This window comes from Bremerella sp. P1 (assembly GCF_028748185.1).
In the GTDB taxonomy this organism is placed as follows: Bacteria; Planctomycetota; Planctomycetia; order Pirellulales; family Pirellulaceae; genus Bremerella.
Genome location: NZ_CP118164.1, coordinates 2,708,579 through 3,169,951, shown reverse-complemented (window position 1 = coordinate 3,169,951; position 461,373 = coordinate 2,708,579). Strand labels below are relative to the sequence as shown.

The 461,373-nt window shown below is 55.8% G+C and carries 410 protein-coding genes, 4 tRNA genes and 2 pseudogenes (2 of these 416 only partly in view); 243 read left to right on the top strand and 173 right to left on the bottom strand.

What is annotated here, in order from left to right; all coding sequences use genetic code 11:
• The 5 genes from PSR63_RS13285 to PSR63_RS13265 all read left to right on the top strand — a co-directional run.
• Positions 1 to 591, top strand: the 3' portion of a protein-coding gene (locus PSR63_RS13285) for a class I SAM-dependent methyltransferase (protein ID WP_274333939.1). 435 nt of this gene lie to the left of the window's left edge; the window shows 591 of its 1,026 coding nt (coding positions 436-1,026); its start codon lies beyond the left edge, outside the window; its stop codon occupies positions 589 to 591.
• A gap of 216 nt (positions 592 to 807) precedes the next feature.
• On the top strand, positions 808 to 1,185 hold the full coding sequence (locus PSR63_RS13280; RefSeq protein WP_274333938.1) for a hypothetical protein: 378 nt from the start codon (positions 808 to 810) through the stop codon (positions 1,183 to 1,185).
• 217 nt (positions 1,186 to 1,402) lie between these two features.
• Positions 1,403 to 1,798 carry a BlaI/MecI/CopY family transcriptional regulator gene (locus tag PSR63_RS13275; RefSeq protein WP_274333937.1) on the top strand — a complete coding sequence of 132 codons (396 nt, stop codon included), beginning with the start codon at positions 1,403 to 1,405 and terminating at the stop codon, positions 1,796 to 1,798.
• Positions 1,798 to 3,339 (top strand): M56 family metallopeptidase, encoded by a 1,542-nt coding sequence (locus tag PSR63_RS13270; RefSeq protein ID WP_274333936.1) that lies wholly within the window; start codon positions 1,798 to 1,800, stop codon positions 3,337 to 3,339. Before PSR63_RS13275 ends, PSR63_RS13270 begins: the two co-directional genes overlap by 1 nt.
• Before the next feature lie 77 nt (positions 3,340 to 3,416).
• A complete protein-coding gene (locus PSR63_RS13265) occupies positions 3,417 to 4,211 on the top strand; it encodes a class I SAM-dependent methyltransferase (RefSeq protein WP_274333935.1) in 795 nt (264 codons plus the stop codon).
• A gap of 9 nt (positions 4,212 to 4,220) precedes the next feature.
• Here PSR63_RS13265 and PSR63_RS13260 read toward each other — a convergent pair whose 3' ends face one another.
• Complete coding sequence (locus PSR63_RS13260) at positions 4,221 to 6,074, bottom strand: mechanosensitive ion channel family protein (protein WP_274333934.1); 1,854 nt, start codon at positions 6,072 to 6,074, stop codon at positions 4,221 to 4,223.
• A 487-nt stretch (positions 6,075 to 6,561) separates the two neighbouring features.
• Complete coding sequence (locus PSR63_RS13255) at positions 6,562 to 8,112, bottom strand: diguanylate cyclase domain-containing protein (RefSeq protein ID WP_274333933.1); 1,551 nt, start codon at positions 8,110 to 8,112, stop codon at positions 6,562 to 6,564.
• A 363-nt stretch (positions 8,113 to 8,475) separates the two neighbouring features.
• Between PSR63_RS13255 and PSR63_RS13250 the strand changes: the two genes are divergently transcribed.
• The 3 genes from PSR63_RS13250 to PSR63_RS13240 all read left to right on the top strand — a co-directional run bounded on the left by PSR63_RS13250 (position 8,476) and on the right by PSR63_RS13240 (position 10,712).
• Positions 8,476 to 9,189, top strand: coding sequence for a response regulator transcription factor (locus tag PSR63_RS13250; RefSeq protein ID WP_274333932.1), 714 nt, complete (start codon positions 8,476 to 8,478; stop codon positions 9,187 to 9,189).
• A gap of 63 nt (positions 9,190 to 9,252) precedes the next feature.
• On the top strand, positions 9,253 to 10,443 hold the full coding sequence (locus PSR63_RS13245) for a M20/M25/M40 family metallo-hydrolase (RefSeq protein ID WP_274333931.1): 1,191 nt from the start codon (positions 9,253 to 9,255) through the stop codon (positions 10,441 to 10,443).
• Positions 10,440 to 10,712, top strand: a complete 273-nt coding sequence (locus PSR63_RS13240) for a (2Fe-2S)-binding protein (RefSeq protein WP_274333930.1) — start codon at positions 10,440 to 10,442, stop codon at positions 10,710 to 10,712. The genes PSR63_RS13245 and PSR63_RS13240 overlap by 4 nt, the downstream gene beginning before the upstream one ends.
• Before the next feature lie 16 nt (positions 10,713 to 10,728).
• Here PSR63_RS13240 and PSR63_RS13235 read toward each other — a convergent pair whose 3' ends face one another.
• Positions 10,729 to 11,082 (bottom strand): STAS domain-containing protein, encoded by a 354-nt coding sequence (locus PSR63_RS13235; RefSeq protein WP_274333929.1) that lies wholly within the window; start codon positions 11,080 to 11,082, stop codon positions 10,729 to 10,731.
• Positions 11,083 to 11,467: 385 nt separating this feature from the next.
• Here PSR63_RS13235 and PSR63_RS13230 point away from each other — a divergent pair, with 385 nt between their 5' ends.
• Complete coding sequence (locus tag PSR63_RS13230) at positions 11,468 to 12,511, top strand: TIGR00730 family Rossman fold protein (RefSeq protein ID WP_274333928.1); 1,044 nt, start codon at positions 11,468 to 11,470, stop codon at positions 12,509 to 12,511.
• A 6-nt stretch (positions 12,512 to 12,517) separates the two neighbouring features.
• On the opposite strand, the gene PSR63_RS13225 is transcribed toward PSR63_RS13230, so the two are convergent.
• A complete protein-coding gene (locus PSR63_RS13225; RefSeq protein WP_274333927.1) occupies positions 12,518 to 16,474 on the bottom strand; it encodes a DUF7133 domain-containing protein in 3,957 nt (1,318 codons plus the stop codon).
• Between the two features lie 378 nt (positions 16,475 to 16,852).
• On the opposite strand from PSR63_RS13225, the gene PSR63_RS13220 reads away from it, so the two are divergent.
• The 4 genes from PSR63_RS13220 (at position 16,853) to PSR63_RS13205 (ending at position 22,857) form a co-directional block, all read left to right on the top strand.
• The gene (locus PSR63_RS13220; RefSeq protein ID WP_274333926.1) at positions 16,853 to 18,796 is read left to right on the top strand and encodes an ABC transporter substrate-binding protein; all 1,944 of its coding nucleotides are present in this window, start codon (positions 16,853 to 16,855) and stop codon (positions 18,794 to 18,796) included.
• 69 nt (positions 18,797 to 18,865) lie between these two features.
• Positions 18,866 to 19,846, top strand: coding sequence for an ABC transporter permease (locus PSR63_RS13215; protein ID WP_274333925.1), 981 nt, complete (start codon positions 18,866 to 18,868; stop codon positions 19,844 to 19,846).
• Between the two features lie 12 nt (positions 19,847 to 19,858).
• Entirely contained in the window at positions 19,859 to 20,962 is a 1,104-nt protein-coding gene (locus tag PSR63_RS13210) for an ABC transporter permease (protein WP_274333924.1), read from the top strand.
• A gap of 20 nt (positions 20,963 to 20,982) precedes the next feature.
• The gene (locus PSR63_RS13205) at positions 20,983 to 22,857 is read left to right on the top strand and encodes an ABC transporter ATP-binding protein (protein WP_274333923.1); all 1,875 of its coding nucleotides are present in this window, start codon (positions 20,983 to 20,985) and stop codon (positions 22,855 to 22,857) included.
• 7 nt (positions 22,858 to 22,864) lie between these two features.
• On the opposite strand, the gene PSR63_RS13200 is transcribed toward PSR63_RS13205, so the two are convergent.
• Entirely contained in the window at positions 22,865 to 23,074 is a 210-nt protein-coding gene (locus PSR63_RS13200; RefSeq protein ID WP_274333922.1) for a hypothetical protein, read from the bottom strand.
• Between the two features lie 180 nt (positions 23,075 to 23,254).
• Here PSR63_RS13200 and rlmN point away from each other — a divergent pair, with 180 nt between their 5' ends.
• The 3 genes from rlmN to PSR63_RS13185 are packed head-to-tail and all read left to right on the top strand — an operon-like array spanning position 23,255 to position 25,594.
• Complete coding sequence (gene rlmN, locus PSR63_RS13195) at positions 23,255 to 24,328, top strand: 23S rRNA (adenine(2503)-C(2))-methyltransferase RlmN (protein WP_274333921.1); 1,074 nt, start codon at positions 23,255 to 23,257, stop codon at positions 24,326 to 24,328.
• A gap of 33 nt (positions 24,329 to 24,361) precedes the next feature.
• Positions 24,362 to 25,027, top strand: a complete 666-nt coding sequence (locus PSR63_RS13190; RefSeq protein ID WP_274333920.1) for a hypothetical protein — start codon at positions 24,362 to 24,364, stop codon at positions 25,025 to 25,027.
• 33 nt (positions 25,028 to 25,060) lie between these two features.
• On the top strand, positions 25,061 to 25,594 hold the full coding sequence (locus PSR63_RS13185) for a hypothetical protein (RefSeq protein WP_274333919.1): 534 nt from the start codon (positions 25,061 to 25,063) through the stop codon (positions 25,592 to 25,594).
• 73 nt (positions 25,595 to 25,667) lie between these two features.
• Here PSR63_RS13185 and metG read toward each other — a convergent pair whose 3' ends face one another.
• From metG to PSR63_RS13155, 6 genes are all read right to left on the bottom strand, one after another.
• Positions 25,668 to 27,728 carry a methionine--tRNA ligase gene (gene metG / locus PSR63_RS13180; RefSeq protein ID WP_274333918.1) on the bottom strand — a complete coding sequence of 687 codons (2,061 nt, stop codon included), beginning with the start codon at positions 27,726 to 27,728 and terminating at the stop codon, positions 25,668 to 25,670.
• A 157-nt stretch (positions 27,729 to 27,885) separates the two neighbouring features.
• Positions 27,886 to 29,328 carry a sulfatase family protein gene (locus PSR63_RS13175; RefSeq protein ID WP_274333917.1) on the bottom strand — a complete coding sequence of 481 codons (1,443 nt, stop codon included), beginning with the start codon at positions 29,326 to 29,328 and terminating at the stop codon, positions 27,886 to 27,888.
• A 54-nt stretch (positions 29,329 to 29,382) separates the two neighbouring features.
• A complete protein-coding gene (locus PSR63_RS13170; protein WP_274333916.1) occupies positions 29,383 to 31,269 on the bottom strand; it encodes a sulfatase-like hydrolase/transferase in 1,887 nt (628 codons plus the stop codon).
• Between the two features lie 60 nt (positions 31,270 to 31,329).
• Positions 31,330 to 32,235, bottom strand: a complete 906-nt coding sequence (locus PSR63_RS13165) for a sugar phosphate isomerase/epimerase family protein (RefSeq protein WP_274333915.1) — start codon at positions 32,233 to 32,235, stop codon at positions 31,330 to 31,332.
• 11 nt (positions 32,236 to 32,246) lie between these two features.
• Positions 32,247 to 33,359, bottom strand: coding sequence for an SMP-30/gluconolactonase/LRE family protein (locus PSR63_RS13160; RefSeq protein ID WP_274333914.1), 1,113 nt, complete (start codon positions 33,357 to 33,359; stop codon positions 32,247 to 32,249).
• 82 nt (positions 33,360 to 33,441) lie between these two features.
• Positions 33,442 to 34,437: an NADPH:quinone reductase gene (locus PSR63_RS13155; RefSeq protein WP_274333913.1), complete on the bottom strand. Its 996-nt coding sequence runs from the start codon at positions 34,435 to 34,437 to the stop codon at positions 33,442 to 33,444.
• Between the two features lie 194 nt (positions 34,438 to 34,631).
• On the opposite strand from PSR63_RS13155, the gene PSR63_RS13150 reads away from it, so the two are divergent.
• From PSR63_RS13150 to PSR63_RS13125, 6 genes are all read left to right on the top strand, one after another.
• Positions 34,632 to 35,411 (top strand): SDR family NAD(P)-dependent oxidoreductase, encoded by a 780-nt coding sequence (locus tag PSR63_RS13150; protein WP_274333912.1) that lies wholly within the window; start codon positions 34,632 to 34,634, stop codon positions 35,409 to 35,411.
• Between the two features lie 172 nt (positions 35,412 to 35,583).
• Positions 35,584 to 37,899 (top strand): serine/threonine-protein kinase, encoded by a 2,316-nt coding sequence (locus PSR63_RS13145; protein ID WP_274333911.1) that lies wholly within the window; start codon positions 35,584 to 35,586, stop codon positions 37,897 to 37,899.
• A gap of 142 nt (positions 37,900 to 38,041) precedes the next feature.
• Entirely contained in the window at positions 38,042 to 38,845 is an 804-nt protein-coding gene (locus tag PSR63_RS13140; RefSeq protein ID WP_274333910.1) for a TPM domain-containing protein, read from the top strand.
• 13 nt (positions 38,846 to 38,858) lie between these two features.
• Positions 38,859 to 39,536: a TPM domain-containing protein gene (locus tag PSR63_RS13135; protein ID WP_274333909.1), complete on the top strand. Its 678-nt coding sequence runs from the start codon at positions 38,859 to 38,861 to the stop codon at positions 39,534 to 39,536.
• 260 nt (positions 39,537 to 39,796) lie between these two features.
• Positions 39,797 to 40,267: a carboxypeptidase-like regulatory domain-containing protein gene (locus PSR63_RS13130; RefSeq protein WP_274333908.1), complete on the top strand. Its 471-nt coding sequence runs from the start codon at positions 39,797 to 39,799 to the stop codon at positions 40,265 to 40,267.
• A gap of 239 nt (positions 40,268 to 40,506) precedes the next feature.
• On the top strand, positions 40,507 to 41,574 hold the full coding sequence (locus PSR63_RS13125; RefSeq protein ID WP_274333907.1) for a DUF1559 domain-containing protein: 1,068 nt from the start codon (positions 40,507 to 40,509) through the stop codon (positions 41,572 to 41,574).
• 104 nt (positions 41,575 to 41,678) lie between these two features.
• On the opposite strand, the gene PSR63_RS13120 is transcribed toward PSR63_RS13125, so the two are convergent.
• Entirely contained in the window at positions 41,679 to 42,089 is a 411-nt protein-coding gene (locus tag PSR63_RS13120; protein WP_274333906.1) for a hypothetical protein, read from the bottom strand.
• Complete coding sequence (locus PSR63_RS13115; protein ID WP_274333905.1) at positions 42,086 to 42,907, bottom strand: wax synthase family protein; 822 nt, start codon at positions 42,905 to 42,907, stop codon at positions 42,086 to 42,088. Before PSR63_RS13115 ends, PSR63_RS13120 begins: the two co-directional genes overlap by 4 nt.
• A gap of 253 nt (positions 42,908 to 43,160) precedes the next feature.
• On the opposite strand from PSR63_RS13115, the gene PSR63_RS13110 reads away from it, so the two are divergent.
• The 3 genes from PSR63_RS13110 (at position 43,161) to PSR63_RS13100 (ending at position 47,126) form a co-directional block, all read left to right on the top strand.
• On the top strand, positions 43,161 to 44,486 hold the full coding sequence (locus tag PSR63_RS13110; RefSeq protein ID WP_274333904.1) for an APC family permease: 1,326 nt from the start codon (positions 43,161 to 43,163) through the stop codon (positions 44,484 to 44,486).
• Positions 44,487 to 44,543: 57 nt separating this feature from the next.
• Positions 44,544 to 45,575, top strand: a complete 1,032-nt coding sequence (locus PSR63_RS13105; protein WP_274333903.1) for a DUF1593 domain-containing protein — start codon at positions 44,544 to 44,546, stop codon at positions 45,573 to 45,575.
• Between the two features lie 129 nt (positions 45,576 to 45,704).
• Positions 45,705 to 47,126 carry a DUF1254 domain-containing protein gene (locus PSR63_RS13100; RefSeq protein ID WP_274333902.1) on the top strand — a complete coding sequence of 474 codons (1,422 nt, stop codon included), beginning with the start codon at positions 45,705 to 45,707 and terminating at the stop codon, positions 47,124 to 47,126.
• Here PSR63_RS13100 and PSR63_RS13095 read toward each other — a convergent pair.
• Both PSR63_RS13095 and PSR63_RS13090 read right to left on the bottom strand, forming a co-directional pair.
• Positions 47,123 to 48,109, bottom strand: coding sequence for a glycosyltransferase family 2 protein (locus PSR63_RS13095; RefSeq protein WP_274333901.1), 987 nt, complete (start codon positions 48,107 to 48,109; stop codon positions 47,123 to 47,125). The two genes, PSR63_RS13100 and PSR63_RS13095, sit on opposite strands and share 4 nt — an antisense overlap.
• A gap of 225 nt (positions 48,110 to 48,334) precedes the next feature.
• Entirely contained in the window at positions 48,335 to 48,934 is a 600-nt protein-coding gene (locus PSR63_RS13090; RefSeq protein WP_274333900.1) for an REP-associated tyrosine transposase, read from the bottom strand.
• A gap of 382 nt (positions 48,935 to 49,316) precedes the next feature.
• On the opposite strand from PSR63_RS13090, the gene PSR63_RS13085 reads away from it, so the two are divergent.
• The 3 genes from PSR63_RS13085 (at position 49,317) to PSR63_RS13075 (ending at position 51,866) form a co-directional block, all read left to right on the top strand.
• Positions 49,317 to 49,679, top strand: coding sequence for a hypothetical protein (locus tag PSR63_RS13085; RefSeq protein WP_274333899.1), 363 nt, complete (start codon positions 49,317 to 49,319; stop codon positions 49,677 to 49,679).
• A gap of 138 nt (positions 49,680 to 49,817) precedes the next feature.
• Positions 49,818 to 50,465: a hypothetical protein gene (locus tag PSR63_RS13080; protein ID WP_274333898.1), complete on the top strand. Its 648-nt coding sequence runs from the start codon at positions 49,818 to 49,820 to the stop codon at positions 50,463 to 50,465.
• A 36-nt stretch (positions 50,466 to 50,501) separates the two neighbouring features.
• On the top strand, positions 50,502 to 51,866 hold the full coding sequence (locus tag PSR63_RS13075; RefSeq protein ID WP_274333897.1) for a HEAT repeat domain-containing protein: 1,365 nt from the start codon (positions 50,502 to 50,504) through the stop codon (positions 51,864 to 51,866).
• A gap of 43 nt (positions 51,867 to 51,909) precedes the next feature.
• Here PSR63_RS13075 and PSR63_RS13070 read toward each other — a convergent pair whose 3' ends face one another.
• Entirely contained in the window at positions 51,910 to 52,326 is a 417-nt protein-coding gene (locus tag PSR63_RS13070) for an EamA family transporter (protein ID WP_274333896.1), read from the bottom strand.
• Positions 52,327 to 52,351: 25 nt separating this feature from the next.
• A complete protein-coding gene (locus tag PSR63_RS13065) occupies positions 52,352 to 52,702 on the bottom strand; it encodes a hypothetical protein (RefSeq protein ID WP_274333895.1) in 351 nt (116 codons plus the stop codon).
• 149 nt (positions 52,703 to 52,851) lie between these two features.
• Here PSR63_RS13065 and PSR63_RS13060 point away from each other — a divergent pair, with 149 nt between their 5' ends.
• Both PSR63_RS13060 and PSR63_RS13055 read left to right on the top strand, forming a co-directional pair.
• Complete coding sequence (locus tag PSR63_RS13060) at positions 52,852 to 53,601, top strand: hypothetical protein (protein ID WP_274333894.1); 750 nt, start codon at positions 52,852 to 52,854, stop codon at positions 53,599 to 53,601.
• A gap of 127 nt (positions 53,602 to 53,728) precedes the next feature.
• A complete protein-coding gene (locus tag PSR63_RS13055) occupies positions 53,729 to 54,073 on the top strand; it encodes a hypothetical protein (protein WP_274333893.1) in 345 nt (114 codons plus the stop codon).
• Here PSR63_RS13055 and PSR63_RS13050 read toward each other — a convergent pair.
• From PSR63_RS13050 to PSR63_RS13020, 7 genes are all read right to left on the bottom strand, one after another.
• Entirely contained in the window at positions 54,070 to 54,312 is a 243-nt protein-coding gene (locus tag PSR63_RS13050; RefSeq protein ID WP_274333892.1) for a hypothetical protein, read from the bottom strand. The two genes, PSR63_RS13055 and PSR63_RS13050, sit on opposite strands and share 4 nt — an antisense overlap.
• A gap of 82 nt (positions 54,313 to 54,394) precedes the next feature.
• Complete coding sequence (locus PSR63_RS13045) at positions 54,395 to 55,423, bottom strand: DUF1559 domain-containing protein (RefSeq protein WP_274333891.1); 1,029 nt, start codon at positions 55,421 to 55,423, stop codon at positions 54,395 to 54,397.
• Between the two features lie 17 nt (positions 55,424 to 55,440).
• Positions 55,441 to 56,517, bottom strand: coding sequence for a DUF1559 domain-containing protein (locus PSR63_RS13040; RefSeq protein ID WP_274333890.1), 1,077 nt, complete (start codon positions 56,515 to 56,517; stop codon positions 55,441 to 55,443).
• Complete coding sequence (locus PSR63_RS13035; RefSeq protein ID WP_274333889.1) at positions 56,507 to 57,559, bottom strand: DUF1559 domain-containing protein; 1,053 nt, start codon at positions 57,557 to 57,559, stop codon at positions 56,507 to 56,509. Before PSR63_RS13035 ends, PSR63_RS13040 begins: the two co-directional genes overlap by 11 nt.
• A gap of 2 nt (positions 57,560 to 57,561) precedes the next feature.
• The gene (locus tag PSR63_RS13030) at positions 57,562 to 58,287 is read right to left on the bottom strand and encodes a DUF2306 domain-containing protein (protein ID WP_274333888.1); all 726 of its coding nucleotides are present in this window, start codon (positions 58,285 to 58,287) and stop codon (positions 57,562 to 57,564) included.
• Between the two features lie 115 nt (positions 58,288 to 58,402).
• The gene (locus PSR63_RS13025; protein WP_274333887.1) at positions 58,403 to 59,569 is read right to left on the bottom strand and encodes a serine hydrolase domain-containing protein; all 1,167 of its coding nucleotides are present in this window, start codon (positions 59,567 to 59,569) and stop codon (positions 58,403 to 58,405) included.
• Positions 59,570 to 59,666: 97 nt separating this feature from the next.
• The gene (locus tag PSR63_RS13020; protein WP_274333886.1) at positions 59,667 to 61,151 is read right to left on the bottom strand and encodes a SulP family inorganic anion transporter; all 1,485 of its coding nucleotides are present in this window, start codon (positions 61,149 to 61,151) and stop codon (positions 59,667 to 59,669) included.
• 424 nt (positions 61,152 to 61,575) lie between these two features.
• Between PSR63_RS13020 and PSR63_RS13015 the strand changes: the two genes are divergently transcribed.
• A complete protein-coding gene (locus PSR63_RS13015) occupies positions 61,576 to 62,562 on the top strand; it encodes a DUF1559 family PulG-like putative transporter (RefSeq protein WP_274333885.1) in 987 nt (328 codons plus the stop codon).
• Between the two features lie 43 nt (positions 62,563 to 62,605).
• Positions 62,606 to 63,064: a carboxypeptidase-like regulatory domain-containing protein gene (locus tag PSR63_RS13010; protein ID WP_274333884.1), complete on the top strand. Its 459-nt coding sequence runs from the start codon at positions 62,606 to 62,608 to the stop codon at positions 63,062 to 63,064.
• Here the strand turns inward: PSR63_RS13010 and PSR63_RS13005 are convergent.
• Together PSR63_RS13005 and PSR63_RS13000 are read right to left on the bottom strand one after the other, a co-directional pair.
• Complete coding sequence (locus tag PSR63_RS13005) at positions 63,061 to 63,405, bottom strand: hypothetical protein (RefSeq protein ID WP_274333883.1); 345 nt, start codon at positions 63,403 to 63,405, stop codon at positions 63,061 to 63,063. The two genes, PSR63_RS13010 and PSR63_RS13005, sit on opposite strands and share 4 nt — an antisense overlap.
• 180 nt (positions 63,406 to 63,585) lie before the next feature.
• Positions 63,586 to 64,920: an outer membrane protein assembly factor BamB family protein gene (locus PSR63_RS13000; protein ID WP_274333882.1), complete on the bottom strand. Its 1,335-nt coding sequence runs from the start codon at positions 64,918 to 64,920 to the stop codon at positions 63,586 to 63,588.
• Positions 64,921 to 65,154: 234 nt separating this feature from the next.
• On the opposite strand from PSR63_RS13000, the gene PSR63_RS12995 reads away from it, so the two are divergent.
• The gene (locus tag PSR63_RS12995) at positions 65,155 to 66,036 is read left to right on the top strand and encodes a M28 family peptidase (RefSeq protein WP_274333881.1); all 882 of its coding nucleotides are present in this window, start codon (positions 65,155 to 65,157) and stop codon (positions 66,034 to 66,036) included.
• Here the strand turns inward: PSR63_RS12995 and PSR63_RS12990 are convergent.
• Complete coding sequence (locus PSR63_RS12990; RefSeq protein WP_274333880.1) at positions 66,033 to 66,437, bottom strand: DUF4259 domain-containing protein; 405 nt, start codon at positions 66,435 to 66,437, stop codon at positions 66,033 to 66,035. The two genes, PSR63_RS12995 and PSR63_RS12990, sit on opposite strands and share 4 nt — an antisense overlap.
• A 179-nt stretch (positions 66,438 to 66,616) precedes the next feature.
• Positions 66,617 to 68,011 carry a sulfatase family protein gene (locus PSR63_RS12985; protein ID WP_274333879.1) on the bottom strand — a complete coding sequence of 465 codons (1,395 nt, stop codon included), beginning with the start codon at positions 68,009 to 68,011 and terminating at the stop codon, positions 66,617 to 66,619.
• Between the two features lie 295 nt (positions 68,012 to 68,306).
• Between PSR63_RS12985 and PSR63_RS12980 the strand changes: the two genes are divergently transcribed.
• The 4 genes from PSR63_RS12980 to PSR63_RS12965 all read left to right on the top strand — a co-directional run bounded on the left by PSR63_RS12980 (position 68,307) and on the right by PSR63_RS12965 (position 74,827).
• The gene (locus PSR63_RS12980; RefSeq protein ID WP_274333878.1) at positions 68,307 to 71,024 is read left to right on the top strand and encodes a PQQ-dependent sugar dehydrogenase; all 2,718 of its coding nucleotides are present in this window, start codon (positions 68,307 to 68,309) and stop codon (positions 71,022 to 71,024) included.
• Between the two features lie 390 nt (positions 71,025 to 71,414).
• Positions 71,415 to 72,431 (top strand): DUF1559 domain-containing protein, encoded by a 1,017-nt coding sequence (locus tag PSR63_RS12975; RefSeq protein ID WP_274333877.1) that lies wholly within the window; start codon positions 71,415 to 71,417, stop codon positions 72,429 to 72,431.
• A gap of 103 nt (positions 72,432 to 72,534) precedes the next feature.
• The gene (locus tag PSR63_RS12970; RefSeq protein ID WP_274333876.1) at positions 72,535 to 72,924 is read left to right on the top strand and encodes a DUF3823 domain-containing protein; all 390 of its coding nucleotides are present in this window, start codon (positions 72,535 to 72,537) and stop codon (positions 72,922 to 72,924) included.
• Complete coding sequence (locus tag PSR63_RS12965; RefSeq protein ID WP_274333875.1) at positions 72,914 to 74,827, top strand: TolB family protein; 1,914 nt, start codon at positions 72,914 to 72,916, stop codon at positions 74,825 to 74,827. Before PSR63_RS12970 ends, PSR63_RS12965 begins: the two co-directional genes overlap by 11 nt.
• Before the next feature lie 15 nt (positions 74,828 to 74,842).
• Here PSR63_RS12965 and rph read toward each other — a convergent pair whose 3' ends face one another.
• The 6 genes from rph to PSR63_RS28205 form a co-directional block, all read right to left on the bottom strand.
• Positions 74,843 to 75,559, bottom strand: a complete 717-nt coding sequence (gene rph, locus PSR63_RS12960) for a ribonuclease PH (protein WP_274333874.1) — start codon at positions 75,557 to 75,559, stop codon at positions 74,843 to 74,845.
• Between the two features lie 227 nt (positions 75,560 to 75,786).
• A complete protein-coding gene (argF, locus tag PSR63_RS12955) occupies positions 75,787 to 76,722 on the bottom strand; it encodes an ornithine carbamoyltransferase (protein ID WP_274333873.1) in 936 nt (311 codons plus the stop codon).
• Positions 76,723 to 76,780: 58 nt separating this feature from the next.
• A complete protein-coding gene (locus tag PSR63_RS12950; RefSeq protein ID WP_274333872.1) occupies positions 76,781 to 78,010 on the bottom strand; it encodes an aspartate aminotransferase family protein in 1,230 nt (409 codons plus the stop codon).
• A gap of 140 nt (positions 78,011 to 78,150) precedes the next feature.
• Positions 78,151 to 79,029 carry an acetylglutamate kinase gene (argB, locus tag PSR63_RS12945; protein WP_274333871.1) on the bottom strand — a complete coding sequence of 293 codons (879 nt, stop codon included), beginning with the start codon at positions 79,027 to 79,029 and terminating at the stop codon, positions 78,151 to 78,153.
• A 381-nt stretch (positions 79,030 to 79,410) separates the two neighbouring features.
• On the bottom strand, positions 79,411 to 79,833 hold the full coding sequence (locus PSR63_RS12940; RefSeq protein ID WP_274333870.1) for a carboxypeptidase-like regulatory domain-containing protein: 423 nt from the start codon (positions 79,831 to 79,833) through the stop codon (positions 79,411 to 79,413).
• Between the two features lie 26 nt (positions 79,834 to 79,859).
• Positions 79,860 to 79,991, bottom strand: coding sequence for an H-X9-DG-CTERM domain-containing protein (locus tag PSR63_RS28205; RefSeq protein ID WP_443111095.1), 132 nt, complete (start codon positions 79,989 to 79,991; stop codon positions 79,860 to 79,862).
• Between PSR63_RS28205 and PSR63_RS12935 the strand changes: the two genes are divergently transcribed.
• Positions 79,980 to 80,098 (top strand) — tRNA-Gly (locus tag PSR63_RS12935). The two genes, PSR63_RS28205 and PSR63_RS12935, sit on opposite strands and share 12 nt — an antisense overlap.
• A 516-nt stretch (positions 80,099 to 80,614) precedes the next feature.
• Here the strand turns inward: PSR63_RS12935 and PSR63_RS28200 are convergent.
• Positions 80,615 to 80,819: pseudogene (locus PSR63_RS28200) on the bottom strand (type II secretion system protein); the annotation flags it as partial.
• Positions 80,820 to 81,029: 210 nt separating this feature from the next.
• Between PSR63_RS28200 and PSR63_RS12925 the strand changes: the two are divergent.
• The 3 genes from PSR63_RS12925 to PSR63_RS12915 all read left to right on the top strand — a co-directional run bounded on the left by PSR63_RS12925 (position 81,030) and on the right by PSR63_RS12915 (position 83,591).
• Positions 81,030 to 81,497: a hypothetical protein gene (locus PSR63_RS12925; protein ID WP_274333869.1), complete on the top strand. Its 468-nt coding sequence runs from the start codon at positions 81,030 to 81,032 to the stop codon at positions 81,495 to 81,497.
• Positions 81,494 to 82,051 carry a peroxiredoxin-like family protein gene (locus tag PSR63_RS12920; RefSeq protein WP_274333868.1) on the top strand — a complete coding sequence of 186 codons (558 nt, stop codon included), beginning with the start codon at positions 81,494 to 81,496 and terminating at the stop codon, positions 82,049 to 82,051. The genes PSR63_RS12925 and PSR63_RS12920 overlap by 4 nt, the downstream gene beginning before the upstream one ends.
• Before the next feature lie 91 nt (positions 82,052 to 82,142).
• Complete coding sequence (locus PSR63_RS12915) at positions 82,143 to 83,591, top strand: MATE family efflux transporter (protein ID WP_274333867.1); 1,449 nt, start codon at positions 82,143 to 82,145, stop codon at positions 83,589 to 83,591.
• On the opposite strand, the gene PSR63_RS12910 is transcribed toward PSR63_RS12915, so the two are convergent.
• On the bottom strand, positions 83,588 to 85,234 hold the full coding sequence (locus PSR63_RS12910) for an FAD-dependent oxidoreductase (RefSeq protein ID WP_274333866.1): 1,647 nt from the start codon (positions 85,232 to 85,234) through the stop codon (positions 83,588 to 83,590). The two genes, PSR63_RS12915 and PSR63_RS12910, sit on opposite strands and share 4 nt — an antisense overlap.
• A 254-nt stretch (positions 85,235 to 85,488) precedes the next feature.
• Between PSR63_RS12910 and PSR63_RS12905 the strand changes: the two genes are divergently transcribed.
• Entirely contained in the window at positions 85,489 to 86,253 is a 765-nt protein-coding gene (locus PSR63_RS12905; protein WP_274333865.1) for an MBL fold metallo-hydrolase, read from the top strand.
• An 11-nt stretch (positions 86,254 to 86,264) separates the two neighbouring features.
• Here the strand turns inward: PSR63_RS12905 and PSR63_RS12900 are convergent, their stop codons facing one another.
• The 6 genes from PSR63_RS12900 to PSR63_RS12875 all read right to left on the bottom strand — a co-directional run bounded on the left by PSR63_RS12900 (position 86,265) and on the right by PSR63_RS12875 (position 96,927).
• Positions 86,265 to 87,323, bottom strand: a complete 1,059-nt coding sequence (locus tag PSR63_RS12900) for a dihydrodipicolinate synthase family protein (protein WP_274333864.1) — start codon at positions 87,321 to 87,323, stop codon at positions 86,265 to 86,267.
• Between the two features lie 106 nt (positions 87,324 to 87,429).
• Positions 87,430 to 88,893 (bottom strand): glutamate synthase subunit beta, encoded by a 1,464-nt coding sequence (locus PSR63_RS12895; RefSeq protein ID WP_274333863.1) that lies wholly within the window; start codon positions 88,891 to 88,893, stop codon positions 87,430 to 87,432.
• Entirely contained in the window at positions 88,886 to 93,496 is a 4,611-nt protein-coding gene (gene gltB / locus PSR63_RS12890) for a glutamate synthase large subunit (RefSeq protein ID WP_274333862.1), read from the bottom strand. Before gltB ends, PSR63_RS12895 begins: the two co-directional genes overlap by 8 nt.
• Before the next feature lie 134 nt (positions 93,497 to 93,630).
• On the bottom strand, positions 93,631 to 94,629 hold the full coding sequence (locus PSR63_RS12885) for a LysR family transcriptional regulator (protein ID WP_274333861.1): 999 nt from the start codon (positions 94,627 to 94,629) through the stop codon (positions 93,631 to 93,633).
• A gap of 460 nt (positions 94,630 to 95,089) precedes the next feature.
• The gene (locus PSR63_RS12880) at positions 95,090 to 96,220 is read right to left on the bottom strand and encodes a peptidylprolyl isomerase (protein WP_274333860.1); all 1,131 of its coding nucleotides are present in this window, start codon (positions 96,218 to 96,220) and stop codon (positions 95,090 to 95,092) included.
• A 134-nt stretch (positions 96,221 to 96,354) separates the two neighbouring features.
• Positions 96,355 to 96,927: a DUF2179 domain-containing protein gene (locus PSR63_RS12875; protein ID WP_274333859.1), complete on the bottom strand. Its 573-nt coding sequence runs from the start codon at positions 96,925 to 96,927 to the stop codon at positions 96,355 to 96,357.
• A gap of 322 nt (positions 96,928 to 97,249) precedes the next feature.
• On the opposite strand from PSR63_RS12875, the gene PSR63_RS12870 reads away from it, so the two are divergent.
• Positions 97,250 to 98,182, top strand: a complete 933-nt coding sequence (locus PSR63_RS12870; protein ID WP_274333858.1) for a metallophosphoesterase family protein — start codon at positions 97,250 to 97,252, stop codon at positions 98,180 to 98,182.
• On the opposite strand, the gene PSR63_RS12865 is transcribed toward PSR63_RS12870, so the two are convergent.
• The 4 genes from PSR63_RS12865 to argH all read right to left on the bottom strand — a co-directional run bounded on the left by PSR63_RS12865 (position 98,179) and on the right by argH (position 103,974).
• Positions 98,179 to 99,213: an endonuclease/exonuclease/phosphatase family protein gene (locus tag PSR63_RS12865; RefSeq protein ID WP_274333857.1), complete on the bottom strand. Its 1,035-nt coding sequence runs from the start codon at positions 99,211 to 99,213 to the stop codon at positions 98,179 to 98,181. The genes PSR63_RS12870 and PSR63_RS12865 overlap by 4 nt on opposite strands.
• Positions 99,210 to 100,196 (bottom strand): sigma-54 interaction domain-containing protein, encoded by a 987-nt coding sequence (locus PSR63_RS12860; RefSeq protein WP_443111118.1) that lies wholly within the window; start codon positions 100,194 to 100,196, stop codon positions 99,210 to 99,212. The genes PSR63_RS12865 and PSR63_RS12860 overlap by 4 nt, the downstream gene beginning before the upstream one ends.
• A gap of 106 nt (positions 100,197 to 100,302) precedes the next feature.
• Positions 100,303 to 102,507, bottom strand: a complete 2,205-nt coding sequence (locus PSR63_RS12855; protein ID WP_274333855.1) for a hypothetical protein — start codon at positions 102,505 to 102,507, stop codon at positions 100,303 to 100,305.
• A 78-nt stretch (positions 102,508 to 102,585) separates the two neighbouring features.
• Positions 102,586 to 103,974: an argininosuccinate lyase gene (argH, locus tag PSR63_RS12850; RefSeq protein WP_274333854.1), complete on the bottom strand. Its 1,389-nt coding sequence runs from the start codon at positions 103,972 to 103,974 to the stop codon at positions 102,586 to 102,588.
• A 539-nt stretch (positions 103,975 to 104,513) separates the two neighbouring features.
• Here argH and carB point away from each other — a divergent pair.
• A complete protein-coding gene (gene carB, locus PSR63_RS12845; RefSeq protein WP_274333853.1) occupies positions 104,514 to 107,789 on the top strand; it encodes a carbamoyl-phosphate synthase large subunit in 3,276 nt (1,091 codons plus the stop codon).
• 121 nt (positions 107,790 to 107,910) lie between these two features.
• Here carB and PSR63_RS12840 read toward each other — a convergent pair whose 3' ends face one another.
• The gene (locus PSR63_RS12840; protein WP_274333852.1) at positions 107,911 to 108,186 is read right to left on the bottom strand and encodes a ferredoxin family protein; all 276 of its coding nucleotides are present in this window, start codon (positions 108,184 to 108,186) and stop codon (positions 107,911 to 107,913) included.
• Between the two features lie 121 nt (positions 108,187 to 108,307).
• Here PSR63_RS12840 and PSR63_RS12835 point away from each other — a divergent pair, with 121 nt between their 5' ends.
• Together PSR63_RS12835 and PSR63_RS12830 are read left to right on the top strand one after the other, a co-directional pair.
• The gene (locus PSR63_RS12835; RefSeq protein ID WP_274333851.1) at positions 108,308 to 109,720 is read left to right on the top strand and encodes a sigma-70 family RNA polymerase sigma factor; all 1,413 of its coding nucleotides are present in this window, start codon (positions 108,308 to 108,310) and stop codon (positions 109,718 to 109,720) included.
• Between the two features lie 23 nt (positions 109,721 to 109,743).
• Entirely contained in the window at positions 109,744 to 110,523 is a 780-nt protein-coding gene (locus PSR63_RS12830) for a class I SAM-dependent methyltransferase (protein WP_274333850.1), read from the top strand.
• Here PSR63_RS12830 and PSR63_RS12825 read toward each other — a convergent pair.
• From PSR63_RS12825 to PSR63_RS12815, 3 genes are all read right to left on the bottom strand, one after another.
• Positions 110,520 to 110,876 carry a hypothetical protein gene (locus PSR63_RS12825; protein WP_274333849.1) on the bottom strand — a complete coding sequence of 119 codons (357 nt, stop codon included), beginning with the start codon at positions 110,874 to 110,876 and terminating at the stop codon, positions 110,520 to 110,522. The genes PSR63_RS12830 and PSR63_RS12825 overlap by 4 nt on opposite strands.
• A 2-nt stretch (positions 110,877 to 110,878) precedes the next feature.
• A complete protein-coding gene (locus tag PSR63_RS12820) occupies positions 110,879 to 111,952 on the bottom strand; it encodes a DUF1559 domain-containing protein (RefSeq protein ID WP_274333848.1) in 1,074 nt (357 codons plus the stop codon).
• A gap of 209 nt (positions 111,953 to 112,161) precedes the next feature.
• A complete protein-coding gene (locus PSR63_RS12815) occupies positions 112,162 to 112,650 on the bottom strand; it encodes a chemotaxis protein CheD (protein WP_274333847.1) in 489 nt (162 codons plus the stop codon).
• A gap of 366 nt (positions 112,651 to 113,016) precedes the next feature.
• Between PSR63_RS12815 and PSR63_RS12810 the strand changes: the two genes are divergently transcribed.
• Positions 113,017 to 113,295 carry a hypothetical protein gene (locus PSR63_RS12810; RefSeq protein ID WP_274333846.1) on the top strand — a complete coding sequence of 93 codons (279 nt, stop codon included), beginning with the start codon at positions 113,017 to 113,019 and terminating at the stop codon, positions 113,293 to 113,295.
• Positions 113,296 to 113,386: 91 nt separating this feature from the next.
• Positions 113,387 to 113,767, top strand: coding sequence for a hypothetical protein (locus tag PSR63_RS12805; RefSeq protein ID WP_274333845.1), 381 nt, complete (start codon positions 113,387 to 113,389; stop codon positions 113,765 to 113,767).
• A gap of 10 nt (positions 113,768 to 113,777) precedes the next feature.
• Here PSR63_RS12805 and PSR63_RS12800 read toward each other — a convergent pair whose 3' ends face one another.
• The 5 genes from PSR63_RS12800 to PSR63_RS12780 all read right to left on the bottom strand — a co-directional run bounded on the left by PSR63_RS12800 (position 113,778) and on the right by PSR63_RS12780 (position 119,981).
• Positions 113,778 to 114,536 (bottom strand): hypothetical protein, encoded by a 759-nt coding sequence (locus PSR63_RS12800; protein ID WP_274333844.1) that lies wholly within the window; start codon positions 114,534 to 114,536, stop codon positions 113,778 to 113,780.
• 91 nt (positions 114,537 to 114,627) lie between these two features.
• Positions 114,628 to 115,110 carry a hypothetical protein gene (locus tag PSR63_RS12795; RefSeq protein ID WP_274333843.1) on the bottom strand — a complete coding sequence of 161 codons (483 nt, stop codon included), beginning with the start codon at positions 115,108 to 115,110 and terminating at the stop codon, positions 114,628 to 114,630.
• 145 nt (positions 115,111 to 115,255) lie between these two features.
• Positions 115,256 to 118,282, bottom strand: coding sequence for a Tex-like N-terminal domain-containing protein (locus PSR63_RS12790; protein ID WP_274333842.1), 3,027 nt, complete (start codon positions 118,280 to 118,282; stop codon positions 115,256 to 115,258).
• Between the two features lie 359 nt (positions 118,283 to 118,641).
• Positions 118,642 to 118,863: a hypothetical protein gene (locus PSR63_RS12785; protein WP_274333841.1), complete on the bottom strand. Its 222-nt coding sequence runs from the start codon at positions 118,861 to 118,863 to the stop codon at positions 118,642 to 118,644.
• 242 nt (positions 118,864 to 119,105) lie between these two features.
• Positions 119,106 to 119,981, bottom strand: coding sequence for a hypothetical protein (locus PSR63_RS12780; RefSeq protein ID WP_274333840.1), 876 nt, complete (start codon positions 119,979 to 119,981; stop codon positions 119,106 to 119,108).
• A gap of 279 nt (positions 119,982 to 120,260) precedes the next feature.
• Between PSR63_RS12780 and PSR63_RS12775 the strand changes: the two genes are divergently transcribed.
• Together PSR63_RS12775 and PSR63_RS12770 are read left to right on the top strand one after the other, a co-directional pair.
• The gene (locus PSR63_RS12775; RefSeq protein ID WP_274333839.1) at positions 120,261 to 121,151 is read left to right on the top strand and encodes a metallophosphoesterase; all 891 of its coding nucleotides are present in this window, start codon (positions 120,261 to 120,263) and stop codon (positions 121,149 to 121,151) included.
• Between the two features lie 2 nt (positions 121,152 to 121,153).
• A complete protein-coding gene (locus PSR63_RS12770; RefSeq protein ID WP_274333838.1) occupies positions 121,154 to 121,453 on the top strand; it encodes a hypothetical protein in 300 nt (99 codons plus the stop codon).
• Positions 121,454 to 121,466: 13 nt separating this feature from the next.
• On the opposite strand, the gene PSR63_RS12765 is transcribed toward PSR63_RS12770, so the two are convergent.
• The 5 genes from PSR63_RS12765 to queC all read right to left on the bottom strand — a co-directional run bounded on the left by PSR63_RS12765 (position 121,467) and on the right by queC (position 132,307).
• Positions 121,467 to 122,360 carry a hypothetical protein gene (locus PSR63_RS12765; RefSeq protein ID WP_274333837.1) on the bottom strand — a complete coding sequence of 298 codons (894 nt, stop codon included), beginning with the start codon at positions 122,358 to 122,360 and terminating at the stop codon, positions 121,467 to 121,469.
• Positions 122,361 to 122,402: 42 nt separating this feature from the next.
• Complete coding sequence (locus tag PSR63_RS12760; RefSeq protein WP_274333836.1) at positions 122,403 to 130,106, bottom strand: type I polyketide synthase; 7,704 nt, start codon at positions 130,104 to 130,106, stop codon at positions 122,403 to 122,405.
• Positions 130,107 to 130,163: 57 nt separating this feature from the next.
• Entirely contained in the window at positions 130,164 to 130,439 is a 276-nt protein-coding gene (locus tag PSR63_RS12755; RefSeq protein ID WP_105354134.1) for an acyl carrier protein, read from the bottom strand.
• Between the two features lie 49 nt (positions 130,440 to 130,488).
• Complete coding sequence (locus PSR63_RS12750) at positions 130,489 to 131,253, bottom strand: 4'-phosphopantetheinyl transferase family protein (protein ID WP_274333835.1); 765 nt, start codon at positions 131,251 to 131,253, stop codon at positions 130,489 to 130,491.
• Between the two features lie 394 nt (positions 131,254 to 131,647).
• Positions 131,648 to 132,307: a 7-cyano-7-deazaguanine synthase QueC gene (gene queC, locus PSR63_RS12745; RefSeq protein WP_274333834.1), complete on the bottom strand. Its 660-nt coding sequence runs from the start codon at positions 132,305 to 132,307 to the stop codon at positions 131,648 to 131,650.
• 252 nt (positions 132,308 to 132,559) lie between these two features.
• Here queC and PSR63_RS12740 point away from each other — a divergent pair, with 252 nt between their 5' ends.
• From PSR63_RS12740 to PSR63_RS12720, 5 genes are all read left to right on the top strand, one after another.
• On the top strand, positions 132,560 to 133,981 hold the full coding sequence (locus tag PSR63_RS12740) for a c-type cytochrome domain-containing protein (RefSeq protein WP_274333833.1): 1,422 nt from the start codon (positions 132,560 to 132,562) through the stop codon (positions 133,979 to 133,981).
• A 36-nt stretch (positions 133,982 to 134,017) separates the two neighbouring features.
• Entirely contained in the window at positions 134,018 to 137,317 is a 3,300-nt protein-coding gene (locus tag PSR63_RS12735) for a DUF1549 and DUF1553 domain-containing protein (protein ID WP_274333832.1), read from the top strand.
• Positions 137,318 to 137,469: 152 nt separating this feature from the next.
• Complete coding sequence (locus tag PSR63_RS12730; RefSeq protein ID WP_274333831.1) at positions 137,470 to 138,357, top strand: ABC transporter ATP-binding protein; 888 nt, start codon at positions 137,470 to 137,472, stop codon at positions 138,355 to 138,357.
• A complete protein-coding gene (locus tag PSR63_RS12725) occupies positions 138,354 to 139,328 on the top strand; it encodes an ABC transporter permease subunit (protein WP_274333830.1) in 975 nt (324 codons plus the stop codon). Before PSR63_RS12730 ends, PSR63_RS12725 begins: the two co-directional genes overlap by 4 nt.
• Positions 139,329 to 139,406: 78 nt before the next feature.
• On the top strand, positions 139,407 to 139,700 hold the full coding sequence (locus PSR63_RS12720) for a hypothetical protein (protein ID WP_274333829.1): 294 nt from the start codon (positions 139,407 to 139,409) through the stop codon (positions 139,698 to 139,700).
• Positions 139,701 to 139,913: 213 nt separating this feature from the next.
• Here the strand turns inward: PSR63_RS12720 and PSR63_RS12715 are convergent, their stop codons facing one another.
• From PSR63_RS12715 to PSR63_RS12695, 5 genes are all read right to left on the bottom strand, one after another.
• A complete protein-coding gene (locus PSR63_RS12715) occupies positions 139,914 to 140,138 on the bottom strand; it encodes a hypothetical protein (protein WP_274333828.1) in 225 nt (74 codons plus the stop codon).
• A gap of 178 nt (positions 140,139 to 140,316) precedes the next feature.
• Positions 140,317 to 140,439, bottom strand: coding sequence for a hypothetical protein (locus tag PSR63_RS12710; RefSeq protein WP_274333827.1), 123 nt, complete (start codon positions 140,437 to 140,439; stop codon positions 140,317 to 140,319).
• A 78-nt stretch (positions 140,440 to 140,517) separates the two neighbouring features.
• On the bottom strand, positions 140,518 to 141,255 hold the full coding sequence (locus PSR63_RS12705) for a recombinase family protein (protein WP_274333826.1): 738 nt from the start codon (positions 141,253 to 141,255) through the stop codon (positions 140,518 to 140,520).
• 6 nt (positions 141,256 to 141,261) lie between these two features.
• Positions 141,262 to 141,417: a hypothetical protein gene (locus PSR63_RS12700; RefSeq protein WP_274333825.1), complete on the bottom strand. Its 156-nt coding sequence runs from the start codon at positions 141,415 to 141,417 to the stop codon at positions 141,262 to 141,264.
• A gap of 355 nt (positions 141,418 to 141,772) precedes the next feature.
• On the bottom strand, positions 141,773 to 142,348 hold the full coding sequence (locus tag PSR63_RS12695; protein WP_274333824.1) for an antirestriction protein ArdA: 576 nt from the start codon (positions 142,346 to 142,348) through the stop codon (positions 141,773 to 141,775).
• A gap of 1,790 nt (positions 142,349 to 144,138) precedes the next feature.
• Here PSR63_RS12695 and PSR63_RS12690 point away from each other — a divergent pair.
• From PSR63_RS12690 to PSR63_RS12530, 33 genes are all read left to right on the top strand, one after another.
• Positions 144,139 to 144,381 carry a hypothetical protein gene (locus PSR63_RS12690; protein ID WP_274333823.1) on the top strand — a complete coding sequence of 81 codons (243 nt, stop codon included), beginning with the start codon at positions 144,139 to 144,141 and terminating at the stop codon, positions 144,379 to 144,381.
• A gap of 8 nt (positions 144,382 to 144,389) precedes the next feature.
• Positions 144,390 to 144,542 carry a hypothetical protein gene (locus PSR63_RS12685; protein ID WP_274333822.1) on the top strand — a complete coding sequence of 51 codons (153 nt, stop codon included), beginning with the start codon at positions 144,390 to 144,392 and terminating at the stop codon, positions 144,540 to 144,542.
• Positions 144,543 to 145,014: 472 nt separating this feature from the next.
• Entirely contained in the window at positions 145,015 to 145,785 is a 771-nt protein-coding gene (locus tag PSR63_RS12680) for a phosphoadenosine phosphosulfate reductase domain-containing protein (protein ID WP_338000671.1), read from the top strand.
• Between the two features lie 34 nt (positions 145,786 to 145,819).
• Positions 145,820 to 146,470 (top strand): hypothetical protein, encoded by a 651-nt coding sequence (locus PSR63_RS12675; RefSeq protein ID WP_274333820.1) that lies wholly within the window; start codon positions 145,820 to 145,822, stop codon positions 146,468 to 146,470.
• A 4-nt stretch (positions 146,471 to 146,474) separates the two neighbouring features.
• A complete protein-coding gene (locus PSR63_RS12670; RefSeq protein ID WP_274333818.1) occupies positions 146,475 to 146,630 on the top strand; it encodes a hypothetical protein in 156 nt (51 codons plus the stop codon).
• A complete protein-coding gene (locus PSR63_RS12665; RefSeq protein ID WP_274333816.1) occupies positions 146,627 to 146,920 on the top strand; it encodes a hypothetical protein in 294 nt (97 codons plus the stop codon). Before PSR63_RS12670 ends, PSR63_RS12665 begins: the two co-directional genes overlap by 4 nt.
• A 112-nt stretch (positions 146,921 to 147,032) precedes the next feature.
• Positions 147,033 to 147,263, top strand: coding sequence for a hypothetical protein (locus PSR63_RS12660; RefSeq protein WP_274333815.1), 231 nt, complete (start codon positions 147,033 to 147,035; stop codon positions 147,261 to 147,263).
• An 8-nt stretch (positions 147,264 to 147,271) separates the two neighbouring features.
• Complete coding sequence (locus tag PSR63_RS12655) at positions 147,272 to 147,538, top strand: hypothetical protein (RefSeq protein ID WP_274333813.1); 267 nt, start codon at positions 147,272 to 147,274, stop codon at positions 147,536 to 147,538.
• A 130-nt stretch (positions 147,539 to 147,668) separates the two neighbouring features.
• Positions 147,669 to 148,130, top strand: a complete 462-nt coding sequence (locus tag PSR63_RS12650) for a hypothetical protein (protein ID WP_274333812.1) — start codon at positions 147,669 to 147,671, stop codon at positions 148,128 to 148,130.
• 95 nt (positions 148,131 to 148,225) lie between these two features.
• Positions 148,226 to 148,301, top strand: a tRNA-OTHER gene (locus PSR63_RS12645).
• Between the two features lie 321 nt (positions 148,302 to 148,622).
• Positions 148,623 to 148,802 carry a hypothetical protein gene (locus PSR63_RS12640; protein WP_274333811.1) on the top strand — a complete coding sequence of 60 codons (180 nt, stop codon included), beginning with the start codon at positions 148,623 to 148,625 and terminating at the stop codon, positions 148,800 to 148,802.
• 927 nt (positions 148,803 to 149,729) lie between these two features.
• Positions 149,730 to 151,271 (top strand): hypothetical protein, encoded by a 1,542-nt coding sequence (locus tag PSR63_RS12635; RefSeq protein ID WP_274333809.1) that lies wholly within the window; start codon positions 149,730 to 149,732, stop codon positions 151,269 to 151,271.
• Between the two features lie 86 nt (positions 151,272 to 151,357).
• Positions 151,358 to 153,106 carry a hypothetical protein gene (locus tag PSR63_RS12630; RefSeq protein ID WP_274333808.1) on the top strand — a complete coding sequence of 583 codons (1,749 nt, stop codon included), beginning with the start codon at positions 151,358 to 151,360 and terminating at the stop codon, positions 153,104 to 153,106.
• Positions 153,107 to 153,264: 158 nt separating this feature from the next.
• A complete protein-coding gene (locus tag PSR63_RS12625) occupies positions 153,265 to 153,606 on the top strand; it encodes a hypothetical protein (protein WP_274333807.1) in 342 nt (113 codons plus the stop codon).
• A gap of 2 nt (positions 153,607 to 153,608) precedes the next feature.
• Positions 153,609 to 154,592, top strand: coding sequence for a hypothetical protein (locus PSR63_RS12620; protein WP_274333805.1), 984 nt, complete (start codon positions 153,609 to 153,611; stop codon positions 154,590 to 154,592).
• A gap of 40 nt (positions 154,593 to 154,632) precedes the next feature.
• Positions 154,633 to 155,691, top strand: a complete 1,059-nt coding sequence (locus PSR63_RS12615; RefSeq protein WP_274333804.1) for a phage major capsid protein — start codon at positions 154,633 to 154,635, stop codon at positions 155,689 to 155,691.
• Positions 155,692 to 155,748: 57 nt separating this feature from the next.
• On the top strand, positions 155,749 to 156,474 hold the full coding sequence (locus tag PSR63_RS12610) for a hypothetical protein (protein WP_274333803.1): 726 nt from the start codon (positions 155,749 to 155,751) through the stop codon (positions 156,472 to 156,474).
• Between the two features lie 55 nt (positions 156,475 to 156,529).
• Positions 156,530 to 156,772, top strand: a complete 243-nt coding sequence (locus tag PSR63_RS12605; RefSeq protein ID WP_274333802.1) for a hypothetical protein — start codon at positions 156,530 to 156,532, stop codon at positions 156,770 to 156,772.
• Between the two features lie 207 nt (positions 156,773 to 156,979).
• Entirely contained in the window at positions 156,980 to 158,020 is a 1,041-nt protein-coding gene (locus PSR63_RS12600) for a hypothetical protein (RefSeq protein ID WP_274333801.1), read from the top strand.
• Complete coding sequence (locus PSR63_RS12595; RefSeq protein ID WP_274333799.1) at positions 158,020 to 158,559, top strand: hypothetical protein; 540 nt, start codon at positions 158,020 to 158,022, stop codon at positions 158,557 to 158,559. The genes PSR63_RS12600 and PSR63_RS12595 overlap by 1 nt, the downstream gene beginning before the upstream one ends.
• Positions 158,559 to 159,830 carry a hypothetical protein gene (locus PSR63_RS12590; RefSeq protein ID WP_274333797.1) on the top strand — a complete coding sequence of 424 codons (1,272 nt, stop codon included), beginning with the start codon at positions 158,559 to 158,561 and terminating at the stop codon, positions 159,828 to 159,830. The genes PSR63_RS12595 and PSR63_RS12590 overlap by 1 nt, the downstream gene beginning before the upstream one ends.
• Before the next feature lie 2 nt (positions 159,831 to 159,832).
• The gene (locus PSR63_RS12585) at positions 159,833 to 160,180 is read left to right on the top strand and encodes a hypothetical protein (protein ID WP_274333796.1); all 348 of its coding nucleotides are present in this window, start codon (positions 159,833 to 159,835) and stop codon (positions 160,178 to 160,180) included.
• Positions 160,181 to 160,189: 9 nt separating this feature from the next.
• Positions 160,190 to 160,546: a hypothetical protein gene (locus tag PSR63_RS12580; protein WP_274333795.1), complete on the top strand. Its 357-nt coding sequence runs from the start codon at positions 160,190 to 160,192 to the stop codon at positions 160,544 to 160,546.
• Positions 160,546 to 164,862, top strand: coding sequence for a hypothetical protein (locus PSR63_RS12575; RefSeq protein ID WP_274333794.1), 4,317 nt, complete (start codon positions 160,546 to 160,548; stop codon positions 164,860 to 164,862). The genes PSR63_RS12580 and PSR63_RS12575 overlap by 1 nt, the downstream gene beginning before the upstream one ends.
• Complete coding sequence (locus tag PSR63_RS12570; protein WP_274333793.1) at positions 164,859 to 168,476, top strand: hypothetical protein; 3,618 nt, start codon at positions 164,859 to 164,861, stop codon at positions 168,474 to 168,476. Before PSR63_RS12575 ends, PSR63_RS12570 begins: the two co-directional genes overlap by 4 nt.
• Positions 168,476 to 169,102, top strand: coding sequence for a hypothetical protein (locus PSR63_RS12565; protein ID WP_274333791.1), 627 nt, complete (start codon positions 168,476 to 168,478; stop codon positions 169,100 to 169,102). Before PSR63_RS12570 ends, PSR63_RS12565 begins: the two co-directional genes overlap by 1 nt.
• 2 nt (positions 169,103 to 169,104) lie before the next feature.
• Positions 169,105 to 169,485: a hypothetical protein gene (locus tag PSR63_RS12560; RefSeq protein WP_274333790.1), complete on the top strand. Its 381-nt coding sequence runs from the start codon at positions 169,105 to 169,107 to the stop codon at positions 169,483 to 169,485.
• A gap of 4 nt (positions 169,486 to 169,489) precedes the next feature.
• Entirely contained in the window at positions 169,490 to 170,548 is a 1,059-nt protein-coding gene (locus tag PSR63_RS12555; protein WP_274333788.1) for a hypothetical protein, read from the top strand.
• A 500-nt stretch (positions 170,549 to 171,048) separates the two neighbouring features.
• Positions 171,049 to 172,629 (top strand): hypothetical protein, encoded by a 1,581-nt coding sequence (locus PSR63_RS12550; protein ID WP_274333786.1) that lies wholly within the window; start codon positions 171,049 to 171,051, stop codon positions 172,627 to 172,629.
• 3 nt (positions 172,630 to 172,632) lie between these two features.
• Positions 172,633 to 178,110, top strand: a complete 5,478-nt coding sequence (locus tag PSR63_RS12545; protein ID WP_274333785.1) for a hypothetical protein — start codon at positions 172,633 to 172,635, stop codon at positions 178,108 to 178,110.
• A gap of 1 nt (position 178,111) precedes the next feature.
• Positions 178,112 to 178,750, top strand: a complete 639-nt coding sequence (locus tag PSR63_RS12540) for a hypothetical protein (protein WP_274333783.1) — start codon at positions 178,112 to 178,114, stop codon at positions 178,748 to 178,750.
• Positions 178,740 to 179,450, top strand: coding sequence for a hypothetical protein (locus PSR63_RS12535; RefSeq protein WP_274333781.1), 711 nt, complete (start codon positions 178,740 to 178,742; stop codon positions 179,448 to 179,450). Before PSR63_RS12540 ends, PSR63_RS12535 begins: the two co-directional genes overlap by 11 nt.
• 4 nt (positions 179,451 to 179,454) lie before the next feature.
• Positions 179,455 to 179,910, top strand: coding sequence for a hypothetical protein (locus PSR63_RS12530; RefSeq protein WP_274333779.1), 456 nt, complete (start codon positions 179,455 to 179,457; stop codon positions 179,908 to 179,910).
• Between the two features lie 75 nt (positions 179,911 to 179,985).
• Here PSR63_RS12530 and PSR63_RS12525 read toward each other — a convergent pair whose 3' ends face one another.
• From PSR63_RS12525 to PSR63_RS12450, 16 genes are all read right to left on the bottom strand, one after another.
• Positions 179,986 to 180,372 carry a hypothetical protein gene (locus tag PSR63_RS12525; RefSeq protein ID WP_274333777.1) on the bottom strand — a complete coding sequence of 129 codons (387 nt, stop codon included), beginning with the start codon at positions 180,370 to 180,372 and terminating at the stop codon, positions 179,986 to 179,988.
• Complete coding sequence (locus PSR63_RS12520) at positions 180,341 to 180,538, bottom strand: hypothetical protein (RefSeq protein WP_274333776.1); 198 nt, start codon at positions 180,536 to 180,538, stop codon at positions 180,341 to 180,343. Before PSR63_RS12520 ends, PSR63_RS12525 begins: the two co-directional genes overlap by 32 nt.
• Positions 180,529 to 180,894, bottom strand: coding sequence for a hypothetical protein (locus PSR63_RS12515; RefSeq protein ID WP_274333774.1), 366 nt, complete (start codon positions 180,892 to 180,894; stop codon positions 180,529 to 180,531). Before PSR63_RS12515 ends, PSR63_RS12520 begins: the two co-directional genes overlap by 10 nt.
• Positions 180,895 to 181,184: 290 nt before the next feature.
• Positions 181,185 to 181,745: a hypothetical protein gene (locus tag PSR63_RS12510; protein ID WP_274333772.1), complete on the bottom strand. Its 561-nt coding sequence runs from the start codon at positions 181,743 to 181,745 to the stop codon at positions 181,185 to 181,187.
• A complete protein-coding gene (locus PSR63_RS12505) occupies positions 181,738 to 182,121 on the bottom strand; it encodes a hypothetical protein (RefSeq protein WP_274333771.1) in 384 nt (127 codons plus the stop codon). Before PSR63_RS12505 ends, PSR63_RS12510 begins: the two co-directional genes overlap by 8 nt.
• A gap of 167 nt (positions 182,122 to 182,288) precedes the next feature.
• Positions 182,289 to 182,720 (bottom strand): hypothetical protein, encoded by a 432-nt coding sequence (locus tag PSR63_RS12500; protein WP_274333770.1) that lies wholly within the window; start codon positions 182,718 to 182,720, stop codon positions 182,289 to 182,291.
• Complete coding sequence (locus tag PSR63_RS12495) at positions 182,717 to 182,950, bottom strand: hypothetical protein (protein ID WP_274333769.1); 234 nt, start codon at positions 182,948 to 182,950, stop codon at positions 182,717 to 182,719. The genes PSR63_RS12500 and PSR63_RS12495 overlap by 4 nt, the downstream gene beginning before the upstream one ends.
• 12 nt (positions 182,951 to 182,962) lie before the next feature.
• A complete protein-coding gene (locus PSR63_RS12490; RefSeq protein WP_274333767.1) occupies positions 182,963 to 183,349 on the bottom strand; it encodes a hypothetical protein in 387 nt (128 codons plus the stop codon).
• Positions 183,342 to 183,986, bottom strand: a complete 645-nt coding sequence (locus PSR63_RS12485) for a hypothetical protein (protein WP_274333766.1) — start codon at positions 183,984 to 183,986, stop codon at positions 183,342 to 183,344. The genes PSR63_RS12490 and PSR63_RS12485 overlap by 8 nt, the downstream gene beginning before the upstream one ends.
• Positions 183,987 to 184,061: 75 nt before the next feature.
• Positions 184,062 to 185,897 (bottom strand): DnaB-like helicase C-terminal domain-containing protein, encoded by a 1,836-nt coding sequence (locus PSR63_RS12480; protein WP_274333764.1) that lies wholly within the window; start codon positions 185,895 to 185,897, stop codon positions 184,062 to 184,064.
• A 481-nt stretch (positions 185,898 to 186,378) separates the two neighbouring features.
• Positions 186,379 to 186,657 (bottom strand): hypothetical protein, encoded by a 279-nt coding sequence (locus PSR63_RS12475; protein ID WP_274333763.1) that lies wholly within the window; start codon positions 186,655 to 186,657, stop codon positions 186,379 to 186,381.
• 76 nt (positions 186,658 to 186,733) lie between these two features.
• Positions 186,734 to 187,267 carry a hypothetical protein gene (locus PSR63_RS12470; RefSeq protein ID WP_274333761.1) on the bottom strand — a complete coding sequence of 178 codons (534 nt, stop codon included), beginning with the start codon at positions 187,265 to 187,267 and terminating at the stop codon, positions 186,734 to 186,736.
• Positions 187,267 to 187,515, bottom strand: a complete 249-nt coding sequence (locus tag PSR63_RS12465; protein WP_274333759.1) for a hypothetical protein — start codon at positions 187,513 to 187,515, stop codon at positions 187,267 to 187,269. Before PSR63_RS12465 ends, PSR63_RS12470 begins: the two co-directional genes overlap by 1 nt.
• Entirely contained in the window at positions 187,505 to 188,338 is an 834-nt protein-coding gene (locus tag PSR63_RS12460; RefSeq protein ID WP_274333757.1) for an AAA family ATPase, read from the bottom strand. The genes PSR63_RS12465 and PSR63_RS12460 overlap by 11 nt, the downstream gene beginning before the upstream one ends.
• A gap of 21 nt (positions 188,339 to 188,359) precedes the next feature.
• Positions 188,360 to 189,427 carry a PD-(D/E)XK nuclease family protein gene (locus PSR63_RS12455; RefSeq protein WP_274333755.1) on the bottom strand — a complete coding sequence of 356 codons (1,068 nt, stop codon included), beginning with the start codon at positions 189,425 to 189,427 and terminating at the stop codon, positions 188,360 to 188,362.
• 122 nt (positions 189,428 to 189,549) lie between these two features.
• Entirely contained in the window at positions 189,550 to 189,846 is a 297-nt protein-coding gene (locus PSR63_RS12450) for a hypothetical protein (protein ID WP_274333753.1), read from the bottom strand.
• Between the two features lie 100 nt (positions 189,847 to 189,946).
• Between PSR63_RS12450 and PSR63_RS12445 the strand changes: the two genes are divergently transcribed.
• Entirely contained in the window at positions 189,947 to 190,996 is a 1,050-nt protein-coding gene (locus tag PSR63_RS12445; RefSeq protein ID WP_274333751.1) for a site-specific integrase, read from the top strand.
• Positions 190,997 to 191,105: 109 nt separating this feature from the next.
• Here PSR63_RS12445 and PSR63_RS12440 read toward each other — a convergent pair.
• Positions 191,106 to 191,178 (bottom strand) — tRNA-Arg (locus PSR63_RS12440).
• A 212-nt stretch (positions 191,179 to 191,390) separates the two neighbouring features.
• Between PSR63_RS12440 and PSR63_RS12435 the strand changes: the two genes are divergently transcribed.
• The 4 genes from PSR63_RS12435 (at position 191,391) to PSR63_RS12420 (ending at position 198,094) form a co-directional block, all read left to right on the top strand.
• Positions 191,391 to 192,077, top strand: coding sequence for an FHA domain-containing protein (locus tag PSR63_RS12435; protein ID WP_274333749.1), 687 nt, complete (start codon positions 191,391 to 191,393; stop codon positions 192,075 to 192,077).
• A 191-nt stretch (positions 192,078 to 192,268) separates the two neighbouring features.
• Positions 192,269 to 195,808, top strand: coding sequence for a DNA polymerase III subunit alpha (gene dnaE / locus PSR63_RS12430; protein WP_274333747.1), 3,540 nt, complete (start codon positions 192,269 to 192,271; stop codon positions 195,806 to 195,808).
• Between the two features lie 274 nt (positions 195,809 to 196,082).
• On the top strand, positions 196,083 to 197,471 hold the full coding sequence (locus PSR63_RS12425) for a DUF1598 domain-containing protein (RefSeq protein ID WP_274333745.1): 1,389 nt from the start codon (positions 196,083 to 196,085) through the stop codon (positions 197,469 to 197,471).
• 191 nt (positions 197,472 to 197,662) lie between these two features.
• Entirely contained in the window at positions 197,663 to 198,094 is a 432-nt protein-coding gene (locus tag PSR63_RS12420) for a peptidylprolyl isomerase (RefSeq protein WP_274333743.1), read from the top strand.
• Between the two features lie 89 nt (positions 198,095 to 198,183).
• Here the strand turns inward: PSR63_RS12420 and PSR63_RS12415 are convergent, their stop codons facing one another.
• The 3 genes from PSR63_RS12415 to PSR63_RS12405 form a co-directional block, all read right to left on the bottom strand.
• A complete protein-coding gene (locus tag PSR63_RS12415) occupies positions 198,184 to 199,575 on the bottom strand; it encodes a glycerate kinase type-2 family protein (protein ID WP_274333741.1) in 1,392 nt (463 codons plus the stop codon).
• A 131-nt stretch (positions 199,576 to 199,706) separates the two neighbouring features.
• A complete protein-coding gene (locus PSR63_RS12410; protein ID WP_274333739.1) occupies positions 199,707 to 200,300 on the bottom strand; it encodes a hypothetical protein in 594 nt (197 codons plus the stop codon).
• Between the two features lie 99 nt (positions 200,301 to 200,399).
• Positions 200,400 to 203,138, bottom strand: coding sequence for a hypothetical protein (locus tag PSR63_RS12405; RefSeq protein WP_274333737.1), 2,739 nt, complete (start codon positions 203,136 to 203,138; stop codon positions 200,400 to 200,402).
• A gap of 254 nt (positions 203,139 to 203,392) precedes the next feature.
• On the opposite strand from PSR63_RS12405, the gene PSR63_RS12400 reads away from it, so the two are divergent.
• The 4 genes from PSR63_RS12400 to asnB all read left to right on the top strand — a co-directional run bounded on the left by PSR63_RS12400 (position 203,393) and on the right by asnB (position 207,149).
• Complete coding sequence (locus PSR63_RS12400) at positions 203,393 to 203,707, top strand: transcriptional regulator (protein ID WP_274333735.1); 315 nt, start codon at positions 203,393 to 203,395, stop codon at positions 203,705 to 203,707.
• Positions 203,708 to 203,961: 254 nt separating this feature from the next.
• Entirely contained in the window at positions 203,962 to 204,519 is a 558-nt protein-coding gene (locus tag PSR63_RS12395; RefSeq protein ID WP_274333734.1) for a glutathione peroxidase, read from the top strand.
• Positions 204,520 to 204,663: 144 nt separating this feature from the next.
• Entirely contained in the window at positions 204,664 to 205,164 is a 501-nt protein-coding gene (locus PSR63_RS12390; protein ID WP_274333733.1) for a MarR family winged helix-turn-helix transcriptional regulator, read from the top strand.
• Positions 205,165 to 205,232: 68 nt separating this feature from the next.
• Positions 205,233 to 207,149 carry an asparagine synthase (glutamine-hydrolyzing) gene (asnB, locus tag PSR63_RS12385; RefSeq protein ID WP_274333732.1) on the top strand — a complete coding sequence of 639 codons (1,917 nt, stop codon included), beginning with the start codon at positions 205,233 to 205,235 and terminating at the stop codon, positions 207,147 to 207,149.
• On the opposite strand, the gene PSR63_RS12380 is transcribed toward asnB, so the two are convergent.
• On the bottom strand, positions 207,146 to 209,827 hold the full coding sequence (locus PSR63_RS12380; RefSeq protein ID WP_274333731.1) for a hypothetical protein: 2,682 nt from the start codon (positions 209,825 to 209,827) through the stop codon (positions 207,146 to 207,148). The genes asnB and PSR63_RS12380 overlap by 4 nt on opposite strands.
• Positions 209,828 to 210,005: 178 nt before the next feature.
• Positions 210,006 to 210,659, bottom strand: a complete 654-nt coding sequence (locus PSR63_RS12375) for an RsmD family RNA methyltransferase (protein ID WP_274333730.1) — start codon at positions 210,657 to 210,659, stop codon at positions 210,006 to 210,008.
• Between the two features lie 93 nt (positions 210,660 to 210,752).
• Between PSR63_RS12375 and PSR63_RS12370 the strand changes: the two genes are divergently transcribed.
• The 6 genes from PSR63_RS12370 to PSR63_RS12345 all read left to right on the top strand — a co-directional run bounded on the left by PSR63_RS12370 (position 210,753) and on the right by PSR63_RS12345 (position 215,611).
• Positions 210,753 to 210,971: a hypothetical protein gene (locus tag PSR63_RS12370; protein ID WP_274333728.1), complete on the top strand. Its 219-nt coding sequence runs from the start codon at positions 210,753 to 210,755 to the stop codon at positions 210,969 to 210,971.
• 78 nt (positions 210,972 to 211,049) lie between these two features.
• Entirely contained in the window at positions 211,050 to 211,637 is a 588-nt protein-coding gene (locus PSR63_RS12365; RefSeq protein WP_274333726.1) for a hypothetical protein, read from the top strand.
• A 251-nt stretch (positions 211,638 to 211,888) separates the two neighbouring features.
• Positions 211,889 to 212,395, top strand: a complete 507-nt coding sequence (locus PSR63_RS12360; protein ID WP_274333724.1) for a TadE/TadG family type IV pilus assembly protein — start codon at positions 211,889 to 211,891, stop codon at positions 212,393 to 212,395.
• 142 nt (positions 212,396 to 212,537) lie between these two features.
• Complete coding sequence (locus tag PSR63_RS12355) at positions 212,538 to 212,993, top strand: TadE family protein (protein WP_274333722.1); 456 nt, start codon at positions 212,538 to 212,540, stop codon at positions 212,991 to 212,993.
• A 95-nt stretch (positions 212,994 to 213,088) separates the two neighbouring features.
• Positions 213,089 to 214,963 carry a pilus assembly protein TadG-related protein gene (locus PSR63_RS12350; RefSeq protein WP_274333720.1) on the top strand — a complete coding sequence of 625 codons (1,875 nt, stop codon included), beginning with the start codon at positions 213,089 to 213,091 and terminating at the stop codon, positions 214,961 to 214,963.
• A 162-nt stretch (positions 214,964 to 215,125) separates the two neighbouring features.
• On the top strand, positions 215,126 to 215,611 hold the full coding sequence (locus tag PSR63_RS12345; RefSeq protein ID WP_274333718.1) for a DUF6960 family protein: 486 nt from the start codon (positions 215,126 to 215,128) through the stop codon (positions 215,609 to 215,611).
• 18 nt (positions 215,612 to 215,629) lie between these two features.
• Here PSR63_RS12345 and PSR63_RS12340 read toward each other — a convergent pair whose 3' ends face one another.
• Together PSR63_RS12340 and PSR63_RS12335 are read right to left on the bottom strand one after the other, a co-directional pair.
• Positions 215,630 to 216,571, bottom strand: coding sequence for an endonuclease/exonuclease/phosphatase family protein (locus PSR63_RS12340; protein ID WP_274333717.1), 942 nt, complete (start codon positions 216,569 to 216,571; stop codon positions 215,630 to 215,632).
• Positions 216,572 to 216,766: 195 nt separating this feature from the next.
• Entirely contained in the window at positions 216,767 to 217,252 is a 486-nt protein-coding gene (locus PSR63_RS12335; RefSeq protein ID WP_274333716.1) for a hypothetical protein, read from the bottom strand.
• A gap of 190 nt (positions 217,253 to 217,442) precedes the next feature.
• Here PSR63_RS12335 and PSR63_RS12330 point away from each other — a divergent pair, with 190 nt between their 5' ends.
• Positions 217,443 to 218,189: a sensor histidine kinase gene (locus PSR63_RS12330; RefSeq protein ID WP_274333715.1), complete on the top strand. Its 747-nt coding sequence runs from the start codon at positions 217,443 to 217,445 to the stop codon at positions 218,187 to 218,189.
• Positions 218,190 to 218,288: 99 nt separating this feature from the next.
• On the top strand, positions 218,289 to 219,362 hold the full coding sequence (locus PSR63_RS12325) for a PP2C family protein-serine/threonine phosphatase (protein WP_274333714.1): 1,074 nt from the start codon (positions 218,289 to 218,291) through the stop codon (positions 219,360 to 219,362).
• A gap of 9 nt (positions 219,363 to 219,371) precedes the next feature.
• Here the strand turns inward: PSR63_RS12325 and PSR63_RS12320 are convergent, their stop codons facing one another.
• Positions 219,372 to 221,438, bottom strand: coding sequence for a spermidine synthase (locus PSR63_RS12320; RefSeq protein WP_274333712.1), 2,067 nt, complete (start codon positions 221,436 to 221,438; stop codon positions 219,372 to 219,374).
• A 531-nt stretch (positions 221,439 to 221,969) separates the two neighbouring features.
• On the opposite strand from PSR63_RS12320, the gene PSR63_RS12315 reads away from it, so the two are divergent.
• From PSR63_RS12315 to PSR63_RS12305, 3 genes are all read left to right on the top strand, one after another.
• Positions 221,970 to 222,401, top strand: a complete 432-nt coding sequence (locus PSR63_RS12315; protein ID WP_274333710.1) for a nuclear transport factor 2 family protein — start codon at positions 221,970 to 221,972, stop codon at positions 222,399 to 222,401.
• 219 nt (positions 222,402 to 222,620) lie between these two features.
• The gene (gene panD, locus PSR63_RS12310) at positions 222,621 to 223,007 is read left to right on the top strand and encodes an aspartate 1-decarboxylase (RefSeq protein WP_274333709.1); all 387 of its coding nucleotides are present in this window, start codon (positions 222,621 to 222,623) and stop codon (positions 223,005 to 223,007) included.
• Positions 223,008 to 223,768: 761 nt separating this feature from the next.
• Positions 223,769 to 224,083, top strand: coding sequence for a hypothetical protein (locus tag PSR63_RS12305; RefSeq protein WP_274333707.1), 315 nt, complete (start codon positions 223,769 to 223,771; stop codon positions 224,081 to 224,083).
• A 75-nt stretch (positions 224,084 to 224,158) separates the two neighbouring features.
• Here the strand turns inward: PSR63_RS12305 and PSR63_RS12300 are convergent, their stop codons facing one another.
• The 3 genes from PSR63_RS12300 to PSR63_RS12290 all read right to left on the bottom strand — a co-directional run bounded on the left by PSR63_RS12300 (position 224,159) and on the right by PSR63_RS12290 (position 227,662).
• Complete coding sequence (locus tag PSR63_RS12300; RefSeq protein WP_274333705.1) at positions 224,159 to 224,794, bottom strand: protein-L-isoaspartate(D-aspartate) O-methyltransferase; 636 nt, start codon at positions 224,792 to 224,794, stop codon at positions 224,159 to 224,161.
• Positions 224,795 to 224,987: 193 nt separating this feature from the next.
• Positions 224,988 to 227,138, bottom strand: a complete 2,151-nt coding sequence (locus tag PSR63_RS12295; RefSeq protein WP_274333703.1) for a DUF1549 domain-containing protein — start codon at positions 227,136 to 227,138, stop codon at positions 224,988 to 224,990.
• On the bottom strand, positions 227,135 to 227,662 hold the full coding sequence (locus PSR63_RS12290; protein ID WP_274333701.1) for an RNA polymerase sigma factor: 528 nt from the start codon (positions 227,660 to 227,662) through the stop codon (positions 227,135 to 227,137). The genes PSR63_RS12295 and PSR63_RS12290 overlap by 4 nt, the downstream gene beginning before the upstream one ends.
• A gap of 452 nt (positions 227,663 to 228,114) precedes the next feature.
• Here PSR63_RS12290 and PSR63_RS12285 point away from each other — a divergent pair, with 452 nt between their 5' ends.
• Together PSR63_RS12285 and PSR63_RS12280 are read left to right on the top strand one after the other, a co-directional pair.
• Positions 228,115 to 229,572 (top strand): trypsin-like peptidase domain-containing protein, encoded by a 1,458-nt coding sequence (locus tag PSR63_RS12285; RefSeq protein ID WP_274333699.1) that lies wholly within the window; start codon positions 228,115 to 228,117, stop codon positions 229,570 to 229,572.
• 188 nt (positions 229,573 to 229,760) lie between these two features.
• Positions 229,761 to 230,390, top strand: a complete 630-nt coding sequence (locus tag PSR63_RS12280; RefSeq protein WP_274333697.1) for a hypothetical protein — start codon at positions 229,761 to 229,763, stop codon at positions 230,388 to 230,390.
• A 16-nt stretch (positions 230,391 to 230,406) separates the two neighbouring features.
• Here the strand turns inward: PSR63_RS12280 and PSR63_RS12275 are convergent, their stop codons facing one another.
• From PSR63_RS12275 to PSR63_RS12260, 4 genes are all read right to left on the bottom strand, one after another.
• Positions 230,407 to 233,418 carry a DEAD/DEAH box helicase gene (locus PSR63_RS12275; protein WP_274333695.1) on the bottom strand — a complete coding sequence of 1,004 codons (3,012 nt, stop codon included), beginning with the start codon at positions 233,416 to 233,418 and terminating at the stop codon, positions 230,407 to 230,409.
• 127 nt (positions 233,419 to 233,545) lie between these two features.
• Positions 233,546 to 234,259 (bottom strand): DUF1559 family PulG-like putative transporter, encoded by a 714-nt coding sequence (locus tag PSR63_RS12270; RefSeq protein ID WP_274333693.1) that lies wholly within the window; start codon positions 234,257 to 234,259, stop codon positions 233,546 to 233,548.
• 32 nt (positions 234,260 to 234,291) lie between these two features.
• Entirely contained in the window at positions 234,292 to 235,074 is a 783-nt protein-coding gene (locus tag PSR63_RS12265) for a DUF1559 family PulG-like putative transporter (protein ID WP_274333691.1), read from the bottom strand.
• Between the two features lie 166 nt (positions 235,075 to 235,240).
• Positions 235,241 to 235,969, bottom strand: a complete 729-nt coding sequence (locus tag PSR63_RS12260; protein WP_274333689.1) for a DUF1559 family PulG-like putative transporter — start codon at positions 235,967 to 235,969, stop codon at positions 235,241 to 235,243.
• Positions 235,970 to 236,691: 722 nt separating this feature from the next.
• On the opposite strand from PSR63_RS12260, the gene PSR63_RS12255 reads away from it, so the two are divergent.
• Together PSR63_RS12255 and PSR63_RS12250 are read left to right on the top strand one after the other, a co-directional pair.
• Positions 236,692 to 237,306, top strand: a complete 615-nt coding sequence (locus PSR63_RS12255; RefSeq protein WP_274333688.1) for an RNA polymerase sigma factor — start codon at positions 236,692 to 236,694, stop codon at positions 237,304 to 237,306.
• Positions 237,303 to 237,995, top strand: coding sequence for a hypothetical protein (locus PSR63_RS12250; protein ID WP_274333686.1), 693 nt, complete (start codon positions 237,303 to 237,305; stop codon positions 237,993 to 237,995). Before PSR63_RS12255 ends, PSR63_RS12250 begins: the two co-directional genes overlap by 4 nt.
• Before the next feature lie 40 nt (positions 237,996 to 238,035).
• Here the strand turns inward: PSR63_RS12250 and PSR63_RS12245 are convergent, their stop codons facing one another.
• From PSR63_RS12245 to PSR63_RS12235, 3 genes are all read right to left on the bottom strand, one after another.
• Complete coding sequence (locus tag PSR63_RS12245) at positions 238,036 to 238,254, bottom strand: hypothetical protein (RefSeq protein WP_274333684.1); 219 nt, start codon at positions 238,252 to 238,254, stop codon at positions 238,036 to 238,038.
• A gap of 224 nt (positions 238,255 to 238,478) precedes the next feature.
• Entirely contained in the window at positions 238,479 to 239,531 is a 1,053-nt protein-coding gene (locus PSR63_RS12240; protein ID WP_274333682.1) for a hypothetical protein, read from the bottom strand.
• On the bottom strand, positions 239,515 to 240,174 hold the full coding sequence (locus PSR63_RS12235; RefSeq protein WP_274333681.1) for an RNA polymerase sigma factor: 660 nt from the start codon (positions 240,172 to 240,174) through the stop codon (positions 239,515 to 239,517). Before PSR63_RS12235 ends, PSR63_RS12240 begins: the two co-directional genes overlap by 17 nt.
• A 239-nt stretch (positions 240,175 to 240,413) precedes the next feature.
• Between PSR63_RS12235 and PSR63_RS12230 the strand changes: the two genes are divergently transcribed.
• The 10 genes from PSR63_RS12230 to PSR63_RS12185 all read left to right on the top strand — a co-directional run bounded on the left by PSR63_RS12230 (position 240,414) and on the right by PSR63_RS12185 (position 248,977).
• On the top strand, positions 240,414 to 242,192 hold the full coding sequence (locus tag PSR63_RS12230) for a permease (RefSeq protein ID WP_274333680.1): 1,779 nt from the start codon (positions 240,414 to 240,416) through the stop codon (positions 242,190 to 242,192).
• A gap of 4 nt (positions 242,193 to 242,196) precedes the next feature.
• Entirely contained in the window at positions 242,197 to 242,880 is a 684-nt protein-coding gene (locus PSR63_RS12225; RefSeq protein ID WP_274333679.1) for a class I SAM-dependent methyltransferase, read from the top strand.
• A 186-nt stretch (positions 242,881 to 243,066) separates the two neighbouring features.
• On the top strand, positions 243,067 to 244,266 hold the full coding sequence (locus PSR63_RS12220) for a GNAT family N-acetyltransferase (protein ID WP_274333677.1): 1,200 nt from the start codon (positions 243,067 to 243,069) through the stop codon (positions 244,264 to 244,266).
• Positions 244,267 to 244,329: 63 nt separating this feature from the next.
• The gene (locus PSR63_RS12215; RefSeq protein WP_274333676.1) at positions 244,330 to 244,629 is read left to right on the top strand and encodes a hypothetical protein; all 300 of its coding nucleotides are present in this window, start codon (positions 244,330 to 244,332) and stop codon (positions 244,627 to 244,629) included.
• A gap of 67 nt (positions 244,630 to 244,696) precedes the next feature.
• The gene (locus PSR63_RS12210; RefSeq protein WP_274333674.1) at positions 244,697 to 245,464 is read left to right on the top strand and encodes a VIT1/CCC1 transporter family protein; all 768 of its coding nucleotides are present in this window, start codon (positions 244,697 to 244,699) and stop codon (positions 245,462 to 245,464) included.
• Between the two features lie 312 nt (positions 245,465 to 245,776).
• Entirely contained in the window at positions 245,777 to 246,211 is a 435-nt protein-coding gene (locus PSR63_RS12205) for a universal stress protein (protein WP_274333673.1), read from the top strand.
• A gap of 54 nt (positions 246,212 to 246,265) precedes the next feature.
• Positions 246,266 to 246,712 carry a hemerythrin domain-containing protein gene (locus tag PSR63_RS12200; protein WP_274333672.1) on the top strand — a complete coding sequence of 149 codons (447 nt, stop codon included), beginning with the start codon at positions 246,266 to 246,268 and terminating at the stop codon, positions 246,710 to 246,712.
• Between the two features lie 87 nt (positions 246,713 to 246,799).
• A complete protein-coding gene (locus tag PSR63_RS12195) occupies positions 246,800 to 247,240 on the top strand; it encodes a universal stress protein (protein WP_274333671.1) in 441 nt (146 codons plus the stop codon).
• A 331-nt stretch (positions 247,241 to 247,571) separates the two neighbouring features.
• On the top strand, positions 247,572 to 248,240 hold the full coding sequence (locus PSR63_RS12190; protein ID WP_274333670.1) for a hypothetical protein: 669 nt from the start codon (positions 247,572 to 247,574) through the stop codon (positions 248,238 to 248,240).
• A 128-nt stretch (positions 248,241 to 248,368) separates the two neighbouring features.
• Complete coding sequence (locus tag PSR63_RS12185; protein ID WP_274333669.1) at positions 248,369 to 248,977, top strand: hypothetical protein; 609 nt, start codon at positions 248,369 to 248,371, stop codon at positions 248,975 to 248,977.
• A gap of 76 nt (positions 248,978 to 249,053) precedes the next feature.
• On the opposite strand, the gene PSR63_RS12180 is transcribed toward PSR63_RS12185, so the two are convergent.
• From PSR63_RS12180 to PSR63_RS12160, 5 genes are all read right to left on the bottom strand, one after another.
• Positions 249,054 to 249,266, bottom strand: a complete 213-nt coding sequence (locus PSR63_RS12180) for a hypothetical protein (RefSeq protein WP_274333667.1) — start codon at positions 249,264 to 249,266, stop codon at positions 249,054 to 249,056.
• 146 nt (positions 249,267 to 249,412) lie between these two features.
• Positions 249,413 to 251,182 (bottom strand): phosphoenolpyruvate--protein phosphotransferase, encoded by a 1,770-nt coding sequence (gene ptsP / locus PSR63_RS12175; protein WP_274333665.1) that lies wholly within the window; start codon positions 251,180 to 251,182, stop codon positions 249,413 to 249,415.
• Between the two features lie 321 nt (positions 251,183 to 251,503).
• Positions 251,504 to 252,382, bottom strand: coding sequence for a succinate--CoA ligase subunit alpha (gene sucD / locus PSR63_RS12170; protein ID WP_274333664.1), 879 nt, complete (start codon positions 252,380 to 252,382; stop codon positions 251,504 to 251,506).
• A gap of 67 nt (positions 252,383 to 252,449) precedes the next feature.
• Entirely contained in the window at positions 252,450 to 253,634 is a 1,185-nt protein-coding gene (gene sucC, locus PSR63_RS12165; protein WP_274333662.1) for an ADP-forming succinate--CoA ligase subunit beta, read from the bottom strand.
• A gap of 284 nt (positions 253,635 to 253,918) precedes the next feature.
• Positions 253,919 to 255,307: a sigma-54-dependent transcriptional regulator gene (locus PSR63_RS12160; protein WP_274334325.1), complete on the bottom strand. Its 1,389-nt coding sequence runs from the start codon at positions 255,305 to 255,307 to the stop codon at positions 253,919 to 253,921.
• Positions 255,308 to 255,794: 487 nt separating this feature from the next.
• Between PSR63_RS12160 and PSR63_RS12155 the strand changes: the two genes are divergently transcribed.
• Together PSR63_RS12155 and PSR63_RS12150 are read left to right on the top strand one after the other, a co-directional pair.
• Positions 255,795 to 256,427, top strand: a complete 633-nt coding sequence (locus PSR63_RS12155) for a response regulator transcription factor (RefSeq protein ID WP_274333660.1) — start codon at positions 255,795 to 255,797, stop codon at positions 256,425 to 256,427.
• A 154-nt stretch (positions 256,428 to 256,581) separates the two neighbouring features.
• On the top strand, positions 256,582 to 257,748 hold the full coding sequence (locus PSR63_RS12150) for an FG-GAP repeat domain-containing protein (RefSeq protein ID WP_274333659.1): 1,167 nt from the start codon (positions 256,582 to 256,584) through the stop codon (positions 257,746 to 257,748).
• On the opposite strand, the gene PSR63_RS12145 is transcribed toward PSR63_RS12150, so the two are convergent.
• From PSR63_RS12145 to PSR63_RS12135, 3 genes are read right to left on the bottom strand one after another with little or no spacing between them, the layout of a single operon-like run.
• Positions 257,745 to 260,744 carry an LptA/OstA family protein gene (locus tag PSR63_RS12145; protein ID WP_274333658.1) on the bottom strand — a complete coding sequence of 1,000 codons (3,000 nt, stop codon included), beginning with the start codon at positions 260,742 to 260,744 and terminating at the stop codon, positions 257,745 to 257,747. The two genes, PSR63_RS12150 and PSR63_RS12145, sit on opposite strands and share 4 nt — an antisense overlap.
• Before the next feature lie 15 nt (positions 260,745 to 260,759).
• Positions 260,760 to 261,275, bottom strand: coding sequence for a KdsC family phosphatase (locus PSR63_RS12140; protein ID WP_274333657.1), 516 nt, complete (start codon positions 261,273 to 261,275; stop codon positions 260,760 to 260,762).
• Entirely contained in the window at positions 261,276 to 262,358 is a 1,083-nt protein-coding gene (locus PSR63_RS12135) for a KpsF/GutQ family sugar-phosphate isomerase (RefSeq protein ID WP_274333655.1), read from the bottom strand.
• A gap of 386 nt (positions 262,359 to 262,744) precedes the next feature.
• Here PSR63_RS12135 and PSR63_RS12130 point away from each other — a divergent pair, with 386 nt between their 5' ends.
• Positions 262,745 to 264,646 carry a serine/threonine protein kinase gene (locus PSR63_RS12130; RefSeq protein ID WP_274333653.1) on the top strand — a complete coding sequence of 634 codons (1,902 nt, stop codon included), beginning with the start codon at positions 262,745 to 262,747 and terminating at the stop codon, positions 264,644 to 264,646.
• 242 nt (positions 264,647 to 264,888) lie between these two features.
• Complete coding sequence (locus PSR63_RS12125) at positions 264,889 to 266,040, top strand: GNAT family N-acetyltransferase (RefSeq protein WP_274333651.1); 1,152 nt, start codon at positions 264,889 to 264,891, stop codon at positions 266,038 to 266,040.
• Between the two features lie 343 nt (positions 266,041 to 266,383).
• On the opposite strand, the gene PSR63_RS12120 is transcribed toward PSR63_RS12125, so the two are convergent.
• Together PSR63_RS12120 and PSR63_RS12115 are read right to left on the bottom strand one after the other, a co-directional pair.
• Entirely contained in the window at positions 266,384 to 267,652 is a 1,269-nt protein-coding gene (locus PSR63_RS12120; RefSeq protein ID WP_274333649.1) for a DUF1501 domain-containing protein, read from the bottom strand.
• 74 nt (positions 267,653 to 267,726) lie between these two features.
• Entirely contained in the window at positions 267,727 to 269,397 is a 1,671-nt protein-coding gene (locus PSR63_RS12115) for a DUF1549 domain-containing protein (RefSeq protein ID WP_274333647.1), read from the bottom strand.
• 965 nt (positions 269,398 to 270,362) lie between these two features.
• Between PSR63_RS12115 and PSR63_RS12110 the strand changes: the two genes are divergently transcribed.
• The 5 genes from PSR63_RS12110 to PSR63_RS12090 all read left to right on the top strand — a co-directional run bounded on the left by PSR63_RS12110 (position 270,363) and on the right by PSR63_RS12090 (position 273,978).
• Positions 270,363 to 271,001 carry an RNA polymerase sigma factor gene (locus PSR63_RS12110; protein WP_274333646.1) on the top strand — a complete coding sequence of 213 codons (639 nt, stop codon included), beginning with the start codon at positions 270,363 to 270,365 and terminating at the stop codon, positions 270,999 to 271,001.
• A 157-nt stretch (positions 271,002 to 271,158) separates the two neighbouring features.
• A complete protein-coding gene (locus PSR63_RS12105; RefSeq protein ID WP_274333644.1) occupies positions 271,159 to 271,698 on the top strand; it encodes an anti-sigma factor family protein in 540 nt (179 codons plus the stop codon).
• Positions 271,688 to 272,863 (top strand): hypothetical protein, encoded by a 1,176-nt coding sequence (locus PSR63_RS12100; RefSeq protein ID WP_274333642.1) that lies wholly within the window; start codon positions 271,688 to 271,690, stop codon positions 272,861 to 272,863. The genes PSR63_RS12105 and PSR63_RS12100 overlap by 11 nt, the downstream gene beginning before the upstream one ends.
• 34 nt (positions 272,864 to 272,897) lie before the next feature.
• Positions 272,898 to 273,362 (top strand): GNAT family N-acetyltransferase, encoded by a 465-nt coding sequence (locus PSR63_RS12095; RefSeq protein ID WP_274333641.1) that lies wholly within the window; start codon positions 272,898 to 272,900, stop codon positions 273,360 to 273,362.
• Between the two features lie 130 nt (positions 273,363 to 273,492).
• Positions 273,493 to 273,978 (top strand): SecDF P1 head subdomain-containing protein, encoded by a 486-nt coding sequence (locus PSR63_RS12090; RefSeq protein ID WP_274333640.1) that lies wholly within the window; start codon positions 273,493 to 273,495, stop codon positions 273,976 to 273,978.
• A 10-nt stretch (positions 273,979 to 273,988) separates the two neighbouring features.
• Here PSR63_RS12090 and PSR63_RS12085 read toward each other — a convergent pair whose 3' ends face one another.
• The 4 genes from PSR63_RS12085 to PSR63_RS12070 form a co-directional block, all read right to left on the bottom strand.
• A complete protein-coding gene (locus PSR63_RS12085) occupies positions 273,989 to 274,744 on the bottom strand; it encodes a hypothetical protein (protein ID WP_274333638.1) in 756 nt (251 codons plus the stop codon).
• Between the two features lie 247 nt (positions 274,745 to 274,991).
• Positions 274,992 to 279,311, bottom strand: a complete 4,320-nt coding sequence (locus PSR63_RS12080) for a DUF7133 domain-containing protein (RefSeq protein ID WP_274333636.1) — start codon at positions 279,309 to 279,311, stop codon at positions 274,992 to 274,994.
• A gap of 193 nt (positions 279,312 to 279,504) precedes the next feature.
• The gene (locus PSR63_RS12075) at positions 279,505 to 279,936 is read right to left on the bottom strand and encodes a YidH family protein (protein ID WP_274333635.1); all 432 of its coding nucleotides are present in this window, start codon (positions 279,934 to 279,936) and stop codon (positions 279,505 to 279,507) included.
• Between the two features lie 52 nt (positions 279,937 to 279,988).
• Positions 279,989 to 281,146, bottom strand: a complete 1,158-nt coding sequence (locus tag PSR63_RS12070; RefSeq protein WP_274333634.1) for a fatty acid desaturase family protein — start codon at positions 281,144 to 281,146, stop codon at positions 279,989 to 279,991.
• Between the two features lie 384 nt (positions 281,147 to 281,530).
• On the opposite strand from PSR63_RS12070, the gene PSR63_RS12065 reads away from it, so the two are divergent.
• From PSR63_RS12065 to PSR63_RS12030, 8 genes are all read left to right on the top strand, one after another.
• The gene (locus PSR63_RS12065; protein ID WP_274333632.1) at positions 281,531 to 282,796 is read left to right on the top strand and encodes a beta-ketoacyl-[acyl-carrier-protein] synthase family protein; all 1,266 of its coding nucleotides are present in this window, start codon (positions 281,531 to 281,533) and stop codon (positions 282,794 to 282,796) included.
• Between the two features lie 28 nt (positions 282,797 to 282,824).
• Positions 282,825 to 283,349, top strand: coding sequence for a hypothetical protein (locus PSR63_RS12060; protein ID WP_274333630.1), 525 nt, complete (start codon positions 282,825 to 282,827; stop codon positions 283,347 to 283,349).
• A gap of 54 nt (positions 283,350 to 283,403) precedes the next feature.
• Positions 283,404 to 284,489, top strand: coding sequence for a hypothetical protein (locus PSR63_RS12055; protein WP_274333628.1), 1,086 nt, complete (start codon positions 283,404 to 283,406; stop codon positions 284,487 to 284,489).
• 310 nt (positions 284,490 to 284,799) lie between these two features.
• A complete protein-coding gene (locus PSR63_RS12050; protein WP_274333627.1) occupies positions 284,800 to 285,801 on the top strand; it encodes a DUF1559 domain-containing protein in 1,002 nt (333 codons plus the stop codon).
• 23 nt (positions 285,802 to 285,824) lie between these two features.
• On the top strand, positions 285,825 to 286,217 hold the full coding sequence (locus tag PSR63_RS12045) for a hypothetical protein (protein WP_274333626.1): 393 nt from the start codon (positions 285,825 to 285,827) through the stop codon (positions 286,215 to 286,217).
• 155 nt (positions 286,218 to 286,372) lie between these two features.
• Positions 286,373 to 286,888, top strand: coding sequence for a hypothetical protein (locus PSR63_RS12040; RefSeq protein ID WP_274333625.1), 516 nt, complete (start codon positions 286,373 to 286,375; stop codon positions 286,886 to 286,888).
• 126 nt (positions 286,889 to 287,014) lie between these two features.
• Positions 287,015 to 287,920, top strand: a complete 906-nt coding sequence (locus PSR63_RS12035) for an alkaline phosphatase family protein (RefSeq protein WP_274333623.1) — start codon at positions 287,015 to 287,017, stop codon at positions 287,918 to 287,920.
• Positions 287,921 to 287,949: 29 nt separating this feature from the next.
• Positions 287,950 to 288,402 (top strand): hypothetical protein, encoded by a 453-nt coding sequence (locus tag PSR63_RS12030; RefSeq protein ID WP_274333621.1) that lies wholly within the window; start codon positions 287,950 to 287,952, stop codon positions 288,400 to 288,402.
• 62 nt (positions 288,403 to 288,464) lie between these two features.
• Here PSR63_RS12030 and PSR63_RS12025 read toward each other — a convergent pair whose 3' ends face one another.
• On the bottom strand, positions 288,465 to 290,063 hold the full coding sequence (locus tag PSR63_RS12025; RefSeq protein WP_274333619.1) for a S1 RNA-binding domain-containing protein: 1,599 nt from the start codon (positions 290,061 to 290,063) through the stop codon (positions 288,465 to 288,467).
• A gap of 254 nt (positions 290,064 to 290,317) precedes the next feature.
• Between PSR63_RS12025 and PSR63_RS12020 the strand changes: the two genes are divergently transcribed.
• The 8 genes from PSR63_RS12020 (at position 290,318) to PSR63_RS11985 (ending at position 295,287) form a co-directional block, all read left to right on the top strand.
• Positions 290,318 to 290,911 carry a hypothetical protein gene (locus PSR63_RS12020; protein WP_274333617.1) on the top strand — a complete coding sequence of 198 codons (594 nt, stop codon included), beginning with the start codon at positions 290,318 to 290,320 and terminating at the stop codon, positions 290,909 to 290,911.
• A gap of 92 nt (positions 290,912 to 291,003) precedes the next feature.
• Entirely contained in the window at positions 291,004 to 291,498 is a 495-nt protein-coding gene (locus tag PSR63_RS12015) for a MarR family winged helix-turn-helix transcriptional regulator (protein WP_274333615.1), read from the top strand.
• Positions 291,499 to 291,647: 149 nt separating this feature from the next.
• Complete coding sequence (locus tag PSR63_RS12010; RefSeq protein ID WP_274333613.1) at positions 291,648 to 292,517, top strand: radical SAM protein; 870 nt, start codon at positions 291,648 to 291,650, stop codon at positions 292,515 to 292,517.
• A gap of 2 nt (positions 292,518 to 292,519) precedes the next feature.
• Positions 292,520 to 292,750, top strand: a complete 231-nt coding sequence (locus PSR63_RS12005) for a hypothetical protein (RefSeq protein WP_274333611.1) — start codon at positions 292,520 to 292,522, stop codon at positions 292,748 to 292,750.
• A gap of 149 nt (positions 292,751 to 292,899) precedes the next feature.
• Complete coding sequence (locus PSR63_RS12000; protein ID WP_274333609.1) at positions 292,900 to 293,109, top strand: CDGSH iron-sulfur domain-containing protein; 210 nt, start codon at positions 292,900 to 292,902, stop codon at positions 293,107 to 293,109.
• 56 nt (positions 293,110 to 293,165) lie between these two features.
• The gene (locus tag PSR63_RS11995; protein WP_274333607.1) at positions 293,166 to 293,570 is read left to right on the top strand and encodes a hypothetical protein; all 405 of its coding nucleotides are present in this window, start codon (positions 293,166 to 293,168) and stop codon (positions 293,568 to 293,570) included.
• A gap of 423 nt (positions 293,571 to 293,993) precedes the next feature.
• Entirely contained in the window at positions 293,994 to 294,935 is a 942-nt protein-coding gene (locus PSR63_RS11990; RefSeq protein WP_274333605.1) for a hypothetical protein, read from the top strand.
• 205 nt (positions 294,936 to 295,140) lie between these two features.
• Complete coding sequence (locus PSR63_RS11985) at positions 295,141 to 295,287, top strand: hypothetical protein (protein ID WP_274333604.1); 147 nt, start codon at positions 295,141 to 295,143, stop codon at positions 295,285 to 295,287.
• Positions 295,288 to 295,291: 4 nt separating this feature from the next.
• Here PSR63_RS11985 and PSR63_RS11980 read toward each other — a convergent pair whose 3' ends face one another.
• From PSR63_RS11980 to PSR63_RS11955, 6 genes are all read right to left on the bottom strand, one after another.
• On the bottom strand, positions 295,292 to 295,657 hold the full coding sequence (locus tag PSR63_RS11980; RefSeq protein ID WP_274333603.1) for a hypothetical protein: 366 nt from the start codon (positions 295,655 to 295,657) through the stop codon (positions 295,292 to 295,294).
• Between the two features lie 135 nt (positions 295,658 to 295,792).
• Positions 295,793 to 296,167: a hypothetical protein gene (locus PSR63_RS11975; RefSeq protein WP_274333602.1), complete on the bottom strand. Its 375-nt coding sequence runs from the start codon at positions 296,165 to 296,167 to the stop codon at positions 295,793 to 295,795.
• A gap of 29 nt (positions 296,168 to 296,196) precedes the next feature.
• Entirely contained in the window at positions 296,197 to 296,571 is a 375-nt protein-coding gene (locus PSR63_RS11970) for a hypothetical protein (RefSeq protein WP_274333601.1), read from the bottom strand.
• A 29-nt stretch (positions 296,572 to 296,600) separates the two neighbouring features.
• The gene (locus tag PSR63_RS11965; RefSeq protein ID WP_274333600.1) at positions 296,601 to 296,966 is read right to left on the bottom strand and encodes a hypothetical protein; all 366 of its coding nucleotides are present in this window, start codon (positions 296,964 to 296,966) and stop codon (positions 296,601 to 296,603) included.
• A gap of 90 nt (positions 296,967 to 297,056) precedes the next feature.
• Positions 297,057 to 297,632 (bottom strand): NADPH-dependent FMN reductase, encoded by a 576-nt coding sequence (locus PSR63_RS11960; protein ID WP_274333598.1) that lies wholly within the window; start codon positions 297,630 to 297,632, stop codon positions 297,057 to 297,059.
• A 12-nt stretch (positions 297,633 to 297,644) separates the two neighbouring features.
• Positions 297,645 to 297,785 (bottom strand): hypothetical protein, encoded by a 141-nt coding sequence (locus tag PSR63_RS11955; RefSeq protein ID WP_274333596.1) that lies wholly within the window; start codon positions 297,783 to 297,785, stop codon positions 297,645 to 297,647.
• 224 nt (positions 297,786 to 298,009) lie between these two features.
• Here PSR63_RS11955 and PSR63_RS11950 point away from each other — a divergent pair, with 224 nt between their 5' ends.
• Positions 298,010 to 298,927, top strand: a complete 918-nt coding sequence (locus tag PSR63_RS11950; protein ID WP_274333594.1) for a hypothetical protein — start codon at positions 298,010 to 298,012, stop codon at positions 298,925 to 298,927.
• A gap of 35 nt (positions 298,928 to 298,962) precedes the next feature.
• Here PSR63_RS11950 and miaB read toward each other — a convergent pair whose 3' ends face one another.
• The 5 genes from miaB to PSR63_RS11925 form a co-directional block, all read right to left on the bottom strand.
• Complete coding sequence (gene miaB / locus PSR63_RS11945; RefSeq protein WP_274333593.1) at positions 298,963 to 300,393, bottom strand: tRNA (N6-isopentenyl adenosine(37)-C2)-methylthiotransferase MiaB; 1,431 nt, start codon at positions 300,391 to 300,393, stop codon at positions 298,963 to 298,965.
• A gap of 41 nt (positions 300,394 to 300,434) precedes the next feature.
• Positions 300,435 to 300,671 carry a hypothetical protein gene (locus PSR63_RS11940; protein WP_274333592.1) on the bottom strand — a complete coding sequence of 79 codons (237 nt, stop codon included), beginning with the start codon at positions 300,669 to 300,671 and terminating at the stop codon, positions 300,435 to 300,437.
• Between the two features lie 124 nt (positions 300,672 to 300,795).
• Positions 300,796 to 301,770: a methionyl-tRNA formyltransferase gene (fmt, locus tag PSR63_RS11935; protein WP_274333591.1), complete on the bottom strand. Its 975-nt coding sequence runs from the start codon at positions 301,768 to 301,770 to the stop codon at positions 300,796 to 300,798.
• Positions 301,771 to 301,863: 93 nt separating this feature from the next.
• The gene (gene def, locus PSR63_RS11930) at positions 301,864 to 302,442 is read right to left on the bottom strand and encodes a peptide deformylase (RefSeq protein WP_274333590.1); all 579 of its coding nucleotides are present in this window, start codon (positions 302,440 to 302,442) and stop codon (positions 301,864 to 301,866) included.
• 121 nt (positions 302,443 to 302,563) lie between these two features.
• Entirely contained in the window at positions 302,564 to 305,884 is a 3,321-nt protein-coding gene (locus tag PSR63_RS11925; protein ID WP_274333588.1) for an efflux RND transporter permease subunit, read from the bottom strand.
• A 410-nt stretch (positions 305,885 to 306,294) separates the two neighbouring features.
• Between PSR63_RS11925 and PSR63_RS11920 the strand changes: the two genes are divergently transcribed.
• Entirely contained in the window at positions 306,295 to 307,341 is a 1,047-nt protein-coding gene (locus PSR63_RS11920) for a transaldolase family protein (RefSeq protein ID WP_274333586.1), read from the top strand.
• 12 nt (positions 307,342 to 307,353) lie between these two features.
• Here PSR63_RS11920 and PSR63_RS11915 read toward each other — a convergent pair whose 3' ends face one another.
• Positions 307,354 to 308,670, bottom strand: a complete 1,317-nt coding sequence (locus tag PSR63_RS11915; RefSeq protein WP_274333584.1) for a serine hydrolase domain-containing protein — start codon at positions 308,668 to 308,670, stop codon at positions 307,354 to 307,356.
• Positions 308,667 to 309,665: an NAD-dependent epimerase/dehydratase family protein gene (locus PSR63_RS11910; protein ID WP_274333582.1), complete on the bottom strand. Its 999-nt coding sequence runs from the start codon at positions 309,663 to 309,665 to the stop codon at positions 308,667 to 308,669. The genes PSR63_RS11915 and PSR63_RS11910 overlap by 4 nt, the downstream gene beginning before the upstream one ends.
• Before the next feature lie 273 nt (positions 309,666 to 309,938).
• On the opposite strand from PSR63_RS11910, the gene PSR63_RS11905 reads away from it, so the two are divergent.
• The 4 genes from PSR63_RS11905 to PSR63_RS11890 all read left to right on the top strand — a co-directional run bounded on the left by PSR63_RS11905 (position 309,939) and on the right by PSR63_RS11890 (position 312,981).
• Positions 309,939 to 310,844, top strand: a complete 906-nt coding sequence (locus PSR63_RS11905) for a DUF1559 domain-containing protein (protein ID WP_274333580.1) — start codon at positions 309,939 to 309,941, stop codon at positions 310,842 to 310,844.
• 33 nt (positions 310,845 to 310,877) lie between these two features.
• Positions 310,878 to 311,321 (top strand): hypothetical protein, encoded by a 444-nt coding sequence (locus tag PSR63_RS11900; protein ID WP_274333578.1) that lies wholly within the window; start codon positions 310,878 to 310,880, stop codon positions 311,319 to 311,321.
• Between the two features lie 258 nt (positions 311,322 to 311,579).
• Positions 311,580 to 312,479 carry a DUF1559 domain-containing protein gene (locus tag PSR63_RS11895; RefSeq protein ID WP_274333576.1) on the top strand — a complete coding sequence of 300 codons (900 nt, stop codon included), beginning with the start codon at positions 311,580 to 311,582 and terminating at the stop codon, positions 312,477 to 312,479.
• 58 nt (positions 312,480 to 312,537) lie between these two features.
• Positions 312,538 to 312,981 carry a hypothetical protein gene (locus tag PSR63_RS11890; protein WP_274333575.1) on the top strand — a complete coding sequence of 148 codons (444 nt, stop codon included), beginning with the start codon at positions 312,538 to 312,540 and terminating at the stop codon, positions 312,979 to 312,981.
• 108 nt (positions 312,982 to 313,089) lie between these two features.
• On the opposite strand, the gene PSR63_RS11885 is transcribed toward PSR63_RS11890, so the two are convergent.
• Positions 313,090 to 313,944: a PRC-barrel domain-containing protein gene (locus tag PSR63_RS11885; protein WP_274333573.1), complete on the bottom strand. Its 855-nt coding sequence runs from the start codon at positions 313,942 to 313,944 to the stop codon at positions 313,090 to 313,092.
• A gap of 927 nt (positions 313,945 to 314,871) precedes the next feature.
• Between PSR63_RS11885 and PSR63_RS11880 the strand changes: the two genes are divergently transcribed.
• The 10 genes and pseudogenes from PSR63_RS11880 (at position 314,872) to PSR63_RS11835 (ending at position 325,159) form a co-directional block, all read left to right on the top strand.
• Positions 314,872 to 315,870 (top strand): VWA domain-containing protein, encoded by a 999-nt coding sequence (locus PSR63_RS11880; RefSeq protein WP_274333571.1) that lies wholly within the window; start codon positions 314,872 to 314,874, stop codon positions 315,868 to 315,870.
• Positions 315,871 to 315,901: 31 nt separating this feature from the next.
• A complete protein-coding gene (locus tag PSR63_RS11875) occupies positions 315,902 to 316,936 on the top strand; it encodes a tetratricopeptide repeat protein (RefSeq protein ID WP_274333569.1) in 1,035 nt (344 codons plus the stop codon).
• A gap of 9 nt (positions 316,937 to 316,945) precedes the next feature.
• Positions 316,946 to 317,776 carry a MotA/TolQ/ExbB proton channel family protein gene (locus tag PSR63_RS11870; protein ID WP_274333567.1) on the top strand — a complete coding sequence of 277 codons (831 nt, stop codon included), beginning with the start codon at positions 316,946 to 316,948 and terminating at the stop codon, positions 317,774 to 317,776.
• A gap of 5 nt (positions 317,777 to 317,781) precedes the next feature.
• On the top strand, positions 317,782 to 318,210 hold the full coding sequence (locus PSR63_RS11865) for an ExbD/TolR family protein (protein ID WP_274333565.1): 429 nt from the start codon (positions 317,782 to 317,784) through the stop codon (positions 318,208 to 318,210).
• Entirely contained in the window at positions 318,207 to 318,650 is a 444-nt protein-coding gene (locus tag PSR63_RS11860; protein ID WP_274333564.1) for an ExbD/TolR family protein, read from the top strand. The genes PSR63_RS11865 and PSR63_RS11860 overlap by 4 nt, the downstream gene beginning before the upstream one ends.
• A gap of 20 nt (positions 318,651 to 318,670) precedes the next feature.
• Positions 318,671 to 321,172: a tetratricopeptide repeat protein gene (locus tag PSR63_RS11855; protein WP_274333562.1), complete on the top strand. Its 2,502-nt coding sequence runs from the start codon at positions 318,671 to 318,673 to the stop codon at positions 321,170 to 321,172.
• Between the two features lie 177 nt (positions 321,173 to 321,349).
• Positions 321,350 to 321,526 carry a hypothetical protein gene (locus tag PSR63_RS11850; protein WP_274333560.1) on the top strand — a complete coding sequence of 59 codons (177 nt, stop codon included), beginning with the start codon at positions 321,350 to 321,352 and terminating at the stop codon, positions 321,524 to 321,526.
• Positions 321,527 to 323,042: 1,516 nt separating this feature from the next.
• Positions 323,043 to 323,450: a BlaI/MecI/CopY family transcriptional regulator gene (locus tag PSR63_RS11845; RefSeq protein ID WP_274333558.1), complete on the top strand. Its 408-nt coding sequence runs from the start codon at positions 323,043 to 323,045 to the stop codon at positions 323,448 to 323,450.
• Positions 323,447 to 324,283 (top strand): annotated as a pseudogene (locus PSR63_RS28195) (M56 family metallopeptidase); the annotation flags it as partial. The gene PSR63_RS11845 and the pseudogene PSR63_RS28195, both read left to right, overlap by 4 nt.
• A 63-nt stretch (positions 324,284 to 324,346) precedes the next feature.
• Positions 324,347 to 325,159: a hypothetical protein gene (locus PSR63_RS11835; RefSeq protein WP_274333554.1), complete on the top strand. Its 813-nt coding sequence runs from the start codon at positions 324,347 to 324,349 to the stop codon at positions 325,157 to 325,159.
• Positions 325,160 to 325,406: 247 nt separating this feature from the next.
• Here the strand turns inward: PSR63_RS11835 and PSR63_RS11830 are convergent, their stop codons facing one another.
• From PSR63_RS11830 to PSR63_RS11820, 3 genes are all read right to left on the bottom strand, one after another.
• The gene (locus PSR63_RS11830; RefSeq protein WP_274333552.1) at positions 325,407 to 326,234 is read right to left on the bottom strand and encodes a DUF1963 domain-containing protein; all 828 of its coding nucleotides are present in this window, start codon (positions 326,232 to 326,234) and stop codon (positions 325,407 to 325,409) included.
• A gap of 124 nt (positions 326,235 to 326,358) precedes the next feature.
• Positions 326,359 to 326,997, bottom strand: coding sequence for a hypothetical protein (locus PSR63_RS11825; protein WP_274333550.1), 639 nt, complete (start codon positions 326,995 to 326,997; stop codon positions 326,359 to 326,361).
• 55 nt (positions 326,998 to 327,052) lie between these two features.
• Positions 327,053 to 327,418 carry a hypothetical protein gene (locus PSR63_RS11820; RefSeq protein WP_274333548.1) on the bottom strand — a complete coding sequence of 122 codons (366 nt, stop codon included), beginning with the start codon at positions 327,416 to 327,418 and terminating at the stop codon, positions 327,053 to 327,055.
• A 478-nt stretch (positions 327,419 to 327,896) separates the two neighbouring features.
• Between PSR63_RS11820 and PSR63_RS11815 the strand changes: the two genes are divergently transcribed.
• The 6 genes from PSR63_RS11815 (at position 327,897) to PSR63_RS11790 (ending at position 334,728) form a co-directional block, all read left to right on the top strand.
• Entirely contained in the window at positions 327,897 to 330,023 is a 2,127-nt protein-coding gene (locus tag PSR63_RS11815; RefSeq protein ID WP_274333546.1) for a DNA topoisomerase VI subunit B, read from the top strand.
• Between the two features lie 252 nt (positions 330,024 to 330,275).
• Positions 330,276 to 331,073 (top strand): hypothetical protein, encoded by a 798-nt coding sequence (locus tag PSR63_RS11810; RefSeq protein WP_274333544.1) that lies wholly within the window; start codon positions 330,276 to 330,278, stop codon positions 331,071 to 331,073.
• 374 nt (positions 331,074 to 331,447) lie between these two features.
• Positions 331,448 to 332,371 carry a DUF1559 family PulG-like putative transporter gene (locus PSR63_RS11805; protein ID WP_274333542.1) on the top strand — a complete coding sequence of 308 codons (924 nt, stop codon included), beginning with the start codon at positions 331,448 to 331,450 and terminating at the stop codon, positions 332,369 to 332,371.
• A gap of 64 nt (positions 332,372 to 332,435) precedes the next feature.
• Complete coding sequence (locus tag PSR63_RS11800) at positions 332,436 to 332,852, top strand: hypothetical protein (protein WP_274333540.1); 417 nt, start codon at positions 332,436 to 332,438, stop codon at positions 332,850 to 332,852.
• 406 nt (positions 332,853 to 333,258) lie between these two features.
• Entirely contained in the window at positions 333,259 to 334,257 is a 999-nt protein-coding gene (locus PSR63_RS11795) for a DUF1559 domain-containing protein (protein ID WP_274333538.1), read from the top strand.
• A 24-nt stretch (positions 334,258 to 334,281) separates the two neighbouring features.
• Positions 334,282 to 334,728: an Ig-like domain-containing protein gene (locus tag PSR63_RS11790; protein ID WP_274333536.1), complete on the top strand. Its 447-nt coding sequence runs from the start codon at positions 334,282 to 334,284 to the stop codon at positions 334,726 to 334,728.
• Between the two features lie 99 nt (positions 334,729 to 334,827).
• Here PSR63_RS11790 and PSR63_RS11785 read toward each other — a convergent pair whose 3' ends face one another.
• Positions 334,828 to 336,186 (bottom strand): Gfo/Idh/MocA family protein, encoded by a 1,359-nt coding sequence (locus tag PSR63_RS11785; RefSeq protein ID WP_274333534.1) that lies wholly within the window; start codon positions 336,184 to 336,186, stop codon positions 334,828 to 334,830.
• Positions 336,187 to 336,304: 118 nt separating this feature from the next.
• On the opposite strand from PSR63_RS11785, the gene PSR63_RS11780 reads away from it, so the two are divergent.
• The 5 genes from PSR63_RS11780 to PSR63_RS11760 all read left to right on the top strand — a co-directional run bounded on the left by PSR63_RS11780 (position 336,305) and on the right by PSR63_RS11760 (position 342,251).
• Entirely contained in the window at positions 336,305 to 337,798 is a 1,494-nt protein-coding gene (locus tag PSR63_RS11780) for a sulfatase family protein (protein ID WP_274333532.1), read from the top strand.
• Between the two features lie 27 nt (positions 337,799 to 337,825).
• Positions 337,826 to 338,248, top strand: a complete 423-nt coding sequence (locus PSR63_RS11775) for a hypothetical protein (RefSeq protein WP_274333530.1) — start codon at positions 337,826 to 337,828, stop codon at positions 338,246 to 338,248.
• 248 nt (positions 338,249 to 338,496) lie between these two features.
• Positions 338,497 to 339,762: a PQQ-binding-like beta-propeller repeat protein gene (locus PSR63_RS11770; RefSeq protein WP_274333528.1), complete on the top strand. Its 1,266-nt coding sequence runs from the start codon at positions 338,497 to 338,499 to the stop codon at positions 339,760 to 339,762.
• A 762-nt stretch (positions 339,763 to 340,524) separates the two neighbouring features.
• Positions 340,525 to 341,187, top strand: coding sequence for a hypothetical protein (locus PSR63_RS11765; RefSeq protein ID WP_274333526.1), 663 nt, complete (start codon positions 340,525 to 340,527; stop codon positions 341,185 to 341,187).
• Between the two features lie 302 nt (positions 341,188 to 341,489).
• Positions 341,490 to 342,251: a hypothetical protein gene (locus PSR63_RS11760; RefSeq protein WP_274333524.1), complete on the top strand. Its 762-nt coding sequence runs from the start codon at positions 341,490 to 341,492 to the stop codon at positions 342,249 to 342,251.
• A 9-nt stretch (positions 342,252 to 342,260) separates the two neighbouring features.
• On the opposite strand, the gene PSR63_RS11755 is transcribed toward PSR63_RS11760, so the two are convergent.
• Positions 342,261 to 343,226 carry a C-terminal binding protein gene (locus PSR63_RS11755; protein ID WP_274333522.1) on the bottom strand — a complete coding sequence of 322 codons (966 nt, stop codon included), beginning with the start codon at positions 343,224 to 343,226 and terminating at the stop codon, positions 342,261 to 342,263.
• A gap of 269 nt (positions 343,227 to 343,495) precedes the next feature.
• Between PSR63_RS11755 and uvrA the strand changes: the two genes are divergently transcribed.
• Together uvrA and PSR63_RS11745 are read left to right on the top strand one after the other, a co-directional pair.
• The gene (uvrA, locus tag PSR63_RS11750) at positions 343,496 to 350,515 is read left to right on the top strand and encodes an excinuclease ABC subunit UvrA (protein WP_274333520.1); all 7,020 of its coding nucleotides are present in this window, start codon (positions 343,496 to 343,498) and stop codon (positions 350,513 to 350,515) included.
• Between the two features lie 336 nt (positions 350,516 to 350,851).
• Complete coding sequence (locus tag PSR63_RS11745; RefSeq protein ID WP_274333518.1) at positions 350,852 to 351,235, top strand: CoA-binding protein; 384 nt, start codon at positions 350,852 to 350,854, stop codon at positions 351,233 to 351,235.
• A gap of 78 nt (positions 351,236 to 351,313) precedes the next feature.
• On the opposite strand, the gene PSR63_RS11740 is transcribed toward PSR63_RS11745, so the two are convergent.
• The gene (locus tag PSR63_RS11740; protein WP_274333516.1) at positions 351,314 to 352,810 is read right to left on the bottom strand and encodes a hypothetical protein; all 1,497 of its coding nucleotides are present in this window, start codon (positions 352,808 to 352,810) and stop codon (positions 351,314 to 351,316) included.
• A gap of 483 nt (positions 352,811 to 353,293) precedes the next feature.
• Here PSR63_RS11740 and PSR63_RS11735 point away from each other — a divergent pair, with 483 nt between their 5' ends.
• The 4 genes from PSR63_RS11735 to PSR63_RS11720 all read left to right on the top strand — a co-directional run bounded on the left by PSR63_RS11735 (position 353,294) and on the right by PSR63_RS11720 (position 356,372).
• Positions 353,294 to 353,845 carry a hypothetical protein gene (locus PSR63_RS11735; protein WP_274333515.1) on the top strand — a complete coding sequence of 184 codons (552 nt, stop codon included), beginning with the start codon at positions 353,294 to 353,296 and terminating at the stop codon, positions 353,843 to 353,845.
• Between the two features lie 223 nt (positions 353,846 to 354,068).
• Positions 354,069 to 354,269: a sulfur carrier protein ThiS gene (gene thiS, locus PSR63_RS11730; RefSeq protein ID WP_274333513.1), complete on the top strand. Its 201-nt coding sequence runs from the start codon at positions 354,069 to 354,071 to the stop codon at positions 354,267 to 354,269.
• A complete protein-coding gene (locus tag PSR63_RS11725; RefSeq protein WP_274333511.1) occupies positions 354,269 to 355,111 on the top strand; it encodes a thiazole synthase in 843 nt (280 codons plus the stop codon). The genes thiS and PSR63_RS11725 overlap by 1 nt, the downstream gene beginning before the upstream one ends.
• A gap of 61 nt (positions 355,112 to 355,172) precedes the next feature.
• Positions 355,173 to 356,372, top strand: a complete 1,200-nt coding sequence (locus PSR63_RS11720; RefSeq protein WP_274333494.1) for an FIST signal transduction protein — start codon at positions 355,173 to 355,175, stop codon at positions 356,370 to 356,372.
• Here the strand turns inward: PSR63_RS11720 and PSR63_RS11715 are convergent.
• The gene (locus PSR63_RS11715; protein ID WP_274333493.1) at positions 356,369 to 356,806 is read right to left on the bottom strand and encodes a hypothetical protein; all 438 of its coding nucleotides are present in this window, start codon (positions 356,804 to 356,806) and stop codon (positions 356,369 to 356,371) included. The two genes, PSR63_RS11720 and PSR63_RS11715, sit on opposite strands and share 4 nt — an antisense overlap.
• Positions 356,807 to 356,976: 170 nt before the next feature.
• On the opposite strand from PSR63_RS11715, the gene PSR63_RS11710 reads away from it, so the two are divergent.
• The 4 genes from PSR63_RS11710 to PSR63_RS11695 all read left to right on the top strand — a co-directional run bounded on the left by PSR63_RS11710 (position 356,977) and on the right by PSR63_RS11695 (position 360,906).
• A complete protein-coding gene (locus PSR63_RS11710; protein WP_274333491.1) occupies positions 356,977 to 357,417 on the top strand; it encodes a response regulator in 441 nt (146 codons plus the stop codon).
• A 195-nt stretch (positions 357,418 to 357,612) separates the two neighbouring features.
• On the top strand, positions 357,613 to 359,571 hold the full coding sequence (locus PSR63_RS11705; RefSeq protein WP_274333489.1) for a tetratricopeptide repeat protein: 1,959 nt from the start codon (positions 357,613 to 357,615) through the stop codon (positions 359,569 to 359,571).
• Positions 359,568 to 360,020: a DUF2752 domain-containing protein gene (locus tag PSR63_RS11700; RefSeq protein WP_274333487.1), complete on the top strand. Its 453-nt coding sequence runs from the start codon at positions 359,568 to 359,570 to the stop codon at positions 360,018 to 360,020. Before PSR63_RS11705 ends, PSR63_RS11700 begins: the two co-directional genes overlap by 4 nt.
• 85 nt (positions 360,021 to 360,105) lie before the next feature.
• Positions 360,106 to 360,906 (top strand): alpha/beta fold hydrolase, encoded by an 801-nt coding sequence (locus PSR63_RS11695; protein ID WP_274333486.1) that lies wholly within the window; start codon positions 360,106 to 360,108, stop codon positions 360,904 to 360,906.
• Positions 360,907 to 360,909: 3 nt separating this feature from the next.
• Here PSR63_RS11695 and PSR63_RS11690 read toward each other — a convergent pair whose 3' ends face one another.
• Complete coding sequence (locus PSR63_RS11690; RefSeq protein ID WP_274333485.1) at positions 360,910 to 361,449, bottom strand: DUF2617 family protein; 540 nt, start codon at positions 361,447 to 361,449, stop codon at positions 360,910 to 360,912.
• A 532-nt stretch (positions 361,450 to 361,981) separates the two neighbouring features.
• On the opposite strand from PSR63_RS11690, the gene glnE reads away from it, so the two are divergent.
• From glnE to PSR63_RS11675, 3 genes are all read left to right on the top strand, one after another.
• Positions 361,982 to 365,104, top strand: coding sequence for a bifunctional [glutamate--ammonia ligase]-adenylyl-L-tyrosine phosphorylase/[glutamate--ammonia-ligase] adenylyltransferase (gene glnE, locus PSR63_RS11685; protein WP_274333483.1), 3,123 nt, complete (start codon positions 361,982 to 361,984; stop codon positions 365,102 to 365,104).
• A gap of 184 nt (positions 365,105 to 365,288) precedes the next feature.
• Complete coding sequence (locus tag PSR63_RS11680; protein ID WP_274333481.1) at positions 365,289 to 365,795, top strand: hypothetical protein; 507 nt, start codon at positions 365,289 to 365,291, stop codon at positions 365,793 to 365,795.
• 87 nt (positions 365,796 to 365,882) lie between these two features.
• Positions 365,883 to 366,383, top strand: coding sequence for a hypothetical protein (locus PSR63_RS11675; RefSeq protein ID WP_274333479.1), 501 nt, complete (start codon positions 365,883 to 365,885; stop codon positions 366,381 to 366,383).
• A gap of 7 nt (positions 366,384 to 366,390) precedes the next feature.
• Here the strand turns inward: PSR63_RS11675 and PSR63_RS11670 are convergent, their stop codons facing one another.
• A complete protein-coding gene (locus tag PSR63_RS11670; RefSeq protein ID WP_274333477.1) occupies positions 366,391 to 366,900 on the bottom strand; it encodes a hypothetical protein in 510 nt (169 codons plus the stop codon).
• A 41-nt stretch (positions 366,901 to 366,941) separates the two neighbouring features.
• Positions 366,942 to 367,289, bottom strand: coding sequence for a P-II family nitrogen regulator (locus tag PSR63_RS11665; protein ID WP_105354315.1), 348 nt, complete (start codon positions 367,287 to 367,289; stop codon positions 366,942 to 366,944).
• Between the two features lie 219 nt (positions 367,290 to 367,508).
• Between PSR63_RS11665 and PSR63_RS11660 the strand changes: the two genes are divergently transcribed.
• The 8 genes from PSR63_RS11660 (at position 367,509) to PSR63_RS11625 (ending at position 374,519) form a co-directional block, all read left to right on the top strand.
• Positions 367,509 to 368,153 carry a hypothetical protein gene (locus PSR63_RS11660; RefSeq protein ID WP_274333474.1) on the top strand — a complete coding sequence of 215 codons (645 nt, stop codon included), beginning with the start codon at positions 367,509 to 367,511 and terminating at the stop codon, positions 368,151 to 368,153.
• A gap of 148 nt (positions 368,154 to 368,301) precedes the next feature.
• A complete protein-coding gene (locus PSR63_RS11655; RefSeq protein WP_274333473.1) occupies positions 368,302 to 369,384 on the top strand; it encodes a DUF1559 domain-containing protein in 1,083 nt (360 codons plus the stop codon).
• A gap of 34 nt (positions 369,385 to 369,418) precedes the next feature.
• On the top strand, positions 369,419 to 370,219 hold the full coding sequence (locus tag PSR63_RS11650) for a DUF4198 domain-containing protein (protein ID WP_274333472.1): 801 nt from the start codon (positions 369,419 to 369,421) through the stop codon (positions 370,217 to 370,219).
• 282 nt (positions 370,220 to 370,501) lie between these two features.
• Positions 370,502 to 370,768: a hypothetical protein gene (locus PSR63_RS11645; protein WP_274333471.1), complete on the top strand. Its 267-nt coding sequence runs from the start codon at positions 370,502 to 370,504 to the stop codon at positions 370,766 to 370,768.
• A gap of 198 nt (positions 370,769 to 370,966) precedes the next feature.
• The gene (locus PSR63_RS11640) at positions 370,967 to 372,172 is read left to right on the top strand and encodes an iron-containing alcohol dehydrogenase (RefSeq protein ID WP_274333469.1); all 1,206 of its coding nucleotides are present in this window, start codon (positions 370,967 to 370,969) and stop codon (positions 372,170 to 372,172) included.
• A 175-nt stretch (positions 372,173 to 372,347) separates the two neighbouring features.
• A complete protein-coding gene (locus PSR63_RS11635; protein ID WP_274333467.1) occupies positions 372,348 to 373,172 on the top strand; it encodes a sugar phosphate isomerase/epimerase family protein in 825 nt (274 codons plus the stop codon).
• A 58-nt stretch (positions 373,173 to 373,230) separates the two neighbouring features.
• Positions 373,231 to 374,025, top strand: a complete 795-nt coding sequence (locus PSR63_RS11630) for a thymidylate synthase (RefSeq protein ID WP_274333465.1) — start codon at positions 373,231 to 373,233, stop codon at positions 374,023 to 374,025.
• On the top strand, positions 374,022 to 374,519 hold the full coding sequence (locus PSR63_RS11625) for a dihydrofolate reductase (RefSeq protein ID WP_274333463.1): 498 nt from the start codon (positions 374,022 to 374,024) through the stop codon (positions 374,517 to 374,519). Before PSR63_RS11630 ends, PSR63_RS11625 begins: the two co-directional genes overlap by 4 nt.
• Positions 374,520 to 374,584: 65 nt before the next feature.
• Here the strand turns inward: PSR63_RS11625 and PSR63_RS11620 are convergent, their stop codons facing one another.
• Complete coding sequence (locus tag PSR63_RS11620; protein ID WP_274333461.1) at positions 374,585 to 375,478, bottom strand: DNA-methyltransferase; 894 nt, start codon at positions 375,476 to 375,478, stop codon at positions 374,585 to 374,587.
• A 407-nt stretch (positions 375,479 to 375,885) separates the two neighbouring features.
• On the opposite strand from PSR63_RS11620, the gene PSR63_RS11615 reads away from it, so the two are divergent.
• The 4 genes from PSR63_RS11615 to PSR63_RS11600 all read left to right on the top strand — a co-directional run bounded on the left by PSR63_RS11615 (position 375,886) and on the right by PSR63_RS11600 (position 377,748).
• Positions 375,886 to 376,266: an STAS domain-containing protein gene (locus tag PSR63_RS11615; protein WP_274333459.1), complete on the top strand. Its 381-nt coding sequence runs from the start codon at positions 375,886 to 375,888 to the stop codon at positions 376,264 to 376,266.
• Positions 376,267 to 376,373: 107 nt separating this feature from the next.
• Positions 376,374 to 376,766 carry an STAS domain-containing protein gene (locus PSR63_RS11610; protein ID WP_274333458.1) on the top strand — a complete coding sequence of 131 codons (393 nt, stop codon included), beginning with the start codon at positions 376,374 to 376,376 and terminating at the stop codon, positions 376,764 to 376,766.
• A 17-nt stretch (positions 376,767 to 376,783) separates the two neighbouring features.
• Complete coding sequence (locus PSR63_RS11605) at positions 376,784 to 377,161, top strand: VOC family protein (RefSeq protein WP_144977800.1); 378 nt, start codon at positions 376,784 to 376,786, stop codon at positions 377,159 to 377,161.
• Between the two features lie 53 nt (positions 377,162 to 377,214).
• Positions 377,215 to 377,748 (top strand): YbaN family protein, encoded by a 534-nt coding sequence (locus PSR63_RS11600; protein ID WP_274333453.1) that lies wholly within the window; start codon positions 377,215 to 377,217, stop codon positions 377,746 to 377,748.
• Between the two features lie 23 nt (positions 377,749 to 377,771).
• On the opposite strand, the gene PSR63_RS11595 is transcribed toward PSR63_RS11600, so the two are convergent.
• From PSR63_RS11595 to arsC, 4 genes are all read right to left on the bottom strand, one after another.
• On the bottom strand, positions 377,772 to 377,954 hold the full coding sequence (locus PSR63_RS11595; RefSeq protein WP_274333451.1) for a hypothetical protein: 183 nt from the start codon (positions 377,952 to 377,954) through the stop codon (positions 377,772 to 377,774).
• A gap of 21 nt (positions 377,955 to 377,975) precedes the next feature.
• Positions 377,976 to 378,476 (bottom strand): Minf_1886 family protein, encoded by a 501-nt coding sequence (locus PSR63_RS11590; protein ID WP_274333449.1) that lies wholly within the window; start codon positions 378,474 to 378,476, stop codon positions 377,976 to 377,978.
• Positions 378,477 to 378,482: 6 nt separating this feature from the next.
• Positions 378,483 to 379,403 (bottom strand): PSP1 domain-containing protein, encoded by a 921-nt coding sequence (locus PSR63_RS11585; RefSeq protein ID WP_274333447.1) that lies wholly within the window; start codon positions 379,401 to 379,403, stop codon positions 378,483 to 378,485.
• A gap of 198 nt (positions 379,404 to 379,601) precedes the next feature.
• On the bottom strand, positions 379,602 to 379,943 hold the full coding sequence (gene arsC, locus PSR63_RS11580) for an arsenate reductase (glutaredoxin) (RefSeq protein WP_274333445.1): 342 nt from the start codon (positions 379,941 to 379,943) through the stop codon (positions 379,602 to 379,604).
• Positions 379,944 to 380,259: 316 nt separating this feature from the next.
• Between arsC and trxA the strand changes: the two genes are divergently transcribed.
• Positions 380,260 to 380,580, top strand: coding sequence for a thioredoxin (gene trxA / locus PSR63_RS11575; RefSeq protein WP_274333443.1), 321 nt, complete (start codon positions 380,260 to 380,262; stop codon positions 380,578 to 380,580).
• A 229-nt stretch (positions 380,581 to 380,809) separates the two neighbouring features.
• Positions 380,810 to 381,985, top strand: coding sequence for a hypothetical protein (locus PSR63_RS11570; protein WP_274333441.1), 1,176 nt, complete (start codon positions 380,810 to 380,812; stop codon positions 381,983 to 381,985).
• 100 nt (positions 381,986 to 382,085) lie between these two features.
• On the opposite strand, the gene PSR63_RS11565 is transcribed toward PSR63_RS11570, so the two are convergent.
• Positions 382,086 to 382,937 (bottom strand): hypothetical protein, encoded by an 852-nt coding sequence (locus tag PSR63_RS11565; RefSeq protein ID WP_274333440.1) that lies wholly within the window; start codon positions 382,935 to 382,937, stop codon positions 382,086 to 382,088.
• Positions 382,938 to 383,492: 555 nt separating this feature from the next.
• Between PSR63_RS11565 and PSR63_RS11560 the strand changes: the two genes are divergently transcribed.
• Positions 383,493 to 385,991, top strand: a complete 2,499-nt coding sequence (locus PSR63_RS11560) for a sodium-translocating pyrophosphatase (protein ID WP_274333438.1) — start codon at positions 383,493 to 383,495, stop codon at positions 385,989 to 385,991.
• 8 nt (positions 385,992 to 385,999) lie between these two features.
• Here PSR63_RS11560 and PSR63_RS11555 read toward each other — a convergent pair whose 3' ends face one another.
• Positions 386,000 to 386,773, bottom strand: a complete 774-nt coding sequence (locus PSR63_RS11555; RefSeq protein ID WP_274333437.1) for a hypothetical protein — start codon at positions 386,771 to 386,773, stop codon at positions 386,000 to 386,002.
• Positions 386,760 to 387,623, bottom strand: coding sequence for a hypothetical protein (locus tag PSR63_RS11550; protein WP_274333436.1), 864 nt, complete (start codon positions 387,621 to 387,623; stop codon positions 386,760 to 386,762). The genes PSR63_RS11555 and PSR63_RS11550 overlap by 14 nt, the downstream gene beginning before the upstream one ends.
• A gap of 440 nt (positions 387,624 to 388,063) precedes the next feature.
• On the opposite strand from PSR63_RS11550, the gene PSR63_RS11545 reads away from it, so the two are divergent.
• The 7 genes from PSR63_RS11545 to clpP all read left to right on the top strand — a co-directional run bounded on the left by PSR63_RS11545 (position 388,064) and on the right by clpP (position 395,527).
• Complete coding sequence (locus tag PSR63_RS11545; protein WP_274333434.1) at positions 388,064 to 389,761, top strand: MotA/TolQ/ExbB proton channel family protein; 1,698 nt, start codon at positions 388,064 to 388,066, stop codon at positions 389,759 to 389,761.
• Positions 389,762 to 390,580 carry a hypothetical protein gene (locus PSR63_RS11540; RefSeq protein WP_274333432.1) on the top strand — a complete coding sequence of 273 codons (819 nt, stop codon included), beginning with the start codon at positions 389,762 to 389,764 and terminating at the stop codon, positions 390,578 to 390,580.
• A 36-nt stretch (positions 390,581 to 390,616) separates the two neighbouring features.
• Positions 390,617 to 391,735 carry a hypothetical protein gene (locus PSR63_RS11535; RefSeq protein WP_274333430.1) on the top strand — a complete coding sequence of 373 codons (1,119 nt, stop codon included), beginning with the start codon at positions 390,617 to 390,619 and terminating at the stop codon, positions 391,733 to 391,735.
• A 350-nt stretch (positions 391,736 to 392,085) separates the two neighbouring features.
• Positions 392,086 to 392,158 (top strand) — tRNA-Gly (locus PSR63_RS11530).
• Positions 392,159 to 392,402: 244 nt separating this feature from the next.
• A complete protein-coding gene (gene tig, locus PSR63_RS11525; protein WP_274333428.1) occupies positions 392,403 to 393,866 on the top strand; it encodes a trigger factor in 1,464 nt (487 codons plus the stop codon).
• A 304-nt stretch (positions 393,867 to 394,170) separates the two neighbouring features.
• The gene (locus PSR63_RS11520) at positions 394,171 to 394,800 is read left to right on the top strand and encodes a ClpP family protease (protein WP_274333426.1); all 630 of its coding nucleotides are present in this window, start codon (positions 394,171 to 394,173) and stop codon (positions 394,798 to 394,800) included.
• A 139-nt stretch (positions 394,801 to 394,939) separates the two neighbouring features.
• A complete protein-coding gene (gene clpP / locus PSR63_RS11515) occupies positions 394,940 to 395,527 on the top strand; it encodes an ATP-dependent Clp endopeptidase proteolytic subunit ClpP (protein ID WP_274333424.1) in 588 nt (195 codons plus the stop codon).
• Positions 395,528 to 395,625: 98 nt separating this feature from the next.
• Here clpP and PSR63_RS11510 read toward each other — a convergent pair whose 3' ends face one another.
• On the bottom strand, positions 395,626 to 396,369 hold the full coding sequence (locus tag PSR63_RS11510) for a hypothetical protein (protein ID WP_274333422.1): 744 nt from the start codon (positions 396,367 to 396,369) through the stop codon (positions 395,626 to 395,628).
• Positions 396,370 to 396,593: 224 nt separating this feature from the next.
• Between PSR63_RS11510 and PSR63_RS11505 the strand changes: the two genes are divergently transcribed.
• Both PSR63_RS11505 and PSR63_RS11500 read left to right on the top strand, forming a co-directional pair.
• The gene (locus PSR63_RS11505; RefSeq protein WP_274333421.1) at positions 396,594 to 397,571 is read left to right on the top strand and encodes a hypothetical protein; all 978 of its coding nucleotides are present in this window, start codon (positions 396,594 to 396,596) and stop codon (positions 397,569 to 397,571) included.
• Between the two features lie 78 nt (positions 397,572 to 397,649).
• Positions 397,650 to 398,039 (top strand): hypothetical protein, encoded by a 390-nt coding sequence (locus PSR63_RS11500; protein WP_274333419.1) that lies wholly within the window; start codon positions 397,650 to 397,652, stop codon positions 398,037 to 398,039.
• 57 nt (positions 398,040 to 398,096) lie between these two features.
• Here PSR63_RS11500 and PSR63_RS11495 read toward each other — a convergent pair whose 3' ends face one another.
• From PSR63_RS11495 to PSR63_RS11485, 3 genes are all read right to left on the bottom strand, one after another.
• Positions 398,097 to 399,296: a DegT/DnrJ/EryC1/StrS family aminotransferase gene (locus PSR63_RS11495; RefSeq protein ID WP_274333417.1), complete on the bottom strand. Its 1,200-nt coding sequence runs from the start codon at positions 399,294 to 399,296 to the stop codon at positions 398,097 to 398,099.
• 194 nt (positions 399,297 to 399,490) lie between these two features.
• Positions 399,491 to 400,165 (bottom strand): metallophosphoesterase family protein, encoded by a 675-nt coding sequence (locus PSR63_RS11490; protein ID WP_274333416.1) that lies wholly within the window; start codon positions 400,163 to 400,165, stop codon positions 399,491 to 399,493.
• Positions 400,166 to 400,264: 99 nt separating this feature from the next.
• Positions 400,265 to 401,458 (bottom strand): lactonase family protein, encoded by a 1,194-nt coding sequence (locus tag PSR63_RS11485; protein WP_274333415.1) that lies wholly within the window; start codon positions 401,456 to 401,458, stop codon positions 400,265 to 400,267.
• Positions 401,459 to 401,628: 170 nt separating this feature from the next.
• Here PSR63_RS11485 and PSR63_RS11480 point away from each other — a divergent pair, with 170 nt between their 5' ends.
• Positions 401,629 to 403,371 carry a cytochrome c peroxidase gene (locus tag PSR63_RS11480; RefSeq protein ID WP_274333413.1) on the top strand — a complete coding sequence of 581 codons (1,743 nt, stop codon included), beginning with the start codon at positions 401,629 to 401,631 and terminating at the stop codon, positions 403,369 to 403,371.
• Between the two features lie 10 nt (positions 403,372 to 403,381).
• On the opposite strand, the gene PSR63_RS11475 is transcribed toward PSR63_RS11480, so the two are convergent.
• The 3 genes from PSR63_RS11475 to PSR63_RS11465 all read right to left on the bottom strand — a co-directional run bounded on the left by PSR63_RS11475 (position 403,382) and on the right by PSR63_RS11465 (position 405,797).
• Positions 403,382 to 404,278 (bottom strand): alpha/beta hydrolase, encoded by an 897-nt coding sequence (locus PSR63_RS11475; RefSeq protein ID WP_274333411.1) that lies wholly within the window; start codon positions 404,276 to 404,278, stop codon positions 403,382 to 403,384.
• A gap of 92 nt (positions 404,279 to 404,370) precedes the next feature.
• Complete coding sequence (locus PSR63_RS11470; RefSeq protein WP_274333409.1) at positions 404,371 to 404,781, bottom strand: carboxypeptidase-like regulatory domain-containing protein; 411 nt, start codon at positions 404,779 to 404,781, stop codon at positions 404,371 to 404,373.
• A 50-nt stretch (positions 404,782 to 404,831) separates the two neighbouring features.
• Positions 404,832 to 405,797, bottom strand: a complete 966-nt coding sequence (locus PSR63_RS11465) for a DUF1559 domain-containing protein (protein ID WP_274333408.1) — start codon at positions 405,795 to 405,797, stop codon at positions 404,832 to 404,834.
• A gap of 430 nt (positions 405,798 to 406,227) precedes the next feature.
• On the opposite strand from PSR63_RS11465, the gene PSR63_RS11460 reads away from it, so the two are divergent.
• Positions 406,228 to 406,701 carry a hypothetical protein gene (locus tag PSR63_RS11460; protein ID WP_274333407.1) on the top strand — a complete coding sequence of 158 codons (474 nt, stop codon included), beginning with the start codon at positions 406,228 to 406,230 and terminating at the stop codon, positions 406,699 to 406,701.
• A 42-nt stretch (positions 406,702 to 406,743) separates the two neighbouring features.
• Here PSR63_RS11460 and PSR63_RS11455 read toward each other — a convergent pair whose 3' ends face one another.
• Together PSR63_RS11455 and PSR63_RS11450 are read right to left on the bottom strand one after the other, a co-directional pair.
• Entirely contained in the window at positions 406,744 to 407,622 is an 879-nt protein-coding gene (locus tag PSR63_RS11455) for a thermonuclease family protein (RefSeq protein WP_274333406.1), read from the bottom strand.
• 8 nt (positions 407,623 to 407,630) lie between these two features.
• On the bottom strand, positions 407,631 to 408,806 hold the full coding sequence (locus tag PSR63_RS11450; protein WP_274333404.1) for a serine hydrolase domain-containing protein: 1,176 nt from the start codon (positions 408,804 to 408,806) through the stop codon (positions 407,631 to 407,633).
• A gap of 210 nt (positions 408,807 to 409,016) precedes the next feature.
• Between PSR63_RS11450 and PSR63_RS11445 the strand changes: the two genes are divergently transcribed.
• Together PSR63_RS11445 and PSR63_RS11440 are read left to right on the top strand one after the other, a co-directional pair.
• The gene (locus tag PSR63_RS11445; protein WP_274333402.1) at positions 409,017 to 409,451 is read left to right on the top strand and encodes a hypothetical protein; all 435 of its coding nucleotides are present in this window, start codon (positions 409,017 to 409,019) and stop codon (positions 409,449 to 409,451) included.
• Positions 409,452 to 409,685: 234 nt separating this feature from the next.
• Complete coding sequence (locus PSR63_RS11440; protein ID WP_274333400.1) at positions 409,686 to 410,639, top strand: DUF1559 family PulG-like putative transporter; 954 nt, start codon at positions 409,686 to 409,688, stop codon at positions 410,637 to 410,639.
• Between the two features lie 77 nt (positions 410,640 to 410,716).
• Here PSR63_RS11440 and PSR63_RS11435 read toward each other — a convergent pair whose 3' ends face one another.
• From PSR63_RS11435 to PSR63_RS11425, 3 genes are all read right to left on the bottom strand, one after another.
• A complete protein-coding gene (locus PSR63_RS11435) occupies positions 410,717 to 411,055 on the bottom strand; it encodes a DUF3307 domain-containing protein (RefSeq protein WP_274333398.1) in 339 nt (112 codons plus the stop codon).
• Between the two features lie 20 nt (positions 411,056 to 411,075).
• The gene (locus PSR63_RS11430) at positions 411,076 to 411,417 is read right to left on the bottom strand and encodes a hypothetical protein (protein WP_274333396.1); all 342 of its coding nucleotides are present in this window, start codon (positions 411,415 to 411,417) and stop codon (positions 411,076 to 411,078) included.
• 96 nt (positions 411,418 to 411,513) lie between these two features.
• Positions 411,514 to 411,735: a hypothetical protein gene (locus PSR63_RS11425; protein WP_274333395.1), complete on the bottom strand. Its 222-nt coding sequence runs from the start codon at positions 411,733 to 411,735 to the stop codon at positions 411,514 to 411,516.
• Positions 411,736 to 411,831: 96 nt separating this feature from the next.
• On the opposite strand from PSR63_RS11425, the gene PSR63_RS11420 reads away from it, so the two are divergent.
• Complete coding sequence (locus PSR63_RS11420; RefSeq protein ID WP_274333393.1) at positions 411,832 to 413,715, top strand: thioredoxin domain-containing protein; 1,884 nt, start codon at positions 411,832 to 411,834, stop codon at positions 413,713 to 413,715.
• Positions 413,716 to 413,736: 21 nt separating this feature from the next.
• Here PSR63_RS11420 and PSR63_RS11415 read toward each other — a convergent pair whose 3' ends face one another.
• The gene (locus PSR63_RS11415) at positions 413,737 to 414,492 is read right to left on the bottom strand and encodes a hypothetical protein (protein ID WP_274333391.1); all 756 of its coding nucleotides are present in this window, start codon (positions 414,490 to 414,492) and stop codon (positions 413,737 to 413,739) included.
• Between the two features lie 245 nt (positions 414,493 to 414,737).
• Between PSR63_RS11415 and PSR63_RS11410 the strand changes: the two genes are divergently transcribed.
• The 9 genes from PSR63_RS11410 (at position 414,738) to PSR63_RS11370 (ending at position 428,018) form a co-directional block, all read left to right on the top strand.
• Positions 414,738 to 417,257, top strand: a complete 2,520-nt coding sequence (locus tag PSR63_RS11410) for a prolyl oligopeptidase family serine peptidase (protein ID WP_274333390.1) — start codon at positions 414,738 to 414,740, stop codon at positions 417,255 to 417,257.
• 160 nt (positions 417,258 to 417,417) lie between these two features.
• Entirely contained in the window at positions 417,418 to 418,158 is a 741-nt protein-coding gene (locus PSR63_RS11405) for an ABC transporter ATP-binding protein (protein ID WP_274333388.1), read from the top strand.
• A complete protein-coding gene (locus tag PSR63_RS11400; RefSeq protein WP_274333386.1) occupies positions 418,155 to 420,533 on the top strand; it encodes an ABC transporter permease in 2,379 nt (792 codons plus the stop codon). Before PSR63_RS11405 ends, PSR63_RS11400 begins: the two co-directional genes overlap by 4 nt.
• 46 nt (positions 420,534 to 420,579) lie before the next feature.
• Positions 420,580 to 421,959, top strand: coding sequence for an efflux RND transporter periplasmic adaptor subunit (locus PSR63_RS11395; protein ID WP_274333384.1), 1,380 nt, complete (start codon positions 420,580 to 420,582; stop codon positions 421,957 to 421,959).
• A 422-nt stretch (positions 421,960 to 422,381) separates the two neighbouring features.
• The gene (locus PSR63_RS11390; protein ID WP_274333382.1) at positions 422,382 to 423,533 is read left to right on the top strand and encodes an N-acetyltransferase; all 1,152 of its coding nucleotides are present in this window, start codon (positions 422,382 to 422,384) and stop codon (positions 423,531 to 423,533) included.
• A gap of 254 nt (positions 423,534 to 423,787) precedes the next feature.
• Positions 423,788 to 424,009 (top strand): translation initiation factor IF-1, encoded by a 222-nt coding sequence (gene infA / locus PSR63_RS11385; protein WP_105331308.1) that lies wholly within the window; start codon positions 423,788 to 423,790, stop codon positions 424,007 to 424,009.
• Positions 424,010 to 424,401: 392 nt separating this feature from the next.
• Positions 424,402 to 426,087 (top strand): hypothetical protein, encoded by a 1,686-nt coding sequence (locus PSR63_RS11380; RefSeq protein ID WP_274333377.1) that lies wholly within the window; start codon positions 424,402 to 424,404, stop codon positions 426,085 to 426,087.
• A 143-nt stretch (positions 426,088 to 426,230) separates the two neighbouring features.
• Positions 426,231 to 427,493 (top strand): diaminopimelate decarboxylase, encoded by a 1,263-nt coding sequence (gene lysA / locus PSR63_RS11375; RefSeq protein WP_274333375.1) that lies wholly within the window; start codon positions 426,231 to 426,233, stop codon positions 427,491 to 427,493.
• Positions 427,494 to 427,508: 15 nt separating this feature from the next.
• Positions 427,509 to 428,018 (top strand): class IV adenylate cyclase, encoded by a 510-nt coding sequence (locus PSR63_RS11370; protein WP_274333373.1) that lies wholly within the window; start codon positions 427,509 to 427,511, stop codon positions 428,016 to 428,018.
• Here the strand turns inward: PSR63_RS11370 and PSR63_RS11365 are convergent.
• The 6 genes from PSR63_RS11365 to PSR63_RS11340 all read right to left on the bottom strand — a co-directional run bounded on the left by PSR63_RS11365 (position 428,011) and on the right by PSR63_RS11340 (position 432,991).
• Positions 428,011 to 429,312, bottom strand: coding sequence for a PP2C family protein-serine/threonine phosphatase (locus PSR63_RS11365; RefSeq protein ID WP_274333371.1), 1,302 nt, complete (start codon positions 429,310 to 429,312; stop codon positions 428,011 to 428,013). The genes PSR63_RS11370 and PSR63_RS11365 overlap by 8 nt on opposite strands.
• A complete protein-coding gene (locus PSR63_RS11360; RefSeq protein WP_274333370.1) occupies positions 429,309 to 429,899 on the bottom strand; it encodes a SpoIIE family protein phosphatase in 591 nt (196 codons plus the stop codon). The genes PSR63_RS11365 and PSR63_RS11360 overlap by 4 nt, the downstream gene beginning before the upstream one ends.
• Complete coding sequence (locus PSR63_RS11355) at positions 429,899 to 430,300, bottom strand: ATP-binding protein (protein ID WP_274333369.1); 402 nt, start codon at positions 430,298 to 430,300, stop codon at positions 429,899 to 429,901. The genes PSR63_RS11360 and PSR63_RS11355 overlap by 1 nt, the downstream gene beginning before the upstream one ends.
• Entirely contained in the window at positions 430,300 to 430,704 is a 405-nt protein-coding gene (locus PSR63_RS11350) for an STAS domain-containing protein (RefSeq protein WP_274333367.1), read from the bottom strand. The genes PSR63_RS11355 and PSR63_RS11350 overlap by 1 nt, the downstream gene beginning before the upstream one ends.
• Complete coding sequence (locus tag PSR63_RS11345) at positions 430,701 to 431,612, bottom strand: protoglobin domain-containing protein (RefSeq protein WP_274333365.1); 912 nt, start codon at positions 431,610 to 431,612, stop codon at positions 430,701 to 430,703. The genes PSR63_RS11350 and PSR63_RS11345 overlap by 4 nt, the downstream gene beginning before the upstream one ends.
• Before the next feature lie 155 nt (positions 431,613 to 431,767).
• On the bottom strand, positions 431,768 to 432,991 hold the full coding sequence (locus tag PSR63_RS11340) for a DUF1444 family protein (protein WP_274333363.1): 1,224 nt from the start codon (positions 432,989 to 432,991) through the stop codon (positions 431,768 to 431,770).
• A 305-nt stretch (positions 432,992 to 433,296) separates the two neighbouring features.
• Between PSR63_RS11340 and PSR63_RS11335 the strand changes: the two genes are divergently transcribed.
• The 10 genes from PSR63_RS11335 to PSR63_RS11290 all read left to right on the top strand — a co-directional run bounded on the left by PSR63_RS11335 (position 433,297) and on the right by PSR63_RS11290 (position 445,599).
• Positions 433,297 to 435,285, top strand: a complete 1,989-nt coding sequence (locus tag PSR63_RS11335; protein WP_274333361.1) for an adenylate/guanylate cyclase domain-containing protein — start codon at positions 433,297 to 433,299, stop codon at positions 435,283 to 435,285.
• Between the two features lie 204 nt (positions 435,286 to 435,489).
• A complete protein-coding gene (locus tag PSR63_RS11330) occupies positions 435,490 to 436,380 on the top strand; it encodes a LysR family transcriptional regulator (protein WP_274333359.1) in 891 nt (296 codons plus the stop codon).
• A gap of 131 nt (positions 436,381 to 436,511) precedes the next feature.
• Complete coding sequence (locus PSR63_RS11325; RefSeq protein ID WP_274333357.1) at positions 436,512 to 438,797, top strand: hypothetical protein; 2,286 nt, start codon at positions 436,512 to 436,514, stop codon at positions 438,795 to 438,797.
• A 101-nt stretch (positions 438,798 to 438,898) separates the two neighbouring features.
• Positions 438,899 to 439,810: a hypothetical protein gene (locus PSR63_RS11320; RefSeq protein WP_274333355.1), complete on the top strand. Its 912-nt coding sequence runs from the start codon at positions 438,899 to 438,901 to the stop codon at positions 439,808 to 439,810.
• 114 nt (positions 439,811 to 439,924) lie between these two features.
• On the top strand, positions 439,925 to 440,524 hold the full coding sequence (locus PSR63_RS11315; RefSeq protein ID WP_274333353.1) for an anthranilate synthase component II: 600 nt from the start codon (positions 439,925 to 439,927) through the stop codon (positions 440,522 to 440,524).
• 12 nt (positions 440,525 to 440,536) lie between these two features.
• Positions 440,537 to 441,748 (top strand): molybdopterin molybdotransferase MoeA, encoded by a 1,212-nt coding sequence (locus PSR63_RS11310; protein ID WP_274333352.1) that lies wholly within the window; start codon positions 440,537 to 440,539, stop codon positions 441,746 to 441,748.
• Positions 441,749 to 441,868: 120 nt separating this feature from the next.
• Complete coding sequence (locus PSR63_RS11305) at positions 441,869 to 442,312, top strand: ester cyclase (protein ID WP_274333351.1); 444 nt, start codon at positions 441,869 to 441,871, stop codon at positions 442,310 to 442,312.
• 81 nt (positions 442,313 to 442,393) lie between these two features.
• On the top strand, positions 442,394 to 444,172 hold the full coding sequence (lnt, locus tag PSR63_RS11300; RefSeq protein WP_274333350.1) for an apolipoprotein N-acyltransferase: 1,779 nt from the start codon (positions 442,394 to 442,396) through the stop codon (positions 444,170 to 444,172).
• Positions 444,173 to 444,620: 448 nt separating this feature from the next.
• Positions 444,621 to 445,466 carry a hypothetical protein gene (locus PSR63_RS11295; protein ID WP_274333349.1) on the top strand — a complete coding sequence of 282 codons (846 nt, stop codon included), beginning with the start codon at positions 444,621 to 444,623 and terminating at the stop codon, positions 445,464 to 445,466.
• The gene (locus PSR63_RS11290) at positions 445,444 to 445,599 is read left to right on the top strand and encodes a hypothetical protein (RefSeq protein ID WP_274333348.1); all 156 of its coding nucleotides are present in this window, start codon (positions 445,444 to 445,446) and stop codon (positions 445,597 to 445,599) included. The genes PSR63_RS11295 and PSR63_RS11290 overlap by 23 nt, the downstream gene beginning before the upstream one ends.
• 136 nt (positions 445,600 to 445,735) lie before the next feature.
• Here the strand turns inward: PSR63_RS11290 and PSR63_RS11285 are convergent, their stop codons facing one another.
• From PSR63_RS11285 to PSR63_RS11275, 3 genes are all read right to left on the bottom strand, one after another.
• Entirely contained in the window at positions 445,736 to 446,158 is a 423-nt protein-coding gene (locus tag PSR63_RS11285; RefSeq protein WP_274333347.1) for a hypothetical protein, read from the bottom strand.
• A 73-nt stretch (positions 446,159 to 446,231) separates the two neighbouring features.
• Positions 446,232 to 446,891, bottom strand: coding sequence for a response regulator transcription factor (locus PSR63_RS11280; protein WP_274333346.1), 660 nt, complete (start codon positions 446,889 to 446,891; stop codon positions 446,232 to 446,234).
• Positions 446,892 to 447,670: 779 nt separating this feature from the next.
• Positions 447,671 to 449,269: a hypothetical protein gene (locus PSR63_RS11275; protein ID WP_274333345.1), complete on the bottom strand. Its 1,599-nt coding sequence runs from the start codon at positions 449,267 to 449,269 to the stop codon at positions 447,671 to 447,673.
• Positions 449,270 to 450,395: 1,126 nt separating this feature from the next.
• Between PSR63_RS11275 and PSR63_RS11270 the strand changes: the two genes are divergently transcribed.
• The 3 genes from PSR63_RS11270 (at position 450,396) to PSR63_RS11260 (ending at position 452,834) form a co-directional block, all read left to right on the top strand.
• Positions 450,396 to 450,875: a hypothetical protein gene (locus PSR63_RS11270; protein ID WP_274333343.1), complete on the top strand. Its 480-nt coding sequence runs from the start codon at positions 450,396 to 450,398 to the stop codon at positions 450,873 to 450,875.
• Positions 450,876 to 451,075: 200 nt separating this feature from the next.
• Entirely contained in the window at positions 451,076 to 451,906 is an 831-nt protein-coding gene (locus tag PSR63_RS11265) for a 3-keto-disaccharide hydrolase (protein ID WP_274333341.1), read from the top strand.
• A gap of 22 nt (positions 451,907 to 451,928) precedes the next feature.
• Entirely contained in the window at positions 451,929 to 452,834 is a 906-nt protein-coding gene (locus PSR63_RS11260) for a diacylglycerol/lipid kinase family protein (RefSeq protein WP_274333339.1), read from the top strand.
• 66 nt (positions 452,835 to 452,900) lie between these two features.
• On the opposite strand, the gene PSR63_RS11255 is transcribed toward PSR63_RS11260, so the two are convergent.
• The gene (locus PSR63_RS11255) at positions 452,901 to 453,635 is read right to left on the bottom strand and encodes a prolyl oligopeptidase family serine peptidase (protein WP_274333338.1); all 735 of its coding nucleotides are present in this window, start codon (positions 453,633 to 453,635) and stop codon (positions 452,901 to 452,903) included.
• Between the two features lie 144 nt (positions 453,636 to 453,779).
• On the opposite strand from PSR63_RS11255, the gene PSR63_RS11250 reads away from it, so the two are divergent.
• From PSR63_RS11250 to PSR63_RS11240, 3 genes are all read left to right on the top strand, one after another.
• Complete coding sequence (locus PSR63_RS11250; protein WP_274333336.1) at positions 453,780 to 454,511, top strand: hypothetical protein; 732 nt, start codon at positions 453,780 to 453,782, stop codon at positions 454,509 to 454,511.
• Positions 454,512 to 454,517: 6 nt separating this feature from the next.
• Positions 454,518 to 455,741 carry a hypothetical protein gene (locus PSR63_RS11245; protein WP_274333334.1) on the top strand — a complete coding sequence of 408 codons (1,224 nt, stop codon included), beginning with the start codon at positions 454,518 to 454,520 and terminating at the stop codon, positions 455,739 to 455,741.
• A gap of 72 nt (positions 455,742 to 455,813) precedes the next feature.
• Positions 455,814 to 456,947: a hypothetical protein gene (locus PSR63_RS11240; protein WP_274333333.1), complete on the top strand. Its 1,134-nt coding sequence runs from the start codon at positions 455,814 to 455,816 to the stop codon at positions 456,945 to 456,947.
• Between the two features lie 66 nt (positions 456,948 to 457,013).
• Here PSR63_RS11240 and PSR63_RS11235 read toward each other — a convergent pair whose 3' ends face one another.
• The 3 genes from PSR63_RS11235 to PSR63_RS11225 form a co-directional block, all read right to left on the bottom strand.
• Complete coding sequence (locus tag PSR63_RS11235) at positions 457,014 to 457,352, bottom strand: RNA recognition motif domain-containing protein (RefSeq protein ID WP_274333331.1); 339 nt, start codon at positions 457,350 to 457,352, stop codon at positions 457,014 to 457,016.
• Between the two features lie 429 nt (positions 457,353 to 457,781).
• A complete protein-coding gene (locus PSR63_RS11230) occupies positions 457,782 to 458,822 on the bottom strand; it encodes an ABC transporter permease (RefSeq protein WP_274333329.1) in 1,041 nt (346 codons plus the stop codon).
• A gap of 2 nt (positions 458,823 to 458,824) precedes the next feature.
• Positions 458,825 to 459,772 carry an ABC transporter ATP-binding protein gene (locus tag PSR63_RS11225; RefSeq protein WP_274333327.1) on the bottom strand — a complete coding sequence of 316 codons (948 nt, stop codon included), beginning with the start codon at positions 459,770 to 459,772 and terminating at the stop codon, positions 458,825 to 458,827.
• A 301-nt stretch (positions 459,773 to 460,073) separates the two neighbouring features.
• Here PSR63_RS11225 and PSR63_RS11220 point away from each other — a divergent pair, with 301 nt between their 5' ends.
• Positions 460,074 to 461,003 carry a DUF1559 domain-containing protein gene (locus PSR63_RS11220; RefSeq protein WP_274333325.1) on the top strand — a complete coding sequence of 310 codons (930 nt, stop codon included), beginning with the start codon at positions 460,074 to 460,076 and terminating at the stop codon, positions 461,001 to 461,003.
• 109 nt (positions 461,004 to 461,112) lie between these two features.
• Positions 461,113 to 461,373 carry the 5' portion of a carboxypeptidase regulatory-like domain-containing protein gene (locus tag PSR63_RS11215; RefSeq protein ID WP_274333323.1) on the top strand. The gene runs 174 nt beyond the window's last position, so only the first 261 of its 435 coding nucleotides appear in the window; its start codon is at positions 461,113 to 461,115; its stop codon lies off the right edge, out of view.

Sequence of the window (461,373 nt, the reverse complement as noted above, 5' to 3'; positions counted from 1 at the left end):
TATGCCCAATTTGGCAGGAAGAGCTATGGCGTGAAGATCATCAACACGTCCCTGCGAAAGGCCGTCTTACCAGACGACTACTTCAAAGTGGTCACCATCTTTCACGTTCTAGAGCACTTGTCGGATCCCAAGGCGGCACTCGCCAAGGTTGCGGCAACGCTGAGACCAGGCGGCTATGTTCTGGTTGAAGTTCCCAACGTCGAGTCGCTCGATACTCGCTTCCGCCAGAAATGGCACCCAGGCCATTTGTTCCACTTCAACTGCTGTACCCTTCCGGCATTGGCTGCGGTGTGCGGTTTGGAAACGCTTTCAGTGCATACTTGCCCGCGTAAGAATGTGGTCGGCGCGACGCTACAAAGGCCATTGACGCCGCTTGAGGATCACTGGCAGACATTCGTTGCCGACAACTTCGAGCATACCTGGGAGCTCCTTCAAACCCAGGCCAAACAGAACTGGCATGCGAACTGGTTCGAGCGAATCGGACGAGCTCGCCAGAAGCTGACACGTAACCTTTGTGAATGGTCTATTTCGCTATCTGAGGCGAACCGACGTAAACTGGTCGATAAGGTCACCCGGAACAGAGCCGCTTAGACGAGTATTGATTGATTGCTCGTTATCGGGCCGATATCATCGGACTTCATGGCCGCCATCAAGTCTCGTTCCGTCTGGCCGTATACGTGACCACGCAGTAGGGTTGTGATGCCCGCGACGCAGAATAGTCCGAATCCCTACAGCAGCCCGGCGTCGGAGCCTTCTCCGCCACCGCCCGACAGGTCCCAAGCCGCCCATGGGTTGGGTATTGCCTCGATGGTGATAATCACATGTGGCGCAATTTATCTTGTTGTTGCAGTAGCAACTATCCCGATATCTATCTTGATGTATCGTGATGTCACGGCAGAAAGTGAAGCGTACGCACAGCCGTCGTTTTATCTTGATAGCGCGTTAAAGGCGCTGACTTACGAGTTGGCATTTGCTGTCATTGGCAGCTTGCTGATTTTTGCCGGATGGTCGATACGCAAACGAAAAAACTACTGGGTTAGTGTGATTGGCTCTGTCATTGGATGTTTGCCATTACCACTGGTCATCCTCTCGTTTTTTCCGTCGGCTTGGGCCCTATGGAACTTGTCGCGATCTGGTATTCGCGAGCAATTTCACACCAATCCGATTGGAAGTAGCAAGAGATAAACCCAGCTACATCATGGATTTTTGACCCCCGCGGATTGGTTCTTTGGAACTACTTCCCATGCAAGAGTGTCAGAAATTCTGGTATGTTTTATGTAATCGTTTCGGGGGCGAAACTTTCTACTACTAGCTACGGGTCATCCGTACTCCTGCCAATTAGTCATGAAAGCATTTCGAAGATATTCACGCGACTCTGACTCAAAGTTGACACTTAAATAAAATGGCAAGGCCCAAGCAGGAAACCCCTACGACCGGTGAACTGGAAGTCCTCAAAGTCCTTTGGAAACGAGGTCCCAGCACGGTACGTGAAGTTCTGGAAGAACTGAATAACGAAGAACGGACGCGTGCTTACACGTCTGTCATGAGCCTGATGAACGTCATGGCTGACAAAGGTCTCTTGGACCGCGAACCTCTCGGGCGAGCGTTCCAATACTCGGCCAGACGACCTCAAGAGAAAACCCTGGGCGGCATCGTGAGCGATATCCTCGGCCGCGTCTTCGAGGGCTCGGCACCTTCTTTAGTTGCCCATTTGCTGGAGGAATCTAAACCCAATGCGGTAGAATTGGAACAGATTCGTAAGGCTTTGGAACTATACGAGGAGGAGAATCACGTTTGATGTGGAGCGTGCTGCAAAGCCCCTTGGGTATGAAACTGACCTTCGTTTTGCTGCACTTTGTGTGGCAAGCGACGGTTCTTTATTGTGCTTGGCGCCTCATAAGCACGCTCACTCCATTCAAGACGCCGCAAACCCGGTACTGTGGTGCCCTGGCGACCTTGCTACTGATTCTTATTTGTCCGGCAATTACCTTCGGTCTGCTCGACATCCGTGACATGCCGACCATGGAGTTCTTCGCCGAAGATCCTTTGGCGCTGGTTGCATTAGAATCGACGAGCGAGAAAGAAGCGATCGGCGTCGTAAGTGAACAAAGCACGACGCAAGATCTGCTGATCGCTGCCCGCGAAGATGCTTCCTATTCCCTTTCAAACGTGGCGTACCTCATGGTGCAGATCCAGCCATTCTTAATGTTGGTTTGGACTGCCGGTGTAATTATCCTCGGCTTTCGACTTTGCATCAGCTATTTGGGCACGGTCTGGCTTCGCCGAGTTGGCCTGGTTTCAGTCGATTCCGACCTGCTGGTGCGGTATGCCGAACTGGCCACACGACTGAACTTGCTGTATCTACCCCCAATTGCATTCTCCCGTCGCGTCACTCAGGCAATGACCGTCGGCCTGTTGCGTCCCATGGTGCTACTGCCGGCGGCGTGGGCGACCGAGATTTCACCAGAGATTCTGGAAGCGGTCCTCTCGCACGAACTAGCTCATATTCGCCGGCAAGACTTATGGATTAACTTCCTCCAGCGCGTCGCTGAGACCATCTTTTTCTATCACCCCGTGGTCTGGTGGATTTCGGCGGAAATCCGACGCGAACGCGAAGTTTGCTGCGATGAAATGGCGATCGAAGTCCTTGGGCAACGTCTCCACTATGCCAAGTCGCTGGAACAAGTTGCTACCTGGCAGCTCGATCATTCCAACGGGATGTTGGCCGCGAGCTTCCTGGGGGAAACTCAAGGGCAACTGCTCGGGCGTGTGCGTCAGATTCTCGGAATCTCGACTCCCCAGGCAGGCGAACGATCGTGGCCGGCTGGATTGGTCTTAATGTTTATCCCCATGCTGCTCTGGGCAACGTCGGCAATCTTCTGGTCAGAGTCCGCTTCGCAAGCGAATGCAGAAGAAGTGGTGGCCCCTGCGAGCGATGTTGTGGAAGAAGAAGATCCTCTCCCACTTCGCCCGCATCCCCCTCACCCACACCAGCATGTTGATCACCCACACCAGCATGTTGATCACCCACACCAGCATGTTGATCACCCACGCGGCCACCATCATCCACTTGGACATCGCCACCCGCTGGAGCGTCTCCTTGATGATATCGAGCAGTCTCTCCCTTCGGACGATGACGTTCAACAAGACGACGCAGTCGCCCCTGATGACCAATCGGTCATCGAAGTCTTACACGAGCTGCGGGAAGAGGTTCGTCAGTTGCGTCAGCAGGTCAGAGAGCTAAAAGATCATCACGATCGTCGGCCTCCGCCGCCACACCATCATCCACCTCACGACCGCCCAATTCACCCACATCCAAAAGATGATTTGGACTGGTAATTCCCGTTCCTGATTCTTCGGTCCTTTGCCAGTCGCGTGAGTTGTAACGTTCGCCTCGTGGTGGCCCACTGAGTTCTATGAGTTCATCTTCCTCAAGACCATCCTGGCAGCTCCCTGACGGCGTCACGAGAGGTTCCCTTGACTACATCGAGTCGGCTGCGATCGCAGACGGGTACGACGAAGACCTTGCCTTTGGCAGCGACTTTCAATTCGACGAACAAGTTGTAGCCGAATTCATTCCAGCGACGGGTCTCGTCGCAGACTTGGGGTGCGGAACGGCCCGCGCATTAATTCCCTTGGTTCGCCGTGGAAACCGCGGACTCGCTGTCGATCTTTCAGAGGATATGCTGCGTATCGTCGCCGAAAAGGCTAAGCAGGAGGGCCTCGATATCGAGTGCCTTCAAGCCAACCTGGTGGAACTCGAGGCGATTGCCGACCAATCGGTTGACCATGCCATTTGTATGTTCAGCACCCTGGGGATGATCAAAGGAGCCGCCTACCGCAAGCAGTTCCTCGACCATGTCCATCGCATCCTCAAACCGGGCGGAAAGTTTGTCGTGCACGTCCATAACTTCTGGTTCAATTTCTTTGAGCCAGACGGAGCGATCTGGATCGCATCCCACTTGGTTAAAGCGAAGTTTACCCGCGGGATGGAGCGAGGAGACAAGTACTATCGCTATCGAGGAATCCCCAACTTCTTCCTACACGTTTTCAGTCGCTCGGAATTCGCCAAGTCATTAAGCTCAAGCAACTTCCATGTGAATCGACTCGTTCCACTTCGCATGGATCGACAAGCCGAGCTTACTCAGCCCTGGTTCTTCGGCAACTGGCGAGCCAGCGGCTGGATTGCGTTATGCGAGAAATCGCCGTAGCGGCAGGCGCTACTTCTTACGACGCCGAGAGTCGATATCTTCGTATTGATGCGGGCCAGGGAAGTCGACCAGGCCGCGACGTTCATTGGGCATCGGCAACGGCCCAGCGATCTCGGCCGCGGCTCGTCGCCCTGCTTCTTCGGGTAGCTCGTCCGCTCCGGCGAACGTCTCTGGCTCTTCCTGGTAGAGATGAATGGTCTGCGTAGGAAACGCGAACTGCACACCTAGTCTTTTCGCCAGGCGAACAATATCAACAAACAGCCGGTGGCGTTCACGCAGTTCGATACTCCAGTCGTTGCAGTCAAGGTAGAGATTCACGAGGATATCGAGCGAGCTGGCAGCAAGCTGGTTGAGGTAAACCTGGTAGTAATCTTTTCGCGTGTATGGCTGCCGGCGGATCAATTCGCGGATACCTTCGCAGAACGCATCGATCTGTTCAGGCGTCGTATCGTACTGCACCGAGACCATCGTCTTGACGCGGCGAAACGTTCGCCGGCCCATGTTATCGACCTTGGCCGTGATCAGTAAGCTGTTGGGCAACGTGACCAGGCTATTGTCGAACGTACGAATCTTGGTACTCCGCATGCCCATCGTCTCGACGGTACCTTCTACCCCTTCGGTGATGATCCAATCCCCAATCTCAAAGGGACGATCGACCATGACGGTCAGCGATCCGAAGACGTTGCTAAGGGTTTCCTTCGCTGCCAAGGCAATCGCGATACCGCCGATACCGAGCGAACCTAACAGTCCGACAATCGGCAGCGAAAACGATTCTGCAAAGATCAGAATGCCAATACAGACAGTGAACGTCTTGAGCGTTTTACTGACCGCTGGCAGCAAAAGATCGTCGTACTTCTTGCCCCGCTTCGCCGCAGCATGAATCAGTTGCACGATCACCAAGTCGATGATGCGGAAGATAAACCAGGTGCCCGCTACGATGCCGAACAACTGCACGCCATAGATGATGACTGCCCGGAATAGGTCCGGCAATCGAAATAGCCAAAGCCCGTAATACCAGGTCAGGGCCATGGCCGTCAGACCGATTGGAGTCCAAGCTTTCTCGAATGCTTTTCGCAGGTCTTCGTCCTCGGCCGTCTTGGCAAACCGCACGCGACGAATGAACCGCAAGATCCACTGCACGACGACGTCCACCAGGTAGCCTGCGACGATTAGAGCCAGCAGACAAATCCATTGATACGTGGGAATGACGAAATGCTCTTCGCGATAGAATGGCGGCACCTGGGACTCGAGCCACAGCGCGAACGTTGGTTTGGCCTTAGGCTCACCATTCCCGTCGACCGCGTCCCGCTTTTCTTCAGCCTCAATATCCGACGTGTACTTCTTGGCCAGATCGCCAATGGCTGCAATGGTTTTCGTACTGAAGCTCCAGAGCCCTTGAGGCCCTTTGGTCAGTGTCATCTTCGCGGCATCTTCTTCCTGATCTACAGGAACACGTCCGTCACCGTCACCAAAAACAGCTACTTCGAATTGTTCAGGCTCGGTCTGCTCAGGGACCAGCGAAGGATCGATGCTCCATAAGGTCGAAAGCAGTTGATAGAGTTCGTATGCGAGGTCGAGCTTGGATTGCTTGGGCGTTCCCGTTCTTTCGCTGAAGTCCATGCATGCCAACGCGGTGTCATAGTCACCATTTTGCATCGACTCGAGAAAAGTACGAACGGCCACCTGAGGGTTCCCCTGCTTCACCAGCAGCTTCGGGTCGACCGGTGGAGGCTCCGGGGGCTTTTCAACATTCCCTGCTTCTGGGGTAACCCCAGGGATAGCCTGCGCATGGACGGATGCTGCCAATGCAAGCTGACATAAAAGAATGCCGCAAAGCGCGAAGCGAAACAAATTGCTGGCCATGGTTGAAGGGGATTCGAACGATTGACGTTAGAGCAAGAGTGCGATCCATTGCTAACGTATGCCTACCGCGAGTCATTGCGGAAAGCCATCCAGAGACAAACGATGCTATTCGTTTGGTTCGAAATAAAAAAGGCCCCCGGAAAGTTCGGATCCCAGGGGGGCAAAGGATTCCGTTCTTCTCCGGGAGCGATTGGTCGGTTCAGGGAATCGACATCCTGTCGACACGAGCCGATTCTTTCGGTTGCATTATTCAAGAGTTATCAAGCCAGGCTGCCCAACATCCGTGTCAAACATCCAGCTCACGATCCGCGAAAAACCAGAAAACTGGCCTTCTTATGCAGGAAACATCTCTTCAATACGCAAGTCCGGACAACCGCCTCAATGCTCCGCAACGAGGACATGTCGTCCGTGTGAGGCGGTAAATTATTGGTTTTCAGAAAACGGATCAACCCCGCTTTCTTGAAAAGAATTTGGCAGAAAGAAAGAATTATCCGTTTGCTATCACTGCCTCTGGGGTGATCCGCAAAGGGCACTCCCAGTCCATCTCATGACGCGATAGATAGACGGCATTTCCATTCTTATCGCGAGCATGCGCAAGCGCTGACTCACTTCTCGAAAGCATATGCTCGGCTTCATCTCCTTCCAACGCGTGCGAGACACCACATGAAATCGAAATGCGAATCACATCGGTTGGTGTCTTAAGCTCGAGCCGTGAGATCGCATCGCGTGCACGCTCGGCTACTACCGAAGCATCATGGCCGTCAGCGGCCGGCAGTAGGGCTCCGAACTGGTTGTCCGCCATTTGACAGACATGATCCATATCTCGCAGGACAGCGCTGAAGACCTGCATGACCGCTTGCTGAATCGCGACGTAGTCGGGATGCTCTTCGACAGGCTTGTTATCAATCGAGTCAATGCTCGAGATGATCAATGCGAGTGGTTGCCGCTTACGATGAAACAGTGCCAAGCGTCGATTGACGTCATTGATAAACGCAGCACGCCGAGCGACAACATTATCTGTTTCATCTACCTCAACGGCAGGATCTGTATTTCGGCGGGTGATCTCATGGCAGGCTTGACCGTCGTGCCAATAACCACGATTTCGACCTTCATGCTTGGCGGCATACAAGGCCCGGTCCGCACGCCCTAACCACTCGCTGGCTTCACTGTCACGACCAATTTCCGCAACACCCAGGCTGGCCGTTACGCTTAGTTCTTTCTGCTCGAAGTCGACAATCAGTCGCTCGATATTTCGATTGAGGCGTCGTGCCGCTACTTTGGCGTCGAACAACTCGGTTCCCGGAAGTAGCACGGCGAACTCTTCGCCACCGTATCGCATCACGATTCCGCCGATGCCTCGAATAGTCTGACGAATCTCTTCGCCTACCTTCTTCAAGCAAAGATCACCGGCTTGATGTCCGTGAAGATCGTTGAAATCCTTGAAGTGATCAATATCGACCATGATCAGCGACGAGGCACGTCGCGAATTTCGCTTATCTTCAAATGCCCGTTCAATCTCTTCATCAAACACACGTCGATTGGGCAAGCCGGTCAATGCGTCGGTCCGAGCTTCCACGCGGTGTGACCGCAACAATTGTGATTGTTCCTGCAGGCGAGCCTCGGCCAGGTTCAGTCGACTATCCAGATGGCGATTGGCATCGATCAAGCGTGAGATGACCCGCGACGCCGCCTCGGGGTCCGAGAGATTCGCCGTGGCGAGCAGATCGTGATTGATTTGTTCGACCGACTGCGAATGCTCATGAACTTCGATACGCACGCCGTCAGCCAAGCTTCGAACGCGGTCGACTACTTCGCTGATCGCTTCAGCGGCTGCCACGCTGGCCTCTCGCGAGCCATCCGTATGGCATGCAGGGCGATCTTGCGGGACTCCTTCCGCAAGAACGGATGCGTGGCTGGACTGCGACTCTTCGTTCTTGTCCTCGCGCTTCGCGGAAAGTCGCAACCATTTGGCTGAGACGAATCCTATTCCGAAGAACATTGCACAAAGCAGAACGTGGAAAAATATAAACTCTGACATCTTCGATTTCACGACTACCGAGACAGATGTAACGGTCGCAAGGATTGTGCAACACAATTGGGCGACCGCAGAGGTCTTCAAGTGCGCAATCGCACTAAGGGGCAGCGACCTCTACATCTTTCTTATGTCATGGCAGGCATCGGTCAAACAAAACTGCCAAGCTAGGCTTCGAAAAGCGAATCTTACTCGTTTTGCGCTTTTTGAGACGTTTTGCGGATTCACCGCAACTCCCTGAATACGGACCTATACTTGGACCAGGGAATTTTCCATGTGGCGACGATGCTGCGCACCTTGGTAACAAACTCGCTTGAATGTTAGGCGACCAAAAATGAATTATCGGCTAGTAGATTCAGGGGCAGTCTGATGATGCTTGCAAAGAGCAACTCCAAACCTTCCTACCCGCGCGTACTGGTAGTCGACGACGACGACGCCATCATGCGTGCCGTAGCGCGCGTTCTAGATTCCGACGAATCGATTCAGATCATCGGACAAACGACGCACGCGCAAGCCGCACTAGCGATGGTTGAGTCGACCAAGCCGGATGTGGTCCTCATGGACATTCACATGCATGGCATGGATCCGTTCTTGGCCTGTAAGCAGATTACCAAAGCGAGTCGCGGCCAGGCGAAGGTTCTCTTCTATACGGGATTCCCAAAAGACAACTACCTGGACCGATGCTTAGAGGTCGGTGCGGCGGGGATCGTTTCCAAGCACACAGAGTCGCTGCGCAATCTCGCGTTTGCCATTCGCCATGTGGCTGCCGGCAATACGTATTTCTCGCCAGAGATCGATCAGCGACTGGTGCAACGTGAAGACGGGGTGCCCTCATCACGACTGGCAACACTTACGGATCGTGAAGTGGGTGTCCTGCGTGAACTATCCCTCGGGCGGACGCAATCGGAAATCGCCGAGGCCTTGGACATCAGCGAGCGCACCGTCAACAAGACCGTTGGTGATTTGAAATCGAAGCTGGAAGTCCAAACGATCAACGAAATGCTCATATTCGCGGTCAACGAAGGACTTGTACATCCGGAGCTACAATTCGTTCAGCGTCGTGATGCCAACGCTGACTCCTAGTGTGCTGGATGTGGTATGATGGTTTTCGCTGCCCCGATGACCATCTCCTCCAAGTAGACCACCATGCTATCCGCTTCGCAGAAAGATCGCGCTCTTCAGCTTGTTCAAGATCTCATGGCCATCCCTGGGGTCAGTGGAGAAGAAGCCGAGGTCGCCGCAAGGGTCCGCCAGGAACTTCTATCGGTAGGCGTACCGGAAGAGGCCATCACGCACGACACCGCACACACGCGTTGCCCGATTCCGCACAGCACAACCGGCAACCTGATTGTCTCGCTGCTGGGAAATCGTCCCGGACCGCATCGCTTGCTGATGGCTCATATGGATACGGTCCCCATCTGTGTCGGCGCTCGTCCCAAAGTTCAAGACGGGATGTTAGTCCCCCAGGATGCACATACCGGACTCGGCGCCGATGACCGGGCAGGCGTAGCGACGGTGCTCTTTGCGGCCACCGAACTCCTCGCTCAAAAGATTCCGCATGGACCGCTGACCTTGCTCTTCACCGTTCAGGAAGAGATCGGCCTTCAAGGTGCCAGATTTTTGGAAGTCGAAAAGCTTGGTAATCCCGATTTGGCATTCAATTGGGACGGAGGAAATCCTGCCAAGCTCACCATCGGTGCGATTGGCGGCTATCGAATGACGATTGATATTCATGGCCTAGCGAGTCACGCTGGCGTCGCTCCTGAGAAAGGCGTCAGCGCCATCACCGTTGCGGGCATTGCGATCAACAAACTGCACGAGCAAGGACTGCTGGGAAAGATTTCGCAGGGCGAGCTTTCCGGGACAAGCAATATCGGCGTCATTCAAGGTGGAAACGCAACCAATGTCGTTGCGGATCACGTGCAACTTCGAGCCGAAGTTCGTAGTCACCAAAAGGAGACGATTGAAATCCTTGTTGACCGTTTTGAACAAGCATTTCAACAGGCAGCCACCGAGGTACAAAACAACTCAAATCACATGGCTAAGGTCGAGTTTGATGGCGATTTAAACTACGAACCATTCGCGATGTCACCCGAAACACCAAGTGTCCAAGCGGCAAGTGACGTCCTTAGCGGGCTCGGAATGGATCCCGCTAAGTCGATTGCCAATGGTGGCCTCGATGCCAATTGGCTTTACTTGCATGGCATCCCGGCGGTAACCCTGGGGTGCGGTCAACTCAATCAGCATATGACCAGTGAGATGCTGGACATTGATCAATTTCATACGGCCTGCGAAGTCGCCCTTCAAATCGCTTCTGGAAAGGGTTCTGCCGAATGAATCCAGATGACGAATTGTGCCTTTGCTTCCACGTGACTAAACGCAAAGTCCAGAACTTTTGTCGGATTGAAAAACCGCGTAGAGCTTCTCAGCTTTCCGAGTGTGGCGGCGCCGGAACCGGGTGTGGTTGGTGCCGCCCCTTTCTTCAGAGGATCTTCGAGAACCAGCAAAGGTCTGAAGCAGAAGAACTTCCCAGCGCAGAAGAATATCAAGCCAGTCGCGCGGTATACATTCGCGAAAAGAAGAATCGCAACGACAACGAACCTTAGGTCGTCATCACTGGTCCTATTCAGCGTCTTTCAACGCTTCGGCCGCTGCTTCGCGAGTTGGATAGCGTTGCCATAGTGATTCGATCTTCGACCGCTTCAGGACATTCAAGCAGTCTTCACTAAGACCCGCGATCACGAGTTTTCCACCACGTTTCTTGATCAGCTTCCAAATTCGGATCAGGAATTGGATGAAGAACGAGCCAATCGATTCGGTATGAGAAAGATCGATGACGACCAGAGGGGGCGAAGTGTGTTTCGCCACTTCGACGATTTGCTGAACGACGTTACTTAGACTTGCTTCGTCTAAGTTCGCATACTCGGGCCCAAAGTCGAGTATCGTGATGTCTTTCTGGCGGAGGATGTTAACCATTACGTTAAATCGCCTATTAGCGGAAACCGGAGCTACAGGTTGTTGGATTATTTCGACTTGAATTATGAAGAATTCGTCAGTCGGAATGTGGCAGATTTCCGCGGACGCGAATGTCAAACGCAAAACCGGAGAATTATTAAAAATGGCTCCACCGGGTAGTTTATCGGTCAATCTCCGTAACAACAACCCCTGAACTTTTTAAATATTTCCGCATTGATTTCAAAACAATTGTATACTTGGATACCACCCATGACCAACCGTGCCTTCAGAGGGATATGCTATTATTCGCACGGGTGCCCTTCCCGCAGTGGGTTAGTTAGTACGGTTTTCCGCGGGCTTTCGGTTAACCGAAGGGTGGTATTCTCTTGAGCAGGGAGATGGATCTTTGAGTCGATTTGAAGAAACGGATGCCGAGGACCTTTCGTCGGACAAGGATGAACGCCGCGAGATTGAGATTAAGAGCCTTCTCGATCAGATTCGACAGACTGCGGATAAACTGCAACGCGACGCTGCGACACGCGGCGACCTTAAGCTGCTCTCACGTTCGCTGAAAGAACTACGCTACGCGTTCAAAGTCTTCACCCCATTTCGGGACAAACGCAAAGTCACGATCTTTGGCTCTGCGCGCACGCTGCCTGACCACCCGACCTACCAAACGGCCGCCGACTTCGCCGAGCAGATGGCGAAAGATGATTGGCTGGTCATTACCGGTGCCGGAAGTGGCATTATGGAAGCCGGCCATCGTGGTGCCGGACGCGCCAATTCGATGGGCTTGAACATCATGCTCCCCTTCGAGCAGCAAGCCAATCCCGTGATCCACGGCGACGAAAAACTCGTGAATATGAAGTACTTCTTCACACGCAAGCTGATGTTTGTGAAGGAGTGCGATGCCGTGGTCTGTTTGCCAGGCGGCTTCGGCACGCTCGATGAAGCCTTCGAAGTCTTAACCTTGGTGCAAACCGGCAAACGCGACATCTTTCCGATCGTTCTCCTGGATGCCCCCGGTGGAACGTACTGGAAAGCACTCGACGACTTCATTCGTGCGGCACTGCACGAGGGCGGTATGATCTCGCCAGAAGACTTCGCGTTGTATAAGGTCACTGACAAGATTGAAGAAGCGGTCGGCGAGATCGAGCAGTTTTACAAGGTGTACCACAGCATGCGGTACGTCCGAAAGCAGTTGGTCATCCGCACGATGACGCCGATTGCCGAATCGCTGCTAAACGACATACGAACGGAATTTCAAGACATCCTCAGCGAAGGGACGTTCGAAGTTCGGGATGCTCTACCGGAAGAAGACGAGCCAGAATTGGAAGACATGCCACGACTTGTCTTTACATTCAACCGCCGCAACCTGGGCCGGCTACGGATCCTCGTCGATTGCCTCAACGCCGGCTCAATGGAACCGGCGGGCAGAGACTTCACATAACTTTGGCTAGCGAACCGATGTGCCGCTTGGCTGAGTCGCGACCTGGGTCTTCGACGAGGCTTTGTTGGCCTTGAGGTAAGTCATCAGGTCGCCGATCTCTTCGGCAGTCAGTTGATCCAACAGTCCAGTCGGCATAATGCTGGTCTTCGATGGCGACAGTTCATCGACGTCGGCCTTAGGCACTTCGGTCTTGTTGCCTTGGTTGTCGATGACGACGTAATCTCCGCTCGGGCTGGTCGAGATCAAGCCGGACAGGATCTTACCGTCGATCGTCAGGATCTGCTTGGTCGCGTACTGATCGGAAATCACGTGCGATGGGAACAGAATTGATTCCAGGATCTGCTTCTTCTGGAAGCGTCGGGCAACTTCTGTCAGGTCTGGGCCGATCGCCTCGCCAGCTCCGCCCATGCGGTGACAGGCAGCACACTGGGCCTTCTTGAAGATCAACGCCCCGGAGGTCGCATCCCCACCGTGGTAATCGTCGGAGCTCAGGAACTCAAGCAGTTCTTCCAGGTCCCAGTTACTCGACTTGTTGTCGACCAGCTTCGCTTCCGGAAGATCCGGGTAGCTTTCAGCAAACCAACCCTGCCACGACTGCATCTGCTTCTCGAATGGATCGGCTGGCGATGCCGCCGTTTCACCGGTCCACTTGACCAAAAGCTGATTGACAGCTTGTTTGCAGGTGTCGTCCGAGCGCAAGCCCAGCATGATCAGCTGACGAAGCGTTTCGGGATCGCTCTCGGTTTGTGTGCCTTGGGTGAGCTTCTGAATCACGTTGGTGGCAAAGTCACCTTCGAGAACAGGAATGGCTTTGACCAGGTACGAGAAGTTCTTCCCTTCGGGTTGCTGGGCCAGACCGAAAGCGATCGATGCCCGGCGTTCCGGTTCGCGATCAAATGCTTTTCGCAAATAGGCCATGTTTTCTGGTGTGCCGTTACCGGCCAGGATCGCAACGATACCCTTTCGCATGCGGGTTGCGACCGTTGTTTCGTCGCCGATGAGCTCTTCGTCGATCATGCGAAGAATGGCGAGAACCTGGTCGCTGGGATGCTCTGGCAATTCAAACAGAACGGCCAAGGCTGCGTTGGGCCACATGTGTCCCATGGTCAGCGCCACGTACTGTTCTTCTGGCGTCAAGCATTTCACAAATTGCTTCGTGCTCGTTTCGATGTAGCCACGCAGCCCTTCGCCGCCTTCGATCTTCAAGCCGCTTTCCAGATGACCTAGCAGTTTCAGCTTCTGTTCGCTGGTCCATCCTTCTTCAATGAAGGACATGTGCATAGCCAAATTCAAACGCTCAGCGGCCGGCAGCTTACTGTCGAGGTGGGCGATGTAGCGGTCGGTGATATCGGATACGCGGAAGTGTGCCAGCGTGCGAATCAATTCGCGATTCATCTTGTGGTCGGCTGCGGGAAACTCGCTGGCCAATCGGTCTGCCAGACCTGGCACCTCGCTTTCGTTGAGGCTTCCACGGTCGATCGCCAACTGAATGACACGCAGCATCGATAGGAATTCTTCATCGCTCAGGTAGTCATCCAAACGCTTCTGAGCTCGCAAGGCGATCTTCAAAGCGATGTCATGTGACGGCTGAGACACAAGAGCAGCGATGCAACCGGTGTTGAACAGCGTTGCCGAATCGGCAATCAAAGCATCTTCGATCCAGTTTTCAACCGGCTGGTTCTCGAGCAAGCGACGAGCCGAATAGGCTTCGCGTCGATCTTCAGCAGACAACAAAGGTCGTAGTTCCTCGTAGTTTACCGTACCACGAATCTCGCAGAGCGTTTCACATGCTTCTCGACGAACGGCCGAGCTTTTGTGCTCTAGCAATTCGCGTAAACGATCGGTCGCCTCGCTGCCTGGGTAGTTAATCAAAAGCGAGATTGCCTTTTGGCACACTTCGGCATTGTCATCCTCAGTCAACTCAAGCAGCATGCTAAGCGTCGGCGACGGACCATATAACTGCATCAAATCAAGTGCACGGGTGCGATAGTACGAAGGATTCTCTTTCGCGATCGCAACACCTTGGATCTGTGGATTCCACAAGTCACCCAAATCGGATTGAATCTCGGCGATCTTCTGCCGACCCCAAGCACTTTGTGGCTGAGGATGACGGATTGCCTGAGCGATTCCCTTGCCCAGGTCGTCGCTTCCTTCAGGGATGTCTCCCTTGTAGACAATTCGATAAAGTCCGCCTTCGGTGCCACGGCCACCGGTCGTGAAGTAGACCCAGCCATCGGGACCAACTTCCAGATCGGTCACGTTCATTGGCTTGCCTTCGAGCAGTGCTTCGCTCTTGGCAACATAGCCAGCGCCATCTGGGGTCAGTGATACCGTGCTAATGCGGCCATTGGCCCAGTCGGTAACAAACAGGCGGTTCTGATACTTCGCTGGATACTTGAAGTGATCGTAAACGACTAAGCCGGTCGGAGAACCAGCTCCGGTTTCCAGAATCGGCGGAACACAGTCAGGATAGTAATTTGGCCACTTCGCCCAACCGCTTCTCCAACCGAAATCGGAGCCGGGCGAAACCTGGTAGAGGCGGGTCGGACGGTGCCAGACCAAACCTTCGTCCCATTCCATATCGCTGTCGTGAATGAACAGGTCGCCGTTGCGATTGAATGCCAGGTCGTAAGCATTGCGAATACCGCCAGCGACGATCTCGACCTTCTGCCCTTCAATGTCGGTACGCAGGACCATGCCGCCTGGGGCTTTCACTCCCACTGCATGACCGCCTGGATCCTCAAACCGTGGGACAAGGTCCCCTTCATAGAAGTGGCGGTGAGGGCTCTTTTCATCGACGTCGGACTCGAGCTTGGTGTCGTTACCGGCCACCATGTAAATCAATCCGTCCGGTCCCAAGGCCAGACCGTGCGGGCCGTGCTCACCGATCGCTCCGTTGAAAGTAACCAGCGTTGCAACCTCTTCGACGTCGCCGTCTCCATCGGTATCGCTCAGCTTGTAGAGGCCCGTTCCTTCGGAGCCTTCGCCAACGACGAACAAATCGCCGTTGAGTGGCAAAATACCTTGGACGTTTTTGATCGTGTCGTTGTAAACCCGCTGTGCATCGACGACACCATCATCGTTGGAATCGTAGATCAGCATCAGGTCGCCGCCTTCTTTCGAGGCGATGATGTTGCCGAATTCATTGAAGGTCATCGAGATCAGCGCGCCGGTCTTCTCGGCCGAAATGACCTCTTGAATCGCAAAGCCAGGCAGAATGCGGAAACGCGATTCTTCTGCCGGGACATTCTCAGGCGGAGTCGATACCACCTCAGGCTGCGTTGCCTGAGGCTTCTTAGCGGTCGAGATTGGCTTGGCCTCAATCGGACGCTGCGAAGGACGTGGCTTCTCAGCAAACGATGGTTCTGGAGGAACCGGAGGACCATTATTGGTGTTCGCAGCGACCTGCGGCTGTCCGTTATTCCAAGGAGTCGTTCCGTTAGCCGGACCAAACTCCTGAGCACGTTGCCAACGTGAATCGCTGTAGAAAGTCGATTGCCAGAGTGGGAACGGACGCAGATCCGTCTTCCACGACGAATTCGAGGGGAAGCTCACCTTCTGGTTGTTGGAACCGAAGATCGTAATCTCGGCCAAGAGCCCTGCGGCGTTGCCTTGCGTGTTTCGCACCTGAACGGCGAAGACATTGTCACCGATGGTCAGGTGGTTCGAAATGTCGTATTTCCGCCGATTTCGCCAGTTATTGTCTTCTGCGATTTTTTTTCCGTTTATCCAGAGCTCATATTCATCGTCAGCGGTGATCATGATTTGACCACCGGTCATCTGAGAAATGTTGATGCTCTTACGGAAAAAGCAGCTGCTCGCCGGAACCTGGTCTTTATGGTGCTGCGTGGCCCAGATCCATTGAGGTTGCGTGGCCTGGGCATGCACGAAGCTGGGAGCTCCGGTCACGAGCAGGGCGACGGCGATTAGCAACAACCAAGGAGTTTTGGGGGTAGTCGACATATTCAATCTCATACCAATGACGTAACGTTTGCTCGCGATAGGCAATTGATGAGAACCCAGCGCGAGCGCAATCAAGTCTCATCCATCATTTGGAAAGATCGGGTAGGGAGGCCGACAAAATCAGCAAAATCGCGCCAAACGGCAAATTTTGCCCCGACTCGATACGCTAGCTGTCGATTCCCCCCAAAAAGTGCATGAAGACAGCCATGACAGCAGCAGTGGCTAATGAGGAACCCGCGGTGAGCCGTTATTGACCCATTTTTTTGATACGTTTACGATTCCAAGGGGATTAATTAGGAAAATTGCATCGATTGGGTCAGCTCACAGCGTTGCTAGCGGTGGATTCCATTTGATGCTGTCTCGTTAAGAGGTTGCGTAATGACAAACGTCCGTGGCGCCCTGGCTATCCATCTCTTCTTGTTCCTCGTGATACTAGCCCCATTGGCTGGTTGTACCGGAGGTTCCTCGGAATACTCGGAAGACGAGATCCAGGCAGCCATCGAAGAGTTCGACTACGAGAAAGGGGTCAAAGGTTTCGAGCCCCCATCGCTGGAAGAACTGGACGCCAATAACACCTGGAAGGACAAACCAGTCATCAACCTGCTCGACCAGCTCAAGCAGCAACTGGCTAACTACGAACCTCCGATGCCTCCGGCGGAAGCCGTCAATCTAAAGTCAGAAAACGACGAGCAGATCCAAGAGATCCTCGAGTCGGTCAAGGTCCTCCCCAAAAGCGAAGACGAAGTCAATTGGGACGCGACGTGGGTGCATCACGTTGCTGGTGATATCAACAGCCTGAACCCACTGACGATGAGTTCCACGTCGGACTTCGACGTCGCCGGACTGACCGGCGTGGGTTCGATTACCTCGGATATCGACCTGAACGCGGTGGGCAACGGAACGTTCATCAAGTCGTGGCAGGTTAATGAAGACAACACGGTCCACAAGTTCGTCATTCGCGACGACCTGACCTGGTCGGATGGCAAGCCGATCACGGCCTACGACTGGGAGTTTACCTTCAAGCTGGTGAAGCACCCCGATATGGTTGCTTTCATGCCGGCCATCTCCAGCGGTATGGAGACGGTCCTCTACCTGAAGGCCTACGACGACTACACATTCTGCATCTTCCACGAGAAGTCCACCGCTGTGAACGAGTGGAAAGATGAGTTTCCGGTCATTCCGAAACACATCTACTACGAATCGATCGCGATGGACCCCAGCATGGTCGATAGCGACATTCACCTGAAGCTGGAAGAGACGCCGGTCGTCGGCGGTCCGTATGAGGTCATCTCGCGAACCCGCGGCAAGAACGTGATGCTTCAGCGTCGTGAAGGCTTCTACATGCACGATGGCAAGCAGGTTCGCGATAAGCCGTTCTTCAAGAACATCCGCATGGAAGTGATTACCGACACCAACACGGCACTGCTCGCGCTGTCGGCAGGCAAGATCGACGAAATGGAGATTCCGGCTCCTAAGTGGAACACCGACGCCAACACGCCAGAGTTCTTTGCCAACAACGTAAAAGTGAAGGCTACCGAGTGGACCGAGTATCACATTACCTGGAACTGCGAGTCCGAGTTCTTTAAGGACCCCAAAGTTCGTCGGGCAATGAGCTATGGCATCGACTACAAGGAACTGCTGGACCGCGTTCTGGATGGCTTGTTCGAGCAAGCCAATGGTCCGTTCCATCCGACCTCGTGGATGGCCCCGGAACCGCCGCTGCCGATGTTTACGTACGATCTCGACAAGGCCCGTAAGCTGTTGGACGAAGCCGGCTGGGTCGATAGCGATGCTGACGGTATTCGCGACAAGATGATCGGTGACAAAAAGGTTCCCTTCCACTTCACCCTGATGCGGGGACAAACGCCCACCTCGGAAAAGGTTGCCCGCGTGATTGTTACCAGCCTGAACAAGCTGGGCATTAAGGTCGAAGAGCGGGCCACCGAGTTCACCGTTCTGCAGCAGAAAGCCCAGGACCACACGTTCGACGCGATGCTGGGCGGTTGGGGTTCTGGTACCGATCCGTTCTACACCAAGAACATCTTCGGCACCGGCCAGACTCGTAACTACGGCCAGTATTCGAACAAGAAGGTCGATGAGCTGTACGAAGAAGGTATGGTCGAACTGGATCGCGAAAAGCGAGCCAAGATCTACCAGGAAATGGCCACGATCTTCTACGAAGACCAGCCGTACACCTGGCTCTTCTACTTGTCGTCGCTATATGGGTTTAACAAGGACATGCGAGGTTACGAATTTAGTGCTCGTGGCCCGTTCCACTATACGCCCGGCATGGAATCGGTTTGGAAGATTAAGCCGCTGTAGCCTAGCCGTCCACCTGATCGATCGATTCGCAGTGTTCCTTCCACCAACCTTTCCAAGTCGTTCTTTCGCATGCTGACCTATATCGCCCGTCGCCTCCTGATTGGCATCTTCACATTGCTGGCGGTGACCTTCATTGTGTATGGGCTTATCCGGAATATGCCGGGCACGCCGCTAACCATCATGCAAGAAACCGTCCGCATGGACGCCATGATGTCGCAAGAGCAGATGGACAAGCTGTCAAAGCAATACCGCTTGGACAAGGCCTGGTATGTCGGTTACTGGTATTGGCTAGGCGATGTCATGCAAGGCGACCTGGGACGCGGCATCAATGATCGCCGGAAGGTCACGATCATCATCGGCGAGCGACTCCCTAAGACGCTGATCCTTACCGGCACGTCGCTGGTTTTGACCTACCTTCTGTGTATTCCCATGGGGCTCTGGTCGACCGCGAATGCCTTGTCGTTCCGCGAACGGCTGGTTAGCACGATTCTTTACATTCTGTACGCGTTGCCCAGCTTTGTGGCGGCCGTCTATTTGAACTTGATCATTGCGGTGCGTCTCGAGTGGCTACCTCTGTACGGGTCGACCGGTGAAGGCTATGCCGAGATGAGCACGCTGGGCAAGTTTTGGGATGTTCTATCGCATGCCATTTTGCCGGTGATCTGCTTAACCTACACATCGCTGGCCTACTATACCCGCTTCATCAAAGCCAACATGATGGAGACAATCCAGCAAGATTACATCCGAACCGCGAAGGCCAAAGGGGCCAGTCCGAGTAGCATCTTGGTGAAGCATGCGTTCCGGAACTCGCTGATTCCTCTGGTCACGATCATCGGCTTGACGCTTCCCGCATTGCTGGCCGGCTCGGTGATCCTGGAAACCATTTACCAGTGGAATGGCATCGGCTATCTCTTTTACCAATCGATCACCATGCGAGAGTATCCGGTGATTATGGGCTTGGTATTGATGTTCTCGGTCATGACGCTGCTCGGTCAGCTGCTGGCCGATGTTCTGTACGCATTCGTTGACCCCCGGATTACTTATTCGTAACTCATGAGTGCCGTGCCTGAACCTGCTCAACAGCCCGTCAAACCAACCAAGCCTGCGGTCTCGCAAGGCTTCTGGGCCACTGCCTGGCGTTACTATCGACGTCGTCCGATGGCCATGCTGGGGCTTTACTTCGTTGGCTTCCTCGCGCTGGTTGCCATCTTTTCTCCGGCGATCGCTGGTACCAAGCCGATCGTGTGCTCCTACAAAGGGAATATCTATTTTCCCTGCATGGGCTACTTTTACGCTCCGTGGGAAAACGCGATCTTCACCACCGGCGATCACTTCGAGAAACGTTACGAACCCAACCTCAAAGCGAACGATCCTGATAGCTGGGCCATCTGGCCGCTAGTTCGCCAAGACCCGATCGAACGCGTCCGCGAAGACTGGTTTGAAGGGCAACCTGGCAACCCCGACAAGGCCGACGGGAAACCGAATTGGCGCAACCTGATGGGGACCGACTCGAACGGTGTCGATGTCTTCGCCCAACTCGTGCATGGAACCCGCGTGGCCCTGTTGGTCGGTTTCGTATCGATGGGCATTGCCGGAGTCATTGGGGTCACCATTGGTGCCTGTGCAGGCTACTTTGGCGGCTGGGTCGACTTCGTGCTTTCCCGGTTCATCGAAATCATCCTGTGCGTTCCCACGCTGATTCTGGTGATCGCCCTATTGGCCATCGCCGAGCATCCCAGCATTTGGCAGGTGGTGGCCGTGATTGGCCTTACCGGGTGGACCGGTATCGCACGACTCACGCGGGCTGAATTCCTCAAGATCAAACAGATCGAGTACGTTGCCGCGGCGAAGGCCATGGGAGCAGGTTCCATGCGAATCATGTTCATCCATATCCTGCGAAACGCCTTGGCACCGATTCTTGTGCCGATCAGCTTCGGCATTGCCGCTGCCATTTTCACTGAGAGTGCACTCAGCTTCCTCGGGATTGGTGCTGACACACTGACGCCGACTTGGGGTCGCGTCCTGCACGAAGGGCAGAACAACATCCGCTCGATGTGGTGGCTGATCTTCTTTCCTGGGCTGGCCATTTTTACCACCGTGTTGGCATACAACCTGATCGGTGAAGGAATCCAGGAAGCTACCGACCCACGAACACGCGACGCCTAACATCCTTGTCCGATCCGACCATGACCAAAACCCTGCTTAAAGTCGACAACCTGCGGACCTACTTCCATGGCGAGGAAATCGTCAAGGCCGTGGACGGCATCTCCTTCCAACTCGAGGAAGGGGAAACGCTGGGTATCGTCGGTGAATCCGGCTCCGGCAAGTCGGTCACGTCGCTGTCGATCATGCAGCTGCTCGCACGCAGTGCCACGATCGAGGAAGGCAGTATCTCGTTCCTGGGTACCGATCTCGTTCGCCTGCCTGATCCGGCGATGCGGAAGATTCGCGGTAAAGACATCAGCATGATCTTCCAGGAACCGATGACGTCGCTGAACCCCGTGTTCACCGTCGGCGCGCAGGTCATGGAAGCCATTCGCCTGCATCAAGATCTCAACAAAAAGGAAGCCCGCGAACGGACGATCCAACTGTTCGAGGAAGTGGGCATCCCCGAACCGCACAAGCGCGTCGACTACTACCCGCACCAGATGTCTGGCGGTCAAAAGCAGCGTGTCATGATCGCGATGGCCCTCAGCTGCAATCCCAAGCTGCTGATTGCCGACGAACCGACGACCGCTCTCGACGTGACCATCCAGGCCCAGATCCTCGATATTCTTCGTCAGCTGCGTGACAGCCGTGGGATGTCGATTCTGTTCATTACGCACGACCTGGGTGTCATTGCCGAGATTGCTGACCATGTGCTGGTCATGTACCGGGGCAACATTGTCGAAAACGGTAACATCCGCCAGATCTTCGAGAATCCCCAGCACCCATACACTAAGGGTCTGCTGGCCTGTCGTCCGCGCCTCGACACGAAGTATCGTCGACTACCGACCGTCAGCGACTTCATGGAGTCGAAGACGACCGAGTCCGGCGTGGAGATTATCGAGAAGGAGATGTCGCAGGAGAAGTTCGATCAACTGATGGTCGAAGGACGAGGGCGACTCCTGCATCCCAAGCAGGCCTTGCAGGAAATGGGACACCCTTGGGAAGAGGGTTCTTACACGGCCGACACGAAGGCTGTTGCTGATGACGAGCGACCACTACTTTCAGTGCGTAACTTGAAGGTTCACTTCCCGATCCGCAAAGGGATTTTCTCGCGGGTCAGCGGTCACGTGAAAGCGGTCGACGGAATCGACTTCGATGTCTATCGCGGACAGACGCTGGGTCTGGTTGGCGAGTCTGGCTGTGGCAAGACAACCAGCGGACGAGCCATCCTGCGTCTGATCGAGCCCACCGATGGTACGGTCGAATTTGAAGGGGTGAATGTTCGCGGCCTGCATGGGTACGCACTTCGCGAGATGCGGAAGAAGATCCAGATCATCTTTCAGGATCCCTACGGCAGCTTGAATCCACGCATGACGATCGAGTCCGCTATCTGCGAACCGATGGTCATTCAGAACATCGGCAAGACGAAGAAAGAACAACGCGATCGAGCCGCGTATCTCATGCAGGAAGTGGGGATGAATCCCGATCATCTTCGCCGCTACCCGCACGAGTTCTCCGGCGGTCAGCGTCAGCGTATCTGCATTGCCCGGGCGCTGTCCGTCGAGCCAGACTTCCTCGTCTGTGACGAATCAGTCTCAGCGCTCGACGTGTCGGTCCAAGCCCAGGTCCTGAACCTGCTGAAAGACCTGCAAGAGAAGCGCGGCCTGACGTACATCTTCATCAGCCACGATCTGAGCGTGGTCAAGTTCATGGCCGACATGATGGCCGTGATGAACGAAGGCAAGATCGTCGAATTCGGCCCGGCCGAAGCGATCTATGCCGATCCGAAAGAGGAATATACTCGTAAGCTCATCAACGCCACGCCGCGAGACGACCTCGAACACATCGACCGACGGCAAGCCGAGCGGCACGAGGCAAAAGCTGCTCGTTTAAAGTCGGCGGCATCGGTCTAGCCGTCGCCTAATTCTTCCCTGGTTGATGTCTCAGGTAGGCCCAAAGCCCGTAGGCGAAAACGGCCATGCCGAGGACGAGTGTTCCGACTCCGGCGGAAGACATCAACGATGTCGACTGCGGGTTCAGGTAAGACGTCGACAGCAAGAAGAGCCCCAGGGCCGCGATCCCGCCGCCAACCACGGTGAACTTCCAGTGGTGATAGGTGTTGACGTTCATTGGTTGACCTCACTCTTCGCAACGAATTATTCGGTCGAGGATCGGAAACTACTTCTATTTTACCCTATCTACGGCGCATGCTCCTGGGAAAAACGTGAATTCAGACGGCCAACCACCGGCATTCATCGTTGAGTGAATGGGATAACTGTTATACTGGGAAAACCCTGCAGAGAACCCTTTATGCCGTATTGGTACGACGTCACAGCCTGGAACGAGCGATTCGGAAACGATTCGCAAACCGTCCATTCCCTCCGCAAATTTCGCACGCGGTGGCTGAAGCAGGGCTGGGCTTTCGAAGAAGCTCTCTCGGAAGTCGCCCCCAATGTGGCGGATATCTTACGATCCGAGATCGAGCCCCACCCCCTGACGCTGGCTGAACGGCTCGACTCGCAGATGGACGGGGCGACGAAGCTGCTCTTTCGCACCGACGAGGGGCTGATGATCGAGTCGGTCATCCTGCGTGCCGGCACCGGCCGGACGTCGCTGTGTATCTCGTCCCAAATTGGCTGTGCGGCCGCCTGTCGCTTTTGTGCCACAGGCCAGATGGGAATTGCCCGGAATCTTACAGCCGCCCAAATCCTGGATCAGGTCGTCCAGGCCAACCAACTGCTGCGTGACGAAGACCGCCGCGTGCGGAATATCGTCTTCATGGGCATGGGCGAACCACTGCACAATCCTGCAAACCTTCACGATGTGATCACCGCCCTGACGTCTCCCCTGTTGTTCGACTACTCACAGCAGCGGTTGCTCGTTTCGACGGTAGGCATTCCCGACGAAATGCTACGTCTCGACGAGCGATTCCCGAGCGTCAACTTGGCCCTCAGCCTGCACAGTGCCGACGATGCTGAACGCCAAGATCTGATTCCGCTGGCCAAAAGTGTCTCGCTAAGCCGCTTAAAAGAGACCCTTTTGCGGCTTCAGCTCAGCGACCGGCGGCGAATCATGATCGAGTACCTGATGTTAGAGCAACGCACCGATCGGCCTGAGGATGCCGAAAAACTGATCCGTTTCCTGAAAAACGTCCACGCACACGTGAACTTGATCCCGTACAATTCGATCGACGGCGCCGATCATCTGCGGGGAAGCAATCAGGCAACAAGAGATCGTTTTGCAGACCAACTGAAACAAGCTGGTTTTCCCGTCACTATCCGCTATTCGCTAGGGGCCGATATCGCCGCCGCGTGCGGACAGCTGATTCAGCGAGAGAATCGCGAGATCGCCAAACAATTGCGAGCCAACCCAGCCGCCACCTGAACCACGGATCCGAAACCAGGAGAAGCCCCGGAAATGTCCGCACCGATTCAGTGGGAGTATCCGCTTTACCTCATCGCGCATGGGGGCGGTTACACATCGATTGTCGATCCCAAAGATACCGATGATCAGCCCCAACATATCCTGACCACGCACTCGACCGAGCAGGTCGCGCTCAACTTCATGCAGCAGTTCGCCATCATCGGCGAACCTCGCCAGTTGAATAACGATCGCGAATTCCGCTGGTTTCTTAAAAGCCTAAAACTGCCGGTAACCCAAGTCGCTTATGATCCCGAGCCAATCGAGTTCGACATCAACGCCAAGTGGGTCGCCAAGATCAAAACGCTACTGGAAGATTTCCTGATCGTCGACAATTCGCCTTGGAATTACCCAGTATTTGTCATCAAGCAGGAAGATGGTTATTCCAGTACCGTCGGCAACGACGAGGAAGGGAAGCCGATCACGCTGATCAACCTGTTCACGGACGAAGAAAAGGCCAAGAAGTACGCCACCACGGATGACGGCTCTGGCGAAGTGATGACGCTGCACAACATGGAACACGTCCGCGAGATCCTGCTGGGGCTTCGCGAATCGGTGTCCGCCGTGGCGATGGATCCGGTATACGAGGAAAACGAAAGCAGTTCGCAGTACTGCATCGGCGTCGAGGCCCTGCTGGACAAGTACCTGGTTCTCGATCAGTAGCACGGCCAGACACCTCAGGCAGGGATGCACGATATGGGCGATGACAGCTACTTACCTTACTTGATGTTCTTCGGAGGACTCATCCTACTCATCTGGATCTTGATGCGCCGAAACTGGCGCGGCCAGATACGAGCGAAGAAGGCCCGCGGAAAAGACGACAACTACCTCGTCTCGAACCCCAGGCCGGAGAACAAAGAGTGGTCGATGTCCGGCGGTCCAGCCGAGCTGAACCAGTGGCAGGTTGAAATGCTCGAACGGACACGAGAACTTCAGGCCATCGTCGATACCAAGCTACTGATTCTACAGCGTACGCTGATGAAGATCGAAGCTGCCCAACTCACGCCGGAAGAACGCCGTCCAATCGAGCGAACGCTGCAAGAGAGCCGCGAGTTGGTCGGAGAGGGAAGCCCCAATTTCAGTGCCGTGTCGGAGCTACTCTGCGACGAAGTAAAACGTGCCGAGGTCTATGCTCTCGCCGACCAAGGTATTTCGCAGGCAGAAATCGCGAAGCAGATGAATCTCGATCCGTACGCAGTCGAGATGATCCTCAACCTGAGGGATGTCTAAACATCAAAAAAGGCTATCCAGGAAACACCGGGACAGCCTTTCTGAAAACTGAAGACTGAAAACTTCAAACTAATCAGTGAATCCGCTGACCTGGCTTCGCACCTTCGTCAGGGCTGAGCAGGAAGACTTCTTCACCGCCTGGGCCGCTGGCACAGACCATGCCTTCGCTGAGGCCAAACTTCATCTGACGCGGCTTCAGATTGGCTACCATCACGACCAACCGGCCGACCAGATCTTCTGGTTTGTAGGCTGCCTTGATACCGGCGAAGACCTGCTTGCGATGATCGCCACCCAGTCCGAGGGTCAGCTTCAACAGCTTACGAGCTTCCGGCACTTGTTCGGCCGAAAGGACGCGGGCCACACGCAGGTCGACCTTCACGAAATCGTCGATCGTGCACTCTTCGGCCATGGGCTCGTCGACCATGGGCTGCGCGCTGTCGTTGAACTTCGCAGAGGTCTCTTCGGCCTGGTTGTTCTCAGCCGGAGCTTCTGCCGCCGCTTCTTCCTTACTATCGTCGATCATGGCTTTCACCTTGTCTGCTTCAACACGTTTCATCAAGTGACTGAATTTATTGACCTCGGTCCCAGTGAGCGGCGTCTTGGCCTGATCCCAACTGGTAATCGGATCGTTTAAAAGTTCGCCTGTTTGTTCGGCCAGCTTCGGTAACACCGGCGACAAGTACACGACGATCTGCCGAAACAAGTTCAGGCCGACCGTACAAACATCTTGTAGCTTCTGGGCGTTGGCCGGATCTTTGCGAAGCTCCCAGGGCTTGTTCGCTTCGATAAACGGGTTCGCCGCGTCGGCAAGCTCCAGGATCAACCGCATGGCCTTGTTCAGATCGCAGTCTTCGTAGGCCTTGGCAATCTGATCGCCGGCAGCCGCAGCCTTCTCGAACAAGCCATCGTCGTCGGGATACTCAGCCGACAGGCCGGACTTCTCGACGAACTTGGCCGTCCGCGAAGCGAGGTTCACGACCTTACCAATCAGGTCCGAGTTGATCTTGTCAGCGAACTCCTCGAGGTTCATATCGAGGTCGTCCAGTCTCGGACCAAGCTTCGATGCATAGAAGTAACGCAGGTAGGCCGGATCCAAGTGCTTCAGGTACGTCGCCGCTTTAACGAACGTTCCGTCGCTCTTGGACATCTTCTTGCCATCGACCGTCAGAAAGCCGTGGATGTGAACCTTTGTCGGCAGATTGTAGCCGGCCGTCTTAAGCATGCCGGGCCAGAACAGCGTGTGGAAATAGGTGATATCTTTCCCGATGAAGTGATGCACTTCCGTTTCAGGATTCTTCCACCACGTGGCCAGGTCTTCGCCGTTGGCTTTGCACCACTGCCACGACGAGGCGATGTAGCCGATCGGGGCGTCAAACCAAACGTACCAATAATCGCCAGGACTGTCGGGAATCTCGAAGCCGAAGTAAGGCCCCGGACGCGAGATGTCCCAGTCACGAAGTTCGTCGTGCAGGAAGTGCCCCTTCAAGTAGTTGGCGACTTCGTCCTGCAAGTGATATCCGCTCTGTGTCCACTCGTCGAGAAAGCCATGCAGCTTTTCCAGGTGCACAAACAAGTGCTTGGCTGTCTTTAGCTCTGGCGTGGCCCCTGAAAGCGTACTCTTCGGATCAATCAGGTCCGCTGGAGTGTAGGCGGCACCACACTTCGAGCAGTTATCGCCCGGCTGATTCTCGGACTTACATTTCGGACACGTACCACGCACGAAACGATCGGCCAGGAACGTCTTCTTCTCGGGATCGAAAAGCTGATGCACGTCCTTTTCGACGACCAGATCGGCATCGCGCAGCGACTGCCAGAACTCGGCGCACAGCTCGCGGTTCTCATCGCTGTGGGTCGACCCGTAGTTATCAAACTGAACCCCAAACCCGGCAAAGTCCTGCTGATGTTCCTCGCTCATCTTGGCGATGAACTCTTCTTCGGTCACTCCGTTCTTTTGAGCGCTGATCATGATCGCCGTGCCGTGCGTATCGTCGGCGCAGAAATAACGGCAATCGTTGCCCGACAGCTTCTGAAAGCGGACCCAGATATCGGTCTGGATGTATTCCACCAGATGTCCGATATGGATCGGCCCATTCGCATAGGGCAGGGCAGAGGTGACCAAAATGCGTCTTGGCATGGGGGATTCCTCGTAGGTGAGGTCCTACTCGTAGGGGTTTCAACGTCAAGAATTGGGCATTGTACCGCACGATGCCTTTGGCGCGGAGTGCGGTCCAGCGAGAGAGACAACCGCCACCTGGGTGCGGTTCGCTGGCAAAATGTCCCGAAAAATGGCCCTATTTAGTCAAGATACGGGCTGTTGGCTCAGGAAAATGGCCTGCTCGTCGGCGGCCAGGGCCAGGGTTCTCGTCATCCCCAAGATCGTCCTGGATCTTCTTCGCCAGAAGCATCATTTGCTCTACGATTTCGGGATTTTCCTTGGCGACATCACTCGTCTCCTGCAGATCCTCTTTCAGATTGAAGAGCCTAGGCTGGGCAAATGCTTCTTTCTCTTGCTGCCAGCCACCCCTCACGTTCTGCAGAGGGAGATACAACTTCCAATCGCCGCTGCGAACGGCCTGAAGTTGATCGAACATGTAGTAGTAGAACGCCTCGTGAGGCGACTTCGCGCCGGGCGTCCCTTTTAACAGCGGCAGAATGTCTTTGCCATCAATCACGCGATCCTGCGGCAACGGGGCTCCGGCCAGATGAGCGATCGTGGGATAGAGATCCATCAGCGAGGCGACCTCGGCACACTCGCTTCCGCTAGGGATCGTCCCAGGCCACCAGGCAATCGTTGGAACGCGCATGCCACCTTCCGCCGTCGTGTACCCCCAACCTTTGAGAGGTTCGTTCGATCCCTGAACTGGGTTACGCCGCGGCGCACCATTGTCGCTCGTCCAAATGACAAGAGTCTGCTTGTCGAGCTGCAGTAGCTGAAGTGTTTTCAAAATCTGTCCGGTGGACCAGTCGAGTTCCTCGATGGAATCTCCCCAAGGTCCGTTCTTACTCTTCCCTCGAAAAGTATCGCTGGCATAGGGAGCCCGCGTACTGCCTGGCATTGCCTGCGGCAGGTAAAGGAAGAACGGCCGCTCGCGGTTCTCGGTGATGAAACGAATCGCTTCGAAGGTATACAGCCTTGTCGCCATGTTCAGGTCGACCGGGGCATCGATCACCTCTTCATCGCGCATCAGCGGTAGATCGGGCCATGGCTTACCAGCACGAGGCGTCATGTCATCGCTGTAGGGAATTCCATAGAAGGAATCAAAGCCTTGCCGCGTGGGCAGAAACGGCAACTGATCCCCCAGATGCCACTTACCTATGATCGTGGTAGCGTAGCCCTTGGTCTTCAGTAGCTCGGCAAGCGTGATTTCATCTGGCGAAAGCCCTTTCGGCGAAACAGGCTGCAAGACAGCTCCGCCTGTGTCGCTGCGATGCATGTCGACCCGCGGCGGATAACAGCCGGTCAATAGCGCTGCCCGAGATGGAGTGCACACGCCACTGGCCGCGTAGAGGTCGGTCAGCTTCATTCCCTCAGTGGCCATCTGGTCGAGATGAGGCGTGCGATGCAGCTTCGATCCAAAACAACCGATGTCGCCGTAGCCCAGGTTATCGCACAAGATCACAATCACATTGGGCGGACGTGTTTCCTGCGCCCACAGACTCTCCCCGAAGCCAAACAGCGAGAGCGCCAGGCATAGGGCCACAAAAAAAGGGCGAAGCGGTTGAAGCAATGCCATCGTCGGTTCCATTTCGTGAAGACCTTTTGGGATCGGAACGTCTGAGCGTAGCGATTAAGGAACCGTGTTGGTGGTTCCCTGGAGCTCATTCAGGGCTCGGTTTGTCACGCGAACACGGTACTTGCCGTCGGAGTTGAAGCCCTTTTGATACTTGAGTCCCTGCTTCATCTCTTCCATCACTGGGCGAGCTTGCTCGTCGATTTCATCCAAAACAATCGCCGCCTGAAGCCGTTCCCACTGTTGGCCCGTGGTCATTTCCTTCACCAGTACCGGCAAGGCACTTTCCGGCAGTCCCATGCGGCAAAGGGCCCTGGCAGCGGCAGTTCGCACGGCGGAAGATTCATCGCTCAGAGCAGCCTGAACGATTTCTGCGGCGTCCTCGCGCGCTGGCTCACCGATATTGCCAATCCCGGTGGCTGCCCAGTATCGCACGGCATCGTCTTCATCCTTTATGGCTTGAATCAGCTTGGGTAGTGCCGACTGGCCTTCCGATGCTAGGGTCGCCGTGGTGGCAATACGCCGGTTGACCTGGTCGCTGCCTGGTTGTCGGAGTACCGCGTACTCGCTTCCCAACTGCTTCGAACGGTGAACGAGGATTGGCTCGGGAATCAGTCCCGTATCGCGCGTCTCCAGCACCCACTGCCGATGAGCGGCCCGCATCCTCTTGAGGACATCGGCGTACTTCGGATCGTCAGCCAGGTTATTCACCTCGTGTGGATCGGCCTGGCAGTCGTAAAGCTCTTCCACCGGCTTCGTGTTTGAAAAGAAATACTCGGCCTTGGCTGGCAGTTGTCCCTTCTCATGCAGTCGACGAAGCTCGCTCATCGTCGCCCCTTTCTCCGGGGTGTTCATGTACTGGTAGTACGTCTTCAGCGGCTCGTAGTTGCGGATATATTTGAACTGCTTGTCGCGGACCATCCGGATGATATCGTATCGCTCGTCCATCCGATCGCGTGCCCCGTACACGTAGTCACGTGGAGTCACATCGCTACCCAAGAATGGCTGACCCTGCACGTAGTCAGGCACTTCGACTCCTGCCAACTTCAACACAGTCGGTCCGAAATCGATTGAGCTGACCAGCTGGTCATTTATTTCTCCTGGCGTCCCTTGTGCATCGACGCGAAACTTTTCCGGAATGCGAACAACCAAGGGAATATGGGTACCCGAGTCGTACAGCCAGCGTTTGGCTCGCGGCAAGCCGACGCCATGATCGGACCAGAACATGATGATCGTGTCTTCGTACAAGCCGTCGTCTTTCAGCTGCTGAATCAGATTGCCTGCCCAGTGATCCATGGCCGTGATCAGCTCGTAGTTGCGTTTCCAATCTTCGCGAACGACCGGCGTGTCGGGATAGTATGGCGGCAGTTCGAGCTTCGCAGGATCTTGTCGCTGCTCTGGCGTTAACACCTTCGTGACCGATTCGTATTTGCCCTTCGAGGCAATGCCTGACTCGTGACAACCGGTGAAGTTGAACACCGAAAAGAACGGCTGCGACTTGTCGGGGCGATTGCGCCAATGGGCTTTGCCGGAAGACGCGTCCCAGGTTTCTTTGGGCGTGCGAAACTGATAGTCCTGCTTCGAGTTATTTGTGCAGTAGTAACCTGCTTCCCGCAGGTAAATGGGAAACGGCTTGATCTCGTCGGGCAAGGTCGCCGTGCAGCGCATGTGCTGCGAACCGAGCGAGGTCTGGTACATGCCGGTGATGATCCCGCTACGGCATGGAGCACACACGCCGGCCGTGGTAAACGTGTTGGTATAGCGTACACCTTCGGTGGCCAACTGATCGATGTTGGGCGTGATGGCGTGCTCGTCACCAAAGCAACCGATATGCGGGCTAATGTCTTCGCACGAAAGCCAAACAATGTTGGGACGCTGGTCCGCCCCAAGCGTTGAACCGACAAATGCAACACACGACAGGATGAGCGCGGATAAGATTCTCACAATGCTCTCCAGGAAAGGTGGGGTTTTGAGGCAGGCCGGGAGTTGGTAGTGACCGTGAAACTACGACGCGAGCTTCTGCTTGAGCCAAGCCAAATCGCGTTTCATCGCCGCGATATGGTTCGAGACCTGCTTTGCTTCTTCACCATGCAGGTACTCGACATGCAGCGAGATCGGACCGTTATAGTCACTCGCTTTGAGCAGCTTCCAGAACTCGCCAGGAAGCTCTCCTTCAGTCACCGAGCACCACGCCGGTCGGCCGCTGTTCCCTGTAAAGTCCTTGATGTAGACCGAGCCGAGGTGCGACTGGACCAAGTTCCACTGGATCGGCCACGACGTGTTACCTTCGACCCGGGCATGTCCGATATCGAATGCCATCGACACGACTTTAGGATCGTACTGGCGAACCAGCTGCATGATGTCCCAGATCGGCGCACCCACGTAATGGCTGCCGGAGTGATTCTGGTAGACGGCCTGAATGCCGATCTCCTCGTTCATTGCCGCCAGGTCTTTCAGCTTGGCGCCGGCTTCGCGGACCTGGCGGACGACTGGCTTCTTCAAGTCATACTTGTAGTACGACATGCGATACCGCGGGATGCCCAACTCTTTGGCCACCTTCAGCGTCTCTTCCGCGTTGGGCGAATCGACGCTGTTGATGCTGGAAGTCAGTATGTCGATCGTGAGGCCCTGCTTCTTCAGCGCTTCGACGAACTTGGGCAATTCCTCCGCCACATTCTCCGGTTCGATATGACCTCCGACGCGGATTGGCGCTTCGATTCCATCATAGCCAATCTCGGCCACCTGTTTGGCCATCTCGTCATAGCTGAGCGGCTGCAGAAACTTGGTAAACGTGATCAGCTTCCAGCGGCTGGGGGAAGCATCGTCGGCGGAAAGCGAACCACCAAGGCCTACCGCGGCGGCGGCAGCCAGAGAACCTTGAAGCATCTGTCGTCGATTGATCGCGTGCATTGGATAATTCCTTATTCGCTTACGGGCACGACTTTGCGAACCCGGTGATTGTTCGTATCGCCGATGTACAAAGCGTTATCCACTCCGACACCAATCCCGTGCGGGCGATCCATCTTGGCCTTCGTCGCTGGGCCATTATCGCCCGAGTAACCACGTCCTTGCGGTCCGATGCCAGCCACGGTACGGATGCGATCGTTCTTCACGTCGATCTCGCGAATGGCCTGATTTTCGGTGTCGACCACGTACAGACTGCCGTTGGGTGCTTTGACGATTCCCTTGGGACCATTCATCGTTGCTTCTTTGGCACTGCCGCCGTCGCCGCTATAACCCTTCTTGCCTGAGCAGGCCACGTGATACACGATGCCGGTCTTCAAGTCCAAGCGCCAGACACTGTGTCCTTCTCGCAAAGCGATCCACAGATCGTTTCCATCGAGATAGAGTGCCCGGGGACCGACCATCGACTTCCCAACCGTTGTCTCGCCGTCGATTGGCAGCTTCTTATCACCGTTGCCAGCGATTGACTGGATAACCCCAGTCTTTAAATCGATCGCGCGGATTCGATGGTTCTGAATGTCAGCCACATACAACGTTGAGTCGTCTTCACTCAGCACAATGCTGTGCGGTCGATTGAACTGGGCCTTGAGCGCTGGGCCGCCATCGCCAGAGTAGCCGGGCTTGCCGGTGCCTGCGACGGTCGAGATGGTTCCGGTCTTCGCATCGACTTTGCGAATGAGGTGGTTCTGCATCTCCACGAAATACATGTCACCATTGCCAGCGAAGCGGACTTCGTAGGGTTCGTTGAGCTGGGCTTCGGTCGCCGGTCCGCCGTCACCTGCATACCCTTTCGTGCCGTTACCAGCGACGGTCGTGACCTGCTTGGTCTTCAGGTCGACTCGCAGCACACGATGGTTTTCGACTTCTGTCACATACATCGCCCCATCCGGGCCGATCAGCACACCGAATGTCTGACCAATGTTGACCTGGTCGACCGGGCCTTCCATTTTGCCCAGTTCTTTTTGGCCAGTACCTGCGACGGTGACGATGTTGCCGTATTCGGTCGCTAGGAGATCGGTGGCAGGCAAGAACGAGAGGAAGGTTAGTAGTAAGCAGAGGCGGGACATCATGCGGCTCACTCGCGAAAGGGATTCAATTCATTTGACACTGATTACGAGTCGAGCCGCATTATAGTTCCTAGGAAACCCTAATTCACGGCTTGATCAGGATTTTCCCTGCCAGGGTGCCTGCCTGCCGCAAGGTATTGTCTTCCTGCAACTTATGGGCAGCAGCCGCTTCGGAAAGAGGAAAGACCATCCCGATCTGTGGCTTCAGCTTCCCCTCCGAAAGCCAGCGGCTGATCTGCTGGCCACACAAGTCCATCTCTTCGGGGCTCACTTTGAACATCACGAACCCATGCAGGCTACAACCTTTGACGTAGAAAGGACCGACGGGAAACTCCGGGCGGGCATCGCGACCTGCCATGAGCACCATCCGGCAACGCTCGGCGGCAATGCTCACCAGGAAATCGAAGTCGGGCTCGCGGACGGTTTCCCAAATCACGTTCACGCCGTTAGGACAAACCTTGAGGACTTCCTCGGCAACGTTTTGTGTCTTGTAGTTGAAGACATAGTCGGCTCCGAGTTCTTTGCACAATTCGGCTTTCTCATCCGAGCCTGCGGTGGCCAGAACCGTTGCTCCCATCGCTTTGGCCATCTGCACGACCATTGAGCCAACACCGCCGGAACCACCATGCACGAAGATAGTCTCGCCAGACTTCAGGGCCGCGTTGTCAGCCCCCAAACCGAGATGAGCCGTCACGCCGGTCAGTGCACAGGCCGCAGCGGCATCATCGCTCACGTTGTCAGGCGTGGCATACAACCAGTGCTCGTCGACCACGGCGTACTCGGCGAAGGTGCCCTGACGTCCGACGAGTCCTTGATTCGTTCCCCATACGCGCTGACCCACCTGGTAACGATTAGCGCCAGGGCCAACCTTTTCAATCGTACCGGCCAGGTCACTACCGGTAACAAACGGCTTGGGCAGTTCCCAATAGTTGGCTCCGTTGCGGATATAGGTATCGATGGGGTTGAGCGCTGCCGTACCGATCTTCACCAAGACCTGGCCTTCGCCTGGTTCTGGCGTGGGGATTTCGCCAACCTGGATAACTTCTGGTGGTCCCGTTTCTTCGATGTAGGCTGCTTTCATCAGTTTCCTTCCTTCGGGGTGATCGCCGTATAGTGACTTTCCCCCATCCTATCGCTCCTGCTATGCCAGACAAGTTAGGGCCACTTCTCACGCCATCGAATAACCGGCCCGATGCGTACTTCTTCCAATTGTTCGTTGACCACCTGGTATGTCAGAATAGAGACACGAAAGCACATCTCTGAGGAACCTGCACCATGAAGAACACAGCCTTGATCACCGGAGCATCCAGCGGCATCGGTCGCGAGTTGGCCTGGGTCCACGCCGAGCATGGTGGCGACCTGGTCCTGATTGCTCGTCGCGGTGAAGTGCTCGAAGACCTGAAGAAGCAGATCATCGAGAAGCACAAAGTCAACGTCATGTGCATCGCCATCGATCTGAACGAACCACGTGCCGTTCACCAGGTGTACGACCAGGTCGACGCCGCCGGCATCGAGGTCGACATCTTGATCAACAACGCCGGCTTCGGCAATCATGGGCCGTTCTATCAACACGATTGGAAGACCGACGGCGGGATGATTCACTTGAACGTCACCGTCCTCAGTGAAATGACCCACCGCTTCATGCAGGGCATGCTTGAGCGGCAACACGGACGTATCCTCAACGTCGGCAGCACAGCGGGATTTCTGCCGGGTCCGATGATGGCGGTCTACTACGCGTCGAAAGCGTACGTCCTCAGCTTTTCGCAGGCCATCAATGAAGAAGTTGCCGAACTTGGCGTCACCGTCACGGCCCTCTGCCCAGGACCGGTGGAAACCGAATTCTTCCAACGAGCCCACGCCAAGCAGGTCAGCATGTTCAAAAAGGGCTCGACCGTGACTGCCCGTAGCGTCGCCGAGCTGGGCTACCGCGCGATGAAGAAGGGACGACTGGTCGTGATCAACGAATGGCGATTGTGGTTCCTCTTGAACTGGATCACCCCATGGGTGCCTCGACGGACGTTGTTGAAGATCTCGAAGTGGCTGTTGAGTTCGTAGATGAGCTGATCTGTAGACTTTTCGTCCCTTGCAAGCAGTTATTTCCCATCGACGAGCAAATCGGTCGCGTAGAACAGTCCATTTACCCCCAAAACTTCTCCCACGGGCTGAATTTGGCAACTAAACTTGAAGAAGTACTAGTCCCACTCGCACCCTTCGGACCCTACTTCGCATGTCTTCTGAGAAAGCCCCAGTTCCTGATGCTCGTTTTGCCGAAACGATGGCCGGCGCCAGCGGTGATTTCAGCAAAGAGCAACAAGACATCGCCATTGCCGCGCTGATTCTCCGCATGGGGGTGATCTCGGAACGCCAGCTGTCTCAGGCACTTTCCACCTGGACGCTGCACGGCGACTTGCCGCTTCACGAACACCTGGTAGCGCTGGGGCACATCGACGTCGACACCTGCAACCAGTTGATCGAACGCAGTCCGGCCCTGCTCAAAGAAGTTCCCCCGGGCGGCAGCGATACCGACTTCACCTCGGCAGAAACGGTCGTGGCGCGAACGCTCGACTCGGTCGATCCTTCCGGAGTGATTGCCCGCTTGATGGGAATCCACAGTGTTTCAGGTTCGGGTGCCAACGACGCCACCGGCTTGCGATCGTCGATGGCTCGCTATCGACTTATCCGCAAGCTCGGCCAAGGCGGCCTCGGTCGCGTCTGGCTGGCCTACGACGAACATCTGAAACGCCCTGTGGCCGTCAAAGAAGTCACCGCCCCGGACCAATCCTCGGCGCAAGAGCGTTTCCGCCGCGAAGCCGAGATCACCGGTCGACTCGAACACCCTGGTATCGTGCCCATCTATCACCTGGGTGAAGACATCGAAACAGGCCAGGCATTCTATGCGATGCGTTTCCTCGGCAAGCAGACGCTGCACGACACGATTCAAGAGTATCACGAACGCCTGAGCGAAGGGGATCACGACCCGATGCTGCTGCGGCGTCTACTGACCGACTTCGTCAACGTGTGCCAGGCGATCGGTCACGCCCACTCGCGAAAGGTCATTCACCGCGACCTGAAACCCGAGAACGTCGCGATCGATAACTTCGGTCAGGTGATCGTGATCGACTGGGGCATCGCCAAGGTCATCAACGAGCTGCAAACCAGCGACGGCCAGTCCGGCACGCACGCGATGCACGCCAGCAATCAAAGCACGATGGACGGCCAAGTGCTGGGGACGCCTCTTTACATGGCTCCTGAACAAGCGGCCGGTCGCGTCGATGAACTCGATGAACGCACCGACATCTACGGCCTGGGGGCGATCCTCTTTTCGATCCTGGCCGGATGTGGCCCACACGAACACACGCGCGACGCTTCGAAATCGGTCAACGGAAGAGAATTGCTGACCGCCATTGCCGGGCATCCAACTCCCAACGCGGCCGATGTGAATCCCGATGTCGATCCCGCCCTGGCCGCCATCTGCGCCAAAGCGATGGCCCGACGTCAATACGCGCGGTATCAATCGGCATCAGAGCTGGCCGAAGAAGTTCAGCGCTGGATGGCCGGCGAAAAAGTCGCTGCCTACCAGGAGCGCCCCGAGCAGCGTCTGGCACGTTGGATTCAGCATCATCGCATTGCCTCGCAGTTGGTGGGCCTGGTACTGGTGACCTGCCTGGTGGCCATGACGGTGTTTGTGGTCGACTCGTACAAAGCGAAGAACGCAAGACGTCAGAGCCGCTTCGACCAAATGCAAGCGTATAGTCGCGAACTGGAAGTCCAACTGAAAACGACTGCCGAGAGCCTGTCGAAAGACGTCCGCTTCATGTCGAGCCTGCCGCCCATCCAAGGCATCATCGTAGCCCAAGAAGAAAACGCGGAAGGCGAACCGGAAGACGTTTGGCGTAGCCGACTCGAGCTGATCTACGAAGAATTCCTGCGGGCCAATGTCGAATACATTTCGATCAGCTTCACCAAGATCACCGAGGGAGCGGCCGAGGATGTTGTTTGTGTCGAACGCAATGTGCGCGACCCCGCTTACCTACGCCGTGTGCCGGCATCGCGTCTGACCACGCACGAAGAACCCGAGGTCTTAGCCCAGGTATCAAGACTCAACCGCGGCGATATCTTCCTGGTTGTCCGCAGCGCCGATGACAGTGAAAACGATCGCGTCGAAGAAGGCGTACGTCTCGTCGCAATCACCCCGATCTACGACGACAACTCAGGCAGTCTGTTTGGTGCGGCGGTCATCGCAATCGACTTACGACACCAACTCGTCGATTTCCTGACCCATCTCGACCAAAGCAACTCCGTCATTCGCGTGACCGATCGCCAAGGCAAAATCTGGGTTCGCGATACGCCCCAATCCGGCGTCGTCGAAACGAACAAACCGGTCAGCATCACCAGCGAACTGCCGGAGCTGAAAGCGTTCTTCGACGACGAAGATACCAAGCTGTACAGCGACCCAAGCGATGGAGTGATTGCCTCGAAGGTCTTGCTCGACCATTTCAACGGGCAAACGACCGTGGGCATTGTGCTACAACTGGTCGAGTAGTTTTCTGGCAGACGTGTCACGCAATGCCATGCATCTGGATTGTCGTTACGTTACAATCCTAGCTCATGCCGCCTCAGGACGATTGTCCCCACGGGGCAATCATGATCTTCCGAGTGCGTATCCACGGAGAAAGTTGCGACTGATGCCCATCACACGCTGTTGCCAAAGTCTGATGTTGTGCCTGCTGATTGGCATCTCAACGGTCTGTTTCGCTTCGACCGCATCGGCAATTCAAATCGATATCGAGAAGCCTGGTGATCGCGAGTTTGTGCGTGACCTGGCCGAGATGATCACGCCGGAAGACGAAGAGAAGATTCGGGAAGTTTGCGATAAGCTGCTGACCGACAAAGAAACGCCGATCATCGTGATCACGATCGACTCGATGGCCCAGCACGGCGGCGAAGGTCTGCGGATCGAAACGTTCGCGACGCTGCTGTTCGACCAGTGGGGAATCGGCCACGCTCAGATCAACGGACAAGAGTGGAACACCGGTATCTTGCTGTTGGTTTCCAAGAACGATCGCAAAGCCCGAATCGAACTGGGCGGGGGCTGGGGACGGCGCGAAGATGGTCTCTGTCGACAGATCATGGATGAACAAATCATTCCCCGCTTCAAGCTAGAGCAGTTCTCCGAAGGCATTGTCGCCGGCGTCGAGTCGCTCGACTTGATGGCTCGCAAGCTCGAACTTCCTACCAAGCCGCGTCCTTTGTGGCACTATGCGGTCGGTGCTGGCTTCGTAGGCCTGGCGATCTTCACCGCGGTATCACTTTATCGACGTGGCTCCAGTGGTTGGGCATGGGCATTCTGGGCCGTCGTATTCACGGTTGTCGGTGCGATCCTGTATCACATGGCGACCAGTCGCAGCAGTGGTGGTGGAGGCGGATTCAGCGGCGGTTCATTTGGCGGTGGCTCTTCCGGTGGCGGTGGTGCCACTGGCTCTTGGTAAGGAAAAAGTAGCTATGCAACGTGCATCCACTCTCTTCAGTGCCGAACAGCGTCAGAAGATCCAGGAAACCGTCGCCCAGGCCGAAAGCAACACCTCGTGCGAAATCGTCCCGGTCGTGGCTACGGCTTCGGGCCGCTACGATCGAGCTGAAGATATCCTTGGCCTTTGGCTGGCGACGATCGCGGCCGTCTTGGTTTGGACCCTATATCCTCGAGCGACGGAAGAAGTGGGAGACTGGGCCGGTACGTCTTTCGATTCTGGTTTGTTGGCCTTGGTGGCAAGCATCGTGGTCGCGTTTCTCGTAGGCGCCGTGCTCGGAAGCCAGATTGACTGGCTCCGGCGGCTATTTACCCCGAGCGATCAAATGAAAGACGAAGTCGCTGCCAAAGCACGCCAGGCCTTCTTCGATCGGCGCGTACATCACACCAGCGGCGCGACCGGCCTATTGATTTACGTTTCGCTCTTTGAACACACAGCGACGATCCTGGCCGACCAGGAAGTCCTTGAAAAGCTCGGCCAAGCTAAGCTCGATGAACTCTGCCAACAGCTAACCGAAGGTCTTCACCTAGGGCATCCGACCGAAGCAATCTGCGCGGTAATTGAGTCGGCAGGCCAACAACTGGGCGAAGTGCTACCGCGAACCGCCGGGTCGACCAACGAACTGCCCGATGCTTTGGTGTTGATGGACTAAGCGATCTCCGACTCGCAATCGTCGACACACGACAGCCGTGCTTCTAGCGTTCTTACGCGCCCCTCTGCGCGCCGATAAGTCGGCCCTCTTAAGCAATCGTGATTGGGCTTAGAAGTCGCTCCATTTCACTAGGGCGGCATACCTCTACACAAGGGTTGTCGTAAATGATGACATCAGTATTATCTAACATCTCTTGAAAAAAACCTTCCTTTTCCAGCCTTCCCCCAATCCTACCTACCTCTTCTTACTGGAGTGTTGCCTTGAGTACTTCATGGTATCAATCTGCCCCGTTATTTCTCTGTATCGGACTATTGATGATGCCCGGTTGTTCCAGCGCAGACACCGGCAAGTCATTGGGGGCCACGGTCACCGGAACCGTCAGCTACAACGGCAATCCAGTCGAAGGAGCAATGGTCACCTTTCGTCCCGCCGGCGAGGGTGGTCAAGGTGCGTTTGCTCGCACCGATCAAGAAGGCAAATACGAGCTATCCTCTTCCGCTGTTGGAACTTCCGGTGTGAACCCAGGCGACTATGTCGTAACGGTCACCAAGAAGGAGGTGGGCGAGTCGACGGTCGCGTCCGAGGATGATCCCAACTACGACCCTTACGCCACCGGCCCCGCAGAGGCCAAAAGCGTCCTGCCGAAAAAGTATGCCAATGCCAAGACTTCGGGGCTGGAGTTTACGGTCAAACAAGGCGCGAATGACCTGCCGATTGAATTGACCGACTAAGATCAATTTGTACCCACCCCCCAGTTCAGCGACACGGCGGAGCACGAACAAAGGAAACAACCTGCGCATTAACATGATGATGCGGGTTGCCACAATGCCATAGCCCCTGTTTTGGGGTGACGACCTAATCGCATTTTGTGCTAAGTTTGAATTGAATTGTTGACCTCTCCTGTGCTCGTTCGACGCACGTTTTATCTCCGTTGTTTGTCAGTTATCCACCCACCCCACGAGAATTCATCATGCCCTTTCATTCGTCGAATCGACGTGGCTTTACCCTCGTCGAACTTCTGGTTGTGATTGCCATCATCGGTGTTTTGATTGCCCTGCTGTTGCCTGCCGTACAACAGGCCCGCGAAGCAGCCCGCCGGATGCAGTGCTCGAATCAATTGAAGCAACTCGGGCTTGCCCTGCATAACTATCACGACACGTACGGGGCGTTCGTTCCTCGAAAGCAAGGCACCAACGATCCTGGCTACGGCAGCGGCAACGAGCGTCTTTCAAACTCGGGACGAGCAAGCGGATTCATTGGCTTGCTGCCATTTATTGAGCAAACGGCTATGTACGATAAGATCGCTGCTGGTGACGGCAGCACGGCACCTTGGGGCCCATATGCGTGGGCTGGCTGGGGCGTTTGGAACAATGCACCCGAGATGTTGCTTTGCCCTTCCGCCACTTCCAAAAGCAAGCCTGCCAGCGCGGTGAACTATATGTTCAGCTCAGGTGATTCGATCCAAGGGAACCGTGATGGCTCGAACCTGCGTGGGGTCTTCCAACGTGTTCACGGCGTTAACATGCGGGACATTACCGACGGCACGAGTAACACGATCGCCATGAGCGAACGCTTGATCACCAACTTCGGCATTGGAGGTGGTGGCACCAACATTCCTGTCACCGAGGGAACCGCGACTGGTTTGTCGGGACTCTCGGGCAATCCTTCGCAATGTGTTGCCACCGCCAGCGGAAGGTTCTATGCCAATCCCGGCGACATCAAAGGCCGCACAGGCTGGCGATGGACCGATGGCCAGATTGAAAAGGTCGGCTTCACTACGGTTCTGCCACCCAACGCTGCGTCTTGCATTGACGGTACCAACCCGAACGGCGACGGCAGCAACACGATCTTGCCACCAACCAGCAATCATCCTGGCGGTGCGATCGGCTTGTTCTGCGATGGCTCGGTGAAGTTCGTCGCCGAGACGATCGATACCGGCGACCTGACTGCAGGTCAGGTTACCAACGGTCCCAGCCCTTACGGGGTTTGGGGTGCTATGGGATCAAAGTCTGGTGGCGAAGCCTACGCGGCCAACTAGCTTCCTTGCGGCTCAAACGTTGAATCCAACAAGCGATCAGGTCCTTCGTGGTTCCTGGTCGCTTTTTTTATTTCGAACGCAGGGTCGTTCACGATCTCTCCTTCTCACGAATGGATCGCACCCCAACCGTAGATCAGCATCAGCACAAAAAAGACCACGGTCAGCGTGTGATACCCTGCCGTCAGCCACCAGGCCGTGAGGTGCTGCTTGACATCGAGCACGGCCTGCAGCCCAAGACGCACCAGCCAGAAGAAGCAGACGTAGCCGCAGAAGACGCGAGCCAGGCCACTACCCTCAGCAAGCTCCTGGGCATTGGTCACACTGATAACACCAAACGCAATGATCGACATGACGACATAGCCGCCGTAAACCCAGTACATCTGCCAGTGCAGCTTGGACAAGCTGGCCAATTCGTTCTTCCAATCGAGCCGAAAGGGAACCAGTGCCGATGCGATCAGGATGCCGAAGTGCATCAGGCCGGCAACAAAAATTAAGGTGGCCAGTGATGGCATCATGTGGCTCCTATCGCGTGAAGAAAGGGAACGATCACGTTGCGGACAAATGGTGGATGGAATAACAGGGCAACCGGCAGAACAAGACACGCCACGGTAAACAACCAACCCACCGCGCCACGACCAAGGCCCACCTGGCGTCCGAGCGCGCTACGCTCGATCAAGATGCCGAGTCCCTGCACAATGAAGAACAGCGTAGGACCTCCGTAGCCGGCACCGGCAGGAATCGAAATCACCGCGTCGTGTACCAGTCCACTCATCAGGAACCCGGCCATTAAGCCCCAGGTCGTACCAAAGCGTTTGGTGAGCGGCCTAAAGAGATAGCGGAACGTGAGATCGCGAAACGCTCGATTCCAGCGTCGTCCCCAGAATTCACCAAGGCTTGTCGCTAAGATCGGCCAGTCCATCAGCGGCTTCGCATCGATGTCATACGATCGCCACCAGCACGACAGCAAGTGGAAGACCCCGAAGTGCAACACGAAGATGAGACCGATCATGCCGATCCATCCCACCAGCAGCTCTCGTTCAGCCGAAATCAGCGGCAGCACGCCATAGAGAAGAACAACGCCGACAGCCGTTTTCGCGGCCGCAAAGAGCCACTCCAAAAGCGTCGGCGTCACGACACCATCTCTATCGTTGAGAAACGCATCGCTGTCCATGCCCGGCCAGAGCAATAGGTACTCGGCAACGCGTTGGCGATCGACGCCTGATCGTCGGGCGAACGACCACGTTAACCATTTACAGGCGACGTAGATCGCCACGGCCAGTGACCACATCCCGACCCAGGGCGAGGGCATGATCGCCGCGGCGGGAACGTTCACGAAATCAAAACCGTTGAACACAAAGTCTCATTTGTAAGAGAGCTGGCGGAAAACGTAGAAACGGTGATTCTACCTCTTGGTTAACCGTATTCCTGGACCGATTGGTAACTTGGTGTCGTTTCGGTCCTTACCGACATACTCTGCTTGTCATTCGTATGGTAACAATTGGCCTGCGATGTTAGATTCCTGAGTCGATCAGGCAGTCTGTTACGCCTGATATTCTCATTGCGGCAAATCGATTGGCCAGCGGCGAATGTCTTCAGGGGAAGAAGAAAAACTGGGCGTACTCTCGACCCTTTCCATCGGGATTGGTGGAATGGTCGGCGGGGGCATCTTTGCCGTCACCGGGCTGACCGTTGAAGTAACCAAGGGGGGCGCCCCGGCGGCGTTCATCATCTCGGGGATCGTCGCTCTGCTGACCAGCTATTCCTATCTCAAGCTGACACTGCGCTATCCAGGCGAAGGAGGAACGGTTGAGTTCTTAAACCGAGCCTTCGGTGGCGGCATCCTCACTGGGTCGGCGAACATCCTTCTCCTGCTAAGCTACGTCGTGCTGCTGGCGATCTATGCCTACGCATTTGGCAGTTACGCGGCGAGCTTCTTCCCCAAGCCGGACCGACCCTTCTGGCTGCATACGTTTATCTGCGTCGTGATCGTCGGCTTGTTTCTGCTGAATCTGTTCGCGTCGAAGATGGTCGTTAAGTCCGAGAACTTCTTCAACGCCGCCAAGATGATATTGCTGTTGGCATTCATCGTGTGTGGCCTGGCGACGCCGATTGAGTGGAGTCGGCTCGACTACGAGAACTACGTGACAACGCCTGGCTTGATCGCTGGCGCCATGCTGATCTTCCTGAACTACGAAGGCTTTGAACTGATTGCCAACGCATCCAACGATGTGGTGAACCCGAAACGCTCTTTGCCCATAGCGTACCTGGGTGGCGTGGCAATCGTGATGGCGCTCTATTTTCTAATCGCCATGGTGGTCGTCGGGCATCTCGGATTCGACCAAGTGAAGGAGTCGAGCGCCCATGTGCTCTCGGTCGCCGCCGACGATGTGATGGGCCGAACAGGCTATATCGCGATTGCAGTCGCCGCCATCTTCGCGACCAGTTCGGCGATCAACGCCACCTTTTACAGCACCGGACGACTGACCTACATCATCGCCAAGAGTGGCGAACTGCCCAAGGAACTGGAACGGTCCATTCGTGGTCAGCACGCAGAGGGAACCGCCATCACGGCAGCCCTGGCATTGCTCATTGCGAACTTCGTTCCATTGGAAGCGATCGCTACCATGGGCAGTGCCGGCTTTTTGCTGATCTTCTTCGGGGTCAACGTAGCCGCGGTGCGCCTGGCAAAAGAAACCGGCGGGCGACGCTGGATCTCCGCGCTGGCCGCCATCAGTACGTGGGTTGCCCTGGTCGTGCTTTGTATTGAAGTCGACGAGAACGTCCGAACGCGGAGCCATCTTTGGATTCTCTTAGCGATGATCGGCCTTTCTTTAGGCATCGAAGTCGTCTACCGCAGCATCACCGGGCGGAAAATTCGCCTGATGAAACGGAAGAATCACGATCCGAAGTGAAGTAAGATAGAGACTGACCGTTTCGTCCGATCCACTTCGATCACCAGAAAGCTTCCCATGCGAAGTCTCGCTCTATGTCTGTTGTGCGTCTGGTCTCTTGCCGTCGTGAGCCCGGTAGTTGCTCAGCAGCCCGATACGCGGCCGCGCCTGCTGGTCCTCACCGACATCGGTGGCGACCCGGACGACCAGCAATCGATGGTTCGCCTGATGGTTTATGCGAACCAGTTTCGCCTGGAAGGTCTGGTGGCTTCCGCTTCCGGGACGCCCGGCGAACTGAAAAAAGCAATCACGCAACCGCAGCTCATTCGCGAGATCGTCGATGCGTACGGCCAGGTACGTCCCAGCCTGGCCAAGCATGAATCGAACTGGCCAGAAGTCGCACAGCTTGTCGCGTGCATCAAATCGGGCAATCCGCAGCGCGGACGAGAATACATTGGCGAGCCGCACGACACCGAAGGCTCTCGCTTTCTGATTGATCGTATCGACGCTGGCACCAAGGACGATCCCCTGAATATCACCATTTGGGGCGGTCAGACCGACCTGGCCCAGGCACTCTGGCGGGTAAAGCACGATCGCAGTGAAGAAGAATACCTGGCATTCGTGGCGAAGTTTCGTGCCTACGATATCGCCGACCAGGATGGCATCGCCGATTGGATGCACGAGCAGTTCCCCGGCATGTTTTACATCCTGAGCAAAGCTCCCAAGGGCGAAGATCGCCGAAAAGGTACCTTTCGCGGGATGTATCTGACCGGCGACGTTTCCACGACCAGCCGCGAGTGGATCAACGAGAACATCCGCTCGCAGGGACCGCTCGGCAAGCTTTATCCCACCAAGACCTGGACCGCTCCCAATCCGCATGGCTGCTTGAAGGAAGGAGACACGCCCTCGTGGTTTTTCTTTCTGCCCGCAGGCGGCAATCAACTGAGTGATCCTTCTCAGCCTGGTTGGGGTGGCCAATACGTCTTGGCCGAAGATGGCTGGTACCGTGACCAACCCAGCAGCGGCGGCGACCCGCGCGAGTCGGTATCCAAATGGCGTCCTGACTTCCAAAAAGACTTCGCCCAGCGAATGGCCTGGTGCCAGGATTAGCCTGCACGCCGACGGACAATTCTTGGTGAAGAATTGAAAAAACAATTCTGGCGGCTCGACTGCTGCTCTATTCTAAGAAGACAGCCAGGGGCAACTTTTCACTATCAGCGAAACTCGGGGGAGTGTGTGATGAAGACCAAATTGGCATCGATGATCTTACTCTTGGCGTGTCTTGTCAGCCCTGGCTCTCTTTACGCGGAAGCCCCATCGCCTGACGACGTCGCCACGGCCAAGACGGCGATCATCTATGGCTATCCGATGGTGATGAACTATGCCGCCATCTACGAGTTCTTCATCGACACCACGTCCAGCCAGTACAAGTGCGGCTTCAACGAGATCTGCAACACGGCCCACGTCGCCACACCGGCCGACACCGCGGTCGTGACGCCCAACAGCGATACGCCTTATTCCTTCTTCTGTGCCGACCTACGAGCCGAGCCGGTCGTCTTCGCCGTGCCGCCGGTCGAAAAGGATCGCTACTTCTCGGTGCAACTGATCGACATGTACACCTACAACTACGGTTATGTCGGCAGTCGAACCACCGGTACCCAAGGGGGCAAATACATGGTCGCCGGCCCGAACTGGAAAGGGGAGAAACCGCCTGGCGTCGACAAGGTCTTCCGCTGCGAAACCGACTTCTCGATGGCCGTCATTCGCACGCAGTTGTTCAATCCGGAAGACATCGTCAACGTCAAGCAGATTCAAAAGGGGTATCAAATCCTTCCCCTGTCGACCTTCCTGGGCGAGCCTGCCCCGGAGAGTCCGCCGCAGGTCAACTGGCCCAAGATCGACAAACAACTGGCAGCCAAAGATCCGTATGCGTACCTGGCGTTTCTATTGCGTTATTGCCCCACCGTTGGACCGGCCGAAGTGGAAGAGCCGCTGCGAGCCAAGTTCATGAATATCGGCATCGAAGCCGGCAAGCCCTTCCCTTGCTGCGAATTGAGCGAAGGCCAGAAAGCGGCCTTGAAGTTGGGCGGGGAACAAGGAGTCGCGGCCATCAAGGAGAAGGTCTCTAAGATCGGGGTCGAGATGAACGGCTGGCGCGTCACCGCGGCGTTCGGCGATCGTGACTTCTTCAAGGGTGACTGGACGCTACGTGCCGCGGCCGCCATGGCCGGTCTGTACGGCAACGATGCCGAGGAAGCCACCTATCCGCTGACCGTTCAAGACATCGACGGCCATCCCCTCGACGGCAGCAAGCAGAACTATATGCTCACGTTTCCCGCCGGCGAGTTGCCGCCGGTCAATGCGTTCTGGTCAGTCACCATGTACGACGGTAAGACGCAGCTACTGATCGAGAATCCGCTCGATCGCTATCTGATCAATTCGCCCATGCTGCCAGACCTTAAAAAGAATGCCGATGGATCGCTGACCATCTACATCCAAAAGGATTCGCCGGGCAAGGAGAAAGAAGCGAACTGGCTGCCGGCTCCCGACGGGCCCATCTACATGGTCCTTCGGCTCTACTGGCCGAAAACCGATCCACCATCGATTCTTCCGCCTGGCAAAGGAAGCTGGAAACCGCCAGGGGTCGTCAAAGCAAACTAAGCAGCCTGACGACGCATCCTGATCGACTGTGGGCTATCGTCGTCGAAGTTGGTCAGGCTACGAACCGCGTACGAGTCGTTGCCATTCGAGGCGTAGTAGATTCGGGCATTCACTTCACCCAGAAGGCCCATGCCGAACATCTGCGAACCGAGGATCGTGCTCAGCACGGCGAATAGCAGCAGCGGGTTGCCGGTCATATCGACCCCGCCGATCAGCTTCATACCGATGGTGGTCATCACGCTCAGCCCAGCAATGCCCAGACAGGCAAAGCCCATCCGGCCAAACAGCTTCATCGGACTGGTGAAGAACTGCTGCATGTAGGCGACGGTCAACAAGTCGAGCACCACGCGCGTTGTGCGACCGATGCCGTACTTGGTCTGGCCAAAGCGGCGGGCATGATGCCGCGTGACGACTTCCACGCACTTCGCCCCGCGCTGATGCGCCAAAATCGGGATGAAGCGGTGCATCTCGCCGTACAGTTCCAACTCTACGGCAATCTCGCGGCGGATCGCCTTGAGGGTGCAGCCGAGGTCATGAATTGGGAACTTGGTAACCTTCGAGATCAGCCAGTTGGCGATCTTGGAAGGAAGCTTGCGATTGACGAACGCATCCTGGCGATTCTTCCGCCAACCATGCACGAGGTCGAAACCTTCGTCGATCTTTTCCAGCATCATCGGAATGTCTTCCGGATCGTTCTGCATGTCGCCATCGAGCGTGATCACGACGTCCATCGACGCATGCTGAATGCCGGCGTGCATGGCAGCCGTTTGGCCATAGTTCCGGCGGAACTCAACCACCTTCACGTGCGAATCGGTGGCGGCCACTTCCTTCAGCTTAGCGGTCGATCCATCGCTGGAACCGTCGTCGACAAACAAAATCTCATAGTCCCGCCCCAGGTTTGCTAGCACCTCGTGCAAGCTACTGTAGAGCAGGGGAATGGTCTCGATTTCGTTGTAAATAGGAACGACAACGGAAACGCTCATAATGGCAAAACCCGCGTGAAACTCGAAGGAAATAGGGGCTAAGGGCCGGAATCAATAGATACCGACAGAGCCCAGGTCGCGGGGATGTTAGCAAACGGAGCGTTTTGGAGGCAAGGCGAGTCCTAGCAATGCATTGCCCAGAATCTTGGGTGCCACGCCCAAGTCCGCTTGGGCGTGCGAACAAGAGAAGACTTTCTAGCCCAGGAGTATTTTGACAAAGAAACATCATGTCCATCGTCTCAGCGAAGACCTTCCCTCCGACGCAAGCAGTGGTGGAACCGAATTTCGCTGGATGGCTAGGGGAATATTGGTATCGGACTCCCATGCCAATGCACTAGACCACTTCCACAGAGTAGCGTCTTTCGCCAAACCGCGACGAACGGGGTTTTCGTGCGTGTAATTAATCTTCTCATGGATATCTCGAACGCTTCTCAGATTGCGGTCGTAACCACCGCCACGTTGCCAGAATCGATAGGTAATGATCCCGTTCTTTTGTTCTTCCAGGCGAACTAGAAACTGAGGCGAGTTTTCCCGCAGCCAATTCACGGCTCGCCTGGAAACCGATTGTTTGATGCTCTTGAGAATTGAAGCCATCTCCGAATTTTCTCGTGGGAGCACGACTAAATGAACGTGTTCTGGCATGATGACATAGGCCCAGAGATCAAATGGTACGGTCTCTTGAGACTTGGCAATTGCTTCAGTGACATACTGACGAGTTCGATCCTTGCTCAGTAACTTCTGACGTTGGTAGCAAGAAAAAGTGACGAAGTGTGGGTCACCAGGTGTGTCGTAGATCTTGCGTCTTTTTCTGTGAGCAGTGGCCATACGCAATAGTATCGATGGGCTTTTTCAACAGTTCAAGCAAACTCTTGAACCCACACGCCCAAGCGGACTTGGGCGTGGCACCCTGGCACGTATTAGCCCCGCAACGCGCGAGGCCTACGAACAAAATCCCAGGCGCACTATCCTCCGGCCACCTCAGGCTGGTATAAGGTATACATCGCTGGGCAAGCTTACCCGGCACCATCATTTTCTGCTCGGTCCCATGTGACTTTCGTCACGTTCGTGGACCACACTACCGCGCCCGAATCTTCTCGGACGATTGCCCAAGTCCCTGCTCAACCGCAGGCACGCGAATTCACCCTTTGACCACAAAGTATGCCTGCGTCAGCGTGCGCATAGGCCACCAATTGGAGACTACATCACCATGTCCAGTACTACTGAACGTCCCAATCCTTCCATCGTCGACCGTATGAAGAAGCTCTACGCCGAGCTTCAGGAAGAGCTGCGTGAGAAGCAGCTAGAGATCGACCGGCTCCAGCAGGAAGTCGACGAACTGCAGGAAGCTCAAGACCGCGAAGAGCGCCCCAGCCAAGCTCAGGAGCATTCCAGCCAACCTCCTGCGGTGCCATCGCGTCGTCCTCGTTTGCAGGCGAAGAAGGTACCGGTGTGTCAGCGGACCAGACAAAGAAAACGTTCCTCGCCAGGCGATGCCAGCGCGGACCAGCATGGGGCGGTGGATTGGAACATTACCGGTGATCGTGGGCCGCCTGAGGCTGAGTTTTCATGAACCTTGTGGGAATTTACGGCTGGCAGCCCGGAAATTACTTGTTTAGCCGTACTTTGGTGACTCAACTGAATGCCTTATTCCAAGTTACGTCGTATGCTTAGGGGTATTACGACGCGATCGATATGAAGGACGCTCCCCATGAGATTACTCCTCTTGATGGCATGTTGCCTGTTGGCAACATCCGATGTTCTTGCTCAAGACTACGGTGTCCCTGTGGTTCCGCTGTACGGCGACTATGGGCATGCCTCGACAGCGGCCGAAGGGGCGCTCAACGGGATGGCCAACGTGGTCAGTGCCCAAGGCTCGTATAACCTGCAGACCTCGGAAGCGGCGATCAACATGACCCAGGCCCAAAGCCAGGAGATTGCCAATCGTCAGCAGTACGCCAATACCTATTTCCAAATGCGTTCCCAGCGCGATGCGTACGAGGCGAAGAAGCATCCGCGTCCGACCGAAGAACAGCTGGTGCAGCTGGCCCAATCAGAAGCCCCCAAGGGTCTTCCCGACAGCGCCATCGACAAAGAAACCGGCAAGCTCAACTGGCCGACTCTCCTGCAATACCCAGACTTTGAAAAGCAGCGGGAACTGACCGAAAGCCTGCTGAAGAAGAAGTCGGCCAATGGCATGCTTGGTGCCCAGGACGCTCAGCAGTTCACCGAGGCAGTCGAACAAATGGCGACGACCCTCAAGCGAGGCATCACCAAGGTTCCTCCGCAACAGTACATGGACGCTTACACCTTCTTGAAGAAGCTGCTTTACTCGACCTGTCAAACTCAATTGCCGTAGTCAGAAGTTTGCGTTTTTGCTTTGGAGAACCCCGTCGTGATTCGACTTACCACCCTACTGGCATTGGCTGTACTGACTTCGGCTTCCTGGCTTTCCTTTGCCGTCGCAGACGAAGCCGATAAGCCGTCCGTTGACGCCTTGGTCCAGGCCACCGCCAACGAAGACCCGACCGTTCGGCGAGAAGCGATCGCCAAGCTCATCGAGCTTCAGCCTGGTCCCGACGTTACCATCCCGCTGTTCACCAAGCTATTGGAAGACGCGGATCCGGCAGTGCGTCTGCGCGTGATGAACGCCATCGCCGATGCTGGTCCCGCCGCCGTGCCGGGCCTGATCGAAGCACTCAAGAACGACAAGGCAGCCTTCTGGGCTTGCTTGATTCTGCGTGAGATCGGTCCTCAAGCCGCCGACGCCGCTCCGGCCTTGGCCGGCCTGGTCGAAAACGGCCAAGGCGAGATTCGCCGCGAGGCCTTGTTGGCCTTGGCATCGATGCCTCAGGCAGCCGAGAAATTCACACCGGTCATTACGAAGTGCTTAGACGATCAGACGCTTGAAATCCCAGCGACGTACGCGTTGGGCCGCATCGGCAAATTATCGAACGAGACGGCAGAGCGTCTCCAAGCCAATGCCCGCGGTGAAGGTCTGTTGTCGCTGGTCAGCCTGTGGGCTCTCGCGCGTGCAAACCCTGAAGACAAAGAGCTGAACCAAAAGGCGATTCAGCGTCTGGCGGCTGGTTTGAATTCCAAATATCCGCTGGCTCGCGCGATGGCTTCGCAGGGACTCGTGTCGTTGAAAGCACCGCCGGAGCTGCTGAAGACCGCTTTGAAGAATGACCTGAGCATGGCCGAAGTCCCGGTCGTTCGTAATGCGCTCAACGTGCTGGCTTCGATGGGGCCGGACGGGATTGAATTGTTGACCGAAGCCATGAAACACCCCAGTGTTCAACACGATGCGATCCTGATCATTGGCGACCTGGGTCCTCATGGGGCGCCTGCGACAGCCGCGTTGGCCGAACTGATCGAAAGCGACAATCTGCTGGTCGCCAACGAAGCGGTCGTTACGCTTGGCAAGATCGGACCTGGTGCCAAGTCGGCGGTTCCGAAGCTGGCCAAGGCGCTCGAAGAAGGGCAGGGGGCGATCGCCCATAACTCGGCATTGGCCCTGGGACGAATCGGCGCCGACGCTAAAGCTGCCGAGCCAGCTCTGATGAAGGTCATGCAAAGTGCCCAGGACCCATCCCTGCAAATGCTGTGTGCCTGGGCTCTGGTCCACATCGATGGCGATTCGGAAGCAACCCAGCAGAAAGTCGCTCCGGTCATCGCCGCAGCCGCCAAGTCGGATAACCCCGTTCTACAAAAGGCGGCCAGTGAACTTCAGGCGAAGATGAAGGGCTCTGGCAAATAGGCCTTTTTCGAGAGCGTCCTAATACGCCTAAGCAACTTAAAAGCTATCGCCAGGCAATCAGCGCCGCACCGGCCACGATCAGTGCCCCTCCGACCCAGTGCTGCCACGCGAGCTTTTCGCCGAGGAAGATCGCGGCCAGGGCAATCGCGAAGACAACGCTCAGCTTATCGACCGGGGCTACCGAAGATGCCTGACCGACGCTGAGTGCTTGAAAGTAGCAAAGCCACGAGGCACCAGTCGCCAGGCCTGACAGGGTTAGAAACAGGACCGCGCTACCGGAAAGAGAACCCCAAGCCGGCATGCCGGTGGCAAAGACAATCCCCCAGGCCAATACCAGGACCACCGTCGTGCGAATGGCCGTCGCCAGGTTCGGGTCGATGCCGCTGGTCCCGGCTTTGGCAAGCACCGCGGTAATGCCCGCGAACAGGGCAGCCAGCAGTGCCCAGGTAAACCAATTCATCGTGCGTATCCTCGTAAGCGCAAGCTCAATCTTCGGACTCACGGACAACCGGATTGCCAGTCCATCGTGCGACGGCCCTTAGTAGTTGAAACGAAAAGACCGTCACGACCACCATCGTGATGAAGAAGCCCAGGCCTGCTGCCTTGCCGGCATTTACACCTTGTTGATTGTCCCAGGAATCAATCAGCGAGTAGACCAGAAAGCCGGCGAACGCGCCCAGCCCCAGGGAACCGAGCGCGACCACCCAGCCCACCAGGGTGAAGCTACTGAAATCGATGTCGAGTTGATTGATCCACCGTCCAAACCGGGCTGGGGCGCTGTGATCGTCGTCGTCGGGAATCATGCGTTCAAATTCAGGAAGAACTGAAATGACCATTCGCCTCGTAGTATGCGAATCGCGGGAAGCAGGATCAAGCGTTTCCTCGATTTCTCGCTTGTCGACAAATCCTTTGCCTTAATAACGGCATTGCCGTACGCTGTCGGAAAACCCCACTTCTTTTTCCTCCTTCGCAAGGAAATCTCGTCATGCGATGCGCGCCGATTTGGACTCTGGTATTGGTACTCGGCTTTACGACTTCTGCCTGGGCACAGTTTGGTGGCGGTGGATTTGGCGGCGGCGAGATGACGGGCGGGGGAATGGGTTTCCCGGGCGGCATGGGTGGCTTTGAAGCCGAATCCGCAGAAGCAAGCAAAGGAATCGCCGTCTACCGAGCCGCCCCGGCGGACGCAGGCCGCTTTGCAGTTACCTGGACCGGTGTCAGCGCCACGGCAAGCCAGAACATTGCTGCGAAGGTGAAAGGGGAAGAAACCAAGATTGAGTTTGTCGAAACGCCCCTGTTCGAAGCAGTGGCGTACCTGAAGAACCTGCACGACATTCCGATCCTGATCGATCAGAAGGAATTGGAAGACAACGGGATCGATGTCGATGTCGCGATCACCGCCCACTACACCTCGCTCACACTCCAGGCAGTACTCGACCTGCTGACCAAACAGTACGAGCTCGGGTGGTACATCGAAGGAGGAGCGCTTGTGATCACCTCAGAAGAAGAAGCCAAGACCCACCACTCCGTTCGGATTTACAAACTCCATCAACTCGAAGCCGCCGGCGCCGCCCAAGTAATCGAAAAGATCGTCGACCCTGCTTCGTGGGTCGAACTCGGGGGAGAGGCAGACCTGGCCGTCATCCGGGACCGAAACCTGTTGGTCATTCGGCAATCCCGCGAAGGGCACGCAGCCGTCGAGTCGCTCCTCACCCAACTGGAAGAAATGAAATAGGGCTTGGCCGTTCTCGGCTTGCCGTCCCGTATGTTTTGGAAGCGAACTGACCTGATTTCGCTTGTCTCTCGCGTATCTTTCCATGGACAATCAAGGAACACCTGTTACCTCCTCGAAAGCTCACTCCATGGAATCCTCGAAGCGTTTTCCCTGGTGGGTGTTGATCACCGCCCAGGGACTTTGTGCTGCAGGATTGTTGGCAGGCATCTTTTGCCTGGTTTCTCCCTTTTGGTTCTCGGCCGGCGTCTATGGCCTGATCGAAGGTTACGATCGGCAAACCGACGTCCTGGGGATCGTCTGGCTGGCAGGCAGCCTGGGCAGTATGTTAATCGGGGTGATTCTGATTGGTGCCTCTGGGCTGACCGCCATCTGGACCGGTATCGCCGTCGGCATTGGCGGGCTCGCCATGAAGAAGATTCCTCCCAAGACGGACCCTGAAGAAGCCCCAGCCGACCAGGCCGAAGAAACCTAACCCACCGGCCGCCGCTTCCGCTGGCGTGTACTTCCCCCGTCGCTGTTGCCGTCGTCGTCGCCAAAGACGAACAGCACCGCCACGGCCATCGAAATGGGCACGATGATGGTCCAACTGATGCCGGTTACCCAGGTCAGCACGATCCCAATCACCAAGCCAACCGCTGCATGAACGGCGACCAGACCTGCGATCACCACCAGCGCGGCGCCTCGCAGCAGATTGAACAGATGCTTTTTCACTTGGGCGATTCCCGTGACGTACCGAAGGTAATGTACACGGGAAGTATAGGTCATAAATTGCCGGTCGGCCCGATTACAGCGATTAAAGCTCGTGCTCTTCCGCCGCGGCGATCGTCCCCAGCGCGCCCCAAACGCCATAAGGACTGGGCTCTGTGGAATCCGGCGGAAGCGATGCCTGGGTAAGATCGCCCGTGTCGATATCCTCGGTAATGAACCGTGTCGAACCATCCGCCATGACGACGTGCGCCCCGAAAGCATGATGACTTCCCAAGCTGTAGATTCCATCGACCGCTTCGGTTCCGTTCAAACCACAACTGGGAAAATTGGGTGGCAAGATCGTATTGAACATCGCCGGCCCCGCCGCGCCATCGGCCCAGCTATACCCGCGGCTATGTGCCGTTAGATCGTTGAGTTCCCATTCGATCCCTTCGCCGTAACAAAGCTCGGCACTGGCCATCTGTTCTGGGGTCTGCGAAATCACCTTGGTCGTGATCGTGATCTCGCCGAGCAGCACCGTGTTCGAGGTTCCATCCTTGATATCGCGAAAGTGAAGCTGGCGTCCCGGCGAAAATGGTCCTCGTTGCGAGTCGCCTGGGTGATAAATGTGGGTCGAATCCCCAATGCAAAAGACATAGCTGGTCGGCCCCAGCGCCCGAGAATCATCGAACGGGTCCGACGGACAATTCAGTTGATCGAGCTGCGTCGTCCACGGCTCGTACGTATCGTCCCACGGGTCCGGTCCCAGCGTTGGATAAGCCTGACCATCAAACGTCGATGACGCCATGATCGTATCATACAGTGCCCCTTGCTCGAGCATGGGCAGAAGTGCGACCAGCCCGCTCAGACGTTTGCCATGGGAGGTCATCTCCGTGGGCTCGGGCGAATCGCCGCTCGAACAGCTGGGCAGCGACTCGAACGTATCGTGATAGTTATGCACACCCAGGCCCATCTGCTTCAGGTTGTTCTGGCACTGCGCCCGACGAGTCGCCTCGCGCGAGGTTCGCGATACTGGCAGTAGCAGGGCAATCAATAGCCCAATGATTCCAATCACCACAAACAACTCGACAATTGTGAACCCGCGTCGCACCTGATTCAAAGACTTGCTTTTCATCGCTCTGCCTTTCGCGTTTAGTAATCGGTATCCTCGATCTGTTCCTGACCGTTAATCGAGCCCAACGCACCCCATACGCCGAAGGGACTAGCGAAGGGCTGCTCGGCGTAGTCATCCACCGTGGGTGGTGCCGCCGACACGTTGCCGCAGTCGATCGTATCGGGGATGAAGCGAACGCTTCCGTCGCAGAAAGCCACGTTCGCGCCGCCGCGATGATAACTGCCGGCCGAGTAGATTCCGTCGACGACGCCTTCCCCACTCACGGCGCAGCTGGGGCCATTGGGCGGCAGGATTGTATTGACCAGGCCCGGCCCGGCAGCGCCATCGGCCCAGTTGTAGCCGCGGCCATATTTGTGCAGCTGAACTTGCGAAAGATACGTCTGCTGGTTGTTACTGACCGTTCGCAGGCCAATCCCGGGATCGTCCAAGATGTTGGGTGGAAGATCGATCGCGTATTGCCCTTGAACAGCACGCTGATTTGCCGTGCCGATCTCAGCCATCGCGATGGTGTAGGAGGTCCCGTCGGTGATGTCTGGAAAGGTTGCCACCAAGCCAGGAGCAAACGCGCCGCGCAGCTTCGGTAGTTGATGGATATCCTTAGCCACATCGCCGATGCAAAACGCATAGTTCGTCGGTTGAAAGTGCTGCGAGGTGATCTCGGCGGTTGGGCAATTCAGTATTTCGAGGCGTATTTGCCACGGTTGATAACTTCGATCCCAGGGAACCGGCCCGCCAGGCGGAACGCCAGCTGCCGGATCGCCTCGCTGGATCACTTCGTACAACGCTGATTGCTCCATCATCGGCAGCAGGTCGACCGCTCCACTGAGCCGACCTTCGTTGCCTCCGGTGCCTGTGCCTGCCATGGCGGAAGGGAGGTGACCGTTGACGTCATGATAGTTGTGGATCGCCAGAATCAACTGTTTGAGGTTATTTACGCACATCATTCGATACGCCGGACGATGCCCCCGGTTCAGGGCAGGCAACAAGAGAAACAAGCCTGCCGAGATGATGAAGACCACCACCAGCAGCTCCTTCAGCGAGAAACCACGTGGCTGCGATCGTCTTGCCAGGCTAGGGCGATTCCTAGAAATCATGGTTCTCCTCCTCGCCTGAGATGGTTCCCAATGCTCCCCACACGCCGAAGGGGCTGGCAAATGTCTTGCCGGCAAAGTCTTCCGACGTCGGAGGCGCGGTAGCCGAATCGCCTGCGTCGATCTCTTCGGAAACGAACCGCGTGCTGCCAACAACTAGCAGAACAATGCAGCCGCCCGGGTGAAGACCGCCAGCCGAGTACACCCCGTCGACCGCTTCCATTCCGCCGACCGCACAGCTGGGGCTGTTGGGCGGCAAGATCGTGTTGACCAAGCCCGGCCCGGCTCCTCCGTCGGCCCAGTTGTAGCCACGTCCCTGATCGTGCAGGCCGACCTTTTTCGAGTAGTACTTCATCCCGTTATCGACCGTTCGCCAACAGATGCCGGGATCGGCAAGGATCGTCTTCGGCAGATTCACCGCATACTGCCCTTGAACCTGACGTCCATACGCCGTGCCGATTTCGGCCATGGCAATCGTGTTGGACATGCCGTCGTCGATATCAGAAAAACGGGTGAACAGCCCCGGGGCAAACGCTCCCCGCGCCTCAGGAAGTTGGTGAATGTCACGCGTCACATCCCCAACACAAAACGCGTAGTTCGTCGGCTTGTAGTCCTTACCTTCGTAGGAAGCGCTGGGGCAGACAAACATCTGAACGCTTTGCTGCCAGGGACCATACTTCTTATCCCAGGGAGGTGGACCTCCTGGCGGATGCCCTTCGTAGTCTGCGGGATCCATGATCTGATCGTACAGTGCGTTCTGCTCCAGGAAGGGAAGCATCGCCACCAGGCCGCTACGGCGATGCTCGTTACCACCGATGCCTGTGCCGCCCATCGCCATGGGAAAGCAACCATAGGTGTCGTGATAGTTGTGCAGGGCGAGGCCAAGCTGCTTTAAGTTGTTCGTGCACTGCATTCGCCGGGCAGCTTCGCGAGCACATCGACGCCCGAAGGGAAGCAAGCAAAACAGGAGGGCCGCGATAATGAACGTCACGGCAAACAGTTCTTTGAGTGTAAAGCCGCTACGCATTTCATCGCGGGTCGCCATCGTTAAGCCTCTTGCAGTTGCACGTCGCGGGGTTGTTTCTTCTTGGCCGCTTTGCGTTTCTTACGCCAGCGGATGGCTTCGTAGGCGGCCATCGGGACAATCCAGCTCAGCCAAGCATTCCATTGATAGGCCGCGAAGCTTTCGGTATCGGTGACGATCAAGATGCCGGCGACAATGCGAAAGAGCAGGGGAGCGACCAGCAGCAGAAAGCAGTGCGTCGCCCAGCGCTGGTGCACGGGGAAGTTGCGCTGCATCGCATACCTGGCGGCCAAGGTTACCGTCAGCGCGGTGGCAATCGCTTGCAGACCAAACCCGACGCCTGCGATCGGCCCGGTGAAAGCCCAGAACGCCATGACGAACCCGCTGGGCGCGACCAGCCCCAACACGAGAAACAACTGAGCCTTACCCAGACGCCGATGCCAGGGGCCGTGCGTCTTCCGCTTGCCGCTGACCATCAAGTAGGCCGCCAGCAGGATGGCGATCGGAGCGGTGATGATGTGCACGTAGAAGGCCGGCGGATAGATTCCACGAAACGATTCTTCCCGCCCCAACAGAAAGACCGCATCGAAGTTGGGCGGAAAGTAATTCACGTACTCGGCGACGATCGAGAAGAGCACCTTGCCCAGGAGCAGAACGACCACGCCTGCGGCAATGGCTTTCAACGTTCGATAACGCGCTGACGAGTCGTGCGCCTTCACGATCTTGCGGCGAGTGGCCGCCTCCGACAAGGTTATCCGATGAGATTCAAGACGAGCGAGGCCACACAAGTGTGTACGCGGGCCACCCCTGGAGGATAACCAAAGTTGTCGTCGGAGTCGATTAGATTGCAAACATCGCCGGCGGTTACTCGGCCGCGGCCGGAACTTGCAGCAGTGCCTTGGCGATGATGTTCGCGGCGCCCTCACCCCCTGGCGTTTCTTGCAGATTGGCCAGCACGATCAGCGTGAGCCCCGTTTTCGGGTCGTGTCCCATGAACGATTGGTAGCCTGGCAGCGAACCATCGTGACCGAGCATCGGCCCCAGCTTCGCCATGCCTAGTCCATAGCCGGCACTGTGTGGATCGTCCGGGTTATTGGGTCGGATGCTTTCCAAACGCTTGGTTTGCATTGGAGCATCCAGCAGCCCACCACCGACTAGGGCTTCGACATAGACGGCCAAATCGCTGGCCGTCGAGATCGCTCCGCCTGCGGCCCAGCCCCACGAAGGATTGGCCAGGGTGACATCCGTGGGAAGCAGCTTGCCGGCGAGGGCTTCTTTCTGCTGCTCATCGGTCAAGCTTGGGTTCTCGTTCGTGCCAAACAGATAGCCGTGAGCAAAAGGGGACGGCAGCTTGTTGTCTTCTTGCGCCGGCATTAGAGTCCGCGTCATCTTCAGCGGCTTGAAGATCCGCTGCTCGAATGCGTCCTCGAGCGACATCTTGGTCAGCCGCTCGATTAACACGCCCAGCATGACGTAGTTGGTGTTGGAGTAGAAGTACTCGGAGCCTGGCTTGAACATTGCCGGCTGCTCGATGCCCAGTTGAATCAACTGCTCCGGCGTGAACGTCTTGGTCGGCTGCTGATCGAGTATTCGGTTGAACGACTTCAGTTCACTGTAGGTCGCGATGCCACTCCGCATATCAAGCAGGTCGGCGATCGTGACTTCATCCCCTTGGGGAACGTTATCAAAGAACTGCGAGACCTTGTCGTCGAGCTTCAGCTTGCCTTCTTGAACGAGTTGCAAAATGACGGTCGCCGTCATGGTTTTCGTGTTCGAGCCAACACGAAACGACATATCGGCCTGCATCGGCTGCTTCGTCTTTAGATCCGCGACACCAAATGCCTGGACCCACTCTTGGTCGCCTTGTCGCATCAGGACAACGGCACCAGGGATGGCGTTTTCGCTGATTAGCTGCTCCACCGTATGAGCCAGCGTGGCCTGATTGGCGGGCCACTGGGCCTGACAGTTCGAGACCAGCGCTGCGCTGAAAAGCGCAAAAAGACCACCCACAGAAAGCAAACGTCGCAACATGCCGATCCCCGAAAAAGAAAAAGCCCTAACACATCGTGAACTATAGCTTACGATGCGTCAGGGCTGCATGTCCTGTCGGTAGTATTTCGGTCGCGGCTTAGTGCCCGGCCAGCTGGTCGGCGGCGTCTGGCTTGTCGTGAATGGCAAAGCGGTCGATCATCAGGGCACTGGCTTCGTTCAGGCCAATCAGTTCGACTTCGATTTCCTTCTGGCGATACTTCACGATCACCTTATCGAGCGCACCGACGGCCGTGATGTCCCAGAAGTGGGCACCCGTTACGTCGATGTGGACTCGATCAAGCTTCTCTTGATAGTCGAACGAATTCACGAATCGGTCGGCCGAAGCAAAGAAGACCTGGCCGGTAACGTTGTAGGTCTTGCCGGTGTTGCACTCGTGCATTTCGCCTTCGACGTCCAGAATCTGACCGACCTTGTGGGCGAAGAAGAAGCCGGACATCAACACTCCGACCAACACCCCTTGGGCCAGGTCATGCGTCGCGACCACAACCACCACAGTGCTGACCATCACGGCGCTGGAGCTCTTGGGATGCAGCACCAGGTTCTTCAGCGATTCCCATTTGAACGTACCAATCGAAACCATGATCATCACCGAGACGAGCGCGGCCATCGGGATCATCGAGACGTACTCACCCAGGAACACGATCAGAATCAGCAAGAAGACGCCTGCACACAGCGTCGACAGTCGACCTCGCCCGCCGGACTTCACGTTGATCACCGATTGCCCGATCATCGCACATCCGGCCATCCCACCCAGGAAACCCGCCAGGATATTTGAGCAACCTTGACCAATACATTCCTGGTTCTTATCGCTGTGGGTGTCGGTCATCTCGTCGACGATCGAAGCGGTCATCAGCGATTCCAACAGACCCACCACGGCCAGCGTGACCGAAACGGGGAAGATGATCTGCAGAGTTTCAAACGTCCAAGGAATCTCGGGCAGCAAAAACACAGGCAGGCTATCCGGCAACTGCCCCATGTCACCCACGGTGCGGATCTGGAAGCCGCAGGTAATCGAGACCACCGTCAGCACGCAGATAGCAATCAGCGGCGAAGGAACGGCCTTGGTCAGGTAAGGGAACAAGTAGATGATCGCCAGACCGGCGGCCACCATTGGGTAAACGATCCACGGAACACCAATCAGCTCAGGCAGCTGTGCCATGAAAATCAGGATCGCCAAGGCATTCACAAAACCGGTGATCACCGACTTGGAAACGAATCGCATCAAGACGCCCAGCTTGAAGTAGCCAGCGGCGAGTTGCAGGAACCCGGTCAGGATCGTCGCAGCCAACAAGTACTGCAGACCATGCTCCTTGACCAACGTCACCATGACCAAGGCCATCGCGCCGGTTGCGGCCGAGATCATGCCTGGCCGGCCACCCACAAACGCGCTCATCGCGGCAATACAAAAGGAAGCGTACAGGCCGACCTTAGGATCGACCCCGGCGATGATCGAAAAAGCGATCGCTTCGGGAATCAGGGCCAACGCCACCACCAGACCTGCCAGCAGGTCCTTGGGCACGTTTCCAAACCATTGTTGACGCAGAGGTTCAGGCTTATGCATCTCGTTCTTTTTCCGGACAGTGATTTTCGGTAGGGGATCGGGGAGGAAATTTCCACCAGATCCGATAGGGATAGAAGGCTAAGAACGCGGTGTCTTTCAGCGGGTGGAGAGAAGAGTTCGCAAGCTCGAGGCGGAAATAATCCACATTCAAGCTATGCCATGGTGGGCGAACTTCACGCTGAGAGAGAAATGGCTACACCGGTTAAACTACCTTTATTTGTTTAATTAGTATCTTGTATGGCACCCATATTACCACAAGCAGTTTTTGACCGATAGTTCAAATCTCGTGAAGTTTCCCAGGGGGCGCGTTGGTGGGACCGAAGGAAACATTCCCGTCCCTAATAATGACTTTAAAAAGGAACAGAAACCCACTACACTTTAAAATCTCATTTACCCCGATTTTTCCCTTTACCTGAGCCCACCCATGAAGAATGTGAATCGCGGTTTCACGCTCGTGGAACTGTTGGTCGTTATCGCCATCATTGGCGTTCTGATCGCTCTCCTCCTGCCTGCGGTCCAACAAGCTCGTGAAGCTGCCCGCCGCATGACATGCAGCAATCACCTGAAACAGCTTGGCTTGGCGCTGCACAACTACCACGACACCTTCCAGACGATTCCTCCCGGCGGACTGTGGGCCAACGATATGCCGTGGACAAGTCCACCTACGCCCAACCCGGCGCGCGGTGGTGTGTTTACGTGCCTTCTGCCGTTTGTCGAACAGGCATCACTTCACGATCAGATCGACTTCACCAGTACGGCCCACGTGCACGACCAATGGGCTGACAGTCCGGCCAACACCAAGCGTGTGCGTCAGGTCATCATCGAAACGTACCAGTGCCCCAGCGATACGCACGGCGGGCTGATCCCCGGCACGCAGAATGCCGCCCATAACTACTCGGCCAATTACGGTCCCACCGGGGTGAACAGTGCCGGCAATCCCAATTGCTCGTGCGCCCAGGGAGCCGTCTTCAATGGGTTCAAGATCGACAGCCAGCACAATCAAGACAACCCAGCCGGTCCCTTTAGTCGCCGCGGCAATCGCTACTGTGGCAAGTTCAGCGAAACAACCGATGGACTATCGAACACCATCTTCTTTGGTGAAGTCCGAACCGATTGTTCGGTCCATGCTCGCAATGGTTGGGCGAACTCGAACAACGGCAGCGGTTTGGTGAGCACCTTGATTCCGATCAACACCGACACCTGCTACGACTCTTCCAATGCCCCCGGTGGTGACACGTGCTATGCGAAGTGCAATTGGAATTTAGAGTTTGGGTTCCGCTCGCTGCATCCCGGCGGGGCACAGTTCGTCCATGGCGACGGCTCGGTCGCGTTTCGCTCTGAAACGATCGACCACGATGCCTACCAACGTCTCGGTCAACGCGATGACGGCCAGCCAATCAACTTGAATTAACCCCACCATCAAGCCCCTTCCTGTTGGTTACGTAGATATGCACATGCGAACTTCTGCGCTGATGTTGTCGATTTGTCTCGGCCTGAGCTCCTTGCTGGGCTGTGGCGGCACTGGGATGTTGCCTGTCGAAGGTACGGTGACACTCGATGGCGAGCCGCTCGAGGGTGCCGCGATCAGTTTTGTGCCGGCCGAAGGGGGTCGTCCTTGTTCGGGACAAACCGACGAACAAGGTCACTTCACGCTTGCTTCTTACACCGCCGGCGACGGCGTGCCGCCAGGCGAGTACAAGGTGACCGTCGTCAAGCTGGATGCCCGACGCCAGGCAGAAGCGGCCCCGGTGGAAGATGGCACGGAAGAGGACGAGCAAGTGATGGGCAGCATCGAGGAAGCCGTCAAGTTCCTCACGCCGATGAAGTACTCGTCGCCGGCTACGACCGACTTGAAAGTCGAAGTGACTGCGGGGATGGAACCCGTTCAGATCGACCTGAAGTCAGGCAACTAGTGCTGCGAACTGATCGTCGTTGCCTGACCGACGGCGACACGTTCGCCTGAGCGAATATAGCCCCATTGGCCGATGCCGTTGTTTTCAAACTGGACGAACATGTTGTCCAGTCGGTGCGAGCGAATCAAGAGAGAGCGGCTGTCTTCCGAGAGTTCGATCTGACTCTCTCCCTGGTCGCGCCGATCCAAAAGCTGCACGATCTCGGGATCCTCCAGTAGCTCTGCGTTATCCGGCACGATCGAGAACATGCAGTCTCCTTCGATATCGCCTGGCGGGATAGCGCAGAGAATAAACCCGATGTGCTCAGTGCCGTCGAGAGTCTGCAGGACGATGGCTTTCATGAGAGGTGTCTACGCTAAAGGAGATCGGAACTTGCCGCGAGTTTTCAGTCGATTATAGTCCAGTGGTCCCTCAATAAACCTGGCTTCCGCAGAATCCAAATGAAAATCTTGGGCACACCCCATCGGTAGGCATTCGACCAGTCGAACGCCCATCTGCGTTACCTACTGTGGGCCGCTAGTTTACTCGCTTCCGATGCAGTACAGATACTTGCCGCTGCGAACAAGCAGACGCTTCCCATCGACCGCAGGGCTGGCGTCGAAGCGGGTACCATCGGATAGCTTGTTCTTGGCCAGTTCCTCGTACTGGGGCTTTGCGGCGACGACCAGCGTGGTGCCGTTTCGGGCAACGTAATAGATTCGGCCCTCGGCCATGACCGGAGACGCATAGACCTGGTCGAATCGCCCCAGGCGTTCCTGGTAAACCACCTCTCCCGTCTTGGCATCGCTGCAGTAGGCAATGCTCCCGTTGTAATCGATATAGTAGAGATGGCCTTCGTGATAGATCGGGGAAGGCACGTTGGTGCCGGCCTTGCTTGTCCACAGGCGATGCGTATCGGTCACGTCACCACTGCCGCCAGCACGAACGGCCAGGGCGGCTGTGCCTGAGCGACCGCCGACGAAGTAGACCACCCCATCGGCCCCGACTCCGGTGGGAACCATGTACCAGGAGATATCGGTCTTACAGGTCCACAGCGGATCGCCGTTCGCCGGGTCAAACGCCATGACATCGCCGTGACGTGCGACGACCAATTCCTTCCGGCCTGAATCGGCGGTCACAATGATTGGGGTGTTCCAAGCTTCTCGAATGCCATCGGTCTTCCAGCGCTGCTTGCCCGTGGCTCGGTCGAGCGCTATCAGCGATTCACTTTCGATACTCGCATTGACAATCACCATGTCTTCGTACAGCAGTGGAGACGCCGCAGTTCCCCAGCCGCTGGTCTTGCTGCCCACGTCCGCTTGCCATTTCTGGTTTCCCTCGTGATCGTAGGCGATCACGCCTGACTTGCCGAGAAATGCGACGACCCCGGCACTATCCGCCGCACAGGTATTAGCCGCATAGCCGTGATCGCGAATGTTTTCTTCCTCGGGCAGCTTGGCCGCCACGGTCTTGTCCCACACGACTTTGCCCGAGCTGCGATCGAGAGCCAGCACATGCCGCTCAAGATTCTCGAGACTCCCTTTCGACTCTCCCGGTACGAGGTAGCCGGTTAAACTGGTCAGATAAATATGGTCGCCGAAGGTCACCGGACTCGAAGCCCCAGAACCGGGAAGCTCGGTTTTCCAAACGATATTCTCCGACTCGCTCCAAGTCAGCGGTAACCCGGTTGCTGGCGACGTCCCCATGCCGCTGGGGCCACGAAACCGCGGCCAATCATTTTCCGAGGCAGCAACGTTTGCCACTGCCGTTAACGAAGTCGGCTGCTGCGGGGGCTGAGCATCACAAGAGGTACCGATCAATAGGATCGAGGCCGTAAGAGACAAAGCACGAAACGAAAGCGCGAAGAGTCGGAGCATGACACACCGGTGGGGCTTGGGAGGTAAGACGAATCGTGAGGAGGACCGCCGAACCTAAGGCGGTAGCTTCCAAGGTAACGAATTGAAATCGACTTAGCCACAAATAAGTAGCCGTGCTGGTTGCCACACCCAATCAGAGCCCCTTGAGTGAGCAACCCGAGCTCATCGCTGGCGATTCCCTTTCCGATCTACCTATAATCAGGCAGCGAGACTCTTTGGCACTAACGAGCACTCATGGCATTCGACCACACACCCTTACGAGCAAATCTTCACACGCATGTCGATCGGCTGGCCGGACTGATTGGTCCGCGCATTCTGGCCAAGCCAGAGTCGATCTTGGCGACAATCGGCTACATCCGTTCAACCTGGCAAGCGATGGACTACGAGGTGCGCGAAGAGACCTACGAGTCTTCCGACGGCCCAGCGACTAACCTGGTCGTGGAAATCCCTGGGATATCCTCGAATGAGGTGATTGTGCTGGGCGCCCATTACGACACAGTCGCCAACACGCCAGGGGCCGACGACAATGCATCTGCCGTTGCCGTACTTTTGGAAGCGAGCCGCCATCTGAAGGAGTTTACCCCCAGCAAGACGCTCCGCTTTGTCGCGTTTGCCTGTGAAGAAGCTCCGTACATGAGCATGGGCTCGATGGGGAGCCAGTACCACGCTCGCCAGGCGAAGCAGCGTGGTGAAAAGATCGCGATGCTGTGCCTGGAGATGGTCGGTTACTTTCGCCATGAACCAGGCTCGCAAAAGGTACCAGAAACCATCCCCAAGCTTTTTCATTGGCTCTTTCCGAAACGAGGCAACTTCCTGGCGGCCGTCGGCAACTTGGCGTCGTGGCAGCTCTCTTGGTCGTTTCGCCGAGGGTTCAAGAAGGCTTCTCGGATGAGCCTCTTTTCGATCTGTTTGCCAGAGAAGGTTCAGGAGATTCGTCGCAGCGACAACAGCTCTTTCTGGGATCAAGGCTACCCAGCCCTGATGGTGACCGATACCAGCTTTCTGCGTAACCCAAACTATCACCAACCGACCGATACGCCAGACACGCTCGACTACGATGCGATGACCGAGGTAACGCTCGGCGTTGTGGGCGCGCTGCGAAATCTTGCAGGCTAACCGATACGACGGCCCACGTCTTCGACCGTCGCCAACCATTTGTCGTACTGCTCGGCCTGCTGCCACAATCGATTCAGCGGGCAAGCGTCCGAATGGATCCGGGCAAGGACCTTCGTAGCAAGAGGGACAAGAGGGTCCGTGTTCAGATGATTATGCTGGTCTGCCCACTGCTTGAGTTGATCGAGAGAAGCCTCGTGCAGGCCAGGCCGGCCCCGCAAATATGCCAGCGTTTCACAAGCTGCTAAAGCAGCACTTGCATCGTCTGAATCGAAATCGCTGCCTTCTTGGTTGACCTGCTCCAGCGCTATTTCGATCCAAGAAAGATCATCGCGCACCAACAGGCTGTCGAGCCAATCGCATGCGGCATCGTTATCGAAAATCTCGTGCCCCCAAGCACCCATTTAGAAAGAATCTCCACTTATGAACTTACCTTTCACACAAAATACGATCTAGCGAAGCATCACACAATGGATGAATCAGTCCCAAAGAAAATAATTACAATTCCCTAAGACTTTGAGAACTCTTTATGGGGGCATTCAAAAATTATTAGGGTGCCTAAGGGGTTGGTTCGCGTGCCCAACTATTCCCCCTCTTCCGAGAGATGCCAATCAGCACCATCGGCCATGATACTGCTGTTGATCTCTAGCAACTTGCCCTTGAGCTTTGCCACCACCTCTGGCTTTTCCTTCGCCAAATCATGCTTCTGCTGCGGATCGTCTACGAGATCAAACAATTGGTAGTTGGTGTAGGTTCCGCTCTTAATCGTGGGAATCCACTTTTCCTGGAACATGTTGCTGGTGCTCATCTCATAGTCTGGTTGGGCGACCAGACTGTAGCGCCCGTCACGTATGGCCACAATGGGACGCGACTTTTGTAGATGCCAAAACAACGGTTGATGCCGGACAAACTTAGTAGCACCTGGTGCTAGAAGGGGCGTTAGATTACTTCCATCCAGGTGGCGCCCCTCAGGTGGGTCTATGCCCAGCAATCCGCAGACGGTTGGGAAGATATCCACAATCCCGGCTGGCGTTTCATGGGCGATCACCTGACCGGCTTCAATCGTCCCGGGCCAGTAAAAGATCCCCGGCACGCGAATACCCCCTTCCCAGTTCACCCCCTTCTTGCCACGCAGCCCGCCGGTGCGGTCATCGCGATAGCTGCCGTTATCCGAAGCGTAGATGATCAGTGTGTTCTCCGGCTTGTCGATTTCGTGCAGCTTGGCGACCAAACGTTCGATCGCCAAGTTGGTGTTGTCGATCGTGCCGGAGTAGACCGCGGCGCTGTCGTTCTTTTTGCCGTACTTCACGACGATGTCTTCCGGAGCGGCGATCGGCGCGTGGGGCTCGTGGAACCACACATTGAGGAAGAACGGCTTCTTCGCGTCGCGATGGTGATCGAGCCAGTCGATCGCTTCGTCGACGACCAACTGACAAGAGTAACCTTCCAGCTTGCCGACCGGCTTCCCGTTGCGAATGAAGTTGTGGGGATTTTTGTGGCTCGGCTCGGCGTTGTTCCAGGTAGCAAACCAATAATCGAAGCCGTGCTGATCCGGCGTCGGCTTATCATATTTCTCCGTAGGCAAGCCAAGATGCCATTTGCCGATGTGCGCGGTGGCGTAGCCCTCTTGCTTGAGCACTTCAGCCAGGGTGTTCTCGCGAAGCAGCAAGTGCGATCGCTGGGATGCATCATGGATCCAACTATAGACGCCAGCCCGAATGTGATGCCGGCCCGTCAAAAGGGTCGCGCGGGAAGGGGAACAGACGGCACAGCCGGAATAGAACGCTTGAAAACGAACGCCCCCTGCGGCCAAGGCATCGATCGCCGGGGTCTTCACCGGCCCGTCGTAGCAGCCAATGTCCTGGTATCCCAGATCGTCGGCCAGCAACATAACCACGTTCGGCTTTTGCGCGGCCTCAAGCGATGTAAGCGAGAGCGACGCCAAAATAGCGACACAGAGCAGGGCAGGGCGAATCATACGTAACCTTTCACCTGGCAGGGACATAGTACTGTGGGATAGAAGATGGCAAGGACGAGGAAAACTCGGCAGGCAACGTATCGTCTCATCTTTGCCCGCCTGGGAAAATGGGCTTCAGCGGCGCGGCCGAATTTCGGCCTGAGGTAGACGACCATTGCCTTCCCAACTATCGTGTAGCGAACACTGCCCGATGTCAAAAAAGATTCGTCAGCGAACTTTGCTCGCAGTGTCCCCCCACCTCCCACCCAGCCTGCCACCACACCCTCCGTAATCGCCTTCTTCCAGGAAAGCTGTGATGCCTTCTTCCAAGTTGATTTGTTTGCTTCTGTGCGTGGGCGCTGTGATCGCTCCTTTTTCTGCGTTTGCTGCCGAAGAACCTTCGTTTGATCCCTCGCGACTGGAAGTCAACACGCTTGTCACGCAGCTGAAACAACCGATGGAATTGGCCGTCGCCCCAGACGGACGTGTCTTCTATATCGAGATCCAAGGGCAGCTGAAGGTCTACGACACCAACACCCGGCAGACCGAACTGGTCGGCGAAGTCGTCGTCACGACCGCTCAGGAGAACGGCTTGATCGGCCTGGCGCTCGATCCCAACTTCCAAGACAACCACTGGATTTACTTGCAGTACTCGCCGCCAAAGTTCTCCGGCCAACACGTGAGCCGCTTCACGCTGGTCGATGGCAAACTCGACATGGCCAGTGAGAAGGTCCTGCTGAAATATGAAGAGCAGCGTCTGCAATGTTGCCACCATGCCGGCTCGCTGGAATTCGGCCCCGATGGCTGCCTGTTCATTGGAACCGGCGACAACACCCATCCGCATGGCGATTCGCACGGTTACGCCCCCATCGACGAACGTGCCGACAAGTTCCCCTGGGACGCTCAGAAGTCTTCGGCCAACACCAACAGCTACAACGGCAAAGTGCTGCGAATCCGTCCCCTGGCCGACGGCACCTACGAAGTGCCCGATGGCAATCTGTTCCCCAAGGATGGCTCGCAGGGACACCCCGAAATCTACGTGATGGGTTGTCGCAACCCGTGGCGCATCAACGTCGACCAAAAGACCGGTTACCTGTACTGGGGCGAAGTCGGTCCCGATGCAGGTGGCGATGGCCCACGCGGTCCGCGTGGCTATGACGAAATCAACCAGGCCAAGAAGGCTGGCAACTTCGGCTGGCCTTACTTCATCGCCGATAACCAGGCCTACCACGACGTCGACTTCGCCAGCCAAAAAATCGGTGCCAAGTTCGACCCGGCCAAACCGATTAACGAATCTCCCAACAACACCGGAAGCCGCGAGCTACCCCCGGCGACCGAAGCGTTCATCTACTACCCGGGAGCCCCGTTCGATAAGTTCCCCGAAGTCGGCTCAGGCGGACGCACGGCATGTGCCGGTCCCTCATACGACTTCGACGCAGCAAACCCAAGCACGACCAAGTTTCCCCCACACTTCAGCCGCTGCTTGTTCGTTTACGAGTGGTCGCGTCACTGGATCCTGGCCGTTCACCTGACGGGCGATTCCGAGATCGAGTTGCTGGAACCGTTCATGCCAAATCACAAGTTCACCCGTCCGGTCGATATGCAGTTTGGTCCCGATGGGGCGCTGTACATGCTCGAATACGGTGAAACGTGGGGCGTGAACGACGACGCCAAGCTGGTTCGCATCGATTATGTGCGTGGCAATCGACCACCCAGTGCGATTGCTTCGGCCGAAAACAATACCGGCAAAGAACCCCTGGTCGTGAAGCTTTCCAGCGACGGTACCCAGGACAAAGATGGCGACGACCTGAAGTACGCCTGGCACGCCTATCGTGCCGGAGAAGAAAAGCAGGCACCCCAGCTCCTTTCGACCGAAGCAAACCCGGAGATCACCTTCAGCGAAGCTGGCGTGTTTAATGTCGAGCTGAAAGTCACCGATCCGCAGGGAGCGGAAGCCGTGGCCTCGGTACCGGTGATCGTGGGCAACGCCCGACCGACGGTCTCGTTTGTTTCGCCGCAGGATGGCGACTTCTTCGACTCGCTGGCCTCCATTCGCTATCAGTTGAAAGTCAACGACATCGAAGACGGCACCTCGGACTTTGAAGAAGCCGACGAAACCGGCGCTGCGGAAATCGACCTGGAAGCACCACGACGTACGGCGGTCAACATGACCCTGGGAACCGGCAGCATTCCCCGCGGTCCTGGCGGCGACGCCTCGGACAATGACCCCATCGGACTTCGCCTGATGAAGAAGAGTGACTGCTTCAACTGCCATTCCGTCGACGGTCTGCGTGTTGGTCCACCGCTGGTAAAGATCGCGGAAAAGTATCGCGGCAATGCCGAAGCTCTGGAAGCATCGGTGAAGCGTGTTCGTGAAGGCTCGGCCGGCGTTTGGGGTAAGGTACCCATGCTCCCGCACTCGCAGCATTCGCTTGACGAAATTCGTGACATGGTCACGTGGGTCTACTCGCTGGAAAAAGACAACGCGGTGCGTGTCTTCGATGGTTTCGTCGGGGACATTGAGCTGACCGATGCCGATGTCGAGAAAGCCGGCTACGTTCAGCTTGAGGCCAGTTATCGTGATCTGGGCGCCGGAGAGATTCCGCCGCTGGTCGGTACTGCAAAGGTCTTCTTGCGTCAGCGAAAGATTGAAGCGGAAGCGGCGGACGAGATCGGCGGTCCACGGACCCTCGGAGGGCACACCGCGTCGGACGGCAAGTTCCTGGGAGCGATCAACCACAACCACTACGCGCGCTTCAATCAGATCCCACTCGATCGTGTCGGAAGCCTGATCTTTCGGGTGACCTCGGCCGGATCGGGTGGTCGAATTGAAGCTCGCCTGGACTCGTTAGATGGCCCTGTCATTGCTTCGGCGCCGGTCGAAGTGAACGGCAGCTGGGATGCGTTTCACGACGTCTCCAGCCCCATCGATCCGCAAGCAGGCCGCCACGATGTCTACATCGTGTTCCTCAACCCGGAGCGGCAAGGTGGCTTGATGAATCTTGATAGCGTGACCTTCTCCCCAAAGAAGTAAACGATCTCAACCCATTCGCGGGGTCATTGCGTTTCTAGCGCAGTCGATTGACTCGGCTCAACCAAGAGTGGCATCGTTTCCTTGGAACGATGCCACTCTCTTGCGCGACGCAGAAGCGCATTTTCATTGAGATTTTTTCCCAGCCCTCCCCCTATACCTACGGCCTCTCCCGTAGGATATTCGCGCATTTCAACATTTCATCCGTGTTTATTCTTGCACGTATACATCGGTTAAGTGATAACGAGTAGAAGAGACTTAATCCTCTCTATCTAGGCATTTGTGGTGGCTGACACCCCCTACATCTCTTTCCCCACAACCTGCCTCAGAAGCCCCAATCTATTCAAATTTTCTATTTTACATTTTCCCTCTCTTGTCGAAGGAACTCCGTACATGCATCAGACTCTTGCAAAAAGCTTAGGACGACAGAAAGCCTTTACGCTTGTCGAACTGCTCGTTGTCATCGCGATTATTGGTGTCTTGATTGCTCTTTTGTTGCCGGCGGTTCAACAAGCACGTGAAGCCGCACGACGCTCTCAGTGCATCAATAATCTCAAACAAATTGGGCTGGCAGCTCACAACCATCACGACACGTTCCTTAAGTTCCCAGCCGCACTCTACAACCACAACAACGGCTATGCTGGGAACAACGAGTCGGACCAGGTCGGTCCGAACTGGGCAGTTAAGCTCTTGCCGTTTGTCGAACAATCGGCCCTTTACGACGCTTTCAATGTTAATGAAAACAACGCGAACACCGTCGATAAGTGGAATCGCGATGTGACGCTCCCCAACGGTGAGTTCGCTCGTGCTCAAGAGATTCCTGGCTACCTGTGTCCTAGCGATGCTGCATCCAAGACGCCTTATAACAGCGGCAGCCTTGGTGGCAACTGGGGTCGCGGCAACTACGCCGCCAATGGTGGTTTTCAATCGTGGTGGAATGACGGTGAGTCGACCACGCCGAACGGCTACAGCCAGAGCATCAGCTCGGACGGTGTGTTCACCGTCAACAAAGGCAAGAACATGTCGGCCGTTACCGACGGTACATCCAACACGGCCTTGGTCGACGAAATTCGTATCGGTGAAGTCGATACGGATCAGCGTGGTGTTTGGGCTTTGGGTGTTTCCGGTTCCAGCATCGTGAACAATTTCTCGCGTGGTGACTGCCACGGTCCGAACGATCGTAATAGCAACTCCGACGACGTCCTGGACTGCCAAGACTTTGCCGACGGCCGAGGCGGATGCTGGGAAGGCTGCACCAATACGCAAGCCGTTGCTCGCTCGCTGCATCCGGGCATCGTCAACATCGTGTATGTCGACGGCAGCGTTAGCAGCATCTCGGAAACGATCGATCAGCCAACCTGGGCGATGATCCACGCCGTCAACGATGGCGTTCCATACCAAAAGCCATAGTTCTGGCTCGTCTTATTCAACTCGATCGGCGAGGAGCATTCCTCGCCGATTCTTATTTGCAGTTCATCAGGTCTTATCTTTGCTCTTTGAAAGGTTTGCCGAAGTGACAACCGCTCGGATTTCTATCGGCTTGTTTGCCTTCGCGTTGCTGGCTTGCGTCGGCTGCTCGGAAGCCCCTTCGATCGTCAAAGGCTCAGTTAGCAAGGGTGGCGAAGCCCTTCAGGTTAGCGGCCAGGGAGACATCCAGATTCACTTCATCCAGGAAGAGAATGGCAAGATGACCGGCCAGACGTTTATGGCCAGCGTCGACTCGACTGGTCATTTTGAAGCAGAAGTGCCGGCCGGCGATTATCGAATTGCTGTTCAGCAGTTGGATCCTTACCCCGATGTCGACAAGCTCAAGGGCAAGTTCAGCCAGAACAAGACGCCTATTAAGCAGTCCGTCAAAGCTGGCGATACTCTCGACATCGATTTGAGCCAGTATGACAAATAGGTCAGGCAAAGCTTTTCTAACTGCGTCTGCTGTCTTAGTACTCGTTCTGGCCGCTGTTGGCATTTGGTATTTCAGCACTGCCCACTTACCGTCGAGCAGCCCTGAGCTGGCCCAGTACGTACACGGGCAAGCGGCCTATCCTATCGTCTTCACGTCACGTACGAGCGCCGCGAGCCTGCGTGCTGCCGCTGATCCCGGCGAGACCTTCGTGTACCCGGGCCAACCGCTGTGGCAGGCCCGCCAGGGGCGTCTACGGATGCTGCTTCCCAGTGGTCAGGTCAGCGAACTGACCTGGGAAAAGAAGTTGCCTGATGGCTCGACATTGATTGACGTCATGAGCCCCAGCGTCTCGCCTGATGGCAAGAAGATCCTCTTCGCCGGACGCAAAGCATCACCCGATGCCGGCCACTTTCGCTTGTACGAAATTCAAATCGATGGAACAGGCCTGCGTCAGCTGACCGGCGGTCCGAGGGATCCTGGCTGCACGACCGTTCCGCCGATGCGCTATGACGAAAGCGGTGAAAAAACTCTCTCGGACTCCGAGCGAAAACAGGTCGACTACGACGATGTCGATCCAACTTATGCGCCTGGCGGGCACATCGTCTTTGTCTCGAGCCGCACGCCGGATCTGGGTCGCGACCATGCCCGCCGAAGCACAACGCTGTGGATCATGAAAGAAGATGGCAGCGACAAGAAGCCACTGACTGCCAATCGGAATAACGATCGCTGGCCGTGGATTGCCCCGAATGGTTACGTTGTCTTTAGCCTTTGGAGCCGGAATCGCGAAGTCATCTCGCGTGATCTCACGACGATCGAGCCTTATACCGATGGCGCGGAAACCGCCACACTGCCTACCGATGCGTGGCTGGGAGCCCACGTCGAACCCAACGGAGATTTCTTTGGTGGCGTGCTGAAGACGAAAGAGCCAGTTTGGCGTCCTCGCGGACTGGACAACGGCAACTACGTCTTCATGACGGCGCCGGCCACCGACGATCAAGCGGCAGGCACGATGACCGTGGTTCAAGCGAAAGCAGGCAGCGTGAACAATTCACCCAGTTCGCTGGCCAAAGAATCGGTTCTACCCACCACAAGCGACTCGCTGCTGACCTATGGCCCTTCACAGGATGCCGAAGGAAACCGTCTGCAACTCGCGACGCCTGCCGCCTACCCGGACAACCAAATCACCTTGGCGGCCGCGAGCGGAAACGACGATGGCACCTGGGACGAGTCAGCGTATGGAATATACCTGGCCAGCGCCGATTGGGGCTCAGAACCCACGGCGGAGAGCATCTCGCTTCGCAAAGTGTTCGATGATCCCCAGCTGGTCGACAGCGAACCGGTCGCGGTGACGTCCCGAGACATTAAGTACAACTTCTATGCATTGGAAGTAGGCGACGGTACGCGAACGATTCGCTTTGCCAATGGAGAAGAGTTCACGGGTCCCACAGCCGAGGTCCACAATTCAGCCGTGAGCTTTGCCGGCAACCAGGATGACCCAGGGCAAAATGCCGCCAACAACGACGGGCCTATTTTTAATCCAGTTCCCAAAGATCTGATCGAGACCATCCGCGTTTACGGATCCAATCGCGATCGTTTCGATTCACCCGAGCAACCACGTGTGCCGGGCGATTTCGAACTGCTGATAGAGACCCCCGTGAAGGCCGATGACTTCAGCTTTCGTATTCCCCCGGGAGCACCGACCGTCTTAGCTGGCTTCGACTCCGAGGGGCACGTGGTGAGCTGGCAGAGCAACGCCACGAATGCCAAGGGAGAGAAGGCAACCTTCTACGCATTCGCCGGAGATCACTACAGTGGAGCTCGACCAGGGTTCACGCACTTCTGCACCGGTTGCCATACCGGGCACAGCGGCACTCCGACGCTTCGCAAACCCCCGCGACGTTAGATCGTGGAGAAACTTCTAGGCGATCGGCCATTTTCGACCGAGGGCTTTTTGCTGCATCTCGGTCAAATCCTTGATGCCGCCTTTGGCCAGTTTCAAAAGCTTCGCCAGCTCGTCTTCGCTAAAGGTTGCTTCTTCGCCGGTTCCTTGGATCTCAATGAACTTCCCACTGCCGGTCATGACGACATTCATGTCGACCGTCGCGGCGAAGTCTTCGACGTAATCCAGGTCCAAGACAGGCGAACCATTGACGACGCCGACACTGATCGCGGCCAGGCTGTCTTTGAAGACCGAACGCTTCGGGTCAGGCAGCTCGATCGTGCTGACGGCGTCGACCAAGGCAATGAACGCCCCGGTAATGCTAGCCGTGCGCGTCCCGCCGTCGGCGTCCAGCACGTCGCAGTCGACCGTGATCATCTGTTCGCCCAAAGCTTCCAGATCGACCACCGCTCGCAGGCTGCGACCGATCAACCGCTGGATCTCGGTCGTGCGACCATCCACCTTACGCGGCTTACGCGTGGGCGTGCTGCCGGGCAGCATGTTGTACTCGGCGGTCACCCACCCCTTCTCGCTCCCTTTCAGCCACGGCGGGACCGACGATTCAACGCTGGCCGTGCACAGAACGGTGGTGGTGCCTGCTTGAATCAGCACGCTGCCAGGAGCGTTCTTGGTGTACTTTCGCTTCACCTTCAAAGGACGAAGCTGCGAAGCGGAACGGCCATCGTGACGGGGCATAGTGTTATCCTTGGGTGCAATTCGTGAATGCGTGTAAGCCACAAAGGACACAGAGAGCACCGAGGCAAGAGTCTTAACCACGGATTACACCGATGAACACAAATATCTAAGAATCGTCTTCGACGATTCGGGATTTCATCCGTGTCTATCCGCGAAATCCGTGGTTAGTCTTCTCTTCGTTCTCGGTGCTCTCTGTGTCCTCTGTGGCGAATCTCTTCTCGTAAGAACTAGTCGAGGTGAACCTTGTCGACCGCTTCGGTCAGCAGCCAGACCAGCAGGCCCTTTTGGGCGTGCATGCGGTTGCCAGCCTGTTCGACGATTCGGCTGGTTGGGCAGTCCATCACTTCGTCGGTCACTTCCTGGCCACGCTTGGCTGGCAAACAGTGCAGAAAGATTGCGTCCTTGCCGGCAGCGTCCATCAACTTCTGATTGACCTGGAAGTCAGCGAAGGCCTTCTCACGTTTGGCCTGCTCGGCTTCTTGCCCCATGCTGGCCCACACGTCGGTGTAAACGGCACAGGCACCTTCGACGGCAGCGATGGGATCGGTCGTCTGTTCGATCTTCGCGGCCGGCGAATCCTTCAGGATGCGATCGATGAACTCTTGCTCGATCTCGTAGCCCTTGGGGTGTGCCAGCGTGAACTGCATGTTCATCTTGGCACAGGCCAAAGCCAGGCTGCGGGAAACGTTGTTGCCGTCGCCAACGAAGGTCAGCTTCTGGCCTTCGAGCGTGCCGAACTCTTCGTGAATGGTCATCAGATCGGCCAGGGCCTGGCACGGATGGCACAGGTCGGTCAGGCCATTGATGATGACCGTATCGGCGTACTTGGCCAGCGTTTCGACCTTGTCGTGCGCCTTGGCTCGACAGACAATCACGTCCAGATACTGGCCAATCACGCGGCTGAAATCCTGCGGAGCTTCTCGCTTGCCCCAGCCAACATCTTCGCCGAGGAACAAACTGCTACCGCCCAACTGAGCCATGCCGGCCTCAAAGCTGACGCGTGTTCGCAGCGAAGGTTTCTCGAACAACAGCCCTGCCACTTTGCCCTGCAGAATGGGTTCGCGGACGCCTGACTTCAAGCGGGATTTCAGCTGGTGACCCAGTTCAAAGATTCGCTTTAGTTCGTCGTCGGAAACGTCAAAGAGGCTCAAGAAATGTCGCATGGAAACGATCTCACGATGGAAAAAACAGGGTCTCTACAGTACCCAATTAGAAAAGAGGTTACTCAGCCGAAGTTGGCAAGTTTTTCAACACTTCAGAAAGAATATCGCACCCGCGATGAATCTCTTGCTCGGTAATATTCATCGCCGGCAACAGACGGATAACCCGTCCTTGCGTGCAGTTAATCAGCAGCTGCTTCTCGAGGCAGGCCTTCACGGCCGGGGCCCCATCGACCGAAAGTTCCAGGCCGATCATCATACCGACAATCCGAACTTCCTGAATCAAGTCGCATTCTTCCTTCAGCGCCGTCAGTCGCTCGCGGAAGATCTCGCTGGCCTGCTTGGCCTTTTCCAAGAGACCATCGCGCTCGATCTGTTGAATCGCCGCGATCCCGGCTCGGGCAGCCAGTGGGTTACCACCAAACGTGGCCGCATGCATGCCAGGCTTCAAGCTGTTGGCGATTTCGGACGTCGTCATCAGTGCCCCGCCAGCAACACCACCGCACAAGCTCTTGGCCAGGGTCATGATGTCAGGCTGAACGCCGAAGTGCTGGTAGCCGAACCACTCGCCAGTTCGACCGCAGCCGGTTTGAACTTCGTCGAAGATCAACAGCAAGTTGTTCTCGTCAGCGATCTTTCGCAGACCTTCCAGGAAACCCTCAGGCGGCAGCTTCACGCCACCTTCGCCCTGAATCGGCTCGATCATGATCGCACACGTGTGTTCGTCGACCAGGTCGCGCACCGCGTCCAGATCTCCGTGCGGAGCGTAGCTGAAACCAGCCATCATCGGACCGATGTGCTGATGGTACTTCGGCTGCGCAGTTGCCGTCACGGCGCCATAGGTACGACCATGAAAACCGCCCAAGAAGGTGATGATCTTGTACTTTTCGTCGGGCGTGTGCAGGCGAGCCAGCTTGATCGCCGCTTCGTTGGCTTCGGCTCCGCTGTTGCAGAAGAACGCCTTGCCGCCAAAGCTCCGATCGGACAGCATCTTGGCCCATTCACCCTGGACGTCCATGTGCCACGTGTTGGGAACATGAATCAGCTTGGCAACCTGGTCCTGCACCGCGGAAACAACCATGTCGGGACAATGCCCCAAAAGGTTACAGCCCCAGCCGGGGAACAGGTCGAGATACTCTTTCCCTTCGGCATCCCAGATTTTCGAACCTTCGCCGCGGACCAGGTTTACCGGGTAGCGCACGTAGTTGGGCACTACATACTTCTGGAACAGTTCTACTGTCTCCGTCGAGCTCAACGGCTCGGTACCGGCGGAAGCATCGGTCGTACTCATGGCAGGTTCTCCAAGACCAGATCCACTAATGGGAAAGCTAATGGACAGCGGTCAGACCAAAATGTTCGGTGGTTCTTTTCTTCTCTTGTCCCCTCGCCCCTTGGGGGAGAGGGAACAGGATGAATGATGGCGATGGGCTTCTACAAAACGATTTCTGTACCCACCCCGGTGTTCGTGTAAATTTCCAGCAGCAGCGAATGTCGCAGGCGGCCGTCGATGATGTGGATCTTGCTCACGCCGCGTGACAGGGTTTCCAGGCAGGCTTCGACCTTCGGAATCATGCCGGAAGCAATTTGACCCGACTTGATCATCGCTTCGGCCTTCTCGCGATTGAGCGAGTGGACCAGCGTATCGGGATCGTCTTTGTCGGTACGCACGCCGTTCACATCGGACAGGAAGACCAGCTTCTCGGCGCCCAGCGCTTCGGCCACCGCGTTGGCGGCCGTATCGGCGTTGACGTTCAGCTTTTGCTCGGTCTTCTTATCGATGCACATGCTGGGGATGATCGGCACCTGGCCTGCATAGCACAGGTTCTCGATCGTCGCCCGATCGACTTCGGTCACGTTGCCGACATGGCCCAGGTCGATCGCTTCGCCGTTGTCGCCTGGCAGCGTCATCCGCTCGCCAAACAGCACGCACTGCGGATCGAGGTTCAGGCTCATTGCCCGACCGCCGATGTCTTCGATCTCTTGCGTGATGTGGCTACACACTTTGCCAGCGAGGACTTCTTCGACGATCTTCAGCGTGGCGTCGTCGGTGTAGCGGCGTCCTTGAATGAAGTTGGGCTCGATCTTCGCTTCGGCCATGGCGCGGCTGATGGCGGCCCCGCCTCCATGAATGACGACCGGACGCATGCCGACCGTTTCCATAAAGACGATATCAATTAAGCAGTGCCGCAGCGCGTCGGGGTTTTCCATGACGCTTCCGCCCAACTTGATCACAGTGACTTTGTTGCGGAAGCGGCGGATCCATCCTAGGGCTTCAATCAGGACGTCCGCTTTTTCGATGGCTTCTTTCAAGGATGATTCTCTGGAAAGTGGAGCAAGCTCCGAGGTTGGTCATGCTTCGAACGAAAGGCACGAGGGACAAACCGATCAGAATTCCGGTTTCCCCTGTCAAGGCACCCCGCGTCCGGGAAAACTCAACATTTTACGGTCGTTCAAATCCCCATGTCAACGCAAGACGACCCACTTTCCCCCGCTGCAGGGCGGGTAAACCCAGGGGATCGCGTAAAGATAGGAAGAAGATGGAAGCCCGGGGGCAATTGTGCACCATTTGCGTGCGTTTTGCGGCCTGTCCCGGCCCGCCTGAGGACCCGCCCAGAAACCTCCGAAAATCTCACCCGCGCGCACGATCTCTCTGACTTTTGTGCGGAACCATCTAGATCAGAATGACCGTCGCTACCGCGACTCCAACTCCAGGTTCGCCTCGTCGGTGCCGCCTGGCGGGACTTCGATGATCAGCTCGGTATCGTTGTTATACCGGGAAGGCACACGCTCTTTGGTCAAGCCGATCATTTCGCCGTTGGGACCTTCCTCGCCGACCACCGTGCTCACTGAGACGCGGTGTTGTCCGACCAATGCGCCGTCTTCCTTCTTGAGGGAGCGCAGCTGGTAATGGCCTTCATCGTCGGTCTTGGCGTAGCTACCGTAACCCGCTTCCAGGTCTCCTTCCTGGGCGATCGGTTCAAAGCCGACGATGGCACCCGCTAAGGGTTCGCCATCGAGGGTCACCAAGCCCGAAACCGGCACGATTTTGTCCGACCCGAAACAGCCGACGAGCAAACAGAGCGGAGCGATCGCGAGTATCCGCGCAAGGAGCATGCGAAATTCTTCCCGACGAAAAGAGACTAGGGCAACGTAGCGATTTCGTTTCGGCCGATCGTCGAGAGGGCCTCGAAGATGACGTTATCGATTGTCTGTGGAACGCTGGTCACCGAACCATCGCACATCACGAAATTCATCGTACCGGCGGCATGCAGCGCACCGAACGCGCGGTAGCACTTCCAATGCTGCGTGTTGCCGGTTGCGGCCCAACAGGCCTCGAAGTCGGGAATGCGGGTGTACGATTCCGGCTGCGCCGCCGCCAGGTTATGGAAGCTATGCGAACTGGCCCAAAACGCTTTGCGGTCGTCCATGGTCTTGGTGTGATACTCGCCCACCAAGAGCGTGTTGGTCGAACCATCAGTAATCGTGGCGAAACGTTCGCAGTCCAGACCGTTCACCCCAGATACATGCAGGGGGCCGATCGATGCACGCTCGGCCGCGGTATAAGTCCCTGCGTAAGGAGGATAATCGAAGTAGCCGTTGGCCCCGCGAAAACGTCGGCCGATGTTTCCCTTGTAAGAGCCAGGCGCGATGGCAACCGAAAGAAGCTGGCTGGGCTGCGTGAGGACCTCGGAATTGACATCCGAGGGACACAGCATTGCCGGCAGAATGGTTTGCAGAACGTCGTGATTGTTGCCATGCGAGTTATGGACGTTCTGATCGTACTGCTCGAACAGAGCCGTTTGTTCCAGGAACGGCAGAATGGCAATCGCCCAGTTCGTCAGACTCTTGTTGGCGGCGGTCGTCGTATCGAGATTGACGCTACCCGGAGGAAAGACCTGATAAGTGTCGTGATAGTTGTGCATCGCCAGGCCGATCTGCTTGAGCTGGTTGCTGCACTGCATCCGGCGGGCGGCCTCGCGAGCTTGCTGCACCGCGGGAAGCAGCAGGGCAATCAAAACACCGATGATCGCGATGACAACGAGAAGCTCGACGAGCGTAAACCCGTGCCTGGGCTTGGGTCGAGGCGTAGAATAGACCATAGGGAACGTTCCTTAGAAAAGATAATGAGGAACTGGCCAGTCCCGTCGATCGGGGCTAATGGCCTCACCCACGATAAGGTATTTCCCAAACTCTAGCAATTTTATTACTAACACTGACTGAGAATGCCCCAGCGACATTGCTCTAGGTCAAATGGGGAGCTTGGCGTTACGATACCCGGGTTGTGACTTTGACCAACTAAGGGTGCTATCATGCGATCGATTATTCTCGCTTTCCTGCTGATTCTGGCTTCGACCCAAGTAGCGACGGCTCAAACACTTAACTACATCGGCCCTGGCAATGTTCGCATGCCTGAGGGGCTGGTGAACTACATGCGGTACCTGCAAGAGGAGCAACTCGAGTCGCTGCAGCTGTTTACGACCTACTTGGAAAAGCGGGTAGAAGAGAAAGCCGTTCCCGAAGGCCTTTTGCTGAACGCGAAAGCGATGTACACCGAAGCCGAGCTCCGCGCTAGTGACGATCCGGCCGTGAAGCAAGAGAAGCTGGATGAGCTGGTAGCGATTTACGGCAAGCGAAAACAATTAGACGCACAAACGCCCAATGCTACTTGGTTCGGCGTGAATCGGGTTAAAATAGGGGCAATGATGAAAGACGAATTCGAGGCCTTCCGCAAAGAGGCCGCACAGCCAGGTAAAGCGTCTCCACGCGCAGAAAGATGACTCACTACGTCATGTCGGTCCCGGCCCCAGAAGGAACTTTGATCGCTGAAGACGGCCACAAAGTTCCGTTGGCCCATTTGTACGCCCAGCGGCCTCTATTGCTGCAATTTTCACGGCACCTGGGCTGCGTCTTCTGTATCGATCACGCCAAGCAGCTGCTCAAGCATTACGAGACGTTCACGCGTCATAACCTGGACGTCGCCCTGGTCATCATGGGTGGAGCAGAGGAAGCCAAGAAGTTCCGCGAGGCCCTCAAGCTGACCTTCCCGGTGTATGCCGACCCCGACCAAAGCGTCTACCAGGCATTTGAGGTTCCGCGGGGCAACGCCTGGCAAGTGGCCGGGCCACACCTTTGGTGGCAAGGTCTCAAGGCCCTCACGCGTAGCGGTATCGGTCGCCCCCGAGGTGACTTGATGCAGCTCTCCGGCTCGTACTTGATTGATACCAACGGCCAGATCGTGTGGGCCTTTCGCCCCTCGTCGTCGGTCGAGTTCCCCAACATCGACGAAATCTTGGTCACCGCCGACACCCTCTCGCCCATCGCGGATGGTTAATGCAGTTGCGGTGAACCCTCCCGTGCGAATCGGCATCTTGTGCTTATAATGCACGTTTCCATCCTGCGCCCTTTCGTACGGTGTACGCTTCATGTCGATGACGCAGATCGAAGAGACCGCCCCGCGCACGTCGATGACGTCGAAGGGGGATCTGCGCGCCGTGATGACGATCGCTACGCCGGCGCTGGCCGAGCAGTTCCTCGAGTTCTGCGTCGGCACGACCGACACTTATCTGGCCGGCAACTGCCTGTCCGCTGAGAACTCGGTACCCGCCGTGGCTGCCGTCGGTTTGATGGCCTACACGTGCTGGATGATCTTCGTCATCTGTGCGTCGATCGGTATCGGAGCGACCGCCGTCGTGGCCCGCAACATCGGAGCCGGCAACTGGCAGGATGCCGAGCTCGCCACCGAGCAGGCCATCTCGCTGGGCATGATCCTGAGCCTGATCACGACGGTTGTCCTCTGGTTTCTCGCCGACGATTATGTCGCCGCGATGCAGCTGGAGGGGAAGGCCTACGAGATGGCTCTGCTATACCTGCGCATCCTGATACCGGCGATCCCCGGCTTCATGATGATCGCGATTACCACGGCCTGCCTGCACGGTGCCGGTGATACGGTGACCGGCCTAATCGTGATGACGATCGTCAACGTATTGAACATCGCTATCAGTGCCGCTTTGGCCATTGGTGTGGGGCCAATTCCAAAGCTGGGCTGGAGCGGTATCGCCATAGGAACGGCCGTCAGTCATGCGATTGGCGGACTGCTGCTGCTCGCGATTCTGTTTCAAGGCCGCGCTCACCTGAAAGTGCAGTGGCGCGGCATGTGGCCCAACATAGAGAGAATGCGACGGCTGCTGCGAGTCGGCTTGCCAGGCGGATTGAACGACGCGATCGTGCTTTCCTCGCACCTTTGGTATCTGGGCATCATCAATAGCCTGGGCACAACACAAGCCGCCGCGCATGGGCTGGCGATTCGCTTGGAGTCGCCTGGCTTTCTGGCCGCATGGGCATTCGCCGTGGCGGCTTCGTCCATAACGGGCCAGCACCTGGGGGCGAGCAATCCACGTCGAGCAACCCGAGCAACGCTCGTTTCGCTGTCGATCTGTTTCACACTGCTCTCGGCGTACTCGCTGACCATCATGTTTGGCGGTGACTTTGTGGCCAACCTGTTTTTGGGCTTCCCCGAAGAAGGGACCACGGCGTTTACGACCAGCGAGGCCGTGCTGAAGATCCTGGGCATCATGTCGGCGTGCCTGCCGTTTTATGCCGTGTTCACCGTGATCAGCGGCTCGCTCCGCGGGGCCGGCGATACGACCTGGCCGCTGTTGATTACGCTGATTGGCTTCCTGTTGATCCGCATGCCGTTTACCTACTGGCTGGCTTTGGATGCCATCGAGATCCCTTTCACCGGTATCGCATTTACCGGCGTGGGCTGGGGGCTGACCGGTGCCTGGCTGGCCATGCTGCTGGATAACATCGCGCGGATGATCCTCATCCTGCTGCGCTACTGGCATGGTGCCTGGACGCGGATCGAAGTTTAGCTCTGCACGGGGTCGTCGGCGGAAGCTTCTTCTTCCGCGTTCTGCTGCATCCGTTGCCGATGGATCTCCGCCATCGCTTCGGCAGCACCAGGGACGTACTGAATGATCGAATCGAACGCATCGCGCGGGAGGCTGACCAGGTCGGTCGACTCGACGGCCCTCACGGTCGCGCTGCGAGCATTGTGAGAAAGCAGTGCCATCTCGCCGATCACGTCGCCTTCGCCGGTCGTGTTCACCACACGGCCATCGACTTCGATCTCGAGCTTTCCTTTCGCTACGAAGTACAAGCGATCGCCAAAGTCTCCCTGATGGAAGAGAGTCTGCCCCGCGGCCAGGTGTTCGCGGCGAACCTGTTGTTCGTTGTGGACGTTCAGCTGAGTGATGTCACGCGGCAAGAAGAAGTCTTTCAGCCAATCCAGGAACACGCGAATCTTGCGATCCAAACCAGGCATCTTGCCAACGTAAATTGCCCGCCACATGACCCAGGCAATGAAGCCAGAGAACGTAAAGCCCAACACTTCGGCCACGGCACAGCGAGCGCCCAAAGAAGCCAGCTTGCCAAGACCGGCAAATTTGAATCGCTTGCGTGGCTTGGCCAGCATCGTCGCCAGGATGTTCTCGGCACAGATCACGGCCTGGCGGACGGCATACTGCGCAGTGGGCGGGCTGTAATAGCCTTCGCCACTGGGCACGGCCGCACAGTCGCCCAAACTCCAGACGCCAGGGTGACTGGTCGATTCCATTTCATCGCTCACGAGAATCCGTCCTCGCTCGCACTCCAGCGGTGTATCCAGAATGACCTGATGCGGTTCGGTCGGCACGGTGGCCACGACCGTCCGCGACGGAATGGTGACATGCTCTTTGGTCTTTTTACACAAGATGATCGCACGATCAGCGGAGACTTCGTGCAGACGATGCTCGAGAACGATATTAATGCCACGGCGACGCAGCAGCTTATCGGCATACGTGGCGAGGCTTTCTTTCATCTCAGGCAAAATACGATCGGCACTTTGCACCAAGACCATCCGCAAGTCATTGCGTGTGATGCGGGGAAATGAACGGACGGCCTTCTTCAGAAAGTCATCCATTTCGGCAATGCATTCAACGCCCGAGAAGCCACCCCCAGCGACCACGAACGTTAACAGCCGCTCGCGTTCTTCGTCGTCTTGGCAAACGCTCGCTTCCTCCAGCATCTGCACAATGTGATTCCGCAGCCGCAGGGCATCGCCCAGGTACTTAAACGGGATCGCGTGCTCGTACATGCCGGGCACCATGTTGTGGGCCAGCTGATTGCCCAGGGCGATGACCAGGTGATCGTACGGAAGCACCTCGGAGCGCGGCATACGTCCCGGTGAAAGTTGTATGGTCTTGTTCTCGATATCGATCTTCTCGACCTGCCGCGAGTACAGCACGACACCGGGGGCGGTGCGGCGAATGGGGCTGATGACGTGCAGCTGTTCGACCGCTCCTGAAACGACTTCAGGGAGCAGCGGCTGAAAGGTGATGTAATTCTCTTCGCTGACGAGAATCACTTCGACATCGAGATTCGCTTTATGAAAACGTTTCAGGCGTCTGAGCAGTTCGCTCGCCGTATACACGCCGCCGAAGCCGCCACCGAGAATGATGATCCGTTTCTTTTCCATCAAGTCTTCTACTGCCTGTGAAGAACTGCCGTGCGTGCAATCCGCCTTCAGCAGCCCATTGTAACCAGTTTATTCGCCACAATCGATTCGCGGTGCTTGCACCCACAGTATGCCCTTTTTACAGTAAAACTGAGCGACAGGCGCGGCCTCCTGAAGTCCGTCAAACAAAAGGATTCCGCTGCCAATTTTTCGCCACAATTACCACTTATCTGAGGAAGTGCCCGGCACCGCCGTTGGTTCTGGGTAAGCAATGCATGAAGATTCGCCTGCTTATGCCGTCAGTCGATTCCCAAAGTCGGCTGCAGTTTACGGTCTCGATTTTGATTGATGAGCATATCTCAATCGATACCGGCGGGCTCCCTTACCTCGGCTGCATCGACGTGCAGCGTGCTGTCGACCAGGTGCTTCTGACGCACTCGCACATCGACCACATTGGCGGGCTGCCTCTGTTCCTCGATAACATCTACGCGCCATCGCCTGAGTGCCCGACGGTCTATGCCAGCGAAGCGACGTGGAACTGCTTGGAGAACCACATCTTCAACGATCAGGTGTGGCCCGATCTGGAGCGTATCGCTGGAACCGAATTCCCGTTCTATCGCAAGCAGATCATCGACGCGCATCGCCCGATCACGATTGCTGATTACCAAGTGACGCCGATCCCACTTGAGCACATCGTACCGACGCTCGGGTATGTCTTTGAAGGGGAAACAGGCAGCGCGCTGTTTGCCTGGGACACGGCTCCTTTTTTAGAGTTCGAGAAGATCGCCGAGTCGATCCCGAACCTGAAGATCATCTTCCTCGATGCCAGCTTCCCTAACCAAATGCAGTGGCTGGCCGAGAAGAGCCTGCACACCACGCCAGGGCAATTCAAACGACAGATCGAAAACGTCGCCCCGGACGTCCGCATCGTCGCCGTACACTTGAAGCCAGGCTTCCACGATCAAGTGAGCGAAGAACTCAAGTCGCTGAACATGCCCAACGTAGAAGTTGCCTGTCGCGATGCCGTGTACGAGATCTAGCCGATATTCACTTACGCATATAACGCCGCCAAGCGATCGTGGTACGGGCCGTCTCCCATCAGGTCTAAGCTTTTGGCCAGGCGTTTTTGATCGGACTTGCGTGGCAAGTGTTCGAGTGCCGTAAGAACTTTCTCGACCTGTTCGGTTTCAAAGCTTCCAGTCAGCGGCAGTCCCAGGCCCATGATGAACTTGGCTCGCTGCAGGTCGGCGAACTTGGTGGGATCGTCCTGCATCGCCTCGAAGAGAGCGGTGACCGCTTTCTGGGCCAGCGCCAGTTCGTTCCAGTCGTGCTCTTTGGCCGCTTCCAGCATGTAAAGGTATTGATAGACGGCAAACGACATCGGACCGGACGTCACGCCGACTCGCTGCTTGTTTTCGATGTTCGAGCGCGGGCCTTCGCTGAGTGCCTGGGCGAGATGCGGGTCCCATCCTTGGACGATCTTCAGTTTGGCCAACCGCGGACTGAGGAGGTACTCGCGCGTGCTTGTCAGGTAATCGGCTTCGGTGATCTTGGCCGCCACGATCTTATCGCCCCCAGGCAGGTCGAGCAGTTTTTCGGTGGCGGTTGCTGGCAGCTTAACGCCACTAACGTCCGGAATGGAATAGACGCCCACCGCCATGCCTGCTTCGGCGATCATCTCGACCAGGGGACGCATGTTCTCGACGATCTGAGCATCCGTGGCATGGGCAGGCAAGTTCGTGCCGGGACGAATGAAGACCACCGGGTAGGCGTGTTCCCGCAACAGCGCGACCAGCTTGCGATTCGCCTCTTCGCCATCTTCCGGGCGGAGCAGGGCCATGCGTACCAGCGAAGGTGCGTTGGCTTGGGCCGCGACTTCGAACCAACGCTCGAGTTCTTCGACCGTCCGTAAGTGACCATGCCCAGTCGATGCCGCCAGCAAAACGGCCTCGGCACCCGCGGCGGCTAACTTTTCGAGATAGCTGACCAGTCGCTTCTCATCGAGCTTCCGCCGTGGAAGATCACCGCAGGTTGGATCAAAGCAGGCCACGGTGGCCGCAGGATAGTTATCGATGGGATTCTCTAGAATCTTTTGGGCAAGATCATTCATGGGGGCACGCTCGGGCAATAAAAAAGGGTGAGTCGATTTTGGCGACTCACCCTAGCTTAGAGCATATGAGGTGAAATGAAACACCTTGCTTTCATCAGCAGTGCTGTTACGGCAGTGAGCTGACACCCATCAAGTACTTATCGCACTCGCGAGCAGCGGCTCGGCCTTCGTTGATGGCCCAGACAACCAGGCTCTGACCGCGGCGGCAGTCACCGGCGGCGAAGACGCCGTCGACTGACGTGGCGAAGCGTCCATATTCGGCTTTGAAGTTGGATCGTTGATCCGTTTCCATACCAAGCTTTTCAACGAGGGTCGCTTCGGGACCGAGGAAGCCCATGGCCAGCAGGACGAGGTCGGCCTTGAAGACCTTCTCGCTGCCGGGGACTTCGGCCATGTTCCAGCGACCGCTGTCATCCTTGGTCCACTGGACCGTCACCGTCTTGATGCCAGCGACGTTGCCGTTGCCATCGTCGATGAATTCCTTCGACAGGATGCAGAATTCGCGAGGATCGTTGCCGAACTTCGCTTCGGCTTCCTGGTGACCGTAGTCGACGCGGAAGACACGAGCCCATTGCGGCCACGGGTTATCCGGAGCACGCTCGGCCGGCGGCTTCGGCAGCAGTTCAAAGTTGACCATGCTGGTGCAGCCATGACGGATCGAGGTACCGATGCAGTCAGTACCCGTGTCACCACCACCGATGACGATCACATTCTTGCCTTCAGCAGAAATGTAGTTGCCATCTTCCAGGTTCGAGTCCATCAGGCTCTTGGTGTTGGCCCTCAGGAATTCCATGGCAAAGTGAACGCCGTTGAGGTCACGGCCAGGGATCGGCAGATCGCGGGGCTTAGTCGCACCGACGGCCAGAATGATGGCGTCGTTTTGATCTTTCAGTTCGGCGATGTCGATGTTCTGACCAACGTGAGCATTGGTAACGAACTTGACGCCGGCAGCTTCCATCAGGTCGACACGACGCTGGACGGTGTCCTTGTCGAGCTTCATGTTCGGAATGCCGTACATCAGCAGACCACCGATGCGGTCGTCGCGTTCGTACACAGTCACGTTGTGGCCGGCCTTGTTCAGCTGTTCAGCCGCGGCCAAACCAGCTGGACCGGAACCGATCACGGCGACCTTCTTACCGGTGCGGTGCTCAGGCACCATCGCGGTGACCCAACCTTCTTCGAAGCCGCGATCGATGATCGAACATTCGATGTTCTTGATCGCAACCGGTGGGTTGGTGATACCCAGCACGCAAGCGTTTTCGCAAGGAGCAGGGCACACGCGACCGGTGAACTCGGGGAAGTTGTTCGTCTTGTGCAGACGATCGAGTGCTTCCCGCCAGCGGCCTTTGTAGATCAGGTCGTTCCACTCAGGAATCAGGTTATCGACAGGACATCCAGTCGTGCTTTGGCAAAACGGAACGCCGCAGTCCATGCACCGAGCACCCTGCGTTTGCAGATGGCTGTCGGTGACTTCAATTTGAAATTCGTTGTAGTCGTTGATACGAACCAGCGGATCACGATAGGGAATGGTGTTCCGCTGAAATTCCATAAACCCAGTAGGCTTACCCATTGCTTTCGGCTCCGCTTAGTTGAACATCTTCTTCTTCATCGTGTTGCATGCGTTCGTTGAGGACACGCTTGTAATCAATCGGCATGACCTTCACGAACTGAGTGACCGCAGTTTCCCAGTCGGCGAGAACCTTCTCGGCCACCGGCGACTGCGTGTACTTGGCATGCATTTGGATCAGGCCTTTTACCTCCACGATGTCGCTGGGGTTGTCCAACCGCTCTAGCTCGACCATTCCCAGATTGCAATTTTGCAGGAAGTTGCCTTCGTAATCCCAAATGTAGGCGACACCGCCACTCATACCGGCTGCGAAGTTGCGGCCAGTCGAGCCCAGGACGACCACGCGGCCCCCGGTCATGTATTCACATCCGTGATCTCCAACTCCTTCGACAACAGTGTGCGCACCGCTGTTCCGGACACAGAATCGTTCGGCAGCCCGACCTCGGAAGAAGGCCTGACCCCGTGTCGCCCCATACAGGCAGACATTACCCACGAGCATGTTCTCTTCCGCCTTGAAGGAACTTGACTTGTGAGGATAGATGATGACGCGACCGCCTGAGAGGCCCTTGCCGACGTAGTCGTTCGCATCCCCTTCCAGCTCCAGGGTTACCCCGGCAGCCAGGAAGGCACCAATACTTTGACCAGCCGAACCATGCAGCTTGACGTGAATGGTTTCGTCCGGCAGGCCGTTTTCACCGTATCGCTTGGCGATCTCGTGGCTGAGCGTGGTGCCGACGGTACGGTTGATATTGATGATCGGTGTTTCGATCCGGACCTTTTCTTTCTTCTCGAGAGCCGGCTGCGACTTCTCGATCAGCATGTTGTCCAGAGCCAGTTCCAGGCGGTGATCCTGCTTCATCACGTTGTATTGTGGCGAATTCGGATTCTTGTTTTCCGCTGGCTTCAGCAGTGGAGTCAGGTCCAAACCGTCGGCTTTCCAATGCTGGATCGCCTTGTTGGATTCAAGCAGGTCGACGCGGCCGATCAGTTCGTCCATCGTCTTAACGCCAAGCTTAGCCATCAGTTCGCGAGCTTCCTCAGCGACCATGAACAGGTAGTTCACGACGTGCTCAGGTTCGCCCTTGAACTTCTTACGAAGCTCTGGGTCTTGCGTGGCGATACCAACCGGGCAGGTGTTGAGATGACACTTCCGCATCATGATGCAGCCCAACGTGATCAGCGGTGCGGTCGAGAAGCCCATTTCTTCGGCTCCCAGGATCGCAGCGATCACGACGTCGCGACCGGTCTTCAAACCACCGTCGGTCTGAAGGATGACACGGCTACGCAGGTCGTTCATGACCAGGGTCTGGTGCGTTTCGGCAATACCCAGTTCCCAGGGCAGACCGGCATGCTTGATACTGGTCAGCGGGGAAGCACCGGTACCGCCGTTGTCGCCGGCGATCAGGATATGATCGGCCTTGGCTTTGGCAACCCCGGCAGCAATCGTACCGACACCGATTTCGGAGACTAGCTTCACGCTGATACGAGCTTCCGGATTCGCGTTCTTCAGATCGTGAATCAGCTGCGAAAGGTCTTCAATCGAGTAAATATCGTGATGCGGCGGAGGACTGATCAGACCGACGCCAGGAGTCGAGTAACGCAGGCGAGCGATGTACTCGTCTACCTTCTTGCCTGGCAGCTCACCACCTTCACCGGGCTTGGCACCCTGCGAGATCTTGATCTGAATCTCGTCGGCGTTGGTCAGGTAGTTGATCGTCACACCGAAACGGCCCGACGCGACCTGCTTAATAGCCGAACGCTTCGAGTCGCCGTTTTCCATGGGCTGGAAGCGAACCGAGTCTTCACCACCTTCGCCCGTGTTGCTCTTACCGCCGATGCGATTCATGGCGATGGCGAGCGATTCGTGGGCTTCGCCGGAGATCGAGCCGTAGCTCATCGCCCCGGTGCAGAAGCGTTTGACGATCTCGCTGGCAGGCATGACCTCTTCGATCGGAATCGACTTGGCGTCTTCCGTAAAGGTGAGCAGGCCGCGCAGCATGCAGCGGTTGCGAGAATCCTCGTTGACCAGCTTCGCGAACTGGTTGTACGCTTCGCGGCTGTTGGTTCGTGCGGCGACCTGGATGTTGGCGATCGCATCGGGGCTCCAAGCATGGCGTTCCCCGCCGGCTCGCCAGTGGAATTCACCTTGGTTCGGCAGCACCGGCAGACGACCGTCTTCACGCAGTGGGTAGCCTAGTTCATGACGACGCAGCAGCTCTTCGGCGAGAACCTTGAAGTTCACACCCTGAACGCGGCTGGAAGTACCAGCAAAGCAGCGCTTGATGACTTCGTCTTGTAGACCGAGGGCTTCGAAGATCTGAGCACCCTTGTACGACTGCAGCGTACTGATACCCATCTTGCCCATCACCTTGAGGATACCCTTGGCGACACCTTTGCGGTAAGCAGCCACGAGGGAATCGTCGTCAGGGTATTCGTCGGACTTGAACAGGCCATCGGCACGCGATTGCCACAGAGCTTCAAATGCCAGGTAGGGGTTGATCGCATCGGCACCGTAACCCACCAGCAAGCAGTGGTGATGCACTTCGCGAGCTTCGCCCGTTTCGAGGATGATACCGATCTGCGTACGCTTGGCGGCACGCACCAGGTGATGGTGAACCGCACCGGTGACCAGCAGCATGCTGACCGGAACGCGTTCGGCACTGATCTTACGATCGCTCAGAACAATGTTGCTGTAACCTTCGTCGATCGCCGATTCGGCTTCAGCACAAATGCGATCCAAGGCTTTGACCAGGCCGTCGGTACCTTCGCTGCGAGCGAACGTGACGTCGATGACCTTCGTCTTCCAGCCACGGTGATCCATGTGCGAGAAGGCAGCCAACTCTTCGTTGGTCAGAATCGGATGCGGAACCAGCAGACGGTGAGCATGCTCTGGCGAGGTTTCCAGCAGGTTGCTTTCCGGGCCGATGTAGCATTCCAGCGACATGACGACTTCTTCCCGAATCGAGTCGATCGCCGGATTGGTCACCTGGGCGAACAACTGCTTGAAGTAGTCGTACAGCATGCGAGGCTTGTCGCTCAAGCATGCTAGGGCCGAGTCGTTACCCATCGAGCCGATCGGATCACGCTTTTGCTCGATCAGCGGCAACAGCATGAAGTTGAGCGTTTCGGACGTGAAACCGAAGGCCTGCATACGTTGCAGCAGGGTCTCGGGATCGAAGCCGTGTGGCTCTTCGTTCGGGCTCAGCTCGGCCAGTTCGATGCGTTGTTCGCGAAGCCAGTTGGAGTAAGGACGTTCGCGAGCGAAGCTGCTCTTGAGCTCTTCGTCAGGAATCAGGCGGCCTTCTTCGAAGTTGATCAGGAACATACGTCCTGGCTGCAGGCGGCCCTTTTCGATCACGATGCTCGGATCGACAGGCACAACCCCCACTTCACTGGCCATGATCACGCGGTCGTCGGACGTCACGTAGTAACGACTCGGACGCAGACCATTGCGATCGAGCACGGCACCAATGTAGCGACCATCGGTAAACGCGACCGAAGCCGGACCGTCCCATGGCTCCATCAAGCTGGAGTGGTATTCGTAGAACGCACGCTTGTCTTCGGCCATCGTTTCGTGCTTCTGCCACGCTTCGGGAACCATCATCATGACGGCTTCCTGCAATGTACGACCGCCCATCAGCAGGAACTCGAGGACGTTGTCAAACGTACCGGAGTCGGAACATTCTGGCTCGACGATCGGGAAGAGCTTCTTCAGTTCGTCACCGAACAGTTCGCTCTTGGCCTGACCTTCGCGGGCCTTCATCCAGTTGGCGTTACCGCGAACCGTATTGATTTCACCGTTGTGGGCCATGAAGCGATTCGGCTGGGCACGGTCCCACGAAGGGAACGTATTGGTGCTGAACCGCGAGTGAACCATCGCCAGGTGCGTGGTGTAGTCTTCGCACTGCAGGTCACGGTAGAACGGCACCAGTTGAGCCGTCGTCAGCATCCCCTTATAGATGATGACCTTGGTCGACAAGCTACAGATGTAGAACAGCGTGCGCTGAACGAGGTCGACATCGCCGCGAAGCAAGTGGCTGGCACGCTTACGGATCATGTACAGTTGGCGTTCGAAGGCATCCCCTTCCAGGTCACCACCGGCCGAGACGATCAGCATCTCAATTTCAGGCATACATGCCAGCGCGGTAGGACCGATGTCGGCGCCTTCGGGATTGGTAGGCACTTTGCGCCAGCCAACGAGAACCTGACCATGTTCTTCGATCAGCTTTTCGACCGTCTTCTTGCAATGCTCGCGCGACTTGACATCGCGGGGCAGGAAGACGATACCGGCGGCGAACTTACCTGGTTCCGGCAGTTCGGTATGGAGATCTTCCTTGGCAACACGAGCCAGAAACTCCAGCGGCAGGGCCGTCAACATACCGGCACCGTCGCCTGTGTTGGCTTCACAGCCGCAACCGCCACGGTGGTCCATGTTGATATTCATCGCCTCGGCATCGAGGACCATCTGGTGGGTTCGTTTGCCCTTGATGTGGGCAACAAAACCAACGCCGCAGTTTTCCCTCTCCATTGCCGGATCGTACAAACCTTCCTTACCGGGCCGCTCGGTCCGATAAGTTCGCGAGGTCGGTTGGTTTGGCTGGATCATGGTTCTACCTTCTTCTAGCTAAAACTTCGGGCCGCGCGCCCGGATGTCTTCAATGGGGTGTTGGATCTAGTCGGTAGACAAGATCTCCGCAGGCTTATTCCCCTTGGAGACTTTGTCTTCGAGCGGGGAACGTCTTAGGTGCGTGCCGAAACTCCGTTTTCAAGATCACTATTGGCACCGGCAGCTTCCTCATCGGCGAAGCTGGCCGAAGCCTGTTTAACTTCCGCCTCGGAGCCAGTGGCATCCGAGTTTTCTGCTTTCTCATGCAGCAGTTGAATGAAACGGCGAGCCGTCTTCCCTAACTCTTTGCCTTGCCGGGTGACGATACCCAGCGGTCGAGACAGGGGGGCTCCTTCGATAGGCACAGCCACGAGCGAACCGGTTTCCAACTCGCGTGTTACCGTGTCGATCGGTAACAGGCCAAAACCGGCATCAATCTCGATGGCCCGCTTGATAGTCTCGATGTTGTCAAATTCCATGACAACTTGAACGTCAGCCCCGGCAGAAGAGAGCACGAAATCGATTTCGCGACGAATCTGCAATCGGGTGTCAAAGCCCACCATGCGGCGACTATCGAGTTCGTCGAGCCAGACCGTTTCACGATCGGCTAGTTCGCAGCCAGGTGCGCAGACCAGGAACATGGGTTCCGCACGCCACATGTCGACTTTGATACTCTTGGACGCCTTCGGATAGCTAACCAGACCGAAGTCGACCTGATCCGTCTCGACCAACTGCACCACCGTGTCGGGGTGATGATATTGGAGACGAACATTTGCCTTGGGATGTTTGCCTAAGAACTCCTGCACACAGGCATTCATATGGCTCAGACCTACCGAGTAGATCGAAGCGATGGTTACCTGTCCGGCGAGTTCCTTGTGGAACGTGCGGACGTCCTCTTCCAAGGCATAGTATCGCTGAACGAGTTGGCGGCAGCCTTGATAGTACAACTCGCCTTCGGCGGTCGGAACCAAGGGACGCTTTGAGCGATCAATAAGCTTCACCCCGAGACGTTCCTCCAATTGGTGCACCACCTGGCTCGCGCCAGATTGCGAAATGCCGTTCTCATCCGCAGCTCGTGAGAAGCTGCGTTGACCGACAACGTCGCAGAACACCTTGAGGGACTTTACGTGCATAAACGTCTTCAGGAATTGAAGGGGGAACTATGCGGAATTTAGATACTGGTGAAATCCAAGATTAAAATCCGAAATGTAAGGTTATTGATCCCAGCCCCCATCGTCAAGCATGTCGAGGTTTAATTTCCCTAAGTTTACTACGGGTGAATAGTAGCAATTTACGTAAGTTGTGATGTGGTCAGAAATTAGCCACATAACAAGCAGCCCTTTAAACGCCCTCTTCGTGGAATAGCTGCGCGTTATTTTCCGTTAAGGTTTGGCGCTTTGAGAAGTGCTAGCAATTGTGGGCGCATTAAAAAGGCACGTCTTAGGACGTGCCTTACATTACCGAGACTGAACTTAGGGGTCGCCAGGCCGATGAAAGGCCAAGGAGACACTCTCGTTTGTCAGGAAAACCTGGCCATAATTATAGAAATTTGCGCAGCAGGATCACATATACAACTTTGCGCGCGTTGTGTTTTTACGGCGCTTTGTTGGGTACGTACTCGTGATTGCGTTTGCGGATCACTTCGGCCTTCAAGATTCGGTCGGCAGCCGGACCCGATAGCCCACCTGGTTCGCGACGCGTGATCTTGGAAAGGACATCCTTCCCTTCAACCACTCGACCAAACACGGTGTGCTTGCCATCGAGATGCGGCGTGGCCTGGAAGGTCAGGAAGAACTGCGATCCACCGGTGTTCTTGCCCGCATGGGCCATGCTGAGCGTGCCGGCGAAGTGATCGCGGGCATCATCTTCATAGCATTCGCAGAAGATGTTGTATCCCGGTCCGCCGCTACCATCGCCTTGGGGGTCACCACCTTGAGCCATGAAGTGCGGGAGAACCCGGTGAAATGGGAGACCGTCGTAGAACTTCTTCTCGACCAGACTCACAAAGTTGCCAACCGTATCGGGAGCTTCGTTTTCGTAAAGTTCGATGACCATATCTCCCTGCGTGGTCGACATCTTCACCCGGGGAAGGTCATTTGCCTCGGCTTCCTTCTTCCGCAGTTCTTCTTCGCGGACCCACTTTTCCTTGAGTTCGGTCGCCATGACACCGTTCTGCCCGACACGATCGTCGATCGGCAGCATCTTTTCCCGCAGCTTCTTGAAGGCTGTTTCTGCCTCTTCGAAGTGGTCGGTCCCAAAGGCCGCGACGACCTGGTTAGCCAGCAGTTCGTTTTCGTCGAACCCGTTGTCCAGCAGCAAGTGGACTAAACGATAGCCACGCTCGTAGTCATCCTTTTCCAGGGCATCGGCCAGGACTTTGGCCAAAAAGAGCTTGGCATCTTGATCGTCCGGCGAGGTTGCCAGGCGTTTCACGGCAGCGTCTTCGATCTTAGGCAATAAGACCATGCCCTGCTCCAGGATTTCGTTGTACTCCTTACGAAGCTTAGGCAAGTCTTTCTCTGGTGCCAGGCGATAGGCCTGCTGAACGCGGCGAAGCTCGGTGATGATCTCCTTCCACTGAGCGATCATCGTATCGAAATCGTCTTTTTCTCCGGTCGAAGCGGTTGCTTCAGCCTCAGCGGCTCCTTCCGGAGCTTGAGCCAAGAGAGCGACGGGAGCTAAACAAGCCAACAGAAGGACCAACCATAACGTTCGGGCAGGCATCAAACGAACTCCTATTTCATTGCGAGCCCACTCAGGGCGCATCTGGGGGGCGAATTCAATCTCCCGATTCTTTAGTACCGCTGCCCAGGGGTCAAGCAGCGGTAAGGCAGTTTACGGCCGTAACCCCCAACAATTCACTTCATCTTGAAGACAGCACGCCAACCGGTTGCATGCGGCAGCGCTTCGGCGAAGCGTTCGCTTTGCTCCTGGACCGGCTCGACCGTGTAGAACACGTTCGGCTTCAGAAACTTCACCATCTTCAATAGCTTGGCGACCTCACGCCGGGCGCAGCGGACATAAATCAGGTCGACCGGGCCTTCTACCCCTTCTCCCTCAAAGGTCGTAGCGCGAAAGCCGCTCGTTCTCAGCGTTCGCACGATTTCGGCGTCGTCCTCCTGGGCAATGATGCGAACCACCACCGAGCCCAAGGCCAAGTGTCGCTCAAGTCCAATCCCCACGGCGTTCCCCAGGGCAAACCCACCTGCATAGGCAACCATCAAGATCGGACTCTCCGAAACCCCCATGATGACCTGCGACAAGGCCGCAATCCAAATCAGCACTTCAAAGAAGCCCAGCACGACTGATAGCCCCATGCGTCCTTGAACGACACAAATGGTGCGCAAGGTTCCAATGGACACATCGACCATGCGAACCAGGAAGATCAACAGCGCCAAAACCCAGGGCGAAAGTTCCGAAAGCCATTCCATAGGACGACTACATGACCGGGAGAGGGGAGGGGACCGAAATGGAAGCGACGTATTCTATCGTCGGCCTTGGGTTTAGGGGATGGGACAATCTGAGCATCGGCAGGGAAGACGGTCACCCGCATCTGTGGCTGGTTACGACCGGGATGTAGTAAGAAGTTTTTCGAGATTTGTGCGCATTGGGTAAGAACGCCATTCGATGTCCGCAAAATGGCCCGTTGCTTATCGATCCATCAGAAAACGGGACTAGAATCGCGTTTCAAACGCTGGTGCGAATCGTTCGATTTAGCTGGCTGCAACCAACTCTCTTCGCTTGGAGGTCCCGATGTCTCTCATACGTCGTTCATTCTTACAAACCTTATTCGGCGGCAGCCTGGCCCTCACCGGCGGCGTCACCTTGGCCGAAGAGACTAACTCAACCAACTCGACAACCGATAGCCCCTTTACGGTGGCCTTCCTGACCGATACCCATCAGCCGGCAGGAAACGGCGAGGTCATGCAGAAGGTCGAGCAGCTTCTGGACACGATCCAATCGCGCGAAACATCGCCCGGGCTGTTTGTCTTTGGCGGCGACAATGTCATGGCGGTTGACGGCGGGCAAGCCGACGAGCAAGTCGACATCCAGTTCCAGCAATGGAAAGAGAACGTCATCGACCGACTCAAGGTCCCCAGCGTCAGTTGCATTGGCAATCATGACATCCGTTGGAAAGACCATGTCAAAGACCAGGCAGAAAGCTACCTCGAGAAGAAGCGAGCCGTTGAAACGTTCGGCATGCCTTCGCGGTACTACGCGGCCGAACACGGCGGATGGCAGTTCTTCTTGCTCGATACGTTTCAACATAACGGATGCGAAATCGATGATGCCCAGTGGAAGTGGTTTGAAGAGGAACTCGCCAAGAGCGACAAGCCGGCCTGCGTGGTCACCCATGCTCCGCTGATGTCCGTGACGCACTTCTACGAACCATCCACCGACAAAGGCCTGGGCAAAGGATACGTCGTGCCTTCCGGCTGGTCGGCGCATAAGCTGGCCGACATCCGAAAGCTATTTCGTAAGTACCCGCGGGTAAAACTATGCTTGAGCGGTCACATGCATACGGTCGATCGCGTCGACGTCGATGACACCACTTATATCTGCGGTGGAGCAGTGAGTGGGAATTGGTGGGGCGGAAAAGAGTATCTCGGCTGCCCGGCGTGTTGGATGGAGCTGAAGCTTTACCCCGATGGAAGTTGGTCGCACACGCGACACGAGTGGAGCTAGTTCATGAACACTCCGTCTCCTCGCACTTTCGGGCTGACGGTGACGCTCACGCTGCGATGGTCCGAACCCATCGGGCCGCCGACCTCTCGTCCCCAGTATGTAAGATCGTCGCTGATGAAGATGTGGTCGAGCGACAGCCCCAGTGGGAAGATCGGCATGACATACCAAGTGGGTGTCATGTTGGCGACGTGCTCGGCTCTTCGCAGCCCGCTGGCCAATTCAAAGTCGTGAAAGAAGGGAGACCAGGGCGTTACGTTGAAGTCTCCCATCACAATCGTGGGTAGCCCTTCGTATGCCGATTCGGGATGTTGGACTCTCTGTGCCAACATTTGCAGGTGCTGGTTCCGCGAGCGAAATCCACGGTCTCGGATCGGCGGCAACGGGTGCGTTCCGATAACACGATACGATGTCCCTTCGACGTCCACTACCGCTTCGATTGAAGCAATCCCTTCATTCAAACGAAAGATCTGCCAGTGCTGGATCGGGTGACGCGAATAGAGCCCCATGCCAAAGTTCCCGCGATCGTCCGGGTGAATTACCTTATACGCGTAGTCTGTATGCGTGGCGGCTTCGATCTCTTCTGCCCACTGGGAGTCGATCTCCAGCACGACGAAGACATCAGGCTGGTCGCGGAGGATGTCGGCTAGTACGGCATCGACGTTTCGATTACTCGTCAACACGTTGCAAACGGTTACATTCATCACATGCTGAACGTCAGGCACTCCACCAACATTCTGGAGGCCAGGCAAAAACCAGGGCGTATGTACCAGGAAACAAGCCAGGGGAATGGCGAGCCATATCCATCGCCGATAGATCGCACAGGTGGCGATCAATACGACCGCGACGAGAACCTGTTGAACCCTTAGGTTGGCCAGAAGATCCCACACCCAGTAGATTCGGGCAAACCCTGTCAGAATGGTTGCCGCAGCGAGCAGGACGATCAGCAAAGAAGAATAACGCCAGAGACGAGCAATAAGGAACTGCTTCCACGACCTTTCAGCCGGAAGCTCAGCCTGCCCTTGGGCGATCACGACTCGATCTCGTATTCTTTCAGCTTCTTATGCAGCGTATTGCGATTGATACCCAGGCGAGTAGCAGCCTTGGTTTGCACGTTCGCACAGGAAGACATGACCTGAACGATCAGTTCTTTCTCGACGCGATTCACAACGCGCGAGTGGAGGTCTTCCGCTTCTGCGTCGGCATCTTGCAGGCCTTGCTGAACGACTTCAAATGCCAGCGTGTCGAAGTCAGCCACACCGCGGCCGAGACTCATGGCCGAGCGATTATCGCCGCTGCGAATCTCTGGCGGCAGAAGGTCTATCGCCAGTTCGTCCCCTTCGGCCAACACGACGGCGCGTTCGACGTAGTTTTGCAGCTCACGCACATTCCCGGGCCAGCTATGGTCCTGCAAGGCTTCCATCGCTTCGCGCTGGATGTGAACCACGTGTCGATCGTTGACTTCGCTGTAGACGTTCAGAAAGTGAGCGACCAGTTCGGGGATGTCCTCGCGGCGTTCACGCAGGGGCGGAATGCGGATCGGAACGACATTGAGTCGCCAGTACAAGTCTTCACGGAACTTGCCTTCACCAACTTCTTCCAAGAGGTGACGGTTACTCGCGGCAATCACGCGGGTATCAACTCGGATCGTGGCCGTATCACCAACGCGTTCAAATTCACGTTCTTGCAGCACGCGTAGCAGTTTCACCTGCAGGTGCAGCGTGGTGGAGTTGATTTCATCGAGGAAGATGCTGCCACCGTGGGCTGCTTCAAATCGCCCGGTGCGGTTGCCGATGGCCCCGGTAAAGGCCCCACGAACGTGACCGAACAGTTCACTTTCCAAGAGGCTTTCACTCAGAGCACCACAGTTCACCTTCACGAAAGGCCCCGAAGCTCGCTGGCTCAGGCGGTGCACTGCCGAGGCAATCATTTCCTTACCGGTACCCGTTTCACCGAGCAGAAGCACGGAAGCATTCGTCTGGGCGACTTTGCGCGTGAGACGATAGACGTCCCCCATAGCCTTACTCGATCCGATCAGGCCGGGGATGGGTGGTTCGTACCCTAAGGGTGCGTAGTCTTGCGTGTAATTCGAAGTCGTTTCGGAATACAGTCCCATTGCTAACCTACGAGCCGATCTTGGCCGGTTGGTCGAAACGAACGTCTTGGGTCGGCGCCTCGATGATGTCCAGAATTTTGCCAAGCACGGCCTGCGTCTCGGGGTCCAATTCCTCCGAGGCGTTATAGCGGTCGTACTGGGCGACGATCTGATCTTTGGTGAGGAGGATCCCGCGACGCTCAATCGCGGACTTCAATGCGTCGGCACATGCCTGACGCAGGGCAGCTGGATTGAATGGATCGCTGGCATAGTCGACCAATGCCGTTTGAGCGGCAGGCGTACCAAGCTTGCCAAGCAGGTTGGCAACATTCGCAGTGACGCTTTGGTCCACCAGGCGGCGGACGCCAATCTCTTCAACTTTCAGGAAGTCGTAGAAGTCGTATTCATCGGACGCATCCAGCATGCGGCTGATTTCGGCGATCGCGAACTCGGCATCGGCTTCGCGTTCGTCGGCCGGAACCAGCAATCGCCCCTGGGCCAGGTAAAGCTGCTGCAACTGAAAGACAAAGCCTTCGACATCGTTGGGACGAATCATCACCACGGTCAGCGGATCGTCCTTGGTTCGCAGCTGATAATGAACGACTTCACCAATCGGGGCGATGATCCCAATTGGCAGATCGGCCGTGCGGCGATCTTTCCGCAGGATCTGAACCGACTCCATCATGGCCGGTAAAGCCAGTGGCTTGCTGATAAATATGGCTTCCACGTCCGGCGAGGAGTAGGCTTGCTTGAAGAACTCTCGGCCCCCTGGTGTGACCAGCGGTTCAAGCTGCAGTTCCGCCAGCAGACCAGCCATGCGTTGGGCATTTTGTTGATGCAGTTCACCCAGCAAGATATTTCGCTTGCCCTGGGCGGCCGCCATGAAACCGAGCGTATCCAACAGTTCGGCTGAACCGGCATACGGCGTCTTCGGATCGATGGTCAGAATCGCTTTCGCAGCGGCTCGGCGGATGCGATACACAGGCGACTGCAGGGCCAAAGCCAATGGGCTAAGCTTTCCTTCAACCGCGATCAATAGGTCCGCGTTCTTGGTCGCGCCGATCTGCTCACAGGCAACAACCGCGGCCTGCGAGAACTTACGATCTTCCAGGGCTTTGGTTAGTGCTGCCTGGAGAAGCTCGACTCCGTGCTGGTCAACCAGTTTCTTGAGTTCGGCATCAGACTCGCCCAAGACACCCATTCGCTGCATGGCAGCCAAAGCGGCTTGAACCTGGACCTCGGCATTGGTTTGGTCCAGCGCGTAGAGGTCGCGAAGTAACTGACCAGCGGTGATCACTTCTGCATCCGCCGGTGGAACCGGGGTCATCACGACTTGCTTCTTGGCGGCATCCCACGTCCAAAGTTCGACCAGGCCCTCTTCGTTGACCGTAAACATCGGACCATCGCCCAGATACATCTTTACCCGCTTGATCAGGTAGGTTTTGACGTCGCTCTCGCTCGGTCGCGACTTGACCGTCGCATCCAGGTACTCACCGATCGCCGATCGCAACTGATCGTCATCGGTCAGAACGTACGGCCCCACAAGGAACTGCGTGGCTTGCGTCAGGTCGAGCTGCCGGGCAACGTCGACCAGTTCGGCGACGAGCAATGGATCGGAACTATCGAGCGCCGCGAGCAGCGGATCACGGATCGGCCGATCAAGCAGGACCAGCATCTTCTTGGCAGCGGGACGGACGGCTTCTCGGCTGGGGTCGGCGAGCGCGGCAAACAGCGGATTGGCAGCGTCGGCACCAGCGTTCTTCAGTTGTTGAACCGCCTTTTTGCGTGTGACTTCATCCTTGTCAATCAATTGATCGACAAGCTGGCCAAGTCGCTGCGGATCTTTGAAGTAGGTGTCGAGCTTGGTCAGCAGCAAGGTCGCTGCCTTGGCACCCTCAGGCTGCAGCGCATCGATCGATTGCAGACGGAAGATACGACCGGTCCCCAGCTTCTGCTGAGCGGCCAGAACCTCGTCTTCGGGAGGATCGTTCTGAATCAACTTATTCAGATAGGCTTTGGCCAAATCGGCACGGCCCAGATCGACCGAAAGAATGGCCGCATTGATCAACTGCTCAGCTGTGGTCGGGTTCGACTCTTTAATTGCTTGAATCGCCGCCGTGTCGACAGGTGCTTCGGGCGCGGGCTGTTCCGGTTGCTGTGCCAGTGCATCGGAAACGATGACCGAACCAACAAGGAGAGCGATCGTAAAAGCAAACTTAAGGAATCGTTGCATCTGATTTTCGCAAGGTTAGTGGGGATGGCATTCCGGATGAAAATGCCCATTCCTTGGCAAGGAAACAATCCTGAGCGGTCAGCTCAATTCTAATTGCTCCTTCCAGCGAACCACTTGCTTTTTCACCATGTCAGGCGAGGTTGAGCCATAACTTCGGAATGCAGCGACCGCTCGCTCCACTCCCAGGACGTCATAAACGGACTTATCCAATGAATCGTTAACGGCCGTAAAATCCTCGAGCGGCAATTCGGCCAGGCGACATCCCTTTTCCATCGCCGTAGCGACCAGGCTACCAATCTGATGATGGGCCGTTCGCTGGGGAGTCCCTTTACCAATCAGGTACTCCATCAGCGTGGTCGCATCGAGGAAGCCATCTTCCAGCCGCGAGTTGATCGAATCGGTGTTCAACTTGGCCCCTTCAACCATCGAAGCCGCCAGGTCGAGTGAGCGATGAACCGTATCAACCGAATCGAACAGCCGCTCTTTGTCTTCTTGCAGGTCTCGGTTGTAGGCCAGTGGCAGTCCCTTAATGAGGACCAGCAGCGACTGGAGGTTCCCAATAACGCGAGCCGTTTTTCCGCGAATGAGTTCGCACACGTCCGGGTTAATCTTCTGCGGCATGATCGAACTGCCGGTGCAGAACTGCTGCGGAACCTGAATGAATTTGAATTCGACGCTCGACCACAACACCCACTCGTCGGCCCAGACGCTCAGATGCTCGGCAATCATCGTCAGACAGAACGCGTACTCCACCAGGAAGTCACGATCGCTGGAGACGTCGATACTATTGGCGGCCACAGACTCGAATCCCAACCGCTTAGCTACATTTTCGCGATCGATCGGAATCGTCGTGCCGGCCAACGCGGCGGTGCCCAAGCTGCAGACGTTCACGCGGCGACGGCAATCGGCCAGACGCTCGCGATCGCGTTGGAATTTCTCGGTGTAAGCGAGCCAGTAGTGCGGGGCGAGCACGGGCTGGGCTCGCTGCATGTGCGTGTAGGCTGGCAGAATCACGTCCATATCCGCATCGCAGCGACCAACGAACGCGACCTGTAACTGCTTTAACAGTTGATCTGTTTCGTCGATGGAATCGCGAATCCACAGCCGTGCGTCGGTCGAAACCTGATCATTTCGACTACGACCGGTGTGCAGTTTTCGTCCCACATCCCCTAAGCGATCGACCAGTGCGCTTTCGATGTTCATATGAACGTCTTCCAGCTTCTCGTCGAACTCAAAATCACCGTTGTCGATCTCGCCCTTAATAAGTGCCAGCGCCGTCGTGATTTGTGCTGCCTCATCACTGGTCAGCACGCCCACATCGGCAAGCATCTCGGCGTGGGCGATCGAGCCACGGATGTCCTGGGCGTACAGTCGGTGGTCGAAGCTGATGCTTTCGGTGAACTTTTCGACCCGTGTGTCGACTGCGGAGTTAAAAACTCCACTTTGAGAGGGGCTGTTCCGCGACAAGGTTGCCTCAGAATTATGCAAGGACTGACGTGTATTAAGATTCGTAAACCACTTAAATGCTAAGTGGATCGGTAACCACTGTCAACGCGCCAGATTAGGGGCTGCGCAGTTATTAAGCATCGTACGAGACGAAATCGAATCCTTTGATCGATACAGCCGGAATGATGCGCGCAATCATGGGAAATTCGGATGCTTCTAGGCCATCCTGTTATTTCCCGCAAACTGTTACGCCAAGCCGATGCCCACGCTTCATGCACCACATGCCACGTTGTATCAACCCAAATTCGCCGGTTCTGCAAATTCGGTCTAAATCCCCAGCACGTAATTATGTTTCGGAAGAATAGCCCCCGCTCGCGATAACCTAGTGGATGCGGACGCGATTTGATCAGTCGCGCTTTTTTGAATGCCTTTAGCGCGCCCCTTGTTATCGCGTCGATCGTGCGGTTAAATTGGTGGGATTTTGCACTTCAAGTTCATGAAGACAGGGGTCACTACGCGCCTGTCACCGCCCTCACTTCAGCCCAGTACGAGAGCCCCCAGTGCCGCGACGCGACGATATCAAAAAGATCTTGATCATTGGTTCCGGTCCTATTGTGATCGGCCAGGCCTGCGAGTTCGACTATTCCGGCACCCAGGCCTGCAAAGCGCTTCGAGAAGAAGGTTACGAGGTGGTGTTGGTGAACTCCAACCCAGCCACCATCATGACCGATCCGGACACAGCTGATTCGACTTACATCGAACCGCTGACCGTCGACATCCTGGAAAAGATCATCGCCAAGGAAAAGCCATGTGCCTTGCTGCCCACCCTCGGTGGACAAACGGGTCTCAACTTGGCCATGGATCTCGACAAGCACGGAATCCTGGAAAAGCACGGCGTGGAAATGATCGGTGCCCGAGCCGATGTCATTGCCAAGGCCGAAGAGCGTGAACAATTCAAACAGGCGATGGGCAAGATTGGCCTGGACGTCTGCAAAGGGGCCACGGTCCATACGGTTGCCGAAGCTCGGGCCGTGCTGGAGGAAGTCGGCCTGCCGGCAGTCGTTCGCCCTAGCTTCACGATGGGTGGTTCTGGCTCCAGCATCGCCTACAACCGCGAAGAGTTCGATTCGCTGGTTCGCAACGGCCTCGATCAATCGCCGGTCACCGAAGTGCTAATCGAAGAATCGATCATCGGCTGGAAAGAGTACGAGATGGAAGTGATGCGTGATCGCGACGACAACGTCGTGATCATCTGCTCCATCGAAAACTTCGATCCGATGGGCGTTCATACCGGCGACAGTATCACCGTCGCCCCAGCCCAGACGCTGACCGACAAAGAATACCAGCGGATGCGTGACGCCTCGCTGGCCGTCATCCGTGAGATTGGCGTCGAGACCGGCGGCTCGAACATTCAGTTCGCATGCGATCCGAAGTCGGACCGGATGATCGTTATCGAGATGAACCCGCGCGTGAGCCGCAGCTCGGCGTTGGCTTCCAAGGCAACCGGCTTCCCGATCGCCAAGATCGCCGCCAAGCTGGCCGTCGGTTATCGCCTGCACGAACTGCCTAACGATATTACTCGCGAGACGATGGCCTGCTTCGAGCCATCGATCGACTACGTCGTTACCAAGATTCCTCGCTTCGCCTTCGAGAAGTTCCCCGAAGCCGACAGCACTCTGACGACCCAGATGAAGAGTGTCGGCGAAACGATGGCCATCGGCCGAACATTTAAGGAATCGTTCCAGAAGGCGTTGCGTGGCCTGGAAGTCGGTCGTTTCGGCTTCGGCTGCGATGGCAAGGACCTCTGGGGTACCGACGAACAGCCCACCGAAGACGAAATTCGCGCGAAGCTCGCCAAGCCCAATGCCGAACGTCCTTGGTTCATCCGCTACGCACTCAAGTCTGGGATGACGGTTGCCCAGCTGTATGAAATCACGGGCATCGACCCATGGTTCGGCGATCAGCTCATGCAGCTTGTCGAGTATGAAGACGAGCTGGCTTCGATTGGTTCGATCAGCGAGATCTCGGACACGAACCTCCTGAAGGCCAAACGCTGGGGCTTCTCGGACCGCCAACTGGCGACCCTGCTCAAGAGCAGCGAGATGGAAGTCCGCGGCGAACGAAAGAAGCGGGGCATTGCCGCGATCTACAAATCGGTCGATACGTGTGCCGCCGAATTTGAAGCGTACACGCCTTACTACTACTCGACCTACGAAATCGAGAACGAAGTCCCTGCGAAAGACCCGGAAAAGAAGCGGATCATGATTCTGGGTGGTGGTCCGAACCGAATCGGCCAGGGTATCGAGTTCGACTATTGCTGCTGCCATGCCTCGTTCGCTTTGAAGGAACTGGGCATCGAATCGGTGATGGTCAACAGCAACCCTGAAACGGTCAGTACCGACTACGACACGTCGGACCTGCTGTTCTTCGAGCCGCTGACAACCGAAGACGTCTTGAACATCTGCGACGTTGTTCAGCCGGATGGCGTGATCGTTCAGTTCGGCGGTCAAACGCCACTGAACCTGGCTCGCGGTCTGGCGAACGCTGGCGTGCCGATCATCGGTACGAGCGTGGATACGATCGATGCCGCCGAAGATCGTGAACAGTTCCAGCAACTGCTCAACCGTTTGAATCTGAAGCAGCCACCCAATGCGATCGCTCGCAACATGAGCCAGGCCCGCGCCGAAGCGGCCAAGGTTGGCTACCCGGCACTGGTTCGCCCCAGCTTCGTGCTCGGCGGCCGTGCGATGGAAATCTGCTACGACGACAAACAGTTCGAGCGTTTCGTTGCCGAAGCGTTCCTGGTCGCCCAAGGGCAGCCGGTGCTGATCGACAAGTTCCTCGAGGACGCGACCGAAGTCGACGTCGACTGCATCAGCGACGGCGAGAACGTGATCGTCTCTGGCGTGATGGAACACATCGAAGAAGCCGGCGTGCACAGTGGTGACTCGGCCTGTGTGATTCCTCCGTACAGCCTGCCAGGCCCGATCGTTCAGGAAATCCGCGAAGCGACCATCGCGATGGCGAAGTACCTGAAGGTTGTGGGCTTGATGAACGTCCAGTTCGCCGTGAAGCAAGAAGAGGGCGTTACCAACGTCTACGTGCTTGAAGTGAATCCACGTGCCAGCCGTACGGTGCCGTTCGTCGCCAAGGCGACGGGCATGCCGGTAGCCAAGATCGCCGCCAAGGTGATGACCGGCTGCACGCTTACCGAACTGGGTATCACAGGCGAACCGATCCCAGCTCACGTTTCGATCAAAGAGTCGGTCTTCCCATTCCGCAAGTTCGCTGGCGTCGACATCGTGCTCGGCCCTGAAATGCGATCGACCGGCGAAGTAATGGGGATCAGCGAACGGTTCAGCCTGGCGTTTGCCAAGTGCCAATTGGCCGCCGGCGTGGTGCTTCCACAACCGGAAGACGGCAAGATCTTTGTCAGTGTTTCGGGTCGTCACAAGGACCAGATCGCCGATATCTCGGCTCGCCTGCGAGACCTGGGTTACGAACTATTGGCCACCGACGGCACAGCCCGCCGACTGGAAGAAGCAGGCGTGCCTGCCCAGCGAATCAAAAAGCTGGCCGAAGGTCATCCGAACCTGTTGGACCTGATGATCGACGGCGCCGTTTCCTTGGTGATGAACACGCCTAACGGTAAGGGTGCCCGAACCGACGAAGGCCGCATCCGCGCCGCTGCCGTCCAACATGGCATCCCATGTATCACCACCATCCAAGCTGCCGAAGCCGCCACCAAGGCAATGGAAGCGTTGCGTCAAGAAGAAATGGAAGTCGAATCCCTGCAAGACCGCTTCAAGCAGGTCAAGATTCATCAGACGACGTAATGCCTGAGGTCACTTCTACCTTAGCTCTAAAGCCCCAGCAGGGCAGCCGAACATAAACCAGGGGTACGCACCCCTGGTTTGCGTTTGGCAACCAATTTAAGCACCAAAGTGTGTCTGAAATCTATTGGGCAAGTGGTGGCTTCTTAGTCACAATCGACGGCAACTTCGCCGCCATCTCTTCGTTGATCTGAATGAACTCCTGGCACTCATCCGGCACTGAATCTTCATGGAAGATCGCCGCGACAGGACATTCCGGCTCGCAGGCACCACATTCAGTGCAAGTTTCCGGGTTGATATACAGCATCGTTTCCCCCTCGTGAAAACAATCCGCGGGGCAAACGGTAACACAGTCGGCATACTTGCAACCGTCGCATAACGACGTAACCACAAAGGCCATGAGAACTTTCCTCGTGTTTTGGTGTCCTGATTCTTACGAGGAAGCATTCCTCGTCTAAGAGGTACATGCGTTTTCCTTTCGTGTTTGGTCACGACGCGAAGGGTTTTCAGAAAGTTTTCCCGTGTCCCAGGCAGAGCCCCAATCCGAACTAAGCTCCAGGGAATTGCTCGCGGGTTGGATCGCGAGGAGCCCTGGTGCGGCGGATCGTATCGTTTCGCGATATGCAGCACGTCTCTTGCCACTGATCCGGCAACAAATCTCGCAGAAGCTGCGAAGCCGGATCGATGCCGAGGACATCACACAATCGGCAATGGGCAGCTTCTTTCTTAGGGCAGCCGACGACCAATTTGTGCTAGAGCGATCGGGAGACCTCTGGAGATTGCTGGCCGCAATCTCTCTCAATAAGCTCCGCCGAAAAGTTGCCTGGCACTTGGCCGCGAAACGTTCCGTCGAGCGTGAGGAACTTCCGCTGCTTTCAAGCCCTGACGCGGCTCCCTCACATGAGGATGCCCTCGCGGTCTTAGAGATAGCCGATGAGATCTTTCAGGAACTACCCGACGAAGCAAAAACGGTGCTCAAGCTCACTTTGGCAGGGAATACGCCTGAGGAAATTGCCATCGAGCTGGGCAAATCTCCACGCACAGTCCGAAGGTGGCTACAGACGCTTCGTGAAACGCTGGAGCGAGAGCTCTCTCCGCCAACATTTCCCCAAGCAGATCCTCGAGCAACGCTATCCTGGGAAGACTATGTACTGAAACAGCACGTCGGTAGCGGCGGGTTCGGGAAGGTTTATCGGGCAATTGAGAAACGCCGCAACCGCACGGTGGCTATCAAAGCACTCCACAAACGCCATCAGAAAGATCCGTCTGCGGTCGAGCACTTCATCCAGGAATCGATCTTGTTGGGCAAGATCCATCACCCGTGTGTTGTCGGCATCCACGGGCTCGGGCAATACCCAGGCGGAGGCTACTTTCTGGCGCTCGATTGGGTCGAAGGTGAGGACCTGCAGCAGATCATCGATCGGCAGCCCCTAAGCAGTAGCGAAGCGATTCGCGTCATCCTCCAAGTTGCGTTTGGCATCCAAGCCGCTCACGAGGCAAACATCATTCACGGAGACCTGAAGCCGGGGAACATTCTCCTTTCGAGAAGTGGAACGGTTCAGGTCTCTGACTTTGGATTCGCCGCGTTGCGATCGGATCGACGTGCCATTCACAGGATTCGTGGCGGGACCATCGCGTATCTTGCGCCGGAACAACTTCGTAATGCATCGATTGATAACACGATCGACATCTATGGGCTGGGTGGACTGCTGTACGCACTGCTTACTGGCAAACCTCCTCGCAGCGGCTCCCCTGACCAAATACTGAGGCAGCTTGAGAATAACTCGCCATCGGTGCATCCCTCCTCCGTTCGCCCAGATTTGAATATCGTTCCCGAATTCGATGAGCTTATTATGCGGTGCCTCGACCCCAATCCTGCTCGTCGATTTCGCGATATTCTCACATTTCTCAATGCCGTCGACCGCATTCATTGACGACTACTACAAGGCACATACCCATGGACGTTCTCAAGCACAATCGTGATGCGTGGAATCGACTCGTCGTGGAGCACGACCGGTGGACGGTCCCTGTTTCCAGCGAAAAGATCGCTCAGGCCAGGGCAGGGGAGTGGTCGCTGGGGCTTACGCCGACCAAGCGCGTTCCGCGGCACTGGTTTCCGGAGGATCTCTCCGGCGTGAAGATCTTGTGCCTGGCTTCGGGCGGTGGACAGCAAGGGCCGACCCTTTCTGCTGCCGGGGCGGATGTGACGGTGTACGACAACTCGCCCAATCAGCTTGCCCAGGACCGTTTCGTCGCCGAACGCGACGGGCTTTCGCTCACGACCGAACAGGGAGACATGGCCGATCTTGCGGTGTTCGCCGATGATTCGTTTGATCTGATCTTTCACCCCTGCTCGAACTGCTTTGCCGAGAATATCCTGCCGGTATGGAAGGAAGCCTACCGCGTCCTAAGACCAGGCGGAACGCTTCTAGCAGGGATCTGCAATCCGGTGCGATTCATCTTCGACGTCGCTGCCGAGGAAGATCGAGGCGAACTGGTCGTCCGCCACAACATTCCCTATGCAGACGTAACCCACCTGAATCCTGACGAACTCGACAAGATACTGAAGACACAACCGCTGATGTTTGGACACACGCTGGAAGACCAACTTGGGGGTCAGATGCAGGCCGGGTTTCATCTCATCGAACTTTATGAAGATCGTTGGGACGAGAGTGATTTGATTTCCCGCTACCTCAGCTCTTTTGTGTCGACACGAGCCCTCAAGCCAGAGCATTAATCAAGCCGGGGCAGGGGAACCGCCTTTTGCGTTTGCTCCTGCATTAGCGTCCTGACCGAGGCGTAGGCCAGTTCCCAGTGACCGTCGCTGGCCTGCTGGGCGATTCCCTTCAACCAGGCTGCTTCCTGGGTTTCCAGTTCACCGTCTTCGGTCGACTGATCGATCATCTGTGTGATCTTCGCGACCTTTGCTTCATTCTTTCCATTGCAGGCCGATCCCAGCGCCATCGCATAGTCGTATCCTTTGCGGCTGATCTCACCAAATGTCGGACGCGTGAGCCAATAGGCGACTGCTGCGACGACCAGGACAACAACAAACGCGACACCTGTTACGGCTGGTTTGGACATTTCCATGATTAGAACCCCCGAGACTTAATGACTTCGCCTTCGTTCATGCTCGCCAATTCGGCAGCCAGAATCAGATCAATCGTCTCTGGTTGCAAGCTGACCGAGCCATCGCCGAAGAGGACATTCCCGCCGCCTGGGTGTTCCGAATACATCTGCCCGACGTGCAGAGTCGGAAAGTTCATCGGGTGAATGATTGGATCGCCGGTGATATCCAGTTCGCCGCCCGAGGGTCCCACATGCATCATGACCAGCGTAGCCGCGGCGTCGGGGCCATTTTCAGGCGTGGAGTATCTCGGATGGGTAAACGCGCCCGGAACGACGCCGACCCAAGTCTTGTCGCTGAGCTTCGAGGAATGCTCGCTGATGAACAGCGTGTTGGTCGTTCCGTCGGTCACGTCGCGGAAGCTGACCTTCGAGTTGCGATAGAAAGGTCCATCAGCAACCTTCGAAGCATCACCATGGATCTGAACGGTGGTCGTGGCACCGGTATAGATGTTGGTGAACACCGGGCCACTGGCCGACGCCCCGCAGTCTCCCCAGCACGACTCCTGCCCGTGACTGGCGATATAGTGAGACCGCCCCACGACGATGTCGCTGCCATAGCGAGTCAAAGCACCACCCGAGCTGTCTCGGACTGTGAACGGGTCGTGGTCTCCGCTGGATGACGGACAAAGATAGGCTTCGAGCCTCGTATTGATGAAAGGCCGATTCGCTGAATCCCAAATAGGCTGCCCCATGTTCAGCGAATCGGTGATGGTGCGCTGCTCCATGAACGGAAGGATCAACGCGGCCCAGCCCCAGCCAGGTGCCGCATCCCACGTATCGGAATCGATCGCAGCCGACGCAGGCCCACTGCCGTCCCGCGTGGCGTAGCTGACGTAGCCTGAGGGAAAGACCCGGTGGGTGGAAGCGTAGTTGTGGATGGCCAGGCCGATCTGTTTGAGGTTGTTGGTGCACTGCATCCGCCGAGCCGCTTCTCGGGCTTGCTGGACCGCCGGTAAAAGCAGCGCGATTAAGACGCCAATGATGGCGATCACCACCAACAACTCGACCAGAGTAAATCCTCGTTGGGATCGATTCATTTCAAAGAGGCCTTCTACCCACGATTAGCAAGTACCAAAGTTCACTTTTCTGTTTACAGCATCCTTTTTTTGGATTACTCAAAAATCTAGCAGCGAAGACTTGCTTTTGTCAATGACCAAACACTGATTTTTGACAGATCAAAACCTGGTATCCGCAGGTTTCATGTTGCTAAATGCAGGAGATGAATGCCGAGATTGGCATCAAATGCTTAGACCTTGGCGACAAACTCGAGGCCAACTTTGACCCGAATTTCGCCCGTTTCTAGATCAAAATAGATGACTCGCCCGTTCGATCCACCGACGTGCTGAGCCAGGATGGGGATCTTTTGAAGTCGGAGAAGCTCGCAGGCCTTGTCGATGTTCTTGCGGCCCACTTCATGAGCAGAGCTAGACGCTTTGAACATATTCGAGCCGCCACAGACCTTCGCCACGATGGCCCGGCGTCGAGCACCGTTCTTGGCCAGCTGGTCCAGCATCGCGGGAATGGCCGTATCGACAAAGCGGCCCGGCTGTTTCATGCAACCTTGGCTTTCGCTGAGCATCGCATGAGCTAGGGCCCCGTGGCGTGTCTCCTGACACCACAGCGTGATACCGACGCAACTACCTAGCAACGTCTCCAGCACGTTGGGTGCGGACGAAGCAACAATCCCGGCCATCGGCACGCGGATCGAAGTTTTGCTCAGGTTTGCGGTAGCCATTTCGCTTTTGTCCCTGTCGATTCGGCAAGCTACCCCACACGGTCTTGGGGTGCGACCAAATCTAGCTTACGGTCATCGGTGGGGGGCTTCGAATGAGAGATTCTCGCGATTTCCCTTACCAGAAGCGCGACCTGAGATTCCAAAGAAAGCGGTTATTCCCATCAAAGCACCTGTATGTTTTAAATGCCCTCGCACGGACTTCGCTTATTCAACAAAAATGTCGCAGTTGAAATTCCGCGATATCAAGCGATTTATCTACCGAAAGTTGACTTTGCATTAATTAATTGGTACTAAATACTTCACAACTTGCTGAGCCTCTGATAACCTCCGCTTGTCCACCCCTTAACGCATTCATAAAGAAGAACCATGGCCAAAAAGAAGGCGAAACCGTCGGCTGCGGACGCAAACAAACGCATTCCACGCAAAGAACCTTACGATAGTGATCGCATGAGTAACGTCGTGGAACGCCTGCGTGAGCAAGCGGGACGTCTTTCGCAGTTGGCACGAACGCTGGATGACGCGGACATCGATGAAGTGGTGATCGATGGACACGCAATGCTCTTGCGGGGCTTAAACCAAATCGACAACTTCGCCGACAATGCGGCACGCGCCGTCCGCGAAGCACGTACGATGAAGTTCGGCTAAGCAAATAAGCCCGTACCACCAAAGCAAAGACGTTCCTTGCTTTAGTCACCTGGGAAGGTCTGATCCTCTCACTTTCTGCGCGGGAGAGCGAATGGCCGACAAGAAGGTCTCCTGGGCCGCGTGGGGCTGGCTAACACTGTTGGTGCTCATGCTGGTCATTCCCATCCTGGGAGTGGCTATCGATCAAGCTTCCGTGCTTGGCTCTTTGCTCTTCCCCTTGATGGTCGGGACGATGCTCGGTGCCTCGACGCTTCTGGCTGCTCTATACGTCAAAGACTTTCCCTGGTGGTGGTCAATCGCGCTGGTCGTGTGGACACTGATGCTGGTTTTATTTCACCGGCAACTGGGACTACTGCTGACCGGAGGTGTACTGGGATGCATCCTCGTCGTGTTCCGGTCACCTTTGATTCAAGCAGGCCAGCGGATCGTTCGTTGGTATGTTAACCGTCGCAAATCAGAAACGTCGGATTGAGCCTGATACACTATTCGCTTGAATCGGTATCAGCTTCCGACTGCCCACCGTCACTCGCCGTCGCTTTCGGCCTTTCGTTCCAGAGCATCTCGATCACACGAAAGCCTTCGGGGTCATGCTCTTTCAGCTCTGCCTTGACGAACGGGTAGAAATCGTTGGTCCCGAAATAAGCTTCGGTCAATTCGGCGAAGTACTCCTTTTCATCTTCCATGGCGTAGTGCTTCTTCTCTGAGCCATCGATATGACGCACCTTGTCATATCCGCCTGACTTTCGAGCTTGCTGGAAGGCGGCGATATTACGCGGCTCGTCGTAGCCGAGTACGCGGTCATGATACCCGTGCGAGAGTTCGTGCAGTAGCATGAACGGCTGCTTTTTGGTCCACTCCAAGAAGGTTTTGGCGCTTGATATTTCGACCGACTTGGCCTTCTCTCGCAGAAAACCATTCTCGCCGAGCCAATCGGCAGACACGTGGTAAGCCGCGCATGGATTGGTAATCGTATTGTCACTCTCCAACCAAATCGGAATCTTCTGCATCGCGGCGACGGCATGCTCGGGCAGACGCCTTTGGATCTCGTAGAGTTGGTAGTCGATTAGCTCAAGTGCGGCGTCCCCGGTTTCCTTTTCTTCGCGCAGCAAAGTCTTGTGCACGAAGACATCCCAGCCGCGGATGTTCTTCTGGTGGTAGGCACTCACGGGGTCCGGCTTCGAGGTCTCCCGGTCACTGACTTCCGCCCCTAGAACGACTACATAGATTATCAGCCAATGCATCGACATCCTCCGTAACAAACCAATCAAACGGCTTGCTTAAGATTAGCCCAACAGTGACAAGACCGCAAAACGCGGTCGATGAACGCAACGCTTAGGATGCGGAGTACTGCTCGGCATATTCGACGACCCACAAATCGATCAGGTCGCGGAAGTCGGCTTCTTCGACCTCGCTCAGCTTCTCGAAGTGCGTTCGGTGAAACAACTCTTTGTTGCGGATCATGGCTTTGCCAGTGAGTTCCAACACACGCACCGACGAATAAGGTTTGACCGCCAACTCGATCCGGCTGTAAAGATTCCGGCGTCTGCCGCCGGTCAGATCGAGATCGTCACGAACGCAGGCCCCGCCCCAGCCTTGATCGCCGAAGAGCGTTTCGTACTGAAAGCCGGGAAAGTGATTGGGGAGCTTTTGAAGACACTTTTCGATATAGTCCGAGATCTTGAGACGCAATCGACTGTGCAGTTCACGGCATTCCTCATCGGACATCGCCGCCTCTTCAGCAGCGCGTCGCTTCGATTCGCTCCGTTTCTCACCGCGCTCGATGGCGCGTTTCAATCGATCTTCAAAGTCGGACATACGACAGTCTTTCCCCTAGGCAGAACATGGCAATGCGGTCAATCCATTATTACGCTTGATCGCGATAGGAAAAACCACCGTTATGAACTGGAGGGCTTCCGTGAGATGCTTTCCGTTTTCAGGGCAGGGGCACCTGGCAAGAAGCTTACTTCTTCGGCTTCTTCTTATCGTCCCGCTGCATATCGAAAAACTGCTGCAGATCTCCGAACGAACGAAGTGGTTCCTTCCCTTCCTTCATCGCATCGGTGATCGGCTTGGAAGGCTTCGGCTTGGCCCGGCGTTCGGTGTGACGCGGCTTGCCACCTGGCTTGCCCTTGCCGTGACCGCCACCTTGAGGCTTGTGGCCACCTTTGCCCTTGGCTCGCTGCGGACGCTCGGAGCGGGGTGGTCGATTGGAACGTCCCTGCGGCTTTTCCTTCTTCTCGGTCACGATAGAAGGATCGATTGCGGTCAACGAGACGCGGCGGCGTTCGCGATCGATTTCGATCACCCAGACGCGAATCACGTCTCCGACGCTGACCACCTCATGCGGGTCAGCCACATAGCGATCGGCCAAACGGCTGATATGAACCATGCCGCTGTCATGCAGGCCGATGTCGACGAACGCACCGAAGTCGACCACATTCAACACGGTGCCCATCATCTCCATGCCGGGCTCCAAGTCTTCCAACTTGAGCACGCCACGACGGAACAGCGGCGGTGGGAAGTCGGCACGCGGGTCACGACCTGGGCGTGAAAGGGCGCCCGTAATGTCGCGGGCCAGGTGGACACCAATGTTCAGCTCTTCGGCCAGCTTATCAATATCGGCCGAAGCAATCTTGGCCAGAAGCTGCTTATGATTCTCGTCCGAAGCCGCGATCTCGGCCGGTGCTGGCTGCGGGGCAGGCACATCCGGTTCTTCGCTTGTCGGAGCCGCAACTTCCGCTACCTCGCTGCTGGACTCAACCACTGGAGCAGCCGCTTCTTCGGTAGCGGCCGGAGCTTCCGGAGCCGCGGTCTCGACACTCGGCTCACTGCCAACTTCCTCAGTGGTCGTTGCCGACGCGACGGCTTCTGCGACCTCGGCTTCGGCGGGCTGCGTTTCCGTAGCGGCCTCGGCACCGGCAGCCTCTTCTTCCAACTGGAACGACTTCGGCTTCTCCACAATCGGTGGAGGCGATGGCACGGTGGAAAGAACTTCGGTCAACGAGCAGCCGAGCTTATCCAGAAGCTTCGTGGCGACCTCGTAGCTTTCCGGGTGAATCCAGGTTGCATCGAGAGGATTCTCGGCGGGAACGACCTTCAAAAAACCGGCCGCTTGCACGAAAGTCGCTTCTCCGATCCCGGCAACCTCGCGAATTTCTTCGCGGGACCGGAAGGGGCCCTTTGCCTGGCGATGTTCGTAGATGCGACGTGCGGTCAATTGATTCAGACCCGACACGTAGCTCAACAGGGCAGGGCTGGCTGTGTTCACATCTACGCCCACATAGTTCACGCACGATTCCACCACATCGTCCAGCGAGTCGCGCAGATGCTTGGCTTTGACGTCGTGCTGATAGAGTCCGACACCGATGTTCGATGGGTTGATCTTTACCAGTTCCGAAAGCGGATCCAACAGACGGCGACCAATGCTGATCGTGCCGCGAATGGTCGCATCGAACTTGGGGAACTCTTCGCGTCCCAGTTCACTGGTCGAGTAAACACTCGCCCCAGCTTCGTTGACGATCAGGTAGCAGATGTCGCGATCTTTCAGTTCGTCGGCGATGGCGCTAGCGACGATCTGTTCAGTTTCCCGGCAAGCCGTGCCATTCCCAATCGCGACGATCTGGGCGTCGAACTGCTTAATCATTTCGACGATTCGGCTGCGGCTCTTCTCGACGCGATCCTGGGGACCGATCAAGTGAATCACGCCGGTGCCCATCACATTGCCAAACGGATCGATGGCGACCAGTTTGCATCCACTACGGAAGCCTGGGTCGACGGCGAGCACGCGTTTGCCGCGAACAGGCGGCTGGAGAAGCAGTTTGCGGAGGTTGCAGGCAAACACCTCGATCGCATGCGTTTCTGCTTTTTCGGTCAGCTCGCGACGGATTTCGCGTTCGATGCCTGGGATGATCAGACGATTCAGACTGTCACGCAAACACTGCTTCAAGTATTCGGCGTGGGAGTGCCCTTCGGGAATGACGACTTCTTCGGCCGTCTTGATGATCTTATCGAAGTCGACCTCGATCCGAACCTTCAGGAAGCGGGTACGATCACCCCGATTGATGGCTAGGACTCGGTGTGGTGGGATCTTCGAGACCGGTTCGTGATAATCGTAATAGTCGCGGAACGCCTTGTCCTTCTTGGCACGTTCCTTCTCTTTCTGTCGCTTGCGTTTCTCGCGGCGAATCTCTTGGATCGTGGGCTTCTTGCCACTGTCTTTATCGCCTTCGGGTTTCGCGGCGGGCTTCGCGTCGGTGGATTCGCTTGCTTCGGCCTCGGTAGCTTCGGCTGTGGTCTTCGCCGCTTCCTCGGTGGAAGACGACGATGCCTCTTCCTCTGTGTCGCTATGATCTTCGTCGGAATCCGACTTGTCAGGCTGATCGGCGTTCTCGATTCGCGAACTGGTCAACTGTCCTGTCTTCCAGAACAATTTACGCAGCCGCCCGCGTAACAATGCGTTTTCTGAGAAGACCTCAGCGATGATGCATCCGACGCCTTGGATAACGGCATCGGTATCCGCCAAGGATTTCTCGGCATCGACAAATGCTTCGGCTCGGGCCTTTAAGTCTTTGGCCTCTTCGGCATCGTTGAGCACTTCCAGGGCCAACGGCTCCAAACCACGTTCACGTGCCTGGGTGGCCAGGGTTTGCTTCTTGGGCTTGAAGGGGAGATAGAGGTCTTCCAGAAGCTTCTGGGTCTGGGCTTTCTTGATCTGCTCAGCGAGTTCTTCGGTCAGCTTCTCTTGCGACTGGATCGACTTGAGAATTGTCCGTTTGCGTTCATTCAATTGACGCAGCTTGGTGTTGCTGCTTTGAATGGCGCGGATCTGCTCCTCGTCTAACCCGCCCGTTTCGTCTTTACGGTAGCGAGTGATAAATGGAACGGTGTTCCCATCGTCGAGCAGTTCGACAGTCCGCTGAACTTTTTCGAGAGGAATACCAACTTCACGGGCGACGACTTGTAGGTCCGTGACGATTGTCGTATCCATGTGGATGCCTGAGGAGCTTTCGCAAACTTGCGCTTCATAGATTTGACGTAAGCGCAGATGCTGGTTGACTAAAGCGATACTTAGTATCGAGGATACCAGCACGGCAACATAGGGGCAGCGATGGTAGTTGTCAAGGATTAGCGGGGGGATAAGGCCCCATATTTAACGCACGTTTCGCACGAATCTTGGTTCGCCACCTCGTTGTGGTGCCTTGGCATCACAAACCAGGGGAACCTGAGGGATTACGCAGCCTGCCGGCTTGCCGACGTATTCCAACGACCAGCGCGCAAAAAAGTGCCGCTCTCAGAAGATCTGATGAGCGGCACTCGCGTCTTCGTGTTCCAATTTGCGACGAGCGCTTAGTATCCGATATCGAACGGAGCCGGATCCAGGAAGTCTCGCGGCCCGCGAGTTGTGTAATAGGGGTAAGTGACTTGAGCCGAACCAGGACCGCCTTGAACGGCCGGTGGCGGAGCACTTACGCTGGTCGGGTTGTTACAGGGACTCGCCCCGATGCGATGGCAACAGCCACTTCCCGCCAGAAGGCATACGGCTGCCAGAATGAAGAACAAGCGATTCATGGTGAATTTCCTCGCGCGTTTGCGGGCACGGCGTTGGGTCGTTTTTGGGGGTCATTGATTCCAGCGCGAAGGTGCAGGAGCCTTGTGCTGAAACTCATCGCCTGCCAAGTGTCTCTACTGGGCAAGTCCAATAGGATTGATCGGCCTAAGATCCGGGAAAATTGAACAAATCAGGTCAATCCCTACCAGCCGTCACAGAAATCAGGCTCGGGCGCTCAGAAACGCTCTTGTGCTAGCAGAGCTTAGCCGAACTGGGCATGCATCCACATCTTGGCCTGAGTTGGGCTCAGATTGGCCATGATGCGGGTTTCGAGCTCGGTCAGCAAACTGGCAAGCTGCTGCTGAAAGGCTTCCTGCTCGTGCTTAAGTTGCATCCAAAGCTGCTCCATAGCGGCCGCGGCCTCCATGGCAATTTTGCGGACGGCTAATGTTTGATCCGCCGTCAGCTTAAGCTGCTGTAGAAACGCATTGTCCTGTTGGAACAACATGACCTTTTCCACCCGATGCAGGGTAGGCAATGCCTCGGAAAACTCGATGAGCTTCGCCATCTCTTCCGATTTAGGTACGACGTATCCGTGGCTCTGTGCGTGGGCGATTTCCTTCCGCCAGGAGCGTTCCTTCGAGCCAAACGGCTGCCACTCCTGGAACATCTCGCCCCAAGCCAGTTCGCCGGTAGGCATCATCGCGGCTAATTGTCCAGAATACGACTGAGCCGTGCAGTAGACCGAGAAAACCATGGCCAGCAACAATGCGGCCACCAGGCGAAGATTGCGTCCGACCGAATTACGATCCTCTCCGTAGATCTCTCGGACAACTCGGGTACCCAAACGCAAGCAAACGCGTGATTTGGTCGTGGAAGCCGAACCGTCCTCTCGCGGCACAATACTGATAATCTGGACTTCGTATTCGCTATGTCCAGAGACCTTCAGTCGTGCGATTTCTCCAAACAGAGGACATTCCGACTCGCTGACAAAGCCTTGTTCTCCGAGCTTACGTCGAGGGATTTCGACGGCTATCGCGAATCCAGCCATCGATTCATCCAATAATTCCGCCCGGTAGGTATCTTTACCTACCCGCAACTGGGCTTTTACCCGTGAGGGGGCGACGGAAAATCGCATCGAATTTCGACGATCGGAGCTCATCGGACTTCAGAACGCAATAAGAAAAGGTGAAAAGTTCACTGGAAGTATAGGTCCCAATCTCACCGGGGTCCGGCAAGGAATTGAGGAAATTCTGATAGAAACTTCCTGACGAACCAATGGCCTGGCCTCCGCTGGCGGAATATTCCCTACAATCGGCCACCCAACGAATAAGGTTTGCCTCGGCGGGCTCTACTGACAACAATAAATCAACGCCAGTGTTTTCTTGTTCTTTCCTATTTGCCTGCATCAAAGCTTATGAGTGTTGCCGCCAGCGTGGCCCAGAATACGGTCGAGGCTTACCAGAGAGCCGGGCAAATCTTGCGGGAATCTTCGCTTCGGCGAGGCAATGTCGTCTACCTCGACACATCGAACACAGACGATGTGATGGTGACGGCCGACCTGCACGGCAACCGCACCAATTTCCGGCAAATCCTCAACATCGCCGATCTCGAGAGTAATCCACGTCGGCACTTGGTATTCCAGGAAGTATGCCACGGCGGACCGACCTATCCCAAGGCGGGCGGCTGCATGTCGCACCTGATGCTGGAAGACATCGCTAAGCTGGTGATTCAGTTCCCGAACCAGGTTCACTTTTTGATTTCCAACCACGAGCTCGCCGAACTGACCGACTTTCCGATCATGAAAGCGGGCAAGATGCTCAACCTGATGTTCCGTTGTGGAATGGGACAGATGTACGGCGACTCGGTCCCCGTGGTGCGTGCCGCCCAGCTCGAGTTTTTAGCGAGCCTCCCGATTGCGATTCGGATTGGGGATCAGATCATGGTGACTCATAGTCTGCCCAAGCAGTGCGACGAGGAACCATTTGACGCCAGCATCTTCGATCGGGAATTGACGTGTCACGATCGATCGTGCGGCGGATCGCTTCATCGCTTGGTATGGGGCCGAGACTTCCGCCAAGAGAATGTCGATCTGCTGGCCAAGCAGCTAGGTGTCGAACTCTTCATTACCGGTCACGAACCATGTCAGTATGGGTTCGCGTCTCCCAACTCGCGTCAGATTGTGCTCGACTGTTGCAGCCGACTGGGCAAGTATCTTATGATCCCCATGTCGAATGATCTGACACAGGAAGACCTGCTCAATCGCATTCATTCTCTTCACGATCCTATCTTGGCAGCCATGTCCTAAAAATGGGCGACGATCCCCTTTTTGACGACGACGACACTCCCGAAGTCCACGAGCCCCAACTAAAGCGGCCTTGGAGACCACGCTTCGGTATCGGGTCGATTATGCTGGCGACCTTCCTGCTCAGCGTGCTCTTTGTGATGGGGCACTACATGCTGAACGACTCCAAAGAAGGTGTCCTCTCCAATCGCTTCAGCTTTATCTTCGTCACCCTGGCCGCTCCGATGCTGCTGCTCACCCTCTTGAGCATCGGCAAGGAACTGATGCGGTACTGGGATAAGCAATCCCAGCGGAAGAATCGCTAGTCGCCCAACGCGACTATGTTCGATCGATCCGTAGCCGAGCCGGCAAGCCCTCAGGCATCTTCGCTTCGTCTTGGGCAATCAAACGAATCACCGGCCGCTTAGGTGCCAAGAGCGCATCGTCGGCATAGACGACATCGAATTTCGCTTCACCTGGACCACTGGCGACCGATCCGTTTTCTAATGCGTTCTCGGCTTGTAAATGCTGCCAACTCCAACGTCTCAGCCATGCGGCAATGTCGTTCAAGTCGTGCTGCTTGCTGTCGGCGTAGACCTCGAAGTCACGCAAACCCAGCTGCGCGTTGCCAATCGTTTCAAAGATGATCCAACGATCGTCCAGCCACGATAGTCGCAAGTTGGCAAACAGATCGAGCGGCGGAAACCCAGCGACCTTGCTGGCCTGAAGAATTTCATCAAGCACTTCGATCGGGACGAAGATCTCGCCGCCGGGACAGAAATAGCCTGCCACGTCAGGCAGCGACCCAATCGCCAAGCTTACCTTGGCCAATGCCATCAATTGCGTAAGCACTTCGGTTGCCGACACAGGCTCCGAGGAATCGGGCAGCATCCGTACAAGCACGATTCCTTGGTGCTGCGCAGCAACTTCCGCCGCTTTCGTCCAGTTCACATTGAACTTGCAAGCTCGCTCTAGCGACTGCCCGTGGCTGAAGGGACCCAAGTCTTGGTCGGCTTCGATCTTGGCCGGCCACACAGAATTAACTATCTCGATCACAACACTCGGGCCGCCATTAGGCAATTGCCCCTGAAGCGTGCGGCCTACGTTTTCGCCATCCGCATCTTCAATCGTGCAGGGAAACTTGCCAGCTTCCAGCTGCTGCTGGATCTCCTCAAGGGAAAATACTCGCTTAGTGAGCAGTGCCAATGCTTGTGTACAGACAGCTTTCGACACGTGATTTCCCCTCTTGTGTGACAAGCGAATCGCGCGGGTCACCTATTTCGCCGCGTCGTTCGATTCGGCTTTCAATTTTTCCAACTCTTCAGCCGTCGCGTCAACTGTCTGCTGGATTTGTTCTTCGCTGTGGCAGCTAGTGATGAAGAACCGCAGTCGGGCCGCTTTCTCTTCCACGGCCGGATACATGATCGGCTGAACGTTGTACCCGCGCGCGTACAGGGCACGCGAAAGTCGCAGGGCTAAGAGCGAGTTGCCGGTGATCACGGGAACGACCGGCGTATTGTCGCTGAGCCCCGTATCGAGTCCCTTTTCCTTGGCCAGCTTGAGAAACAGCCGGGAATTGCTCATGCACTTGGCGACCACTTCCGGGTGCTTCTCAATCCGCTCGAACGATGCCAGGGCCGCGGCTGCGTTCGATGGGGGCATCCCCACGCTGAACACAAAGCCTGGTGCCGTGTACTTGAGGTACTCGATCATCGTCTTCTTACCGGCAATGTAGCCGCCGCAGCTACCCAGCGACTTACTGAGCGTTGCCATCAGGAAATCGATGCGCGAACCCGGGATACCGAAATGTTCGCAGATCCCGCGACCTGTCTTGCCCATCGTGCCGATCGAGTGTGCCTCGTCGACGAAGAGCATTGCCTTGTATTTCTCTTTAATCTCAACCAGCTTGGGTAAGTCGCAGTAGTCGCCGTCCATGCTGTAGACACCTTCAACGACAATCACAGCCCGGCGGTATTTACCCCGCATCTCGGCCAGCATGCGTTCACAGGCAGCCGTATCGTTATGCGGAAACGCTCGTCGCTGGGCGCCAGACAGAATACAACCTTGCACCAAACTGTTGTGGGCTAGTTCGTCGTGCAGGATCAAGTCGCCTGGATTCATCAGATGGCCGATCGTCGTTTCGTTGGTCGAGTGACCACCGACAAAACAAACAGCAGACTCGGTCCCCACGAACTCGGCGATCTTGCGTTCCAGTTCGCCGTGGATCGTCTTTTCGCCAGAGACCACACGGCTGGCCGAAACACTGGTGCCAAATTGCTCGATGGCGGCTTGAGCGGCGGCGGTCACTTCCGGGTCGCCACTGCTGCCGACATAGTTGTAGCTGCTGAAGCAGACGAACTCGCGACCGCCGATGATGGCCGTGTCGCGCGTGGTTCCTTCGTGGACATCGAAGTAAGGGCTTTCCATTCCCATCCGAGCAAACCGCGCGATACGCTCTTGCAGCTCGACCACTTCGGGGAACTGATCGGTCTGGAAGTCGGAAACAGGAATGTCTTCCAGAGCACGGGCAGGCTTCTCCTTCGCTACCGGAGCCGAAGCTTCACCACCACCGCTCGACGTGAAGTCTCCTTCCACGCCCACAAGATTGGCAACCGCTGTCGCCAGGCTTGTGACTGTGGTGTCTTGCGAGAATTCTTCGACGGGGATATCGATCTCAAGCTCGGCTTCAATCGCGTTCTTCAGCTCGATCCCCATCAAGGAGTCGAGCCCCATTTCAGCAAGCGGCTTGGCGCGATCTAACTGCGAAGCCGCAATACCGAGTGTCTTGGCAGCCTGATCAGCAACGTAGTCGCCAATCATCGAGGCTCGCTTGACTTCGTCTGCGGCGGCCATGCGATCGCGAAGCGCCCCACCGGCGGCCGCGCCGACGGTGCGTTCCTGACGATGAATCTTGGCGAGCTCGTCGAGGATCCGTGGATGCTTGTTACGACCAAACTGCTTGAGGAACTTCGTCCAGTCGACCGGGAAGACACCCACGTCGGCGTAGCGCGTCGGCAGAAGTTCTTCCAGCGCGAGCAAACCTTGCTGCGGAGCAATCATGCCCAAGCCAATCCCTGCAAGCCGTCGGGCGTCGGCCGATTTGGCCATGCCACCGCCGCTCCATGGCCCCCAGTTGATGCTCAGACCAGTCAGGCCTTCAGCGCGGCGACCTGCACACAAGGCGTCCATAAATGCGTTGGCCGCAGCGTAGTTGGCTTGTCCCGGCGATCCGATCATCGCGGCGATCGATGAGAAGCAGACGAAGTAATCGAGCGGCAATTCGCGTGTCTGCTGGTGCAAATACCAGGAACCATCCACCTTGGCTGGCAACACTTTGGCGAAGCGATCCCACGACTGCTGTGGGATGGTCGCATCGTCCAGCACACCAGCAGCATGGAACACGCCTGCCAGTGGTGGAAGCTCGGTTTGGATGAAGCCCAGCACGGCGGCGACTTGATCGGCCTTGGCGGCATCCATGGTTGAAACGGTGACCTGAGTGCCTTCGCTTTCCCAAGCCGCAATCCGCTCGGCAGCGGCCTCGTTCGCTTTCCCACTGCGGCTGGTTAGGACAACGCTTTTGGCTCCCTGCTGGATCAACCACTGCGCGACTTCTAGACCAATCGCCCCGGTACCGCCGGTGATCAGGTAGGTTGCATCTTCCCGAATCAATGGTCGTTCGCCGGTAGGCGACGTCATTTGCAGCACGACCTTGCCCAGGTGCTTGGCCTGCTGCATAAAGCGAAACGCTTCGACGGCGTCTTCGATGCGATAGGCCTGCAAGGGCAGGGGAGTTAGCTTGTGCGACTCGAACTGCGGCAACAGTTCCTCAAGCATCGTCGCGATCAGGCCTGGTGCCTTTCGTTCTTCGTCCCCGAGATCAAACGGGAAGTAGGTCGCGGCCGACTTGGCTTCGGCAAACTGCTCAGGCGTCCAGATACCAATCTTGCCGATCTCGACAAAACGCCCATCCTTGGCCAGACACTCGACGCTCTTGGGAATGAACTCCTGGTTCAAGCTATTGAGGACAACGTCGACTCCTTCGCCACCCGTGTCTTCCAGAATCTGATCGCTGAAGAGCGTTGTACGCGAATCGTAAACATGCTTGATGCCCAGCGAATGCAGGAAGTCCCACTTGCCCTTGCTGGCCGTAGCGTAGATCTCGGCGCCGATGGCCTGGGCGATCGCCACGGCTGCCTGGCCTACACCACCGGCGGCGGCATGAATGAGAACCCGTTCGCCTTTGCGTAGCTTCGCCAGCCGTACGAGCCCGTAGTGGGCGGTCAGGAACGCCAGAGGAATGGTCGCTGCTTCGTCAAACGTCTGATTACTTGGCTTCTTGGCCACATAGTTTTGATCGACCAGCAAGTGGCTGGTCATGCTGGCGGTGGAAAGCGCGATTACCTCGTCGCCGACACTCAGGTTCTTCACCTTGCTACCGACCGCTGTGACGACGCCGCTGCACTCGAAGCCGAAGGTCACGTCCGCTTCGGTAAGAATGCCAATCTCTTTTTCATATTCCTGCAGCATCCCCAAGGCCCGCAGCACATCGCGGAAGTTGAGACCCGACGCTTTGACCGCGATCTCGACTTCGGTCTCAGCCGGTTCGGTACGCGGTTTGGGGACCAACTCCAGATTCGTCAGCATGCCGAACTTCTTCAGGCCCAGCTGATACGACTGTTCCGGAACCGTCAACTCGCCATCAGCAGCCAGACGCATCGGCATCAATCGTGACGAGAATCGTTTCTCGCCACGCAACGCGATTTCGGTTTCCGAGTCAGGTACCCAGATCTCGCCGAACAAGCGACCAGCCGTCTCGCGATCGGCCGCATCGACGTCGACACGCGTGCAGTTGAGCTTCGGTAGTTCGTTGGCAATCACGCCAGCTAGGCCCCAAGTGGCGGCCTCTAAGGGATGGCCAATCTTGTCACCGGAGTAAATTCGCTGACCACCGAGGGTGACCACGTAGAGTCTAGGCGATTGATCTTCCCGCTGGCCCAAAGCTTGGGCGACATGCAGCAGACCTTGGCAGCCGAGAGCATGATCAACCATCGACTCGTTGGCTTTGCCCGACAGATCCTGCTGAGCCCACAGATAGATCACACCTCGCAGCTTCCGAGTGTCGGAAAGCTGAAGCGAATCGAGCAGTTCAACGAACTCGGTAGGTTCGGCTGGATCGAGCATGGCATCGACTTCACCGAACTCCAATTCGGTGCCGGGGAATACCTGCATCACTTGCTGCTTGCGCTGCTCGAGTTGTTCGACGAGATACTGCGTCATCGGTCGACCATCGCCGAAGATGAGCCAAATCGATTCTTCCTTCTCATCGACGGTCAGCGGATTGCCGATTCGCGGTGTTTCTAGCCATTTAACCTCGTGGTACCAGCGATCGACATCGGCGACCAATCGTTTCTGCAGATCAATCTTTGCAAGACGAGCCAGCTTCAAGCCGCGGACTTCGGCCAGAACTTCCCCTTCTTCATTGGCCAGCAAGATGTCGGCTTCAACCTGCGGCATGCGTCCCGGTTTGCGGCTAACGATCTTCGACCAGCAAGCCACCCGCTGCGGCGAGTGTCCCTCGAAGCAGGTCACGCTGCCAATGCCAATGGGAATGAACGTTGTCCCAGGCGTCAGTTCATCGACCAGCAAGCTTCCGACCGTCTGGAAACAAGCGTCGAGCAAGGCTGGATGCAAGTGATAGTTGCGTGCATCGCTCTGAAGATCGGTTTGAAGTGCCACTTCGGCCAGGGCTTCGTCTTCGCCATTGCCAAGCTGCTTGATCCCTTGGAAAGCGTGGCCGTACTGCAGGCCGCTTTGTTTGGCACCGGCGTAGAACTCTTCGACATCGACCTGCTTTTCCATGCGGAAGAAGGCTTCTTGCAGGTCAGCCTTCTCGGGACGAGCCGCCGCCGGGACGATCTTTCCCGCGGCATGCAGCTTCCAAATCGTATCGTCACTATCAGACGTCTCGGCGCTGAGAATCCGGAACGAAGCGTAGCCCAGATCTTCCGGCGTCAACACAACCTGAACCGTCTTCGAGTGCTGCTCTTCAAACACCAGCGGCTGCTGCACTTGCAACTGCTCGACGGAATACTGTCCTTCCTCGAAGTGGGCGCTCGCCGCACCGAGAGCTAGTTCGACATAACCAGTCGCGGGAAAGACCGGGTTGCCGAACAGTTGGTGATCGTTCAGATATGCCGGGAAACCAGGTGCCAGGTTCGTTTGAAAAAGGACTTCGTCGGTTGCCGTCGGAATCTTCACGCCCAGCAGTGGATGCGTTGTGCGGGTAGGCATAAGCCCCGTACCGCCGCCAAAGTCTTCGCCACTGGTGACGGGCATCGTATCGGGTGCCCAGAATCGACTTCGCACAAACGGATAGGTCGGCAGCTCGATTCGCTTACGATCGTACGGAGCATCAAACGCTTTCCAGTCGATCGTGATGCCTGTCTCGTATAGTTCGCCCAGCGAGTTGAGCATCATCTGCCAATCGCTGCGACCGTTACGCAGACTCGGAAGCCAGGCGTTTTCCTTGCCAGGCACGCTCACGCGACCAAGCCCGGAAAGAACCGGCTGCGGTCCCACTTCGACAAAGACATTGCCACCCTTCGCGGCAATGGCCTGGATACCATCGGCAAAGCGAACCGCCTCGCGGAGATGCTGACGCCAATAGGCAGGCTTGGTGAACGCGTCTTTGGATAGCTCGCCCGTCAAGTTCGCAGCGATCGGGAACGAAGCAGGCTTCATCTCGATCGAAGAAACGGCCTGTTCGAATTCGTCGAGGATCGGCTCCATCAACTTTGAATGGAACGCATGGGAGACCGTCAATCGCGTAGCACGAATGCCTTCCGTCTGGCAGAGCTCGGCAACTTGATCGATCGCTTCCGCCGCCCCGCTAAGGACCGTCTGCTGCGGGCTATTCACCGCGGCGATGCCGACCTGTCCGGCATGTCCGTTGAGGAGTGTTTCAATGCGATCGGCACCGGCCGAAACGGCCAACATGGCTCCGCCGGCAGGCAAGCTTTGCATCAGCTTGCCACGAAGCGCAATCAGCTTCAATGCATCTTCGAGTGGAAAGACGCCTGCAACGCAGGCCGCGACATACTCACCAACACTGTGACCGATTGCCATGCTGGGCGTAATGCCCCATGACTTCCACAGTTGGAAAAGTGCATACTCCGTCGCGAATAACGTCGGCTGCGACATGGCCGTTTGATGAATCGTATCGCTCTCAGACTCGGCGAACAGCACGTCCAACAGCGGTACGTCGTACTTCTTGAGCTCTGCGGCGCACTGGTCGATGGCTTCGCGATAGACGGGGTGCGACTCGTACAGCTCGCGCCCCATACCGGGATACTGCGAACCCTGACCGGTGAACAAGAACACCACTTTGTTGCGGCGACGCACCGGTTGGCCGTTGGTTGAATCTTTCGATCCCTTCTCGACCAACTTGTGAAGCGTTGCGAACGCTTCCTTCTTATCGGCCGCATTAACGAATGTCCGGGCATCGAGCGTCGAGCGACCAACGGCAACGCTGTGAGCAAAGTCGGCCAGCGAAATCGCTTCGTCTTCCAACTCTTCCAGGTAACGCTCGGCCAAGAGCGGCAAGCCGTCATGCGTTTGTGTCGAAAGCGGAATGATATGCCGCGGGCGATCTTTCGGCGGTGACGACTTGGTTTCGGTTTCTTTCGCAACGTAGTCACCAACGATTAGGTGACAATTCGTTCCACCGAATCCGAATGCACTCACGCCGGCCAGGCGTTTGCCGGCATCGCTATTCCACTGCTTCGCTTCGGTGACAATTTCGACTTCCGCACCACTCAGGTCGATATAGGGATTGAGTGTTTCGAAGTTCAAATGCGGAGGAATCTGTCCCTTGCTGAGCGAAAGCACAAGCTTCAACAGGCCTGCGATCCCGGCGGCCGATTCCAGGTGGCCGATATTGGTTTTGACGCTTCCCAGGCGAAGCGGGTGCTGGGCGTCTCGCCCCATGCCCAGTACGTTTTTCAAGCTACGTACTTCGATCGGATCTCCGAGCGAAGTACCGGTACCGTGGGCCTCAATCAGTTCGATTGCTTGCGGTTCAACTTGAGCGTCGTCCAAGGCCGCCTTGAGCACTTCTTGCTGCGACGGTCCGTTGGGCGCGGTCAGTCCGTTGGTGAGACCATCTTGATTGACCGCCGTGCCGTGGATAACAGCTAATACGCGGTCTCCATCGCGTTCGGCATCGCTCAGTCGCTTCAAGATGACGGCACCGCAACCTTCGCCGCGCACGTAGCCATCGGCACTGGCATCGAAGGTCTTACAGCGCCCATCAGGGGCCATCATGCGAGCCTGGCAGAAGGTGATTGTGCCTTCTGGCGTCAGAATCAAGTTCACGCCGGCGGCAACCGCCAGATCGGTCTCGCCAGACTGCAAGCCCTGACAAGCAAGGTGAGCCGAGACGAGCGAAGACGAACAGGCCGTATCGACGGCGATGCTGGGCCCGCGGAAATTAAACAGATAGCTCAATCGATTGGCAGCGATCGACAGACTGGTTCCGGTGGCACTGTACGCGCTGAGCGAATCGAGCCCACGAAAGAGAAGCCGGGCGTAGTCGCTGTTGCTAATGCCGACGTAAATGCCGGTCGCGCTGTTACCGAGCGTTTTGACGGGGATGCCGGCGTTCTCGAATGCTTCCCAGGTCACTTCCAACAGTATCCGCTGTTGGGGGTCCATCTTTTCCGCTTCGCGTCCGCTGATGCCGAAAAGGGTCGGATCGAAGTCGGCGACGTTGCTCAAGAAACCACCCCGGCGCGTGTACATCTTGCCAGGGGTCGCTGGTTCAGGATCGTAGAGTCGGTCGACGTCCCAGCGGTCGGGCGGTACTTCGCCAATGGCGTCGCGACCTTCGATCAGCAAGTTCCAGAAAGCTTCCGGGCTATCGGCCCCGGGCAAACGACAACCGATCCCGATAACGGCAATCGGTTCATGTTTTGGCTGCATCGAAAAGGCTTCCGTCGCAGGTGAATGAAACCAGGCACACTTCGGGCGATCGAGGGCTTACTTCTCGCCCGCCAGATAGCTAGAGAACTCTTCGATCGTGGGGTAATCGTAAACGATCGTGGGATCAATCCGTTTCCCAAGCCAGTTTTCCATATCGCCGGTCATCCCGATGGCCGTGGCCGAATCGAGGGCGAAGGAATCGAAAGTGGCGCTAGGATCAATAGAGTTGGGGTTCGTGTCCAACTCTTTGGCAAGATAATCGATAATCCAGTCTTGGATTTCTTCCGCGGACTTAGGCGCATCGCCGGAAGGTCCGGATGGCTCGGCTGTCATTGAGCACCTCGTGGCTAAGGGTAACACACCAGTTTACCCATTAACCGACTTATCGACCACTGACCCAACCGAACGTTTTGATCTCTGGCGAGTCTTCGTGAGTGGAACCGACAGCCCCGACAAACCCTTCACACGGTGCCAGCTCCATCAGACGAACCTGCGGAGATTGTGGAAAGACATCGAAATGGTTCACGACCTTACGGGACTCAGGCGCCTGAAGATCGAGCGTCACACGATCCAGCGGAGCTCGCAGGCCGACCCCGATGGTCTTTAAGTAGGCCTCTTTATGGGTCCAGAACCGCAGAAACTGGTGGAATCGATCCGTTTCCTGGTAGGCACAAAGGTCCTTACGCTCAGCGTCCGACAGACAACGTTCAAGCATGCTAGCGAAGCTGCGAACTTTGCGAATCCGCTCGATATCGACGCCGACTTCCATCCCCATCGAAACCGCCACGACGGCCAGTTCGCCCGAATGCGTCAGATTGAAGCTCAGCTGACCCGCCTGGCCGCGAATGATGTTCGGTTTACCAAATTCGCCAGTCTCGTAAGTGATTTCGGATGGTTCGACATCCAAGTATCGGGCCAGAATGTCCCGCAGGGCCGCATGAAACACGACGTACTGCTGAGCTTGGTTTTCGCGAAAGAACTTCGAGGCCCGCACCTGCTCGGCTTCAGAAAGCTGCTTGTGCAATTGATCGACGCCCGACAGGCCTTCCTCAAGCGAAATCCGCCACAGGTGCAGTTCCGTTTGAGCGATCTCCAACTGTCGCATCGGACGCGGCAGTGGAAACGGCTTCGTGGAAAGTTGAATCATTCGTGGTGGGCCCGTTAGGGGGTAGGTAATGACCGATCAGAACTTCGATATAGGACGACTTCGACCAGTTTGGGGGCTCTCGGCCATTGATTTCAGCCAAGTGCAACTAATCAGTAGAACCCCAAAACCTTCTCATTGCCGGCCATTCGCTGCGATACGACGTCATTACGGTGGTGGGAATGTACCCAAATGTACGCTGGGAATCTTCGATACCAGGGATAAATAGGCAATCTGGTTTAAATATTGTCTAACCGCAAGTCTTGCGCCAATCCCCCAATTTGGCACGCACCCCCTGGACGAGTGATTCGTGCGACTTGACGTTCACAGGAGTTATCGACGCCAACAGCTAGCAGTTGCCAAGTTTTCTGAGAACTGAACGCCTAGTCAGCTATCCCTAATCAGCGTAATCGGTTGGGTCGATTAGATTGTTGGATGCGAACGCCTCTTTGCGTTCGACGCAGGCCCCACACTTCCCACAGTGCTTTTCGAGCCCCTTGTAGCAGGTCCACGTCTTTTCATAGGGAACCCCAAGCTCGACACCCTGCTTGGCGATCTCTCCCTTATCCATGTGGACAAAAGGCCGCCACAGCTCGATCGGATTCCAATCACACAATCGAGCCGCTGCATCCATCGCGTCGGCAAATTCGGGACGGCAATCGGGATATATGGCATGATCACCACTATGGGCCCCATAGGCGACCGCCGCACATTTGTTGCTCGCGGCCCAGGCAATCGCGACCGAAAGCAGGATCATATTCCGGTTCGGAACGACCGTCTGCTTCATGCTTTCTTCCGCGTAATGCCCCTCAGGCACCTCCATCTCCCGACCTGAGAGGCTGTTGTTACCGAAAATCGGGTTGATCGCCGACAGATCCGCGACCTGGTGCGGAACGTTCACCCCTTCGCATAGTTGCCGGGCAAAGTCGAGTTCTTTGACGTGTCGCTGACCGTAGTCGACCGAAATGGCCCAACACTCGTGCCCTGCGTCCAGCATGTGATACAGAAGCGTTGCCGAATCCATACCACCAGAAACGACCGCCACAACTTTCGCCATTTTCAACTACCTCGAACCTACGTCGTCTCACGGAATTACATTGTCCAGTCTAGCGCCCCCAGGCGTGGGCGCGAAGCGACGCCTGCCGACCAGCTTCCAGGCAAATAAACTTGCAAATCGGGCAAACGTTCCATTACACTTGAAACGAGGTCGTTAGCCGAGCGCAACGGCCTTTTCCCTTCCCGACAAACCCTTGTCGTCGATCCTTCCTTTTCCCGACTGATCCTCACCGAGAAACCTTCCAGGTGCTACATGCCTGCTTTGCGTATATGGCTGGTCATTCTGATCGCGTCTCCTGCGATGGCAATGGCGGAAGATGCCACTCCTGAATCGGCTGACCAAGTCAGCTACTACCGCGACGTACGCCCCATCCTGCAAGGCAATTGCCAGGGATGTCACCAACCGGCAAAACGGGGAGGCGATTATCTGATGACCGATCACCAGTCATTGCTGACCGGTGGGGAATCAGGCTCCGAAGCCATCGTGGCCGTCGACCCCGCGGCAAGCTACCTGGTGGAACTCATCACACCGGTCGATGGCAAAGCGGAGATGCCCAAAGGTAAGCCGCCACTATCGGAAGCAGACCAGAAGATCATCCTGACCTGGATCCTTCAGGGAGCCAAAGACGATACGCCAGATTCGGCGAAGGATAAGTATGACGCCGAGCACCCTCCGACTTACGTCCGTCCGCCGGTGCTTACCAGCGTGACCTTCTCGCCCGATGGCCAGCTTCTCGCGGTTTCTGGTTATCACGAAGTGCTGCTGCAGAACGCAGACGGCAGCGGCATCGCCGGCCGACTGGTTGGTATGTCGGAACGGATCGAATCGCTTGCGTTTTCCCCTGATGGAAAACTGCTGGCGGTTGCCGGCGGTTCGCCTGGTCGACTGGGTGAGCTCCAAGTCTGGAATGTGGCCGATCGAAAGTTAGCTTACTCGATACCCGTTTCGTACGACAACGTCTACGGCGCGAGCTGGTCCCCAGACGGCAGCTTGATTGCCATTGGTTGCGGAGACAATTCCGTACGCGGCTTCGACGCGACGAGCGGCCAACAAGTCTTCTTCAATGGTGCTCACGGAGACTGGGCCTTGGATACGGTCTTCTCGAAAGACGGCAGCCATCTCGTTTCGGTCAGTCGCGACATGGCCGTGAAGTTGTACGAAGTGAAGACCCAACGTTTTGTTGATAACGTTACCAGCATCACCCCTGGCGCCTTGAAGGGGGGCATCAACGCGGTTGCCCGTCGCCCGAACGAAGACCAGGTGCTGATCGGCGGTGCGGACGGCGTTCCTAAGATCTATCGCTTATTCCGTGAGAAAGCCCGCAAGATTGGCGACGACTTTAATAAGATCAAAGACTTTCCGGAAATGCCCGGTCGGATCTACGACGTTGCCTTCACTTCCGATGCCGCGAAAGCGGTCGCATGCAGCAGCTTTGATGGAACCGGACACATCCATGTCTTTACCGTTGCCGACGGAAAGAAAGTGCTGGAACTCGAAGGCCCGATGGGGGCGCCGCTACATGCGGTTTATTCGATCAGTATCTCCCCCGACAACAAACGAATTGCATCAGTTGGATTTGACGGCGAAGTGCTCCTGCACGACCTGGAAACAGGCAAGCAACTGAAGCAATTCCCAGCCGTTCCCATCACGCCCCAGACCGCCTCGAATCAATAGTCGCACCGGCGATTTTTCTCGATAGGACTTCGTTCGATGAATCTCCAATCCATCCTTGCTTGCTTTGTTTTCCTCGGTTTAACGACCGTTGGCCTGGCGGATGATGCGAGCAATAAGATCCCGCCTGGGAAGAACGTTCAGCGAATTACCGCGTTCCCCGAGAAGGTCTCGCTCGAGGGCCCCTTCGCCTACGCGCAGATCTTGATTACCGCCGAACTTGAAAGTGGCGAGCAGGTCGACCTGACACGGAGTGCCCAGCGAATCGATCAGTGGGACGCCGTTAGCATCACGCCTCGTGGTTTGGTTACGCCTGAAAAGGACGCCGTTGGCGAACTGGTCTTCATGGTCGAAGGGCAAGAGCTGAAGATCCCGGTTGAGGTCAAAGATTCTCACGCCGCGTACGAGGCCGATTTCATTCGAGACGTTACGCCAGCGATGAGCAAAATGGGCTGTAACCAGGGAACGTGCCACGGTGCCAAAGATGGCAAGAACGGCTTCAAACTCTCACTCCGCGGCTACGATCCCACCTACGATCACCGAGCGCTGGTCGATGACATTGCCGGCCGCCGTTTCAATCGCGCCTTCCCAGATCAAAGCCTGATGCTGCTCAAGACCTCCGGCGCTGTTCCCCATGTTGGCGGCCAACTGACCAAGCCAGGTGAACGAAGATACGAGATCCTCAAAAACTGGATCGCTGGTGGTGTTCAGTTGAATCTTGAATCTCCCAAGGTCGAGAAGATCAAGATTTACCCCTCGAATCCGACCGTGCCGCTGCCGGGCATGTCGCAGCAGTTCGCCATCTATGCCACGCTGACCGATGGTCGCATTGTGGATGTCACGGCAGACGCGTTTATCGAGAGTGGTGATATCGAAGTCGCCTCGGCCGATCAGGATGGCGTGTTGAAACTTCTCCGCCGCGGCGAAGCCCCCGTGCTGGCCCGCTATGACGGTGCTTACGATGCGACCACGGTAACCGTGATGGGCGACCGCACTGGCTTCGAGTGGGTCCAACAGCCGCAACACAACTACATTGACAAACTGGTCGACGAAAAGCTGCAGCGTGTGAACGTTCAATCTTCCGGCCTTTGTACGGATGACCAATTCGTTCGCCGGATTTACCTCGACCTGACGGGGCTTCCGCCAACGGCCGATCAGGCACGCCAGTTCCTCGACGACAAGCGTCCCTCGCAAGCAAAGCGTGACGCGTTGATCGACGAGCTGATCGGCAGTGGCCCTTACGTCGAATACTGGACCAACAAGTGGTGCGATCTGCTTCAGGTCAACCAGAAGTACCTTGGCGATCCTGGCGTGCACGCGCTGCGTAACTGGATCAAAGACTCGATCGCATCCAACAAACCGTATGACCAGATGGTCTACGAAATCTTGACCGCGTCAGGCTCGACGATCGATCACCCAGCCAGCGCCTACTACAAGATTCTGCGTACGCCGGAAGACACGATGGAGAACACCACGCAGTTGTTCCTGGCTGTCCGTTTTAATTGCAACAAGTGCCACGACCACCCGTTCGAGCGTTGGACACAGAATCAGTATTACAACCTTTCGGCCTTCTTCGCGCAGATTGGACGAAAGGAAGACAAGCGTTTCGCCGGACAGCGAATTGGCGGTTCGGCCGTGGAAGGAGCTACGCCGCTGGTCGAGGTAATCTACGATACCGGCAGCGGCGAAGTGAAGCACCAGTTGACCGGCAAAGTAACTCCGCCTGAGTTTCCTTACCAGGCCGACCTGGCTCACGACGATGGAACGCGACGGGAAGAACTCGCCGAGTGGCTGACCGATCCCTCAAACCAGTACTTCGCTTCCAGCTACGTGAATCGCATGTGGGGCTATTTGCTGGGTCGCGGAATCATCGAACCCATCGACGATATCCGGGCCGGTAATCCGCCGACCAACCCGATGCTTTTGGAAGCGTTGACCCAAAGCTTCATCGATAGTGGTTTCAACACGCGACAGATCGTTCGTGAAATCTGTAAGTCGCGGACCTATCAGCAATCGATTGCCACCAACAAGTGGAACGAGGACGACTCGATTAACTTCTCGCACGCGATGCCGCGACGATTGCCGGCGGAAGTGCTGTTCGATTCAATCCATCAAGTGACCGGCAGTAGCTACAACTTGCCGCAACTTCCCAGCGGTTTCCGCGCGGCTCAGTTGCCTGGCACCGATATCAACATTCCGTTTTTGGATGACTTTGGCAAACCGGCTCGAGAGAGTTCGTGTGAATGTGAACGAGCCACCGGCGTGATGCTCGGCCCTGTGATGAAACTGGTCAACGGTCCTGTGATCAGCAATGCCATCGCCGACAAGAACAACGCCCTGACCAAGCTGGCCACCGAAGTCACCGATGACCGTGCGTTGGTCGATGAAATATTCTTGCGTTTCCTCGGTCGGCATGCCAGTGATGAAGAAGTGAAGCTGGGCGTCGAACTCATGAACGAACCAACCCCTGACCTGGACGTCGCCCAGAAGGCCTTGGACCAGCATCGCCAGCAACTGATGGCCAAGATGCCGCAGTGGGAAGCATCCCTCGGACGTATTGCCAGCTGGACACCTTTGACCATGCTCGAAGGTACCTCCAAGGCCGGCGTGAAGTTCGAAAAGAAGGAAGACCAATCGATCTTGGCGACGGGGCCTGTTACCAAGGACGAGTACGAAGTGATCTACGAAATCGCGGCCGGCCCACTGACCGGCTTGCGACTGGAAGCTTTGCCGGACGATGCCCTACCTGCCAAGGGTCCCGGTCGAGCCCAAAACGGCAACTTCGTCTTGAATGAACTGAAAGCTCAGGTGCGACTTGCCGACGGAAGCGAAGGCCCCGAGGTCTCGTTCCACCGGGCCGAAGCGACCTTTTCTCAGGACAATTGGGATGTCCGCGGGGCGGTCGACGGCAATCCAGGCAGCGGCTGGGCGGTCAGTCCACGTTTTGGCGAAAAGCATTCGGCACTGTTTGAAGTGGACGGAGACGTAGTCATCCCGGAAGGTGCCAAGCTGGTCGTGCGAATGGATCAGCAGTATCAAGATAGTATGCACCTTTTGGGTCGTTTCCGCCTGTCCGCCACTTCCAGCGAGCGTCCGGTTCGCCTGGAAAACAACCTGCCGGCTGACATTCGCCAGATCATTGCCAAGCCGGCCGATCAGCGGAGCGAGGAAGAAACCCAGAAGCTGGTTTCGATGTATATCTCGGGCGATGCGTTGCTAAAGGACCTGGAAGCCAAGCTGAATCAGGCCAAAACGCTCGATGAAAATCGACGCTTGGCCGGCCTCCAAGATTTGGCCTGGGCATTGATCAACAGCCCCGCATTTCTGTTCAATCGCTAATAGATGTATCTCGTCCCCTTCCCGCTCAGAGGAAGGGGATGCCGGTCGTCCACTATCTTCAGTGCTGGCAGTCTGCCAAAATCGGCGCGGTTAATTCCTGAAAACCTTTTTCGGTTTCCAGCGGTACTAACTGTGTAGCCCCGCTTGCGCCCATGCTGAAGACATACGATTTAACAAAACGATACGGCAGCTTTCTGGCCCTCGATCACGCTAATATCGAGGTCGCCCAGGGGGAGTGCTGCGGTGTTTTGGGCCCCAACGGAGCAGGTAAATCGACTCTTTTCCGAATCTTAATGGGCTTCCTGCGGCCTACGCATGGTCACGCCGAGATCGGTGGACAAGATTGCCAGAAGGCGAAGAAAGCGGTCCATAGCCTCGTTTCCTATCTACCGGGCGATGTTCGCTTGTTTGGCGAAATGAAGGGGAAACAGGTTCTCGATTTCTTCGCCGATATCCATCCGCGCGGCAACCGAGAACGATCCTACGCGACGGCCAAGCGACTGGATTTGGACACATCGCGTCGCGTCGGTTACATGAGCACCGGGATGCGACAAAAGCTGGGGCTCTCGATTGCCTTGGCAACGGATGCTCCGATGTTGATCATGGACGAACCAACGACCAGCCTCGATCCCAACGTCCGGGGCGAAGTGATCCGCATGATCGGTCAGGCTCACAAGTCAGGCCGAACGGTCGTCATTTGCTCGCACGTTTTATCCGAGATTGAAGACATCTGCGATCGGGCGATCATCATGCGGCAAGGAAAGATCGTTCACGATCAGTGCCTGCAAGATCTAGCCAGACGGCATTCGGTTGTCTTTCAGATGGTGCAGCCACTACCTCGCGTTCCCGAAGCCATTCGCGATCGCGTGATCTCTGCCCGACAGCACGGGCACACCGTTAGGCTGGAAACCGAGGGGGAACTTCGCGACGTGATGGCCTGGATCACGCAGTTGCCGTCAACCGAATTGAAAGTCACGCGAATGGGGCTTCGCGAGGTATACGACCGATTTCACGCCCCGGTAAGCGAGCACGCGGCATGAACCTGGCCATGTTACGGCAAGTTTGGCGCGAGTCGCGTCTGCTGATGCTCGGTTGCTCGATCGCGCTCTTCGCGTTCTGCTGGGTGCGGGTATGGATTGTCGGCCGAATCGATATGAGCCGCTTCCAAGGGATCCTCGAGATTCTCCGCCCCGAGTTCGAGAACTTTTCGGCCGTCGATTTCGAGCAAGCGTTGACCTACCCTGGTCGTGTGGCATTCACATTTACCGAGCCGATGGTCATTCTGTTGATCGTCGTGTGGGGCATTGCCCGGGGAAGCGATACGGTTAGCGGTCCGCTCGGCAAAGGGACCATGGAAATGATGCTGTCCCAACCAGTCAGCCGTTTCCAGTACCTGATGAGCAAGAACCTGATCACGTTGATCGGTGCCATGGTCATCGCGGCGAGTGCCTATGCGGGTCTCGCCTGTGGTATCGAGACGACGACCGTCAAACGAGAAAATCAGCCGATCAAGATGCAGATCCCGCTGGTTAAGATCGAAGTGGAAGTGCCGTTTACGCGCGACGCTAATGCTCCGACGCGCGTGCCACTTTCCGACTTCGTGGACAAGGAAGACATGTTCCCGTCGGCCCTGAACCTACTTGGCCTGGGTATCTTCTTTGCCGGGTTCACGACGTTGATGTCTTCGTGGGATCAGTATCGCTGGCGAACGATCGCGATTGCGGCCGCGTTTCTGATCATCCAGCTGATGCTGCGTGTCTTGTCCCTATCCTTGGAAGAAATGACCTGGCTTAAGTACACGACGATCTTCTCGCTCTACGAGCCGGAAGTCTTGGTCAGCTACGCCGTCAATACAAAAGATGGTGCGTGGAGCTTTCTGTTTCAGAAGTCGCAGGAAGAGTGGAAACTTGGCGGGCTAGCCTATCTGAGTTTCCTCGCCGGTGGCGGCTTGGCGGGCTTTGCTGGTGCGACGTGGATTTTCTGCCGACGCGACCTTCCGGCGCCGGTATAATCACGCCTTCGCTATTTAAGCGATTGGCTGTCTCTGCCGGCTGCTTTCGACAGAAGCTCTTCATCTAGAAATCGCACCATGGATCAACCAACGAAATCGGCTGACGAAGCCGCAAAGGATAACCCGCTTAATAAACCAATGTCCCCACTCGTGAAAAGCGCGATCATGAGCGGGCTTGGGTTTGCCTTCATCTTGTACCGATCCGATGGGGACATCTTGCGAGCACTTCTGGTGACCGCGATCACGTTTCCGATCTTCTATTACATCTTCTGGAAAACTCAGGTACTGATCAAAATGAAAGAAGCTCAGCAGCGCGAAAAAGCGGCACAAGAAGAAGCCACGCAAACTGATGCAGCTTCGGATGGCCAGTAGAAGAAGAATCCGTCAGGGAATGGCTTCCAGACGCGCCGAAAAAAAGCCACGCGATCATTCGCGTGGCTTATGCTAAGCACGGGAGGAGGGACTCGAACCCCCAACCCTCGGTTCCGAAGACCTTTTGTTGCCAATTGCGTTTTACACGGAAAAACATAGGCTCAAATCGTTGTACACACCTCTACTGTACACACCGTTTGTACACACTTTTGCTCAGGGTGTGTCTTTGATGCCTCTCAGAATAGGCAGTGAGAGGCCGTAGAAGAGAGAGGCGAGCGTGGCGTGAATAACCATACCCACCAGGCCACCCAGGAGATCCTGCCACCACGCGTAAGGGCTGGAAACCATGTTCATGGGGATGGCTGCTAGCCACAGGGGAAATATCATCCAAAGGACGAAACCAATCCAGAAGAAGATCGAACCGATTGCAAACCGCATAGCACCACCTAGCAATGTGATCATAAAATCGCCCATGGGCAAACGGGTGACAAAATCCGCTGCCCATGGGCTTTCACAGTAAGCTCACGCTTACTGGCCTGTCAGGCTTTCGCCTGACATCACACAGGAGAGGCCAACGAGGCCAACACCTAATCACATTGTAACAAGTGGGGGCGGGCTAGTCCTCCTTGGGGTAAAGAACAAAGTCAGCACCACAGACAGGGCACTTCGCGTGAGCAAATTCATACTTCTCGCGAATGCACTCCTCGACTTTCTTTAGCTCAGATTGCTTTGCACGCATCTCTGATCCGCAAGCATGACAACTACCAAACCAGTCTCTGTCACAGGGCGGCTTTCCTCGCTTAATGATCTCCACAGGTCAATCCTCCATTGTACTTAAAAGGGCTTCATCACGCTTCTTCTCTTCTCGGTTCACAATCTTACTGACTGTGCTGTGTCGCCACTGGCCGCCCTTGGGTGCAGGGATGCCATCGTCATTGAGGGTAGATGCGATCTGGCTGAGGTTCAGACCATCTTCTCGCATACCCATAATGTCTTCCACGATGGGGTGGGTTTCAGGATCTACCAGCACCAGCTTGTTCTCATCCAGCTTGTAGCCGAACGGTGCCACGTTGGAATGGTCCTTGTGCCAATGCCTCTTACCGCGTGAGACACGCTCCGAGAGCTGTTCACGCTCAAATGCGTGCATGATCATGCGCATTCGAAAGAGGAAGCGTCCTGTGGCCGTAGAGCCATCTATGGTGCAGCCACCCTCATTCACCAGGTGGAACTCATGCCCCTCGGATATCCAGTCCAAGAGGATGCCTTGGTCGTAGTCTGGACAGCGAGAAACACGATCCAGGGCATAAGTTACAATGTGCCAATTGAAGGTGGCATTCTCCAGGATGTCAGCCAACCGCCTGCCTTGCTCACGTTCGCGTATGGGCACATTGCCGCTAACGTCACCATCGATAATCTCGATGACATCAGGGCCTAGCTTGCGTGATTCTATATAGGCGTAGCATTCGGCAAGCTGTTGATCGACCGAGCGCTGGATATTGTCCTTGTCAACGCAAGAGGGGATAGGGCTCTTGCGTACATAGATAATAATGGACATGCAAACCTAATCCCCCACAATCACATCGCGGGACACCATGTGAACCTCGTCAGGATCAATAAACTTATTCACTTCATTCCGCCATGCACGTATGGCATCAGAGGCGATACTGGCCACAGCAAACCATGTTCGGCCTTCATTCTCAATGCGGTAAACATTCATCGCTCTTTTCTCCTGTGTGAATTAAACTAGCAACAATAGCCCCCACAAATCACATGGACTTGTGAGGGTTGATTGTGGTTAGTTTTCAATCCAGGCGATCATCCCTAGCATGGCTAGGATGATCAGGGTGGTAACTACTGGGTAGAGCATGCTTGATCCTCCAGCCATGAGGTACGACTGAGAGTAATAATCACATGGCTCATTGCGGACGCACGTGATACACCAGGTATGTCTCGCGATCCTAGTTTACGTTGTAGCTCGATGGCTAGTGGTCGAGCTGATTCATGCTCACCATGTGCCATAGCGTCAAGCATGCCTTGATACTTGGCTGTAAGTGGATGCAAGGGGGATATCATTAGAAGTCCCTCCGAAACACGTGACCAGTATCATCGTCACGGTAATAATCCGAGATAAACAAATCGCGTGCAAACTTCTCATAATCGAAGTAGTGCGAGAGATTGCCCATCATTTCGTCGATGTTATAGCAATCGTCGACCAGCTGTTCAGCATACTCAACCTCTGAGCGGTACTGGCCGCAGTAGGCATCCTGAAATTGTTCCTCGGTTACATCGTCACCGAAGTGATCACAAAAGGCTTTCCAGGCGTCACCATGTTCAGCAATGGCCAGGCCATGGCGAGAGATGTCGTCCAGGCTGGGGTATTCGCCTAGGTTGATCATCTCGTCATAGTCGTGAACCGCCCACTCTTCAGCTGAGGGCACTTCGCCTGTGCCCTTGCACAGCTCACACTCATCGTCGGTGCCTTCGCACTCTGGACACTCAACCATCGTGTTGGGGAACCTGCTCTCCCGCAACATCTCATTGATTTCTTCCTGGATCTCGTCAGGTTCCTGATCGGCGTCAATCCATCGCCCATGAAGGACGCCATTGTTGTAGCTTGCCAAGCAAGCAATGTAGACTCTCGGTGTCATGTGATTTCTCCTTGTGTGATTGTGTGACGTGTCTCGTCAGTGTGGGTTTGTCATGTCCACAGACGCCCTAGCGGGCGTTTCGACATTAGGTGGTAATTCGCTCGGGTTGTCGATCCCAGTACATAACAAGTTATCGACACTGTGGTCGTTTGTCAATACTGAGAATGTCAAGTAGTGAGAAAATGAACTGGAATTGCTGGGCTTGCTGTGGTGTGTGGGAATGAACGGTGAAGGTGGACACGTGGGTTGTGAGACATGGTGGAAGGGGTGGAAGTGGTGGGTAATGTCGTTAGCACACTAAGTATAGACCGATCGGTCTAGTGTATCAAAATGATACACATCCTAAAAACACCCCAAAATCGTGCGACCGAATCAGAGTACCGTGTCAGCTCCCTATTGAGACTAGCCACAACTGAGGGTGACGCAAACCCTTGCCGTATAAGGGATTTCAAAAAGACACTCTTCAGCAATTTCAGGCTGGCCAGGCGGAATTTTGGAATCGACCCCCGCCCCGCGCCCGTCACGATATACTACTAGTACCCCCACCTAGACAAACACTCATCTCCCCACCCCACAACGACTTACCACCCACCAAGGGTATACAAAGCTGTCAATTTGATAACACAGTTACCGCGACACTGGGGATTCACGTGATCCCAATACGACCAGAAATAGTTGAATTATTTTGGTGATTCTCACTACTCGGCACCATTTTTGCTCTTGACAGATTCCCAGTAGTGAGTATAATCAGTGGTTATGCGATAGTCGCTCTGTTTGCGACCTCTGGCACATGCGTACCTGCCATAAGGGCCACAAGCCCACACGCACCGCCTTGTGAGCGCGGGTAACAAATTTCACTAGGGAAGCGCCTTCATTCGCGTTTGAGCACTGTGTCTAGAGGATGAGCCTTTGAGCTGGTCAGACACTCGATCCATTTGTCGCCAGGTGGATCACGTCAGATATGGCTATGCCCTGTGATCCCTTCTGAGCCTCTGTGAGCATGTCTCACGGTCGTGATGAAGTAAGTTGAGCAGAGAGCAGTCCAAGTCCAGCAGTGCGATCTGGGAGTCTCCCAGGACGTGTGTGTGAGTGCAGTATGTCTCACCAGCTACTGCGCGTTATCAACACTGCTCCCACCCCTTGGTGGATGCCCTGGGGATGCAAGAAGGCAGGTTAGCCACCTACGGCTTTTTTATTTTGAGTTCTGCGCCAAGGACTGATGGTGCTGGTATGTACCTACCCAAGTGAAAGGGAGTGATCACATGTTTTATTTAGCTGTGTCATTTGGCTCTTTGTGCTTTCTTTGCTTTGTGGCCACAGTATGGTCTTTTGTTGATGGCAGGTAATCACATGAAAGAGTTGTCTGGTGTAAGTCTTAAGTCGATGGCCTTGTGGGTTAATGCCTTTAGTGAGTTTGCTGATGATCCACCAGGGGGTGCTATTGATAACTGCTTAAACGCTGCTCTACGAGCAACAAGCCTTCCTCAAAAGATGCTCTGCGTATCCACACCGAGCAATCTAGCACTAGCCAAAGCTAATGAGCAGGTGTGGCTAAAGCTCACCAGGGAGTAATCACATGTTCTTCGACACTCCCATGAAGCCATTCTCACTCCACCTCACACCATGTGATTATTGTGTGTTGTTGGTGATCACATGCTCTGTGATTGTGAGTAGTGTGGAGGTGAGACTGAGGCAAATGCGATTTCTTTTTATTTCTGCTTGTGTTCTCAAGTAGTGAGGAATAGAATCACATGCGTTGGGTTTGTTTGTTTTGTTTTTGGAGGGTTGTGATGGAAGGTATTGAGCTTGAGTACAAGGGTGAGTGCCTAAAGCCGCTTCGCCAAGTGGTCTTACACTGCTGTGATGAATGGAGTGACACGTTGACCGTAGAGGCAGTGAAGTACAATGGTGTTGACCATCTCTGCTTTACAGTTGAACCAGAGGAATCCAGCGTTGCCCTAGACCAGGAGCGTGCAGGCGAACTGGCCAGCATTCTCAAGCACTATGCAGAAACTGGCAAATTTGAGGCGTAGGTAATCACATGGACTTTGAAGGACTACTGCGCGGCACTAAGCCAGATGAAACAAAGGCAAGCTCCGATCTTAGTCGTGAGGAGTTGGCCAGTCAGATCAACCTGTTGACTGCGCGCATCACAGGAAATCTCTGGAAGATGGTCGCACTGATTGGGGAATAATCACATGCTCCTTCTGACCGCACTGCTGTTCTCCTCTTGTCCATGTGATTCTCATCACACAGCACAGTGTGATCTCCTGGAGATCAATACCTACTGTGACTCCTACGGCAGAGAGATCATGCAGCAGTGCATCTCTTGGAATTGGCACCCACCTTCCTGTGATTACAGGGTATCTGCCTGGTGCATGTGGAGCCATGTGAAAGCCACCCGAGGCCATGTGATTCTAGTGAAGCGTGAAGATGGTATGTGGCTTGTCTCTGGAAGACAGGTCAAGATCACACGCACTGATTATGATCCTGAGGTGAGGGACAGGGAACTGCTGCCAAGTGCTGATCGCAGTTCTTTATTTAATTTGTCGTTATCAACTAGTGAGGAGTGATTAGTGGCCACAAAGCACATACTTGGGTTTTCTGGTGGGATTGATTCACAGGCTGCGTCAAGGTGGCTCCTCAATCGCTACCCAGCAGAGGATGTGATCCTTCTCAATAGCGATGCTGGTGGCAATGAGCACCCACTCACCACCGAGTTTATTCATTGGTACAGCGAGAATGTGCACCATGTGCATGAGGTCACTCCACTGGTGTGTGACATGGGGACTCGTCGCCCGTCAGTGCAGCAGCGAATCAAGGAGCTTGCCCTGAATCCTGATGACAAGCTCACATTTGATGTCCTGGCCAACATCAAGGGCTTCTTTCCATCCAGCAGGATTCAGTTCTGCACAGAGCACTTGAAGCTCTACCCGCAGCAGCGCTGGATTCGTGAGAACATTATCGACAAGGGGCTGGAGTTCGTGCGTTATGCAGGCGTGCGATGGGATGAGAGCAGCAAGCGTGCGAAGCGACCGCACGAGTGTGAGGATGAGTTCTTTGGTGTGACACTACGTCATCCAATCATCGACTGGACAAAGGAGATGTGCTTTGCCTATGTGGCCGCCTACAACGAGCGAGTGAATGAACTTTATACGCTCGGCTTTGAGCGGGTTGGGTGCGCACCTTGCGTCAACTCAAAGAAGGCTGATGTGCGCAACTGGGCGCGCCGCTTCCCTGAGATGATCGACAAGGTGCGTGAGTGGGAGAAGAAGACTGGGCTGCCATTCTTTAAGCCTAAAGTCCCAGGCAAGGATATCAACTGGATTGACGAGGTGGTTGAGTGGCCAATGACTGCCAGGGGAGGTAAGGAGACTGACTTGGAGGTGTTAGAGGAACCGCCTGCCTGTCAGTCAGCCTACGGTCTTTGTGGATAATGTTTCTCACTAGTTACAAACAGGAGGGTTAGAGATGGATTTTGGAATCACAGTACTGTTTACCTTGGTGGCTATAGCCATCTGTCTATGGGTCGGCAGTATTGTCGGCAGGCAGCAGCAATCGGCCACACTGGTGGATCTGCGGCTGGAATTGGCTGAGTCGTACAAGCGAATCAGTGGCCTGGAGAACGTGAAGGATCATCTAAGTAGTTGCCTGGATGGTTGCCAGGGTGACTACGACGAGCTGTGGGAAAAGGATCAGGCTCGTATCGCAGCTCTGGAGGCCGATAAGAAGCATCTGGAGCACCGCACAACTCTAATGGATGGTGATCTCGCTGCGGCCCTGATGGAGCTTAATGAGGCACGCCAGAACCTGGAAGAGTATTCCGACCAGATGACAGAGCTGAACACGGTCATTCAGAAGAAGCACGAGGAATGTGATTCTCTGCGTGAAAAGCTCAACAAAGAATACACAGATCGTCGCTACTACCAAGATCGCTGTGCTCACCTGGGCATGTCTATCAGCAAGATGGGCAAGAGCATCGAGGGGTTGAGCGAGAAGGTGAAGGAGCGAGACGCTGTGATCAAGGGCTTACAGTCCAAGAGTGCCATCTTGACCAAGCCTGATGGCACTCCAATCACGGGCATCATCTACACGGTCAGCACCGAGTACATCGAGGAGTAGTCACATGCCTGAAGAAGCTGGCTGGTACAACGCCTGGATCTGTGATCCCAAGATGGAATCTGGCTACAGCGAGGAACTGCGTAGAGTGTTCTTTAATGGGCGTGCATGGGAAGGACTTCCCGATGGCTACACGGTTTATTCCTGGAAGGAAATCACATGACTGAGAAGGAACTCTACAGCCTGACAGAGGCTGACTTGTTGCAGGTCTTACAGGCGAAACGCCCCTTCGGCGCAATTGCCTACGTGAGCCCAGATGGCTCTGACAGCTACTACAAGTGGGGTGATGTGGTAGAGAGTCATAAGAAACTCTACCAGCTGCTGATCCTCTCAGGCAATCAGCTTGAAGACATGGGCTACGACGTGTGTGAAATCGAAGGCAATGTGATTATTGAGAATGCCAATGAGGCCAGGCGAGAGGCTTGCCTGCACTATCTTGGAGGGGAATTGTGATCCACTGGAGCACATTCACCATCTTCTTGTTGGCGTCCACATTCATTGCATTTATGTCAGGCCTTGAGACTGGCAAGAGAATCCAGCGTAAATCACAGAGGTAGGCACAGCCATGGATGCCAGCAAGCTCAACATCTACTCGGTGCTACCGAAGAATATCATCCCATTCCAGGTGATAGCCGAGAGGTTTGTGATCAAGACTGATGCCCATGGGCGAGACAAAGCTCTCTTCTACGTGGAAGATGAGCTGGTGAACTACTTCCTGGAGCCAGAGATGGTCACATTGGACCTGGACGTGGAAGAGTTTGACGCACTGGGCGACACAGAGGTTGACGAGGAGTAGGATGACTGATGGGTGACATGGCAGACTATGCTCTCGGTGAGATGATGGATTGGGATGAGGCCACTCTTGGTGGATTCTACGATGACCCAGACAACTGGGAGGATGGGATGACTGAGATGTGGGTGTTCTCTGGTGGTGGCCGCCGCAAGCCACGAGGCCCTGGGCCGTGCCCACGATGCAAGAAGGAGACCGTCAAGCGACTGAACAGCAAGACTGGTAGTCACTTCTATGGCTGCGTTGGCTTTCCAAAGTGCCATGGCACCAGGGACGGTTAGAATGCCACGCAAACCCTGGAAGCGACGTGCGCCACCTACTATCCGCAGCAAAAAGCCAACCTTCCACAGAACCCCATGGAAGTCTCGTCACAGGCCATCAGAGCCACGCAGAAAGCACCAAGAGGATCTTATGAGTGAACAGGCCCAAGTGCGTGCAGAGGAGCAGGAAGCGAAGCAGAAGCGATCTGACTTGGAAGCACGCATCGAGGTAATCTCTAACGCACGCAATGACGAGACATTCGCTGTGAACGCCATATGGGCACTGCGAGTCTTCACCCTAGTGGCACGCAAGCTCACAGGCGACGAGATGAGCGACTACCCCAAGGGTGAAGCACCACTGCATAAGATCGACTGGTCGTCCCTGCCCCTGGCAAAACTGGCACGTGATCGCAAAGCTCCCAGCCTGCTGGCCATTGGCATGGTCGAGAACATGCTCACCGTCAAGGGCGGCTGGGTAGACCTTTTGGATCGTGTGCAGAAGGTGGATGGCTTCCGAGACAAGGGCGAGAAAAAGGGTGACGAGGAGCCTCCAGAAGACCCCAGCCACGCTGAAGCCCTAAAAGATTTGGAAAACTTTGGGAAATCTGAGTGATTTTATCACCTTTCCACCCGATAGGGTGATTGACAGGAAAAGATCATAGTGTACAATTCGTGCAGTTCTCACTAGTTGTCAATGTGACAACACAGGTCGCGCAAGATCATAGTGGTGGATCACCTGCTTCTTGAGAGCAGGAGGTGCTGGGTTCGATTCCCAGGCGTGGCCCTTTCCCGCCAGCCTTCATGCGGTCCCACAAACTCGGGACAGGTGAAGGTTGAGTGGGGCAAGATAAGCCCATGACTGACACCTCTCGATGAAGTGCATCTTTCGGTCATGGCGTGGTACCTGAGGATACCCGCTGGCATCTATCCGTCCTGCTGTAGCGCTGCGGTTTGATGGCCACTCTGCTGGAAATGGGACCTCTCCCTTACACTTCACGCGCGCGAGCGTCAGTCACCCTCCACTGACGCCTTCTTTGCGCAGGCGCCTGAGCCTGGCCAGCTCAGGCAATCTTCCACTTCTTCCTTTTTTCGGAGTTAGAACCCGATGAATGAAGCAGAGACGATGAAGAACTATGCAGGTCTTCTATCTAAGAAGGCAAGTACCGCAGAAGACTCGAGCGACGCACTAAAGTTTTCGCAGGCTGCGTGCAACATTGCCAACGCATCCAACGCGATGGTCTGTGCGATCTTGGCAGCGAAGGAGGCTGATCTTGAACGAGTCTAAGAAGTGCAGTGCGTGCCGCGAGGAGAAGCCACTCATCGCCTTCTATCGCGATAAGTCTCGCACTGATGGCAGGCAGAGAACATGCAAGTCATGTGAGCGACTAAGGAACGTCAGGAATCGCGAACGAACCAGGGAGTACAACAAACAGTACCGCCTGGACAACTACGAGCGGGTCATTGCGCGTGAGCGGGAATACTACGAAGAAAACAAGGATGCGCGCACTAAAGCAAACAAGCAGTGGCTCAAGGAGAATCCAGAGCGGCAGCGTGCATATAGAGAGAAGTCTCGTAAGAAGTATCCGCACAAGGTGGCGGCAAATACACACGTCAATAACGCCGTTAGGCTGGGGCGGCTGGAAAAGCCCGACTCATGCAGTCTCTGCGGAACTACTGGCGCTCGTATCGAGGGCCACCACCACAGAGGTTACGCAAGAGAACACTGGCTCGATGTGCAGTGGTTGTGTACCCAGTGCCATGCAGACGCACACAGAGATACCGCGAGTAGAAAGACTTGAATCTCGATCACATACAACGCGCGCAGGTTGAAGAATGGAATCTCAAGTATAAATTCAGTGATCGAGATCCCCGCAATTATATTACTGAGTTTAAGGGGCACCCACTTGCGCCGTATTACGCTACCGCCCCCAAGCATCCCCTGATCAACATCTGGTGGAGGCAGGAGCAACTTCGCCTTCTGTTCAAGGGTAAGCAGCGAGAGCGTGAAGAGATATTACACAAGTGCCAGCAGGACGTGTTGTGGTGGATCAATACCTTTTGCTCTATCCATGAACCGCGTAACCCTGCTGGCAGGCGTACATTCCCCTGCCTCACGTTTCCTTACCAGGACGATGCGATCCTTCGCTCCCTGGAGAGCATCGGCATACGCGACATTGCGTGGCTGAAATCACGTGACGTGGGTGCTTCCTGGATGAGCCTGTTTGTCAGTGCTCACAAGTTCATCTTCGAAGATGAGTTCACTTGCGGCCTAGTCACCAAAGACCAGCCGACATGTGATTCTAAGAGCAACCCATCGGCGCTGATGAGCAAGATCGACATGATCTTGAAGAAGCAGCCGCATGCGATCTACAACCACAAGGCGGATACAGATCGTGCTCACCTGCGTATCGTCAACAAGCAGAATGGCTCTGGCTTCTTTGGCTATAGCTGCACAGGCGACGTATCGCGTGGTGGTCGTACCTCAGCCTTCCTGATCGACGAGCTTGACTTCTGGGATCTGAACACACAGTTCGCTGCCTGGAACTCACTTAGCTATGTAACCAATTCACGCTTTGTGATCTCCACTCCCTGCTCTCGTGAAGGCTTGTACTACAAGCTCGTAAGCGAGCATGACAAGCGTGGCATCACATTGGTGGATGTTGGCTGGGAAAGTGACCCCAGACGCAACAGAGGGCTCTACAGGAGCACCAAGGGCAAGCTGGAACTGCTTGACGTTGAGTACTGGAATCACTTCAAGCCAGAGAGCTATGTCGATGAGGAGACTGGCGAGAGCAAGTTTATCCTTGATGGCAAGCTAAGATCGCCATGGTACGACAAAGCCTGCATCGAAGCAGGTACACCGCAGCAGATCGCACGCGAACTTGATCGCGACTTCTCGGAAGCTCAAAGCAACTTCTTTCCTGCGTCAGTGGTTGAGAAGATCGAGAAGGAGTGTCGCCAGCCGAATCACACAGGCCATGTGATTACTGAGGGCGATGAGTCACCTGGCTCCTTTGTCGCCACTAAGAGTGGCCCTTTCAGCATCTGGACACCCTTGTCCAGCCTGGATTGGACCCCTGAAGAATGGTCACGCTATGTAATCGGGGTAGACCTTTGCCAGGGCCTGAATGGCGATCAGACAAGCAATTCGGTCATTGAGATCATTGACCGACGCACCGAAGAACAGATTGGTGAGTTCACAGCCAGAGACATACTGCCAGCCGATATGGCTGATATGGCAGTCGCCGTGGCGAGATGGCTCAATGATGCTCATTTGATCTGGGATGCAGATGGCCCAGGCCGAGCCTTCACCAAGCGAGTGGAGGAGCTGGGCTATCCGCATGTTTACTGGCACAGAAGCCTGGAGGCGAACTATGGTGCCAAGCCATCCAACAAGATGGGCTTCTACATCAAAGACAATACCAAGGATCAACTCTTGGGGCGTCTACGCCAGGGAGTGATGCGAAAGAAGCTGAAGATCAACAGCCTGAAAGCTGCCGAAGAGTTTCCTCAGTTCATCTTCAAGGATGGCAAGATCGCTCACTCTAAGGCGTTGGTCACAACAGACGACGGTAGTAAGGGCGTATCACACGGCGACTGTGTGATCGCTTTGGCATTAGCTTGGTGGTATCACGTGGACCTGCCAGCGATTGACCCAGCAGAGCCACCAGCCAGGAAGATCCATCGCCATACGATGGCCTGGCGGGAAGAACAGCACAGAAATTCCAGACGCCGTGAAGAGGACTGGGTTTAAACAGGGGATAGCCAGTGGCAGTTGACTACGTTAGCGAGCGAGGGAGAGAACGCCTCTTCCGCCATATTGCAGAGAGTGATCGCTGCTTGCGCTCATTCCGCAATGTGCGTGAGCGTATCATTGCTGCCTACGAGGGCGATCAGTGGGGTGGTGATGGTGGCAGCAAAGCCACCTTCAAGGTGATCGCCAACACGATGCTTCAACTGGCAGACGTGTATGTGCATCTCTTGGCCAGTACTCGCCCACGCATCAACATCAAAACCAAGCACCCTGAACTGCGACCATTCGCACTGAAGTACACTCAGGCAACCAACATCCTCCTGGAAGAGATCCACTTTGAGGAAACCCTCAAGGACGTGGTGCTGGAAGCATTCTTTGGCATGGGCGTTGTCAAAATCTGCATGGGTGACAGTGGTTCTGGCTTCATGCAGGATGACGTGTGGTACGATCCTGGGCGTCCCTACTGCGAATCCATCGGCCTGGACGACTTCATCTACGACACCCAGGCGAGTAATTGGAACAAGATGCTCTTTGCGGCAGATCGCTATCGCACCTGTCGTGAATACCTGGAGATGGATGACCGCGTAGACAAGAAGGTCTTAGAGGACATTCCTGTCGATGGTGGACGTGGGCGTCACAGTGGTGATGAAAGCCATGACAACTACGTCTCTGGACACACCGACGACGATCACCTGCAAAGCAATGAAGCGGCAGACATGATCGAGTTGATCGACGTGTGGCTGCCCACCGAAGGCAAGATTGTCACATGGCCACTTCGTGGTAACGATCTTCGCAAGACAGGCTATGGCAAGCCACTGATGGTGATGGACTGGGATGGCCCTGAGGAAGGCCCCTACGAACGCCTCACCTTCCACGATGTGCCTGACAACATCATGCCAGTACCACCCTCGTGGACGATTGAGCATCTGAACAAGACGACTAACCTCTTGCTCAAGAAGGTGATCAATCAGGGACAGCGAGAGAAGATCAATACCTTCTTCAACACTTCCGCAGGTGATGTAGCCAAGACACTGAAGGAGGCCAAGGATGGCGAATTTCTCAAGCTCAATGGCGACCGAGATATCAACCAGGTCATCCAGCAGCTTACGACGGGCGGCGCATCGCCAAATGGTCAGGCGTTATACCTCAACCTCAAGGGTATCATGGATGCTGCGGCAGGAAACCTTTCTGCCATGGCTGGTCTTGGGCCGCAAGCTGACACGGCGACACAAGACAGTCTCATCCACGCATCGGTATCTAAGCGTGAAGCCAATCTGCAAAAGACAACGACTCGTTTTGTGGAAAAAGTCACGAAACGGCTGGCCTCGTTTATGTGGTCAGATGCGATTAATGCGTACCCAGCATACGACAGCTATCCCGAGCTAGGGCTCGACTTCGATCAGAGCTTGCAGCCAGGGCAGCGTGAAGGCTCCTTCTTTGACTACAACTTTGAAGTTGAGCCTTACTCGATGGTGTACGAATCGCCATCACAGCGTGCCCAGAAGACCTTGGGTCTGATTCAGCAGGTCTTCATTCCGATCCTACCTCTGGTGCAGCAGCAGGGCGGTAGCATCGACTTCCAGCGTCTGGTCGAAATGTTGGCACGTGATCTCAACGAGGATGACCTGCGAGACATCATTGTCTTCGATGGTGGCCAGGATTCACCTGAAGACATGATCGGCGCAGACGACAAACGTGGTGGCACCAAGCCAGCAGGCGATAAGACCTATAACCATGTGAACAGTACGCGACCACGCTCACAGGAATCTCAGGATCGCGACATGATTCAGAGCCTTCTCAAGAGTGGTGGTGGGGAGCAGATGCCAATTGGGTGACAAGGACGATTCGCCAATCAAGCCAGAGGAGCTGACTTTCTGGCAGTGGGAATGCTGGCCATGGAATTGGTACTGCAGTTTCAGTATGAGTTCCAGCATGAGAGCAAAAGACAACTATTACATCATGCGTCACAAATACACACGGAGGAGCTACAGAGTTGACAAGTTCTAGCTACATGGACTTTCTCAACGCCCCCAGGGTGCAGGGCAAAGCAGTCCTTCCCAATGGCAAGGAAGTGGAGTGCAAGACGCCAGAAAGCTGGCAGAAGCCCAAGCAGGCAGTGCAGAGCGCCCCAGCCTGGAGCAAGCCACTGAAGTCTGTGGCAGCATCTGTGAATGCCGAGAAGGCTGCATCCTACAACGAACTGTATCGCCAGCATGGCATCACAGGAGCTTACCACAACGAGAAGGGTGAACTGTTCTTTGAATCACGTGAACAACGTAAGAAGTGTCTCGCATTGCGGGGCCTTGTTGACATGGACGGAGGCTACGGAGACTAACTATGTCAGTGGATGAACCACCACAAGACGCAGAAGGAGTGATCTCCCAGGAAGATGCCCAGGAAGATTCGGGCAAGTCTTACCAGGAGCTAGTACAGGACAAGCAGTGGGCTGACTGGGAAGCCAAGCAAAAGGCTGACGAGGAAGAACCACTTGAAGAGACAGACGATCCTGATGACGGTCAGGACGATGACGATACTTCCGCCGATGAACCCATTGGCGATGACCCAGGCGTGCCCGAAGTAATTATGCAGGCGGCACTGGCCCAGGGATTTTCCGCCCAGGACGTACAGTCCTTAGGTGCAGCTCGCACTGCGGAACTGGTGATGCAACGCAACTTAGTTGCCAAGCGGTCACAGCAGCAGACAGAGGCACCTGAAGGCAAGGACAAACAGGGCGATGCGTCAGAAGAGACTGGCTTTCAGTTTGAGGAAATCAAGCTGGAAAACCCAGACGACTATGACGAGTCTACTCTGGAAGTGATCAAGCATGTGAATGCGATGGGCAAGGCCCTGCAAGAGCAGCATGCGAAGATGACTCCGATGGTGTCGCACTTCTCGCAGTGGCAGCAGGCTCAGCAAATGGAGCAGGCGGCCAAGACAAGTGAGATGTTCGATGGCTTCTTTAGCGAGGCCAACAAGCAGCATGGCGACATCTTTGGCGAAGGCAATTGGCAGACAGTTTCTGAAGAAGACTTTGCCAAGCGAAATAAGGTGGTGACGACTGCGATGGCCATCCACCAGGCAAACCCTGGCATGGACATCAAAGACGCCTTCACTCAATCTGTCCTCGCCAACCACGCAGATGTGATTTCTGAACGCAAAGCCGAGCAGCTGCGTGAGAGCGTTAAGAAGCAGTCGGGCAAGCGGGTAGGTGCTGCCAATGGCAAGCGCAAGACCCAGCGACCTGACTTCGACAGCCTGCCACCCGATCATCCTGATGTGATCAAGTACTGGGAACGCAAGTTCGCAGAGGCTGAAGCCTAACGCTTCTCTATGGCTGCTCCTTCTATAAACGGAGCAAACAATGCCATCTCTCGATCAGATCCTGGACTTGGTTGAGTCCACGATCAACAAGTATGACCGCAAGAAGTGGGTGGATATTTCCTTAAATAACCAAAACTACCACTTCACCAAGGAGATCGTTCGCGGCGGTCGCATGAAGAATGATGCGAACTCCACCGCCTGTGAATGGAAAGTCCAGACCTCGTATCAGGACTCCACCCGCTACGCGGATCTCTACGACACCGACACTCACGTCGTTGGTGACCACCTCACGAACGCTTCGTCCAAGTGGATGAAGATCACCGATAACTGGTCGTTTGACAAAGACGAAAACGTCTTCAACCAGGGTCCAGAGCAGATCATTGATCATGTGATGGTGCGTCAGCACGCCATGATGAATGGTGTGTTTGAGTTCCTGGAAAACAAGATGTGGACGCAACCGACCAGTGACACCGCACGCCCCTACGAGATCCTTGGCATTCCTTACTGGATCGTCAAGAACGCTACCCAGGGCTTCAACGGTGGCGATCCATCGAGCGCCAACGCTGGTGCTGGTGGAATCCTGACCGCTTCGGTGCCGAACTGGAAGAACTACACCGACACCTACGCAACCGTCTCCAGCACTGATGCTATCGAGAAGGTTGTGCGTGCCATGGAGTTCTGCAACTTTGAAGCACCAGACCCTCACGCTGCTCACGAGAGCACGAAGATGCCAAGCTACGGCTTGTACTCGACGTACAACTTCGTAGAAGAACTTCGTCGCCATCTGCGTGGTCAGAATGACAACCTGGGTGAAGATGCGGCTGCCATGATGAAGGGTGCTCCTTACATCATGTCGGTGCCAGTGAAGTGGGTTTCGGTTCTCAGCAACAGTGCTGCCACCGCCTACGACTCCACTGATCCTCTCTACGGCATCAACTGGAACTCGTTTGCCTTCCACAGCAAGGCTGGCAACTGGATGCGAGAAACCAAGAACGTGCAGTCGGCTACCCAGCATAACGTCTATGTGAACTACATCGACGCCTGGGGTCAGTTCGTCTGCAAGAATCGTCGCACCAACTTCGTCATGTACCAGGCTTAGTAGCCTACTAATCACAGGGGCTGCCCTTGAGCCCCTTCTTTCATATGGAGAATCGCAATGAGTGACCAACGAGTCATTTACAGCTCTCCCAGTAATGGCCGCTACGAAAGCCGCGATCTATGGGCTGCTTGCCCTAAGCAGTTGATTCGTGACGAGTACGGCGCTGGGAAGTTTTTTGAAACCGACTTCATGGGCAAAGATGTCGGCATGTTCACTGCCACGCAGGCAACTGCGGGTACGTTCACGGTGGACACGGGCCTGGAAGGTGGCGTAGCAGTTGCCGACTGTGCCAGCGCTACTGCAACCCAGGGCATCAATGTGCAGGCCGATGGCGCTGCCTTTGTGCCAGCCGCAGGCGTCAACCTGTTCTTTGAAGCACGTGTCAAAATCGCAGACACCGCAACTGGCCCTGAGTTGTTCATCGGCTTGTCGGAGATCGACACGGCCATCCTGGACACGTCGGCCATGGCTTCGACCAACATCGCAGCCTTCTACTCGGTGACTGACGATAACGTTCTGGCCTTCGCTACCGAGGATGGTGGTAATGCCACGACAGAAGCTGGCGTCTACACGATGGTGGAAGACACCTACGTCAAGCTGGGCTTCAAGATCGAAGGCTTGAGCAAGATCACGCCTTACATCAATGGTGTGGCTTACGACGACAATGCGATCACGACCAACATCCCTGACACGGCTGTTGTGCCTACGTTCGTCTGTCAGTCGGGTGGCACCACCGACCCGATCCTCTACATCGACTGGGTGAAGTGCTACCAGGTCGATTAAGGCTAACCCAGGCTGCCCTGTGATCTACGGGGCAGCCTCTCCTTTTGGAGTATCCATGAGACAGAATGTATCGCCTATTGCTGCACAGGCACTGGGCAAAACACCAGAGGAGTTTGCTGCTGACGAAAAGGCCATGCAGGCTCACAAGCTGGTGGAGAAGTACGCAACCCGCATTAGCACACCCATGCACTCCCAGCAGACAGGACTGCTTGTGGCTGTCATCTACGAACTACTGAGCAGCACCCCAGAGAAGAAGCCTAATGCCACCGCAAGACCTACTAAGGGCACTCGAAAATAAGTCCTGGGATGAATCACGCTCAACTGTGATTCTCTCTATCATTCGCAATTCGGAAGATAGCGAGGAGAACAAGCGTAGGACGGAAGCAGTGGAAAAACTGGTAACGGAAATGAAGGTGCAATTCGGGGTCATCGTATCTGTAGCCAGCTTCATTGCCTCTCTCGCAGCTACAGCAATCTTCAACCTCCTCTTTGGTAGTTAGTCTTAATGCCTCAGTACCAACGCGAAAGCTACTTGATTGACAGGGCGATTGCCGAGATCGAGAACACGTATGGTGACGTGGTTTCGGTGGAGGACAAGAAGAAGACCCTGCGCAAGTTTGGCAGCAACGAGTCCGTGGGCAGCACTACCCAGGCTACCATCATGGAGCTGGCTGGCAGCGAAACCAATGAAACCTTCGTCTATGACAATCTCATCGACAGTGTTTCTAGTGGCAGCACCAGCAACCTGAATGAGGTTTTTGTTGAGGGTCACACAATCGCCAGCACCGTGAGCGTGAGTTCGATCACACGCAGTAGCACTACAGCAACTGTGACCACCTCATCGGCACACGGTCTGTCTGTGAACGACGGTGTGATCATCTCGGGTGCCAATGAGGGTGACTACAACAAGCGTGTGCGAGTGGCCTCTGTGCCAACCACCACCACGTTCACCTACTACGTTACGGGATCGCCTACCACTCCAGCTACTGGCACCATCCTGGCCAGGCCAGTGAAGTATACCTTTGTGACTCAGTATGCCTATCTCAACGGGCAGAGCGAAGTCACGTTAAGCACACCGCTTGCCACCTGCACGCGGTTGTTCTGCACCAGTGCGTCTGGGCTGGCGGCATCCAGTGTTGTGTATGCCTACGATAACACGGGTGTCACGCTTTCATCTGGCGTCCCAGACGTGGATGCTCAGGTGCATGCGATTATGAACGCTGCGGACAACCAGTCTCGTAAGGCGTCAACCACGATATCCAACACAGATTACTGGATCATCAGCGACATCGAGGCGAGCGTGAACAAGAAGACTGCGGCTACAGTCGATGTGCGACTTCAGGTGCAGCTTCCATACGGACCATTCCGATCTATCTACCCTACGATCTCCCTGGCGTCTACTGGGCAGAACAGCTACCAGACATCTCTCTCGACGCCAATCATCGTACCTAAGAACTCGCACTTCCGCTTTACTGGCTTGGCATCTACGACGGGTGTGCAGGTTTCGGCAGCGGCAGGCGGTTATCTCGCATCGGTGGTGAGCTAATGGCGGACACAATTGTCGAGGTGCAACTGCCTCCAACATCCAGTAGCCCTACGCTCTATCTATACGAACTGTCGGATGACACGACAGTGCAGAACACTGGTGGAGACTCCTTGACGCAGGAGACAAACGCAGAGGGCTTCTGGCAGGCAACTGTAACTGAAGCATTGGCGGATACCTTTCGCGTCAAGGTGACTGACGGTGGCAATACGATCTACTCTGGCTACATCACGGTAGCCGACGACACGAGCATCTACCGAGCTGAGGATAGCTATGCTTTGGCTGCTTCTGCGATTACCAGTACTGCTGTTCAGGCTGCTTGTAATGCCGCCCTGGTAGCCCTGCACCTGGATCACCTGTTGGCAGCCGAGTACGACCCAGGCAGCAAGCCTGGTGTGGCCACTGCCCTGCTGAATGAGATCGTTACCGAGGACTCTGGTACAGGCGGTATCAAGTTCACCACCGAGGCACTTGAGCAGGCACCGTCGAGCGACACGGTTGAACAAACCATCAACATCACCGAAACGACTGTGAACACCTAATGGCGATCATCACTATCGTGCATAAGATCGGTGGCACTGCCACGGATGCTGACAGCACCCCAGTCCTATCCAGTGAAGACGCAAGCTATGGCGTAAAGCGTAGCGACACGGACGCTGTGGTGGTGGCTGATGGCACAGCGATGACCAAGACCGACACAGGCACTTACACCTATTCGGTGACTGAGCCAGCCACTGGCTTGACCTATCTCTACTCCATCGAGCTTACCTACAACGGCGTTACGACCTACATCACAGGCAGCGTGGCTGGGGCAGCAACAGCCACATCGAGCCTCACGGGCCTGGGATGTGATTTTACCTCGCTACGCAGAGAGGTGGGGCGTCACCTGGGCTTCGACGAAACAGTGTCTAACTGGTCCTCTGGTGAAGTGCAGATCGTCAATGACTGCATCACCGAGGGCCTGCGGCTGTTTTATCATCCCCAGCCAATCAATGGCCTGGCCCACGAGTGGAGCTTCCTCAAGCCTGCGGCAATCCTGGAAACCACAGCACCATACACAACAGGCACTGTGACTGTTTCCAGTGGTGTGGTCACACTCGATTCTGGCACATTCCCCAGTTGGGCAGCCAATGGAATCATCGAGATTGCGAGCAACGGCACCTACTACGTGGACACTCGTGATGGCGATACGCAAATCACCCTGGAAGATACGAGTGTCACCGAAGCCACCAGCCGCACATTCAGCCTCTATCGCTACTCCTATGACTTGGAGAGTGACTTCGGGGCATTGTGCAGCAAGATAACGCTTCGCAGCAGTGCCTACACAGCCAATGGCTATATCGAATCACGTGGCGAGCACCAGATCCGCAACTGGCTCTCTGGCACCATTGAGAGTGGTAAGCCTCGCTACTACGCCTTGCGGCCTGCCAGCTTCAATGTGAATGTCGGCACACGCTGGGAGATGCTGTTCTACCCCATGCCTGATGCAGCGTACAAGCTGGCCTACGTCTACAAGATCGACCCAGGGCAATTGAGTGAGAGTGCGCCTTATCCAGCAGGTGGAGCAGTTCACGCATCCACGATTCGCGCAGCCTGCCTAGCCGCAGCTGACCTGAAAGAGAATCAATACAAGGGTGAGCTATGGCAGACCTTCATGGAGCGTCTGCAATCCTCCATCGCCCTGGATGGTGAGGCCACTTCACCCGACACCCTGGGCTGCATGGAAGACACTACCCCCACCATCGTTTATGGCAATCACGACTACCGCAGAGTCATACGTGATGGCTCCAGCTCAATCGAATACGGAAGCTAAGCATGACCTCATTTAGCACGTCACCACCCGCCAAGGATACGATCACAGAAGTTGCGGTAGCCACCTCAGTTGGTAGCAGCACTGCTGTGAACATCCAGGACTTCAACGCAGGCATCGTAAAGATCAACACTGGCTCGATCACTGATGTGGCAGTCACGCCCTACATCTGTGAAACCGAGAGTGGCACTTATATGCCAGTCTATGTCGCAGCCAACACTGCCGCCGACCTGATCACGGTATCCAGTTCCCAGTGCTACGCCATCCCATCCAGTGCCATGAATGGCAACTACCTGAAGCTGGTGGGTGGCAGCGCCATCGCAGACACAACCATCATTCTCAAGCGAATCTAGGAGACTTGAATGTCTAGCCCTCATAGCAATCGTCGTCTGGAAAGCCCCGAAGGCTTGATCTCAGTAGATCCAGGTGACGGTAAGAAGATCGTCCCGAGCAAGACGATTGACTATATCAACCTTGTCACGTCGGGCGCTGAAACTCGCACCCTGCCTGACCCAGTGTTTGAGGGTATCGAGCTTACTCTCAATCTCAAGGACGACGGTGGCAACTGTGTAGTCACTGCTTCCACTGCAATTAATGCCACTGGCAACACCGTTATGACATTCGCTGACGAAAGCGATGTGATCGTTCTCAAGAGCGTGAATAAGGGTGGAAGCTACGTTTGGCGAGTTGTCGGCAACGATGGAGTAGCCCTCTCTTAATGCCTAATCGCACCAGCATCATGCACGTCGATTTCCCGATCCAGGGTATCGACCGTAAATGGGCCTACCAGAAGCAGCCTCCCTACACCACCTACGATGCACTCAACGTAGTGCCATCCGACGTGAGTGAGGAGAGGCTGCGTGGCGGTTCACGCCCAGGCTTAAAGCGAGTCAAGGTCACGCAACTTGGCAGTGGCACTCCTGTGCGACTACTGGATCGTGTGACTGTCGCCAAGTCTCCTACCAATACTGCGGGCACCAGTGGCCTTAGCAATAACCAGGAGGAGTTCGATAAGCCTGATGCAGTCTCTGGTGATGAACTGGATGACTACTCGCCATTCTGGGAACCATGGACGACGGTGAACCAAAACAGTTGGCTCTATGTGCCAGGTGGCGGTAAGGTGTATGCGACAAGCAGTGGTGCGGCAAACCTGTGGCGAGAGGAGCCATTCACAGGTGGTGCGGATTATGAGATCCGTCTTAACTACCAGACGAATGCACTCACAGAAATCACATCGTACTCCAGGCCATCCACCTCCGTGGGTGGTACAGCCTACCAGCAGACGTATTACATCTACACCAATGTGAACGCTTCTGGCCAGCCAGAGAACGATACCCTACGGTGGGAGATCACCTACAGCCGATCCTGGGATGACTCTGCCAACACGCAGACACGCACTGTGAACGTGCGCAACTTCGATGGCACCTCGGGCGGCACACTGCTATACGAGGGTGCCACAGAGACGATCACACCCGACCAGTACGATGGCGACTTTGTGATCAAGTTCGATGTATCGGCAGAGACTGCTACGCTCTACATCAATGGTGTGGCAGAGACATCGGCAGTGGCTATGCCCAATACTGACCAGGTGCGATGGGGTGTATATGGCTTCGGCGGTAACACCACGCACTACACAGCCACAGCACTAACCAACGCCATCTTCAGCTTCAATCCCAGCACAGCACTGGAGGGTGACTACACAGGCTCTACAACGACCCCCAGTGCGTCCACGTTTGGCTTTGATACGACCGAGGCACACAATGCCATTGTCTTGTCAGATCCCATTACAACGGGCGACAGGCTGTCTGAGAGTGGCGGTAGTTGGACAGACGTAGCAACCACCTCTTGGCTGTGGAAGGGTGGCAATCAGCATTGGGGTAGCAATAACCCAAGTGTGACTTCCGACCTGGCAACAGGCTCAGTGGCCACGGGCCTGATTGATCTCACCGAAGACATCATCCTGATCGCAGATCCCTACCTGCAATTGGATGCCACGGATGACTGGGCAGGCGTAGGTGCATCCACGTTCTTTTATACACTCACATTCGATGACACTGGCTCGGGTGACACGATCAAAGTGGGTGTGCGCTGGACGATGAACGCCAGCGGTGTGCTCACGGATGTGGATATCTTTGCTGAGAATGAAGCTGGCACACGCAGCTACACGGATGTCACCACTGAGTACAACCTGCTGACGACTGCATTCAAGCTGGGCATGTTCTACGATGAGAGCACTAGCACGCTCACATGCTGCTTACCTGACCTGCCTACCAAGAAGGCAACAGCTTCGGTCAATGGCGACTGGGAGCCAGCCAGCGGCAGTATTCTCCAGGTCGATGGCACCTACGACCCTGATCTGGCCAACACCCATGTCGAGTTCACCTACATCCATGCTGTGTACACGACCACTAGCGGCACTGGTCTAGCTGGACAGGCGGCCTTGTCGAGTGGACCTGATGAAGACTTTGAGGGTAATGCAGGCGCAGGCACTACCGCCTGGGAATGTGATCCCCAGTCCTACACGGGCGCTGGCAGCGTGAGCTATGGAGTGGGCGACGGTAGCTTCACCAATTCCTCTGGTGCTGATGGTACAACCCTCACTGCACAGGATTACTGGCTGGATTACTGGAGTGGAATCGAGGATGTCTTCGGTGCTACCTACTCGCTCGATAGCCTCTACTTCGAGAACGACGAGTTTACGGTAACTGCGCCTTATCTCACTCCCAGTGCATCCATCAACTACGCTGGCAACATGCTCTACCAGGCAACCAATACCAGCGACAATACCACCAGGATGCTGCTAGACGAGAACTGGCGATACGACATGAAGGTGGGTTATGACATCACCTTCCTTGAGTCTCAGGCAACTGGCGGCACGCTGCTGCCGACAATCTACTTCCATCTGTCGCTAGACAATTCAGTGGCACCCAGGCCAACGACCATGGCCACTGGTGGAGAACGCCATCTCACCATGCGATTGCAGTGGGGCGCTGCCTACGACGGTGCTTCGCAGACGGTTGACTCGATGTCGGTCAATGTGCGGCAGGGCTCATCTACAGGAACGCTGGCCCAGGACGCATACAATGCGACCACGGAGTGGCAAGCCAACAAGGATGGCAACAACGAAATCGACGTGATCCTCATTTACAGCAAGAGCACGAATCTTGTTGAGGTGTATCTAGTCAACCTGGAAACCGATCCGATCATCTCCTTCTCACCGAATGACTGGGAGCAAGGGGCAGATGACATGCCAGTCGCCTCTCTTGTTGGTTACAGCCTGAACACGGATGGAGTCAATCCACAGCCAGCCACGACAGATGTGACCGCCTTCACCAGGATACGCTCCTTCACGCCTAACTACAGCGTAAGCGCATCTGGCGGTGGTTATGATGGCACTGGGCAGTGTATCCTGATCCACCAGGACACCGATGGCGATGGAGACATCGACACGATCAGCACAGGCACAGGTGGTGGTGGCGGTCCTGGCACAGGCGTCAGCACCTACCAGTATCCAGCCATACGCTACCAGGAGCTTCTGTGCGCTTCAGCAGGCAGTACGTTCTACATCGAGGATACAGTCAGTTCGATGCGAGCTGTGACATCCTCTGTGGATCTCTGCGCCAACAATCGCCTGTGGAGTACCGAGTACCTTCAGAAGCTCTACATCGCTGACTATGAAGACACGCCAGTGCATGAGTATTCTGATGGCACTGTCACCGATACGACGCTCACGTCAGCCAATGCTACCGACTTCGATGCCGATGTGGACACCTCTAACAGGCTTGTGATTCTATCTGGCACAGGGGTCAATCCTGGCGTCTATGAAATCACAGGAGTAGCAGATGCAGTAATCACATGTTCTGGTGGTGGCCTGGGAAGTGGTTCGTCAGCTAAGTACCGCATCATTCGCTCACCCAAAGTATACGACCCCATCGAGGATACCCTCACGGAATGGGTGGCCACCACGGGCAGTGTGCCCTATGGCAAGATCATTGTCACCTGGCACGATCGTGTTGTCATGGCTGGCGATCCCGAGAACCCCTACACAGTCTCAGCCAGTGCGATGGGGGATGCCCTGGACTGGGACTACTCCAACAGCACTGAGACAGGTGCCTGGCAGGTAGCGCCCTCAGATCGCTCTGCCACGATCTCAGAACCGATCACAGCACTCATCCCTGCCACCGACGACACGCTTGTGATCTCTTCGTATCGTGGCATCTACCTCATGCTGAGCGATCCCAAGACCAGCAACGGTATCATCGAGAGCATGACGCAGAAGGTGGGCATTCTCTCTCAGGGTGCCTGGTGTCAGACGCCAGAGCGATCCTTTATCTGCCTTACCCGCGATGGACTGTATGAGTTCTATGCAGCACCAGGGCAGGCTCCACAACCACTCTCGCGTGATCGTCTGCCGCTAGAGATGAAGGTCATTGACCCGAATGCTGTGGTCATCGAGATGCAGTATGACATTGCTGAGCAGTGCGTACACATCTTCCTCACACGCAAGGATGGTGGCACGACCAAGCACTGGTGGTATGATCGCCGCACAGGCAGCTTCTGGCGAATGCAATTGTTTGGCACCCATGAGCCAACCGCATCCCTGGACTTCCGCAACCTGAACACGGATCTCGATGGGGTACTGCTTGGTGGTCGTGATGGCTACATTCGCAAGTATTCACGTGACAAGTTCACCGACGATGGCCAGAACTTCACATCCTCTCTCTTGATCGGCCCACTGAATGTTTCGCGTGGCAGCCACATGGAAGGTGTGGTTCGCGAGATGGATGTAGTGCTGGGAGAGAGCACCGACAGTGCCACCGTCAAACTGGCAGTTGCTGACACGATGGAGCGTGCCTCCAGGCAGACAAGCTACGCACTGTCACGCACTGTCAAAGGTGGCCTTAACCCTACTCTCAGGCCACGCTCTCGTGGTGTAGCAGCCATCATTCGCGTCGAAGGCATCTCCAATAAGCCTTGGTCCCTAGAGCGTATTCAGCTCACTCTTGAGCAGGCAGGCCGCCTGCGTACACGATGACCGTATCCAGTCTTAAAATCAACACGTCACCACGCCAGGAGAGCGACACTCGGCGCAACTGGGGTGACCTACTCACGTGGTCGATCCTCGTCACGGCAGATGTGAATACCAACACGTCTGCGATCTCGGCATTGGATACCCGTCTCACAGCCGCAGAGAGCGACATAGACGACCTGGAAGCGTCTGTGGGTGTTGTAGACGTAACTGCACTGGAAGCTCGTGTAACAGTCAATGAGGGCGATATAGCCACGCTTGAGGGCTATCACGCTGCTGCCATTGCAGACAATAGCTACACGACTGCCGCAGGTGATTCGATCACCATTGCTGACGGTATCGTCACAGCATTCGTGCAGGGCACCTACACTCTGCCAGCCAGCGATGGCACTGATGGCCAAGTGCTCACCACGGATGGTGCAGGTACATGGGCCTTTGAGAGTATCCCTGCTCACTTCACCTTCTTTGAAGAGAGCGGTGTTGCGGTCAGGCCAGTCACCGACAGCCTCTACACCCTGGGTGATGCCACCAATAAATGGCTGGACATCTACACCGATGCGATTGACCTGGCTGGCGTGGATCTCGATACACGCATCACTTCCATAGAAGGTGATGTATCAACCAATGCTGGCAACATCTCCACGAATACCAGCAACATCTCGGTAAACGCTGGCGACATATCTAGCCTGGAAGCCTTCCAGGTTGCCACAGAAGCGATCTTCGCAGCAGCCATTGCTGATGGCACTGTAACCACAGCAGCCAACGACAAGATCACAACTGCCGATGGGGTGGTGACAGCCTTCACGGCAGGTAGCTACTCCCTACCTGCATCAGATGGCACCAGCGGTCAGGTCTTAACTACCGATGGCTTAGGCACATGGTCGTTTCAGGACGTGACCGCATTCACCCTGGTGGAAGAGTCAGGCTCGGCCTTCCGCCCTGTGACCGATTCGTCCACAACCTCTGGTGACGCCACCCACGCCTGGAGCAATGGCTACTACGATGCAATCACCTTGGGTGGCGTTGACCTTGATACCAGGATCACAAGTACCGAGAGTGACATCACTACGCTGGAAGGTTACTTCTCTGGCGTTATTGCCGACGGCACCTATACGACTTCTGCCGATGATGACATTACAGTCGCCAATGGATTGATCACAGCGTTTGCTGCTGGAGACTACCTGGAGATCGTTGGTGGCTCGGATGCCACGACACGCAACTACAGATTCGGCAGCAACGCCCTATCGTCAATCACCACTGGCGAGAATAGCGTAGCCCTTGGAGCCAACGCAGGTGCCTCCATTGCCGATGGCTACTACAACACTACCCTGGGATACAACTCTGGCGATGGCATTACCAGTGGCAATTACAATGTCACGATAGGCCATTCTGCTGGAGACAATCAAACCACTGGCAGTACCAGTGTCTTTATTGGCTATCAGTCTGGTGGCCACCTAAGTAATGGCACTGACCAGCTTGCCATTGGCTTTGGCTCCACGGAAGGTGAGCACTGGATTGTCGGTGATTCCAATGGCGATGTGCAGTTTCCCAATGATGTAACTGTTGACGGTGCGGCGACGATCACAGGGCGGTCATCGTTTGCAGCGGCGGCAACCTTCGACGCGGGCTATCGGGAACCCTACACCGACCAGAACGGCAACACACAACTACAATTCCCCACGGCGTCGAATATCATCCTGCGAGAAGGGGCCGACCCGACAACCGACATCGAATTCGGTGCTGGGTTCTGTTATTTCCTCGACAATCTTGGCGGCGGTGATATCTCCTATCGCAGGGTAGGTATCGTTGGCGGCTGGGAAAAGCAGATGGATTCCACGTGGGCCGCTGGCGACAACGCGGGCGGGATGCAATCGGGCGACGCCCTTTCCGCTGATACGCTGTATTACGTGCGACTGATCGAGAACACCACGACAGGGCGAACCGAGATCATCGCCTATGACGGATTAGCAACCGACCCGTCGGGTTATGACTCGGGTTTCGCTGCTATCTCGATAGGACGATTTCACACCGACAGCGGCGGGGATATTGAATGGAGAGTTAGCGAAGCGGCGAAGGTTGCAGATATCTACTATCCAGTAGCCGAAGACCTAAACGACGCCGACCGAATCGAGTACGACGCGACGAATCAGCGATTCTATGGCACGTCTGCCATCAAACAGCCTTACGGCTATAAGATCACCAACAACACCACCGACGCCGACCACGACTTGGATATCGAAGCGGGCGGCTGTATGTCCTGGGACCGCACGACATGGATCGAGGGTTCAGCCTTAACCAAGCGTTTTGACGCTGCTTGGGCAGCTGGTACTGGCAACGGCGGTATGGATACGGGGTCGATTCCCACAAGCGGCGGGCTGTACATCTATGCAATTTATCACCCTACTAGCGGCGTGGATTACATCGGTTCAACAGCCGACCCGACGACAGGGCCAAGCCTGCCGACTGGTTACACGAAGTATGCGTACATCGGTTATCGACCAACCGACAGTTCAGCGAACTTCTATCCTGTGATTCAGACGGGGAATTATCACGAGATTTACCCTGTCATATCTGTTTACGGAAGTAGCAATCCTGGCACTTCTTCAATCGACCACACATTCCCTTGTCCGATTCACGCCAAGGTAAAGATGTGGTCGGTTCTCAGCAGTTCGTCAACGACGACCTACCTTTGGATCGGTGACCCGTCCGTAACGCCAACCGTCAACAGTCCATCGGGTAACGTGCATCAAGGCGTTTCCGCAGGCGACGGGGACCGCGATACGATGGACTGCATGCTAAATGATTCGCAGCAACTGCGGACGCGACTAAGTGCCAGCGATGCGGGTGTCTATCAGGGCATCGGCCTACAAGGCTGGGAAGACACCTTGCTTCCTGGTATTAGCGGTGCTTCTAGCGGGTCGTACACCTACCACCCTGACATCACTGGCTTGCTGGTCAATTCAGCAACTGACACTGACCATGATATCGAAGTAGGCGACGGTGGTGTCTGGTCGGAAGACGGGTCGACGTGGATCGAGAACACGGGTGGCACAGTCACGCGAGCGATTGACAATGCCAGCCATCGCACTGGATCGCTAACTGCCAACACCGACTACTACGTGGTTGTCGGTATTAATGGCGGTGCGTTCGATGTGATTTTTTCCGAATCTAACGCCCTGCCTTCTGGATGGATGACATACAAGGCGATTGACATTCGCCGCACGGATGGCAGCAGCAACCTGCGTGAAATGTACATGTCGGACAGTGACGACTGCCGACGATTGAATCGCTATGAGTCTCAGTCGGTGGATCACTCAGGGGTTACGACGCCAGCTTCGGCAACGCTGTACACCATATCCGTACCCCACGTCGAAGCAATAGAGGCATTTGCATGGATCGTAATGTCAAACGGTGACATACAAGTGAATCACGGGCATCTACCAAGCCCAGGCAGCGGGCGTATTGGCCTTGAGTATTTTGATTCATCGGCAGCACAAATCAGAAATAACCACTATGTACAGGTGAATTCGTCAGGGCAAATTTACTTGCACTACAGCTTCAACAACTCGACATTTATCTATGTTACGCGAGGCTATTCAGCCTGGAGGGCGTTGAACTAATGGCAATTTTAGTAGTCGGATCAGACTTTCTAGTTTACTCACTTGGCATGAGTGCCTATCCCGTCGAGTGGGAGAACGCAACGATTTATGAGGATATGCCAGGACGCTGCGAACTGGCGTTAGACGAGTACGACCCTAGCGGTTTGCTTCGCCAATATGCCGAAGCGGCGGATATGGACTTCCGCGACCCGCTTGTCATTGCCCGCGTTAAAGACGTGGAGGCTGGCGGCACGGCGAACGTCGACCTGGAATTAAAACGGCAGGAAGTCGTCGAATGGTTCACTAGCACTATTGACGCAGGGTATGACACGGGCCTGGGCTACCGCATTAAGATCGACACCGAAGCACGCAACGAGTTCGATGCCTTGATGACATCCATCAATGCAGAGCTTCTTTCAGGCACGCTGCCTGCCAGCCTCACCCAGCAGTACATCTTCGGCATTGACGAGACATCCACCGATGGACTCGACAACGGACATGTGATCTCTGGTGTGCAGTTCATCCAGCTCTACGCAGCAGGCGGTGGCTACTACAAGCAGCTTCTCGGCCTGAGAAAACAATACACGGCTGCCATTCAATCAGGATTCACAGACTTCACAGTGGGTGAGCCACTGCCAGGAGAATAGATATGCGAGTGCGACATCCAAGCCAGATGGGCGGCATGCCCCCGCTACCAACAGCAGCAACACCCACTCAGCCTCAGGGCACCAGTCAATACTATGGCAGCCCCTACGGCTACGGTGGCAGTCAAGCCTATGGCTCCTACGGCATGTATCCACAGCAGCAGAGCTGGGGCATGCAGAACAGCTACAGTGGTGGCTATGGCGGCCAGGGACCACGTAGCTATGGCTACTTCATGCCACAGATGCCCTATTACAATCCTGGCTATGGCACTGGCTTCATGGGTGGTGGCACCTTCAGCAATCGCAACTACATCAACCCACAGTCTGCCATGTACCGCAGCCCCTCGTCTTATCGCATGACCAACCGCACCTCTTACCTGGGTTAATCACATGGCTTACCAGTACACTTCCAGCGGTGGCCTAAGCTCAGGCTTTGGTCCCAGTCCAATCGACAAGATTGGCTATAACCAATACCTGCAAGAGCGCGCTATGGCGAACGCTCTGAATCAACGCTATGGCAACCTGAACGTACGCACTGTCAATGGGCGCAAGCAGGCCAAGGTGGATGGTCAGTGGCGTGACCTAGACTCCTCAGGCAATGTGATCACTCAATCACAAGGCTCTGGTAGCTCACTGCCTGCACGTATCGACCAAGCCTACCAGGATGCCAAGAACGCCAATGAGGAGCGTTACCAGGACATCCTGGGGCAGTACAACACGCTTGGCCAGGACGCACTAGCAGAGAGCAAAGCACGCCAGGGCTACCTCACTGGCATGGCACAAGATCGTGTGAACCAAGCCATGGGCATTGTCTCTGGCATGGGTGCAGGTGAAGCCAATCGCATCAATCGAGCTTACGATGAACTGGCATCGCGTCAGCATCAAAACCTCACCTCGCGTGGACTGAACGCCAGCACCATCAAACCCACAGTGCAGAGTGCTGTAGAGCGAGATCGCCAGGATAGTCTGATGCAGCTTGGTGATCGTCTTCGTAGTGGCTACCTCGGTGCCTACCTGCCAACCTCAGGCGACCTACTGAACACGGCTGGCCAAACCTCAGGCGGCAACATCGACCTGATGACAGGCATTCAGCAGAACAAGCTGGGCTTCATGGAGCGTCGTAACGATGTCTACCCTGACCTGGGGCTGTATGCACAGCTTGCCCAGGCTTACGGTCAGGGAGCCTATGGACGCACGCCCTACGGTGCCTATGCAGGTTACAGCAGCAGCCCACAGTACAACATCCCTGGGGCCTCTTATGGCGCACCCATGGGTGTCGTAAGCACATCTGCCTATGGCAATGGCGTGCCTGGCAATCAGGTGCAGCAGCCGCAGGGCAACCCTACATTCAATCCACAGATTCAGGCCCCTTCGATCTTCCAGGGTGCAGTGCCTAAGCCAAGGCAGCAGTTCAATCCAGCGATCCAAGGTCAGTCGATCTTCGCATAGGAGGCTCTAGTGGCTATCAAAAAATGCAATACATGCAAGAGAGCCATCCCACTTAATGGCTTTCACAGAGACAAGTCTACCGCAGATGGCCTCGCCAGGAAGTGCAAGGAGTGCATTCGAGAGTATGGCCTGAGATACCGCGAGGAAAACAAGGAGAGGATCATTAAGGAGAGGGTCAGGTACTACCAGAGGAATAAGGACAGGATAGACGAGCGAAACTCAAGATGGCGATCTGACAACACTGAAAAGTCCCGCCGCATTGCCAGAGAGGCTGCCAAGAGACAGAGGGCAGAAAACCCAGGCAAGGCAAAGGCAAGACATGCCGTAAATCATGCCGTTCGAGATGGGCGGCTCTACAAGCCAACTGGTTGCAGCTACTGCGGATCAGTCGTGCGTGTTGAATCTCACCACCACAAAGGCTATAGCGTGGAGCGTTGGCTGGATGTTATCTGGCTATGCAGAAAATGCCATAGACATGCACATGTCACGGAGAAGACAACATGCCAATCTCTGTAGGATATCTTCCTGCTGGTGTCGTAGGCGACACGCTCGATCTTGCTCACATGGCAGGTGAACGTGCCTCGCAACAGCAGGCCGCACAGCGCATCGAGCAGCAACAGCTTGCCTATGCCCAACTGGCACAGCAGTACAACTTGGCACAGCAGGGTCGCTATGACAACTACGCTGCCCAAGCCAGTAAGCTGCAAGAGAATGCACGCTACCGCGACTTTCTGCAACAACGTGACCAAGCCAATAACGAGGCCAGGGCGCAGCTAGAAGGCTTTCAGCAGCAGCAGGCAAATCAACGCGCAGCAGCTGTTACCAGCCGCATGCAGGGCACCCAGGCTGCTCAGATGATGAGCCAGCAGGCTGGTCAGATGCGCACCCAGAGCAATCAGCAGTTTGCTCAATTGCAACAGGCTGCCTCCCAGGGTGATGCCAGTGCATCCTCCCTGGTGAGTGACTACCAGAAGCACATGCAAGGCGCTCAACGCGCCTACAACAACATCTCTCGCAAGTACTCCCATGATCCTGCCAAGCTGGCGCAAGCCTCCATGGCATTGGAGCAGAAGCGTGCTGAGTGGATGGGCAACAACTATCAGCAGTGGAAGGGTTCGCAGCCACTGCCGATAGAGCAGCAGATCATGCAGCAGCGATACTCGCCAGATGGCATGTACCAGTCTGGTGCTGACGGAAAGTCTGTGATTACTCCCTGGGCAGAGAGGAAGCAGAAGCAGATTGAGACTGCCAGGGAATCGCACATATCACGACAGCGCGATATGCCGCAAGCCCACAAGGTAAGCGTGAAGGTGAGTGGTGGCATCGGTGAAGACCCCAAGACCGACATGCAGGATGTCGATGTCTCCAGTACATACAAGGAATTGTTCAACAAGCAGAACAACGACCTGCTATCCATCGACCTTCAGCGTGCCGAGAAGGACTACTGGGACAGCATGTATAACAACCTTGCCATGGAAGGCAATCAGCTTGAGCGGGAGTTAATCAAGGCTGGTCGAGATCCAGAGGAGAGTCAAGCCATGCAATCGCATGACAGTCGATTGTACAGCGTCTTCCAGAGATTCCAGAGCGAGCAGGAGAAGCTGAAGGGGCTTGAGCAGGAGTATGATGCCAGGGACTACGCCAGCAAGCTCGACACTCAATACTGGCAGGACATGAAGAACTACCAGGATTTCTCTGGCAACAAGGTGATCGGCTTAAACCAAACCCGCGACAATGAGTGGAACACCGCCCTGAACACCAGCATCCAGAGCACGATGAATCAGCCGCCACTGTCACCCCAGGAGATGCCAGCACCTGAGATGCTGTACACTTTCGACGTAACCAGTGGTGGCGGATTTCATCCTTCACCCGCTGGGAATACATATGGCATAGGTCCAGAAGGACAGTCCTACATTCAAGATGAGAGTGGCGGGTGGTCACCGTCTGGACATGGATACAGTGACAGGGGGCAAGACTTCTACGCCAACCCAGAAAATGTTTTACAGAGCCTGAGTGAAAGCGGGGTTTCCGCCACTCTACGCGGGCAACAACCTGACCAATCAACCCAGTATTTCGAGTAGCTTATGTACCCTCAGGATGCGCTATCCCCTGAGCAAAAGACGCAGCTCTACACTCAGCGTCTTGACAACCTCTTGCAGCAAGCCCAGGCAGCCAACGATGAACAGGCTGTCTACCACCTGGGCAAGATGAAGCAGTTCATTGGCACTGACCCCATGCAGACGCAGGGGCAGATGCGACTGGACTATGCTGAAGCAGTGGAAGCCTTGGGTGCTCGTCGCAATGGCGAGATGAAGAAGGATCTACCAACATCCTTTGAGCGTGCTCTCAGCGGCAAGTTTGAGTTCAAGGATGATGGCACTAGTCTCAATGCAATGTTCAAGGACATTGGAGAGAAGGGCAGTGACAGCAAGCACTACACAGCACCCCTGGATAAGTTCACACCGACTGCGGCTGCCTATGCTTTTGGTGAGGATCGCACCAACGCCCTGCGCAAGTATCACGAGCTACGTGATTCTGGCCAGCTTGCCAAGATGCCCTACAAGGAGAAGCAAGCCCTAGCAGCCATGATGGCTCACCAGGTGCGTGCCCAGAACAATGGGCTCCTGGGTGCCATTGGTGATACGCTCATGGGCTCCATCGGTGAACTGGGTGAGACAGTCGCCACAGGCAGTCCCTTCGGCTTGGCGGGTATGCCAGCCACAGGTGGGCTGCGCGGTGCCATGCGTGGTGCCACCGAGCCATTCTCTCAAGCCACTCCTGTGATGGATGGGCAAGGCAACCTGGCAGATATCCAGACCGACGTGGCACGCACTGAAGGTGAAGTGCTGGACAAGGTGCGAGAGAAGGCAGTCGAGGGCACGATCACAGGAGCTGTGGAGGCCTTTGGCGGTAAGCTCGTGGGCATGGGCATCTCCAAGCTGGGTAGCAAGATCCCTGGACCTGTGGGCAAGTTCATTGGTGATATCAGTGAAGAAGCTGCCACCAATCCTAATTTGCTCACCAGGGCTGCACGTGGTGCTGCGGTATCTGGCATTGCTGGGGAACTGGCAGAAGAAGAGATTGAGCCAGCCTTGCAATGGGCAGCCAAGAGCGTACAGGCAGGAGAGATCACAGAGCGAGAAGCGGGTATCGTTGAGAACCTGGCTCGTGGTGCAGCAGGCGACCAGGAAGCTCTCAAGCAGGGTATCGCTGGGCTGGTAACAGTGGGTGTCCTGGCAGGGCCAGTGGACGCAGCAGCCACCGCACCTGTGATTAAGAAGGCGTTCGCCAAGGATGCCACCACAGAAGACATCAACACGCTTGTCAACCTGATGCCACCAGCACAGCTTCAGGAGCTGGCCAGGGCACGCTCTCGCAAGCAGATGCAGGATGCTACGGGTGAGAAGTATGTCGGCAGTGAGGAGCATCGCAAGAAGGTGATGGCTGCTGCCCAGGCAGAGATTGATCGCCGCAAGGGGGATGATGACGACCCAGAAGCCCCAACCCCTGGAGCGAACTGGCCCGTGGGACCACAGGGAGGGCCACCCATTGAGGCTTCTGCGGAACTGCCTGAGAGCCCACAGAACGCACCAAAAGGCTCTGTGGTGGCTTCGGAGGAGGAGGTGGGCATTGCAGCCATGCAGGCTCCCACGGCATCAGGAGATCCACCCACTGCCACTGAAGTGGATATGGCACAGATGCCCAACAATGCAGGTGTCTTGCCACGCTATGAGCCACAGCAGTTTGAGGACAAGGTGGCGGGCACTACGATCAAGCCCATGCGGGATGCAGCCATTGTCATCCAACAGATTGCCAAGGATGGTGGTCAGGCGGTCATGCACCTCTCGCCCAAACAACTAAAGAACCTGAAGGCTGATGGCGCTCTGGGTGTCTACTTCCGCAAGACGGGTGATATCGCCATCAATCGCGATACACCAAACCAGATTCTTTACAAGGTGGTCACGCATGAATACGGCCACAAGATGGACATCGAGAGCAAGGAAGGCAGTGCTGTTGCTGCTAGTATCATCAACCGCATGCTCGACCTGGATAAGATTGGCTCGGGCGTCATTCTCGATGTGATCAAAGATGACAAGGCACTGCAAGAGGAGATCTTCAACTTCCAGCAGCACTACATCCCCTACGCCCAGGAGGCACAGCAGGCCTATCAGAAGTCAGGTGCCGAACAGGCAGCCGATGTGATCTCTGGCTTCATCTTTGATCCTGGTCTACTCCAGCAGATGGCACCCAATGCCTACGACCTGGTGAAGTCCAAGATGAAGACCGATCCATCCTTCAAACAGGCATATGATAGCCTGGCCAATTACTACCACTCAGGGCAGTGGCATGTCGATGTGATTAAGGATGGCATGGCCTATGTGGAAGCAGGCATTAAGACCAGCGATGAGATTCAGCGTCGTAAGAAACTTAGCATTCTAAAGAAACGCCAGGCGGGCAATCCTTCCGAGTTGTGGATCTCAGATGAGTTCGGCCTGATGCGCAACCTAGCCATCGAAGCTCACAAGAAGGAACGTGCTGCCCAGGGCAAGCCACCCCTGCTGAGCAAGAAGGGTCTTGAGCATTACTTCCTGGGCTCCAAGAAGGCAGAAGCCTACCAAGATCAGCTCTTCCAGGATGAGGGTACGATCAATCGCATCTCCTTGGGCGGCGAAAGGGCACAGACCACTGCTGCACGCTCCGTGGTGGCAGCCCATGAGGCAGGTGTGCCTATGGAGGCCATCGGCAACTACTGGATGCTCCTGGCACAGACAACCGAAGGCACACGCGCCAATGAGAGCAGCTTTGTCAGCAATGACGTGAGGACTGATCCAGAGGGCGCTAGGAGCCTCTTAGACGCACTTGAGAATGAGATACGGCGATCACATGGACAGCAGGCTCTCGACGCTCTCCTGGCTGCTGTGAGGGATATGCGAGGCTTTCAGCAGTACACGCTGGATAGCGCCTACGAACTGGGTTATGTGCCTGATGAACTGTACAACCAGCTCAAGGGCAAGGTGTACTCTTCACAGGAAGACCTCAGCCGCAAGCTGTTTGAAGGCAGTGATCTCTACAACATGAACGCGGCGGTCACAGGGGCTACCAGTGGTACAGCCGTAGGCGATGTTGTAGGTGACAGCCTGGCTAAGTCTCTGGTGCTTCTGAAGCAAGCCCTGGCAGACTTCAAGCGTAAGTCTTACGTGCGACTGCTGGAGCGAGTGGATTCTGAGAAGGCATACGCCAGGGAGTGGAGCAGGGAAGAGATCGAGCAGGAACTGCGTGTCATTGGGCAGTGGTATGAAGAAGCTGGTATTGATATCAGCACACGCCAGGTTGACGACAAGGCCAAGATGGATGGCATCTCAGAGCGTCTTGCCCTGGAAGGCAGGCTGTTCAAGGTGAAGGATGGCGAAAGCTTTAAGATCTATGAGGCGCCTCAGTGGTTCACCGACATGATGGAGAAGGGTCGCATGGAAGACCGCAGGGCTTTGCTCTGGGGTATGCAATTCCTGGGAAAGATGAACAACAACAAGTACATCTCCCAGTTGCTGTTGTCGGTTAGCCCTACCTTCGGAATCAACGAACTCTACCGTACTTCCATTGGCTCAGCAGCCAAGATCGCCTTTGATATCAGTGGCAGTGCAGCCAAGGAGTTTAGTGTCTCGTTTGTGCGTGACATGTCACTTGTGATGTCTGGGCAGAAGTCTCTACGTGAGATGATCGAGTACAACGAGGATGCTGGCCTAAAGCCTGATGCCTTCCGCACTGAAGTGATTGACATGCAGGGTGAAGCCACCAAGGGCGATGGTCAATTGGTGCGCAACATGGCAGGCAAGTCGAACTCCCTGGCAGACATTCACGATCCCGATAAATCACATCTCGGGCATGTGATGATGGGTGGTGTCGTCTCGCGATGGGGCTTTGTCAGGGCTTCGGTCGAGAAACCTTTTCAGCACCTGAGAGCCAAGGCGACTGGTCGCATGGAGGATCGCACCAAGCAGGAGTTATCCTCGCAGAAGCTGGATACCATGATCGACCAGGGTTTACTGCTTACCCATGCTACGGAAATCGTAGCAAAGAACGCAGCCTTGAAGGCCCTGGAGAACAGCGGCATGACCAGGGAGCAGGCAGCCACCTACGTGCAGACTGAGATCGGCAACCCTGTCTTCGATAAGAGCCCAGTCTCTGCCATGCTCAGCATTCTCTCGCCTTTTGCCAGGGCCAAGACAGCAGGTCTAAGCAATCTATGGACTGACCTGAAGTTCTATAAGCGCAGGCTACTGCTGAAGGGCGCTGCCTTTGCGATACCCATGTATGGCATGGCAAAGATCGCAAGCGGTGTTTTCATGCACCTGACTGGCTTTCTGCTTGCTGACGACGAGGACGAACGCCAGGAGATGGTGAAGTCCTTCTGGTACTCCTACGACAATCTGCCTGGCTGGCTGTTCAACGGTGCAGTGCCACTGCTGTTCTATGGCGGTAAGGATGAGGAAGGCGAGCATCAGTGGGTAGCCTATCGCGTGCCTATGTCGCATGAATATGCACCTGCCTTCATTGCTGCGCACCGCCTGCAAAACATATTCATGCAGGAAACCAAGCCCGAAGGCATGGGGCAGGGCGAGTACATCAAGGAGCAGTCCTTGGACGTGATCACGGAAGGATTGAAGACTTACGGTATCACAGCCCTTGGTCCGATCCATGAAGCGGTCACACTGCCTGCTTTGATGGACAATAGCGTCAGCGGCCCTGTCGAAGGACCCTATGACACATTCCAAGGCAAGCGAGTCACTGACCCTGAAGAAATCAAGGAATGGTATGGGCGCAAGGTCTTTGGTCCTTTGGCTACCTTCTACAATGAAGCACAGCGTGAACTGGCTGGCGAGAAGAAGAAGGGCTTTGCACGCAAGCCTGGAATTGTTGGGCAGTACCTGTTCCCTGGAAGCTATGTGATCGATCCAGGTGAAAAGACAGAAGCTGACTATGCACAGGAGAACTGGGATAAGGATGGGCGCACGCCCAAGTCCTACTTCGACAGTGTTGGCTTGAGTAGTGAATACAAGGGAAGCTCTAAGTGGGCAAGGCAGACACCACAGCGTGAAGAAGACGCACTGCGGAAAGCCTACTTCAATGCCTATCTAGCACCACTGGATCGCTACCGACAACTGCTGCGTGATTATCAGATCGCTCCAACTGAGGTGCATAAGACAGCCCTGGAAGGCGAGCTGGTGGCTTCTGCCAAGGATGCGGGCAAACAGCTGCGAGTCTCTTCATCGCTACGCACAGACGACATGGACAGCCGTGTGAAGGACAGCCTGGTCAATGACTATCTGAATGTGATCAAGCAGCAGCGTAACGCACATCGCAAGCAGGTTCCCAGGGATATCCAGCGTGCCGACAAGCTCGTCAGCATCTACGAGAAAGCTCTTGACAAGGCAGGCATCAGTCCTGACATCAATGCCAATCGCAGTGAACTGGGTGCAGCCATGAAGCGACATGAGCAATATAAAGGCCGCATGAAGCATCGCATCGAGAAGTTGGTCCTACAGAATCACAGGGAGAATTAGTATGAAGCAAAAGTGGCTTGCGGTGCCTCTCCTCGCAGCCGTATTACTTGTTGGCAGTCACACCTCTAGCAATGTGATCCAATACTTCCAGAGACAGCCTCTGGACCTCTCACGCCCACCAGCCGATGTGCCCTTCGACCTGCGGGTGAAGAACTACTGGGGTGGCTCATGCTACCACGCATCGACGCAGGTAGCTCTACGGTGGGCAGACAAAGGTGCCGTTGCTGACAACTGGCGCAACACTTATGGGCATGGAGCCAGTACATGGGACATTGCACGTGTCCTGGATCATTACAAGATCCCCTACAAACGCACCCAGCACTCTGGCCAGGGTGCCAATGAGAATGGTGATATCCGAGTCTTGGACTATGCCCACAATCACAGACTCGTGGCGGCGATCACCTACTACCCAGAACACGCTATCAGCTTTCTAGGCTGGGTACAGAAGGATGGCAAAGAGTACGCCTGCCTTCTGGATAACAATCGTATCAATGACTTTATCTTTGTGGAGAAGTCTACGTTTCTGTGGAATTGGCGCAACAAATACTCAGGAGGAGCCATTGTGCCACTGGTGAAGGCACCACCGCCGAAACCATACAATCCACACGACTATCTTGTGGAGAGAGAGAATGAAGAGTAAATGGCCAGTGATCGGCCTACTGATCGCATTGCTGCTGGGTATCTCGATTGGCCATGAGCCAGCACCCGCAGTAGAGAACAACATGGCATTTGTGGATGAGATCCACAGTGTCGAACTGCCCGAGGGCAGGAGGTGGTACACGGTCCTCGTGACCCAAGGCGAGACTCACATCGACGAATGGTTTGAGAGTGACACTCGCCTGAAGAAGCTCAAGGATTCCACTGAGTGGCGACACTACGAATCCAAGAGCCCAGTCTTCAAGAGTCACCTCATGTCGTCCTATGGCAATGACTATCCGATCCTGGTAGTTCAGGATGTGGATGGCGCCATGCGGGCACAGCTTGGTGGTACTCAACTGAAGGCCATTGTGGACCCAGACCAGCTCGTGCAGGCACTGGACTACGCATGTGATACCCTGCGTCCCAAGGCACGCTACATGGCCTGGCGACCCTGGAGTAGACCCTGCCCTGGTCCTTACTGCCCAGCACCACAGCCTGAGCCTCAGCCAAAGCCTCAACCTCTGGTGGTAACGCCTGACGAGAAGCCTGTGGTTGAGACGCCCTGGCTAGATTGGCTCATTGGTAAAGCAGCCACTGGAGCAGCAACATCGTTCCTCAGTGGCAACCCTTATATCGGTGGTGGCCTGGCGGCAGCTGCTGGCGTACTACTCTTACTCAAGCGACGAAAGAAAAGGAAATAATCACATGGCTGAGATTTTAGCAAACCCCTACGTGCAACTGGCCCTGATCGGTGGGCTGGTCTACTTGCTGCTGTTTAGCAAGGACGACGACAAGGATGGCAACCGTGAGATTACGATCCCTGGCCTGGACAAGGACGTGGAGATCGACAAGCGGGTGATTCAGGACTTGGTGAGCCGCATGAGCGCCAGCGGCTTGGGGCAGATCGCTGACCTGTTGGCTACTCTGCTTAGCGGTAACGCTGCGGAGATCCAGGCACAGGCCAAGGTGATGAGCAAGCAGCTTGATAACTCGGCTGGCAAGTATGCCATGCTGGGCGATGGTGTGCGTGCCTACATGAGCGAGATGAGCAAGGCCGACCCTGATGAGTTCAGGTCGCTCAAGGCTCACATGGCCAACCTGAGCAAGGATGTGAAGGATAATGCGGATCGCGTACTGAAAGACGAAACGCTGATTGCATAGAAAAAGCACGCCGAAGCGTGCCTTAGACTGGTTGGACGAAAGCCCTGGGTGAAAGCCTGGGGCTTTTTTATTTGTCTACATCAACTGACTCAGGTAGTCGATAATAACGAGGCGAGGTGCAACACACGCTTGAACAGATTGCACTACACACTGGGCCAAGCAGACCGTGGCTGGAACTATCGGGAACGCTGCAAACAGTGGCGGGAACACTGCAAACACTTTGCCTTCACTGTCTTCTGAATTTGAGATTATCACCCAGCATGCTATAGCAGCGGCGGTGAGCACCGCGACGATCACAGTGGCCAGTACAATCCCCCAGCACAAGCCCTCGTAAAACTTCCAGGCCACAATCTCCTGTGCTACCAATGGTGCCTGCTCCAGCACAAACTCTTCAGCACCTTCTGCCCACTGCATAACCTTATCCAGTGAATCAACCAGTCGTTCTTTCACTTGTTCGTCCATCTTCCACAATCTCCTTCCAGAGTTTTCCAATGTCTTCCAGCCAAACACCTGTTGGCTGCTTAATCTGATTCTTGTCTCGCCACTCAAAGTGCTGAGCCATGTAGCTCACAAAGAACTCCTGCTTGCCACCAGCTTCAGCAGCTTCTTTCAGCTTGCCTACGTCCAATTGGCATCCCCTACGCAGTTCAAGTGATAAGTGTCACCACGCCCCTGGGTGACGTTCTCGTAGGCTTTGGTGACGACAGGCATGTGTCGCTCCTGCCCCGACAGGCGGTCGGCACTCCATTTCTCTCGCATCGCCTCTGTGATCTCTCGAATGCGACTGTCAATGTAATGCTCGTCCCACGGTCCAGCCTCATCGCGATTCAAACGCTCCACGATCTCCAGCTCACTGTCTGTCAGCCCAGGAGGCATGGAGGATCGCAGATGCTCGTTCTTGCATTCGCTGCTGCAACAGGGCTTGTAGCGGCTGAACTTGCTGAACCCTTTGCCGCATATCGCGCATTGCTTTTCTGTGCTCACCGCTAACTCCCTGTGTGACTAATATCGAACTTGCGTACACTTCTGCCATGGGATGCTCGCGGCTTAGGAAGTGCGACCCGTGTCTCGCGCTGCCGAGAGCCTGTAGTGCGGCTCTATCTCCTCCACGCCCTTCTTTAACATCATGTCCACCATGTCGCACATGGGGGCATAGAGCCTGTCTTGGCACCCACGGCAGAGATCCACTTGGCCAGCCGATGTGTGCATCGACTTCGTGTCCATGCGAACATCGACTGTGGCAGCGTCCTCGGCTCCGCAGTTGTCGCATACAATCATCTATCACCTCCTGGGATTACCCCATGGATCTTAGGAATCGGATGTAAATCACATGCCTTGATGGAGTACTTCGTAGTGGCATCGAGGTGCTGGGTGGTGATGATTTCATCAGTGCCCATCCACCCCACAATGTGGCAAAGGGCATGATGCTCACTGGCATCTACCACCACTTGCACGAACGTGGCTTGCTTATGTGTAGAGACTTCTCGCACGTACATCTTGTAGCCCAGGGGATCAGGCTGCTCCTTGCTGATCGCCCTGGCCTTGGCGTCAATGATCGTGCCAGGGATGTCGTAGGGCAGTTGTGGGTTCTTAGAGACAGCGGCCAGGGAGCGACACTCGATCCACTCGCTGTATCTGCCAAGCCAGAAGGCGACAGCAGCTTCACCCAGGATGCCTGTGTAGGAGTCCTGCCACTTGCGATTGGCACGCTCCATCTTGTTGTCGAAGATCAGGGATGGACTATCCCAGTGGCACAACTCCAGAGCAAAATGCTGACACATATCGAGCATCTGGTCAGTGAGACGCACCTGGATCACATGTGATTCGTTAAGCATCCTCACCTCCATTTTCAACTAGTGGAGAATGCCCTGGCAAATAAGAGGAGAGTTCGCTCACTACCTTGGGTAGATCCTCCAGGCGACAGCAGAAGTACCAGGGCTTGCCATCCTCTCGCGTGACAGTACCAGGTGTACCGCCAGTACCCTGGGCATCATCCTCAGCCTGCTTCATGGCCGCCTTGATACTAACCTTCTTTTGGCGCTTCACCTCAATGTGCAGGTTCGGTTGCATGGAGAGGTCAGCCCCCTCTTTGCCGCCATGGCGTGTCTGAGCGATGCCACGCTTGGCCTCTACGCCAGGAAAGAGGTTGTTAAACTCCTTGGCAGCTTCACGCTCGCCAGAGGCACCTTTGACTCGACTAGCCTTGCCCATGGGATACTCCCTTTTTGCCTGCTCGATCATTCTTTGGATGTAGCACATCACTCATTGCTTGCCTTCCATGTCTTCCGCTGGCTTTGCATGATGCGGAAGAAGTTTGCGGCTCATCTCGGCATGAATGAAAAGCGTTGTTGGTAGCTCGTGGGCTGGGTTTGGGCTCATCACTCACCGCCTTTCTGGGCTAGGGCTTGCCTTGGAAACACTCGAAACCGCCAATGAGTCACACCTTGTATTGGCGTATCCTTAACCAACCACTGATTGAAACTGTTCATATGCCCGATTGACTCTAGTCCGTTGTATGCGATGTCAACTTCCTCGTTCGATGGCGGATACCTGTCTCCAGCATCATGCCACTTGAGGTTGTCACGTTCCTCCCGCACCGCTTCAAGTTCGGCCTTGAGTTGGTCACGCTCCTCAGCAATGGCATAAGCGTTAGTTTCAACTTGATCTGTTACGAACTTCAGCTTGCGAATCTCATCACGTGCAGCTTCGAGAAGGCTGACAGGGATCTCGATTAAATGCCTGTCGCATTGGTTGGCATCCTCGATCCAGCTTTGAATATCTAGCGCTGTCGCGTTCGTTTCGTTGCTCATTTCGTGGGTCCTCCCAGGAGGTCACGTGCCTGCTTTTCAATTGACGGGTCTAACCAGTCACGCTTCTGTGGCAGGTCACGGACGATGGATGACAGGACAAACTCCATCGCTTCGATATGCTTAGCTGCCGATCGCAACTCGGCTCCCACTCGCAACATCCCAGGGCGAGACATCAGAAAATCTCCCTGTCGCTTCAGCCCCTCCACATCAAACGATTCACTCTTGGCCATGGTTGTGGCTCCTTAAAACCTGTGAGCGATACTTGAACCCACCTTGAGTACAATCACCTTATGCCCATCCAGTGCCAGCACCTGATCTTCCTCCAGCCACTTGGGCAGACTGTCCACCTTGCGACCCTCAGTCTTTTTGCTGGCCTCTTTGTCCTTCTGGTAGATCACACTCTGATCACCATCTATGATCCAGCCACCCGCTACCTGGCAGGCATCCTTCAGCCCCAGAGACAAGATGGCAATGGCCCTGCGTGCAGCCTTATTGCTCATCTTGACCAGGAGCTTGCCACAGCCCTTGGAGCACACAGAGCCACTGGGTGTCGGCAGCAAGGGTGCCTGGCACTGAGGGCACTGCCACTGCCCCAGAGAGCTGTGTGTGCTCTGGGTAGAATCAGTCATTGGCGTGTTCCTTGATGTAGGCAACTGCCTGCTTGAGGTCATCCAGGGTGACAAAACCAGCTTCGCCACCCTTTTCGCCTGAGGAAGTAAATATCTGGTAGTTGCATGGGTGCTTCACCAAGACAGCACCATTCTTCAAGCGATACGGAAACGCTGGCTTAGGCTCCTCGATCTCAGCACTGACCTTGCCTTCACTCACGGTGATCGTGGTGATAGTGCCTTTGGGGAGAGGATAGCTATCCATAAGGCCATGCTCTGACATCTCGCCAATCCCAAAGGGGCCGTATCCAGGATCGCAGGCGATCAAGACGCTGCCATTGTCATTGCCGTTCAGTCGCAGCCAAGTCGCATTGTCACCTCCACCAAGGTCAATCTTCTCCACCCGTGGGTACTCACTGCCATCCTCTGCTGTGATCCTGATCTGCCACTGGGTGTTGGCGGGTGGGGTGGAGTAGCAGAAGCTATCAACACGCGAGATTCGCCCAGCACCAGCAAGCTGCACGCCAACATCAGTGAGTGCGACCTCCTCAGTGAAGAACACTCGCCTAAAGCCTTCGCACAGTCGCAACTGCGGCCACACCATCTCTTTCTCGGGTTCTTGCACAGGGCTGGCATCCAGGATCTCGACATGGCACATAAGAAGCTCCTTTAGTAACTAGTGTGAACGCGATGAGGAAGTTTTATTCCTCACTTGTGGGAATGTCAATACGAATCAACAGAAATCATCAAACGAGGCAGAGAACTGCACACCCGAGTCAGGCGCATTGAAGGCGTGTTCATCCCAGCTCTTGATCTTTTGCTGGCTCATGTCGAACCACAGATCCATCGGCCAGTCGCCTCTCACAGGGCCACCACGTCGCTTCAGGCAGTTGACCAGCAAAGAGCCCTTGCGAGTGTGGTGCTGAAGCAGAGGGTGCTTCTCAGGCAGCACCTGGGTGATCACCAGGTCGGCTGACTCCTCAATGGCACCACCACCCTTGATATCGGCGTAGGTGGGCATGAAGCGATTCAGGTCAACCTGTCCACCCTTGGGCACTTCCAGGCGAGAAGCGTCAGCACTGCGACTGAGTTGAGCCAAACACAGGATGGCAATGTCGAGCATCTTGCACAGGTCTTTGAACTCCTCGCAGGATGCCTCGATGCTTTCCAGCTTACTGGCACGATCATGCGAGCGAATGAGCTGGATGTAATCCACCACCACAAACCTGACGCCCTTGGTAATCACGTGATTCTTGATCACATCGATCACATTCTTCAGGCGTGGCTTGCACTCACGAATGTACACGCGATCATTCATCTTGGCCGCAGCCTGCATGACCTTCTCGGGGTTGTCATGGAACTGATCCACATCCAGCCCAGTGAGGTACTGCACTGCACGCCCTACCAATTCCTCTCGTGTCATCTCACACGATACAAAGAGAGCAGGGGTTCCTTCCCCTGCGTTCTCGATGCACGCCTGCCATCCTAGCGCAGTTTTGCCATTCCCTGGCCTTGCACAAATAAACCCTAACTGCTTGGGTGCGAGTCCGTCGATACAAGCATTCAGGGTGGGTATCCCTAGCCCATAGTGCATCCTGGTGCCATCCAGGAGCCCTGGCACACATTCCTTTGCCAGGCTTTTCAGATCCGTAGCACTCATGGTCACTTCATCTGAAGTACCTCGTGCGTATCCATACGCTTTCGCCACAGTACCATTGATCCATGCGTCCCTGCGAGGCTTTCCCTGCCTCTCGCACAGCATCCTTACCGCCATCCTGATTTCCTCAGTGGGCACATAGGCTCTTACGAGCGCATCTGCCAAGCTGAGGGCGACTGCCGATCCTGACTTGTCGCTAAGGCCATCCGTGGCTCCATTCCACCGTGAATGGATATACGATCCATCTTCCTCCAGCATCTTCAGCGTATAGTCGCTCAGGGAGCCCTGAGAGGGCTGTAGAACGACGTTCTCGCTGACTTGGACTACTGAATCCTCCTTGTACTGGGAGGCGATCTGAGCGATCTCAGAGGCTTCTACAGGCACAGCCTGAGAGAGATCGCAGGTGCTTTTATTCCAGAAGGGCAATCGCACCAATGAGCCTACCTGCTCAGCGTCTAGCGTGTCGCTGCGTGGGTAAATCTCAGCATGGGATACGTTAGCCTGTTGCAAAACATACCTAGCAAAATTGCGTGCAGTCTTGCAGGGCAACTCTGAATCGAAAAAAACCCACAAGTGGTGCCCCTGGCCTGACTGGCTGGTTTCCACTACATGCTCAATCTCCAGGTCATCTAATGCACCTGACAGCCCACTGCACTCCTCCTTAGCCTCTGTAATTCGTTGCTGGTTATTTTCATCATGGGCGTCAACGTCAATGCACACCATGCGGCACATGTTACCAGGGAGGTGAAAGTACACCCCAATGCTACCCAGCCCTGCAATGTGCTTTTCGCAGTGTTCCATGGCGGGCTTGCATTTCACTGGGCGGAAGTGGCTACCCAGCGGCTCTGCTGCAATTGCATCCTGCCTGCCCCTGGAAACAATGAGATCAAATAGCTGCTGCGCGACAGTCACTAATAATCCTTTCTGCGGGTTTTGCCATGACACTGGGTGCACAGCCACTGCACATCGAGCCAGTGTTCTCTTGTGTAACCCTTGTGGTGGTGCGCTTCGATCTTCTCGCTCGAACTGCCGCATTCATCACATTCAGATGGCTTGGCCAATCTTCCATGTTTAATGGCAGCGCCAACAGCGGCCCTGGCCTTGACCCTCTCTGGGTGCTTCTCCCTGTATCTTCGACACGCCGAGTTCACTGACTCCTTTCCAGGGTCACTTCTCCTCCAGCTATTAAGCTTGTCGGGGTTGTCCTCCCTCCACTTGGTCACCCTGTCAATCGCCTTCTGCCTGTCGGAGTAATACCTACTCCTGTCTCTGGCTCTCGTGCATTCCTTGCACTTATACTGAACGCCATCGCCCCTAGCGCTGCACCTGTGGTAATCCGCAAAGGGCTTGTCTACACCGCAGATTGGACAAACCTTCCGTGATTCCCCCTCCATCACACACCTCCTAAATCTTTTGTCTTCAGCACTGTGATCACAACCACTTGCCCCATGTCCTTCTTGCACACGTAGATCAAGCCTTGATCAGTGCAGAAGAACGCTCCATCGTCATGTGATTCAGGGCAACCTGCCTTGATTCGCTCAATCTGCCATGGCTCACATTCACGTGCCTTGTGCAGGCTCTTGAGCATGTCGCTTCTAGTGCCACCACCGCGTGTCTTGAATCGTTTCAGAGCGTGCCTGGTAACACGTACGTCAGGGCGTTTACTTGCCACTGATGATCTCCTTACCATCTACCTGCCAGCACCATTACTGACAGGCGTTTGTCGCTAGTGAGAACGTCAAGATAAACTAGAACGGGCAGTCCTCGTCAGCAGCCGCACTGGCCGTAGCAGGCTGAGCAGCCGCAGGCTTACCACCGAGAGCCATTTGCAGCTTGGCCTTGACCGTGGGATCGGTCTTAGGTGGCTCTGCCTGTTTCTTGCCCTCGCCACGAGGCAGGCTCAGACGCCAGTTGTCATACGACTTGTCGCCGTTGGTGTTCGGCTTGTTGTAGATGACAATCTCGCTGGCGAATTCACTGCAAGTGTCTGCGGAAGCATACTGCCCCTCAGGCACACCCAGAGCCTTCATGGATGGCTCAAAGAAGTCACTCGATGTGCCTTCCTTTGTCACCCACTTGCCGTTCTCTTGCACTGCTTTCCACAGTGGGATTTGCACCCAGGCAAGGTTATTGCCTTCGATGGGTGTCTCGATACCGCCAGCCAACAGTTGAGCTGTAGGCTTGCAGACAATTTCCAGTACGTCATCACCAAAGTTGTTCTTGGTGAAAACGCGACTGTTGACAGTGGCACGATAGGTGCCAGGATTGAATTTACTTGGCATTAGTCTTTCTCCAATACGATCTTGCCTTTATTGTCAGTTGCCACATACTCTTTCGGCAACCCAGTGCTCAGCTTCAGCTTGCCATTGGATCTCAGTATCTCAAGCACAGACCATGGCGCATCTCTCTCAGGGTCTTCGTCCTCCTGGTAGAAACACAACTGCACTGTACGTTCTGTCTCACGCAGAAAGAACCGAGCCATCGCTGGTGGATCACCCTCCTTCTCAAGTAGTGAGAACTTAGCTACCATCAGAAACCTCCTTCTTCTTCACGATCAGTGGCTTCAATGCACTCCAGAAATTGCTCCAAGCTTCCTGCCCAGTAGCACCCATGTCGATCATGTCGGGCAGGCCACGGAAGCGACCACCGACCGAGTAGCCAGGCCCAGGCTGGGTGCGTAGCACCCGCATGACATCACCCTTCACCTTCATGTCATCATCATTCACGCTGCGCAGGTGGTCGGCCATGACCATGCAGTCGGCCCACTTGAATAGTTCGCTACGCAGTACGCCGTGGATATCAGGCTCCCACTGCATGTAGTCCTCGCCCGAAGGATTCTTTTCCTTCACAGGAATCACATGCGAGAGCAGGATCACCATCACGCCCTTGTTACGCAACTGATCCAGCATGGTGATCCACTGCATGAAGTAGGGCAGCATGTCGCGATGGCCATTGATACCACCAAACCCATTGAACTGCTGGATCGCTTTGTCCAGGCTGCGTCCTTGGGCGTAGTGAGTTTCAATGAACCATTCGCGACACAGGCGAGCTGCACCACCAATGGTGTCGTAGATGAACGTCTTGCGGTCATGGTCTTCATTGACCAGGGCCTGGGTGTCATCCAGCACATCCTGCCACTTGGTGTGAGCAGGCAGGAACTGACAATCATTGCCCGCAGTACCAGCCTGGGACAGTGTTTCGATGCCAAGTTCCTTGTCGTCATAGGCAAAGACAGGCTTGGGCGCAAAAGACGCCATCTCAGTCTTGCCGATTTTCGGCTGCCCAGTCAGCAGGATCGAAGGTGGTCGCACCTTGTCCAGCTTCGTGCGCAGTCTCTCCATTAAATCACTCATCAATTCTCCTTATGAGTAAGGTTAAACAAGCAACTCATTCGCTGTGACCACAACAGAGTCACAGTTGTCTCGGTAAAGGGTGTCCATGGCCGCATGCCAGGCAGTGCCACGATCAGTGTAGTAGCTATCGCCTGGAGCCACAGGAACAATCCCTGTGCTGTTGTAGATGTAACGCCAGTAGTGTTTCTTAGGGCAGCCCAGGTAGCACTCCACTCGCGAATGACTGAGGCGATTGGAATGGCTGCCCGAGTCTTCACGTGATTCTCCACGTGGCTTCCAGTTGGCACTGCTGGGATCGTCTGAGTGTTCACACAGGGCTAGGTATTCACATTCCTTGCCGAATGCCTTGCAGTGCTTGGGGTTCTTCCAGTGGGTGTCTTCTTCTACGCGATTGTCAATCTCCTCGGTGATCTGCACCAGACGCTGTGCCGCCTCACACACGCGATCATTGCTCATGTTCACACGGGGATGGCCGAAGTACTTCGCTGGCTTGCTCATCAGGGCTGCATAGACAGTGTGCTCCAGCATCTCATCGGTTTCCTTGGCACCCTCAGTTCCCATCACGTGGTCATGTGATTCCTCACTGATCTTGTGGCCGCGATAGGTGCAGTGCTCGCCGATCTCCTTTAGGAAGGTAGGTCCAACCACCTTGGGCGATGGCTTGAGATTGACTGCAATGTCATGCACGTGATGTGTGACAGGCAAGTCATTCAGGTGGCACACCATCTGGTACATGCGGATCTGCGGGTCCATGTGGAGCACACGCATGTCGGTAGACATGGGGAAGAAGTCCCACTTGCTGAGCATCTTGTGATCCATGATGCACAGGTTGCCAAAGTCATCGACCAGTAGTTTGTCGAGGTAGCTAATGGTACGCCAGGAGTCACTGAGATTGCAACGCAGTTCAACTTCAATACCTTCTGTCACACCATTGATACTGGCCAGCTTGTAGCGACCAAAGTGATTGAAGCCATCCCAGTGTTCGGCGTAGGCACGCAGCTGGCCTCGCATACAGAACTTGGTGCGATCATCCAGCTGCAATGATTCGCACGTGGCATCAAGAGTGGAGAGAGCTGTAGAAACCTGCATTTGGGCCTCCTTGCGTTGTCAACATCTGAGGAACAGTCCTGCCGCAGATAGTTATTGCAAAGAGGCGTTTTGAACACAAGCATTTTCCTAGAAAAAATCCCACTTGCGGTTGTGGATGCGTACTACTTCTTGTCGTAACCCCTGTCCCTGGTTCGCTCTTTGTACAGATCAACAGCTCTTTTCTTTTTCATCATTTGCAGTAAATAGGCAGTCGTATCGAAGTCGCTGAAGTCGAGTTCACACGAGATCATCTCGTAGAAGTCCAGGTCCAGGCTGGTGCATACATCCCACATGCGCTGGATATTGGGAGCGTGTACATGGCGCGTGCCTCGCTTCTTAGGGTCGAGGTAATCTTCCATGCGGTAGTATGGGCCAGGTGAGTTGTAACCAAGGAACTCACCCATCTGTTTACGATCCATCCCCAGGCACTCGCGAAAAGCCTTGAGGTTTGTTAGAAAGCGCAATACAGGCTCGACAGCCTCGCTCTTTCTATCGTTCTCTGATTCGGGTTTAGGTGGCATGACGAAATCCAAAACTGGCTCGCAGGGCATTACGGGCATTGCGAAAAGAGGGGACATTTATTGGGCTCGCTTTCGTTGTAACAACAAATTGATTCAGCAATCCTTGCACACTAGCAACCTGAGAGTTGCGCGCAGGAAACTGAAAGAACTGCGCGCAACTACTGCACAACAATTTACGAGCATTGACACGTCTGGTCAAGTTAATTCCCAGTGGCACCAGACCAAGGGTGAGGCACTGAGATATATAAAACAGCATGTTTCTGCCAAACAATACGAGGAATATGTACACAGTGCCACACTCTTTCACACGATATGTGCCCCCCATTGTATAGGGGATCTGAATGAGGGGTCTATACTTCTTTTCGTTGAGTCTCGCAGGAAGCAGGTACAGCCTAAAACGATAAACAAGCAGGTTGGTAACTTGCTGAATCTTTTTAAGGTGGCCAGGCAATTGCGTCTGCACGACCTGCCACAGCCCCACTACCAGCGACTGAAGCATACGCCAGGGAAAGAGAGACGCGCCCTGACCGTGGAAGAAATTGGCAAGCTGCTGAAGGCTACTGAGAGGCCGCAGGAGCGCCTTATGTGGCTCACAGCACTGAAGACTGGCATGAGAGCTGGAGAGTTCACGGGGCTCAAGTGGAGGGACCTGAGGAAGGATCACATTGCTTTGCAGGCTAAGGGAACAAAATCGCGCAGGTACAGAGAGATTCCTCTGCCATGTGATTTCATCAAGCAATTGCGTCAGCATCGAGAGCACCCAGAGTATGTCTTTGTGAATACTGCAGGCAATCCCTGGAGGAATAACCTGCTCACACGCTTCTATGTACGCTGCAAGGCTGCTGGCATCAACGATGGCAAGCCAGGCGGCAGTGTGGATATTCACAGCCTGAGAGTCACGTTTGTAACCCAGGCAATCGAAGCGGGCTGTGATCCACGCAGCGTGCAGGAAATTGTAGGCCACTCAACGGTGGAACTGACTTTGAAGATCTACACAAAGTCTACCGATGCGTCCAAACGCAGGGTGAGCGAGCGTCTGCCCTACTAGCTCAATGTACACACTATGTACACAATCTTGTCTTCAGAGTGGCGATAAGTGTACAGTTTAGGCCATGGTCGAATCACATCCAAGTCGTTGTGGCATAACACTTTAAAAGCACGGGAGGAGGGACTCGAACCCCCAACCCTCGGTTCCGAAGACCGATGCTCTATCCATTGAGCTACTCCCGCTTGCGTTTTCAGCAATTGAGTGATGATACCATTTTGCCATCTGGCCGCAACTACCGCATCGGACAGTTCTTAGGTGACTCAGGTTCACCAAGTGGCCTAATCCCTGCGGTTTTGCGCACTACTCGCGAAATTGTTTGCGGTGCTGCATAATGTTAACGGCACCCAGCTGCCCAGATACCTCATCGCTTCCCCCAACAGAAATCCACAAGTTTATGGCCTACATCACGTTGCGGATCATCGACGGCGCCGACCGGGGGGCGGTTTATGAGGGGTTGGAGACCCCAGTATCCATCGGTCGCGAAGAAGGGAACACTCTTCAGCTCAAGGATGACCGCGTTAGCCGCTTCCACCTGAAAATTCAGGAAGACCACAACAAAATCGTGTTGACCGACCTGGAAAGCACCAATGGTACGCGCGTCAACGGAGAAGACATCCATCTCCGAATTCTCCGCCACGGCGATATGATCCAAGTTGGGCGATCAGTAATTATCTACGGTTCCGAGTCACAAATTGCCGTTCGTTTGGCCGCGCTGCGTAAGCAGCAGGAAGAAAAGGAAGAGAACCTTCCCGACGACGACCGCACCCACGGCCCCAGCGATCACGAAGGGGAGTCTTCGCTTGAATTCGAGCTGAACTGGAACGCTCAGCAAGATGACCTGCAGGCCGCCATCTATTCCCTGCAGCCTCCTGAGCTGCCTGAACGCCTCAGTCCTGCCCAGGCCGCACAGCTTGCCGAGCTGATGGACTACGTTCACATTCGCATCCGGCACTTGCTGGTAAGCGTGGAAGTCAACGAACGGACCGAAAACGTCGTGCTCGAAATGCGTGAGTGGCAGAACCTCCTGGATCTGCAATCACGACTGGCGATGCTGCTTCGCAGTATCGGTGAACCGGAGTAGACATGAACTTCGAAGTTCATCCATTTGAGCTGTGGCCATAGTACGAAACGACAGCCCTATTACGAGTTACGCGAATAGGGGCCAGTTTCGGTTTTCAATCCTCATCAACCTGATAGAATCAGTGGGTTGATGAGTCTTCTCGCTGCGTCCTTCTAACACAGTCGCAGCCCAGTCCACGGAGCGGAGCCCGAATGAGCCAGTCGTTCGTCCATTTGCATTGCCATTCGCACTACAGTCTTTTGGACGGAGCGGGTCCGATTCCCAAGCTCGTGACGCGTGCCAAAGAACACGGCATGAACGCGCTGGCTTTGACCGATCACGGTAACCTGCACGGGGCGCTGCAGTTCTACAACACGTGCAAAGCCAACGAGATCAATCCGATCATTGGCTACGAGGCCTACATCGCCCCAGGCAGCCGTCTGGAAAAATCGGGCGGTATGCGCGGCTCGAACTATCACCTGACGCTGCTGGCCAAAAACAAGACGGGCTTCAAGAACCTGGTGAAGCTGGCATCGGCCGCCTACCTGGAAGGCTTCTACTTCAAACCGCGTATCGATAAAGAACTGTTAGAGAAATTCCACGAAGGGATCATCTGCCTGAGTGGTTGCGTGAGCAGCGAGTTCTCGAAGATTGTCATGAACGGGACCAATACGGCCGAGGTCGTCAAGGAAGCCGAGGAGACGGCTGGCTGGTTCCATAATCTGTTCGGCGATCGCTACTTCATTGAGATCATGAACAATGGTCTCGACATTCAGAAGATGCAGCTCGATGGCGCGGTCGACATCGCCAAGAAGATCGGCCTTCCCCTCGTCGCGACCAGCGACACGCACTATGTCGATCAAAGTGATGCAGAAGCCCAGGACATCTTGCTCTGCGTGAACACCGGCAAGTTCCGCACGGATGCCTCGCGGATGAAGATGGAGAACGATCAGTTCTATCTTCGTAGTCCGGACGACATGTACGCCAGCTTCCCTGGGCTGGAAGATGCCTGTTCGCGTAGCCAGGAAATCGCCGACACCGTCGATATCGACCTGGAACTGGGCAAGCGTCACTTCCCATCGTTCAAGATTCCCGATGGCAAGACGGCCGACGATTACCTCCGCGAGCTCTGCATTCAGGGTCTCAAAGAACGGTACGAAGGCAACGAGGAAATGGCGCCCGGCGGAGAATTGAGCGAAGTCGTGATGACTCGCCTAGACCGCGAACTGGGCGTGATCAGCCGGCTCGGCTTTCCGAACTACTTCTTGATCGTGTGGGACTTTGTTGTCGAGGCCCGCAAGCAAAACATTCCGGCCACGGCTCGTGGTAGCGGTGTGGGCGCGATTGTGTGCTATGCCCTGTACATGAGCCACGTCTGTCCGATCAAGTACGACTTGCTGTTCGAACGATTCCTGGATGAAAACCGTTTGGAAGCCCCTGATATCGATATCGACTTCGATAAAGAACGTCGGGGAATGGTCATCAAGTATGTGAAGGACAAGTACGGCGAGGCGAATGTTGCCCAGATTGGCACGTTCGGTACGCTTGCCGCCCGGGCAGCAATCAAGGACGTTGGCCGTGCGATGGGTCTGCCACTGGATATGGTCAATGAAGTGACCGGCATGGTACCTGATCAATTAGGTATCAAGCTCAAGGATGCGCTCGCCCAAAGCGCGGACATGCAGTCCGCCTACAACGCAAACCCCGACATCAAAGAGCTGCTCGATCTGGCGATGAAGATCGAAGGGCTGGCACGAAACGTCGGTACGCACGCGGCCGCCGTGGTGATCGCCGACGAGCCGTTGGAGGAATACGTTCCCCTTTGCCGCGTTTCCGGCAAGGACGACATCATCACCCAGTGGTCGATGAATGACGTTGAAGCGGCCGGTCTTCTGAAGATGGACTTCCTTGGTCTGCGCAACTTGACGATCCTGCGAAACGCGATCGATCTGATCAAGAAGGTTCGTGGCGAAGACCTCGATATCCTGCGGCTTCCGCTCGACGACAAGGACACCTTCGACCTTTTGCGGCGCGGCGAAACGAAGGGTGTGTTCCAGCTGGAAAGTGGTGGTATTCGCGATCTATTAAAGCGAATGAAGCCGGACAGCTTCCTCGATATTATCGCGACGAATGCACTCTACCGTCCTGGTCCACTCGAAGGCGGGATGGTCGATGACTATATCGAGGTGAAGCACGGTCGGAAGGAAGCGGCCTACAAGCACCAAGTGCTGAAAGACGTGCTGGAAGAGACCAACGGTGTGATGGTCTACCAGGAACAGGTGATGCGGATCCTGAACCGCCTGGGCGGTATTCCGCTGGCCAAAGCGTACACATGTATTAAGGCGATCAGTAAAAAGAAAGAATCGATCATCCAGGCCAACCGCGAACAGTTCCTGGAAGGTGCTCAAGAGAAAGGCCTCACCAAGCAAGAAGCCCAGGACTTCTGGGACATGATCGTCAAGTTCGCCGGGTACGGCTTCAATAAGAGCCACTCGACCGCCTACGCGCTGGTTGCCTATCAAACGGCCTATCTCAAATCGCACTACCCGATCGAGTTCATGGCCGCGCTTCTTTCCGGTGACATCAGTGGTCGTAACTTCAAGACGAAGGATGCCCTGGTCGAGCACATGGAAGACGCCGAGCGGATGAACATCGAAGTTGCTCCGCCAGACGTCAACAACTCGGACGAAGAGTTCACGGTGAAGGATGGCAAGATCGTTTTCGCTTTGAGCGCGATCAAAGGTTGCGGTGGTGGCGCGGCCGAAGCGATCGTCGCGGCTCGCGAAAAGGACGGGCCTTTCACCGACATCTTCGATTTCTGCGAACGGGTCGATCCCTCGCAGTGCAGCAAAGGTGCCATCGAAACCTTGATCAAGGCTGGCGCGTTCGATCGCCTCGGCGGGCATCGGGCTCAGTATGTTACGGCATTGGACAAGGCCATCCAGTCGGGTGCCTCGGCAATCGCCGACAAGAAGGCAGGCCAGAAGAACCTCTTCGCCGCCGTCGAAGATCCTGCAGAAGACGCGAAAGCGGTGGTGCTTCCCGACGTACAACCTTGGCCGGACAAAGAAACACTCGGCTACGAGAAAGAGTGCCTTGGGTTCTATTGGTCGAGCCATCCCCTAGCCGAGTACAAACGCAAGTTCGAGATGTGCTGCAGCCACAGTACCGCGAATCTGGCCGGCGTTAAAGACAAGACCGAAGTCACCATGGGCGGCATGGTCGCTTCGATCAAGCTCGCCCACACGCGGAAGGCCCGTGCTGGAAGCACGCATACCAAGTACGCCAACTTCGACCTGGAAGATGTCGATGGCGGCATCCGCTGTATCCTATGGCCGGAAGACTATGCCAAGGTCGGAGAGTCCCTCAGGCCAGACGGCGTTTACATCATCTCCGGGCGACTCGATCGACGAGGTGGCGACGACGAAGCTAACTTGATCGTCAACGAATTGATCCCCATCGAAGAAGTAGAAACGCGGTATGCACGCGGCGTGATGGTTCGAATCGACCAGCAAGTCCATGGTGAAGAGAAACTCCAAACGCTTGTTGAAATCGTGCGTGGTTACCCCGGCAACTGCGAACTGAAGCTTCTGCTGGTGCTCGAGGACGGTCGTCAGGTTGCCCTGAAAAGCCAAAAGGGGGTCGACCTTTCGCCGGAAATGCGGACGCGTGTCGATGAACTTCTCGGGGAAGGCAACTTCGAGCTTCTCCTGAGACGCCCTGCTTCTGGAGGGGTCCGCAATTCGGCATAGCGATTTGTAACTAGTTATAAGGCCAATACTTAGACCGATTGTTCCGGTTATTCGGGAAGCGATCGGCCACACAGCCAACGAATCGACCCTCTTTTCGCGAATTGCTTGCCTTTCCTATCCCCTCAAATTAAGATCACTGGTAACCCTTGCCTTATTGTTCAAGGGATTCAGGGACAGTACGCCTTCGGTATGCGATAATTACCAAGGGTATCCCAGGACTCTACGTCCACCATTCCTTCACCTTCTCGAGCTCAACTGTATCCAGGGATCTGCTATGGACTTGCGACTAACGAAGCTTTTGTCGTTGCTCTCGGTCGCCCTTTTGTTGTTAAGCAGTGGCACTGCCTACGCACAAAACGATGATGATGCCAACCCCATCGCGGCTGGTATCTATGTCGATGCTCAGGGTGTGCTGAAGATGCGTCGGGCCAGCGATCCGACCGGGATGCTGATGAAGCAACGGGTTCGCCAGGCGGCATCGGTGCTTCCGCCTGAGCTGAATCGCCCCAGCAAGCTCCGCAAGGTTTCGCTCAATCGCCTCGAAAAGGCGGTCGCGGAAGCCGCCGCCAAAGGTGGCGGTATTCCAGACGACATGAAGAACCTGGCCGGACTGAATGAAATCAAGTACGTCTTCTATTACCCCGAGACGAAAGACATTGTCATCGCCGGTACCGCGGAAGGCTATGTTCAGGATCTCAACGGAGTCAACGTTGGCACCTACAGCGGCAAGGCAACTCTGCAACTGGATGACCTGATTGTTGCTCTGCGTGCGTTTGGTCCTTTCAGCGACGGCCCGAACAACGTGGGTGTCTCGATCGATCCGACTCAGGAAGGCCTCAAAAACCTGAGCCAGGTGATTGCCTCGATTCCACAAACCAGTGTTCGCCCCGGCGATACTCGCAGCATTGTCACCGCGATGAAGAACGCTCTGGGCAATCAGATCGTTTCGGTTCGCGGCATCTCGCCGAACACCCACTTCGCTCGCGTGATGGTCGAAGCCGACTACCGCATGAAGCTGATCGGTATCGGTCTGGAACAACCACCAGTCAATATTCCTAGCTATGTCGAAAAAGCGCGTCCTGGCTCCATCGCTTCCAACGCAATGCAGCGTTGGTACTTCGTCCCGAACTACGACTGCGTCAAGGTTTCGGAAGATGGCCTGGCCATGGAACTACAGGGTGAAGGCGTGAAGCTGATCGGTGCCAGTGAAATGGTCACCATGCAAGGCGGTCGTCAACAGACCAACGCCGTCGATCGTGCCAGTTTCATGTTCACCACCACCTTCACCAAGAAGTATGGCGAACTGGCTGAACGAGAAGCTGTTTATGGTCAGCTTCGTGACCTGATCGACATGCTGATTGCCGCGGCCTACATTCAAGAACAAGACTACTACAACCAGAGTGGCTTCGACCTGGGCGTGTTCGCCGACGAAGATGCCTATCCGGTCGAAACGATGTCCGCTCCCGAGACCGTCGAAACGGCTGTGAACGCCATCTGGAAGGGTAATCGCCTGCTGACTCCGATCGGCGGTGGTGTTGAAATCAACGCCAAGCGAGCCCTCACCCCAGACAACGTTCAGAAGGACGAAGAAGGCGAATTGGCAGAAACCCAGAAGGGTATCTCGCTCCAGAACCTGGCCGCCGGACAATGGTGGTGGGACTAGTCTTCCCAGACCGATAACGAGATTCCAAAACGCCGGATCGCATGATCCGGCGTTTTTTGTTTCTTGAACGTTCACCAGGCCAAAACCCCATAATCTCCCGCGAACTGGCCCTGGTTATCGGTTCGGCATGATGTTTCTATAATGAACAACAATCATCACAACTCACCCCGAAAGCGAAAAAGGGAACCCCGATGAAAGTTGCCACCATCGAAACCAATAAGGGCACCATCAAGCTGGAACTGTTCGACGACAAGGTCCCCAAGACGGTCGGTAACTTCGAGAAGCTGGCCAGCGACGGCTTCTACGATGGCTTGAAGTTTCACCGCGTCATCCCGGACTTCATGGTCCAAACGGGCTGCCCTCAAGGCACCGGCACCGGCGGTCCTGGTTACAAGTTCGAGGATGAATTTCATCCCGACCTGAAGCACGACGGTCCTGGTATCCTGTCGATGGCCAACGCTGGTCCGAACACCAACGGTTCGCAATTCTTCATTACGCACGTCGAAACCCCATGGCTCGACGGCAAGCATGCCGTTTTTGGCAAAGTGCTTGAAGGTCAGGATGTCGTCGATTCGATCGAACAAGGCGACAAGATGGAAAAGGTCACCGTCAGCGAAGGCTAGTCCCACTGACGTTAGACGACAAGCGACGAAGCGGTCTTCCCATGCGAAGGCCGCTTTTTGCTTGCGCGATCGGATCGTTTACCCAGCGATTACTTCTCAGGCTGAGGCTGCACTCGATCGACAACGACGACGCGCACATCGCACACGTTGGTGTGGGTTGGACCCGTCATCACCAATCGGTTAAGAGGCGCGAAGAAATGATACGCGTCGTTCTTCGCAAGACATTCTTCTGGCTTCAGGCCGCTTAAGTTCATAGCCGAAATTGCTTCCGCATCCATCCAGGCCCCCGCGGCATCGGTTGGACCATCTTCACCATCGGTCCCACCGCTGAGTATTGCGATACCATTCAGCGCGTCATCCCCTTGCTGCTCGATGGCTTCCACAATCGCGGCCAACACCAGCTGTTGATTTCGCCCACCCTGACCTCGCTGGGAAGGGTCAACGAGCTTCACAACAGGCTCGCCCCCGGTAATCAAGCAATCGGGGCCTGCTTCGTTTTGCATCTTGATCGCCATGCGCATCAAGTGCTGCCCAACCTGCTCGGCTTCCCCTTCCATGTCGGTTGCGCAGTGCATCACGTGTGAGTATCCCCGCTTCTCGGCTTCGATGCCGGCGGCATCCACAGCCACGGCGTTGTTACCGATGATCCAGTTAGAAACGCTGCACGAGGTGCGCGAGTCATTCCTAGGATGACGCTTGGCTTTCTCTTCGAGGACACGAACGATATTGGCAAACTTCTCGATATGCGGAACGCCAAACTTCTTCAGGACGTCCAGCGCGTCAGCTGCCGTGGTCGAGTTGGGAACGGTCGGTCCCGATGCAATGACATCGAGAGGATCCCCGAGCACGTCCGAGATGATCAAACTGACCAAGTTGCCGGCCTTGCAACTCATGGCCAAACCATGTCCTTTGATCCGACTTAGCTGCTTACGAACAGTATTCAGCTGCTCGATGTTGGCGCCATTGCCGCTGAGAAACTTGGTGATCTCCTGCTTCTCACTCAGACTGATACCATCGATAGGTGAAGGAAGCAGGGCCGAACCGCCCCCTGAGATCAAGCAGATACAAAGATCGTGCACCGTCATCGACTCGCACATACGCAAGATCTGCCGCGAGATTTCGACGCCTTCGACCGTGGGCGAATTCTGCCCTGCCGGCCTACCTGCTTTCAGCTGAATACAGGAAAGTTCCTGCACGCAATCGGCCGGTACGCTGACGATGCCTTGGACATGCTTTTCCCGGAGCACTTTGTCCCCGAGTGCTTTCTGCAGACCGATCGCCATTCCAGCACCGGCTTTGCCCGCGCCGATCACAAAGATTCGTTTGATGGCGGAAAGATTGAACTCCGATTCCCCGACGAAGAGCGTATCCTCGACGACTTCGACGGCGTCGTAAACAAGATCATCGCTCTTGACCGCATCCACCCCTGCCTGCCAAATGGCTTGAACGTCTTCTGCGAGTTGCTTCGGGGAACGTTTCATGGTGCACCTCTTGCGATCCTTACTACGAAGCTGATCCTAGCTGGGACGGGAAGAACGAAACCTTCACCATTCCATCCGTTAATATGACAGACGGAAAGGAGCAGGCAAAGGAAGCAACGACCGCAACGCCGTTACGAGATCCGTACAATGTCGGTCCACTGCTGCTTCTGTTCCACCAATATTTGCCCCAAGGGATTGTCTTCATCGGCACAACACACCAAGCCAATGAGATATCCACTGCCTTGGTGATCGAACCGTCCAGCCACGGCTGTCCAAGGGCTCCCTTCGCCATGTTCTCCTGGCAAGTTGGCTTGAGCAAAAAAGCGTTGGCCGAATCCTCGTGTGCTCATTTGTCCGGGCCAGCGATACACATCGGGGCGATGCGCTCGGATCACGGCCATCATCTGGGGAAGAAAGTTCTCCATCAACGTCCGCAAGGTCTCTTCGCTTAGCTGATCGTGACCTCGCCCGGCCGCGGCCACGACGATTGCCACAATCCTGACCGGCACGTTGTAGACCCGCACTTCCGGCCCCATCAACGAATTGGGCCCCGAGGCCACCATCGGATCGATGCCGATTTCCACCGGGTTAACCTCAGGCGGTTCATTTTTCTTCGGCAGGATATAGAGATAAACCACGATCCCCACAATGATCAGTCCAAGAATCAATCCGCCCAGCAGGGGCGAAGGGATTGGCAAGTCACCAAAGTAGGCCAGCACGGTCACAGATTCACTCAAGGCGGTGGGAAGAACAGAACACCTTGATCGTAGCGAATCGACAACAGCGATCGCAACCAGAGAGACGATTTTCGCGAAATGGTTGTCCTACGGTTGGTAGGTTTCGAAGCGATCACCCGCTGCGGCATCGAAGCCTGGGGCGATCTCCGGTCCGCGCGTCGCCTCGTAGATCGAGACGGTAATGTCATCTAAGAAGACTTGGCCGATATCCGCCAACTCCACCGTCAGATTGAATGTCTCAGAATCGCCGGTGGCCCGCATCAAGCTGAATTCCGTCCACTCGGACGCTTCGGTCATATGGATACCCAGTTCTCGACCGCCGAGCGTATCGTGGATAAGCACACCACCGGTCTCGGATGACAACGGCTGCGGAATGCGGATCCATCCGCGAATGAGCACCAGTCGGTCAGGCGGAACTTGCAGCGTCGCGCTGCGAACCGCGATCGGTGCTTGCTCTGGTCGAGCATAGAGCCCTTGTTGATCCGGAGAGACGCGAAGGGAAAGCGAATAGTTTCCGCCGTGAGCTTGCCCGGGCGACAGTTCAACCGCCGACTCGAACCCAGGCTGAGGCGAGCGAACTTGAATCCATCCGCTGGAGAGCAGAAAGGTCAGATCTTCCATATCGCCGGCAGGCAGTGTGTTCGGTCCCGGGCGAAGATAATTCAGGTTGCCTTGCAACCGCGAAGCAAACGGCACCAGATCGTGCGAGATCAACGTGGGATTGGTAAGCGGAAACTTATACTGCGATGCCCACTGGGCCCACTGCTGACGCTGAACGGCCGCTACTTTTCGTTCGGCCTGCGTTACATAGCGATAGGCGGTTTGCAAGTTGTACTCTTCATATAGTGTGCGGGCCTGGCGGATATCGGCCCATGCCGAGTCAATGTTTCGGCGGATCGCTGGCGACTCGGAAGGAGACTCGAGCGTTGCTTGAACACTTCGTGCCAATTCGAACTCGTGGTTCACCGCTTCCATTCGCAATCGAACAATCTCGGTACGATGCTCATCGCTGCGACGGCGCATCTCACGAATAACACGTGGGTCTTGTGTTAAGAAGATAAGCGAGACATGTTCGCTGGCGTCCAGCTGAATCTGCATGTCGCCCAATCCTCGGCTATGGTTCACCGTGTGGATGCCGCTATCGCCAATGCGGTACGCTTCGGATGCCATGGGCACGCCTCGCACACGGACGTTTACGGCGCGATCGGGCAGGGGATCGACCACAAACTGATCTTCCGGTCCAGTTCGCACGGCGATCAACAAAATGGCCGTATCAGTGGCCAACATCGAAACATGCACGTTCGGATCACTGCATATCGCTCCGCTGCGCGGACTACCTTGGGCGATCCATGGGTAAATCAATTCGATGCGACGGTTGATGATGTCGAGCGCAGTTCTCCGGGCGAAGTCGACCGGATGATCTTCATTAAGCGGCGAGTTGCTTTCAAACACGACTCCTCGCACGCCGTTGGCAATCGCGAGAAACACGGCTTTTTCCAACTGATACGGCTGGAAGCCCATCGGCACACGCGACTCCTGGGCAAGGTACGAGACTTGCCGCTGCGTGGCGGGACTGAACTGCGTTGGGATCACCGCCCACCGAGTCGCGCTAGGCGAGGCGAACAGCCCCCAGGACTGAGTCCACTTGGCGTAGTCTGCCAGCGACTGCGATGTTCCCAACGGAGGACGGCGGGTCGCGATGATCTCGCTGTGCTGGCTGTAGTCGTGCACGCGATTGGGTGCGATAGCTACCACAGGACGTGGCTTCTGACCATCAAGAAGTCGCAAGTCGGCAGCTCGAATTGCAAAGTCGGAGAAGGCATCTTCGCCTGAGGTGATCGGCAGTTCCCAAGCTAGAACCGCAGACTGATCGGTCGGGCTTCGTGTCTCGGGCGGCGAACTGACGCTCCACATGTTGTAACGCAACAGTTCTCGCTGTAGTTGTGGCGAAGGGGCGCGGCTCGTTCGGATCGCGTTGAAGCCAAGGCCTCGCAAAAGCGACAACGGCTCGCCGTTGTAGTCGATAATCCGAGGGACTGCGGCATGATCGTTTAACTCGATGACCTGACCATTGGAGGCCGATTCGCTGCGGGGCGGCGCGAGTTGCACATTCGCGCCGGTGGTACCAGGCAAGCTTCCCATGCCGCGAAGTCCGCTGGGGTTGGTCACCCTTTGGGTTACCGTATTGACGTTCTGAACGTTCAGCAGACCTTCCCCTTCCAGGTCATCGATCTGCACGCGCATGAGTCCTGGTCCTGTGTAGACGTTCAGCAAGACCATATCGACATATGCTTCACGCGGATCGAACTGGGCACCGTGTTCGCTACGCAACGCCGTGACCTGGTCACTGACTTGCTGGTCGATGTTGCGAATACCAATCTGATTCCACTGGTCCGGCTCGCCCGAACGGTCACCGAGAATGCGCGTCGTGATCGGTTGTCCGGTGCGGGGATCGCGACTACGGGGAAAAACAACCTGGACGGCGAACTGGATTCCTGGTCGATTCGATTTGATCCAGACCGAGAACGAAAGATCGGGGACGACACGCGCCGGATTGATCGCATGACCATAGTAAGCGTACGACCCCTGCGAGAACCGCAGGGCAATCAATTCGCTGCTGGCCCCTAAGTGCGAGTTGCCGGCAATCCGTTTATGATCGAGCCGACTTGCCGGGGCGTCGCCCTCTAACGGTGTCCAGCTTGTTGTCGCCGATTCGAAGTCTTCGATTACCGCCGCCAGCGCGCAGCAAGGAAGGCCCGTGATGCAAAGTAGCAACACGACCAGCAAGCGAAGGAGAAACCTGGTTTGTCGGCGGGGCGCTTTCACGCCGAGTGTTTCCTTACTGCAACGGCATGTTTCGTTAGTCGTAAGTCGTGCTTGTACCTAGATTTAGAAACCAATTCCAGATCAATCGTGTGGTGAAAAAACCACATGTCGGAATGCATCTACTTTTTACGGATATTCGTAAACTGTTTGCCAACGGCAACTTAGGTCGCTTAGCATGAATGCATGCACGTTCGTGGCACGGGGGCTGCAAATAATCGTGTCAGAAGCGAACAACCCAATTGCGGAGAATCAACATGAGCCAAGCCAACCAACGAGTCGACGATCAAGCTGCCGCCCAAGAAGAACTGCCAAAGGACTTGGTCGAGCTGGCGATCATGATTGCCAAGTTGCCCGAAGAGCACCGACAAGAGTTGGAGCCGGCCGTTAACAAGGTGATCGAAAACAGCCGACGTCGCCGTCGCATTTACACGCTGGTTCAAGAAGCACTGAGCCAACTGCGTCTGGACATGAAGTACTTGATGTTCGACCTGGAAGCGACCCGACGCGAACGCGACCACTACAAAGCGGACTCCAACGACGGTAGCGACGATAACCCAGGCGAATTCTAAGCCTCGGGTAATCCTCCTCGAGATACCCTTCAACGCGTGGCGACACCCACCCCGGCGGGAGCAAAGTGTGGCCACGCGTTTTTCTTTCCCTGTGCGATTCTTACCCTAAAAAGAAGGGTGCCTCCGGCAAACATTTTGTTGCAACCCATCTCTTCTTGCCGGTACACTTAACAATTGGCTGTTGAGACAACTATTTGGTGTCCACGGTCCTACCTAGCAAAACATTTCCCCCCGCAAACGTTGAGGAGTTCCCTATGAAGTCGGTTCTATCCGTCTTTGCTTCGTTGGCCTTGCTGGCCGTATTTTCCGTATCGGCCTCTGCTGCCGAAGATGTCCTGAAAGGCGAAGTCAAAACGCTTGAAGGCAAGAAGGTCGATCTGTCCGAGTACAAGGGCAAGGTTCTATTGATCGTGAACGTCGCCAGCAAGTGCGGCAAAACCCCACAGTACGAACCACTTCAAGCACTTTACGAACAGTACGGCGAACAGGGCTTCGCGGTCCTCGGCTTCCCTTGCAATCAGTTTGGCAAGCAGGAACCAGGTACGGCTTCAGAGATCCGCGAGTTCTGCACCGAGAAATACGACGTGACCTTCCCGATGTTCGAGAAGATCGAAGTCAACGGCGACGGTACGTCACCGCTGTACACCAAGTTGAAGAGCTATGACTCGGACCCTGGCGACGTGAAGTGGAACTTCGAGAAGTTCCTGATCGGCAAGGATGGTGAAGTGGTCGCTCGCTTCCGTACCCGCGTCGAACCGGACGACAAGAAGGTGATTCAAGCGATCGAAACCGAACTGAAGAAAGAAAACTAAGCTTCATCGGTTCATCAGGCAATTCGAGAAGAGCCGCTGGCCTAGGCCGGCGGCTTTTTTCCATTCAGGCCCACAGCGGCCAACTTTGTGATAATAATAGGGACGTCCCCCACTTCATTCTCTCCCGCTGCAAGGCCGTACGTTTTGCCTGAATCAATTCTTCAACAGCAGTTGAAAAAGGAACAGCCATTCGAGTCGCTCGAACTGGAAACCTTTCTTAACCTGCTTCGCACGCACAATATGATCGCGGCCGCTCCGGGCCGTTTGATGAAACGTCACGGACTATCGAGTGCACAGTACAACATTCTGAAGATCCTGGACTCGCATCACGGCGAAGGCTTGCCGTGCTTGGAAATCGTTCAACAGATGGTAACCCGCGTCCCCGACATAACTCGCCTGGTCGATCGCCTGGCCGAAGCCGAGCTTGTCGAGCGCAATCGCAGCGAGAGTGACCGCCGAGTTGTGATGATCACCATCACGCCGAAGGGACGCCAGCTTGTGGAAACGATTCGCCAGCCGCTGTTAGAGATCCACAAACAAAACCTCGGACACATGACCGATGAAGAGCTTTCGCAGTTGAACCAACTTTTGGTGAAAGCCCGCATCCGAGCCGAAGCGACACCTCTGTGTGACGGGTCGGATTAAAGAGAAGAGATTAAGCGGCGGATCACCCCTCTTCTTTCCTGACGAACAAGGCAACAAGAACGACAACCATGTGTGGCATTGCTGGGGCATTTTGGGTCGATCCACAGCACGAAGTGAGCGAAGAGTTACTGCGCCGCATGACCGATTCGCTCGCGCATCGCGGGCCCGATGATTCGGGGGTCTATCATCGCTTCCCACACGAGCATGGTCCTTACGGCACCGTACCGGGAGTGGGACTCGGCCATCGCCGACTCTCAATCATCGACCTTTCTGGCGGCCATCAACCTCTGGCCAATGAAGACGAAACCGTTTGGACGGCGTTCAACGGTGAGATCTTCAATTTCCAAGCACTCAGGGCTCGCCTGGAAGGGGCAGGGCATACGTTCCGCACGCACTCGGATACCGAGGTGATCGTTCACCTCTTCGAGGATGAAGGAGTCGACTCGTTTGCCCACTTCAATGGCATGTTCGCCATCGCCGTCTGGGACCAGCGTCATCGGCGCATCGTACTGGGGCGCGATCGCCTGGGGCAAAAGCCGCTCTATTACTGCGTGCATGAAGACCGACTTCTCTTTGGCAGCGAACTGAAGGCGCTGCTTCAGGTTCCGGGGCTATCGCGTGAGATTGATCCCGGAGCGATTGATGCCTATCTGACCTATCAGTACGTGCCGCATCCTCGAACGATCTTCAAAGGGATTCACAAGCTACCGCCAGGCTGCTACCTGACCTTCGATGGAAAGAAGCTGGAAGTCGCCAGTTACTGGAATCCCGACTTCAGCCGCGAAGTGGCGATCAGCCTGGATGATGCCAAATCAGAACTCATCCGGCTTTTCACCGATTCGGTCAAACTACGTTTGCAAGCCGATGTGCCGCTGGGAGCATTTCTATCAGGTGGGATCGACTCCTCGCTGGTCGTCGCCACCATGAAGCAGCTCACCGATCAGCCGGTGAAGACGTTTTCCATTGGCTTTCCGCAGAAGGAATACGACGAGACAAGCTATGCTCGCCAAGTCGCCGAGCACCTGGGAACCGAGCATCATGAGTTTCAGGTGACGCCTGATGCACTCGAGATGCTGCCGAAGCTCATTCACCACTACGACGAACCGTTCGCCGACAGCTCGGCCATTCCGACGTGGTACGTTTCGCAGATGACCCGCGAGCATGTTACCGTCGCGCTTAGCGGTGATGGCGGCGACGAACTGTTTGCCGGCTACGATCGCTACCGGGCCGTGCGTCTGGCGGCAATCGTCGATATGTTCGGTCCGGTCGGGCGTCTGGGCTCTCGGCTTGGCATGAAGATCTTACCGGCTGGTGGTCCCCAAAAATCGAAGCTGCGTCGTGCCCGACGTTTCGCGGAGGCGATCTCCATGTCGCCGGGTCGGCGATACCTGGACTGGATCAGTATCTTCAACGAGACACGTCGCGGCGAGTTGTACGACGACGATTTCGTTGAGCAGCTACCCGATACCGATCCATACGCGTTTCTTTACTCGGCCTGGAAACGCACTGGTAAACGCGATCCTCTGACAGCCGCTTCGCTCGCCGACTTAACGACCTATCTACCGTGCGATCTGAATACCAAGGTCGATATCGCTTCGATGGCCCATGCGTTGGAATGCCGGCAACCGTTCTTGGATTATCGCCTGGCCGAGTTCGCCATTAGGTTGCCTTCGAAATGGAAGTGGCGGATGGGGCGCGGCAAGTTCCTGTTAAAGCACGCGTTTGGCGACAAACTGCCAGACATTATTTGGAAACGTCGCAAGATGGGATTCGGCGTGCCGCTCAACACCTGGTTCCGAGGCCAACTGAAAGAACTGCTGTACGATACGCTCACCAGCGAGACGGCCAAGAGTCGTGGGTACTTCCGCCAGGACACCATTGAGACTCTCTTGAAAGAGCACGACGAGAACCAGTTCGATCATAGTGCCCGGCTTTGGGCACTGTTGGTATTAGAACTTTGGCATCGCGAGTGGGTCGACGCTTAGCGGCGGGTACGTTCCGGTTCGTCAGCAACGCGGAACAGCTTTCGTTCCTGGATGGGAACGCTCTTGGGACCGAGGGATACAGCCAGCCATCCTTCATGCAGAGCCAGCTGATTGACCCGGAATTCGGCCAAGCGTGGGTCGACCTTCGCTCCTTCGGGAAAGAGCGGGATCTCATGCTTCTTAGATAGCACCTTCAGGAAGACGGCCCGCAGTGCGATCTGATCACGGAAGCCCAGTCGCTTGCCCTTGAGAAAGACCGTACTTTCCCGGACGAGTTTGGCATCGTAATCGACGCTTGTCGGACTGTAGAGGGCAGAGACTTCCAAGTCTTCCCAGTGATTGTCATCGACCTTCAAGGTATCGATACGCAGGGTCAGTTGAGCCTGGCCATCTTTGAATTCGATACGGATCGGATCTTCTTCCGAGAACTTGAACGCCACTTCCGCTGGAAGCTCTTCGTTGACGTCACTCTGAACGGCCGGGAATCGTGTCCCGACTTCCATTAGGAATTCTTTCGGCGTCAGTTCCCGACCACCCAAACGAAGTTGGCGGATCAAGTTGTTCAAACCCGATTGATGCAGCTGAGCACTCAGGACACTGTCGATTGGGCTACTGGGCCGCGGTGTATGGGCGGCCAGGTGTCGTGGCCCTGCGGCACGGAAACGTCCCGAGATACTGCGGTTGGATGTATTTAAATCCACCACCGAAGGATCCAGGCCCAGGCGAACCAGTGGCTGGACGACATCGACGTATAATTTATCTTGCCACTGCTGCACTTTGGCATTGAGCTGTTCGTTCAACTGCGATTCGGCCTGGCGTCGAACCTTGCGTTCGACCTCGGCTTCCGCGGCATACTTCTTCTCTTCGGTCTGACCGCGTGCGACGCTTCGGACGATGGAACCGATCAACGGAATGCCATCGTAGTCACTTTCCAAGTTGTCGACGCTCGTGGTCGTATCGGCTCGAGCAACCGCTGGCGAGACCCAGAACCCCTTCGGATTGACAACCACTTGTTTCGCCGCGTGGTATCGCGATCGTCCCCGGTTGAAGATCTTCACCGGGCCGCTGTGACTGGTCGTCTGACTGTCGACGTTGCCCAGCACTTCCAGCTGAACGCGCCACTGATGGTCGTCAGGCACAGGACGAACGTGCAAACGCGTGATACTTCGGCTACGGCCCAGTACGCGTGCACCGAGGATAAAGTCGTCTACCCGTGCTTCGTCCGGTTGAAGCTCTGGCATGAAAGCCTGCATGAATTGTTGACTGACCTCAAAACGCGTATTCGCATTGCGGTAGGTGTGGTCAATCAACTGGCCAAATTCGATGATCGGCTGCTCGGCATGATGTTGCAGCAAGCTCGCTTCCATCGCGATATGCTTCGCGTCGGCCGCCGATTGTTCCTGCTCGTACCGTTCGACGGCGGCAAGCGTTTTCTCGGGATTGAAGTTGATCCCCAGCCATGGCCGGAGCGAATTGGCCAAGTTCACAAAGGGTGCCTGAGCGAGAAGCTGTTTCTGGGCTTCATCAAACTCTCCCCCTTCAAGCCGGGCCAGAACCTCGTTAGCAACTTCCTGCATTCGCTGAGGCGACGCGTTCGATTCGATTGCCTGACGCAGTTGCTTCAGGCGAAGGTAGTCACTCCAGCTAAGAAGTTGGCCACCGTCACGCAAGATTGCTTCGGAGTCTTCAAGATGCTGCTGCAAGTTACCCAGCGTCGTGGGGGAAGCACTCAGTTTGATACCACTGTAGATAATGTTGTGCGCCGCGTTCCACAGATCGATCCGCCGCAACAGTGCATAGTAGGTCTGGGTAATGTCGGTACGCTGCCAGCCGTAGTCGAGACTATCGACCATGGGGACAGCCTCGCTCGTGACTTCCGCCAAGTGCTTGAGGTGTTGCGAGGCAGCCGTGGTACCAATCGTCGATTCTTCGCGTAGCTTCTGAAGTGCTTTGCGGAGATCGGTCGCCCACGTTTTCGTTTCCGGATACTCGTCCAATCGCTGGAGCATCGCATCGAGATGCGGTGTCTTTGGCCAGCGATACGTGACCGGACGGGCCGCATCCACTGGCGGCAGCACCTTCGGTGGCTCCAGCGACGGAAGAACGTCCGCCGCACTTTCTGGCTCGTCCCCAATACGATAAAGGTTTTCGCGATTCCGAGTGTCAGGTCGGTAGGCAATCAGCGGCATCCGCTCCAACTGTGGAAGCTGACTGGCAACCGGCAATTCAATCACGGGATCACGCCAGGGACTCACGTCAACCGGCGGAAGTGTGTCGGCAGTCTGCGGAGCCATCAATATTTCCACTGGCTGTTCCAGCGGCTGAGTGATGTCGTTGGGGTCTGGCTCGGCGGGAGCTTCAACCGGCAGAAGCATATCGCGGATTTTCTCGACCGCTTTGGGCAAGTGCTGATGCAAATGCCGTAAATCAGGCAGACCATAACCAGGGGCAGCAGATTGATCGGCGGCAACAGGTTCTTCCTGCTTAGGACGAACTTGCTCCAACGGCTGGAACTGCTTCTTCGCCGGTGGTTCCAACTCCATCTCGAAGAGAGACGGATCGTCAAATGCCGAACGCGTTTCCGCTTCCGGCGGCGCAGCCAAGAGGTAGGACGCCTGACCGAAGATTGTCAGGTGCACCAGTACCAACCAAACGCGGTTTAGCAATTTGGTTTTCATCTGCCGTATGTTCGTCACGCTCAAGGAGTTACGCCGGGGGTCTAAGTAGCCAGCAATTTCGCAATAAGCCGTCTCTCCCCTACATCGGTCATAACCGGGGCGGAACTATACCTCAGACGAGAAAGATGCAGTGCTAGCTGCGCGTGATCGGCGGGAAGCAGTATGAGCGGGTGGTTCGCTAAGAATCGTCTTCGACAGCTGGCAGCCGGTAGATGCCGACACGGGCCGGGTAGTAGACCCGAACGTCCCAGTTTTCGACATCGGGTAAACTAGCCGCGTCAAACTGATCGTCGAACTCCACGATCAGGATGCTTTCAGGCGGGGCAGTTTCAAGCAGTGTTATCATCTGCTTTTCCATCTCTTCCCACCGCGAAACAAAGAAATCGTACGGCGGACAGATGAACACGACCCACGGGGTGCGGGCAACTTTGTCCAGTTCTTTCTTGACCCACATAAACGAGTTGTGGGCGTAGATCGTGATCAGATCGCTGATCTCGAGCGCCTCGGCGTTGTCGCGAATTAGCTTTGAGGTCGGCACATGACGCTCGATCAAGTGGGCTTCGACGGCTCCCCGGCTGATCGCTTCCAACCCTAATGCACCGGTCCCCGAAAAGAGGTCGATGGCCACCTTACCCTTAATTGCCGGTCCGATCAGGTTGAAAACCGCCTCACGAACGCGTTCCTTCATCGGCCGGGTTCGCGTATCACCGGAGTACTCAATTTTCTTATTCTTCAGCCGGCCGCCAATAATTCGCATCGGGGCATCAACGGTCGGCGGTTGCGTGGCCGCACCGCGAGCGGGCTTCTTCTTCACAGGGCGACGTTTGGCCATGGATGTCCGGTCGATCGAGGTAAAACACAAGTTCAGCAAGCGTTTATGGTAGCATGGAGCCTCAAGCTGCGCACCCCCACCTGAGTTTCTTACATGAATGACGAACAACGTGCTGCCATCCAAAAGTGGCGAAAACGGCAAATCTATTGCGTTGCTGCTGGAAATCTGGCGGCGATTGTCTTCCTGCTGGGAATTGCCCTGGGGAGCAATTTGATCCTGGGAATTGGCTGCGCAGCGTTTCTCGTCTGCTTGGGGGGGATTTTCGTGGGCGGATACATGGCCTCGCGGATTGTGAATTCGTCCTCATCGTAAACGCTTGCACGAGCCCTCAAAACGCGCGAAAATAGCGGCGTTGCTTTTCCAGTCTTTCTTCACTTAGGCGGTCTTCTCATGTTGCGAATCGCAATTTGTCTCTCGCTGACAATTTTCCTGCTTGGCTGCGGCGAACCAATCGCGGATCTGGACCCACAACCTGCGGCGAACAACAACGCGGTTGCCAACTCGGAAACGACCCCGGGCGAGAAAACTCCGACCGACCCCATGCCGGTAGCAACTACCGACCAAACGCCGGCAGAGAACAATCCGCCAATGGAAGAGACACCGGCACCTGAGCCGAAGCCCAAGAAGGGAGTCATTCACCAAACGACCGATGAAGTCGTCGATGCGAAAGAGTGGCTCAAGAAGCAGGGCATCGAGGCCCGCGATGGCAACATCGAAGGGGTTGATCCCTTTAGCCAGGCTGCGTCCGGCTATTTCACGCTGGCTGCCCGGGCCAGCACGCTGGGCCTTCAACAGCAGGTTCAACATTACAAAGCTCTGAACGACAAGTTCCCGTCGTACAAAGAGTTCATGCAAATGATGCGTGACAATCGAATTGAGTTCGCCAAGCTCCGCTGGTACGAGATTTACGGTTATAACGAAGACACCGGCAAGATCCTGGTGCTGGTCGATACGGTCGCCAAAGAGGAAGGCCCGTAGTCTGACCTTCTACAGGAAAGCAAAGGTGTGATTCGCTCTTCGAGTCACACCTCTCTAGAGCCTCGCTTGGCATCGCTTGCCTAAAAGTCGCAAATTCTTTCTGCGAATGCCGGATTTGTGAACTAGGTTTTCAATAGCAACCCATCTCGATCTTCTGATCCATTGAATTGGAAGTCACGAGCGAGTTGTTACGGAACCTAATCTATCGCACTATTCCGCGGAAATCCCGCACCACAGAAGAGGCCCTCGCCATGTGGCGAAAGCGTCGCAATACGCGCCCTGCATTTCTTTCTTCGCACAACCAAAGTGGGAAGAGGTCTGGCGCTACGATTGTGGAAACCGCACTCGTAATGCCCATCTTCTTCATGTTCGTCTTTGCGATCATCGAATTCGGCCATGCCACGATGATCAATAACGTTCTGAAAAATGCGACGCGTACCGCGGCCCGCTGGGGCTCGGCTACCGGAGCAACCACCGCGGAAGTCGAGCAGTACGCTCGTGAGCGCATGGGCGGGGCTGTCGCCCCCTCGATGGTCACGATCCAGATTAAAGACGCCAGCCAATTTGACAACGGCGGTGATGCCCCAACATCTTCCGAAGACTTCCAGGCCATGCCTGATATTGAACTCGAAGACGCCGAACCGCGGCAGCTGTTCATGGTTCGTGCCTCGATACCTTATGGCAACGTATCTCTTATCCCACAGCCGTGGCTAGGGAGCGTATTGCTCAGCGGTGAAACGTTTACACGACACGAGTAACGAAGTTTCGCCTTTGGCAGCCAATTTGGTCCTCTCAACCGTTTGTGTCGAGAGGCCCCAAAAAACAACTTACGCACCGTAGTGCTTTATAAAATCCTTTTCCCATTGAAACGCCATGAACCTTTTTCATCGACGACGCGCAGTGAATAACCGTCGCGCGACGGCAACGGTGGAATTTGCCGTGATCGCGCCGGTCTTCTTGACGCTTATCTTAGGGATGCTGGAAGCCAGCCGAATGTTTGAAACCTATGGGCAACTGGCACAAGTCGCTCGCGACGGAGCTCGCCTGGGTGCGATGGATCGAGCCGACTGGGTGGCAAGTGGCACTAAGACAAATGACAAGATCATCTCAGACATTCGCAACAGTCTGGAAGCTTCCGGATACGATCCAGAGAAGCTTCAAATCTATATCGAACCTGCCGGACAACCGGGAGAAGCTTTCAACTTAGACGATCCCAATAACGATCTCGACTTATTTCAGGTACGCATCGCACTACCCGTTTCGCAAGTAGCTGCCATGCCGGTACCTGACAACTTGGACTATGACCTCTCGACCGCTGTTATTTTCCGAAATACCAAGTCGACGATCGTACAGTAGTCCACCTCTTATCGTCTTAGTTTTACCCTTTTTGGTACCTGCGGTTGGCACGCAACCGGCAGCAATTCCTCGCAGGTACAGAAAGAGACAGATCCATGGCCAGCAAAAACATTCCACTGACGACTCAGCGACGCAACCGACGCGGCGTGTTCATCGTGCTTGCGGCGTTTGTGATGATCGTCCTGTTCGCGTTCCTCTCGCTCGGTATCGATTCCGGGCTGATTGCGATGGAACAGACTCGCCTGCAGAACGCAGTGGATGCCTCAGCATTGGCGGCCTCGCAAGAGATCACGTCCGCCATTCAAGGTGCAAGCGAAGGCGGGGACCCCAACTCGATCTCGCTGGAACATGCTCGCGAAATGGCTGCCGATGTTGCCGACCGCAACGGTGTCTACGTTGATTCGTCGAAGGACGTGATCTTCGGCAAGCGAACTTACAACGAAGGGACCGGCAAGTGGGAAATTGCCTGGAATGAAGGGCCCTACAACGTGGTCAAGGTCGTGGCTCGCCGCGACCAGGAAGACATGAGTGCCCGCGACAGCAAGGTGCCGCTGGCATTCGGCTGGGCCGTGGGCACGCCGACCATTGACCTTCAGGCTGAAGCCATTGCATTTGTCGAAGCTCGCGACATGGTCGTCGTGCTCGACTTTTCGGGTTCGATGAACGACGACAGCCGTTACACGTCGATCGGCCGCCTGGGGCAAGACAACATCGAAGCCAACATGGTCGATATCTTTAATTCGATGAATCCGAATGTGGGCGACCTATCGTTCGATCAGCAGTATTTGACGATCGTCGGACAGCCTCCCGCAAATCCGAGTAAGCCACAGATCACGGTGACCTTCAAAGACCGGGAAATCTATGTGGAATCTACAAAGGACCTCTCCAACGTCGTTCTCGAATTCGAAAATGGCTATCACTACAAGTACGACAATCTCTCGGGCAGAACCAAGAGTTTCCGTGGCCCAGGTAGTTACAACGGCCGCAAGATCATCGGCTGCTGGGTGAAGTCCGGCACGAACGCGAGTGGTGATGGACCTGGGTATGGGGAACGCTTCCGTGACACTAACCAAGCGGTCAAAGAAGCTTTTGGACTGGACGGCATCAACTACCCTTACAGTCGTGGTAGTTGGGACGAGTTTATCAACTACAGCCGAGACCGAATTGCCAGCAATAGTGGTAACCGTCAGAAGTACGGCAAGCAAAACTTTGTCGACTACTTGCTGTCTAACCGCTACCACAAGTCTGAAACGGAAGATCTCTGGAAAGCACCCCATTATCCATTCCATGCGGTGAAGAACGGTTTCTCCCTGTTCCTCGACTTCCTGCAAGATCTCGATTTCGGCGACGAAGTGGGCATTGTCTCCTACGATGAAGCCTCGCGTGTTGAGCATACCCTGAGTGATGGTGACGCCTACGCCAGTTTAGACGGCAATCTTATCTCGAACGATTACGATTCGCTCGACACGATTCAGCGCCACAAGCAGGCCGGTCACTACGGTAGCTTCACAGCGATGGGTTTTGGGGTGGATGAAGCGGACGAATTGCTTCAAGCTCATTCGCGTCATGGTGCTCGCCCAACGATCGTGCTGATGACCGATGGTAATGCCAACCGCTACAAGAGCGGCTGGAGCTTGCCTTACGACTGGAATTGGGCTGACTACACCGACTTCGATGGGGACGGCGACGCGGACTACACGACCAACGATCGCTCGAAACAATATGCCATCTGGGAGGCGGTCCAGGCCCACAATCGCGGTGTGACGATTCACACAATGAGCGTGGGTGCCAATGCTGACCGTCAAGTGATGTCGGCCATCGCGAATGCGTGTGGCGGTATCCATATCAGCGTGCCAGGCGGCTCGACGATTGCCGAACTGGAAGCTCAGATGCTTTCTGCATTTCAACAAATTGCCGCGAAGGTTCCGCCGCCGCAACTGGTTTACGACCTGAGCCAGGCCGAAGAGTAAACGCGAGACACACCACGACGTGTCCTGCAAGGTGGTTGTCGTTGAGGTTTTGGCCTCGCGACAACCACCTTGTGTTGTTTCTTGTCGGGCCCAATGTTCGCTAGAATAGAAGTGGTCAGCCCCTAAACGACTCATTAGACTTCATCGCGAGAACTACCCGGCATGGCACCCACGGACGATTCAATTCCCATCCAGAACAGCGAAGCTTTTCCCGTTAAGCCGCCAGTGACCTGGGTCATGTTTCCCCGTTGGCCAGAAGATGGCGATGGCTGGATCTTTCCCCAGGATCGCCACAAAGCAGAAGGGTTGATACCGAGCGATCTCATCTTTCGCCGGGAAGCGACGGACGACGACTTTTACCTGATCAGCTACGGCGACGTTCAGATGAAGATCCACCCGGTGATGATGGAAGAAGTCCCCGAGCCAAAATACAAAATGGGCGAGATCGTCGAACTGGCCCATCAGTTCGATGTCGAGAAGATCACCACCGGTACGATCTATGCGATTCGCTGGAGTGACTATCATCAGGAACCGCAGTATTATCTCATCCGCGGTGATCTCAAAAGCCAGAACGCCTACCTGGCCAAAGATCTACGGCCTTACGAGCCACCCAAGCAGTTTCACGCGATGCACGAGTACGATCCGTAACCGCCGGCGGAGTGACGCTTATCGAGTTGTCCCCGCAGGTGCGGAAGCCAGCGATCCACCACCAGCTTCTGCCGTGGAGAAGGTCGCCCAGACCGGCAAGTGATCGGAAACTTCGAGCGCCTGATCTTCGGTCATCTTAAACGCGGCCATCAGATCCAACACGCCTGCCTGTCCGGCGAATTCGGTCGTGCGGCGTTGATCGAAGACGATGTTGTCGTAGCTCTTGCTCTTGCGAGTATTCGTGGGGGTCCCTTGAACCGTGGCGAAAATGCCTGGAATTTGTCCCAGCATTCCCATCTTGGTGTAGTCGGTATTCAAGTCACCCAGCAAGATGACATCGTCTTCATTTGGATTGGCGGCGCGGACGACCTCGTAGACCTCGCCTAGGGCATCCATTTCTTCGGGAACTTCGTCCGGATCGGTGTGGATGTTGATCAACGTGAAGCTGAATGGCTGGACGCCAGGGCTGACGCGGGTACGAAACGAGGCGACGTACGGCTCACGGTGAAGCAAGTCGTGCGGATCGTTGATCGTAAAGTCGCTTCGCTCGATGAACTCAATTTTGGCTGTGTTGTACAAGAAGACGTACTGCTCGGTGCTCGATGTGCGGCCCAGGCGAGGCCCTACCAACGAGGCCCATTTCGAGCCATCAGCGTTGATCATATCCAGCCATCGCGGAATAACGTCTTGCTCTTTACTGCGAAGCTCTTGGACCGCCACGATGTCGAACGATTTGACCACTTGAGTCAACACCTTCATGACATCCGGCTTATCAATCTTCGATTGCCCGAAGACTTGAATATTGAAGCTGGCAAGCCGAATCGATTCTCCCGGCTGCGGATTCGATGCGGTCGTTTGCACACCGTCAGGCAGTTGTTCGAGAACTTGCTCGACATTACAGCCGGTAGCTGCAACAAGACCAACAATAAACGCAAGCGATGAAAGAATAAGAGCACGCACTTGAAGCCTCCTTGCCATGTGCGGTTTCGACGAGCAGCAGGTACCACGCCATCCATAGCAAGGCACCTATTACAAGCGGGGCAACCTTACCGAAAGGGGGTGCCCACTTCCAGGTCAGTCGCTGGCAAGAAAGCAGAAAAGAGGGCGAGCGTTGAAAATAAATTCGTGCGCGCATTGATAGCACGTAATAGTGCCCTATAACTTGCCCAATGCCTTAGAGGCCAGACGAGCCGTTCGAGGATTCTCGCTTTGAGCAGCTTTCTCAAGAGTAGCCTTGATCGCTTCGTCCGCCGCTCCGATTTGACCGATCGCCCAGATGCTACGATTGCGGACTTCAACAGGCGTATCCTCTTTCTCGATCAGTTCCGCCAGATTCCCAGCTGCCGGGGCGGCCTTGGCTTCAAGTCGTCCGATCAGCGTCACGGCCCAGTAGGCAGTCGATTCGGCGGAAGTGGTGAGTTCAACGAGCGCGTCGAGCTCATCCGCTGCCGGAGGCCCCAGTTCTTCCAGTGCTGCTTGACTCCATTGGCTGACTTGATCATCGCTATCGCTACAGCAGCGGCAAAGCGGCACGATCGCGGCCATCGCGAGGCTCGGATCCTTGGCACAAGCCTCTGCGGCTTTCTGACGTTCTTCTGAATTGGTTGCTCCCAGGGCTTGGACGGCTTGCGATGCTTCCATAAATTTCTTTCCTAGTGTTCAAAGGCGAGGAATTTCGTCCCCATTCCCTGTTATTGCATCCATTTGGATAAAAACGCGCTGGTTTAACCACCCGCGCGGGGTATGATAACAAGTGGAAGGGGCGCTCAGTTTCCGAGCCATACGGAGACACACGTTATCGAATCATTTCCGCGGATCACGGACGCGAACCATGAGTTCCCATTTCCTTTCCAACCCGACACCGTCATCGGACGACGCTACCGGGGCTCATTCCACTGCCCCTGATCTTGTCGACGCGTCCAAGCTACCACCCTTAAGCCAGGAAGCCCAGGCTAATTTGTGGCGTTACATCGACCACCTGGAGCGCTGGCGACAATCGATTGGGTTCGAGATTCACGATGGCCTCACCCAGCAGATCACAGCAGCGTTGCTCTTCCTAGAGTCGTACGAGAAGGAGAAGCCCGATACAACCTCGCTAGATAGGTGCCGCGCGATACTCGAAGAAGCCCTCGCCGAATCACGACGACTGATCCAAGGGCTCAACCCGAAGCGACTCGATGAGGAAGGGATAGAGGCTGCTCTGCTCGACTTCATCAAGCTTCCATCGCTTTCCGCCGCTCAGATCGATGTCAAAGTCGATAAGGATCTGCCGCGTCTTGCTCCGTGGCAGCGATCGTGCCTGTTTCGTTTCTTCCAAGAGTCCATTACCAACGCACGAAAGCACAGTGAAGCCCAAGCAATTAACGTTTCGCTTACGCGGCAAGGACAGGACCTTGTTGCTTGTGTGAAAGATGACGGCCTGGGCTTCGATGTCGAGTCGATCGAATTGACCAGTCATGGCCTGATCGGCCTGAAGCAAAAAGCCGATTTGCTGGAAGGGAAACTCACCATCGATAGTGCTCTCGAGCGTGGAACCAAGATCGAGCTTCGCATTCCGAGCGATGCAATAAACGATTAAGAAATCGTGAAGCTCATTGCCGCATGTCGAGCAATGCTCAACAATCCCTAATAACTGGCAAACGCAAAAGTCGCCAGAGCGAATTGTAACGGCAGCAACATGGCATTCACCTTAGTTCTGGGACTCGCGGCCCTGTTTCAATTGGTCGCAGTCCTGATGGCACTGCGTCTGAACACAATCTACCGACGTCGGTACGCTTGGCTCTTCATATCCGGGGCTGGCGTCTTGATGACTCTTTGGATTGGCGCCGGGATCGTCGATACGGTTCAGCATCCACCCGGCAACATTATCTGGGAACCAACTCTTTGGGTCCAAACGTTGGCCACACTGCTCACGGCAATCCTTTTCTTTGCCGGCATTGCCACGATCGAACCTTTGTTCAAAGAGAATGAAGCAGCCAGAGCGTTACTGGCGAGTGAGAATGCGTTGTTGAATCTCGAAGTACAACATAGCCGTGAAGAGATGATGCTGGCGCAGCGTGTTCAATCGAACTTGCTTCCCAAGTCGGCCCCCGATGTTCCGGGGCTTGATATCGCGTTTCTATCGCGACCGGCCGAGTGGACCAGTGGCGACTACTTCGATTTCGTACAACCTGACGATGAAACTCTGATTGTTACCGTAGCCGATGTTTGCGGTCACGGTCTCGGACCGGCCTTGCTGATGACGACTTCGCGTGCCTATTTCCGTGGTATTGCGAAGACACGAAATCAATGCCAACCGATCATCAAGACTTGGAACGATGCGATCGCCGAGGACGTGGAAGCCGGCGACTTCATGACGGCACTTGTTGTTCGATTGAACTTGAAGGAGCGATTCATCGAGTATCTCGGCGCCGGCCAGAACGGATTACTCATCGAGGCCGATGGTTCCTTTGAAGAACTGGAGCGTAGCGGCCCACCGCTAGGGGTCGTCGACGACTTCGAGTTCCCGTGTCCTAAACCAGAGCCTCTGACTTCGGGTCAAATCCTGGTCCTCTGTACCGATGGTATTCATGAGACCGAGGGGAAGAATGGAACGCAATTCGGCACGCGTCGTATTGCCAATCTGATTGCGACACACCGAGATCTGACCGCCGTGGAAATGGTAAAACGATTAGATATCGAGGTGCGTAATTTCGCGGTTGCCGCCCAAGCGCATGATGACCTGACGGCGGTCATCATCAAAGTCACGTAGCCAGCGGCACTACTTCAAAACTTCAAGAAGATTGCTGAAGTTATCGGTCCAGGGCTTGGCGTAAACCATGTGCGGCCCCAAATGCGCTGCTGCGGACTGCATCGTATCGTCCGACAGGAATTGACGGTTCTTAGAAGCGATAATCCACTGCGAACCGGTCTGATGCGTGGCGGCATCTGGCGTGGTTGTAATGTAAAGCGTTTCTAAGTCAAATTCATCGCATGTTCCCAGCACGACCGGCCGCAAGTCTAGATGCTTGTTGCTCACGTGAATCGCCAAGACGCCACCTTCGGCCAGGTGCCGCTGATAGATCCGAAAGGCTTCCCGCGTCAGTAGGTGAGTTGGAATGGCATCGCCACTAAATGCGTCGAGCACCAACAGGTCGAACTGCTGGTCAGGCTCGCGTTCCAGTGACAACCGGGCATCGCCAAGCACCATCTCATGTTCGGCCTTGCTGTCCTGCAGGAAGGTGAAGTTCTCCTTTGCCATCTCAATGACATCGTCATTGATCTCGTAGAAGCGATAGTAGTCACCTTCGTTACCATAGGCCGCCAATGTCCCGGCTCCGAGACCGACTACGCCGACCCGTTTTCCGCTCTGCTTGGGCAAACGAGCCAACGTCAGACCGACACCCGTGTTGCGGGCATAGTACGACGTAGGCACCTGACGCTTGGCATCCGCTTGGTATTGAAAACCGTGCATGATGCGACCGTGATACATCGCCAAAATCGACTCGCCATCGTTTGTCGGAACCTGGCCAATGCTGAGCACGCCGTAAAAGTTCCGCTGCGACTCAAGGTAATGCGACTGAAACGACCGAAGTTGCCCGGACAGCATCGCCAGCATTCCAAAGAACAGAACTCCCATCGACCAGAGGGGAATCGATCCAAAACGCTTTTCCAGCGAACTAACCGTAACGAACAATGCCAAGCCAAAGGCCACGATCAAGCTGAGTGGCATTTCATAGTATTGCGAAAAGATGAGGGGGCAGACGAGCGAAACGAACATTCCACCCAAGGCCCCACCACCGGAAATCATGAGATAGTAGAGCGTCAAATGTCGCGTTGCCGGCTTCAGACGAACGAGTTCCCCGTGGCAGATCATGCAGACGAAGAACAATGCTCCGAAATAGGAAACAGCAACCCAACCAATGTCGAGCATGCCGCCCAACAGTTCCAACAGACTGATCGACACGATGCTGCCTATTGCCATCCACCCCAACCAACTACGTCGATACCAACCTTCGCCATCGAAGCAAAGAATGAACGTCAACAGGTAGAGACTCAAAGGGACGACCCATAAGAATGGAACCACCGCCATGTCCTGGCAGACATGATTGGTTGTGGCCAACAGCATCACGCAGGCAAACGCCGGCAAAGTCAACCACGCCGCGAGGGTTTTCCAGCCTGGTACGGCTTCATCAGTGGACTGTTCGGTTGATTCAACAGCTTCTTGAGGATCGCGTTGGTTACGGACAATGGCGACGGCGATCGGAATCAGCAGTAACGCAAACCCGGCGTATCCCCAGCTCCACGCTCCCGATTGGGTCGGTAGTGTCCAGTTAGGTTCGACCAGGAAGGGATAGGTCAGCAGAGCAGCGAGAGAACCGATATTCGACAACGCATAAAGCCGGTAGGGAGTTTTGCCTGGGGCCAATTGGCTGAACCAATGCTGCAGCAACGGACCATTGGCAGCCAAAAGGAAATAGGGAAGTCCTAGGTGTGTGACCAACAGCAGCAAAATATACCCAGGCGGCCAGACGTCAGGGGACGGCTTCCAGTTTTCGCCCGGAGAAATCGGCATCAGCAAGAGGGCCGCGACCATCAGGCCTGCGTGTATGATCCCTTGCCATCGTTTCGGTACGTAGGTCGCCAGCAAGTGGGCATACAGGTAGCCTGCAAAGAGAACGACCTGGAAAAACAACATACAGGTCGTCCACACGGTCGGACTTCCGCCGAACCAGGGAAGAATCGTCTTGCTGATCAGGGGCTGCACCTGAAATAGCAGAAAGGCGCTCCACAACACAGCTAGCGGGAGTACCCATCCATAGACGAGGTTATTCTTGTTGTCGGCCACTGATCATTTTCCCGCATTGGGACTTCGAGGGAGGCAATCGCCAGTAAATCCGCGCGCATAACGGCCTTAAAGCATAGGTCACAAAGAAGGCAGTTTTGCGCGTACTAATACCCGCCCCCAACTAGGATGATCAGAGTGCCCCACTAATGAAAAACATCCTTCCACTAAATGGCGCGCAACGGTTTTCTATAGAAATCTTTCTGTTTTAATCGGCCCAAGCCGATTAATTGTTCTTGGAGACAGTGAAAACATTCCATTACAATTTGAGACATAGCCTTATCCTTTTCTGCTAGTGTTTCATCTGCGTGTTGTGCCTCGATTTCGCGGGTGAAATGGTTCCTTAGGGAGTGTGTTTCGGCCAGATGCCTCGGCGATCGAGCTAGTTCAACCGGTTCCTGTAAGGTCACACCAGAGTCTCTTCAGCCTCACGACTCTAGATTCGACCGCTTCGCGAATCTGTACTATCCGACTTGCTTATTTACGTGGGCAAATCTGTGCTCAAACGTGCTCGCGCATGACAGGGAGATTGTCGTGTACGCAACTGCTTCTGTTGAAGCGGATGTCATGAGTGTGCTGCGCCAGTTCGCAGACGCTTATGCAAGCCGAGATAAAGGGAGACTTCTCGGGCTGTTTTGTTCCGATCGAGATGCTGTGGTCCTGGGAAGTGGATGCGACGAGCGAAACGTCGGTGCCGCTGCCATTTGGGGTCAAGTTCGCCGTGACTGGGAACAAACAGACACCCTCCGGATGCGTTTTGGATGGAGAAGTGTTTCGACGATGGGTCAGGTCGCCTGGCTCGCCACCGATTGCTACCTCTATGTCCAAGCTGGCTACCGGAAAGCCGAAGTGCCCCTACGAATTACAGCCGTCATGATCCAAAATCACCTCGGTTGGAAAATTGCTCAGCTTCATTATTCTTCGCCCGTTAGCGTGGAATCCGAAGCCGATACCTGCGTGGAATAGCAACCTATCTGCCTCTATTTATCTTTTTGACCGATATCCCAGCCATTCCAAACGCAAAAAAGCCCCCAGGTTTCCATCTGGGGGCTTTTTCCATTCTTGGCATTATCCGATATAATAAGAGGCTTGGCTTATGTTAGCCTTGCTGATAGTGGCTTCCCCGAAACTGCAGCTTGCAGAAGCACTCTGTAGCCTCGGGCACGAACCTACGAAAGCACTGGGATGCTACGTACCTTCCTCCGATCCAAAATTCACCGCGCGACCGTGACCCAGGCCGACCTGGATTACGTGGGCAGCATCACCATTGACTCCGACTTGCTGGAAGCCGCTCAGATCTTGCCGCACGAGCAGGTCGACGTGCTCAATGTGACCAATGGTCAGCGGCTAACCACCTACGCCATCCCCGGGGAAGCAGGTTCGGGTGTCATTGGGATTAACGGTGCGGCAGCTCACCTGGTAACCCCCGGCGATCTGGTCATTATTGTCTGCTACGCCCAATACACGTCGGAAGAAATCAAAGGGCATCAACCCCGCGTTATCCTAGTTGACGAAGCAAACCGGATGACCGACTGCATTGTTGAATCGGATTCGATGAACTCTTCTGCCTGATCAAAACGGTCGGCAATCTGCCACGGCTGGCGGTACGCAACCAAGTACTTCCGGCCCCATCTACGAGATCGCAACTCTTACGGCGGAACCATCAAAGCCGCATTGTCGCGGCGTTTCTGCCTCCTCGCCTCGCTGCAACCAGTCCGCAATGTTTGTGTGGCAGCTTACGTTTACCTAAATGATGGCAGAACAACGACATCGGGTATATACATTCCGTTGATCATCGATTTGGATGCTATAACGGAGCAAATAACCGAACCCGCCTGTCGGTTCCCCGCATAAACCCGCTTTGGGGGGAGCTTCCCCATTGCGGGAATGCCGAAGATGAGCAACATTGTTGCTGTTGGCTGATGAACAGGGCAGAACGTCATCCAACAAGTGAGCTCTTAGCTGGACCACTCACTCCAATTCCCGCGATTGGAGAACAGAAATAAAAGAGCACAGGATGTGACTCCACATGCGACACGATGTCGCTTCCTTCTGTGGGTGTACATCCACGAGCCGTATGGGGCCGGTACAACGTTTTCGTGAGGCGTAACGCTTTACGACCTTTTTGGGGCAGAACGTTGGACCGGCTCCTTTTTTTTCGCATTGAGACTGCTAGCACGCTTCTTTCCGGCGTTTTTCCCGATTTCTGACCTGCGCGGAAAAATCTTTTCGCGCCATGACCTCACGTGTCAGACGGGTCGCGATAACTACTACTGCCCAAGGGCAACCAAGTTATTCAGAACCCCAAGACAATACACGGAAGGATATCAATCATGGCCAAGTACTACGTTGAATCGGGATCGTTACGTTTGATTGTCGATGCTGCTGACGCTCGCCGAGCTGCCTTGTGGGCCGTTCATCGTGCGTTGGAACATATTCTGCCTAACGAAGAAGAGGAGCTTGATGTGGATAATCTGCCAGAGGTCGAACCTGTCGGCACCATGGTGCTGGGGGATGCAATCCGACTCAGTGAACGCGGCTTCGAGAACATGGATGTCATCCAGTTCGAGACGCTTGACGTCGTCAGCGAGTGGAGTCAACTGATGCTGGCTCTCTCGAACATGGAAAGCGAACTGAAGGCCGCCTAGCGACCTTTCGCGAAGCATTGCCAAGAGGAAGCGGGTAACAATCCGCTTCCTCAATCGTCTGCCAGAAATACGCCGTTAATCTGTTTCTGGCAGCAGGGGAACAAAGCGAACTCCGCCGAAGTCGTCTTCGACGTAACGGTCCTCGCCAATCTTGCGAATTCGGATGAGCTTCTGTGAATCCTGCACAGGGCCCAGCGGCATCACCAGGCGACCACCGTCAGCCATCTGTTCGAACAAAGCACTGGGAACCCGATCGCCTCCCGCGGCAACGGCAATCGCGTCGTACGGTCCTTCTTCCGGCCATCCCTTTAAGCCGTCTCCGAAACGTACATGAACGTTTTCAATTCCCAGCTTTTTGATCGTTTCGGCGGCTGTAATCGCAAGGTCACCAATTCGTTCGATCGTGTAGACCTCCTGGGCAAGTTCTCCTAAGACCGCTGCCGCGTAGCCGCTACCTGTGCCTACCTCCAGTACTCGGTCGGTCGGCTGAAGTTCTAAAACCTGAGCCATCAGAGCGACGATCAGAGGTTGAGAGATCGTTTGCTTGTGCGTCAACGGCAACGCCGAATCGGCATAGGCATCGTCGTGGAAAGAAGGCAACACGAATTCTTCGCGTGGCACGTCGTGCATGGCCTGGAGCACGGCTTGGTCGGTGATGCCTCTTGCTCGGAGCAGGCTCACCATCTCGTCACGTTGCTGATCAAGTTTCATGATGCACGGTTCCTTACGTATGTCCGCGTGCTTTTTGCCGGACAAATCTGATCATCTGCGGATCAATCTTCGCGGCAGTCAACGCGGTGCTCCTCGATGGATTTCGAGTCACTTACGAAGCAGTGCTATCTATTAGTCTCACGAAAACCATGAGTCAAAGCAAACACACAGGCTTAAGAAAATTCACTTTCGATCAATGATCGAGAATGAACTCGTTACTATTCAAGAGTGCCCACCAGATATCCTGCAGGGCAGCCGACTCGTTATTTCGAGTCTTCAGGATCTCGCTGATCGCCGACAATTCCTGCTTGGTCGGACGACGCGAAAGGGCGGCGAGGAACAGGTGTTCGACCTTGTCATGCGGCGACATTTTCGAGGCCGTTACCTTCTTGAGAACCGCTGCCTGGGCGTCGGTGGCCTGTTTCATCAAGCCGCCATTCATGATTAACAGCGACTGCGTAATGCCACCATCCAGGGCAGACATCTCGCTGTCCTCGTCATCCCCCATCTTCTGATTGACCTGACCAAGCCAACTGTGGCGATCGTTTACCGAGGCGATAATCGCGTTATTGCCTTCGACAGGGTTCTTGGCCAGCATCTGCAACGAATGAAATAGCTGTTCCGCTTCCATTTGCCGCGAGTAGTACCGAGCAAACAGTTGCCGCCCCGCGTCGGGGTTATCGGCCAAGTTCTCATCGATCTGCCGACTGGAAAGTCCGTACGGCTGCGAAAGAGTAATCCATCGCATCAACCGACGAAGGTCAAAGTTCGACTCGGCGAAATGCTCGGACAGCTGATCCAACAGTTCTGGGTGGGAAGCCGGATTGTGCGGCCCCATATCATCCACTGGCTGCGTGAAACCAACACCGAAGAAGTGCTGCCACATGCGGTTGACGGTCGCCTTCGGGAACTGATCCGAGTTGACAATCAACTGAGCCAATTCCTGTCGACGATCGACTTCAGCAACCTTACCGGAACGTGGGATGGTCGTGCCATCGACAAATTGCGGATAGGCAACTTTCAACAGGCCGTTTGGCTGTTCGTAGTAGACTTCGCCAGAGTCCGAATCGCGGCTTTTGATGAAATCCTGATCCAAAATAGCCAGCTGCCCCGACTGGCTATCTTTGGCCAACTTGGTCTGGCGGAAGAAGGCATTCAGCCCCCAGAACTGCTGCTGGCTCCAACCGGTGGTTGGATGATTGTGACATTCAGCACATTGCAACTGTTGACCGAGGAAAGCCGTGCAGGTCTTGGCTGTCGCCAGCTTGGCGTCGCCGTCGACCATACTGACCAGGAAGTTCGTCGCCGGGTTGAAGCTTTCGCTTCCAGGACTGGTCGTTCCTGTCGCCGTCAAAAGCTCCTGAACGAGCAAGTTGTACGGAGTGTTGTTCTCGAACTGTTTGGCCAGATAGCCTTCAAGCGCAGAGCGATCGATCGGGCTGTCTTTGCTCATCCCGCCTGCACGTCCGACGAGAATATTCGCGAAGCGAGCACTCCAAAACGATGCGAACTCCGCCTCATATTTCTCACCCGACAAGATCTCATCAACCAGCCATTCGCGTTTGTCCTCGCGACGCTGGCTAACAAAATGTTCGATCTCATTGACGGTGGGAATACGCCCGAGTAATTGCAAATAGGTACGACGTACGAACTCGTGATCGGTGGCCACTGGCGATGGCTTGACGTTTTCAGCTTTCCAAGCCGTCGCGATGGCCTCATCGATTTGACCAACAATCTGTTCGTCAGAAAGCTTTAGGCTGTCACGCGATCGTGGCTTAACGAAACGATGCGCCGTGTTTTCCGCCAGTGCAGTCGGATCGACCGACTCGATCACCTTGGGCATTTGCGGCCCCGGTTCCGGAGGTGAAATATCGGTTGACTGAGGCTCATTGTTGGAAGCCAGTTGCGAGCCCTTGTTCGAGTTGGATTCGGCGTCGCGGGCGCCAGCCGACGGGGTTTTGTCCCCGTCGGCGGCGAGCGGCGTGCCTTGCCCTGGCATGAGCTGCTGATAACTGATGTAGGCCACACCACCGAGGACGACCAACAGACAGAGACTAAGTGCAAGTGACCCAATGGCGGTCACAAATCGCTGCCGTTGCATCCGGCGCTTGGCCGTATTTGTCTTTTGAGAGGGCACCTCGGCCGTGGGATTTTCAGGCGAAGATTGAGCAGTCGCTGCGCTCACCATCGAGAGTGGTGCTTTCGCCTGGCCGTTCATCCCGGAAGCGTCTTGGCCTTGCCGCTGCTGGTGGGCTTTAACGATGCGCGCAGTAAGATCCGGCATCTGCTGCTGGCCCAGCAGTTCCTCGAGGAGAGGATCGATGATTGGATCTTCGTGAGTCATGATTCGTTATTCAGTTTGAACTCGATGCATTCGCGAAGTTGCTGCTTCGCCCGCTGCATCAGGTTTTTTGCTCCGTGCTCGCCAATCTGCAGTGCGTCGGCAATTTCTGAACGCGACTTGCGATCTTGAAATCGCATCTGCAAGGCCATCCGTGCTCGCTCAGTAAGCCCATCGAGGCACTCTTTGAGCAGTTCTAGTAATTCGTCTGGTTTGCGTTCGTCGGTTGCTACCCAGAACTGATCGATGTTCTCGACGGCCTGGATATTGGTTTGCCGCCCCTCTCTCCGACGGCGGTCGATCAACAAGTTTCGGGCTACCGTCCTTAGATACCCCCTGGTGGCGGCATCCGTTAGCTGCTCGAACGGCTTCTCCAGGACTTTCAAAAAAGTTTCCTGAGTCAGATCCTCCGCTTCTTGGGGCGAACAACCCCAGGACCGCAAATAGCGCCAAACGCTAAGTTGATGCTCGGCAACAAGTTGCGCGATATCAACCGCAGGCGATTCGTGTTGCGGAAGGTCTTTCATCTAGTAAAAACGACAGCTAGAGGCCCAAAGTACTCAGAAACGAGCTTCAGTTAAGTGGATTCGTGATGCCCATGGGCAACTGTTCCAGTGTATCTCGAATTGGTGAGAAAAGTCGTAAAGCGGCCCCTCGATCTGCGGACGCATCTAATCAATTAGGGGCACAAACGGATGCTGTCATTTTGCGGGTGCGACTGATAGCACAGGGAAACTTGAGGAATTTTTGTCCATCCCATGCATTTCCAGCGAAATCGTCTTGGATTGCACTTGCTGGAATTTAGCGATCCAACGACATTGTCCCGGCTTTTCCGACCCCCTTCGACCAGGATGGCCGAACGTGAAAAGCACGAGTCTCTTTCCGAAGCAGACTTGAGGGCCAACAACCCCGCTGGCCCGCAGAAAGACAGAAGGCCCTAGATTGGGCCGGGAATGATTTCGCTCCAAGGAGGGATGCGATGAAGGCGGTTACTTCGCTCTTGTTACTGTTCGCGCTCGCGGCGCCTGTGGCTGCTGCCGATGCGGTTCTCTACTGCTTTACAGCCGATTGGTGTGTCTATTGCCACCAGATGCAGCCGGTGATCGGTCGCATGCAACAGGCTGGCTATCCAATCCAAGTCATCAATCGAGATCAACAACCGCAGATGGCCCAGCAAATGGGTGTTCGCGGATTGCCTTACTTCGTTCTCGTCTCGAACAATCAAGTCGTCGACTCGGTCGAAGGTGCGACGTCGTTCGATCGCCTGACGAAGATGTTCCGTGCTGCCAAGCCACAGATGAATGCCGCCCAAGCAGCACCTCAGTTGAATGCTGCCACCGGACTTGCCCGAGGTCAGTCGCCGCAACCTTCGATGGCAATGCCTGGTCAGTCCAGCGTCCAACCAGCCGTTTACGGACAGCCCATGGCTCAGACGCCTTCACGTACCGGCGGAGACATTCACGCCCAAGCAATGCAGGCCAGCGTCAAACTGAAGGTAAGCGATCCGGATGGTCATTCGTATGGAAGCGGTACCGTCGTTCATACCCAAGGCAACGAAGCGCTCGTACTAACCTGTGCTCACTTGTTCCGAGATTCGCAGGGACAGGGACCTTTGGAAGTCATCACGTTCCAACAGTCTGAATCGGGCACAACAGTTCCCGGTGAGATTCTCGTTTATGACCTGGAACGAGACGTCGCCCTGGTTGCGATTCGCACTCAATCACCGATCAAGCCCATGTCGATTGCCCCACCATCAAACCAGATGCAAGTCGGCCAGCCCGCTTTTAGCGTCGGCTGCGACAACGGGGGACCACGCAATCTTTACCAGACGCGTATCAACAGCGTGAATCGCTATGTGGGTCACGACAACGTACAGGCCGCCGGCGCTCCTTCGGTGGGTCGTAGTGGTGGTGGACTATTCAATCCCCAAGGCCAACTCGTTGGTGTCTGCAATGCTGCCGATGATGAGGACGACGAAGGAATCTATGCTGCGATTCCAACCATCTATACCGTGCTGAAACAAGCGAACCTCGCCCACCTGTTCCAGAACAAACAGAGCGCAGCCCCGGTTCAACTGGCCTCGGCCTCGCAGCCGTCGATGACCAGTCCAACACGATCGATTCCGGAAACTCCGCAAAGCAATTTCCCATCGAACCCAGCCGCTCGATCGATGCCAAGCGTCTCGGCGACATCCGCTTCGCTGCCGGCTAACATCGACAGCATGCAGGGACTAAGCGATATCGAACGCGAGATGCTGCACTATCTTCGAGGCCAGAAAGATGGAGCGGAAGTAACCGTCGTTCTTCGCTCGAAAGACAACCCAACAGCTCAACCGGCCGTCTTCACGCTTCCTGGTAGCCCTTCGCCGGAATTCATGCGGCAAGCATCCCAAAACACGGGCCGACCAAGTCCCGTCATGCGGGGACAAAGCCGTTAAGCCCGAGTCTTTACGAACAGCTCGGCTGTAACGATTGAAACGAATATCCAGATCTAAATAGCCATCGATCGATTATTGCTGCGGCATTCCGCAACCCAATGACATCGACTGCTAGTTGAAACGTATGCTTCACACATGGGGTGGTAGTCCCCCCTGGTTTCGACATGGGTTTCGTTAGTGGTTAAGCCGTGTTCATCGTTCTGCTGTTTGCCGTTTTGAATCTATCTGTTGGTTTCGCCGCCGCAGTCTTAATGGGCTACGGACCGCAGCCATGGTACGCCTTGTTTCTGCCATCGGACGGAGACAATGTGATCCAGATTGATGCAATCGATTCAGAAGAAGAGCCCGCAGCAGAAAAGACGGAAGCAACGACACCTCCAGCCGAACCAGAATCAACCGCGGTGAATCAACCGTTCCCGGAGATGAACGAGCCGGAAGATTTGCCTTCTGAACCAGAACCTGCGGCCGAAGAAGAGCCGGCGGTTGAAGAACCAGTCGAGCCTGTTGCCGAGGAAGCTCCGGAAACGCCCGTCAGCGAATCGCCCTTGGAAGCGGACGATGACAACGAGCTCGCAGAGTTCCTGGCCGGTCGCAAGGACGAAACAAAGAGTACTTTGGCGGAAGAGCCTGCGGATGAGGAAGCTCCTCAGATCGCATCGGCTAATGACATCGAATCAATGTTCGCTGCCACGCAAGATTCCAGCAATGAGGCAGAGGCATCGGAGGAAGCTTCTACCCAGGAAGACGCCCAGCCGGAAGAAGATCTGGACGACAAGCCGATTAGCCAAGACGACATCGCCGCGTTGTTCAACAGCTAGGCTGGCCAATCGATAATTAGCGGAAGACTTCCTTTTCGTGGAAATCGCCTTCAGGGCTCATCCCTTTCTTGAGCGCTTCCCGCATTAGATCCTCTCCTTCACCACGCAGGGCAAACACCGGAAAGCCGGGGCTCACGTACTGGTTCCAATAGCGTTCGTAGACTTCGACCGTGTCTTTGTTTTTCGCCAGGGCGTTGGGTACGGCATGCACCATGACGGTCTTGTCTTCGCTCTTCTCGAAATATTGGCCGAGCATCTTCGGCAACATACGTGACAGCCAGTTGGTTCGTACGAACTTGAGCTTACGTGGAATAATATAGCGGGGCCGGTTTAGCGGACCGAGCGCTTCATGCAGAGCTGTTACGAAAAGACGGCTATCGGCGTCACTGGCATCTTCCAGCAGAACACGCACGTAGCCACCGGCTCGAGATTTCGCCACGACTTCCGGCGGCGACTTCAGCAAGTTCAACTCCACCATTGTGCGGGCAATCGCTTCTCCGATTGCCTGCACAAGAGATTCGCTCGACCAGGGCTCTTTGGTTCCGGCAAATGGTGGAAAGCCTCCGCTCTCGCGCGGTGAACCTTTGATCCGCATTTCCAGCGTGTGATTCGGAGTCCCTTCGTAGGGAGTCCCGATCTGCCATAGATCGCGGGTCTCGCCTCGTAACGTCACCCGAGAAAGCATGTCGCGATTCAAATCGCGGACCGAACCTTCCAAGAGTTCCGGACGGAGATCGGTCAGGGCAGGGTGGACGTGCCCAACCCCTTTCTCGATCACCGCATCGTCGGTCACGCCAAAGATGTTTTGATGCTTCTTGATAAAGCGGGCATAGTCATCCAGTCCCTTGCTGAATTCCGGTGCCAGGCAAACCACATCCCAGTTGTTGGCCAGCTTCTCCGGTACCTGAGGATCGAGCCGAAACGATCGCCCGCGAAGTTGCCGCACGGTCATACTCGTCGTGACCGTCGTCAGATCGATCAGAACGTTGATCTTGTTCGCGTCCCAGCCTTCCCCCAAAAGACCTCGCGTGCCAACGAGGCATTTTGTCAGACCACGCTGAAACAGATCCGTGATCATTTCAACATAGACGCGGGGACACCAATCACGACCGCTGCCTGATACGACATGAAAACCAACCTCGGCATCAAAGGTCAACGTCGCATCGTAGCCAGCATTGGCCAGCCACTCTTTCGCCGCGGCCTCAAACTTTTCTGACAGGTCGTCATCCACCAGCACGCTCGACCCGGTGACCAAAATCGGATCGAGTGCATCCAAGTGCGGATCATTGACCAACACTCGAAAGGCCGCGATCGCGCCGCCGGCCTCACTGCTGAGCAGATGTTCGACCTCGGATATCGTAGCGGATGTTTTCTCGAAGTCGGTTACGACGACTGCACGAATGGTATCCCCGAGTGCCGCCATCTCGGCCGCGAGAACCGGGACCAGGGCCTTCGCTTTCTCGCTGGAATAGGCCAGCACGCGTCCGACCGGCGAAGCACACGCCTGGCAACCGGTCTCCGTGATCTGCACGCCTAACATCCGTAGGCCAGAGATCACCTTCTCGGCCAAAGCACGATCCTCTGCGTTGGCCGAACGCCGCAAAGCGTGCCGCACGTAACGATCAAGGACGGGGATAATCACCGGGATTTGCGGCACTTCCTCGACCGGTACTTCCAGAACCACCGGCGGGACATCCGCAGGCAACTCGACATGACGCGTCTGCAGAAACACGCGGGCCGCGTCCGCAAATTCGGGATCGCGACGATGAAAGGAAGACCATGTCTTGAACGTGCTGGTCGCGTGTCGGCGTGTTTCCAGCGTTTGCAATAGCCAAGGAACGAGCGCTTTGACGCGGGGCGCCTCTTCGACGGTCGCCACCTCTACCGGCGGCTGTATTTCGGCAGGCGTTTCCTGTTCGAGCTCCACTTCCGAGATCAAATCGGCGAAGGGATCATCCTCGTCCTTGTAAACCGCGTCGGTTCCACCCACATGGTGTAGCTTGAGTTCGTCCCCTTCTGTCTCATCGACTTCTGGTTCTTCGACGGGCGTCGCTACTGTGACTGGTTCTTCGTCTCCGTCGTCCGACGGTTTGCTGGTTACCTCCTGAAGTATCTCGTCCAGGTGATCGTCAGCCTGGGCGACAAAGCGGAGTTCAGCTTCTGATGGACGGACGAAGTAGACCAGGTCCTGGTACGGGGCAAGGAAGCCGTCTCGCACGACCGCCGGCACCGGCACATCATGATCGATTGGCCCGAGAAACTCTTGGTAACGCTCGAAGTCGGCCGGTATCTTCCCGTCACCGTCAGGCGGTGTCGCCGTCAGCCCCACAACGATCGGGTCGTCCAAGTATTGCATGGCGTCGGACAACACCCGGCCCCAATGCCCTACCAGGTGATGACATTCGTCGAGGATGAGCATGCCCACGCCTTGGTCACGCAGCCGCTGCCAGGTCTTCAAGCAAGACTGATGCAGCATCTCGAACGATTCGCCGGCCAGGCCTGCTTCGTCGCGTACGCTTTTTCGATAGGCCGACAGGCGTTCGTCGTAGTAGTCGCGGTTGTGCTTCTTCAGATCACGAATCCAGACCTTTGCTTCGGCCGGATCCTGGGCCTGGCCTTTCGAGATCAGGCGATCTTCCCACAGCGACATGGCCGCGTGATCGAGCCCATCGTCGCCGCGGCGTGGCAGTGTGACCGCTTGGTAGGTGAGCGAGGTGAGTAGCTTCGGTTCGTCCGGTGAAGTACTGACCAACATCGACATGGGCCGGTCGGTCTCGAAGAGGTCGGTTCTGGCTGCCCACTGCGATTGAATGGCCGAGTTCGGGCTGAGCACGAGTGCTGGCCGCTTGATCATTTCCGCCCACAGATAGAGCCCGACAACCGTTTTGCCTGAGCCTGGTGGAGCAACGATGTGCAGTTGCCGCTCACCCTGCGATAGCTGCTGCTGTGCGACGTCGCGGACCTGAACTTGCGAGGGACGCAACTGGCCGCGGAATTTAATCGTGGGAAATGGATCGCTCGGCGTCATATCGCTTCCGGCCCAAGATGAGAAACACAGGTGACGTGCGTTATTCTCATGACTTTGGCTGAGAAGTTGAAGAGGGCTCCGGCAATTGTTGGGTCAATTGAGCGTGAATCGGCTTTCGATAGATGGTCTAACTACCATCTGCCGACGTCATCGCCTGCACTTGCTGCTTGCTCGCTTCCGGGAAGAAATTCACTGAGCCGTCTGCCATCAGGCCTTGAATTCCACCGAAGTATTGATCGTCGAAATTCTGCGACATCAGTTCCTGCGGAGAGATATCGTCGGGCTGATACCATAGCACCGGCTTGGAAGAGTTCTCGATGACCATGATGGCATTGGACGTTCCCACGGTAATCTCTCGGAGCTTCTTGGCCGTATCGGTCCCCAACACTGAATTGGGCGCCGAGATGGCGACATACGTGGTGCGGTCCCCCATGTCTCCGGTTCCCAATGCCGGGTCGTCGTAGACGAACGGCATCATCGCACAGGCCTGCGCATTGGCAGGGCTGTCCCACGGCTGCGAGAAGTCGTATTGATCGTAGATGTAGTTCGCTTCCACGAACGGCAGGATCAGCACCCGCCACGAGTGCATCGGCTTGCCGTTTTCATCCGGAATGTAAGCTGGAGGGAACGAGCCGAACGTATCGTGATAGTTGTGCAGGGCCAAGCCAATTTGCTTCAGGTTGTTTTGCGACTGCATACGTTGAGCGGCGATCCGAGCCTGACCGATCGCCGGCAATAAGATAGCCACGGCAAGACCGGTACAGATCAGGGCCATTACCCCGAAAACAACCACCACGATGATAATGACGACTTTGGCATCGCCACGACGAGAAGTTCGCATGATTGGGTTCCTAACTGAGTCCTGAAGTGGGATTATTCCTGGGCGGGCGTCTCGTCGGCCTGGCCCGTATCTTGGCAGGTAAGACATGCACGCAGCTGCTGCGGATCATCTCGAGGCAACCACTTCACCGAGACATCGGCAAACAGAGCCGGGTAATAGCAAAGGTCATTCTGGCCGATTGGAGACACGTCGATCAACTCAAAAGGACTGATATCCTCCGGTTTCGTCCAAATCACCGGATGGTCAATCTGCTCGACGACGACCACCACATTCCCCAGTTCACAAGGTACTTCGTCCAGCGATCGTCCTTCTTGGGAAAGCATGACCGTTTGTTTGTTTTCGGGGTCGATCACCGCCAGGTACGAGGTCTTTGCCGGATTCTTTTCAACATCCAGATACGGGCTCTGTAGCAGATCAGGAATCTGATCTGCCAGCGGGCGATTAGTCTGACTGTACCATGGTTGAGTAAGATCGAATTGGTCGTAGAGAGCTTGCTCCTCAAGAAACGGGAGAAGCAATACCCGCCATGAATAGAGCGGGCGGCCTTCCGCATCTGTCACCACGGCTGGCGGTAAGCTGCCATAGGTGTCGTGGTAATTGTGCAGAGCGAGGCCGATATTCTTTAAATTGTTCGCCGACAAAGTACGACGAGAACAATTACTGCCCATATTTGCCGGCGGCAAAAGAAGCCCGATCAATACAATGACGATTAGCACGATGACGATCATCTCAGCAACCGTAATTTGCCACCACTTCTTAGGCTCGGGCTCGGTAACATACGCCTGAGGACTATCAAAGGGATTAGGCTCATTCATGGCAGCTGCTACCAGAAATTTGACGGCGGAAGAGGATCACTCTCGGCGATGGCCGTCGCGGGAGGGCGAGGCAGATAAGTCTATCTCGATTGTCCGAGCCTTCTGCAACGGCCGCAATAAATTTGTAGTTCCCCGTTGTAGCCAGGGGATCAAAGCGACCTCGGTCCTACTGGAGTTGTGGGATTACCTGCCCATCATTTCTTTCCGCGAGGTTCTTAAGCGTGGAAGCAGAGACTTCGTGAAGTTCGAGGAGTCCGCCGTCAGCCATAACCACATGCAGGACCGCATCGCTTCTGTCAGCGTAGCGCTCTAGGAATTCATCTAACGTCACGTCGACCGGCTCGCTCCACTTCACGGGGTTTTCGTAGTCGGCAATGAAAAGAATCGTATTACTGGCACCGTCCGTAATATCGCGGAAGGCAACATTGCGATCATCAGGAAAGACCGTTTTCTCACCGACGATCGCTACAAAGGGCGTTCTGCCATCGCTGCAATCACTGAAGTAGGAGCGAAAGACGGAAGGCGTCTCTTTCGATAGCCCAATATTTTTGTCGCCATTCCACATCGAGTTGTCGTCGTACTTCTCGTACAACTCCAATTCTTCCAAAAACGGTAGCAGGGCCATTCGCCAACTTCGTCGTGGCGTTCCGGTCTCATCATCGAAGTGAGCCAAGGGGAACTTTCCATAGACATCGTGATAGTTGTGAAACGCAAGTCCGATATCCTTGAGGTTCTGAATCGACTCCTTTCGCTGAGAGACGATCGACGGGACGATGCCAAACAGGATCACCCCGCCAATGACCAACACGCCGATGATGCCTCCAACGCGGACGCCGAAGGGAATAGATGACTTCTTTGGTGCTTCATTCGGCTGGGTCGAGGGAGCTTCGTTCATGGTGTAATGACTCAATCGTTGGCGTTTGGTAACGGCAAGTCGGAGGCGTCGTTTTTCATCTCGCGGGTCGGGCAGTCATCTTAACCCCCTGCAGAACTACTTGAAACTCCTGCTGGCATTTATGTGAGAAACTACGTCATCGCTGGCGCAACAGCCTGTCAGCACTGCCAAATGGGTGAAGCGTAACGGTCGTCCGGCGCCATAATCGGCACACTCGATCCGACCAAACCGACTGCGATAAGAAATCCAATTAGCAAAGGGGTATCAATCATCTTCAGCCGTACGGCATTCGATAACAGTACCACCTGGGTAAGGTGGGGATCTTCCTGGGTGGTTAAGGTTTGCGAACGTCGTGAGTGAACAAGACGCACGTTCACGTACGATAGTTCAGTTGAGAGTCCGCCTCTCTTACCAAAGTGGATGGTACGGCAAGAATCCAGGGAACGCTTCTCCTCTGGACTAGGGTTAAGTTCTGATGACCCTTTCTTGCACGACCAATAGCTCTTGGTAAGAAAGACGGACTTTCAGCGTTTCTTGAAAGCAGTTTTCAGTGTTCGGTTTTCAGTTTTCGGCCAGAGAGGCAATGAATCGCGAACATGTCCGGCGCGGGTAAAGGCTTGCTGCAGTAATGGGTTACGCGAAATGTATCCCTCAGCCGGCGGCCGCGCTATAATGGAGGGAACTTTCTCACTTCCGCTGATTCCTTCCTACCCCTCCACGTCATGACTGCTTCGGACGTCCCTGAGTTAACCGATGGCGAGATCCTCTCGGCCGTTCTGGCTGGCGATGCGGATCAGTATGCCGTGATCGTGAAGCGGTACCGCAGGGCTCTGTTGAATCTGGCTTACAGCTACTTGGGCGACTCGCAGTCAGCCGAAGATGCCGTTCAGGAAGCGTTCCTCAACAGCTTCAAGTGGCTGCATACGTACGACTCTCGGTACAGCTTCCGCACTTGGCTATGGCGAATTCTGCTGAACGTATGCCATCGGATTCGCGAGAAGGGAAAGAAGCTGCCGGTCACTTCAACCAAGCTTCAGGCAGGCCAAAGCGACGAAAGCCCATCGCCGCTCGAGTTGGAAGTTCCCTGCCAGGCACTCTCAGGCCTGATCGACCGAGAACGTCGCAGCCAGGTGCTGGGACTGCTCGACAAGCTGACGCCCATTCAAGCGGAAGCGATTCGCCTGCGATTCTTCGGCGAAATGAAATTTCAGGAAATCGCCGACGCCCAGGGTATCGGCCTGCCGGCGGCCAAGGCCCGCGTCCGCAATGGATTGTTGCAACTCGCGAAATTGATCCAGAACACTTGCCAAGAGCTTTCCGAGGAACACGTTCGATGATTCAATCGCACCATCTACCGACCTGCGACGACGTGTTCGAAGTACTTACCCGGGCACCGTTCCCGACGGGCGAGCACGAGACCGACATGCCGATCCAACGGCACCTGACGGTTTGCCATAGCTGTCGTGAACTAGCCGAAGCACTGCGTCCTGCGACCGAAATGCTAGCCAATGGGCAAGCGGATACGGCCGACGACGATTCTCCGTTGCCGGTCTTTTTGGCCGACGATAGCACGCCTAGCCATCGCTGCATCACCGATCAGCCTGAGCGACCAACTACCGATATCGTGGCTGCCATTCGTGGTCCTCTGATCGCTTTGGCATTGTGCCTGATGATCGTTTTGGCAGTCCAAGGAAACTGGTCGCACAGTTCGAGCAGCTCAGACAATTCGCGACCAACCTCAGGTGGTTTTGCAGCCACAGGTGCTAGCGGCGCTGGGAATCTGGCAGACTTGGTCGCTGGGCCGAACATCTGTTCGCTCGTCTCGGTTGATGCGGCTCGCGCAAGCCAAACAGACGACAGCGAGCTTCTTTCCAATCTCGCCGAACAGAATTTCACCTCGGCCCATTGCTGCAGCCAATGCCATCATGCCGATTCGGATAAGGCGAAGGCGCACCAAGGGGTCTCGCTCAAAGGGCCTCAGATGGTCGCATTGGTGAATCGCTGCCAGCATTGCCACGCAGAGTAAGACCTGCCTGGCGATTCAGTGAGATCGTGCCAGCGAGCTTCTACGTGCCGCTAGGCCGATAAGCCGGAGCAGGAGATGGCTTCAGGCGACGCTGCATCCAGGAGATCCCCAAACCGCCACAAATGCCCAGCAAGGCACCAGCAACCAATCCGCCTGTTTGCCACAGGAGATTGCTACCCATCAAGACCGCCAGGCCGGATCCGATGGCCAAGCCGAAGCCGGCTCCAATGTAAAAGCCAAGCTGAATGGTCTGCTTCACCGTACTTCGCGGTGGGGCAATAGAGGATGAGCCACTGTCGATCACGAGCGACGTTCTGCCTGATAATTTGAGACTGTTCCGGGGGAGAAACTACTATCGTGATCGAAAGATACCAATTCCACAAGAGGGGAGCAAACCCGATTTTAGGGAGCGTAATCGAATCTTAACGCTCAAAATCAACGGCAGGACGCACTTAGCCAAATGGCCGGCGACCCGCTTGGCTGCTAGTTGGCCTGGGGAGCTGGCTCCTCCAAAGAGGTTTCCTCGGTGGTGAAGGGATGAGCGATCCCATTGGCGATCACGGCATCATCTTCATCGACCCCGGCCGCAACTTGGCCTTTGTCATTGAGGAAGTAGTGCTTCATCGAGCTGGGCAGGTCTTCCAAGCTGATGAATTCGACGTGACCATCGTCGAACAAGATGTTAAATCGACCATCTTGGTGACCTTGCGGGGCAATCTGCCCATCTTGGACAACCACGATATCGGAAGCGACCGGATAGAGCGAACGCCCCTTCATCAGCGGTGCTTGCAACTCTCCGTCGCGAAGGTTGCCGAGATTGTAATTATAAACCGTTGCTAGCCCCTGCTGGAGTTTCTCAACGTCCGATTCGGGTGCATTCAATAGCTCCTCGACGGTCGGCAAAGGCTGGGGTTGGGTTGTATTCTGCGAAGATTCAACGCAGCGCACCACTTCCGGGTGTTGCAGGTAGCCGGCATTCAACAGCCGCGGAGCATAAGAGCCTGCAACCGATAACGGGCCGGTCGAAGCGACGGCGGGATAGCGTTTTTCTGCATTGCCGGTAGCAAACTCTTGGAGTGCCATGCCGACTTGGCGGAGATTGTTCTCACACTGCAGTCGTGTTGCCAGCATTCGCGAACTGGCCAGCGCGGGAAAGAAGATTGCCACGGCAGCGACGCATGCCCCAATGGCGACCATCATATCCATCATGGTGAAGCGGGGATTGCCTCCACCGATTGATTCGAAGGGTTGTTTTTCTTTAAGAGTTGGCGCGTTTTCGTCTTCTGGTGCTGCCGGGTCGAGCACTTCGGCAAAAAGGGCAGGGTTATCCAGAAGCGCCGTGGTTCGCGTGGCAAGTCCGACCGGCGGGGCGGCCTCGTCGAGGCCATCGGACAATAAATTCAGGTGAGTTCGAAGTTGTTCCAGTTCGGCTGCAGCGCGTGGGTCTTCAGCAATTTGCTGTTCGACCGAGGCGTGCTCGTTTTCGTCCAGGGCCCCCATCAGGTAGCCCAACCAGTGCTCACGAGTCTTCGTCATCTGAGGTATAAACTTCGTTCCATGCTTCGGTTAACTTCTGCACTGCGGTATGCAGACGGCTTTTCACCGTACCGACCGGAATCTCCAAGATGTCCGCAGCTTCGCGGTACTTCAAACCTTGGTAGTAGACCAACACGACGGCGGTCTTCAATGATTCCGGCAGTTGCTGAACGGCATCACGCATGACACGCTGTCGTTCGTAATCGTCCATTTGTGCCATCGGTCCTGGCTCGGCACTTACCAACAAATCGACCAGCGAGCCGGTCTCTTGTTGTTCAGTGCTGTTCCCAGCGCGGTCCAAGCTGACCATCTTGTGGCGCTTCGACTTACGCTGAGCATCGATCGCCTGATTGGTGGCAATCGTGTAAAGCCAGGGGCGAAATCGACGTCCTTCCTCGAAGGTATCGCACTTCAGGTGCACTTGCAGAAAGGCAGCCTGAAACACATCCTCCGCCATTTCCGGATCACCCAGGTACCGTCGCAGGTAGTTGAACAGCTCACGTTCGTAACGCTGAACCAACTTCTGGAAGTACTCTCGGTTCCCCGAATCTCGGTACGCCAACAGCAAATCCTCATCGGATTTGGGCTGAACGAGCGATGGGTCGGAATAACTCGACGTCATTTCAAGTGTGGCAGTTGTCATTTTCTACGAAGGTTCCCAGCAATGGTTCGAAATCCGTTTCCTGATGGGAGCAATCTTCACACAAACCTTGCAAAAGGCTTGTCGAAGGTGCCTTCCGACCATCGCCGCGATCCGTATTCTATCACGCTTGTACCCCAGGAGGTGGTCCACGTGAGGAGATGGTCGAGAATTGACAGCCCCATGACAGGCTCATAAACTCGATCAACCCTTAATGCAACGCCCGTGCCGAAAGAGAAAAAATGAACGACACTAAATACAAATGGGCCGTTGCTGGCGACGTTAACGCCTTCTTTGGCTTGATGTTAGACAACATTGCCGATCTTTTGCTGACGATCGGCTTGCTAGCGGCCGTCTTTAACTTTCCTACAACCTTCGCCATTGGACACATGGTGCCGGGGACGGCGATTGGGGTGCTGGTAGGCGACCTGATCTTCTTCTGGATGGCCTTGAATCTGGCGAAAAGGAGTGGCCGTAACGACGTAACTGCCATGCCTTTAGGACTCGATACGCCGAGCACCTTTGGGATGGTTTTTTTCGTTTTGGGGCCATCGTTTGTCCTGGGAGTCCAGGATTTACAACTGACAGCAGAAGAGGCTGCTATCCGTACGTGGCATATTGGCATTTGGTCCATTGTCTTGTCCGGAATTTTCAAATCCTTTTTCGCGTTCAGCTCAAGTTGGATTCGCCGAGTGATTCCTCGGGCAGGGCTCCTTGGATCGCTAGCGGCGATCGCCCTGGTGCTGATTAGCTTTCTCCCGTTCATCGAAGCGCTGCACTTTCCGATCGTCGGGATGACGGCCCTTTCGATCGTCCTGGTAACACTCGTGGCTCATATTCGCCTGCCGTGGAAGATCCCCGGCGCGTTTGCTGCGCTCATCGTTTCCGGTGCAATCTATTACCTGATGCATGGTCTGGGTCTCTTGGGAGCCACACCGGAGGCCATGGAGTTTCAGCCAACCGACGCGCTACTTCCCATGGACTGGTTGGCCGTCTTCCGCTTCGAGTGGCTGACGATGGCGAAGTTCAACGAAGCAGCTCAGTACTTACCGATCGTGATCCCCTTCGCCTTGGCGACCGTCATCGGTGGGATCGATTGCGTCGAAAGCGCGGCCGCGGCCGGCGACGAATACGACACCAATCGCATCATCGGTGCCGAAGCAATCGCCACGCTGGTCGCGGGCCTCTGCGGGGGCGTGATCCAAACGACGCCTTACATCGGCCATCCGGCATACAAAGCCATGGGAGGTCGCGCGGCCTACACGTTGGCGACGGCGCTGTTCGTGGGTGGGGCAGGGGTGCTCGGCTACTTTGGCTTCTTGTACTGGGCGATTCCCAAACCAACGGTCTTTCCGATCCTTGTCTTCATTGGACTCGAGATCACTTCGCAAAGCTTCCAAGCGACACCCAAGCGACATTACCCCGCCGTTTCGATTGCGTGCATCCCGGCACTTGCCGCGTTGGTGCTGATCTTCGCCGGTGATCTTCAGGGAACCTACACGGGGCTTTCCTTCCAAATGCAAGGAGAAGTCGCGGCGATGGTCGAGGCCGGAGAAATCGATGCCGAGGCTGCGAAAAAACTGAATGACCTGACGCTCAAGCTGCGGGAATACAGTCAAGGAAACATCCAGACTCCGCCAGACGAAGCGGGGCATTCGCATCCTGCGGGGATCGCCGTCAAATTGCAAACCCTCCAGATGCTGGCCGGCGGATTTATTCTGACAAGTATGCTCTGGGCAGCGATTCTGGCGTACATCATCGATCGTCGCTTATATACGGCGGCGGCATTCGCCCTCGCTTGCGCCGCGTTCAGCCTATTCGGCGTGATACACTCACCTTTCCCAAGTGGTAAGCTGGTACTAGGTTGGCATGTGCCTGACATTCCCGGCGCAGCGGCAGGACAGGGGCCGATCTACATGATGTGGGCCTATGTCTGCATGGCAATCATTTTGGCCGTGTGTGCCCAGTGGCAGCATGCCTCCCCACCGCGCGAAATCCCCGAACACGACACAGAAAGTTAGAGCGATGCTCGAACGTATTCTCGAACCAGAAGTGATGGACACGCCGCAGGAGGCCATGATCTACGACGACATGGATCATAACGCGGTCAACGAATCGTTCGTCAGCGACCTCATCGCATTTCTCGGCATCGATCCCGACGTGGAAGCCGAGATGATCGATATCCTCGACATCGGCACAGGCACCGCCCGCATTCCGATCCTGCTGGCCGAGCGCATCCCGCAGTGCCGCATTATGGGTGCCGATGCATCGATCGCTATGCTGGACGTGGCAAGGATCAACATCGACATTGCCGGCATGCTCGAGCGTGTTCAACTCGCGCGGCTCGATGCCAAACAGACCGACTACGAAGATGGCTTCTTTACCGGGGTGATGTCTAACTCCATTATCCACCATATTCCCGAGCCACTTGCTGTGCTGAAGGAAGCCGTGCGTCTGGCAGCCCCAGGCGGCTGGCTCTTCTTCCGCGATCTCGTACGGCCAGACTCGACTGAGCAAGTCGAGCAGCTCGTGGCAACCTACTGTGGCGACGAGCCGGAGGAGGCTCGGAAGATGTTCGGCGAGTCGCTGCTGGCGGCCCTTTCGTTAGCGGAGATCCGCGAGATGGTTGCCTCGTGCGGCTTCGATCCAGAAACGGTCCAGCTGACGTCCGATCGACATTGGACCTGGGCGGCCCATAAGCCGGAATAATCCGCACATTCGACAACTTGGCCAGAAGTCGTCACGCTTCTGCAAATTCCATAGCCAAGAACTATTCGTTCGCTTCCAGTAGCTACTACGATCAAATGCGTAGTGCGTGGTATTGCAGTTCAACGTGGTGATGTTCCAACGGGAAGATCGCGAGGGCTGCGATGCGTACCTCAGTCTGGAATTCCCATGGCAACCGATTGCCCTTCAAGCGATCCAGTCGAAATCTCCGGATCGCTTTCTCAACTAGCTCAACCACTGCGCGTTGATGTCGTCACGGACGTCGATTCTACGTCGTCACTTTTCGTGGAGTGGGAGCGTCTGGCCGGGCAGCGTCTGTTTCTGGCGCCACGTTGGCTGCTTACCTGGTGGAAGCACTATCGCCAAAATGGAAGCCAGTTGCAGATCGTCACTATACGAGACGACAACGGTTGGTTGATCGGTCTGGCCCCTTGGTATCGACGCCACACTTGGTGGGGCGGTGATGTGATTCAACTGCTGGGTTCTGGCGAAGTCTGTAGCGACTATTTATCCGTCTTGGCCAAACCTGGCGAAGAAGCCCACGTCGTCAATGCGTTGGCTCAATACCTACCACAGCAATTCAGCGAAATCGATCGGCTCTACTTCGAAGGTCTCGACGCGTCCGATACCGTCATGCACGAGCTGGCTCGTACCATGCGAGACCGGCAATATGAAGTGAAGCAACTGCCCCAGCTCGATAGCTATCGACTCGCCCTTCCAGCAACGTGGGACGAGTGGGTCTCACAGCTCTCTCGATCGCGCCGCCACCGCGTTCGTCAGCTATGGCGTAATCAGTTTGAAACCGGCAAGGCAACCATCCATATCGCGGATCAGGCGACTCTGGAACAAGGGTTCTCGATTCTCGTCGACTTGCATCAAAAGCGGCGCAACCAGATGGGACAACGTGGCTGCTTCGCGTCGAATCGCTTTCATGACTTCTTGCAGGAAGCGGCAAGTGAACATCTGGAGTCTGCACAACTGCGTTTGCAGTGGATCGAACTCGAAGGACGCCCGATCGCAGTCGAATTGGATCTGGAGGAAGGCGACACCCTTCTGCACTACTGCAGCGGTATCGCGACCGACTGCGATTACGCGCGGCCAGGCTGGCTTGGCATCACCGCCGCTATCCGCTACGCGATTGATTCCGGAAAAGCGACCTTCGATTTTCTGCGCGGGGATGAAGGCTACAAAAGTCATTGGCGTGGCCAACCAGTCCCAATGATGAACTTGGAATTCGTCCCTCCCAAATTCAGCGCACGGCTCCGTTCACAATTTCGCGGATCAGTACGCCTGGCTAAGCAGCAAGCCAAACGAATCCTGCAAAGGCCCGCAAAATCGGAACAAACGGACGGCCATTCATCGGACTAGGGCAAATGACTCGAAAAGAAAGATAGGCTCGACAGCTAGCACTTTCGAATCGAGACACTTGCCATGAAACAAAAGGCCTGGGCCGTTCACTTCGTTTACGCCGGCATCTTCCTGCTGTTAGCCGGCGGTCAAATGTACGCGGTCGAATCGTTTCAGCTCACGCCATCAGCGACGAAATTCCTGGCCCACAACGTGGGCCCTGGCCCTGACACACCTCGCGGTGCGCTGAATCATTTGATGGTCAACAGCGGAGCGGATGTCCGAGAAACGATCCGCCCTCCCGGCTGGATCGCCTGGGCAGCTCTTAGTGCCGGTGCCGTGATGGCCATCCATGGTGGGCTGCTGATTGCTCGAAAGAAATAAACGAGCAGCGATCTTCATCGTATACTGAGGTTTTCCTTCTTGCGTGACCTCGGTTGGGGGATGTTTGATGATGAAACTCTCGCCCGAAGAACTTGCTCGGCAGCATACCGACGAAGCGATTGCGGCTCGTATCGCCGGGCCATCGGTTGAGGAATTCTCTGGTGACTTCGTCCTGGGTGGAGTCGACGGTACGATCACTACCTTCGCGATCGTAGCCGGGGTGGCCGGTGCCAGTTATGGCGTAACCGTTGCGATGGTTCTCGGCATCGCAAACCTCCTGGCCGACGGCTTCAGCATGGCCATCAGCAACTACCTCAAGGCTCGTAGCGATCAGATGCAGTTGAAGAAGTATCGCCTGATCGAAAACATCCACATCAAAGAGGTCCCCGATCGCGAGCGGGAAGAAATTCGGCAGATCTTCGCCGCCAAAGGCTTCGAAGGAGACCTTCTTGAACAAGTCGTCCAGACGATTTGCGAAGACCGTCATCGCTGGGTCGACACGATGCTGGTCGAAGAGTGGGGCCTTCGTTTGCAGCCACCATCCCCCTGGAAATCAGGACTGGTGACCTTTGCCGGGTTCGTGCTTTGCGGCTCGATCCCGCTGCTTCCTTTGCCCCTGATTCATTTTGGATTTGAAGCCACAACGATCTTTCTTTCTTGCGCCATTCTCACAGGCATCGCTTTTGCCCTGATTGGTGTGTTCCGTGCTCGTGTTGTGCAGGAAGGTCCGCTAGCTTCGGTCATCGAGACAGTCGTCACCGGAGGGGTGGCCGCGGCGATTGCGTATGGTGTAGGGGTTGTACTGGACATGCTGGCTGGGTCACCCACGATCTAGCTATCAACTGACAACCAAAAAATCTGGATCAGCAGGGCACGTTCTGTTTGCCAAGCACGAATTCAATCGTGAAAATAGAATGTCGATAGGATTGCTTCGTAAGCCTGCGACGGCCTCCCCTCATGCCTCTCTCACCCCGATAAAACCGGCCGTCGGCATCATTGCGATGCATCTACGTTTTTCAACGAATTTCCGCTTCATTCGCCCCGTTTCCCGTAAACGAACACCTTGTGAAATTCGTAACAAACAATAGAGAGCAAGAGGTTCGACCGTAACCCGAAATCACTTGCCCCATGGAGAAGGAGTCGAGCCATGAACTTCCAACGTATTCTCTTTCCGACCGATTTTTCTCACTGCGGTGACGCTGCACTTCATCTGGCGACGGCATTGGCACGCGATAGTGGCGGAACGGTCATCATCGCCCATGTTGAAGAGCCACCGACCGTCTACGGCACCGGTGAGATGTACTACGGCATGCTGGACCCTTCTCCGGATGATCTGAAGAAGATGCTGCACGAGATCAAACCCAGCGACCCAGAAGTTCCCGTCGAGTATCGACTCGTGACGGGTGACCCTTCTGCCGCTGTCGTGCGACTGGCGGAAGAAGAACACGCAGACCTAATTGTTTTGGGCACTCACGGCCGTACCGGCCTGTTGCATATGTTGATTGGCAGTACCGCCGAGTCGATCGTGCGGCACGCCAAATGTCCCGTCTTGACGTTCAAACAACCGTCGGAGACGAAATAACCCCATTTTTTTAATACCCCATCTTAAGCCCCCCGAAAGGGAAGGAGGTGTGCGATGACCAGTGACAGCTATCTAACCGGAGGGAATCGTCCCTTCTACGTGCACTTTACGTTTGAGCATGAAGGACTCGAATGTGCCGTACACGATCTGCAGCGATGTCTGCGAGATCCGAAAAAGAAGATTGTGAAAGAACAACTTTCAATGCGTCTCACTCAACTTCGTGACCTGATGACCAAGCATTTTCACGAGGAAGAGGAAGGGTGCTTTGATGAGATCTGCGCCCAGCATCCACATATGTGCCCGGCAACACATAAGATGGAAATGACGCATCGCTTGTTGCTCTCGCAGTTGGACAACCTTGTCCGCGATCTTGAAGCCGAGTTGGTCTCCGAAGACTGGAAAGACAGCTTCGATGCATTCGCCGACGAAATGGAAAAACACAAGGAAGAAGAACAGGCCTTCGTCCGTCGCGGTCTGCTGCAGGCCGAAGAGGGAGAGTGACTGTCGCACGGCCTGACAGTTCGCTACCATGAGTGAACGCCTGGACGAACAGCAACCTTTGTGTGAAACGAAGAAAGGAAACTTCCCGTGACCTGGATTTCAAAAGCTCCGATCGTCGTGCCATACGACTTCTCCAAGGATTCCAAGGACGCAGTTGATATGGCAGTTTCCTTACTGGATTCAAGCGATGGCGTTCACTTGATTCATGTCCTGGGAGAACTTTCGCCGGCCGAGCCAGGCGAGGTGTGGGACACCGTGGACGAGAATACCCGGACGCACCACGCCACTCAGGCCATCCGCAAAGAACTTTCCGACGAGAAGTACAAAGACCTGAAAATCGTCATCGCGTTCGGCGACCCAGGCGAAAAGATCTGTCACTATGCGGAGCAAATCGAGGCCAACTCGATTCTGATCCCATCCCACGGGCGATCGTCGATCATGCGTGTCTTGGTTGGCTCGGTCGCCGATCGGGTCGTTCGTTTGGCTCACTGCCCTGTTATCGTGCTGAAGAAGCCCCGCCAGAAGTAATCAAAGTGGGGCCGTGTTCTTAATCAACGGCCTCGTTCTTACCTCTTTTGCGGTTTCCAAACGCCTATTTCTGATCAGGCTGTCCGTGCTGAGACAGCCTGTTGTCACACTGACAACAAACGGCCGTTTGGCACGGAATTCTAACTCAGGTCATTTTTCTTCAAATGGCATTAAGTCGTTTCCAAATAGTGACTTATAGAACTCTCTTGCATTTCTTTCTCGGTTTTGGCACACCCGCTGCCTTTAGTACCAGCGTTGCCATCAAGTCACAGACGGCAACGGGACAACTCACAACGAGCTTTTTAAATTCGAGAATCGGGGAAACGGAAACATGTTGATTAAGACTTTGGTTTGGAGCGGGATTCTGAGCACGGCACTTCTTTCGATGGCATCGACGGCAAACGCCGGCTACTTCGATTGCCGACATCGCCTGGTGGACGACATCGAAGTGCTGCATCACGCCACTGAGGACTTCTACAAAGAAGTTCGCTTCCATGAAGGTTTCACCAGCCTGGCATTTGAAGCCAAAGCTTTGCTGCGTGAAGTGGATCACTTCTGCGAAACGGCTCGCCGCGGTGGCAGCCTGTCGCACCTGCGTCACGACTTCGAGGAAGTCTCGCGTGAGATGCGACACGTTCAACAAGAATTTCGCCGTGCCTGGCATAGCTGCCATCGCCCGGACCGTCACGTGCTGAGTTCCTGGGCCGACGTCGAACGAGCCTTTGACCGCGTCTATTGGGACTTGTACGAACGTCACTGCGGTTACATCCAGTACAGCTGCAAAATCAGCCACGGTCACGGCCACGGTCACTACGACGACCACTACAGCGATCACCGGTACCGTCCTGACTACGGTCACAATAACGGTCACTACCAACCCAAACCACGTCCTTACCCACAGCCAGGCATTTCGATTGGCACCAAGGACGGCAAGCTGAACGTCAAACTCGGCAGTGGAGCTCCTGGCTGGGCACACATGCTGAAGGGTGCGATCAAATAGCTGAGGGAGTACTCGGCGGAAAAGCGTGCGATAGCCTGTCGCACGCTTTTCTTTTTTCTTGGCCGCCTTGAAGGTCTGTTCTTACAATGCATAAAGAGAAACGCTCTAATCCGATCGAGGTTTTCGTCATGCGATCTTCCATTACTCTTCTGACATTCGCTTTGCTGTCGTGTTTCATCACGACCGATCTTTTCGCCCAAAGCATTTTCATTCGCCGTGGAAACATGGCGGCCGATGCGTTGGCACTGGAGCACAAGGTCAAGAAGCTCGCTGCCTACGATACCCAGATGAAGACGCTCAATGCGGCACTGCAAGATCTGGCCGACGAATCTCAGAAGTTCACGCGCCTGGCTCAGCGACAGGGAAGCTACTACGCCCTACAACGTGCATTTGATCCCGTCATTCAGCGTTACAAGGTGGTCGAGTACACCATCGACAATGCTTCCGATTGGAAACAAGGCAATCCCCGCATGCAGGACTGGCGCAACCTTCAGGACGCATTCGATCAGACGTACTACGACCTCTACGGATACGACCTCTTGGATCCTTACTTCGGGCGTCATCCCGATTTCGCAGCGGTGCCGGTGCAGCCGCAGATTCCGTATCGGGTGCTGCATCCTGAACGACCAACTTGGTTGCAGCCAAGCCCTGAAGTGTATCCACCTGCGACGCCACCAAGCTACGAACTGCCTACGCCTGGCACCATCCGTGGAGCCGGCAACCCTCGGCAGTTCTGATCTCAAGAAACGGCAAAAGGCTGCGTCTAGGTAGACACAGCCTTCTGAACTGTTTTCGCTTCGTCGCCAGATTCAATTAGCGACGGTGACGCCAGTGATGGACTCGGCGAACGTTGTTGCCGTAAACATGACCAAAGCGATTAGGTCGCTCCGTAATTTCCATCGAGCGGATTTGAGCTCGGTACTGGGCGCGGGTCATGCCTTGAACGTTGTTGGCCTGGAATCCAAACCAGATTGCAGCCACTAGTGCCAAGCTGCAGAGGATGTTTTTACGTGCTGTCGGAGTCATTATGAAACCTTTCTAACTATCGATCTTGTCCAGCGACGCGAAAGTCTAGCCTGACATTCGCACAATGCCAACCAATCCTGTGCAAATTCACTGAATTGGCCACATAACCCACATTGCAAAATCGATACCAGAAGCACTCTGACCGGCTATTCCGTGTCCAAACGGGCCAATTCAGGCGAAATTGCTTCCAATTCCATCCGTAGAAAGCGTTTCACCTGGTTGGTTGTTTTCATTTCGATCACTTTTTGAACAACACGCTCGGCGTGATCGATGGTCGTCAGAATTGCCAACTCCTTGATAGTGGGGATAAATGCAGGGCTCATGCTGAAGCTTCGCAGCCCCATCCCCAGAAGCAGTAGAAATGCCCGCGGTTGCCCGGCCATCTCGCCACAGAGTGTGACCGGCTTGTTGGCCTGATTACAGGCCTCGATCACATACTTCAGCGTCATCACCACCGCAGGCGAAAGGGGCTGGCATAGCCCACTCACCTTTGGATTATCGCGGTCGGCCGCCGTCAGATACTGCACCAGATCATTCGAGCCGATCGAAACAAAGTCGACCAGTTCCAACAGGTGATGGATGCAGACGGCGGCGGCAGGCACTTCAAGCATCATGCCGACTTTGACCTTACCCCGCGGCACACCTCGTTCGTCGAGCGATTTCTCGGCCTTGCGAACCAGATGATTCGCTTTCCGCATTTCCTCGACGTTGGTAATCATGGGGAAGAGCATGTTGACTTCCCCCGGTCCTCCCTCTGGCAGTTCGGCCGCACAACGCATGATCGCGCGAAGCTGCGACAGGAAGAATTCAGGGTGCTCGAACGAGAGCCGAATGCTCCGCCAACCCATGAACGGATTCGCTTCGTTGTGGTTGTGTCCTAGGTAAGCGACGGTCTTGTCGCCACCGATATCGAGCGTACGAATCGTGACGTACTGGTGAGGCGACTTCTTGAGAATTTCTTTGTAAACTTCGTACTGCTCGTCTTCGTCCGGCACGTTATCGTGCGTCAGGTAGAGGTACTCGGTGCGATAGAGTCCCACGCCGGTGGCTCCCATCGCCTCGGCGGCTTCGACGTCTTTGACGTTGTTAATGTTGGCCAGCAACTTGAGCGGCGTTCCATCACGCGTCACGGCGGGGTGATGCCGATTTGCGGCCAGCTGATCTTTAAGATGGAAGAACTCTCGTTCCAGCTTGCGATAAGCGGCCAGTTCCTCCGGCTCGGGATTGATCGAGACGATACCTTCGCTACCGTTGACGACGACCGTGTCACCGGTCTTCACTTTACGAAGGATCCCCGAGACACCACTCACCGCCGGAATACCACGGCTGCGTGCGATCAGTGCCGCGTGGCTGGTCTGGCTACCGGCTTGTGTCACAATGCCGCGCACGTCCGCCTCGCCCAAAGCCACGGCCTGGGAAGGAAGCAGTTCATCGGCGACGACAATCAGTGGACCACTCAGCCCCGACTCTTCCGCGTCGTTCAAAACATCGGACAGATACGCACTCAAGCGGACGACCACGTCGCGAATATCGTTTAGCCGCTCTTGGAGGTACTCGTCACCGGTCTTCGAGAAGACTTCGGTGTACTGCTCCATCAGGCGGTGCAGCGCGGCGGAAGCAGTTTGGTGATCTTCGACAATCCAGTGTCGCACCTTATTCGTGAATGCCGGGTCTCGCAGGATCGTCTGGTGGACGGCGAAGATCGCGCCTTCATTCTTGCCGATCTGCTTTTCCACCTTGGACTGCAGGGCCGCTAAGTCGACGGCCGTACGCTCGCGAGCCTGTTCGTACCGCGCAAGCTCCTTCTGGACTTCGTGCTTTTCCAATCGCTTGCGATCGGGATTCACGAAGATCTCAAGAATGCAGTACGCCACCCCGATCGAAATGCCTGGGGAGACTGCTAGTCCTTTTTCCATTCCCGACACGATGGTCTCTCTGTGTAAGCCTGTGGGAAGGTCCGCCTAACGGGGTATTATAGCAATCGGACGGTTCATGTGCGGCAGGTCCGCAATTAAACCCCGGATAAAGGCGCTCAATCCGCTGCTGAACCCGTAGATGGCCTGAATCATCAGTATTTCTACGCGGTAAGTGGTAAAAAGATCCCAGACAATCTGTCACACACTAGTGGGGTATGTCTACGGCGGATTTCACCGAGATCACTTTTGCTTGCGCGATCATGGCACATAAAAAAAGCCCACTGCTACCAGTGGGCTCTTCGTTGAACGCATGAAACCAGCTTACTTGTGGTTATCGATCGCACGCTTGAGGGCCGTACCCATGTCGGCAGGGCTTTCCGCGATTTCGACGCCGGCAGCTCGCAAGGCGGCGAACTTCTCGTCAGCCGTTCCCTTACCACCACTGATGATCGCACCAGCGTGACCCATTCGCTTGCCAGGAGGGGCCGTACGACCGGCGATGAACGCGGCAACCGGCTTGGTCACGTTTTCCTTGATGTAGGCGGCGGCTTCTTCTTCGGCCGTACCACCGATTTCGCCCATCATCATGATCGCTTCGGTGTCGCCGTCGTTCTGGTACATTTCCAGCAGATCGATGAACGAGGTACCCACGATCGGGTCGCCACCCAGACCAACGCAGGTCGACTGGCCGAGACCCAGGTTGGTCAGCTGCCAAACGGCTTCGTAGGTCAGCGTACCGCTGCGGCTCATCACGCCGACAGGCCCCTTCTTGTGAATGTAGCCCGGCATGATGCCGATCTTGCATTCTTCCGGGGTGATCACGCCAGGGCAGTTCGGACCGACCAGGACCGACTTGCTCTTCTTGACGGTTTCGTAAACAGGCACCATGTCCAGGACCGGCACCCCTTCGGTGATCGCACAGATCACTTCGATGCCGGCGTCGACCGCTTCCAGAATAGCATCGGCCGTAAACGGAGGCGGCACGAAAATCATCGTGGCGTTCGCACCTGTTTCCTGGACGGCTTCTTCCACAGTGTCCCAGACCGGAAGGCCTTCGACCGTTTGGCCACCTTTGCCCGGCGTAACACCGCCGACCATCTTGGTGCCGTATTCCTTGCAGCCTTTGGTGTGGAACTCGCCGACCTTACCGGTGATGCCCTGACAAATGACCTTAGTGTCTTTGTTGACGAGGATGCTCATGGTTTTGACTTAGTGTTCAGTTTTCCGTGTTCAGTTTTCAGCAAGATCGGTTGAAGTCGCTTGCTGCCTAGGCTACCGTCGCAACAACTTTCTTCGCAGCATCGGTCAAGCCGTCGGCGATGATGATATCGATACCTGAGTCAGCCAACATCTTGCGGCCTTCTTCGACTTCGGTTCCTTCCAAGCGAACCACGAGCGGGACGTTGAAGTCGAGCTTCTTGTAAGCTTCGAGCAAAGCACCGGCGATCGTCGTGCAACGCATAATGCCGCCGAAGATGTTCACCAGCACGGCCTTCACGTTCTTGTCGTCCAGCAGAATGCTGAACGCTTCGGTAACCTGATCGACATTGGCACCGCCGCCGACGTCCAGGAAGTTGGCTGGTTCGCCGCCGTGCAGCTTGATGATGTCCATCGTGCTCATCGCCAGACCGGCACCGTTAACCAGGCAGCCGATGTTACCGTCGAGCTTCACGTAGCTGAGGCCCGTGTTACCGGCACGCACTTCGGCAGGCTCTTCTTCGGAAAGGTCACGCAGTTCCGCCAGGTCCTTGTGACGGAACATGGCGTTCTCGTCGAAGGTCATCTTGCAGTCCAGGGCGATCATGCCACCGTCGCCGGTGATGACCAGCGGGTTGATCTCGGCCAGGGCACAGTCAGTGTCGACGTAGACCTTACAGAGCCCCTTGATGAATTTCTCAGCGGCGCGGGCAGCCGGGCCTTCGATACCCAACTTCTTGCACAGCTTGCGGATCTGGAAGCTTTGAGGTCCCAGAGCCGGATTGAAGTGTTCTTTGAAGATCTTCTCAGGCGTTTCGGCGGCGACTTCTTCGATCTCGGTACCACCTTCGCTCGACATCATCAGAACCGGTAGCTTGGCGGCTCGGTCGAGCACGATGCCGAGGTACAGTTCGCGAGCGATGTCGCAACCTTCTTCGACCAACACCTGGTTGACCTGCTTGCCTTCGGGGCCGGTCTGAATGGTGACCAACTCTTTGCCCAGCAAGTTCTTAGCAACGGTGGCGGCTTCTTCAGCCGACTTCACCAACTGCACACCCCGCTGATCGGCGTTGTCCTTCACGGTTCCTTTACCGCGACCACCGGCGTGGATCTGAGCCTTCACCACGGCGATCTTTCCGGCCAGTTCGGTGAAAGCGGCACTCGCTTCTTCAGCGGTCTTGGCAACAATGCTGCGGGGTACAGCAACCCCAGCTTGGCGAAGAATTTCCTTCGCCTGGAACTCATGAATCTTCATCGACTTCTTCCAGATGGAATTAGCAACGGTCGAGCAGGAAAAGCCGGATTATACGACTGCGGGAAAAAGAGGGTCAACCGGAGGGGAGGCGCTAAAACGTCGCACTAACCCCTGAAAAGGCCCAGATTAAGAGTGTGGGATTAGGCCAACTAATGGGGAAATATGCGCTTGTGGCAGCGATGCGTGCCAGACTGCACGAGAACTGATAATCGGTGCCCGATTTCAAGCGAATCGGGCACCGAAAAGATTTTATCGATAAGAAATCAACCTTAACGAAACCGGGACTACATCCCAGCCCGTTGCCCAGCCATCTCTTCGAGACCGAGCTTTTTCATCTTCTTATAGAGCGTCGTGCGGTTGATACCCAGTTGGTCGGCCGTTTCGTTGCGGTTCCAGCCGTTCGATTCCAGTACTTCGCGGATGATCTGTCGCTCTGGGCCTTCCAGAGCTTCTTTCAAGGACGTGCCGGTGCTTCGGCTGACCGAGACAGGAGCTCCCGAAGCGATCGACGACGGCATATCGTCTGGCGTGATCTCTTCGTTCTTGCTCAGCAGCACGGCTCGTTCGACCACGTTCTGCAGTTCTCGCACGTTGCCTGGCCACTTGTAACGCTGCAAAGCGGCAACCGCTTCACTTGAGAAGCCTTGCACGCGGCGGCCTGTATCCTGGCAAACTTCCGCCAGGAAGTGATCGGCCAGGCGTGGAATGTCGGAGATACGTTCCCGCAGCGGGGGCAGCTCCAAGTTAATCACGTTGACTCGGTAAAACAGGTCCTGACGGAACTCGCCACGATCGACCAGGTTCGCCAGGTTTTCGTTGGTGGCCAGAACGACACGCGTATCGACCGTTTCCGTTTCCGTTCCACCAACTGGCTCGAACTGAAGTTCCTGTAGCACGCGAAGCAATTTGACCTGCATGCTCAGCGGAGCGGTACCGATTTCGTCCAGGAAGATCGTTCCCTTATCAGCCGCTTTGAACTTACCGACTTTATTGCCGGTTGCTCCGGTGAAGGAGCCGGCGACGTGACCGAACAGTTCGCTCTCGAGCAGGTTTTCTGGCAGTGCACCGCAAGCCACTTCGATGAACGGTTGGTCGCGACGATTGCTGCGGCGATGGATGGCTCGGGCCAGTAGCGACTTACCCGTTCCGCTCTCTCCGGTGATCAAAACGGTGGCTCGCGTGTCGGCAACACTATCGACCATGTCAAAAATGCGCAACATTCTGTGGTCGTGGCCAATAATATTTTCCAGCCCGAATCGCAGATCGAGTTGTTCCTTTAATTGCTTATTTTCTTGCATTACCTTCTGTTGCGAGAGTGCCCGCTGGATGGCCATCTCCAATTCTTCGTCGATCAACGGCTTGGTGAGTAGATCGAACGCACCAGCTCGCAGGGCCTCGATACCGGTCTCCACCGTTCCGTAACCGGTAATCATGATCACCGTGGTACCAGGGTGATGCGTGTGGCAATGTCGCAACACATCAAAGCCGTCCTCGTCCCCCAAACGCACATCCGCCAGGATCAGGTCGTACGGACGATCGTCGATCAGGGCGATGGCTTGATTCAGATTAGAGGCCTGATCGACCACATAACCAATTTCGCGCAGCCAACTTCCCATCGAATCCAAGACATGGCGGTCGTCGTCAATAAGCAGCAGTTGGGCTTGGTTCATGATGGGAATATCCAGGGAAAGCGGTCTGATTCTATCTCTCAATTTGGGGGGAGAGCTTCCGCGAACAACACATGTCGCAAATTCTCCACATCTATCTATTTATCTAGGTCACGCATTCACCCTGGTCAAAACAATGTGGCATTTTGTAGACACCCCCCGAGGGGCGTTGATATCCCGCTGCGGTAAACCACATTTTTCCGTTGGGCGGCATCAACACCCTTAAACGAATTGAAACCCCCGGTATTTACTACGTCTAGCGGGTGCGGGACATCGCAAAAAGGGGCACATCACGGGCAACCACACTGGAAATGCCCTCACTGGGGGTTAACATGGTGGCAAGGCAGCGTCGATAAACGCAAGGTTATCGCGGATATGCAGTTAGCGAGATTTTTGGCGTTTTTTAGAAAACGTACGACTCGCACCGGGTGGGGAAAACTGCTCCGAGAAGCCGCTCACAACAGCCACCCTCGTTTCACTGTGAAAGGTTCCTATGTCCATTAATGTGTTGGTTGTCGACGACCATGAGGTCGTTCGCAGCGGCTTGGCGTGTCTCTTCCGAGGCACCGATATTGAAGTCGTCGGAGAAGCAGTTGATGGAAATGACGCCATCGAGAAGGCACTCCAGCACAAGCCTGACGTTGTCCTCATGGATATCCGGATGCCGGAGATGGACGGCTTGTCTGCCCTTGAGAAATTGCAATCTGACGCTCCCGGCACGCCGGTCGTCATGCTTAGCACCTATGACAACCCGACTTACGTCGCTCGTGGTGTTGCCTTGGGTGCGGTTGATTACGTTCTTAAAGGTTCGCCTCGCGAAATGATCGTCAGCGCCATCCACAATGCTGCTAGTGGTGGAAAGCAACCTGACGGAAGCATCATGTCGCGCGTCAAAGGCACCATGGCCAAGCGTCACGATGCCAAGAATAGCGAGTTCCCATTGACCAATCGCGAAATGCAAGTGCTTCGCCACTTGGCATTGGGTCTCAGCAATCGTGAGATCGGTCGTTCGCTAAGCATTAGCATCGAAACCGTTAAAGAACACGTTCAAAATATTCTGCGTAAGGTCGACGTCACCGATCGCACCCAAGCCGCCGTTTGGGCTGTGCGTCAAGGTTTGGTCTAAGACCTACGTTAGTTCGCTCGAAAAGAAAAACCCTGTCCGAACATCGGCAGGGTTTTTCTTTGCGCTATGCGGAATTCCTGGACGAGCGACCTGAGGTGAAGTACCGTGCAGATCTTGCCAGTCTTCATCTCACCTTCCTCCTCGAGGTCTTATCATGCTCGCTCCGCGTTCGACTGCGATTGCCATCGTACTGTCACTCCTAGGCAGCTTAGGTGCCCAAGAACCTTGGAAGCGTCATACGATCGACAACACGTCGCGAGGTGCCGACGGCGTGCGACCCTTCGACGTCAACGGCGATGGCCTTACCGATCTGTGTACCGGCTGGGAAGAAGGAGGAGTGATCCGCGCCTATCTGCATCCGGGCCATGCGGCGGTAAAACAACCGTGGCCTGCCGTGACGGTCGGTAACGTGAAAAGCCCCGAAGATGCCGTCTTCATGGACATCAACGGTGATGGAGCGGTGGACGTCGTCTCTTCGTGCGAAGGACGTCAGCAAACGGTCTTCGTGCACATCGCTCCTAAGAATCCCGAAGACTATCTTGAAGAGAGTGCCTGGAAGACCGAACCGATCGCCGCTTCCGAGAATCAATCCCGCTGGATGTTCGCGTTGCCTTGGCAGACGAAGAAGGAGAAGCCGCTCGAACTGATCGCTGGCTCGAAATCACCCAACGGGGCCGTAGGCATCTTTCGACAGGACGATCCCAACACTTGGAGTTGGAAGAAACTGACCGATGCCGGCTGGATCATGTCACTGATGACCGAAGATATGAATCAGGATGGCCATGCCGATCTTCTGTACAGCGATCGGAAAGGAAAGCGGCGGGGCGTTTACTGGATCGATCGTGCTGGCGATCCACAATCGACTGCCCCCAAACTCATCGGAGGAACCGACCATGAAGTGATGTTCCTCGACTCGGCTGACCTTGATCAAGACGGATTCCGTGACGTCGTGTGCTCAACCTATGGCGATACGATCCTGTGGTTCCGCCGCACGAGCAATGTTCCGGTCTTCGCGCAAATCGAAATCCCCATGCCTCCCAACACAGGAACTGGCAAATCGGTCAGAGTCGCGGACGTCGATCTTGATGGGCACAACGATCTCGTCATCAGCTGCGGCAACGCCGGCAAGAAGCATGGCGTGATGTGGATGCAGAAGAGAGAAGGGGAGTGGGTCGCCCAGCCGATCAGCGGCGTAAAGGAAGGCATCAAGTTCGACTTGTTGCAACTGATCGATCTCGATGGTGATGGCGATCAGGATGTGCTGACCTGCGAAGAGCGCGACAACCTGGGTGTGATCTGGTACGAGAATCCGGCCCGTTAGCGCAGGCCTGGTATTTTCGGAATGTTGACGTCGTTCGGTCTGACGCCAGAAACGTCGATCGATTTGCCGTCGTCGACTTGGAACTTTCTGGTTTCTGGCCAGTACTGAATCTTCCCGGCAGTCAGTGTCTGCCGCGATCCGCCAATCCGCTGCTGATGAATCAGTTGTGCGGCGTTGCGTCCGTTACCGGTCATCGTCAGCAGGTGTTTTTCGGTTGAGTAACTGATGCGGTCTGCCCAGGCACTGAACATTTTGCCTTGGACTTCGCTGTTCCCCATCGCCAGGATCTCGCTTCCACTCAGCCCTGACTGCTTATCGTGCTGGACGACCGTTAGTTGATCGCAGCGGAGGGTGACATCACTGGCATTCATTGCGGACGGGTTCTGCAAGTCAATCTCGTCGTCCCACGACTTGACCGGGCCGTAGTAAGCACGATCGACCTTGTGGAAGTTAACCTCTTTGCGATGCACATTGCCGCTCACGTGGCTCACAAAGTCGACACGCAAAAAGGTGAGCTGCTTTTCGCCCGGCGGTTTTGGGGAAGTCGGTTGTCCAGGGATATTCGTCGTGGGACTTCCCATCATGACCGTTTTGGCAGTACCAGGACCTTGGGCTTGGATATCGCCAGTCTCTTGATTGATGGCCAGCGTTTTTCCTTCAAACTGATCCACCGACTTGAGTACGCCTAGTTCGACGTTGCGATTGTAAAGCTGCACGCCGCCGGTACATTCCACGCGTTTGGCGCTCAATGCTTTGTTCGCATTGGTATCGGTAAAGCTGATCGGCCGATTCAACGTGATCGTCAGGCGAGCCGTGTTCAGATGGCTTTGGCGACCCTGAATTTTAACCGCTCGATCGAAGGTAATCTGATCGTGCTGGGCCTGGAGCCCTCCTTGCCACTGAACGTTGAAGTACTCCGGCACCGCCAGCTTGCGTCCCTGGAAATCACGATCCAATGGAAACTCAAGCGTACCAGGGCCATCGGTCCAGATGCGTCCTTGCAGTTGATTCACGCGTAGTCGACCACTTCGCATGATCAAACCTCGCCCTGATACAACCGCCGGTTCACCAGTGACATGGATCTCGGCATTGTTGTCGGCCGCGTTGAGCAGCTGAACTACGTTGCCACGCACCATGAAGGGATCGATCAGGCCTTCCCCTTCCGGCATCTCGGCCATCTGGACTTGTCCGGATATCTGAGCCGAATCGAGGTGCGACTTCTGTCCATCGAAGCGAACGACCAGTTGAATGGTTTCGCCTGAGAGCCGGAACCGCGTTGGCTTTTCTTCCGAATTCTGCTGTTGGGCTAGTGGCGGCTGCGCTGGTGCATTACCAGGTGGTGCTCCGGGAGCAGGTCCCGTTGGCAGCTTGCCAGGCTCATTGCCTGGCACCAATTGTGGCTCGTCGAATTGAAACCATGTCTTGATTTCATTCGCGCGTCCCACAAGCTGGGGCGTATCGATCGAAATGCGTCCGATCCCATGAAGTCGGCTAGGAATGAGCTTTTGTTTCTTCTCACCTGGCGGGGTCACATCCTGTAGGAAGACGAATAACTTATCGCCGGAGATCTGTCCCTTTTTGTCGCCTGAGACCGTGGCATTTCCTTCAACGGCAACCGCGTACTCACCGTTTTGGGGTTCGATACGAAACTGCTCCTGCCAAGAGAGACGACTCAGTTCGCTAGGGTCTTTGTCGTTCAGGTTTCCCGTAAACACCCCTGGGCCAGCCGACCACACGCGCCCCAGGTGACTTGGATTGTCTCCCAGTTCGTACATCAGGTGAGGCGACTCGCAGCGATACTTGTCCTTAGTCAGGATGGCGGTCGGGCTGCCTTTGACTTCGATCCGCTTCTTGATGAGGTCATAAATCAGCTGACCACCTTCGGCATTGGCCGAAACGCTGGTGGCCGACAACCGAAACGGACTTCCCACGGCGACCAGTCGTTGCATTTTCAGCTTCGCCGATGGTTTGTCTGAAGAATCTTCATCAGAGTCCGTTTTTGGTTCCGCAGACTCCGCGGGATCTTCTTTCTGGAAGTGAACTTCCAGGAGGTCGGCTTCCAATTGATCGGTCACACCGGAAGCGACCAGACGGCGGACCTGCACTTGATCGCGAAAGGTTGCCACGCGATGCGAACCATCGAAGACGAAAGGCCCCAGGCAGCGGATCTCGACCGGTGCCGAAGCATACATCTGGCTCGACTGTTCCCGCATACCTGGCATCTCGGCCGCGTTGCCCAGCAGTCCGCGGCCTTCGGTCGAAAGGACAATCCGATCGACGTGAACCAGTTCCAGAACCGAAAGGCCAGAGATGTTTGGGCCCTTCTGCTGACCGCGATTGGGACCTTCCTCGAATTGAGCGATCAGGTGGCGTCCACTTCCCTGGTGCTTACCCATTTGGAACTGAACGTCTTTTTTGGTTTCGATCCGGTTAGATGCCAACATGACGTCCGAGGTCAGAACGTTCAACGGCTCGTGATTTCCATCGGCGCTCTTACGCGTGATCTGCACGTTGCCTAGCAATTGGCCACCAACCAAGTCACCTATTTTGCCGAAGGCCAGGTTCAGTTCCGAGAACTGCAGGATCGCCTTTTCCGCATTGAGAATGACGACCGGTTTGTCCCACTTCTCTTGTTCGACATCGGTTTCAAACGCGATGATCGTCAGGGGTTCCAGTTCCAGACGATTCTCACCCACTTCGCGAAAGTCTTTCATCAAGAGCATGATGTTATTGCTCTCGAGAACCTTCGTTGAACCAAGTTGCCAGCTGCGTGGCGAGAAGTAGAGGGCCAGTCTTTGTTTCTGTTGGCCTAGAAAGCCAACCGTTGGAACAACATCGGTGTCGTCGGGCGTAATTGTCGGTTCGATCCACGGAACGAACGTCATCTGATAGCCGACAGCGATGGCTACCATCACGCCAAACACGACCGCTACGCGCACGGCTTGCCCGATGAGCGTTGGTGGTTGCCACGTGTCTTGTTGAATGGCTGCCGTCAAAGTTTGCTTCCGTACTTAATACGTGTGGATGATGTCGTTCCAGACTTTCTTCGCTTTAAGGATGACCTCGATCACCTCGCGAATCGCGCCCTTGCCGCCCGGAGTCTTAGTGACATAGTCGGCTGCTTCTTTTACTTCGTCTACTGCGTCGGCAACCGCGATCCCCAGGCCTGCCAGGCGGATCGCACCGAGATCGATCAAGTCGTCTCCAACGAATGCCAGTTGTTCCGGCTCAAGATTGAACTTCTTGAGCACCTCTTGAGCCACAGTCCCTTTGTCCACAATTCCCTGCCGGACGATGTCCAGGCTCAATTCTTGAGCCCGTAGACGTACGACCTGCGAGTTTCGTCCCGTGATCAAACCGCATTTGAAGCCGGCCTGACGCCATAGCTTGAAGCCAAGTCCGTCCCGGATATGGAACTTCTTCGACTCGACGCCTTCGTTGTTCAGTATCACTCCGCCGTCGGTCAGCACGCCGTCGACATCGGTCAACAACAGCTCGACTGCCTGACATCGCTGTTCCAGATTCATCTACGCCCCTCGCTTGTCTTGGTTCGGATATCGGATCTTCAGCGTGGGCCTTGTCGCTGGTTCCTCTTCAGTTTCACTGGGAACCTGACCCACCATATCCGTCACATCCAACATACCAAGTGGACGCCCGTGGGCATCGATCACCGGTAATTCGCTGATCTTTTCGTTCGCCAGACGACTGAGTGCCGCTTGAAAGCGGGTACCGGCTGTCGTTGTCTTGGGCTGCGTCGTCATGACCGTGGCAATCGATGCATTGATATCAACAACGTCATCCCGCTCGAACAAGCGCGCCAGATCGCTATCGGTGAAGATGCCTGACAACCGCCCTTCGGCATCGATCAACATGACGGCGCCGGTACGTCGTCCATTCACGCGAACCTTCTGAAAGACTTCCCGAATCGAGAGTTGGTCGGATGCCACGCGGCACTGTGCCAGCGGACGCATCTTCTCTTCCACGAAGGCCAACTTGCGTCCCAGGCTTCCACCGGGGTGGTAGCGGGCAAAGTCTTCGGGGCGAAAGCCACGATGTTCGCTAACCGTGATTGCCAGTGCGTCTCCTAGGGCGAGCATGGCCGCGGTGCTGGCAGTTGGGGCGAGGTTGAGCGGACATGCTTCGGTGATGCCGCCTAGCTCCAGCACGACGGAGGCCGCCTTGCCGAGTGTGTTTTCTGCCGAGGAAGTCATCGCGATGAGCGTCGCGCCGAGGCCTCGCAAAATGGGCAACAGGCGGACGACTTCTTCCGTTTCGCCACTTTGCGAAAGCATGAGCACGATGTCGTGTTGCGTTACCCGGCCAAGATCGCCGTGGATTGCTTCGGCCGGATGGAGGAAATGACTGCGCGTGCCGGTCGAGGCCAACGTTGCCGCCAGCTTCGTGCCGACGTGACCTGCCTTGCCGATCCCGCTGACGATCACATCGCCGCGGCAGTTTAGGATCATCTCGACCGCGCTGGCAAAACGATCGTCAAGCGTTTGGGCGACGCGCAGCATGACGTCGGCTTCGTGCCGAATGGCGGCTTGCCCTTGCTCGATCCATCGGTCTCGAGGCGCGACGATCTCGTCCTTGCGAATGGGAGAACTCATGACACGTGTCTTCCTTGACTTGGTCATCGGTACCGTGGCCTGGGTCTACGGAGAGGACCCAAGCGGGGCGATTCTACGGCTTTTCTTGAAATGCCTCAACAGAAACCATGCGGGACGATTTTGACTCATATTGAGACAAGTCGTCTCAGATCGACAGCACGTAAGAAATATTAGTCAAGTTTGATGTCAAATATTTTACGGTAATAAGTATATTGAAAGTAACAGTTTATATCGAATCATGCGGTCGTCCGGGCAGTTTGTTCGAATCTGGCTTGGGGTTTGCAGTGTTTAACCTTTTGGCAGAAGAGGCGAACTACTCGCTGTCCGCGCGCGTCGAATAGATTGCGACCCCCCTCGCATGCCTAACCGATTTGAGGGAACGATCGATGATAGAGCTTTCCAAGTTAGGTCCATTTGCCCTGGAGAACCGCCTCGGCAATGACCCAGATAGCCATGTATTTCATGGCTTCCATCTCAAGCAAAAACGCCAAGCGGTCGTTTGCATTCTGCCTGAACGATACGCCGAGAATCCCCGAGCACGGCAACGTCTCGAAAAGCGAAGCCGCCAGTTGCAGAAACTGAATCACCCGAACATCGTGCGCTATCACGGCGCGGGGATTGATCAGGGAATTCCGTTCTTTGCTCTCGACTTTGTCGACGGCATCAGCCTTCAGCAATATCTTGAAGAGCATGGTCCACTTCCGTGGGAAACCGTGGTGGAAATCGGTCTGCAGGTATGTGCCGCATTGGCCGCCGCCCATCACATGAACATTCACCACTTGGATGTTCGACCCGCTCATATTCTGCTGTCCGGTGCAGGTCTGACCGATCCGCGTAAGCCGCTTACCGTCCAACTCACCAGTTTCTGGGCCGATCCGCGCTGGCGACGTTCGTCGCTGCTGCTGTTCCCGAAAGATCGCCAACAGTATCTTTCGCCTGAGCAGTTTGAAGATCCCCAATACGTCGACGATGCCACCGACATCTTCTCGTTGGGATGCGTCTTCTACGAGATGATCACCGGCAAGTTACCCTTCAATCCGCTCGCCTCCGGCGAAGAACGCTGGAAGCTTCCAGAGCGGCCTGCCTCGCTCGAACTCGATTGTCCTGTTTGGCTCGACCGCGTCATCATGCGCATGATCGAGGTCATGCCGGATCGTCGTCCGCCTGATATCGACTCGGTCGCTGCTGGGCTACGCGAATCACAAGACGCCGTTGCTCGCGGTATGAGCGCGATCGAACATGCTTTGGTTGGCAATAACGGCCGCGAGAGCATTATCGATATCGGCATCGACCGCAGTGAAGCTGAAAAGTTGCTTCATAAGCCCAAGTCGTACGAACGCGGTTCGTTCTTCAACAGTAAGATCTTCCTGGGTCTGGCATTGATTGTCGTGATCGCTGCGTTGGTCTGGCTGTTGCGGCCACTCAACGATCAGGAACTCCACGCACGAGCCGAACCTTTGATGCTCACCGACGACACTACCAAGTGGCGCGAAGCGGAGAGTAACTACATTCAGCCTCTTCTAGAGCGTTATCCCAATAGCGAATACGCCGACGAGGCGCAGAATTGGCTCGACATGATCCAGATGGAACGAGCCGAGGCTCGTTTGGCGATTAGCCTGCGTATGGGTCGCGAGTTCCGCAGCGACGCCGAACGTCGCCTGGCAAATGCTCGGGGCTTGGAAGAAGCCGGCAATCACCTGGGAGCATGGCATCAATACGACATGATCCTGGAAGAACTGCCGGAGACAGTGGACAACCGTCCCTACCATCTGATCGCCAAGCGAGAGATCCATCGGCTGCAACACTTGCGAGTCACCGGTAAGGTGCAGAACTCGTCGCTCAATGACTTCGTCCTTCAGGCCGAAGAGATGACGGTTTCTGGCGACGTGCGAAAGGGTCGCGAGATCTTCCGTCGAATCGTCTCGCTTTATCAAGAGTCGCCCGATGGGGCTGGAGCGGTTGAACTTGCGAAAAGCGAGCTTGCCAAGCCCATCTCGATGCCTTCAAGCCGAGAAGCGACGGTGGCCAAGCCGAAAGTTGCCTTGGAAACCGACAAGCAGCAGGAAGTTCGCAAACCTGATTTGAATGCGACCGAAGCCCCAACTGAAGCAGGACCAGCCACTCCGGCTGAGACCAAGGCTTCCGAGGAAGCGGAAGCTTCGACCAGCGAAATCGACCTCTCGGAAACTGCCTCGCCCGAGGCTGGCCCGGTCGAAGAAGCACCAGTGAAACGTGCTCCGCTATTCCCAGTCAATCCAGGCTTCTCGGGCGATTCAACGGAATTTTAAGCGTAAAAGCGGCCAATCCATAATTCCCAGGCAAAGGCCTGTCGAAAGCTGATTTCGGCAGGCCTTTGGCTTTTTAATGGCTGTGCCGATTCTAACGGCGCATGCCACCCTCTGACGTGGTGATTAGCGTAACCATCTGGCGGCCCCGATCCGTTTCTCGGCATAGGTTTCAAGTGAGCCAATTTACGTTCCGTTAGCGGATCGTCTGCCGCTATCCGCCCCCACGTTAGGACAGAGTTGGAATGCTTCGCGTTTTGGAAATCAACGAGACCCAGGACCTTTCTTACGTTCGATGCAACTGGCATCGATTGTGGGAATCGACGCCGGGCGCGACATTCTTTCAAACGCTCGAATGGTTGCAGATCTATTGGAAGCACTTCGGCGAAGGCAAACTTCTGCGCGTTCTGTTGGTCCTCGACGGACAACGCCTGGTAGGTGTTGTTCCCCTCGTCGTCGTCAAAGAACCGACGCGTCTGGGCAAAGTACGTGTGCTGACGTACCCGCTTGCCGATTGGGGTACCCACTTCAGCGTGCTGGCCGAGAACCCTCAGCAGACCTTGGGCCGTGCTCTGCAGCACATCCAAGAGACGCCGCGCAATTGGGATATGATCGATCTCCGTTGGCTTGCTGAAGAAGACCTGGAGCTCAACCTGACAAGCGACGCGATGGCCGAAGCGGGTTACTCGCCCAACCCAGGAGTCTGGAAGGAAACGGTCTTCATCGACTTTGAAGGGACCTGGGATGACTACCTGCGATCGCGTAGCCCAAAGCTACGCAGCGACATTCGCCGAAAACTGAAGAAGTTCGATCTGACCGGACGCGTCCAACTGGAACGATATCGACCGCAGGGGAAAGCGGCAGGCGATTGCAATCCTCGCTGGGACCTTTACGAACAAGCAACATCGATCGCAGAAAAGAGCTGGCAGGGCCACTCCACAACCGGCACCACGATTTCGCATCGTCCGATTCGCCGTTACATCAAAGACTGTCATGTTGCCGCGACAGAACTAGGCATGCTCGATCTGGCTATGCTCTACCTCGACGGCAACCCCATCGGCTTCTGCTACAACTATTGCTCAGGCGGTCATGTCTTCGGATTGCGTCGTGGTGATGCGCCCGAAGCACGCGAGCACGGACTCGGGACAGCGCTGACAGCCATCCTCATCCGCGATAGTTTCCAGCGCGGCGACAAGTCGCTCGACATGGGACCAGGCTCCTTCGAGGCCAAGCGCCGATGGATGACACGCATCGCCACCGTCGGCCGAATGACTCACTATCCGATGATGGCTCCTCGAGCCCAGATTCTTCGCCTGAAACATTGGCTTCAGACCTGTCGCGACCGAAAGAACGGTCGTCTACGAACAGCCTTGGAAGAGAAGCAAGGTCCTGCTTAAGCTAGCAACACTTCTTTAGATTTGCTGACGGAAGTTATCGAGATTTCGTAATTGCTCGCAACGTAATTAGTAGCGTACGAATCATCCAGAAAGATCGATTCATCTCTTTGATGTCGATCATCTCTCAAGAAACGAAACACGGCCGAAAGTCTTTACTACCACGAGGTAATCAGGGGCTTTCGACCGTCGCGCTTCGTTGGTTTATATGCCAGAGAAGTTTTCTTTTCGCCTGGCGTGTTCTTCCAGAGAGTGCACTCTGGAAGATTGATTTGCTTGGTTATTAATGTGTTCGCAGTGAGGCATCGAAATTAATCCCGGTCTGCGAAAAAACTTTCACCTTTTTCTAGGCGATCAATTCCTTAATAACCTTACCGCCATTGGCGATCTTCATTGGACGTCCGCTCTTGCTGGTGAACGTGGTATCGAGCGAGATACCCATTGCACGGCAAACGGTGGCCATCAGGTCTTCCGAGCTGTATGGTTCGGTTTCAACGCGAGTACCATCCGAGCTGGTTTCACCAACCGCAATGCCGCCGTTGATACCACCACCACCGACCACGGTGCTCCAGCTGCGAGCCCAGTGATCACGACCGGTATTACCGTTGATGCGTGGCGTTCGGCTGAATTCACCCATCCAAACAATCGTGGTGCTTTCCAGCAGACCACGTTGCTTCAGGTCGGTGACCAAAGCACTCATCGCACGATCAAGCACAGGCAGCTTGTTATCGGCCAACGTGTTGAAGATGTTCTGGTGGTTATCCCAACCGCCGAGGTCAACTTCGATAAACGGAACGCCAGCTTCAACCAGACGGCGAGCGAGCAAGCAACCACGACCGAAGCCATCTTGACCGTACAACTCTTTCATTTCTTCTGGTTCTTCGTTGACCTTGAAGGCCTTCATCTGATCGCTGGTCATCAGCTTGACGGTCTTATCCAGGATCTTAGCGTGATCCATGGCAGCCGGACCGCGGTTTTGATTGACGAAGCCACCTTCGATCAACCGCAGCATTTCCAGGCGGCTTTGCAGGGTTTCATTGCCCCAGCCCTTCATGCCCAGGTTACGAACCTGACCACTGCTGCTAACAGTGAAAGGAGCCCAGGACATACCCAGGAAACCTGGACCGACGCTACCACCACCGACGGAAACGAATGGTGGAATTTCCAATTCGTTGTGGTCGCTGGCCAGTTCGTGAGCGATCACCGAACCGTAGCTAGGATGTTCGATATTTGGGTTCGGCACATAACCGGTGTGCATGTAGTAACGGCCACGACCGTGATCCGCTTCGCGGGTGCTCATCGAGCGAACGACCGAAAGGTTATCCATGACCTTGGCGGTCATTGGCATGTGTTCGCTGATCTGCAGATCACCCTTGGTGCTGATCGGACGGAAAGGACCACCCGTGTTCGTACCTGGCTTAAGATCCCAGATATCCATCGTGCTCGGACCACCACCCATCCAAAGCATGATGCAGCTCTTGCCACGCTTCTTCAACTCTTGTGCGTTAGCCTGAATAGCACTTCCCATCATCAGCGATGGAGCGATCATGGCGGATGCACCAGCCATGTGCGACATGAAGTGACGTCGGGTCATCCCCTGTGGAGCAAAACTCATATTGAAGTTCCTTACTTGATGCGCCCGACGACTCGGGCCAGCGATTTGTTACTGGGTAGGAGTACGTCGACAGATTAGTGATTCAAAATAAACTCGTTGCTGTTCAGGAGAGCCCAGAAGACATCTTGCATGGCCTTGGCCATGTCTCCCTTGTGAACACCAATGAGGTAGTTGGCAGCTTGCAGCTCGTTTCGCGTTGGGCGTCGAGCAACGGTTGCCATGTACAAGTGATTGATTGCTTCTTTACCGTCGCGACCTTCGGCGGCCATGCGGTGGATGAAGCTACCTTGTTTCGTGCTAACGGCGTCCATGACCAAGTCGCCATTGAACATCATCAGAGCCTGAGGAATGGTACCGTTGAAGGTCGTCGCTTCGTCCCCTTCATCGGTTCCGAAGGCGGTGACGAACTGTCGCATCCATTCACTCTTCTTCTTTTCTTGAGCTTCGTAGTTGCCGCGAGTCTTGTGGGCCTCGGTGGCAACGAGCAGCGACTCGTACAACTGTTCGGCCTGCATCTGACGCAGGTAGAAGTGGCTGAACTTCGGTGGCTCGCCGACCGTCGGATCGTCCAGGGCGTTGGCCTTGGTGATGCGGCTGGAGAGACCATAAGCTTCGCTCAGCGTAATCCAACGAATCAGATCCTTCAGGTTGAAGCTGTTGTTACGAACTTCCTCGCCCAAGTAGCTGACCAATTCTGGATGCGTTGGGCGATTGTGTGGACCCATGTCATCGACAGGCTTGGTGAAGCCGTAACCGAGGAAGTGACCCCAGTACCGGTTGGCAATCGCTTCAGGCAGGTTTTCGGAATCGACGATGAACTTCGCGAGTTCGTCACGACGATTGACCTCCGAAACGCGACCACTGGTCGGAATCTTCTGACCATCCAGGAATTCTGGATAAGCGACCTTCAACAGGCCGTTACGCAGTTCGTAGTAAATTTCAGCATTGTTGATGTTGCGGCCTTCACCCATGAAGTCGACGTTGTTGAGCGTCATCGCTCGCATGTTGTCGTCGCCACCGACAGGCATCTGACCACGTTGGGCACGCGTTTGACGGAAGAAGGCGTTCATGTTCCAGAACTTTTCCTGCTTCCATTCGTTGAACGGATGGTTGTGGCACTGGGTGCACTGAACCTGCATACCGAGGAAGATCTGGGCCGTCTTAGCGGTCGCCTGAACACCATCTTCGGCCAGTTTGTCCATATAGAAGTTGACAGCACCATTAAAGTTGGGCATGCCAGGCGTGTTGGCACCGGTCGCGGTCACCAACTCTTTGACCATTTGGTCGTATGGCTTGTTTCGAGCAAAGCTGTCACGCAGATACTTCTGCATCCCCGGACGGCTGATCTGCGAGTTGTTGTCAGTACCGCCGTTACGACCAATCAGGACGTTGGTCCAAATGGTGGTCCAGTTGCGGGCATACTCTTCAGCGTACTTCTCGTCGAAGAGCAGCTTGTCGACCAGGTTCTTCTTTTTGTCCTTGCCGCGATCTCGCTGGAACTCATTCAGCTCTTCGACCGAAGGGACACGTCCCAGCACGTCGAGAAACAAGCGACGGGCCCAAACGGTATCAATCTCTTCGGGAGATGGCGAAATTCCATAGTCTTCCCAGCCGAGACGAATCTTCTCGTTGATCGTAGCAACCTGAGGGATGCCGTAATCTTCAGCTTTATCAGCAGCACTCAAGCCCGCGGTCATTGCGAGCACGACGCCGAACGTAACGGGAAGAAATTGCCAGCGCGACATGGGGATACCTCTCTACGACTAAAAATGGACGGCGAAAAGCCCTCGTGCATAACGAGTTAGGTCTGTCCATTGTGAGCTACTATCGTGACTAGACATTGCGATAATGCCGTAACTCAACCTGGATAAACGAGCTTGTACTATGAATGTACTCGGGGATTTTCCGGAATCGGAAGGATTTCTGCGAGTTTTTCCCCGCTAGCGGACAAGGTGCGGGACTACTCATCTATTCTACGAAATTCGAGTAGATTATTCCGACTTACAAAAACGGTGTTTTTTTATCCTGAATTTTGCTTTTTCGATTTGGTATCGCATTTCGCAGCACCTACACCCCCACGCGGGGCGTATCAGAATTGCACACTGCTCAATTTTGCAACGCGCAAAATAAAACAGGCGAGTCGTCTCTGTTAAACGAACTCGCCTGCTCTATTAGGGATGGAAGGGGGAGATCCTTCCAACTCAAGCCTCTTATCATCCTTTCGGAACGACTTTAACCCAGTGCCTCTAAAGGATTAAAGTCTAAAACCGGAGTGCCTCTTCTTAAAACCGGCCCCTGTTATCAAGGATCCTCTTCTCTGTTCCGACCCTGTCTCAGTTTCCGTTAGGATGCTAGACGTATATGCAACAGGCGTGCCAAAAGAAAATACTTACTCCGTTTTAGTTGAGAGTATGGCCGTAACTACAAAAAATACCCGCCAACCCTTTCATGCAGGCAACCAATCCCATTTCCATCTTGCTCCCCACTCTTTCGAGGGTGCTGCAGAACCTTAACACGCGATCGGGGTTTCTTTGATTGCGCCCCAGGATGAATGCTCCTTGTGATGAAAAATCCGACGCGGACGCGACTCACAGCAGCTTGGTTAGGGATCAGGCTGCTAGTTTTTGCCGAAGCCAATCCCTAGACTGAATTTCAAGGCGCTGCTGCTCCTTGGATTGTCCTTGTCACGTCGGCTCGCGGAGAAGATGTTTTGTCGATTTCGGAATCGACTGCCCGAAGATACGAACTGCAAGATCCGGATGTCCGGCTCATGCTGTTGGTGCGCGATGACGACGCGGCTGCGTTCGAAGAGCTGATGCTCCGATACCAGCGCCGGGTCGTCACCGTTCTGGAACATTTGGTGAGTAAGCGGGATCTAGCCGAAGACCTGGCTCAGGATGTCTTTATGCGCGTTTATCGCTCGCGAAAGACGTACGTGCCCGGCTCGCGGTTCTCGACGTGGCTTTTCACCATCGTGAACAACGTCGCCAGCAACGCTCGCCGTAGTCTGGCTCGCCGCAAGGAAGTCCAGGTCACCAACCCGGCCGAGCAGTCTGGCAGCCAGCCGGCTGACCCGATGGAGCGAATTGCCACCGCGGCCAGCGGAATGATGCCTACCCGGCAACTCGATAAGTCAGAAATGGGATCGATCGTCCGTCAGGCTGTCGAATCCCTCAACGAGCGGCAACGGATGGCCGTGCTGCTCTCGAAGTTTGAAGAGATGAGCTATGCCGACATCGCGGAGACCATGGGCATGTCGGTCCAAGCGATTAAGTCGTTGTTGTCCCGTGCCCGGGCCAACCTGAAAGAAGCCCTGCAACCCTACCTACAAGAAGGAACCGTCCCCTAAGCATCCTGTTTTGACAATACTCCTGTCCCCTTTCCCTTCCCAAGGGTGAGAGTTGAGAAGCGAGCACCAGGTTCGCCTCTCAACCTAACCCTCTCCCCCGAGGGGAGAGGCGACCGGAGATAATCACACAAAGGAATATTTAGTGGATCAAGCGGGTATGCCCCGCGAATCTAGCGACGTAGCCATGACCGATCCCACTGCACATCCCGATGCGAAGACCGAAATGGACGAGCTTTTGGCCGCCTATCTCGACAACGAGCTGACCGAGACGGAACGCTCGCTCGTTGAGACGCGCCTGGCCGAGGACGAAACGTTCCGTAGCCGGCTCGACGAACTCGATCGCGCTTGGGATATGCTTGACGCGCTTCCCAAAGCAGATCTCGACGACGAGAAATTCGTCCGCACCACGGTGGAGATGATCACGGTTGCCGCTTCGCAAGAAATTCAACAATTCGAGCAACAGCGCAAACGCACTGCCATTGTTCGCCAGGTGGGCATCGCCTTGGGAATTGTCGCCCTGGTGGGAATGGGCTACATGCTCACCCAGTGGCGGCTCAATCGCCCCGATCGCGTTCTCGTCGAGAACCTGCCGGTCATCGAACATGTCGACGAGCTGGAACGCGTCGACAATATCGAGTTTCTGGAAGCCCTGCGGAAAGAAGGCCTTTTCACGGGAGAGACCAGCGATGCATCGTAACGCCATCACCGCGATCACCGTCCTCGCTCTTGTGCTAGTGACGGCCCTGCTCGGTCACTCCCAGGAATCGTCCTCCGAGCGTATCGCCCGTATCGAATCGATGTCGGCCGCCGACAAGTCAGAACTGCGCCTGAAGCTGGAACGCTTCGAGAAGCTTTCCACGGAAGAACGCAACCGGCGAATCGCCCTAAACGAGGCACTCGACGAGCATACCGAAGGAGACCAACTCCGCGAGGTGATGCACCGCTATTACGACTGGCTGAAAACGATCAGCTCGGTCGAGCGTCTAAAACTGCAAGAGCTGCCGCCGGAAGAGCGGATCACGGAAATCAAACGCATCATCGCGGCGCAAGAGCGAAAAGAATTTGAAGAACTCACCCGCTACGCGTTTCGCGACATTAAACCCAAGCGGGAAGACTTCCAAGCCATTCGAACTTGGTTCGATCAGTGGCTCAACGCCCATAAAGAAGAAATCCTGGCCAACGAGCCAAAGCTTTACGAACGTATTCCTTGGCTGAAAGATCGCTTGGAAGATGCCTCGGACGATCGAAAGCTGTTCGTCATCTGGGTTTGGATGTTCCGTGTCCCGGATGTGAAAGCCATCATGCCGTCGGACGAAGACTTTCAGCAGTTAGCCGCGAAACTCGACAAAGAGACCCAAGAGAAACTCCAGTCGGAACCAGCCGATCGACAGCGAGGACTTCTCGGTGCACTCATGCAGGCCGCCGTCTTCTCGCACTTCCAAAACCGCGTGGACGACGACGAACTCCAGAAGTTCTACCGCAAGCTGCCTGAGAAACGTCAGGCCGAATTGGCCGCGCTTCCGCCCGAGCGATTCGACTCGGAACTGCGCCGCGAATACATGCGGGAAAACGGTACCCGCTTCTTTGGTGGACGTCCGCCAGGGCCTCCCTGGGACCGAGACGATCGAGATGGTCGCCGCGGTGGCGATGATCGCCGAGGAGACGGTCGCGGGGCGGACGACCGTGGACCAGATGGCCGCGGCCCTGAAGGGCGTGGACCAGGAGGCCCTCCTGGCATGCGTGGCGATCGAGGCCCACGTCCTCAGGAATTCGAGGGTCCGCCGCCGATGCGTGATGGCGAATTCGGACCTCGACCGCAGCGGCCAGCCGATCCGGCCCCCAAGCCCCTGGACGAAGCGTAGTCACTTCAAGCGATGGTCGAATTGCAGTTCGCTTATGGCATCCTCTCCTGACTCTTCCTGGGTCATCCAATGCGAATCAGCAAGCGATTCTCCGGACGTCGATCAAGTCAACACTTGGCTTCGGGAATTCAACTGGAGTGCCAACCAATCGTTCATGGAACGCTTCACCCATGACGCCGATTTCGCTCAACCGCTGATCCTCTTGGCACGCAATCACGATCAACTTGTAGGCGGATTGATAGCCGAGCATGTGTTGGCCTGGCTGAGAATCTCGATCATGGCGGTCGACCCGACGTATCGCGGCCGAGGCGTGGGAACGAGCCTGTTGCTCGACGCCGAGCTGCGTGCACGTGAAATGGGCTGCCAGTACCTCTACGCCGACACGATGCAGTATCAGGCACCGCAGTTCTACACCAATCGCGGATTCCAGATCGTCGGGCAAATCCCCGACTGGGACTCGCACGGGCATACGAAGTTCTTCTTGACAAAAGAACTGTAGTATCACAGCACCGCGCTGGTGGTCCATCGATTTTGATCGTTTCAGCTTTTATGGCAACATTGAGCTCTGTCACGCGAATAAGCTATGGCAACCTTGATTTGAAATCCGAACCCTCGGTGGGAGCTCCATCATGAGAACCATGGCCAGCACAACGCCAATTCTCGTCGCCATGTTACTCGCCACGACAGGCTGCTACTTTTCCGGTAGCGCCAAGTTAATCCGGGTGCCCAAAGGTGCCGTGATCGAGATCTACGAAGTGGTGCCGACCCAAGCAAACAATACAAAGCCTGCCGCCGAACCCGTCACCGGCAATCCGATTCATCTGCTCACGCCACCGCTGATCGTGACCAGCGATATCGACACGATTGGCCTGGATGTTAATCGCGATCAGCCTGACCAGCCGATGCTCATGATCAATCTGACCACCGGCGGGGCCCAGAAGATGCTTGCCGCTACGACGAATCCGACGGCCAGCCACTTAGCACTGATCGTCAACGGGCAAGTCGTTTCGGTACCCAAGATCGTCACGCCGATCCAAGGGTCGATGGTCGTTACCGGCGGACGGGGTAAGAATGCCGCGTTCGACAATGCCTGCCAGGTGTTCGCCGGCAAGTGACGGAGAACGTTCAATAATAGAACCGCACCTGGGGAAAGCTCTGCTTGAAACGTTCGCCGGCGGTGTGACTGATTTTGTGATACACGCGTAGGCGTTCCAAATTTTCGCCAGGGGCTGCGTGCCGTAGATACTCGTCGGTGATCTTCGCACCCTGAAACTTCAGCGAGGTCAAATAGCTGCTACCCACCAGTTGCTGAAAGCTCCATTGGTTGACAAACGTGTCGTAGACGTAGAGCCGCGAAAGCCGCTGCATCTCGGCCGGAAACACCAGGTTGCCGCTGTCTTCCAACACGCAGTCACTGATGCGAACGTAGTACAGACGATTGAGCGAACCCAACTCCGACAGGCTGGCCCCTTCAAAATTGCAGCGACTAAAGTACAGGCGTTCCAACGACGTTAGATGCTTGAGAAACGCGAGGTTGCCTTCAGGAAACTGGCAGTCTTCCAGCGACAGCCGAGTCAGGTCCGAAAGCTTTCCCATCTGCCGCACGCTGGCCTGCGTCAGTTTGCCGCTGTGGATCTCGAGTTCTACCAATCGCGGAAGATCCGCCACTGCAGCCAGTTCCTCGGGGCCTGGCTCGAACAATTCCAGCTCGCAGTAGACACCCGCGATCGACTCCCACATCCGCAGATCGTGCCCCTTAACACGCATCAGCGAGATCGCTTCTTGCTGTTTGTCAAACGGCGACGGATCGCCGGCGAAGGCTACAGAACCTCCGCTGACGACCGTGCAGATCACAATGAATCGAGAGAAGAAGAGAGACATCGCTCAGGCCTTTGGTTTGCGAAAAGCACGCCAGAAAGGGCCGGCCAGAACGTAGTGGGGTGGCCGGTCGATGTCTTTTTGTTATGACGCTTGTGGCGAAACGCTTCAAGAAGAATTTTGCCACAGAGAATAGAGTGATCACCGATTCCACAGAGGGGCATGAATAAACTACAAGAGCCATCGACATTACCGATGGCTCTTGCGAAGGTTGGATCCGAGAGATTTCTCTCGCTGGGTAACTGCTTTCCTACTTGGTGCCGGCCTTCGAAGCCAGGCTTTCCAGGTAGGTCACCAGGTCGGCCAGTTCCTGAACGGTCACCTCGTTGGCCAAACCGGTCGGCATGATCGAGATGTCGTCTTTCTTCTGGCCGAGGATCTCGTCTGGGTTCAGCGTGATCTCGTTCCCCTGGTTGTCGCGGATAACGATCTTCTCGGGGCCTTCGAAGGTGATGAAACCTGACAGCAATCGACCGTCTTCCATCTGGAAGATGTTCGTCACGAAGCCTTGGGCCAATGACTTGCTCGGCAGCACGACCGCTTCGGTCAGCTGATCTCGCTTGTAGGTCTTGGCAACCTGCGGCAGGTAAGGGCCGCGTGGGGCTTCGTTTGGATCGACCGTGTGGCACTTGTTACAGGTCAGCTTGGCGAAGAGCTGTTCGCCACGAGCCTTGTCCCCCTTCATGCCGACGACCATCTTGATGACCTCGGCCGGATCGATGGTAGCAACCTTCGGACCGGTCGGCTTATTCATTTGGGCATTCAGCTGCCAGGCATCGGCAACCTTGCCAGCGGCCGAAGCGACCTCGGCGTTCTTGCTGTCGAGCAACCCGCGAACCTTATCTTCCAGCTGGCGATCGTTGACGATCAACGCTGCGGCGAGCAGCTGCGGCTGGCGTGCTGGATCGTTCCAGCCGGCTTCCAGCGAGCCGGTCACGGTGCTTTCCACCTCGGGCGAAAGCTTCTTCTGCTGCGACAAGGTCAACAGACCGGCTTCGGCCCAAACGGCATCGCCGGTGGTTGGCGTCTTGGCCAGACCTTCCAGCACACCAATCTGGCGGCTGAGTTGGTTCTTGTCCTGGAAGCCACTGAAAGACTTCTTGAACGCGGCACCACCCGCATCGGCTGCGTGCAGCTTGGTAAGCCCTGCCAGAGCGGCCTTGACGGTATCGGCGTCGGTGCTGCGGAGCAGGGCAATAACGGCCTGACCGCGAACTTCCGCTTCGGACCCTTCGGCAGTCGCAGTGGACTTTAGAAGCCCGATCGCTTCGCTGGGCAGTTCATTCGAGGTGGCAATCATATTGACCGCCGCGGCGGCAAACTTCGGATCGCCGGCTGCTTTCTCCAAAGCCAGGCGCAGCGTGCCATCCAGCTCGATGCGGTGACGCTGCAGCTGTGTGAGCAGGAAGCCGGACTCTTGGCTATCGGCCGAGGCCAACGTGGTGCGAAGCACGCCACCGATCTTGTCGGACAGCTCCCACTTCTCGGGCTGATAGTAAGGACCCCGCGTATCGGGACGGGTACCCCAGCTATTGCCTTTCCACTCGCCGTCAACGAAGTAGAGACGGCATAGTGCTGTCAGCAGTCCTTGGCGACGATTGGCATCGTCTTCCTTGGCCAGCCGCTGGATCAGCCCGTCGACAACTTCCGGCTTGTGGATTCGCTGCAGGGCGAACAAGGCGAATTGGCGTTTACGCTGGCTGGCGTTTTCGTCATCGACGACGCCAAACAGAAGATCACTCGCTTCCATACTGGCCAGCCCACGGAAGGCCGTATGGCGGAGAACGGGGTCTTCGCTGTCCAGCAGATCAGCCATGCTGCTAGTAGGTTCGACTTCGGAGATCTTCGACAAACGCGTTAGAGCGTTGATCGCCTCCAATTGAACCAGAGGAGGCATATTGACTAGGAACTCCGTCGCCATCACTTGAGCATACTTCACGATGTCTTCGCGGCGGCGCAGAATGGCTCGATCCGTGGATGCACGGATGATCGTGCGGATGCCGTCCACATTGTTCTGCAATTCCATGGTTCCAGCGATTTCCCCGAAGATGGCGATTTTTTCGCGGTCTTCATCCTTTACGCCCTGGAATAGCAGATATTCCACAGCAATCATTGCCTCAGGGGAACTGATCTTTAAGAATCGAATCTTCTGCAGCGTTTCGTCATCTAGCCCGCGTGCCAGCAGCTCGCGCTGAGCCGCCAAACGGCGCCGGTGGCTATCGGACTGAATTAGTTCCAACAGCATATCCGTGTCCGCTTCCCGGAGATTCGGCATCGGCTTTGCCTGATACCCCTTCGGCTTCACCTGCACGAGGTAGCCGACATCTTCGCCGTTGTACTTGAAGGTCGCACCCTTCCAGCTCGCGGCGTAGATGTTGCTGTTGGCGTCGACATCCAGGTCAGTCACGCGAGGCATGCCCAGGAACTCTTCCTGGTTAACCTCGAAGGTCGCTCCCTTGCGTTCGGGGTTGTGGCGATAGATCCAGCTGCGGCCCCAGTCAGCCGTGTACAGAGCGCTGCCGTAACCTTCAGGGAAGCCTGGTTCGTCCATGTACAACGCACCACAACCGGAACCACCGCCGTAGTCGGCCAGCGGTTGGACGATCTCTTCACCAAAGTTCATGTACAAGCGTGGGTAGCCGTGGTCTTCCAGACCGCTGAAGTGGTGCAGGCGAATGTCCCAGCCGCCGCCGTCATTCGTGTTGTCACGTGTGAAGGCGTTCATCAGTGGGTCGACCGCCACTTCCAGAATGTTACGCGTGCCGTAGCTGTACATCTCCATGTTCGAGCCATCAGGACGAACCCGCAGCACGCCGCCGCCGCGACATTGCAGCTTTCGGCCATCGGCCCCTTCAGCTTCCATGAAACCGAAGTCACCGATTGCACAGTACAACCAACCATCGATCCCTAGCGTGACGCCGTTGGACGTATGGTCGGCCGGGCGATCCTTGAACGTGAAGGCCAGGTTCTTAATCAAAATCTCTTGCTTGTCGCTACGACCGTCGCCGTCTTCATCGATGAACGCACTCAGGTGCGGCGGATGCAAGACATAAAGCCGATCACGATCCCACACGATACCGCGGGGCGAGTCGACATCGGGCACAAACAGCTTCACTTCGTCGGCCTTACCGTCGCCGTCGGTGTCTCGCAGGCGATGGATGGCTCCACGCTTCAGTTCGCGATCGAGTGAACCGTTCTTATCAACCGAAACGTAGACATCCCCTTCCGGCGAAGCGGCCACAAAGACCGGATAGTTCACTGCAGGAGGCGCCGCAAAGATCGTTTTCTCGAACCCTTCCGGCAGTTTCACTTCGGCCAGCTTCTGAGCGTCTTCGTCTTCTTTGACTTTCTCGGGAGCAACTTCGACCAGCTCTTTACCGAGCAAACGAAGCTCGCGAATCGAAGCCCAGCCGCCATGCTTGCTGTTCAAAGCATTCACGCGGATATAACGGAAGCCGCCAGAGACGAATTCAAAGTCGTGCTTGTTGTCGTCCTTCTTCGACTGGTCGACGATCGTCATCCAGGTCTTGCCGTCGGCACTGCCGTCGATCGTGTACTGGTAGACGCCCCCTTCCGATTCCCAATCGATTTGAGCGCCGCGAAGTTCCTTCGGTTCGCCCAGGTCGACTTCCAACCACTGGGGATAGTTTGCCCCACTGGCACACCAGCGAGTTCCCTTGTCACCATCGAAAGCGTTCTTGGCGAAGTTGTTCTTGCCGGTCTCTTCGCTCGAAGCCTTGGCCGGTTTACCCTGGGCCAGGTTCACGGGAACCAGCTTCGGAGCGGAATCCACAGGCTTCAGGTATTCATCGCTCAGCTTGTCGCACGCCCACAGCGTGCCGCGGGTCAGCATGTTCAGGAAGGTATCGGCTTCCATCGTTTCGTTGTGATGACCAAGCGTCGTACCAAAGACCTTGGCGTCGCCATATTGGTTAGTCCAAATGCAGGCGTGTTCGTCCCCTTGGTTCTTTTCCTTGGAAGCACCCAAGACGTGCGTGTTCTCCCAGACCTTGGCGATGTGGTAAAGCTCGCCTTGCGGGTTCGCCCACGCGGGGCCGAAGCCTTCCATGATCGGATGCTGTGCGTCGTAGTTGTAAACAGCATGTGGGTAGTGGGCCCCATGGCGATGCGAGGTGACACCACAGAACTTGAACCACTGATCGGTTCCGTCCCGGTAGCAGTGCATCGCACAGTGAATGACGACACCTGGAAGGCCTTCCTGGTGCGGCTTCAAAACACGAGCGGTCCACGCCGGATCTTTCACCGCGGCGAAGCACTCGTTGTGAAGGACGATGTCGTACCCCTCGGCCCAGTTTGGGTTCTGATAGAGCGGAATCTTGGTATCGGTGGTGCTGCCCCCTTCGTGAACGACCGTCACTTCAATATGGGCACGGGCTTCGAGCCCTTCTTTGATGATGTTCTTCTGCGTCTGGTAGTCGTGGCAGCAACCACCGGTCACCAATAGCGCCTTAATCGGCTTCGGAGCATCGGCCGCCAAAAGCGTGGCTGGCAACAGGCAAAGGGTGACCACAGACAAAACGCGGGCAAAAAGCGAGCGGGGGGATGTCATCTAGGAAAAACCTACTTGCTTTAGAAGTTTTCAGGGGGAGGAAAAGTGGGGAGAGGGTCCACGTTTACTATAGTTCATGCCGCCTCAATCGGAACCCACGCGATCGCGAAGATACCACGTGAGATTGAGATAATTCTCTCAATTTCAGCCGAAAACGAGGTAATCTGACGTGTTGGCTTCCCTCTTTCACGACTCAGGAACCGGACGACACGCCCGTGTGGATCGGCTCGCCGGTAAAGACACTCAGAAGCAAGTAGATTGCTAGTGCCAACCCCAAGAGAGTTACCACAGCCGATACCCAGACGGCCAGGTGCATGCTGTAGCTATTGGGGCGCTGCTGGAGGGTCATCTCGCGAATGAAGCCGGTGTGCTGCCAGGCCGATACTCCAATGAGCGTCGCCCCCAGCAGGACGAAACCAATACCGATCAACGAAGAGAACAGCGGCGGACTGATATCGGCCCCCGGATGACGGAGCATCTCGAGAAAGAGTCCAAAGCGGGCCACCAGAAAGCCAACGCCAATCACGGCAAGCCCGGTACGAAGCCACGCGAGCATGGTGCGTTCGGCGGCAAAGAACACGCGAGGATCCGACGGCGGCAACGGCTTTGATTCTTCGTCATTCATGATGAAGAACGATTCTTACGGGTATTGCCCGAAACTTCAATCATGAAGACGCCTAAGCCGACTTCGCCATTTCGCTGTGGCCGTTCGTAGGTTGTTCGGCGCTGATCGATTCCGCGGGTTTCGCTGGCTCAACCTGACGATTGATCAGCCGGCCACAACGCTTCCACAAGTCGAGAAACGCGTGCGTGAAGGAGGTCTCGTTGGTCCGGTGATACGGCGAACCTTCCGGGAGTCGCTCGATCAAGCGGCGGTGAGCCTCAGGCATCGCGTGGTATGGCAGCGATGGGAACATGTGGTGCAGGGCATGGAAACGCGTTCCGATGGGTGCCCAGATTTGGGTGATCCACTTGTTGCCAGGGAAATTGACCGAATCCAACAGTTGTTCCAGGAAGGTCATTTCGCCGACATGATTGTGCCAACGATGAGCGACCAGCGTTCGCAGTGCGTTCAAGGTCAACACGAAGACGCCGGTGCAGTAGGCCTGAATCAACAGCGGGTAAGGGTAACCACCGACGGTGAGCGCTCCGATCAGAATGCCCAGGCACCAGAGGAAGCACAAACCTTCTTGCAGGCGAATCAATCGCATCGCCTTCTTGGTCGGTAGCGGACGCAGGTACTTCGGATCGATCACCATCGACGACGCATGCTGAAACGCCCAGTCGCGGAAACGCGGGCTGACCCAGGTCAGCGGCGTGAGGATCAGGAAGCGGAAGACGGCCAAAAGCGGAACGACGAAACTGGAAGCCAAAAAGGCAAAGATCTGCCAGCGACCTTCGTATTCGATTGGAAGGTACTCGCCATCCATGTCGGTGCCGTAATGTTTGCGGCGGTGATGGTCGAGGTGCGTATAATAGACGAACGACGGCATCAGAAACGGAACGCCTACCAGCAGATTCCAAGCGACGCGAAACGCCGTGAACGTGCCGGTGCGAAGATGGACCAGTTCGTGGATAAACATGGCCAATCGGTAGAACAGGCAGCTACTGATGACGAAGAACACGCCTTGTTGCCAGCTGAACAGTTCGGTTTGACGAACCATCCGAAAGCAAACCATCGCGACCGAGAAGCTCACCAGGAAGTCGGTCCAATAGATCCAAGGCTTCGGTTGGAACAAGTCGCCAATTGATTTTCGGGCCTCGGCCATCGAGAAATCGTCGGACTTATTACAGTGCAAAGGAGCTTGCAGTGATTTGTCGGAGGTGTCGCTCATGGCTGTATCGAGTCGTTGCCGGGTGTGCGGTTTCGGGAAATCCGTCCATGATTCGGGATTACTTCCTATGCATCAAAATCGGCTGTGGCGATGGGGCGGGTTCCGCCAATTATTCAGGCCCGGTCAAGTTTCCGGCGGAAGGAGGGTAAAGGGTGACGATTACATCAACCCAGAGATGCCAGTACCAATAGCTTAAGCTTAATTTGTGGTAAACTAACTACCCACCCTTCCAAGATGGTATTTTCTGCCTAAATTATCGACATTGCCGTAAAATTTCGCAAATGGTGAATTTGTCGTTGTCAGGTCGATCTAGGGAAGGGCGGAGCCTACCGATATAACAACAGTCAATCTTTCGCGATCGCTTCAGGAAAGCCAAGCTAACGGATGCAGTCCCAAGTCGAAGTCGTTATTACTGGTAATGGGGTAGTGAGCCCCATCGGAATTGGCAACGAAGCCGTCTGGGAAAGTCTCATGGCTGGCAAGTCTGGGATTGCGCCCCTTTCCGTCTTCACCATGCCGGACTATCCGGTCACCTTCGGCGGTGAGCTTAAAGACTTCGAGGGCAAGAAGTACGTCAAGCCTCGCAAAGCGCTCAAGGTGATGTGCCGCGAGATCCAAACCGGATTTGCTGCGGCTGCCCTGGCGATGGATCAAGCCGGACTGGAACCAGGCAGCATCGATCCAGAACGTCTCGGTGTCGTCTATGGCAGCGAGATGATGTACAGCGACTTCGAGGACCTGCGAGCCGCGTACGATCAGTGCATTGAAGAGGGTTGGTACCAGCACGATCGCTGGGGCCCCTCGGCAATGAGCGAAACGAACCCGCTCTGGATGCTGAAGTACTTGCCCAACATGCCGGCCTGCCATGTCGGTATCTACTACGACGGTCGCGGCCACAACAATACGATCTGCCTGGAAGAAGCCAGCGCGATCAACGCCATCAGCGAAGCATTGGCTCACCTGCGTCGCGGGACGATGGACTGCATGATCGCCGGAGCGACGGGCTCGCGTTTGAATTTGAACGTGCTTCTATACCGTAGCGACACGCTCCTATCGCACCGCAACGAAGAACCCGAGAAGGCCTCGCGCCCATTTGAAAAGGATCGCGACGGGTCGGTTAGCAGTGAAGCTGCGGCCGCACTAGTTCTTGAGACACGTGAGAAAGCGGAAGCACGCGGGGCGAATATTCTCGGTAAAGTCCTTGGTGCGTCTTCGACATTTGGTCGCGTCACCGCGGAAGCTCCTGTTTCTCCCACAGCGGTCAGTAGCTGCATCGCCGCTACGTTGCGCGACGCTGGCATCACCAAGGATGACCTGGCATGCATCGTCTCTCACGGCTCTGGTAATATCGCCGACGACCCGCTGGAAGCTGAAGGCATCAAGGCCGCGCTACCTGGCGTTCCAGTTGCGGCACTCAAAAGCTACTACGGCAACAGCGGTTCCGCCTCGGGAGCCCTCGATGCAGCAGTGGCTGTTTTGGCGCTGCAGCACGGTAAGGTTCCAGCAACGCTGAATTACGATACGCCTGACCCCGCGTGTGATATTCCAGTCATTCATGGGCAGCCGCTGGACATCGAGAAGCCGGCGATTCTGATTCTCAGCCACACACGCAAAGGGCAGTGTGCGGCGATGGTCGTCGCCAAGGCGTAGTTGGTAGATTCAACCAACGAGAGAACCGATGACGGACGACTCTCCGTTTAAATCTCCCGAAATTGTCGACGAGCTGCACGACTCGTTCGACGAGCGCTCGCAAGAGATTTTCAAACTCGCCCGGGGGCTTCGCCGGTTAGAGTTTTTGTTCGCGTTCTATTTCGGCGGACTCGCGGCGCCGTGCGGGTTTCTCGTGGAGATGAACAAGCACAACCCCGGTGAGATCTCGAGCATTATGGTGTTCACGATCCTGGCATGCGGCTGGACCTTGGCCAGCCTGATCACCGGCATCATCGTATTCACAGTTCTCGGATCGTTGGGCTATCACCAGCGTTATCTATGGTTTGCGGCCGTTGCCAGTATCCCTTGTGTTTCGATCGTGGGTATCGTCTTCGCGGCTCGCTTGGTTCAACAGGATCTGCGAGGCTATGGCTTGAAGTTTGAATGGGTAGGACCTTCGCACAAGGAGATTCTCCGGCAGCTTCGCCACCACGACGGCTCGCCGGTCGATCCGAAAACCTTAGGCATGAGCCGCTCTGAAGAAGTACACTAAAGGGTGTCTCGCTGCGGCGAGTTATTGGCTTGCTCCGGTCCAGGGTAATTCACGATGCTTAAAGGATGTGGTCTCTCGCTACTGATGCTGGCCGCATTGGCCGGCGGGTACATGTATGCGTTTGATCAAGTCTTTCAGCGACCGGAAGGCCTGATCTTCGGGGCCATTTCTGGGCTGATCACATTCTTTTGTATCGGAGCGCTCACCAATGCCTGGACCGCGTGGAGCGACTGGTCGCTGATCTCAAAGGCCGACTTTGGCTTGCAACTGAACGATGGCTGCAAGGTCGCGGTTGCCGGACGCATTCGCGCCGAAGGCGAACCGATGAAAGCTCCGATTTCCGGTAAAGAGTGCGTCATTTGCGAGTACGATATTTGCAAGCCGGAAGGCGAATTCTCGGACCGTGAAGATGACGACACAGCGGCCGACTTCGCTGGTTTCCTCATGTCACCCTGCAAGATCCAAACCTCGTGGGGAGACGTTAGACTGTTGGGCTTTCCGATGGTCGACGATGTGATCGCCGATAACTGCATCAATTCTTCGGAAGTGGCAGCTGCTCGCAAATTCTTGCTCAACACCGAGTTCGAAGATCGATCAGGGGTGAAGGTTGTCTCCATCTTGTCGGTCTTCAGTGATGTCTGGTCCGATGATGACGGCCGCGTCGAGCGGCACATGCGATTGACCAGCACGCCGATTGATAAGATCATTCCGCCGAGTGCCGAAGAGACTGCCCAAGTCTTTCGAGAGGCAATCGACTCGAACGATGAACTAGACGATCCTGAAAACATGGCCTTCGATGGGGCGGAAACGCTCTCTCATTCGTTGCCCAAACTGGTCGAGAAACGAATTGAGCCCGGCGAAGAGGTCGTCGTCTTCGGCATCTACAGCGAAGTCCACCGAGGACTAATGCCGCCCAAAGGCAGCACAACCGTGAATCGCTTAAAGCGAGGAACGGCCGAAGAAGTGGCCGCCGAACTCAAAAGCAGCGTGCTGGCCAATATCATCGGAGGGCTCCTCGTCCTGGCGATTCTGCACGGCGTGATCGCCTTCGCGGTGATCAATCTCGCCGAGAAGCAGGAAGCTCCACCGGTCGATAACGACGTACGTATCGTGCTTCCTTTCGAGCAGCAAGTGGTTTGACTTAGCCCCCGATCGCCACCCATACGCTGTCCCATCAACGGCCGCAGAGTTCTTTTCCAGCCCTGCCGATGAGGCAATTCGCCTCGAACTCTAAACCACGGTACATCGATATAAGTTATGCACGCCGCGCGAATATAGGTGCTTTAGGAAGCATATTGCCGCGCAATATCACATGTTAGCAGCAAAGATTTTAAACAATTCCTTGTGTTTTTTCGCACCCAAGAATATACTCCCTACTTCCTTGGCATTTGCTTACTCCCCGGAAGTACTGCGCACAAACATACTTATTCGTTGATTTATGGTGCTGCTCATGAAGAACCGAAACACCGGCTTCACGCTGGTTGAACTTCTCGTTGTGATCGCGATTATTGGGGTCCTGATTGCCCTCCTGTTGCCCGCCGTGCAGCAAGCTCGTGAGGCCGCCCGACGCTCCCAGTGCGTGAATAACCTGAAGCAGCACGGGTTGGGCCTGCACAACTTCCACGATACGTACCTGCGATTGCCGCCTGGAACGACCAATAACCTTCCGCCGTTTGGCACCGCGACCGGCAGAAAGTGGGGAACCGGTTGGATGGTGCATCTGCTTCCCTACGTGGAACTGGGAAATGTCTATGACATTATCGACTTGAGCGAACACTGGAACGGCGGTTCGGTCAGCGACGCATGTGGTGTGGACGCCGGAAGCCCGGTCTTCGGGATTTACGAGTGCCCCTCTGCTTCCGTTTCGCAAGAGTTGGGTGGCGATCCGGTCAAGACGATGGTCGCCGACTACGTTTCAATCGCTGGTGTTGTGAATGGATTCGCCGGTATCAGCGGCGCAAACGAAAACGTCATCGATGACGTTGGCAATGCGTCCATGAACGGAGTGCTGTATTACAACAGCAAAACCAATTTTGCCCATGTCACCGACGGCACCAGCAACACGATGATGGTGAGCGAAGTGGGAGCATGGCTGAAGAGTGCTGCCGGAACGAGGGTCGACTACCGGAGCACAACTTATGGTTTCAACATGGGTACGATCGGCAACAACGACAATAAGACGACACTTCCCAACTCAAGAGATGGTCGCTGCTTTAATACAACGTCTCTCCGCTATCCGATCAATCAAATTCAACCCTTCGACAGCAGCTGCGATACAGACGGTGTTTGCACCAACTACGGAAACAACCCTCCGCTGCGTTCCGATCACCCAGGTGGGGTGAATGTGCTGTTTGTCGACGGCTCGGTGCACTTCTTCCCCGAAACGATCGACCTGCCAACGTTTGGAAACCTGGGCGTGCGAAACGACGGTAACGTCGTTCAACTGCCGTAGTCACAATCTTCTAGGAACAGAAAATGAAACCAACGGTATTAGCCGCTTGCCTGTTGATTCCCATGATCATCGGTTGTGTGGCTTCCAAAGACGATGGGCCTGCCCGTCACCAGGTTGCGGGCACCGTGACCCTCGACGGCAAGCCACTCACTGAAGGGCGAATCAGCTTTGAATCGCCTGAGGATGCTTCCCAAGGAATTCCACCAACTACCGGTGAAATCAAAGATGGTCAGTATTCAGTCATGGCCACACCCGGCGCTAAGAAGGTGAAAATCTCTCACCGCATCGAAGCAGGACAAGATCAAATCACCAAGGAACCGATCATGAAAGAATCGATTCCGGCCAAGTACAACAAAAACTCTCAGTTGGAAACGACGGTCGCCGACGGCGAAAACAAAGCAGACTTCGATCTGTAGTCGACTACTGCCGCGGACAGTTTAAAATCCAAGAGCCATGCCCGAGTGAACTGGGGCATGGCTCTTTTTTTGAGCAGTCCGTTGAAGGGAACGATTAAACTTAGTCTGTTCAAAAGTGAAATTCGTGTGCTCCCTGCCATCCCGCAATCATCAGCATGACCAGTTCGGAATCTACTGACTCCCCGTTTGCATCGCCGAAAGGGGCAGACTTTGCCGTACAGAAGCTGATTGGCGAAGAGGCCTGCCAGGCGCTCCGTTATCTGCAACTGGTCTACATCGCGATGGCGTTGCAACTAGGCACGGTCGTTGCCATTCCCTTGGTTGCCGCACTTTCGGCCATGTCTGCCGAGAATAGTTCGCCCGCACGTTGGACAGGTTTCGCCGTTTATAGCTGGCTGGTGGTGCTGTACCTATTTTCCGCGTACAGCCTGCTTCGCTTGATGTTGGCAACCAAGTCACACTTGGTCACGATGGTCGCCTACTGCTTCTTCGCGTTGTGTCCCTGCATCGGCCTGTTCGCGTTGTTGCCGGTCGCCGAAACGATCCGCGACAGCCTGGAAAGGCAGGGCATTCCGTTCCGGCGGACAGGCCCCAATTGGAACGCGTTACGCGAGATGGCTGCCGACTTACCGCCCGACGATGAAGATCCCTCCGTCGAAGATCCACAATGAGCAAAGCTTTCTGTTCGCAGATCTGTCCTGTCGGATTAACAACAAAATAATGCCTGACAGGTGGAACCACTCCATCGCAGCAAGTAGACTTTCGGTCAACTAATGTTCCCTGCCAGGAGATCTCCCATGCGTCGCTATCTGTCCCTTGCCGTTCTGACTTTGTTGTTGGTAACCAGCGTTGTGTCCGCTGAAGAGAAGTCGAAGCACGTGCTGCTGCTGGGCATTGACGGGTGCCGCTTCGATGCACTGACCAAAGCCAACACACCCAATCTGGACAAGATTCGCGCTTCAGGAATTTACTCGCCAACGACGCTCATCCTGGGAGATCGCTACAAGAAGAACGACACAATTAGCGGGCCTGGCTGGGGCAGCATCAACACCGGCGTGTGGGCCGACAAGCACAACGTGCAGGGAAACAGCTTTAAGGATCCTAAGTTCGACAAGTACCCGCACTTCTTTCATTACGTGAAGAAGAGCATGCCCCAGGCGAAGACCGTTTCGATCATCAACTGGCCGCCGATCGCCAAGTACATCGTTTCCTCGGCCGACGTTTCGATCGATACGAAAAAAGACAACTCCTATGAAGAGGCGGACGACGCCGCAATGGCCGCGGCCGTGGAGCAACTGACGCAAGACGACAACCCAGTCGCCATGATGCTCTACTTTGGCGAAGTCGACGGAGCCGGCCACGCCAACGGCTTTCACCCGACCGTCCCGCAGTACATCGCCGCGATCGAACATGTCGACGGCCTGGTAGGAGGCGTGCTGGAAGCGATCGAGAAACGAACCGACCAAGAGTGGCTGATCGTCGTGACTAGCGATCACGGCGGCTTCGGCAAAGGACACAGCAACGGCCAAACCAATCCCGACATCCTCAACAGCTTCCTGATGGTCAGTGGCGAGGGAGCCGAGAAAGGGAAGTTTGAAAAGCAGATCTACATTGTCGATGCCGTACCGACCTTGCTGACCTACTTGGGTGTCGAAATCGATGATGCCTGGGAGCTCGATGGGCACGCGGTCGGCTTGAAGTAAACTGCCGAGCATTCATTTACAATGCTGGGATGCCCCACGACGACTCGCCATTTCGATCGCCGAGTATTGAATCCACGCAGCCTGCGGTGGACGAGGATACCCGTCTTATTCGGATCGTCTGGTATCAACGGCTGACGATACTCGCGATTCTGGTCTATACCGGATTCGCGATCGGACCAATGCTGTTAACGGTTGCCGGACTCTGGGTTCCCATTCGTGCGGTATCGATCGCGTACTGGTGTTTCGTTTTCGTCGCGATGTTCACCACCTTTCGTCTCGCACAACAAGTCTATTCGACGCTGATTGCGGTTCTTTGTGGCTTGTTGATCCTGTTTCCGATTGTGGGTCTGGTTGTCTTGGTGGTCGTCAACCAGAAAGCCTTGAGCGATCTGAACGAACATGGTCTGCAACCGGGGTTCTTAGGAATGAGCCGCAGTGAAGCGGCCCGACGACTAAACTCGCAAAGGGCCGATCAACCATAAAAAAAGCCCTCTCGCATTTGGCGTGAGGGCTTTTCTGTTGAATCAAAATTGGCGCTTAGGTATTACCACTTCAAGCCGAATTTGGCACCTTCGCTTTGGTCGTTGGTGATGCCGCCTTTGAGTGGCTGGTTCGACTTCTTCTTGACCGACAGTTCGCGGTCGATGTCGGTTTCCGGTTCTTCCTTGCGACGGCCTCCTTGTCGGGAATCGGCCGGTGGTGGCTGGGTGGCTTTGATCGACAAGCTAATACGACGCTTGGTCTGGTCGATGCTGAGGACCTTCACCTCGACCTCTTCGCCCACCTTCAACACGCTGGAAACGCGGCTGATGCGGCTGTAGCTCACTTCGCTAACGTGCACGAGGCCTTCGATGCCTGGGGCGATTTCGACGAATGCACCGAAGTCCATCAGCTTGGTCACCTTGCCAGGCACAACCTTACCAACGGCAAACTCACTGGCGACCTTCTGCCATGGGTTCTCCATGGTGTCGCGGATGGAAAGACCGATCTTGCCGGTCTCGGGATCCATCTTGGTGACCTTCACCTTCACGGCCTGACCTTCGGAAAGGACGTCAGAAGGATGCTGCACGCGGTCCCAGCTGATTTGGCTAACGTGAACCAGACCATCGACGCCGCCAATGTCGACGAACGCGCCGAAGTCTTGAATGCGGGTCACGGTTCCTTCGCGAACCTGACCAACTGTCAGGCTGCCAAGGAGGTTCTTCTTGTTGTCTTCGGCCATCTTCTCGGCGACAGCCCGGGCACTGAGCACCAAATTACGCTTCTCGGGATTGGCTTCGGTCACCAGGCACTGGAGCTTACGGCCCTTGAACTCTTCGAGGTCCTTCACGTGGTAGGTGGCAACCTGGCTGGCTGGGATGAAACCGCGCGCCGTACCGACGGCACACTCAAGACCACCCTTGTTCACGCCATCGACCACGGCATCAACAACGATCCCTTCTTTGATGTCACCCCAGTCTTGGACGCTGGTCGACGCGCCGGGGATACCGACTTCATACAGACGTTGGCTACCGTTGAACTCGCCGATCGAGACTTCCAACTTGTCACCCACCGCAGGCGGTGCGACGAAGTTGCGGATCGAAGCGATCCCTTGATTCCCTTCCGGCAGATCGAAGAAGACGTCTTCGCGATGCACGCGAATGACGGTGCCGGTCACGCGATCGCCTTCTTCCAGGCGAACGGCAGCAGGCGCCGGAGTCTGGCTGCCCATCACGTCATCGATCGAGCTTCCACCGAACGCGGCTTCCAACTCGGCTTCGATGTCTTCCATCGTCTCGCGGCGATTAGGGACGTGGACCTTGCCTCCTTCGACGGGCAATCGGTAGTCCGGCTCGCCTTCTTCCTGCGAGGCTTCGGCCAACGTTTCGGTCAGATCGGCCGGAATCTTGGTCGGATCGTCGTCGTCCTGAGCGGGCTTGGGCTGCGAAGGACGCTTGGGTGCTTGCGGCTTTCGCTGGGCAGGTGCCGGCTTCGGTGCGTCTCGCTGCGAGCCAATGAGCACCTTCTTCTTTTCCTTGTCCTCGCCACCATCGTCGGCAGCGGACTCGCCGGTGGTCGTTTCGGCGGGGGGTTCTGCCGGTTTAGGTGCGTCGGAAGATGCCTCCGGGGCCGAAGCTTCAGGAGATGGGGGGGTGGGTTCCACGGAAGCGGGATCCTTCTGAGGATCAGTCGACATGGGAAAGGCCTCGGACGAGAATCAGAAAATCTAAAGGGGGTGTAACTATTAGCGCCCTCTAGGTCACCTCTATAGTAAGAGGGCGAAGTAACTGAGTTTATCAGCGAAAAATCGGCCTGAACAGGGAATCTAGCCGCCTACAACCGTGGTAGTTCGATTTTCGAAATAGTTAGGTCGCTAGTGACCGAAAACCTGTTAAGCTAGGCCATGGTAAAGCTACCATGAAGCGTACCCCTCTTGGAAGTGACCCCCGCGTTGGCATGAATTTCGATCAGTACCCAAACGAAGTCGCCGAACTTATCCAAAATGCCTCGTTATGCCCCCTGGGGCCTGGCAAACCGGATCCGGCGGCCTTCGAGCGGCTTCAGGCAATCCAGGTTAATTCCCTGAGCGATAAACCGGTGAAAGACCGTGAGATGGCTCGCGCTTGCATCAGCGGTTTGTGGCTGCTTTGGAATTTTCTGGACGAGTCGCATACGGTCAGTCAGGATCTGCCCAGTTCCACTGGCAGTTACTGGCACGGGATTATGCACCGGCGAGAACCAGATTACGGCAATGCCAAATACTGGTTTCGCCGCACGGGCGATCACCCCGCGATGGAGACACTTGCTGAGAAGGCAAACTCGTTAGCCTCCGAAGCAAACCTCGATAGCCATACCCAATTCCTGGCGGAGCGACATTGGGACCCGATGGCAATGGTGGATGCGTGTGAAGCCGTTAGTCGCGGCAAGTGCGCAAACGAGGAACTTTTACGCAAAGTTACCCACGCCGAGTGGGAAACGTTGTTTGAATACTGTTATTCGCGTGCTTTTTAGTACCTGAATGACCGATGGCATAAACAGAGAAGCAAGGCTGACTCGTCAATAATCTCATCTCAATCATTCAGCCTCAGACTGAAGAGAATCGAATGCTCCGTTACGACTTTGAAGATAGCTTGGGCTATTGGGTTTTCAGTGTCGCCCATCTAATGACACGCGCGATGAATGATGAACTGGGGAAACTCGGCATCACCTATCGCCAGTGGGAAGTCCTGTGTTGGCTTTCGTACATGGGCGAAATCACACAAAGCGAACTAGCCGACCAGATGCGTATCGAAGCACCGACGTTGGTCGGGGTGATCGACCGCATGGAACGCGATGGCTGGATCGTCCGCGAGACCGACCCCAACGATCGCCGCAAGAAGATCATACGCGCCACCGAAAAGGTGGAACCGATGTGGGAACAAATGGTCGACTGTGCCAAAAGCGTCCGCGCCAAAGCCCTTCGCGACGTTCCGCCCGAGGACGTCCAGAAGGTGAAAAGCTCGCTGACGGTTATTCGCGGTAATTTGCTTTCTGAACTGCCTGGGCATAATATCCCAGCAGAGCCTGTAGGACAGAAACAGCCGTCGGAAACAAGGTAATTCTTGGTTTTCAGTTTTTCAGTGTTCAGTTTTCAGCGAAGAGCTTTCGTGGAGAACGGTCCACGGGGGTTGTGAGATCGCGTCGCTCCAGTCATCTTGCTGGTAGGCGTTCGCTTGCCGAATACTGAAGACTTCTAACTGATTATTGAATGTCAACGCACCACCTTCATACCCAGCATCAGCGCACGTTCGAAGGGAACCGGTTCGTCTATCCGGTCCTCTCTCGACGGAGCAAGGGGCTGTCGGTCGGGGTTAATCTGAATCCCGACAAGATCTGCAATTTCGATTGCATCTACTGCCAGGTCGATCGCCGGACCGAAAGCGAAGTACGCTTTGTCGAGAGTGATCGCTACTTCCACGAACTGGAAGAGATGCTCGACCTGTGTGCTTCCGGCGAAATCTTCCACACCGCCAAATTCGCCGAGACGCCTGAGCATTTGCGGCGCGTCAACGATATCGCCTTCAGCGGCGATGGTGAGCCGACTACCTATAAGAACTTTGACGAGCTGATTGAGCGCAGTGCTGAGATCAAACGCAAGCATGGGCTCGACGACGTGAAGATGGTGTTGATCACCAACGCCACCATGTTTCATCGTCCGCACGTCCAGCGCGGTCTCGAGATCCTCGACGCGAACCAGGGCGAGATCTGGGCCAAACTCGATGCCGGCACCGAAGAATACTACCGCACGATCGAGCGAACCAAGATTCCATTTCAGCGGGTACTCGATAATCTACTGCTCGCCGCGAAGGTGCGTCCGATTGTGATTCAATCGATGTTCCTGAAACTGCTGAGGGAAAGCCCCAAGGCCGAAGAGATTTCGGCCTTCTGCGATCGCTTGAACGAGATCACCCAAGGAGGCGGCCAGATCAAGTTGGTCCAGGTTTATACCGTGGCCCGCAAGCCAGCGGAATCGATCGTCACGCCGCTGGAAGACGCGGAAGTCGATGCGATCGCCCAGGCCGTACGCGACCGGACTGGACTCACGGCAGAAGTTTACTACGGCAGTTCGGACTATTAGGCATGGCTCCCCAGTCGAAAAGTACCGTTTACCTGATGGTCGGCGTAATTGCCGCGTTGGCCTTGTGGGGTATCTACCTGGCCATTGGCTCGTATCTGGGCCTGGCAGAAGGCACCCGCGCGTACGATATCCGCCGCGGCTTAATCGTGTTTGCCTGCATGAGCGGCTTCCTGCTGTTCTGGGGAGTGCTTTTGTGGAACCGCAAGCGAAGCATGCGTTCGGATGATGAGTAGTTAGTTGAAAGATTTCAGCAGCAGCGGTTAGCACTATCGTCTTCTCCGACTGAAAACCGAAAACTGAACACTTCCCACTGGCCGCCAGGCGCCCCTAGAATGCAAGTAAGTAGGTCCACTAGCCAACCCAACCAGTGAAGGATCGGGATATGTCTGAAACCAAGATTCGCATCCGTGACAATGGCCCCTTTTTGGTCGAAGGGCCGGTAACGCTCGAAGACTCCGAAGGCAATTCGTATACCATCGACAAGCCGACCATTGCCCTGTGCCGCTGCGGCCACTCGGACAACAAGCCATTTTGCGACGGCAAGCACAAGCATTGCGGGTTCACCTCCGAAGAGCGTGCCAACCAGGCGTAATCGGTGCCAGCGACAGACGTCTCCCGCATTTGATACCATTCGCCAGGAGTACGAACATGGAACCGGTTGATATTCGTCGCGATACGGAAACGTACTGCAACCTGATGAACGCCTATCTGTTGGCCCAGGTTGCCGAACTCGATGCGACGCTCCAGCAAAACGGCATCGAAGACCAGGGAATCCGCAAAAGTATCTGTGCTCAATTCGGTATGAGTATGGGGCAGGTCTTCGATATGGGATGGATCGGCGCCGATGGCGAGCGATTTCATCCGCTGTTGATGTTCAGCGAAAAGTACCTCGACGACGCCACCACACCGATCGGGGCGGTTGGTCCGCTGGAAGGACCAACCCGGGAAGATGACTTCCACGCCATGGCGGTCGAAGCCGTTTCGACCTTCTACGATGACCTGAAAGGGGATCTCTCCCGCGTCCCCTACGGTGCCCTAGACGAGGAACTGTAACGCCATTCCACTGGGCAATCGTTCGCGGTTCTACCCAGGCCTCCGGCGGGAATGTTCCCGTGAACGATCCACAGCGTTTTCTCCGAGAAAACCGCACCTTCGGCATCTTTTGACGCTGGGGCGATCTGCTTGCTGGCAGCTTTGGTTTTTGCCCGGCAAGTTCGACATACGGCTGACAAGTTATCCCCATCTCAGACGCTTGGATGTGGAGATTTTGTGAAGGCCTAAGTTGTTGTCTGGCCGCTTGTTGGTGCCATGGGCTAGCAGAATTTTCAACGCACCAGGTCTTAATCGGTGGAAGGCTCCTCAGGTCAGTGCGTAGAATTCGTGCCTCTTAGAAGTTGGCCCCGCTCCGCGAGAAGAATTGTGGGCGTGCCGGGCCCATTTGGATCACGTCTCGAAAGGATAGGAAGCCAAGTCCGCATGGAAGAACCAACTGTCGATCTCGCCGCAACCGATACCACCCAACCATCGGCGGATGCCGGTGCTGAAACCGCTGCCTCCGAGTTTCCCCTCAGCGACGAACTGCTGTCCAAGCTGGAAGAAGCTTCGGCTCCTTACCTGGGCCAGTGGACCAAGCTGATCAGCACGACCAACTGGGACAAGGGGAAAATCATTCATCAGTGGAGAACGTCTCTGCAGGAAGCAGGGGCGCCCACCTCTGAATATGCCGACGATGCCTGGGCTCGCCGCGTTGGTGGCGTCACTGGTCAACACGTCGGCCGACTGCGCCGCGTGTTCGAGCGTTTCGGCGATAACTATCCCACCTACGAAGGTCTGTTCTGGAGCCACTTCCAGGCCGCGATCGAGTGGGACGACGCCGAAATGTGGCTGGAAGGTGCCGCCGAGAACAAGTGGTCGGTCGCCTCGATGCGTAACCAGCGTTGGGAAACGATGGGCAAGCTCGAAGCCGATCGTCCTGACGGTGAAATCGTCGCTTCCGACGTCGACGAAGATTACGAGCCAGCCCAAGGCAACGACGACGAAGTTCGTGGTTCGATCGGCGAAATGGACGGACCAAGTGGCCCTACCCACGAAGGCCCTGACTTCGGTGACGAAGAGCAAGACACCCATAACCGGGAATCTGCCGGACTGGCCGAAGGGGAAATCGGCGATTCGACCGAAGCGCCTTCGCTGGTGAAACCATTCGCCGAGATCGGCTCGATGCCAGACGACGTGCTGGATGCGTTCGAGGCCTTCAAGCTGGCCATCATTCGCCACCGCAGTGCGGGTTGGGAAGAGATCAGCCAGGAAGACATGATCAGTTGTCTGGAATCGCTGAAGGTCCTGGTGAATGCCCCCAGTGGCGAGCCAGAGAAGGCCAAGAAGCCTGCGGACGAAGGTGAAAAGCCTGCTCCGTTTTAAGTCGGTGAAAACACAAAAATGGCTATCGGACGATGAGTCCGATAGCCATTTTTTTATGCGCGGGCGCGATTGTAGCGGTTTCGCCGATTCTGCCGACGGTGCAGCTTAGATTGTTCGTGATTGCTGCCCACTGATTCCTTGCGAAAGGGGCAGATGCGACGAAAGCTTCCAACAAAGTCTTGTCGTTTCTTGTTGGAACCAACCTATGTCTTATCTCGTAGTATTTGCCGGCCTGCTAGGCTTGACGTTTTATTTGGACCTCTCGGCCATGCTGTCGGCAGGCATCATCTTGATTGGCATGACCATCTGGATCGTGCTGATGAACCGCAAACTGCATATCCCCAAGTGGTAAGCAGTTATTCGTCCTCGCTCAGCCAAGTCACCAGCGTGTCGCGGTCACTCGCCGTTCTTACCTTCGCGCCGCGATTGTGGGCGACCGTCTCCCAGAAGAAATTAATGTGTTCCCGCGGTGATAGAGAGGCGATCTTGTACTCAGGTCCGAATTTCTCTGCGACCAACAGCCCCGTGCGATAACGGGTCATGTTGTCCATGCCGGAGTTCAGGCTCAATCCGTCGACTAGGACGCGTTTCTTTCCGGTACGCCGACACTCTTGATAAGTCAGTTCAACCAACTCCTCCCAATCCTCCGGGACATGATCGCCTGAGCAGACAATTTCAAGATAGCCGGGGTGTTCAAACTGCTGGACGCTGAGTTTATTCATGGGGTTCTGTTTCTAATTCATCACCGAATGACATTCAGGCACTACGAGATCGCAAATCTAGCACCGCCTGTCACCTCGTCAAGCAACTTGCTGAAACTGCTAGAGCGGTTTACAGCGTATGAGCATCACTGAAGATCAGCCATCTTGTAATAACCACTCGAGCAATCTTTCGCGATCGTTGCTGGCTTTGACAATCGACCCACGATTGGTAGCCACATCTTCCCAAAATGAATGCTGCTCGGTATGCGTCGACAAGGCAGCAATTCGAACCGTTGCTCCAAATGCTTGAGCCATACGCAGAGATAACCGATAAATGACCATCTGCTCGACTGGCTTGGCGGGATCGGCCCCGCTTCGGTCTATGAGGATTCTTCGCTTCCCCGTTTTATCGGATAGTTCGACCATCGCCTGAAGCAGATCGTTGAAGAAATCTTCGTCGTGATCATCGCCTGGAACAAGGAACTCCAGGTACTCATCGTGTTCCAGGTAGGGGTGTTCGTACTTAGACATGATGAAATGTAAGCCAAGTTGGCCATACCTTACTCGTCACTCAACAGCCACTGCATGAGGCTCTCTCGATCATTACCGGCTTTGACAATAGCGCCACGATTGGACGCGACATCTTCCCAAAATGAATGCTGATCCGCCCGAGCTGACAAAGCGGCAATGCGAACGGACGACCCAAATGCTTCTCCAACTCGAACGGCCAATCGATAGATCACCATGGTGTCCGTTATCGCTTCATCACCACTATCAGTTCGATCGACCAAAACCCTTCGCTTCCCGGTCTTCTCGGTAGCTTCAACCATCGACTGAAGCAGGTCGGCTAAGAGATCCTCGTCGCGTACGGACCCGTGTACGACGTACTCGAGGTAGTCAGCATGTTCGACATACGGATGTTCGTACTTAGACATGTTCGAAAGTAAACCAAGTGGACGATACCTCACTCGTCACTCAAAAGCCATTGGATAAGGACCGAACGGTCTTCTCCTGATTTGGCGATCGCCCCGCGATTGGTCGCGACCGTCTCCCAGAAGTTGTCATCATCCCACACCGGACGCAGCGCTGCAAAGCGAGCGTTGATACCAAAGGTTTCGCCCGTTCGTATACCCATTCGGTAGCGGACCATCGAGTCGATTGGTTTTTCAATTCCCGACGCATCGATGAAAACCCGCGACTTGCCCGTCTCGTCAATTCGTTCGACGATGTTGTGCATCACCGAAATCCACTCGTTCTCTGTCGGATCCCCTGAAACAACAAACTCGAGATATTTCGGGTGCTCAAGCATGTCGATACACGTGCTCGACATTCTGGCTTTCCTCGCAAGGAGGAATGAAAAGAAGATTGAGGTGAATCGTGCCAGGGGGAACCGTCAAGCGGTCAGACGAGGCAACGTAGATTATTGCAGTTTCCCCAAGAATCCGCACAAAGTTTTTCCTAAACCCTCGATCGTTTCTTGCTGCCGAGAATCCTTTAGGGACCCATCATCAGCAAACGCATTATTAGCCTGCGAAATAGCCATTTGCTTTGGCAGCACGATCACACCGATGTTTTGCAGAATGGCTCGCACGTGGACCAGGCCCCGAAGTCCACCTAAAGCCCCCGGCGATGCGCTCATGATTGAGCATACTTTACCTTGGTAAGCTGCCAACGGACCTTCGCCTTCGACCGGACGAGAGACCCAGTCGATCGTGTTCTTCAACAGGGGCGTAATCGAACTGTTGTATTCTGGACACGACAGCAATAATCCCTGATGTGCCAGAAACAATTCCTTCAAGGCCTTCACGTTCTCTGGGATCCCATGCTCTGCTTCCAGATCGCCGTCGTACAGCGGCATCGGAAAATCGGCCAGATCGAGCAGAGTAACCTCGGCACCAGCGTCTCTGGCTCCCTTCACGGCGATTTGAATCAGCTTCTTGTTGAAAGAATCGCGGCGGGCACTTCCGGCAAATGCAAGGATCTTCGGTTGGCTCATGTTCGGTGGCTCCTACAGGTCAAGTCGACAGGTCTGAACCATCATCGTAGCAATCCAAGCCATCAGGAAAAGCGACCCCGTGCAGAGAGGCAAGAGGAACTCCGCGTCCGCGATGCCGATCTGATCGTACGCAGGCTGGTACGCGATCGACATGCGTTTCATTCCATCGTTCAGCAAACGTGTTGAAGCCCATCATTGCGGTTTCCTACCACGGAAAGGTTTTTCTCGCCGAGCCATCTCGAAGCGATTGAAAACTCGCCACTTCTCCAAAATTTTAGGTAAAATAAAGAGTGTCCGGACTAGGCTGCAACGCACTTGGTTCGGGCAAGAGTCTGGAGCATTCGAAGAGTCTATCGCTACTCGCAAGGGTGAATGCCATGGGTGCCAATCGCCTTCCCGGACCGCAGCGGCAAGTCCGCTCAGAACAGGTCATCGACCTTGGGACGATGTGCCGTCAAAGGTCGGCGTCTGTAGAACGCACCGGGTTCATCCAGCATGAGGTCGAACTACAGCGACCGCTGATCTATTTCTTTGGTGGGGCCGGAGACGGAGACGATAGCTTCGCCCGGTTTGAAAGCGCCTACAACAAGATCGCCGACTCACTTAAGTTGCCCAAGATATACGGGATCCAGCACTATCGAGTGCGTGATGATGTTTTCAAAAAGTACAGCGATGCATCGCATGAGAAAGCGTTCTTCACTTGGGACACGGATCGTCTCGTGGTTCTGGCGCGCATCTTCAGAAGCCTGCGGTTCAATCCTCTGACACCGATTTGCCTGGTGGGACATAGCTATGGAGGCGACACCGCGATGGACCTCGCTGAGACGCTTGCCGCAAGCTATGGCGGAATCGAAGTGAATCTCGTGGTCACGCTCGATCCGGTTTCCAGTAAAGAACGGATCACCACCGCCAATATCAAATCACTTCTCGGTGACGTGGCCGATTATATTAAATCCGGTTTTGATCAAAAGGAACTCGGAAAGTTCAAGTACAACGGCTACAGCCGAACCAAGCCCAAGAATGTCAATCTTTGGACCAACGTTTGGGCAGAACACAACTACGACCCCATCGAGCCAAGCAACATGGTCGCTCGACTCGGTGGCCCTTGGCGGGCCCAAGCGGCAGCAGATGTTGACATCTCGATGCCCAAAGGGGTCGTGCACTTTGACGCCGACGAGATGTTTAAAGAAGTGCAATCCTACGTCGCCAATTTTCCACACTATTGGCGCGGCAAGGATAAGCGCAAGGAACAGGTTCGTCAGTTCCTGGATAAACTCAAAGGATTCCGGGAATGAGAAACCTGGAGCGGCAAATGCTCCACAAAGTGGCACTAACCCAAAGCGAAAAGCTCAGGCCCGCACTCTTGCGTGACCACTTCGCCAAAGAGCGTATGTGCGTGGCAGTCGTAAACCACCACCGGCATAATCTTGCCGATCTGTCGCGGATTACCATCGAAGACGACGATCCGGTCGCAGTGCGTTCGTCCGATTAACTGCGTCGCGTGTGGGTTCTCGGCCTCATCGGCTTTCTTGAGAGCCGTCTTGCTAGGGCCTTCGACCAGGACTTGTACCGTTTCGCCAATCATTTTCTGATTGTCTTCCAGGCTAATGCGATTCTGGATCGCCAGCAGGTCGTTATTCCGCTGCTGCTTAACGTGATGCGGAATGTCATCGATGAACAAGTCGGCACCGCGGGTGCCTTCGCGTTCGCTGTACTTGAAGATGAAGCTGTTCTTAAAGCGACACTCTTCGACCAACTCGACCGTCTTCTGGAAATCCTCTTCCGTCTCGCCGCAGAAGCCAACAATGAAGTCGCTGCTAACGGCATAGCCAGGGACGATCTCGCGAATCCGCACCATCATCTCGCGGTAGTCGGCAACCGTGTAGCCGCGTTTCATCCGCTTGAGAATCTCGTCCGAGCCACTTTGCAGCGGCACGTGCAGGTAAGGCGAGACCTTGCTCAAATCGCGAACCGCTTCCAACAGTTCGCGCGTCATGTCCTTCGGATAGTTGGTCACGAACTTGATGCGTTCGAGCCCTTCAATCGCTTGCAGTTCGGCCAGCAGATCAGCCAGGCGCCAGAGCTTGCCGCTAGAGTCGGTTGCCTTGTAGCTGTTAACCGTCTGGCCGACGAGCGTGATTTCCACCGTGCCATGCTCGGCCAAGTGACGGCTTTCGCGAATGATGTCTTCCGGCGAACGTCCTTGCTCGGGACCACGAACACTTGGCACGATGCAGTAGGTGCAAAACTTGTCGCAGCCGATTTGAATTCGTACGTATGCTTGAAACGGTGTCGGACGCATCTCAGGATCGCGCAGCGGATCGAAGCTTTCGTGGCTGCGGGTGATTTGATCGCGGGTACCGTCCTTACGTCCCAAGCTGACTTCGATCTGCTTTCCTTCACCAGCGTTGATCTTGTCGATCATGGAAGGAATTTGATGCAGTTGCCCCGGGCCGACAATCAGGTCGACGTAGGGTGCCCGGGTGAAGATCTTGTGCTGATGGTTCTGAGCCATGCAGCCCATCACGCCGATGACCTTCTCGGGGTTCTGCTCCTTCAAGTCGCGCAGCATGCCCAGGTGGCTGTACGTCTTGTTTTCGGACTGAGCACGCACGCTGCACGTATTGAAGAGCAGGGTATCGGCCTCTTCCGGCTTGGTCGTCAGGACGTAGCCTTGCTTGCGTAGCGAGGCCACCACCAGCTCGCTATCGAGCATGTTCATCTGACAACCGACAGTTTCAATAAAAAGACGTTTTTCCATGCGGACGAATCGGGGGTTAAGCGAGGCCTAGGTTCCTGAGACTAGGCGGCCTCTTGGTGTTTCTGCTTGATGAATTCTTCAAACTGTTGCTGTTCGGCGAGCTCTCGGGCCTTCTTCTGCTCTTCGGCCTGTTGCTTCAGGGCAATCTCGCGCTGGCGGCGGAATTCCTCCTGGAACTGACGCTCCAAGCGGATACGGCGCACCCTCATCAGTCGCACCAATCCCATGATGGCGATGTAAGAAGCGACCGCAAATAGAACGATGTCCCAGCGACTCACAGCATATAATCCCGCGTCCGTGCAGAAATCCAACGGTGTATCTTAAACAAAGACCCCCTTTGGGGGCGAGAGGGATTTCCGCGGCAAACTGGGTAAACGAGGCTAGAAAAGGGCTGTTTTCTTGTTACAGCTGGGCTTCTGACAGCAGTCGATCACCAACTTTGAGCTGATAACCGCGGACGAAGTCCGCTACCTTCATCGGTTTTTTGCCCGCTGGCTGTAGCGTATCGATGATGATCTGGCCATCCTGCGCCGCGAAATAGAGTCGGTCTTCTGTCACCGCCGAGATGGATCCCGGCGAAACGCTTTCCGGGGCTGGCTCGCGTAAAAGACGAATCTCTTTCAAGATGATCCGCAGTGGCGGTTTTCCCTGCTGCTCGAGATGTGTGAAACAGCCGGGCCATGGCTGATACGCGCGGAACTTGTTGTAGATCAGCTCGGCCGAATCGCTCCAATCGATGTCGGCATCCGACTTGGCCAGACGGGGTGCCTTGGTGGCGAGCGACTGATCCTGAACCTCACCAGGCGTGCCTTCAGGGCCATGTTTTTCAAGCATCTCAATCGATTCAAGCACGGCCTGCACACCCAGGTCCGCCAGGCGTGGTTCTAGCTCGACGGCCGTTTCGGTTGGACCGATCGGCGTCCGCACGATCTTCAAACAAGGTCCCCCATCGAGTTTGGGTGTCATGTGGATGACCGTGATGCCCGTTTCTTCGTCCCCACTGAGAATCGCCCAGTTGACCGGCGCCGCGCCGCGATATTTGGGGAGGATCGAACCGTGCAAGTTAATGCCGCCGTAGGTCGCCGTGGCCAGGATGTAGTCCTTTAAGATCTGACCGTAATCGCACACAACCAACAGATCAGGCTGAATGCCTTCGAGCAGTTGCTTCACCTCATCGGTGTTCACGCTTGCTGGATCATGAATCGCGATGCCATGCTCGTTGGCGACATCGCGCATGGGAGTGGGAATCGAAGACTTTCGCCGATGCACCGATCGCACGGGCTGAGTGAAGAGGCAAGCGACTTCATGCTCGCTCGCAATCAGAGCCTTAAACGTGGGAACAGCAAACGGCCCGGTCCCCATCATGACGATTTTCATAAACAGTTTTCAGTGTTCAGTTTTCGGTGTTCAGTGCAGACGAAGTCCTCAGGCAGTCTTACTGAAAACTGAACACTGAAAACTTCCCACTAACTAAGCATACTTCTTCTCGAGTTCGTCCTGGAACTTCTTGATCTCTTCGTCGGTCGGCAGCTTGCCTTCGCCTCGCAGGCGTTCGAAGGTCAGCTCGAACTGATCGACCTGGGGCTGGATATCGTACAGCGCGTCTTCGTCCATGCGATCGGTGAACATGATCCCATCGAGGTGATCGGTCTCGTGCTGCACGCAGCGGGCGAACATCCCGTCGACCTTCTGCTCGAACTTCTGGCCGTTGGGCATATAGGCGCTGAACATGATCTCGGCCGGACGCATTACGGGGCCATACACGCCGGGCAAGCTGAGACATCCTTCCTCGGCTTCGTCCGAGCCCGTTCCGCGGTTGATGGCCGGATTGATGAAGACCAGTTCTTCGCCTTCTCCCTTTTCGCCGGCCAGATTCATGATGAAGAACCGCAGCGGAATGCCAACCTGATTGGCGGCCAGACCAATCCCCCGAGCCTGGTACATCAGATCGAACATCTCGGCAATCATGCCGCGAAGCTCCGCGTCGACGCGTTTGACAGGCTTCGATTTATAACGCAGCGTGGGATGAGGAAAGTGAATGATCTGCAACGTAGCGGTCCTAAGAGCCGGGCCCAAATAACGGGATCAGACCCCACTTATCGAAGTGAAAGCGGGGCCGCGAAACGTTTCATTATAGGCAGAATTGAAGACCGGTCGACCGGCAAAGCCGCTAAGCAGGGCGGCTACGGCCATGAACCGGGTAGACACGCGGTTCTTCGACATCCTCGCCGGCGGCTTCGGGAGCATCTCCTTCCGAGGGAGTCTCGTCCACAGGCTCTTCAGAGGTGCTGTCGTTGTCGCCGTGCTTGTTGCGAGCCTTGTGATCAGGACGGAAGACACGTCCCAGCGGGCCCGCCAACAGAGCTGGCAGGAAGATCAAGTCACCAATCAGGGCCACTGCCAGCAGCGAGACCATCAGGTAACCAAATCGCTGCGTCGGCGTGAAGGTGCTGAAAGCAAAGACGGCAAGCCCCAGGCCACCAATGATGGTCGTCTGGAACATGGCCATCGCACAGCGACTGTAGGCTTCTTTAATCGCTCGGCCGCGCGTATATCCTTCGTCAAGTCCCCAGCGGAACCAGGTCAGGAAGTGGACCGTATCGTCCACCGCCACACCCATCGCCACACTGGCGGTCATCATCGTACCGATGTCAACTTCGATGCCTGTCCATGACATAAAACCGAACACGATACAAATCGGGAAGACGTTCGGCAGCATCGAGATCAGACCGGCTCGGAAGCTCTTCAGAACCATCATCATCACCAACGCGATCAAGGCAAACGCCCAGACCGTGCTTTCGATCAGGTTGGTCAGCAGCGTACGAGCGGCCTTGTAAACGACGGGAACCACGCCGGTGTAAACCAGCGAAACAGGCGGACGGTCGTCGCTGTACATCCGGGGAATCTCTTTCCCGGTGTATTCATGGGCAGTAACGTCGAAGGTCCCTTTGACGTTGGCGTTATCAGCAATCGCACCCATGTCATAGATGACGTTGGGTTCGACCAAAACAACATATTCCGCATGGCCGCGAGAGTTGTTCAGAATGTAATCCAAACGTTCCTGGCTATGAACTTCCGGATCGTGATCCAACAATTTGATACGAGCATTCACGAGCAGGTCACGTAGCGTTTCGGAAAACACTTTCGTCGCGTCGAGATGCCCATAACGATCGTGATGATCGGACTTGCCGCTGGCTGCCGCCTCTTTGGCTGCTTCGTAATTCACGCCTAGCAAAGCTACCTTGGCGTTGACGTATCCAGCACCGTCTCGGTCCTTGTCGACCTGAGCCAGAATCCGATCGCGGGCCTGATAGGCATCCATGATCGGCTCGGTCACTTGCTTCAAGTCATTGACAAAGTTGCCATAGTCAATGTTTTCGAGCGCACCCAGTCGCAGGCTCACACGCCACAACTCGGCACCATTCTTCTTGTCGACTCGCAGGTAATCGGACTTCACAAACTCGTTGAACGAGGCTTCCAACTGCTTGCTGTAGGCATAGCGTTCCGAAAGCGAAGCCGTGCTGTTACCGGCATCGGGAAGCTCGGGAGCAAACGTCAAAGCCGACATCGGAGGACCTACCAGTTCGGCTCCATCCGGGCCGAGGTATTCTTCAACGACGTTCGCGACGCGTTGGGCCATCTCCATGCGTTCCAGGAACTTGTATTGGAACTTCGGATCGACCTTGTCTTCGTTGGCCAGTGCCAGCGGGTTGAGTGCCTTTTCTGGATCGGCTTCGTCGTAGTAAAGCATTTCGGGTTCGACGCGGACGACCAGTTCCATCGGCACGAGCTTGCCCAGGTTGTCTTCTAACCAGGCATAGTCCTGAATGATGCGGGCATCGTCGTCGAACATCTTCAGCAGTTGCACGGAGGTCTTCAGGTACTGAAGTCCGAACGCGAAGAAGAGGAAGATCGCCATACAGCCCAAGGCCACCTTCACGTTATTCGCGATGATGAAGTCACCGACTCGATCACCAATTCCGCGAATCCACTGCCCGGCTGCCGAAGGTTCGATCGGCTTCGTTTCCCCCTTCTTCGCAGCATTCGGGGGCCACATTTGCAGTGCGGCCGGCAGGTAGGTGAACAGCAGGAAGAGCGTTGCCAGAACGCCCATCGCCGAGAAGATACCGAACTTGTGAATCGGCGTGATGCTACTGGTTGCCAAGGACCCCAGACCCACGGCCGTGGTTACGGCAGCAATGGTGCAAGGATACCAACCGTGAGCAATCGTCAGTTCCGGAGCATTCCGCAGCGTGCCTGACTCGTTCACGACATCTTTGTAGTAGTTCACGATATGGATCGCGCCCGATAAGCCGAGCACGTACACCACCGCCGGCATCGACATGATCACGGCGTCGGTCGTCGGATCGAGCCACCAGATAAATCGGCCAGCGGTCCAGTAGATCAGCGACAAGCTCGTCACCGCGCTAATCCCACCAACGAAAAAGACCATGATGGTCAGCTTGATGCTACGCAAACACAGGTACGAAAGCCCCAGGCCGATGATCACGCTGAAGCTGACCAGGCGGGCCAGCGTACGTTCCCCTTCTTCGTCAATCGAAACGTTATCGACCGGAGGACCACCCAGGCGAAGCTCTTCCAGCGGCACGCCAGCTTGAATTGCCAGCTCTTCCAATTGACCCAGCGGGCGGCCAAGCACGCCATGTCCCATCGTGCGGCGCAGATCCACCTTGCCGGCATCGGTGAGTGTGACGATCAAGCAGGTCTGCTCTCCGTCGGGACCGAACAAGGTGCCTTTGAGTCGGTTCAAGGCCTTCTCGCGGGCCTCTTCCAAGTCTCTCGGGCTCGGGTCACCATCTCGAACCAGCGTACCACCAGGGGCAGCCAATTGAGCCAGAACATCAGGCCCGGTCGTGACGGATTTGAAGAGCCGCGCTTGCAGCAGCTTGGGCTTCTTGTAGTACTCTTCGTTGACCTTCTTCACATAGTCGCCATCGGCCGAGTTGCCTCCGGTGAAGACCCGCTCGGCGGCACGACCAAGCGCACCAATCACCGTGCTCTGGCCATTCCACTTGTACAGCTCGCCGTTATCTAGAAGGTAGTACCACGTCGAGTCGTTTCCCAGGAACCACTTCTCGTTCTGTCCCGCCCAACCATCGTGTTCTTCGCCGGGGTAATAGAGTCCCAGTTCGTCGCCGATGAAATCTGGCAGGCGATGATCAGTGGGAACTTTCTGTTTCTCTTCCTCGGTCAACGGCGGAGGGACCAACAGCCGCGCGAGATAATCGAGGCGTTGGTCTTCGGCAGTGCAGCCTTCCCAACTGATCAGAACGAATTGCTCGCCCAGAAAGTGATCGCGGAACCAATCGAGTTCGGACGTTTCGGCGAAGTCACTGGGAAGCCAGTCTTTAACGTCATTCCTCATCTGTTCCAGCGACAACCGTGCCCCGCGCAGCGCGAACGGGACGAGGAAGAAGATCGCCATCAATATGAACAGGGCGTAACGCTCGAAGAATGTAGGTCGACGCATCTGCATCAAAATCCGCTCTTTGAGAATCCTTTGAGCAACTCGGATCGAGGTAAATCGGACGCTCAGGCCAAGATCCAACGCCACCGGCTCAGCCAGTGGGCACGGCTATGAGAACTCGGCCTGATCGCCGATGCCTCACAGATTTTCCGCTACTTGCTGCTTCCTACGCAAAACGGTAAAAACTTCGCCAATTTTTGCGTCTGTAAGCGATTAAAGCTACAGTTTTCTTCAAGTTGAGTCTATGGCAGGCGCATATACCCTAAGCTGTGCATCTTCACCAAATCCAAATTGTGGTGCTTTCCAGGACCTTCGCACGGCAGAAAAAGAAGATCTGCACCGCTCGCCTGGGTAGAATACCGCAACTTCGTCCAATTCATGCATTTGATTCCCAAATAAAGGAGCGATGGGCAATGACGACGCCACTTGAGACACTTATACAGTCAGGCACCAAAGTTTGGCTCGATTCCATTGATCCCGAGTTGGTCGAATCCAATTCCAAGCTGGGTGTTTCCGGGGCGACTTCCAACCCGGTCATCGTCTCCGGTCTGATCAAATCGGGGCAGTTCGACAATTGGATCGAAGAACTGACCGCCGAGGGAAAAGACGCCCATGAGATTGCCTGGACGATCACCGACCGCATGGTCCAGCAGGCCCAAGACGTCTTTTTGCCGGTCTGGGAGAGCTCCGAAGGCAACAACGGCTACGTCAGCTTCGAGTTGGATCCGCTGCTGGAAGACCCCGATCGCAATCTCCCTCACGAAGATCGCGTGGCTCAATACATCGAACTGGGCAAGAAGTGGGGGCTCGGCCATAAGAACCGCATGATCAAAGTGCCAGCCACCCCGGCCGGCATCGACGCTTTGGAAGAACTTTGCGCCACCGGCATCACGCTGAACGTGACACTTTGCTTCACCATGCGTCAGTATCATGCGGCTCGCGAGGCCGTGTGGCGTGGTGCCCAGCGACGAGAATCGACCGACGCGTTCAAAAGTGTCTACTCTATCTTTGTTTCGCGCGTCGATGTTTATACCGAGAAGCATTTGCCACATCTGAGCGATGCCGCTCAGGGGCAACTCGGAATTGTTAACGCAAAAAACATCTGGAAGAACAATGCCGAGTTCTGGTCCGACAACAACCTGAAGCTGGAGCAAGAGCTGATCTTCGCCTCGACCGGCACCAAGCTTCCTTCCGACCCGCCGTGGAAGTATGTGGCAGCGTTCGCCGGCGACGGTATCGAAACCAACCCGCCGAAGACCAACCAGCAGGTTCAAGAGAGTGGCAAGACGTTCGAGCGTGAGATCGATCAACTGCCACCCCAGGAAGTGCTGGACGAACTCGACCGCCATGTCGACTATGTCCATCTGGAAGAGATCTTGATGGAAGAAGGGATCGCCAAGTTCGCCGATCCGCAAAAGGCTTTGCTCGAACTGATCGAGTCGAAGAAGGCCGCCGTTTAACGGAATAACGTTCTAGAGGTATTCCGCAAACAAATCTCCCTCCGGCCAATCTTCAATTGCATTGGCCGGAGCGTGCAGTGGGCTGTCGATTTTACTGGCAAAGGCCTGGCCATCCGGTGCCGTATCTTGATTGAAGAGCACGCACCAGCTGATCCCATCGGCACGAGAAACGAGTAGCGTCGATACGCCAGTCAGTCGACCGTTGTGCCAACAGGTCCATGGTAAGACGCTTCTAGGCGAAGGTCTCGTTAGCCAGCCACAAGCATAGTAGTAGGCCTGTTTGCCAGAGGGCTTCTGGCCGTTGATCTTGGGAGGAGCCAGCATCGTTTGCAGCGTCTCGCGCGAGAGAATCGCATCCCCTTCAGGAAAGAACAAACCTGAGGTGAATCGAACCAGATCGACCGACGAGGCCAGCCAACCGCCGACAGGTGCCAGGTTCTCGATGCGTTCGATGCCGTACGGGAAGGGGACCCAGTCGGTACTCTTGAGCCCTAGTACATTCGCGCCGGTTCGTCCTTTGGCGTCACGGTACTCGACCTCTCCGGGAGCCGCGTATTCTTTGAGCGTTTTGGCCAATTGCATCCGGTGGATGCCCAGCGGTTGCAGGATCTCTTGCTGCACATATTGGTCGTACGCCTGACCGCTTTGCTGCTCGATCATACGCCCAAGCATTAAGTAACCGATGTTGGCATACGCATGTTTCTGACCGGGATCGAAGTCGAGATTCCTCGTCAGAGCAAATCGCAGCAGGTCCTCTTGCGATAGCGGAAAGTCGACTCCCAGCGAGACCTTCACCGGTCGACTCATCGCGAAAGGATCGCCAGACCTGTCTTTATCGAAACCCCCGGTATGCTGCAAACAGTGGTGCAGCGTGATATCTGCCATACGTGGATCGGCCCACTGCTGCGGATCCTCAGGCAGGAAGTCGAGATTCAACAGGGGAACGATCGGCTGATCCAGGGTGACTTTGCCCTCCTCGACCAGCTTCATCACCGCCACGGCGGTGACCGGCTTCGACAAACTGGCAATGCGAAACAGCGAGGTCGGTTGCACCTGGCGTTTTCCGTCCAGATCGGCTTGGCCAAACCCCTTGGCGTAAACCAGCCGTCCTCGGTAAGCCACCGCCAACGATGCGCCCAGCGGCTGGTTCTCTTCGAAGAACGTTTCCATCAAACGATCGTACGCCGCGAGCCCTGCCAGGCTCTCGCCCTTCGACGTGACCTTATCCGCCGCACTGCAATGTTCTGTCAGACCAGCGAGAACGCTCCCAGTCGACAACAGGGTCGTGAGCCTGGCGAGAAAACGACGGCGATCGCAATCGGTGTTCATTCTTCGGAACCATCCAGTGCGGGGAGATAGCCATTGGCTCGAAACCATAGCAGCGCGTCACGCAAGGTCCGGTCGAGAGGACGAACCTGGTAGTCGAGTTCTTCCATCGCTTTGTCGCTGCGATAGTAATGGTACTGACTACCCATCTTAATTGCTGCCGAGTTCACTTCCGGCTCTTTACCATCCATGTGCCCATACAGGTCACCGCTCATACCGGCGATGATACCGATCAGCGGTCCCAAGCGTGCCCAGGGTGGTCGCCGCCCGGTGATGGCGGCCATGCGTTTCCAGAGGTCGAAGTACGTCAGATTCTCTCCGCCCAGGATGTAGTTCTCGCCGACCTTTCCTTTATGGATTGCCGTGATAATCGCGGCGGCCACGTCACGCACATCGCACGTACTGCCCCCACCGCGCGGTGCCATTGGCGGCTGCTTCTTCACGACCGAAATCAGCATGCGCCCCGACGAAGGTTTCCAGTCCCACGGGCCGAACATCAGGGCCGGGTTCGTGATGACGACATTCAAGCCTTGGGGAACCATCTCGCGCAGCGCGTCTTCCGCGGCGCGCTTGGTGAGCACGTAGGGACAGGGGATCTTACCCTCGCGTGGCGAGTCTTCGTTGGCCGACGCATCCTTCTTGCCGACGCCGAGTGCGTCGACCGAGGAAACGTGCACCATGCGAACCCCTTGCTTCATGGCCGCTTGAGCCACGATCTTGGTCCCTTCGACATTCACCTGCTGCATCAGCTTTTCTTTGGTCCAGCCAATATGAACCACCGCTGCCGAGTGAATGACCGCGTCGACACCAATCATGGCCGTGTTAACCGCTTCTTCTTCGCGGATGTCGCCTGGGACTGGCTCGACATCGAGGCCCGCTAGCGAACGATCGATCCGCGGGTCACGGACCATCACCCGAACTTGATGTCCTTGCTCTAGCAGCATCCGAGTTACGTTGTTGCCCACTAATCCGGTCGAACCGGTGACAAGTGCCAGCACTATCGATCTCCCATCACGCGTTTTTCGCAGCTTTCATGCATTAAATTGTCGTCCAGATTCCCCTGGGTTGATATAGGACAAAGCGTCGTAAGTACCTTAACCCATAGCTTTTGCCACAGCCGAGGTACTTGCCGCAAGCCAACCAAGGAATAATTTAAAGTTTGTGGATTGAGTTTCCCTTTACCGATAAGATGCGTGCAGATAGTTCGTTTTCTTATCTCTTATCTCGACGACTTATCTCGTTCGCTCCGGTCTCATCACGGGAAAATTCAAATGCTTCGATCCGCCTTGCTGCGTCGATTGCGCTCGCGCGCCTTCACGCTTGTCGAATTGTTGGTGGTAATTGCCATTATCGGAGTCTTAATTGCTTTGCTGCTGCCGGCAGTCCAACAGGCTCGTGAATCGGCCCGTCGGATGCAATGCTCGAACAACATGAAGCAGACCGCGTTGGCGATGCATACCTACCACGATATTCACGGCATTTTGCCACTGCCAGGCTACGGAGGTAACCACCTGGGCTGGAGCGCTTCGATCCTCTCTCAGCTGGAACAGAACGCCATTGCCGATGGCCTTGATTACACCGTCGGCAGTCACGTCGCCACCGGACGCGTGCGTTACGGCATTACCCGCATCGATGCTTACATGTGCCCGAGTGCCCCGAGCTCCGAAACCTACTCGCCACGCACCGACGAGGTCTACAACGGCCAACAGTGCTACGCGATCCACTACTTCGGCATCTTAGGGCCGCAGGGAACCAACGCCACCAGCAGCCAGGCCTATGACTGCCAGAACCTGTCCGAAGCGTTCGGCGGCAAGTGCACCGAAGGGATCATGTGGGAGAAAGGATCGAAGTTCCGCGACGTGACCGACGGGCTCTCGAACACTTACCTGATGGGCGAGAACTCGTGGAAGGACATGCCGTATCGCCGCTATTGGCTACGAGGCGAGTACAACGATTCACGCGGAAAGCTGTTCCTGATCTCGAAGAACATCCAGCACCCGATTAATAGCGAGGTTGCCACCAAGTGGAATACGGTTGCCTTCGGCAGAATGCATCCAGGCGGCGCGATGTTCTCGCGTGGTGACGGCTCGGTCACGTTCGTACCCGAAACGGTAGACTTCGCGACGTTCTTAGCCGGAGCGAGTAAGGCCGGTAACGAGCCTGTTGGCAGCGAGTAAGCCCACTCATCCTTGGCAACTATGTATTTCACCATGACTCGATCTCGTTATTGGCTTGGACTGGTTTCGCTTGTCTTGCTCGGAACCAGCATCGGCTGCCGCGCGCAAAATGACTTGGAAACTTATCCGATCTCAGGCACAGTGACCTACCAGGGTCAGCCAGTTCCGGTCGGATCGATTACGTTGGTCCCCGACTCGAGCCAAGGGAATCGTGGAGCGGCTGTCTCGATGGAAATCGTCGATGGGAAGTTTGATTCCGCCAACGCGTCGCGCGGCCATGTCGGCGGCCCCCATGTTGCGACGATCGTAGGACTGGACGGGAACGGGGACGGCGACCTGTTCCCCAAGGGATACATGTTGTTTCAGGACTACCAGGTCTCGCTCGATCTGCCGAAGGAGTCTTCGACCAACGACATCGTCGTCCCGGCCGATCAGAAGAAGCCCAGCCGCCGCGTCCGGACCAGCTCTGGGCCGTAATTTCTTGGTGGCAATCTCTGCTACACGTCTGCTCACAGCGTGCTCACAAATGACGCTTGTGAGCTATACCAGACCACTCTCAACAAGTACGCAGCGGCGACGTAAACCCCTTAAATCGAGGCTAGGGCGTGGGATTCCGTAAAACCCCATTTTAGCCCTAGCTATTAGGCACCTCGAACGATAAAGTTACCAGGCTAACTTTCTTTTATTTCTCTTAGTTATTGAGAACATCTCCTTCGGGTAAGCAAACTGGAAACAATGTTGAATCAACCTTGCTGCACAACTCGCCGTGGATTCACTCTGGTCGAACTGTTGGTCGTGATCGCGATCATTGGTGTCCTCATCGCACTGCTATTGCCGGCCGTTCAACAGGCCCGCGAGGCAGCTCGCCGGATGCAATGCTCAAACAACCTGAAGCAAACCGCGTTGGCGATGCACAACTACCATGACATTCATGGCCAGTTTCCTTTGCCAGGCATGAAGGCCAATCACTTGGGCTGGAGCGCTTCGATCTTGGCTCAGCTCGAGCAGTCGGCGATCGCAGATGGTTTGGACTACAGCGAAGGCACCCACACCGACGTCGGTCGCCGTAAGTTTGGTCCCGCGAGGATTGATGCTTACCTGTGCCCGAGTGCCCCGGCTTCCGAGGTTTACTCGCCCCGCGACGACGAAAAATACAACGGTCAAGATTCGTACGCGATTCACTACTTCGGCATACTCGGCCCAATGGGCGTGAACGCTCAGTCCGGATCTAATTACATCTGCAAAGACACCTCGTCGACCTTTGGTGGTGAGTGCACCGAAGGGATCTTCTGGCAATGGGGTTCGAAGATGCGTGACGTGACCGATGGTTTGTCCAACACCTACCTGCTGGGTGAGAACTCGTGGCGCGATATGCCTTATCGTCGCTATTGGCTGCGAGCCAAGTACGAGGACAGCCGTGGAACGCTCTACCTGATTTCGAAGAACGTTCAGAGCCCGATCAATAGCGGTGTGGATGACAAGTGGAACACGGTTGCATTCGGCAGCATGCATCCGGGCGGAGCCATGTTCTCGCGGGGCGATGGCTCGGTGACCTTCGTGGCGGAAACGATCGACTTCGACGCCTACCTGGCCGGCACCAGCAAGGCCGGTGGCGAGGCAATTCGTACCAACTAACTGGGTACTCTCTTGCGTCTAAGTCATAAGCTTGCTTTCCCACGTGCAAAGGTTTCCCATGTTGCGAACCTATCCGCTGTCGCTTTCTGTTCTTGTCTTGGCCTTGGCCAGCTGCCTGGGATGTTTCTCCGGCGGTGATTCGGCTACCTATCCGATCTCAGGCACGGTTCATTTCGGTGACCGACCGGTCCCCGATGGCTCGATCACGCTGATCCCGGATACGCGGCAAGGCAACAGCGGTGCCGCGGTCTCACTGGAGATTATCGACGGAGAGTTCAGTTCGGCCGGCGCCGATCGAGGCCATGTTGGCGGACCGCATCTCGTCCGCGTTGTCGGACTCGATGGCCTGGGAGATGGCGACCTGTTCCCCAACGGGCAAATGCTGTTTCCCGACTACGAAACGACCCTCGATTTGCCCAAAGAAGCCACAACGCAAAAGATCGTTGTGCCGGGCGACTTAAAGATGCCCAAGCGTCGTCCGACTCCCAAAGGTGGTGCCTAAGGTTCGAACGCAAGGGACGCACCCGAATTGCTTCGAGTGCGTCCTCCCGCTTTCGCGGCGTGCGTGGTCTATTTGGCTACTCGCTTGAGTAGCGGCTTAGCGTGAAGACTATTTGTCGCCAGCTTCCGAAAAAGCCTTTTCGACATTGCTTCGCGTTTCTTCACTATCCAGTTCGGCATAGTACTTGTCCGAAGTCACCTTCGGGGCGGCACCAACGATGTTCTTGTCGGCATCGATCATAGCCGTGTACTGGTTACCTTCGGTCTTGGTGATCTTTACCTTCTCGGCAGGGACGGCGGTGTAATCTTCACCGACGCCGAGCGTACCACCGGAACCGAGGATGAAGTATTCAGCCTTACAATCTTCCATCTTGTGGTTAAAGACGATGTCATCTAGCTGACCGATCGACTCGTTACCACTACCTTTGACGTCCAGATCGTTCAGGGCCGAAGCGAGGAACATCTCTTCGGACTTCAGATGTGGGGCGTCAGTCGACTTGAAGTACTTGCTATTACGTTCGTGGAACGAACCGACCGTCAGGTCAGCAGCATGTTCCAACGACAAAGCAGGGGCGTTTTCCAAGTCTTCTGCAGTCATTGGAATGCTTAGCTTCAGAGTCGCTTCGTCGTCGGTGTTTTCCCACGACATGTCGACTGCCTTGGCAGGCACAGCATGATCGGTTTCACCGACACCAGCGACACCGCCGCTACCGATGATCAGGTAGACGACTTTACCGTCTTTGGTCATGACAATGTCATTGACCGAACCGACAGTATCATCTTTGTTCGTGCCGTAGACGCTGGCGCCCAGCACGCGAGTCGCAGCGATGCGATCGGACTTCTCAGAATCGGTCTTGGAAGTATTCGCTTCTTTTTCTTGATTCTTCGTAGGCTTTTCATCGGCCATTGCAGGAACGACCAGAGCACAGGCGAGGAAAAGTCCTAATATACGAGTAACTAACATTTCATAATCTCCTAAATGAAACTTAGGTTGTTCGGGATACATGAAAAGCTAGTCGCAACTGCCATACCGACTTGAGAGAACTTGATTAAAAAAGCTCAATTGATCGCAAAACTCAGTGTTTTATAGCATTCCATGAAGGTAAGACCGCGCAGCTTACCATCATCCTATTTGAATACGTTTGGCTGATTGATCGCTTCTTGCACAGCTTGAACGTATTCACCTCAACGGGCTTCTTCGGATGACTTGAAGTAGAAATGCGACGAGTCGATCCGTTGCAATCGAGACGAATCAAGGATCGAGAACGTCTCGACATAATCATTGGCCAGCCTGAGACGGATGGAATGCGGATACCAGCTCCGATGCTCTCGCCTGGTTCGTCGCATGCACATACATGAAAGACTTATCGGAGTCAGAGATTCCTCAGCGGGCGCAAGATAAAAGGACACGACGCTGATCACGAGGTGATAGCATTCGTGTCCCATCAGAAATTCAAACGCACGGTATCAAGAAATAAAGGGCACCGTGGACGTCGACCTGAAATCGGGGGTTATCAAGCCAACATTCCACGGGCCACTTGCCTGCTTCCTGGAAATTAATCACAGACTGTTCAACGGCCGCAAAAGCGGTTGTGAATCTATGAAAAATCCTGGAATAGGCCAATCGGCGATTCACGTTGCTTTGCGACTGTGGGTAGGCCTTAACGCACGCCCTGTGCCAAAACCGGGTATCCATCGCCAATTGGTGATCAATTTCCGGGTCATGCCCCCATATTGCGGTTAAAATGGAGAAGATCTTTCCCTTGAGGCAATTTCTGTCGGTTGGATGGCCGGTCGATAGAAGGCCGACCTGATCTGAAATCACGCTTGTCGCAACGAGTGTGGCTGGCTACAAACCAGTAATACGTGCCTTTTGCCCAATCGTGGTGTTATGTCGACCAGCCAACAACTCGAATCCATCCAGCCTGCAGACCAAACCCAATGGGTCCAGTCACGCCGGGTGATGCCGGCCTGGCTGATGTCGTTATTGATTCACGCCCTGCTGGGAACGCTGTTGATCCTCACGGTTCAGACCGTAAGCAAGGGGATCGGAGACGAGCCGGCCCGGCGTGGTAGTATCGCGCTGGCCAACCGCAGCGAGAACGCCACCGAGTACTTCGATGGTGACTCGAGCCAATCGGCCGACAGTCAGCAAGCTACCGACTCGCAGCAAGCCGCCCAGGCAATCAGCCAGGCGATGCCAGCACTCGATCTTCCTCCGAGTGCGCTCGGCAAGCTGCTTCCCCAAGGCGATCAGGCCCTGACCGGCGAAGAGGCGACCGGCCTTCCTTCTTCTGGTGGTATGACCGAAGGAGGGGCGACCTCCAAAGGTGGACTGGGCAACGAAGGTACGACCTCGGTCTTCGGTGCGGAAGGAACCGGGAATAAGTTTGTCTACGTCTTCGACCGCAGCGGTAGCATGGACGGTCGACCACTAGCCGCCGCCAAGCAGCAGTTGATCAACAGTCTGCACGACTTAGACAAGCTGCATCAGTTTGCCATCATCTTCTATAACGAAAACCCCCAGGTCTTCAGTCCTCGCGGCGATGGACCGCAGTTGGTCTTCGCCGACGAGCAGGGCAAGAATCTGGCCGAACGTTTTGTTCGTGGCATCATTGCCAGTGGCAGCACGCAACATGTTGATGCCTTGTCACTGGCCTTAAGAATGAACCCGGACGTCGTCTTCTTTCTGACCGATGCCGATCAGCCACAGTTGTTTCCCGCCGACCTGGATCGAATTCGCAAACTAAACAAAGGGTGCTCGATCCACGCGATCGAATTTGGCTACGGCCCCTACGATGGACGACGCAACTTTCTGGTAAAATTGGCCGACGAGAACGACGGCAAGCATGTTTACGTCGATATCTCGAAGCTCCGTGCCCAACCTTAATATCACTAACCTGAAGAGATTGAGTCCTCCGTTGCCTCGTCGCGCGATCCTGTTCACGCTTGTTCTTTCGCTGATCGCCCTTGGCGGCTCGACGCAGTGGTGCGCGGCGGATGACACGGTTACACTTCGCCCGGCCAGTCCCAATGCCGAGCCTACCAAGGTTCGCGGCAACGTCATCGACTACACCGGCCAGGTACTGACTCTGCAAACGGCTTCTGGCCAAACCAGCATCCCCTCGGATAAGATCGCATCGGTCGAAACCGACTACGCTTCCGACGTGCTGAAGGCCCGGCAGCTTCTGGACGAAGGGAAGTCGAGCGAAGCTGCCCGGATGTTCGCCGCCGCGTACCCTGGCGAACGTCGCCCGTGGGTAAAGCGTGAGATCCTGGCCCTCGAAGCCCTCGCCCTGCAGAACGCCGGTCGATATATCGAAGCCGGCAACGCGTTCCTGAAGATCGTGGCCGAAGATCCACAGACGATTCACTTCGATGCCATCCCGTTAGCATGGTTCAGCTTGCCACCCCACTTCGAGCGCGATCGAGCGGCGCGCGGCTGGATGGAAATGTCGTCGCCTTATGCTCAGCTTTTGGGTGCAAGCTGGCTATTGAGCACTTCCGATCGTTCGCAGGCCATCCAGGTTCTGGGCAACCTTCGCCGCAGCAAGATCCCGCAGATCTCGCTACTGGCCGAAGCTCAGCTGTGGCAAACCAAAATCGTTACCGCCAGCCAGGCAGACGTGCAGCAGTGGCAGCGGCAGCTGGATGCCGGTATCCTTCGCGGAGCCGCTCTGGCAGGGCCGACGCTGGTCGTTGGCAAAGCGTGGCGGCAACTCGATAACGACAACCAGGCAGCCCTCACCTTGATGCGGCCGCCGATCCTGTATCCGAATCATCGTCCCGTCGCGGCGGATAGCTTACTGCAAGCAGGCCGCGCACTGGAAAGGGCAGGGCAGAGCGACGAAGCAGCTCGTGTCCTGCGTGAAGCAATCGAACAATATGGCGACCAGCCAGCACGGCAGGAAGCGGAAATCAACCTCAAACGAATCGCCAGCTCAGGTAGCAACTAGGAGGCAGCCTTGGCAAATCTTACACGTATTGGAATTTGGTCCGCCTGTCTGGCTGTGCTTGCCCTGGGCATGTTGGGAAGTGGCTCGAGTCTATTTCCCACGGCCGGGCCTCAGTCGGTAGCCGCGCAAGATACGGCTCCGGTCAGTCCGCCGGCGGAAACGCCTCCGGCAGCCCCAGAAAAAACCGGTTTCATCGACATCGTTCTTAGCGGGGGAATCGTGGGGGGACTGATCCTCGTCTTCCTGCTCGCGCTTTCAATGACGGCGGCGTACCTTGTCTTTGAACAAGCGATGACGATTCGCAAGACCGAGATCATGCCGCCCGAGCTGGGCGATACGGTTCGCGATCATCTTTTGGCCGGCAAAGTTCAAGAGGCCGAACGTGCCTGTCGCGAGCGTCCCAGCTTCCTATCGTTTGTGCTACTGAGTGGTATCGCGGAACTCGATGGTGGTTGGACCGCCGTGGAAAAGGCGCTCGAAGACGCCACGGCTGAGCAGTCCGCGCGGCTGTTTCGCAAGATCGAATACTTATCGGTCATCGGCAACATCGCTCCGATGGTCGGGCTGTTGGGTACGGTCACCGGGATGATCTTCGCCTTCCAGCAAGTGGCTGCCACGCAAGGTGCCGCCGGGGCAGGGGACCTGGCCGAAGGGATCTATCAGGCCCTGGTCACCACGGTGGGCGGTTTGCTCGTGGCGATTCCTTCGCTGGGTGCGTTCGCTATCTTTCGTAACTGGGTCGATGAACTGGTCGCCGAAGCCGCCTACGTTGCTCAGCAGGTCTTCACTCCGCTTAAACGCCGCAAGCGTCAAGCTGCTGCTCAGGCCTCAAGGAGTTAACTTCCGTGCGTGTGCCCAGCAACTTGAAACCTGGCCAGGCCGAATTCAACATGACGCCGATGATCGACGTCGTGTTCCTGTTGATCATCTTCTTCCTGGTCTCCAGCCACCTGGCCAAGCAGGAAGCGCAGATGCCGCTGCCGTTGCCGACTGCCGAGAGCGGCCAAGAGATCATCGACGATCAAATGCCGTGCGCCGTGGTGAATATCGAAGCCGACGGCTCGCTCATCCTGGCCGGTCGCCGTGTGCCGCCGGATCAGTTGCGGGATCGCTTGGCAACCGAGCGCGAACGAAGTGGTGACTCGATCGAACTACGCATCCGCTGCGATCGCGATACGCCCTACGCCAACGTGAAACCGGTCATGCTGGCCGCCACTGAAGCCGGCATCTGGAGCATTGCCTTCAGTGTCATCCGGCCGGAGGACGCACGATGAAACGTCCTAGCCCTTACCGAGATCGCGGGCCGCTGCAGGTCGCCATGACACCGATGATCGACGTCGTGTTTCTGCTGCTGATCTTCTTTTTGTGGACAGCCAGCTTTCAGATCGTCGAGTACGCGCTGCCCAGCAGCATCTCGCCGCCAAGCAATGTTGGTTCGTCGGCTGAGAGAGAACTGGAGATCGAAGACTTCGAACAGATCGTCGTCCGCATTACCGGCGAGCCAGGCAACTTTACCTATGCCGTGAACGAACGTCGAACGCAAGAGCTACCCGAAGTTCGCGAGATCCTCGGCACGCTGGCCACCATCAAGAACGACGTTCCGTTGATCATCGATCCGGCCGAAGTCGTCCCGGTAGGGCAAGTCATCGACGTGTACGACATCGGCCGCGTGCTGAACTTCCAAGAGATCCAGTTCGCGGTCGAACCCGATTAGGTCGACCCACTACGTATTCCATGAAGAACATTCCCCTCATCACGATCTTGCTGCTCACGCTGACTAGCGCGACTTGGGCGCAGTCTGCGCTGGACGACGATCGCAAGATGATCGAGGGGCTCCTCGACCGCCAGCTATTCGGGCTGGCCGAGCGTTACGCCGCCCAGCAGGTCATGGCCGAAGGGATCTCGGAAGCACATCGCGCCGAGATGGCCGCGGAACTGGTCCGAGCGTATTCACAGCACGCGATGAATGCTCGACCGAGCGAGCGAGATCGTTATTGGAATTCGGCGGCGGCGGTCCTCCCTCAATTCCAAAAACAGTTCCCCGATCCATCCGCTTCGATCTTGATCGAAGTCCAAACGGCTCATAGTCAGCTGGCGCAACTGCGACTATTGCGGCAAGAAGGGCAGGTCTTTGGCGACGACACCAAGCTGACCCAAGCTCAACAGCTTGCCGCCCAAGTGCTTCAGCAGTACGAGAACTTGCAAGAGAAAGTCGACGCGCTGCTGCGTCAGTCGCATTCGCCAGGTAGCCAATTGCCACTCACGTCGGATCAACTGTTGGCCCTGTCGCGGAAGGTCATGCTGCAATCGGGCGAAGCGGCGGAAGAGCAGGGGCTCAGCTACCCGGCCGATTCGTTGGATCGCACCAACGCCATGATCCAGGCCATCCAGCGGGTCGAACCACTGACCAAGCTCCGGCCAGATACCCAGGTCAAGTGGCCAGCTCAACTGTTGGCCATCCGTGCGCTGCGTTATCTCGGTCGGTTGGACCAAGCTCGAAGCACGATTGCGATGCTGCTGGAAATGAATCCGCCTCCGCCGGTTTCTGTCCTGAGTGCTGCCTGGGCGGAAGACATTCGCGTGGCGCTGGCCCAAAACGACCTGCCGCTGGCGACCCAGCTAATCAACAAGTCGCGCGCGATCGATGGCATGGCATCGGCTCAGCTCGACTACGCCATCTTCGAGACCTACCTCGCGCTCTGGAAACAGGCCGAAGAGAAGCAGAACACCAAGGACATTCAGCTATGGCAAGGACGCAGCGCGGCGGTCGTTGGTGAACTGGAACAGCTTTATGGCTCGTACTGGGCTCGTCGTGCGGAACAACAATTAACCGGCAGCGCAGCGACGGGCGGAACGCAGAACGTCGACCTGCTTCGCCGCACCGCGGAAAACTACGTCCGGCAAAAGGACTGGGACGAAGCGATCAAGAACTACGACCTGGGCGCTCAAGCGGCCAAGGCTTCCAATCAGCCGTCGGAAGAATATCAACTTCGCCTCGCGGCCGCCGCGGTAGCGGTCGAAGCTGGCAATTTGGCCGAAGGGGTGAAACGCCTGCGAGAAGCGTCGCTCGAGTTTCCCGCCGAGCAAGATGCGTCCTTGAGGCACCTGACGGCAGCCTACTATCAATCGCAAATTGCCCGGCAGTCGGATCCGCCGCAGTTGGAACCGTACATCCAACTGCTGCGCGAAAACCTGAGCCGCTGGAACGAAGGAGAGCCAGCCGCCCAGGCCGCGATGTGGCTCGCTCAAATCGAGTTCTCGCAGGGCAATTGGCGAGCCGCCACCGAGGCCTACCTGCTTATCCCAGCGAAGTCGACCCACTTCCCGCTGGCTGTCGAAGGCGTTCGCCAGGCATCGCTCAAGTGGTTTCAAACGGCTGAAGCGAAGCAGGAACTCGTACCGCAAGACGTCCGCAAGGTGATCGACTACTTCGAGCAGGTCGTCCTCAACGGTCAGTCAGGCGGCGGCGCGTGGACGGCCACCATGCGTCTGTCCTCGGAAACAGCCGCCCAGCTATGGCTCAACTACACGGACAATGGCTACGACAACGCACGGGCTGTGATCGAGGTCGCCCTGCGCTCGAACCCCAACGGGCCTGATGGTTGGCGAAGCCGCTTGGAATCGCTGCAAGTGATCGCCCTGGCAGGCCTGGGCAAGCTCGATCAGGCCCAAGCAAAGCTGCAGCAAGTTCAGAACGACAGCCCTCACCAGCTATTCGAAGTCCTGCAATCGCTCGGACAGATGGGCAATTCGGCCTCGCCTGCCATCCGACCGCAGATCGCCCAGATCGAACTAAAGGTGATCGCCATGCTGCGACCGAACATGATGCAGCTCGACGAAGCAACGCGGATGGTCATCACCACGCGCGAAGCAGAAGCCCTGGCCGCCAGCGGTAAGCTCGACCAGGCGATCGAGCTGTACACAGCCCTCGCCCAGCAGCTTCCGAATGATTCCGAAGTGCAGGCAGGCCTGGCCCGGATGCTTTCTCGCGGCACAACGCGTGAGCAACAAGAGCAGGCCCTCGACCGCTGGCGACAGATCAGCCGCAAGAGCCGCACGCAGTCGCCAACCTGGTACGAAGCCAAACTCGAAATCGCCCGCTGCCACATCCAGCTTGGCAAACCGGAAGAAGCCAAGCAGGTCGTACGCTATCTACAAACGCTCTACCCTGACATGGGCGGCCCCGAGATGAAGGCCCGCTTTGTGGAACTGATGCAACGGCTGCCGCGGAATTGATTAAGGCTTTCTCGCTCTTTTCAACATCTTAGCGCGTGCAATCGACACCTCTCCAGTGTAGATTAAACACCCCCCGAGGGGACTTTCGTTTCCAAAGCACTGCCCAGAGCGGCCGTTCCTCCTACCGCAGGCTGTTCTGCCTCGCTTCTTCTGCCAACTTAAGAGGACTATCGCAACATGAAAGTAATGTATCGCGTCTGGTGGGCGTTTCTTGGACTAGCCTGTGCTGCACTGGGTGGTTACTTAATCGTCGCCGATCCCAACATGCGTACCACTGGCCTCATCTGCGCACCGATTGGCTTGGCGGTCTTCGGGATCCAAGTCTTCATGCTGGTATCACGCGGTAATAAGTAGTGAACTCTCTGAAGGGGAGGGGACTCGCTTCTCCTTCCCTTTCTTCTTTTGTCGAACAACTCCATCTCTCCCCGCGGCCCAAGGGGGTCAGGCGTACCGTCGGCATATTGCCACCGGACCACTGAATCCAAGTTCCGCTGCACGATGGCTTCCTACGACGCTTGCGTCTCGGCCAACTCGTCGATTAAGGCCAACGCTTCCCCGTTGGTCCGTTCCACGTTGCCTACCTTTTCCCAAGCAATGACGAATGGGTCTGGGCACTCAAACGATGCTATTCGAGCCGTACTCTCCACGTGCCGACACAGTCCGATGAGAATCAGCGTGTCAAACCCCTCGTGGTGTGCCACTCACCTCTGGCCAGTGCGAACAGGGTAAGCCGCAGGCAAGCGAAACCCTATTACTAAAGCACTGGCCAGAGACCAGTGGCACACCGAAGTTTTGTCGATCGCTGTTACAGCCGGTGGGAATCTAGCCCAAGCGCTTTCTCGCCCGGCGTCTTCGTACCGGCACATAAGCCGGGCACGGCTGGCGGCGTTTTAGAAACCGCGAGAAGACACTATCTGATGTCACCGGTAGCCCCAGCATGCGTAGCAGGCCGTTTGCTATCGGCAGACACTTTGTCTCGGAAGAATAGGACCGGTAGGCACGGTCCGATGGGTCGCGTGGAGGCAACAACTGAGTCGTCCTTGGGAAGCGGGGGTAAAGGACTCTTGGGAAATGAACTGGCTGGAAGCATTTGTCTCGACCAGCCGCTCGCGGCTGCTCGAACTAGCTACCAAACGGGTTCGTCGCCTTGAGTGGACGAGAGACGTGCACGCCCAGCACGATCGCGATCGAAGCACCGAAGAAGATCAACATGGTTTGGAATTCGAGCATGGCTTGGTTCTTTGTGTGAAAGGTTTTCCTGAGGGGTGAATGGTTGTTGAGAGACATAAATTCACTTGCCGTGCCAAAGTGCGGACCGGCAGCGCGAAATTTCGAAAGGGGCCGTTTTTGCCCGGAGAAACCGGCATATTCGGCAGACTCGGAAAGAAACACCGGGAGGAGGCGAGGTGGTTGGTTATCGAGTCGACAACATCATTCGCGTTGTGAGATATCCAGGCAAGTGGCTAGCAGAATTTTCGGATCCGGATGCGGGAAACCGATAGCAATGCTTCGCTGGCGCGATGAATTCATGGGCGATTCAAGGGGACGGGGATCTCTTGATGTTTCGGTCTTTTCAAGGACGTCCTCTGGGGCGGAGCGTGTCGTTTGGGCCTGACCGCTGGGCAACCGAGGCTGACGCATTCACGGAGCCTGTCGAGTTCTTTCTCGCCAAGGGGCTGGTTCACGCGTTCGAGCCATCGGAGCGCTCGAGAAATGGGGCAAGAAGGCGAGGCCTGAGCTTTCTACAGAGACGTTCTCACACCAAATCTTCCTCTCGAAAATTTCGCGTTTTCTCATACAAATCGATTGACTACTGCTGTAGTCATCCTCTATGATCCGACTACAACAGTAGTCACAAAAGGCGAAAGCAATGTCGCAGCGCAAACCTCTCGGCAAAGTTGAACTCGAACTGCTTCAAGCGGTAGAAGAACTACAGCCTGTTTCCGTTCGAACGTTAGTGGAACATCTGGCCGACAAAACAGGTCAGGCACGGACAACCATCCTGACAACCCTCGAACGGTTGCGGGCCAAGGGATGCGTGACGCGACGTTCTATCAAAGGCGTCAACCACTACTCTCCACGTGTCTCGGTATCTGAGCTATTACCTCGACTTGTGGGTGATTTTGTTCAAAAGATGCTCGGCGGATCGGTTTCTCCCGTTGTCGCCTATTTGCAGGACCAGAAGGAAGTTGATCCAGAAGAGTTGGCTCAATTGAAATCGTTGGTCGAAGATCTCGAGGCGAAGCAGGCCAAAAAGGATAAGGGGAGGAAGAAATGATTGATTTCCTGGCTCAATTCCTTTCGGCCTGGTTCGATATTATTTGGCGAGTAACCTGGCAAGGCACGATTGTCATCCTCATTGCCTTGCTGATCGATTACCAATGGAAGTCCATGCCACCAAGCTGGCGAAATTGGCTTTGGCGATTAGCGTTTCTCAAAATCGCCATTGCAATAATACCTCTCTCCATTCCACTTCCACTACTCCCAGCATCTGCCGAGCCGACCGTAAGTACGGCAACAAGCAATTCTGTCGATGTCCCACTTTCAGCCATTGCTACGGATTCTTGGCAATCATCCATACCGCCGTTAGCGCTTCTCCTGTTTGCGATTTGGCTCATAGGCTTCATCGCGTGCGCGATATCCATTTGGGAGAGCGGCCGGCAGGTCCGAAAGAAACTACAGAAGTCGACTTCCACCCTGGCAACTAGCCTGCTCGTTCAGAATGTACGAGCCATGAGTCGCAAGTTAGGCCTAAAGGTTGTTCCAGAGGTTCGATTGGTACCAGGAACGAATAGTCCCTGTTTGCTCAGTAGAAAAAAACAATCGATCATACTTCTCCCGAAGCAGTGGCTTGAATCGTGTTCGATGTCAGAGCTGCGATTATCTTTGGCCCACGAGCTGGCGCACTTGGCCCGCGGCGATTTAGCATGGAATCGCTTTTTCGTTTGGTCTCGGGCAGTACTTTTCTTCCATCCTTTAGTTTGGATTGCTATGCGGCGCTATCTCCTGTCTCAGGAAATGGCCTGCGATAGTATCGCGATTGCGAACACCGGCGGAAATCGCGCCGAATTCGCGCGTCTTCTCGTACAACTTGCGGAACACGCTACGGCAACTCCGATTAGTGCCGTGGCAATGATAGGCTCGACTTCTAGTCTCAAGCAAAGGATCTCCTCCATGTATCAGGCACACTACAAACCCTCGAAGTTGATCGCTTGGGCCGTAACGGCAATGGGCGTTTTAGGTCTCCTGCCATTTGCGCTTGCCGAACAAGCGGAAAAGGATGAGCGCAAGGAACTCACGGTGAACAAGGATGCCGACGGGCTGAACATTTCGGTAACTGCGAGCGGTACTTCTCGAGGGTCAGGATCTGCCGACGCCCTGGGTGCCGGAGCAGGCAGGGGTACCGGATCAGGCAGGGGAAGAAACTCGGACGGGAACGCAGGGGGCTTTGGCTTCGGCGGCGCTATGACTCGTGCAAAGTCGCAGTCGAGCGGTAGAACTTCAATATCGATCAACACAGATTCTCCGCAAGACGCCCAAAAACCCAAGACTCGGCCCGAAATGGAACTTGAAGACTCGTCGAGAATGAAGCAATCGATGAGTTCGCTCAATGCAAATGGCAATGAGTTGTGGACGCGTACGACGGAGGCGACTCTCAATGGCGACAACATCACGATTGTTGAAAAACCCGACACCATTTCGCTCACAATCGAACATCCCGACGGGACCGAAGAGGTTTTTGTTGCCAAGAACCTGCGAGATTTGGCGCGGCAATCCCGCAAAGCGTCTGCCATCTATCGTAAGCTATTGCCCCCAGGTTCTACCGCCAGCAGCAACATGGGCACTGCGACCAGTACTGGAAGCCGTCAGCCCCTAGATGCCCGCGATATGCTGCGGGAACAACTTGAGTCCATGAAAGATGGACAAGGTTCCCAAGATGCGATGCTCGATCGTCTCATCGGCGAGTTAGACGCACTTATGAAGTGACCTGCCCCCTCAACCGCGTCTATTCGACAAATTGTTTTTGCTTAATGGAAGCGAGGACCGCAACGAGGACGGCCACGGACGAGCAATCGGACGTGGCCTTTTTGTTTTCGTTCGTGCTCAAGACAGACATTGCCTGAGAAGACCTTCCTACTTGGCAGGTTCAGCAAAGAACACTCAAAGAAGGTGAGGGGGTTTGCTATCGACTCGGACTGGGAAACCGATAGTCGTGCATCGTCCGTACGAGGCTCTAGTGGGTTTGAAAAGCGTCGAACCAGAACTGGGTAGGATCGGACTTACAAGCGGCAATCAAGTAATTGGCCGCATCCCCGATGCAGAAATTGGCGTTGGGTTCGTGGGCAATTTGTGCCAGCAGAAAGTAATCGTCGTCTTCGAGCGTGGCATCATGGACGTAGAAGGGATAGCCGCCAACTTGAGTGACCTCTCCGTCCTTCCAATGGTAACCCAAGCGACGCAGACTTTTCGAGTAAGCCTGGCCTGCCTCGCCGATGGTCCAGTGATACTTGATGCTGCTACCCAACTGAATCAGCTCGTCGCGAAAACTACGTACGCAAACCTTGGGTGGCTTTGGCCAGCTTTCAAACACCGGCAACTGTTCCCATCCTCCTAGAGGTGAAGGGTAACTGTCGGCTCGCCATCGCTCGACACCGCACGCTTGAGTCTGGTAGTCCTGTTGGCCGTGGGCCTCGGGACGCGGCATTTCCACCGCTTTCTCTACCGACGGTTTTTCGTAGGTCCTGACCAGGCAGCAGTTCTCCGGATCTTCGACCAGACCCTCCCAGCAAATAAAAACCGTAAACAAATCGTACGCATCGGTCGGCGGTTCTTCGATCTCGGTCAGGTTGAACTGTGCGACGAAATCAAACGGATGATCTCCCAACATGGGCCAGGACTCGCCAGCTTCTGCGTAAGGAGCACCGCCAAACTTGGTCGCTGTAATAGAGAGTGTTTCTCCAGGCTTCAGCTTCGTTGCACGAAAGCGTGTTGCTGGCTTGACCAAACCATGCACCTGGCGGTCGATCTCGCGTTCTTTTTCGCTGGCCTTACGATTCCACATCGCCGAAGCTTTCACTTGTCGCGTAAGCGATCAGCTTACCTAAAACGGCAAGAACATAAAAAAAGCTGAGCCCTCGTTTGGAGAGCTCAGCTTTCGTTGATTCACGCTTTGAGGCCAGTCAGGACTAAGCTTCTGGCGGAGCGGCTGGCACGGGAGCAGGCGTCGGAGCTTCAGCCGGAGTGATCGGCTGTTCGCTGTAGCTGCCAGGCACGTAGCCTTCTTCGGTGATGACATTGCCACCTTCGACGTCGTACGCACCGCCGCCGTAGTAGCCGTTGCCATAGCAGTTGCCGTTAGGGCAGCTACCGATCTTGTTGTTCCAGTGTGGGCGATGGTGGAAACCCATGTGCCAGCCGTAACCCAGGTCAGCAGCGTTCCAAGTCCAAGGACCACGAACGTTGTAAACGCCGAACTGCTGCGTGTCGTTGGGCCAGTAAGGGGTCGTACCCAAGGTACTTGGGTGACCGGTGATGCCGCCAGCGTAAGCGCGACCGAACTGGTGATAGACAGGCGTCATGCGGCTCGAAGGCACGCCCCACGAGTAGTTCGTCTGCATGTTCGCGTTGGGCGGAACGACCATGGCAACGGGCGTTTCGTAGTTCGCGTAGGCATAGCCGCCGTGCCAAGGCAAGTTCGAGGCATGCTGAGCGTTTGCATTGTTGCTGTAGCCACGTCCCCACAGCCAACCAGCTTCAGCCGTTTGCACGCTGCCGCCAATGGTCAGGCCGACGAGGAGAGCGAGAATCAGTCGTGTCTGGGTCATCGTCATTATTTCCTACGTGAAGCGAGGGACGTGGTCCGGCTCGAGCAGTTTCTGATTAAAAGAACGGGTTGTAAGGATTCAGCCAAGTTCGACCACCGTACCAGTGAACCTTGGTACGGTTGAAACCCTGACCACCGTTGTAGTAGTGGTAGTAGTTGCGGTGGTGCTTATACAGAAACTCGTGCGGATCCAGTGCTGGATACGTGATGTACGTTTGCGGAACGTAAGGAGGCGTCGTGATCGGAGCGGTATACATCGCAGCTGGATATCCGTAGTACGGATCGGCGACGTAGTACTGGTTCATGATGTCGGGGTAAACCGGTGGGCTGGCATACTCGTTAGCCTGAGCCGTCGAGCCAACCGCCATCCAGCCTGCAGTCAGGACCAGGGCGAACAAACAAGTTGTTGCAATGCGTTTCATCCGATTGATAGCTCCTGCCAAATGCGGCAATTGGGCAACCACGCTTTTGGCCGTGGATGGGTTTCTTAGCTTCGCGTTGTGTGAATTTGTCGGGAAACCGGTCCAAACCGCCGCCTCTGGGTACTTCGGCAATCTGCGCGGGTCAGATAAGTCCAGACCTTCCGTCGTTGATTAAATCGGCTATTCGGATGGGTAGTCTGAGACTTTATGAAGCCATCATGCCAAAAACCCCTATTCTTCCGAGTGTGACAGTCATCCCCAATCTCCAGATCCTGCCGCTATCCCCGTAATCGACAAACTTTACTACAATCGGCGATTCAATTCGCATCGCGTCCCCTCGCTCTTTCCATGCGAGAGGGATAGGGTGAGGGTTGGAAAACAGATACCCGGTTCGCCCCTTACCCCGAACCCTCTCTTCTGAGGGGCGAGCGGATCAGGTTAGATCGAAACCCCATCAGTTGCTTCAGGAGTTTCCACGTTGTCGGAAGGCGCCACCACCACTGCGAACGGAACCGCAAAGCGTAAGAAGTCTGCTCCCCGCCGCGCTACGGCCGAAACGATGGCCAAGAAGCAGCGCGAGATCTCGGTGAGCGAGTTCTTTGCCAAGAATCGTCATATGCTGGGTTTCGACAACCCGCGCAAGGCCCTGCTGACGACCATCAAGGAAGCCGTCGACAACTCGCTGGACGCCTGTGAAGAAGCCGGCATCTTGCCCGAGATCTGGGTGCACGTCGAACAGACAGGCGAAAGCCGCTACAAAGCGGCCATCCAAGACAACGGGCCCGGCATTCTGAAAAAGCAAATCCCGCTGATCTTCGGCAAGCTGCTGTATGGCTCGAAATTCCATCGTCTGCGGATGAGCCGCGGCCAGCAGGGTATCGGTATTAGTGCCGCCGGTATGTATGCCATTTTGACCACTGGCAAACCGATCAAGATCGTCAGCAAGACAGGTGCCAGGAAGCCTGCCCACTACTACGAACTGCGAATCGATACCAAGGTCAACAAGCCCGAGATCCTCAACGGCAAGGGGGACGGCGAAGACATCCCGCCCGGCGAAAAGGGAGAGCAGTACATCGCCGACCACGGCATCGAATGGGTCACCCATCACGATCCCGAAAAGCCGGATGCCAAGCCCAAGCCGTTGGTTTCCGGCACCCGCGTCACGCTCGACCTGGAAGCCAAGTACCAGCGCGGCAAAGGCAGCGTCGACGAATACCTCGAACAAACGGCGATCGCCAACCCGCACGTCACGCTGCACTACATCGACCCCAGCGGCCACCAAAAGACCTACCGCCGATCGACCGACATCTTGCCGCCTGAAGCGACCGAAATCAAACCGCATCCTTACGGGGTCGAGCTCGGCCGACTCGTTTCGATGTGCAAGGAATCGACCGAGTCGAGCCTGTCCGGTTTTCTGACGACCTCGTTTTCCCGCGTCAGTTCGGGCATTGCCAAGCAGATCTGCGACAAGGCCAAGCTCAGCACGCGCATGCGGGTCAAGCGTATCGATCGCGATCACGCCGAGCACCTGTACGCGGCGATTCAAGACACCAAGATCTCGAATCCCACGACTGACTGCATCGTGCCGATCGGTGAAGAGCAACTGCTTAAAGGGCTGCATAGTGTCGTGCCGGCCGAGTTCTACGCCGCGGCCACGCGTCCCCCAGCCGTTTACCGTGGTAATCCCTTCCAGATTGAAGTCGCGTTGGCTTACGGCGGCAACGTCGAAACGCAGAAGATCACCAAGGATCTGCTCAAAGAACTGCTGTACGAAACCGACGCGCGAACGGTCCGCCAGTTCCTGATCCTCACGTTCAATGGCCTCGGTCCCGATGCGGCCGACAAGATCATCAAGCAGTCGAAGGTCGGCACGCGCAAGAGCCCCAACAAGCTGAAGCCGAAAGAGATCGACCACCTCTTCGAAGCGATGCAGAACGTCAACGTCAACGAAGGGCAGTCGATGCAGGTCTACCGGTACGCCAACCGCGTGCCGCTGCAATTCCAGCACGGCGACTGTGCGATCACCAAGACCATCGCGCAAACCAACTGGCGTTCGTATGGCCTGTCGCAGTCGCGCGGCAACTTGCCCAGCGGTCCGGTCACCATCATGGTGCACATTGCCAGCGTCTGGGTTCCGTTTACCAACCAGGCCAAGGAAGCCGTCGCCAGCTACGACGAAATCCAGAAGGAAATGCGACTGGCGCTGCAGACCGTCGGACGTAAGCTGGGGATGTTCCTTCGTCGCCGGATGAAGGTGAAGCAACAGGCCGACCGTCGTAGCATCTTCCGTCGGTACCTGGGCGAAGTGGCCCAAGCCGTCAGCGACATCAACGGAACCGACAAAGAAGACATCTACGAAAAGCTGCTGGAAGTCGCCAAGAAGAAGACGGCCGAGGCCGACATGGTTCTCGACGAAAGCGGCAAGGCAGTCGATCCGACCCAAGCCGACTACGGTGGCGGCGTGCTCATCGTCGACAAAGATGACGACGAGATGCTGGCCGACATGCTGAACCGGCCGGCCGAAGCGGACGCCCCCGCAACTACAAAGCCGAAAGATGGCCAAGGCGAACTGTTCGACGATGACGAGGCCGACGACGAAGATTAGCGTCGCCGAAAGCGCATCGATCCCAGAATCGCCAATGCTCTAAGACCTGCGGCCGTATCTCTTACGGCCGCTCGTTGCCAGTCCACATTGGCTTCATGTGAAGAATCATCGAATTTTGCATGAGGCTCAGACCTTTCGGTTGTCCCTATGAAGCACGTAGGCTTAAATCGAGAATTCGACTGTCAATCGTCTGATTAGACATGAACAACCGGCTGCCAAACTTGTTCTTGAGTGGACCTACGGAGCAGATAAATGGGCCTGCGAGGTCACCTGAATTTCTTCATCGATAACAGCTATCTAGGCGATACGCTCTGGGCGGTTACGAAGTCACGATACCTCGATTTTGGCGCCGAGAACCGCGAGAACAAGATCTTTTGTCTATGCACTGGCAGTTGTGGAAGCGGCTACATAACCGAGCTATTCAAGTCCAATAATGTGCCCGGCTGTTACCACGAAAAGCACCCTAGCCTGGATCATGTCGGCGTTGACTACGCGATTCGCTCTAAGAACCGCTCGTACATCAAAGGATTGCTTTACCTTACTCGGCATGACGTTCAATTCGAGGCCAACAACCGCTTCTTCGCGCTTGCGCCTCTGTTGAATGAAGTGTTTCCCAATTCTAAGTTCATCCACCTGCACCGCAGCGCGAAAGACACGCTTACGTCTTCGATGAACAAGAAGTCGTTTGAGGATTTCTGGAATTCAAAACGGTTGAGGTATTGTTCATTCCTCTCCGGTTCGCCCGAACTGACGACCTTTGAAAAGGCGTGCTGGTATTGGACGAACATCAACCAGAGGATCATCGATGACCTGCGTGACTTGCCTTCGATGGAACTCAGCTTCGATGATTTGGTAGTCGGCAATCTTGCCGAACTGGAAGAGTTTACTTCGATCGATTTCGATACGAAGAAGATTCAGCCCGTCAACACGAAGCAGAAGCAAAAGCTGGAGACGCCAAAGTACAAGTCGTATGACGAATGGCCCGATGAATTCAAGCAACGCTTCGATGACATTTGCGGTAGTCTTCAAGCAAAGCTGGGATATTCTTAAGTCACCGCACACCAGCGCAGATCGCGTTCATCTCCAGTAGACGTTGACGAACGGTTCTTCAATCACCCTTGTTGCCTCGAAAAGTCACCGTCAAGGGCAGACCTGCCTAAGCCATCGCTTACCTCTAAAACCGGACAAGATGGTTACCGCTTGTCCACTATCCCCAGTACCTCGGGGGAAATGCTCCTCGGAATAACCTCCACAAGCCCCTCTGGTCACCTAGGGCTATACAACCCTGTAGATGTAACTTCTCGGTTTTTAGCAGATTTTACGTTGACACCTGGCGGCCCATCCGATATCACGGGATAGTACCTCACTTTTATGCTTTGCCCCATTTGATATCTCGCGTTATTTTTCCAGGATTAGATCATCTAATGAAGAAGCAAGCCTTTACCCTTGTAGAACTACTCGTGGTCATCGCCATCATCGGCGTCTTGATCGCCCTTCTATTGCCGGCTGTTCAACAGGCCCGCGAAGCCGCCCGCAAGGTGCAGTGCCGCAACAACCTGAAGCAGAGCATCTTGGCGATTCACAACTACCACGACACGTTCCTTGAAATGCCTTCGTACCGCCGGGATAACACTTTCTGGGGTTGGGCTGCTCAGATTCTGCCGTTCATGGAGCAGGACAACCTGAGCGAAACGGTTGGTGTCAACTCGAATACCTTCCCGCAAGCGGTTGACGGAAGCGCCGGCACGGCCGCAACCGACGCGCTAGGTACGGTTATCTCGGGTCTGCGTTGCCCATCGACCACCGCTCCGGAAACCTACGAACACGACGGCGTCGAATACGGCGTGATCAGCTACGCGGCTTCGCGTGGATACGGTCAAGCCGGTTGGGACTCGGATGCCGCGGCCAACACGGGTGCCATCAACAAGGAAGGCCTGGAGTTCTCGGCGATCACCGACGGTCTTTCCAACACATTCGCCATCGGTGAAGCTTCGGCCCGAGCTGGTGGTTGGGTTCCTGGTCCACGTGGCTGGGCTTTCTGGGCCGGTACACCTGGCAACAGCTATCTCGAACGACAGAACACTCTCTCGAAGTGCGTTTCCTTCCCGATGAATGCCACCGCACACTGGGGCTTCACCAGTCAGCACACCGAAGGAGCTTACTTTGCCTTCTGCGACGGTTCGGTCCAGTTCATTTCCGAGCACATCGAATTCGATAAGAACGGCGTACCAAACGGTTGGTTCGGCGGCAACGGCGTCCGCGACCAGGTTTACGCCAACGCCAGCGGCATGGGCGTCTACCAACTGCTGGGCGTTCGCGACGACGGCCAAACGGTCTCGCTGCCATAGTTCTGACGTCAGCCACATTTCTAGTCGTCGCCACGGCGGCGCAACCGATGAGAGTTTATCAACCATGTGCGCAGCAAGATGGACGCCCCTTGGACTTTTGCTCACGCTGCTGATCACCACCGGGTGCGGCAGCAGCAGCGAAGTCAGCATTGGAACGGTATCTGGCACGGTCTATATCGACGGCCAGCCGGCTCCGGCAGGGCTGCAACTTGAATTTGACCCGGTCACCAAAGGCGTTCGCGGCAGCACGGCTGTCACGAACGAGTCGGGCCAATATGAAGCCGAATACTCCCTTTCGACCAAAGGGGTTCGTTTAGGAACGTGCGTCGTGAAGCTGGTACAGCCCAACGTCGCACCGCCGGCACCGGGGCAGATGCCGAAACGACCCTTTCCTAACGAGTACTACGAAGAGATCCGTCAGGTGACCATCAGTGGTGGGCACAACACCATCGACCTCGAGATCTCGAAGAACGGCAAGTAATGCTTCCTAGCAAGTCGGATCGACGCTCCTGTCGAACCGCGGATCACTCAAGGCCGGATACCCATCATGGGTTTCCGGCCTTTTTCATTTCTACCGCACAGCAGCCCAGGAGCCTGGCAAAACGCAACCATTCTCATAGACCGCTAGATTCAGCGGCCGAATAACCTCTACTCGTAGGGGTGCGTCTCCCCACATCTTTTTGCCCTGCAAACTTCGTCTTTCCGATTCACAACAGGTAATCTAGGGCCATAACGGGCTTTTCAGATCCGTTATGGGCATTTATTTCCTTTTCTCTGTTTTATTGCATTGACACAATCCGGGACGGAAGATATCACGGGATACTAGGCGTTCTGCCTGTTTATGTTCTTATCTAAATATCCCGCGTATCCTTCCAGAGGACCTGTCTATGAAAAAGCGAGCCTTTACGCTCGTCGAGCTGTTGGTTGTCATCGCCATCATTGGCGTTCTGATTGCCCTGTTACTGCCTGCCGTCCAGCAGGCACGTGAAGCTGCCCGGCGGATGCAATGCAACAACAATCTCAAGCAGATCGGTCTGGGCCTGCACAACTTTCACGACACCTATGGCCAATTCCCGGCCGGCTACGGTTTTAACGACCAGGCGAATGCCGCTTCCTGGAGAAAAGCCTGGGGCTGGGGTGCTCGGATCTTACCGTTCCTCGAACAATCGGCCTTGCACGATCAACTGGGCGTGACCAGCCAAGAGTTCGACAATCTCCTGCCCGGCAACAATTCGTCCAGCTGGCCGGCCGCTGGTGTCGCCCTGATTCGGACGCCGCTGGATGCCTACATCTGCCCGAGCGATCCCGGCGACGTGATCAACACCTCGGTCGACTTCTGCCACACCGGCGGGCCTGACTCGACCAAGCCTGCTAAAAGCAATTACGCCGGCGTACTGGGTCACTACACGACCAACTGGGGCGCGTCTCCTACGGCGAGCATTCCTAACAAGCACGGTATGATGGACCCGCAAAAGGGGATCCGCATGGCCGACATCACCGATGGAACGAGCAACACGTTTGCCGTGGGCGAGCGCGACTCCATTCACCATGCGGCTTACTGGGTCGGTACCGGTAACGTGAACTCCGAATCGTCGTGGTCTTCGCCGAAAGCCATCGGCCGTACGTTTGGTCAGAAGTTGAATCAGCCGCTGGTCGGACGTTTCTACCTGGCGTTCTCGAGCCTGCACCCAGGCGGGGCCAACTTCCTGTTCGCCGACGGTAGCGTGCACTTCATCAGCGAAACGATCGATTCGCGTGAAGGGCTCTTGAACGACGGCAACCCGGCTGCCTGGTACAGTTCGTACGGCTCGCTCGACAAGTCGACCATCGGCGTCTACCAGAAGCTTGGTTTGCGTGACGACGGTCAGCCTCTGGGTGAGTACTAATCGCAGGGAGGTCATCACATGCACATGCAGATATTACGCGCCCTTGGCTTATCGAAACTCCTTGCCGTGGCCTTACTGGCTGCGGCGGCCGGTTGCGGTGGCAGCGGTTTGCCGTCGTTGACCGGAACGGTCACCATCGACGGCAAACCGGCACCGGCCGGAGTCGCCATCCAGTTTTCGCCCACCGCGGCTGGAGGCTCTCCTTCCTATGCTCAGACCGATGCCGACGGACATTACGAGGCGCAGTTCTCGTTCAACAAAACCGGCATCCAGCCTGGCGAGCACTCGGTTAAGCTGATCCCCGGCTCGGTTGAAGCACCAATGCCCGAGATCGGTCCTAATGGCCAACCCATCGGACCACCACCGAAGAATCCGATGGCCAATCTTCCCAAGACCTACTGGGAAGAAATCGAAGTGATTCAAGTCGAAGCCGGCAGCAACACGCATGACATTGCGCTCGCGTCGGAGTAAGCGACTCGCCAATCCACTGGTTAGAAAACGACGAAAGGCCTCGAGCTTGTTTCGAGGCCTTTTTTTGTCGATCGCTTCGAGAATCGCATCACCTGATGCCTACACATTCTCAACCGTCGGGTGCACCCAGTCACCTCGGTACTCGCGAGCCAGCAGCTGATTCGCTTCGTCATCTCCCTTGACCTTGCCGGCTTCGATATCCCACGCCAAGCTACGGCGTAGCTGCAGGGACATGTTGGCCAGAATGCAGCTGGCGGTCGAGATATGGCCTTGTTCAATGTCGGCCACCGGGCGTCCTCGTTCTTCGATCGCTTTCAGGAAGTCGCGCTGGTGGGCGCGGTTGGCGGCGGCGACGTGCTGCTCGAGGTCCTTCTCGTGCTCGTCTTCCGGGTACTTATCCCATTCCGTCTTCGGAGCACCGCTGAGGGTCGGCTCCTTCTTGCCTTTGGGGAAGAACTCGTACTTGTTCACGCTTGCTTTCAGCGTCCCTTTGTCGCCGTACAGGAAGATGGCCCACGGGTAATCGCGGTCGGGGGCATCGCCATAGGTGCGGTGCGTCCACACGACATCGAGCTGATCGAAGTCAAACGTCGCGACCTGGGTATCCGGCACATTGCCAGTGGCGTCGGTGTAGACGTACGTTCCACCGCGGCTGATCACGCTGTTGGGCCAGCCCAGATTCAGCATCCAGCGGACCGTGTCGAGCATGTGAATGCACATGTCGCCCATGATCCCGTTGCCGAACTCCTGGAACATTCGCCAGCTGCGCGGATGCATCACCGGGTTGAACGGCAGCTTCGGGGCCGGGCCGGTCCACATCTCGAAATCCAAGGTCTCAGGCGGCGGGCAGTTCTCGGCGGTCCGGTTACGCCCCATGCCGTAGTAGCAGCAAATCTCGGCGTGGCCGATCGTGCCGAGCAAACCTTCGTTGATCACCTTCTCCTTGGCTTCAATCAAGTGCGCTGTGCTTCGCCGCTGCGTGCCAACCTGCACCACGCGTTCGTACTTGCGAGCCGCGGCCAGCATGGCCTGGCCTTCGACAATATCGCGGCTGATCGGCTTCTGGCAGTAAACGTCCGCCCCCGCCTGACAGGCCTCGATCATTGCCAGTGCGTGCCAATGGTCTGGCGTGCCGACCAGGCAAATATCGAGGTCTTTCTCGGCCAGCATCTTGCGATAGTCGCCATACTGCCGAGGCTGCTTGCCTGACTTCTGTCGCGAAGCGACGAGCTCGGCCGCCCCTGAGAGCATCTGCGAATCGACATCACAAATCGAAACAACTTCGACCGGAGCCACCTGAATAAGACGCATCAAGTCGCACTTGCCATACCAGCCACAGCCGATCAAACCAACCCGCTTGGGCTTGATATCCAAAAGGTCCTGCGCCCAGGTCGATTGAGGCAGCGAAGAAATCGCAGTCACGGCGGCAGCCGTGGTCAAAAACTGGCGACGATCCATGGGTGTGGCTCCTGAAGAAAAGACGGGGGCAAGGATGCAGGTCGAGTTATTGTACTTTAAGATGGGACGAATACACGAACAATAAAGCTGCCGCCCCGCATCCCATTAGAGCTTAACTATGCGAAGAAACATCCTCTCGGTTTACCCGCTGGCCCTGGCCATTCTCTTGGGTCTGTTGGCTGTCCCCTCTTTCGCGGCCGATCGCCCGAACATTGTGTGGATCTTCGCCGAGGACATGAACGATTGGATGGGCTGCTACGGTGACGACACCGTCCCCACGCCCAACATCGACGCGCTCGCCAGCGCCGGTGTGCAGTTCAACCGCGCCTACATGCCTGCCGGCGTTTGCTCGGCGACCCGCTCGGCGATGGCCCTGGGCGCGATGCAGACGAGCCTGGGCGTGCACAACCATCGCAGCTCGCGTCAGCGATTTCCTGGTGAAGAGATTCGCCTGCCGGACAACGTAAAGACCGTTTATCAAACGCTACGCGCCGGCGGCTATCACGTGATTAACTATGGCCCCAAAAGCGACTTCAACTTCCTGTGGGCTTCGCAAAACGAAAAAGAATTGAAGCGGCGCAATGGGACCAGCGCGATCCCGGCCGAGTCGGACAGTGACTTGTTGTACGACGTCAACGTGCTGCCCTGGGCACCCAGCAACAACTTGCTACCACAGCTCTTGAAAGCGTGTCCGGACGACAAGCCTGTCTTCCTTCAGCTGCAGCTCAAAGGGGGCAAGAACAACGGCAAATTCGACGGCTACCCCCAAGGCAAGATCAACCCGGCAGACGTCAAAGTGATGCCGTACTACGCCGATCTGCCCAGCGTCCGCGAGAAGATCGCCCATCACTACGACACCATTCGCCAAACCGACGAAGAAGTCGGGCAGATCGTCAGCACGCTCAAAGAGAACGGCTTCGACAAGAACACGATCGTCTTCTTTTTCACCGATCACGGCATGATCCTGCCGCGTCATAAGCAGTGGCTCTACGAAGGGGGCATTCGCGTGCCGCTGGTCGTCGCCGGCCCAGGCATCCCGGTCGGCAAGAGGCGCGACGACCTGGTCAGCGGCATCGACATCAGCGCCGCCACGCTCGCCCTGGCCGGCCTCGAACAGCCTAAGCACATGGAAGCGAAGAACTTCTTCGCCGACGACTTTCATCGCGACTGGGTCATCAGTGCCCGCGACCGCTGCGACTACACGATCGAACGCGTCCGCGCGATTACCGGCGAGCGCTTCAAATACATTCGCAACTTCAAAACCGATCGCCCGTTCATGCAGCCCCAATACCGCGACGGTCAGGCGTTCATGAAAGACCTCAAAGCCCACTACAAGGCCGGCAAGATGAACGAGGTCGAAAGCTTCATCATGTCCGAAACCCGCGTGCCGGAGGAACTGTACGATCTGGACAACGACCCCCACGAGATCCACAACCTGGCAGGCGATCCCGCGTACCGAAAACAACTCGAGAAGTACCGCGGCATCCTTTCCCAGTGGATCGAGCAAACCGGCGACCAAGGCCAGTACGACGAATCGGTCGAATCGCTCAAAGGCGTACTGCAACGGTGGAACAAGGAAGCCGTGAACCCGGAATACGACAAGGCACGATAGACTGTTGTCTGATTCGGAATCGCTGAAGTGTACTTGTTCCTGCTCCTATTCATCGTTGCACTGTTCTGCGGCTTCACGCTGCTGATCGCCTTTCTCGGAGACTGGGGGCTGTTGGCCAAGAGCTTTCGTGCTCGCGAGAAACCGAGTGGAAAGTTTTTCTATTTTCGCAGTGCCGGTGTAGGGATGGCCAGTTATCGGAATATGCTGACCGTCGGCGTAACGGCCAAGGGGCTGTACCTGGCCGTGTTCTTTCCGTTTCGCTTCGTTCATCCGCCCCTGCTGATCCCCTGGAGCGAGATCAAAGACATACACGAAAACAAGTTCTTTTCGTGGCGGAACTATTGCCTCAGCATCGGCTACCCCGAGCGGGCCTCCGTGACGATCGATGACGATGTCATGCAGGCAGCACGCCAGTACCTGCCCGACCATGCGCTGCCGGCCCAAGAGTGAGTGTTGATCTTAGCGACGCGTCTGCAACGGTTGCCCAGAGAGCTTAACTAGGCTGCTTCGTCTCATCACAAAATTCTTGCTTACGGACAGTTAACCCGGCTGACTGGCGGCGGTTACCCACGGGATTCTTTCACCCGCCGGTTACCGAGGCCGACTGGGCAGCAGGCTTTGGTAATCGGCACTTTTCGCATGTGAATTGCTCGACTTCCCATTCAGCGCAATCTGCTTCCTCCAAAGAAATGGTTACGATGCTCACGTCCATCCTGAAGATCTCGCCAGTCGTACTCCTCGCGCTTGCGAGTCAGTCTTCGCTTTTCGGACAGGATGGATCGTCGGACTGGAATCAGTGGCGAGGGCCAAACCGCGATGGCAAGGTTCAAGGTCCCCAGTGGCCGGGATCGTTAGACGAGGAAACGCTGCAGCAGGCCTGGCGAGTCGAGCTTCCGCCGAGCTACTCCGGCCCGGTCGTTTCGGACTCAACCGTCTTTGTCACCGGCACCGAGGACAGCAAGTACGAGGTCGCCTACGCACTCGATCGCAAGAGCGGTGAGGTCCTGTGGGAGGCACGCTGGGAAGGCGCGATGACCGTTCCCTTCTTTGCGGCTGCCAATGGAAGCTGGATTCGAGCGACTCCCGCATTCGATGGTGAAAGCCTGTTCGTAGCTGGCATCCGGGACGTTCTCGTCTCGCTCAATGCCAAGACCGGCAAAGAGCAATGGCGTGTCGATTTCGTCGAGCAGCTGAAAACACCGCTGCCCTCTTTCGGCTTCGCCAGTTCGCCGCTGCTGGATGGGAACTACCTATACGTTCAGGCCGGTGCCTCGTTCATCAAGCTCAATAAGTCCAATGGCGAAATCGTCTGGCGCACACTAGTCGATGCAGGCGGCATGTTCGGCAGCGCCTTCTCTTCGCCGAGCGTGGCAACCATCGCTGGCAAGCGTCAACTTCTCGTCCAGACACGTCAAAAGCTGGTAGGGGTCGACCCCGAGAATGGGGATGTCCTGTGGGAACACGAGGTGCCAAGCTTCCGAGGCATGAACATTCAGACGCCTGTGACCTTCGGCGATAGCGTCTTCACAAGCTCGTACAAAAACAAATCGTGGCTATATGAAGTGACCCAAGAAGACGGGAAGTTCAGCTGCACTGAAAAATGGGAGAACAACGCCGCCGGTTACATGTCATCACCGGTCGTTATCGACGGACACGTTTATATGCACCTGCAAAACCAACGATTCGCCTGCATCGATCTGAAAACAGGTGAGCGGAAATGGACTTCCAAGCCCTATGGCAAGTATTGCAGTCTGATCGCCCAGCAGGATCGTATTCTGGCATTAGACGAACGAGGAAGTTTGCTATTGTTGAAGGCCAACCCCGAAGAGTTCGAGCTATTGGAAGAAAGAAAAGTCAGCGAAGACGAAGCCTGGGCCCACATCGCAGTAAGCGGCGAAGACGTAATCATCCGCGAACTGAACGCCGTCAGCCTGTTCCACTGGATTCCTGGAGGTGAAGAGTAGGGACGATCGAGTGAGAGCCTCGTAGGCTGGGTCATCGTTTCAATGGGTCGGCAATATATTCCAATCGTTCCCACCATCCAGGTTCGTGTGTTATATTGCCAGCCTTTTGGATGATAAACCCTGTTGAGAGATGCTCCCAGAGAACTATCCTATCTCCCGAAGCGAAAAAGCGGATAGTAGCTGTTGCGTGTAACTCGGATTCATTATCGGAAAACACGAAACTGGGGCTGATTGTGCTCTCATAGCCATAGTCGTCAACGACCCACCAATCGTAAACGATGCTGCCAACGCAACGATTTTCAATGCTTCCTTCCATCGCTCGTGCGATATAGAGCCTCTCGATCGTTCCCTTCATCGGAGGCAAGTCGGGGCGGATACTCGCAATATAAGCGGCACCTCTGTTACCCCCAATGAACTGCCAGAGCGTCGACAGTTCCAGGGCGATGCTGTAATGAGGAATTATACAATCTGCCACGTGTAGACCTTTGTATGTCCGATTACCCCAATCGAAAGCGCGCGTATCTAACCAACGTCTTAGACTGGGCCGAGCCTCAACCTACACTTTCTCGTGCTCAGAAACAAAATTCCGCGCGCACTATCTTCAGGTGGCCTCAGGCTGGTATACCTAAACCTTGCACGGGGACTCTTCCCCGAGAAGCCATCTTTTTGTCTGTGTGCCACTGGCCTCTGGCCAGTGCCTTCGAAGCCAATTTCTGTTTGGCGACGAGCACTTCGTTTCCCTAACCTCTACCGAGTATTTCCATGTCATCAGCCCACGTTCAACCCAATCCGGTCGCCCCGGGCGGAGCGTTCTCAGCCGAGAACACTCCGCAGGTTGTCGTGCGCGCTGGCAAGACCTACGTCTGCTCGGCCTGTGGAACCTTGGTCGAGATCCCGGCCGATGTCGTCGGGCAGCTGGTCATCGCCGTAACTCCGGAAGCGGAAAACAAACCTGTCGACGCTGCGTCTGAAGAGCAGGAGCCTGGCCGCACAGAAGCAGCTCAAGAGAAGTCATCGCCGTCCCACCCGGTAACGGCCGAAGTATGCACGCGGCCTTCGACAGCCAAGACCACCCGGCCATCGCGGCCCGGACGCCCGAAGCAACCGAAGCGGGTTTCGTTCGCTGACGAGATGATCGACGGACTACGCGTGCCAACGGCCGGCCAGTTGGATCGTGCGCTGGCGTGGGTTTCGTTTCACCTGAAGGTCCTCGACCGACAAGGGAGCGAAATCAAACGCCTGCGAAAGCTGCTCAAACAGCGGTCGACAATCGACGTGCCAAGGCCTAGCCTGACTGGGCGTGCGCAAAAAGCCACCCGGGAAGGACCGAGTAGCCGCGTCGGTAGTGCCCGGCAAAGACACGCTCCAGCGGACTTGAGCGTGGCACCCGATGTGGATAACAAGACCCAACGCGGGCCTCCCTGACCAGGCACCCGGCCAACACAAACTTGTCCCCTCTCCCTTCGCAAGGGAGAGGGGACAGGAATCAGCGCATTTTGATTAATCCGGTGCCACGCCCAAGTCTTCTTGGGCGTGCGGTGGACGCTTGCGCGTGCGCCAGGTGAAGAATTCGTCCAATCTTCGCGGTTGGCATCCGGCTTGCAGTAGTTGGGATTGGTTCGCATCCGCCTGGCGAGTTACGATAGGGGGAGGCGGCTCGAATGTTTTAGCTACTTTGACGTGACTTCCTAACCCGCACACACCGGGCAACCTTACGGAGCAATAGTATGGCCAAGATGGTGGACGCCATCGACCGGTTTAACAACTCAGTTCGGACGCTGTTGATCTTGCTGCTGCTGATCGCGTTCTCGACCGTTTCTTACTACGGTTGGTCGGTCTACAACGAAAAAGAACTGGAAATCGCCGCGAAGCAGAAGGAGATCGAACAGCACGTCGCCAAGATCGGCGAGCTGGAAAATGAGATCGATCTGCTCGCGCTGCGGTTGAAGCTGTTAAAGGTCGACCGCCGAGTGGGGCGTCTTTCGGTCATCAGCCAAGAGAAGCCGGACGATGCCGAGCGGGTTCAGTCGGTTGTCGAGTTCGTCGAACTCGACCAGCAAGGCGAACCGATCACCGAGCCGCAGCAGTTCAAAATTGATGGCGACATGGTTTACGTGAACGGCAAGGTCGTGAAGTTCGAGGACGAACTGGTCGAGACGAACGACCCGCTGCGGTCCGCTTCCATCTACATTCTGCAGAAGATCTACGGCGAACACCAAAAGCCGATTGACGGGTTCACGATCGACAAGGAAGGGCAACGCCCCGAAGCGTATGGCCTGCGAGACGAGCCGAACGAGTTCGAGAAAAAGATCTGGAGCAACTTCTGGGACATCGCCAACGATCCGATCAAAGCCGCCGAGTACGGCGTGCGTGCCGCGAGCGAGCAATCGGAAGGCATGCGAGTGCGTCCCGGAAAAGAGTACGAAGTCGAGATCCGCAGCAGCGGTGGCCTTTCGATCAACCCGCTGCCGGAACAGAAAGCGACTTAAGTCGTCGCCTTAACCGGCGGTCAAACCGTTGCGGACGTTCTCAGGCGTCTTGCCTTGCAAGCAATCAACTACCTGCTGCGAGACGCGGCCGCGCATGTTCTCGAGCGATTCGACACTCACAAACGCCGCGTGCGGGGTGACGATCACGCGTGGATCGTTGTATGGAGCAATCGTCAGATCGCACGGTTCCGGATCTTGCACGTCGAGGGCCGCTCCGGCCAGTTCGCCGGCTTCCAGGGCCGCGGCCAACGCATCGTGATCGACAATCGCCCCGCGAGCCGTGTTGATCAAGTAGGCGGTCGGCTTCATCTTCTTGAACTGCTCGGCCCCGAACGATTTCTTCGTTTCTGGGGTCGCCGGGATGAGAAGCGAGACGTAGTCGGACTTTGCCAGCAGGGTATCCATATCGACCGTTTCGACGCCGTCCATCGTTTTGCCGCTGCGGCTGGTCGCCACGACGTTCAAGCCCAGGCACTTGGCCTTCTGGGCCAGCAGCACGCCGATGTTGCCCAGGCCGACGATCCCCAGGGTTTGCCCTTCCATCCGACGCATGATCGGGCCGGCCGTCAGGTCGTACTTGCCGCTCATCGTGTCGTGGTGGTACATGGCCACCTTCCGGGCACACGCGAAGAGCAACGCCAGCGTATGCTCGGCTACTTCGGTTAAGCAGTAGTCAGGCGTGTTGGTGACCAGAATGCCCTGGGAAGTGCAGTACTCCATGTCGATGTTATCGAGGCCAATCCCCAGGCGGGCCACGATCTTCACATTGGGGGAGGCTGAGATGACCTTTTTGGTCACCTGGGCCCAGTTGGTCATGATGGCGTCGACCTGGTGCTCTTTCGCCAAAGCGGCCAGCGAATCTTCGTCTTTCGCGGTCGCGACGATCAACTCGACGTCGTTGTCGGCGAGCACTTGTTTTTCGATTTCCAGTTCTTCCCAGGCATAGTCGGTCAGCAGAACGTGGAATTTGGCCATGATGCGTCTCTCTTGAGTCGGGCAGGGGATTCAGCGAGGAAACCACCCATGGTAACAAATTTTCAGACCGGTATCGGAAGGGGGGAGTCCGAAAGGAGTAACCGAAGAATACGCGGTCTCGCCGCGCATTCTCTCCAAACTGTCCCCTTCGCAACGTCCATTTCCTGGGCGAGGGGCTAACGCGTACCCTTCTCCCTGCTCCGAAGGTCCCCTAAAATCGATGGATTCGATCGAACCTAGCCGCGAAGTGAACCCACGGACGAGCATCTATGCCGGTTTCCGATATTGAAGTCAAAGGGGCCCGCGAACACAATCTGCGCGAGGTCACGCTGACGCTTCCTCGCAATAAATTGATTTGCTTGACGGGCGTGAGCGGCAGCGGGAAAAGCTCGCTGGCGTTCGATACCGTTTATGCGGAAGGACAGCGACGCTACGTCGAGAGCCTGTCTAGCTATGCGCGGCAATTCATGGGGCAGATGCCCAAGCCCGATGTCGACTTCATCGGCGGCTTGACCCCCAGCATCTCGATTTCGCAGAAGACCACCAGCAATAACCCGCGTAGTACGGTCGGTACGATCACCGAAATCTACGACTACCTGCGTGTGATTTTCTCGCGCGTTGGCCAAGGGTTTTGCAGTGAATGTGGTAAGAAGCTGACCGCCCAGACGCGGGAACAAATCCTCGAACGGATTCTCGGCCAGGAAGAAGGCACCTCGTTCGCCGTCCTGGCGCCGCTGGTCCGCGGCCAGAAGGGGGAGTTCAAAGATCTATTCATCGACCTGTTGAAGCAGGGCTTCGTCCGGGCTCGCGTCGATGGCGAGATCATCCAGCTGAACGACGAGCTCCAGCTCGATCGGCAGATGCGGCACAACATCGAACTGGTCGTCGATCGCTTGAGCATCAAAGAGGGGGTCCGCGGACGCCTGGCCGAAGCGGTCGAGCTAGCCCTGAAGATGGGCGAAGGCAGCCTGATCATCGCCCCTCGCGACGACGAAACGCCGGAAGGCCAGGAAGCGGCTCCGAAAAAGAAACGCGCCAAAAGCAAACGCAGCAAGACGGCCGTTGCCGGCGACATGATGTTTTCGGTCGACTATGCCTGCGTCGACTGTGGGATATCTTACAGTCCGCCAACGCCGCAGCTATTCAGCTTCAACTCGCCACAAGGGATGTGCCCGACGTGCGACGGCCTCGGTAAGGTCTACACATTCGATCCCGAACTGCTCGTGCCGGACGTAACCCTCTCGTTCAAGCAAGGGGCGATCGAACTGCTGGGCAAGTGGAAAGAGCTCGGTCGCTGGAAACGTCATATCTACCAGGGTATGGCCGACACGATGGAGCGGAAGTACGACCTGGGCAAAGGGGCCATCCTGGAAACGGCCTGGCGCGACATGGCTAAGGAGCACCACGACTACCTGCTGTGGGGCACCGGCGACGAACACATCACCTTCACCTGGCGTGGCGGCAACAGCCCGCAGATGTACGGCGGCACTTACGGCGGTATCGTCCCCGACCTGCTGGAAAAGTATCGCAACACGAACTCGAAGCCGCAGCAGCGACAGCTCGAGAAGTACATGGCCACGGTCATCTGTCCGCAGTGCCATGGCGATCGCTTGAACCCCCAGGCCCGCAGCGTGAAGGTCACCACGACCAGCAAAGCGTTCGGCAAAGATGGCTCGCGCACGCTGCCCGAGATCTGCCAGCTGTCGATTCAAGAAGCGGCCGATTTCTTCGGCCAGCTCGAGCTCGACAACCTTTCGCAAAAGATCGCCGAAGAAGCAGTCAAAGAAGTTCGCGGGCGACTCGGCTTCCTGCAGAACGTGGGGCTCGAATACCTGACGCTCGACCGTACCGCACCAACGCTTAGTGGTGGTGAATCGCAGCGTATTCGCCTGGCCGGTCAGATCGGCTGCGGCCTGGTGGGCGTGACGTATATCCTCGACGAACCGTCGATCGGTCTGCACCCGCGCGATAACGACCGCCTGCTGGCAACGCTCAACGACCTGCGCGACCTCGGCAATACGGTCCTGGTGGTCGAGCACGACGAAGACACGATGCGTGTCGCCGATCATATTATCGACTTCGGTCCCGGCGCTGGTGTCCGTGGCGGGTACGTCGTCGCCCAAGGTTCGGCCAAGCAGTTGGAAGCCGTCGACGAGAGCGTCACCGGGCGGTTCCTATCTGGCAAAGACAAGATCGAAATCCCCGAGACGCGACGCCCTTTGGGCGAAAAGAAGCTCCGCATCGTCGGTGCCGCGCAGAATAACCTGAAGAACATCACCGCCGAGATTCCACTGGGCGGATTCGTCTGCATCACGGGTGCTAGTGGTAGCGGCAAGAGCTCGCTGATCAACGGCATCCTGGTCGAAGCGCTCCGTCGCGACTTGAACGGCGGCCTCGGCGAACCCGGCGAGCACGAACGGATCGAAGGGATCGAGCATCTCGACAAGATGATCGCCATCGATCAAAGCCCGATCGGTCGCACGCCACGTAGTAACCCGGCGACCTACATCAAGGTGTTCGACGAAATCCGCGACCTGTTCGCCCAACTGCCTGAGTCCCGCAAACGCGGCTACAAGCCGGGCCGCTTCAGCTTCAATGTCGACGGCGGCCGCTGTAGCGCGTGCGAAGGGAACGGGGCCAACAAGCTGGAGATGGACTTCCTGGCCGACATCTGGGTGACCTGCCCGGTGTGTGAAGGACACCGATTCAACCGTGAAACACTCGAGATCTTGTTCAAGGAAAAGTCGATTGCCGACATCTTAGAGATGGACGTGCAAGAAGCCTTGAAGACGTTCGAGAACGTTCCCAAGATCGCTCAGAAGCTGCAAACACTGCACGACGTCGGTCTTGACTACATCAAGCTCGGTCAGCCTTCGCCGACCCTTTCCGGTGGGGAAGCCCAGCGTATCAAGCTGGCCAAGGAGCTTTCCAAACGAAGCACCGGCAAGACGTTGTATCTGCTGGACGAGCCCACCACCGGGCTGCACTTCGCCGACACGAAGATGCTGCTGAAGGTGCTGCATGACTTTGCCAGTGCCGGCAATACGGTGCTGGTGGTCGAGCACAACCTGGACGTGATCAAGACGGCTGACTGGGTTGTCGATCTCGGTCCCGAAGGGGGCGTCAACGGTGGTACGGTCGTCGCCGAAGGCACGCCCGAAGATGTTGCCGCGGTCGAAGCTTCGTACACCGGCCAAGCCCTGCAGCCACTACTCAAGGGCGAAACCAGCCGCGCCGTTGCCGAGATCAAACGCGCCGCGAAAGAATCGCAGCAGACCGCCAAGGCCCTGGCCAAGCGGATCGACGTGCGTGGTGCCAAGATGCACAATTTGAAGGACGTCAGCGTCGGCATCGATCGCGACAAGATGACCGTCTTCTGCGGCCCCAGTGGTAGCGGTAAGAGCTCGCTGGCAATGGATACGATTTACGCCGAAGGACAGCGACGCTACGTCGAAAGCCTGAGCGCCTACGCGCGGCAGTTCGTCGGTCAGATGCAGAAGCCGAAGGTCGATCACATCGAAGGGCTTTCGCCAGCGATCGCCATCGAGCAAAAGAACCTCGGCAAGTCGCCTCGTTCGACAGTCGGTACGGTCACCGAAATTTACGATTACCTGCGGGTGCTGATGAGCCGTTTGGGCGTGCCGCATTGCCCCGACTGCGACGTTCCAATCAAAACGCAAACGTCGACGCAGATCACCGACAAGGTCCTGCAGGAAGAGGAGGGGACCAAGCTGTTCCTGCTCGCTCCGCGTCATCTGGACACTGGGCAGCAATACTCCGATCTGTGGGAAGAGCTGAAGGCCGCCGGCTATCAGCGTATTCGCGTCGATGGCGTGGTGCACACGATCGATCGCATGCCGAAGATCGATCGCCGCCGCAAGCATGACGTGGAAGTAGTGGTCGACCGAATCGTGGTGCGCCAGGATGCCCGACCGCGTATCGCCGACAGCGTGGAAATCGCCCTCAGCCAGTCTGGCGGCGTGCTGGTGATCGCCTACGCGGAAGACGACGTGCCGGAAGCTCACTGGCGAACCAAGCGTCTGAGTCAGAAGCTCTCGTGCGAGTCGTGCGATCGCAGCTTCGATCCGCTCTCGCCGCATAACTTCTCCTTCAACAGCTATCTCGGTTGGTGCCCAGACTGTGAAGGGCTCGGTACGCAAACAGGTGCGGATCCGACGGCACTGCTAAGCGATCCGAAGCGAAGCCTGGCCGAAGGGGCCCTGCGGTTGTGGCCTGATCTGAAGTCGCCCATCGCAATGAAGATGCTGGACGCGATCTGCGAGAAAAACAAGATTCCGATCGACGTTCCGTTTGAACAGCTCGGGGCACGTCAGCGACGGATCATCCTGCATGGTACCGGCGACACGGTCTACGATATCTTCACCGACAAGAAGAAGGAGAAGGTCGATTTCCGCTTCCAGTTCAAGGGGCTGTATCCGGCCCTGGAAGATGCCTCGCGTTTGAGTCCTTCGTTCCGTGGTCAGCTCGAATCGCTGGTGGCGGAAGTCGAGTGCACGACCTGCGATGGTTCGCGACTGCGAGACGACGCCTCGGCGGTCCGCTTCCGCAAGAAGTCGATGCGTGACATCACCAGCATGCCGCTGGCCGAACTGTTGGATTTCATCCGCGCGGCCAAGCTGAAGAAGCGCGAACAGAAGATCGCCGGCGAGCTGCTGCGAGAGATCGACAACCGCGTGCAGTTCCTGCTGGACGTGGGTCTCGAGTACCTGACCCTGCGTCGCACGGCACCGACGCTGTCGGCCGGCGAAGCCCAACGTATTCGCCTGGCCAGCCAACTTGGCAGCGGACTATGCGGCGTGCTGTATGTGCTCGACGAACCGACGATCGGCCTGCACCCACGCGACAATCGCCGACTGCTCAAGGCGCTGCATCGACTGCGTGACCTGGGCAATACGTTGATCGTCGTCGAACACGATCAGGAAGTGATTGAAGGGAGCGATCGCCTGATCGACTTCGGTCCCCAGGCAGGGCGTCACGGCGGAACGATCGTCGCCGAAGGAACACCCAAGCAAATCGCCAAGGCCGCAGGCTCGGTTACCGGTCCTTACGTTTCCGGTAAGCAAGCGATCTACGCGCCGAGCAATCGCCGCATGATGTCGATCGCCAACAACTCGGACGAAGACGTGATCGCCGATTTCAGTAGCCCTTCCGGCGAATGGCTCGAGATCGTCGGGGCCAGCCATCGCAACCTGCGGAACGTGAACGTCTCGATTCCGCTGGGGGCCTTGGTCGCCATCGGTGGTCCGAGTGGTAGCGGCAAGAGCACGCTCGTCCAAGACATTCTGTACAACACGCTGGCTCGCCGTCTGCATCGCGCTTCGACCATTCCGGGCGCCCACGATGCGTTGCGCGGCATGGAGAACATCAACAAGGTTATCCGCGTCGACCAGCAGCCGATCGGTAACAGCCCCAGCTCGAATCCGGCCACCTATACCGGCGTGTTCGATCTGATTCGTGACCTGTTCGCTCAATTGCCCGATGCGAAGGTCCGCGGCTACACGGCGCGTCGCTTCAGCTTCAATGTCGAAGGAGGTCGCTGCGAAGACTGCCAAGGCATGGGGCAGAAGTGTATCGAGATGCACTTCCTGCCGGATGTGTGGGTCACGTGCGAAACGTGCGAGGGCCTGCGGTACAACGAAGAAACGCTGGCGGTCAAGTTCCACGGCAAGACAATCTCGGAAGTGCTCGAGATGTCGTGCGGCCAGGCCGTGCAGCTGTTCGAGAACATTCCCAAGATTCGCCGTACGCTTCAGACGCTGTGCGATGTGGGTCTCGACTACGTCACGCTTGGCCAGTCGGCTCCGACCCTTTCCGGTGGTGAAGCCCAACGTGTGAAGCTGGCTTCGGAACTGGCCCGCCCTGATACGGGTCGCACGCTGTACCTCTTGGACGAACCTTCGACCGGGCTGCACTTTGAAGACCTGAAGAAACTGCTGGATGTGTTCCATCGACTGGTCGACCTGGGTAATACGGTGATCGTGATCGAACACAATCTCGACATCTTGAAGCAGGCCGACTGGGTCATCGAGATGGGTCCTGAAGCAGGCCAATCTGGCGGCCAGGTGGTGACGGTCGGCACGCCGGAGGATATCGTCGAGTACTCGAAGTCGTTCCTCAAGCTGGCCAAGAAGCAGAAGACGGACGAGTCGACGCTGACCGACGAAAAAGGCATGACCTGGCTGCGTAGCCACACGGGCGAAGCGCTGGGGCCCGTGCTGGAAGCGGCTCCGCTGCAGGAACGTCCGCTGTACGATCCGCACGCCGCCGATGAGGAACGCGAAGGGGACCTCGACATCGATGATGTGGGTGCCCAGATTCAAATGCCGTGGGAACTCGACGGGCGACGTTGGCACACCAAAGATCGCGTCGGACGTGACGGACAGCCGTGCAACTGGGATGGCAAGATCCTAGCCGAAGTGGTCGATCGGATTCAGGCTTCCGATTCATTCAGCGATCCGAACTGGAACTCGCGAACGATTGTCGAGATCGCCGCAAAGAAAAAGTCGGACGGTTGGTTCTTCCATGGCATCACCGGCGAAAGCTGGCTGGTGAAGCTGAAGTTCCGCGTGATGAAGGGGACGTTCAACAAGTACGAACTGCCCCAGGAACTCGATCTGCCGACGCTGAACCAGATGGACGAACTGCCGATCTACAGCAACGATCCACGGGTAAAGGTCAAGAACCTGCGCGGTCCGTTCCAGGAGGTCGAGATCCGAGCTCACAGCTGGCAAGAGATCAACAAGCCCGAGTTCTGGAAGTTCATCGACGACGCCATCATCGGCTTCCAGAAGTATGAGGCGACCATCAGCCAGGATGTCGAGAGCCACATGCCGTGGAAGAAACTGGGCGAGAAGTGGCATCTCTCACGGAAGGGCTTCCCGCCGGGCAAGAAGGTCGCGTGGGATCAGTCGGTGCTGGAAGAAGTGATCGAGCTTCTCAAAGAGGTCGCTCCGCAGGGCGAGATCCTGTGGAACAACCAAATGCTGATCAACATGATGATCCCAGGCAAGCGCACCGCGTGGGCGGTGGTGACGACGAAGAAGCCGGAACACGTTCGCTTGGAATTGAAGACCTCCAAAGCGTCCACCACGCAGGGCAGAATCGCCGAATTAGGTCACGAACCGGACGTCGATCAGTCGCGCAGTGGTGAAGAGATCGTCCGACTCCACTTCCGCCACGATGCCGACCTGCAAAAGGGCGACCTGCGAGCATTTTTGAAGGAGATGCTGGAGGGCGAATCGTCCTCTGGTCAACGATCACTCCTCTAATGGCTAGATTAAGATCGCCAGTTTTCCCTTAAGAGGTCGCATGCGTTTCACTCGAGAAAATACGGGGTAAACGCAGTTCCCCCAGCTTCAAATTGGCGCGGAAAGAATGTGATCAAATTTGCGAATTCTTTTTATAGTGGCCACAAATTGATCAGTGAGCGCAACTCTTTGCGCCCATTGCACGTTAGTAGAAATTGGTGCCGTGCGCTACTGATTTTCGACGTTTGACGCCATGCGGATTCCCGCTATTAATGGAAGTCTAGGGCGGTTGCCGACCAGACGCTTCTGGTCGTTATCTATCTTTTTCCCCCCCCCAATCTTTTGAGGAGATCGCAAATGGTGTCGAAGCCAACTGTGGCCATCTTGGGAGCAAGCGCGGAGCGTTCCAAATATGGGAACAAGTCCGTCCGGGCTCACCTGGAACGTGGGTACGATGTTTTCCCCGTGAACCCAAGAGGTGGCCAGATCGAAGGACTGAAAGTTTATACCTCGGTGAAAGATATTCCTGTCGATCAGTTGGATCGCATCAGCGTTTACGTTCCGCCTCAAATTGGCGTGAAGATGGTGAGCGACATCGCTTCAAAGCCGGCTCGCGAAGTCTTCTTCAATCCTGGTAGCGACAGCGCCGAAGTGATCGAAGCTGCTCGTCAGCGTGGCATCGCTCCGATCCAGGCTTGCAGCATGGTCAACGTAGGCGTCACGCCACACGCATTCGACTAACCAGCCGCCCCTTCTCCTCTTTAGCTGGTTAAGACACACAAAGAAAAAGGCCGCGTCAGATGACGCGGCCTTTTTTGTTTAAGCGGCTTGCTTCTCTTCGTCGGTGGGCTTGGCTCCTTGGCCGGGCCGCTTGAGCCACCCTTCGCCAATGACCCGCAGCGCGACGCGGTCTTCCAGGTTCGGCCGGAAGATGGTCAGCAGCATCAGCGGCATATACCAGGCAATGTAGGTCGTGCCGTCGTTGGCATGCCAGAACTGGGCAGCGAGCATGAGTCCAGCGGTGCAGCTGATCAGCGTGCCCAGGTTCTTTTGAGCCGGCCAGATAGCAAACGCGATCGAGATCACCGCGAACGCCGCCAGCACAGGAATGCGGTACGCGTTCGAGTTGAAATAGTAGTTCCAGAAGCCGGTGTAGCCTTCGTCGCGCGGGAGCCACAAACCGAACATCGCGCGGAACTGGTTCAGGAAGGTCTCGAAGTCGGACGAGGTGAACGCCAGTGATAGCGCGAGCAGCACGAGCGTCGCGACCACGCCAATCAGGAATCGACCACGACCCCGTTCCCAGTAGTAGCTGAACCACAGCGGCAACAGGAACAACGGGTAATACAGCGTGCCGATCGCAAAGCCCATGAAGATGCCAGAGACCAGCGGTGTGCGGTAGAAGAAGATCGCCCAGACCAACAGCGCAGCCGGCAGCACGTGGTCGATTCTTCCGGTGTAGACCGCCGCATAGGGCAGCAGGAAGTAGAACATGGCGGCGCCTACTCCCATTTTGATGTTATCGAAGTGGCGGTAGCCCACCAGGATAATGCCGGCGATCAGGGCCATGTTCGCCAGGATGGCCATCGTCTTGGTCACGATGACGGTGATCTTCTCGGTGGTCTCCAGATCGGACGGCTCGTCTTGCTGAGCCAACTGATAGGTCGGAATACGCGGCACCAGAAGCAGCATGCGATAGCCGGGACCAAAGTGCCGGAGCGACTCTTCCACTTCTTCCGGGCTGCTCTTCGAGGCTTCGCGAACGCCGCGAAGGTCGGCATCGGACGGACGACCGACGATCACGTTGGTCATCAAGAAGATGAACAGCGCGCAGGTGATGAAGGTCATCCCGCCGATGGTCAGGTTCGGCTCGAGCATCGGCCGGCGGACCATCGTGGGATCGACAAACAAGCGGATGACGATCAAAGCGCTTAAGCAAAACAGCCAGATGTAGCCGGCCTTCTCCAGCGTCTTACCAATCTGCAGCATCTCTTGCCGCGTTGGCGGAGCCTTGGCCTCCTCTGGCACGATGGGAGCCTCCAGCGCAGCCGCAGGCTCGACCACCGGTTCTAACATGGGGGCCAACGGAGCCACTTCGGCGGCAGCCGTGGGAAGACTACTCGAGATATTGATGCTCTGCTGACCGAAGTAAACCATCAAGAGGCCCGGTGCCAGGCCGATGATCAGCAAGATATCGAGGTTGCGAACGCTCCAGACGCGGTTGAACTTGAAGTACAAACCGATCACCAGCAGCGACGACAGGTAAGCCCAAGTCGTCGGATTTACGCTTTCGTATTGAAAGAGTATCTCGCGCATCAGCCGGCTGAAGGGGTAGTTCGACGAGGTCTATCCGTCGCGTCTTTCGGCCGATTGTCGAGGATCCGGCCGGATTGGCATCCGCCAAGTCTTATTATCAACCAATCGAATGCCCAATTCCAAGCCCCGCTGGCTGCTCGCCACCCAGGTTTACCAAGAAGTTTGGGATCGAGGTTTGGTGTTCGTAACTTCAAGAAGAATACGCATTTCCGTTAAAAACGCAAGGACCAAACAAGTTCAACCGACCCGCCGCCAATCCCCACCCGCCAAGTAAGCTGCGCTTTGTCACGCGAACCCAACTTATCTCTGGCACATTAGGGAGAAACCTCGTACGATGTCGGTTGGTTAGGGCATTGACGCCAACGTTAGGCGGATTTCGGCCTGGTGATGCTTGGGGTTAGATCCCCCGGGTCGCTTCTTTCGGCTGACTTCAGACCAGTCTTTTCTTCCCCCCTTTGATGGAAACCTTTGAGGACTCAATTCATGAAGCTCGATTCGACAACTCGTTTCTGGCTAGCTAGTTTCGCGGTGGGAAGCGTCATGACGGCGTTTGCTATCGTCGGTATGACGGTCGGACTTCAGCAGCAACAACCAGCGCTCGAGATCCCGGTCAATGCAACCGCGAGCACCTGGAGCGAGACCATGTGTGCCGCAACCGGCCGCATCGATGAAGAGGTGGAAGGCCTGTTTACGCTCGACTCGCTGACGGGCGACCTGCAATGCTCGGTCTTGAATGGCCGCACCACGAAATTCGCCGGTCTTTTCCGCACCAACGTGCTGCAAGACCTGGGTGTCGACGCCTCGAAGAAGCCTTCGTACATGATCCTGACCGGTGCGGCCAGTTTCCCCGGCCAAGGGGGCAACACGCGTCCAGGTGACTGCGTGGTGTACGTCATCGATTCGACCACCGGCCGCTTCGTCGTTTACGGGGTGCCATGGCAGCGCACGCTGGCCGCTCGTGGGGCACCGCAGCAGGGTGCTCTGATCCTGTTGGATTCGGGTACCGCACGAAACGTCATGATTCGCGAACCGTAGTCCCCACGGATCACGACCAACACATACGATCGGGCCTGCTTCGCCGCCGAAGCAGGCCCTTTCTTTTTGGCCAGACCGGCATTTCCGCCGGAAAACCCAGCCGCAGACAAATCGTCCGGTTGTCGAAAGAAACCCTGCCGTCGTAAACTTGGGTAAGGCTCAGCCCACGGCCCAAACAGGCGGATCGTTGGCCGTGCCGCCTGATTTTCTGTCTGAGAGTTCCATGAAAATACGCATTAACGAAGAGGAACGCGACGTCCCGGAAGGTGCCTCGGTGGCGGATGTTGTCGAAACTCTTTCGCTGAATCCCAAATTCATCGCCGTGGAAGTCAACCTCGAACTCATTCCGCGGGGCGAGCACGCGAGCACTAAGTTGTCTGCTGGCGACCAGTTAGAAGTCGTGACCCTGGTAGGAGGTGGCTAATGAGTCTTGTCGAAGCGAAGACCGACGATGCCCCTCTCGTCCTCGGTACACACACGCTCCGCAGCCGATTGATTGTTGGAACCGGCAAGTACGACACGCTGGAACTGATGCAGCAGTCGCTCGAAGCTTCTGGCAGCGAGTGCGTGACGGTCGCCGTGCGTCGCGAAAAGCTGTACGACCCGACCGGTCGTAATCTCTTGGACTATATCGACTTCCATCGCTACACCCTGCTGCCTAACACGGCCGGCTGCTACAACGCCCGAGATGCCGTGCGGACCGCCAAACTGGGCCGAGAGATCCTACTCGGGCTCGAGAACCCCGGCGCCGATTGGGTCAAGCTGGAAGTGCTGGCCGATACCAAGACCCTGCTGCCTGATCCGGTCGAAACGGTTCAGGCATGCGAGCAGTTAGTCGAACTGGGCTTCCAGGTTCTGTGCTACACAACCGACGATCCGGTCATCGCCAAGCGTCTGAAAGAAGTCGGCGCGACCGCCGTGATGCCGGCCGGAAGTCCGATTGGCTCAGGGCAGGGGATCTTGAATCCCAACAACATTCGGATCTGCCTGGAGTATCTCAAGGGGGAAGACCCCGACTACCCGGTAATCGTCGACGCTGGCGTCGGAACGGCCAGCGATGTGGCGTTTGCTATGGAACTGGGTGTCGATGGCGTGTTGTTGAACACGGCCATTGCCCACGCGAAAGATCCTGTGCGGATGGCTCACGCCATGCGGCATGCGACCGAGGCGGGTCGTCTGGCGTTTCAATCAGGTCGCATCCCGCGGCGGTTGTATGCTTCGGCCAGCAGCCCCGAAGATGGCGTGATCGGTCGCACGCGACACTAGTCACCGATCGATGCGAACAGAACAGAGAAGGTTCCGTCCACTAACGGACAAGGCACATACTATGACGAAGCCGCAACCCAAATTTGCCGCGGCACTTTCAGTTCACGACACCACCGAAGCAGCGCTCGCGGAAGTTGTGAAGCAGGCACTCGACGAGTTGGCCGCGCCGGTCGATCTGGCGATGGTCTTTCTTTCGCCGCATCATACGCAACACGCTGAAGTCGTGGCCAAAGAACTGACGCGCCTGCTCGGCACATCCAACGTCATCGGCTGCACAGGCGAATCGATCATCGGCGAATCGCGCGAAGCGGAAGATACGCCTGCGATCAGCCTGTGGCTGGCTCACTTGCCGCAGACGACCGTCCTGCCGATGCACTTAGAGTTCCAGCGCACGCCGGATGGTGGCTCGATTGTCGGTTGGTCCGACGAACTACCGACCCAGTGGCCCAAAGATGCCTGTACACTTGCGGTCGCCGAACCGTTCAGCTTTCCGGCCGACCTGCTGCTCGAGCGGATCAATGAAGATCAGCCAGGCATCCCGGTGATTGGCGGAATTGCCAGCGGTAGTTATCAGCCTGGCGAGAATCGCTTGATTATGGGCGATCAGACCTACGATAGCGGCGGTATCCTGATCTACCTGCACGGAAACGTCCGCGTACGCACGATCGTTTCGCAGGGATGCCGACCGATCGGCGATCCGTTTATCATCACCAAGGCCGAACGCAACGTCATTCACGAACTCGGCGGCCTGCCGGCGCTTAAGCAGTTGGAAGCCATCTACAAAACGCTGCCGACAACCGATCAACAACTGGTCAGTCGCGGGCTGCACATCGGACGCGTGGTCGACGAATACCAGTCGGACCGCAGCCAAGGGGACTTCATCGTTCGCAACGTAGTGGGAATCGAGAAAGAGACCGGCGCGCTGATGATCGGCGACTATGTGAAGCCGGGTCAGACCGTGCAGTTTCATGTGCGCGACGAGTTCTCGGCTTCAGCCGAACTCAAGCAACTGACCGCCGAGATGAAGAACAGCGGATCGTCGCCGACCTCGGTGTTAACGTTTACCTGCAATGGTCGCGGAACGAAGCTCTTCAGCGAACCGCATCACGATGCGACTTGTTTGAAGAGCGCCTTCGGTACGATCCCTAACGCCGGCTTCTTCGCCGCGGGCGAAATCGGACCGGTAGCAGGCAAGAACTTCCTGCACGGTTTCACGGCCAGCGTCGCAGTGCTGGAACCGTGTGAAGAAGAGTCGGACTAACGTCCGCTACGCTGAAGCAGTTGCAGTTCCAACTGCATCAGCCGCACTCGATCTTGATGGAAGCGTTCCAGCAGGGACTTCTCTTCCACCAGGGTCTTGAGGTTTTCTTCGGCTTCGACGAGACCAACCTTAGTGAACTCTAACTGTCCAAAAAGGGGCGCGGAGTACTTAAACTTCGTGAACTGTTCATACTCCGCGAGCTGACGCTCAAACGACTGAACCTGGGCTTTGGCGACGTTGATCTTCGAGTTGAGGACCCGACGCTGCAGTGGGTACTCTTGGCTCTGGTACAGCTTGATTCGCAGCCGAGCGGCTTCGATTTCCGGAGATTCGGCGGCCGGACCCGCTGCCTGAACCATCAGACAGGCGACAAACAGCATCTTGGTCAGAACAATCAGGGCAGTCGGTATGCGTACCAAAAGGCGGTAATTCACGGCTGGGTATCCTCAGAAGCGAAGCATGGAGATACATTCCAGCCTAATTACCCCGCGAGAAACCTCAACTAAGTTGCCCCGAGGGGCTGATATCAGCCGTTTCCGCGAATCGACTTGGCTTCTATAATCACGGAATCGATTCGCCCTTTCGGGATAAGTTGAGGAGCACTATGGCGGACAGCTACAAGATTCTGATTGCCGACGACAATCAAGCCAATGTTGAACTCTTGGAGGCCTATTTGGCCGGCGTTGACTGCGACACCGAAATCGCCGTCAACGGACAAGATACGCTCGACAAAGTCGCCAGCTTCCAGCCTGACTTGATCCTGTTGGACGTCATGATGCCGAAGCTCAGCGGCTTCGAGGTTTGCAAGCAGCTGAAGGCGGACCCGTCGACCAAAGGTATTATGATACTTATGGTTACGGCGCTTAATGAGCTGGGCGACATCGAACGCGCCGTCGCCGCGGGAACCGACGATTTCCTCTCAAAACCGGTCAATCGCATCGAACTGACCAAGCGCGTCGAGAACATGCTGCGACTAAAAAACGTTGAAAACGAGAACGAAAGGCTGCGGCAGTACATCGAGCAGATGGAAAACAGCAGCAGCTAACCCCCCGCATGCTTGGTAATCCCTTGCGGCCTGTTCGCCGATGAGGGAAGGAACCTTCGTGAGGCTGATTTTCTTGGTCGTAAGGCGCATCTCAGGTGCCGCTGCTGGCATCCGGCTTCATACTCTTGCCTTGTTTCTGAGCCACTATGAGGGGTATCCTTAAGGAGTCCCTAATCTCATGGCGAGGAACGATCTATGCCTTGGAATGTACGGCTCGGCCTGGTGATGGTCGTGGTCTGTTTTGTGACGCTCGGACCGTGGTCCGTCAGTTCTGCCAATGCGCAGTCGTCGGCAGCCACCGCCCCTGAAAAAGTTCAGGCCCTGATTACCCAACTCGGAGATCGCAACTTCACCGTCCGAGAGCGGGCTCAAACCGATCTGGCGCGCATGGGAATTGCGGCCTTCGATCAACTGTTTGGCGCGATGCGAGATCCCGATTTGGAAATTGCCCGCCGTGCTCAGTACCTCATTCGCAGTGTCGAAATCGAATGGACCCGGCCCGAATTCTCGGACGAGGTCAACGCCTATCTCAATCGCTACGGCAACCTGAACGTCGACAATCGTCGCAGCCGCATTGGCGAGCTGTCGCGACTTCACACCATGGACGCGCTAAGCGCCCTTTGCCGCATTGCCCGTTACGACGTTTCGGAAGTCCTCTCGAAGGAAGCTGCCCTGGCGGCAGCCATTCAATTCCAGGGAGCCACCGCAGAAGAGAAGCCGCAGATCATTGAGATCATCAATGCTCGCATTGGCGACAGTCCTCGCGTTGGTCCCAGCTGGATGAAGATCTTCCGCACCAGCTTGAACCAACCGGACGAAGCCATCGCCCAGTGGGAAGATCAGATCACCGAAGAGATCGATCTGTTCACCACGCGGCCCGGCCTGACCAGTCAGCAGGTCGTGCTCGACCTGGTGCGGTGGGAAGTCGATCAGCTTCGCCAGCAAGGCCAACAGGAAGAAGCCTTGGCGACGATGGAAGACGTCATTCGCATCAGCGCCAAGTTTTCCGAAAGTGAACTACTCGACCTGACGACATGGTTCCTGGATCGCAAAGGTCCTTCGGTGGTCGGTCAACTGGCCGAGTACCACGCCAAGAAGTCGCCGGCGGTCGAAGGCATGCCGATCGGCGGCCCCTTCGGCGAGAACCCATCGCTGTTGTATCTGCTGGCCGAATCGGAACTGGTCCAAGACAACATCGAGAAGGCCGAACAGTACGCCAAGGCAGCGCTGAGTCTGGAGCCTGATTCGTACGACAGCCATTACCTGACCGCCCAGGCTCTTTCCGACCGGGGCACCTTCCGCTGGAGCCGCAACGAGTATCGTTACGTCATCGATAGCTTCGACGATGTCCTGGAACGCGAATCGATGCTGGCTCGCATGCAGCTGGGCGAACTGGAAAACGACCTGGGCGACCCCGACAAAGCGGCCGAAGTGATGTGGCCCTGGGTGGAAGCGGTCGAGAAGAAGTTCGGCCCGAACAATCCGCTCAACTCCGATCGCGAAGAAGCCATCTCGCGGTTTCTGGCGCGGAGCTACTTGTTCCGTGCGACCGCCGCCGAGAAGCGCGGCGATCTGGCCGCGGCTAAGAAAGACCTGGACCGCGCGGTCAAGTATTACGAAGACGAAGCGGACGTGCTGATCGCTGCGTATCGCGTCGGCCAGCAGGACGACATGTGGAAAGCCAAGGCCAAGGAGCACATCGACCACACGATCGACTTCTACAAGCCGTTTGTCGAGAAGTTCCAGAAGCAGTACGAGATCTTCAAGCAGAACAGCCGCGGCGACGACTTCATGGGCGCTCAAGGCTCGCAGATGGCGAACTACTGCAATCAGTACGCCTGGCTCGTCTGCAATACGTACGGCGACTTCGATCACGCGGTGGAAGCAAGCGAGCTGTCGTTGGAAATGCAGCCTGGTAACGGTGCTTACTTGGACACGCTGGCGCATTGCCACGCCGCGAAAAAGGACTGGGCTTCCGCGGTCAAGTATCAACGGATGGCCGCCATGCAGATTCCACACTCCGGCATGATTCGCGAGAAGTTTCAGGAGTTCGCCAAGAAGTGCGAAGAGAATAACATCGAGTACGAGACCATCGAACTTCCTGCCAGCCCTGACACGCACTTTCCGGAGTACAAGAAAGAGGGCAAGCTGTGAGTTCTGCGGTCGCAATACCGCCCGATAGCGATGTCCCGAAGCCGAAGTGGACCTTCCACATCATCATGCTGAGCATCGCTACGCTGGTGACGGTCCTTTCGTTCTTCCTCTACACCGACGGGCCAACCGATGTGGTTGTCCCCTGGTTGAATGTCGCGCTGCCTCCGACCTGCAGCATGCAAAGAATGGCCGGCATCGATTGCCCAGGCTGTGGCCTGACGCGCAGCTTCATCTCGCTGGCGCATGGCCAGCTGAGCGCCTCGCTGGCCTTCAACCCGGCGGGCATTCTGATCTTTGGCCTGGTCCTCTTTCAAATACCGTATCGCATCGCCCAGCTATGGCGTGTGCGTCGCGGCCTGCCGGAATGGAACTTGAATTCGGTGTCGCTCTGGATTTGGGCACCCATCGTTGTCGTGCTGATGGTGCAGTGGATTGGGAAACTGGTTTAGACAAACGCCTTTCCCAGTTCCGTCGTTCTTTGCGACAATAGATGATAGCTAACCCATCGTGACATCAACCGACGGAGCAACCCCCATGGACCAGACACTGCAAATCGGCGACACCGCGTTCCACGTTCGCACGGCAGGGGAGGGGAGTCCGTTGGTGCTGGTGCATGGGTTTCCCCTCGACCATCACATGTGGGACCCCGTGTTCGAGCCGCTGGCCGAGCAGCACCAGGTAATTGCGATCGACCTGCGCGGCTTCGGCCAAAGCCATGGCTACCGCGAGATCGTGCCGATGGAGCTGTTCGCCGACGACATCGCTGCGATTCTCGACGCGATGGAAATAACCGAGCAGGTCAACTTCGCCGGCCTGAGCATGGGCGGGTACATCGGTTGGCAAATGTGGCAGCGCCATCGCGATCGCCTGAGCCGCTTGATCTTGCTCGACACGCGGGCCATCGCCGACGAAGAAGTGCAAGCGCGGGCGCGGCGGATGGCCGCCGAAGCGGTCTTATCGGCCGGCATGGATGACGTGCCGGTGAACATGCTGCCGAAGCTGCTGGCCGAATCGACCATCAACGACAAGCCGGAAGTGGCCAAGGCACTCACCGAGATGATCCTGCGGCAAGATCCTCGTGGCGTGGCCGCTGCTCAGCGCGGCATGGCTCAGCGGCCCAACGTCGAGAGCTGGCTGGCCGACATCACAATTCCTACGCTAGTGATCAGCGGCGAGCATGACGTCATCAGCTCGCCGGAAGAAATGAAAGGGTTCGCCGCCCAGATCCCGGGGGCTCAATTCGTCGAGATTCCCGAAGCTGGACACATGGTTCCGATGGAAAATCCCGCCGCAATGTGCGAAGCCGTGCTACCGTTTTGCCACGACCTGGATTGAGACCTACCCAGGCAGACGGAAATACGTTTCCGTTTTGACGATCGCCTGATCGTCGGGGAAGGTATGAAACGCTTGGATGAAGACGCTGCGGTTGCGCGTCTCGGCGTTCATGTAGCTGACGGCTCCCATGTTCATGCGGCCGCTCGAATCGAATTCGTGCACCAGGCCAACCTTGCGATCGTCGTTGCACAGTTCGCGTTGGCATAGGCGGAAGAGCTTGGTCGACACCGCTTCCAATTGAAACGTGGTTTGATAGCGAATGCCGTGGCATTCAAACTGATCGCTGCGTCGGCCTTTGATTTGATAGGCCATGATCCGCCGCTTGGTCGGCAGTTCTTGATGTGCGGATGTGCACACTTCGGTCAGCGTGAGGCCTTCGTGCCGCCACGTGAGAACATGGCCGCAATTGGTGATATCCATCTTGAGAGTGTACCCTCCCCGTTCAACCGTTCGCGTTTGAAACGCTTCGAACAGTTCGGGGTGAAGTGGCCTCGTGTAAAGCTGAAAGGCCAGCTCAGCAACTCTTGGACGGATCGAAAGCAATGAAAACTCCTTCTCGGTTTAAGGCGGCGAGATCCTCCTGATCTCGATGACTTACCGCAGCGATCATTTAACGCTCGTCTTATGCAAGCTTAGTTCGCGTCGGCGTCCTTGATTATAAACAGGCCACAATTTCCCGAGGAATACTGTTTTTCGGCCTGTCTGAAATTGATTATTTACCGGACGAAATTTTTCGCAAGGACTTGACTTTTGCTTCGCCGTAGGCGAAATGGGGCCAAGCTTTTCGTGTTCCGTTTTGAGATAGAATCTCTTTCCGGCTGAAAACGGAACACGGAAAACTCAAAACTCTTTGCCCCAGTTTGACGAATTCTGCCGGGGCGTGAAATGTCAACTTTTTTGCCACCTTCTTCTTTGCTTGCTTGCTATCGGAACGCATGGTTTCCGCTTAGAATACAGGTTTACCGAATTCACCGATTTCGCGACCCTGATTGCACTTGCGCTGCTTTCCGCGCCCCAGGCAGACAACCGCAATCCCCAGGGCAAGCACTTTAACTAGCGGCTCTTCGAAGCGACTATGACCGTATCTGATTTCGCTAAGCTTGCTGAAAATTCTCAGGACGCAAGCGAGTGGCTTTCGCAACTGAAGATTGTTGACACGGCGCGCGGCCGAGAAAATCTGAACAGTTTCGTTCGGCTCAACTTGCCCATCGACTTGCAATCGTCCCTTTGTCAGCAGTTGTCCCATGCCCTGCCTGGCAGCAGCGACCCTGACATGGCCCTGAACAATTTAGAGCGATTGTTCAGTCGTGCCCGCAGCCCCCTAAGCCTGGCGGCACTCTTCGAACGCGATTCGACTTCGATGACCACCCTGGTTCGGATCTTCAGTTCCAGTCAAAGTCTCAGTGATCAAATCATTTCCGATCCCGAAAGCTTCGAGCTGGTCCGTATCACCGACGGCCAACCGGCAGCGCGGCAATACCTGGTCGACGAGATCGTGGCCGAGGTCGGGCAGCTCAACGACGAGAAAGCGATCATGAAAGCACTGCGTCGTTACAAACGACGCGAGACGCTGCGAATCGCCTACGGCGACTTGATCTGCAATCAGAACATCGAGACTGTCACGCGGCAGATTTCTTTTCTCGCCGATGCCCTGGTCGAAGCCGCTTACCAGGCCGCCGTTAAGTTGGTGTCGCAGCGCTTCGGCAACCCTACGCCCAAGAATGGTCGCAACGGCAAACCCATCACGCCACGGTTTAGCGTGATCGCGCTGGGCAAGCTGGGTGGATCCGAGTTGAACTACTCGAGCGACATCGACTTGATGTTTCTTTACGACGGCGATGGCAACACCGACGGTGAAAAATCGGTCACCAACAAAGAGTACTTCGAGCGCGTCGGACAGCGCCTGCTGAAGCTGTTAACCGAACCGACCGAACTCGGCACGCCTTACCGGATCGACATGCGATTGCGTCCCGAAGGAAGTCGCGGCCCACTGATCAATAGCCTGGATGGCGCGCTGCACTACTACGACATCCTCGGTCGCACGTGGGAGCGTCAGGCCTTCGTCAAAGCACGCGCCTGTGCCGGCGATAGCTCGCTCGGACAAGAGTTCCTCGAAAAGCAGGAACCATGGATCTACCGCAACTATCTAAGCCGAGCTGACATCACCGGCATCAAAGCGCTCAAACGCCGCATCGAGAAACGCGCCACCGGCGCCGGCGCGGTCGATGCCAACGTAAAGACAGGGCATGGCGGTATTCGCGATATCGAGTTCGTCATTCAGTTCCTGCAGCTGCTCAACGGCGGTGATCTGCCGCAGATCCGCATGCCCAACACGCTTGAAGGCATTCGCACGTTGGAAGAGGTGGGCTGTCTGACGCTGCAGGAAAGTTCGATCCTGAAAGACAACTACAGCTTCCTGCGTAAGGTCGAACATCGCCTGCAAATCATGTTCGACTTGCAAACGCATTCGCTCCCCAGCGAGGCGCTCGAGCGCAACAAGCTGGCGATGCGGATGGGCTACGTCGACGACGCCGACGGCAAGGCGCTCGATAAGTTCCAGTCCGACTTCCAGGAGAAGACCGAGATCAATCGTAAGATTCTCGATCACCTGCTGCACGACGCCTTCCCCGACGATGAGGTGACCGCCCCGGTGGTCGACCTGGTCCTCGACCCCGAGCCAACCGCCGATGCGATTGACGAAGCGCTTTCTGACTTTGGTTTCCACAATCCGAAGATCGCATACGAAAACGTGATGGCCCTGACGCGTGAACGCGTGCGTTTTCTTTCCACGCGTCGCTGTCGGCACTTCCTCGCGGCGATTGCACCGCAGTTGCTCGAAGCGATCTCGAAGACCCCGGACCCTGATTCGACCCTGGTGAACCTTTCCCAGGTAAGTGATTCGCTCGGGGGCAAGGAAGTGCTGTGGGAACTGTTCAGCGCCAATCCGGCGACGCTCCACTTGTACGTGCGGCTCTGTGCCGGTAGCCCGTACCTGTCGAACGTGCTGATCAGCAACCCTGGTATGATCGACGAGTTGATGGACTCGCTGATGCTCGATCGCCTGCCCAGCCGCCGCGTGCTGGAAGAAATGGTGCTGGAGCTTTGCCGCGGGGCGGAAGACATCATGCCGATCCTGCACAGCTTCAAGAACCTGATGCACCTGCGTGTGGGCGTGCTCGACATTCTGCGGAAGAAGGATCTGCATACGCGACTGAGAACGCTTTCGGACGTGGCCGAAGTGTGCCTGCATCAGATTGTGTTTCGCGAGTATCGTCAGCTGGTGGCCCGCTTTGGCGAACCGCGTCTGCCCGATGGCAGGCCGTGCGATTTGATCATTCTGGGTCTCGGCAAGATCGGCGGCGCCGAGCCGAACTACCACAGCGATCTCGACATCATCTTCGTTTACGAAGGGGACGGGCACACCGTCGTCGATGCTAGGCACCGCGGGGCAAGCAGCACGACCAACCAGCACTTCTTCGGTCAGCTCGGTCAGCGCATCATCAAGAGCGTCAACGAGCTGGGACCGTATGGTCGACTTTATGAACTTGACCCGCGTCTTCGCCCCACCGGCAAGAGCGGCCCCATGGCCGTCACGCTGCATGATCTTTACCACTACCACGCGAACGGAAGTGGCGAGTTGTGGGAACGTCAGGCCCTGACCAAGGCCCGCCCGATCTTCGGTCCTCCAGCAGGCTGCGAAGCTGCCGAGAAGACCATTCGCGATGCGATCGCCTGTCATCCTTGGAAGGCATCCGACGCCGAAGAGATTCGCAAGATGCGAGCCCGCATGGAAGAAACGGCCTCGCGCAACAACATCAAGCGTGGCCCTGGCGGAACGGTCGATATCGAGTTCGTCGTGCAGATGCTGCAAATGAAGCACCTGGCCGAGAGTCCCGAGGTGATGGTTCCCAACACGCTCGACGGTCTGAATCTGCTGTATGAAAAGGGCTACCTCAGCCAGGAAGACCACGACCACTTCCACAAGGCATACGAGTTCCTCCGCATGGTCGAAGCTCGCCTGCGACTGATGAATACGACTGCCCGGCATGACCTGCCAGAGGATCGCATCGAAGTCGCCAAGCTGGCCTACCTGCTCGATTACGAAGACCCAGCCACGCTGCTGAAAGAGTGCCGCCAGATGACCCGCGAAACACGCCGCCGATACGATCAGATCTTCGATAAGGCTGCCGCTGGGTAAGAGAGGGAGAACCGCGGATTACACGGATAGTCGCGGATACGCCCGAGGCGTTCTCGTCGTCCACCATCCAACGACAATCTCCTGAGCCCCGAAGGGGCGGTCGTTCATAGCCAGGGGTGGAAGCCCCTGGTAGGCATCCAACAAAAATGTCTTAAGCCCTGAAGGGGCGGCCGAAGGATTGCCCATGCGCCGGCTTTATCAATACGTTGGCCCCGAACACATCAGGGAATCGAGTCACAACGCACCACCCGGCTCGATCATTCACTCGCTAGATGACCTGCACATTTGGCTCGACTCGCACGCCCACGATGCACAACCTGATGGATCGATCACTGCGACGTTTGTCATTGATCAAACTGGCTTTCTACGACTAGCGCCACGTCAATCCGAACACGTTGCTTGCGCCAGCGGTGGCCCGGTACTCAGCGCCGGTGAGATGACATTCGACGCCGACGGAGAAGTTATCGCCGTTACCAACCAATCGACTGGGTTCTGCCCAGAACCAGAGTCTTGGCCTACGGTTGAGTCGGCACTCGACAAAATAGGCATCGTCTACCCGGGCACGTTTACGCAAACAATAATCTTCCGCCGCTGCCCAGGCTGTGGTGAGCGATCGATCGTGAAAGATGATTGGTACGTGTGCGAACTTTGTGGTAGCGAGTTGCCAACAACTTGGAATTTCGAACAGTAGCGAATGTAACGCATCCGCAGAACATCGCATCTCAGTCAGTAACACTTATTGTGCACCTGTTTGCTGAACTCTCACGAAGAGAATGCCATGGCTTACCTCACGCTATGCGCTGTGGTACCCACGCAGCAAGTCGAGCAGATTCGCGCTGACTCAACGTTCATTCTTCAGCCGACCCAGTTCGAAGGCGTATCGCACCTGTTGGCCTATTGGATCGAAGTTCAACCACTGGGACGCGTGCTGGGCGAAATCGTCGATGGAGGGGAGCTTCTTCACGAAGATCTTTGGCATCCACTCCGACCGCCGATGATCCACTGGTCGGACGACGTGCTTCGACTTCGGGATGAATTAGCAGCGGCCTGGAAGTCGTATGGTGGGAATCAGCCGGACGACGATTGGCTGACGATAGAAGTCCGGCGATTGCGGCGGGGGATGTCGCACGCGGTCGATCAAGAGGCCTGTCTGGTCACGGCACTGGATATGCCTGGTGATACAGAGCGGGCGCGACGAGTTCGCATGCCCTGGATGCCAGCCGAGAATGACCCAGAGCCTTCCTGGTGGGAGAATTGGACCAAGCGATGGCGCTCGTAAGCTGGCGCTAAGGTTGTCCCAAGTCTCGCGCCGAAGGCGTCGACCGCGCTTGCTGGGCTCGTGGGGCGATCATCCCCGGGCGCGATGGCCCACGGAACAGTTGCTGCTGCGTTCGCTCACTCGCCGAGAGTCGATTTCGCATTAATGGATCACGCGTGGTGCGTTCGGTTCCCAGCAGGGGACTATTCAAGTTGCGCAGCGGATTGGCCGCCGGCAGAACGTTACCGGCGGCATCTTTGATTCGCGCATCGCGTTTCTCGGGCAGGATCGGCAGCTTGCCGGTGACGCCGTAACCCTCACCAATCAGTTGCTTCTGCACCGGATTCACGCGCGTGCGACCGCTGTAGAGGGTATCGAAGACCAGGGCGCTTCGCGGCGGGAGTCGGGCCTGCACGGTGTACGAGGCTTCGGGTGCCGTGCGGGCCTGAGGCTCAGTGCCCCAGATCTTAGCCGAAGCGTACAGGACCAACATGAGAAAGATGATCAACGCAATCAAACCGATGAGTAGGTGTCGCATGGCTGGGACTCCTTATACTCCGGTCTGACCGAGGACCGGGGCTAGGTTTCTTTCTGCCGGGCTTCGTATTCGGCGAAGTCGATCATGTCCGCAGCGAAGGTCATCGGGAGGACGAAGATCTTTCCGTCCCCCATACGGCCACTACGTGCGACCGCGACGATCTTGCGAACAGTTTCTTCAACCCGCGAATCATCTAACCACATACTGATTTCGATCTTGGGCAGAAACGTTTTGGAATATTCGCTCTCGCTGTACTCGTCGAGATAGTTCTTTTGTCGGCCAAAACCTTTCACCTCGCGAACATTCAGTGCTTCCAGCGGGGCACGGCTGAGCGTGTCGAGCACTTTCTCGGCCAAATAAGGCTTCACGATGGCGATAATCTGCTTCACGTTATTGAATTCTTTCGCTTTTTGAACGAAATCCAAATCGGCGGGGTTTTGGCACTTATTTGCCTAACCCATCTACTCTTATGGTACTCCTTTCAAGGGCCACGACGCTAGTGAGTTTGTGAAACTTGTCGCGTTGTTCACTGGGCATTACAATCGGTTGTTTCCCGAAAACCGGGAACCCACCTCCATCACCTTCCCCTGGAAAGTCTTTCAGCCGCGATGCACCGCTGGCATCAGCTTACCGACCAGTCCCTCGGAAAACGTACGCTTACGTTTATCCTGCTGGGGACTATGGTCTTATGGGGAGCCGGCATCACCATCTCGGTACCGAATTTCAAGGACACCAGCGTGGCGTTCATGTGTCAGGACCATGCGTGTTCCTGCCGCAACGCCGGCAACTGCTGGAACCATTGCTGCTGCTTCAGCCGCACCGAGAAGCTGGCCTGGGCTCAGAAAAACAAGGTGCAGCCCCCGGAAACGTTCCTGGCCGAGCTGAAGAAGACGATCGATACGTCGTCGGAATTCTGCGGCAAGCACGAGTTGAAGCCGGATGTTTACGCCGCGCTTTGCACGCTACGTGGTGTAGGCAAATCGAAGAAAGAGGTCGCTTCGTGCTCCAGCGGTTCATGCTCGACCAACAGCAGCGAGCCGAAAGAAGCCCCCGCGTCGCGTCCCTTCTCGTTAACCAATGCCATGCAGTGTCATGCCCTGGCAAGCGTGACGTTGATCTACTCGCCGGTTCTGGAGTTTGATCTGGGTGCCGGACAACTGGTGGCTTTGAACATCGAAGCCATGCCTCACGATTCTTTGCTGCGGCCAACCTCTTACCGCGCCGCCCCCGACCCGCCACCGCCGCGGGCCTAACGTGTTTTTCCCAGTTTGATTGGCAAGTGTGCGCTACCGCTGCGCGCTTTGACTTGTCCCCTCTCCCCTGAGGGTGAGAGGGGACAAGATGCGCCAATCCATCGTTACTTAATTCATAAAAACACGTTACCTACTGAAACACATAATCATGAAAAGACGACAAGCTTTTACGCTGGTCGAGCTTCTGGTGGTGATTGCCATCATCGGAATCTTGATCGCTCTGTTACTCCCTGCCGTGCAACAGGCCCGCGAGGCGGCTCGGCGGATGACTTGTACCAACCACCTCAAGCAGTTGGGGTTAGCCCTGCACAACTACGAATCGACGCACCAGGTGTTGCCTCGGTTTGGTCAGCGCGACGCCGACTTCTCGGTTCAAGCGCGTTTGTTGCCGTACATCGAACAAGGCAACCTGTACGACCTGTTGGACTTCTCCGAAGTTGCTTTCACCGGCAGTTGGAGCGAGAAGATCCCCAATCCGCTTTTCGCGAGTGCGTTTGCTACACCCATTCCGGTTTATCTTTGCCCCAGCGACCCAGCACCGGAGATCACTACGCTGACGACCAGTGCCGGCCCAATGACCTACGGCGGGCTGAACTACATGGTGAGCATCGGCAGCGGCACGGGGACGAACTATGACTTCCGCTGGCGAACCGACGGTCCGTTCTTCGAGCCAAGCGGGTGCAAGTTCTCTGGACTCACCGATGGCCTGAGCAACACGGCGCTGATGAACGAAACGGTTCGTAGCGTCGGCCCTGATACGACCCTGGCCGCTGGCGAGTTGCCGAAGGCTCCGTACCAAAAAACGCTCAACGGATCGAGCGGCGTGGGCACGAGCATGGGATCGACCCGCGGCATGAGCGGCAGTGGTAGCCCTTGGAGCGGTTACACCAACGGTAGCGGGATGATTGCCAATCCGGATGTCCCTTCGTTCTGGAATCAATTCACCAGTTGGCGTGGCGGCGAGAGCCCTGCCTTGCGGGGCCGCGGTACGACGTGGGCGTTCAGTGGGGCGATCAACTCGGCCACCAACGGGTATCTTTCGCCCAACAGCCACACGCCGGACGTGGTTACCCATTTCACCGGCTACTTCGCGGCCCGCAGTTTTCATCCTGGCGGCGCGGAAGTGCTGATGGGTGACGGCTCGGTACAGTTCCTGCCGGAGACGATCGACCTGACCATCAACCGCGCCATCTACAGTGGTAGCGGCGGTGAAGTGATCGGTGACTATTAATTCTCAAGACCATTCCACCACAAAGGTGAACACGATGAAACGTATTCTTACGATGACTCTCCTGGTTGCCGTCATGGCAACCTCGGCCATGGCCCACGATACGTGGGTCGAAACCAACACCGGGATCGTCCGCACAGGCGACGCCATCTATGTCGACTTAAAACTCGGCAACCACGGCAACAACCATCGCGACTTCAAGATGGCCAGCAAGGCCAATCCAGCCGATGGTACCTGGGACGTGATTGCCCCGGACGGATCGAAGTTTGATCTGACCAGCGTGGCGGTCGACTTGGGCTATGCCCCCAAGGAAGGTTTCTGGAACGCCAAGTATGTCGCCGACAAGGCTGGCCTGTATAAGGTCTCGCACACTCGCGACATGATTGTGAACCACGGCCACCCGGTACGCAGCGTGAAGAGCGGCAAAACGTTCTTCATCGTCAACGACAGTCTTTCGCAGATCCCCAGCGACCTGACCGGTTTCGACAAGCCACTGGGCCATGCCTTGGAATTGGTGCCGACAGAAAACCCCGTGGCGCCACTCGGTCCCGGCAAGCCAATCGCCGTGAAGCTGATGTTTCATGGCAAGCCGCTGAAGGACACGGTCGTCTCGTTCATTCCGCGCCGCGAAACGTTGCAGGAAGGTTTCGACGAAACGTATGAACGGAAGACGAACGAACAAGGCGAAGCCAGCTTCACGCCCAAGAGTGGCGATCAGTACCTGGTGGTGGCTCATGTCGAGCAGCCGGACGCCAACGGCGATGGCTACGATGCCACCAAGTACAGCGCGACACTGCTGGTGATCGTGCCTGAGCGCTGCCCCTGCTGTGGGGAGTAACTCTTTCCTGTCCCCTCTCCACCGTCTTCGGGGGAGAGGGTTAGGGTGAGGGGGTGAAGCTGGTACCCATTCCCCAACCCTCACCCTAGCCCTCTCCCTTTGCAAGGGCGAGGGGACCGGATCTATGGATGCCAGCACTGATACTATGGGCAAATTTGCTGGAATTCTGCCCGCTGGAAAGCCGATCGCTTTACAGGTTTCGTTGACTCTGTCACGATGAATTTTCGGCCGCACCTGTTTGCGGTCTTATTTGCTTTCTTGAATGCGAAAAGGATGCCCCGGATGGCTAAGTCCTACACCAAACATCAGCAAAATATCATCAAGCGTTACTACGACAACAAAGACGCGATTGCGACGCAGAAGCTCCAGGAAAACATCACCGAACTGTACCTCGCCGAAGGTAAGAAGCGCGCCACCATCTGGAAGCGGATCATCGGTCACCTGGAAAAGCTGGAAGTCCCCAAAGCGCAGATCGATCACCTGGTCGCTTCCGACGATGCCACGCTGGTCGCCAAGTACCTGGAACGCATCCTGGCCAAGCAAGGTTAGACACTCGCGTCTTGTTCCCTCTCCCCTGACGGGAGAGGGTTCGGGTGATGGGCTGCCAACGGCGTTTCTCACCCTTTTCGATGTCACAGCATATTCTCATCTCGTGGTTCACGCTTCTTCCATAGTTAGGCGAGACACCTAATCGCCCCCTCACCCTAGCCCTCTCCCGTCAGGGGCGAGGGGACAGGACTGGATAACATGGCACAATCCTGGAGCTTCTTCTCCGCTGGGCAGTTTACCTTTGGCTGCGGTTCCCGACACGAACTCGGTAAGCAAGCGGCGCGGCGTCGGTATCGGAAAGTTCAGATCGTTACCGATGCCACGCTTTCGGGCCTGGGTATGGTGCAGCCGTTGGTCGAAGACCTGGCCGAGCATGGCATTCAGGTCGAAGTGTTCGACGGCAGTGTCGCCGAGCCCGATTTGGAGATTGCCAAGAACGCGGCCCTGATGGCTGGCACCTTTGAACCGGACGCGATCCTTGGCTTGGGTGGCGGAAGCAATATCGACTTGGCCAAGGTCACCGCCGTGTTGGCGACCCACGGCGGCGAGCCCCAAGATTACTTTGGCTGGGATAACGTTCCCTCCCAGATCATTCCCGTGATCGCCATGCCGACGACCGCAGGCACCGGCAGCGAAGTTTCGCAGTCGGCCGTGCTGACCGATCGCGAAACGAACATGAAGGTTAGCATCCTCAGCCAGTTCATGCGGCCGGCTCTAGCGATTGTCGATCCCGAGCTGACCTTCAGTTGCCCCAAACAAATTACGGCCGACAGCGGCATCGACGCGCTGACCCATGCCGTCGAAGCATACCTCTCGAAGGAGTCCTCCGAGATCGCCGCCGAACCAGGCGAGGCGATTCCGTATAGCGGTAGTACACCCATCGGTGAGTTGTTTGCCGAAGAGGCGATCGCACTGGTCGGTCGGTACCTGGTGGCGGCAGTTCACGAGCCGAACAACCGCGAGGCCCGTGAGAAGATGGCACTGGCCGCTTCACTGGCCGGCTTGGCCTTTTCCAACTGCGGCGTGGCGGTGGTTCACGCCCTGGAGTACCCCATCGGTGGCCGCGTGCACTGTAGCCACGGCGGCGGCAACGGTTTGCTGCTTCCTTACGTGATGAAGTACAACCTGCCGCAGCGCGAGGCGAAGCTGGCCCGCATCGCGCAGCTATTGGATCCGATCTGCGATTACGCCAGCGACATGGAAGGGGCCCTGCTCGCCATTCGGCAAGTGGAACAGCTCAAAGGCCTGATTGGTATTCCCGAGAAGCTGAGTGCGTTTGGGGTGACCGAAGACATGCTGCCTGGCTTTGCCGACAAGTCGTTTGGCATCACGCGGCTGATGAATATCAATCCCCGCACGCCGACGCGGGACGACTTGCTACAGATTCTGACCGAAGCGCTGTAGCAGACTGGTTGTTCCCTCGTTCGGATTGACATAGAACGGAGTGTTCCCCATCCGCTTCGCTCGCCCGTCAGGGGAGAGCCAGCCGGACTAGGGAGAAACAACGACCTGCCAAACGCGAACCAGTAACCCTCATCCTGGCCCTCTCCCAGCGAGGGAGAGGAGACAAGAGAAGCCGATGTTCAAATACGCACTCTGCAACGAAACGTACCAAGACTGGAAGCTGGAAACGGCCCTGGCCCACGCGAAAGAGTCTGGCTACGACGCGATCGAAATCGCTCCCTTCACGCTTGCTCCGACGGCCTACGATGTGACCGCCAAGCGGCGCGGTGAGATCCGCGGCATGATCGAAGATGCCGACCTCGATGTGGTTGGTCTGCACTGGCTGCTGGCCAAGACCGAAGGCTTCTACCTGACGACGCCCGATGATGAGGTCCGTAAGAAGACGAGCGACTACTTTTGCGAATTGGCGCGGCTATGTAGCGATTTGGGCGGAAAAATTATGGTGCTCGGCAGCCCGCAGCAGCGGAACCTGCTTCCCGGCGTGAGCGAGTCGCAAGCGATGAAGTTGGCCGCCGATTGCATTCGTAAAGCGATGCCGACGCTCGAACAGTGCGACGTGACGCTGGCCCTGGAACCCCTGGGACCAGCGGAAGGAGACTTCCTGAACACGGCCGAGAAAGGCATGGAGTTGATGGACCTGATCGACTCGCCTAACTGCCAGATTCACCTGGACGTCAAAGCGATGTCGGCCGAAGATAAGCCGATCCCGCAAATCATTCGCGAAACACATCCGCACATTGCCCACTTCCACGCCAACGACCCCAACAAACGCGGCCCAGGCATGGGAGATGTTGATTTTATCCCGATTTTCCAAGCACTCAGGGAAGTCGGTTACAATGGTTGGGTCTCGGTGGAAGTCTTCGACTACGAGCCAGGCATCGAGTCGTTGGTGAAGGACAGTATCGCTTACATGCGACAGTGCGAGTCGGCGTTGGGCTAGACGTTAGGCGTTCCTTTTGTCCTCTTGCCCCGCCGGGATGAGGGAACAGGAAAAAGATATGCGACAGTACCTTGACCTGATGCAGCGAATTCTCGACGAAGGGGTCGAGAAGCATGACCGGACTGGCACCGGTACGCTCAGTGTGTTCGGTCATCAAATGCGGTTTGATCTCTCGGAAGGGTTTCCGGTGGTCACGACCAAGAAGCTGCACCTGCGGTCGATCATTCACGAACTGCTGTGGTTTCTGCAAGGCGATACCAACATCGGCTACCTCAAAGAAAACAAGGTCCGTATTTGGGACGAGTGGGCCGATGAGGAAGGCAACCTCGGGCCGGTATACGGTAAGCAGTGGCGCAGTTGGCAGACCCCCACAGGCGAAACGATCGACCAGGTTTCGCAGTTGGTCGAGCAAATCAAGAAGAACCCCGATTCGCGGCGACTGATTGTCTCGGCCTGGAACGTAGCCGACGTTCCGCACATGGCGCTTCCGCCGTGTCACCTCCTGTTTCAGTTCTACGTGGCCGAAGGGAAGCTGAGCTGCCAGTTGTATCAGCGAAGCGCTGACGTATTCCTCGGCGTGCCGTTCAACATCGCTTCGTACTCGCTGCTGACCATGATGCTCGCCCAGGTATGCGATCTTCAGCCAGGCGACTTTGTGCACACGTTTGGCGACGCCCATCTGTACTCGAATCACTTAGAGCAAACCAAGCTCCAACTGTCGCGCGAGCCGAAATCGCTGCCGACGATGAAGATCAACCCAGACGTGAAGGACCTGTTCGCGTTTAAGTTTGAAGACTTCGAGTTGATCGACTACGACCCGCACCCGCACATATCTGCTCCGGTTGCCGTATGAGAATTTCGATGATCGTCGCGGCCAGCCAAGACTGGGTGATCGGCCGCGACGGAGACATGCCGTGGCGTCTGTCCAATGACCTCAAGCGGTTCAAGAGCTTGACCATGGGCTGCCCGATGATCATGGGCCGCAAGACGTACGAGTCGATCGGGCGGCTGCTGCCGGGACGCACCACGATCATCGTCACGCGCGATCCTAGCTACCAGGTCGAAGGGGCGGTCATCGCCAATAGCGTTGGTGATGCGGTCGCTGCGTGCCACGATGTGGAAGAAGCGTTTGTGGTGGGTGGCGCGGAGATCTATAAGGCCATGCTGCCGTGGACGACGCGGCTTTACCTGACCAAGGTGCATGCCATGATCCCCGATGGCGACACGCACTTTCCACTGCTCGATTTTCACGAGTGGCACCTGGAATCGGCCGAAGAGATCCCGGCCGACGAGAAGAACCAGTTCCCAACCCGCTTCGAGGTGTGGGATCGGTTGCCTGAGGCATAAATCTGTAGGGCCCGCGTGTCGCGGGTCGGATCGTCGGTGACAGCTTCGCGACACGCGGGCCCTACCTATGCCGTCGTCTCTTTCAGTCGGCGTCCCTTAGCGGTGCTCGGGACGCTGGTAAGCGGGTTTTCGGCTCCGACCAAGGGATCGCCCTCTTTGACGCTGGAGAGTCGCTCGCGAACCTGTTTGGCATAGTCTTTCGATAGCTCGAAGCCCAGCGGCGTGCGTCCCAGCTTTTTGGCGGTTACCAGCGTCGATCCGCTACCGGCGAAGGGATCCATGACGATATCTCCTTCGTTCGAGCAGCACTTGATAATCCGCCCCAGAAGTTGTTCTGGCATTTGGCAGCCATGGAAGCCAGCTCGTTCTTTGAAGGTGCCAGCGACGCGGGGGAAGTACCAAGTGTCCTCTTCACTGCTGAAGCTTTCCGGGGCATCCTGCGGTCGCAAGATCCAGGTATCGTCGGGAACGCGTCCCTTGGGGTTGGCTCGCTTGTCACCATAGACCAGCATCCGGGCACTGGGGACACGGATCTGCTCATCGTTGAACGTGAACTGCTTGGCATCCTTGGTGAAATAGAAGATGTGGGCGTGGCTGCGAGTGAACTTGCTTTTGCAGTGCACGCCAAAGGTGTAATACCAGACGACCCAGTTGCGGCAATGAAGTCCCAGGGTGCGCGTAGCCAGGACCTTTAGTTCGGCAGCGAACTCATCCCCAATGGCCAGCCAGAAGGCGCCCGTTGGCTTAAGCACGCGCGAGACTTCCCGCATCCACGCTTCGCTCCACTCCAGATACTCGTCAACCGATTTACGATCGTCGTAAACGTCGTATTTGTAGCCGATATTGAAGGGAGGGTCGGCAAAGGCCAGATCGATGCAACCCTCAGGCAGCTTCTTCATCTGGGCAATGCAATCGCCGGTCGTTAAACCGGTGGCGGGAATTTTCGGCGGCGTCGCCACGGCGGCCCTCCTTGGCGTGAATAATCGTTCAGTCAGGGACCATGCCCTGGTGGGTTCAGTGTAGCCCGATAAGCGCCAGGGCGCAATGCTGATCGGGCGGTAGTATCTTAACGGATTCTTGTCCGCGAGTGTGTTTTCCCAAACTGGGAATAATGGCCGAGTCACCCCCCAGAGGGTCACTCGCTTCCGTGAGGGATGCCTCGGCACGTTTTGCGACACGTGAAGAAACACCCATTGGCTGCGGATGGTATTCGACCGGGAACGAAGCGGTCGGAAAGTCATCTTCTTTCCAATTTCGTAGGTTGACCTTCCCTCAAAGGTAGGAGATGCTAAATCATGGAAACGCGTACACCGTTTCTCCTCATTGCGCTTGTGAGGTGATCCGCTTTCTTGGAAAAGGGCAAGCCATGAATGAAGCCGATCCCGATTTAGTTCACCACCACATTGCGAACGAAGTCCTCGTTCTTACGCCGCAAGTCGACCAGATGCGTGATACGGAGATTTGCTATTCGATCCGAGATGGAATGACCGACTACGTGAAGCAGGTCGATCATCGGCGTGTGGTCATCGATATGCAAAACGTCAATTTCGTCAGCAGCATCGGAATTCTCGCGTTTCTGAATGTTCGTCGAGCGGTCCCCAATAGCGACGAACGCATCATTTTTTGCAATCTGTCCGACTCGCTCACCGGGATGTTCAGAATTTGCAAATTAATCTCAGAAAACCCTAACGATCCAACCCCGTTTGGTTCCGTAGATACTCTTGAGTCCGCTCTGGCGACCGCGTAGGCCCCAATACGCGTTGGTGTCGACGGAGCATTTCTATTGACCGATCATGCAATTTGGATGCATGCTATCGGCACCCACCCCAACCATGCACGGCGGAGCAAGGACGCATGAACGCCAAGACTACGCAGACACTCGTTTCGTTCGAAGAAGTGGACGATGTCCACATCATCACTCCCTTGATCGCCAATATGCGCGATGCGAATAAATGTCTGACGATTCGAGAAATGTTTATCGAATATGGAAGATCTCGTCACCCGGAAAAAGTCTTAGTTGACCTGAGCCACGTACGCTTTATGTCGAGTATTGGCGTCCGTGTATTGGTCGCGCTTTTGAGGGAAGTGTGTGAAGTTCAGGGCCGAATCATGGTCTGCAGCCTGAATGGAGAGTTGCGGGGAGTACTTTTCGTCTGTAGCCTAATATCAGACGATATGAATCAACCGGGACCGTTAGAGGTAGCGACAAACCGTGACGACGGGCTCGCTCGACTGCGTTCCCCTTAACAAGGCTTGCCCTCCCCATGCCCGATTTGCTACTCGAAGCCGTTAACCCTGTGCTGCCGTCCCGTGACGTGAAAGCCGCCATCCAGTTCTATGTCGACAAACTGGATTTCAAGCTATCGTATCAAGATGCAGACGATCCACGTTACGCGTCGATCATTCGAGATCGGGTCGAAATCCATCTTCGCTGGCACGATCCTTCGAGTTGGGATCGTGTTGAGCGACCGAACATCCGCATCGCCGTGTGCGACGTCGAGCACCTTTACAGCGTGTTTCAACCCCTGGGGATCTTTGCTTCCGATACGACGCTGCGTGACACGGCATTTGGCACGCGCGAGTTTGGTTTCTTCGATCCCGATGGCAACTTGCTGACGTTTTATTCCGACCTGGGAGAATAGTCGACGCCTACCGGAACGGTTGGTTCGATTCACCCAGGGATTCGGCCTTCGCTATGAATCATCCTCCGGTACCTGAAATCCCCTGGTCCAAGCGACTGATCTACTTGGGCTGCGCAGCGTTCTTCTTTACGCTCGCAGTTCTGGGGATGATCCTGCCGATCGTCCCGGCCACTCCGTTTCTGTTGGTGACCAGCTATTTTCTGGTGCGGTCGTTCCCCAAGCTGAACGACTTGCTGCTGGACATGCCCTATTTCGGCCCGATCCTGTACGACTGGGAAGTACGCAAAGGCATCAAAACGAGTACGAAGATTCAGGCCATCGCCACGGTGGTTCTTGGCTGGGGTATTTCGATCATGGTCTTCCCGATCCCCAGTTGGGCGCTGTATATCATGGCGGCACTGGTTACGATCGGGATCTATGTCATCTACCGCGTGCCTGAGCCGCACGACGTGGTGGTGACCAAACCCAAGAACGAGTCGCTTGAGAATGCCGAAGACGCGAGTGCCGTGCACGCACCGCACGAGCTCGAGCGGAAACAGCGCGAATGGGACCGCAATCAACGCCAGACGCACGGCGAGAATCGTTGACCGGAACGTTTCCTCAACCGCGCTTAGATTGTCCCGACCTGCTGTAGTGCGAGATAGACGAGCAGACCAAACCAAATGACCGTAACCACGGCCATGCCAATCAAGAACGCGATATGGGGCTTGGGTGGATTCGACGTGGGAAGGTACACCGGTGCCCGGGGGACCTGGTCGGACTTGGTTGTCTGTTTGTTTTTCGCAGCCGCCATGCTTCTTCCCTTGGTGATGGCCTAAGCTTGCCCTGATTCTTCCGACAGTTGGAAGTCGAAGTTCTTCACGAATGCGTCTTCGAAGTCGTACTGATCGTCGAAGTCTTCGCGACGGTCCGACTTCGACTTACGCATCATGCCGATGCCGATCAGGTTGTAGACGATCTCGCCGAAATCGCCGGTCGTGTGAATACCCCACGAGTTGAGCACTACCTTGGCCAGCAAACCGTATTGCTGCTGGGCGTACTGCCGGATGGCCTGACACAGAACCTGGCCGGTCAGATGGCGTTCGGGATCTTCTTCCTCTTCCTCCCAGCTTTCAAGTTCTTCGTCGAGTTCATCGACTTCTTCCTCGAAGCATTCCAGGTCCAGGTCTTCTTCTTCGGAGGATTCTTCGTCCTGCTCGTCCTGAAACCGCTGTCCGAACGAAAGGGCTTCGCGGACAAATTGATACGCTTCCATGCGATAGCGTGGATCGTCTTTGAGCAGTTGCATGAAGGCGGAATAAGTATCTTCGGACATGCCGTGTTATTCCTTCGGAGTGTCAGGTTTGGACTGGGTGTTCTCGCCGCTCTCGTCCGCGGCTTCCTTCTTGTCGCGACGCTTGCCGCGTCGGGAACCTCCTCCGGATTGCCCGTTGCCGCGTTTGAGCACGGTCAGCACATCGCTGGAGTCGATCATGATGTTGCGGTTGTCTTCCATGCGAACCAACAACTGACCGGCCAGAATCTCGTGATTCAAAACCCGGCCGCGACCGCTGTTGGTCACGATGTCGCTGCCGATCGGCGGAAGGTCACGTTGCAGTTCCTCGTACGTGTCGTACTCGTATCGGAGGCAACACTTGAGTCGTCCGCAGCGGCCGGAAATCTTCGTCGGGTCGAGCGTCGCTTTTTGGAGCTTGGCCATCCGCATCGAAACGGGCGGCATCTCGCTCAGGTGCGTATTGCAGCAAACGGGCTTTCCACAGTCGCCGTAATCGGCCAACAACTTGGCTTCGTCGCGAACGCCAATTTGCCGCATCTCGATGCGGGTTTGCAATTCAGAAGCCAGTGCTTTGACCAACTCGCGAAAGTCGACCCGCGACTCGGCCAGGTAGTAAACGATGATCCGCTCGCCGCCGAACAAGTGCTCGACGTCGACCAGTTGCATCGGAAGATTCATCTCGCCGATCACACGACGGACCGTTTCCACCTCGCGCTGGGCGTCGCCTACCATGTGCTCGGTCTGCTTGACGTCTTCTTCCGACATGGCGCGCATGATGCTGCCAAAGGCCGGATCGCTCAGCTGCTTGACTGCGTCATCGGTGGCTTCGCAAAGGACATCCCCCACCTCCAAGCCGCGCTTGGTGCGAATGATGACTTTATCGTCGCGGTTGTATTCATCTTTTGCTCGGGCCGAGAACACGCCTAAAAAACGCATGGCCCCGTAGCGAATGATGTATTTCGCCATACTGGATATCTTTATTTCGCCGTTGCCCTAAGAAGAGCTGCCAGCGACAAAAACGTACGACCCCGTAGGCAATCTGCCTGGTGACCGCACGTTGGGTGGGTTTCATAATCCCTGCAGTATAACCTGATTGGGGCCTTCCCTGAAATTGGGAACTTAAAGTGCTTCACGCCCAGCCGAGGAGGCCCCGGTAGGCACGCATCAAGGGAGGATTTCGTCGACGCTCTCCGGCGGTCGTCCCAAGCGAGCCTCTTTGCCGACCACGACAATGGGCCGTTCGATGATCTTTGGGTTGGCAGCCATCTGGGCGATCCAGCCTGCTTCGTCTTCCGGCTGTTCCAGACCCAAGGCCTTGTGATCCTTCTTCCGCACAAGCTGCTCGGCCTTGAGACCCAGCTTTTTGAGCAGTCCCTTGATGGTCTTCTCATCTGGCGGCGTTTCGAGGTAAAGCACCACCTTGGGCTCGATGCCGTGTTCTTCGAGCCGGGCCAAGGTCTGTCGGCTCTTCATACAACGCGGGTTGTGATAGATCGTGACGCTCATCGGTTACCTAGCAGCAGGGATGTGGCGTAATTTGGGAACTTCGGGAAACCGAGGGCAATCTGCCTGTAACGCAGGTCACCAAGCGGCATCCTAGTTAGCAGAGCACAGCAGAGGGGTACCGCGGAAGGTTGTCCTGACTCGGTCACCCCCCATAATAAAAGCATGTCCCCTGGGTTGTGAACCTGGTTAAAATTCGCGATTCTATTGGTTTAGGCTCGGAATTACGGCATGCTGGACGTCTGGGCTCGACTTGATCTCATGAGACGCAAGCGACAATAAACCCCCATATTTTCCATTGATCGGGAGAAGCCTTCCTATGGCCAACACATTTAACGAAGACAACTTTGATGCCGAAGTCCTGCAATCGAGCGAGCCGGTCTTGGTCGACTTCTGGGCTCCTTGGTGCGGTCCTTGCCGTCAACTGGCACCAGTGATCGACCAACTTGCCACCGAATACGAAGGTTCGGTCAAAGTCGGTAAGGTCGATACCGACCAAAACCCCAACCTGGCGGTGAAGTACGGTATCCAGAGCATCCCGACCGTCATGATCTTCAAGAATGGCGAAGTCGTAAACCAAATGCTCGGCAACCAGCCGAAAGCCAACCTGCAGCAAGCGCTGGACGCCGCCAAAGGCTAAGCGTGCCGCTGGGGGCCTATTGCTCTACAGCTAGCAAAACGGAGGACGTTTGTCCTCCGTTTTTTTTATGCGCTGACTCTTTCGCCCGATGGTAGCACCGCCGGCACCTTGCTAGCTCGCCGCATTTCAACTTGCGCAGCCGTTAAACTCAATTTCTTAGGCACATCATGCCGATGCGAAAGGATGGCCGAGTAATCCATTTGAGTGCCGCCAACCGTATTGATTCGACATGAAGCCGACTATCCGCCCAGCGAACATCACGCCATCGCCGCGCCCTATCTCCGAGCAGGGCTCGCCAGAGTTGCGTATCGATCCTCCGCATGCACCTTCGGTGGAGAGCAATCCAGCGGATACCCTGGAAGACGAACAAGGCGTCGATCTCAGCTCGGCCGATCTCGAAACACTGCCTGATTGGCAGCGACGTCAGATCAATCAACTGGCCCGCTTGATGCGTGATCGCCAGATGGAACTCGACCGCCGCGAAGCCGAACTCAATGCTCGGATGGCGAACTTCGAAAGTCAGCAGCGAAGTGCCGCCCTGGCGATGGACGAACCGCTTCCGCAATCGGTAAAACCCACCTCGCACGAGCCCGATTCGAAGGCATCCTCGGCGAGCCCTCTGCGAAGTATCGAAGAGAAGATCCGCCAATGGCGCCGTAAATGGCGCGGCCAGGAAACCGACATCTCCGAGATTGAACCCGAGGTCGACGACCGGGTCACTGTTCGGCTGGAGAAGCTGAGCGAAGCCGAGGCTCAACTGGCACAGCAGTGGGCGCTGCTCAAGAACGCTCGTTCGCTGCAGGCCCTGCGCGAAAAAGAGTTCGCCGGCTATACGCAGAAAGTTGAGCGTGAGATCGAGCAGAGCCGAGCCCAACAGCACCAATGGCTCGAGCAGGAACAAGAGCAACTGTCGCGCGATCAGGATGAACTGGCTCGTCGCGAGAACGAACTGGCTGATGTCCAGCAGGAAATGCAGTACGCATTTGAAGAGCTGCAAGTGATCCGCGATCAGTTAGAAATGGCCTGGGCCGAGATTCGCGTGCGGATTCCTTCAGCACTCCGGCGACGCCTGGACCAGCAAACGGATCACGCCGTCGATCACTTCGACAAAGCGCTGCATGCCCGCAACCAGGCGGCCAAGTCCGAGATTCGCCACATGTTGCATCAACTGGAGCTGGCCAAGCTCGAGATCCAGGAACAACAGGTACAGCTCGAAGACGACGCCGATCAACATCACACCGCGATCCGTCGGGCCAAGCACGAACTGGCCGATCGCGAAGCTCAGGTTCGCTCTCAACTGGGCGAACTTCGCCGCGAGCACGAATCGTTGAACGATACCAAGCTCGAAATCTTGAAAGAGCGCTACCAAGACCTGAGCCGGGAAATCACTCCCAAAGCGGCTTAAGCGTCCACATTTGCTTCGAGTGAAAGAACCTAGCGCATAAAAAAAGGGAACGCTCAATGAGCGTCCCCCGAATCGTGCTGACTCGAATAAATCGTTCGGCTTACTCAGCGCTGAGCGAGAGCGAGTCGGTTGGCTTCTTCTTATTCGCCTTTTCGCGAGCTGCGTGGCGTTCCTTAGCAGCTTCAGCTGCTCGGTAAGCGATCTGCAACTCTTGGCGGCTGAAGTAAGGCGTATCGTCACCAATCAGGTGCTCGATGCGTTTGTTGGCCAGTTCTTCCCAGCTCATGCCGTTGTTCAGGTGCCAGGCAGCTGCCTGTGCACTGCGCTGATTCAGTTCACCGCTACCCAGCATGTGACAAACGTCAGCGACGCCAGGCTTTTCGGTGTAAGCACCGATTGGCTTCAGTTCGTAAGGGATCTGCGGATCGGGATCTTCCAGACCGTGATCAAGGCAAACGCCTTTGACCTTGATGCGTTGAACCTTTTCAGGCATGACGTTGAAGAAACCGCCACCGCCGCCTTGGTTACCACCAAAGCCGCCGCCGCCGCCGAAGCCGCCACCGCCCTGGTTACCACCGAAGCCGCCGCCGAAGCCTTGGTTACCGCCACCGCCTTGGTTGCCGAAGCCACCACCTTGGTTACCGAAACCACCGCCACCTTGGTTGCCACCAAAGCCGCCGCCGAACTGGGCCAGAGGAACGCCAGCGAACGCGGCCGGCAATTCGACACGCATCTTCTTCTTAGTTTTGTTCGTGATGATGACGGTGCCTCGTTCGGAGTTCATCGGAATGAACTTCACTTCGATGTCACCATTATCGATCGCTTGGAACATCTCGACCGTTTCGACTTCGCTGGACGAACCGGATTTCTTATCGTCCGCGATCGCCGCTGGAGCCAAACAGGCCAGCATGGCCATGCAGCCAAACAATCGCCCAACCATGTGCCATTTCATGAGATAACTGCTCCTATGATTCGCTCGAATTCGGCGATTGCCCGCGAATCGACTAACAACTGTGAGATGATCCAAGACAAGATCCGCGTAGTCGCCCCCAAAGGATGCAGCGATCAACGGATACTTTTCCTACCAAATACGTAGGAAACACAACATCTAAAGCTTAATCGCTGTTCTCGAAGAAGCCAACAATTTTGCACAGGGGAAATCAATCCGCCTAACATGGGGGGAAAGGTCCATCAGGCTATGCTCTTCATCCCCGCGTCGGCAGATGGAGTCACCGCCAGATTTTCGCCTGGAAACTGCTGGAAACACGGTCTTGTTCGAAAAGAGACCGCTTTAGGTTAACGGACAGGGAAGCACCGCAAACCGTGTTATTATGCGCACTTTTTCTCATCTTTCCTTTGTGAAGCTCCCATAAACCAGTTTAAACCCCTCCAATAATATGGATAATGACGACTACCCCACGTGAGATCTGGCCACTCGGTCGGCCTGTGGGCTCTCATCGATTGCGACACCCTCGAATTTGCCGTCGGTCTTCAAAGGAATGGCACCATGTTTTTCGGCATCTGGCTGTTGGTACTTTTTGCGTCGATTGCGGCCCTTGTTCAGGCCTACTTCTTTTTTACCGGCATGGTCCAAGCGGACCCTGGCACTCCGACCATGCAGCGAATCGCCGGTTACGTTCGCGAAGGAGCGAACGCTTACCTGGCTCAGCAGTATGTCGTGGTGACGATCTTCTTCGTGGCGATCGCCTTGGTGCTCGCCCTACTTGCGTTTGTCGTCGAAGTACAAAGCCGCTGGGTCCCTTTTGCGTTCATGACCGGCGGCTTCTTTTCAGGGCTCGCCGGTTGGATCGGCATGAAGACCGCGACGCTGGCCAGCAGCCGTACAGCGGCCGGTGCAGAAAAGTCACTCAACCAAGGTTTGCAAGTCGCATTTCGCAGTGGCGCGGTCATGGGCCTGACGGTCGTTGGCCTGGGGCTGCTCGATATCGTGATCTGGTTTGGCGTGCTGAAATGGGTCTTCGATCTCTCGCTGTTTAATATCACGACAACGATGCTTTGCTTCGGCATGGGAGCCAGTTGCCAGGCACTGTTCGCACGTGTCGGGGGTGGGATCTTTACCAAAGCGGCCGACGTCGGTGCCGACCTGGTAGGTAAGGTCGAACAAGGCATTCCCGAAGACGACCCGCGCAACCCAGCGTCGATTGCCGATAACGTCGGCGACAACGTGGGGGATGTCGCAGGGATGGGTGCCGACCTTTACGAAAGTTACTGCGGAAGTATTCTGGCGACCGCCGCCCTGGGTGTGGCCGCGTTTTCTTCCCCGGCTATCGCTAGTTCGGCCGGCTTCGACAATGTGGCCGACGCACAGATCCGCGCGGTGTTTGTTCCCATGCTGATTGCCGCGTTCGGAACACTTCTCTCGATTGTTGGTGTCTACCTGGTCCGCACGCAGGAAGGCGCATCGCAGAAGAATCTGCTCGCAGCCCTTTCACGCGGGATCAACATGGCCACAGGTGCCGTCACGGTGGTGGCCATCCTGATTTGTATTCTGTTGATGCCTGCGGTACCGGATGCTTCATTTCAGCTTGGCATTGCCATCCCAGGCGTATCGCTGAGTATTATCGTCGGACTCGCAGCCGGATGGCTGATTGGTAAGTGGACGGAATACGCCACGAGCGACGAGTTCCCGCCGACCAAAAACCTTGCCGAACAATCCGAGACCGGACCTGCCACGATCATCATCGGCGGAATCGCCGACGGCATGCTCAGTGTCTGGCCCCCGGTCATTGTGATTGCGATCGCCACGCTGGCCTCGTTCGGTTTTGCCAACGGCTGGAGCTTTGATGATCCCAACTTGTTTGCGTTGGGTCTGTATGGCGTGGGAATCGCGGCGGTCGGTATGCTCAGCACGCTGGGCATCACCCTGGCGACCGATGCTTATGGCCCGATTGCCGACAACGCCGGTGGCAACGCCGAGATGTCTCACCTGGAACCAATCGTCCGTGAGCGAACCGATGCGTTGGATAGCCTCGGCAATACGACCGCAGCCACAGGCAAGGGCTTCGCGATTGGTTCGGCCGCGCTAACCGCTTTGGCCTTGATGGCGGCCTACGTAGAAGTCGTCCGCGAAGGCTTCGATCGCTGGGGAACCAGTGTTGCTGCCCAGGTCGAATACGATACGCCCACCAAGATCGCCCCAGGCCTGGTCATTTTGAAGGAAGATCATGATGGCGAAGACTACGTCTACGGCTACTTGCCCATGCCGGCTGATCTTCGCGACGAAAAGGTCAAAGATGCTTGGAAGAATCTGGGCACAGACGGAAAGCCTGCGGCGCTTGCTTCCGACATGGTTCAGGTCGTCAAGCCGGAGCAGGGGGAACCTCAACTGATGTTCACCGAGACGGATGCACGCTTTGTCAACGTCCACGAGGCCAGCCTCAGCGACTTCGCAACTTACTACGAAGCGAACGTCATGAACCCGAAAGTCCTGGTTGGTATTTTCATCGGTGCGATGACGACGTTTGTCTTTTGTGCGCTGACCATGAAAGCAGTCGGACGCGCGGCAAAAGGCATGGTCGAAGAAGTGCGTCGGCAGTTCCGCGAGAAGCCTGGCATCATGGACAATACCGAAGAGCCAGACTACGCGACCCCGGTCGAGATCAGTACCAAGGCAGCCCAGATGGAGATGATCGTCCCTTCACTCCTCGGGCTGATTACTCCCTTGGCCGTGGGCTTCTTGCTGGGGGTCGGTGGCGTGCTGGGACTTCTGGTGGGTGCCCTGACGAGCGGCTTCTGCCTGGCGATCTTCATGGCCAATAGCGGCGGCAGTTGGGACAATGCAAAGAAGTATATCGAAGCGGGCAATCACGGGGGCAAGGGCAGCGACGCCCACAAGGCGGCGGTCGTCGGTGATACGGTCGGCGATCCGTTCAAAGATACCAGCGGCCCCAGCTTGAACATCCTCATCAAGCTGATGAGCATGGTCAGCCTGGTCGTGGGCGGGTTTGTCGTTCGCTATAGCTTGATCGCGATGGGACTCTTTTAGAGGACATCTCAGTTGTCGGCCAGGGTCTGACGAAACTCGACCCAGCCGCGTAGTCTGCCTACCCCTTCGATCTCAACCGGCGGCACGATGCCCGCGACGTCAGTCGTGCTATTGTACCATTGATGGACGACCTCGTTTGGCTCGATGAGTCGATCTCCGAGTACGCCTTGGGCCGAGCCGTAATACGGTTTCCCTTCGTACTCCGCATGGCTGGCGTCTTCGGCGATGTGGATAACACGAACGCGTTCGTAATCCGACCAGTCATCGCGCTGAAGATAGTACATTCGGTTGCGAATCTTCGACGGTTCGCTACGAGCAATGACCAGATGTTGCGGGTTGGGATGATAGCTCTCAGGCACAGCATGAGTCACGCATTTGATATGCAGAGAATGCTTATCAAACGTGACATGGTAGAGCTGATCGTGATAAGGAATTACTTCACCTGGGCGAACAAAGATCATCGCCTGGTCGGAAAGGATCTTGCCGACTTCGATCTCGTACTCGGAATCAAGAAAGAGGACCCCAACCAGGCTGTCATCGACCTTCGCCTGGCGAAAACGCAGGATCACCGGCAATGAAGATCGGTTGGATAGCGGTATCAAGCACGCAGCATCTTTCCCCTGATGGTCCCACTGATAGGTGACCTCTTCGCGGTTGTCTTCCGCGGCATGGATACCGACCATCGGCGGCTCGCTGGAAAGCTCTTGCGAGTTCGAGGAATAGTCGCAGCCAATCAGTACTACGAAAACGAGCAGCAGCGCTCGAATATCACAGCATGGCACGATGCATCTCCACATCCGAGAGATCGACAAGTTCCAGTTCAATCCAACCGACCGGTATGAGTCCGCCCTCCATCTCGACCGGGGGCACAATCTGCTTCACGCGAACGAGTTGATCGTCCACCACCAAATTGGATCCGACACCCACCCACTCTTCTTTCGGCTCGTCCAGAAGCGCGGTTTCGTTCACGCCGTCACCGTTACGGACGATCATCCGGCTACGCACGATTTGAGCTCTGGTACCTTCAGGGTCGGTCTCGATCTTGACCAGTCGCATCGTTTCGAAGTGGTCTTCTTCGCTCTGAGAGACGCTCGCCAGAAGCGCTGCCTGTTGGAAGAACGTTGCTTCCGATCCATGGAGCGTAATCACCCGACTATTTGCGGCCGGCAACCACAACGACGGAAGCTGCTCGGTACATTCCTCAAGTTGCGCCCTTTGTCCGTCAAATGAGAAGCGAAATAGATGGCCGTAGTAAGGAATCAACTGCCCAGGGGCAAAACGAATCCGCTGTTGCTGCTGGTCGTAGCGGAAGTCATCTTCGGGAAAGTCTTTCGCCCGGTTCAGACTCAGTTCCCAGCGATCGTCGCCTAGTTTGTCGAAGACAACGTTAACACGCTCATCCGGTGCTTCGCCCTGGGCATTGGGCAACATCATGCCGGTGGCGTTCGCTCGGGCAACTAAAAAGTCATACCGGCGGCTTTCATCACCAGGGCTGATGGTCTCACTCGGATGAACGGGCAGTTGGAGATTGTGAAGTCGCTCGGAGTTTCTTTGAAACTTCACATCGCACCCGAGAAGCAGCAGGCCTGCGACAATAACCGAGCCGAAAGCCATTGGGCGAACGATGTCCATTTTCCTACCCTTTCGAGCTTCACTTGAAGGATAACCATCCAGAAGGACGATTCCTGCGGACCGATAGACTTCTTAATCCCACGTGAAACCGTAAAGTATCTATCTTTTTTTGAAATTGCCCTTCCTGAGTCTCTCGGGGGATTCGTTCGCAGTGCGGCAATCTTTGCCCCATTACACCTGGAACAATCGATTTCGGCCGATATGAATCTCAAGTTTTGACCAAATTTTTCCCCAAATCGGTCTGATCGGGAATAATTTCCTAAGCACAATAAGAAGACGATTAAAGGCCAGCAGTGCGTGAGTAGATCTCACCCCGGATTCACCTTTCATCCGCACATCCAATAAGCGACTGAGATTCTCTCAGTTTCGCCCTGGCTTTTTTCCGCTTCCTAATCTCGCCTGCGACCGGTTGTCGCGCTTCGTTTCCTTCCGAGGTCCAGATGTATTTCCAGTTCAATTGTCCCGAGTGCGGTCAGAAGCTCAAAGTCCGTCAAGAACTCGCAGGACAAAAGCGAAATTGCCCTTACTGCAAAAAAAGTGTCCATATCCCACACGTTCAGGAAGAGCCGGAGCAACTGCCTTCGCTCGACTCTCCCTCGTTGCCTGAGTTTGGTGGCGGCTCGTCCTCTTCTGGCGGCGGCCTCGACCTGGGCAATCTTTCTTCGGAATCGGCCTCGGCACCTGCTGGCCCCGTGGTAAAGACCGGCGGTGCGCGAAAGAGTACGACGACCGCGAAGAAGCAAGCCACGACGACCGCGAGCACTTCCTCCGGCGACGGGGACTTCACCGATCCGAGTAACGTCAACTTGTGGCTGTCCGGTTTGATCGGCCTGGGGGCGATGATCGTCTTCATGAGCCTGATGTACTTCTCCAAGGGCACCTACATCGGTGGGCTGTTCTGGATTGGTGGTATTCAGGCGGTCGCGATTCAGTCGCTTAGTACGTTCCTGTTCTTCTGGGCCGTGACCATCTTGTGGATGAAGCATCGCAAGATTCTGCGTCAGAAGGACTACCTGCTGATGGACGTTCTGCCGACCGACATCTCGCAAGAGATTCGCGTCGACACGCTCGGCAAATTCGTCGAACACATCCAAGGGCTGCCTGGTCATGACGGCGAAAGCTTCCTGATCAACCGCGTACTGCGTGGTTTGCAGCACTTCCGCGTGCGACAGAACGCCTCGGAAACGGCCACGATGATGGCCTCGCAGTCGGAGATCGACTACAACAACGTCTCGTCCAGCTACGCTTATCTGCGGGTGCTGATCTGGGCCATCCCGACCATGGGTTTTATTGGTACGGTGCTTGGTATTAGCTTGGCCGTGACCGAGCTTTCTGGTGCGTTGGGTGGTGGCGACCTCGATAAGCTGACCGCCTCGCTGCAAGGTATGTTCAGCGGTCTGGGTACGGCGTTTAACACGACCCTCGTCGCCCTGGTGATGAGCATGATCATCAAGTTCCCCATGTCGTCGCTGCAAAAGAGCGAAGAAGGCGTGCTGAACTGGGTGGACGAATACTGCAACGAAAACCTAATCCGCCGCTTGAACGACGGTCGCGAAAAGGCCGAAGACAAGCCGCAATCACCTTACGACACGAAGGTCTTCCGCCGAGCGGTCGAAGAGGCAATGGCCGCCCAGCAAGGCGAACTCGAGGCCTGGGTCAAAAAGCTGGAATTGGTCGGCCAGACGATCACCGAACAAACCTCGAAGGGTTGGGACGAGATCAACGGCAAGATTCTGACCAGCCAGGAAGAGACCACCAACAAGCTGTTGGAAGTGGTCAATGCCAAGACGGTCGACATGCAGAAGCGTCAGGAAGAGCAGCAGACCCTCATGCAGGATCAGCTGAACCAGATGCAGGAAGTCGCCGCTCAGCTGCAAAGCACGCTGGGCCAACTGGCCAGTGCCTCGGTCGACTCGCATATCAAGGTCAACGAAACGATGTCCGACACTTCCGAACGTCTCGAGAAGTACCTCGGTGGCGTCGAGCAAGGCCTGACCGGCTTGACCGAAGTGCTCAACAAGCTTGGCAATGAAACGGTTGTCGTCCAGCAAGTTGAATCCAACGGCTCAGGTGGCGGTGGCTGGTTCGGTTTCGGTGGCGGTAGCAAAGCCAAGAGCAAACGAAACGGGAGACGCTAAATGGGTAAGGGACGACAAGTCGAAGGGGACGACATTTCGCTCTTCCCTTTCCTAAGCGTGCTTGCTTGCGTGATCGGTACGTTGGCAATGGTTATCGCGACGATCGCCATTCAATCGCTCGATAACGACGCGATCGATGCGGCCATGGAGTATCAGAAGAAAGAAAAGGAACTCCAGGCCGAAACCTCCGCACTCGAGCAGCTTCGCGATCAACTCAAGAAGCGTGAGGATCAGATCAAACGTGAGAATTCGAGCGAACAGAAGAAGCTCGAAGATGCCAAAAAGAAGCTGGCCGAACTTCTAGCCAAGCTGGAAGAAACGCAGACCAAGCTGCAGAACATCTCGATCGAAGGCCCCAAAGTCAACGTAGCCGCGTTGACCGAAGAGGTCGGCACGATGGAGGAAGAACTGAAGAGTCGGCGTGAGAAGATCGCCCAGCTGACGAAAATCATCGCCGAGCGAAAACTGCCGCCCAAAGAAGCCGAGAACTCGATTCTACCTGGCGGTAGTGGTGTGGGCTTCAAGCCTTCGTTCATCGAATGCGATGATGGCCGCGTGGTCATTCATGAAGACGGCAAGACCATTCCGGTCCGCACGGCGGAACTCAATACGAATCCTGATTTCGCCAAGATGCTCGATAAGGTGAAGGGTCAGAAAGATGGTACCCTCGTCTTTTTGATTCGCGACGATGGCCTTTCGACCTACAACACGGCACGCAATTACGCGAACGCCAAAGGCGTGAAGAACGGCAAGTTGCCCGTCATTGGCGACGGCCGCGTCGACCTGAGTTATTTCACCAAACAAGCGAAGAATTCGTAGCCCCTTGCGGTTACCTAACGATAAGACGAACCAGACATGGCTAAACGAAGAGTTGGCGAAGAAGAAGAAGGGATGGATTCGCTGCTCGACACAATGTTCAATGTGGTGGGGATTCTCATCATCATTCTCGTTGTGGTGCAGCTCGGTATGCAGGAGTCGGTCAAAAAGATCGCCAACAGCATGCAGATCGACCCTCTGGCCTTGGAACAACTGATCAAGGACCTCGAAGAAGCCCAGAAAGATAAACTGAAGGTTGAGAAAGAGCTGAAGGAGCTCAATCCCAACGAGCAAGACTTGGAGATGCTAATCCAGCGTCTGCAGTCCGAGTCGGTCGCCAAGGATGCGATCCTCAAGTCGCAGCAGGGCGAACTGCAAAAAGCAATTATCGCCCAAAAGGATGCGATGGAAATGGCCAAGAAGGCCGACGAAAACAAAGAGAAACGCGAGAAGCTTTCCGGCGAACTTAATAGCGCGCTGGAAGAAATCGCGAAGCTGGAAGCAACGCTCGACGACACCCCGGAACGCGCCCAGATGGCTGCCAAGGTAGTCACGCTGCCAGATCCGCGACCGGCTCCCGAAGGGATCAAGGAAGCGGCCTTCCTGCTTATCGGCAATCAGGTCTACCCAATCGTCGACGAACCGGCGCGTGACTCGGCCAAGAAGCGAGCCGAATACCAGGCCGAGCGCGGCGTCCGCAAGTATGTGAAGGACCCCAAGCAAGGGATCGACGCCGAGAAATTCGTCGAGGACTTCAACGAACGCCCGATGTCGGACGATTGGTTCCGTATGGAGATGTACGCGGCAGGTCGTGACCCGCGTCTGCGCTTCACTCCGAAGGAAAACGCTGGCTTCAAGATCGACGAAATCACGAGCCCTCGCTCGCGTTTCCGTCGTCTGCTAAGCACCGTCGATCCGTCGAAGTTCTACTTCAAGTTCATCGTGATGCCCGACAGCTACGAGGCGTACGTCGAAACGCGTCACGTAACCGACGAAATGGGCTACCTGGCCGGCTGGACCCCGGTCAACAGCGACTGGCAGTACACAACCTGGGTCGGCGGCAAAGTGAAATTCGGTCCGCCACCACCACCGCCAGATCCCAACGCTCCGAAACCACCACCGAAGCCGGCAGGTCCTAAGCCGAATGTTTTGGACTAGTCTGGCCAGCTCTGGCAATCGAACCCACGAAGATGGCTGCGCGATGTTTCGCGACAGCCATCTTTTTTTGGTGAGTTCCGACTTTTATAGAGGCTTTGAAAGTGGAAATGGAGGACCAGGATTTGTATCGATTCGACATTTCCCACAAGCTAGCGAATAGGCGGAGCGTGTCGTTAATTTCAAATCAAGTCACGACTTACGCTCGAAATCGTGTTCCCCAAATTGACAACAGAACACCTTTGTCGCATACTTTCCTCTCTGGCAAGCAAATTTTCGTTTGCCCCGGGTAGACCAGCTCTGATTTTTCAGTACACTGGTGCTTTCCTAGATGAGGGAACGACGTTCCCTGTGCGGGTGTAGCTCAGTTGGTAGAGCACAACGTTGCCAACGTTGTTGTCGACGGTTCGAATCCGTTCACCCGCTCTTCCTTTTTTATGCCGCTAGAAAATGTGTCTGACGACACGCGTAGCGCATGAAAACATTTGGTGGATGTGGCTTCTGGCAAAGGCTTTGCCGCATCGCCACGTTTCACACGAGACGCAATGACGAGTCTCGCGGCGTGGGTGAGGAGAAGCCCACCCATTCTGCATTGACCTCATTGGCATGAACGACCTGAGCTACGAGCCAGGTTTCTTGTTTTTCACCCCAGATTTTGCGGAATCGTTGAATGAGTTCGCCTGAAACCGAAAACGCTGAAAGTGCAGTTGCTGAAGCGGAAGGCCCCAAGAAGTTGAACTTGGACGTTAAGGTCGATGCTCCTAGCTCGTGCCAGCGTCACGTCACGGTGACTGTTTCCCGTGAAGACATCGATCGCTATTTCGATGTTGCCATTGAAGACATGGTCCCCAACGCAGCTGTTCCTGGTTTCCGTAAGGGTAACGCCCCGAAGAAGCTGGTCGAGAAGCGATTCCGCGCTGAAGTGAAGGACCAGGTCAAAGGCACGCTGCTCATGGACAGCATGACCCAGGCCACCGAAGAACAATCGTTCTCGGCCATTAGCGAGCCTGACTTCAACTACTCGGCCATCGAACTGCCCGAAGAAGGTGAACTGACCTTCGAGTTCGATATCGAAGTCCGTCCTGAATTCGACCTGCCGAAATGGAAGGGGCTGAAGATCGAGAAGCCAACCAAGGGCTTCGAGAAGGACGACATCGACAAGCACCTGAAGCAGGTTCTGGGTCGTTACGCTTCGCTGGTTCCGCACGAAGGTGCCGCTGAAACCGACGATCACCTGGTGTGCAACCTGACCTTCAAGCACGATGGCAAGAAGATCGAACACGCCGAAGAAGAATCGATCCGCCTGCGTGATACGCTCAGCTTCCAGGACGCCAAGTGGGAAGACTTCGGTAAGGAAATGACCGGAGCCAAAGCAGGCGACAAGAAGACCGTGACCCTGACCATCAGCGACGAAGCTGCCAACGAAGCAATGCGTGGCAAAGAAGTCGAGATGGAAATCGAGGTCCTTGAAGTCAAGCGAACCGAACTGCCGGAAATGGACGAAGCGTTCCTGAAGCAGATCGGCGGCTTTGAAAGCGAAGGCGACCTGCGTGACTATGTTAAACAAGACATGGAACGTCAGTTGAACTACTACCAGCAGCAACGCCTGCGTCAGCAAATTACCGAAGAGCTGACCAAGGACGCCGACTGGGAACTGCCGCCAGAACTGCTCAAGCGTCAAGCTGCTCGCGAACTGGAACGTGCCGTGATGGAACTTCGTTCGGCTGGTTTCGGCGAAGAAGACATCCAGGCTCACCGCAACGAGCTGCGTCAAAACAGCATGGCTTCGACCCGCAAGGCTCTGAAGGAACACTTCATCCTCGAACGAATTGCGGAAGAAGAGAACATCGAGGAAACGCAGCAAGACTACGACATGGAAGTGATGCAAATCGCGATGCAGCGAGGCGAATCGCCACGTCGGATCCGAGCTCAGCTGGAAAAGGGCGGCATGATGGACGTGCTGCGTAACCAGATCATCGAACGCAAGGTGATCGAGCTCATCCAAGGCGAAGCGACCGTCACTGAAGTGGATGCCGACCTGCAGCAAAGCAAGACCTCGGCCGTCAACCTGCTGATCTGTGGCGAAGGGGAAGCAGTCCCAGCCGCCGAAGAGGAAGCCAAGGACGCTGAATAATTGGCCCCTTGAACCCTGATATTCAAAGCCCCGATGGACTGCCATCGGGGCTTTTTTCATGCTCGGATGGGGCAAATTCTTTAGCCGAGTTAAAATTTTCCGGCTGATAGCGATTAGCGAAGGTACAAAAACTTCGCCGCCCCCTCTCCTAAGTGTCTTCTACGGTTGTCTTCCCCTCGCAACTGGAGACAATAACAGGATACTTCTCGTAGTTTGCTTCGCCGGAAGCGACCGGGCAGGCAGGTGGACTAATCCTGTGCCGCGGCGTCCTTGACGGCACGTTGTAATGGAAGGATCGACGACCATGAATTCACAATTCCCAAACGCCCCTGTCGGGCCCATGGCCATGGCCTATGCCGAATACCAACGGCAACGCCAGATGACCCTTGGCGACCTGCTATTGGAAAACCGGATTGTCTTCCTGCAGGGCGAAATCTACGACGGCAACGCCAATGAACTGGTCATGAAGCTGTTGTACCTGCAGAGCGAAAACCGCCGTAAGCAGGTTCACTTCTACATCAACAGCCCAGGCGGTAGCGTCACCTCGACGATGGCCATCTACGACACCATGCAAATGCTCTCGTGCCCAGTCGCCACGTACTGCGTGGGTCTGGCCGCTAGTGGTGGAGCCATTCTGCTGGCCGGTGGTGCCGCTGGTAAGCGATTCATCCTGCCGCACGCCAAGGTCATGATTCACCAACCGCATGGTGGTGTCGGTGGCCAGGTGAGTGACATCGAGATTCAGGCCAACGAAATCATCAAGACGCGCGAAGAGCTGAACAAGATCCTCGCTGCACACTGCGATCAACCGGAAGAAAAGATCGCCAAGGACGTCAACCGCGACTTCTACATGAACGCCACCGAGGCGAAGGAATATCGGATCGTCGACGAGATCCTCACCAAGCCGCCAGCAGAAACCGGCGAAGAGGACTAACGAAATATCGCCTGCTCCTATCCTGACCCCGCGCCCCGCCGCGGAGAGGGCTAGGGTGAGGGGGCGAACTCGGTACACGCCATAACATTCATTCGACTATCCGAACCCAATACACATTCCAGACACTGGAGCCTAACCGATGCCAATGATTCCTTACGTGGTGGAAAAGAGCGGACGCGAAGAACGCGTCTTTGACATCTACAGCCGGCTGCTCAAGGACCGAATTATCTTCCTGGGAACCGGTGTGAACGACGAAGTCGCCAACCTGATCGTTGCCCAGATGCTGTTCCTGCAGTCCGAAGACCCCAAGGCCGACATCAACCTGTACGTGAACAGCCCCGGCGGTAGCGTCAGTGCTGGGATGGCCATTTACGACACCATGCAGTTCGTCACGTGCGACGTGGCCACCTACTGCATCGGTCAGGCCGCTTCGATGGGTGCCGTTCTGCTGACCGCTGGTGCCGCAGGCAAGCGATACGCTCTGCCCAATGCCCGCGTGATGATCCACCAACCGCTGGCCGGCATGCAGGGTACCGCCTCGGACATCCTGATTCACGCCACCGAGTTCAAGCGAATCAAACACCGCATGAACGAGATCCTGCTGAAGCACACCGGCAAGCCGATCGAACAAATCGAAGCCGACACCGACCGCGACCGCTTCTTAAGCGCCGAAGAAGCCTGCGATTACGGTTTGATCGACAAAGTTGTCGAACACATGCCTAGCTAGGTCGACCGGTTAGAGCAACGATTAAAAGCCCATGCGAATTGCGTGGGCTTTTTTCATAGGCCGGCAGATCCAGGCAACGTGATAAAGCGGGAACGCACTCAGGCGGCGACCGGCCGATACATGAAGTAAAACAACGATCCCCAGGCGATGCCGCTGAGCATGTTCAAAAGAAATGCTCCATAGAATCGCCAGTTGCCGCTCGCAGTAAATCGACTCGTTTCTTTCAGCGCGGCGAACAGCATGTACATCGAATAGATGTTTGCCAGAACCGGAATGAACGTCACTCCCAGGATGGCCGCTCGCCAGGCCCGAACGAGCATGGCTTCCGCTTCTTCATTAATCTCTCTCGGTTTCTCAGGCCACTCAGCCCCTTCGACCTTGGTTTGCGGTGAGGCGTAGGGGTTCGCTTCGTCGAAGTTCGCCTTATCGGGCAGCGGTTGGTCGCTGTCTTCCAGCAGCGGTTCCCTTTCATCTTCGTCATTCAGATCGGCGGTCGCCGGCATTGCGGCTTCGACTTCGCTTTTCTCGCCACCGCACGACCAACAGACCTGAAAGCCGGCATCGACGACTTCCTCGCACGTTCCACAGAACCAGGGACCTCCGGTTGGCTCGTGACTCTCCTGGCTCAACTCGTCCTTGAGTTCTATCGCCTTCTCAGCATCGACTGAGCGAACAATTACATGCACGCCTCCCAAAGCGCTGCCGATGTAGCTGAGCGAAGTCTGCAGATCGCCCCCGTCGACGAACGCGCGAATGCCATGGTCCTGCAGCACGGCCTTCAGGTGATCGGCATCGGCCGCATTGGCATAGCTGGCGATTTTGAGGAATTCGGACGTAGGCATGAAGTTGCAATGCGAAAAAGGATAAGTCTGAAACGCTGAGCGAGTCCTCTAACGTACCGAGGCCGACGCGCGAGTCAACGGAATTCTGCTAGCAGTTCGCTTGAGAACTCGAAGCATTGGGTTTGACCCGTCTGCGGATTTTTCGTAACTATGCCGCACGCGTGGCCGGATCTTTAGTTTTTCCTTCCTTAGTTCGGCCAAAATCCTGGGAAAGTTTCGTCAGCGTGCTATCACGACCTGCCACAATTCGATTCGCGATGCTTGCGATTGCCCTACTTGGTTTGGCAAGCGGTTGCCGCACGACCGATCCGTCGGTGCAGTTGCTGGAGTCGGAGTTGCGTTACCTGGAAGACAAGGTTTACGCCCTGCAGGACGTTGTGCACCAGAAAGACTCCCAGATCGCATCGGTTCGTCGCGAGAACGAGACGCTTCGCAAGCAGCTCGGACTACCGGAAGGGCCGCACACGACTTCGACCGAACCAGAGACCTTGCCGACCCCATTTGCCGGCGCATCGCGTATTTCTTCGCGACCTGATACCGATTCGCTGACCAGCCCGGTGATTGAGCTGGGCGAGTCGAGCAATTTGCCAGAACTAGAAAGCGTGGCCCCCGGACCGGAACTGCTGGATGGTCCGCTCTTGCAGCAATTTGATCCCGACGCCGAAGTGGTCGTCGATCGAGTCGTCACGCAGATGCAACTCAATCCAAAGCTGACCGGCGGTTATAACGCCGACGACCAGCCCGGCGATGACGGCATCATGGTGGTGATCGAACCGCAGAACGAAGCCGGCCAGTACGTCGATTCGCCTGGCCCTGTTTCAGTCGTCCTGCTCGATCCGGCCTATTCCGGCAAAGAGGCGTTTGTCGGCCGCTGGGACTTCGATACGACCGACTCGGCCAAGTACCTCAAACGAACCTTGCTCGGCAAAGGCGTTCACCTGAAGCTTCCCTGGACCGAAGGCAAGCCGGAGCATGAATCGCTGCAGCTGCATGTCCGCTACTCGACCGAGCAGGGAGAGGTCTTGCAGCAGAAGAAAGACATCCAGGTCGACCTCCGCGGCAAAGACTCGGCCCGCTGGACCCCAGCCACCGTCCCGCTGCCTGCGGGACGAACAGCGTCTCGTCCTGAGGCTTCCAGCGACGACGCTCAAGACGAGCGACCAGGGCTGTTTAAGAAGCCACTCTGGCGACCGTTTCGATAGTAGCCAGTTTCTGGCAATCTACTCATCGCACGCTTACAATCGCGGCCACACCTCGATGAACTACAGGGAGTGGCCATCTTGCCGTACGAAAAAGTTATCCAGTTCTATGCTTATGTCGCGCCACTACTCGGTGCAACTCAATTCGTTGTGCTCGGAGTCTGGCTTGGCCTGATGCTGCTTTCACCGGCCACGTTAGAGGGTCTTACTGAGGATCGAATTGCGAGGTTAAGGTCTTACCGGCGTCGCTATGTACGCATTCTCTTCCGGTCGATGTTTTATTTGATCGTGCTGCTCCCTATTTCGGCCTTCTTCTTCTGGACCTCCTCCCGGCATATAACGTCTCCCCTGGGAACGTTTATCCTTCTAGGGATCTTGTACGGTCTTTGGTGGCTCTATCTTGTTCTGGGCATCCTAATCACCGCCTGGCAGTGTCTGGATGAACTCCAAGAGGGAAAAGAGTCGGCATAAAAAAAGCGACGCTCGAATCGAGCGTCGCTTCTACTTTTCGTTTTGAATGGATATCGCCTAGGCCGACTTGCGACGGGCAGTTGCTTCAAAGTTGGCTTCGATGCCGTAGTACATCGCGATCGAGCTCACCACGTGACGCTGTTCGGCGGCGGTGAGTTCTGGGAAGATCGGCAGGGCCAACACTTCTTCGGCGGCCTTTTCCGTTTCCGGCAGTGGTGCCAGCTCTTCTTTCAGCGAGGCGAAGCACTGCTGCTGGTGCAGCGGAACCGGGTAGTAGATCTCGCTACCAACCTTCAGGTCGGCCAGGTGCTTGCGGAGCGAATCGCGTCCGCCACGTGGGACGCGAACGGTGTACTGGTTCCAAACGTGGTAGCTGCCTTCGATTTCGGTCGGTAGCTTCAGCACCAGGTCCAGACCACATTGGCTGAACAGTTCGGTGTACCGCATGGCGTTCTGACGTCGCATCTCGGTCCACTCGGCCATGTGCTTCATCTTGACGTTAAGGGCTGCAGCCTGCAGCGTGTCCAAGCGGCTGTTGATCCCGACAACCTGGTGGTAGTAGCGGGGCTCCATGCCGTGTCCGCGAAGGAGCTTCAGCTTGGCAGCGAAGTCTTCGTCGTTGGTGACCAGCATACCGCCGTCGCCCATGCCGCCGAGGTTCTTGGTTGGGTAGAAGCTGATACATCCGGCCAGACCCATGCTGCCAGCTCGCTGGCCTTTGTGCTCGGACAAAATGGCTTGGGCGGCGTCTTCGATAACCGGAATGTCGTGCATCTGGGCGATCTTGTTGATCTCGGTCATGTCGGCACATTGGCCGAACAGATGGACCGGAATGATCGCCTTGGTGTTTGGAGTGATTTGTTCTTGCAAGCGAGTTGGATCGATGTTGAACGAGTTCGGTTCGATATCAACAAAGACAGGCTTTGCACCCAAGCGCCAAACGCAACTGGCCGTCGCGAAGAAGGTGAAGCTGGGCACCAGGACTTCGTCGCCTGGGCCGATATCCAGAGCCATGAGGGAAAGGAGCAAAGCATCACTACCCGAAGCACAGCCGATGCCAAACTTGGCCTGTGATGCGGCCGCACACGTTTCTTCCAATTGGAAAACATCGGGGCCAAACAAGAACCGGCCTGAGTCGAGAACCGACTCGAAAGCCGCCATGAATTCTTCTTTCAACGGTGCATTGCCACGGCCAATGTCCAGCAGTGGAACTTGCGAAACACCCGATGCTTCCACGCCATTGTTTGCTGTCGTCATCCCTGACTTCCTTGATGAATTCGTGCTTTTTCCACGCAAAGTTGAAGGCATCCTGCCTGCTGACGGGTACGCGGTAAGCGAAAACGATAGGAGGATTGCTCTAAGGGGTCAAGGGCAAGCATTCTCACATCGTGAAATCGAAACGACTCGGGTGACATGCGACGTGATATCGCGGTTCTCGAGCTGCTTGAACCCTATGCTAGCACGCCTAGACGATGCTGATTTGCCTGATTGGTTTGCCAGAAATGACCTTTCTGAATATCCAAGCAGGTCAGCCAACCCTCTCCATAAACCCAAGTATCGATCACCACCGAATGGCCCACATTGAGCGGTAGGCCTGACTTCTGCGAGGTATGACCGCAGATAACCGTCTTGCCTGAGCAGTGCGGCCCGTTGTTGGCGAATCGGTCCCAGTAAAGGATTTCATCTTCCTGCTCGTCCAGCGGAAGATCGGGCGAGACATTGGCATGGACGAAGATATGAGAATCGTCCTCAAAGCACGGCAGGCATACCTCATCGAGAAATCGCCAATGACGTTGGGCAATAGCGTCCAAGGGAGACTCTTCCCCATCCTCGTGAGAATAAGATGCCAGCGTTTCCTGGCCGCCATACCTCAGCCAAGATTCATACATCAGGTAATCATAGCGGGCCGAGCTCATCATGATCTCGTGGTTGCCGGTCAAGCAAATGATGTTGTATTGGTCGCGCAGCTCCAAGATGCGATCGATCACGCCACACGAATCAGGACCGCGATCGACGTAGTCCCCCAGAAATATCACGCGATCTTCCGGCGTGAGTTCGACGAGTGCCAGCATCTTATCCAGCGCGGTCAAACATCCGTGCACATCGCCAATGGCCAAAGTACGCAACGAAATTCCTTTGCCTCAATCCGCCCCTAAATAGAAAGATGGCCACCACCGATTAGAAGTGATAGCCATCCAACAACGTTTCATTCCGAGTTGCAGTTATTACTGTACAAACTCGATGCAGCAGGGATTTGGCACCGAGATCTGCGAGGGCAGTGGCTTGAGCGTTCCGATCTTTTGATCGACCTCGAAGATCACGATGTTATTGGTGTCTTGATTTGCCGCCAGCAGAAACTGACCGTTGGGGGAAATCCGGAAGTGACGCGGTGTCTTCCCCATCGTGCCGAAATGCCCCAACAGGGTAACCAAGCCTGTTTCGTCATCAATTCGGTAAGCGGCAATGCTGTCGTGACCACGATTCGAGGCATACACCCATCGTCCGCTGGGATGGATATAGATCTCTGCGGTCGTGTTATTTCCCTCAAAGTCTTTCGGCAATGTTGGTACGCGCTGCAGATGCTCGTTTGCGCCCGTGTTGGGATTCAGCGCGAAGACATCCAAAGTCGAATCGAGCTCGTTCAGAACGTAAACTCGCGTACCGGTTCCATTGACCGCCAGATGGCGTGGACCTGAGCCTGGGGTGATTTCGAGATATGCCGGATCATTCAACTCCAACTCACCGGTCGTTCCATTGACCGTCCGATAGATCATTACTTTGTCGAGCCCCAGATCGGCCGCCAACAAGAGTCGACTTCCGGCAACGTTATACATGCCATGCCCATGCGGTCCCTTCTGGCGACCTTCATTCACGCTTGAACCTTCGTGCTGGAAGAAGGAGGTCGCTGGGGCCAACTGGCCGTCCTCACCGATCGGCAGAGTCGAGAACGAACCACCTCCATAATTGGAAACCATCACGAAACTTTTTCCCGGAGCAATCTCGACATGGCAAGGACCGCCTCCTCCAGAAGCTTCCTGGTTAAGCAAATTGAGGGTTCCATCCTCATTAAAGGTAAACGCCGAGACCGCACCCGAGTCGCCATCGCCGAAATCTGCGACTTCGCCAACCGCGTAAAGATTCTTCTGATCGCTACTGACCGCCAAAAACGAAGGGTTGTCGATTTCATACGCCAACGTTGGAAGGCTCATTTCGCCGGTCCGGCGATTGAGCTCGCTACGATAGATGCCCTTGCTGTCCCCGCGGGTATAGGTCCCAATGTAGAACGCAAACGTGGGGTCTTCATCCACGACCTTCTTCCCAATCTCAATCACTTTCGATTGTTGGGCTTGAACCAGTTGCGTAACCATTGCCACACAGGCAAATGTCAGAGCGGTAAAGACGATGCGGCGAGTCAACATAGGGAAAATCTCCGGATTTGGGGAAAGGTCTCTGTATTGTACTTAGGCTCGAAACACAAATCACGCCACTCTTGCCGGGACGAGATTCCCCGTTTTGGCTTGTCCCAGTCGGGCTGCTATGGGAAAATCAGTTATTCCCCCGACCTTTTTCCCTCCGCATCTATTGGCTCATGATCCGTTTCCCCGCAATCGCCGCTGTGCTCCTTTTGGCGTCCGTTAGCTACGCCGCACCTGCTGACCGCGTGGATCCGTCTCAACCGGCACTTCGCTGCCCGGAAGACCTCATTCTGAGCGAAGATGGCCAGTTCCTGCTGACTGCCAATCGTGGGACCGGTACGATCTCGGTCGTGGATCGCAGCGAGGGGAAGATCTCTACGGAATGGCGTATTGGCCAATCGATCATTGACCTGCTGCCACTTCCCCAGCAACGAATTCTGGCCCTGGATGGCGGAACAAACGAAGCCATTTTACTGAAACAAAATGGAGACGTACTGGACATTCTCTCGCGTGTCGAGCTTCCCTACTCTCCGGTCAAGTCGGATGTAAGCTCGGACGGACAACAGATCTGCGTGAGCTGTCTCTGGCCCCGAAAGGTCGTTTCGCTCAGCATTGCCGGTGATCAACTCAAGCTCCAGCGGGAATTGATTCTGCCGTTTGCCCCACGGGTGGTGCTGTTTGTCCCCGATGGTCAATCGATCTTAGTGGCGGACAACTTCGGCGGCCGGTTGGCCATCGTCGATGCCAACACATTCACTGTGCGGCATATGCGTGAGTTTCCGGCGCATAACATTCGCGCGATGGCGCTTTCGCCTGATGGAACGAAACTACTATTCGCCCATCAACTGCTCAATAGCCTGGCGGTTACCAACGAGAACGATATCCACTGGGGCCTGGTGATGAGCAACGAGCTGCGCTGGGTACCACTGGACCATGTGCTGAACCCGGAAGCTGATTTCTACGGTAACGGTTTCATGCATCCCATCGGCGAGCCAGGCAAGGGGGGGGGAGACCCGACCGACATCGCCGTGATCGACGATCTACAGGCAGTCGTTTCCATGGGAGGCACAGGGCAGGTAGGCATTGGTAAGTACGAAGCCTTTGGGCTGTTTCGTGTCTCGGTCGAAGAGCATCCGACTGCGGTCGTCATTTCGCCTGAGAAAGACGTCATTTACGTGGCCAACGGATTCGGCGATTCGATTTCGCTCGTCAACATCAAGAAGGCAGAAACCACGGGGCGGATCTCGCTGGGTGCAGTGAGAGAACCGAAGCTGGCCGAACAGGGAGAACGCCTGTTCCACAATGCCCGCCTATCGATGGAAGGGTGGATGTCATGTCATAGCTGTCATACCGATGGCCATACCAACGGCCTGAGTAGCGACAACTTAAGCGATCGCTCGTACGGCGCACCCAAGCGGATTCTTTCGCTTTTGGGGAAAGCCGATACACCACCCTTTGGTTGGCTGGCCGTCAGTGACACGCTGGAAGAGCAGGCCAAGAACTCGGTTAAAACAACCATGCATGGTCGTGACCTTACCGATCAGCAGGCCTCGGCCTTGGCGGCCTACATGAAGAGCCTGCCGCTTCCGCCACCGATCGACATGCTGCAAGCCACACGCGAGCAGGCCGCTATCGAACACGGCCGGCAGATCTTCCTGCGTAACAACTGCATCAAGTGCCATGCTCCGCCGCTCTATACTTCGCCGGAAGTCTACGACGTGGGGATGCACGATAAAGAGTTGAACCGCGAATTCAATCCACCTTCACTTCGCGGGATCGGGCATCGTGATACGTTCTTTCACGATGCCAGGGCGACCTCGCTGCGAGATGTGTTCGAGGTCCACGGACACCAGCTGGCGGTCGAATTGACCGACCAGCAATTGGATGACCTGATCCAGTTTCTGCGAAGCCTCTAACTCAAGCGGCTTACTTGGCCGCTTGCTTGCTGCTCAGGACTTCTTTCTTCAGCCACTCGCTCGCGAGATCTGGCCAGTGGGTGACTGGCTTCTCGGTTGGTCGCAGACCATAGCCATGGCCACCCGAGGTGAAAACGTGTAATTCGGCCGGAATGTTCAGTCGCTTCAGGCCCAAGTAATAAGCAATGCTGCCGGTCGAAGAGATACGGTCGTCGCTGGTGTGGACCAGGAACGCCGGTGGCGTGTTTTCATCGACGAAAGCTTCCGGCGTCAGCTCGGTGTCGGCATCCTTCTTATTCAAATAGGCAGGGTAGACGAGCACCGAGAAGTCCGGGCGAGCGCTCAGTTTATCGGCGTCATCAATGGGACTGTAAGCGGCATCTTCCGCGTTGGAGGTGACGGCAGCCAGGTTACCACCGGCGGAGAAACCCAGGATGCCAACCTTTTGGGGATCAATCTTCCATGCTTCGGCATTGGCTCGGGTGACGCGAATCGCACGCTGAGCATCGCTCAGTGGGTTGGCGTACACCTCACCTTCCTTGGCACGAGGAACACGGTAGTGCAGCACGACCCCGGTCACACCGATCTTGTTCAACCACTGGGCAACCTCGACCCCTTCCAGGTCATAGGCCAGGATGTGATATCCGCCACCAGGACAGATGACCACGGCCGCACCGGTGTCGATTTCTGCGTCCGGCTTGTAGACGGTGATCTTCGGTTTGGTCACCTTTGTCACGCGGTTGCCGATTCGATCGTCCATTTCATCGACGATCTCTTCCTTCTCGCCGGCAGCCAGACCAGGGACTTTGCCCTCGGGCCACAAGTTTACGGCAACCGATTCGGCAGCAAAGGCAGGGGAAACAAACGCGAGAATCGCCAGCACAGAGAAAAGTCGTAAGTGAGTCATGGTGGGTGGTTCTATCGTGGTGCAAGAAATGAGAAAGGGGCAGGATCGACCTTTGAGGTTAGCCTGCCCTTGCTGCGATTGCAATCGATTGACTAGGAACTGGTCAGTTCCAGGTCGAAGTGATTCTTCCCTGGTTCGACAGTTCGTACCAGTTCTGAATCTTCGTTGTACTTGTTGGGCACCTTTTCCGGCATGCCGGGATCTTCTACCCGACCATTGTCGCCGATCACTCGTTCACGAAACGTCGTCACGCGGACTTCGTGATCTCCCAATAGCGCGCCTTTGGATCCGGCGGCAAACTCGATCGTGAAGTTCCCACTTTCATCCGTGACACCTTCCGCGGTGCGACCTCCTTCGAGAGGACGAAACGATACCACGGCACCGGTCAAAGGGTTGCCATCGAGCGTGACCGACCCTTCGACGGTCCCCAACTGGGGACCGGAAGAACCACATCCGACCAAGCAGAAAAACAGCATGAGCGTCCAAGACAAACGAGCAAGCATGAGTACCTCGCATTCCATAGCAAAAGAGAAGATCAACAGCCGAATCAGACTTAGTACTCTCCGATCGGATTGCCATCGTCTTTGCAGATGAGGTACTCGTACACGCTGTCGACGTTGCTGTCGGTATCGTGATCGATGGTTTCCGGCAGGAAGTGCACCGAGCCATCGACGAACAGGAACTGGGCACCGCCGGGATGGTTACTGCTAAAGCCGCGATCACAATCTTGCGAGTTCGTGCAGTTGATTGGCCAGCGACCACCTGCGGTGACATACGAATGTCCCTGACGGCTATGGTTGGCCGTGTCCCCGTTGGCCACTAACTGAGTTCCAGCACGTAGCGTTCGATCGGCCAGCTTGTAGGCTCGTTCACCGATGGCAATCGTGTTACTCGTCCCGTCGACCATGTCTTTGAACTTAAACACGCGCCCATTGGTGTCCTTGGCCATGAAGCCATTCCAGTTGTCTCGATCGAGCGTATTGCTATCGTTGGCACCAACATAGTTGGCCAAAGCAATCGCGTCGCAGCCACTGCCTGTGCAATCCGCACTGCCGTCTCCACTGCCAGAGGGAACCTTACGGGCGGTGTTTTCATCCGGGCCGCTTGCTGACGGACAACGGTATCCATCGAAACCTTCCTTTGCCGCGGCAAGTCGGGTGGCATCCCCCAGCGAGACTTCACCCGGAAGAATGCCCACCTGAAGAAGATCGTAGAGATTGTCCTGCTCGACCTGCGGCAAGATGAATGCTGTCCAAGTCCACGTGCCACATTTTCCTTCGGGACAACTGCTGACAGCCAAGCGAGCCTGATCGAGCATCATGGCGCTGGGGAACTTGCCATAGACATCGTGATAGTTGTGCACGGCAATGCCGATCTGCTTTAAGTTATTCGAGCATTGCATCCGCCGAGCCGCTTCACGGGCTTGCTGCACGGCCGGCAAAAGCAGGGCAATCAAGACGCCAATAATGGCGATCACAACCAATAACTCAACGAGGGTAAATCCCTTTACGTTTCGCATGATGGTCTCCAGAACAGAAAAGATAGGATGGATCAGGAAGAGCGACATTATGTTCAGAATGAATGAAAACCTTGTCGCCTAACCCCCTATCGTAACGGCTTTACGTAGTACTGAAAGTTTTTTCTGGCGTTTTGTTCTTCTTTTAGACGTTCGAGGCAACTTTCCGCGGCTGGAAGATCGATTGGATTGAATAGCTAACGCACATCGAGGCTAGCAACTGAGAAGAACGCAAGAGGCACACAGTTTGCACTTCTCAGAGAACAGTTCCCAACTTTGCACTGTGAGCGAACGACGCAGGTTTGTAACGTACGCTTCAATGCTTGGTGAAGATCGCAACAATCTTCCCCAATCGATATTGCCAAGTCGGGCCAAAGTAAGCGTTAATACGCTACGCACGAACAACTTATTCTCTGCATCAGGAACCCAAACCATGGGTCAAAAAGCCGTTGTTGTCGTCTCGCTTGACGATCAGATGGCTGGCGGAACGTATCTTCTACGCGGCATTGCGGATGCCCTGGAAACCGACACGCTCCCCAACTTACAGCTTCTTCCTACCACGCCGATCGAGGCCGTTCATCAGACGCAAGCTGAAGAACTTCAAGGGGTTATGTTCCTGGGGACCACGGTCGCCAAACGTGCCGTTGAAGTGGGCCGTCTGACCGACATCGATCTCTGGAATCCACTCGAATACAAGCACGACCTGTTGAGCTCGTGGCATCGCAAGATGACCAAGGCCAAGAAAGAGGGACAGATTCCGACCCTTGCTCGTGCTTTGTTCCTGCACCACGAAGAAGCAGTCCATTCGGATCAATTGGCAGCGACCATCCTTCCGATGGTTCGACGCATTGGTCTCTGGACCCGTTTCTGGAACAAGCAACAGGTAAAGACCAAAGCATCCGCGTAGTCGCGGTTTGAGGCGAAAAGTCAACGGCGATGGTGACTTAGCTCACCCGCCGCACTGGCCGCACGGTTTCCCTTCATCGGCGTCGCAATACTTCCCGCGGCTCGTTTTGCCATAATGCTCGCACATCTTGTTGTGCCGCACGCCGCTCGAAGTGTTCAGCCAGTAGCCCGTCGGCTGCATCGGTTCTGCCGGGCGCTTCGCATCATCCATTTCTCGCCGGCGTTTCTCTGCCAGTCGATATCGCCAGGGTGGCTCAGGACTTACATCGCGCCAAAGCCCGACTTTCCCTGCTGCGGCCGTCTTCTGGCTTTCGGCCAGGTAAGCATCCCCATTGAAGTGACGGTAATGCCAGGCCATTCCGCGAGCGAGTTGATCGTAATTCAACCAGCGATCTGCCAGGTAGATTTGGCCGAGGATCCTTCCGTATAGATCGGTCTTCTCGTAAGCGACTACGACTTCTTTGCCATAGATCGCATCATTCAGAGCCTGGCGACTCTTGGTTCCAAAGGCCTGACCGCGCTCTGGTGCGTCGATTCCATCTAAGCGAATGCGATGCTGTTTCTTATCCGCATCGAGCAGGCCGATCGTGTCGCCATCGGCCACGAAGATGACCTTTCCGCGAAGAATCTTCACGTGCTGCGCGGCAATCCATTCTTGATCGACAGCGGAAAACCGTGCCTGGGGAATGAGCAACATTTGCCCGCTTTCCGTCCAAAGCGCTACACGATCGCCGTCCGGATAAGCGAATCGCGATTTTGTCAGAATTTTTCCACTGACGTCATGCCACTGGCGAAATGAGTCGACCAGGGGAGGATCTGGCTGTGCTTGTGCCAAAAGCAACGGAGTTGGCAGCAATGCCAGCACCGCGCAGAGGATTGCCAGCCGACAACATTGCAGGACACGAGTTGAAGCGATCGGCATGCTTAGAATCACTTACTCAGCGCTGCTTTGGCGGCGTTCTGAAAATCCTTCCGCAAGTCGCTTGCATCGCTGTTGCGAAAATTCGAGCGTTGAACGAGTAGCAGATAGACTCGGCCTGTTTTCGGATCGGCCCAGCTTTGTGTGCCGAACGCTCCGCCGTGCCCGAACGAGCCAGGGCTCAGCGCTTCGGTTACGCCTTGCGGCTCTTTCACCACGCAGTAACCAAGCCCCCAGCGATTGCCAGGCGTGAAGCCGGTGACGATTTCATCTGGGGTCTGCGCCTTGGTTAGTTCGGTCACGGAATCCCGCGATAGGATCTTGGTGCCACCGAGAAAGCCCCCGTTGAGCATCATCTGGTAGAAGCGAAATAGATCGCTTGCCGTTGAGTAAAGTCCCCCGCTCGGACTGGGGTAGGGATTGGTTTCGACGTTCCCATTCCGTCTGGTGCTCGGCTTCAATTCACCGCTATCTTTATCCAATGCATACAACGTGGCGATGCGTGGCTTTTGCTCGTCCGTCGGGGCGAACGTCGTGTCGTTCATTTTCAGTGGATTGAAGATCTTCTCTTGCAGGTATTCACCGTACGGCTTGCCCGAGGCGACTTCGATTACGCGACCCACCACGTTTAAGCCAGGGCTGTATTGCCACTTGGTTCCCGGCAAGCTGTACAGGGGACGTTCGGCCAAGATCTTTCCCTGGTTTTCCAGAGACTTCACCACACGTTGATCACCACCCAAGCCCGAGGTGTGCGTCAAAACCTGACGTAGCGTGATCGGCTTCTCGAGCTTCTTTCCCTCGAGTTTGACGTCGGCGAACTCGGGGATGTACTTGGAAACCGGATCATCGAGATTCACTTTCCCTTCTTCAACCAGAGTCATCAGCGCGGTCGCCGTAATTGGCTTAGTCATCGAAGCGATCGCAAACATGGAATTTCGCGTCATCGGCTTGTTCGACTCGAGATCGGCTTTGCCAACGGCACTCAAATGAACCACCTTGCCGTCCTCCGAGACCAGGGTAACGGCCCCAGCTACAACGTTCTCATCAATCAGCTTCGCGACCGCTTCGTCGACCTGTTCGATGACGGGAACTTTCCTGGCAGTATCCTCAGCCAAGACCGGCATAGCGACGGCCAAAAGCAGAAAGGCTGTCCAGCTGCGACAAAGTGTCCAAAGAGGGGATTGCATCGCGAAGGGCTTTCAAAGGGTGAGCTTAGGGGCAGAAAAGCTGGCAGCGTACCGAAAACAGCACCGCTGTCAAGCATTTTTGCCCCTCGGTTGGGGTCGGTAGTTTCCGCGAATTCGCCGTGAAGTGTTCATGAATGCGTTGAGCAGACCATGGCCTTCTGTCTAGAATAGTGGTTGCTTTAAAGGTCAATCATGTCCTCTGGGAATTCTATGCGGCAATTTGGTAGCTACGCTCTGATTGCCACCTATCTGGTGGTACAGCTTTTTGGACAGGTAATTCATGCCTGGTCCGGCTGTGAGCACGCGCACCTGCCAGGCCATTCCCATCACCCGGTGGCAGTGGCCGAAGATCATGGGCACCACCACCATGATCATGGACATCATCATCATCACGACCACAGTCATGACCACGCCGAACCGGTTTCGCAGGAAGTGCCAGGCTGGCACGCCGGCGAGCATTCGCACGGGGTCGCGATCGATGGTTGTTTGCTCTGTCAACATTTGGCCCTGGGGCAAATGGCAGAGACTCCCCTGGTTGCTACGGTCGATCGCGTTGTTCTCAGCGATATCGTCCCGCAATCAACTCGCCTGATCACGGCGAAATTATTGGGTCCTAATTCTCCACGGGCACCCCCGGTAGCGTAACTCTTAGCTATGGCGCTTCCCTTATGCGCCAACGATGATTCCTTTTTCCTCAACCATCGAGGAGAGAGGTCTAGGCTCTGTGACTCCAATGTCCCGGTGTCCTAACCATCAACTTTCATCGCCCGTGCTCCGCAATATTCGCGAAGCACGCCTCTGTACGCTACACAATTTCATTAATCCCCCGGACACACCTGGTGTGTTTTGGGCTGCCTATACCCATAGAGAATCTTAGAAATGACCCTACGCAAAGGTTTTACACTCGTTGAGTTGCTCGTCGTGATCGCCATCATCGGCGTCTTGATTGCCCTGCTGCTGCCAGCTGTGCAACAAGCTCGTGAAGCGGCTCGCCGGACTTCCTGCTTCAACAACCTGAAGCAACTCGGCCTGGCCATGCACAACTATCACGATACGTTCGGCAGTTTCCCTAGTGGTTACATCGCCACCGCCTCCGACACGAAGACTCCCCTCGCCGAAGGCGAACCAGGCTGGGGCTGGGCGTCGCTGATTCTGCCGCAGATGGAACAAGGCAACATCGCCGATAGCCTGATTGACTATCGCTTAAGCATCACCCATGGCAACAACCAACAGGCTCGCGAAACGATCATTCTGCCGTATGCCTGCCCTAGCGATCGTTCGCCGGAAGTGTTCGACCTACACATGGAAGACGGTTCGCATTTGGAACTAGCCTCCGCAAACTACGTCGGCTGCTTCGGCACGATCGAACTGCACGACTGCGAAGGCCTACCGGCCGGACAGCGCTGCGACGGCAACGGCATGCTCGGGCACAACGCCAAGCGAGCCATGCGAGACGTGACCGACGGTACCAGCCACACGTTGATGGTCGGCGAACGAGCTACGTCGATTCGTGGAGCCGACGAACTGCTGTTCAGCACATGGGTTGGTTCGGTCAGTGGCGGCGAAGAAGCGATTGCCCGCATTCTGGGTATTGCCGACCACGCGCCCAACAGCCAGTACGACGAAGAGCACGATCATGATGACGATGGCGACGACGATCACGATCACGGAGAGCACCACCTCGACGACTTCGGCAGCCGCCACCCAGCCGGCACGAACTTCGTCTTCGCCGACGGCTCGGCTCACCTGATCACCGAAACGATCGACCTGGCCGTCTACCAGGCGTTGGCAACCCGCAACGGTGGCGAAGTGGTTTCAGGAGATGCTTACTAACCTGCTGTCGGATCACGTGATCTTAAAGACAATAACCCAGGGCTTATGCCCTGGGTTTATTTTTTCCTTAAGCTTCTTCACGTAACCCAAACCTTGACGTACCACAGACACAAGAAGTGCAGGTACTGGTCAAAGCCTACCGTCGCGAAGAACGCGTGCATGTTTTGTTTCTGGTAGAAATACGACGTCACGCGGCTGGTGCCGAAGTCGACCGCGAAGTGCAGCACGCCGTTGATCAGTGCGAACTGAATGCCTGGCACCAGCCCCAGCATCGGTATACAGGCCACGCCCATCACGGCCGTGTAGACGCCCACGTGGGCAGATAGCGCCGCGAGGTTCTTGCTCTTGTTCTCAGCCATCCACCGACTTTGGCAGAGGAAGTCGGCGATCCAATGGATCAGCATGATGTACGGCATGGTTCTCGCCAGACCTATTATCAGTCAATCCCGAGCAGAGGCTCTTCTTCCATAATGATCGGGCCACGTGGTCCTATGAGACTCATAAGCTCCGGTCGAAATTTGGTGACCATGTCCTGCGGGGTGATGACATGGCGACGCGTGAACTCGAACCAAGTCATCTCGGTTCCCGGTTTCTGCCACCAATGCGGTAAGCTCGCAGCGACAATCCCTTGCTGGTAAGTCATCCCGCCGTTTGAAAAACAAGGGACGCCCGAGCTCTTGATTGCCTTGTGGCTCGATCGATTCGCTTCATCCGCTCCAAAAGCGACCGTCACCAGCATGGTGCTGAGCAACATCCCTAGCCCGATCCGTCGAATCATTTTGACTTCTCCTGCGATAGACTTCGGCCAAATAGACGCACAACGCCCACCTTACCTTGCCGGGCAGATCAGAGGCAACGCGAGTTTCCCGGTGCCTTACTTTCCAAGCGCGTACTGACGCAGCAGCCCGCACCCTGGGCAGCGAAACGAGGTCACTCGCAGAGCATTGGCACAGCCACCAAACGCGAGAGGAGTGAGGCTGGAAAACGTTGCCTGACCTTTGACCCAGCGTGACTGGATAATGAAGCCCCCGTCCATGAACTCGGGCTGAAATCCTTCTTCCATCATTACGTCACAATCAGGACACTTCACGTCCACCTTTGGTTCTCCTTTCTCACTCGCAATCTTTCCGCCGATCGCCTATCCTCAAGGGACACTACTCACCTCGGCATCCCACCTAAAGGCCGTCACCTCATGAAATACTTCGCTATTTTAGCGCCAATCTTAGTGATAATCGCGGCGCATTTCGCCTGGGCCGAAGACGCCCCGCAGAAAAATCGCCTGCGACTGGAGACCTCGGCCTATTTGCAGATGCACGCCGGGAACCCGATCGACTGGTACCCCTGGGGAGAAGAAGCACTGGCCAAAGCGAAGGCCGAAAACAAGCCGATCTTCGTTTCGATCGGCTATGCCAGTTGCCACTGGTGCCACGTGATGGAAAAGGAGAGCTTTTCCGATCCCAAGATCGCCGAGTTTCTCAACGAGCACTTCGTCTGTATCAAGGTCGATCGGGAAGAACGCCCTGACGTCGATTCCGTATACATGCTGGCCACGCAGATTATGTCCAACAGCGGCGGCTGGCCGTTGAACGTCTTTCTGACGCCCGATGCCAAACCCTTTATCGGCACGACCTATCTTCCGGCCGAAGATCGCGAAGTACCGCTGGCCGATGGTCAGGCAATCGGTGTGCAGCCAGGTTTTCTGACGTTGGCTAAACGAGTCGCGGTAGCCTGGAGCGAGCAACCCAAGCAACTGGAAGAAGTGGGAGACAACGTCACGCGGGCCTTGAAGCAGGTACTCGGTCGCCCGCTGTTGCCGCCAGACCTAGCAGAAAGCGATAGCATCTTCCGGACGTTCGACCGCACGCTTGAGAAAGAGTTTGATCCACGCTTCGGTGGATTCGAGTTCGAAGAAGGGAAGGACCGCATTCCCAAGTTCCCACAGCCATCGTACCTGACGTACCTGCTGAAGCGGAACGACGCCGGCAACGCCACTGCCGGTAACATGTTGGAGTTAACGCTTGAGAAGATGGCCCACGGCGGCATCTATGACCAGGTGGGTGGAGGCTTCCATCGCTATAGCACTGATCGACACTGGAAGATCCCCCACTTCGAGAAGATGCTATACGACAACGCTCAGCTGCTTTCGATCTATGCCCAGGCCTCGAAGTCGCTTGAAAAGCCCGAGTTCGCCGAGGTTGCCCGCGGGATCGCCGACTTCGTACTCAGTGAGATGACCGGCCCCGAGGGACAATTCTATAGCGCGATCGATGCGGACTCCGACGGGGAAGAAGGAGCCTACTATCGCTACGCGCCTGAGGAACTTCACGAGAAGCTTTCGGCCGATCAGCTGCGTCTGGCTGAACAGGCCTTCGGCATGACTGGCGAGCCTAACTTCGAAGACGAATACTACGTCCCGCAATTTCACGGTGCCCCAGAAGCCGAAAAGCTGGACGATTTGAAAGCGGCACTCTTGGCGATTCGCAATCAACGAACCAGGCCGTTTCTCGATAAGAAGGTAATCACCAGCTGGAACGGACAAATGATCCGCGGCCTGGCCGATGCCGGACGAATCTTGGAGGAGCCGCGTTACATCGAAGCAGCTTCCCAGGCAGCCAACCATTTGCTGAAGTCGGCTGCCGATAACGATGGTCGCCTCCGCCGCACGTCCGAAACCAAAGAGAATCAGCCACCGGCCTACGTGGATGATTATGCTATGCTTATCGATGGTCTGCTTGCTCTGCACGAGGCTACCGACAATCAGCGTTGGATAGACGAGGCTGTCAAACTACAAGCTACGCAGCAGAAACACTACTGGGATGAAGCTTTCGGCGGGTACTACTTCACGCCGGATGACAACTCGAATCTGATCGTTCGCGGCAAGCTTTATACCGATGGCGCTTTACCGAGCGGAAATGCCGTTTCGGTTAGTAATCTGAAAGAGCTGGCCAAGCGGGTGCCTGACCAGGCCAATCAGTACAGCGCGTGGGCGCAAAAGACGATCGAGTCAAGCTCGACGCTACTGAACGATCACCCCAACAGCACGGCGCGTATGGCGGCTGAGCTGGTGGAGAACTGATTCGATAGAGCTGCAATCGTGTCAGAACGGAAAGAAGTTCACCACCTGCAAAATCAGCATCGGCAGATTCCATAGCAGCATCGCAGCGACTCCCAGCCAGTGCAGCCAATCTCGGCGATCGTGTGTCGTTGCCTGGTCCCACACGGCGAGAACGACGACCACAAATATCCCCAGGATGTTAATCGCCACGTTCGCGTACGAGTAGATGTCATTGAGAAAATACCACTGATCCTGCAAGAGCATACTTCCAAACAGAAGCATGACCAACACGCTTTGCAGAATCGGTGTGACCAGGGCCAATCGCCAGGCAGGCCTCACCGGCATCAAGATTCCCGCGACTAAAAAGCAAACCAGAAAGACAAGCTGCTGCCCGAGGAAAAGAAACATCATTGGGCTCTGATCGTCCAAGACGATGGATTCTTCTCGAGAGAAGAGAACCGCCCGCAACAGATTCGCGATCGATTGAATAATGAATGAGACGCCAATCAGACAAAGCAGCCAATGCCCTGGCTGAAAATCGATGGGTTGTTTCAACAAGTAGCGGCGACCAAAGGAAAACAGCGTTGTTCCCCCGAGCACGAAATTGATCAGTGCCGGAATCATGAACACGACTTGGATCATGGGCATTTGCGGCTGGGATGTCTGCAACCAGAACCCACACGTCACCGCCGCGATCGTCACACCCACCATGATGTCGAGTATCGTAAACTGCGTGCGGGCATCCTGGATCGGTGATGATTCATCCGTTGGCACGTCCTGGATTTCATCGTAGGACATAATGGTTCTCCCTTGGCCTAACACGCTTCGCACGATGATGGCATCTTTGGGCCAGGTCTCGATTGCTATCAATGTCTCTCAGCATGCCTAACTTTATGCGCAAAATCCAGTGTCGGATGCAAAATAGGCTGTGCTGCAAAAAGGTTCCACGTTGTGTCATCGATTCAGGTTGCTGCCCGGCGGCTTGAATCTATGATGGAATTACCCCTTAAGCCCCACCTTTACCCTCTATCTCTCGATTTGCCATGACGCTTGCGCTTCGCATCTTCTTGTTCGCTACTTTGTTATTCGTTGCAACTGCGCCGATCTTCGCGCAGGGAACCGCAGCCGATTATCAGCGCATGCAGCAGTTGGGACGGATGACTTCCGGCAAGGTATTTCGCGATGATGTCACACCCAACTGGCTGACAGGAGGAGACCAGTTCTGGTATCGCGTGCGAACAGGGCAAGGGCAGCATGAATTCGTTTTTGTGGATGCCACCAAAGGCCTGCGCGAACCGGCGTTCGATCACGGCAAGCTCGCTCAACAGTTGGGCGAATTACTGAAGAAAGAGATCCAGCCGGCTCGGTTACCCTTCGAGCGAATTCAGTTTTCGGAAGACTTCAACCGGATCATCTTTGAGGTGGCTGGAGACACCTTTCAGGTCGACCGCAGCGATCAGTCACTAGCGCGGCTTGACCAACCGACCGAGTCGCTTCTTTCCAGCATGCCTGCGTTCCAGCGACCGTACCCTTCGACCGATAAAGGGGGCGAAATCACCCTGAAGATCGTCAACGAAACGGCAGACACGGTGAAACTATTCTGGATCGATCGCGACGGACGACCGGTCTTCTACAACGATGTCGCTGCTAAGAAGGACTACGAACGGCGTACGTTTGTCGGTCACGTCTGGCTGGTCCTCAATCCGCGCGGCCAAGCCCTGGCCGTCTTCGAAGCCGCCGATCCGGTCAGTGTGTTGAAGGTCGACGGAAAGAATGTCCGCGAATTGCCCCGACGTCGTCGACGGGGCGACCGTGGACCACGACCAAGTCGTACGTCTCCCGATGACCAGTGGACCGCATCGATTGAGGATCACAACCTCGTGATCCGCCAGAAGAACTCCGGCGAACCGATTCGGCTGACGACCGATGGCAAAGCGGATAAATACCTGAACGACCGCTTCTATTGGTCGCCTGACTCGAAACGATTGATCGTGATGGAAGTCACGCCAGGGCAGGGGAGGGAAGTGACCTTTGTCGAATCATCTCCCGAAGACCAACTGCAGCCGAAGGTCCACAAGTTTTCGTATGACAAACCCGGTGACAAGATCCGCCAACAATGGCCGCGGCTGTTCGACCTGGAAACGAAGGAAGAGATTGCACTCGACCGAAGCCTGTTCGAGAATCCCTACGCTATCTCGGAAGAGTCGTGGCAGGCCGACAGCAGCGAGTTTCGTTTTCTGTACAACCAGCGAGGTCACCAGGCGCTCCGCGTGCTGGCCATCGAGCGCAGTGGAACGGTCCGGACCATCGTCGAAGAAACGAGCAACACCTTCATCGATTACACCAACAAGGTCTATTACAACCCCGAGCCGGAAGAGAATGAGTTGGTCTGGATGTCGGAGCGTAGCGGTTGGAATCATCTCTACATGATCGATGCGGCCAAAGGAGAAGTCCGCAATGCGATCACCGAGGGCGAGTGGGTTGTCCGCGAAATCGAACGTGTCGATCGCGACAAGCAACAAATCTGGTTTACGGCCGGGGGCATCGTTCCTGGACAAGATCCCTATTACCTGCATCACTGCCGTGTCAATTTCGATGGTAGCGGGCTGACGATTCTGACCGAAGGAGATGGCTCGCATCAAATCAACTACTCGCCCGACGGACGTTATGTAATCGACCAGTACAGCCGGGTCGACCTTCCTCCGGTGCATGCCCTTCGTCGGGTGGAAGACGGTTCGCTCGTGTGCGAGCTAGAACGAGCCGATGCCAGCCAGTTGCTGGAAACCGGCTGGCAGATGACCGAGCGTTTCACGGCCAAGGGACGCGATGGCAAGACCGACATCTACGGCGTGATCTACTTTCCCACGAATTACGATCCGGCCGAAAAGTACCCGGTCATCGAATACATCTATGCCGGGCCACATAGTGCTTTCGTGCCGAAGCGTTTCTCGATGCACAGTGGGCGGCGCGAGCTGGCTGAACTCGGTTTCATTGTCGTACAGATCGACGGCATGGGCACCAATCATCGAGGCAAGGCCTTTCATGATGTCTGCTGGAAGAACCTTTCCGACTCTGGCTTTCCGGATCGTATTGCCTGGATGAAAGCGGCCGCGGAGAAGTTCCCCAGCATGGATATTGAGCGGGTCGGAATCTACGGCGGTTCCGCTGGTGGGCAAAGCGCGCTGGCCGCATTGCTTTGGCACGGCGACTTCTACGACGCGGCAGTTGCCGATTGTGGTTGCCACGACAATCGCATGGACAAGATCTGGTGGAACGAACAGTGGATGGGTTGGCCGATCGATGAGTCGTATGCTCAAAACTCGAACGTCACCCACGCCCATAAGCTGCAAGGTGATCTCTTCCTGATCGTGGGCGAAATGGACACCAACGTTGATCCGGCCAGCACCATGCAGGTGGTCAATGCCCTGGTCAAAGCAGACAAAGACTTTGACCTGTTGGTCGTGCCGGGCGGTGGTCATGGTATTGGCAGCGGTCGCTATGGGATGCGCCGTACGCGCGACTTCTTCGTCCGCAAGCTATACGGCGTTGAGCCTCGGCGATAAGGCCAACAGGCTTCGTTGGTCGATTTTCTACGCGGACAGCAGAATTTGATAACGCATTCGATTACCATGGAATGTATGCCTAGAAGCTTTGCTTTTATTGTCGCCCGCCCCACGGCGGAGTATGGTGCAGCTTTTCGGATCCCCACACCCCCATGGTGCCGTGAGCAATCAAAGCCCGGACGAGCAGCCTCCGTTGAAGCCAGCCGTTTTATCGGTACGTGATGTCGAACGCACCTTCACCATGGGCGAGGTGAAGGTGGAAGTCCTGAAAAACCTTTCGTTTGATATCTACGATGGCGAAGTCCTGGCGATGGTGGGGCCCAGTGGGTCAGGTAAGTCGACCATCTTGAACCTGATCGGCGGCCTCGATCAGCCCAATCATGGCAGCGTCCTGTTCGATGGAACCGATCTGGCGACCGTCTCTTCGAGTGTGCTTACCCGTTATCGCCGCAAGCATGTTGGCTTCATCTTTCAGTTCTATAACCTGGTACCGAACCTAACGGCATTGGAGAACGTGTTGTCCGCGGCCGAGTTGGCCGAGAACCCGCTAGATGCCAGGGAGATACTCGATAAGGTCGGGCTGGCCGAACGTGCCGACCACTTCCCGTCGCAGCTTTCCGGCGGCGAACAGCAGCGTGTCGCGATCGCCCGGGCCGTGGTCAAAAACCCCAAGCTGCTCCTGTGCGATGAGCCGACCGGGGCGCTCGATTTCGAGACTGGAATTCGTGCACTCGAGCTGCTGCTGCAGTTCAACCGCGACCTGGGAACGACCATCCTCATCATCACGCACAACACGGCACTCGCTGATGTAGCGCACCGGGTGATCCATCTTCGTAGCGGCGAAATCGTCAGCGTCGAAGAGAACCAGCAGCCACTGCCTCCCTCGGAGGTGGTCTGGTGAGCATCCTCAACCGCAAGTTGCTGCGAGACCTGTTTGCGGCTCGCGGATTGTTGATCGCCATCATCAGCATCATGATGCTCGGTTCGTCCCTGCTCATTGGTACGCAGTCGACCTTCTACAACATGCAGGCCGCGAAGGACCGCTACTATCGCCAGTGCCGCATGGCCGGCTTCTGGCTGGACATGAAGAAGGCTCCCCTTCCCGAATTAGAAGTGCTGAATGAGATCCCTGGCATTCGCAGTTGGGAGGAACGAATTCAGTTTCCGGTGACGGTCGACCTGGACCAACGGATGCGACCGCTCAACGGTACGGTGATTTCGATGCCCAATCGCCGGCATGCGGTGACCAACGATATCCTGCTCATTCGCGGTGATTACTTTACTGATCGCGGCGAGCCAGAGGTGATCGTAAACGACAAGTTCGCCGAGGCTAACCGCCTGCATCCAGGTCAGAAGCTACACCTATTGCTGAATAATCGCCGGGAAGAATTTCTGATTGTCGGTACGGCGATCAGTTCGGAGTTCACGTACCTGATTGGCCCCGGCAGCCTGACGCCGGATCCGGAGAACTTCGGCGTCTTCTATCTTCCACGGAAGCAAATGGAAGAGCTCTTCGACTTCGAAGGCGCTGCCAATCAGGTCATTGGGCAATTTACGCCAGACATCGGAGAGGGAAAGAAGGCGGTCCTCGATCTGGCCGAGCGTAAACTCGAGTCTTCCGGATTCATCTCGGCCACTCTACTCAAGGACTTCACTTCCAACTACTTTGTCAGCAACGAGATCGATCAGCTGAGCACGATGTCGACTTTCATGCCGAGCATGTTCCTGGTTGTTGCCGCGTTGATCTTGAACGTGCTGATGACCAGGCTAGCCAAACAGCAGCGGACAACGGTCGGAACGCTCAAAGCGCTCGGCTATACCGACGGCACCATCTTCCTTCACTTTCTGAAGTTTGGAGCCACGGTCGGCCTGGCAGCAGGCATCCTGGCAAGTGGCCTAGGAACGCTCGTCTCGATGGGGATGCTGTATCAGTATCAATACTTTTTTCAGTTCCCTGACCTGCGAAACGACTTTTATCCGCAAACGCACATCATCGGTTGGATTGTCAGTATCGTCTGTGCGATGCTTGGCAGTGTCTACGGAGCACGGCAGATGCTTTTGTTGCGTCCGGCCGAAGCGATGCGTCCTGAACCGCCTGCGACCGGTGGCCGGATCTTCTTAGAGCACTTCACGCTGCTCTGGGACAAGCTTTCTCCCGGCTGGCGTGTCACGCTGCGATCGATGGTCCGTCATCGTACGCGTACCGCGGTTGCCCTGTTCGCCGGCACAGTCGGGGCAGGCATTCTGGTAAGTGGCCTGATGATGATGGAAGCGACCGAGTACTTTATCCGCGACGAATTCGAACTGCGGATCCGTAGTGACATCGACCTTACCTTCAAAGATGCCCTCGATCGGCAGGCCTGGTACGACTTGTCCCATTTGCCAGGGGTCGATCGGGCAGAGCCGCTGCTAAATGTGGCCTGTGATTTTGTGAATGGTCCGTACCAGCGGCAAGGAGCCATTCAAGGTATTGTCAGTAACGCTCAATTGACCGTTCCGACCGATAAAGAAAAACGCCGTATCAACATTCCCAGTGTCGGACTGGTCATGGAACGCCGGCTGGCCGACCATCTGCATTTGAAAGTGGGGGACCTGGTCGAGATACGTCCGAAGTCAGGTCGTCGCGATCCCCTGAAAGTTCCCCTGGCGGTCATCAGCGAAAGTCAGTTTGGGCTGAGTGTTTACGCGGATCTTGAATACCTCTGCCGAATTCGCAATGAGTCGTTTGCCATGAGTGGCGCTCAGCTCAAGATCAATCAAACGGAGAAAGCCCAGCGAGAGCTGTATCGCACGCTGAAGCAGATGCCGGCGATGGAAGCGATCAATTCTCGCTTGGAATTGATCAAGAACATGCGCGAGACGATTATCCAAAACCAGAGTGTGGCCATCGGCATGATCGTGATTTTCGCAGGGACGATCTTCTTCGGTAACGTGTTGAATGCCTCGCTTGTGAATCTTTCTGAGCGCCAGTGCGAAGTCGCAACGATGGGGGCGATGGGGTATACACGATGGGAGATCGGTTTATTGTTTCTCCGCGAAAGCTTGGTGATTAATATGCTGGGCGCTGTACTGGGTCTTCCGGTTGGCTACTTCCTCATTCATTTGATGACCAAGATGATCGATCAGGATCTGGTGCGTTTTCCCATCGTAACCGCGCCATGGATCTACGTCAGTGCATTCATTACCGCGTTGCTTTTCACGCTGATGGCTCACGCGGTCGTACAATGGCAGATTTACCAAATGAATTGGTTGGAATCCTTGAAAGTTCGTGAGTAGACCGGCAAGCCCCCGGCGATGTCAGGTGGGCGGAAAGAAATTTACCATGATCAAAACGATTGCCATCATTGTTGGCGCCATCCTTGTCGTAGGAGGTGTCTTCTACGTCATGCAGGACGGTGGTCCGCCGGTAGACGTTGTTACGGCTGCCATGGAACCGATCCAGGAATACGTCGACGAGCAGGGAAAGACGCGACTTCCGCGTACGTATGTCATTTCGATGCCGTTCGATGCCCGGGTAGGCGAGATCACGCTGGAAGAAGGTGACCACGTCGCCCAAGGTCAGGTCGTCGCCAAAATCGTTCAAGAAGATGTCGAGGCGGAGTACGACGAGTCGAAGGCCGCCGTCGAGCGATTGGCCGCATCGATCCGGGAAACCGGTGATAAGTCGGTCGAACAGACGACCAAGCAGCAAGCCGAATACTTTGTCCAATCGATGGTGAATACGGTCGAAGCCGCCAAAACGCAAATGACGGCGAGCCGTTCACGCTTCGAGTATGCGACAACCTACGAACAACGCGTTCAAAAACTCATCGAGAAGGGCGCCAAGACAGAAGATGATCTCGATCGAGCACAACTGCAAAAGGTCGAGAGCGACACGGAATTTCAAACCGATGCACTGACCTATCAGGCCATCTTGTCGATCGACGCAGCCACCAAGCTGCTTCCAAGCATGGTTTCTCAATACATCGACCGAAAAGATCTGTCCGTCGCCGTGCTCCAGCAGCAGAAGGCCGAAGCAGAGGCTCGGCTGCGAATGGCCGAACTGCGGATGCAGCGATCAACCATGACCAGCCCGGTCGAAGGGATCATACTCACCAAAGAGTTGACCAGCGAACAGCAGGTTACCGGCGGAACGACCTTGCTTGAGATCGGTCAACTCTCGCAATTGGAAGTCGAAGCGGAAATCCTGAGTCAGGATGCAACCCGCATCAAGCCTGGGGATCGCGCCGAGATTTACGGACCATCCCTGGGCACAGAAGCAGGCCAGGGGATCCCCATGACAGTCCAGCGGGTCTACCCGACCGGCTTCACGAAGGTCAGCTCGTTAGGCGTCGAGCAACAACGCGTGCTGGTCATTCTTCGCTTCGAGTCAGGTCACGTCGCAGACGTGCTGGAGAAACACGGCTTGGGGGTCGACTATCGTGTGCAGGTTCGTATCTTCACGGAAGAGAAGCCGCAGGCGTTGGTGATTCCACGGTCCGCCATCTTTCGCGATGTCTCCGGCAACTGGCAGGCCTATGTTGTATCAGGCGGTAAACTGGAACGGCGAAACTTGCAGCTAGGGTTAATGAACGATCTGAGTGTGGAAGTGACCCAGGGCATCAAAGCGGGAGAACAGGTCCTTGTTTCCCCGGCGGCTTCGCTATCAGATGGGGCCAGGGTCACGCCGATCGATAACAGCCGGCCATCCGCAGGCGCATAAAAAACCCCACAGACGGGGCAGAGCCTGTGGGGCCGATCCCAGTCACGCAAGCGCGACCAGGTTCATTCAAGTGGATTCACTTTGTTAACTAATTCACAATCTATAGCTCGCCATAGTTTAACGCATGGAAAGCTCATATCAATTTGTTCATATGAATTTCAGATTATTGCAAATTTGGCAGGCTCCAAAAGCCGTTTAATGAAAAATTCACCTGTTTCGCTTCATTAAGTGATTGTGGGGTATTCTGGGCATGCAGAATCTGGGGCTGGGTTTGCGATGAATTTATCATCTCGGTATTGTTGAGCATGGATTGCGACTGCATTCAGAGCGCAATCCACTTTCCCGTGGCGACGGATTTTCGAGCCGATCTTAATCCTGAAAAGTTCTTTTTCGCCCACTACCTTTGACTAAAGCGGAGACGAATGTCCTCGATTACCACTGAGCCAGTCACTACGAAAAGACAGCAAAACGAGTTCGTCAAGTTTCCTTGGGAGTTATATCGGGACGATCCCAACTGGGTACCACCGCTTCGGCAAAATTTGAAAGAACTAGTCAATTTTGCCCCTCATCCCTTCTATACGCGAAACAAGGTCCAGTGCTTTTTAGCGCGGCGCGATGGACAGGTAGTCGGTCGCATCGCGGCCATCTTGAATGTTGGGCACAACGAGCGGTACGACGAGAAACGGGGCTTCTGGGGTTTCTTCGAGTCCATCGACGATACGGAGGTCAGCGGCGCGTTGTTCGACGCCGTCAAAGCATGGTTCGCCGAGCAAGGCATCCACAAGATGCGCGGGCCCGCCAACCCATCGCTGAATCACGAGGTGGGCACCCTGATTGAGGGTTTTGACAGCCCACCTGCTTTCATGATGACCTATAACCCCCCTTATTACGAAAAGCTCATTACAGACTACGGGTATGAGAAAACCCAAGACATGTATGCGTTTTGGGGGCATATCAACATGCTGGAAGGCTTAGACCCCAAGCTCAAATTCATCGTCGATGAAGCCAAAAGCCGTTTTAATTTGAAGCTACGGCGTATGGATCGAAAACGCTTCAAGGAAGACGTCTACACGTTTCTCGATAACTACAATCGCTCGCTGGTCGGAACTTGGGGTTTCGTCCCTATCGATAAGGCCGAGGTCGACAAGATGGCCGAAGACTTGAAGCACTTGCTGGTGCCGGAGTTAACTTCGGTATGCGAAGTGGACGGCAAAGTGATCGGTTCGATGTTCAGCATGCTCGACTACAATCCCCGCATTAAAAAGATCGACGGGAAGTTGTTCCCCTTCGGTTTCATGCGCCTTTTGTGGAATAAGAAGGCGATCAAGAACATGCGCTTGATCTCAACAAATGTGGTTCCCGAATACCAGCGCTGGGGCATTGGCCTGGTGATCCTGGAACGTTTGGTCCCTGACATCAAGAAGTGGGGAGTCCAGGAGGTGGAGTTTTCCTGGGTCCTGGAAAGCAATCATCTCTCGCGAGCTTCCCTCGAGCGGGGCGGGGCCAAGAAGTCAAAGACCTACCGCATGTTCGACTATGCTCCCGCCGAAAAAGCAGACGAAAGTGCGTCTTAAAGTGTCGAGAACGCCCCAGGATCTCTAAAATTGGTGCCCAAACGAGTGCCATTCTGGCAAATTGGGTAGCGCGCTATGGACATCCGCGAGTACGGGTGGCGTGTGGAACTCGGATCGAGTTTTTTCGCGCCACCGGTTTTCCGCAGGCACGCAATCTGCGTTTGATTTTAAGGGGCTTCCCGATATACTAATGCTGGGACGATTGTCATTGTCCCCCCACACATGAGAATAAGTAGATTACCTCAAGGAGTATTATGTCTAAGAAAGAAGAGGCTCTCGAAGTCGAAGGCACAGTGACGCAAGCACTTGCCAACACACGGTTCCGCGTCCAATTGGACGTTGGTCCGACGGTTATGGCCCATGTGGCCGGGAAAATGCGTAAGCACTTTATTCGTATCGTTCCTGGCGATCGTGTCCGAGTGGAACTGTCCCCCTACGACATGACCAAAGGTCGAATCGTCTTCCGAGAGCGTTAAAAGCTCGCGCCGCGAGAGGTCTCTGCACTCTCGCCTAGATCCCCCAGGTTAGTTTGATGCGCTCTCTTTGTTGAGTGTCTCTGCCCTGGCGTGGTTCCTATTACCGCTGGGTCGACGTTTATTGGCGTTCAATCGCTCCGCTCGCTTGGGCATCCATCAAGCGATGGAAACTTTTTGACCCACTGTGAAACTGCTATTCATTTCGCCGGGTAGGCTTTACGGACTCGGTACGCGCGCATCGCCCCTGCTTGTTGCCTTGGCTTTAAAGGGCACTCGGTCTGCGGTACATTTGGAAAGTCCTACCAAAGGATTGGACCATTCAACGACTTCGCACCCGTCCCCCATGGCTGGCGATTGGGTTCCGATTCAAGATCACTCAGGAGATAGACGCAGTGAACAAATTCTTTCAACGTGGTCGACTGGCTATCGCAGGCTTATTGCTAGCCGCTATGCCGCTGGTCGCACTTCATGCTCAAGATGCCGAATTCAAGCCAGTCGCCGTGGTCTCGGTCGCCCCAGTGAAGAAGGTCCTGGCTGATGTGCAGTATCTGGCCGATGCTGCCGGTCAAACAGACGCAGGCCGCATGGCCGTACTTCTGTCGGCTCCGTTCACCGAAGGGATCGACAAGTCTCGCCCCGTGGGCGTGGTCGTCATGACCAATGGTCAGGAATTTGCTCCGACCGCCTACCTGCCAGTTTCCGACTTTGACAAGTTGGTCACCACGGCAACCGAGCAAATCGGTCCACCACAAGACGTTGGCGACGGCATCAAAATGTTTACGCCCAATCAGATGCCAATCTTCGTGAAAGATGCCGGCAACTGGGCCATCTTGGCAATGGACCAGGAAAAGCTGGCCAATCCACTGGATGATCCAACCGCGTTCCTGAAAGATCTGCCCGAGCAGTATGACTTGGCTCTCCAGTTCTTTCCTGGCAACATTCCTGAGATCTACCGCACCGTCATCATCGAACAGATGAAAACGGGGATCGAACTGTCGCTGGAACAAGAACCGAATGAAACGGACGAAGACTTCGCCGTTCGTAAGCAACAGATCGCCGATCAGATGGCCGAAATGGAACGTCTGTTCACCGAGCTGGAAGACATCATCATCGGCTGGAATGTCGATGCCACGAAGCAAGGTACTTACCTCGACTTTGCCTACACGGCCGTCGAAGGAAGTGACTTTGCTAAGACGATGGCCATGAATACGGATCTGACCAGCGAGTTTGCCGGCTTCAGCAATGCAGCTGCGGCGGTAAACTTCCAGGTCACCGAAAAGCTTTCCGAAACCGACATCGCTCGGATGGAGAAGCAAATGAATGATTTGCGCGACCAGGGCGTCCGTCAGCTGGAAAGCGAAGGCGAACTGGAAGGCGAAGATCTTGAATCGGCCAAGAAGGTCATCGACCTGGCGATTGATACCCTGATTGAAACGGCTCGCACCGGTTCATTGGACGGCGCTATGATGGTAGACCTGTCCGGCGGCAAGGGAACGTTCCTGGCCGGTGCTCATGTCGCCGATGGCCAACGCGTCGAAGATGGCGTGAAGGAAATGCTGAAGCTTGCTTCCACCGATGGAGAAGTTCCACCGGTGAAGTGGGACGCCGAAACCTACCAGGCGATTCGCTTGCATGTCATGTCAATTCCTATGGACGACGCCCCGCCGGAAGCCAAGGACATCTTGGGAGAGTCCCCGGAAGTCATTCTGGGCATCGGCGAAAAGAGCGTCTACATCGCTGGCGGTAACGACGCCATGGCACGCCTGAAGAAAGCAATCGATGAATCCATCGCTGGTACCGACGCCAAGGTTGCCGTTATTCAGATGCACGTTGCGATTCTGCCTATCTTGAAGATGGTTCAGCAGAACAGTCCTGAGCCCGTGCCAGGCGTGGACGCCGCTGTTCAGGCTCTGTCTGGTGGCGCGGACAAGTTCCTCGTATCGGTCGACATGCAAGAACGTTACATGCGACTTCGCATGATGCTGGAAGAAGGCGTGATCAAGGCAATCGGTGTCGGCGTCGCCGCCCAGAATGCCGCGGATGCCAATGCCGACTTCGAAGAAGCTCCTGCTTTCTAAGCAAAGCTCGAAACTGGATAGATTTGCCCATCGAAGAGACCTTTTTTCGGAAAGGTCTCTTTTTTTGTGCCCGGTGGGCGAAATCTCGTGTCTCACTACAATAAAGTCTACGATTCACGCCCTTTTTAGTTTTGGTGCTCGCTATGCCACAAGTCCCCACGTTCTCGACCTCTCGCCAGGAAATCGCCGGCGTTTCCGTTAAGCAGTTGGCTACTGAGTTCGGTACGCCCACCTATGTCTATGACGCCGCAACGATCGTTCAGCGAATCCAAGACCTCGCCGCGTTCGACGTCGTCCGATACGCCCAGAAGGCCTGCTCGAACCTGGCAATTCTGAAACTGGTTCGGGAAAACAACGTGGTTGTCGATGCGGTCAGTGCCTGGGAAATCCGCCGAGCCCTGGCGGCAGGCTACGCAGCACATGGCGACCCACCACCGATCGTCTACACGGCCGACATCTTCGATCGCGAAGCACTCGAGCTGTGTATCGAGCATGGTCTGCACGTCAACTGCGGCTCGCCGGACATGATTCGTCAGCTGGGCGAACTCGCCCCAGGCCGCGAGATCACCCTCCGCATCAATCCCGGCTTCGGACATGGCCATAGCCAGAAGACCAATACCGGCGGCCAGCAGTCGAAGCACGGCATCTGGCACGAACAACTCAATGACTGTCTGCTTCTGGCCGACGCCAATGGGCTGCAAATCACCGGCCTGCACATGCACATCGGAAGTGGTACCGACTTGCATCATCTCTCGCAGGTTTGCGATTCGATGGAAAAAGCGGCCCTCGAAGTAGGCCGCAGCATCAAGACCATCAGCGCCGGTGGTGGACTACCCATTCCTTACAACAGCGAACAAACGTACGTCGATCTCGAAAAGTACTTCGAGCTTTGGGACGCCACGCGAAAGAAGCTAGAGAAGGCGTTCGATCACAGCATCTCGCTCGAAATCGAACCGGGTCGATACCTGGCTGCCGAAGCCGGCTATCTAGTTACCGAGATTCGGGCCGTAAAGCAGATGGGCGACAATCTGTTCTACGTCGCCGATGCTGGCTTCAATAACCTGGCACGTCCAATCATGTATGGTGCCTACCATCCGATTTCGGTCGCTCGCAAAGACGGTCAGGTACTGGGCGAAGAGCACGATGTGATCGTGGGCGGGCCTTTGTGCGAGTCCGGTGACATCTTCACCCAAGAAGAAGGCGGCTTTGTCAGCGCTCGCAAACTTCCACCGGCAGCCGTTGGTGATCTGCTGGTCATCGAATGTGCCGGGGCGTATGGCTACTGCATGAGCTCCAACTACAACTCGAAGCCACTGGCTGCGGAAGTGATGATAGAAGACGGCAAGGCGCGCATCATTCGCCGTCGTCAAACGTTCGAGGGCTTTATCGCCGACGAAATGGTTTAACAGCGAGAACCAGCTGTGGCTCGCAATATAGAAATCAAGGCCCGACTTACCCATCGATCGGAACTCGAAGATCGTATTGTTCCGATCGCGGACTCTGGTCCGATCGTTCTCAAGCAGATCGATCAGTTCTATCGTGTGCCTGAGGGGCGGTTGAAGCTGCGCCAGATCAATGGTGAACACGCCGAGTTGATTTTCTATCGTCGCTCGGACTCGGCAGGCCCCAAGACTTCCGACTATTCTCGGGTTCCCATCGTTCACCCGGAGCAGCTCGCACAATTGCTGACCTTGGCGCTGGAGCCCCTGGGCATCGTCACCAAGACACGAACGCTTTACCTGGTCGGACAGACTCGCATTCACCTGGACGAAGTCCAGGACCTAGGCAGCTACCTGGAATTGGAAGTCGTGCTAGAGCCGTCTCAGACGGAGGCCGAGGGTGAATCAATTGCTCATCAACTAATGCAAAAGCTTGGTATCCAAAGCGAGGATCTCGTCGAGGGAGCTTACCTCGACCACTTAACTAAATAGCTTCCCCAATCCCGTGCACTTCACCTACGGGATCCTCGAGCAGATCGAAGCAAATCTCGAGAATCGAGAAGTCGTCACCCAGATGCTCGCAGCCGCATAGTTCACGGACGTAACGGTAAAGATCGTCCATCTTAGTATCTCCCTTGGGCACCGGCAGATTCATGTAGTCGACGAACTCATCAAACGTCCACTCATTTCCGTCCTCTTTGTGAATCTCAAATACACCGTCGCTGTAGAGAAACAAGCTGGATGGCGATTCGATGACGATCGAATCGGTATCGAAATGAGGCCAATCGATCATGCCCATAAGGGGCCCTTGGGACGCAAGCCGGATCGGCTCGCGTGAATCTTTCACGTAGAGCAAGGCATCGGGATGTCCTCCCCCACTCCAGGTCAGTGTTCGCGAAGGCCGGTGAAATACACCGTACCACATGGTGTAAAGCTTGTTGCCGTGCATATCCATCGTGAACGACTGGTTCAGCCGTTTCAGCACTTCGCTCGGATTACGGAAATCGGCACCGGGCAAGGAAGCTCCACGCACCACGTTGATGATGCTGACAGCCAACAGAGCCGAGTCGATTCCGTGCCCAGTGACGTCGAGCAAATAGATCGCCATATGATCGGGGTCGATCCAATGGTAACCCATCGCATCCCCACCAAGCTCTTCGGAAGGGACATAACGCCAATCAATCGAGATCTGCCCCGAAATGGGTTCGGGAATCAACCGCGCAACGTACTCGGCGCCGGCATCCAAATCACGCTGCATGCGCTGGTTGGTAAGTTCAAGTTCCTTGGTACGTTCACGAACGAGGTCCTCGAGGTGAGCATTGTATCGTTCGAGCTGCTGGTTTTTCTCTCGCAGTTCTTCGACCAATGCCACGCGCGATTTCAAACTGATGCGATCTCGCTGAAAATCAAGGAACTCCGGCGTTAGAGAGCCCGGCATGTTGCGAACCATTTTCCGCAACGTGATTTCCCGGACTGCCTCTCCATTGGATAGCTGTCGAACATCATCAAAAACATCCAGCAGAGCAGGCGAGATCTGAATGGTTTCTGACGTGAGAAACCGTAACCCCAGAATGAGTTGTCCTTGTCGGTCTTCGAGATCAACAAACATCGAACCAGGTTCGGAATTCTTGAGTAGTTGCCGAACCAGGTCCGAAAGGATCGTGGCCATCCGAGTCGACATCGCGGAACCAAAGCCAAATGCGGCGCTCAGGCTCAGTACTTTCGTGCGGACCTCCACGACCGCCGACTGGTCGAAAATACGAATGTCGCCCAGGTGAGTCCTCATGCGTACCTCACCGCGATGCAGGAGGCATCATCATGCCCTCGACCAAACTGCTCAACGACCCGGCGGGCAACATTATCCAGCGGCTCGAAAAAGAGCTGACAGGGTTCTTGCACCTCGAAATGGCTCGAAACCCCATCACTATAAAGCAGCAGGATGTCATGTTGATCGAGAGTCATTCGTTCGATCGAAGGCGTTCGCAACGTGTGACCGACCACTCCTTCGCGGGTAAGCATGTGGTGCGGATGCAGACCCATCGTGCGACAGGTCGCGTTTCCGATACCGACGTAGCGCACCTCTCCGGTAAGTGACTCGATCGTGCAGAGACTGATGACGGCACCACGACCATGCTTTTGATGAACGTGCAGTGCCTTCATGAGGGCCAGAATGTCAAATGTGTCATCCCAACCTAAGATGGCTTCTTCCAATTCCAACGCTGTGGAGTATGCCTGCGGCCCATGCCCCAGAACATCCACGAGTGCGAGGAATAAATAGTCTTCGTCCGGCCGGACAATCGCGAGATCGCCGCCAACGAAGTGCCCGGCAGCCGTTCGGACGAAGCTGCCGGTTTCCAATTTGCGAGGCGTCATTACTTCCATTTCCTCACCGTAATCCTGGTTCCCTTGCCGAGTTCGGATTCTAGTTCGAATTCGTCCATGAGACGCTTAACGCCGGGAAGTCCCAGTCCCAGTGTTCCGCCGGTGCTGTGATGATCGCTCATTGCCGATTCAACACATTCAATCCCGGGACCATGGTCCCAGGCGACTACCTCGATTCCCTGTTTCGGTCCGTGAGTGATATAGCGAAGGATCACTTCGCCGTGGTGAGCGTACTTGATGATATTGCGGGCGAGTTCCGATACGGCCGTTGCGACCAATGCCACCTGGTTTGCCTGAAGTCCGGCCGATTCAGCCATTTTGCGAGAAGCCACGATTGAACGAGCTAAATTGGCTTCCGTACTGATCCATATCCGCATCTCCGGCAGGTTCATCACATTGACTCGTGGCGGCCTCCGTTACTGTGCCCATTTGCATGCAGTTTCTCAAACGCCAAATCGAGCGTCAGGGCCGTTTCCATCTGGGTGAAATCCAGATCGAAGTCCATCAGCGAACAAGCGATCTCAGGTTTCACGCCAACAAGCATAGAACGTGCTCCCATTAATCGAGACATCCGCATGATCTCGCAGATCGCCTCGAACTCGATTCGGTCCATAATGTCCACGCCCGACACATCGAGTAATACGGCCCGTGTTTGTGTCAGGCGTATCTCTTCCAAAAGGTCTCTTTTGAAGCGGAACAAAACCTCGTCGTTCAAATCGATTTGGATCGACGCTACCAGGCAACCGCTGGCGAGTTGCATGGGGATGCGCGGTACTTCCGCGGAATCGTGAATCATGGAGAAGTTCCGTCTTCGTGTAATACCAGTTTCAAATCATTGAACGCATCCCGCAGGGCGTCCTTAAGTGTTGCTGTTGTTCGTATGTCTCCTACATTGATGCCAAGTTCCACAATCGTCTGGGCGATTGCCGGCGAAACGCCTGAGATCGTGCAGGTGCAGCCCATCAGGCGAGTTGCTTTGGTGATTTTAATCAAGTGATTTGCCACGGCCGTATCGACCACCGCAACACCGCTAATATCGAGAATGAGACAGCGCGAATGCGTGTCGGCAATCTTGTGCAACACGGCCGTCATGATGTCTTGGGCGCGCTTGGAATCGATGATGCCGACGATCGGCAACATTAAGATGTCGTTCCAGACTTCCGTTACCGGAGTCGACATCTGCATCAACGAATCATGCTGCTCGGCAATGATGCAATTGGTTTGCCGCATAAAAGTATCGACCACAATTGCCGTGTCCAACATGATCAACTTGGTCACCGCCTTGAGCGAACGGGCATAGCGTTCCGGTTCCAGGCGGTGGTCATAAAGGACGTCTGTCCAAATTCTCAGCGAGCGATACATCGACGAGACATAGGTTGGCAGCGGCAGACCTATCCGCGCATGATTCGCACCGACCGACTTTCGTTTTTGAACGTAAACCTCACTGATGTCAGCGGAATAAAAATCTTCCCAGTATCGCTTCTGTTGGGACTGCACCCGATGCAGTGTTGCGTTGTCAGTGAAGTAAAGATCAAACTCTGGTTGCGTCCTTAACCATTCGTAGAACTCACTGATGAATGTGTCCAAACGCGGCATTACAATCTTGCCGTATTCGACGATCAATTCGAGATCCTCTTCCGTAACGTGATAGAGTTCTCGAAGCTCCCCAGCCGACAAATTTCCGAGATCACAGTGCGAATTCATGAGTTTGGCTATTGGGTAGGTGGCTTTTACGGTAGTGAATCCAGATGCATGACAATCAACGAAGCCGCGTGCCTAGTAGCAGTTTCATCGTAGTTCGTCTTTAGCGCATAGTACAGCATTCTGGACAATATCTTGCTGGTCTAAAACTCCTTAATTCATAGGCGAAAACGAGGAATTGAACCGATTTTCCGTAGCGCTTCCTCACTGGGAAATCCAAGCACCCGATAACGTGGTGGATACGTTTTCAGGTCCTCCATCTGAGATCCCAGTCCCGCTTGAACCACTTCCCATGTTCCACTTGCCAACGGTTTCATGTGCGAACTATCCATGAAAACAACGACATCACTCTTCGGCAGCAGCGCGTGCGGGCACTCGGGCCAAACACAATACGAATGAAGCTGTCGAGTCTTCAAATCACGGTGCAGATAATAGTTCGCTACGAAACCTTCTTGTCCTGTTTGAGCAAAGCCGACCTCAATGGCTTCGTGTTGCTCGCGATATTCAGCTGCATGACCCTGCAGGTGCAGTTCACAAAATGCATCATGCTGGGGATGCCCAAAAGGGGGCAGCCATGTCTCCCAACCCTCGTCCGTCAACCGACATGGAGTCAGGCTGATAGGGCGCGGGTCGTGGATATATTGGCCTACAAGTTCATGCATCAATTGCAGTCCGATCTCATCTTCATCCCCCGTGACAATCAAACAATCACGGGTCGGCACCATCGCGACCGGCAGGCCTTGTACGTCGAGCTGACGAATACGGTCAGTTAGCAATAGCCGCGAGGCATCGTAATGATCCTGGTTGCGGAAGAGGAAAACTCGATCGTTGATCGCGGTCACCGCCGCGACCATCTCATCGAGGTTTTCCAGGGCGACTTCCATAAGCTCATAAATCGATCGACCCCATTGATTCATCCTGTCGGCGTCGATTGTTCGCATCGCCTCAGGCAAATCGAAGATCGGTAAAGCGAGCAAATGATCGCCTACTATCGTCGAGGTGAATTCCGCTGGTTGTTCGCCGCGAAGACGGCGTTCTAGATTGCCAATTTCCAGGTACGCTCGACTGCGAACGATCGGCAAAATATCAGGCCGGGCGTCCTCGAATTCTTCCGGAATCGACTTGTGATGCGAGAGAATGGCTCGGGTAATTTGACCTAGATAGGCTTCTTGTTCGTTCTCAGGAAGACGGTCGTATTCCCGAAAGATGTTGCCCAGATTGGCAACGCCAGCCAGTTCCCCCTGGTCAAAGAAACTAAACTGGTACGCCTGCTTTTCGTAGCGGATCTCGCGATTCTCCCCGGCTTGCTTGACGCGATGCATCAGGCGCTCGGCGAATTGGTCACGCTTGGACGAACCGAATAGGTACCGTAGTAAATCCATGGCACATGCTGCTTTAATGTGGCGTCTTCGGTGCGATGGAAAGCTCAATGCCATTCTATCGCGTTATTGGGTCGTCACCAACGAAAATCACTGACGGGGGGCGGGGCAACCGCGGCTTAGCGAAGTGGTATAACCCCAATTCCATGTTGGAATTCTGGGATTCTTTCAGTTATTCTTAAGAAACTTGGGCAAGATATCCGTCGATAAAATGGAAAGATTGAGGCTTTAGAACGGACCGAGGCCGAAGAATAATGATTAGTGGCGGATCCATTGAATGACATTTTGAACCGTTTCGTCTGCCAGCAATGCATAACCCTCACCCCCGACCACACGAACCGCAAGGCCCTGCCGGCGTCTCGCTGAGCATCTTCGTCGATGGTCAACAGCAACCGATCTATGACGATCAGTTGGGGCAAGAGGTCTTCGAGTTAGGTCTCCAGCAGCGGATCATTCTTGGTCGGCAAGATGTTGCCAAAGGCGACCCAGGCCCATTCCGAACGATTACGTTCACAGACCATCGCAAGCTGATCATTACGTCGTTCCAACAGCGTGAGATTTCGCGGCGCTCACTCGAAATCGCCCCGGATGCGGCCGGCAACTATCTCCGCGTGGGGAACATTGGCAATCACGAAGTTCCCATGTCTCCTTCTTCGGAAGGTCGTATCGCCCATCAACAAGTCCGCACTTTCGTGACCAGTGAGCTGGTCCAAAATCCTGTTCGCCTGATGATCGGGGACCACTTAGCCATTCAACTGAGCGGTCACGGCGCACCCGTCGAGCATAACTATTCCGAACACAGCCCGACGAACATCTCGCAAAGCGTGGCCGACGTGGCGATGATGATACGACAAAGTCGCTTGGAAGATGGCTACGCAACGCCCAGTGGTCCGTCCAGCGCCGATGTCGAACGTATCTTGGGTGCAGTAAGTGACGTGCTCGAAAAGGCAGCCAGCTCTCCCGATTTCTTCTCGTCGGCCGCTGAGAATGTCTGCAAGCTCGGCAATTTCGACTCGTGCTCGTACCTGGGACTCGATCAACTCGCCAATCAATGGCAATGCGAAGCGACCTGGCCGGCAACTGACTCGGCTGAGATAGAAGGTCCTGTCTTCGACAGCCAGGCTTTGGAGTACATCTGGTCCAATCGACAAACGTGGTCGACACCAGCTGGCGAAGGGGAAGAACATCCCCAAGAGCGCGTCGTGGTGACCCCGGTGGTTTCGCATGAGAGTGTCGTCGGTGCTCTCTACGCATCGAAACGGCCGGGCCAACTTGGCGACGACATCATGGCCGATTGTGAAGTCAAGTTCGTCGAAGTCATTCGCGACTGCCTCACCGTCGGGCTCGAGCGACTTAAGAAGGAACAAGAGGCCGCCAAGCAACAGGTTTGCCTCGCTCAGTTTTTCCCGCCGGGCATCGCCGATCGTATTCTCTACGACGAGACCCTCCTGGAAACGCGCGAAGAGAATATAACCGTTCTCTTCTGTGACATTCGCGGTTTCAGCACGATCAGTTCTGCGTTAGGCTCGGTGCAAACCCTGCAGTGGTTACGAGAAGTCCTGGGAGAACTCTCCGAAAGTGTGATTCGTCACGATGGGGTTCTGCTGGAATATGTCGGCGACGAATTAGTCGCGATGTGGGGTGCCCCCGACCATCAACCAGAACACCCCAACCTGGCCTGTCAGGCAGCGATCGACATGATCGGCAAGCTCGATCAGTTGAATCAATTGTGGTCCGATCGCATCCCGGACGAGCTTCTGCCGTTTGGTTTGACCATCGGGATCAATACCGGCGACTGCGTCGTAGGGAAGAAGGGAACCGACTACAAGTACATGTGGGGACCGCTCGGCCCAACGGTGAACATCGCCAGCCGAATCCAGGGAGCCACGAAGCAGTTCTGCCCCAAACAGGAACGCGACGAAGCGGGAACACTCTATTACCCGCCTGAGATCTTGATCACCGAATCGACTCGTTTGGGCGTAACGACGAACATGCCGACGCGTTTCCTCGGAACGATCAAAGTCGTCAACATCCCCGATCCCGTTCGGGTCTATGAACTCTCTGCCAGAGCTTCCGGCAGCTGGACTCAATTGCGGCAGAACTACGAAGCAGCCTATCGTCAGTTCGAAGAACGCAATTTCCTGGAAGCACTCAACACGCTGGACGGGATCTCCAAAGTCGAGGAATGCCAATCCGACGGGCCCACCAAGTGCCTTCGCGATCGAGCTCTGATGCTCCTTCAGAATCCGAAGCTGGTCGGCAAAGAACATCCTGTCTGGATGCTGGATCAGAAATAAATTTCCTCTTTGGGTCTGTCCCAGCGGCTGATTCCTAAGGAGGCCGCTACCCAAAGAGAAAAAGAACGCGTCGATCGGCACAAGGTCACCGTTCCCACACATCGACAGGGCCGACCGACGCGTCCTTGGTGGTAGCTTTCAGAATAGCGAGCATCCAGGTATAACGGAAATTCGTTGTTCCTATTCTGACGATAAGTGTTACCTATGGAAATTCATCAGCTCCGATACTTCGTCGCGGTCGCGGAGCTTGAGAACTTCACCCGTGCCGCCGAGCAGTGTCATGTCACCCAGCCGTCGCTCAGCCAACAGATTGCCAAGCTCGAACGCGAACTGGGGACGAGGCTATTAGACCGACTGGGAAGAACGGTCGTTCTTACCGACTCGGGGAAAGAATTGTTACCGCGTGCTCGGCGAATTCTTAAGGAAGTCGACTCGGCCGAAGGTTGGTTCAAAAAGCCGGAGGGTCCGGAGGCGATCAGCCTGCGAGTCGGAGCTTTGCCAACGATCGCTCCCTTTCAACTGCCGGGGATCATTCAACACTTCCGCCAAGAGATGCCACAGGTCACGCTCACGCTGGTCGAAGACTATACCGATCACCTTCTCGATCGACTGCTCAAAGGCACACTCGATGTTGCCATCTTAGCGCTTCCGATTGACGACCCACGCATTCAAGTGGAGCCCTTGTTCCGCGAGGCACTCATGGTCGCGTTGCCTCCTTCACACCCACTTGCCGACAAGCCGTCCCTCTCCTTCAACCAGGTCCGCCAGGAACCGTTCGTCCTGTTGCACGAGGTGCATTGCCTGGGAGAACAGATCCTTGGTTTCTGTCGCCAGCAAGAGTTCCAACCCCACGTGGTTTGCGAGAGTGCCCAGATCTCGACCATCCAGGAACTTATTCGACTGGGCGTGGGGATTTCACTACTGCCAGAAATGGCGATCGACCCTGCGGACAAGACTTGTGTGTATCGTCCGATTCGCAAGATCCAACCGTTCCGGACGATCGCTGCGGCCTGGAATCGGCATCGTACGGTCACTCCTCCGCAGAATCTTTTGCTCGACATTCTTCGTCGCGAAGAAACGACTGCGTCGAAATAAGTAACCCATCGCATGGGTGCTAGCAAAAATTGATCTTGGAAAGATCCGAAGCCTAGCTATACTCTCGCCCGCCTGGAACTGTCTCTGACGGGTAAGAAAGCACGGAGCAGGTTGGCCTGGCCGAGGAAACCATGCGTATTTCATCAAATCACAAACTGATCTGTTCAGGGGTTTTGATCCTCACCTTATGCGGTTGGGCTGTCGCCGAACCGATTCGCTTAACCCTGGATGAATCCGACCAGCCGGTCGCCGAGACAAATGTAGCTCCGGTACAACATACCGAGCCTGTCCGGCCGATCGCCTCGCGTTCTTTCTCCCTATCGCTTACCGCGGACGGAGAACCGCCTGAGACTTCTGCCGTTCGCCAGGCATCCGCAGAAGAACCACCAACACCCAACCAAGACACGAGCGTGTCCGTCCGCGCACCCGAAGGCGCACAAGTCGCGCAACCAACTGCGAACGGGCCTCTTCGCGTTTATGGGATTCACCAAGAGAAGATCGACAATCCAGCGGCTCGCCAAGGTACTTCGCGATTTAACGAACCGACCACGTCGCTCAATCCGACCGCGAAAGTCCAGGTCGAAGCAGCCCCAACAGGTCAGGCACCACTCTCTCGATTCTCGCAAGCATCTCCGTCGGTAAAGCCTGTCGAGACACCACGTCCCGAAGCGAATACTTCGCTACCGCCAGTGGTTCCATCGAATCCAGCGACGGCAGAAGTCGAAGCGCCGTCGTTCTCGGTTACGCAGATCGCTCCCGGCAAGACACCTCTGACTCAAATTGAAGCCCAGTGGGGCGCTCCCGCCCACAAGCGTCGCATTGACCAAGATAAGCACGTTCGCTTGTACGAACACCAAGGTGATTTCGCCAAAGTTGAAATCGCGGTCGAGAATGATCAGATCATCTCGGTATTTCTAATCCCTGCCAAACCGATGTCGCTAGATGCGGTAGAGCAGAAGTTTAATCTCACCAAAATCGAACCTGCCGCGGTGCGCGACTCATCGGGGCGTCACCTCGGAACGATCTATCCCGAACGCGGCATCCTGCTTCCACAGACGGCGGAAGGAGGCTCCTTTGAGATCGATCGCATCATCGTTCAAGCTCCATCCGCCGAATCTTTCATGATCCGGGCAAGCAATCGTTCGCCACTCGAATTCCGCGATCGCTTAAATGACTATCAATTGGCAATCGCTCAGGAACCCTATTCCGCGGAAGCCTGGTACCAGACCTCGTTGATCCTACATCGTCTGGGACGCGATCAGGAAGCGTTTGATGCCGCGAGAAAAGCAACCTCTGGCGTTGGCTCTTCAGCCGAACATCGCCTCCATCGAACACTTCTGAATGTAGTCCAAGGCAACCTGGCGACTGGAATCCACAACACGCAGCTAATTGCTGACGATGTGACCGTGGCCGATCATGTACGAGCCAAAGCCCATTGCCAGTGGGGCGATTTGCTGCAGATGGCAGGACCACAAAAGAATCGTGAGGCGGTTCAACATCACGTCAGAGCCATCGAGATCGCTTCCCCGCTGGTGAACGACACCGATCAGGAAGTACGCCGCGCCGCGAAGCAGGTTCTCGTAGATGCCCACATGTCACTGGCGATCGATATCGCCACCGGTGATTGGGAAAAGAAGGAACAGACCGTCAATCAGTGGTTGCTACGATCCAAGGTTTATATCGATAACATGGTCACCAACGAAGAAGCCACCGGCGAACTTCGTATGGCTTGGCTGACCAAGTCGTTGATGGCTCATAGCTTCTACAATGCACCATTCGATCCAGGCGACTCGATCGATCAGATTGTCGGACAATATCGAGAGTTGCTCAGCAAGACCGATGACCCCTTCTTCCACCGAGCGTTGGAATGGGAAACGGGTCAGGCCTTAACGCAGGCCGTCTTCATTGAACACGCACGCGACAAGCATGATTCCGCTCTGAAAATCGCCGACCAGGCCAGGGCATTTCTCCGAGGTGGTTTAGCTGGTCGAGAGGTCGGCATTGCCGATCATCTTCTGCTCGGAAATCTATATTTTCGAGCGGGTGCCATTTGTGCCGTCCAGAAGCAAGATCACTCGGCCGCTGTAAAGTGGTACGAACTGGCCGTCGATCACCTTACCAACCAATCGCTGCAGAATATCATGCTCGACCGCCGCGGCGAGTCGCTCGTGAGCATGGGGGTTTCCTTCTGGTCAGTGGGCAATCGCGAAGAAGGCATTGCATTGACCGAACAAGGGAAATCGCTGATCGAGTCGGCAACGGCTCAGAACTCGGCATTGCAGAAGAAGCTGATCGTTCCGCTCGACAACCTGGCCGAGATGTATCGTGAACTGGGGAATGCCCAGAAGAGTGCTCAGTACACGGCATCGGCTCAGAAAATCCGCCAGTCGCTGGGCGACGATGCCGTCTCGCGATAGTCTGCGATTCACTTCCCGCGGCCAATAGCATTCTCTATGATGGGATCGGTGAACCTGTTCACCGGTTTTTTCTTGCCAGATAGCCGCATTCTGAGCCGCGTATGGTCTTTGAACACATCGAGAAGCTCAAACGGGAATATACGGACAAGTACGTTTCCATCGCTCACATGGTCCCGGAACTGAAGCGGTTCGAGGGGCGAACCGGCATCGTCCGGACCGTCAACATGAGCGGCCGTGCACTGGTCGAGTTCCTCGGAACGAATGATATTTCGTGGTACGACATCGACATCGACTATCTCAAGATCGTCGATCGACCGCAGGAGCCGGTGGCGGAGAAGAAGTCCGAAAAGAAGGTCGTCGCCAACGACGCGACACCTGAGAAGCCATCGGCCAAAACGCCTACGAAGTCCACCTCAGGAGCGAGTACGGCAGACATTCTGGCCATGGCTCGCGGAAAAAAGCCGGCCGAGAGCAAACCCAAGAAGCAGAGCACGGCCGATATTCTGGCCGCCGCTCGAGGTGAAAAGAAGCCGACCGAGGAAAAGCCCAAGTCCGACAAGCCCAGTACGGCCGACATCTTAGCCATGGCTCGGGGAAAGAAGGCCGAGCCTAAAGAACCGCAGGACGAAAAGTCGCTTTCCACGGCAGAGAAGCTGGCGATGCTTCGCGGAGAAAAGAAAGCGGACGCTTCGAGCACACCTGCGGAGGAGAAAAAACCGAGCACAGCCGATATTCTGGCCATGGCCCGCGGAAAGAAGCCGACCGAAGAGAAAAAAGAAGAACCTTCCCCGAAAGAGGAAAAGGAGCTCTCAACGGCTGAGAAGCTGGCTATGCTGCGAGGCGAGAAGCAAACCAAGCCAACTCAATCGGAAACGCCCGCCGCTGAAGAAGCCCCTAAAAAGCCGAGTACGGCGGACATTCTAGCCATGGCACGAGCTCAGAAGAAAAAAGACAATGACCAGCAAGATGGATCTGATCCTGATTCCAAGAACGATTCCTCGGAGTCTTCGTGATACTGCCTGGTCGGACGTGCGAACTCTTTCGTGTCCGATATTGTCCCTAACGGCGGATTAGGGAAAAATGGCGTTACCCCCTTGTAAGCACGTATAGCCCCGCTGAAACCACGTATGATTCTGCTGATCGACAACTACGATTCGTTCACCTACAACCTCGTACAGCGGCTAGGGGAGATCGATCCGACCCTGGATCTTCAGGTCTATCGAAACGACCAGATCGACTGCGCGACGATTGAAAAACTCGCTCCAACCCACCTGATTGTTTCTCCCGGGCCGTGCACGCCCAATGAAGCTGGTATTTCGGTCGAGGCAATCAAGTACTTCGCCGACAAGCTGCCGATCCTCGGCGTTTGCCTGGGTCATCAATCGATGGGGCAGGCATTTGGTGGAACGATCGTACGTGCCGAAAGACTCATGCATGGCAAAACCGACGAGATTCACCACGATAACAAGGGGCTGTTTGAAGGGATGCCCAATCCTTTCATCGCCACGCGTTACCACAGCCTGGTAATCAAGCCGGATACTTTGCCCGATGGTTTCGAAGTCGCCGCTTGGAGCGTGATGCCCAATGGCGAAAAGGAAATCATGTCGATCCGCCATAAGTCGCTTCCCTTGCTGGGCCTGCAGTTCCATCCTGAGAGCTTTCTCAGCGAGACCGGTACCGACATGCTGAAGCGGTTTCTGGAGATTCAACCAGCCACGAGTCCCTAAAGGAGTTCACCCATGTTATCGATCACAGAGGCACTCGAAGAAGTTTCTCGCCACGCGTTTCGTCTACCCACGCTAGAGTGCCCTGCGATTGAAGCCATGGGAATGGCTCTCGCGGAAGACGTGATCAGTCCCGTCGAGTCTCCTGCATTCGACAAAGCCATGATGGATGGCTTCGCTTTGATTGCCGCCGATACCAATAGCGGCAACGTCAATCTCGAAATCGTGGAAGAGATCACAGCCGGTAACACGGCCAGTGAGGCCATCGAAGAAGGACAGGCGGCGCGCATCATGACTGGGGCTCCGCTGCCGCCAGGTGCCGATTCGGTCATCATGGTCGAAGACACGCAGATCGACTCCGAAAATGTCGATCGCGTACAGATCCTTCAGCCCGTCAAACAAGGCAGTCATGTCCTGAAACAGGGTGATCTGCTCGCCAAGGGACAGGTCGTCATTCCTACCGGCACGATCATTCGTCCGGTCGAGGTTGGTATCCTGGCCGACCTCGCCGCAGGCAAGGCGCTCGTCCATCGCCGTCCCACGGTCGCGATCATCTGTACCGGAGATGAGCTTGTCGGTCCCGGCGTGGAGCCCGGCCCCGGCCAAATCCGCAATACCAATGGCCCGATGCTCGAAGCCATGGCGATCGAAGCGGGTGCCACGGTTAAGCAGTTGGGCATTGTTCGCGATAATCGGGACGAACTGGCCCAGGCGATCAAGGAAGGGCTACAGGCCGATATCTTGCTGATCTCCGGCGGAATGTCAGTCGGCGTGAAGGACTTGGGTCCTGCGCTTTTGGCACAGCAGGGAGTCGAGAAGATTTTCCATAAGGTGAAGCTCAAGCCAGGGAAGCCACTCTGGTTCGGCAAGCAAGCAGACACGGATATCCCAACCCTCGTGTTCGGTCTTCCTGGTAATCCAGCCAGCAGCCTGGTTTGTTTCCACGTCTTTGTTCGCCGGGCGTTGAATGAACTGATGGGGCGAAGCCAGATTTCTCCGTTTGTTTCCGGTTTCCTGCTGACGCGTGACTTCGTGAATCCGGGCAATCGGCCCGTCTTCTTCCCCGCGTATGCCAGTCGCAAAGATGGTGGTGGTGCGACGATTGTTCCACTCAACTGGAAAGGCTCGGCAGATATCGCCACGCTATCCCAGGCCAACGCACTTGCCTGCTTCGAGGCAAACAGCCAGTACGAAGCTGGGCAATTCGTGTCCGCCGTAATGACGTAACCCCTACCGATAGGCCATTGGTCGATAGCCGTGTGTGGGTTACACTTCCTCGTGATGGGCAGAGTACAAAAACCGTGGGTACTCAGCAATCGACGGGGCATTCTGAGGCTGGGACAGCACGTGAGCCAATTGACGAAACTGGCCAAGGATTGGTTTGAGCTGGTATGGAATCAGCGTAACGACGACGCCATCTTCGAGTTATCCGCCAAGAACGCAGTCGGATATGCCGAGTCGGATATCCGCTATTTCAGCATGGAGGCGTTCAAGGAGTTTCGTGATAACGTCCTGGCCGCCATGCCTGATCTTCGGATGGATGTCGAGGCCGTCATCGAACAGCCTCCAAACGTCGTCGTCCGCTGGTTTCTGACCGGAACCCACACCGGAGATGGTTTCGGTTTCACGCCGACGCGGTCGCGTGTTGCCGTGCGGGGCATGACCTGGCTGAAAGCTGACGACGACAATAAGTTTGTCGAAGGATGGGACTGCTGGAATCAGGCTCGCATGCTGCAGATCTTCGTCGGTGCCGCGCAAGGAAGTCCTGCCCCGGAAGAAGACCAGGCGTAGCCTGTAAGTCGATCTAGGACCTATGTACGAAACCGCTTAGATTAGAGGCTCCCTATCGCCCGGTTTCCTGCGAGTATCCTAGTGCACGCTTCCGCATCTTCACCCACGACTTCCACCAGTGACACAAACGCGGCGCCTTCGATCAGCTGGCGTGCGACCCTGGCACTGGCCATCGGCAGTAGCTTGCTGCTCGCAGCCGCGTTTCCCCCGTTGAATTTGTTTCCGCTGGGCTGGATTGCTCCGATCGGTTGGTTGCTGCTGATCCGCGTGCCGGTGCTGCCTAAACGAGCTTACTGGATCGTTTACCTATCGGGGCTCTTGTTCTGGCTGACGGTGCTTTATGGCGTGGGGCACGCCCACTGGGCTACCCGTCTATTTGGCTGGCCGCTGCTGTGCGGCTACCTGGCCTGCTACATCCCGCTGTTTGTCGCCATCAGTCGCTTGATCGTGCATCGCACCCATGTGCCCCTGGCGCTTGTGGCTCCGATCGTTTGGACAGCCCTGGAATACTTTCGGGCCTACTTTGTTACCGGCTTCTCGCTGGCCATGCTCGGGCACACCCAGGTCGATCTCCTACCGATGGTTCAGATTGCGGAGATGGTGGGCGCTTACGGCGTTGGCTTTGTGATGATGCTTGTGGCTGCACTACTTGCTACCGCAATTACTATGAAAGCAGCTCCGTCTGAGATCTCGCGTGATCTACAAGTCCTTCGCCGTATCAGTCCTATTATCGGCGCGTTGATGATTGTCGTCGGCTACTTTTGCTTCGGCTTCTATGCCTTTGAGATGAATAGAATGCTCGAGTGGGGATATCGAGCGGACCATCTCGACGATAACGCCAAGAGCGTCCGCATTGGTCTGGTCCAGGGTTCGATCGACACCGTCTTCGGCGACCCGACGCAGTCATCGCGCACCTTCGAGCAATACACGGCACTCACCGATCACCTGGTGAAGAAGCACCCCGATCTCGATTTGATCGTCTGGCCGGAAACGACGATGGGAGATCACATGGTGTTCGAGCTGGGCCCAAACTATGCCCCGCCTGCCAATCTGCCCTTTGATGCCGCAGAACATAAGAAGCGGATCCTTAACCGCGCTAGCGGTTTCAACGGCTTCTTAAAGGACCTGGCCGTGAACCGCTGGAAGGCTCCACTCCTGCTGGGGACATCCGTGCTGCGTTACGGCGATCAGCGCCTGGACCATTTCAACACGGCCATCCACGTGGGGCACGACGGCACGATCATCAATCGGTACGACAAAGTCCACCCGGTGATGTTTGGCGAATACGTTCCTTTCGGCGAGTACGTTCCCTTCGTTTACGATTGGCTGCCCATTGGTGGAGGGCTCACACCAGGAAAGGGGCCGGTATCGGTCGATGTCGAAGGCGTTTCGCTCGTTCCCTGCATCTGCTTCGAAAATACGGTTCCCCAACTTGTGGCCGGACAGGTTCGCGAGCTTCACGAGCAAGGACACGACGTCGATGCTTTGATCACGCTGACCAACGACGGTTGGTTCTGGGGATCGAGCATTTTGGACCTCCATCTGACGTGCGCTCGATTTCGGGCCATTGAGAACCGCAGGCCCATGCTGGTCGCCGCTAACACCGGCATCTCCGCTGTGATTGATCCTTCCGGTCGTTTAAGCCAGTACTCACCGGTCAGGAAGACAACTTACCTGGTCGCGGAGATCCATCCGACTAATCGTCCTCTAACCGACTACACGCGCTACGGGGATTGGTTTGCGGGCAGCTGCCTGATTCTGACGATTGTAGGGGCCATTGTTGGATGGCTTGTGAGAGCTAAGAGCGGCTCACCCCCTCTGCAAGACACCATCGACAGCACTACAGAGGGGCACGCATAAACGGTCTGGGTGATCGGTTATCCGCAGAAACGGAATCATGCTCCCCCATTGGACGTACGGCTTGCAGAAGACGGGCAAAATTCTCCGCCTGAGTCCGTCGTAAAGCATTATTGTCGTTTATATTAGATCAGGGACTGGGCGTGCTGCGAAACGAGTTCCGGTTATGCAGCCACATTTCCCAGAACCCCCAAACTAATTTGTCCGTTTTGTTGACACTGCTCAAACCCCAGAATTATACTGGCCGTAAATACTCACACATCTTGTCCCTAACTAAACACCCGGTACTCTTCGAGCGCGGTCTTGAAGAGGCTGCTTTTCGGTTGTTGGATCCGTCAATCTGCATGGACGCGGCTTGCCAAACTCGCGTGATGATCTTTCACGCGGCCGCGAGCGACGAGAAACCGACCCAGGCAAGGCCTTGGCGAAAGCCATTGAAGGAGTCACATCCATGACATTGATCGGAAAGATCTTTACCGTCCTGATTCTCATCATGAGCTTGGTCTTCATGACCGTGGCCATGATGGTGTACGCCACGCACAAAAACTGGCGCGACGTAGTTAAAGGGGACGGCGCTGGCAGCCAAGGTATGGAAGCCACCATTACCGAGCAGAAAGCAGCCGCCGCGGCTCTGCAGGACGAGATTGAAAAGCTGAAGACGAAGCTCGAGCAGGAACGTGCCGCTCGCGTTTACGCTTTGGCTGCTCTGCAAGCTCGTACCAAGCTGCAAGATGCCGAACTACAACGTCTGGATCAAGAAAACGAACGTTTGGTCAAGTCGGAAGCCGACATGAAGATCCTCCTGGAATTGGCCGAAACCAACTCCAAGAATCTCAAGCAGGAAGTCGCTCAATTGCGTGGCGACATCAAGACGGCCCAGTCCGATCGCGACACTAACTTCCAGGAAGTTGTTCTGCTGACCGACAAGCTGCAACAGTACAAAGTCGAACAAGATCGCCTGAAGGAACGGGAACAGCAATTGGTTAGCACGATCGCTCGCATGCAGCGTGTTCTGACCGCCCACGGCATGGACCAATACACGCCGGTTGATGGTATTCCACCTCAGCTGGAAGCAGTCGTCACTGCCGTCAACGACAACAACATGGTCGAGATCTCGGTCGGTGCTGATGATGGCATCCGTCGAGGCAACACGCTGGACGTGTTCCGCGGCGACACCTACCTCGGCCGTATCATCATCAAAGAAACCGCTCCGGATCGTGCGGTTGGTGAAATCGTTCGGGAATACCGCCGCGGCCTGATTAAGAAGGGTGACTATGTCTCCACAAAGCTCGGATAAGTCGGGACGCAAGTCCAACCTCAACGTCTACACCATGATGCTGATCCTGTCGTTTGTCGCACTCACGACCGGAGCCATCCTGCTGTTCATGGAACTCCAGCGCTACGGCACTTGGCCTCAGTGGAACACCTAGTCCACCAGAGCAAATAGCACTGAGAACACCAAAGCGAAGCCATTTGGCTTCGCTTTTTTTATTGTCATGGGTGCACGCGAGAGTCCACGACGAGGGAAGACGAACGCGGCTTATTTGTAATCTGCGGCCGGACCTTCTATCCCCGCAGCGCGTCTGGATGGACGGCTCCCAGATCGGTGGCCAGCCGCATCGCTTCTCGGTGGCTGTTGTAATAGATTCGCGTCGGAAGAATCATATTGATCTGATACTCGAGGCTGACTCGTCGTTCGCTCTTGGTCGTGCGCAGAACGATCCGCTGTCGCGCACGGTGTTCAGGCCCCATCAGCGTCGACCACCAATTGCCACGCCAGAACGTCAGAGGCTCTCGGCTAACGAGCTGAGCACCGAGGACCTCGTAGAATGCAATCGCCTGGGGAGCTACATCTTCAATCTCAGGCACGTAAAACTCATACCGATCCACAAACCAAGCGAGCGTCGTTCCACGAAAGATCTCACTCTGCAGAAACACCTCGCCCGGGCTTTCGGTTTGAGGTGAGCGGTAAGGGTTTTGCGTATCCACGACAGCTTCCCGGCAAGGTAACTTAGCCCTCTGACATTATAGAAAGAAGGCAAGTTTTCTGCCTGGATTGCGTCTATCCGTCGTGACGACCGACTTCCTGAACCTGAGGCATCTGCGAAGTCGGACTCCAGCCGGCATCAAACAGCATGTCGAATAACCGCGCCTTGGAATTGACGTTCGTCTTGCGAAAGATGCTCGATCGGCGGAACTGTACCGTTCGCAAACTTAGCTGCAAACGATCGGCGATTTCCTGGTTGGTTCGCCCCAGGAACATCAGTTCGAGGACTTTGGTTTCCTCGGCCGAGAGCTCCTGTAGCAGCTGATCTGCTTCTTTGCGTTTGATGTGCTTTTCGAAGGTTCGCTGATTCTTATCCGATGCCTGACGAATGGCTTCGATCAACCGCGTCGTATTGCACGGCTTCTGAAACAACTCGAACGCCCCAAGCTTCATGGCCTGAACGGTTGTTGGCACATCGGCGTGGGCGGACAAATAGATCACAATCAGCGGCAAATTCGCCTGATTGACTCGACGATGTACTTCCAATCCCGAGATACCCGGCAAACGGATATCGAGCACTACACAGCCAGGCTGTGCCGTTGGAGCTTGATCGAGAAACTCTTCGCCAGAGCTATAGGTATAGGCCGTCAGCCCTACCGATCTTGCAAGCTGCAGAAGGGATTCGCGCGCGGCGGGATCATCGTCGACAAAATAAACAATCGATTCTGAAGTCATGGGATGCAAACTGTGTACCCAGGAAAACGGTCATGCCTGTTTTACCCCTAGTCGTTTTGCTGCCCTTGATTCCGTTCGCGGCCAAGATTTGTACTCTCGCTGCCCCGTGAAATGTCGCACGCTGCGAGCGCGACAAATTCCAGCGAGAATCTTGGTAGGAACTTCTATGGAACGTTAATAGCAGTGAACTGGAAAAGTCGAAACGGCGATTTTAGAATCGCGGCAGCTCCTCGCCAGTGTCACAAAAACCTTAACGAATGTTGAATCAGTTTCTACTTCCAGTTCCTTCATCGGAATCCAATCGAAGCACCTCAAATAAAAGCCAGTGTATTCATGTTTTGTCTGGCAAGACTACACAAAACAGGCAATTTCTGATCTAGGCTGCGCTTCGACCGCAAAATCCAAAGGTCTTCCCACTGGAGTTTTCTGACCCATCGTAAATATAGGTTGTGAATCTACTTCGTACGGAAGCTTATCCTTTCTGGCCCGATTTTTTTCGTGAAAGGCTTGTCATATTGCATTAATGCGCATAACGGCGTCACTAATCCAACGGGAAAGATGGGTTACGGAACGGCGGGACGAAGCGCGTCTTATTTGCGCTAATTCTCGCAGAAACTTTCTGGCGCTTCTAAGAAAAAAATGCGGAAGTCCGTCCTTTTTCCAAACTTTCCCCCCGATAGACCACCGTTCTGGGTACCCGCAACTAGACAAGTGGCATGAAAAAAAGCTCCCAAGACCTGAGGTCTTCGGAGCTTTCGGTGGATAATCACAGCGGGCAACTAGCTGCTAGGGTTCGTTACCTCGTCCTCTGGCAAGCGAACCAACATCCAAGTTTCGTCGCGCTGCGTACCGTAGTGTACCAGGACCGATGCGGCTTCCTGGGACAGGTTATAGATACCTGTTTCCATGACCGTCCCGGAGCTCTCGCCGATCAGCCAAGCCGCTCGCTGCGACTGCGGATCGACTTTACCCCACACCGGAAGCGAATTCCCGGTCGAAGCGTTGTAGTAGGTACCTGCCAAGAGCCCTTCCCGATCGACAGCTAACTGAAGATAGATGTCTCCCTGGCCCGATTGGGTATCGGTCAGCACGAAGACGCCCAGCGGCAGCCAATCGTCTGGATTACCATTTCCTTGAATCGGCGGTCGACTTTGCAGGATCTTGCGTCCTTCATTCGCCAGGGCAATTGCCTCTAAAGCGTATTGCTCTCGCGTCGCGATCGGCTCTTCCTCGACGTAGATGTACTGCGAGTCGTAGACGATCGTCGAACCATAGTCGTAATAGACTGGGTACGAAGGGTAGCTGCCCCAGAAATACCAGTTACTCAGTCGATACGGTGAACACCACGTCCACCAGTAGCCTGGTCGCGGACGATAGGTGTGGAAGTACCAGCTGCTGAGATACCGGTTGTTGGCGTACCAGCGGCTGTTCCATCCGTACGCGAATCGGTCGTGGTAGTGATGGCGTACATTGTGAGCGTGACGATACCAATTGTCAGGCACATGGCGTCGGTGCTTATCGTCCCAACGGCCATCCCAATCACGGTCTCTGTCCCAGTCACCGCGGCGACCGTCTCGATTCCGATCAAAATCACCTCGGTTACCGTCACGATTTCGGTTGCCATCGTTGAAGCGATCTTCGACGTTCGCTAGGCGATCACGAATCGCGCCGTCATCGAGCGATCCTCGACGGCGAACGTCTTCCAATCGTTCGCGGAACTGTGGATCACGGTTTGATCGATCTTTCCAATCGAACTTGGGTCGAACTTCAGGACCATTGGCGACTCGGTCCGATGGACCTCGGTCGGGGCGATTTGGTCCTTGAACGTTGCCTGAATCGGGACCACGTCCAGGACGACTTCGGTCGGCCTGATCACGATCACCCGGCCCTGGTCCAGGCCGGTCCGCATCGGGACGATTCGAGCCAGATCGATTCCAAGGCAGCGAATCGCGGTCGATGCTGGGGCGTCCATCACGATCCGCCGAATTGGATCGGTTTTGATTACCACGATCGGGCAACGATGGTCGCGTGTTGGCGTCACCACGATTTAGTGCTTCCAATCGACTACGAATGTCGCTGGCGTCGCCAGGTCGAAATCGACTGCGAATGTCCGAGTTCGGCGTACGATCAGGACTCGTGCTCGGGCCACGATTCGTCGACGGTTGTCCCGAATCACGATCTCGGTCGAGATTCGGCCGGTTGGTACGGTTGAACATATCTCGGATATCACGACTTGGTTGGACCGTACTTGATCCTGGACGAGACGTGTTGGGTGTTGCCGATGAACCGCGATCCTGATTTGAATCGGGACGATTCGTTCGATTGAACATGTCACGCAGATCACGCGTCGGCTGCGACGTGTTTGGTCGCGGACTCACGTTCTGATTCCGATTAATGCTGGGCTGGTTGGACGGCTGATTTCCACTACCGAACTCGCGAAAGAAACTCGATCGATCTCGACTCGAACTATTCGATGGACTTCGCGATGGAGTTGTCGGAGAAGTCGAGCGCGATCGATCCGCCGTAGCGCCAGGCTTTTGGGACGATTGTAATCGGCTGCGCAAAGCGTCCAGCGACGACGACCCGCGATTGCTAATCGACGGCGAGGTATTCAAACTTCGACTCGGAGTACGACTTGGGGTCGGCTTAGGGCTCGTTCGCGTGGACCGATTCAAGATCGAAGGAGTACTCCGCGAGGAAGAAGATGGCGTGGGCGTCGATCGCGTCGGCCCTTGTATACTTCGACTGCTCGATGATGGAGTACGACTGCGGAACGAAGGCGAAGCGGACGGCGTGCGACTGCTGCGACTACGGGAGACACTTGGAGTAGAGCGCGAACTATTGCTGCGGGCACTACTACCCCGGTCGGAACCGCGCGAACTACCTTTTCCCTTGCTTTGGGCGTGTCCCAATTCGGGAAGTCCGATCAGGCAGATCAGCAAACCTGCCAGCCAGACGGAGCGCGTAAACATAATAGGACTCCTTTGGTTATGCTCGACCACAACCGGACGCAGACGAGTCGAAGCGATGTTGCTTACCTGACTCGGCATGGGGTGCGGAGTGCCATTTACGTTGTGACACTGCGTTCCGGTCGTCGGACTTAGTACGTAACTGTGCGTACAAGAACTCAGTGCAGGGGGCATGCCAATGGAAGGCAATCCGAACGGGTTCCCCCAAAGCTCAAACCAGGCGGCAAGTTATGACGATTCTTCCAGCTACGTCTAACAGCGTCAAAAGAAGATTTGCAATCATTTTGATAACAATTGTTTCAATATGAACAGAAATCGGGGAAAATCGATTGTCGGATTCGAAACCATTGAATTCCAACGATCAACCTGACGGGTATGCGACCAACCGTGTCCTACACTGGTGCAGAATCCTTCTCTATTGAGAGATTGGCACCGGGTTTGCCTTGTCTCTACCTTGAGCCAAGAAACAATGCCTAATGCGTTGTTCTTTGCCACCGAAACAAAAACAACTTATCCATACCCAAGGGGGATCGACATGTTCAAGCAATTGTTGATTGTCGGTGCCGTCGCGCTGGCACCACTGTTTGCCGTGAAAACGGCTGAAGCGCAAGTTTACACGACGGTAGCCCCGCCAACGGCAGTTGGCTACATTCCTGTCCGCCGCGGACTGTTCGGGCTTCGATCTGGGCTGCAACCCGTTGTTGTCCCAAGTGCCGCAACCACAACGGTTGTGAATCGTCCGGTTGTCACCACCAATTATGCACCGACGACCACCTATTACGCGCCGACCACCACGAGCTATTACGCTCCGACGACGTCGTATTACACGCCGAATGTCACCACGGCCTATTACGCGCCGCCGGCGACCACCACCTACTACGCACCAACGTCCCAGGTGGTTCCCGCGACAACCTATTCCGCCCCGACAACGGTGAACTATTACCCCAAGACCTACTGGTACAGCACGCCAGCTCCGGTCCCGCGGACGGTCGGAATGCCGATCATTGGCTACTAGTCCTAGTGCCAGCATAAAAAATCTAGAACTACCCATCATTTTATTGGTGGGTAGTTTTTCATTGGGAATGTCAGTGTCGACTTTAGACACGACTGACCGTGGATTAAACTGGGGGGAACTCTTTCGACGCCCCAAGTCGATCATTCACCGAAATTCACGCCGCTCGATTGCGGTCCGACTTTTTCAATGAGGTTTCCCCCATGACTATGCACCGGTCCTTGTCTCTTTCGTTGTTGATGGCTTTGACATGTGTGGTCGCGCTTCAAGCGGAAGACAAGAAAACGACTGAGCCCAAAGGGGAATGGATTCAGCTCTTCAACGGGAAAGACCTGACCGGCTGGGTTCCGAAAGTCCGGTACCACGAAGCAGGCGAAAACCCCGGCAACACGTTTCGCGTCGAAGACGGCCTGCTGACCGTTTCGTATGCCGATGGCTATGAAGACGGCTTCAACGAAACGTTCGGTCACCTGTTCTACGAAAAGCCGTTCAGCAACTATCGCCTGCGAGTGGAATACCGCTTCATCGGCGACCAATGCAAAGGTGGTCCAGGTTGGGCCTTCCGCAATAGCGGCGTGATGATTCATGGTGAATCGCCGCAGGACATGGGCAAGGATCAAAACTTCCCCGCTTCCATCGAAGTGCAACTTCTCGGTGGAAGGGAAACCGGCAGCCGCCCCACCGCCAATCTGTGCACCCCAGGCACGCACGTGGTGATGGATGGCAAGTTGTTCAAGCCCCACTGCATTAACAGCTCGTCGGAAACCTACCGTGGCGATCGCTGGGTCACTTGCGAAATCGAAGTTCACGGCAACGGAACGATCAAACACATCATGGATGGCGACGTTGTTATCGAATATGAAAAGTCGCAACTCGATCCGGGTAACGGATCCATTTCGGAACCAGATCACACGAAGATGTTGATCGAAAAGAATGGCGGCGACGTCATGCTTTCCGGGGGAACGATTTCGCTGCAATCGGAAAGCCACCCGGTTCAGTTCCGTAAAGTTGAAATCATGTTGCTGGACGAGTAATCGCCCGGAGGCAATGGACTGCATGAAAATCTGTACGCTCTTCAACGGCCGATCCGGCGGAGCCCAAGTGATCGGCCCACAGGTCAAACAGCTCGCAGAGCGTGATGGGTTTTGTTGGATCCCGATCGATCAACTCCAAGATGACGAGGAGTTGATCGACGTGCTCAAGGCGGAAAAGCCTGATCGGGTCATTCTTGTCGGCGGTGATGGTACGATTTCTCGCTCGCTAAGCACTCTCTCTTCGCCACCCGGTCTTCAGTTCGGTATCATTCCGACGGGAACTGGTAACGACCTGGCACGTTCGTTGGATATTCCACTCAGCGATGTCGAAGCCGCTTGGGATCTGGCCGTCAACGGCGAGGCCAAAGCGATGGACATTCTCGAAACGTCCATCGACGAGCCCAAGCTTCTGATGAATGCGGTCACGGCCGGTATCGGGGGTGTTGTCGCCGAAGAAATTCAAACCGAAACGAAAGAGAGATATGGAGCACTGGCCTACTGGATGTCGGCGTTCTCCGTACTTTCCGATCCGCCTGTCTTTCGCATTCGTTTGAAGCTCGATCAAGGCGAGGTGATTGAAGAAGAGGCCTACGCTTTCTGCGTGGCCAACGGTCGTTGTGCCGGCGGAGGTTTTGTCATCGCCCCGACTGCCCAACTGAACGATGGCAAGATCCATGTGACCGTCTTACCGGCGCTTTCGACGATTGAACTATTCGAGTCAGGCATCAATTTCGTGCTGACCAACGAAGACGCCGAACGAAGGATTGTTACCTACGACGCTCAAGAGGTGCAGTTCGAAGCCTCGCCTGATGTTCCTTGTAGCCTGGATGGCGAGAAGGCTACCTTCGCGTCGATGAAGTTCCGCATCGTACCAGGTGCCCGAATGGTGGTGGGCGGTCCTGGTGCCGCGTTTGGTGAGAACGCCTGACTGCGAAAGAAGAAGCGACCGAAGCGCAATTCTTACACCTCGGTCGCTCGATTGGTTTCTTAGAAACTACTCTTTTTCTGTCTGCAGCTTGTGCGACAACAGCCACTCGTACAGCTCTTCGTTGTTGTACGTTTCGGTCCAGCTATCGTGATTGGCTTCTGGATAGATCGTGAACTTGGGCTCGTTGCCCTTTTCCTTCAGCAGCTTCACCATGTCCTCGGAATGTGAGATCTTCACGACCGAATCCTTCGCGCCATGGAAAACCCAGATCGGCAGATGCGCGATCTTCTCGACCACGGCAACATCCGATGGTCCACAGATCGGAGCGATCGCCGCGACTTCGTCTGACATCGCACCAGCGACTTGCCACGTTCCACGGCCCCCCATGCTCAGACCGGTGATGTAGACACGTTCCTTGTCGACATTGTGGATCTGCATGATGTGTTTCATCAGGGCCACAACATCTTCGGTCACCCACCACGTGCCCTTGGGACATTGGGGCGATACCACGATGAAGGGAAACTCCTTCCCGTTTTCAATCAGCTTGGGTGGGCCGTGTTTCTTGACGAGCGATAAGTCGTCTCCCCGTTCGCCGGCCCCATGCAGGAACAGGACCAGGGGCCACTTCGCTTGCTGTTCATATTCCTTAGGTAGATACAGCAGGAAGTCGATTTCCTTCCCATCAGCAAGCTCATATGACTCTTCCGACTGGGTCGCCGGCTTTTCTTCGGCGGCCTGGAGGGCAACCGTCAGTGGGAACAGGAGGAGCAAAGACAGACAAAATACGCGTGACAATTTCATAAGAAAACCTCGTAAACAGAAGGGGACAGTGCCTCTATTCTAGTTCCGGATCGGTATCGATTTCTACATACGGGAGAAAGCTTTGCTCGATTGGTAGACCCTTGGTACAACGAAGTGCACTGAGTCTCTCTGTCGGGTAGGAACATGCCGGATACGTATGCTATTTTGCGCGAGGCCGATTGCCGCGTAGATCTCGATAAAGCTGCCGAGATCATGGGGCCGTACCTCGGTCTGGCCAAGGCCGAAATGGTGCAGGCCCTGCATAATTCTCCCGGGATATTAGCGAACTACGTCGACTTCGATGCTGCCCGAGAGATTGCCAAGGGACTCATCACGGCCGGGATGCCATGCCGCGTTGTACATGACGACCACTTAATCCGGGTCCCCACGATACCGCGCGTACCGATCCGCGACATGGAATTTCGGGACGAGCATCTCGTCTTTCGCTCGATCGAATGGGAAGGGCATATCCCATGGGAGCATATCCGCCTGTTGGATATCGTCCAGGAGGTGGAAGAGAAGGTCGAGATTATCTCGGTCATCGAAGGTAATCGCGAATCGCACAGCAAGAAGCCGGAGCGGAAGGCCCGCTTCGAGGTGAGTGTCTTCCTGGAAATCGTCTGCACCGATCCAGTCCTAAGGATGCGTATCGATCGCAGTCAGTTTCGCTACAAGTCGACCGGCCTAAAGATGCATACTAACCGCGAAATGAATTTCCGCGCGCTCTGCATCGCGCTGCACATGCGTAGCCCCGATGCACTGATCGGTCCTGGCTTCGCGTGGCTATCGAAGGGAAACAACACCCATCATCAAAACGGCAACACACTAAAGAAGTTCGAGAACTTCGCTTCCTGGCTTTTGACGGTCGAGGCCTGATTTGACATGCGCCGCGTGCTGACCTATCTGGCAAAGCTCAAACGATTGCACTGGGCAACCTGGGTTGCCATGTCGTTCACGCTGCTGGCCTTGCTGTTGATCGTTGTCCCAGGCGAATACCAGGCCGGGGGTTGGATCCTTCCTGTGACCGAGTGGGAGAAAGCGTGTTACCAGCTTCGGGTGGACGCTACCGCCCGGCGCCAACAGGCAGCCGAGAAGGAGTTAAAGCATCCGAGCTTCTACCTTACATTTCATGCCACTGCGTACTCCCACGGCTGGCCACGCCCGTTTATGGCCAGAGCCCTCGTTTACGACCACAAAAGAGAACAAAGTAAACCTTGGCTTGGCAAGAAGAGTTCGTTTACGTCTTGGGGTGGATCTCTCTATCACGACGTTTCGTGGAGCAACTACGACAACTGGCCTCTATCGGCCGATGGCCTTTTGCTGCGGCCCTGGTCACTGCTGCTGGATCTAATGGTCAGTCTGGTCATCGTGACCGGCGTAGGAGGGCTCGTTCAATGGCGAATCGCGTGCAACGGCGGTCTGCTGAGATTTCACCTGGCCGACATGCTGGCGATCATGACTCTCATCGGTATCGCCCTGGGAACGTACATCTATCACGATACGCTTCGCCGCCGGGAAGCATTTGATGGGAAGCCAGTCGCGGCACCGACGTTTACTTCAACTGACGGCTGGACCAGTTATGGTCAGCAGTATCAAGGACCAATCTGGCTAAGGAAACTCGTGGGGAATCAGTATTACCTGCCGGTGTTCTATCACGTCGACTCGGTCAACATTAAGATGGATGACCGTTGGCGAGAGAACTTCGCCCAACTTAAGAAGTACCCGTACCTCAAGAGTCTTTCGACACATCACGGGCTGCCGGTCGATGCCATAGAAACGCTGCAAGATTGCCAGCGGCTGGAAGAACTGACTCTCGGCATGTACGAGATCGATACGCCGCTTTTCATCTTCGGTACCAAAGACCTTGCGTTGCAACCTGAGGAGTTCTCGAAGTTGAAGGACCTGCGACTAAAGCAAGTCACTGTTAGCGGCGTAATGGTCCAAAAGCAGCACATCGCGCAGCTTGCTGCTTTTCCAACAATGCGTCACATCCAGATCCAATCAACCAGCGCCACCAAACAACAAATCGAGGAGTTGCGAGAAGAGTTCCCCCAAGTTGACTTCCACGAACTTCCGGACATTCGGATGTTTCTTTCGCCGGGATGAGTTCCACAAATGAAGTATCTTTGGCAACGACTTTCGCATCTAAAACGCCTGCACTGGGCAACTTGGTGCGCGATGATTCTGACCGCGGTACCATTGGTGTTGATCATGGTGCCGGGCGAGTTGGTTTGGAATACTGGGAGCGAAACCTCGGCTTGGCAGGATTCGCTTCAGGATCTTTGGGAAACTACATCGGATCGAGTTCCCCCTAGTCCAAACTTCTGCTTCCTCGAGGTAGACCTCTACGAGCACGGTTGGCCCTTTCCTTTCATGGCCCGCAGTGTGATTCCCGACGTGTTACAACCGCAACATAGTTTTTTTACTGATAGCTACAAAGGGATTAGCTGGATCTACTCCGAATCTTGGCCATTCTTTGCTGACGAGCGAATTTTTCGATGGTGGGCGTTGGCGGTTGATCTTGCCGTCGGCTTGCTCATCCTGGGGATCGTTGGCGGGGTGATCGAGTGGCGAATTCGCTGGGGCGCTGGCAGGTGGCGTTTTCGTATTCTCGACGGGTTCTTGATCACCGCCGTACTCGCACTCTCCCTGGCACCCTTTGCTTACCATGCGCATGTCCAGCGTTTAGAAGCAACTGTCTTTCGTCTTTCTTTGGAAGAGAACGGCGTGAAAGGGAATTCTGAGTATCAGGGTCCCGTCTGGCTGAGAAAATTGGTCGGAAACGAATTCTTCCTGCCTAGTATGTTCCATATCGACGCTGTCACGATTGACCCTAGTGACAACTGGCGAGAAGAGTTCGCTCAGCTTGAGGCGTGCCCATATCTCACCGAGATCACGATCGATCACTGGTTGCCCCTGGGTGCAATTCCCATCCTTGAACGCAGTCGAAACTTGAAGCACCTTGGGCTTCCTGATCTTCAAATTGCGGACATGTTACGCAAAGAGCAGAGCGACTCCCATGAGCCGTTCCATGCTGAGCACATCGTACGTCTAGAGACACTTAAAGTAACATCAATCTCCGTAAATGGCATCGGCTACAAGGCGAGGCACATTCGCCAGATCGCCGAACTTTCAGCCATCCGGACCATCTGGTTGTCTAATACTTTGGTATCCGGCGATGAACTCGAGTCGTTGCGCGGTGATTACTCTCACGTGAAGTTCATCGTCAATAGTAATTACAATCAAGAAGAACCGATTCTTTGGACTGACCCACGAATCGACGTGCCACTCAAGTTACCCACTGCGCCATAAAAAAAGCGGCCCGAGAGAAAGTCTCTCGGACCGCTTCATTGATTTGGTCTGATCAGCTATTAAAGCTTAGCGACCGCCACGGTATCCACCGCGATCGCCGCCGCGACCACCGCCGCCGCCACGATGACCGCCGCCACCGCCGCCGCCTGGACGACCTTCGCGTTCGCGAGCTTCGTTAACAACCAGCTTACGACCATCGCAATCGAAACCGTTCAGGGCGTCGATGGCAGCCGTAGCGTCTTGGTCGTTGTCCATTTCGACGAAACCGAAACCGCGCGAACGGCCCGTTTCACGATCGGAAATGACGCTGACGTAAGCAACAGGACCGTACTCACCGAAAAGGTTTTCCAAGTCGGTACCGGTGTAGCTGTAAGGGAGATTCCCTACGTACAATTTCTTCTTCACAGATCTAAAACCTACTAGCAAGAGAGACAGAAAATCGGAAATGACCGATTCGCTCGATCGGGCGTCGCACCCTCGCCCTTAGGCTCGGTGCGCCATTCACATCATCTATGCAGTGGCTTGTCGTCCACCGCGTCTTCTGTCGCCAAAATCGTCAACTAGTAGGTGGCTCGAGCGATGCCATCCGGCATCCGAACAAACGGACGAACTAGGGCAAGAAGGCCCTATCCGCCATTACGTCTCTCAGAAAACACATCTAACAGGTCGATCATTGCAGGCAGACTGACAGCCATGCTTAGATTCAAGTTTGAATGTATCGACCCCCGAGAAGTGGAGTCAATGGGAAAACCTACCGTTTGCCCCCGTTTGTTCGAAACAGTCAAAAATTCACTGTCGCGTAACGTTTGCTGCTGATTTGCCGGGGCAAACCGGCTAGTGCCACCGGAAGAAGCGGAGCGCGACCACGAACGAAACGACGCCCCACAGAACCAGGACGATTATTTCATGCGCTAACGAAAACAGCCCTGTTCCTTCCAGCATCACACCCCGCAAGGCGTCGTTCAAAGCGGTCAGCGGAAGAAGCCGAATCGCCGGTTGGAGGAAGTCGGGAAAGCGCTCGCGGCTAAAGAAGATGCCGGAAAGGACCCACATCGGCAGCATCACCAGGTTCATCAGTCCGGAAACCGTCTCTAACGTCTTCGCCCGACAGGCAATCAAAAGCCCCAGCCCGGCAAAGCTGACCGCGCCCAGCAGAATGAAGAAGATGACCGTTAGCGGATTGCCTGCAATCTGCACGCCAAAGACCAGCCAGGCAAAGACCAGCAGGATAAGCACTTCTGGCACCATGAAGATCAAACGGCTAATCATCAACGAGGCCAGGAAATCAGTCTTGCGCATCGGGGTGGCCAGGAACCGCTTGAGCAGTTTCCGCATGCGCATATCGACCACCACAAAGCCAACGCCAAACAGACCGCCGCCCATCAGCCCCATGCCCAAAAGCCCAGGCACCAGGAAATCAATGTACCGACCGCCAGGCATATCGAGCTTGGTCGAAGTTACCTGTGCCGCGTCGACTCGACCGGAGGCCATTTGCAGGATCAGGTCGACTTCGTTTCGCGCCAGTTGGCTTTCCGGACGCGTGGGTACAAACAAGTAGTCGAACTGCTTCGAACCGCTGGCCGTGACCACCAAATCGGTTCGCCCGGTGCGCAGCCGTTCTTTCGCAGCGACTTCGCCGCTGTCCCCTAAACGAAAACGCGAATCCTCCTTGAGCGCCGTGCGAACGACCTCCGCCTGCGGACCGATGACTTCTACGCGGAACGTCTGCTCAGGCTGTTCGCGGAAGGCGACACCCAAGGCCACCGTCATCAGAATCGGGAAACCATACACCCAGAAAATGGCTTCTGGTTCGCGGAAGAATTCTTTCGCCCGAGCAATAACCAGCTGCATAAGAGGACGGATTGACCAGGCCATGACTATTCTCCTCCGTCCCGCAAGTGACGACCGGTGAGTGTGACGAACACATCTTCCAGGCTAGCCTGCCGTGTCGTTAGTTGGGCCAGCTCGACTTGGTCGGCACGAAGCTTATCCATGACCGCAGGTAGCGCGGCGTGTATTTCTTTCACGTGCAACACGATCGTCCCGGCGTCAAAAAAGGTCGAATGCACTCCCGGCAGCGAACCAAAAGATTCCGCTGAAAGCTTGGGGCCGTCCTCCTTCACGCGGAACTCAATCACCTGGTCACCTCCCAGGCGGGTAATCAAATCTCGTGGTGAACCCAGGGCGATGACTTTCCCATGATCGACCACTGCGACGCGATCGCACAGCCGTTCGGCCTCGTCCATGTAATGCGTGGTCAACATGATCGTGCGGCCGCCATCTCGCAGATCCCGAATGACATCCCATAGCTGACGACGCGATTGGGGATCGAGGCCAGTGGTCGGTTCGTCGAGAAAGACAAGGAGCGGATCACCCACCAAAGCACACGCGACCGCCAGCCGTTGCTTCTGGCCGCCGGAAAGACTACTGATTCGGGCATTCGACTTTTCATGCAGCGAGACCAAACCCAAAGCTTCGTCTGGCGTGATGCCTTGGTTGTAGAAGCTCCGAAACAGCGCGATCGTTTCATGCACGGTCAGCTTTTCGCTCAGACGAGTCTCTTGCAGCGAAATACCGATCCGCTGACGGATCTCTTCTTCCCCGCTTCCACCCCAGCGTTTGCCCAGCACTTCGACATCACCGCTGGTTGGGGATAACAGTCCCTCAAGTATCTCGATCGTGGTTGTCTTGCCGGCCCCGTTGGGTCCCAGCAATCCAAAGCATTCGCCAGGGTGAACTTCCAAGTCGAGCCCTCGAACGGCTTCGACCGGCGGCTTGCCAGGATAAGTCTTAACGAGGTCGTGGCAGCGAATCGTGGGAGGCATCGACCGGCCTTGATGAGTTGGGAAAAGGATCCGAGAAGGTTCCGTTCTACGTGGGAACCCAAGCCAAAGGAAGATGATGGCGAAATACCCACTCGGCAGACACAACCATCGCTTCGAAGTTCACGGGGGAAATCGGCGTTCTATGGGCCGTAAACACATAGGCCGCCCTGGATGGGAGACTCTCAGTCCAAAAAATTTCTCATGAAAGTTTAAATTCTTGACCTAAATGGGATTTCAACCTAATTTAGGGGTTTGGCATACCCTCTCTATTATGTATTTCCTAATCTGAAGGAACCAACTCATGTTTATTAAGTGCTTGAAACACCGTGGGTTCACGCTCGTTGAACTCTTGGTGGTGATCGCGATCATTGGCGTATTGATCGCCTTGTTATTACCGGCCGTGCAACAAGCCCGCGAAGCTGCCCGGCGTATGCAATGCAGTAACAACCTCAAACAAATTGGATTGGCACTGCACAACTACCACGACACGTTCCAGAACCTTCCACCGATGGTAATCTCTCCGGTCGGTGATCCCGATGACATGGGGAACGGGTCGGATACCGTCGAGGGCTGGGGCTGGGCCGCGTTCCTGCTGCCGTTCATTGAGCAAGGCGCTTTGCATGAGCAAGCAGGCATCACCCAGGGCAATCATCTCGAAAACGAACTGACCGATACCATGTTGGTACCCGTCGAAGGATATCGTTGTCCTTCCGACACCGGGAAGACGGTTGGTGACTCCGCCCAGCGTTTTCTCAAGGGGGGCGGGATGAACTACGCCGTCTACAATCACTCTCGTTCTGGCAATCTGAACAATGGCGATGCTGGTTTCTATCGTCACAGCGGACGCAACTTCCGCGATGTCGTCGATGGCCTCAGCAACACCTTGGCCGTGGGCGAAAGCTGCTCGAAACTGAATGGTCAGACGATGAGCTTGAAGTCGTGGGCTGGTTGTCAACAAAGCTTGGGTGGCAACTGCATCGACGAGTTGGCGATCTCCGGACGTTGGCCTATTAATGACAACACAGGCACAACCGATCAGAAAGGGGAAGCACTCAGCAGCCTTCATCCTGGCGGAGCGATGGTCCTGAAATTTGACGGCAGTGTTCGCTTCCTATCGGAAAACATCCAGTTCATCCGATCGGCCGCACCCAACAACAACACCAGCGCGATCGACAGCATCTACGAGTACCTGATCTGTGTCGACGACGGCAATACGATCGGCGAATTCTAACGCAGTCAGCAACTTCGAGTAACTTCGCCGGATGCCCCATCTTGTATGGGCGTCCGGCAGTTTGCACCCACCTCCATTTATCGCACTCCCCACCTAAGGAACGAGCGACATGCTACGACTCTCGGTTCATCACCGATCTTTTGGCTTCCTCTTGCTGGTGGCACTTGCCACAACTTGCGCCGGTTGCTTTCAATCGAAGCCCGCCGATCAGCCAGATCTGGGCGAAGTCTCTGGCAATGTGACGCTAGATGGATCGCCTCTGGCCGACGCCACGGTTTCGTTTCAGTCGGTTGAGCTAGGACGCCTGGCTTCCGGCAAGACCGATGCTCAGGGACACTATGAGTTGAACCTGCTTAACGATACGAAAGGT

What these genes read in the sequence shown, in the direction of transcription:
- PSR63_RS13025 (WP_274333887.1), bottom strand. Translation starts at nt 59,569, where the DNA reads ATGTTGCGACGTTTGCTTTCTGTGGGTGGTCTTTTTGCGCTTTTCAGC.
- PSR63_RS13280 (WP_274333938.1), top strand. Translation starts at nt 808, where the DNA reads ATGGTGATAATCACATGTGGCGCAATTTATCTTGTTGTTGCAGTAGCA.
- PSR63_RS12035 (WP_274333623.1), top strand. Translation starts at nt 287,015, where the DNA reads ATGCGTCGCTATCTGTCCCTTGCCGTTCTGACTTTGTTGTTGGTAACC.
- PSR63_RS11655 (WP_274333473.1), top strand. Translation starts at nt 368,302, where the DNA reads ATGAAAAGACGACAAGCTTTTACGCTGGTCGAGCTTCTGGTGGTGATT.
- PSR63_RS11465 (WP_274333408.1), bottom strand. Translation starts at nt 405,797, where the DNA reads ATGCGAAACGTAAAGGGATTTACCCTCGTTGAGTTATTGGTTGTGATC.
- PSR63_RS11915 (WP_274333584.1), bottom strand. Translation starts at nt 308,670, where the DNA reads ATGAACACCGATTGCGATCGCCGTCGTTTTCTCGCCAGGCTCACGACC.
- PSR63_RS11255 (WP_274333338.1), bottom strand. Translation starts at nt 453,635, where the DNA reads ATGAAATTGTCACGCGTATTTTGTCTGTCTTTGCTCCTCCTGTTCCCA.
- PSR63_RS12290 (WP_274333701.1), bottom strand. Translation starts at nt 227,662, where the DNA reads ATGAAAGACCTTCCGCAACACGAATCGCCTGCGGTTGATATCGCGCAA.
- PSR63_RS11475 (WP_274333411.1), bottom strand. Translation starts at nt 404,278, where the DNA reads ATGACTCACTTACGACTTTTCTCTGTGCTGGCGATTCTCGCGTTTGTT.
- PSR63_RS12180 (WP_274333667.1), bottom strand. Translation starts at nt 249,266, where the DNA reads ATGACTCCGACAGCACGTAAAAACATCCTCTGCAGCTTGGCACTAGTG.
- PSR63_RS12185 (WP_274333669.1), top strand. Translation starts at nt 248,369, where the DNA reads ATGCGATCTTCCATTACTCTTCTGACATTCGCTTTGCTGTCGTGTTTC.
- PSR63_RS11295 (WP_274333349.1), top strand. Translation starts at nt 444,621, where the DNA reads ATGACATTGATCGGAAAGATCTTTACCGTCCTGATTCTCATCATGAGC.
- PSR63_RS11710 (WP_274333491.1), top strand. Translation starts at nt 356,977, where the DNA reads ATGGCGGACAGCTACAAGATTCTGATTGCCGACGACAATCAAGCCAAT.
- PSR63_RS12150 (WP_274333659.1), top strand. Translation starts at nt 256,582, where the DNA reads ATGCTCGCTCCGCGTTCGACTGCGATTGCCATCGTACTGTCACTCCTA.
- PSR63_RS11790 (WP_274333536.1), top strand. Translation starts at nt 334,282, where the DNA reads ATGCAGATATTACGCGCCCTTGGCTTATCGAAACTCCTTGCCGTGGCC.
- PSR63_RS11835 (WP_274333554.1), top strand. Translation starts at nt 324,347, where the DNA reads ATGTATCAGGCACACTACAAACCCTCGAAGTTGATCGCTTGGGCCGTA.
- PSR63_RS11470 (WP_274333409.1), bottom strand. Translation starts at nt 404,781, where the DNA reads ATGCTTGCTCGTTTGTCTTGGACGCTCATGCTGTTTTTCTGCTTGGTC.
- PSR63_RS11480 (WP_274333413.1), top strand. Translation starts at nt 401,629, where the DNA reads ATGATCCGTTTCCCCGCAATCGCCGCTGTGCTCCTTTTGGCGTCCGTT.
- PSR63_RS11785 (WP_274333534.1), bottom strand. Translation starts at nt 336,186, where the DNA reads ATGGATCGTCGCCAGTTTTTGACCACGGCTGCCGCCGTGACTGCGATT.
- PSR63_RS12810 (WP_274333846.1), top strand. Translation starts at nt 113,017, where the DNA reads ATGGCCAAAAAGAAGGCGAAACCGTCGGCTGCGGACGCAAACAAACGC.
- PSR63_RS11485 (WP_274333415.1), bottom strand. Translation starts at nt 401,458, where the DNA reads ATGTTGACTCGCCGCATCGTCTTTACCGCTCTGACATTTGCCTGTGTG.
- PSR63_RS12900 (WP_274333864.1), bottom strand. Translation starts at nt 87,323, where the DNA reads ATGAATGATCTTGCCCAAAAGATTCTAGAGAATCCCATCGATAACTAT.
- PSR63_RS12575 (WP_274333794.1), top strand. Translation starts at nt 160,546, where the DNA reads ATGCCTAATCGCACCAGCATCATGCACGTCGATTTCCCGATCCAGGGT.
- PSR63_RS13245 (WP_274333931.1), top strand. Translation starts at nt 9,253, where the DNA reads ATGCTATCCGCTTCGCAGAAAGATCGCGCTCTTCAGCTTGTTCAAGAT.
- PSR63_RS13100 (WP_274333902.1), top strand. Translation starts at nt 45,705, where the DNA reads ATGAAGACCAAATTGGCATCGATGATCTTACTCTTGGCGTGTCTTGTC.
- PSR63_RS11615 (WP_274333459.1), top strand. Translation starts at nt 375,886, where the DNA reads ATGAATGAAGCCGATCCCGATTTAGTTCACCACCACATTGCGAACGAA.
- PSR63_RS12295 (WP_274333703.1), bottom strand. Translation starts at nt 227,138, where the DNA reads ATGACTCACGAAGATCCAATCATCGATCCTCTCCTCGAGGAACTGCTG.
- PSR63_RS12785 (WP_274333841.1), bottom strand. Translation starts at nt 118,863, where the DNA reads ATGAATCGCTTGTTCTTCATTCTGGCAGCCGTATGCCTTCTGGCGGGA.
- PSR63_RS12100 (WP_274333642.1), top strand. Translation starts at nt 271,688, where the DNA reads ATGCATCGTAACGCCATCACCGCGATCACCGTCCTCGCTCTTGTGCTA.
- PSR63_RS12705 (WP_274333826.1), bottom strand. Translation starts at nt 141,255, where the DNA reads ATGTCCATTATTATCTATGTACGCAAGAGCCCTATCCCCTCTTGCGTT.
- rph (WP_274333874.1), bottom strand. Translation starts at nt 75,559, where the DNA reads ATGCCCCGTCACGATGGCCGTTCCGCTTCGCAGCTTCGTCCTTTGAAG.
- PSR63_RS12350 (WP_274333720.1), top strand. Translation starts at nt 213,089, where the DNA reads ATGGCCAGCAAAAACATTCCACTGACGACTCAGCGACGCAACCGACGC.
- PSR63_RS12640 (WP_274333811.1), top strand. Translation starts at nt 148,623, where the DNA reads ATGAATGAAGCAGAGACGATGAAGAACTATGCAGGTCTTCTATCTAAG.
- glnE (WP_274333483.1), top strand. Translation starts at nt 361,982, where the DNA reads ATGACCGTATCTGATTTCGCTAAGCTTGCTGAAAATTCTCAGGACGCA.
- PSR63_RS12345 (WP_274333718.1), top strand. Translation starts at nt 215,126, where the DNA reads ATGGCACCCACGGACGATTCAATTCCCATCCAGAACAGCGAAGCTTTT.
- PSR63_RS12490 (WP_274333767.1), bottom strand. Translation starts at nt 183,349, where the DNA reads ATGACTGATTCTACCCAGAGCACACACAGCTCTCTGGGGCAGTGGCAG.
- PSR63_RS12725 (WP_274333830.1), top strand. Translation starts at nt 138,354, where the DNA reads ATGAACCTGGCCATGTTACGGCAAGTTTGGCGCGAGTCGCGTCTGCTG.
- PSR63_RS11925 (WP_274333588.1), bottom strand. Translation starts at nt 305,884, where the DNA reads ATGCGTCGACCTACATTCTTCGAGCGTTACGCCCTGTTCATATTGATG.
- PSR63_RS11880 (WP_274333571.1), top strand. Translation starts at nt 314,872, where the DNA reads ATGTCGACCAGCCAACAACTCGAATCCATCCAGCCTGCAGACCAAACC.
- PSR63_RS12325 (WP_274333714.1), top strand. Translation starts at nt 218,289, where the DNA reads ATGGCATTCACCTTAGTTCTGGGACTCGCGGCCCTGTTTCAATTGGTC.
- PSR63_RS12415 (WP_274333741.1), bottom strand. Translation starts at nt 199,575, where the DNA reads ATGAAACGTTCCCCGAAGCAACTCGCAGAAGACGTTCAAGCCATTTGG.
- PSR63_RS11960 (WP_274333598.1), bottom strand. Translation starts at nt 297,632, where the DNA reads ATGAGCCAACCGAAGATCCTTGCATTTGCCGGAAGTGCCCGCCGCGAT.
- fmt (WP_274333591.1), bottom strand. Translation starts at nt 301,770, where the DNA reads ATGAAAATCGTCATGATGGGGACCGGGCCGTTTGCTGTTCCCACGTTT.
- PSR63_RS11625 (WP_274333463.1), top strand. Translation starts at nt 374,022, where the DNA reads ATGAGAATTTCGATGATCGTCGCGGCCAGCCAAGACTGGGTGATCGGC.
- PSR63_RS12370 (WP_274333728.1), top strand. Translation starts at nt 210,753, where the DNA reads ATGAATGACGAACAACGTGCTGCCATCCAAAAGTGGCGAAAACGGCAA.
- PSR63_RS11395 (WP_274333384.1), top strand. Translation starts at nt 420,580, where the DNA reads ATGATCAAAACGATTGCCATCATTGTTGGCGCCATCCTTGTCGTAGGA.
- PSR63_RS12130 (WP_274333653.1), top strand. Translation starts at nt 262,745, where the DNA reads ATGATAGAGCTTTCCAAGTTAGGTCCATTTGCCCTGGAGAACCGCCTC.
- panD (WP_274333709.1), top strand. Translation starts at nt 222,621, where the DNA reads ATGCTACGTACCTTCCTCCGATCCAAAATTCACCGCGCGACCGTGACC.
- PSR63_RS12065 (WP_274333632.1), top strand. Translation starts at nt 281,531, where the DNA reads ATGCAGTCCCAAGTCGAAGTCGTTATTACTGGTAATGGGGTAGTGAGC.
- PSR63_RS11810 (WP_274333544.1), top strand. Translation starts at nt 330,276, where the DNA reads ATGGGCCTGCGAGGTCACCTGAATTTCTTCATCGATAACAGCTATCTA.
- uvrA (WP_274333520.1), top strand. Translation starts at nt 343,496, where the DNA reads ATGCCGGTTTCCGATATTGAAGTCAAAGGGGCCCGCGAACACAATCTG.
- PSR63_RS12820 (WP_274333848.1), bottom strand. Translation starts at nt 111,952, where the DNA reads ATGAATCGATCCCAACGAGGATTTACTCTGGTCGAGTTGTTGGTGGTG.
- PSR63_RS11595 (WP_274333451.1), bottom strand. Translation starts at nt 377,954, where the DNA reads ATGGCGGCTGCGAAAAACAAACAGACAACCAAGTCCGACCAGGTCCCC.
- PSR63_RS11435 (WP_274333398.1), bottom strand. Translation starts at nt 411,055, where the DNA reads ATGCCGTACATCATGCTGATCCATTGGATCGCCGACTTCCTCTGCCAA.
- PSR63_RS11230 (WP_274333329.1), bottom strand. Translation starts at nt 458,822, where the DNA reads ATGGCCTGGTCAATCCGTCCTCTTATGCAGCTGGTTATTGCTCGGGCG.
- PSR63_RS13080 (WP_274333898.1), top strand. Translation starts at nt 49,818, where the DNA reads ATGAGATTACTCCTCTTGATGGCATGTTGCCTGTTGGCAACATCCGAT.
- PSR63_RS13160 (WP_274333914.1), bottom strand. Translation starts at nt 33,359, where the DNA reads ATGATGTCCCGCCTCTGCTTACTACTAACCTTCCTCTCGTTCTTGCCT.
- PSR63_RS12045 (WP_274333626.1), top strand. Translation starts at nt 285,825, where the DNA reads ATGAAACCAACGGTATTAGCCGCTTGCCTGTTGATTCCCATGATCATC.
- PSR63_RS13065 (WP_274333895.1), bottom strand. Translation starts at nt 52,702, where the DNA reads ATGGTCATTTCAGTTCTTCCTGAATTTGAACGCATGATTCCCGACGAC.
- PSR63_RS12795 (WP_274333843.1), bottom strand. Translation starts at nt 115,110, where the DNA reads ATGTCCGACTTTGAAGATCGATTGAAACGCGCCATCGAGCGCGGTGAG.
- PSR63_RS12060 (WP_274333630.1), top strand. Translation starts at nt 282,825, where the DNA reads ATGACGGACGACTCTCCGTTTAAATCTCCCGAAATTGTCGACGAGCTG.
- PSR63_RS11830 (WP_274333552.1), bottom strand. Translation starts at nt 326,234, where the DNA reads ATGTGGAATCGTAAGGCCAGCGAAAAAGAACGCGAGATCGACCGCCAG.
- PSR63_RS11990 (WP_274333605.1), top strand. Translation starts at nt 293,994, where the DNA reads ATGGAAGAACCAACTGTCGATCTCGCCGCAACCGATACCACCCAACCA.
- PSR63_RS12910 (WP_274333866.1), bottom strand. Translation starts at nt 85,234, where the DNA reads ATGGAAAAGAAACGGATCATCATTCTCGGTGGCGGCTTCGGCGGCGTG.
- PSR63_RS12435 (WP_274333749.1), top strand. Translation starts at nt 191,391, where the DNA reads ATGGCCTACATCACGTTGCGGATCATCGACGGCGCCGACCGGGGGGCG.
- PSR63_RS11965 (WP_274333600.1), bottom strand. Translation starts at nt 296,966, where the DNA reads ATGTCGAGCACGTGTATCGACATGCTTGAGCACCCGAAATATCTCGAG.
- PSR63_RS12365 (WP_274333726.1), top strand. Translation starts at nt 211,050, where the DNA reads ATGTTGCGAATCGCAATTTGTCTCTCGCTGACAATTTTCCTGCTTGGC.
- PSR63_RS13150 (WP_274333912.1), top strand. Translation starts at nt 34,632, where the DNA reads ATGAAGAACACAGCCTTGATCACCGGAGCATCCAGCGGCATCGGTCGC.
- PSR63_RS12560 (WP_274333790.1), top strand. Translation starts at nt 169,105, where the DNA reads ATGCGAGTGCGACATCCAAGCCAGATGGGCGGCATGCCCCCGCTACCA.
- PSR63_RS12445 (WP_274333751.1), top strand. Translation starts at nt 189,947, where the DNA reads ATGACGAAATCCAAAACTGGCTCGCAGGGCATTACGGGCATTGCGAAA.
- PSR63_RS11460 (WP_274333407.1), top strand. Translation starts at nt 406,228, where the DNA reads ATGGGTCAAAAAGCCGTTGTTGTCGTCTCGCTTGACGATCAGATGGCT.
- PSR63_RS11980 (WP_274333603.1), bottom strand. Translation starts at nt 295,657, where the DNA reads ATGAATAAACTCAGCGTCCAGCAGTTTGAACACCCCGGCTATCTTGAA.
- PSR63_RS12895 (WP_274333863.1), bottom strand. Translation starts at nt 88,893, where the DNA reads ATGGGTAAGCCTACTGGGTTTATGGAATTTCAGCGGAACACCATTCCC.
- PSR63_RS11245 (WP_274333334.1), top strand. Translation starts at nt 454,518, where the DNA reads ATGCGCCGCGTGCTGACCTATCTGGCAAAGCTCAAACGATTGCACTGG.
- dnaE (WP_274333747.1), top strand. Translation starts at nt 192,269, where the DNA reads ATGAGCCAGTCGTTCGTCCATTTGCATTGCCATTCGCACTACAGTCTT.
- PSR63_RS11545 (WP_274333434.1), top strand. Translation starts at nt 388,064, where the DNA reads ATGTATTTCCAGTTCAATTGTCCCGAGTGCGGTCAGAAGCTCAAAGTC.
- PSR63_RS12115 (WP_274333647.1), bottom strand. Translation starts at nt 269,397, where the DNA reads ATGTCGCGCTGGCAATTTCTTCCCGTTACGTTCGGCGTCGTGCTCGCA.
- PSR63_RS13045 (WP_274333891.1), bottom strand. Translation starts at nt 55,423, where the DNA reads ATGAAAAGCAAGTCTTTGAATCAGGTGCGACGCGGGTTCACAATTGTC.
- PSR63_RS13250 (WP_274333932.1), top strand. Translation starts at nt 8,476, where the DNA reads ATGATGCTTGCAAAGAGCAACTCCAAACCTTCCTACCCGCGCGTACTG.
- PSR63_RS11740 (WP_274333516.1), bottom strand. Translation starts at nt 352,810, where the DNA reads ATGCGCGAGATACTCTTTCAATACGAAAGCGTAAATCCGACGACTTGG.
- PSR63_RS12780 (WP_274333840.1), bottom strand. Translation starts at nt 119,981, where the DNA reads ATGCGATTTTCCGTCGCCCCCTCACGGGTAAAAGCCCAGTTGCGGGTA.
- miaB (WP_274333593.1), bottom strand. Translation starts at nt 300,393, where the DNA reads ATGGAAAAACGTCTTTTTATTGAAACTGTCGGTTGTCAGATGAACATG.
- PSR63_RS11560 (WP_274333438.1), top strand. Translation starts at nt 383,493, where the DNA reads ATGTTTTTCGGCATCTGGCTGTTGGTACTTTTTGCGTCGATTGCGGCC.
- PSR63_RS13120 (WP_274333906.1), bottom strand. Translation starts at nt 42,089, where the DNA reads ATGATGCCATCACTGGCCACCTTAATTTTTGTTGCCGGCCTGATGCAC.
- argF (WP_274333873.1), bottom strand. Translation starts at nt 76,722, where the DNA reads ATGCGACATTTCTTGAGCCTCTTTGACGTTTCCGACGACGAACTAAAG.
- PSR63_RS12220 (WP_274333677.1), top strand. Translation starts at nt 243,067, where the DNA reads ATGGCAACCGATTGCCCTTCAAGCGATCCAGTCGAAATCTCCGGATCG.
- PSR63_RS12830 (WP_274333850.1), top strand. Translation starts at nt 109,744, where the DNA reads ATGGACGTTCTCAAGCACAATCGTGATGCGTGGAATCGACTCGTCGTG.
- PSR63_RS12920 (WP_274333868.1), top strand. Translation starts at nt 81,494, where the DNA reads ATGACTCACTACGTCATGTCGGTCCCGGCCCCAGAAGGAACTTTGATC.
- PSR63_RS11650 (WP_274333472.1), top strand. Translation starts at nt 369,419, where the DNA reads ATGAAACGTATTCTTACGATGACTCTCCTGGTTGCCGTCATGGCAACC.
- PSR63_RS12965 (WP_274333875.1), top strand. Translation starts at nt 72,914, where the DNA reads ATGACAAATAGGTCAGGCAAAGCTTTTCTAACTGCGTCTGCTGTCTTA.
- PSR63_RS12525 (WP_274333777.1), bottom strand. Translation starts at nt 180,372, where the DNA reads ATGGACGAACAAGTGAAAGAACGACTGGTTGATTCACTGGATAAGGTT.
- PSR63_RS13220 (WP_274333926.1), top strand. Translation starts at nt 16,853, where the DNA reads ATGACAAACGTCCGTGGCGCCCTGGCTATCCATCTCTTCTTGTTCCTC.
- PSR63_RS11635 (WP_274333467.1), top strand. Translation starts at nt 372,348, where the DNA reads ATGTTCAAATACGCACTCTGCAACGAAACGTACCAAGACTGGAAGCTG.
- PSR63_RS12790 (WP_274333842.1), bottom strand. Translation starts at nt 118,282, where the DNA reads ATGGATACGACAATCGTCACGGACCTACAAGTCGTCGCCCGTGAAGTT.
- PSR63_RS11520 (WP_274333426.1), top strand. Translation starts at nt 394,171, where the DNA reads ATGAATTCACAATTCCCAAACGCCCCTGTCGGGCCCATGGCCATGGCC.
- PSR63_RS11455 (WP_274333406.1), bottom strand. Translation starts at nt 407,622, where the DNA reads ATGCCGATCGCTTCAACTCGTGTCCTGCAATGTTGTCGGCTGGCAATC.
- PSR63_RS12505 (WP_274333771.1), bottom strand. Translation starts at nt 182,121, where the DNA reads ATGGGCAAGGCTAGTCGAGTCAAAGGTGCCTCTGGCGAGCGTGAAGCT.
- PSR63_RS12155 (WP_274333660.1), top strand. Translation starts at nt 255,795, where the DNA reads ATGTCCATTAATGTGTTGGTTGTCGACGACCATGAGGTCGTTCGCAGC.
- PSR63_RS12425 (WP_274333745.1), top strand. Translation starts at nt 196,083, where the DNA reads ATGGACTTGCGACTAACGAAGCTTTTGTCGTTGCTCTCGGTCGCCCTT.
- PSR63_RS12500 (WP_274333770.1), bottom strand. Translation starts at nt 182,720, where the DNA reads ATGAGCAACGAAACGAACGCGACAGCGCTAGATATTCAAAGCTGGATC.
- PSR63_RS13125 (WP_274333907.1), top strand. Translation starts at nt 40,507, where the DNA reads ATGCCCTTTCATTCGTCGAATCGACGTGGCTTTACCCTCGTCGAACTT.
- PSR63_RS12075 (WP_274333635.1), bottom strand. Translation starts at nt 279,936, where the DNA reads ATGAATGACGAAGAATCAAAGCCGTTGCCGCCGTCGGATCCTCGCGTG.
- PSR63_RS13070 (WP_274333896.1), bottom strand. Translation starts at nt 52,326, where the DNA reads ATGAATTGGTTTACCTGGGCACTGCTGGCTGCCCTGTTCGCGGGCATT.
- PSR63_RS12590 (WP_274333797.1), top strand. Translation starts at nt 158,559, where the DNA reads ATGGCGATCATCACTATCGTGCATAAGATCGGTGGCACTGCCACGGAT.
- PSR63_RS13090 (WP_274333900.1), bottom strand. Translation starts at nt 48,934, where the DNA reads ATGGCCACTGCTCACAGAAAAAGACGCAAGATCTACGACACACCTGGT.
- PSR63_RS11645 (WP_274333471.1), top strand. Translation starts at nt 370,502, where the DNA reads ATGGCTAAGTCCTACACCAAACATCAGCAAAATATCATCAAGCGTTAC.
- rlmN (WP_274333921.1), top strand. Translation starts at nt 23,255, where the DNA reads ATGCCGTATTGGTACGACGTCACAGCCTGGAACGAGCGATTCGGAAAC.
- PSR63_RS11745 (WP_274333518.1), top strand. Translation starts at nt 350,852, where the DNA reads ATGGTGTCGAAGCCAACTGTGGCCATCTTGGGAGCAAGCGCGGAGCGT.
- PSR63_RS12870 (WP_274333858.1), top strand. Translation starts at nt 97,250, where the DNA reads ATGTCTCTCATACGTCGTTCATTCTTACAAACCTTATTCGGCGGCAGC.
- asnB (WP_274333732.1), top strand. Translation starts at nt 205,233, where the DNA reads ATGTGTGGCATTGCTGGGGCATTTTGGGTCGATCCACAGCACGAAGTG.
- PSR63_RS12750 (WP_274333835.1), bottom strand. Translation starts at nt 131,253, where the DNA reads ATGATTCAACTTTCCACGAAGCCGTTTCCACTGCCGCGTCCGATGCGA.
- PSR63_RS12090 (WP_274333640.1), top strand. Translation starts at nt 273,493, where the DNA reads ATGAGAACCATGGCCAGCACAACGCCAATTCTCGTCGCCATGTTACTC.
- PSR63_RS11430 (WP_274333396.1), bottom strand. Translation starts at nt 411,417, where the DNA reads ATGATTCGACGGATCGGGCTAGGGATGTTGCTCAGCACCATGCTGGTG.
- PSR63_RS11450 (WP_274333404.1), bottom strand. Translation starts at nt 408,806, where the DNA reads ATGCAATCCCCTCTTTGGACACTTTGTCGCAGCTGGACAGCCTTTCTG.
- PSR63_RS12775 (WP_274333839.1), top strand. Translation starts at nt 120,261, where the DNA reads ATGAGTGTTGCCGCCAGCGTGGCCCAGAATACGGTCGAGGCTTACCAG.
- PSR63_RS12455 (WP_274333755.1), bottom strand. Translation starts at nt 189,427, where the DNA reads ATGCAGGTTTCTACAGCTCTCTCCACTCTTGATGCCACGTGCGAATCA.
- PSR63_RS13225 (WP_274333927.1), bottom strand. Translation starts at nt 16,474, where the DNA reads ATGTCGACTACCCCCAAAACTCCTTGGTTGTTGCTAATCGCCGTCGCC.
- PSR63_RS11365 (WP_274333371.1), bottom strand. Translation starts at nt 429,312, where the DNA reads ATGAGGACTCACCTGGGCGACATTCGTATTTTCGACCAGTCGGCGGTC.
- PSR63_RS11550 (WP_274333436.1), bottom strand. Translation starts at nt 387,623, where the DNA reads ATGGACATCGTTCGCCCAATGGCTTTCGGCTCGGTTATTGTCGCAGGC.
- PSR63_RS11565 (WP_274333440.1), bottom strand. Translation starts at nt 382,937, where the DNA reads ATGAAATGGCACATGGTTGGGCGATTGTTTGGCTGCATGGCCATGCTG.
- PSR63_RS12190 (WP_274333670.1), top strand. Translation starts at nt 247,572, where the DNA reads ATGTTGATTAAGACTTTGGTTTGGAGCGGGATTCTGAGCACGGCACTT.
- PSR63_RS12215 (WP_274333676.1), top strand. Translation starts at nt 244,330, where the DNA reads ATGAAACAAAAGGCCTGGGCCGTTCACTTCGTTTACGCCGGCATCTTC.
- PSR63_RS11420 (WP_274333393.1), top strand. Translation starts at nt 411,832, where the DNA reads ATGAAATACTTCGCTATTTTAGCGCCAATCTTAGTGATAATCGCGGCG.
- PSR63_RS12400 (WP_274333735.1), top strand. Translation starts at nt 203,393, where the DNA reads ATGAGCCAAGCCAACCAACGAGTCGACGATCAAGCTGCCGCCCAAGAA.
- PSR63_RS12395 (WP_274333734.1), top strand. Translation starts at nt 203,962, where the DNA reads ATGAAGTCGGTTCTATCCGTCTTTGCTTCGTTGGCCTTGCTGGCCGTA.
- PSR63_RS11805 (WP_274333542.1), top strand. Translation starts at nt 331,448, where the DNA reads ATGAAGAAGCAAGCCTTTACCCTTGTAGAACTACTCGTGGTCATCGCC.
- PSR63_RS11765 (WP_274333526.1), top strand. Translation starts at nt 340,525, where the DNA reads ATGTCATCAGCCCACGTTCAACCCAATCCGGTCGCCCCGGGCGGAGCG.
- PSR63_RS11270 (WP_274333343.1), top strand. Translation starts at nt 450,396, where the DNA reads ATGTTCAAGCAATTGTTGATTGTCGGTGCCGTCGCGCTGGCACCACTG.
- PSR63_RS12230 (WP_274333680.1), top strand. Translation starts at nt 240,414, where the DNA reads ATGAACGACACTAAATACAAATGGGCCGTTGCTGGCGACGTTAACGCC.
- PSR63_RS12360 (WP_274333724.1), top strand. Translation starts at nt 211,889, where the DNA reads ATGTGGCGAAAGCGTCGCAATACGCGCCCTGCATTTCTTTCTTCGCAC.
- PSR63_RS11355 (WP_274333369.1), bottom strand. Translation starts at nt 430,300, where the DNA reads ATGAACCTGCCGGAGATGCGGATATGGATCAGTACGGAAGCCAATTTA.
- PSR63_RS11570 (WP_274333441.1), top strand. Translation starts at nt 380,810, where the DNA reads ATGAAGCCGACTATCCGCCCAGCGAACATCACGCCATCGCCGCGCCCT.
- PSR63_RS12585 (WP_274333796.1), top strand. Translation starts at nt 159,833, where the DNA reads ATGACCTCATTTAGCACGTCACCACCCGCCAAGGATACGATCACAGAA.
- PSR63_RS11265 (WP_274333341.1), top strand. Translation starts at nt 451,076, where the DNA reads ATGACTATGCACCGGTCCTTGTCTCTTTCGTTGTTGATGGCTTTGACA.
- ptsP (WP_274333665.1), bottom strand. Translation starts at nt 251,182, where the DNA reads ATGGAAAAAGGACTAGCAGTCTCCCCAGGCATTTCGATCGGGGTGGCG.
- PSR63_RS12465 (WP_274333759.1), bottom strand. Translation starts at nt 187,515, where the DNA reads ATGGTAGCTAAGTTCTCACTACTTGAGAAGGAGGGTGATCCACCAGCG.
- PSR63_RS12855 (WP_274333855.1), bottom strand. Translation starts at nt 102,507, where the DNA reads ATGCAACGATTCCTTAAGTTTGCTTTTACGATCGCTCTCCTTGTTGGT.
- PSR63_RS12665 (WP_274333816.1), top strand. Translation starts at nt 146,627, where the DNA reads ATGACTGAGAAGGAACTCTACAGCCTGACAGAGGCTGACTTGTTGCAG.
- PSR63_RS13240 (WP_274333930.1), top strand. Translation starts at nt 10,440, where the DNA reads ATGAATCCAGATGACGAATTGTGCCTTTGCTTCCACGTGACTAAACGC.
- PSR63_RS11415 (WP_274333391.1), bottom strand. Translation starts at nt 414,492, where the DNA reads ATGTCCTACGATGAAATCCAGGACGTGCCAACGGATGAATCATCACCG.
- PSR63_RS12140 (WP_274333657.1), bottom strand. Translation starts at nt 261,275, where the DNA reads ATGAATCTGGAACAGCGATGTCAGGCAGTCGAGCTGTTGTTGACCGAT.
- PSR63_RS11860 (WP_274333564.1), top strand. Translation starts at nt 318,207, where the DNA reads ATGAAACGTCCTAGCCCTTACCGAGATCGCGGGCCGCTGCAGGTCGCC.
- gltB (WP_274333862.1), bottom strand. Translation starts at nt 93,496, where the DNA reads ATGATCCAGCCAAACCAACCGACCTCGCGAACTTATCGGACCGAGCGG.
- PSR63_RS11720 (WP_274333494.1), top strand. Translation starts at nt 355,173, where the DNA reads ATGACGAAGCCGCAACCCAAATTTGCCGCGGCACTTTCAGTTCACGAC.
- PSR63_RS13060 (WP_274333894.1), top strand. Translation starts at nt 52,852, where the DNA reads ATGCGATGCGCGCCGATTTGGACTCTGGTATTGGTACTCGGCTTTACG.
- PSR63_RS12980 (WP_274333878.1), top strand. Translation starts at nt 68,307, where the DNA reads ATGCCTTCTTCCAAGTTGATTTGTTTGCTTCTGTGCGTGGGCGCTGTG.
- PSR63_RS12840 (WP_274333852.1), bottom strand. Translation starts at nt 108,186, where the DNA reads ATGGCCTTTGTGGTTACGTCGTTATGCGACGGTTGCAAGTATGCCGAC.
- PSR63_RS12260 (WP_274333689.1), bottom strand. Translation starts at nt 235,969, where the DNA reads ATGAACGAAGCTCCCTCGACCCAGCCGAATGAAGCACCAAAGAAGTCA.
- PSR63_RS12485 (WP_274333766.1), bottom strand. Translation starts at nt 183,986, where the DNA reads ATGTGCCATGTCGAGATCCTGGATGCCAGCCCTGTGCAAGAACCCGAG.
- PSR63_RS11630 (WP_274333465.1), top strand. Translation starts at nt 373,231, where the DNA reads ATGCGACAGTACCTTGACCTGATGCAGCGAATTCTCGACGAAGGGGTC.
- PSR63_RS12940 (WP_274333870.1), bottom strand. Translation starts at nt 79,833, where the DNA reads ATGCTCCTTGCGCGGATACTCGCGATCGCTCCGCTCTGTTTGCTCGTC.
- PSR63_RS11590 (WP_274333449.1), bottom strand. Translation starts at nt 378,476, where the DNA reads ATGTCCGAAGATACTTATTCCGCCTTCATGCAACTGCTCAAAGACGAT.
- PSR63_RS12205 (WP_274333673.1), top strand. Translation starts at nt 245,777, where the DNA reads ATGAACTTCCAACGTATTCTCTTTCCGACCGATTTTTCTCACTGCGGT.
- PSR63_RS12975 (WP_274333877.1), top strand. Translation starts at nt 71,415, where the DNA reads ATGCATCAGACTCTTGCAAAAAGCTTAGGACGACAGAAAGCCTTTACG.
- PSR63_RS11240 (WP_274333333.1), top strand. Translation starts at nt 455,814, where the DNA reads ATGATTCTGACCGCGGTACCATTGGTGTTGATCATGGTGCCGGGCGAG.
- PSR63_RS12255 (WP_274333688.1), top strand. Translation starts at nt 236,692, where the DNA reads ATGACTGCTTCGGACGTCCCTGAGTTAACCGATGGCGAGATCCTCTCG.
- PSR63_RS12540 (WP_274333783.1), top strand. Translation starts at nt 178,112, where the DNA reads ATGAAGCAAAAGTGGCTTGCGGTGCCTCTCCTCGCAGCCGTATTACTT.
- PSR63_RS13270 (WP_274333936.1), top strand. Translation starts at nt 1,798, where the DNA reads ATGTGGAGCGTGCTGCAAAGCCCCTTGGGTATGAAACTGACCTTCGTT.
- PSR63_RS13205 (WP_274333923.1), top strand. Translation starts at nt 20,983, where the DNA reads ATGACCAAAACCCTGCTTAAAGTCGACAACCTGCGGACCTACTTCCAT.
- PSR63_RS12925 (WP_274333869.1), top strand. Translation starts at nt 81,030, where the DNA reads ATGCGATCGATTATTCTCGCTTTCCTGCTGATTCTGGCTTCGACCCAA.
- PSR63_RS11770 (WP_274333528.1), top strand. Translation starts at nt 338,497, where the DNA reads ATGCTCACGTCCATCCTGAAGATCTCGCCAGTCGTACTCCTCGCGCTT.
- PSR63_RS12285 (WP_274333699.1), top strand. Translation starts at nt 228,115, where the DNA reads ATGAAGGCGGTTACTTCGCTCTTGTTACTGTTCGCGCTCGCGGCGCCT.
- PSR63_RS12250 (WP_274333686.1), top strand. Translation starts at nt 237,303, where the DNA reads ATGATTCAATCGCACCATCTACCGACCTGCGACGACGTGTTCGAAGTA.
- PSR63_RS11705 (WP_274333489.1), top strand. Translation starts at nt 357,613, where the DNA reads ATGCCTTGGAATGTACGGCTCGGCCTGGTGATGGTCGTGGTCTGTTTT.
- PSR63_RS12685 (WP_274333822.1), top strand. Translation starts at nt 144,390, where the DNA reads ATGGACTTTGAAGGACTACTGCGCGGCACTAAGCCAGATGAAACAAAG.
- clpP (WP_274333424.1), top strand. Translation starts at nt 394,940, where the DNA reads ATGCCAATGATTCCTTACGTGGTGGAAAAGAGCGGACGCGAAGAACGC.
- PSR63_RS12615 (WP_274333804.1), top strand. Translation starts at nt 154,633, where the DNA reads ATGCCATCTCTCGATCAGATCCTGGACTTGGTTGAGTCCACGATCAAC.
- PSR63_RS12655 (WP_274333813.1), top strand. Translation starts at nt 147,272, where the DNA reads ATGGGTGACATGGCAGACTATGCTCTCGGTGAGATGATGGATTGGGAT.
- PSR63_RS11440 (WP_274333400.1), top strand. Translation starts at nt 409,686, where the DNA reads ATGACCCTACGCAAAGGTTTTACACTCGTTGAGTTGCTCGTCGTGATC.
- PSR63_RS13260 (WP_274333934.1), bottom strand. Translation starts at nt 6,074, where the DNA reads ATGGCCAGCAATTTGTTTCGCTTCGCGCTTTGCGGCATTCTTTTATGT.
- PSR63_RS11955 (WP_274333596.1), bottom strand. Translation starts at nt 297,785, where the DNA reads ATGTCGATCGCGTACCAGCCTGCGTACGATCAGATCGGCATCGCGGAC.
- PSR63_RS12570 (WP_274333793.1), top strand. Translation starts at nt 164,859, where the DNA reads ATGACCGTATCCAGTCTTAAAATCAACACGTCACCACGCCAGGAGAGC.
- PSR63_RS12070 (WP_274333634.1), bottom strand. Translation starts at nt 281,146, where the DNA reads ATGAGCGACACCTCCGACAAATCACTGCAAGCTCCTTTGCACTGTAAT.
- PSR63_RS12300 (WP_274333705.1), bottom strand. Translation starts at nt 224,794, where the DNA reads ATGAAACTTGATCAGCAACGTGACGAGATGGTGAGCCTGCTCCGAGCA.
- PSR63_RS11760 (WP_274333524.1), top strand. Translation starts at nt 341,490, where the DNA reads ATGGCCAAGATGGTGGACGCCATCGACCGGTTTAACAACTCAGTTCGG.
- PSR63_RS13175 (WP_274333917.1), bottom strand. Translation starts at nt 29,328, where the DNA reads ATGGCATTGCTTCAACCGCTTCGCCCTTTTTTTGTGGCCCTATGCCTG.
- PSR63_RS11410 (WP_274333390.1), top strand. Translation starts at nt 414,738, where the DNA reads ATGACGCTTGCGCTTCGCATCTTCTTGTTCGCTACTTTGTTATTCGTT.
- PSR63_RS11495 (WP_274333417.1), bottom strand. Translation starts at nt 399,296, where the DNA reads ATGACGACAGCAAACAATGGCGTGGAAGCATCGGGTGTTTCGCAAGTT.
- PSR63_RS13255 (WP_274333933.1), bottom strand. Translation starts at nt 8,112, where the DNA reads ATGTCAGAGTTTATATTTTTCCACGTTCTGCTTTGTGCAATGTTCTTC.
- PSR63_RS12275 (WP_274333695.1), bottom strand. Translation starts at nt 233,418, where the DNA reads ATGACGCCGAGCGATCCATTTCCCACGATTAAATTCCGCGGCCAGTTG.
- PSR63_RS11320 (WP_274333355.1), top strand. Translation starts at nt 438,899, where the DNA reads ATGGTCTTTGAACACATCGAGAAGCTCAAACGGGAATATACGGACAAG.
- PSR63_RS12990 (WP_274333880.1), bottom strand. Translation starts at nt 66,437, where the DNA reads ATGGGTGCTTGGGGGCACGAGATTTTCGATAACGATGCCGCATGCGAT.
- PSR63_RS12265 (WP_274333691.1), bottom strand. Translation starts at nt 235,074, where the DNA reads ATGAATGAGCCTAATCCCTTTGATAGTCCTCAGGCGTATGTTACCGAG.
- PSR63_RS11950 (WP_274333594.1), top strand. Translation starts at nt 298,010, where the DNA reads ATGGGTGCCAATCGCCTTCCCGGACCGCAGCGGCAAGTCCGCTCAGAA.
- trxA (WP_274333443.1), top strand. Translation starts at nt 380,260, where the DNA reads ATGGCCAACACATTTAACGAAGACAACTTTGATGCCGAAGTCCTGCAA.
- PSR63_RS12545 (WP_274333785.1), top strand. Translation starts at nt 172,633, where the DNA reads ATGTACCCTCAGGATGCGCTATCCCCTGAGCAAAAGACGCAGCTCTAC.
- PSR63_RS12600 (WP_274333801.1), top strand. Translation starts at nt 156,980, where the DNA reads ATGCCTCAGTACCAACGCGAAAGCTACTTGATTGACAGGGCGATTGCC.
- PSR63_RS13095 (WP_274333901.1), bottom strand. Translation starts at nt 48,109, where the DNA reads ATGAGCGTTTCCGTTGTCGTTCCTATTTACAACGAAATCGAGACCATT.
- PSR63_RS12085 (WP_274333638.1), bottom strand. Translation starts at nt 274,744, where the DNA reads ATGTCTCTCTTCTTCTCTCGATTCATTGTGATCTGCACGGTCGTCAGC.
- PSR63_RS12470 (WP_274333761.1), bottom strand. Translation starts at nt 187,267, where the DNA reads ATGCCAAGTAAATTCAATCCTGGCACCTATCGTGCCACTGTCAACAGT.
- PSR63_RS13215 (WP_274333925.1), top strand. Translation starts at nt 18,866, where the DNA reads ATGCTGACCTATATCGCCCGTCGCCTCCTGATTGGCATCTTCACATTG.
- PSR63_RS11330 (WP_274333359.1), top strand. Translation starts at nt 435,490, where the DNA reads ATGGAAATTCATCAGCTCCGATACTTCGTCGCGGTCGCGGAGCTTGAG.
- PSR63_RS11535 (WP_274333430.1), top strand. Translation starts at nt 390,617, where the DNA reads ATGGCTAAACGAAGAGTTGGCGAAGAAGAAGAAGGGATGGATTCGCTG.
- PSR63_RS12670 (WP_274333818.1), top strand. Translation starts at nt 146,475, where the DNA reads ATGCCTGAAGAAGCTGGCTGGTACAACGCCTGGATCTGTGATCCCAAG.
- PSR63_RS12450 (WP_274333753.1), bottom strand. Translation starts at nt 189,846, where the DNA reads ATGGATCGTAAACAGATGGGTGAGTTCCTTGGTTACAACTCACCTGGC.
- PSR63_RS12375 (WP_274333730.1), bottom strand. Translation starts at nt 210,659, where the DNA reads ATGGCCAAACGTCGCCCTGTGAAGAAGAAGCCCGCTCGCGGTGCGGCC.
- PSR63_RS12095 (WP_274333641.1), top strand. Translation starts at nt 272,898, where the DNA reads ATGGCATCCTCTCCTGACTCTTCCTGGGTCATCCAATGCGAATCAGCA.
- PSR63_RS13110 (WP_274333904.1), top strand. Translation starts at nt 43,161, where the DNA reads ATGTCTTCAGGGGAAGAAGAAAAACTGGGCGTACTCTCGACCCTTTCC.
- PSR63_RS11675 (WP_274333479.1), top strand. Translation starts at nt 365,883, where the DNA reads ATGGCTTACCTCACGCTATGCGCTGTGGTACCCACGCAGCAAGTCGAG.
- PSR63_RS12055 (WP_274333628.1), top strand. Translation starts at nt 283,404, where the DNA reads ATGCTTAAAGGATGTGGTCTCTCGCTACTGATGCTGGCCGCATTGGCC.
- PSR63_RS12105 (WP_274333644.1), top strand. Translation starts at nt 271,159, where the DNA reads ATGCCCCGCGAATCTAGCGACGTAGCCATGACCGATCCCACTGCACAT.
- metG (WP_274333918.1), bottom strand. Translation starts at nt 27,728, where the DNA reads ATGCCAAGACGCATTTTGGTCACCTCTGCCCTGCCCTATGCGAATGGG.
- PSR63_RS11325 (WP_274333357.1), top strand. Translation starts at nt 436,512, where the DNA reads ATGCGTATTTCATCAAATCACAAACTGATCTGTTCAGGGGTTTTGATC.
- PSR63_RS11585 (WP_274333447.1), bottom strand. Translation starts at nt 379,403, where the DNA reads ATGGCGAAATACATCATTCGCTACGGGGCCATGCGTTTTTTAGGCGTG.
- PSR63_RS11345 (WP_274333365.1), bottom strand. Translation starts at nt 431,612, where the DNA reads ATGAATTCGCACTGTGATCTCGGAAATTTGTCGGCTGGGGAGCTTCGA.
- PSR63_RS11540 (WP_274333432.1), top strand. Translation starts at nt 389,762, where the DNA reads ATGGGTAAGGGACGACAAGTCGAAGGGGACGACATTTCGCTCTTCCCT.
- PSR63_RS11510 (WP_274333422.1), bottom strand. Translation starts at nt 396,369, where the DNA reads ATGCCTACGTCCGAATTCCTCAAAATCGCCAGCTATGCCAATGCGGCC.
- PSR63_RS12530 (WP_274333779.1), top strand. Translation starts at nt 179,455, where the DNA reads ATGGCTGAGATTTTAGCAAACCCCTACGTGCAACTGGCCCTGATCGGT.
- PSR63_RS12080 (WP_274333636.1), bottom strand. Translation starts at nt 279,311, where the DNA reads ATGACATCCCCCCGCTCGCTTTTTGCCCGCGTTTTGTCTGTGGTCACC.
- PSR63_RS12200 (WP_274333672.1), top strand. Translation starts at nt 246,266, where the DNA reads ATGACCAGTGACAGCTATCTAACCGGAGGGAATCGTCCCTTCTACGTG.
- PSR63_RS12610 (WP_274333803.1), top strand. Translation starts at nt 155,749, where the DNA reads ATGAGTGACCAACGAGTCATTTACAGCTCTCCCAGTAATGGCCGCTAC.
- PSR63_RS12815 (WP_274333847.1), bottom strand. Translation starts at nt 112,650, where the DNA reads ATGGCTACCGCAAACCTGAGCAAAACTTCGATCCGCGTGCCGATGGCC.
- PSR63_RS11220 (WP_274333325.1), top strand. Translation starts at nt 460,074, where the DNA reads ATGTTTATTAAGTGCTTGAAACACCGTGGGTTCACGCTCGTTGAACTC.
- PSR63_RS12915 (WP_274333867.1), top strand. Translation starts at nt 82,143, where the DNA reads ATGTCGATGACGCAGATCGAAGAGACCGCCCCGCGCACGTCGATGACG.
- PSR63_RS11970 (WP_274333601.1), bottom strand. Translation starts at nt 296,571, where the DNA reads ATGTCTAAGTACGAACATCCGTATGTCGAACATGCTGACTACCTCGAG.
- PSR63_RS12330 (WP_274333715.1), top strand. Translation starts at nt 217,443, where the DNA reads ATGAGTTCCCATTTCCTTTCCAACCCGACACCGTCATCGGACGACGCT.
- PSR63_RS12805 (WP_274333845.1), top strand. Translation starts at nt 113,387, where the DNA reads ATGGCCGACAAGAAGGTCTCCTGGGCCGCGTGGGGCTGGCTAACACTG.
- PSR63_RS12550 (WP_274333786.1), top strand. Translation starts at nt 171,049, where the DNA reads ATGCCAATCTCTGTAGGATATCTTCCTGCTGGTGTCGTAGGCGACACG.
- PSR63_RS12510 (WP_274333772.1), bottom strand. Translation starts at nt 181,745, where the DNA reads ATGCTTAACGAATCACATGTGATCCAGGTGCGTCTCACTGACCAGATG.
- PSR63_RS12040 (WP_274333625.1), top strand. Translation starts at nt 286,373, where the DNA reads ATGACCAGTTCGGAATCTACTGACTCCCCGTTTGCATCGCCGAAAGGG.
- PSR63_RS12020 (WP_274333617.1), top strand. Translation starts at nt 290,318, where the DNA reads ATGAAGCGTACCCCTCTTGGAAGTGACCCCCGCGTTGGCATGAATTTC.
- PSR63_RS12650 (WP_274333812.1), top strand. Translation starts at nt 147,669, where the DNA reads ATGAGTGAACAGGCCCAAGTGCGTGCAGAGGAGCAGGAAGCGAAGCAG.
- tig (WP_274333428.1), top strand. Translation starts at nt 392,403, where the DNA reads ATGAGTTCGCCTGAAACCGAAAACGCTGAAAGTGCAGTTGCTGAAGCG.
- arsC (WP_274333445.1), bottom strand. Translation starts at nt 379,943, where the DNA reads ATGAGCGTCACGATCTATCACAACCCGCGTTGTATGAAGAGCCGACAG.
- PSR63_RS13020 (WP_274333886.1), bottom strand. Translation starts at nt 61,151, where the DNA reads ATGCATAAGCCTGAACCTCTGCGTCAACAATGGTTTGGAAACGTGCCC.
- PSR63_RS13185 (WP_274333919.1), top strand. Translation starts at nt 25,061, where the DNA reads ATGGGCGATGACAGCTACTTACCTTACTTGATGTTCTTCGGAGGACTC.
- PSR63_RS12660 (WP_274333815.1), top strand. Translation starts at nt 147,033, where the DNA reads ATGGATGCCAGCAAGCTCAACATCTACTCGGTGCTACCGAAGAATATC.
- PSR63_RS11895 (WP_274333576.1), top strand. Translation starts at nt 311,580, where the DNA reads ATGTTGAATCAACCTTGCTGCACAACTCGCCGTGGATTCACTCTGGTC.
- PSR63_RS11900 (WP_274333578.1), top strand. Translation starts at nt 310,878, where the DNA reads ATGACTCGATCTCGTTATTGGCTTGGACTGGTTTCGCTTGTCTTGCTC.
- PSR63_RS12905 (WP_274333865.1), top strand. Translation starts at nt 85,489, where the DNA reads ATGAAGATTCGCCTGCTTATGCCGTCAGTCGATTCCCAAAGTCGGCTG.
- PSR63_RS12595 (WP_274333799.1), top strand. Translation starts at nt 158,020, where the DNA reads ATGGCGGACACAATTGTCGAGGTGCAACTGCCTCCAACATCCAGTAGC.
- PSR63_RS12305 (WP_274333707.1), top strand. Translation starts at nt 223,769, where the DNA reads ATGGCCAAGTACTACGTTGAATCGGGATCGTTACGTTTGATTGTCGAT.
- PSR63_RS13015 (WP_274333885.1), top strand. Translation starts at nt 61,576, where the DNA reads ATGAAGAATGTGAATCGCGGTTTCACGCTCGTGGAACTGTTGGTCGTT.
- PSR63_RS11670 (WP_274333477.1), bottom strand. Translation starts at nt 366,900, where the DNA reads ATGCGACACCTACTCATCGGTTTGATTGCGTTGATCATCTTTCTCATG.
- PSR63_RS13140 (WP_274333910.1), top strand. Translation starts at nt 38,042, where the DNA reads ATGCCCATCACACGCTGTTGCCAAAGTCTGATGTTGTGCCTGCTGATT.
- PSR63_RS12225 (WP_274333679.1), top strand. Translation starts at nt 242,197, where the DNA reads ATGCTCGAACGTATTCTCGAACCAGAAGTGATGGACACGCCGCAGGAG.
- PSR63_RS12635 (WP_274333809.1), top strand. Translation starts at nt 149,730, where the DNA reads ATGAGCCTGTTTGTCAGTGCTCACAAGTTCATCTTCGAAGATGAGTTC.
- thiS (WP_274333513.1), top strand. Translation starts at nt 354,069, where the DNA reads ATGAAAATACGCATTAACGAAGAGGAACGCGACGTCCCGGAAGGTGCC.
- PSR63_RS13105 (WP_274333903.1), top strand. Translation starts at nt 44,544, where the DNA reads ATGCGAAGTCTCGCTCTATGTCTGTTGTGCGTCTGGTCTCTTGCCGTC.
- PSR63_RS11850 (WP_274333560.1), top strand. Translation starts at nt 321,350, where the DNA reads ATGAAAGTAATGTATCGCGTCTGGTGGGCGTTTCTTGGACTAGCCTGT.
- PSR63_RS13010 (WP_274333884.1), top strand. Translation starts at nt 62,606, where the DNA reads ATGCGAACTTCTGCGCTGATGTTGTCGATTTGTCTCGGCCTGAGCTCC.
- PSR63_RS13085 (WP_274333899.1), top strand. Translation starts at nt 49,317, where the DNA reads ATGTCCAGTACTACTGAACGTCCCAATCCTTCCATCGTCGACCGTATG.
- PSR63_RS13135 (WP_274333909.1), top strand. Translation starts at nt 38,859, where the DNA reads ATGCAACGTGCATCCACTCTCTTCAGTGCCGAACAGCGTCAGAAGATC.
- sucD (WP_274333664.1), bottom strand. Translation starts at nt 252,382, where the DNA reads ATGAGCATCCTCGTCAACAAAGACACTAAGGTCATTTGTCAGGGCATC.
- PSR63_RS12860 (WP_443111118.1), bottom strand. Translation starts at nt 100,196, where the DNA reads ATGGGGGACGTCTATCGTCTCACGCGCAAAGTCGCCCAGACGAATGCT.
- PSR63_RS12885 (WP_274333861.1), bottom strand. Translation starts at nt 94,629, where the DNA reads ATGCACGTAAAGTCCCTCAAGGTGTTCTGCGACGTTGTCGGTCAACGC.
- PSR63_RS11735 (WP_274333515.1), top strand. Translation starts at nt 353,294, where the DNA reads ATGAAGCTCGATTCGACAACTCGTTTCTGGCTAGCTAGTTTCGCGGTG.
- PSR63_RS12690 (WP_274333823.1), top strand. Translation starts at nt 144,139, where the DNA reads ATGGAAGGTATTGAGCTTGAGTACAAGGGTGAGTGCCTAAAGCCGCTT.
- PSR63_RS11605 (WP_144977800.1), top strand. Translation starts at nt 376,784, where the DNA reads ATGCCCGATTTGCTACTCGAAGCCGTTAACCCTGTGCTGCCGTCCCGT.
- sucC (WP_274333662.1), bottom strand. Translation starts at nt 253,634, where the DNA reads ATGAAGATTCATGAGTTCCAGGCGAAGGAAATTCTTCGCCAAGCTGGG.
- PSR63_RS11310 (WP_274333352.1), top strand. Translation starts at nt 440,537, where the DNA reads ATGTTATCGATCACAGAGGCACTCGAAGAAGTTTCTCGCCACGCGTTT.
- PSR63_RS11890 (WP_274333575.1), top strand. Translation starts at nt 312,538, where the DNA reads ATGTTGCGAACCTATCCGCTGTCGCTTTCTGTTCTTGTCTTGGCCTTG.
- PSR63_RS12015 (WP_274333615.1), top strand. Translation starts at nt 291,004, where the DNA reads ATGCTCCGTTACGACTTTGAAGATAGCTTGGGCTATTGGGTTTTCAGT.
- PSR63_RS12460 (WP_274333757.1), bottom strand. Translation starts at nt 188,338, where the DNA reads ATGAGTGATTTAATGGAGAGACTGCGCACGAAGCTGGACAAGGTGCGA.
- PSR63_RS12605 (WP_274333802.1), top strand. Translation starts at nt 156,530, where the DNA reads ATGAGACAGAATGTATCGCCTATTGCTGCACAGGCACTGGGCAAAACA.
- PSR63_RS12710 (WP_274333827.1), bottom strand. Translation starts at nt 140,439, where the DNA reads ATGCGTGCAAAGCAATCTGAGCTAAAGAAAGTCGAGGAGTGCATTCGC.
- PSR63_RS11225 (WP_274333327.1), bottom strand. Translation starts at nt 459,772, where the DNA reads ATGCCTCCCACGATTCGCTGCCACGACCTCGTTAAGACTTATCCTGGC.
- PSR63_RS13145 (WP_274333911.1), top strand. Translation starts at nt 35,584, where the DNA reads ATGTCTTCTGAGAAAGCCCCAGTTCCTGATGCTCGTTTTGCCGAAACG.
- PSR63_RS12565 (WP_274333791.1), top strand. Translation starts at nt 168,476, where the DNA reads ATGGCAATTTTAGTAGTCGGATCAGACTTTCTAGTTTACTCACTTGGC.
- PSR63_RS13055 (WP_274333893.1), top strand. Translation starts at nt 53,729, where the DNA reads ATGGAATCCTCGAAGCGTTTTCCCTGGTGGGTGTTGATCACCGCCCAG.
- PSR63_RS12580 (WP_274333795.1), top strand. Translation starts at nt 160,190, where the DNA reads ATGTCTAGCCCTCATAGCAATCGTCGTCTGGAAAGCCCCGAAGGCTTG.
- PSR63_RS11390 (WP_274333382.1), top strand. Translation starts at nt 422,382, where the DNA reads ATGTCCTCGATTACCACTGAGCCAGTCACTACGAAAAGACAGCAAAAC.
- PSR63_RS11780 (WP_274333532.1), top strand. Translation starts at nt 336,305, where the DNA reads ATGCGAAGAAACATCCTCTCGGTTTACCCGCTGGCCCTGGCCATTCTC.
- PSR63_RS11975 (WP_274333602.1), bottom strand. Translation starts at nt 296,167, where the DNA reads ATGTCTAAGTACGAACACCCCTACCTGGAACACGATGAGTACCTGGAG.
- PSR63_RS13165 (WP_274333915.1), bottom strand. Translation starts at nt 32,235, where the DNA reads ATGCACGCGATCAATCGACGACAGATGCTTCAAGGTTCTCTGGCTGCC.
- PSR63_RS11315 (WP_274333353.1), top strand. Translation starts at nt 439,925, where the DNA reads ATGATTCTGCTGATCGACAACTACGATTCGTTCACCTACAACCTCGTA.
- PSR63_RS12950 (WP_274333872.1), bottom strand. Translation starts at nt 78,010, where the DNA reads ATGAGTACGACCGATGCTTCCGCCGGTACCGAGCCGTTGAGCTCGACG.
- PSR63_RS12735 (WP_274333832.1), top strand. Translation starts at nt 134,018, where the DNA reads ATGAATCTCCAATCCATCCTTGCTTGCTTTGTTTTCCTCGGTTTAACG.
- PSR63_RS11280 (WP_274333346.1), bottom strand. Translation starts at nt 446,891, where the DNA reads ATGACTTCAGAATCGATTGTTTATTTTGTCGACGATGATCCCGCCGCG.
- PSR63_RS12495 (WP_274333769.1), bottom strand. Translation starts at nt 182,950, where the DNA reads ATGGCCAAGAGTGAATCGTTTGATGTGGAGGGGCTGAAGCGACAGGGA.
- PSR63_RS13035 (WP_274333889.1), bottom strand. Translation starts at nt 57,559, where the DNA reads ATGGCGACCCGCGATGAAATGCGTAGCGGCTTTACACTCAAAGAACTG.
- PSR63_RS11855 (WP_274333562.1), top strand. Translation starts at nt 318,671, where the DNA reads ATGAAGAACATTCCCCTCATCACGATCTTGCTGCTCACGCTGACTAGC.
- PSR63_RS13000 (WP_274333882.1), bottom strand. Translation starts at nt 64,920, where the DNA reads ATGCTCCGACTCTTCGCGCTTTCGTTTCGTGCTTTGTCTCTTACGGCC.
- PSR63_RS13235 (WP_274333929.1), bottom strand. Translation starts at nt 11,082, where the DNA reads ATGGTTAACATCCTCCGCCAGAAAGACATCACGATACTCGACTTTGGG.
- PSR63_RS11695 (WP_274333486.1), top strand. Translation starts at nt 360,106, where the DNA reads ATGGACCAGACACTGCAAATCGGCGACACCGCGTTCCACGTTCGCACG.
- PSR63_RS11445 (WP_274333402.1), top strand. Translation starts at nt 409,017, where the DNA reads ATGCGGCAATTTGGTAGCTACGCTCTGATTGCCACCTATCTGGTGGTA.
- PSR63_RS11800 (WP_274333540.1), top strand. Translation starts at nt 332,436, where the DNA reads ATGTGCGCAGCAAGATGGACGCCCCTTGGACTTTTGCTCACGCTGCTG.
- PSR63_RS12620 (WP_274333805.1), top strand. Translation starts at nt 153,609, where the DNA reads ATGTCAGTGGATGAACCACCACAAGACGCAGAAGGAGTGATCTCCCAG.
- PSR63_RS12120 (WP_274333649.1), bottom strand. Translation starts at nt 267,652, where the DNA reads ATGAGTTTTGCTCCACAGGGGATGACCCGACGTCACTTCATGTCGCAC.
- PSR63_RS12995 (WP_274333881.1), top strand. Translation starts at nt 65,155, where the DNA reads ATGGCATTCGACCACACACCCTTACGAGCAAATCTTCACACGCATGTC.
- PSR63_RS12880 (WP_274333860.1), bottom strand. Translation starts at nt 96,220, where the DNA reads ATGCCTGCCCGAACGTTATGGTTGGTCCTTCTGTTGGCTTGTTTAGCT.
- PSR63_RS13155 (WP_274333913.1), bottom strand. Translation starts at nt 34,437, where the DNA reads ATGAAAGCAGCCTACATCGAAGAAACGGGACCACCAGAAGTTATCCAG.
- PSR63_RS11820 (WP_274333548.1), bottom strand. Translation starts at nt 327,418, where the DNA reads ATGAAACGCATTGCAACAACTTGTTTGTTCGCCCTGGTCCTGACTGCA.
- PSR63_RS11335 (WP_274333361.1), top strand. Translation starts at nt 433,297, where the DNA reads ATGCATAACCCTCACCCCCGACCACACGAACCGCAAGGCCCTGCCGGC.
- PSR63_RS12270 (WP_274333693.1), bottom strand. Translation starts at nt 234,259, where the DNA reads ATGCGAACTTCTCGTCGTGGCGATGCCAAAGTCGTCATTATCATCGTG.
- PSR63_RS12825 (WP_274333849.1), bottom strand. Translation starts at nt 110,876, where the DNA reads ATGGAAATGTCCAAACCAGCCGTAACAGGTGTCGCGTTTGTTGTTGTC.
- queC (WP_274333834.1), bottom strand. Translation starts at nt 132,307, where the DNA reads ATGGCGAAAGTTGTGGCGGTCGTTTCTGGTGGTATGGATTCGGCAACG.
- PSR63_RS13200 (WP_274333922.1), bottom strand. Translation starts at nt 23,074, where the DNA reads ATGAACGTCAACACCTATCACCACTGGAAGTTCACCGTGGTTGGCGGC.
- PSR63_RS12755 (WP_105354134.1), bottom strand. Translation starts at nt 130,439, where the DNA reads ATGACAGCCGAGCCATCCGGACCTTCCGGCGATGCGCCTAAGTCCGCG.
- PSR63_RS11795 (WP_274333538.1), top strand. Translation starts at nt 333,259, where the DNA reads ATGAAAAAGCGAGCCTTTACGCTCGTCGAGCTGTTGGTTGTCATCGCC.
- PSR63_RS12875 (WP_274333859.1), bottom strand. Translation starts at nt 96,927, where the DNA reads ATGGAATGGCTTTCGGAACTTTCGCCCTGGGTTTTGGCGCTGTTGATC.
- PSR63_RS11640 (WP_274333469.1), top strand. Translation starts at nt 370,967, where the DNA reads ATGGCACAATCCTGGAGCTTCTTCTCCGCTGGGCAGTTTACCTTTGGC.
- PSR63_RS11260 (WP_274333339.1), top strand. Translation starts at nt 451,929, where the DNA reads ATGAAAATCTGTACGCTCTTCAACGGCCGATCCGGCGGAGCCCAAGTG.
- PSR63_RS12010 (WP_274333613.1), top strand. Translation starts at nt 291,648, where the DNA reads ATGTCAACGCACCACCTTCATACCCAGCATCAGCGCACGTTCGAAGGG.
- PSR63_RS11360 (WP_274333370.1), bottom strand. Translation starts at nt 429,899, where the DNA reads ATGACGCCTCGCAAATTGGAAACCGGCAGCTTCGTCCGAACGGCTGCC.
- PSR63_RS12420 (WP_274333743.1), top strand. Translation starts at nt 197,663, where the DNA reads ATGAAAGTTGCCACCATCGAAACCAATAAGGGCACCATCAAGCTGGAA.
- PSR63_RS12240 (WP_274333682.1), bottom strand. Translation starts at nt 239,531, where the DNA reads ATGACGAAGACTCGTGAGCACTGGTTGGGCTACCTGATGGGGGCCCTG.
- PSR63_RS12235 (WP_274333681.1), bottom strand. Translation starts at nt 240,174, where the DNA reads ATGACAACTGCCACACTTGAAATGACGTCGAGTTATTCCGACCCATCG.
- PSR63_RS12210 (WP_274333674.1), top strand. Translation starts at nt 244,697, where the DNA reads ATGATGAAACTCTCGCCCGAAGAACTTGCTCGGCAGCATACCGACGAA.
- PSR63_RS11290 (WP_274333348.1), top strand. Translation starts at nt 445,444, where the DNA reads ATGTCTCCACAAAGCTCGGATAAGTCGGGACGCAAGTCCAACCTCAAC.
- PSR63_RS11845 (WP_274333558.1), top strand. Translation starts at nt 323,043, where the DNA reads ATGTCGCAGCGCAAACCTCTCGGCAAAGTTGAACTCGAACTGCTTCAA.
- PSR63_RS13040 (WP_274333890.1), bottom strand. Translation starts at nt 56,517, where the DNA reads ATGATTTCTAGGAATCGCCCTAGCCTGGCAAGACGATCGCAGCCACGT.
- PSR63_RS12000 (WP_274333609.1), top strand. Translation starts at nt 292,900, where the DNA reads ATGTCTGAAACCAAGATTCGCATCCGTGACAATGGCCCCTTTTTGGTC.
- PSR63_RS12135 (WP_274333655.1), bottom strand. Translation starts at nt 262,358, where the DNA reads ATGAGTTCTCCCATTCGCAAGGACGAGATCGTCGCGCCTCGAGACCGA.
- PSR63_RS11905 (WP_274333580.1), top strand. Translation starts at nt 309,939, where the DNA reads ATGCTTCGATCCGCCTTGCTGCGTCGATTGCGCTCGCGCGCCTTCACG.
- PSR63_RS13005 (WP_274333883.1), bottom strand. Translation starts at nt 63,405, where the DNA reads ATGAAAGCCATCGTCCTGCAGACTCTCGACGGCACTGAGCACATCGGG.
- PSR63_RS13265 (WP_274333935.1), top strand. Translation starts at nt 3,417, where the DNA reads ATGAGTTCATCTTCCTCAAGACCATCCTGGCAGCTCCCTGACGGCGTC.
- PSR63_RS12730 (WP_274333831.1), top strand. Translation starts at nt 137,470, where the DNA reads ATGCTGAAGACATACGATTTAACAAAACGATACGGCAGCTTTCTGGCC.
- PSR63_RS12555 (WP_274333788.1), top strand. Translation starts at nt 169,490, where the DNA reads ATGGCTTACCAGTACACTTCCAGCGGTGGCCTAAGCTCAGGCTTTGGT.
- PSR63_RS11340 (WP_274333363.1), bottom strand. Translation starts at nt 432,991, where the DNA reads ATGGATTTACTACGGTACCTATTCGGTTCGTCCAAGCGTGACCAATTC.
- PSR63_RS12380 (WP_274333731.1), bottom strand. Translation starts at nt 209,827, where the DNA reads ATGAAAACCAAATTGCTAAACCGCGTTTGGTTGGTACTGGTGCACCTG.
- PSR63_RS12760 (WP_274333836.1), bottom strand. Translation starts at nt 130,106, where the DNA reads ATGCAGCCAAAACATGAACCGATTGCCGTTATCGGGATCGGTTGTCGT.
- PSR63_RS12695 (WP_274333824.1), bottom strand. Translation starts at nt 142,348, where the DNA reads ATGACACCGAGAGTCTACATTGCTTGCTTGGCAAGCTACAACAATGGC.
- PSR63_RS12715 (WP_274333828.1), bottom strand. Translation starts at nt 140,138, where the DNA reads ATGCGGTTTGCAATCGGTTCGATCTTCTTCTGGATTGGTTTCGTCCTT.
- PSR63_RS11995 (WP_274333607.1), top strand. Translation starts at nt 293,166, where the DNA reads ATGGAACCGGTTGATATTCGTCGCGATACGGAAACGTACTGCAACCTG.
- PSR63_RS11825 (WP_274333550.1), bottom strand. Translation starts at nt 326,997, where the DNA reads ATGACCCAGACACGACTGATTCTCGCTCTCCTCGTCGGCCTGACCATT.
- PSR63_RS12740 (WP_274333833.1), top strand. Translation starts at nt 132,560, where the DNA reads ATGCCTGCTTTGCGTATATGGCTGGTCATTCTGATCGCGTCTCCTGCG.
- PSR63_RS12125 (WP_274333651.1), top strand. Translation starts at nt 264,889, where the DNA reads ATGCTTCGCGTTTTGGAAATCAACGAGACCCAGGACCTTTCTTACGTT.
- PSR63_RS12770 (WP_274333838.1), top strand. Translation starts at nt 121,154, where the DNA reads ATGGGCGACGATCCCCTTTTTGACGACGACGACACTCCCGAAGTCCAC.
- PSR63_RS12675 (WP_274333820.1), top strand. Translation starts at nt 145,820, where the DNA reads ATGGATTTTGGAATCACAGTACTGTTTACCTTGGTGGCTATAGCCATC.
- PSR63_RS12985 (WP_274333879.1), bottom strand. Translation starts at nt 68,011, where the DNA reads ATGATTCGCCCTGCCCTGCTCTGTGTCGCTATTTTGGCGTCGCTCTCG.
- lysA (WP_274333375.1), top strand. Translation starts at nt 426,231, where the DNA reads ATGCCACAAGTCCCCACGTTCTCGACCTCTCGCCAGGAAATCGCCGGC.
- PSR63_RS12050 (WP_274333627.1), top strand. Translation starts at nt 284,800, where the DNA reads ATGAAGAACCGAAACACCGGCTTCACGCTGGTTGAACTTCTCGTTGTG.
- PSR63_RS12335 (WP_274333716.1), bottom strand. Translation starts at nt 217,252, where the DNA reads ATGGAAGCATCGCAAGCCGTCCAAGCCCTGGGAGCAACCAATTCAGAA.
- PSR63_RS12720 (WP_274333829.1), top strand. Translation starts at nt 139,407, where the DNA reads ATGGATCAACCAACGAAATCGGCTGACGAAGCCGCAAAGGATAACCCG.
- PSR63_RS11660 (WP_274333474.1), top strand. Translation starts at nt 367,509, where the DNA reads ATGCACCGCTGGCATCAGCTTACCGACCAGTCCCTCGGAAAACGTACG.
- PSR63_RS13275 (WP_274333937.1), top strand. Translation starts at nt 1,403, where the DNA reads ATGGCAAGGCCCAAGCAGGAAACCCCTACGACCGGTGAACTGGAAGTC.
- PSR63_RS11755 (WP_274333522.1), bottom strand. Translation starts at nt 343,226, where the DNA reads ATGGCCAAATTCCACGTTCTGCTGACCGACTATGCCTGGGAAGAACTG.
- PSR63_RS12535 (WP_274333781.1), top strand. Translation starts at nt 178,740, where the DNA reads ATGAAGAGTAAATGGCCAGTGATCGGCCTACTGATCGCATTGCTGCTG.
- PSR63_RS11725 (WP_274333511.1), top strand. Translation starts at nt 354,269, where the DNA reads ATGAGTCTTGTCGAAGCGAAGACCGACGATGCCCCTCTCGTCCTCGGT.
- PSR63_RS13190 (WP_274333920.1), top strand. Translation starts at nt 24,362, where the DNA reads ATGTCCGCACCGATTCAGTGGGAGTATCCGCTTTACCTCATCGCGCAT.
- PSR63_RS11920 (WP_274333586.1), top strand. Translation starts at nt 306,295, where the DNA reads ATGACGACGCCACTTGAGACACTTATACAGTCAGGCACCAAAGTTTGG.
- infA (WP_105331308.1), top strand. Translation starts at nt 423,788, where the DNA reads ATGTCTAAGAAAGAAGAGGCTCTCGAAGTCGAAGGCACAGTGACGCAA.
- PSR63_RS11885 (WP_274333573.1), bottom strand. Translation starts at nt 313,944, where the DNA reads ATGTTAGTTACTCGTATATTAGGACTTTTCCTCGCCTGTGCTCTGGTC.
- PSR63_RS11985 (WP_274333604.1), top strand. Translation starts at nt 295,141, where the DNA reads ATGTCTTATCTCGTAGTATTTGCCGGCCTGCTAGGCTTGACGTTTTAT.
- PSR63_RS11600 (WP_274333453.1), top strand. Translation starts at nt 377,215, where the DNA reads ATGAATCATCCTCCGGTACCTGAAATCCCCTGGTCCAAGCGACTGATC.
- PSR63_RS12005 (WP_274333611.1), top strand. Translation starts at nt 292,520, where the DNA reads ATGGCTCCCCAGTCGAAAAGTACCGTTTACCTGATGGTCGGCGTAATT.
- PSR63_RS12700 (WP_274333825.1), bottom strand. Translation starts at nt 141,417, where the DNA reads ATGAATGTTTACCGCATTGAGAATGAAGGCCGAACATGGTTTGCTGTG.
- PSR63_RS11680 (WP_274333481.1), top strand. Translation starts at nt 365,289, where the DNA reads ATGCGCCGGCTTTATCAATACGTTGGCCCCGAACACATCAGGGAATCG.
- PSR63_RS11250 (WP_274333336.1), top strand. Translation starts at nt 453,780, where the DNA reads ATGCCGGATACGTATGCTATTTTGCGCGAGGCCGATTGCCGCGTAGAT.
- PSR63_RS11350 (WP_274333367.1), bottom strand. Translation starts at nt 430,704, where the DNA reads ATGATTCACGATTCCGCGGAAGTACCGCGCATCCCCATGCAACTCGCC.
- PSR63_RS12800 (WP_274333844.1), bottom strand. Translation starts at nt 114,536, where the DNA reads ATGCATTGGCTGATAATCTATGTAGTCGTTCTAGGGGCGGAAGTCAGT.
- PSR63_RS12030 (WP_274333621.1), top strand. Translation starts at nt 287,950, where the DNA reads ATGCCCCACGACGACTCGCCATTTCGATCGCCGAGTATTGAATCCACG.
- PSR63_RS11610 (WP_274333458.1), top strand. Translation starts at nt 376,374, where the DNA reads ATGAACGCCAAGACTACGCAGACACTCGTTTCGTTCGAAGAAGTGGAC.